The following is a 396,533-nucleotide window of genomic DNA, read 5'->3' as shown; positions in this document are numbered from 1 at the left end:
AGGCGTTCCGCCATCGGCTGAACGCTCTTGCGATCGCCAGGACCGATCAATCCCGCAACATACAGAGGACACATCCGCTGTCGGGTCTTATGACCCAGCCGGTCCAAGAACGGCATCAGCCAGCGTTCGAGTTCGTCTTCCCATCCCGACATGGTCAGCCCTCCAAGAGCCGACCACCCATGAATCATTGAAAAATTGATTCGGGAATCCTATAAAACGCGGCAAAATCAATAATCTGCCAAAGTAGTGCTAGGCCGTGTACCCATAAAATAGTTGCTTGTCCTGTGGTTCGCCTGATGTCGGCTTGTACGCCGACAGCGGCGCAACGGCGGAGGTCCCGGGGGCCATCGGTGACTGTCGCAACCCAGTCGCGCGGGCCTACCACCCAACTCCCGCCCATCGCCGTCCAAACACCGGCGGCTTGGTCTTCACGGCTTGCCAGCCGAAGAAGTGATGCTTGCCGGACCATGCGTGCACCACGCCGCTGCAGATTCTGCACTTGAAGCTGCCGGAATGTGCCTCGCTGTGCTCTTCCCTTGTCGCGGTGTAGTTCATGCTGCAACCCGCGCAGGTGAATTCTTCGGTCGTCCAGATGCTGTTGGCCATTGCAAACTCAGTGTCCCCAGATGCTTGGCGAGAAGGGTACGAGCGAGCCTTTGCACCGGCGTAAACCGGTCGGCGGAAATCCGGTTAATCACCGTTAGCCAAACCCGTCTTCGGACGCGGATCTTGCAGGATTTTCCCGGGTCGCGGAGCGCCGGTCAGTCCAAGTCGCGCCGCCGACGGGTCCAAGCGCGCGCCTGATCCGGCAGCTAGATTTCACCCGGGTCGCCTCGGTCGGAAGGCGCATCAATGGGGGTGAGATCATGGGGACGAAGATCGTTTTGACGGCTGCGCTGTTGTCGCTGGCAACGCCGGCATTCGCCGCGGATATCATCGCGCCCGCGCCGGTGAAGGCGCCGGTGGCGGCTCAAATCTTCAGCTGGACCGGCTTCTACATCGGCGCGCATGGTGGCGGCGCCTGGAGCAAGTGGACCGGCATCGACCCGGCCGATCCGACGGCGACCTGGAGCTCGGTCACGGCCAGCGGCGGCGTGGTCGGTGGCCAGATCGGCGGCAACTACCAGATCAGCAATGTCGTGCTGGGCCTCGAGGGCACCGGCGCCTGGTCCAGCGTCACACTCTCCAGCAACAGCCCGTTCGGCGGCGGCGCCGGCTTCATCTTCTCGTTGAAGAACGACTATATCGCCACGGTGACCGGCCGCTTCGGCGTCGCCTTCGACCGCGTGCTGCTCTATGCCAAGGGCGGTGCAGCCTTCACCCGGGACAAATACTACGTGAACAATGGCCTTGCCGGCGCACTCGCCGGTTCCGCCTCGGGCAGCTTCAACCGCACCGGCTGGCTCGCCGGCGGCGGCGTCGAGTGGATGTTCATGCCGAACTGGTCGGTGAGGGCCGAGTACAACTACATGAGCTTTGGCGCGATCACCGAACAGCCGGTGACGACAGGCAATCTGGTGGCGACGCCCGCCAACGTGAAGCTGAACATCCAGACCGGAACGGTGGGCGTGAACTACCACTTCTAGCCGCGCCGGCATCGCCGCAGGATCAATCGCAGGTCTGGTCAGGCCGCTTCTCCCGGCCATGTGTCCCGGGTACGGGGCCGGGCGCGAGCCCGCCTCGTCTTGACGCCCGGCCCGGGGCTGGCAATAACGGCTTGCCCGTGCAAGAGCCGGAACCCGCGTCGATGCCGCAAGGAAGGTCGTGCCCGTGAAAAGTCTCCGTCAGCTCCTGACGGGAGAGGACATCATCCAGCTCGTGATCCGGCTCGGCCTGCTCGCCCTGCTGATCATCTGGACCTTCCTGATCATCCGCCCGTTCGTGCCGATCCTGGCCTGGAGCGGCGTGCTCGCGGTCGCGTTCTACCCGGCCTTCAGCTGGGTCGCGAAAATCCTCGGCGGGCGGCCCAAGACCGCGGCGGCGATCCTCACCTTGATCACGCTCGGCATCGTCATCGGCCCTGCAACCTGGCTCGGCATCAGCGCGGTGGACGGCGCGCGCGAATTGGCGCACCAGCTCGGTACCGGCGACCTCGCGCTCCAGTCGGCGCCGGAGCAGCTGAAGTCGTGGCCGATCGTCGGCCCGTGGCTCTACGAACTCTGGGACCAGGCCTATACCAACATCCGCGCGGTGCTGCGGGAAGTGGCGCCGTATCTCCAGCCGCTGGCGGGGCCGCTCTTGTCGCTCGCGGGCGATGCCGGCGTCGGCACGCTCCAGTTTCTGGTTTCGGTGTTCGTGGCTGGCTTCCTGTTCCCGCATGGACCGAGGCTGGTTGCAGCCGGCCGCGGCTTCCTGTTTCGCATCGTGCCCGAACAGAGCGAGCATTTCCTGGGGCTCGCCGGCGCGACCATCCGCGCCGTGGCGCAAGGCGTGATCGGCGTCGCGATCGTGCAGGCACTGCTCGCCGGCATCGGCTTCAAGCTCGCGGCCGTGCCGAGCGCCGGCCTTCTCGCCTTCCTCGTGCTGCTGCTCTCGATCGTGCAGATCGGCGCCTTCCTGGTGCTGCTGCCGGTGATCATCTGGATCTGGACCGCCAAGGACGTCACCACGGCGCTGCTGCTCACGGTGTTTCTCGTTCTGGTCGGCTTCATCGACACGATGTTGAAGCCGCTCGTGATGGGGCGTGGCCTGACCACGCCGACCATCGTGATCTTCGTCGGCGTGATCGGCGGCACGCTCGCCCATGGCATCGTCGGCCTGTTCATCGGGCCGATCATCCTGTCGGTGGCCTGGGAGATGATGATGGCCTGGATCAGGACGGAGGACCGGGCGGAGGCGGGCGCGAGGGCGAGCGAAAGCTGATCTCGCGCCCTCGAACGGCGCGATCTGCCCGCCGTGTCGCAGCTGGCCCGACGGCCCGCGGCCTGTGATCAAGGCGCGTCCCGAACTTGTCTATCCGACTAGACAAGTTACGATCAGGACGATTCTATTTTCGATTGCGGCAGTAATGGCGAAGTCTTCCAAGCTGGTCGCCGCCAAGCGCGGCAAGGTATTGTTGGTCAGACGCCGGTCGGACGGCCTGTGGATGTTCCCGGGCGGCCGCAAACGCGCGCGCGAGTCCGAGAAGGACTGCCTGCGGCGGGAGATCAAGGAGGAGCTGCCCGAGCTGAAGCTCGGCAGGATCAGCCTCTGGAAGGAAGTGAAGGCCAGGAACAAGCGCTCCGGCCGCAAGATGAGCGATGCAATCTTCATCGCCAAAGGCGCCAAGGGCAGGCTCGCGATCGGCGACAAGAAGGAGATCGACCGCGCCGCCTGGCAGAAGCCGCGCGGCATCCGCCTGACCCCGACCTCGCGCTATATCCGCGACCGCCTGTTTCCGCGGAAGCGGCAGCGGTAAGCTAAAGCACGATGAGATCAGGTTTGATCGTCGCGGCAACGGAGGTGTGCTCGCTCTCACGCTCTTGTCCGCCGAAGCCTTGGCGAAGGCGGATGCGGGGAGGTCGAACGAGCCAGCGGCCAATCAATTCAACCTATGGCCGTTTCGCTTTAGTCCTCCCGGTCCACCGAACGGCCCCGCCCGGCGAATGATCGCGCCGCGCGCGGCTCCGGCGCGACGCGCCTTGCCGCCTCGGCCTCGCGCTGCTCCTTGCGGGCCTTGCGCGCATTGCGCATCGCGCGCCTGACGAAAGGGTGCTGCGAATCCTCGGCGAAGAACAGCACCACCTCGCAACTCGGACATTGCCTGGAATAGCCGTCCTGCAACCGTCCCGCGCGATCGCGGAACACGGACTTGCAGCGCGTGCACTGAATCTGGACGAAACTCATACGCGACCGACAATGACCGATGGAAATGGATCGTCAGGTGATCGCAAATGTCTGAAGAAAGCCTGAAGGCTTTGGCGGCATTCCGAGAGGTCTCGTCGCAGCCAATGTCGTGCGCACGAACGCGATGCTCGCAAAACGCGGCCAGGCGTCATCGGCCCGTCGCGACTGGCGGCGCGGGAGCTCGTTGGAGCTGTCAATCAGCCAGCCGCTATTGCTTGGCCGCCATCGTGTCCAGGCAATGGTTGAGAAAGGCGGTGCGATCCCTCGGCAGCACCTTCACCAGATCCGCCTTCATCGCGCATTCGCGTTGCCGCAACTGCTCGGCGCGGCGCTTCTCGGCCGCCTCGCGGTATTCAGGGGCAACCTTGTTCGGATCGACCAGCGGCTGTGAGCGGGCGGGGGCCGTCGCAAGGAGGGCGATGGCGGCGATGAAAATGAATGATTTCAAATGAGCCTCCGTAAAATGGGGCATCCTAGCGCGCGGCGTGTGCAGGTTCAAACCGGAGGCGCGGTACCCCGTTCCGCATTGATCGGGCCGCGCCAACAACCAACAAGGCGTGTGAACCAGTTCACACGCGCGCGGCGCATTCGCTGCTATGAAAGCGTCATTGCCTGACCAATTCATATTTTGACGAAACACCCCAGCGTCCAAGCGCTGGGGTTTTTCGTGCCGGCCATGCGAGCAGGGCGCGCTCGATCGCAACAGCCCTTGCATCCAGAGCAGCCGATCCCGCGCCGCGTCGGAAGCGGCGAGTTCCCCGTCCGTAGGGCGATCAACAGCCAAAGATTCGGGAGCGCAATGGCGTCCCAAACGTTGCCACGAGGCGTGCGTTGGCAGGGCAAATCCCATATGCATGGCGGCGAGCAGCGAATCGACAATGCGGCGGCTCGCGTTCGGTGGGTGACAGTTTACGACCAGAGACGGATTCAAGTGAGGCTTACCAAAAAGGCGAAGGCGACCAAGACATCGCCAAAGAAAGGCAAAGGGTCGCAGCGCGCCANGATCTCGTCTTCGTCGCCCCTCGGTTCGATGGCGCTCCATCTGCTTGCGCAATGGAAGCAGTCCGGACGCAGCGGCATCGTTTTTCTCGCCGAGAGCGAGAACAGGGCGGAGCGGCTCGGCAGCGTCATTCACGCGCTCGATCCCTCCTGCGAGGTCCTGGTGTTTCCGCGATTGAACACCTTGCCGTTCGATCAGCTCGAGCCGTCCCACGAACTCGCAGGGCGCAGAGCCTCCGTGCTGCGACGCCTCGCAAAATCCAGGAAGCCGCTCTTTCTGGTCTCGACGGCGGAAGCCGTGATGGAGCGCCTGCCGCCGCCTGCGAGCCTGTCGCGCCTGAGTGTGAGCTTGAAGGTGGGCGGCGCGTTTTCCGAGCGCGACCTGCGCGGACGCCTCGAAGCCCTGGGATACGATCTGGAGGACGAGCCGGACTATCCGGGCGGAGCGCTGTTTCACGGGCAGACCTTCGAGATATTTCCCGCGGGCGCGCTGGGGCCGTTCCGGATCGAGCATTCAGGCCGCGCGATCAGCCGGATCGTGGCGTTCGACCCGAAAGAGCACGACATCATCTTCGAGACCAGCGAGCTTCTCGTCGACCCCATGTCGGAGCGGCTTGGCTTCGCTGGCAAACGCGGCAAGCGCGCGACGCTGTTCGACTATTGCGGGCGCGCCAAGTGGATCGCCGATGCAGGCGTCCCGCTGCACGTCGACGGCTGGCTGAGCACGATCGAGGAGGCCGCGCCTCGTGCGGAGAGAGAGCGAGAATACATCGGACGGCGCGACTGGAAGCAGCTCTCCAGGGGCATGAAGGTGTTGCCGCGGACGGCGTCCTTCCAGCCCATCCCGGAGTTTTCGAAGCTGACTTCCGCCAGGAAGGCGCTTCGTGCCTTCGTCGAGGAGACGCGGCGGGCCGGATCGCGGCTGATCCTGGTCGCGGCGCAGGAGGACGATCTGCGCGTGATGGAGCGGATGAGCGGCGTCAAGGCGCCGCGCTGCGCGGATTGGGACACGGCGGCGCGCGGGCGGGGCGGCGAGGCGGCGCTTCTGGCCGATCTCGATGCGGGTTTCGTCGTGCCGGGGAAAAAGTCTCTCGTTGTCGTGACCGCGTCCGACGTGCTCGGCAGCCGGGCGCATCATCCGCAGCCGATGGCGCGGGCCTGGAGCGCAGCCTTCGACCATGCCGACGTGCCCGAGCAGGGCACGGTGGTCGTGCATCTCCAGCGCGGCCTTGCCGTGCTCGACGGCCTGCAGACCGTGAACACAGGCGGCGGCGCGCTGCGCGAGATGATCCGCCTGGTGTTCGCGGGCGACAACGCGGTTCTCGTGCCGCCGCCCGACCTGGCGCTGATGTGGCCCTACGCGACCGAGCCGGGCAAGCTGGCGCTCGACAAGGCGGACGGCAGCTCCTGGTGGGCCCGCCGCACCGAGGCCGAGCGCGAAATCCAGATCGCCGGCAAGGCGCTGGCCAAGCACATCAGCCAGCGCCGAAGGCGGCGCGCCGAAAAGCTGGTTCCGCCGGGATCGGCCTATGAGAAGTTCGTCGCGCGCTTTCCTTATTTCACGACGATCGACCAGGCCAAGGCGATCCGCGACGTGCTGGATGATCTTGCATCCGGCCATCCGATGGACCGGGTGATCTGCGGCGATGTGGGATTTGGCAAGACCGAGGTGGCGCTACGGGCCGCCGCCGCCGTGGTGCTGTCGGGCAAGCAGGTGGCGATCGCGGTGCCGACGACGGTGCTGGCACGCCAGCACGTCGCAACGTTCCAGAAGCGCTTCGCCCCGTTCGGCATCGAAGTGGGAAACCTGTCGCGGGCGACCTCCGGCGCCGAGCTGCGGGAGACCAAGGAGGGACTGCGCAGCGGCCGGATCAAGGTCGTGGTCGGAACGCAGGCGCTGGGCGCGAAGGACGTGAAGTTCGACGATCTCGGCCTCGTCATCATCGACGAGGAGCAGCATTTTGGCGCGGCGGAGAAGGCCCGGCTTTCCAGCCTTGCAAAAAATGTCCATGTGCTGATGATGAGCGCGACGCCGATCCCGCGGACGCTTGCCGCCGGCCTTGCCGGCTTCCGCGACCTCAGCGTGATCGCCTCGCCACCGGTGCACCGGCTCCCGGTCGCAACCAGGATTGCGCCGCTGTCGGATGCGGCCATTGCGTCGGCGTTGCTGCGCGAGCAGCGGCGCCACGGCCAGAGTTTTCTGATCTGTCCGCGCATCCAGGATCTGGATCCGATGCTGGCGCGGGTGCAGGCGGTGGCCGGCGATCTTCGTATCGTGTGCCTGCACGGCAGATTGGCTGCCGACGAGATCGACGACCGGATGATGAGCTTTGTCGAGGGCAGGGCCGACGTCCTGCTCGCAACCAACATCGTGGAGAGCGGCCTCGACATTCCGCGTGCGAACACCATCGTGGTCTGCTGGCCCGAGAAGTTCGGCCTTGCCCAGCTGCATCAGCTGCGCGGACGGGTCGGCCGTAGCGGCATCCGGGCGTTCGCCCATTTGCTGACCGAGACGAATTCCGGGCAGTCCGAGAAGCGGCTGGCCGTGCTCGAGGAGTTCAGCCGGCCCGGCGCCGGCTTTGCCATCAGCGAGCGCGATCTCGATCTCAGAGGTGCGGGCGACCTGTTTTCCGAGCAGCAATCCGGCCACGTCCAGGTGTTCGGGCCCGTGCTCTACAGCCACCTGCTGAAAATGGCCTCGGAGAAGGTCGATGAGGAGCGGGCCGCGGTGTGGGTGCCCGACCTGAACCTGCCGGTCGCGGACATGCTGCCCGAGACCTATGTGCACTCCGAGCCCGTGCGGCTCGAACTCTATGCGCGCGCCGCAAGATGCGGCAGCGAGGACGACCTCGTCGACCTCGAAGAGGAAACCTCCCGCCGCTTCGGCCCGCTGCCGAAAGTCGCGCGCGATTTCTTCGCCGCAGCGAAGCTCAGGCTCGAATGCAAGCGAAGGGGCATCATCCGGCTCGACGTCGGCCTCGGGGCGGTGGCCGCAACGTTCCTGCCCGGACGGTTGCGGAAGTCGAGAGGAAAGTCACTCCAGCGCGACGGCGATCGCGTGGTCTATCACAGCCAGATGCGCGATGCGCCGTTCGAGCGGGTGGAGGAGTTGTTCGAGGTGCTGGACGAGACGTGAGGGGCGGATGCGCCGGATAAACCTGGCCAAGTGCATTGGGCAAGTGCATCGGCCAAATGAATCAGACAGGTGAATCAGGCAGGCGGAGCCTGTCACTTCGAGGCGTGGTCGATCTTGTGCCCCAGATGCCCGGTGTCGTGATCGCGGCGCAGCTGGCTCAGCGACGTCTCGTTCAGCTGAAGCAGGACCTCGCTGAGCTGGGTCGCATCGGGATAGCCGGCCGCAAAACCCTTTCCGTAGATCTTGCGCAACGTGCCAACCAGCGTGTTGCCGTGCTTCTTGCTGATCCCGCCATCCTTGTCCCGATGGCGAGCGTCCAGGCTCGATTCCTTCATGGGTCTCTCCCTGTGCGGCGTCTTCAGCGCCTGTAGAGAGCGTGCTCCCAAATGGGTCGATTGGCAACGGCGCGGCGCCCGGGCGTTGAGCGCCGGATCGTGCCATCGGGTAGCGAAGGCGGAGTGGCTAGGCGGCCTGCTCCTCAAACGAGGTGTATACCCGGCCGGTCGGATCAACGATCTGGACGTCCCAGCATCCGTCCGCGACAAGCTCTCTGGCCTTCTTGAGGGCGGCCTCGAGTGACAGCCGCTTCAGGCTGACGACGCCTGCCGTGTCGAAACCGTTGATTTCAAACATGCCGCTCCCTCCTGTTTTGGTGAATCTTACACTGTTTGAGGGTGTTGTCTCGCGGCTTTGTGGCGCTTCGAAGCCGGCTGCCCCATTGCTTGTTCCCTCGGATGGACCCCGTAATCGGCCGGGGTGGCCGGGCCTGCCAGCCAGCCCTGCCGCTAACGTGGAATTAATCCAAAAAGCTCACAATTTTAGACAGTTGTGTAGATGGGTGCTGCGTAAAGGAGGCGTCGCGAGGACGTTTCGGCGACGGCTTCCTTTTGCTCGCTCATTTGAGGTCGATACACGTGACCACGACATTCGAAGCGCCAGGCCTCGTCGAACAACTCGATCCTGCAGCACTTGCAGCCGCCGCAGCAGCATCCGAGCCCGCCGCCGCGGAAGCTCCAGTCCCGGTCAGGCGCTCCAGCCGGAAATCGCTCCTGGCATTGTCGATGTGCGCTATCGCCATCAACGGCTCGGCGGCGATCTATACGTCGCCATCCGATTTTTCGTCGCTGAATATCGGCAGTCTGGCCGAGCTGCTTCCGCGCCGGGAGGCTGCCGCGCCAAAGCCGGATCCGGTTGTCGCCGCCTTGAAGGATATCCAGTCGGCCCAGCAGCAACACACGGCTTCGCTGCAGGAGAACAACCAGGCACTGCAGCAAAATGCAGCTCTGCTGCAGCAGGATTCAATGGTGCTCCTGTCGCTGCGACAGAGCATCACGGACGAACGGGTCGATGTGAGGAAGATATCTTCGCAATTGTCCACGCTGATTGCGAAGGTGGACTCGCTGCAAGGTGCAATGATGTCGGACGTCACGTCCTCCATCCGAAGAGCGAATGCCCGCTATGGACTGTCCGCAGCGATGCGCAAACGGATGGTCCGGCAACCGCAATCCGTTGGGCCTGTTTCGGTGGGAGGAGCTCCGCTGAGTACGCCGGCTACGGTTTCGGCTCCGGAGAGCTGAGGATAGGCCAGGCAAGGCGCTTGGGATGACTGACCTTCCAACTCACGCTGGCGGGTCTTCCGGTCATGCCAAGCAGGCCATGATGGCGAGCACGACGTCGGCGCCCAGATCGCCTGAGTACATCGTGAAAAGGATGCCAGCTCCAACAACAACCGCAAGGATTTTGAGAACGATCATTTTGAGATCCCCTCGTGAATGACGGGAGACTGGGCGCGGATTGTTTCCTGAGTGCTTCGCGTGATGCGGTAAACGGTTTCATTCACCGAGACGTTATCCGTGAGGGGCTGCCCGGCTCAGGAGGGCCGCAACAGGGAACCGCTGCGGTCCCTAGCTCGTTCGGTCGTTCGTTGCGCAAGAGTTTGCCGTTCCTGTCCGGAACACTACTGCCAATGTTGGGAAACGAACAGAACGGCGCTCCGAGCTGTGAGTAAGCTCGGACCTGCTTGAGCTTCCCCAAGGTCCAAGCACCCACGGCCCCGGCCTCAACGCCCACCACGACACCCCACGGCCGGGGCCGTTTTTCCCCTCTATCGATATCCCATCGCCGGTGTCGGCAGCCCGTCCCTATTGAAGTCTGGCCGGACGTCAGCGCCGAGCTCGCCGCAGGCAGTGCAGATGAAGCGCCGCTCGATGTCGGACAGCCGCACGTCATCTGGCCAGCGGTTCGCGCTTAGCGCGGTAGAATGTCCGCAGCGGTAGTCAGCGCAATAGATCAGAACGCCTCGGGCGCCCTTCTCACGCATCTCGCCGAAGGTGATCTTCACCGGGCGGCCATCGACGCAGGTTGGAATCGTCCGCTTTATCGGGCGAGGCATCCCGCCAAAAATGGTGCCGCATGCGCGGAGTCAAATTATCGGAAATTCCGGTGACAGTGCACTTAACGGGGCAGAATGCGCATTTGGTTGAGTGCACTGTCACCGTAACTCGGGCGAACGAGCGGGATGAGGATGCGTTACTGAAGACCATCGATCAGCATCCGCGCAAAAGCCGCCGCGATGTCGGCAAGCTGCTCGAGATGAGCGATAGCCGCGTGTACCGGCTCGCGCAAAAGCTGGAGCAACAAAAGCTGATCCGTCCAGAGCGCAGCGGTCGGACGTTGACCGGTGCCGGTGAGCGGGAGCTTAACGCCATGGATTCGCGTGGTTCAGGGGTGAACCAACCACCGCTGCCGCCAGCACGATTTCCAGGTGCAAATTAAGCGAACCAAGGGGTGAACCAAAACCGAACCAAGAGAGGCAAAAACCCCTTGGATATCAGGCTGGTTCACCTGAACCACTCCGTGAACCACGGACGATACGATGGGGGGCATTTATGCCCGATCATCGTCTGGTTCGGTTCACCCATATCCCTATAGGTGAACCAGTGAACCAACGAGCGTAGTCAACACGGGAGTGAACTGGAAAGCGCAGCGACAGGGTCATTTTGCGCCGCCGACGTAGGCTTCACAATCGTTATCGCCGGGCCCAGCCTATCAAGAAGCCAGTGGCCTTGTTTCTGAAGGCAGAAAGGGTAGGAGCCGCGAGCACACCCCGAAGCGGATCCATAATCGCGATGTAGTCGGTATTGTCCCGCTGAATGCCATAAGCGACGACTACATGAGCTGGGTTTTTCCCTTTCATTACTATGTAGACATGGTTCCCGGACGTCGCCACCAGAGGAAACATCTTTTCGTATACATAGTCGAACGTGAGGTCGGCTCTGTCGATTTCCTCGTATTCCATGTTGATCGAGAGGCTGTTTGCTATCTCATCGAAGTACCCAAGATCGAGCGCATTTCCATTACAGTACGTCTGAAACATTTGGATGATTGAGCTATATGACCAACTGACCCCGCGAGTGGCTTCAAGCCAGGAGCTAAGGGCGCAAGCCCAACATACGGGCAGTGAAACTTCGTCGTCGCCAGTTCCTATCGATGGTTGCTTCACAATTCGGGGTTTCGATAGACGATACGTGACCATCTGATACCCTCATTTCCGACAGCATGATCCTTTGCCGGATCAAAGCCTGTGATAATGTGTCTTCATTGTTGCTGCTAAGTTCAAGCGCGCGCAAGAATTGTATTGCGGCCGACCCGTCGCGGGACAGTTGAACCATAAACAATTGCCTGCGTGAGACCCGAAGCCGTTCTTCAATCCGCGCCACTTCTTCGGCGTTGTCGCACTTCGTTTCAATCGCTTTCAAGCGCGCTCACGATATTTAATCACGGGGTCTGAATTTCAACTGCTTGCATTGCTTTGCATATTTGATGTGAAACCGAAATGTCACTTTCGGGGGCCACTTTAGGGCCACATGGCGCAATTCGCGCCGGATTTTTGCAGATGAAAACGGGACCTAAATGCACCGTCTGCGCTCATGACGAGCGTTGGCGGATCGAACTGTTGCGTGCGGGCGGCGCCTCGCTCGACAGCCTGGCTACGAAGTTCGGACTGTCCAAGGACGCGGTCGGGCGACATTGGCACAATCACGTCAGCGCCGACATGAAGGCGTCCTATCTCGTCGGGCCGGCACAACTCGCCGACCTGGCAGCGAAGGCGGCCGACGAGGGCGCGTCGGTGCTCGACCACTTCCGTGCCGTGCGCACCATGCTCATGTCGCAGCTTGCGGCGACCACCGAGGCGGGCGATGCCCGGGGCGCGGCGATCGTGGCCGCTCAGTTGGTCGGCGTGCTGGAAAAGATCGGCAAGGTGACAGGCGAAATCGCCACGATCGCGCAAGGCACCATCAATATTCAGAACAACGTGGCGATCGTGAACAGCCCGCAGTTCGCCAAGGTGCAGGCAGCCATCCTGCGAGCCCTGGCACCCCACGGAACGGCGCGCGCGGCCGTCGTGGCGGCTTTGCACGAACTGGACGCTGACGCCGCTGACGGGGACAGGGCTCCGCTGGTGATCGATGCTGTAGCGCTGCCGCCGCCCCGTCCCGTACCGCTGCCGGAGTCCCGACGATGACCAGCATAGCCGCTGCGCTCGCCCTGGCGGGCCTTTGCAGGCCCAGCAAACTCCCCGTTGACGTGGCCGGCGGAGCTGTCACATTACTTTGACAGACAGGTGCCAATTTTGCAGGCGCTGGGATTTCAGAGCCCAGACCGGAATACGTGGCGAGCGCTGCCAAGCGAATATATTCCGCTTGTGCAGTGTTCAGCATCCTCTCAATTTCGGGAGTTCGGCGTGTTTAATGCTGAAATGACTGCGCTGCTCAGAGCGGTGCTCGAGGAAGTTTGCGAAAATATTCCTGTAAGCGAGACGGGCGCCAGAGCCTACGTTGCTTCGAAGCTGCTCGATGCCGCGGCACATGGACAGCTCTCAACCGACGCGTTGAAAGCGGCGGGTCGCAAGGCCCTGAACCCACCAACGATGTGGCGCTGATTATCCGCTCCACATCACGCGATCACATCGTATTCAAAGGCGACGCCTTCCGGGTCGTTCTCCTCGAACCATCGTTCGGCGGCGTCCACCGTTGCGAAGACCTTGATGTGATCGACGTCGCCGACCTGCTTGGCGGTGTTCACGTAGACGAAGACGGTCATTGATCCCTCTTCAGCTTGCGCCGGCCCCAATGCGGCTCTTTGCCCTTGGGATTGAACTCCGGGACGTGGTGGCGGTTCAATGCCCGCATGACCCCGATACGGGCGAACATCGTCGGGCCGCCACTTTCCGCCACCAGGATCAAGGCTTCCATCGCCGCTTGCCACTCGGATACGGCGTGCCTTTCTTCGGCAGCGTGGCGAGGTACTCGCCGGTGTCGAGCAGCGTCACAAGTACGCGGTCGCCGATCCTGATCGGATCCTCGAAAGGCCGCCCCCAGCCCGCCTTCATCAGGTCCGCTTCACGCTGTCCGCGATTGCGCGTTCAACTTCTGAGGCGAGAACCATCAGGTGATCAGCCAGCCTCGTAAAAAGCTCTCGTTTCTTCGGGTCGGTCGCCAGGTCACGGATGAGGGCGCATTCGGCGGCATCTGTGCGGAGCTTTTCCAACTGAGCCTGCATGTCTTTCATTGCAGCTACTCCGTTCCCTGAGGGGAACCGTACTGCCAAGGTGTGAAAGTGAACAGAGCTGAATGCCGAATTTTCCTAGGCTCGGGTCGCTGGACCTACGCAGTCCAACACCTCCAGCGGCCCGGTCCACACTACCCCCTAAAGCCACGGCCGGGGCCGTCTTTTAAGTGGCTATCGATAGCCCAACCCACCGAAAAGCCCTTTGGCGTTCCGGTTGAAGTCCGGTCGTACGTCGGCGCCACGCCCGCCGCAGGCGGTGCAGACGAAGCGCAGCTCGACATCTGACAGCCGGACATCGTCGGGCCAGCGATCGGCGCTGAGAACAACGTGATGGCCGCAATGGCAATAGACAAGGACGCCGCGCAGGCCCATCTCGCGCATCTCGCCGAAGGTGATCTTCACGGGGCGGCCGTCAATTTGCGCAGGCGTGTGGCGTCGGACACGAGGCACGCCGCGATCAAAGCGGCGTCGCAAGCACGTTGCAAATTATCGATTCCTAGCTGCTCGGAGCGAGCGCCAGCTACTGCCGGTCGTGGGTGTGGTTCAGCCGTCGGCATGCGCAAGAAGACCTCCACCATGAACCAAACGATGGGTGCCCAGATCAGCAATAACAAAGCCCCCATCAACAGCTCTCGGCGCCGCGGCCACAACTCGCGGCCGCTGATGCCGAGGAGCATTCCGAGGATCAGTCCAACGAGTCACAACCGCTCTCCCGTGTGTGCATATTGTGTGCACGCGGGTTTTTGGAGGTTGCAGAAGTAGAACTAAACTGCCCTAAGTAATTGATCTGGCTTGGTGAGCGCGCTGGGGCTCGAACCCAGGACCCCGTGATTAAAAGTCACGTGCTCTACCGGCTGAGCTACGCGCTCCCATGGCCGCTGATGGCTTCAAGAGATTACCATCGTCTTCGGTCATTTCGAGAAGCATGTCTTGCCGCTGCGCTTAAGGTCGCGTCGCGGGGAAAAACCGGCTGTTTCCGGATCATGCTTTCGGCCCGCGCTGTGTAGGGGGATGGGGCGCCGAGGTCAATAGCGCGGGTGGTTGCCGAAACTCTTGGCAGGAGCGGGGATTTGCTCGCTGTGTCCGCAGCTTAAGCCGGAATTTTCAACCCGATTGGCGGCCGCTATCCACGCCGAACAGCGCCGGTGGCTTGCCGGCACCGAGGTTTCCCCCGCGCCGGCAGGCGTTCGTACCGTCAGTTCGCCTCGCGCCGGACCTCATTCGGCACGGCTTGCGACGTGCCGGCGGGGGTCGGCAGTGCGACCGGGCGCAGGCCGATCAGCTCGGCGGTGCGGATCGCGCTGTCGCGCCAGAACTGGAACGAGTTGATGCGGCTGAGCTCGAGGATGGCGATCGCGACCGCGGCCAGGAACGGCAGGCTTTGCAGCACCAGCACGCCGGCGAAGATGTAGATCTCGGTGATCTGCCTGAAACTGTTGGAGGCGATCAGCACGCCGGCGCCGATCAGGAGCAGGGCGCCGATCACGGCCTCCCAGAACGCCTGGAACTCGATCGACATCCTGGACAGGCCGCCCTTGGAGGTGCGCGCGAACGCGATGTGCTCGGTGATCAGTCCCTGCGCCACCGCGCGCGACACCGTCCATTGCACGCTCATCGCCGCGATCATCGCGCCCAGCATCTGGCCGGGTTTGATCGCGACGCGCGCGCGGTACATCGACAGGAAATGCGCCAGCGAAACGACGAAGGCGCCGATGATCGGCAGCGTCAGGATCTTGTCGGGGATGGCGATGTCGGCGAAGGCGACGATCGGCACCCAGACGAGGTTGAGCAGCGCCACGACCACGCCGAGGCTTTCGGCGCCCAGCCAGTTCAGCCAGCCGAGGCCATATTCGCGCTTCTGGTCCGGCGTCAGCCGGCTCCTTCCGGGCAGGAAGTGGCGCCAGTGCTTCTTCACGATCTGGAGGCCGCCATAAGCCCAGCGGTGACGCTGCTTCTTGAAGGCCTCGTAGGTGTCGGGCAGCAGGCCCTGGCCGTAGCGGTGGTTGGTGTAATGCGTGACCCAGCCGAGTTCCTGGATCGCAAGGCCGAGATCCGAGTCCTCGCAGATCGTGTCGCTCGACCAGCCGCCGGCCATGTCCATCGCGGCGCGGCGGATCAGGCACATCGTGCCGTGCACGATGATGGCGTTGGCCTCGTTGCGCTGGACCATGCCGATGTCGAAGAAGCCGGCATATTCGCCGTTCATGATGTAGTGCATGATCGACAGATCGCCGTCGCGATGCTCCTGCGGCGCCTGCACGAGGCCGACGCGCGGGTCGGCGAAGGCCGGCACGAGGTCCTTCAGCCAATCAGGGTCGACGACATAGTCGGCATCGAGGATGCCGATGATCTCGGCATCGACGGCGGTGCGGTCCATCGCGATGCGCAGCGCGCCGGCCTTGAAGCCCTGCACCTTCTCGGCGTTGATGAACTTGAAGCGTTCACCGAGCGCGCGGCAATGGTCCTGGATCGGCTGCCAGAAGGCGGGATCCGGCGTGTTGTTGATGATGACCACGCATTCGTAGTTCGGGTAGTTCAGCCGCGACAGCGCATCGAGCGTCTGCTTGAGCATCTCAACCGGCTCGAAATAAGCGGGGATGTGGATCGAGACCTTCGGGTAGTAATTTTCCGGAACGTTCTCGACCGGCTTGCTCTTGGCGAGCAGCCGCTGCGGCGGCCGGCCGAAGGCCACAGCTGCGATCTCGTCGATGCGCGCCATCGCGATCAGCACCAGCGGAACAAGCAGGATCATGCCGAGCGTCAGCGCGAAGGCCGAGCCGAAGATGAAATAGTGGCCGTTCCAGAACGCGAACACGGTGGCGGCCCAGGCGCCGACGCCGTTGGCGGTCGCCGACAGCAGGAACGCCTGCTTGGCGGTCGGCTGCTGCAGCCGCAGGATCGGCAGCGACAGGAGGACGCCGACCAGCAGCGCGATCGTCATCAGCTTCCAATAGTCAGGATTCTCCACCGGGCCGGTCCAGGCGAATTTCGGCTCGCGGCTGGCGTTGAGGATGCCCCAGTACGGGCCGACGCCGCCTTCGAAGTACTTCCAGGGCTGATCGATCGCCTCGACGATGTTGTATTCCATGCCGATGGCTTCGGCGCGGCTGACGAAGTTGCGCAAGGTCAGCGCCTGCTGGAACGGACCGGGGTCGGCGTTGCGCAAATTATAGCCCGCGCTCGGCCAGCCAAACTCGGCGATCACGATGCGCTTGCCCGGGAACAGGTTGCGCAGCAGGTTGTAGCGGTCGACGGCCTGGTCGACCGCCTGGTCCGAGCGGAAGTTTTCCCAATAGGGCAGCACGTGGGCGGCGATGAAATCGACGTTGGATGCGAGCTCCGGATTATCGCGCCAGATGTTCCAGATCTCGCCGGTGGTCACGGGCACGCGGACCGCGCTCCTGACCCGCTTGATCATCTCGATGAGGTCTTCGACCTTCTGCTCGCCGCGATAGATCACCTCGTTGCCGACGACGACGCCGTTCACGTTGCTGTTCTTGCGGGCAAGCTCGATGGCGGCCTTGATCTCGCGCTCGTTGCGATCCTTGTCCCTGTCGATCCAGGCGCCGACGGTGACCTTGAGGCCGAACTCGGCCGCGATCGGCGGCACCAGCTCCACGCCGCCCGTGGACGAATAGAGGCGGATCGCGCGCGTCATGGTCGACAGCGTCTTCAGGTCGGCGCGGATTTTCTCCACCGTCGGGGTGTTGTCGATGTCGGGGTGGGCCGAGCCTTCGAACGGCGCGTAGGAGACGCTGGGCAGCAGCCCCCTGAAGTCGGGCGCAGGTTCCCTATCGCGCAAGACTCCCCAGATGCCCGCGTGGAGCACTGACACGAGCAACAGAACGGCGGCGACAACGCGCATCGCGGCTAAACCAAAAGGGGCTGAGGTGGCAGGGCAGCGGATCCGACCCCGAGATCCGACCGAGTCCGCGGCAAATGGAGCATACCTCTGCCGCGCGGTTTCACAACTGTCATGGCCTCATGTCCTTACGAGGGCATGGCCTTTTTCGAAAAACGCGCGGCAGTGCCAATCGTTTCTTTGGCCGATCGTTCCTGAACGGAGGCTGAAGCGACCGCTGCTATTTCTGGGGCGCCGGCGTCGGACTTGCCGCAGGCGCGGGGCTCGCGGCGGGCTGTGGTGCCGGCGCATTGCCTGATGTCGGCGCTGCCGGCTGGGAGGCCGCGGCGGCCGCCTGCTGCGGCTGGGAGGCCGGATTGATCCAGCAGGCATGCACACGGCTGTCCAGGGTCTCGGCGACCTTGGGGTCGATCTGGCCGCCGAAGCGGGTCAGGCAGCGGAAGGCGGCCTGGATGTGGCCGCCGGGGCAGCCGAAGCGGTCGTAGAGGTCGAGATGACGGAACGCGGTATCGAGGTCGTCCCGCCACATCAGCCGCACCACGCGCCGGCCGAGCCAGACGCATTCGGGGTTGCCGGCCGGGCCGTTGATGACCTGGGCGGCTTCGGCGAACTCGTCGGTGCGGCGCTGGTTCTGGGCGGCATCCTTGGCGGCAGCGTCGGCGGGCTGGGCGGCGGCCTTGCCTTGATCGGGGGCGGGCGTGCCGCTCTGGGCGGAGGCGCCAGCGAGACCAGCCAGGGCCAGAAGAGAGGAGACGGCCAAGGTGGCGGCGAACTGCCGCAGGACCGCATTTCGTGACTGACGCACCCGTTGCCGCATGAATTCCCCAACTTCTCCGCTGACCGCCCGCGTCAGGATCCCGCGGACGCGCCGGTGATGGCGTCCAAATGGGTCTCCAATGCGGCGGAAAATTCCCGGCGAGTTGCATGACCTGTATTTCGAATTTTGTCCAGCAAAGTCACGATCCTAGGCCTCTGTCGAACGGCCGCAGGCAAATTCCTTGGGGGAGGGAGGGATCCGCTTCGAGCCACCCCCCTTGGCAGACGGCGCGCGAGCAGGTAATCGACGGCGCTTCGCGGAGGACGGAACCGATTTCACTTCGTACGCCACTGGCGCTTCTCCTCGTTTCACTGGGTGCAATTGCTGCCGTGTGGTGGTGGCTGGCCACGCCAATCACGCTCGCGCGCGCCCCGATCGATCCCGCCGACAAGGTTCAGTGCGTCTCCTATGCGCCGTTCCGCGGCGAGCAGTCGCCGCTGGACGCATGGACCCATATCGAGGCCGACCAGATCGAGCAGGACCTGCGCCAGCTCAAGGAGATCACCGACTGCGTCCGCACCTATTCGATGGAGAACGGGCTCGACCAGGTTCCGGCGATCGCCGCCAAGGTCGGCGGGCTCAAGGTGCTCCAGGGCATCTGGCTCTCCAGCAACCGCACCAAGAACTTTGAGCAGGTCGCGCTCGCCGTTCGCCTCACCAAGGAGTTCCCCGACATCATCACCGCGCTCGTCGTCGGCAACGAGGTGCTGCTGCGCGGCGAGATGACGACGGCCGATCTCGTCTCCATCATCCGCTCGGTGAAGCCGCAGGTCCGCGTGCCCGTCACCTATGCCGATGTGTGGGAGTACTGGCTGAAGAACCGCGAAGTCTACGACGCGGTCGACTTCGTCACGATCCATATCCTGCCCTATTGGGAGGATTTCCCGGTGAAGGCGAAATTTGCCAGCGCCCATGTCGAGACGATCCGCGAGCGCATGGCGGTAGCGTTTCCCGGCAAGGAGATCCTGATCGGCGAAACCGGCTGGCCGAGCGAGGGCCGCATGCGCGACGGCGCGCTGCCGTCGCGCACCAACCAGGCGCGCGTCGTCTCGGAAATCCTGAGCCTGGCGAAGGCGCAGAAGTTTCGCGTCAATCTGATCGAGTCCTATGACCAGCCGTGGAAGCGCAAGCTGGAAGGCACCGTCGGCGGCTATTGGGGCCTGTACGACTCGGTGCGGCGGAGCCTGAAATATCCGCCGGGCGAGCCGATCAGCAATTACCCGTACTGGAAATGGTACATGGGCGCGGGCATGGGCCTCAGCGTGCTGGTGTTCGCGGTCGCGCTGATCACGCTGCGCCGGCGGCCCTGGACGCCGCGCTTCTCGGCCTGGCTCGGCGTCGCCATCTCGGCGACGACGGCAGGGACCCTGCTCGGCGTCGGCGCCGACAAGGTGTTTTACGAGAGCTACGGCATCGGCGGCTGGCTGCTGTGGGGCACGCTGCTCGCGGCCGGGATCCTGTCGCCGATCTTCTGCGCGCAGGCGTTGGTGATCGGCCGCAGCCTGCCGACCTTCCTCGACCTGCTCGGCCCGAGCGAGGGACGGAAATGGTCAAAGCTCACCGCCGTGCTCGGCCTGACGCTGGCGGTGGCGGCGGTGATCGCGGCACAGACCGCGCTCGGCTTCGTGTTCGACCCGCGCTACAAGGATTTCCCCTACGCCTCGCTGACGATGGCGGTGGTGCCGTTCGCGATCCTGATGCTGAACCGTCCGCAGATCGGCGTGCGTCCGATCGCGGAATCGGTGTTCGCAGGCGTGCTGGCGCTGTCGGCGGCCTATGTGCTCTTCAACGAAGGCCGCGACAACTGGCAGTCGCTGTGGACCTGCGCGATGTATCTCTTGTTCGCGCTCACGCTGTGGCGGGCGCGGGCCGAGCAAAGCCAAGAATGAGCAGGCCGATCGCCAGGCCCGACAGCACGACATTGTAGAGCACGATGCCGAGGCCGGCGGCGATGATGCCGACGGTGAGCAGCACGATCGACGGCCGCATCAGGTTCAGCGTCGCAACCACCAGCGCGACGATGCCGAACACCGAATTCTTGAACAGCACGGTCGAAACCGAACGCGCCTTGCACATCAGGGTCTGAAGCCCGGCATCGCAGGCGAGCGCGACTTGCGAGAACTCGACCGCGAGATAGCGCACATAGAGCGCGTAGCCGACGGAGATGAAGCCGACGACGATCAGGAACTGCACCTGGTAGGGCGAGAGGCGGAAGGGCTTTTTTGTCATGGGCGCAATATGGTCGGGATGACGGGAGGGGGCAACAGGGGCGACCCAACTTTTCTGTCCATCGCTCGCAAGCCGCTAGACTGGCAGTGCAGTCAGGACCTTTGGCTCGCGTGCTATCTTTGTGGCAGCTAACCGATCCAATCGGCACGCACCATTCGCTAGCGCCTGAAGAACGACGATAACGTCGATCCCGCCGACGCCGTCTCCGGCTTGGCCGGCGCTGCCGGCTGCTGTGCGGCAGGTGCAGGCGCGGGCTCTTCGCGCTTTGATGAGCGCTTCGTGGAATAGCTGCGGCGGCGCTTGTCCGGCTTGGCGGTGGGGGCGGGCGCAGGTGCAGTCTCGGCTTGCGGCGCGGCGTCCGGGTTCTTCTCGGCGTTCTTTTCCTGAACCCTGTCCTGAGACTTTTCTTGTCCCTTCTCCGAACCTCCGCGCATCGACAGCCGCTGGCCGTCGAACACCGTGGTCTCGCAGTGACGGTCGTTCTCGCCGAGGCCCGCGCAGAGCTTTGCGGCGGCGGCGGCGTTGATCAGCGGGCCGGCACCCAGGCGCAGCTGCATGCCAAGGCCGGTGGTGCCTTCCTTGATCATGATGATCGGCCGCAGCGCTGCGATCTCCGGATTGGACTTGGTCACGCCGCGCCAGAGCGCACGCAGGCCGTCGATCGAGTTGGCGCCGCCGAGATCGATCGCGAAGCGCGTCTGCTGAACCACGATCGCGGGAGCCTCGCTTTCGGTTGCCTCCGAAGGCTTGGCCGATGCGGCTGCGACTTCGGTCGGGGCGGGTGTCGGCTCGGTCTTCTTCTCGGCGGTCTTCTCGGTTGTCTTCTCAGCCGTCTCGGGTTGAACCAGTTTCGACGCGGCGGGATCAGGCGGCGCCATGATCGACTTGGAGGGCACCAGCGGAAGCATCGGCAGCGCCGACGTCGTCGCCGGCGACTGCTGCACGAGGGAGGCAGCGGCCGCGCTCTGCGGCGGCGGACTCGACGGCTCCTTTGCGGCGTCCTTTGTCGGCTCCTTCGCCTGGTCCTTCGAAAGTTCCTTGGCCGCTGCCGCGCGCGGCTTGTCGCTGGATGCCACCGGCATCGAGGCGACCGGCGCGATGTTGGGCGCCGCAGGCGGTGCGTCCGGCGCCGGCGTGTCCTGCGGCTTCTGCCTGGCGATGGCGCCGGTGACGGAATCGAGCCCTTGCTCCAGCACGGTGACGCGCGAATAGAGCCGGTCGCGATCGGCATTCAGCGTCTCGACGGCCGCGGCGAGGCGGCGGGCCTCGTTCTGGCTTTCCCTGGTCAGCAACTGGAGCCGGTCGGCCTGGCGCGCTAGATCGGCGGACGCAACCTGGTCGCGCCGCCAGCCGAGCTGAGCCTGGTTGGCTATCACCGCGATGACGACGGCGCCGACGGCCGTAACGCCCCAGGAGCCCAGCCGCCACATCATGCGGCGGTCGAACGTGCTTTCCTCGGCCAAAAGGCCGGAGAACAGCCCGCCAGTCTCCTTGGTGCCGAAGGCATCCGCCAGTGAGTCGGAATCCTTTGCCATGAACGTTAAGTGCCCAGCCCTGTCCGGCTTCCCCGAATCAATCAGGGAACATTAACAGGAAAAGCACCTCGCACTTGAATTCCGGGCGTTTGCGGGGGTAGCAAGGCATGCAGCATGAGGGCGGCCTGCCGCCTGCCGCGCCAGTTGATTCGGCCGTATCTGACAGGATTTCGATGACCGCCCGCTCCAGCCTCACGATCGTGCTCGCCGCTGGCGAAGGCACGCGCATGCGTTCGCGCCTGCCGAAAGTGCTGCATCCCGTCGCCCACCAGACGCTGCTCGCCCATGTGCTCGCCGCCGCACCCAAGGGAACCGATACCGCGCTTGCCGTCGTGGTCGGCCCGGATCATCAGGCGGTGGCCGATGAGGCGAGGCGCATCCGCCCCGATGCGCTCACCTTCGTGCAAGCCGAACGGCTCGGCACCGCGCATGCGGTGCTGGCAGCGCGCGAGGCGATCGCGCGCGGCGTGGACGATCTGCTGGTCGCCTTCGGCGACACGCCGCTGATTTCGGCCGAGACCTTCGCGCGGCTGCGCGCGCCGCTGGCCAACGGCGCCGCGATCGCCGCGCTCGGCTTCCGCGCCGCCGACCCCACCGGCTATGGCCGCTTCATCGTCGAGGGCGACCGCCTGATCGCGATCCGCGAGCAGGCCGATGCCAGCGCGGACGAGCGCAAGATCGATCTGTGCAATGCCGGCGTGATGGCGATCGACGGACGCCGCGCGCTCGCGATCCTCGACAAAATCGGCAATGCGAATTCCAAGGGCGAATATTATCTGACGGATGCGGTCGAGATCGTCCGCGAACAGGGATGGGAGTCCGTGGTGATCGAGACCAGCGAGGACGAGGTGCGCGGCATCAACACCAAGGCGCAGCTCGCGGAAGCCGAAAGCGTGATGCAGGCCCGGTTGCGCAAGGCGGCGATGGAAGCCGGCGTGACGCTGATCGCGCCCGAGACCGTCTATCTGTCCGCCGACACCGTGTTCGGCAAGGACGTCACCATCGAGCCGTTCGTGGTGATCGGCCCCGGCGTCTCGATCGCCGACGGCACGGTGATCCATTCCTTCTCGCACATTGTCGAGACCACGCTCGGCAGGAACGTCTCGATCGGACCCTATGCGCGGCTGCGCCCCGGCACCTCGCTCGGCGACGGTGCGCGGATCGGCAATTTCGTGGAGACCAAGGCGGCGACGCTGGAGGCCGGCGTCAAGGTCAACCATCTCTCCTACATTGGGGACGCCACCGTCGGCGCCAATTCCAACATCGGCGCCGGCACCATCACCTGCAACTACGACGGCTTCAAGAAGCACAAGACGGTGATCGGGCAGGGCGCCTTCGTCGGCACCAACTCTTCGCTGGTGGCACCGGTGAAGATCGGCAACGGCGCCTATATCGGCTCCGGCTCGGTGATCACGAAGGACGTGCCCGACGATGCGATGGCGCTCGAGCGCAACCAGCAGACCATCAGGGAAGGCGGCGCGGCGCGCTATCGCGAGTTGAAGACGGGCGGCAAGAAGCCGGAGAAGTGAGCGGCCGAGTCCCGGCCGTTTTTCTGCGTCTTTAGGGCTGCGCGGTCATGGACGACCACGATGTGTTCGAATTCCTCGTCAAGCACGTCATCGCGCCGCCGGGACGATGGGTGCTGGAGCAGGTCGGCGACCCCGACCCAACCGAGGTCGCATCGCTGGTCACCGGACTGGCGTTCTGGGCGTTCGTCGTTTTGCTCGTATTTGCCCTGGTGCTGGGGTGGTGAGGCACGTCGCTATTCGTCGTCGGCGAATTCGGAGAAGATGGCGCGGGTCAGGCGCCAGCCGCGCGGCTTGGCGCGCTTGACCGGTTCGCCTTCCGGGTGCTTGACGAAGACGGGCTTGCTTTCCTTGCCGCGCTGGGGCGGCGGCCAATGCGCAAGGTGCGTGCCCGAGGTCTCGCTGGCACGCAGATATTTCGACGAGAGACCTTTGCGGTCGGACGAGCCCTTCTTCATGGCCTTGATCTCCAAGCGATGAATCGTTGGCTAAATCTGTTGACACGGAGTTAATGCGCGGGGTCAAAGGCCCGCGAATCCTGGTCGCAGGTCTCAGGCGTTCGCCGTGCGATGCTGTCGTAATCCGCGCGAATTCGGGCAATGACTTTCGGGGAATCGGCCACGGGCCGCAGCTGACAAAGTCCAGCATCATCTAAGGGAGGAGAGGCCGCCCTCAGCCGGCGGCCTCTCGTCGGTCAATGAAAAACCCACCCGATGCGGGGCGGGAGTTCTTGCGCGCGGAATTGCTTCATGTCAGCCGCCAAGGCGCCTGTGCTGGCGTTGCGCGCGCTATTTCACCATTCCGGCTAAGATGGTCGCGACCTTCTGGTTCCCCGCGGCGTTCAAGTGAACGCCGTCGGGAGCCTTCATTCCGGGTTGTCCTCGTACCGAGAGGTAGATCCCCATCGCATCGACGATCTTGATGCCCCGCGCCCTTAGCTGGCTCTTGATGGCAGCGAGATTTGCCGCAGACTGTGCTGCACTCATATTACGCCGTTGATCATTGAACGCGTTGTCAGCCAAGATAACGATCTTGGTTCCCGGCGGGACGGCGCTCGGTACCCGTGCAAGCGTTAAATCGGTGGTTTCAGCGTAGACTCCGGCGTTTATAACCTGGCTCTGCGAGCCCCTTGCACGCAACAAGCCCTCCAACACGGCCGGCCACATTTCAGACTCGGCCACAACGCCACGAACTGCGCTGTGGCCAAGGGCCACGATCTGCGCTGATGCAAAATTTGTTGAAATAAGAACGATGCCGGCGACCGCCAGCAAAAACAGCCGAGCCTTCGAGTTCATGCAGTCTCGCCTCCTTGACTGATCGATATGGACAACGCGGTTTCGATCGCCTCGCCGATCGCAAAATCCTGACGACCTATTCCGCAGCTCAGTAAGAAGGTTACCGACTGGCACCGCCAAGGCCAGGGATGACGATGGCCATCCCGCAGTGTACATTGCCGCAGTCGGGGTCATCTGCTGTCGCCGGCCGCGTGCGGATGGCCGTGCACGGTGGTCCCGCCGCAGCGCGCGGGTCAGCACCGCCCGTCCAATGGCCCGCCGGATCGCGCGGGAATGGTCGAAAATGAGCTATACGGTACCGCGCGCCGCAGGCGGCCAGCGTCGACGTCAGTGGGGCCGGATAAGGCGGGAGAAATTTACCGCGACACCCCGGAAGAGGCTGGGAAGCGATTGATTCAGATTGCATTGTAGCAACTCGCAATAATTATTGAGTATCTGGTTCCTTAGGAACTTCGCTAAAAACCGAGCGCGTCGTTTTGGCGATTTTTCGACGATTTGGGGGATATTGATCCGCATGTGCGGGATTGTCGGCATTCTCGGGCGCGAGCCGGTTGCAGAGCAATTGGTGGATTCGCTCAAACGTCTTGAATATCGCGGCTATGACTCCGCGGGCGTCGCCACGCTCGAAGGCAAGCATCTCGAGCGCCGCCGCGCTGAGGGCAAGCTGAAGAATCTGGAGAAGCGGCTGGAGGCCGAGCCGCTCAAGGGCGCGACCGGCATCGGTCACACCCGCTGGGCCACCCACGGCAAGCCGACCGTCAACAACGCCCATCCGCACGCGACCGAGCGCGTCGCCGTGGTCCACAACGGCATCATCGAGAATTTCCGCGAGTTGCGCGAGGAGCTCGAGAAGAATGGCACGGTGTTCCACACCGAGACCGACACCGAGATCGTGCTGCATCTCGTCGACGACCTGCTCACGCGCGGCAACAAGCCGGTCGAGGCGGTGAAGCTGGCGCTGGCGCGGCTGCGCGGCGCCTTCGCGCTCGGCTTCATCTTCGCCGGCGATGACGATCTGATGATCGGCGCGCGCAACGGCCCGCCGCTCGCGATCGGCTATGGCGACGGCGAGATGTATCTCGGCTCCGACGCCATCGCGCTCGGCCCGTTCACCGACACGATCAGCTATCTCGAGGACGGCGACTGGGTCGTGCTGACGCGCAAGGGCGCCACGATCTTCGACAAGGACGGCCATGCCGTCCAGCGCGACAAGATCAAGCACGCCGCAGCGACCTCGCTGGTCGACAAGGCCAATTACCGCCACTTCATGGCCAAGGAGATCCACGAGCAGCCGGAAGTGGTCGGCCATACGCTGGCGCGCTATGTCGACATGGCGACCGAGCGCGTCTCGCTGCCGGTCAAGCTGCCGTTCGACTTCAAGAACATCCAGCGCATCAACATCACCGCCTGCGGCACCGCGAGCTATGCCGGCTTCGTCGCTAAATACTGGTTCGAGCGCTTCGCGCGCGTGCCGGTCGAGGTCGACGTCGCCTCCGAATTCCGCTACCGCGAGGCGCCCTTGCGCAAGGGCGATCTCGCCATCTTCATCTCGCAATCGGGCGAGACCGCCGACACGCTGGCGGCGTTGCGCTATGCCAAGGCCGAGGGCGTGCACACGGTGGCCGTGGTCAACGTGCCGACCTCGACGATCGCGCGCGAGAGCGAGACCGTGCTGCAGACGCTGGCCGGCCCCGAGATCGGCGTTGCCTCGACCAAGGCCTTCACCTGCCAGCTGATGGTGCTCGCGAACCTCGCGATCGCGGCCGGCAAGGCCCGCGGCGAATTGTCCGACGAGGACGAGACCAAGCTCGTCCACGGCCTCGTCGAGATTCCGCGCCTGATGTCGGATGCGCTCACCACCGAGCTCCAGATCGAGAAGCTGGCGCGCGAGATCGCGAAATCGCGCGATGTGCTCTATCTCGGCCGCGGCACCAGCTTCCCGCTCGCGCTCGAAGGCGCGCTGAAGCTGAAGGAGATCTCCTACATCCACGCCGAGGGCTACGCCGCCGGCGAGTTGAAGCACGGCCCGATCGCGCTGATCGACGAGACCATGCCGGTCGTCGTCATCGCACCCTACGACCGGGTGTTCGAGAAGACGGTGTCGAACATGCAGGAGGTCGCCGCCCGCGGCGGCAGGATCATCCTGATGACCGACGCCAAGGGCGCGGCGGAGGCGACCGTCGATTCGCTCGTCACCATCGTCATGCCCGACATGGCGGCGGCGTTCACGCCGATGGTCTATGCCGTCCCGGTGCAGCTGCTCGCCTATCATACGGCTGTCATCATGGGCACCGACGTCGACCAGCCGCGCAACCTCGCGAAATCGGTGACCGTGGAATAGGCAGAACGGATCAGGCCGCGCCCTTCCAAAACCCGCTAGAAAACCCTAGCTTGAGTGTAGCGACCGATCTGGAACCCGAATGACCCCCCGCGACGACGCGCCTGCGCCGCTTGATCCCATCCCGGAACCGCATACCGGCCTGATTGGCCGCTTCCGCAACTATTTCCTGACCGGCCTCGTGGTGACGGGGCCGATTGCGATCACATTCTATCTGGTCTGGTGGTTCGTCACCTGGGTCGATGGCGTGGTGCGGCCGTTCGTGCCGCTGGCCTACCGGCCGGAAACCTACCTGCCGTATGTCGTTCCCGGCTGGGGACTGATTGTCGCATTCTTCACGCTGACGCTGGTGGGATTCCTCGCGGCCAATCTGATCGGCCGGACGCTGGTCGATATCGGCGAGACCTTCCTCGGCCGGATCCCGGCGGTGCGTGCCATCTACCGCGGCCTGAAGCAGGTGTTCGAGACGCTGTTCTCGGGCAAGGGCTCGAGCTTCCGAAAGGTCGGCCTGGTCGAGTTTCCCTCGCCGGGCATGTGGTCGATCGTGCTGATCTCGCAGTCGCCGAATGAAGAGGTCGCGCGCAGCCTGCCGGGGCAGGAGGAGCACGTCTCGGTGTTCCTGCCTTGCTCGCCGAACCCGACCACGGGCTTCTTCTTCTACGTGCCCAAGAGCAAGATCGTTGAGGTCGACATGAGCACCGAGGATGCCGCGACGCTGATCATGTCGGCCGGTGTGGTGCAGCCGGGCTCGGCGCCCGACCCGAAGAAGGCCGCCGCGCTCGCGGGCATGGCGAATGCCGCGCGCATCGCCAATGCATCGGCACTTCAGCCCCAGCCTGCGAAGGTGGAGTAGGGCCATTCCCGTGCGGGATGGCCGCGTTCACGCAGGGCCTCGCATCCTCTGCTATTCTTCGGGTTGAACCGGGCGCATCGCTCGATGTTCGATCTGGAGTGCACGATGTCCAAGACGACGCCCAAGACCATTGCGATCCTCGCGCCCGGCGCCATGGGCAGCGCCGTGGCCCGCCGCCTCAACGAAAACGGCGCGCGCGTGCTGACGTCGTTGAAGGGGCGGAGCGAGGCGACGCAAAAACGCGCGGCGGATGCCGGCATGATCGGCGCGGACGACGAGGCGATCGCCGAGGCCGACATCATCCTCTCGATCGTGCCGCCGGGTGAGGCCGTTGCGCTCGCCGAGCGCCTGGCCGCGCTGATCGTCCGGCGCGCGAAGAAGCCCGTCGTGGTCGATTGTAACGCCGTCAACGTCGACACCGTGCGCAGGATCGAGGAGATCATCGGTTCGGCGCAGGCGCCATTCGTCGATGCCGGCATCATCGGCTTCCCGCCGCAGCCCGGCGGCAAGAGCCCGGCCTTTTACATGTCCGGCGAGCACGCTGGCGATGTGGCGGTTCTGAAGGAGCTCGGCCTCGACGTGCGGATCGTCGAAGGCCCGGTCGGCGCGGCGTCGGCCTTGAAGATGTCCTATGCCGGCATCGTCAAGGGTCTCGCCGGCATCGGCTCGGCCATGGTGATTGCAGCAACCAAGGCCGGTGCAGCGGATGCGCTGCGCGACGAACTCGCGCTGAGCCAGCCCGCGGTTCTGGCGCGGCTGGAAGTCGCGCTGCCGGACATGATTCCGAAGGCCTATCGCTGGGTCGCGGAGATGCGGGAGATTTCCGGCTTCCTCGGCGCCGATCATCCGGCCAGCCCGATCTACGAGGGATTTGCGCGCTGGTTCGAGCATCTCGCCGAGGACGCGAAGGGCGAGGCGGCGGATGCGTCGCTGATGAAGGCATTTGCCGCGAGCATCGCGCAGAAGAAGGCCTAGTCGTCATGCACCACAGGCAGCGCGAGCCTCGGGCAAAGGTCACGCCTCCCAGACTCGCTTTATTACCTCACATGTAATTGAGCCAATTCGCGGCCCGGCTACTCTCCTCCTCATCAGCCTGCCGGGAGGCGTTCGATCGACGCTCCCGCCGGCGCGTGTCACAGCATGAGGAGAGCGATATGCAAGTCGTGTTTACACGAAAGGAGCCGCCGCAATGGCTGCTCGACATGTGGAAAGAGATCGACGACAAGACCTTCGGGAAGGGCTTCGACTGCTTCGCAGATGATGCGGTCTGCAATCTCGGTGTCGCAGATTGGAGAGGTCGGGAAGCGATCCGCGCCAATCTGAAAGCCTTCATCGACACCGGCTTCACCGCGCTGCATCACGTCACCGAATATTGGGATGCCGGCTCGCTGAAGGTGTTTCGCGGCGTCGTGGACATGACGCCCGACGATCGTTCGATGAAGACGGTGCACCCCACGATGACGCACTTTTTCTATATGGACGAGCGGGACGACACCAAGGTGAGGCACTGGGTCGGGGCAGTTGGCCCGGTCGCCTTCGGTTGATCGTCCGTCATCGACGACCCAAATGGTGCCTCGGGTGATCCGGGGCACCGACGCTTGCGCGCTGACGTCGCGGCACCATCGACAGGAAGGATCGTGCGACAATGAAAGCGACGACCAGCGCCCTCAAGGCACACGCGGCGTCCGCAGGCTCGCTTTTGCGTCAATGGCGAGACGTTCGCGGCAAGACGCAGCTCGATCTGTCCTTCGATGCCGGTGTCTCGCAGAAGCACATCAGCTTTGTCGAGAGCGGCCGCAGCGTCCCGAGCCGCCAGATGCTGCTCGATCTCGCACAGGCCCTCGACGTCCCGCTGCGCGAGAGAAACGAACTGCTGCTGGCCGCCGGCTACGCGCCGTCATATTCGGATGCCGCGCTCGATACGCCCGCGATGACGAGCATCAATCGCGCTCTTGGTCGCATGCTGCGTCAGCACGAGCCGTTTCCGGCCATCGTCATGGACCGGTACTGGAACGTGCTGATGACCAACGAGGCCGCGCCGCTGCTGTTCAGCTGCTTCATCGACCTGTCGGCGCGCCCCGTCCCGCGGAACCTGTTGCATCTGATGTTCGATCCGGACGGCATGCGGCCCTTCATCGCGAACTGGTCGCAGACCGCCCGCGGCCTGCTGGCACGCGTCCATCGCGAGGCGGTCGCGCACGTGGTCGACGTCAGGACGAAGGCACTGCTGGAGGAGCTGTCGCAATACCCCGGCGTGAATCCGGAATGGCGCGCGCCGTCGGCGTCCGATGCTATGCCGATGATCCCGCTCACCTTCGTCAAGGACGGCGTAACGCTCGACTATTTCTCCCTGATCACGACGGTCGGCACGCCGCAGACGGTGACGGCGGAAGAGCTGCGGCTCGAGTGCATGTTTCCGGCCAATGAGGCGACCGAAGCGGAGCACGGCAGGTTCTTGCGCGCGCATGCCGGGTGAGGGGGCCCGGAATCCCTTTGGGGTCAAGCCGCGGTCTCCGCCTTTCCCCCTGTGCGGGGAGAGGCCGGAATTTGCGATAGCAAATTCCGGGTGAGGCGGAGTCTCCGCGAGTCGATTAGGTGTGAAGAGATCTTCCCCACATCGTCATTGCGAGCGCAGCGAAGCAATCCAGCGTCCCTCCGCCGAAAGATTCTGGATTGCTTCGCTGCGCTCGCAATGACGAGGAGGAGACGGCACGAGGTCCATCCGACACGAAATTTGCTTGCCCTGTCCAGGGTGCGGTGGCTCAATGCGCGCTGCGTGCAGTGGGAGTTCGAATGAGAGTCTTGGTGATCGGCGCAGGAGCACTCGGAGGCTACTACGGAGCTTGCTTGGTCCGAGCCGGCGGCGACGTGACCTTTCTGGTGCGGTCCGCGCGAGCGGAGCAATTGCGGCGGGATGGATTGACAGTTGTGAGCCCGCACGGCGACTTTGCCGTGCAGCCGAAGATCATCCTGGCAGGCAATCTCAAGGAGCCGTTCGACGTCGTGCTCGTCGGGGTGAAATCCTATTCGCTCGACGATGCGATGGCCCAGTTTGCCCCGGCGGTTGGCGCCAACACGATGATTTTGCCGATCCTCAACGGGTTGAAACATATTGACGCTCTGACCGCGCGATTTGGCGCGGCGCTAGTTCTCGGCGGGCTGGCGAACGTCAGCGCCGGGGTCGATGCGGATGGTCGTGTCGTTCAGTTCATGGCCAATCAGACGATTGTCTTTGGCGAAATCAAGGGTTCGTTGAGCGAGGGTGCGCTCGCGCTGGAGACACTTCTGCAGGTTCCCGGTATCGACGTGCGCGCCAGCGAAGCGATCATGCAAGACATGTGGGAAAAGTTCGTCCAGCTCAGCACGCTCGCCGGCATCACGTGCCTGATGCGGGCAAGTATCGGAGACATCCTGGCCGTGCCGAACGGCGAGCAGTCGATCTTTCGCCTGTTCGCGGAATGCTGCGCTGTCGCGACGGCTTCGGGTTTTCAGCCACGAGCTCCGTTTATCGAGTTTGATCGGAAGCTCTTCACGACCCTGGACTCTCCGCTCAAGGCGTCGATGCTGCGCGATATTGAACGCGGTTCGATCACCGAGGCCGAGCATATCCTCGGTGATATGGCCAATCGTGCCCGTGTGCTGGGCATAGACACGCCACTGCTGGACCTGGCCCGCGCGCATGTGGCAGCTTACGAGGTCGGGCGACAAAGAATTTCATCTGCCCAATAATCGGCCAGCCGGCCTAAACACGTATTCGCTAAACGATAGGTCCATGACCAAGGAAATGCCTATTCATTGGCTTTGCCAAGCGTGCCGTCGGGTACCGGCGGCTGAGGAGGTTTGCGACGATGACCCTCTGGAGCCGTACAGACTATGTCACGAATGCGCCAATCGTCTGAGATGTCGGGCACTTCGGCCAATCGAATGGTTCAATCTTGCCGCCTTGCATGGCTGGACCAAATTCCTGCTACATGATGATTTTTATGATCAGGATGGACAGGCCTGCCAACCGGACGTCGACAACTACGTGACCGAGGAGAACCATGCTCCCACTCTGGAAATGTGTGCTGGATCGCTTGAGCGCCTGATCGATTACTGCATCACGCGGTGGCATCTCGGAAAGGAGGAATTTGAAGCCTTTAAGCCATTCGTTGCCAGCAAGGTTCTCGCCGCAATTGTCGATCGCGCGAATGCGGGCAATCGCCATATATGGGAGACGATGGTTCGACTGTGTGCGAATGTGGTGGGCGACCTGGCTGCGCCGTGGGTAAGCGCGCAATCAGATCGGGCTTGTCGTGATGGATCGCTGTTCATCTGGGCCGAGGCGGCAGCAAAATGTTTGGCCGCCCCTGAGGGACTACACAAGACGATCGACGCTTTGCGAATTTTCCATGGCCGCGATCTGCAGAAGCAAATGTCAGCACTTTCGTGGTTTCGCGCACCTGCGGTGCTGGATTGGATCGAGATCAATGTCCCGCGCGAGGATGTCACTGCTGCCTGGGGCCAGCTCGCATCGCTTTCCGATCTAGACTGGGGCAGGGTTCAGAGTTGGCTTGCGAGCGGTCGTCCGCTCAGTCTTGTTGCGCTCGATGCGCTAGCAAGCTGTATTCCACGTCAAGGCCAAGCGAGGATTTTGACTATCCTCAATCCCAAGCTGAAGGGGTGCGGAGATCGCTCAACAATTGGACATGCTCTGCGCACCTATGAGGCCGAAGACAGCGCCCCTCGCGTCGCAACGAAGTGTACCTTTATTATCCAGCACTTAGACGAACTTCGCACCGAGTAAACATCCGTTTGGGGTACGACTTACCTGCAATCATTTCTACAGTTCGAATCTGGCCGACGCATCGCAGTTCACTAGTCTAGGAGCGGGCTTGTAAACAAGGAGGCTGACCATGACCGCAATCTCCTCTTCACCCACCCGGCGCAGCCTTCTCGCAGGGGCAGCTGCAACTGGTGCCGTCAGCTTGCTTCCAATACATTTCGTCGCCGCACGCGCGCAATCGAAGCAAGGAGGGTCCCCGCTCGGTACGACCAAAGCCGACGCAATTCTTCCCTTCCGCGTCAATGTCCGGGGTGAAGACCTCGCTAAACTCCGCCGGCGTCTCGCGGCCACGCGCTGGCCCACCAAAGAGCTCGTTGAGGATCGGTCGCAGGGTGTGCAGCTGGCGACACTGTGGGCGCTCGCCCGCTACTGGGCGACTGAGTACGACTGGCGCAAGTGCGAGGCTCGGCTGAACGCGCTGCCACAGTTCACGACCGTGATCGACGGGGTGAAGATCCATTTCATCCACGTCAAGTCCCGGCATGAGAACGCGCTGCCGCTGATCATGACGCACGGCTGGCCTGGCTCGGTCATCGAACTCCTCGATACCGTCGGTCCCCTGACTGACCCGACCAGGTATGGTGGCACTCCCGACGATGCATTCCACCTGGTGCTGCCGTCCTTGCCTGGCTACGGCTTCTCGGGTGAGCCGACCGAACTCGGCTGGGACGCAGCGCGCATCGCGCGTGCGTGGGCGGTGCTGATGGATCGTCTCGGCTACACGCGCTACGTCGCCCAGGGTGGCGACGTAGGAGCGGCAGTAACGGATGCGATGGGGCGCCAGGCACCCAAGGGACTTCTCGGCATCCACGTCAACTTGCTCGCGGGTGTGGCGGCAATGTCCGACAAGCTGCCCGCAGAATCCGAGAAGGAACGCGCGGCGCAGAAGGCGGCCGCGACGTTTAGGGCGAGTGGCTCTGGCTACTTCCTGGAGCAGTCGACGCGGCCACAGACGATCGGCTACTCCCTGCTGAATTCACCCCTCGGACTCGCGAGCTGGATGCTCGACCATGACACGGACAGCTACTACAAGATTTCCCGAGCGTTCGTGGAGGGTAAGCCCGCGGGCAATCTCACCCGGGACAGCATCCTCGACAACATCACGCTGTACTGGCTGACGGGCACTGGGGCCTCCGCCGCACGGTGGTACTGGGAGGCCGGACAGGCCGCAGCCCGTGCGGCCGGCAAGTCTCCTCCTGCGGTCGCGGTTCCCGTGGGATTTACGACGTTCCCCGGCGAAATCTTTGCTGCGCCCCGAAGTTGGGTCGAGATTATGTACCCCGGCCTCGCCTACTTCAGCGAGGTCGAACGTGGCGGACATTTCGCCGCCTGGGAGGAGCCGAAGCTGTTTTCAGATGAGGTACGCGCAGCCTTCAGATCATTGCGCAAATAACGGACCAGAGGCTCGACGCTGATGAGTCCACGTCCTAACCCGCCCCGATCAACGGGATCGCCTCGTCCCGCTCGTAGAGATACAAGAGGCACCGCAGCGCCTCGCCGCGCTCGCCCTTCAGCTTCGGATCGTCCTTGAGGATGCGCAACGCCTCGTCTCTAGCCTGGGTGATGAGCTGGCCGTGCACCTCCGAGCGCGCGATGCGGTAGCCGGGCAGGCCGCTCTGGCGCACGCCCAGCACGTCGCCTTCGCCGCGCAGCTTCAAATCCTCCTCGGCGATGCGGAAGCCGTCGGTGGTCTCGCGGATCACCTTCAGCCGTGCCTTCGACATCTCGCCGAGCGGCTCCGAGTAGAGCAGGATGCAGGTCGAGGCCTCCGAACCGCGGCCGATGCGGCCGCGGAGCTGATGCAGCTGGGCGAGGCCGAAACGCTCGGCGTTCTCGATCACCATGATGGTGGCCGCGGGCACGTCGACGCCGACTTCCACCACGGTGGTGGCGACGAGAAGGCCGATCTCGTGGGCCGCGAACTGGCCCATCACGCGATCCTTCTCGGTGCCCTTCATCTGGCCGTGGACCAGACCGACGCGGTCGCCAAAGCGCTTCTGCAGGCTCTCGAAGCGTTTGGTCGCGTTGGTGAGGTGCTCGGTGCCCTCGGCCTCGGACTCCTCGACCAGCGGGCAGATCCAGTAGACCAGCTTGCCGGACTCGAGCGCGCGGCCGACGCCGTCCATGACTTCGCCGAGGCGGCTCATCGCCACCGCGCGGGTGTCAATCGGCTGGCGGCCCGCCGGCTTCTCGCGCAGCTCGGAGATATCCATGTCGCCGAAATACGTTAGCACCAGCGTGCGCGGGATCGGGGTTGCACTCAGCACCAGCACGTCGACGGCTTCGCCCTTCGAGGTCAGCGCGAGCCGTTCGCGCACGCCAAAGCGATGCTGCTCGTCGACCACGGCAAGCGCGAGGTCCCGAAAGATCACGTCGTCCTGGATCAGCGCATGGGTGCCGACGAGCAGGTCGATCTCGCCCTCGGCGAGCTGGGCAATGATCTCGCGTCGCTCCTTGCCCTTTTCGCGGCCGGTGAGGATCGCGACGCGCATGCCGGCGCGCTCCGCCAGCGGCGCGATGGTCTTGATGTGCTGGCGCGCCAGGATTTCCGTCGGCGCCATCAGCGCGGCCTGCTTGCCGACCTCGGCCACCGCTGCGGCCGCCAGCAGCGCCACCACCGTCTTGCCGGAGCCGACATCGCCCTGGAGCAGGCGCAGCATGCGCACCGGCTGTTGCAGATCGTTCGCGATCGCCGCGGCCGCATCGCGCTGGGAAGACGTCAACGCATAGGGAAGAGCGTCGATGATCTTGTTGCGCAAATGGCCATCGCCGGCATTGCGCACGCCGGCCGGGCGTCGCAATTGTGCGCGGATCAGGGCCAGCGCCAGCTGGCCGGCCAGCAGTTCGTCGAAGGCGAGGCGGGACCAGAACGGCTGATCGGGCAAAATGTCCGTGAGCTCGACCGGCTGGTGCACGCGGGTGAGGGCTTCGGCGATTGGCGGGAAGTGGCAGCGGCGCATCACCTCCGGGCTGATCCATTCCGGCAAGGCGGGCAATTTCTGGAGCGCTTGCGCGATCGCGCGGCGCAGCGAGCCGAGCGCCAGGCCCTCCGTCAAGGGATAGACCGGATCGATGCCGGAGAGTTTTGAGATCGCCTCCTCGTCCAGCACGCGGTCGGGATGCACGATCTGCGGCATGCCGTCATACATCTGGAGCGTGCCGGAGACGTAGCGCTTCTCGCCGACGGGCAGCAGCTTTTCGACATAGCCCGGCTTGGCGCGGAAGAACGTCAGCACGACGTCGCCGGTATCGTCGCTGGCGTACACGAGGTAGGGCGCCCGCGCATTGCGCGGCGGGGGCGGGCGGTGGCGGTCGACGGTCACCTCCAGCGTCACCATGGTTCCCTGCACGGCTTCGCGAATCTTCGGCCGGGCGCGGCGGTCGATGACCTGGCTCGGCAAGTGCAGCAGAAGGTCAACCAGCCGCGGCGTCTCGTTGCGGCTGAGCAGGTACTGCAACAGCTTGTCCTGCTTCGGACCGACGCCGGGCAGGCTGGTCACGGGAGCAAACAGGGGATTGAGCAGGCTGGGGCGCATCGGGGGAATCTAGGATCGTTTCGGCCCGTCATGCCCGGCTTTATGCCGGGCATCCACGTCTTTTTTCACGGCTCGGCGTGGATGGCCGGGACAAAGCCCGGCCATGACGAATTGGCAGACAGCAGTGCGCCAACAAAGAGCTGACACCGGCCGCCCAAGTAGCTATATCACCCCCGCCCGGCACGTCCGGGCTTTCGGCGTTTGACTGGAATTGAGACATGACGGGAACGACACGATCGAGCAACGGGCTGGACGACCGCCGCAAGCGGCTGCTGTTCCGCTGCTGGCACCGCGGCACGCGCGAGATGGACCTGATCCTCGGCCGCTTCGCGGATGCCGAGATCGGCAATCTGTCCGATGCCGAGCTCGCCGAGCTCGAGCAACTGCTCGAGGTCAACGATCCCGACCTCTATGCCGCCATCATCGGCGACAAGGTGCTGCCGGCCGACGTCACCGGTGCGCTGTTTGCCCGCATCAAGGCGTTCCCGATCGCGGACCGCGACGCATGAAGCAGGGGATGAAATCGCCGGCCGAGCTGCTCACGCCCGGCCGCGCCCTGACGCTTGCCAATGTCGCGGAAGGTGCCGAAGGCCTCGTCATCTCGGATCTGGCGCGCGCCATCGCGGCGCGGCCGAAGAAGCCGGCCGTCAGCCTTGCGGTGGTCTGCCGCGACGGGGCGCGGATGCAGCAGCTCGAACGCGCGCTGCAGTTCTTCGCGCCCGATCTGCCGGTGCTGACCTTCCCGGCCTGGGACTGCCAGCCCTACGACCGCGTCTCGCCGCATGGCGGTATCTTGGCGCAACGCCTGACGACGTTGGCGCGGCTTGCCCCCCTGACCGGTAGCGACAAGCCGCTGATCGTGCTGACGACGGTCAACGCCATCGTGCAGCGCGTGCCGGCGCGCGACCTCGTCGCGGCGCAGGCGCTGTCGGTCGCCCCCGGCAACGTCGTGCCGATGGACACCATCGTCGCATGGCTCGAGCACAACGGCTACAACCGCTCCTCGACCGTGCGCGAGCCCGGCGAATATGCCGTGCGAGGCGGCATTCTGGACCTGTTTCCGGCCGGCCTCGAGCAGCCCGTACGCTTCGACTTCTTCGGCGACAGCCTGGAATCGATCCGCTCCTTCGACGCCGAGACCCAGCGCACGCTGCTCGACATGCGCTCGCTCGACCTCGTCCCGGTCTCCGAATTCCAGCTCGTCACCGACACCATCCGCCGCTTCCGCATGGGCTATGTCGCAGAGTTCGGCGCGCCCGAGCGCGACGATGCGCTGTACGAGGCTGTCAGCGAAGGCCGCCGCCATCCCGGCATGGAGCACTGGCTGCCGCTGTTCCAGGACCGGATGGACACGCTGTTCGACTATCTGCAAGGCGCGACTGTTGCGATCGAGCCGCAGGCCGAGGACGCCGTCCGCGAGCGCTTCAAGCAGATCCTCGACTATTACCAGGCCCGCCGCGATGCGATGGAGCATCCGGGCGGCGGCGCCATCTACAAGCCGCTGCCGCCGGACCGGCTGTATTTCACCGAAGAGGAGTGGACCAAGCGCCTCGGCGACATCCCGCTGGCGCGCCTCACGCAATTCTCCGTGCCGGCGGATGGCACGGGTGTCGTCGATGCCGGCGCACGCAAGGGCCGCGACTTCGCGCCGGAGCGCAACGACACCACCGTCAACGTGTTCGAATCCGTGGTCAGCCACGTGATGGCCCTGCAGGCGCAGCGCAAGAAGGTCGTGATCACGCTGTGGAGCGAAGGCTCGCGCGACCGCATGACCTCGATGCTGCGCGACCACAAGCTGGCCCACACCACCAGCGTCAACAGCTGGCGCACGGTGCAGGCGACCCCGCGCAACGAAACCATGCTCGCCGTGCTCGGCTTGGACAGCGGCTTCGAGACCGACGAGATCGCGCTCATCAGCGAGCAGGACATCCTCGGCGACCGCCTGGTGCGGCCGCGCAGGGCGAGCCGCAAGCTGGACAATTTCATCTCGGAGGTGACGAGCCTTGCCGCCGGCGACATCGTGGTCCACGTCGATCACGGCATTGGCCGGTTCGTCGGTCTGCAAACGCTCGACGTCGCCGGCGCGCCGCATGATTGCCTCGAGCTGCACTACGCCGCCGAGACGAAGTTGTTCCTCCCCGTCGAGAACATCGAGCTGTTGTCGCGCTACGGCTCCGACCAGACCACGGTCGAGCTCGACCGTCTCGGTGGCAGCGGCTGGCAGACCCGCAAGGCGAAACTCAAGAACCGCATCCGCGAGATCGCGGGCGAGCTGATCAAGATCGCCGCCGCGCGCCATTTGCACGAGGCGCCAAAGCTGCCGGTGCAGCCGGGCCTCTATGACGAATTCTGTGCGCGCTTCCCCTATGACGAGACCGAGGACCAGCTCGGGGCGATCGAATCGACCCTGAAGGACCTCGAATTCGGCCGTCCCATGGACCGTTTGATCTGCGGTGACGTCGGCTTCGGCAAGACCGAGGTGGCCTTGCGCGCGGCCTTTGCCGTGGCGCTCGAAGGCAAGCAGGTCGCGGTCGTGGTGCCGACCACGCTGCTGGCGCGCCAGCACGCAAGAACCTTCACCGAGCGCTTCAAGGGCTTTCCGGTGAACGTGGCGCAGGCCTCGCGCCTGATCCCGACCAAGGAGCTGAACCAGGTCAAGAAGGGCATCGCCGACGGCTCGGTCGACATCGTCGTCGGCACCCACGCGCTGCTCGGCAAGGCCATCAAGTTCCGCGATCTCGGCCTCGTCATCGTCGACGAGGAGCAGCATTTTGGCGTCACTCACAAGGAACGGCTGAAGGCGCTTCGCTCCGAGGTGCACGTGCTGACGCTGTCGGCGACGCCGATCCCGCGCACGCTGCAGCTGGCGCTCACCGGCGTGCGCGAGCTCTCGATCATTGCCTCGCCCCCGGTCGACCGCCTTGCGGTGCGCACCTTCGTCGCCCCGCACGATCCCTTGATGATCCGGGAGGCGCTCTTGCGCGAGCGCTACCGCGGCGGCCAGGCGTTCTACGTGGTGCCGCGCATCGACGACCTCGCCGAGGTCAAGGACTTCCTCGACAAGAACGTGCCGGAGATGAAGGTCGCGGTCGCGCACGGGCAGATGCCGCCCGCCGTGATCGAGGACATCATGACCGCGTTCTACGACGGCAAGTTCGACATCCTGCTGTCGACCACGATCGTCGAATCCGGCCTCGACATTCCCAACGCCAACACGCTGATCGTGCATCGCGCCGACATGTTCGGCCTCGCCCAGCTCTATCAGCTCCGCGGCCGCGTCGGCCGCTCCAAGCTGCGGGCGTACGCGCTGTTCACGCTGCCGGCGCAGCAGAAGATCACGGGGCAGGCCGAGCGCCGGCTCACCGTGCTGCAATCGCTGGAGACGCTGGGTGCGGGCTTCCAGCTCGCCTCGCACGACCTCGACATCCGCGGCGCCGGCAATCTGCTCGGCGAGGAGCAGTCCGGCCATATCAAGGAGGTCGGCTTCGAGCTCTACCAGTCGATGCTGGAGGAGGCGATCGTCAACCTCAAGGCCGGCGTCTCCGAGCCGGCCGCCGACCGCTGGTCGCCGTCGATCACGATCGGCATGCCCGTGCTCATCCCGGAGGATTACGTCAGCGATCTCTCGGTTCGTCTGTCGCTGTACCGGCGCCTGGCCGATCTCGACACCGAGGAGGAGATCGAGAACTTCGGCGCCGAGATGCGCGACCGCTTTGGCGTGCTGCCCGACGAGGTGCGTTACCTCTTCAAGGTCGCCGCGATCAAGGCGTTCTGCCGCAAGGCCAATGTCGAGAAGATCGACGCCGGTCCGAAGGGCGCCGTCATCGCTTTCCGCGACAATTCCTTCGCCTATCCCGATCGCCTCGTGACGTTCATTCGCAGCCACGGCCAGGCGGCGAAGGTGCGGCCCGACATGAAGGTGGTGTTCCTGCAGGACTGGGAGACCCCGGAAGAGCGGCTCGCCGGCACCACGGAGATCATGCGGCAGCTGGCGCAACTGGCGCAGGCCAAGAAGGCGGCCTAGGGAGCGACTATCGCTTCCGCTCCTCTGAATTGCGCTGGTGTCCCGCGACGCTTGTCAGAGGACCACGTCCCGGTTGACGTTCTTGTACAGAAGGTAGACCGAGCGGTTCGAACCGGTCGGATAGAATTGCTGCGGACAGAACGATCCCATCCAGATGAAGTCATCGACCCAGATTTCGTGCCAGCTATCGCCAAGATAATACAAACCTTGCCCCTCCAGCATGAACAACCCGTGTTCCATGATATGGGTCTCGACGGCTGGAAAGCAGACGCCGGGTTGGAAGAACATCAGGTTCATCTCGAAATCGAACCGCAAGTCGCCCATTGGAAGCAGGTGCTTGAAGCCGCGCCCCTCCAGTCCGGTATGGTTCGTTATCGGCATCGATTGTTCTTGACCGATGATTGCCGCCGGTGACGCGATGCCGTCAGCCGTTTCATAACGCTTCTTGACCGCGAGAACGCGGGCGGGTGCAGCGGGATGGCAGCTCATCGTGAAGGATGTGCTGGCCGGAACGTAGGCAAACGCGCCTGCCGTCAATGTGGTCGGAGGTTCGGTGCCGATGCTGATGTCGACGGCTCCCGTGACGACGTAGAAGAAATGCTGAATGTCCACGCAGATCGGCTGGGCCGTGCCGCCCGAGGGCTCGATTTCCAGCATGAACTGGGCAAAATCGGCTCCGAGGCTCGGCGCCGCCAGAAAACGCACAGTCGTTGACTCCCACGCCGGCAGCCGGCTCTTCAAGACGCCTTCAGGCGGCATGAATGCGAAATTGCGGCCGACGACTGCGCGGCTGTGACCGATCGCGCCAGGACGAACGACGCCGGGTTGGGTAGGCAGATCGGTGGGATGCATCTGAGAGTCCTTGGCGAGCTCGCAACAGCGCGTCGCTGTGAAGCGTCGGCGCAAGACCGGAGGTTGCGACGTGGATGAATGTGGTTCTGCCGGCTTCTTCGATTTGATAGATTAGGGCGAGGGGCACTGCAACAGCAGGTGGGCGTGCCCACCCTTTATCATAGCAGCAGAGAGATGGTGGACACGGCGCAAGGGCGCCTTTTGTTTATCTGCCGCGTCAGGCGGCCGACAGACTTCAGAAGGAGCCGTCCGTCGACTTGGAGAGATCCGCGTGAGCTAGCAACTCCTCAAGCCGAGCTTCGAGCGCTGGCCGGACCACTGCTAGCGCGTCGCTGCCGGCTACGAACTGCCTGGGTGGATTGTCCATCCCGGCGATCTTGACCAGGACGTCACCGAGCCTGGCCGGATCACCCTGCTGGGCGCCGTGATAGCCCGACCACATATTTTCAGCAGGGCCTTCCGCCGCGTAGTCCTCGATCGTGCTGCCGGCATATTTGGCGTTGTGGGCATCGAGGAGGTCCGTCCGGAAGAAGCCGGGTTCGACCGTGATGATCTTGATACCGAACGGCTCCACTTCGTGGGCCACCGATGCCGACAGGCCTTCGACGGCAAATTTTGCAGCGCTATAGGCTGCGCAGTGTTTGAAGCCGACGACACCTGCGAGGGAGCTGATGTTGATGATCCGGCCAGACCGCTGCTTGCGCATCACCGGAAGCACCGCGCGCATCATGTACATCACGCCGTAGAAATTGGTCGCGATCAGCTGCTCGATTTCAGCGGTGCTCAACTCCTCGAAATTGCCGAGCAGGCTGTAGCCGGCATTGTTGACGAGAACGTCGATGCGCCCGAATGACTTGACTGCCGCCTCGACCGCTGGCTTCGCCTGTGTCTCGTTGGCGACGTCCAGCTGGACGAACACGAGGTTGTCGCCTGCAACGTCGTTCAGAGCTCGACGGACCTTATCGAGATTGCGGCCAGTTGCGACCACCCGGTCGCCTGCCTCCAGTGCCGCCCTTGCCGTTGCAGCGCCGATGCCGCTACCTGCACCCGTGATGAACCAGACCTTGCTCATGTTCGGCTCTTGTTTTCGATGTTGAAGGGTAGCTGACGTAGCGACTTGCCGGTCAGTTGAGCGATGGCATTGGCGAATGCCGGGGCCAGGGGTGGCAGGCCGGGTTCACCCATGCCCGTGGGCGGTTCGGCGCTGGGCACGATGTGGACGTTGAACTCGGGCATGTCGGTGATGCGCGCGACGGTGTAGCCGTCAAAGTTGCTCTGCTCGACGACGCCGTCCTTGAGCGTGATGGCCGAACCCGGCAGGCACATCGACAGACCGGTGACCGCCGCGCCCTGCACCTGGGCCTCCACAGTGCGTGGGTTCACCGCGAGATTGCAATGCACGCCTGCCGTCACGCGGTGCAGCACCGGCCGGCCGTCTTTCACCGAGGCTTCCACCACATAGGCCACCACGGAGCTGAAGGACTCGTGCACGGCGACGCCCCAGGCCCGGCCTTCAGCCAGGCGCGTCTTGCCGTAGCCGCTCTTGTCCACCGCCAGTTGCAGCGCGTCCCTGTGGCGCAGGTGCTTGTCGCCGAACAGCCGCATGCGGTAGGCGACCGGATCCTGCTGCGTCGCGCGGGCGATCTCGTCGAGCAGCGTCTCCATCACGAAGGCGGTGTGGGTGGAGCCGACGCTACGCCACCACAGCACCGGCACGTTGAGCTTGGGGTGATGCACGGTCAGGCGCATTGGCAGCGGGTAAGGTTCGCGCATGCCTTCAGTGGCGGTACGGTCGATGCCGTTCTTCACCTGGAACTGCTCGAACACGGAGCCCGTGGTGACGGATTGGCCGACAATGACATGGTCCCAGGCCAGTACGTTGCCTTGTTCGTCGAAGCCGATGCGGGCGCGGTGCAGATGCATCGGACGGTAGAAGCCGCCCCGCATGTCATCCTCGCGGCTCCACAGCGTGCGCACAGGTGCGTTCAGGCCAGCGGCGCGCGCAGCCTTGGCGATCTCGCAGGCCTCGACCGCGACGTCGCTCGTGCTGGAGAAGCGCCGGCCGAAGCCGCCGCCGGCCATTTGCACGTTCACCGTGACCTGCTCAGGCTTCAGGTTCAGCACGCGTGCCGCCGCGGCCGCGTCGAGGCCGGCACACTGGCTGCCGAACCACAGTTCGGCGCGACCTTCGCTAAGCGAAACAGTGCAGTTCAAGGGCTCCATCGCCGCGTGAGCGAGGTAGGGGAATACGAACTCCGCTTCCAATTGCCGAGGGGCTGAGTTGAGCGGCGCGATGTCGGCGTCGAACTTGCGCGGTCCGGGGCGGCTGGCCAGCTCGCGATACTGCGCGAGCTGCCGTTCGCTGTCGACCTTTTCCACCTTCGCGGTGTCCCACGTTAGCTTCAGCGCGTCGCGGCCCTGCGTGGCCTGCCAGTATCCGTCGGCCACCACCGCGACGCCTTCGGCGCCGCCATCCAGCGGCACGCGCAGCACGGCCCTGACGCCTCTGACGGTGCTTGCCGCGCTGTCGTCCATTGCGGCAAGGCGCGCTCCGAACACCGGCGGACGCGCCACGACGGCGGTCAACTGGCCGGGCAGGCGAGCATCGATGCCGAAATCCTGTCGCCCGCTGCTCTTGGCCCGCGCATCCAGGCGCGGCGTGGGGCGGCCGATGATGCGGAAATCCTTCGGATCCTTCAGCGTAACCTTCTCAGGCACCGGCTGCGCCATAGCGGCCTCGGCCAGTTCGCCGTAACCGAGCTTGCGGCCGCCGGGGCCGAGCACCGTACCGGCCTGCGTGCGCAGGGTGGCCACATCGACCTTCCAGCGCGCTGCGGCGGCTCCGAGCAGCATGGCCCGTGCGCGTGCGCCGAGCTCGCGATATTGCGAAAAGCTGTTCTTGATCGAATTGGAGCCGCCGGTGATATGAATGCCGTACAGCGGATCGGTGTAGGCCGCATCACTCGTGCCGTGCCGGCTGCGCACCAGGTTCCAATCGGCGTCGAGCTCTTCCGCCAGGATCATCGGCAACGCGGTGTGCACGCCCTGGCCGAATTCCAGTCGATTGATCGTCACCGTGACCTCGCCATTGCCGGCGATCTGGACGAAGGCTGACGGCTGCTGCGTCGGCTTGAGACTGCTGGCTGCCTTGCCGCCGGCGGCCGCATCGCCCATCGCGATGTGAGGAAAGGCGCCGAGCGCCAGCCCGGTGGCGCCGGCGAGTTTCAGGAAGCTGCGGCGCGGCAGCGTCTTCACGGTCTGCCCCCGTTCCAGCATGTGCTGGAGCGCGCGCGGCAGTTCACTGTAGTCGATGTTGGGTAACATGGCGGTTCCTTCAGGCGAGCGTGCGGGCGGCGTCGGCCACGGCGGCGCGGATGCGGACATAGGTGCCGCAGCGGCAGATGTTGCCGGCCATGGCCGCGTCGATGCTGTCGGCGGTGGGCTGCTGGCCGCGCGGCAGCGATTTGAGCAAGGCAATGGCGCTCATGATCTGGCCGCTCTGGCAGTAGCCGCACTGCGCCACGTCGTGCTTGATCCAGGCTGCATGCACCGCGGCACCGACGCGGTCGGTGCCGTCGGTCGCGGCTTCGATGGTGGTGAGCTTCTTGCCCTCGGCGTCGGAGATTGGCGTGATACAGGAACGAATGGCTTGGCCATCCATGTGCACCGTGCAGGCGCCGCATTGGGCGGCGCCACACCCGAACTTGGTGCCGGTCAGCCCGATAACGTCGCGCAGCGCCCAGAGCAGGGGCATCGCAGGATCGGCATCGATCGTGACCTCTCGGTTGTTCACCACAAGCTTCATGAGTTCGCTCCTTACGGGCTATCGCGCGCAGACCGCCGGCCAGGGCCCGCACACAGCCAGATAACCCTGGTTGTCGATTCCGATTAGGCGCTATAATCCGCTTAAGCTTATGCATGTGGTGCATGAATGAAACGGGACGATCTTTATGACCTCGCCGCCTTTGCGGCGGTCGCGGAGCAGGGCAGTTTCACGCGCGCGGCGGCCGAGCTCGGCATGTCCCAGCCGGCATTGAGCCACGCCATGAAGAGCCTGGAGGAACGGCTCGGGGTGCGGCTGCTGTCGCGGACCACGCGCTCGGTATCGACGACCGAGGCGGGCGAGACGCTGCTGCGTTCGCTGCGTCCCGCGCTGGACGAGATTTCCTCAGGCGTAAATGCAGTCGGCGCCCTGCGCGGCAAGCCGTCCGGCACCGTCCGCGTTACGGCAACCAAGCACACGGTCTCGTCCGTGGTGATGCCGGTCTTGCCGCGCTTCCTCGCGGCCCATCCCGATATCCGGGTGGACATGATCGTCGATGACAATCTGACCGACATCGTCGCGGACCGCATCGACGCCGGCATCCGTTTCGGCGACATCGTCGAGAAGGACATGATCGCGGTCCGCATCGGGCCGGACATCCGGATGGCCGTGGTCGGCGCGCCCTCGTATTTCGCCGACCATCCAGTGCCCAGAACGCCCCGCGAACTCGCCGGCCATCGTTGCATCAACTACCGGCATGTCAGATCGGGTGGGCTTTATGCCTGGGACTTCGAGGAGAAGGGGCGACCGTTCCAGGTGCGCGTCGAGGGGCCGCTCGTGTTCAACAACGCCGATCTGACTCGCGAGGCCGCCCTGGCGGGGCAAGGCATTGCGTATGTCTACGCGGATGAGGTGGCGGCGGACGTCCGGGCCGGGCGGCTCAAGCGAATTCTGGAGAAATGGTGCCCGACCTTCCCCGGCTATTACCTCTATCACCCTAGCCGGCGGCAGACGCCGCCCGCATTGTCTGCTTTCATTGGCGCGCTCCGCTACAAACCGTAAGTTCCGGAGCTGACAAGGCTTGGCTCTAACGCTGCGGCGCCCATGCCGCCACCGAGCCTCTTCCACACGGATGGGGCGCGCGCGGCCGTCCACGGAACACTTGGGTCCGAAAACAGCGACATATGGCCCCTTGTGAAATGCCCGAACAACAGCCATATTGGTCTCATCGAGTTTCGGCCGAACGACTTGGCCTCGCCGCTGTTAAGCGTGCCTGACTGACGACCCTCCCTCCAGATCTCGAATTCGCTGACTGCGCTCTTGAGCGCGGTTCCAAAGCCTTATCTATGTTAAAGGACGACCCCATGAATACGGGAACTGTGAAGTGGTTTAACGGCCAAAAGGGTTTCGGCTTCATTCAGCCGGACCAGGGCGGCCAGGACGTTTTCGTTCATATCAGCGCAGTCGAACGCGCCGGCATGAGCACCCTCAACGAAGGGCAGAAGGTTTCCTTCGAAATCGTCGCGGACCGCCGGACCGGCAAGTCTGCTGCGGAAAATCTGCGCGCCGCCTAGGCTGCCGCAATCGGTACTATGTTGCTTTGACCACGGATGTACTGGCAGAGCTTCTGGTTCTCTCGACCCGCGACTGGTTTACCGGCCGCGGGTTTTTTTAGACCGGTTGCGGGTTGGCCCGCCCATCGAAACAGCTGAGGTCGCGAGCGTGTCTACCAATATCGATTCAGGCCAGGACTCAGATCAGGAACACGACGACGTCATGTATCCGCAGGTCCTGCCGTTTGTATTGATCCATGCGGGATGCGTCGCGGCGATCTGGTCGGGCGTCTCGTGGCAGGCCATCGCGATCTGCGCCGCGCTTTATTGGTTGCGCATGTTTGGGATCACCGCCGGATATCATCGCTACTTCTCGCATCGGGCTTACGCGACGAGCCGGGTGTTCCAGTTCATCCTTGCCTTCCTTGCCCAGAGCAGCGCTCAGAAAAGCGTGCTGTGGTGGGCCGCCAAACACCGCCATCATCATCTGCACTCGGATACGGCGCATGATGTGCACTCGCCCCGACACAAGGGCTTCGTGTACAGTCATGTCGGCTGGATATTCTACCGGCAGCACGATGCGACCGACCTCGTGAAAGTATCGGATCTGGCGTCGTATCCCGAGTTGATGTGGCTGCACAGGCTGGAGCTGTTGCCGGCGGTCGTGCTCGCGGGTCTGTGCTTCCTCGTTGCCGGGTGGTCGGGGCTCGTGGTCGGATTTATGTGGAGCACCGTGGTTCTGTATCACGCCACGTTCTGCATCAACTCCCTCGCACATGTCCACGGACGCAGGCGGTATGTGACCGGCGACGACTCCCGCAACAACTGGCTGCTCGCCCTGTTGACGATGGGTGAGGGGTGGCACAACAACCATCACGCCTACCAGGCCAGCGCCCGTCAGGGGTTCTACTGGTATGAGGTTGATCTGACCTATTACGTCCTGGTGGCCTTGTCCTGGCTCGGGATTGTCCGGGATCTGAAGTTGCCGCCCAGGCAGGTTCTGCGCAACGAGCATCGGCTGGGATCACGCGTGGTCAAGCAAGCGGCCGAGCAGCTCGCCGCTCGCTTTGATCCTGAACACATCGCGCTCGCGATCAGAACGTCGATCCACGAGACCGAATTGTCGGTCAGGGACGCACTCAGTCTGTTGCAGCACCGTGCCGACTTGCGCCTGTCCAGCATGCCGACCCGCGAGCAGTTGCTGGCTGAGGCGCAGCGCATGTTCGCCAAGACCATATCCCTGGACGATATCGTCGACCGTGCCTACGAACTCCTGCACGATTCTGTCGGCTTTCTCCTGGCTACTCCCGCTCTATCGGCCAGCACGAACGCGAAGAGTGGCATTTAGCTCGATCATCCCCATATAAGGGGCATGACAAACTGGCAGAAGTCGACGACGCGACAAGCACCCAAGACAAAGGCTGAGCTTCGCGAGATGCTGGCCGAGGCGGTCCGTAACACGCAGCCCGGCCGAGAGTCGAAGCGCCTGGCGAAAGCCGGGAAGATCGCGGCCGGGATGGCCCGCTCCGATCAAGCGTCCGGCGTCACCGCACCGGTTCGCTGAGCCCCGAGAAGGAGCCGCATGCGCAAATTTCCCAAGCCCACCGAGCAAGAGCTCAAAGAGGGGCCCCAGGCCGTGTCCTTTCAGATCGCGAACGGGAACGCGCGGCAGACCTGTATTTTGCAAACCACGCTCCCAACCAAGGCGCAGGCGCAAAAATACCTTCTCGCCAATTGGCCGGCCGTCGAAAAGATGGCTCGCGACGCTCTCGCGATGGGAGCCTTTGAGGACGGCCAGATCAAGCTCATGATGAACTGAGCCGCCGAGGCCCGACGGCGGACGTCAAGACAAGCAAAAGATCCGGGAACGCCGGCGGTTGACTACGACGCCGCGCGCGAGGCGTCGGCTGACAGCCGCGCCAGCAACGACCTTGCCGTATCCGACGACGACAGCGAGTCCACGCTGACCACGGGATCGCTGCGCATCTCGTGCTTGCCGTTGGAGGTGTGCCGCATCACCGCGGAGAGGCGGCGAGCGATCATGTGGGCGGTGCGGAAGTCGGTCTCGGCGAAGACGACGATGACCGAGCCGTCCTTCTGCGCCGTGCCGAAGTCCATCTGCCGCATCAGGCGGCTCAGGATGCGCGCGGCATCGAGCTGGGCGCGAGGATTTGAGGGATCGAAGGCGAAGCGCGCCACCGACAGGCCGCCGCCGCGGGCAAGCGTCTGCTCGACAGCCTTGGAGAAGTCGCGGGCGAAGGCTTCCGTCGTGAGCAGGCCGCTGCGCGGATCGAGCCAGCCGCCGGCATCGATCGAGCGCAGCGTGCGGCTCAGTTGCGCTTCCAGCGCGTGCTGGCGGATCAGCGGCAGCGCGTTGGCGGCGACTTTCGCCGGCTCGCCCGGGATGAGCTCGAGATTGGGCAGGTCGTACGTCTGAACGAGCTGGTGCGCGGTGACGATCACGGGAAGGCTGCGGAAGCGGGTGTCCTCGGCGAGCACCGTGAGGAAGGCGTCGGTGACGCGCGCGGTAAAACCTTCGGCCAGCACGACGCCGTCGATGTCGCGGGTGTTGAGATGCTTGGCCGCGGCCTCGATCGAGAGCGCGCCGATGACGCCGACGCGTTCGCCGAGAGCGACGGACAGAGCGGGATAGGCGGCGCCGCGGCCGATCAGGAGCACGGTGGCATCGCGCGACGGATCGCTCTGCGGCAGCGCGACCTTCACCTCCGGCAGCCGGCGCAGCACAGTGGCGTGAAGGGTGCGGACACGCAGCGCGGCGCGCAGCCGCGCGCTCAGGCGGTCGGGGTTGCCGCGCGAAGAGAAGGGCAGGGCGTTGTGTGGCAGCGTGCCTGCTGCATCGAGGGCCACGAAGGGAAGGTAGGGCGACTGGTCGGCGATCTTCCTGGCGAGCAGCGCCAGATACGGCTCATATCCACTGTTCATTGCGGCCAGAACCGCGGCCGGCTGCACCTGCTCGACCGCGCGCGCCGCGCTGGCCCAGTCGGTGTCGACCACGGGAAAGAGACGGGCCTCGTCCAGCGCCGCAACGAAGGCGGGGCGCTCGGCATTGGATACAAAGAGGATCGGGCCCGCCTGGGACATCGCAAACTCGGATCACGCGACAGATGCTGCGCAATCTAGTTTGGCCGCCTTAATGCAGCGTCAACGGATGGGTCGAAAATGCGCCTAGGCCGCCCCCGAGCGGTCGCGAAAAGCCTCGACCATCAGTGGGTTAAGCCCGAGTTCGTTGAGCGCCTCGCGGGCGCGGGCGTTGTCCTGGGCCCGGCCCGCCAGCCGGTGACCGGAGAGGCGGTCGGGCAGCGCGGTGAGCAGGGCGCCCTGGCCGAGCCGGCGCGCCCATTCCTGGAGGTCGTTGGAGAGAAAGCGGTAGCCGCCGACGGCCATGATGCCGGAGGGCGGCGCGGTGATGCAGATCGCACCGCTTGGACGGTCGAGCCGCGCCGCATAGCCGGTGTCGACATAGTCGCGCGGCGGCTGCGCGATCAGCGTATCGCCGACCGGCTGCGGCGGCGCGTAGGCCGCGATCGGCACCATCGCCCCGCGCAGGCCGAGCGTGCCCTTCGGCGTCAGCAGGATCTCGCCGGCGATGGAGGAGCCGGACTGTTCGCGCGGAGCGCCGTGCGGCCCCGGCATCACCGCCACCGGCATGCCGTCCTCGCCGCGGCGGGCGCCGAACAATCCGGCCTCGCCGAACAGATAGACGTCGGTCAGCGGCGCATGCGGCGCGATCCAGGCATCGCTTGCCGCCACCTGCTCGGGCGCGCGCCACAGGCCGATGACGTTGCGCAAGGTCGGCATCCGTGCCGCCAGGTCGGAATCGCCAAGCCGCAGCGCGAGCTGCGCGGGCGCGATCAGCACCTCGCATTCATGCTCGTTGATCTGCTGCTCCAGCACGTCGTTCTCGAAGGGATGATGCAGCGCCAGCGCACCGCCCGAGAGCAGCCAGACCGCGAGCGAGGAGGCGAGGCCGGCGAACGACATCGGCGTGAACGCCGCCATCACGGTCGCGCCCTGCTTGATGTCGGCCTCCAGCGACATCGCGAGGCCACCGGCGATCAGGCTGAAATGCGGCCGCGGCACCGGACGAAAGCCTTCCGCCGTGACGTCGAAGGAGATCATCGCCGCCTTGCGGCCGTCCTGGATCACGGCACGCGTGGTGCCGGGCGGGCGGGCCAGCACCTCGTCGAGCGCGGCCATGCCCTCGGGCAGGTCGATGCCGAAGCCGCAGACATGGCGGATCGAGAACGCCTCGGCCGCAGCGTGCATCGCGAGGTCGGCATAGCTGACGCCGTCGACCTTGCTCATGGTGACGATGGCGCGCGCCGCGGTGCGGTTGAGCGCAGCGGTCAGTTCCGCGTGGCGCCAGAGCAGCGGCAGCACGGCGACGACGAGGCCGGCGCGATGGGCGGCGAGCACGGTCAGCACGAACTCGACCGTAGCAGGCAGCTGGATTGCGATGACGGAATTGGCCGGCAGGCCCGATTCGACGAAATAGGCCGACAGCGCCTCGATGGCGGTATCGGCCTCGGCATAGCTCATCCGCCGCGGCTGGTGCCCGGTCACGCGCGCCTTGTTGAGGGGGTCGAGCAGGGCGGTCGCGTGCGGCTGCCGCATCAGCGTGCGCTGGAACAGCGTGTCGAGCGTCGGCGATACGGCTGGCTGGTTCACGGCGTCACTTCGCTTGACTGGGCTCACCCTTCGACCACCAGGTCTCCGGCAGGTAGCCGGACAGCGCGATGGCCTTCGGCCGTTCTATCCGATTCCAGCGCGCGATCCATTGCTCGGATACGTTAAACAGGGGGATTGTGTAGAAGCCCGCGATCAGGGCGCGGTCGAGCGCGCGCACCGCCGAGACGAAGGCCGTATGTTCACGGGCCTCCAGCAGGGCGCCGATCATGGCATCGACCGCCGGATCCCTGGCGCCCATGTAGTTGCGGGTGCCGGGATTGTCGGCGGCGGCGCTGCCCCAATAGAAAGACTGTTCGTTCCCGGGCGACAGCGACTGGTCCCAGCGGTTCTGGATCATGTCGAACTCGTAAGCGAGCCGGCGCTGGTCGAATTGCACGGGATCGACCGACCGTACCCTCGGCTCGATGCCGGCACGCTTGAGGTCGCGCTGGAAGGCGAGCGCGATGCGCTCCTGGTCGCGGGTCGTGACCAGGATCTCGAACGTGAAGGGCGCCTTGGTCGTGCGGTTGCGCAGGACGGTGCCGTCGAGATCGTAGCCGGCCTCCGACAACAGTTTCAGCGCGGCGCGCAGCGTGGTCCGGTCGCGTCCGGAGCCGTCGGTCACCGGCAGGCGGTAGCTGCCGTCCATGACATCGGGTGGAATCTGTGCGGCGAACGGCTTGAGCAGCTCGCGCTCGCGCGCGTCGGCCGGCTTGCCATAGGCTGACAGCTCCGAGCCGGCGAAATAGCCGGCGACGCGCGAATAGAGCGAGAAGAAGTAGTTGCGGTTGACCAGCTCGAAATCGAACAGCAGCGTCAGTGCCTGGCGCACGCGGATGTCGGCGAACATCGGACGGCGGGTGTTGAAGACCAGGAATTCCGAGGGCTGCGGCACGCCGGGCTTGACCGTGTCGCGGATCACCTCGCCGCTTCTGACGGCCGGAAAATCGTAGCCGTCGTGCCAGCGCAGCGGCTCGTTCTCGACGCGGAAATCGTAGAGGCCACGCTTGAAGGCCTCGAACTGGCCGTTGGCCTCGCGGAAATAGTCGAGCCTGATCTCGTCGAAATTGTAGAGGCCGCGATTGACGGCGAGGTCGCGGCCCCAATAATCGGGATTGCGCATGAGCGTCACGCTGGCGCCGGGCTTCACCGCGGCGACCCGATACGGGCCCGAGCCGACCGGCCCCGTCAGCGTCGTCTCCTCGAAGGTCGCGACATCGACCGCATGCTTCGGCAGGATCGGCATCAGGCCGAGGATCAGCGGCAGTTCCCGGTCATTGGCGCCGGCGAGGTCGAAGCGGACGGTGAGGGGATCGGGCGCCTCGGCCCTGGCGACCTTGGCGTAGTATTGCCGAAGGTTCGGGCGGCCGTGGTCGCGCAAAAGCTGCCAGGAGAACAGCACGTCCTCGGCGAGTACCGGCTTGCCGTCGGAGAAGCGGGCGCGGGGATCGAGGCGGAACGTGACATAGCTCCGCTCATCGTCGGTCTCGACCGATTTGGCGAGCAGGCCATAGAGCGTGAACGGTTCATCTTGGCCGCGCGCAAGCAGGCTTTCGACCACGTAGCTGCGCATCTGCTGCACGGCCAGTCCCTTCACGATGAAGGGATTGAGGCTGTCGAAGGTGCCGAGCATGCCCCAGGTCAGCCGGCCGCCCTTGGGGGCATCGGGATTGGCGTAGGGCATGTGGGTGAAACCGGCGGGCATCGCCGGCTTGCCATGCATGGCGATGGCATGGGCCTCCTCGGCCCGCGCGCTTGCCGGCAGCCCGGCGGCGAGGGCCATAACGAGGACCGAGGCGAGGATGATGCAATGGCGGATGCCGGGGCCCTCGAGCAGGCGCTGGAACATGAACATCGGCACACGTTGATTCGAGGACCGGCGGACCTGAATCCTATCACAGGGAATTTGGTGGGGCGCTGGCGCCAGGGCGGCCAAAGACGGTTGTCGGCATTGATCTTTTCGTCGGCCACGTTAAGAAGGCGGGCAATCGCGCAAGAGCGTCGAGCCCGTCACTTATCCGCCTCAATTGACGGGGAGAGAGCCGCGCCCAAGGCGGCCAGGTTCGGCGCTTCGGAGCGGTTCGGGCACTTCCCGTTCAGAAAGGGTTTTCCGCAATGAATTTACGTTACTTGGCCGCGTCCGTCCGGCCGCGCGGGCGACTTCTCGCCTTGTTGACGGCGACGGCGTTGGCCGTCCCGTTTGCCGCCGAGGCCCAGACCCCGACGCCGGCCCCCGGCGCGCCCAAGGCAGCTCCAGCTCCGGCCCCGAAGGCCGCTCCGAAGGCTGCCCCCAAGGCTCCCGCGCCGGCGGCCTCGCCGCAGGCCCAGCAGGCCCCAGCGCAGGGCGCCCCGCAGCCCGGCGCAGCCCAGCCGGCCGATCAGCAGATCCAGCTGATCTATGCCCCCTGGACCAAGTTCTGCCTCAAGGGCCAGGACGCCAATGCCAAGCAGGTCTGCTTCACCGGCAAGGACGGCCGCATCGAGTCGGGCCAGCCGGTCATCGCCGCCGTGATCATCGAGCCGGAAGGCGAGCCGAAGAAGATCCTGCGCGTGACGCTGCCGCTCGGCATGCAGCTCGTGCACGGCACCCGCATCATCGTGGACAGCAACGCGCCGTTGCAGAGCCCGTACGTGATCTGCTTCCAGAACGGCTGCATGTCGGACTACGAGGCCACGCCCGAGCTCATCGCCAACATGAAGAAGGGCCAGAATCTCGTTGTCCAGGCGATCAACGCCAACGGCGCGCCGCTGACCCTGCCGCTGCCGCTCGCTGGCGAATTCCAGAAGGCCTATGACGGTCCGCCGACCGATCCGAAGGTGTTCGAGGAAACCCAGAAGAAGCTCCAGGAAGAGCTTCAGAAGAAGGCCGACGAGCAGCGCAAGAAGCTCGAGCAGAGCGGCGCTGCGCCCGGTGCGGCTCCGGCCGGCCAGAAATAATCGGGACCAGATCCCGGACATGAAAAAGGCGCTCACTTCGAGCGCCTTTTTTATTGGCCGCGTGCCGGCGGCTCGACTCAGTTCAGCGACGGATTGCGCGGACGGTAGCCGCCGCCCTTGTCCTTGATGAAGATCTCGGCGACCTGCGAGTGCCGGATCGGTTCGCCCGACTCGTCGGGCAACAGATTCTGCTCGGACACATAGGCGACGTATTCCGATTCCGCGTTCTCCGCGAGCAGATGGTAGAACGGCTGGTCCTTGTGGGGCCGCACCTCCTCGGGGATCGACAGCCACCACTCCTCGGTGTTGTTGAATTCCGGATCGATGTCGAAAATCACGCCCCGGAACGAGAAGATCCGGTGGCGAACGACCTGTCCGATCTGGAATTTCGCGGTCCGCGCTTTAATCATTCACCGTCGATAGACCAGGATTGTGGCCGATGCTAGTGGCCTCACCTGGAATTAATGCTCGCCCAAGGGGCGGATAGGCCCCAAGTCTTCAGAAAAAACCTTAGAAATGGCCGATATCCTCAATCTGTCATTACCTTATTTCGGCTTGATCTTCGTCGGATTTGCCTGCGGCAAAGTCAAGGCGCTGCCGGAAACGGGCCTCGCCTGGATGAACTTTTTCCTGCTCTACGTGTCGCTGCCGGCGCTGCTGTTCGCGATCATGTCGAAGACCCCGTTTGCCGAGCTGAACAACCCGCCGTTCCTGGTGGCGACCACGCTGTCGACGGTTACGGCGTTCGCGCTGGCGCTGGTCGTCGGCAAGGTTCTCGGCCGCCTGACGCTGCGCGAGGCGACGCTGGCAGGGCTCTCCGGCGGTTACGGCAATATCGGCTATATGGGGCCGGGGCTGGCGCTCGCCGTGCTCGGGACGAAGGCGTCGGCGCCGACCGCGCTGATCTTCTGCTGCGACAGCATCTTCCTGTTCACGATCGTGCCGCTCCTGATCGAACTGTCCGACCGCGATCATCCCTCGATCGTGCACGCCTTCGGCGTGGTGCTGAAGCAGATCGTGCTCAACCCGCTGATCATGTCGGCCTGTTTTGGTGCGGCGGTGGCAGCGCTGCATATCGAGCTGCCGGTCGCGCTCGACCGCACCATCACCTTCCTCCAGAACGCAGCTGCCCCGACCGCGTTGTTCGTGCTCGGCGTGACCGTGGCGCTCCGCCCGTTCGACCGGGTGCCGTGGGAGGTGCCGGGCGTGATCGTGGTGAAGCTCCTGATCCATCCGCTTGCAGCGTTCGGCCTGATGCTGGCGTTCGGCCCGTTCGCGCAGCCCTGGGCCGCGACCGCCGTGCTGATGGCCTCGCTGCCGCCGGCGCTGAACGTATTCGTGATCGCCCGGCAGAACGGGGCCTGGATCGAATCCGCCTCCGTCGCGGTGCTGCTCGGGACGTTTGCGTCGGTGGTCACGCTGACCAGCGTGATGTGGGCGATCCAGACCGGCCGGCTGGCGTTTCCGTGAGAGGCGTTACCTTCGCCACGTCGGCGTCAGCCCCTCCCGCATGGCGAAGCGCCGGAGCGGGCCGATGGCGCCGAGCAGGTGCATGCCGACGGCGCGGACCGGCTGGAGCGGCAGGAAATCGTTGAGCAAGGAGCGGTTGGCGATGTCGATCGCAAAGGTCCGGCTCAGGATGTCCGGGCGCCGCGCCCGGTCGTAGCGCTGGAGCACGTCGGCTGCGCCGGGATCCTGGCCCGATGCGATGGCCTCGCCCGCGAGCCTGGCAATGTCGGCGGCATCGCGCAGGCCAAGGTTGAGGCCCTGGGCTCCGATCGGGGGAACGACATGGGCGGCTTCGCCAACCAGCGCGATGCGGTCGCGGCCGAAGGATGCGGGACGTTCGATCGCCAGCGGGAACAGGTTGCGCCCGGGCTCGACCGTCATACGTCCCAGAATGGAATGCGACTGCTTCTCGATCGCGGCGGACAGCTCCTCGTCGCTTAAGCCGCGGAGCCGTTCGGCTTCCGCGGGAGCTGCGACCCAGACGATGCTGGAGCGGTTGCCGGGCAGGGGCACGAACACGCAGGGCCCGTGCGGCGTGTGGAACTCGGTCGAGACATTGCGATGCGGCCGCGCATGGCCGACGTTGAAGGTGAGCGCGGTCTGCGTCAGCTCGCGCCGCGTCACCGCGATGCCGGCGGCCTCCCGGCACAGCGAATGCCGGCCGTCGGCGCCGACCACGAGCCGGGCCGTGAGGAATTGCGCGGAGGCCGTGCGGATCGCGACGTCGTCGGCCTCGACGAGGACGCTTTCGGCCTCGTCGTCGAAACGGACGATCCCGGGCAGCTCGGCCGCGCGCGCCTCCAGTGCCAGCATCAGCGAGCGGTTGTCGATGTTGTAGCCGAAGGCGTCGAGCGCGATCTCGTGACAGGAGAAGCGGACCTCCGGCGCCCGGAACAGCCGGCCGGTGTCGTCGACGAGGCGCATGACTTCGAGCGCGGCCGCCTTGTCCTTGCAGCGCGGCCAGACGTCGAGGCTCTCCAGGAGCTCGATCGAGGCACCGAGCAGCGCGGTGGTGCGATTGTCGGCATAGGGCACGCGGCGCGCCACCAGTGCGGTCCGTGCACCTGCCTGCGCCAGCGCGACGGCCGCCGTAAGGCCCGCCGGTCCGCCGCCGATCACGGCTGCGTCAAAGAGTGTCGATGCGTCTGTCATGGAACGACATTTGACACGCCCCGCGGCAAATTCAAGCCCACCTATTTTTCCCTGATTTTATGGCGAATTGTGCGACCGGGCGCCGCAATGGCTTATGTGCAAACCGGTCTCATTCTGATAGCAGAAGCCATGGATACTCAGCAGGATTCCCTGAAGCCGAAACGGGCGATCCGCGCCGCGGCCTTCTCGGTGCACATTTTCACCGCCTTCGGCGCGGCCATCGCGCTGCTGGCGATGCTGGAGGCCGTGCGCGAGCACTGGGCGGCGATGTTTCAATGGCTGGGCGTCGCGCTGATCATCGACGCGATCGACGGTCCGATCGCGCGCCGGCTCGACGTCAAGAACGTGCAGCCGAACTGGTCGGGTGACGTGCTCGATCTCGTGGTCGACTTCGTCACCTATGTGTTCGTGCCGGCCTACGCGATCGTGGCGAGCGGGCTGCTGCTGCCCATCGCGGCTCCCTTGCTCGGCGTCGCCATCATCGTCACCAGCGCATTATATTTCGCCGATCTGCGCATGAAGGCCGACGACAATCATTTCCGCGGCTTCCCGGCGCTGTGGAATGCGGCCGCGTTCTACCTGTTCCTGCTGCACTGGCCGCCGCTGTGGTCGACGCTGCTGGTTGCGGCCCTCGTGGTGCTGACCTTCGTGCCGTTCCACGTGCTCCATCCGGTCCGCGTCGTGCGGCTGCGCTGGCTGACGATGTCGCTGATCGCGATCTGGGCGGTGCTCTCCCTCTACACGCTGGACATGGACTTTCGCGTCGGTCCCGGCGTGACGCTCGCGCTGTGCGCCATCGCGCTCTGGATCAGCTTCAGCGACGCATTGATTCGTTTCGCACGATCCTTCGCATGATGCATCTGCTCACCAGCCCCGAGGCCTGGGCCGCGCTGCTCACCTTGACGTCGCTCGAGATCGTGCTCGGCATCGACAACGTCATCTTCCTGTCGGTGATCGTCTCGCGCATCCCCGAGAAGCAGGCGCACCGCGCCCGCCAGATCGGGCTCGCGCTGGCGCTGGTCTTCCGCATCATCCTGCTCAGCGTTCTGGTCTGGCTGATCGGCCTGACCGCGCCGGTGTTCTCGTTTGCGGGTTACGACTTCTCCTGGCGCGACCTCATCCTGATCGGCGGCGGCCTGTTCCTGATCGCGAAGGCGACGCACGAGATTCACGCCGAGGTCGAGGCCGATGACGGCGAGGGAGATCAGGCCTCCGGCCGCAACGCCTTCTTCTGGGTGATCGTCCAGATCATCGTCATCGACATCGTGTTCTCGCTGGACTCGATCATCACCGCCATCGGCATGGCGCAGGACATCGAGATCATGATCGCGGCCGTCGTGATCGCCTGCCTGATCATGTACCTTTCGTCGGGGCCGGTGTCGCGATTCGTCGCGGAGCATCCGACCACGAAAATGCTGGCGCTGGCCTTCCTGGTGTTGATCGGCGTCGCGCTGGTTGCGGACGGATTCCAATTCCACATCCCGCGCGGCTACATCTATTTCGCAATTGCGTTCTCGGCTGCGGTGGAGTTCTTCAACGTGCTGGCCAAGCGCAATCGCAGGAAAGCCGGCAAATAGTCGCGTTTGGTCCGTTCCATTCCAAGTCGAGTTGACAAGGTGGCCGTGATGTCTTTGGCTTGCCGCCGCGACGACCGAGAGGAGGTCAGTCAATGACCAAAGCCGTCCGTGTGCACAAGGTCGGAGGCCCCGAAGCCCTGGTCTACGAGAGCGTCGACGTGCCGGCGCCCGGCCCCGGCGAGGTGCGCATCCGCCAGCATGCGGTGGGCCTGAACTTCATCGACGTCTACTACCGCACCGGCCTCTACAAGGCGCCGGGGCTGCCTTTCATCGCCGGCAACGAGGCCTCGGGCGAGGTCATCGCGGTCGGGCCGGGCGTCACGAATTTCCATCCCGGTGACCGCGTCGCCTACTACTACAATCTCGGCGCCTATACCGGCGAGCGCAACATTCCCTGGGAGAAGCTGGTCAAGCTGCCCGACCACATCACCCACGAGCAGGGCGCCGTGCTGATGCTGAAGGGGCTCACGGTCTGGTATCTGCTGCACAAGACCTTCAAGGTCGAGCCGCATCATCGCGTGCTGATCCATGCCGCCGCCGGCGGCATCGGCCTGCTCGCCTGCCAGTGGGCGAGGGCGATGGGCGCCCATGTCATCGGCACGGTCGGCTCGCGCGAGAAGGCCGAGCTTGCCGAGGCCAATGGCTGCGACCACGTCATCCTCTACAACGAGGAAGACTTCGTCGCGCGCGTCAAACAGATCAGCCGCAACGAAGGCTGCGACGTCGTCTATGACGGCGTCGGCAAGGCGACCTTCCCGGGGTCGCTGTCCTGCCTGAAGCCGCGCGGCATGTTCGTCTCGTTCGGCAATGCCTCGGGCCCCGTGCCGCCGTTCTCGATCGCCGAGCTCAACAACCACGGCTCGCTGTTCGCGACCCGGCCGAAGCTCAACGACTACGTCGGCACCCGCAAGGAGTTGCTGGAAGGCGCCGACACGCTGTTCGCCGCCGTCATCAACGGCAAGCTTCACGTGCCGATCAACCACGCCTACGCGCTGAAGGATGCCGCCAAGGCGCATATCGATCTCGAGAGCCGCAAGACCACCGGCGCGTCGATCTTGAAGCCGTAGATCGCGCTTCGAGAAGGCCGTCATGGCCGGGCTTGACCCGGCCATCCACGCCTTGACGCGCGGAACGAAGAACGTGGATGCCCGGGACAAGCCCGGGCATGACGGAAAGTGGGAAGCTCTACGCTACCCGCCTTGCCGCGCCCGCCTTCGTAAGGATCGCGTCGAGGCAGTCGATCATCTCGGCGATCTCCGCCCGCGTGACGTTCAGCGCCGGCATGAAGCGCAGCGTGTCGACCTGCGGAGCGTTCAGCAGCACGCCGGCTTCGAACGCTTGCGCAACGATGCCGGGCGCGATCGGCAGCTTGAGGTCGAGCGCGAGCAGCAGGCCGCGCCCCCGCACGCCGCCGAGGCCGTGCCGGGCCGAGACCTTCTGCAACTCGCTTTCGAGCAGGAGGCCGGTCTCGGTGACCGCCTTCAGAAAATCCGGCTTGCCGACCTCGTCCAGCACCGCAAGGCCCACCGCGCACATGATCGGGTTGCCGTTGAAGGTGCCGCCCTGGTCGCCGTGCTCGAAGCAGGCGGCGCGTTCGGTCGCAAGCAGGGCCGCGAGGGGCACGCCGCCGCCGATGCCCTTGCCGAGCGTCATGATGTCGGGCGCGATGCCGGCGTGCTCGTAGTGGAAGAGCTTTCCGGTCCGGCCCATGCCGGTCTGGATCTCGTCGAAAATGAGCAGCAGACCGTGCGCCTCGGTGAGCGCGCGCAGCTCCTGCAGGAACCGATCGGTCGTGGGCCACACGCCTGATTCACCCTGGATCGGCTCCAGCATGACAGCGACGGTGTTGTCGTTGATCAGCTTTTCGACCGAGGCGATGTCGTTGAGCTTCGCCTTCCTGAAGCCGGCGACCTTCGGCTCGAACAGGGGCTCGAACGCCTTCTTGCCCGAGGCCGACATCGTCGCCAGCGTCCGGCCGTGGAAGCCGCCTTCGAAGCTGATGATCTCGAACGCGCCGCCCTTGTGCAGGCTGCCGTATTTGCGCGCGAGCTTGATCGCGCCCTCATTGGCTTCCGCGCCGGAGTTGGCGAAGAACACCTGATCGAAGGCACTGTTTGCGACCAGCGCTTCGGCAAGTTTCAGGCTCGGCTCGTTGTAGAACGCCGGGCTCGGCGTCAGCAGCCGTTTTGCCTGTGCGCTGAGCGCGTCGGCGATCGCCGCTGGCGAGTGACCGAGGCAGTTCACGGCCCAGCCCTGCACGAAATCGAGATAGCGATTGCGGCTGTCGTCCCAGAGGTAGGAGCCGGCGCCGCGGACGAACACGGCCTTGGGCCGTGCGGTGATGTCCATCAGCGCGTCATACGGATGGGTGGCGGTGGTCATGTCGAACTCCTCTGGAGGCGGGTGGAAAATGGACGCAAAAAGCAAGAAGGCCGCACTTTGCGGGTGCGGCCTTCTCGAAAACTGGCTGAATTCAGTGCTTCAGCGGCGTCGTCGGACATGGCGCAACCCATCATCGTCGCTGGTGCGACGACGGAAAGCTGCGCGGCGGTTGGTCCGAGAGTTGATCATGGGGCGCGTGCCTACAGCCGAAGGGCAGGGCTTGTCAAGCGGGTGTTTTGCGAGACACACCCCTGGCGTGCATCGGTCAGGTCGGATGCGCAGCTTCTTCGGCGTCCTCCGCCCCCCAATCGGCATCCGCAATCGCGCCGTCGATGAGCTCGCCGCGCATCAGCTTGAGCGGAGATGTCCAGTACAGGGCGATGTTGTGGAAGGGATCGGTCAGCACCTTGAACACCCAGACCAGTCCGGTCGTGACATCGCGCGCGAGGAAGAGCTGGATCATGCGCGCAAGTCCGCCACCGATACCAATCGCGAGCCAGAGCGTGCCGACATGGCGGATGAAGTCGAGACGCGTGGCGGGCGGATCGAACAGTCCGAACAGGGTGGGGAACGCATACACCGCAAGCGGCGCGCTGCCCCAGACCAGGAGCAGGATGATCTTGCGGCTCTGGTTGTAACCGACCTTGACCGCCTCCTTGTATGCGTTGCTGACGTCGTTGACGGCGTCATAGCCGTTCGGCTCGAAGAAGAAATGCCCGGTCTGCCGCGTCAGCATCGCAAGCCAGCCAATGAGGCCGGCAAGCGCCGGATCGCTGAACAGCAGCGCATAGCAGGCGAGGAAGATCACGGCACTGACGAGATGCAGCGTCTGGTTGACGGTGCTCTGGTGGTAGAAGCGGTAATCGTCGAAGCGCTGCGTGCGCAGCATGTCTGACAGACGGCTCATCCTCATTCCTCGCTCGCGTTGAAAGGCGCGCGAGAACTAGGACGAGTCCGTGACCCCTGCGTGAATGCACTATAGTGTCACATTGCGGCCGAGAGCCTACTGCACGCCGTAACGGGCGAACATGACGGCGATGCCGGCATTGAGTGCTTTGGCCGCCGCGATGTCGCGTTCGGCGCCGTCGGCATCGGCCTTTTTCCGTTTCGCAAGGCCACGGCCGTAGAGCGCGCTGTCGAGCTCCGGCTTTGCGCTCAGCGCTGCGTCGTAGTCCGCAATCGCCGCGTCGAGATTGCCGAGCTTGAGGTGGGTAAGGGCGCGGCTGTCCAGCGTATAGGGATCGTTGGGGGCCATCCGCAGCGACTGCTCGCAATCGGCCAGCGCCTCCTGCAGGCGGCCGACGATCGCGCGCGTCATGCAGCGGGCGTTGAACACGCCGGCATAGCTCGCATTGGCCTTGATGGCGCGGTCGTAATCCTCCAGCGCCCGCGCGTAATCGTGGTCGTCGAAATACATGTTCGCGCGCGCATAGGCGTCGCGGTCGTTGTTCGGCATGAGCTGAAGCGACTTGCCGAAATCGGCAAACGCCCGCGTCCGATCGCCCTTGTCGCGGAAGATGCGCGCACGGTTGCCATAGGCCGGCCCATAATTGGGATCGAGCCTGATCGACATGTCGAGATCGGCGAGCGCGCGATCGGCCTCGCCGTGCTCGCGATAGGCCGTGCCGCGGTTGAAATAGGCGAGCGCGAATTTCGGATCGAGCTTGATCGCCTGACCGTAGTCGGCGAGCGCCTGCGTGTAGTCGTTCTTGCCGATGTAGGAATTGCCGCGATTGTTATAGTAGAGCGGATCACCGGGCTTGAGCCGGATCGCGCTCGTATAGTCGGCGATGGCGTGGTCGCGATCGCCGAGATCGTCATGGGTAATGCCGCGATTGTACCAGGCGATGGAGTCCTTCGGATCGAGATCGATGGCGCGGTTGAGATCGGCCAGGGCCCGCTCTGTTTCGCCCTTGCGCCGGAAGATCTCGCCGCGGTTGGCAAGCGCGAGCGCATTTGATGGATTGGCTTGCAGCACCGCCGAGCAGCCGGCGAGGCGCCGGTCGTCGCCGACCTTGTCGGTGCCGAAACACCATTGCCGCGCCTGCGCGGGTGAGGGCGATTGCGCCGCGGCGGGAAGTGCGAGCAGGATCAATGCAGTGCCGATTGCGCACAGCCCGGCCCGGACACCAGCCTTGTAATTGTATTTCATCGATTACCGCACAGAAACCATTGAGCCTCTGGCGCGTTTGTGATCGAAGGACGCGAATTGGTTCGAACCGGACGCTGGTCCGTTGAGACCAACACTGGCGGGACCAACCAGACAGTATTCAGCCTTGTCCGACACGCCTTACCCGATCGACCTCGACAGCATTCGCGGCGCATTTCCGCCGGGCATCGAAGCGCCATCCCTGCTTGTCGATTTCGCCGACTGGCTGAACGGGCGCCCCTGGGGCAGCGTCGGTCGCTTCTCCCTGCAAGGGCAGTTCTCCGATCATGCGCCGATCGTCGACGGCAGTCCCCTGCGCGACAGGTTTTCGCTGTTCATGCGGCTTCCGGACGGCTCGGCTGTCGGCGGGTGGTACGGTGCCGGTCTCGACCGGGACAACCCGCCGATCGTCGGTCTCGGGTCGGAGGGCGACTACGAGCTGCTGGCGCCGAGCCTTGACGGTCTGCTCGCAAAACTGACGTCGCAGCAATTCGGGAACGCCTGGAGCGACCTGCTGCCGCATGACGAGGTCCAGTGTCAGACGGTCGAGCTCGCGCAGTGGCTGGCCGGACGGCCGGCTGGCGAGCCGATGACGCCGGACGACGCACCGTCGGAGCTTCCCGACTTTCGCGGCTTCGTGGAAAAATGGAGCCGGGATCGCGAAGACTATTGGGCCAATCACCGCCTGATGGCCGAGCTCGGCTGGCGGTTGGCTGCGCATCTGCCGAAGGGGAAGAAGCCCTGGGACAAGACCAACTTCGAGGTCGCGATATCGGGCGCGCAGTATCAGGCGCGCGTCCTCACGCGTGGACCGCAGCCGTTCGCGGAAGCATCTTCGATCGAATCCCTGCTGCGCGATCTGCGCGAGGAGATGCGCCGTGCGCAGCCCGAGCTCGGGCTGTGGTACGCGATGAATTTCGGGCTCTACGCCGACGGCCGCGTCATGCCGAACTTCGAATACGACCTGCGCCCGATCATCGACGGCGAGCCTGCGCTGCTGTCCGAGGCGAAGGCCGATCTTGCCCGCGCCCCGCGCCCGGAACGCTGGGTGCCGAAATGGCTGGCGGCATCCTGAAGCTCGGAATCCCGCGATGCTGCCGCCCAGCCGGCGCGCCGAAATCCTCTGCTGTCGTGCCATCTTGACCTCGCGGGAACGGCACCTTCGATCCCCCTTGACTTAGAGTGCGCTCGAAGGGGTATCTGTACGTGCGTCAGTACGAGAACGGGCACACATGAAGATCGGCGACCTCGCAAAACGAACCGGCTTGTCGACTCACGCGTTACGTTATTATGAGCGCATCGGGCTGCTGCCATACGCAGACCGGGATCGTTCCGGCCAGCGTGACTTTGACGCATCGATCCTCACATGGATCGAATTCCTCGGTCGGCTCAAGACCACGGGAATGCCGATCCGGGACATGTTGCGTTATGCGGCGCTTCGTGATGAAGGCGAAGCCACCGGGCCAGCCCGGCGGCAGATGCTGGAAAACCACCGGGAACAGGTTCGCACGCAGATTGCCGAACTCCAGGAATGCCTGCTCGTCCTTGATACCAAGATCGCCGGCTATGCCGGCGACGAACAGAGGACGAAGGAAAATGACGCACGCCCAACCACAAGCCGAAAGCCGCTTCGATCGCGGCCAGCGGGCCCTGTCACGCATTGACGGCAGAGCCGGCGAAAAGGTCGTCGCCTCACTCGCCGACATCGCTCCGGATTTCGCACGATACGTGATCGAGTTTCCCTTCGGCGACATTTACAGCCGCGAGGGCCTCGGCCTGCGCGATCGAGAGATCGCGACGATCGCCGCGCTGACGGCGCTTGGAAATGCCGCGCCTCAGCTCAAAGTGCATATCGAGGCGGGTCTGAATGTCGGGCTGTCTCGCGACGAGATCGTGGAGATCATCATGCAGATGGCCGTCTATGCCGGCTTCCCGGCGGCGGTGAACGGGCTGTTCGCAGCCAAGGAGGTGTTTTCCGCGCATGACGGACGGCAGGCGTCGGGAGAAGCGACATGACGTCATCGCGAGCGCGGCAAAGGCGATAGCGGACCCGTCATCCCCGCGCGAGCGCGTAGCGCTCGTCGCTGGAGGTGCGAGGCTTGCGATGCGAACGCATCGCGAGCGGAGCCTCGAAGGATGAGCGGCCGGGATGCAGCTGGGCCGTCGTCCTTCGAGGCTCGCTCTACGGCGCGATTGCGCCGCAGAGCAAGCACCTCAGGATGACGGTGATGATGTGGAAGTCGCTGTCGTCAGTGCGTCAAAACCCCGCAACGCTGCCGTGCAGGTCGTATTGGTCGGCGCGCTCGATCTTCGCCGTGACGATCTCGCCGACACGCAAGGGGCGGCGGCTCGACAAATAGACGGCGCCGTCGATCTCGGGCGCATCGGCCTTGGAGCGCCCCTTGGCGACGGTCGGGCCGACCTCGTCGATGATGATCTGCTGGCGCGTGCCGACCTTGCGCTTCAGCCGGCGCGCGGAGATCTTCTGCTGGCGCGCCATCAGCGCGTTGTAGCGCTCCTGCTTGACCTCTTCCGGTACCGGATTGGCGATCGCATTCGACGTCGCGCCGGCGACCGGCTCGTACTTGAAGCAGCCGAGGCGATCGATCTCGGCTTCATCCAGCCAGTCGAGCAGATAGGCGAAGTCCGCGTCGGTTTCGCCGGGGAAGCCGACGATGAAGGTCGAGCGCAGGGCGAGGTCCGGGCACTCCTCGCGCCAGCGCTTGATCCGCGCCAGCGTCTTGTCCTGCGCTGCCGGGCGCTTCATTGTTTTCAGCACCTCGGGGCTCGCGTGCTGGAACGGGATGTCGAGATAGGGCAGCACCTTGCCCTCGTTCATCAGCGCGATGACCTCGTCGACATGCGGGTAGGGGTAGACATATTGCAGCCGGACCCAGGCGCCGAGCTCGCCGAGCTCGCGCGCGAGGTCGAGGAATCTGGCGCGGACCTGGCGGTCCTTCCACGGGCTCTCGGCGTATTTCAGATCGACGCCATAGGCCGAGGTGTCCTGCGAGATCACCAGCAGCTCCTTGACGCCGGCGCCGACCAGACGTTCAGCCTCGCGCAGCACGTCGTTGGCCGGGCGCGAGACCAGATCGCCGCGCAGCTTCGGGATGATGCAGAAGGTGCAGCGGTTGTTGCAGCCCTCGGAGATCTTCAAATAGGCGTAGTGCCGCGGCGTCAGCTTGATGCCCTGCGGCGGCACCAGATCGAGATGCGGATTGTGGGCGGGCGGCAGCGCGCGGTGGACCGCGTCCAGCACGCTCTCATATTGCTGCGGGCCGGTGATGGAGAGCACGCCGGGATAGGCCTGCTCGATCTGCTCGGGTTCCGCGCCCATGCAACCGGTTACGATCACCTTGCCGTTCTCGGCCATGGCCTCGCCGATCGCCGAGAGCGATTCCTGCTTGGCGCTGTCGAGGAAGCCACAGGTGTTAACGATGACGATGTCGGCCCCGTCATGCTTGCGGGCGAGCTCGTAGCCCTCCGCGCGCAGGCGCGTGATAATGCGCTCGGAATCCACCAATGCCTTGGGACACCCGAGCGACACGAAGCTGACCTTGGGCGCAGCCGTCTGTTGCATATCTCTTGATATCTGCCTGATTGATCGGCAGGAGCTAGTCCTAAATGCGGTCAATTACAACCCTTTGCAGGGCGTTCCGGCGTGCTATGGATGAATCGCCTGTCGTGAGTGAGCCATGAGCGCCGAACAGTCGCCCAAAATCGTGATCGTCGACGAAAGCCCCATCCGGGCCGCGATCCTCGAGGAGGGGTTGCGGGAGGCCGGATTCACGCAGGTCGCCCATATCCGCGAGATGCAGAGCCTGCTGGCCCGTATTTATGCGGTCGACCCCGACATCATCCTGATCGATCTGGAAAACCCCAGCCGCGACGTGCTGGAGGCGATGTTCCAGGTCAGCCGCGCCGTGAAGCGGCCGATCGCGATGTTCGTGGACCAGAGCGACTCGGCCTCGATCCAGGCCTCGGTCGAGGCGGGGGTATCCGCCTACATCGTTGACGGGCTGAAGAAGGAGCGCATCAAGCCGATCCTCGACCTCTGCGTGTCCCGCTTCAACGCTTTCGCCAAGCTCCAGGAGGAACTCGAGCGCACCAAGTCGCAGCTCGAGGACCGCAAGATCATCGAGCGCGCCAAGGGCATCTTGATGAAGGTGAAGGGCCTCACCGAGGACGAGGCCTATGTGCTGCTGCGCTCCACCGCGATGCGCGAGAAGAAGAAAATCGGCGAGATCGCCCAGTCGATCATCACCGCGTCGGAGATGCTGAAATGACCGGACCGCTCCGCATCGGGTTCATTCCGCTGGTCGATGCCGCCGCGCTGATCGTCGCCGTCGACAAGGGCTTTACCGCCGCCGAAGGCCTCGACGTCGAACTGGTGCGCGAGGTCTCCTGGTCCAACGTCCGCGACAAGCTCAATATCGGCCTGTTCGACGCTGCCCATCTGCTCGCGCCCGTGGCGATCGCGTCCTCGCTCGGGCTCGGCCACGTCAAGGTGCCGATCGCCGCACCTTTCAATCTCGGCATCAACGGCAACGCGATCACGGTGTCGCCGGCGCTCCATGCCGCGCTGATGGAGGAGATCGACGGCGACCGCTTCGATCCGCTCGTCACGGCGAAGGCGCTGGCGCGGGTGGTTGCCCGGCGGCGCAAGGCTGGCGCGGATCCGCTGACCTTCGGCATGACCTTTCCGTTCTCGACCCACAATTATCAGTTGCGGTTCTGGATGGCGGCGGCCGGCGTCGATCCCGACGAGGACGTGCGGCTGGTGGTGCTGCCGCCGCCCTACATGGTGGACAGCCTCAAGAGCGGCCATGTCGATGCGTTCTGCGTCGGCGCGCCCTGGAATTCGGTAGCGGTCGATCTCGGCATCGGCCACATCCTGCATTTTGTTTCCGACATCCTGGTGCGCGCCGCGGAAAAGGTGCTGGCGGTCCGTCAGGTCTGGGTCGACAAGAATCCGGATGTGGTCGCAGCGCTGGTACGCGCGGCGGTGAAGGGCGCCGCGTTCATCGAGCATCCGGAGAACCGCATCGAGGCGGCGCGTATCCTGGCGCAGCCGGAGCGGATCGGCGTCGATGCCGAGGTGATCCAGCGCACGCTCACGGGACGGCTGAAGATCTCGCCCGACGGCACCTTCCGCGAAAGCGGCCGTTACCTGCTGGTCGGACGCGAAGGGGCAGGGCGCCCCGATCCGGTCCAGGCCGCCTGGCTCTACGCGCAGATGGTGCGCTGGGGGCAGACGCCGCTGACCCCGGATGGCGTCAAGACGGCAATGGCCGTGTTCAGGCCGGATCTTTATGATGCGGCCTTGGGCAGCCGGGCGCCCAGTGAGGCTCCCGCGGCGTTCGGGGCATTCGCCGGCCCCGTGTTCGATCCCGACAATATCAGGGGGCATCTCGAGGCCTTCGAAGTCGGGCGCTGGAAGGCCTGATTCGGGCCTGCATCGTTTTTGGGCACCTTGGTTCCTCGTCTAAATTTTGGGCTGGCTGCTCGAATTTCGAGGGAGTTCCCCGCCCGGGAGTTCCCGGGGGCACTCCTAATTGTCTGAAACTAAAGCAATTCTCATTTCGAAGAAGCTGGCACGCAACTTGTATGTTGCACTGCGGCCAGCTTGTCACAGACGCCTGCTGAGCCGAGTCCCGCAGCAACGAAGCTGATCGGACCGTTGGGTGCAGAGCAGGCTCTTGAGCCAGCCGAGTGCCTCGCGGGTCGCGCAATTTTCCGTCGATACCACCCCGGTGGCCGCAGGAGCTTCGTTACTGACCATGAAACTCGAAACAGTCTCAGTCGACTTTACCGACGAGCAGAAGCGCTATCTCGAAGGCTTCACGACCGGTCTGCAGATCAGCCGGGTCGGTCGCGGTCTTGGTGGTGGCTCCGGCAAGGCGAATGCCGAGCCGACCGGTCCGGACGCCGTCCACATCAAGGCGCAGGACAAGGTCATCGCCTCGGGCAAGAAGCTCGCCGACCAGGAGAAGTTCAAGCGCGACGAGCATCCGTTCGATGCCTATCCGCGGCTGCGCCAGCAGGCGCTCGACAATGCGCCGCCGAGCCCGGCGGACAATTTCCGCTGGCGCTATTACGGCATCTTCTACGTTGCGCCGACGCAGGACTCCTACATGTGCCGCCTGCGCATCCCGAACGGCATCATGAAGCACTGGCAGCTCTCGGGCCTTGCCGATCTCGCCGACGATCTCTGCGGTCCCTACAGCCATGTCACGACGCGCGCCAACCTCCAGCTTCGTGAGATCCCACCGAAGCACGCTATAAAACTGATCGAGGGCATCCAGGACCTCGGCCTGTGCTCGCGCGGCTCCGGCGCCGACAACATCCGCAACGTGACGGGAACGCCGACCGCCGGCATCGATCCGCAGGAGCTGATCGACACGCGGCCATTTGCGCGCGAGTGGCACTACCACATCCTCAACGACCGCTCGCTCTACGGCCTGCCGCGCAAGTTCAACGTGGCCTTCGACGGTGCCGGCAGGATCGCGGTGCTGGAGGAAACCAACGACATCGCCTTCACGGCGTTCGAGGTGAAGGACGGTTTCGGCGTCGAGCCCGGCGTCTGGTTTCGCCTCGGCCTCGGCGGCATCACCGGACACAAGGACTTCGCAAAGTACTCCGGCATCATCGTCAAGCCGGAGCAGGCGACGGCGGTCGCCGACGCCATCGTGCGCGTGTTCATCGATCATGGCGACCGCACCAACCGCAACAAGGCGCGGCTGAAATACGTGCTCGACGCCATGGGCCATGACGGCTTCCTGAAGCTCGTCGAGGAGCGACTCAAGACGCCGTTCGCACGCGTGCCGGAAGAGGCGTTTGCGCCGCGGCCTGCGGCGGACCGGATGGCGCATATCGGCGTGCACAAGCAGAAGCAGGACGGCCTCAACTGGATCGGCGTGTCGCTGACGCTCGGCAAGCTCACCTGCGACCAGATGCGGGGCCTCGCCAAGGTCGCGCGCGACCTCGGAGACGGGGAGGTCCGCCTGACGGTCTGGCAGAACCTGCTGATCCCGGGCGTGCGCGACGAGAACGTCGAGCTCGCGATTGCCGCGATCAGGCAGATCGGGCTCGCGGTCGAGGCCTCGCATATCCGCGCCGGCCTGATCGCCTGCACCGGCAATGCCGGCTGCCGCTTCGCCGCCTCCAACACCAAGCGCCACGCCGCCGAGATCGGCGACTGGTGCGAGCCGCGCGTCGACATGGACAAGCCCGTCAACATCCACGTCACCGGCTGCCACCATTCCTGCGCGCAGCACTACATCAGCGACATCGGCCTGATCGGGGCGCGGGTGCCGGTCAACGAGGAGGACACGGTCGAGGGCTATCACCTCTTCACCGGCGGCGGGTTCGGCCCCGATGCCGACGTCGGGCAAGAGGTCTATCACGACCTCAAGGCCGAGGACGCGCCGAAGACGGTCGAAGCGCTGCTCAAGGCCTATATCGCCCATCGCGCCTCGCCCGACGAAACCTTCCTCGCCTTTGCGCGCCGCCATGACGGCGAGACGCTGCGCAAGCTTGCCGATGCACAGGTGTCCGCATGAACCAGATCACCCCTCCGCCGAAACTCGATATCATTCCCGCCAGCGCGCCGTTCTCCGACGCGCAGCGCTCCTGGCTGAACGGTTTCTTTGCCGGGCTGCTGTCGCCTGATGTGGCGACGCCCTTGTCGGCGGAGCAGGGCGCCGCCGTGATGCAAGCTGGCGACGGCGACGATGGCGAAGCGCCATGGCACGACCAGACCATGCCGATCGGCGATCGGATGAAGCTTGCGGAAGGCCGTCCCGTCCGCCGCAAGATGATGGCGGCGATGGCGCAGCAGGATTGCGGCCAGTGCGGCTACAATTGCCACGACTATTCGGAGGCGATCGCGGGCCGCAGCGAAGCGCGGCTCAACCTGTGCGTTCCCGGCGGCAAGGAAACCGCGCGAATGCTGAAGTCGCTCTACGAGGAGCTGGACAAGGCGCCGGCGGCGAAAGCGCCCGAAAAAGCGGATTCTGTGGCAGCGCCCGCCGTGACCGTGACGATCTCTGAGCCCGGCCGCTCGCGCGACAACCCGACCGAGGCGACCTTCCTGTCGCGGCGTCTCCTCAACAAGGGGAAGTCGGAGAAGGAGACCTATCACGTCGAGTTCGATCTTTCCGCGAGCAAGCTCGACTATATCGTCGGCGACAGCTTTGGCGTGTTCGCGCGCAACGATGTCGGCCTTGTCGACCAGATCATCGCGCTGCTCGGCGCCTCCCACACCACCAAGGTGAACGGCAAGACATTGCGCGAGGTGCTGATCGACGACGTTTCGCTGTCGCCGGCGCCGGACTCGCTGTTCGAGCTGATCTCCTTCATCACCGGCGGCGCGCAGCGCGAGAAGGCGCGGGCGCTGGCGCAGGGCGAGGATCCCGATGGCGATGCTGCCACCCTCGACGTGATGGCGGCGCTCCAGAAGTTTTCCGGCATCCGGCCGCATCCCGAAGCCTTCGTCGAGGCGCTGGAGCCGCTCCAGCCGCGGCTCTACTCGATCTCGTCCTCGCACAATGCGACGCCGGGAAAACTGTCGCTGACGGTCGATTCCGTGCGCTACGTGATTGGCAAGCGCAAGCGGATCGGCGTTGCCTCGACCTTCCTCGGCGAGCGCATCGCTGAGGGCGAGAAGCTCAAGGTCTATGTGCAGAAGGCGCACGGTTTCGGTCTGCCGCAGGATCCGAAGACGCCGGTCATCATGATCGGCCCCGGCACCGGCATCGCGCCGTTCCGCGCCTTCCTGCTCGACCGCAAGGCGACCGGCGCACCCGGCAAGAACTGGCTGTTCTTCGGCCACCAGCGCAGCGATTGCGACTTCTTCTACCAGGAAGAGCTCAACGCGATGAAGACGTCGGGTCAACTGACGCGTTTGTCGCTGGCCTGGTCGCGCGACGGCGACAAGAAGTTTTACGTGCAGGATCGCATGCGCGAGGTCGGTCGCGAATTGTGGACCTGGCTCGCCGAGGGCGCGCATCTCTACATCTGCGGCGATGCCAAGCGCATGGCCAAGGACGTCGAGCGTGCGTTGGTCGACATCGTCGCCCAGTTCGGGGCACGTTCGACCGACGAAGCCGTCAGTTTTGTCGCCGAGCTCAAGAAGACCGGCCGCTTCCAGGCTGACGTCTACTAAGCCGCGACAAGATCGGCCTGAATCGCCCCGGCGGCGCAAGCGCCGGGCGTTCTACCGAAAGCGCGGCTCTACTGTGCATGGGGTTGTTTTCGACGTTTTTGTTTGGACCGGGTCCAGGGCCTTGAGTCCGGCTGTCATCCCACCGTCATCCGGGCCGGTTCCAACTGGCTCGGATCTTAACGAATAAGATTCTCGGAACCCCCGGGTGAAGAGAATTTGCGCCTGCGACGGGGCGCCTTCAGAGAACCGCCATCGCTATTTCCGCCGCCATCTTGCCTCCCGCCAGGGTTGATCCTTCATACTCCCACCAATGGGGCGTTGGAGATCCACCATGCGCGAACTATCTGCGGAAGCCAGGCTGCACTTCTACGCGCGCTCGCTCTCGCGTCGGACCGGGGCGAGCATGCACCATGTCGGGCTGTACAGCGCCTTCGCGGTCATCGCCGCGATCGTGTTCGGCACGCTCTCGGTGCACCCGTTCTGACGGCTTCGTAGGGTGGGTTAGCCGAAGGCGTAACCCACCAACTTCGTCCCGCATTCGCTGAAGCATGGTGGGTTACGCTTCGCTAACCCACCCTACGGCGCTGAGTCTGCCTCACGCCCCGCGCTTGAACGGCGCCACTTCGATCCCCGCATCCTTCAAGGCCTGACGCAAGGTCCGCGCGATCTCGACCGCGCCGTGCGTGTCGCCGTGGATGCACACCGTATCCGTGCGCATCTTGATGACCTTGCCGGTGACCGAGACCACCGCGCCGTCCTGCACCATGCGCACGACGCGCTCGGCAATCGCCTTGGCATCGTGCAGCACCGCGCCGGGCTTCTTGCGCGAGACGAGGTTGCCGTCGTCCTCATAGGCGCGATCGGCGAACACCTCGTGCACGATCGGCAGATTGGCCGCTTCGCCGGCCTTCACCAGCTTCGAATTGGCGAGCACGACGAAGATCAGGCTGGGATCGACCGCCTTGATGCCGGCGGCGATCGCCTTGGCCGTCATGTCGTCTTCGCAGGCGACGTTGGACAGCGCGCCATGCGCCTTCACATGCGTGACCTTGTGGCCGGCCGCGGTCGCGATCGCCTGCAACGCGCCGATCTGGTAGGCGACGAGGTTCTCGATCTCGGACGCCTTCAGGCCCGCGATCGGGTGCCGGCCGAAGCCGTGCAGGTCGCGATATCCAGGGTGCGCGCCGACCGAGACGCCGCGCGCTTTCGCCAGCTCGACCGTCCGGCGCATGATGTCGGGATCGCCGGCATGGAAGCCGCAGGCGACGTTGACCGAGCTTGCCAGCTCGATCATCGCGGCGTCGTTGCCCATCTCCCACGCGCCAAAACCTTCGCCGAGGTCGCAATTGAGATCGATCGTCTTCATGGTTGCTCTCCGCCTCTGGTCGTCTTGTCGTTACGGCTCCGCCGTGACCTGCCACGTTCCAGCGTCCATGGCGCTGACCGCATAGCCCGCGACGTTGGCATCGCTGAGCGCCTCGATGTTGAGCGCGACGGTGTCGGCGGAGCGCAGGCGATCGGGCAGGCTGCGGATGGCTTGCGCAAATTTGCGCGCCTCGTCCTGCGCCTCCGCCATGCTGACAGCCTTGAAGCGGAACGCGGTTCCCGCCGAGGTCTGCGCCAGACGGCCGACATCGGCGGTGATCACGGTGGCGATCTTCGGGTAGCCGCCCGAGGTGCCGCGGTCCATCATCAGCGCGATCGGCGCGCCGTTGCCGGGCACCTGAATGCTGCCGTTGACGGTGCCGTCGGAGACGATGTTGTGGCCGTGCAGATGCTTGATCGCGGGGCCTTCGAGCCGGTAGCCCATGCGGTCGGAGGTCGCCGAGATCTTCCACTCGCTGTCCAGGAACAGCGCCTTGTTGGCGTCGTCGAATTCGTCGTCCTGCGGGCCCAGCACGACGCGGATCGGACCGCTCGCTGGCTTCGGCAGCTCGATGCGCAGCTCCGGCGCACCGGTTGCGGCATCGACGCTGAACTCATCGCCGGCCTGGAGCGGGCGCGGGTAGGGGCTGCCGAGGCCGGCGCGGGCATTGACTGCGAGGCTGCCGAACACCGGCTCGCCTTTGATCCCGCCTTCGATCGCGAGATAAGTGAAGGCGCCGCCGCGGGCAAAGCCCAGCGTCAGCGTTTCGCCGTCCTTCAGCGTCACCGATGTGTCCATCGCGACCGGTCGCCCCGCGACGTCGGCATTGCGCGGCGCGCCGGCGATCGCCACGCGCACGGCGCCGTCACGGGCGGTGAAGGTGGCGCCGAACGGGCCGATCTCGACGGCGGCCGCGAGCGGCTCGTTGCCGACAAGCGTGTTTGCTGCCGCGAGTGCCAGCCGGTCCATCGCCCCGCTCACGGTCAAGCCGTAGCGCTGCGCGCCGAGCCGTCCGCCGTCCTGGACGGAGCTTGCAGGCCCGATGCTGGCGACGATGAGCCGGCTCATGCGACCACCTCCTCGGCGATGATCTCGCCGGCCTCGGCGGCGCGGTCCTGTTCTTCGAACGTCTTGTGGTCGATGGCGAAAAACGTCACGCGATCACCGGGTTCGGTCAGGAAGGTCGGATTGCGGTGGAGCTGATAGGTTCTGACAGGCGTGCGGCCGAGCAGGTGCCAGCCGCTCGGGGCGGCCAGGCACTGGATGCCAGCCTGGATGCCGCCGATCGAGATCGTGCCGGCCGGTGTCAGCAGCCGTGGGTTCTGCCGTCGCGACATGTGCAGGGATTTGTCCAGGCCGCTGAGATAGGACCAGCCCGGCGTGAAGCCGATCATGGCAACCTTGTAGTCGGCGGCAGCATGCCGGGCGACGATGTCGTCAGGCGTTGTGTTCAGCGCCTTGGCGACATCCTCGAGGTCGATGCCATGTTCGCCGCCATAGGCGACGGGGATGCGCCAGCGGCGGGCCTTGATGACCGGTGGCAGCGGCTGGGTGGCGATCGGGAGGATCTTTTCGCCGAGCGCGTCGAAGCTGATCCTGCCGGGATCGTAATGCACCAGCAGCGAGCGATAGGTCGGCACGGTCTCGGTGATGCCGTCGATGGGGCTTGCTGCGAGTGCCTTGTCGAGTGCCAGCACGCGCTGGTTGGCGGCATCGTCGATGGTGCGGCTGAACTCGACCGTGACGGCGCTGTCGCCACTGGGCAAAAGGCGGGGCGGGGGAAGCGTCGCGGCCATGAGCTGTCGAAATCGGGCTTCTCGGGAAACGCGGGCTCTGCCTTGAGTTCCGCTGGTCCCTGCTTCGCGTAAATGCGTCCGCAAGTCCAATAAATTAATGCAAGGGGAAACGATAAAGCCTTGTTATCGCGTCGCATAACCGCCCTGCGGCCCTGCGTTCTTGGCCCTTGACGGAAAGCGCGCGGCTCGCAAGATGCGCGCGTTCTTTCCCGCCCATCCGGAGCTCGTTCTCGTCCATGTCGCTGTCCCCCGAAGCCCGCAAGACCCTCGCCGGCATCACCACTGCCACCATCACCACGGTCCTGCTGAAGAAGGGCCTGCGCAATGTGTGGATGCGCGGCGCGCGCCCGCTGCGCCCAGGCCTGCCGCGGCTGGTGGGACCGGCCTTCACGCTGCGCTTCGTGCCGGCGCGCGAGGATCTGGCGACGCCGGAATCCTGGTCGTCGCCGATCTCGACCCGCACCGCGATCGAGGCAATGCCGGAGGGCTGCATCGCCGTGGTCGATGCCATGGGCATTACTGACGCCGGCATCTTCGGCGACATCCTCTGCGCGCGCATGATGAAGCGCGGCGTCACTGCGCTCGTCACCGACGGCGTCGTGCGTGACGTCGAGGGCGTGCTCGGCACCAATCTTCCGGTCTGGTGCGATGGCTATGCTGCGCCGCCGTCGGTGGCGGGCCTGACCTTCGTCGGCTGGGGCGAGCCGATCGGCTGCGGCGGCGTCGCGGTGTTTCCGAACGATATCGTCGTCGCCGACCAGGACGGCTGCGTGCTGATCCCGCAGGCGATGCTCGATCACGTGCTCAATGAGGGCGTCGAACAGGAGCGGATGGAAGCCTGGATCGTCAACGAGGTGAACAACGGCGCGGTGCTGCCGGGCCTCTATCCCATGAACGCCGAGACCAAGGCGCGCTACGCCGCCAGCAAGAAGTAACAGAAGCGAGGACCCCATGGAGATCACCGTCGCAGGCACGCGGCCGACCCGCCGCGCGCCCAAGGAAAACTTCACCGGCACCGTGTGGCAGGATCCCGTGATCATGGCGCCCGCGCCGGCACGGCTGAACTGCTCGCGCGTCGCGTTCGAGCCCGGTGCACGCACCAACTGGCATCACCATCCGCTCGGGCAGACGCTCTACGTCATCTCCGGCGTCGGGCGCGTGCAGACCAAGGGCGGCCCGGTCAGAGAGATCCGCCCGGGCGACACTGTCTGGATTCCGCCGGGCGAGTTGCACTGGCACGGCGCATCGCCGACCAACGGCATGTGCCATATCGCCATGCAGGAAGCGCTCGACGGCGTCTACTCGACCTGGCTGGAGCCGGTCACCGACGCGGAGTATGGAGCCGCGGTAGGTTAGTTCTCGTGCCCCGGACAAGACGCATCGCCCGATGGCGATGCGTCGCCAAGCCGGGCCCAGAGCTGCTTAGCGACGAACGACGCTGGGTCCCGGCTCTGCGCAGCAACGCCATAGCGTGTCGAAGACGCGCGTGTACGCGCTTATGGCGTCGCTGCTTGTCCGGGACACGAAACCCTACATTCTTTCCGCCGTCCACGTGCCCGTGCACAGGGCCCCGCGCCAGGTGCCGGAGCCGGACGTGCCGCTCAGCCGGCCGAAGCCGACTGCACGCTTGATGCCGGTGCTCAAGGTGACGTTGATGCTGCCGGCATCGGCGACGCGGCCGGATGCAGACACCGCAGCGCTGCTCGAAGCGATCTGACCGTTGTTGATGCCGATCGCGACGGTCGCGCCGTTGCCGCAGGTCTCGCTCGATGACGAGATACGGACATTCCATGTGCCGTCGAACGTGCTTGTCGCTGCGCCTGCCTGCGCGAGCGGGACGGCGATGGCGACAATGACGGCGAAGAGACCTTTGCGAAATCCGTTCATGATACGCCCCTGGGGTTGACCATGCGGGGATCGTCGCACGGGCTGCGGAGCCGGCGATGTGAGGGCTGTCACGCCTGCTACAGGCTCTGTGAGGTGGCGCACCCCGCAATGACATCGCGGGCAAAAAAGCAAAGGGGCCCGGATCACGGGCCCCTTGTCTCCGTCAGAGTGTCGAAGCCGAACTCAGTTCACCCGCGTCCAGGTCTGGCCGCCGCAGAACATGCCGCCGAAGGCGCAGCCCTGCACGCGCAGGCGATCAGTGCCCTTCATGGCGATCGTCGAATCGTAGGTCGAGCCGGTGTTGGGGTCGAGGATGCGGCCGGACCATTTCTGATCCTTGTTCTGGTCCTTGCCGGGCTTCATGTTGATGAGGACCTGCTCGCCGTTCTGGTTCGACTTGCTGTCGACCGAATAGCCGCAGAGATTGGTGCCGCATTGCTCGATGCGAACCTTGCCTTCCCTTTCCTCGGTGAGCCAGATGCCGAGCGGCGAATTGAGGTCGCGCGTCAGTGCGGCTGCGGGAGCCGGTGGCGCGACAGCGGCGGACTGAACGGGTGCGGGGGCAGGCGCCGGCGCAGGTGGCGGAGGTGGCACCGGGGGGGCGGCAGCCACGGTCGGAGCCGGCGGGGGCGTCACGGCGGGAGCCGCCTGCTGCTCGACCGGGGCAGGAGCTGGAGGCGGTGCGGGCGGTGGCGACACAGCCGTGTCGGCCGGCGCGGTGTTGGCGGTGGTGGTCGGCGGCGGAGCCGGTGGGGGCGGCGCAACGGGCGCCGGCGCTGTGGCTGCGGACGGCGCTGCAACGGGAGCAGGGGCCGGCACAGGAGCAGCCGGAGCTTGCGGATCGGCCTTGGCCTCTTGCGGCGCCTGCTGGCCCGGACTTGTCTCGTTCTTCTTGGCCTTCTTGGCCTTGCCCTGGCCGGTGTTGTCGTAGACGCCGGGGATCGACACCGTGCCCCGGTCGGGGTCGATGCGGATGGTGCGGCCGCCATATTCGAAAGTGTACTGCGCTTGCGCAGCGGTGCTCGCCAAAAGGAATGCGGCCGTGGCCAACAGCTTCCTCATTTCCGTCTCCTGAACAGCTGGTCCCCGTACCAACGCTTACGCGCCGGTTCGATCGCAAAAAGTGATCTAGATCACTTTCATCCGTATGAGTCGTGCTCCGGCAGGTTCGGGTTCAATGCGCCCGGAACCCGTCCACAATTTGGCCGAAGCAGCGACAGGAGGACGCGATCTGGAGACCCGTTCCGCTGAAATCGGGACGGTCTCTAGATTGCAGTATTGACGCGTTTTCTTGCCGCGAACCGCTACCCGCTTCGCTCGAAAACGCTCTAGTCGAACCAGGCGGCGTAGATCTTCCTGTAGCTGCCGTCCTCCATGGAAATGTGCAGCCACTGGTCGACGAAGGCCTTCAGCGCCATGTCGCGCTGGAGCCAATAGGCCTTCTCGGAGAAGTCGAACGGTTTTTCCGGATGCACTGCGCAGAGCACGCCGGCATGCTGCTTCTGCTGGTAGCGCGTCTCGGAAGCGTCGGTCATCATCAAATCGGCATTGCCCTTGGCGATCTCGTCGAAGATCACGGTATTGTCGGGGAAGACGGTGATGTCGGCGTCCTTGATGTTGGCACGCGCAAAGCGCTCGTTGGTGCCGCCGGGATTGACGATGACGCGGGTGCCCTTCTTGTCGATATCAGGGAGTGTCTGGTACTTGCCGACGTCGGCGCAGCGCGCGATTGGGGTCTTGCCCTCGCGCATGATCGGCATCGAGAAGAAGCCCTTCTTCTGCCGGTCGAGCGTCACCGAGACGCCGCCCATGGCGATGTCGAACTGGTCGGCCTCGAAGTCCTTCATCAGCTTCGGCCAGGCCGTCGGCACGAATTCGACCTTGACGCCGAGCGCCTTGCCGAGTGCCTCCGCCATGTCGACGTCGAAGCCGCTGAACTGCTGCGTGGCCTTGTCCAGATAGGTGAAGGGCTTGTAGTCGCCGGTCATGCCGACGCGCAGTGTGCCGCGCTTGACGATCTCGTCGAGGCGCGAGGGCGCCGGCTGCTGCGCATGGGCCGAAAGGTTCACCAGCAACGCCACAGCCAAAGCCGACAGGAATCGAACGGTCATCTCTTCTCCACCCAAGCCCGAGCTGTCATTGTGCAGCTCTTCGAACGTGGATTTAGACCAGATGCCAGTCGCTGGCGAGCCGGAATTGGGAGGAATTTTGAAGTGACGATCTCGATGTACGAGGCCTCGGTCGGCCTCTTCGTTCCGTACTTGCGCAACCTGTCCGCGCTGCTGGACAAGGGTGTGGCCTACGCCGAGACCCGCAAGTTCAACCCGGCGGTCCTGCTCGGCATGCGGATGGCGCCGAATATGTACGATCTGGCGCAGCAGGTCGGCGAGGCCTGCCGTCACGCCACGGTCGCTCCGGCCTTGCTGGCGCAGCGCGAGCCGGTGGCGCTGCCGGCGCTGGAGCACGACATGGCCGGGCTTCAGGCGCGTATCGCAACGTCAATTGAGTTCATCGAGGGCCTGCCGCGGGCCGAGATCGACGCGGCGGCGGAGCTGAACGTCTTCTTCAGGCTGAAGAACGGGACCGAGCTGCCCTTCACCGGGCGGACGCTGCTGCTGACGTTCAGCGTGCCGCAGTTCTTCTTTCACGTCACGACGGCCTACGACCTGTTGCGGCATGCAGGCGTCGAGCTCGTGAAGCGGGATTTTCTCGGCCCGCGCGAGCGCTAGATCGGGCTTTAGGCTTCGCCCTTGCGCTCGAACTCGGCGAGTGAGCTACGGCCGGCGATCTCGCTGCGCAGCTCTTCGAAGCGTCGGTGTGCCTCGTGCTCGTGCGCGTCGACGAAATGCACCGCGGCTTCGCTCGTCATTGGGCCGCTGACCACGGGCGCGGACTGCTCGCCGATGGTCTCGTGGACGTAGAACTGGTCGTCATCGCCGCGATGGACCGTCCATTTGAGGCGGATCGCAACCATCGGCCCAGGACCGACCTTGCTGTAGCCGTCGGCATCGGTGTGCTCCGGCACCAGCGGCTGCTCCTCGACCACCGGATGCTCATCGGCAACCGGTTGCTCGTCGACGACCGAATCCTCCTCGCCGGCCGCCGTTTCCGTTTCGGCGTCGCGGACGACGAGAACGGGCTCGGGGTTCTCCAGGATGCTGGCGATGGTCGCCAGCGCGTGGTCGGTCGGGTCGATTTCTGACAAGGGTCCATCCTCCAGCTCGACGCGGCCGGCAAGTTTGTCCCACTGCCGCCGCGGCTCGGCTTATTACGCGGGTTTGATTAAGGCTGAGTTGGGGCTCGATCTGCACCAAAATGGGACGCATTCTGGCGTTCCGAAGGCGGGCGGACTAACGCACGATCCGGAAAAGTGCGCGGCGGTTTTTCCGAAAAGATCATGCTCAAACGATAATCCAAAGCGCGATGACGATTCATCGCGCTTTAGCCGCCCGCCCTGCGGTTTGCTTAGCCCAGCACGTCCTGATTGATGATGTTCTGCCGGATGGGATCGCCGTCCAGCACGCTCAGGATGTTGCGTGCCGTCTGCTCGCTCATGCGGCTCACCGACTCGACCGTGACGCCCGCGACATGCGGGGCCATGATGACGTTGGGCAGCGCGAACAGCGCATTGCTGACCGGCGGCGGCTCCACCTCGAACACGTCGATGCCGGCGCCGGCGAGCTTTCCGGACGTGAGCGCGTCGTACAGCGCCGCTTCCTTCACGATGCCGCCCCGTGCGGTGTTGATGAGATAGGATTTCGGCTTCATCCGGCCGATCCGGGCCGCGTCGAACAGGCCGACCGTTTCCGGCGTCTTCGGACAATGGATGGTGACGAAGTCGGCATGGGGCAACGCGGCGTCGAGATCGGCGACGGGTTCGCAGCCGGCGGCCTTGACCTCGGCGGCGGGCTTGTAGGGATCGAAGACCTGCACCTTCATTTCCATCGCCAGGCAGCGCTTGGCGGTGCGGCTGCCGATGCGGCCGAAGCCGATGATCAGCACGGTCTTGCCGTAGAGATCGAACGGCAGCATGCCGAGCCGGTCGGCCCATTTGCCGTCCTTGACGCAGGAATGCATCTCCTGCGCGCGTTTTGCCAGCGTCAGCATCATGAAGAGCGCCTGCTCGGCGACCGAGGGCGAGTTGGCGCTGCCCGCGACCATCAGCGGCACCTTGCGGCGGGACAGGGCGGGGACGTCGACGGCGTCGTAGCCGACGCCGATGCGGGTCACCACCTTCATGTCCCGGGATGCCTCGAGCTCGGTCTCGCCGAAAGCGGTGGCGCCGAGCGCCACGCCATGAACCGGGGCATGGCTCTTCAACAGTGCCTCGAAATCCTTCGCCGAGATCAGGTTCGCAAATTCGATGAGCTCGATATCGTCTCGCTGGGTGAGGAGGGCGCGGGCCCCTTGCGACAAAGTTTGTGTAACGAAAATCTTCTTCTTGTTGGTCGCCATCGCTCCCTGCCTGCTCGCGTTTCTTAGGCCGGCGTCACAGCACGACGCCGGTGTCTTCGTTTAGCAGGTGCATATTGTTGAGGTCCATCGCCAAACGCATGGGTGCCCCGTCCTTGGCGCCGGCATTGGGATCGACGCGGCCGCAGACCGGCGTGCCCTCGAGCCCGAAATAGACCAGGGTCTCCATCCCCATCGGCTCGGTGACGTCGAGCACGGTGTCGAAGGTCTCGACGCCCGGCCCCAGATGCGCATGCGCCTCGGTGAGGTGCTCGGGCCGGAGGCCGAGCAGCAGTTTGTCGGTGCGCGGCAGCGCGTTGTAGCGCGCGGCGCGGGCCGCCGGCAGCGCAAAGGCGATGCGATCGGCGAGGCGGATCTGGAGCGTGCCGCCGACGTCCTCCAGCCGGCACGGGATGAAGTTCATCGCCGGCGAGCCGATGAAGCCCGCGACGAAGCGTGTCGCCGGCTTGTGGTAGAGCTCGTTCGGCGTGCCGATCTGCTCGATCCGCCCCTTGTTCATCACCACCACGCGGTCGGCCAGCGTCATCGCCTCGACCTGGTCGTGGGTGACGTAGACCGTCGTGGTGCGCACCTTCTGGTGCACCTTCTTGATCTCGATGCGCATCTGCACGCGCAGCTTGGCGTCGAGGTTGGACAGCGGCTCGTCGAACAGGAAGACCTTGGGATTGCGCACGATGGCGCGCCCCATCGCGACGCGCTGGCGCTGGCCGCCGGAGAGCTGCTTCGGCTTGCGGTCGATCAGGTCGGTGATGTCGAGGAGCCGTGCGGCTTCCGTCACCCGCGCCTTGATCTCGGCCTTGGGATAGTGCTTCAGGCGCAGCCCGAACGACATGTTCTCGGCGACCGTCATGTGCGGGTACAGCGCGTAGTTCTGGAACACCATCGCGATGTCGCGGTCCTTCGGCGGCACGTCGTTGACGACGTCGCCGCCGATCATGATGTCGCCGTCGCTGATGTCCTCGAGACCTGCGATCATGCGTAGCGTCGTCGACTTGCCGCAGCCCGAGGGCCCCACCAGCACGATGAACTCATGGTCGGCGATATCAAGGTCGATGCCGCGCACGGCTTCGACATCATCGTAACGCTTGACGACCTTCCGCAATGCAACGTCAGCCATGAGACATCAACCCTTTGTCGCGCCGGCGGTCAGGCCGGCAATGTAGTAGTCCATCAGGAAGGCATAGATGATCAGCGGCGGGGCTGCGCCGAGCAGTGCGCCGGTCATGATCTGCCCCCAGTTGAAGACATCGCCCTTGATCAGCGTGGTGGTGATGCCGACCGGCAGCACGAGCTGATCGATCGACGTCGTGAACACCAGGGGATAGAGGAACTGCGCCCAGGATACCGTGAAGGCGAAGATGGTCGCGGCGATCAGGCCGGGCAGGGCGACGGGGATGAAGATCCGCGTCAGGGTCTGGAGCCAGGAGGCGCCGTCGATGATCGCAGCCTCATCGAGCTCCTTCGGGATCGAGGCGAAATAGCCGATCATGATCCAGGTGCAGAACGGCACCGTCAGTGTCGGATAGATGAACAGCAGCACGTACCAGCGGTTCAGCAGCGTGATGCCGGTGATGTCCTGGACCAGCGCCAGCATCTTGAACAGCGGGATGAAGAGGAGGCTGTCCGGGACCAGGTAGGTCAGGAATACGCCGGTGGCGAGCGTCGTCGAGCCCCAGAACTTCATCCGCGCCAGCGCAAAGGCCGCAGGTATGCTGATCAGCATCGTGACGACCACGACCACCAGGGACACGATAGACGAATTCCAGAAGAACCGCAGGAATTGGTTCGACGTCAGGAGTTCGACATAGTTCGCCAGCGTTGGGTGGAATACCCACCAGGGATTGGTCGCCGCCGAGATCTCCGCGCTGCTCTTGAGCGAGGTGATCACCATGTAGAGCGGCGGCGTCAGAAAGAAGATCGCGAACAGCACCAGGAAGAAATAGGACCAGCGCAGCGCCCAGGCGCGGTCGCGGCTCATGCTGCCATATTTGACCTTGCGCCGCGGACCGCCCTTGTCGATTGCAAGCGTGCTCATCACGACTCGTTCCCACGTTTGTTGACGTCGCGCAGGATGAAGATCGCTGCGACGGCGAGAATGGGGACCATGAACAGGGAGACACTGGCGCCGAGCGGAATGTCGTTACTCTCGATGCCGACCCGGAACGCGTAGGTCGCGAAGATCTGGGTCTGGTCGAGCGGCCCGCCCGAGGTCAGGATGCGTACGATGTCGAAATTGGCGAAGGTGACGATCAGCGAGAACAGGGTGGTGATGGCGATGATGTTGCGCATCATCGGAAGGGTGATGAACCAGATCTTCTGCCACCAGTTGGCACCGTCGATCGCGGCGGCCTCGTAGAGCTGGTCCGGCACCGATTTCAGCGCCGCCAGATACATGATCAGGAAGAACGGTGCGCCGTACCAGACGTTGACGAGAATGACGGAAAAGCGCGCCCACGCGGCATCGCCGAGCCAGTTGATGGGGCCGATGCCGAACAAGGAGAGTGTGTAGTTGAACGCACTGTAGGAGGGGTCGAACAGCCACAGCCAGGCCAGCGTGCTCATCGCCGGTGGGATCACCCAGGGCACCAGCAGCATGCCGCGCCATTTGCGCTGACCCTTGGCCGGAATGTTGTGCACGAAATGCGCGACGATGAAGCCGATCAGCGCCTTGAAGAACACGGCGCTGACCGCGAAAATGCAGGACTGCTTCACCACCATCCAGAACGTCTCGCGCTTGAACAAGAAGGTGAAGTTGCCGAAGCCGACGAATTTCTGCATCGACTTGTTCAGCGTCGCGAGGTGAATCGAGAACAGTGCAGGGTAGAGCACGAACAGTGCGATCAGCAGGATCAGCGGCAGCGTCAGGAAAAACGCCACTGTCGACTTCCGCTTCAACGCATTGTGCAGGCTCCCTCCCTTGCGTGCGCTCGTTGTGCGAGCGGCGCGAGCGTGCTGAACGACGACATCGGCCATGACCGAACCTTCCTTGCAGAATGTCTGTTCGCGAAGCCGGCCGCTCGGTCGGCTTCATCGGATCAACATCGAACGGCGGATTGTGCTGGCGGCTCACGCCGGAGGCGTGAACCGCCGTTGCACATCCCGGTTCAGGTTCGCATGAAGCCTTCGCACTCGCCCTCGGCCCAGGCGAGCGTGGTCTCCATCTTCTCTCCCTGCGCAAAGCGGAGCGCCATCTTGGTCAGGATCGCCTGTGCGTAGATCTGCTGGGCGATCTTTGGCGGTGCAGGAGAGGCCGCAATCGACAGCGTCTGATGATTGTGGGGGTTGGGATAGTGATAGAGGGTTCCTTTCGGCGGCTCTACCTCGGCCCACGTCTTCAACATCGTCATGTTCGCATAGGCGGGCAGGTCGTAGCCACCGCTGGCAGAGACGAACTTCTCGATCGACGACGCCTGCGACAAATGGGTGAGCAGGCTCTTGGCCGCTTCCTTGTTCTTGGAGAAGTTCCAGAGGCCCCAGTAGTACGGCAGATAGGGCGCAAAGCGGCCTTTCGGGCCGGACGGGAAGCCGTGCGTCCAGCATTGTTCGGCGACCTGCGGTGCGTCGCGCTTGGCCACCGCCCAGGCGCTTGGCGGATTCATGATGAGGGCGCCCCGGCCGGAGATCAGCCATTTGTTGTTCGAGGCGTCATCCCAGGATGGTGCGTCCGGTGGCAGGAAGGCGATCAGCTTCTTGTAATATTCGAGCGCCTGACGGACCTGATCGGTCTTCACCGTGGGCTCGCCCTTGGCGTTGACGAGTTCGGCGCCGAACGACTGGAAGATCGCACCCGCCGTGTCGACACTGTCGGTGGTTTCGCCAAGGCCGATGCCGAAGGCGAAGCCGCCTTTCTGACAAGCTTCGGCGGCCTTGAGGAAGGTCTCCATGTTCCAGCTGTCCGCTTTCGGCGGTGCGCCCGCGGGGTACAATTCCTGAATATCGATACCCGCGTACTTCTTCATCAGATCAATGCGGGTGCAGGGCCCCTTGATCTGGCTCCCGGGGGTGGCGGGGACGGCAAGCCATTTGCCGGCCGCCTGTCCGAGATATTTCACGGTGCCGTTCACTTCACCGTTCTGCTTGATCGCCGGCTCCACGACGTCATTCACCGGTTCTAGCTGCTCGGCATAAGCATGCGGCCACCAGGTGTACATCTGAAGAATGTCATGACCGGATTTGGCCTGCGCTTCGGCGGCAACGGTCAGCTCGATCTTCTTGTTGTTGCTGGTGATGTAGTCGATCGAGACTTCGACCTTTTCCTTCGCGGCCCATTCGTTGACCAGAGCCCTGGAGCTGTCGTTGGCGCCGGGTACCCAGTGGTCCCAGAAGCCGATCGAGAGCTTGCCGGCGGCGTAGGCGCCGCGCACGTAGGGCGCGGTGATCAAGGCTGCGGAGGACATGGCAGTTGCGGCAACAAATTGTCGCCGCGTGAGCTTCTTGCGTGACATCTCGTTTCCTCGCTTGGTGTTTTATTGTTCTAGCGTTTCCTCTTAAACTCTTCCGAGTTTTGCTCCTGATTTTCTTGTTGGCGTTTCTTGTTGGAATTCTTGTCGAACGTTTCTCGTTGGTGCCGTCAGCTTCGATCGCAAGTCACGCGAAGCGCGGCAAATTGGTAGCGCGATCAGATCATGATTGATCGCGTCTGTCGAGAAAGCCCGAATGGCCATCGTCTAGAACTAACGTTGTGCCCGAAAGCGCGGCAGCGCCTCTGGTGCCACGCGCCGGAGGTGAGCCGCGGCTGCTCCTTTTGCGACGCACACGTAACGCGAACCGGCCTGGGACGATCCGTGCGCAATTACGCCGCAGTTTCGAATAAGCCTGCATAACCGCTTCGCGCGAAAGACTTTTCGGGCGTGGACAGCAATTGGCTGCGTCTGGACCTCGAAGCGGCGGAAACGATAGTGTTGCAACCGGCGGGTGGCTTCCACCCGGACAGGCCAATCAGTTCGACGATGGAGACGAGAATGATCAACCCGGCGCCGCCAACGCGGCTTTACCTGCGACGATGGCTCGCGCTGGGGTCCGTGCTCGCGCTGCTGCTCGGCGCAGCCGCGGTCGCGAACGCTCAAGGATTGGTCAAAGGCGTTCAGGAGGGGGCGGCAGCCGGGAACAAGGCGGCGGGTCCGGTCGGTGGCGTGCTCGGCGGTGCGATCGGCGGCGTGGTCGGCGTTTTCACCGGCGTGCTCGGTGTCGGCAACAATGGCAATCAAGCGCCGGCGGCCAAGGACGCAAGCAAGGACGCCAACAAGGACGCCAAGCAGCAGCAGGGCGCCGGCAAGGACAAGGATGCCAAGGGCGCCAAGGCGGGCAAGGGTGCCAAGGCGAGCAAGGAAGCCAAGAATGCGCCTCAGGACAACAAGGATGTCACGGTCCTCACCCAGAGCGGCGCGCCGCAGCAGAGCGCCGAGCAGATCGTCGCCAACAGCGATTCCTATATCGAGCGGATCAAGACCGAGCTGAATCTCACCCCTGATCAGGAGAAGCACTGGTACGGGTTCTCCAGCGCCATGCACTACCTTGGACATAATGGTGCAGAGCGGCTCAACCTCCGGGTTGCGCGCGCCAAGCGGGATCCGCCCGACGACATCATCGAGCAGATGCGCAACGAGGCGCAGTTCCTGATCGATCGGGCCGCCGACCAGCGCAATGTGGCCGATGCCGCCGAACCGCTCTATTCGAGCCTCGACGACAAGCAGAGGCAGGTCTTCATCCAGGAGATGGTGCGCCTCAGCCACGAGCGCGGGTTGGATTAATCAAGTTGAATCGGATCGCCGGCGTCCGAATTAACGGCGCCCGCCACGAATTCGTGAATCCTCTCCGTAATTCGGGTATGGTTAGCTTCGCAAGCTGACTGCGGGGTTGATATGGCGGACAGACTCTCCGTTTTCCTGGTCGAAGACGAGGCGTTGATCCGGATGATGATGGCTGACATGGTGGAGGAGCTCGGCCACCATGTCGTCGCGGAAGCGGACAATGTCCGGGACGCGAGTGCCTTTGCCATGACCGCGCAATACGATCTCGCCATCCTCGACATCAACCTCATGGGACTCTACGTCGATCCCGTCGCCGACCTGATCGAGCGCCGCGGAAAGCCGTTTCTGTTCGCCACCGGCTACGGACCGGAACTGCTGCCGTCGTTGCTCCGCCGCAGGCCGATCCTGCGCAAGCCGATTGCGATCGATCAGCTCAAGGCGATGATCGATTCGATGTTTCCGGAAGCCACGGCGAAGGCGCCGCACTGAGCGAGGGCACTGGGCGACGGCGACGGCGCCGCGCCGGGCGACGGCGAAAGCGCCGCGCTGGGAGCACCAACGAAAATGGCCGCCCGTCGGGGCGGCCATTCGACGAAGGAATTCCTCGGGTTCTCAGATCAGGCTGGCGGTGAGGTCGATGCCGCGCGCCATCAGGCCGAACGAGGCGACGAGGCCCGTGCAGCAGAACAGCAAGATGGTCTTGAACGAAGAAGCGGCGAAACGCGTTTCGACGGCGGCCGGCATTGCGGCGAGCGAAATCATGCTCATGTTCATTCCCCCCTTTGTTGACCCCTGAATTGCATCAGGTGAGGGAACTCTTAGAGCAAAAGGTTTGACGCGAGATTGCGAGGGATCGTTAACGAAATCGCAATCGACTCGCGGAGTCGCGCCGTTCCGGCGCGGGATTGCAAGTCTCAGTTGCGACCGTTCTTCAGCACCGTGGCGATGGTATGGGCCGTCATCGCGGCGCGATCCGAGGCGCGCTGGGCGGCCAGCCGGTCTCGCGCCTTTTCCTCGATCAAGACCTCGATCAGCGCCAGCCGTTTGTCCTCGTCATCCGCCTCGGTCAGCAGACGGTGGTAGCGGTGATAGTCGAAGCCCAGATCCTGCTTACGCATGTCACGCCCCCGCAACTACGCCACACACTCAAGGGGGATTGTTTCTCATCGGGAACAAACGAGCAAGCACGATCCTGCGTGGAACCGTTCGTACGTTGCAATCTCCTGTGAATTACCGGAACCGCGCAGCTGGGCACTCGCGCCTCAATCCACATTGTGGTCGGCGAACATCTTCAGACCGACGAAGCTGGCGTCGGGCTTCGTGACCAGCCGGGTCGGGATGTTGCGCAAATAGTCCTGGAAGCGTCCCTTGGCTTCGAAGCGTGCGCGGAAGGCCGAGGCTGCGAGGAAGTCCGGGAAGCGCGGCACGATCCCGCCGGCGATATAGACGCCGCCGCGGGCACCGAAGGTCACCGCGAGATTGCCCGCGACCGAGCCCAGGATGGCGCAAAACATCTCCAGCGTCGCGCGGCTGACCGGGCAGCTGCCGTCCAGGGCCGCCTTGGTGATGGCGGCCGCGTCGCGGTGCGGCACCTGGGCGCCGTCGATCTCCGCCAGCGCCTCGTAGAGGCTTTGCAAACCCGAGCCCGACAACGCGCCGCGCTCGATGGAGACATGGCCGAAACGCCGGCGCAGGCACGCGATCACCCGCTCCTCGCGCTCGTTCTCTGCCGGCAGGGTGGCGTGGCCCGCCTCGGTGACGACGGCCAGCCGCGCACCATGCCGCTCGACCAGACAGGAGACGCCAAAACCGGTTCCGGGCCCGACCACCAGCAAGGGTTCTCCGGGAAGGCCATCTTGTCCGCCGAGCGGGATCAGATCGGCGGACCGCAAGGCGGGCAGGGACCAGGCGACCACCTCGAAATCGTTGAGCACATGGACGCTGTCGAAGCCGAGCGTCGGCTGGAGTTCGTTGCCGTCGATGACCCAGGGGCTGTTGGTCATGACACAGCGGTTGTTGGTGACGGGACCCGCGACGGCCAGCACGGCTCTTTGGGGCGGCTCGCCGCCAGCCCGGCGCGCCAGCACGTCGACAATGGCTTCCTGGACGGTCGGGAAGTCGGCGACCTTCACATAGTCGATCGGCCCGGTCTGGTCGCCGTTGCCAGGTCCGCTTTGGCTCAGCGCAAAGCGCGCATTGGTGCCGCCGATATCGGCGAGAAGAATTTTTCCTGTCTTGCCGATACCCATAGCCATTTGGTTGCCGCGGCCTTGCCGGCCTTCGGGAACCTTTGCCTCCGCTCTTGATCCGATCCGCAGTTTGCGGACGGTCTGAGAATCCTCGCTTGATTGTGCCTAGTCAACACGAACAAGACCAAACCGTTGCATCCGGGAGACGATCCTTGCCCGCCAGCGCGATATGGCCATACGGAGTCGGTGGTTGCGAAGCCGCGCCGGAAGATCGACATTGGAGGGAGCGCCCAGCGCCGGTCGCGCCGGGCAGATGGAATGGGGCCTTGCGATGAAGATTTCCGACCGCGACGTGCTGCTGGTGATCGACGTCCAGAACGATTTCTGCACCGGCGGGGCGCTGGCCGTGCCCGGTGGCGAGAAAGTCGTGCCCGCCATCAACCGTATCGCCCAAAAATTCGCCAATGTGGTGCTGACCCAGGACTGGCATCCGGGCGACCACGTCTCCTTCGCGGCGAACCATGCGGGCAAGCAGCCGTTCCAGACCATCGAGCTGGACTACGGCACCCAGGTGCTCTGGCCGACGCATTGTGTGCAGGGCACGGCGGGCGCCGAATTCCATGGCGGGCTGGACGTCACCCGGGCGAGTCTGGTCGTGCGCAAGGGTTTTCGCCGCGGCATCGATTCCTATTCGGCGCTGTTCGAGAACGACCACAGGACACCGACGGGCCTGCTCGGGTACTTGCGCGAGCGCGAGTTGAAGACCGTCTTCGTCGCGGGGCTCGCGCTCGACTTCTGCGTCCGCTTTTCGGCAGAGGACGCCCGCAAGGCCGGGTTCGAAGTCGTGGTGATCGAGGATGCCTGCCGTGGCATCGACCTCGATGGTTCCGTGGCCGCGGCCCATCGCAGTTTTGGCGAGCTCGGCATTTCCGTGATCAGCTTCGAGGCTTTCCTGTGAGAATCGCGAGATAGCCATGGCGGAGAAGACAGGCAAACAGCCGGGCGGGCCGGATCATGTCCCTGGCGATCCGCTGCTGTGGCCGTTTGCGGCGGCGCGGCTCGCCATGGACGCCTGTTTCTGGTGGATGGAGCGCGGGCCGGCCGAGCCGGCCGACAGCAGCCTGCCGTGGACGACGTCCAACACGATCGCGCTGGAGCTTGCGACCATGCGCCTGCGCGATTGCACGAAGGGCCGGTCCGGCCACCCGGCGCTGGTCTGCGCACCCTATGCGCTGCATCGGGCCCTGATCGCCGACTTTGCACCGGGCCACAGCGTGGTGCAGTCGCTGCAAAATGGTGGCATCGACCGGGTCTATCTCACCGACTGGCGCTCGGCCACCCCGGACATGCGCTATCTCTCGATCGACAGCTATCTGTCCGATCTGAACGTTGCCATCGACGAGATCGGCGCGCCGGTCGATCTCGTCGGCCTGTGCCAGGGCGGCTGGCTGTCGCTGCTCTACGCGGCGCGCTTTCCGGCCAAGGTGCGACGGCTGGTGCTAGCAGGCGCTCCGGTCGACCTGTCGATCGATTCCGCGCTATCCCGGCTCGCCCGCAACGCGCCGGGAATGGTCTACGACCAGCTCGTCGCGCGTGGCGGCGGCAATGTCAGTGGCGAGGAGATGCTGCGATTCTGGTCCAGGACGCCAAGCCGCGAGGATATCGCAGTCGCCTTGCAGAAGGGGCTATCCAACGAGGAAGGCGCGGCGCTGCTCGCGCGCTTCGACCAGTGGAACGTGGAGACGCTCGATCTGCCGGGCGCTTATTACCTCGAGATCGTCAACCGGATTTTCCGGGAGAACCGGATTGCCGGCGGCAACTTCGTGGCGCTCGGCCGCGCGATTGATCTGAAGGACGTCAAGGCGCCGATCTTCCTGCTGGCCGGGCTCGACGACGAAGTGGTGCCGGCGACGCAGGCGCTCGCCACCGCCGGCCTTGTCGGCACGCCGCCAGCCTTCATTGCAGCGGCCTCCGAGCCAAGCGATCACCTCGGCCTGTTCATGGGCGCGCGGACCCACGCGCATGCCTGGCCCCGGATCGCCGAGTGGCTGCGCAACGATCTGACGGGCGTCCTGGCCCGCAGCGCCTGAGCTCGCCGGCCAGAGCGAGGCGCAAATCCGTTATGCATGATGGCGGATGGCCTGCACGGGGCCAGATCGATGGGCTACATAGGTGCGGAGCTGACGGCTGCGGCCGGCCGGGAAGAAATTAGAGGTACTGCGCTCGATGACGTTCCACTCGATCTACGCCCACGGATTTGCGCGCGTGGCAGCCTGCGTGACCACCTCCCACGTCGCCGATCCCTCGGCCAATGCCAAGGCCATCCTGGCGGCGGCCAATGCCTGCCACGAACAGTCGGCGGCGGTTGCCGTGTTTCCCGAGCTATGCCTGTCCGGCTATGCGATCGAAGATCTGGTGAAGCAGGACCCGCTGCTCGATGCGGTCGAGCGCGGTCTCGCGGCTATCGTCAAGGCCTCCGCTGCATTGATGACCGTTCTGATCGTCGGCGCGCCGCTGCGCTTTGGCCATCGCATCTACAATTGCGCCGTCGTCATCCATCGCGGCAATTTGCTCGGCGTGGTGCCCAAGAGCTACCTGCCGACCTACCGCGAATTCTACGAGGGACGGCATTTCGCCTCCGGTGCCGGCATCGCCGGTGAGGTGATCGCGATCGGCGATCTGCGCGCGCCCTTCGGCGTCGATCTGCTGTTCGCGGCGGAGGACGTTCCGGGCCTGACCGTCGGCGTCGAGATCTGCGAGGACATGTGGATCCCGGTGACCCCGGCCTCGGAGCTCGCACTTGCAGGCGCCAGCGTGCTGATCAACCTCTCGGGCAGCCCGATCACGATCGGCCGGGCGCGCTCGCGCGCATTGCTGTGCCAGTCGACCTCGGCGCGCTGCCTCGCGGCCTACGTCTATTCCGCTGCCGGGGCAGGGGAATCCACCACCGATCTGGCCTGGGATGGCCAGACCTCGATCTACGAGAACGGCGTGCTGCTGGCCGAAGGCGAGCGGTTCCGCCAGGGGGGCCAGATCACGTTCGCTGACGTCGATCTCGACCTGCTCAGGCAGGAGCGCGCGTTGATGGGGACGTTCGACGACAACCGCCGGCAGCGCGAGGCGTTCTTCCGCAAGGTGACGTTCGCGCTGAAGCCGCCGGTCTCCGACGTCGGCTTCCTGCGCAAGGTCGAGCGCTTCCCGTTCGTGCCGAGTGACGAGAGCCTGCTCGAGCAGGATTGCTACGAGGCCTACAACATCCAGGTCGCCGGCCTCGTGCAGCGCATGCGCGCGACCGGCACCAAGCGCGTCGTCATCGGCGTCTCGGGCGGGCTCGATTCCACCCACGCGCTGATCGTCGCCGCGAAGGCAGTCGACCTGCTCGGCCTGCCGCGCGAGAACATCCTCGCCTACACCATGCCGGGCTTTGCCACCGGCAGCGAGAGCAAGAGCAATGCGCTGGCGCTGATGAAGGCGTTGCAGACGAATTGGCAGGAGCTCGACATCCGCACCACGGCAACCCAGATGCTGAAGGATATCGGCCATCCCTTCGGCAAGGGCGAGAAGGTATACGACGTGACCTTCGAGAACGTGCAGGCGGGTCTGCGCACGGACTATCTGTTCCGCCTTGCCAACCATCACGGCGGCATCGTCATCGGAACCGGCGATCTCTCCGAGCTCGCGCTGGGCTGGTGCACCTACGGCGTCGGCGACCAGATGGCGCATTACAACGTCAATGCCGGCGTGCCGAAGACGCTGATCCAGCATCTGATCCGCTGGGTGATCGCCTCGCAGCAGTTCAGCGACGATGTCAACCGGACGCTTGCCTCGATCCTGTCGGCCGAAATCTCGCCCGAGCTGGTTCCAGTCAAGCCGGGCGAGAAACCGCAGAGCACCGAAGCTTCCGTCGGCCCCTACGAGCTCCAGGACTTCAACCTGTTCTACACGCTCCGCTTCGGCATGCGGCCGTCCAAGATCGCCTTCATGGCGCTGCAAGCGTGGAAGGATGTCGCCAAGGGCGAATGGCCGCCAGCGTTCCCGAACGATCGGCGCAAGGCCTACGATCTTCCCGAGATCCGCCGCTGGCTCGAAGTGTTCCTGCGCCGCTTCTTCGCCTTCAGCCAGTTCAAGCGCTCGGCCATGCCGAACGGCCCGAAGGTTTCGGCCGGCGGCTCGCTGTCGCCGCGTGGCGACTGGCGCGCGCCGTCGGATTCGAGCGCCGCGGCATGGCTCGAGGATCTCGAGCGGAACGTACCGAACTGAATGGCGCGGCGGATCGACATTGCCGGGGAGACGATCGAGCCGCAAACGCGCTAAGCGCCGGAATTGACAAGACCGCGCTGAAACGACAACGCGCCGCCGGGCTGAATCAGCTCGGCGGCGCGTTTGCGTTCGATTTGGAAAGTTTCGAGGTCCGGAGTGCCTAGGAGTCCGGACCTCGTCACCTTGCCCCAGCCTTCAATCCCCCGCCCCATGTGGTCCCCCAACCCCTTGGTGCGCGATCAGAGGGTGATGCCCTTGAAGTGGCCGCCGATCGATGTCTCGCGATGTACGTGAGATCGAAATAGGATTCCATTCCGGATCACTACGGACACGCGCGAGCTTCTTTCTGCGCGAAGCTGCGGGCGCCTAAGCCGACGGCATGGTGCACAAGATCGATGCTGGCGATGCGCAGGATGTCCACATCTCTCGGTGCTGCGGAACCTCGATTTCACTGGCCTGTCATTGAACTGGTCTAGCGCTGCTCCCGTCATTGCTGACGGCCAAGGAGCAAGCCATGTCGAAGCCGGTACTGGGCGCCGCATTGTCCATCAAATCGATCCCCGCACATCGCGACTGGCTTCTGGAACGGCAGCGCGATCTCGAAATCCAGGATTTCTTCCGCGCCGATCTCCTCGATAGCGACTGGCGCGCGACCGCCGGCGACATCAAGCAGATGCTCGCGGGCCACACCGGCCGTCTCGGCATCCACGGACCGTTCTGGGGCTTCAAGATCGACAGCCACGATCCGATGATCCGCCAGGCGGTGACCAAGCGTCTGCTCCAGGGGCTGGAGGCCGCAGAGTTCCTCGGTGCGACGCAGATGGTGATCCATTCGCCGTTCACGACGTGGGACCACAACAATCTCGATCTCTATCCGGACAATCGCGGCAATCTGGTCGAACGGGTCAGGGCGACGCTTGCCGAGGTGATCGCGCGGGCCGAGACGACCGGCTGCGAGATCGTCATCGAGAACATCGAGGACAAGGACCCGCGCGACCGCGTGCGCCTCGCCAAGGCGCTCGAAAGCAACAAGGTCCGCGTCTCGCTCGACACCGGGCATGCGAATTACGCGCACATCTCCACCGGCGCGCCGCCGGTCGACTACTACGTCGAGACCGCAGGCGACATGCTGACGCATGTGCACCTCCAGGACACCGACGGCTTCGCCGACCGGCACTGGGCGCCGGGCGAAGGCAACATTCCGTGGGTTGCCGTGTTCCGCGCGCTGGGCCGGCTGACCTCGAACCCGCGGCTGATCCTCGAACTCCGCAACCACGACGACGTCCGCGCCGGCGCAGCCCATCTCGCCGCGCTTGGTCTCGCTGAATAACCGACCTCATCAAGGGCAGGGCTTATCGTCATGAACAAACTCACCCGTCGCACCATCCTGAAGTCTGGCGGCGCTGCCGCGGGCACGCTTCTCCTGCCGCGCTTTGCGATCGGGCAGGCCGACAACCGTCCGTCGGTGACGATCGCCGTGCAGAAGGTGACAAATTCGAACGTGCTCGACGTGCTGCGCGAGCAATCCAATGTCGGCGAGCGCGTGTTCTTCTCCTCGATCTGGGAGGGCCTGATCTCCAAGAACTGGCGCGGCAGCCTCGAGGCCGTGCCGGGCCTTGCGACCGAGTGGCGTCGCATCGACGACCAGACCGTCGAGGTGAAGCTGCGGCAGGGCGTGAAATTCCACAATGGCGACGAGCTGACGGCCGAGGACGTGGTCTTCACCTTCAGCCGCGAGCGCATGTTCGGCGAGAGCGAGGCCAAGAGCCGCTCCACCATCCAGGCCTTCGAGAAGATTCCGACGCCGCGTCCGGGCAAGGAGCTGCCGCCCGATGTGCCCGCGGTCGCGCGCCGCATCTGGCCGGACCTCGTGCGCGTCGACGCGGTCGACAAGTACACCGTGCGCTTCTACAACGCGACGCCTGACGTCACCATCGAAGGCCGGCTGTCGCGCTACGGCTCCGACATCGCAAACCGCCGGGCCTGGGCGGAATCCGCGAGCTATCTCGATTGGGCGCGCAAGCCGATCACGACGGGGCCGTACAAGGTCGTCGAGCTCAAGCCCGACGTCTCGCTGACGCTGGAAGCGCATGACGAATATTGGGGCGGCCGTCCGCCGCTCAAGCGCATTCGTTTCCTCGAAGTGCCCGAAGTCGCGAGCCGCATCAACGGGCTGCTGTCGGGCGAATACCAGTTCGCCTGCGACATCCCGCCGGACCAGATCGCCGGCATCGAGAAGAACGCGGCGTTCGAAGTGCAGGGCGGCACCATCCTCAATCACCGCCTGACCGTGTTCGACAAGAACCACGCCCAGCTCGCCAATCCGCTGGTGCGGCGCGCCTTCACCCATGCGATCGACCGCCAGGCCATCGTCGACAGCCTGTGGGCCGGCCGCACCCGCGTGCCGAAAGGCCTGCAGTGGGAATTTTACGGCGACATGTTCAACGCCGACTGGAACGTGCCGGCCTATGATCCGAAGCTCGCGCAGGACCTGTTGAAGCAGGCCAACTACAAGGGCGATCCGATCCCGTATCGCCTGCTCAACAACTACTACACCAACCAGGTCGCGACCGCGCAGGTCCTGGTCGAGATGTGGAAGTCGGTCGGCCTCAACGTCCAGATCGAGACCAAGGAGAACTGGTCGCAGATCATGGAACGTGCCCCGACCCGCGCCGTGCGCGACTGGTCGAACTCGGCCGCCTTCAACGATCCGGTCTCCTCGCTGGTCGCCCAGCACGGGCCGAACGGCCAACAGCAGCAGATCGGCGAGTGGACCAACGCCGAGCTGAACACGCTCTCGGAGTTCTTGGAGACCTCGACCGACCGCGCGGCGCGCAAGAAGGCGTTCCGCCGCATGCTGGAGATCGCCGAGCGCGAGGACCCCGCCTTCACGGTGCTGCACCAGAACGCGACCTTCACGGCCAAGCCGAAATCGATCAAGTGGAAGGCATCGCCCGCCTTCGCGATGGATTTCCGCGCCGGCAATTTCGAGGTTTGAGGTGTTGCCGCTGGTCAGCATTGAAGGCCTGAGCGTCGCCTTCAACGGCGTGCCGGTGCTGCGTGGCGTCGATCTCGCCCTGGGCAAGGGCGAGGCCCTCGGCCTCGTCGGCGAATCCGGCTCCGGCAAGTCGGTGACCTGGCTTGCCGCGCTGGGCCTGCTGCCGCGGCATGCACGGGTCTCGGGCTCGGTGCGGCTCGACGGACGTGAAATACTGGGCGCGCCCGCAGCTGAACTCGATCAGGTCAGGGGCGGGCGGGTCGCCATGATCTTCCAGGATCCGGCGAGCGCGCTCAACCCGGTGTTGACCATCCGCAAGCAGCTTTGCGAAGCGCTGGCGCTGCATCGCGATCTCTCCGGAGAAGCGGTGAAAGCCGAAGCGCGGCGGCTGCTCGATATCGTCGGCATTCCCGACGCAGGCCGGCGGCTGTCCGCCTATCCGCACGAATTCTCCGGCGGTCAGGTCCAGCGCATCATGATCGCGATGGCGCTCGCCGGGAATCCCGACCTGCTGATTGCGGACGAGCCGACCACTGCGCTCGACGCCACCATTCAGGCCCAGATCCTGGAGCTGCTCTCATCGATCCGCCGCGAGATGAGCATGGCGATGGTCCTGATCAGCCATGACCTCGGCGTCGTCGCGGAGAATTGCGACCGCGTCGCGGTGATGTATGCCGGCCGCATCATCGAGGAGGCGCCGGCCAACCAGCTCTTCGCTGATCCCGTGCATCCCTATGCGCAGGGCCTGATCGGCGCACTGCCGCCGCTCGACGGTCCGCGCCGGCGTCTCACCGCCATTCCCGGGACGGTGCCCGATCCCGCGAATATGCCTGTTGGCTGTGCGTTCGCGCCGCGCTGTGCATTGGCGGCCGAGCCGTGCGGCCTCGCCGCGCCGAGCCTGGCACCGATCACGAACGACCGTGCCGTCGCATGCATCCGCGCCGAGGCCTCGCGCCGCGCGCTGCTCGGGATCGCCGCCGAATGAGCGCGCCGCTCGTCGAGGTGTCTTCGATCTCGCGCAGCTACAGCATGCGCTCCGGGATGTTTGGCCGCAGCACGGCCGTCCATGCCGTCGACGGTGTGTCGCTGGCCATCCCCAAGGGCGAAACCCTGGGTCTCGTCGGCGAGTCCGGCTCGGGCAAATCCACCACGGGCCGCATCGTGCTCGGCCTCGAGCCGCCCGATCACGGTGAGGTGCGGTTCGACGGCAAGCCGATGGCCGCGCCCGGGGCGGCCGCCTGGCGTGCGCAACGCGCGCGCATGCAGATGATCTTCCAGGACCCGCTGGGTGCGTTGGACCGGCGCCTGCCGGTCGCCACCCAGATCCGGGAGCCTCTGGACATTCATGGGGTAGGTGAGCCCTCCGAACGCGAGGAACGGGTGCGCGAGTTGCTGCGGGCGGTCGAACTCACGCCCGCGCATGGCGCGCGCTATCCGGGCGCACTCTCGGGGGGACAACGCCAGCGCATCGTGCTGGCGCGGGCGCTGGCGACAAAACCTGATTTTCTCGTCTGCGACGAGCCGGTCAGCGCGCTCGACGTCTCGATCCAGGCGCAGGTGGTGAATTTGCTCGCCGATCTTCAGGCTCAGCTTGGTCTCACGCTGCTCTTCATCAGCCACGACCTGCGCGTTGTCAGGCAGATCAGCAATATCGTCGCCGTGATGTATCTGGGCCGCATCGTCGAGATCGGCAGGGCCGACGATCTGTTCGCGCGGCCGCAGCATCCCTATACGCAGGCGCTGGTTTCGGCCTCGCCGGCACCCGGCCGCCGCAGCGCGGGCCGCATCGTGCTGGCGGGCGATCCGCCCAACCCGGCTGCGCGCCCCCGGGGCTGCGCCTTCCATCCGCGCTGCCCGCGCGCAATCGCGCGCTGTGCGAGCGAAGTGCCGGCTCTCTCGGCCGTGGGCGGCAACAGGCAGGTCGCGTGCCATCTGGTGACGGGTCCGCAGGTCGAAACGCGGGACGCCGCGTGATGGGGCGTTATCTTGCCATCCGGATCGGACGCGCGGCCCTGACGATCGTCCTGGTCGTCACCTTCGCCTTCGTCGTGCTGCGGCTATCAGGCGATCCTGCGTTGATGATCCTGGGACCGGAAGCGCCACCGGAGGTCATCGCGGCCTTCCGCAAAGCTTGGGGCCTCGATGATCCCATCTGGTTCCAGTATCTCGATTACTTCAGCGCCATCGCCAAGGGCGAGCTCGGCCGCTCCATGCGCGACGGCCGCCCCGCGATCGAGCTCGTGCTGGAGCGAATTCCGGCGACGCTGGCGCTGACGCTGCCGGCCTTCGTCTTCAAGGTGGCGCTCGGCATTCCCGCCGGCATCTACGCCGCGCTGCATCGCGGCTCTGCGATCGACCGCGCCGTCATGATGACGGCGGTTGCCGGCTTCACCGTGCCGAGCTTCGTGCTGGCGTTGCTGCTGGTGCTCGTCTTCGCCGTGCAGCTGGGATGGCTGCCGTCGGGCGGACAGGACAGCTGGCGCCACGCGATCCTGCCGATCGCGACGCTGAGCCTCGGCGGCGCAGCGGTGCTGGCGCGGTTCACCCGCAGCGCGATGCTGGAGGTGCTGGGCCAGCCCTACATCCGTACGGCGTCCGCCAAGGGTGTGCCGTGGCGCAAGGTGGTGACCTCGCATGCGCTGCCGAACGCGGCGATCCCGACGGTGACCATTCTCGGTTTCATGGTGGGAACGCTGATCGCTGGCGCCGTCGTGGTCGAGAGCGTGTTTTCATGGCCCGGGGTAGGGCGCCTGCTCGTCGTCGCCGTCGCCAACCGCGACCTCGCCGTCGTGCAATGCATCCTGCTGCTGGTCGCACTGACCATGGTCACGTCCAACCTGGTCGTCGACTTCCTCTACGGCTTCCTCGATCCGCGGCTGCGCGCCAAGGGAGCGCATGCATGACCGACGCGACGCTGAAGGACATCTCTCCCCGCCGCCGCATCGGCCTGCCGGCGATCCCGGTGTCTGTTGCGCTTGCGGTCGGCTGGATCGTCGCGATGCTGGTGATCGCGGCCCTCGCCGAGAAGATCGCGCCCTACAGCTTCACCCAGCTCGACCTGCGCAACCGCCTCTCGGCGCCCGGCAATGTCGCGCACTGGCTCGGCACCGACGAGCTCGGCCGCGACGTGCTGTCGCGACTGCTCGTCTCGATCCGCATCTCGCTGCTGATCGCGTTCGGCGCGACCGCGATCTCGGCGATCGTCGGCACCACGCTCGGCTTCCTCGCCGCGCATTTTCGCGGGGCTGTCGAGCAGCTCGTGCTGATGCTGTCCGACTTCCAGGCCAGCATGCCCTTCCTGATCATGGCGCTGGCCGTGCTCGCCTTCTTCGGCAATTCGCTGCCGCTGCTGATCGGCCTGATGGGATTTTTTGGCTGGGAGCGCTATGCCCGCATCGCGCGCGGCTTGGCCATCTCCGCCAATGCGCAAGGCTACGCCGCCGCGGTCCGCCAGCTCGGCGCGACGCCGTCCCGGGTTTACCTCCGGCACATCCTGCCCAACATCGCCTCGACCCTGATCGTGTCGACGACGCTGGTCTTCCCCGAGGTGATCCTGATGGAGTCGGGCCTGTCCTTCCTCGGCCTCGGCGTACAGCCGCCGATGACCAGCCTCGGCAACATGGTCGGCTATGGCCGCGAATACCTCACCCGGGCGCCCTGGATCATGCTGGCGCCGGCGACTACCATCGTCGTGACCACGCTGGCGGTCTCCGTGATCGGCGACTGGCTGCGCGATCGGCTCGATCCGACGCTGCAATAGCGCGACTGGCTTGAGGCGTGCGCCGATTTGCCGTCGGACACCCGCTTCTAGCCTTGGACCTCCGGTTTTTTGCCGCGCCCGAGCGCGAATTGACCGACCGGGCCCTCGATATGGAATTCCAACTCCGTCATTTTCGCGAACAGATCGATGTTGGTGCTGCCAATGGCGCAGCCGCCGAGGCCCATATCGGTCGCCGCCAGGTAAAGCGTCTGAATCAGGCTGCCGACATCCTTCAGGATCAACGAATATGCGATTGAGCTGTATTTCCAGGAGACCCGGCCAAAACGCGCCGCGATCGTGATGAGGATTTGTGGCTGACCCGGCGCGTCCATGGCGAACTGGGCAGCCGTCAAATGCGCCTGGAGTTGTTGGGGGGAAGCGCTGATCGCGACTAGCGCGTGGCTCCCTGCATCGTAGTGGTAGAGTCCGCGCGCAAGCCCGTCGCAGTTCGCGACGGTAAGGTACAATTCTAGCTCGTACGCGCTGCCCGCTGACGGATAAGGCCTTGTGCTGTAGGTGACGTCGGAACCGCCCTCGAAATACGGCTCGCTCTTCCATTCGGACACGACGCGCGCGGTGGTGTCGAGAAGCTGCGCGAGTTCGCCGAGCGTGACCGGATTCTTGTCGTCGAAATCCCGTGTTGAATGGCGTTCGCGCAACAGCCTCGGGAAGCGGGAGTTCGGCTCCGCGGAGGAGAATTTGCGCAGGTCAATCTTGCTGCCGGCCCAGGGCGGACGCACCGCCGGCGACGGCGGAACGACGCCGGCATAGGTGAAGGCGGCGCCGACCGGATTGGCTTGCCGACCCTCCGTGCTCCGCGTGTGAAACACCAGATCGTGGAAATCCCAGAGTACGAGGTTGCCGTCGCCTTCGTTCACCCGCAGGCCTTGTCCGTCCTTCGCATCAAGCTTGAGCAGGATCTGGCTGTCCAGCAACAGTTCGAGCAGATGGAGGGTGGAGGAAGCTATTTTCTGGTTAAGCTTGCCGATCTTCCGAGGCTGCGACAGCGCAGCAAGGGTGGTGGCGATGGCGGGATCGCCAATCCGGAACAGCGCGCCGGCGCGTGGCGATTCCAGCACCAACTCGTTGCCGCGCCGGCGCAGAAAGGCAAAGCGCGACAACACAACGGTGTCACGGCTGCCCAGCTTCGCGCGCCGCGGCCAGTATTCGGGGACTTGGGGCTCGATGACCACGAAGTCCTGCGTGTTACGCGAAGAGGAGAGGCGGTATTCCAGAAGCCCCTGCCGGGCCAAGCGATGCACCAGGGCGTCGACGTCTCTCGCGAGGGCGCTCTTGCCTGCAAAGGACGCGAGCGGAAGGCCGGTGCTCAGATGTCGCGCGCAGTCCATCGCGGCCGCGCTGAATTGCCCGAGGTTGACGGAATAGTCGCCCAGAAAGGCGGCGACGTTTCCATCCGGCTGCATCTGGAGGGAGAAGTGATGGCTCAATCGGGCGGCAATGTCTGGCGCGATCTTCCTGGTCGGCTTTTTCCGGGGAGCGCGCACGAAAGTGCAACCCTTCAGGTGTGTGGGACGAATGAAGTCAGATCGCTTTCCGGTCGCGGCCGGTCCAACAAACCGAGCTTCACCGGCACATCGTAAAGGCGGCCCGGTGCGAAGCGGCGATAAAAATGACGCAAGCCGGGAACGAGCACTCTGACGACCGGAACCTCGACATCGAGACGCGTCTGGTCGAGGACGAGGAAATCGTAACCCGCACGGGCTGCGATCTCGACGCAGGCGATGACCTGATCCCGCGTATTGTCGTGAAGCTTGAGGCTTGGCGCTGGGGGGAGAATAGGGCGATCGCTCGGTGTCAGGAACGGGTAGTCTTCCAGACGCAACGGTGTGACACCGTCGAGGGTCGGCTTCTCGTCGCTCGCACCGCCCATCATGCTAACGGACATGAATTGGGTCAGCTCGGTGAGGGAGCGCAGCAGGGCTATGCGGCGGTCGAAATGCGCGCCGGAGCCGAACTCGATATTCTCGTGTCCATCCTGCATCCAGTGCATGATCGCCACGTAAGTCGGAATGCCAAGGTCAGTGGTGATATCGAGCACCCATAGCTTGCGCCCGGCCTCCGCAAATTGAGTCTGGAGATCCCGGACATAGAAATCGTCGAACTGCTCGAGGTCGACCTCGGCGCGCTGCACCCGGTTGTACCACCAGATCGCGTAGGCATCGCGCTCGATCAGTTCGAGGAAGCCCTGGACAATCGCTTCGTCGCGGGTGTTGCCGGCCGCGCAGCCGTTGGAATCCGTATGAAAGCCGCCATAGAAGAAGTACAGGAGGCCCGTCGGCAGATATTTGAAGCGTTTGTCGCGCAGCGATGAGACCGGCGACCACTCGGTCTTCGTCGAGGGATCGAACGGCTCGGGAACCGGATGGGGATCGTCCGGTTGCTGGAGAAACCTGTTCTTGAACTGCGTTTCGCTGAAGAGCTGGATATCGTTGGGAAGAAGCGCGTCGCCAGGCGCGAAATCGGCAAATCGACGCGCCGTCCTGATCTCATCGCCCTGGAAAATGCCCGAATAGCGTTCGATCGATTCCATCAGCGCGCTGGCTTCGCCCTGCTCGGCGGTCGAGCCCTTGCCAAAGCTGCCCCCGCTCAATCCGGACCTGAGCTGGTCGATGCTGTGGGCCGGCGCGGAGAAATTGTGCTGGGCGAAGTAGTTGGTGTTCATCGGCAGGTCGACGTCGATTCGTTCGAGCCTGGTCACCACCCCTGTCAGTGGGCTCACATGCTTGCGGAAGCGCGACACCGTCGACCGCGACGTCACGGTGCGATATCCACCGCTGGTCATGACGAGCCTCTTGCCCTCGGCAATCTCGACCAGGGCCGGAGTTCGGCGCGGGTTGTTCAGCTTCCTGTTGCCGCAGGTCGGACATTGCGGACGTCGCGTCACGTAGTGCTTGGCGATGGCGGCGCCGGTCAGGTCGAAGCTTGCGATGTGATCGCACAAATCGGTGCGAAAATCCGAGGCAATTGCCTTGGCGATCTCGACGGCCGCAAAATGGATTCCAGTCTGGCCGACGCTTTCTCTGACGAGAGGCGATATGGCAACCGCACGCGCCGGTCCCCGGTCAAGAAACCCCTTGATCTCCCGGTTGCGGATCATGCGATCGAACAGGCAGGTCCAGCAGGCGCTCTCGCCCGGTTTGAACACGGGCCCGACCAGCGGAAACGGGCCGGATGGCTGTACCAGCAACCAGGGCGTCTTGCCGGCCACACGTTCCTGGTTCAGTTCAGCAAGTCGCCGGTCGAGATAGTCGTTCGCCAGCGTGATCGTGAACTTCGGCGCTCGCTTGGCGATTTGAACGCCGAGCTTGCTCAACGCCGCGGTCAGCTCCTTGGCGCCTTTGACATCAATCGACTCGACCAGGACGGGGCAATTACGAAGATTTTGTTCCGCGACCTCCAAAGGCATGCCGAGGCTGGCCAGGAAACCGCCGACGGCGTCGTCGAACGCTTTCGGGGTCCGCGCAACGACATATCGGCGGTCGAGCAGCCGCTTGATTGCTTCCTCGATCTTGTCGACCGGGAAGCGCTTCGAAAGCTGGCGAATGATCTCCGACCTGGCCTTGCCGTGTTGCCCGATCGCGGTGGCGAGGGCGCAGTAGAGTTCGCCGTGCAGGAAGAATTTGCGGTTCTCGGAATAGAGACAAACCGCATCGGGAGGCAATACGTAAGCGGTGAAGTTCGGTGCAAATCGGAGAGTGTCTTGGCGGGTCTGCCGCGCAACGCGGGTCTTGCGAGTTGCAGTCATTGAGTCAGCACGCTGATCCTGTTGCCCTTACGCTAGATCCCCGGCGCAAGACGGATCGTCGCGCCCGCGCGCCGGCATTTTCCCGGAGAATTGAAACGAATTGGGCCGTCACGCGCAAGCCGCCGATGCAAGCGTCGTAGCGAAATCAAGCAATTGGCCGGACCCTTTCTTGAGGCCGGCCAATGACCTATCAACCCGTGAGTTTGACATTCGGAACGCGCCGAGGCCTAGCACCAGCGGCAGCGGCCCCACGATGCGCAGCAACCCGCGCATGATACGGCGCATCCCACCACACCAACGCCACAGCCAACTGCACAACCTGCACATCGGCAACCGACGCCACATCGGCAACTACGGCAACCCCGACAACCTCTGCAGCCGCGGCAGCCGCCGCATCCGCGCCATGCCAGCTGCACGCGGCTACCGGCGCTTTCCTTGTCGAAGAGATGGAAGGTGGCGAGGCTGACGTCAGCCATTTCCTCTTCATCGAGCGTGATTGCCTGACCCGTTCCAAAGTGCGGCAATTGTTGTGCGTCGGGTGCCGGCACGGCGGACGCCGATGCGCCTCCCGCCAGCGAGAACGTCAACCCTGCGGCTCCTAGCGCCGGTACGGCGACTTTGGTTGCTCGCTTCTTCCCTTGAGAAGTCTTCCTCGCCTGCCGCATGGTCGAACCTCCGAGCATTGCAAGAAGCATCCCAGCCGCGGTAAGTCTACGCCCAGGAAATAACGCGAGCAACGATTACGCGCACAAAAACGCGGCGCCGGACGTTCAGGATGCATTCATCTTCATGAACGGCAATCGGCATGGCCAGTTGAGACAACGCATCGCCGATCCACGCTTTTGGTGCGCGTGCAGCTTGGTGCAGTGCCGCAAGCACATCGAATCTTGAACGGAGATCGGCGTGGCAGATCGATCAGGGCGTTTCGCTTGGTATGAACTTCTGACCACGGATGTCGCAGCGGCGGGCGCATTTTATCGCAAGGCCGTCGGCTGGGGCGTGAAGGATGAATCGACCCCGGAACTGCCTTACATGGTGCTTCGTAGCGGCGGCGCTCCGCTGGGCGGACTTATGGATATCCCGGAAGAGGGGCGGAGATTGGGGGCGACGCCGAGATGGATGGGATACGTCGCCGTCGACGACCCGGATGCAACCGCCGCGCAGATCACGCGTCTTGGAGGTGCGATCCTTGTGCCGCCGACCGACACCAATATTGGCCGCATAGCAGTCGTTGCCGATCCGCAGGAGGCGACGTTCGGGCTGATCAAAGAACCAGCATATGGCCGACGGAAACCGGGCCGGCTGGACGAGCCGGGGCGCGTAGGCTGGCATGAGTTACTGGCCGCCGACCGAACCGCGATCTTCGATTTCTACAGAGAACTATTCGGTTGGCAGAAGGCCGACGCTCAAAGCGAACCAGCGGCCTGGTATCAACTGTTTTCGGCGGGTGGGCAGACTGTCGGCGGAATGCTCACGAAACTTCCGAGCGTAGCGCAGCCGAGCTGGCTGCATTACTTCAATGTCGACGACATCGGTGCTGCCACGAAACATGTGAATGCTGGCGGAGGCCGGATCCTCCAGGGTCCGATCGAATTGCCCGATGGCTGCTGGATCGCACGATGTGTCGATCCCCAGGGCGCCCTGTTTGCGTTGCAAGGCGCCCGAGGTCAGACAAGCGTTGAGCCATCCTCGGCCTCGGAAATCGGCTGGTCCGCCAAGTGGGGTGGCATTGCCTCCCAGGGTAGAATTGTGCTGCCCAAGCCGAAGCGCTAGCTACAGCGTCTGTCCGGCGCTGACGCGACCTTGCAGTAGCCCGCGCCGGGAGCAGGGGAGGCCTGCGAAAGGCCGATCCGGACCTGTCCAAGCCAAGTTCCCGTTGCACCAACCCACCCCGTGCGCTATCCGGCCGGAAAGGCCTGAGGCGGCTTCCGAATTTGTCCCGCTCAGGCAGCCAAACCGAGGACGGAAACCGCCATGCCAGCCTATCGCTCCCGCACCACCACCCACGGCCGCAACATGGCGGGTGCCCGCGGCCTCTGGCGCGCGACGGGCATGAAGGATGCGGATTTCGGCAAGCCGATCATCGCGGTCGTCAACTCCTTCACCCAGTTCGTGCCCGGCCACGTCCACCTCAAGGACCTCGGCCAGCTCGTCGCCCGCGAGATCGAGCAGGCCGGCGGCGTCGCCAAGGAGTTCAATACCATCGCGGTCGACGACGGCATCGCCATGGGCCATGACGGCATGCTCTACAGCCTGCCGTCGCGCGAGCTGATCGCCGACAGCGTCGAGTACATGGCCAACGCCCATTGCGCCGACGGCCTCGTCTGCATCTCCAATTGCGACAAGATCACGCCCGGCATGCTGATGGCGGCACTGCGGCTCAACATCCCCGCCGTGTTCGTCTCGGGCGGACCGATGGAGGCCGGCAAGGTCAAGCTCCAGGGCAAGACCAAGGCCGTCGACCTCATCGACGCCATGGTCGCCGCGGCCGACTCCAAGGTCAGCGACGAGGACGTCAAGGTGATCGAGCGCTCGGCGTGCCCGACCTGCGGCTCCTGCTCGGGCATGTTCACGGCCAATTCGATGAACTGCCTCACCGAGGCGCTCGGCCTCGCACTGCCCGGCAACGGCTCGGTGGTCGCGACCCACGCCGACCGCAAGCGGCTGTTCGTCGAGGCCGGCCACACCATCGTCGATCTCGTCCGCCGCTACTACGAGCAGGACGATGCCTCGGTGCTGCCGCGCAACGTCGCCAACTTCAAGGCGTTCGAAAACGCGATGACGCTCGACATCGCGATGGGCGGTTCGACCAACACGGTGCTGCATCTGCTCGCCGCCGCCCATGAAGGGCAGGTCGCGTTCACCATGCAGGATATCGACCGGCTGTCGCGGCGCGTGCCCGTGCTGTGCAAGGTCGCACCGTCGGTCGCCGACGTGCATGTCGAAGACGTGCACCGCGCCGGCGGCATCATGGGCATTCTGGGCGAGCTCGATCGCGCCGGCCTGATCGACACGTCGGTCTCGACCGTGCATGCGCCGACGATGGCCGACGCGCTGGAGCGCTGGGACATCAAGCGCACCAAGAGCGAGGCGGTGCGCACCTTCTATCGCGCGTCGCCCGGCGGCATCCCGACGCAAGTCGCCTTCAGCCAGGAGCGCCGCTACGACGAGCTCGATGCCGATCGCGAGAAGGGCGTCGTGCGCGATCTCGAACACGCCTTCAGCAAGGATGGCGGCCTCGCCGTGCTCTACGGCAACCTCGCGCAGGACGGCTGCATCGTGAAGACCGCCGGCGTCGATGCCTCGATCCTGAAATTCTCCGGCCCCGCGCGCGTGTTCGAGAGCCAGGACGCGGCCGTCGACGGCATCCTGGGCGGCAAGGTCGTTGCCGGTGAGGTCGTGGTCATCATCTACGAAGGCCCGCGTGGCGGACCCGGCATGCAGGAAATGCTGTATCCGACGAGCTATCTGAAATCGATGGGCCTCGGCAAAGCCTGCGCGCTCGTCACCGACGGACGCTTCTCGGGCGGCTCGTCCGGCCTGTCGATCGGCCATCTGTCGCCGGAAGCCGCCGAAGGCGGCAACATCGGCCTGGTGCGGACCGGCGACCGCATCGCGATCGACATTCCGAACCGCAGCATTACCCTGGAGGTTTCCGACGAGGAGCTCGCCAGGCGGCGCGCGGCGGAAGAGGCGAAGGGTGACGCCGCCTGGCAGGCGACGGGCCGCAAGCGCAACGTCTCCACCGCGCTCCAGGCCTATGCTGCGCTCACCACCAGCGCCGCGCGCGGCGCGGTGCGCGAGGTGAAGCGGCGCTCGAACTGAGCGCTGCATCGTTCGCGCCTCGCGTGCATGGTCAACGAGTCCTTAGCGGCCGGCGAAAGCCGGCCGTTCGCATTAAGGATGCCTCCACGAAGTTCGGCAGCCCTGGATTTTGCGGCGTATATTGCGGCGACCTTCGCAAATCCATTTCGGGCAACTGGGGCACCGCAATAATGTCTCGTACTCTTGCTGTCGTTTTCTCAACAGTCGTCGCCGCGATTTCGATGACGAGCGCAGCCTCCGCCGGCTGCTACAATTGCTACACGCCGCCGCCGTGCACGACCTGCTATCAGCAGCAATATGTGCAGCCGCAATACCGCACCGTCGACGAGACCGTGATGGTTTCGCCGGGCTCCGTGGTCGCGCATCGCACGCCGGCGCAGTACCGCACCGTGATGGTGCCGCAGACCGTGATGGTCGCCCCGCCCAGCGTCCAATACGAACGCATCCCGCCGCAATACGCCACGCGCCAGCGCGTCGAGATGGTCTCGCCGGGCTATTCCTATTACGCCCCGGTGCAGATGGGCTGCGCGTCCTGCGGCTACTGAGCCAGCGCAACAATCACGAACTTCGCGCGGCGCTCCCATGGGGCGCCGCGTTTTCTTTTGGGCGCCAGCAAACGAGGCCCGGAGATGGAGACGACTCCTACCGGGCCTCGCAACCAGCGACGCCCTGGGAGATGTCGCCAGTGTTCGGGATTGCTGAGGGCACGGCGCGCTGTCGGCGGCCGAGCCTGTTGCCAGGTTAGCGGACCAGGCTGACGCTCGCCTGACAGACCGGCCAGGCGAGGGGGCAGGCTTGCTTCGAAGGGCCCAACTTCGCGTTGCCATGCGCCGTCGACTACGTTAAGCGACAGCAATTCCGGGTTTGGAAGGGTGGCCGAGTGGTTTAAGGCACCGGTCTTGAAAACCGGCGTGCCCGCAAGGGTACCGTGGGTTCGAATCCCACCCCTTCCGCCAGTATGCTGTTCTCCATTGTTCGCAGGTCGTTCGAACTCCACAGCAAAATCAGTGGCTTGCGCCGGAATGGGGCTCCTCCACGCTGCGAGACCCAAGCGATTGTGTTGAAACGATTGTTTGACTGGAGTTGGTAAGATCACGACCGTACCTACGATGACAGGCTACGGATGGCATTACCAACAGCGGCAGCTCTCGGCGCAAAGCGGACCTGCGCGCAGCCATGGTCAAATTTCGGCTCCCGCCGAGCCCGCTTTTGCCTGGGTGCAAACTGCCGAACCGGCGTTCTGCTGGCGTTAATCTGGGTCAACGGGGAAATCGTGATCTGGGATTGAGGACAAAGTGACGCGAGTCACGGCAAAATGTGTATCATTCTCTGGGGGGGCCTTGCCGCAAAGCTAGGTTTGTGTCGCACGCGGAGCCCTGCATTGATTGACTTTCGGACTGCCCTGAAGGTCGCACTCGGCGTCGTCCTGATCTGTCCGGCGGCAAGCTCGTTGGCCGCTGAGGCCGACGACGACAGCGACGGCGATAAAAAGCCGGCCGTGCCGACGATGTATCTCGATCTCAGAACCTATTACGCGCAAATCCCCGCGGGATCCCTGGCATTCGGTTTTGGCCATCCTTCATTCTTTACTGCACTGCAAACGCTCTCTGGACCGAACGGCGCGGCGTTATCGGCCGGCCTGCCGGCGTCGAAATCGATCAACGTTGATCTTCCCTTTACCATCGACGTCACCGATCGCGTCTCGCTTTACGCCGGCGTCTCTGGCAGCTCGACGCAGTTTGGGGGCGGCGGCTGGTCCTCACTTGACATTACGAGCTGGAATATCGGTTTCCAGGCCGAGCTCTATCAGCAAAAGGGCGGAACCTTTCCGACCGTGACGCTGCAATCGACGATCACTCAGTCGATCCCCAACGGTCCGCTAACTGCGACCTCGTTCAACAACATCCTCGAGTTCGGCTATGCGCTGGATAAGGACGAGACCCGGGGATTGCTCGCGGGCATCCAGCACACGCGTGTCGATGTCGGCAATGCGCTGGTCAGGGTCAGACCCAACACGATCGGTTATGTCGGCGGCTATTACCAATGGCCGAATAATTGGAAATTCACCGGCCGCATCGGCGTGCAATCGTTCGAGGGCGCTCAGCTATTGAATCTCGCGCCGGCCCAGCCGTTCACGCAGCCGATCGTGCGACTTGATCTCGACCGCATGGATGACAATGACAACCGCCTATTCGGTGTCACCGCCGAGATCATGTGGGTGCCGAAGCCAGCCTACCAGCTGACGCTCAGAACGCCGCTCTATGCGGTGCGCAATTAGCCGCGCCTCTCGATCGCTGATGTGCATTTTGCTCCGATGGCCGGGGCTGCCTTGTAGCTATTGTTTGAGTTGCTTGATGAGCTCTGTGAGCCTGGGATCGCCGGGCATCAGGTGCGCAAGCCGCTCTGCAAATTCCAGAGCTGCCACGGAATCCCCTTTCTCTCGGCTGAACGCGATTGCTGCCGAGAGACTGTCTCTGTCGTTGGGGTGTCTGCCCAAGCTGGTTTTGAGGACAGCTAGCGCGTCGTCCCGGCGACCTGCAGTGTGCAGCCCCACAGCGTACACGTATGCATAGCGCGACTGGCCGGGGTCCAGCACGGCCGCTAGACGCAATTCATCGAGCGCCGACTCGTTGCGCTTCTGACGCACAAGCGCCAGACCGAGGGCATGGTGGATCGAGGCATTCTGCTGCGATCCGGACAGCGCGTCGCGAAGAACCCGCTCGCCATCACTCTCCCGTCCAAGCTCGCGATAAAGGTCCGCCAGATTGATCGCGGCAGGCGAAAACGAAGGATCAAGCCTGAGCGCGGCTCGATATTCGCCTTCCGCCTCGACGGCCTTCGCTTGGCGCGCCAAGAAACTGCCAAGCGCGCTGCGCGCCTCCGGACGATCTGCATTTAGCCTCTGCGCCGCCACGAACTCGGCCGCTGCCTGCGCAAACCTGTCGCGATCAGTGGCGGGCTGGCGCGTCGCAGGAACAGATGCCAGAACCTCCGCGGCCCGGATCCGCACGCCGCGCACGGGGTCGGCCAGTTGAGGAGAAGCTAGTCCCCATAGCTGGTCTGCAGGAATACCTTCGAGGGCATCGAACGCCCCAAGCCGCACGAGCGGATCGGGATCGGAAAGTCCGCGTCGGATGAGATCAACGTCAGGTCTCGGAAGCTCGGCCAGCGCACTCGCCCGGACCGTTGCCGAAGCATCGCCTTGCTGGACGAGGGCTGCGAGCAACGCCTGCGCGTCGATTGCTTCGCTCCAGGCGGCATGAAACGCCGGCGCGTAGGTCTGATAGCCGTGCCGTTGCGGGCCGAACCAGGCTTCGACCTGTTGCGCCGCCCAGGCGGCGGACTTGTCGCGGTGGCAATCATTGCACGCATTCGGGGTGCCTAACTGCACCGATAGGTCGGGCCGGGGGATCCGAAAACTGTGATCGTGGCGGCGGTCGACGACCATGTAGCGCCGCTCCGGCATGTGGCAGGAGGCGCAAGTGGGCGGCGGCGTGCCATTCGCGTGTTGCCTGTGGCCGGCCGATTCATACTTGTCCGCCGCGTGGCATTGTCCACACACCGCATCGCCCGGCGCCTTTAGCATTGCACTATGCGGATCATGGCAATCGCTGCAGGTCACGCCTTTGGCGAACATCCTGCTCTGCTTGAACGGACCATAATTGTAAGTCTCTTCGTCATCCCGCATCTGGCCGTCAGCGTGGAAACGTTGGCGATCGAGCAGGGACACCCGATGTGTTTCGGAAAGCAACTTGCCCGGCAACCAGTCCTCGGAGAGCTGACCGCGGCGCGCATGGCAGCGCCCGCAGGTCTCGACCTCCTTGCGCAACGCCGGCGCAGGCCCGCTGCCTGTCGGAGCCAATGTCCCGGCATCAGCCGACCAGATGATGCCCGTTCGTTCGTCGAACTTCACGAGCAAGCCGTTGTCCGGATCGCGAGATCTCGCGTTCTGGCGAGCCCAGTTGACGTGGCGCGAGCCTGCGCCGTGGCAGGCTTCGCAACCGACGCTGATCTCGGAGAAAGTCGTCGCGAACCGGTCCTTGGCGGCATCGTAGTTCTTGTGCACGCCGGTCGAATGACACTCCGCGCACATGAAGTTCCAGTTCTGGTTCAGCTTCGTCCAGTGCAACGGATCGTCATTGGTGATTGCACTGTCCGGATAGAGATGAAACCAGCGCTGGCCTCCCTGGTCCTTGGGCCGCGTGTCCCACGCGATCGATAGCGCCTGAACGCGGCCGTCGGGAAATTCGATCAGATATTGCTGTAGCGGATCGAGCCCGAACGTGTACTTCACCTCGAACGTCGCGAGTTTGCCGTCGGGTCCGTCCGTCTCGACGAGGAACTTCCGGTCCTTCCGGAAGAAACGCGAGCGCGTGCCGGCATATTCAAATGCAGCATCGTTGAAGTTGCCGCGGACTGATGCATCGGTCGCGTGATCCATAGCGTGCCGGTGCTGCGAATTCTGCCAGAGGGCGGCTTCGGCCTGGTGGCAGCCGCTGCAGCTCTGGCTGCCGACAGAGGTCAGCTCGGCGGCCTGAGGCTGTTCAATCGAGATATCCGAAGCCTTGAACCAGAACAGCGCTCCGGCGATCAGAACAAGCAGCGCACCCGCGCCGGCCGCCAGCCACGCGGCGGCTCTCGACTTTGTGGGTAGGGACTGTTGCGGGGGAATAGCCGGCGCGATCGACCGCGAATTCGTATGGGTCTTGTTACGCTTGCGGCTCTTTCGAGGACCTTTTGCCACGTCCGCTACCAACCCCGAGCTTGCATCGACTGTGTGGCCTACACGCGAAGATCGTTGTCATGAAGTGCGATCCTCGTCTCGCGCGCAAGATCGATGAGAGAGGCGCAGAACGTGAGTAGCGCCGCCATGAACAGAATCGCGACACCATACTCATGCGCCACCTGAAAAAGCGCGCTGATGAACGCAACGATGATGATGAGGGCCGTCAGGATCGCCGACAGAATGGCAAAGAAGAGCGCCCTGTTCAAGAAGGCGGCCCGGCGTCTCAGGCGGGGCAGATCCGACTTGAGGAATGATTTCGAGGAGCCATTATCGGGGATTCCGTGAATGAACTGCGCCCGGTCGACCACGCGGTTGATCCTGGAGATCAGCACCGAGATGAAGGCAGCGACCGCGCCCAGCAGGAAGGCCGGGGCCGCAACGTTTGCAATGATGCGGCTGAGCTGGTCGATCGAAGGTGTTACCAGCAGCTCAGTTGCATTTTGCATACGTTGACCTTCGGAGGGATGATGAATGATGCATGAGCGTCATCGAAGTGGCTCCACTTTTGCGGCCATATCAGGCGCACGGCTCACCCGGTAAGTCGCGTTGCTGCATCTGAGTACCCAGACGGCATGATCCGGCCTGGAGCGCGTCGCGTCTTTCCTCGCGCCGAGCGCCTGGTCACAGGCAAAACCTTGCATGCGAATCTGCGCGGCGAGCATGGTCTGCGGTGTTTCCTGTGCGGTTTGGGCGAAAGAGGGCGTCAGCCCGCCCATCGCGCTTGCGAGCACCAGTAAGCCAAGAACCTTATACATGTCTTGCCTTCCCCGTCTTTTACTTGTGCTCCATGTGCCACGAACCGTTCCAGTCGGCCGGTGGCGGATCGGATTGAAGATGGTCGAGGCGGCTCAAGAGAGTAAGTGACGGCCCATCCCCTGGGGATATCCCGAGAGCAGCGTTGAAGGCGTTGCGTGCATCTTCCCACCGCCCAGCCCGATAGGCGGCAAGGCCCTCATTATACCGGGATCGCAACAGCTCCTGCTGCCTGGTAAGGTCGCCTTGCTTTCCCATCACTTCAAACACGGTTTGGGGCTTGCTCTGTCCGACGACCGCCAGACGATCGATCTCACGCAGCTCGAGTTCGGTCCCGACCGTGGCGGGGTGGCTTCAGATATCAGAATGCGGCAGCCATAGACCTTGTTGACCGCCTCAAGACGGGACGCGAGATTGACGGCATCGCCCATGACGGTGAAACTCATCATAAGCTCTGAACCGATGCTGCCGGTCAAGACCTCGCCGGTGGCAATACCGATGCGGACGTCGCATTCGGCGGGTATTGCGCGCACCCCCAGAAGCTCCGGCAATTGCTTGCGAAGCTTGGGTACCCGATCGACCATGTCGATCGCGGCAAGGCATGCCAGGCGAGTCTGGTCCGCTTCGTCAATGAACGGCGGCCCCCAATAGGCCATGATGGCATCGCCGATGTACTTGTCGATCACCCCGTGGCGTTCCCGGATCGGCTCCGACATCATCGTCAAATAGCAGTTCATGACCTTGACGAGACCCTGAGGGGTCATGCCTTCGCTCATGGAAGTGAAGCCCTGCATGTCGCAGAACATCACGGTCATGACACGGCGCTGGCCCTCGGTCGCCGCGTCGGGCCGGTCAAGCAGTCCTTCCACGACCCTCGGATCGATATACCGACCGAACGTTTCGCGGATACGTTCATTCCGGCGCAGCTGCTCGACCATCCGGTTGAACGCGGCCGAAAGCTGACCGATCTCGTCCTTGGTGGAGACGCTGATCGATTGATCGAGGTGGCCAGCTTCGATTTCCCGGGTGCCTTCCAGCAACCGTCGTACCGGACGGGTGATGCCGCTGCTGACAAGGAAGGCGAAGCCCAGGCCAAGCGCGGCCGCAAGACCTGTGACAATAGCTGATACGTCTTTCGCTTGCTGCTGATCGCGGATCACGGTCGATGCACTTGCAAATACTTGCGATAGCATGTCGGCGCGGATTGCATCGACCTTCTGGGTGAACTGATCGCGCAGAGTGTCCACGCGTGCGAGCGTGCCACGAACGTCCACGAAGTCCCCGGATTCGATCTGCTTCAGCAGCTTCGCCTGTTCCTCGCCCAGTTGGCGGCGCCCCTCTGCCATGGCGTTGTCGATCCGGGTCTCGATGCGCGCCAGGGCGGCGTTGTCTGACGGGGTGCTGACGTCGTCTATGATCGCGTTGATGAGCTTGCGCGCAGCGTTCGCCTCCTGCTCGACTTCGCCATCCTTTTCCTCAAAGAAACGCAGGCGCGCAGCATAAACCTCCTCGTCCGGAGGCACCTGCATCTTGGCGATCACCATTCGACGTAGCGCAAGTGCGCGTTCGAGCGAGCGGATGTTGGCTCGTGCCAGATGACCGTAGGCGGGGATATATCGGACGGTCAGTTCGTCGAGCAGGTGCTCCACGCGCTTGGACATCACAATCGATAGAACCGATGTGATCACCATCAGGACGATCAATGCCACGGAAATTCCGACGATCTTGCGCCTGATCGACTGGCGAAAGACAAGCAGGCCAACCAGCTGATTGCCCCGCCGAGGAGGAACTCCGGTCGTGCTGGCAATGTCTGTCACCGTACTACCCTCGCTGCTCCAGTGTAGCGTCGATCACGTTCGATCGCGACACGCGCTCAACGTCCGCTGCTAAATCGAGAAGTCGTCTCCCCTCTGGAGGTTTCTTTCGCCGAGCCATGTACGACCGAGGACGATCGAGAAGATCGCGTGCAGCGCGATAGCCGGCCACAACAGGATGCCCATCAACTGGCCGCCGGTCGCCACGTAGAGGAGATAGATTGTTGCCAGGACGTTGTAGACAAGTAGCGCGCGAACGGATGATGGCGGAGGGCCCACCGCGCCAGACAAGGGCCAGGTGGCGAGTGTCAGTCCGAGTAGAGCGATGGCCGTCAACCGGCCGAGCGCGCTGCCGGAATCCGAAAATTCGTTGCCGAATACCAGCCAGGCGAACCATGACGGTCGGACGAATAGGATAAGACCTGTCGCCGCGGCCTCGACGGCCGCGGCGAGAACGGTCCATCTTGCGTTCTCCATGCCTTTCCACATGCCGATCTCTGCCGACACCGAACTCATGCCACCCGCTTGACCGGCGGTATCTTGTAGCCGCCGTGGAGCAACGGCTTGCTCGGCTGATACACGCGCATGGTCAGGTTGAACGGAAGGCTCGGCGGGCAGGGTAGCCAGTTCGCCTCCTTGTCAGCGCCGGGCGTTTTGGCCTGGATGTAGATATCCAGCGAGCCATCTGCGTTGTACTTGAGAGGCATTCCCGAAAGGATCCCATACCGGTTGATTGAATTCCGGACATAAAAATTCTCGCGATAGGGCGAGACGGACCAGACACCGCTGGCCGAGGGCGGGAACTCATCCTTCCCGAAATGCAGAACGTACTTGGCGGCGCTGTCCAGAACGTTTCCATCGCCATCGACCAATGCGCTGGGGTAGACGCAATCGTCGGACGTCAACGCGCCGAGCCCGAACCAGGCGATAAGCGCGCGGGTATTGTAGTCGGTGCCATATCTCCCGATGTTGAGGATGTTCAGCCAGCCGTTTACGTTCGGCGCTTCGTAAGGCCCCTGCTGAAACTTCAGCCACACCTCTCCCGGCGCGTCGTTCAGACCCTTGATTATGGCGCGATCCGGCTTGCCGGCGTCGAATTCCTTGCCCGGTTCGATGCCAAGCTTCTTGAGCTTCTCGAGCATCTTGGTGTCGGCCGGGTAGGGCGGGTTATCTTTCAAGAGCCTCGCCAAACGCCTGAAGAACATCTCCCCCGTCATCAGTCGGACCTGATCGTACGGAGTCGCGGTGAGGTCCACGGCAGGATCGATCGGAACGTCGCCGGGGGGTGTATACGGCTTCCCCCATGCGCTGAGTGGTGTGATCAGGAGCTGATCTTGCAGGGCATGAATTTCCGGAAAGTCCTGCGGGCCGGCGGCCGACATCTGCACCAGCAGCCACGCAAAGCGCGTCGGGCACCGATAGATGTCCTTGATGTCCGATGGAGCCGTGCCGTTCCACTTGGGCCCGGCGACGAGGAACTTGCCCGCGCCCGTGCCGGTGGTGCGGCTGCCGAGCGAGCCAAAATCGTCGGTCCACATATTCATCAGCTGAAGCACGATGTAACGCCCCTTTGTGTCGGGGTGCGACGCAACGAGCGGCTCCGTGTCGAGATCGAGGATGGCGAACGACCACACCGAGTTGACACTGACACGCACCACATCCTTGAAATCGGGACTGACATAGCCCCTCATTCGACCGAACTGATTGATCGGCGCCTTGTATTCGCCGGACGTCGACGTCGCTGTCATCACGCCGTTGGTCACATCCATCAAGACCAGCGGGAAGCCATAGACATAGCACTCCATGCCGAGCAGGTAGGCGATCTCTTCCTTCACATCGTCTTCCAGGTCCTCGAGGTCTCCCAGCTCTCCCTTCAGAAATTGGCCTAGCTGTTCCGCTCGAGTCTGCGCTGTGCTCGATCCTGCCAGCGTGGCGGCCGCGCCCAGCGCCAGGGCGCCCAGACCCAGATCACGGCGGTGGAGCCTGAACGAACTCATCCACTGATTGGCGATGTTCATGGCGATCTCCTGTGCCTTGAGTTCAATCGCGAGTTCAATGCAGTGCTAGTTCTTGCCTATCGTTTGTGACTTCGGCTCCGGTTCGAGCTTGAAGGTCAGCTTGTTGATCTTGCCGGTGAATTTGAACGGTGGATCGTAGCGATACTCCACCAGCGCCACGCCGGTGCGCGTGTCCTGGCCGACATCGAAGGTCTCATCCTCGGGGAACGTGACAGGTATGGTGTGCTCCAGGGAATTCCTGGCCACTTCCTTGCCGTCCACCGAGAGGATGCCCGTGCCACCTTTGCCCAGGCCCGGTTCATCGGGCTTGAAGTCGAAGACGATGCTGTGCTTGCCGGGGCTTAGCTCGGGTCCCTCCCACGTCGTGCGCTTGAGGTCGAGCAGGTTGTAGAGGAACACCACCTTGCCTCGGCCGACGCCAAACTCGCCCTTGCTCAGGAACAGGCCGTAGCCTCCGAAGCGGCCGCCATGGGTGACGATCATCCCCTCGGCCCCACCTTCGGGAATGTCCACGTCAGCGGTGATGCTGTAGCCCTTGTTCAGGATGTCGGGCGCCGCGCTGGCGGGCGTGCCGATCAGGTCGCCCGAATACGTGAAGACCGTTCGTCCCGCCGTGAGACTCGGGCGTGGTGTGTTCCAGCGCGCGAGCGTCGAGTTGTCGAGCGGCAGCACGTTGTACTTCTTCGCCTCGGCGTAGAAGAGATCCTGCATCTGCTTGAGCTTGTCGGGCATCTTGGCGGCGAGATCGTTGAACTGCGTTGGATCTTCCTGAACGTTGTAGAGCTCCCAGTTGTAGCCGGTGATCACGTCCGGCGGCGTCTTGGTGCTCAGCTCCCAGGGGAGCGTCGCAGGCGTCGTGGCCGCCACCCATCCGTCCTGATAGATGGCGCGATTGCCGAGCATCTCGAAATATTGCGTGGTGTGGCGCGTCGCTGTGTTGGCGTTCGCTTTGTCCCACGTGTACGCCATGCCGACGCCTTCGATGGGAATCTGCTTGATTCCGCTGATCGTGTCGGGTTGCGAAATGCCGGTCGCTTCGAGAATGGTCGGCACGATGTCAATCACGTGGTGGAACTGGCGGCGGATGCCGCCCACATCCGTGATGTGGCCCGGCCAGGACATGACCACGCCCTGGGCCGTCCCGCCGAAGTGTGATGGCACCTGCTTCACCCACTTGAAGGGTGTATCCATCGTCCACGCCCAGCCCGCCGCGAAATGGGGGAAGGTCCGCTCCGATCCCCAGAACGGATACCAGAGCAACTGATCCTTCACCGGCACGGGAACGCCGTTGAAGGTGGTGAATTCGTTCGGCGTGCCGTTGAGCATGCCTTCGGCGCTCGCACCGTTGTCCCCACCGATGTAGATGATCAGGGTGTTGTTGAGCTCTCCTAAGTCTTCGACCGCCTGGATGACCCGTCCGATCTCGTGGTCGGCGTAGGCGAGATAGGCGCCATAAACGTCAGCCTGCTTGATGAAGAGCTTCTTCTCGTCCCAGCTCAGCGAATCCCATTCCGGCAGGTCCTTCGGCCAAGGGGTGAGCTTGGCGTTTTCGGGCATGATGCCGAGGCGCTTCTGGTTGGCGAAAATCTTCTCACGCACCTTGTTCCAGCCCTCGTCGAAGAGGTGCAGGTCACTGATCTTCTTGATCCACTCCGGCGTCGGGTGATGCGGTGCATGGGTGGCGCCTGGCACGTAGTAGATGAAGAACGGCTTGTCCGGTGCGACCTCCTTGATCTGCTTCATGTGCTGAATGGCCTCATCGGCCATCGCAGTTTCCAGGTTCCAGCCGGGATTGCCCTGGAAGGGATAGATCGCCGTCGTGTTGCGGAAGAGGTTCGGCTGCCACTGGCTGGCGTCGCCGCCGACGAAACCGTAGAAATAATCGAAGCCCATTCCGTTCGGCCATTGATCGAACGGCCCGGCCTGGCTCGACTGATAGGACGGCGTATTGTGGTCCTTCCCGAACCACGAAGTCGCGTAGCCGTTCGCCTTCAGGATGGTGCCGATCGTGCCTTTCTCGATCGGGATGATCGAGTCGTAACCCGGGAAACCCGTTGCGATTTCGCCGACTACCCCATAGCCGACTGAATGATGGTTGCGCCCGGTGATCAGCGCTGCGCGCGTCGGCGAGCAAAGCGACGTCGAATGGAAGTTCGTGTAGCGCAAGCCGGCCTTTGCGATCCGGTCCATGCTGGGCGTAGGTATGAGACCGCCAAAGGTGCTGGGCGCGCCAAAACCCTGATCATCCGTCATGATCAACAGCACGTTCGGCGCCCCCTTGGGCGGCACGACGCGCGGCGGCCACCATGGCGTCGACTCGGATGCCTTGTCCTTGATGACCCCGCCGAACTTCGGATCGGGCGGCGGGAGCTGGTTGCCGGGGAGGGTGATCGTCGCGCCAGGTGCACCAACCGGTGCTGCAGTCTGTGATGTCTGCTGTGCAATTGCCGTCGCCGACGCGAGCGACGATGCCCACACGAGCGTTGCAAGGATCTTGCGAATATTCATTGTAAAATCCTCCTAGACGGCGAAGCCCTCCGTAAACGCGGCCAGTTGCCATTTTCTTGTGAGCCGTCTCTGGCGGTCCCGCAGTACAGGACTCCCTATGACGTCCGCTTCACCCCAGGGGGCTGCCATGTCCCCTGTCCGACGGGCAGAATTGAGGGCGGCTCGGTTTTCGGCCAATAGAGCCGCATCGCGAGATAGATCGGACCGTCCGGCGCAGGCAGCCAGTTGGACTCCTTTTCGGCACCCGGCGATTTGCTCTGGATGTAAATCGTGAGCGATCCGTCCGCATTCTTCTTCAGGTTCGGAAGCATCGGCGAATTGATCAGATAGCGATCGATTGGGTTTTTGATCAGCAACTGTGTCTTGCCGTCATACATCGTCACTGACCAGAACGCTTTCACGGGCGGCAGCTGACCCGACGGGAACGTGAGGGTGTAGTTATGCTTACTACCGTCCAGCGCCTGGCCGTCGCCATCGAGGCGCGTCATGGGATAGGTCGCCTCCTCCGCATCATTGCCGTATATTCCTGCCTTCGCGCCGGCCGCGCGCTTCAACCAGTCGCCATTGAAGAAGGCGCTGTCACCGAACATCGAGCTGACCCGCCACCCATTGATCTCCTTGCCAGCATTGGCGACAGTTTCGTCGATCTTGCGTTCACCTTCCTTCATGCCGAGGCCGATCTCGAGCTTGTCTTCCAGCGAGAGGTCCTTGAAGTTGATGGTCTTGCCCGGCCCGACGCCGATGCGCGCAAGCTGGGCGCGTATTTCCTTCTCGTTTTCCTGCGCGGGGGCAAACTGCAGCGCGAAGTCGAGGTATTCGAAGAAGTTTGTCTTTACGAGTTCCTTGTCGATCTTGGGAAAGTCAATGGCCGCCGCGGCAGTCGTCGCCGGTTGATTCAGATAGGCGGAAAGCGTCTGGACCTTGTAGCCGGCTTGCACCTTCCGGACGTTCTCGACGTCATCGGGGTTGAAAAGCTGGGTACGATACGCTGCAGCCGAAAGCTGGGTGCTCGATCTGAATACCTTCTTGATCCCGGGCGGGATCGCTCCCTTCCAATCCGGCCCGACAACCATGTAGTCGCCCGGCTCGCTGCCGGTGGCGCGGCCGCCGATATAGCCGTAGTTGTAGGTATTGCCGTCGCAGAGCATGACCGAATAGTAGCGCTTCGGGTTCACCTCGGGCACAGAAAGGACGATCGGCTCGGCCCGCAGGTCCATCCACAGAAGCGAATAGGGCGTGTCGCTGTTCGGCGTGATGACCGCGGTGTCCTTGTAGGTATAGACGTTGGGTTCGTTCTTGATCTGATTGAAGGGAGCCTTGAACTGGCCCGAGTTACGGTCGACGGCGTATTCGTACATCACGGCGTAGTTCATCACGATTGGCACGCCGTAGATGAAACCCGCCTCGGCAATGTCTTTAGCCGCGAAGAAACCGGGGCGGTCGGGGTTCGTCTGGGCGAATACCGGGATCGATTTCGTTGCCGCAGCAGTGATCGCAGCCAGCGCGGCCGAGCCAAGAAGTTCGCGTTTTGTCAACATTTTGCAGCACTCCCGTTTAGAGTACCTTTCCACGATACTGAGTGAGGCAGCCGAGGGGCGCTGAGTTGTGCCGATCTTGATGTCGGCTTGAGCGCCCCCGTGTTCGTTGGTCAAACTATTCGCGGGTCCAGCAACTACTGCTGAACGCATTGCTGAACGAACTTGACCCGGTCCACCATGCCAAGACCCTTCGCCTCGGCCTGCTTGCGGCAGCCCTCGCGCTTGTCGATCCGTAGCTGAATCTTGTCGACAAGGCTCAGGCCGACGGTGCCGACTTGTGGTCCGGCCGAAGCCGTCTTTCCGTCGTCGGTAGATGGTCCATCGCCCGCCGCGCGCGCGGCTTCCTGCAGGCGCTTGACGTCGTCGGGGCTCAGCTTGGGCCGGTCGATGTCCAGCGTGAGCTTGTTGATCTTGCCGGTGAAGGCGAACGGCGCCTGATAGTCGTTGTCGTCGACCGGCGTGCCGGTGTCGGATCCGATGTCAAACGCCTCGTCCCATTGCAGGATGAACGGAAGCGTGTGCTCCATCTTCTCGGTGGCCGCCACGTTGCCGTCGACCTTGAGCGTCCCGGTCCCGCCTTGTCCGATGCCGGTGTAATTGCCGAACACCATGGTGGCGGCACCGAGACCATCGTACTTGAAGTCAAACTCGATCAGGTGCTTGCCGGGCGTCAGCTCCGGTCCCTCCCAACGCACGCGCTTGAGGTCGACGAGGTTCCACGTGAACACGGGCTTGTTCTTCAGGACATAGAGGCCGTAACCGCCGAAACGGCCGCCTTGCGTCACGAGCACGCCCTCGGCACCTCCTTGCGGAATGTCGACGTCGACCTTGAAGTTGTAGGAAGAGTTGAGCAGACTCGGCGCGTCGCCATTCGGCGTGCCGGTCATTGGTCGCGTCCAGGCGAAGTTGGTACGGCCGGCGCTCAGACTGGGACGCGGCGTGATGATCCGGGTCGCCACCGATGAATCGAGCGGCAGCACCTGATATTTTTCCGCCTCCTTCCAGAACAGCGCCTGCAGCTCCTTCAGCTTGTCCGGGTACTTGGTGGCGACGTCCTCGGCCTGCGTCCAGTCGTTTCGCAGGTCATAGAGCTCCCACGGGTAATCGAGTGGGCTCGGCAGCTTCGCAATCGACACCCACGGCGGCCGCAAGACCTTCGTGCTTGCGATCCAGCCGTCATTGTAAATTGCGCGATCCGCGAACATCTCGAAATACTGCGTCGGATGCGTGGAGGGCGCGTTCGCGTTCTTCGCATCGAACGTGTACATCATGCTGACGCCCTCCATCGGGCTCTGCTTGATGCCGTCGACGAACTCCGGCTGCTTGATCTGAGCGGCCTCGAGAATGGTCGGCACGATGTCGATGACGTGGTGGAACTGATTGCGGACGCCACCCTTGTCCTTGATCATCGCCGGCCAGGACATAGCCATGCCCTGGCGCGTGCCGCCGAAGTGGGAGACGATCTGCTTGGTCCAGGAGAACGGCGTGTCGAACGCCCAGGCCCAGCCGATCGACATGTGGTTGTAGGTGCGGTCGGTACCCCAGACGTCGTAGAAATATTTGAGCTGATCCTCGACCGACGGGGTGATCTGGTTGAACATCGCCACCTCGTTCGGCGTGCCGTTCGGCTGGCCTTCCGCGCTCGTCCCGTTGTCGCCCTCGATGTAGATGATGAGGGTGTTGTCGAGCTTGCCCATGTCCTGGATAGACTGGATCACGCGACCGATTTCATTGTCGGCGTAGGCTGCATAGGCGGCGAACACCTCGGCCTGACGGATGAAGAGCTTCTTCTCATCGGCTGAGAGCTGATCCCATTCCTTGATCAGGTCTTTCGGCCACGGGGTCAGCTTCGCGTTCTGCGGAATGACGCCAAGCCGCTTCTGGTTCTCGAAGATCGTGTCGCGCAGCTTGTTCCAGCCCTGATCGAACACGTGCAAGTCGCTGATCTTCTTGACCCACTCCGGCGTCGGGTGATGCGGGGCATGGGTTGCGCCGGGCGCGAATTTCACGAAGAACGGCGTATCCGGCGACAGCGCGTTCATCCGATTGACGTAGTCGATGGCCTCGTCGGCCATTGCCGTCACCAGATTCCAGCCGGGCTTCCCCTCGTAGGGATAGATCGGCGTGGTGTTGCGGACGAGATTGCCGGGCTGCCACTGATTGGTGTCGCCGCCCATGAAGCCGTAGAAATATTCGAAGCCCATGCCGGTCGGCCACTGGTCGAACGGACCTGCCTGGCTCCCCTGGTATTCCGGCGTATTGTGGTTCTTGCCGAACCACGCGGTGCGGTAGCCGTTGTCGGTGAGGATCCGGCCGATCGTCGCCTTGTCCTTTGTGATGATGCTGTTGTAGCCGGGAAAGCCGGAGGCCTGTTCGGCGATGACGCCGTAACCGACCGAGTGATGATTGCGCCCGGTGATGAGCGCAGAACGAGTCGGCGAGCACAATGCGGTCGAGTGGAAGTTGGTGTAGCGCAACCCGCTCTGCGCGATGCGATCGAGCGCCGGCGTCGGGATCACGCCGCCGAACGTGCTCGGCACGCCGTAGCCTGCGTCATCCGTAATGATCAGCAGGACGTTCGGCGCTCCCTTCGGCGGAACCACGCGCGCCGGCCAATATGGCTTTGAATCCTTCGCGTCGCGTTCGATCTTGCCGCCGAATTTTTGCGGCGGGGGCGGAAGCTGGTCGCCGGGAATGGTGATGGTCGCAGCCGGTGAGCCTGGTGGAGGCGCGGCTTGTTGCGTTTGCTGTGCAAACACCGGAGCCGAGATGACGAGTGCGGGGATCAGCGTGGTAAAGATCTTGCGAATATTCATTGCAATACCCTCCCAGTACGCAGGGCGCCTCTATTCCAGATCGCATCCGGATTTCGTGTGTTGATCCAAATCAAGTTCCGGATGAGGACCGGCGACGTGAGCAGCGCCACGGCAAATCCCTGCGCGTCTATTGTAGGCGTCGCAAAACCAACCAAGAGCGTTGGCCGTCGCCGTCGGGAGGACGCACCATCCTGCAGTGCTCTCGTTGCTCGCCAACGAGCCTACTGCTTGTCTCGCGCCGATTTCGCGACCGTCTCCTTTTCCGCCGATGACATCTCGTTCGGTCCGAGCTTCACCGTCAGCTTGTTGAGCTTGCCGGTGAAGCGGAACGGCACCTGGTAGTCCTGGTCGTCTACCGACGTACCGGTGTCGAGACCGACATTGAAGGTCTCATCCCACATGAGCGTGATAGGCAGACTGCGCGGCATGGGATGGCTCTCCACGACGTTGCCATCCACCTTCAAGGTGCCGGTGCCGCCCTTGCCGAGGCCAGGTCCGTCATATTGCCAATCAAACTCCAGCGTGTGCTTGCCGGGCGCGAGAGCTTCCTTGCCCTGCCATTTCACGCGCTCCAGGGCGACCAGATTCCAGGTAAACACCGGCCGGCCCTTCAGCAGGTAGAAGCCGTAGCCGGCGAACCGGCCGCCGTCGGTCATCAGCATGCCGTCGCCGCCGCCCTGGGGAACGTCGACCTCGGCGGTGACCGTGTACGACCGGTTCAGCAGGCTCGGCGCGGAGCCCGTTTCCGGGAACGGCACGTTGCTCAGCTCACCCGAATAGGTGAACTGGGTCCGGCCCGGAGCGTAGCTCGGCTTGTGCGAAATGAACCTGGTCAAACGCGTGTCGTCGAGCGGGAACACCTGGTACTTCGCAGCTTCCATGGTAAACAATTGCTGCATGTCGCGCAGTTTGTCCGGCATCTTGGCGGCGAGGTCGTTCGACTGCGTCCAGTCTTCGTTGATATTGTAGAGCTCCCAACGGTAGGCGTTCATGACGTCCGAGGGCGGCTCCGCCAAACTGAGGTCCCAGGGCGGGCTCAGCGGAGGCGTCGAGGCCATCCAGCCATCCTGATAAACGGCCCGCTTGCCGAACATTTCGAAGTACTGCGTCGTCCTCCGGCTGGGCGCGCTGCCACCTTCCCAGGTGTAGGCCATGCTCACGCCTTCGATCGGCTTCTGGGCGATGCCGTTGACCGTCACCGGCTCGGGGACGCCAACCGCCTCGAGGATTGTCGGCACGACGTCGATGACATGGTGGAATTGGTGACGGATGCCGCCGGCGTCCTTGATCCGCGCCGGCCATGCCATGGCCATGCCGTTGCGGGTGCCGCCGAAATAGGACGCGATCTGCTTGGTCCATTTGAAAGGCGTATCCCAGGCCCAAGCCCAGCCCACCGCGTAGTGGGGGTAGGTCTGGTCGGAGCCCCAGGCGTCATAGAACTTCATGTTCATTTCGACCGTCGGATGCACGGCATTGGCAACAGCGAACTCGTTGTAGAGGCCGTGGGGCGTGCCCTCCGGGCTCGCGCCGTTGTCACCGCTGACGTAGATGACGAGCGTGTTGTCGAGCTTGCCGGTATCCGCGATGGCCTGGATGACGCGACCGATCTCGTAGTCGGTGTAAGCCAGATACGCAGCATAGACGTCGGCTTGCCGGGTGTAGAGCTTCTTCGCCTCGGGCGACAGCGTGTCCCACTTCGGTATGCTGTCCGGCCAAGCCGTCAGCTGCGCGTTCTGCGGAATCACACCCAGTCGCTTCTGGTTGGCAAAGATCTGTTCACGCAGGTCGTTCCAACCCTTGTCGAATAGATGCATGTCGCTGATCTTCTTGATCCACTCGGGCGTCGGATGGTGTGGCGAGTGCGTGCCGCCGGGCGCGTAGTAGATCATGAAGGGACGGTCGGGCTGGACGTCGTTCAGCATCTTGATGCGCCCGATCGCCTCATCGGCCATCGCGGTGATCAGATTCCAGCCGGGATTTCCCTGGAAGGGTTGAATCGGAGTGGTGTTGCGGAAGAGATTGTTCGGCTGCCATTGGCTCGTGTCATCGCCTGGGAAGCCGTAGAAGTAGTCGAAGCCCTTGATGGGTCCGGTCGGCCAGTTGTGGAAGGGGCCAGCCTGGCTCGCCTCCCACTGCGGCAGATTATGGTCCTTGCCGTACCACGAGGTGTCGTAGCCGTGCTGCCGGAGGATCTCGCCGATGGCGACGGCGTCGCGCGGGATGATGCTGTTGTAGCCGGGGTAGCCGGTCGCCTGATCGACGACGACGCCAGTACCCACCGAGTGATGGTTGCGGCCGGTGAGGAGCGCGGCGCGCGTTGGCGAGCACAGTGCCACGGTGTGGAACGCCGTATAGCGCAGACCCGTTTGGGCGATACGGTCCAGCGCCGGCGTCGGGATCACGCCGCCAAACGTGCTTGGCGCGCTGAAGCCGACATCGTCCGTCATGATCAGAAGCACGTTGGGCGCGCCCTTCGGCGGCACAACGCGCGCCGGCCAGTACGGCTTCGATTGCACGGCGTTGGGATTGATCTCGCCCTTGAACTGCTGCGGGGGATTCGGCAGGTACCTGCCGTCGATCGTGGTCGTCGCCCCGGGCGAACCGGGAGTTCCAGTGGTTTGCTGGGCGTTGGCGTCGAGGGCTGTCAACGGCGCCAACAAGAGAGCAGCGAGCAGAAAGCGTGAACTAATTCGGCGATGCAGGTTCGAGGCGCTCATCATTGGCTAACTCCCGAAAACCGAACTGATCTGACTTGGCTGGAAACCGATATCTTCTCTCCTGGTCGGCGGTACGTAGCCCCTACGTGAACCTCGGGGCAGTTTCCGTCTTAATCTGATCAAGACGGATCGCGCGCGAGCGGTGCTTTGAGCAGCTCGTGGCGTTATGTTTGCTGTGCAAATGCTGGAGGCGTGACCATGAAGGCAGCGGTCAGCGCAATAAGTATCTTGCGAATATCCATTGCAATATACTCCGAACACGCGCGAACACTCTACTTCAGATCGAATCCGGCTGTCGAGCGCTGATCTAACTCGATGACGCCCGAACGATGCCGGAGACATGAGCGACACAAACGGCTGAGGTTTGCTCGCTTATCACCTCGCACGAGTGCGTGACGAAGGGTCAGAACGACTCAACCAGAGCGTTCGATGTGACCGCCGCCTCTGGCAGGAGGCACTATCCTGCAGCCTTCTTGCTGCACACGGGCGCAGCTTGCCTAGACATGGATACCTCTGGTCAACGATGCTGTCGGTAATCCTACGAGTCAGCGGCGATGCTGAGTGCCTTTAGCGCAACAAGTTGAGCCAAATCTGACGAGGTTGCTACCTTGGAGCGAGACATTGAATCGCCGATCGATACACTGTCCATTCGTTGGCGGGAGGACGAGCGGATGAAGCGGTACCTATCCGAACCAAAGTCTCATTGTCGGCTTATTCGCGCAACGATCGGTCTGGCTGTGGCATTGGCCGGAGTCTCGTCCGATCCAGCATATGCCGACGAGGATGGCGTTTCATACTGGCTTCCGGGGCGGTTCAGCAGCCTCGCGGCAGTCCCTGCAGTCCCCGGCTGGTCGATGGCCGAGGTCTATTATCACACCAGCGTGTCGGCCTTCGGTAACGCAGCCGCGGCAAGAGAAATCCGTGTCGGCCGGATCCCCGCTAACGTCAACGTCGATTTGAATCTGCGTTTAAACGCGCAGGCGGACCTTGTCCTGCTCAACCCGACCTACACGTTCGCGACGCCGGTACTTGGCGGACAATTGGCAATCGGCATCACCGGCTTGTTTGGCCGATCCGCCGCAACCCTCGACGGAACGCTGACAACAGCGGTCGGGCCCTTTGCGACGACCCGCACGGGGACCCTCTCTGATTCAATCACCTCGGTGGGCGATCTGTATCCGCAAGCAACGCTGAAGTGGAACGCCGGCGTCCACAATTTCATGACCTATTTGACCGGCGACATTCCTGTTGGCGCCTACTCTCCAACCCGTCTTGCTAACCTCGGCATCGGACACGGCGCGATCGACGGCGGCGGCGGCTACACCTATTTCAATGAGAAGTTGGGGCACGAATTTTCCGCAGTCGGCGGCTTCACCTACAACTTCAAGAATCCTGACACGCAATATCAGAATGGCATCGATTTCCACATCGATTGGGGTGCTTCGCAGTTTCTCTCGAAGCAGCTCTTCGTCGGGCTGGTCGGCTACTACTATCAACAGATCACGGACGATTTTGGTCAGCCCCCGATCCTTGGGGGTTTTCGGTCGCGCGTGGTGGGAGTCGGTCCTCAGATCGGGTACCTGTTTCCGGTCGGTGACCTGCAGGGATATTTGAACCTGAAAGGGTACGGTGAGTTTGCCGCAGAAAATCGGCCAGCTGGCTGGAATACGTGGCTGACTTTCTCGCTGTCGCCAATGGCGCCGACCAGTACGGTCGCACCGACGCGAAGGATCGTGACGAAGTAAACGCGGCCTACGTTCGTCATCTCGATTTATCTTTCCGGTCGGCGACATGCAGGGCTACCTGAACCGGACAACCGGCCCGAGGGCTGGAATGCCCGGGTGACATTCGTGATTTCGCCGGCAGCGCCTGCGCCGACGGCGCCACCGAAGCGGATGACTACAAAGTAGTACCCACATCGCGCTGTCGATCTCTCTGGAAGCCGGGGGAAACACTTGTTGCGCGCTTCATCGAGGCCGACACCCATGGGCGGTAGGCCTTTGCTTCCCGTTCAAAAAGCGCGAGTCATTTGAGATGGATCAAACCGATCGATCGCGGCTCATCTCTTACTGACAAGGAGGACAAGGGGCATCCGGGTGGTGTACTGCTTCGAGGAGGCAGGCCATGGCGCAACAAGTACTTGGTAGGGAAGAGCTCCGCCTTGAGAGCTGCGACGTTAGCGACGCGCTGTCGACTTTCGACCACTTGCTGAGAGCCTATTTTGCAAGGCTCCTGGTTGGAGAATTCCCAGCGAAGAGCGACGTGATCCACTCGTCCGAACGTTCTTCTGGTCCACGAAATAGCCATCCCCGCTCTAACTGACAGGATGGAGCGCGACAGTCTGGCGTACCGCAACCATCGCGATGCGCGATCTGCGCGAAGGAGAACGCCGACGTGAGCTTGATCTGAATCAAGACCGATCCCGCAAGGTCGTGCCTCATACGCTTATGCTGCGCCTCGCTGCGGCTACTATCCGTATCCGCCCTGCTACTCGCTGGTTGCTATGGTGACTGTGCAACGAGGCAGCCGCGCAATCGTCTGGCGTCGTCGGCGATCGGAGGAGGGCATCTTATGAGGAACACGTGCTTGGTTGCCGTACTTTGCGCCCTCGAGGTGGCTGTGGCAACGGGCGCCTTTGCCAAGACGTCGCGCACAAGAGTCGTGCCGGTCCCCGACGTTCGCCAGGCCGCACCTCTGGTGGATAGTTGCCGGGGCGGCTTTGTCTGCAGGCAAGACCTATTTGATCGCAACAACAGGAACAACCTGCGATCCGATTGGCCTAGTCCTCCGGCTCAACCAGGCCAGTTCTGACGCAGCGCTTCTTTGTGGCATTTCAGGGCCGTTCAATTCGCAGCGCTTGAAGCTTGAAGGAGGTCAAGATGAAGATAGTGGCATTATCTGCAGCGCTCCTCGGAAGCCAATTGTTTGTGATGCCGGTTTCCGATCGCGTCCCCGAATTAAAGGTGGACGTGATGTGCAAAGCCACCGCGGCTGACGACAAGGCAATGGGGCTTGCCCTGCCTCAGAGCTTTGCCGACTGCATGCGCGATGAGACAACTGCACAGGAGCAGCTCAACACGGTTTGGGGCACTGCTTCCGTTCCCGTGCGTGATAGCTGCGAAGGTGAAGCCAAAGCCGGCGGAAGCCAGAGCTATGTTGATCTTCTCACCTGCATCCAGATGGCAGAGTGGGCGAAATCGCCGTCAACTGCGACGCGGTTGAGGGGAGCAAGCAAGAATCGAAATTCACAGTGATCCGGCTCTCGTTTCGAGAGCGTGGCTCTCCTTGGCTTGTTAGGTCTCGAACGGCAGCATTTGGCGCAAAGTGGATCTCAGGCCAAAGCGCGAGTTCAGCTCGGGAGGAATAGCTGGCAGTCTTGGTTGAGTTTACTCAACGGCTGTTCAGGCTTGGTTAGGCGCGAGGCAAACGAGGGGTTCGAGTGCCCTTCGCCGAGAGCGCTCGGTCGGCATCCTGCGGGCAAGGAAGGAAGGAAACTACGGTCCGAACAACGCCAAGAAACAACGTGGCTAGGACCGTAGATTGGGGGCTGCGGCTTGTGGAAAATCGCACACAATATCAACTGGGTTGACCGGACACCCCTTCCGCCAGCATGTTGTTCTCCACTGTTCGCAGTCGTTCGAACCCCACAGCAAAATCAGTGATTTGCGTACCTCGTCACTGCCCCAGTCGGGCACCACGGGTTAGTTGGGTGCTTTACGTTGCGTGACTGAAAAGTTGACGACAACGAAGATCTGCCCGCCGATTCGAGGGCTGTCGGTCACCTCGACGCGCCAGTTGAGGTCTTGCCACAAGGGTCCCTCTGCTCCCTCGTTGAGGATTTTACTGCTCAATTCGATCGCTGCTGCTTGCGCGGTGGCGATGTCCGGAAGCTCCAGTCCGACATCATCGAAGATGGAAATGCCGTTGTGGACGTGGAAGAAGAAACGGGTCATCCGCACGACTCCTCACGACAGAGCGCGCGCTCTGCCCGCCAATGTGCGTAACGCATGAATATGCCGGCGGTGCAAAGGCGGGGGGACGCTCTTCTGAGGGAGATGGTATGGCTCTTCGGAGGTAGGTGTCTGGTCAGAGCCCAAGTCGGCGGACTTCGCCTGGTCGAAGCGCATCTGATTTCATGCGCAGGCGGTGCTGCAAGAGCCTAATGTTTTGCCCGTCGCCGACGACCCGCGCGACCGCTTCGGTCGCATTCTCAGGTTCGACCGCTGCAACCCAGTATGACCTATGCCCGTCGGGCGCGATGACCGCGACCATAGGTAATCGGACCATCATCAAAAAATTCCATGCTGAAAATCACAACCATAGATTTTAGGATTAGCCAAAACAAGACTTGGTCGCGGTTATGGTTAGCGTCGGCGGCCCAAGACTTATGTCTGCAGCGCGCCACGCTGCCCGCCGCGCCAGCGCAAGGTGCTGGAACTTGCGGCTCGTGGCCGGGTGAGACCTGTTCCTGACCTTGATCCACTCCTTCGTGCGGACGGCGATATAGCCGCGGTCGCGGTGCTTGGAGACGATGTCTTGGAGCCAGTCTGGTCAGGCCGGGACAGCCCTGGCTGCACTTGGCAGGCAGAACCCGTACGCGCGGTGCATGAGAATGAGATGGTCACGCGGCTGCGAATATGCGAATCTCGTCCCGTTTTAGCGTCGGGAATTCGTTAGTGAGGGACCGATGACAATTGCATTGCCGTATCTTGGAATTGCGCTCTGCTGCTCGCTTGCGATCTGGTTGGTGAGCTTGGTGCTATAAGCGCAGTCGTCAGTGTCGCCAACCGTCCTTGTCGACCTCGACACGAGAGCCTTCCGGCATACGCGGCGCCTCGCGCTCGACCGGAATGTCGCAGGTCGTGCACTTCACGGCCGCGTCGCTGTGCGGCCTTCCTCCGGCTGGCATCACGCGGCACCTTGCAGCGGCAGCGCGAGCTGCACGTCGAAGCGCCTGGTGGCATTGGCGGCGATGAAGTCCTGCAGCGCGGACGGGACCTCGGCGTCGGTGTCAGTTGCGCGCTGCGCCAGCGCGTCAGCGACGTCGGACGTGGCGTCCCGTGACCAGCCTTCGCCAGGATTGAAGCACACAATCCGGACCGGATAGGCGTATTGGCCGGCGAGGAGATGCCTCAGGACCGTCTCAAGGTCGGTCTCGGTTTCGTCGGTCTCGCGCCAGGCGCAGCCGGCGCGGGCGCCAAAATCCTCGAGGACGAGATAGATTTCGCGGTCCAGGCGATCGAGCGGCACGATCGAAGGCGAGTGACGCATACGCAACTCCACGCGTCTGACCGGAAGGGAGAACGGCCCCAGCCTTGGGCAAAGCTGGAGCCGCTATTCCAATCTTCCGGCCTCGGGGATTGTTGGGGGCAGGCCGGAAGCGAGACGAAAACGCGGCACTGAGGCGGCGGTTCCATCCGGCAGGAGATGCTGCATTCTCTCCTTTAAAAGACGCAAGCGCGGACTCTGCGTCTGGCACGCTTTTAGCTTGGCTTGGTGCGGGGCTGGCGCGGCAGCTCCCCGCTCGATGGCCTAGACCACCAGACAGTGCGGGGAGCTTGCCGAGGTTGCTTTCAACCTTCCCGCCAGCTGAGGCGGCCTTACCCAGGTAGCGGCGGTCAGCCGGGCTGGCTAGGAACCAAGGACGGCGGTCACCAATTGTTGTTCCAGGGACCTGTCTGCGACGCAACATAGATCTCGAATCACGAAATAGTCCTGAAACAATGAGTCGCCACAATCACCGGTATTTTTGAAGTTCTTTGCTACCACTGTGTTTCATTGCGATCGGTCTCTTTGCGAGGCAACCATGGATTTCAAAATGGATAGGATTGCAGTCGGCGCGCGTTTCAAGCTCAGCGAAATCGGAAGAATTCGTTGCCCAGACCTGGCTGACAAGGTTGGCGTCGTTGTCGCCATAGGCCATCGTACGACCGGCATCACCGTTCTGTTCGATGGTGCCCAACGACCAACCGTTTTGCATAGGGATTACATTAAGACCAACCTCTGATTAACGGATCGCTCCGTTCCGGCCCTCGGGCCACCCTAATGAGGTACCCCAAAAGGATCGTCGGGATAGCCGGCGCGTCTTGATTTGCTCCGTGTACAGTCGCAAACTCCTCGCGCGGCTTAGCAGCCAGTTCTTCCATTTTCCCTGCTTCAGTAGGTTTGTAATCTCCACCAGGTCACCTCGGACGGGGGCGCGACTCATGGAAATATTTCGTGCTGAGAAGATCTGCGTTGTCGAGGACAACTCAATCAGAACCTGCCGCATCTGCGGCAAGAAAATGAAGCTTGTACGAGCGGTGGTGGACTCTGAAAGCGGAGGCATCACGCGCATGTTCGAATGCCCCTGCGGCAAGCGCGTCTGGGACGACTGATGCGTACCTCCGCGACCGGCAGCGGCCGCTTCGGCGGTAGCCACCTGAACACTTTGCCGGCGAGGCGCAGGCGCAGCTCGAGACTGCCGCCTGGACAGGATCGCTCACATGAACGAGCATATTCAGCAAGTGGCCAAAGAAGGAATGCAGAGACTCAATGATGCATTTCAATGCGCCGCCGACCTTGTAGCGATTTAATCTGTTCAGCAGGGGGCGAGGGCAACACCGTGAGGCGTCAAGCATTCTGGACAAGCGTTTTGGCGCCGATGGTGCTTGGCCCTGCTGTGCCACCGGCTGCTGCATACACGGCGAACACCTGTCCCTCCGCCGTCGTGGATCGCGTAGCAGCCGAGATGCGCAAAAACGGGAGGACGCCGCGGCCAGACGACATACAATGCTTCACGAGATCCCTGAAGAGTTATGGTCGCTCAATGATCATGATATCCGTTGGAGGCGAGCTGGTAGGGTCCTGCGAAGCCTCCGACGACCCTCATGGGGGACCAAGGAATTTGCGCTGCTCCAGATCTCGCTGATGTGTTTCCCGTTTGGCATGACAGGGCGGCCCATCGGGCGGCCTCTGTCTCAACCGTGACAGCGCCTCGCGCGCATGAGCGCCTAAGGCGGCGGGCAGGGTCCTCTCCGCTGCCGGGCTGAATGGCCGAGCCGCCGGCTCCTGCGCCTCCGGCATGAGCGTCAGCATCACTTACCGACGCGCCAGCGAGCAACACACACGTGACCATCGAGAGAATTGGTCAGATTATCTTCGCGCAGCTGCCGGCCGTGACACGTGAGCGGCTACGACGTCGAAGAGCAATGCGAAGATGAGGCAATTGCCTCCTGGAAGCAGCACCCGCTGGCGAGCCTCGGTGACTAAAATCCGAAAAGGTATATCCTTCCAGAGGGGCGGAGCTTGATTCGCCATGCTGGAAGCCATTCTCCTATTGCTGGGAATTGGGGCCGCAGCTCTCCTGCTGATCGCCTTTTGGGGGTTGCATCGCCAAGTATAGGCACAAGAAAACAGCTCAGCGGGATCAGGTGAGCTGGTGCTAGCGAGTGCCCTTGGAGAAGGGCATCGGAAAAGCTTGGCAATACAACCAACCTTCCTGTTCGCCAGAAGGGTTTGGGGGCCCAGCGGCACTCCCGGCGCTCCGATCCGCAATTGAACCGGCTGCCGGGAGTCTTGGGGGCTGGAATGCAAGCCGTGCCATGTTCGCGTTCGGACAGCAATGCTGTGGAACATCGCGCTCCGGTAGTTGTACGGAATCCATTTTCGGAACGGGGTGTTCTATAGAAAGAACACCGGCGTGATTTGAGTACCGATTTTTACTTTATCCGGGATGGCCGCAGTGGGGGCTGGAACCACCCTGCGGCTTTTCCCGTTGGACTTAGTCAGCCGTCGTGGCACGGAACGCCGATATTGTCGCAGGTGGCAGCGAAGGTTTCTTTCGCCTTCGCATCTTCAAAGCAGAAGCGCGTGCCGACATCGGCGTGATCGATCCACCAATCAATCTTATTGTCCTTCGCAATGCGGGAGGCTTCTCCTCGCAGCAGATCCAATTGTCTTCCGGCAACGCGGACGATCAGGCAATTTTCCTTGGTCATGAATGACGTCCTTATAATTGAAGCAACGGCTCAAATTGATTCCGACTAAAAATGATAATCGTGTGGCGTCTGCCAGAGAAAGACGATCACTGATCCCTCTTCAGCTTGCGTCGTCCCCAATATGGCTCTCCTTTCCCTTGGGATTGAGGCTCGGGACGTCGTGTCGGTTCAGCGCCCGCATGACGCCGATACGGGCGAATACGGTCGGGCCGTCGCGCTCGACCACGAGTAGCAAGGCTTCCATCGCCGCGCGCCACTCGGGCGCGTCATGCTCTTTCCTCGGAAGCGAAAATTTCAGCTCTTTGGACCTGCGCCCTTCAGCGCGTCCCACGCGGCCTTGTTCGCTTGATCGAACGCCTTCCGGGATTCGGCGAGAGCGGCGCTCAGGACCGACCAGGATTCGGTGCCAGCCTGTTTCAGCTTCTGCAGACGCGCTTCTGCTTCGGACGCGTCGGTTTTCATTTGCTTGAGCGCGGCATCGACATCAACGGTGCGGGCTGCGGCCACTTTGCCCGCGGTCTCGCGGAATTTGTCCGCAGCTTCGCGCCAGGCCTTGGACTGTGCCGCCGCAACGTCCTTGAACGTGGCCTGCTGCTGCTCAAGCTGTTTGCCAGCGCCTTCGAAGTAGGTCTTCACCTGGGCCTCGAACCCGGCCCATTGCCTCTCAAGCTCCGTCTTGGCGCCCGCCCAGGCGGTTTCGCCCGCCTCGGCCTGGGTCTTGAGCAGGGCCTGAAACTCGTCACGGCGCTTGGTCAGATCGGACAGGAGCTGATCGGTCTTGACCCTGGACTCAGCCTTGGCCTGGCCGACTTTGACCTCGAACGAGGCCAATGCAGCGTCCATTTCGTCGATCCGCTCCTTGGCCCAACTGAGGTAGAAATGCATGCTGCTCTGCTGTGACATGGCCGTCTCCATCTGCTTGCCGAAGTTAAGATCCCAGAGCTTGGGCTTGGTCGTATTGACCTGTCTCAATGACGTCGTGTTCCGAAGCTGCCGCGAACTCTCGACGCGCCTCCTCATCCTGCGAAGGAGGAAAAGCGGCTGACGTTTCGTGCCAGCGATTTGCTGGTCGGCCCATTCGCGCGACGGTGCGCCAAGCGTCCGGTATTGATCGCCGCGCGAATTCTTGCGGAGCTTGCAGCTTCGCATCGGTAAACAGCAGTTTGTCCGCGAAAGGCATCTTCGCGTTGGGGGCGATTGCCGCTGCTCCGCTGGCGGCCGCGACGCGTCTAACGTCAACCGATCCGGCTGCCCCGAGCCGGTGCCGACTCTCATGGCCAACGGATTTTCCGAAGGTGGCAGAATGCCACTGTTTTGCCCGACGCGTCAAAGGGCGTTTCGTGGATTCCAAAAACCGTTGCGCCAGCAGGACTTAGCTACTGTGCATGGGGTTGTTTTTCGGGATTTTGTTTTTGGGCGGCCTGTCCTGCTGGGATGGCTGCGGGCGATGTTGAGGTCTTCCTGCCGGTAACGTCCTGACGATGCGGATATTTCGGTTTGACCCGGGCCGCCCGCCCGGTTCGGGGTGGAACCGTTGCCCCGCTGCCGCGTTGTCTTGCCATGAGCGAAGACCTTTCCTTCCGACGCAAACCCCTGACCCCCGAACAGCGCCAGGCGCGCGATGCGGCACGCCGGATCGAGGCCGAGAAGGCCATGCGCGACCATGAGGAGGCGCAGAAGCAGTTCTACGCCAACAAGGAGCGGCTGAGGGCCGAGCGGCTTGCACGCGAAGCGGCAACCGCAAAGGACTGACGGAACGAGGTCGCCGCGCCAAGATCTCCTTGATTGATCCTCCGACGGGGCTGGACGTGGTGCCGTTGCGTCGCGCCCAAGGCGAGCTTGAGCGCCAGGACGGCGCCTGCCATTGCGTGGCGGGGCGATGGGGCCCTCAGGCAGACCCGCTCAATCCGTCGAAACTCCCGCAGCTCTCTGTTCATGCGTCAGCTCTCGATGTTCTCCGGGCCATGCGGCGCCGGGCCTGCCGCCAGCGGAAGGCTTGACGGCGTTTGCCTTCCGCCCGAAGATTCAAATGATCCTCAACTGACGTGAATGACGGAGACGTTCGCTCCCAGCCAGTCCGATCCTCATCAGCGAAAACGCAATGGAGCTGACTATGACCACGTTCGACAAGCGCGAGCAGGGCTTTGAGGCTAAATTCGTCCACGACGAGGAGCTCATGTTCAGGGCCACGGCCCGGTCGAACAAGCTGCTCGGGCTCTGGGCCGCAAGCCAGCTCGGACTCAGCGGCGATGCCGCCAAGAGCTATTCCACAGCGCTGGCGACGGACCATCTGGAGAGCCGGACGATGGACGAGGTCGTGGACAAGGTGTCAGCCGATCTCGCCGCCAAGGGCGTGGCGCGCGAGCAGGTCGCCGCGAAGTTCCAGGAATGCCTGCATCAGGCCATTCAACAACTCGAAGCCAAAGAGTGAGCGCGGCGAAGCGGGCGGGTCCTACTCGGCATGCTTGTTGCGCATTCCGGAGTCGCTGAGCTTGTCGACGTAGGCGATGCCGAGCGCCGAGACGATGAAGGTGATGTGGATCAGCACCTGCCACATCACGCCAGTCTCGGTGAAGCCAGCACGGCTCGAGCCGAGATTGCCGGCCTCGATGAAGGTGCGGAGCAGCGCGATCGAGGAGATGCCGATGATCGCCATGGCGAGCTTGATCTTCAGGACGCTCGCATTGACGTGGCCGAGCCATTCCGGCTCGTCGGGATGGCCCTGGAGATCGAGCCGCGACACGAACGTCTCGTAGCCGCCGACGATGACCATCACCAGCAAATTGGAGATCATCACGACGTCGATCAGCGCCAGCACGCTCATCATGATCTGCTGCTCGGTCAGGTCGAGCGCGTGCCAGGACAGATGCCAGAGCTCCTTGAGGAACAGCGCGATGTAGACGCATTGCGCCACGATCAATCCGAGATAGAGCGGCAGTTGCAGCCAGCGCGAGCCGAAGATGATCATCGGCAGCAGGCCGAGGCGCGGCGAGGGCGGGCGGGCTTCGGTCGTGGGGGCAGGCTCAACCGACATTCAGGCAGCATCCTCGCATCGCGATGAATCTCGCTTTCATGTAGCCCGACAAGATGGCCGGCGGAAGACGCGAGGTGCGCTTGCAGCCTTCCAGGGACCATGCCGTTTCGTGCTACCGTGCCGGGCGGCCGTCACGAGACGGCCTGGATCGCGGGAGGCGGGACGTGCGGAGCGGCTTTGGCAACGGGCTCGGGAGGATCGCGCTTGTTGCGGCGACGATGCTTGGCGCCGGCGAGGTGTCGGCCACGCCACTGACGCCGTTTCGCTACGAGGCGCAAGCGCAGCGCCATTGTCCGCGCGATCAGGTGGTCTGGCTGGATTTCAGGAAGGGCCTCTACTACGCGAGGGGCCAGAGGCGGTACGGCCAGGGTTTTGACGGCAGCTACGTCTGCCTCGGCGAGGCCCGCGACAGCTTCTATCGTCGCTCGCTGCTTGGCCTGCGCTGAGCGGCACGTGACGGGAAGCGAAGACCATCCGGTCTATTTCCGGTCGGGCAGCTTCACCGGGACGTGCGGTGAGGTGCTGATGACCCGGGGACTTCCGTCCGGATAGGTCCGGTCGCCGCGGATCAGCGATTCCAGGACCAGGAAGAATTTCTCGGCAAGCATGTGCGTCACCTTCGTTGGTGATGGCCTCTTGAAATGAGTCGAGGCGCCGAACGCGGAAATTCAATCAACTAAACGGGAGCAGGGCAATTCCGGACAAACACCAGTGTTGCGGCGCAGTACGGTCGTGGCTGGAAGGCGAGGAAAGGGTGTCGCGATCAGCCGAAAGCCAGCGCGACAAGGCTCGAGCACAACAGCACCAGACCGCCTGCGGTCAATGCCAGGAAGCCATCGGATACCAGGTCATGATTGCGCATGGGACACCTGCCGCTCTCGTCTGCGATGCTCGGTCGGATCGATTAAAATTGTCCGAACGTGCCGTCTTGAAAGAGGTGATGCTTGCCGTCCGCGCGAGTGCCCTCAGGCCCTCGTACGGTAACCTTCAAACGCATGGGCCAGGAAGATCCCCGCGCTTACCAGACCCATCAGTGCCGAAACCGTCTCGATCATCGTTAAATTCCAAATCCCGCCCTTGCGTCCGAGAGAACGCGTGCGGCCTTGCACAGTCAAAAGAATTCCAGTGAGCGGCGCGACAATGGGGGTGGAGTGAGGATTTGGCGCAACAGAATGTCCAGGAGTGGCACAGAGCAGGTGCCTGAGCTCCGTAGATCAACTGGGGAAAGCGAACGCGCCGTTTACCATCTCCGCGCGATCGCCGCAGGCTCCCCATTTCCGCCGTGTTCGGGTTGCGATATCGTCACGACGTCCGAAGCGGTGGTGGGCCGCCTCGGTGCAAAGGACCGGACAGCGCTCCCCGTCGCCAAAGCGGGTTGGGCACGCCTCCGGCAGAATGGTATTTGGGGCGAATGGGGATCCGACGGTCAGATTCGGTTTTGCGGGCCGCGCGTGGTGTTGCGGCGGCCGCGACCTGCCTCGCGCTCGCCAATTGCGCGTCCTCCAACAAGTTCGCCAGCCGCGTCGATCCGAAATACGGCGTGTCCTCGAGCCCCCGGGTCGTGGCTTTGGGTGATCCGGTCCCCAAGGGCGGCGGCACCTACCGCGTCGGCAAGCCCTACGTGGTCGCCGGCCGGACCTACGTGCCGGAGGAGGACGTCAACTACCGCGCCGAGGGCATGGCGTCCTGGTACGGCGATGATTTCCACGGCCGCCTGACTGCCAATGGCGAGGTGTTCGACATGACCTCGCTGACGGCGGCGCATCCGACCCTGCCGATGCCGTCCTATGCGCGGGTGACCAACGTCTCGAACGGCAAGTCGCTGATCGTCCGCGTCAATGACCGCGGTCCCTATCACGGCAACCGGCTCATCGACGTCTCGAACAAAGCCGCCGAACTCCTTGAATTCAAAGGCAATGGCGTCGCCAAGGTCCGCGTCGAATATGTCGGCCGGGCGCCGCTTGAAGGCTCCGATGACCGCCAGCTGATGGCGACCCTGCGTACCGGGATCCCGGCGCCGTCGCCCTCGATGGTCCGGGTCGCCTCGGCAAGGCCCTTCGTGCCGGAGCTGCCCTCGTCGAACCGTGGCACCATCCGCGGCGAGGTTCCGATGCCGGAGGGGCGCCCCTACAATCTCGGCACCACCTCGGCCGACATGGCCTCACTCAATGCGACCTCGGAAATGTCGGCCTCGAGCCGCAGCCGGGGCCGGGCGCTCCAGAACGCGCGCGCCGTGTCCTATGACGAGGACGGCCGCTACGCCACCGAGAGCGCCCCGTCGACCTCCGACGGCGCCGCCGAGGCCCGCAGCATCCTGAGCGGCCGCGGCCTCTACTAAGCCGCGCTCTCCCGCAAGAACTTCACCAGCGCGGCGTTGACCTCGTCGGGCCGTTCCTGCTGCACCCAGTGGCCCGCGCCCTCGATGATCAGCTTGCGCTTCAGATTTGGCAGCACGCGCTCGAGTTCGTTGACGCGCTTGGCGCCGATCAGGCCGGTGATGACGGCGTCCTTCGAGCCGGCAATGAAGAGGGACGGCTGGCGGATCTGCGCATCCTGCCAGGGCGCTGTCAGCTCCCAATTGCGGTCGAGGTTGCGATACCAGTTCAGCCCGCCGCGGAAGCCGGATTTGCGGAAGGTCTCGGTGAAGTAGGCGAGGTCGGCCTCGCTCAGCCAGTCCGGCAGCGGCTCATCCGCAGTCGCGTGGCCGAGAAATCCCTTGCCCTCCTGCACGAACATGGCCGCGGAGGGATCGGCAAGGCCGCGTCCGCCGAGCACGATGCGCATGGTGCGGGCAACGTCTTGCTCGAACTCGGCCTCGGCGACTCCCGGTGTCTGGAAATACTGCCAATAGAAGTTGGTCACGCCGCCCTGACGCAGCAGGTCGAGCGGCTTGCCGCGGCCGCGGAATGGCGGCGGCACGCTCAGGCCCGCCACCGCCGTGAAGATGTCGGGGCGGAACAGCGCCGCGTGCCAGGCGACCGGCGCCCCCCAATCGTGGCCGACCACCATCGCCTTCTTCTCGCCAAGCGCCTGCACGAGGCCGACGATGTCACCGACCGTGTCGAAGATCGAATAGGCGCCCACGTCGGACGGCGCCGCGCTCTGGCCGTAGCCGCGCATGTCGGGGGCGACGACGTGAAACCCGGCGGCCGCCAGCGCCGGGATCTGGTGGCGCCAGGAATACGACAATTCCGGCCAGCCATGGCACAGCACCACCAGCGGTCCCTGGCCGGCCTCGCGGATGAACAGATCGATCCCGTTGGCCTTGATCACGCGGGTGGAAGACATCGCTTTTCCGCCTTGTTTCAGGGGTTTGGTCGAGAAATATGAGGTGCCACGATAGGGGTGTGACGAGAATCGTGCAATCTCGGGTTCCGGCACCAGCCTCATGTTGTTCGCGCCGGTTCCGACTGTTAGAACGCCGCTCTCAGGGCTTGGCCATGGCATTTCGTCTCATTTCGCTCCGTCGCAGCCGCTTCACCTCCGGCATGCTGGTGCGCGCGCTTGTCGCCGGGATGCTGCTCGCGAGCCTCGGTTGGTGCGGAGTGCTCTACGCTGCCAACCAGAGCGTCCAGGGTGCCAAGAAGGCGGAAGAGTCCGGCTTTGACGGCGATGCCCCCACCGCGATCCTGATCGAGGCCTCCAGCGGCAGCGTGCTGTTCGAGAAGAACGCCGACGAGCTGCGCGCTCCCTCCAGCATGATGAAGCTGATGACGGCGGAAGTCGTCTTCAACGCCATCAAGAAGGGCGACATGAAGCTGACCGACGAATACCGGATCAGCGAGAACGCCTGGCGCAAGGGCGGGGCGCCGTCGGGCGGCTCGACCATGTTCGCCGCCATCAACAGCAAGGTCTCGGTCGACGATCTCCTGCACGGCGCGATCATCCAGAGCGGCAACGATGCCTGCATCGCGCTGGCCGAAGGCATCGCCGGCAATGAGAAGATCTTTGCCGCCGACTTCATGACCAAGCGCGCCCGCGAGCTCGGCATGACCAAGTCGACCTTCGGCAACTCCAACGGTCTGCCCGACCCCGGCAACAAGATGACGGTGCGCGAGCTCGGCATCCTCGCCCGCCACATCATCCTGGACTTTCCGGAGTTCTACAAACTGTTCGGCGAGAAGGAGTACACCTGGAACAAGATCCGACAGCCCAACCGCAATCCGCTGCTCAATTCGATGGAGGGCGCTGACGGCCTGAAGACCGGCTACACCAAGGAGGGCGGCTATGGCATGGTCGGCTCGGCGGTGCAGAACGGTACGCGGCTGATCGTCGTCGTCAACGGGCTCGAAGACCCCGAGGATCGCGCCACCGAAGCCAAGAAGATGCTGGAATGGGGTTTTCGCAATTTCGAGACCCGCACGCTGATCGCGGCCGACCAGCAGGTCGGCTACGCCAAGGTGTTCGGCGGCGAGAGCCGCTCGGTGAAGCTGGTCGCCAAGACGCCCGTGAAGGTGATGGTGCACAAGAACGGCAGCGACAAGCTGATCGCGCGCGTCGTCTATAGCGGTCCGGTGCGGGCCCCGGTCGAAGCCGGCCAGAGGGTCGGTGTGGTCAAGGTCTGGCGCAGCGGCAACATCGCGGTGGAGACGCCGGTCTATGCCGCCGAGGCAGTCGGCACCGGCTCGACCATGCGCCGCGCCATCGACGGCGCCAGCGAGCTCGTGATCGGCATGTTCCGCGCAGGCGCCGAGAAGCTCTGACCATGAGTGAAAGCGCGACACAGCGGCCGTCCGGACGCGGACGCTTCATCACCTTTGAGGGCGGCGAGGGGACTGGCAAGTCCACCCAGATCAAGAAGCTCGCCGACCGCCTCAAGGCAGCAAGGATGCGCACCCTTGTGACGCGCGAGCCGGGCGGCTCGACGGGTGCCGAGATCATGCGCCATCTGGTGCTGTCGGGCATGGGTAAGCTGCTCGGGCCCGAAGCCGAGACGCTGCTGTTCGCGGCCGCGCGCGATGACCATGTCCACACCGTGATCGACCCCGCACTCAAGCAGGGCATTTGGGTGCTGTGCGACCGCTTCGCCGACTCGACGCGCGCCTATCAGGGCAGCCTCGGCAGCGTTTCGCCGGCTCTGATCAACGCGATGCAGCGCGTCACCATCGGCGATCTCAAGCCGGACCTCACCATCATCCTCGACCTGCCGGTCGAGATCGGCCTCCAGCGCGCCGCCGCCCGCCGCGGCAGCGGCACGCCTGACAGGTTCGAGGGCGAGCAGCTCAGCTTCCATCAGGGCCTGCGCGAGGCCTATCGCAAGATCGCCGCGGACGATCCTGCGCGATGCGTGCTGATCGACGCCAATTCCGACCCCGACACAGTCGCGGGCCGCGTCTGGAACGCACTGCGCGATCGTCTCCTTCCGACGCCAGCCTCGGTGGTGTCGGCATGAGCCCGCGTCAGGCCGAGCGCGAGACCGCCATTCCGCATCCGCGCGAGACGAGCCGTCTGTTCGGCCATCGCGAGGCCGAGACGGCGCTGCTGTCGGCCTATCGCAGCGGGCGCATTCCGCATGCCTGGCTGATCGGCGGGCCGCAGGGGATCGGCAAGGCGACGCTGGCCTACCGCATGGCGCGCTTTGTGCTGGCGCACGGCCAACCGCTGGCGGACGTCGTGCAGCGCGCCGAGAGCCTGGCAGTCGACCCTGATGACGCCGTGGCTCGCCAGGTTGCCGCAGAGTCCCATGGCGGGCTGCTGACACTGGAGCGCACGGCGAACGACCGCGGCGTGATGCGCACCGTGATCACCGTGGACGAGACGCGCGAGACGATTTCGTTCTTCGGCTCGACGGCCGCAGCTGAGGGCTGGCGCGTCTGCATCGTCGACACCGTGGACGAGCTCAATCCGAATGCGGCCAACGCACTTCTGAAGATTTTGGAGGAACCGCCGCAGCAATCGCTGTTCCTGTTGGTGAGCCACGCGCCCGCGCGCGTACTCGCCACAATTCAGTCACGCTGTCGCAAGCTGCGCCTGCGGCCGCTCGGAACGGACGAGGTGATCAGTGCAGCGGCCGAAGCGGCCGGCCTCGCTCCAACCGATCTGGCGTTGCGCGAAGCGGCGGAGGCCTCGGAGGGCAGCGTCGCGCGGGCGCTGACGCTGCTCGGCGGCGATGCGCTGAAACTCCAGCAGCGCACGGCGGCGCTTTTGGCGCGACTTCCCCAGGTCGATCCGCGCGAATTGCACACGCTCGGCGATTCGCTCGGCACCAGCGACCGCGTCGCGCTTGCGGCCTTCATCGACGGTATCGACCGCTGGATCGCGGAACGCCTGCATGTGGATGAGGCGAATGCCAACCAGAACCTGCCGCGCCTTGCGCGCCTAGCTGAGGTATGGGAAAAGATCGTCCGCGCCGCGCGTGACACCGAAACCTACAATCTGGAGCGAAAGCCCTTGGTTTTCTCGGTGTTCGGCTGGCTGGCGGACGCAACGCGCTAGAGCATGATCCGGAAAAGTGTGGTGCGGTTTTCCGAGAGGATCATGCTCAAAACAACAACCTAACGCAGGTTCGTTTCCAAATTTTTGAGAAGCCGGTAAAGGAATTCGTCGTGGCAACGCGAGCTAAAAAATCCGTCAAGCGCAAGAGCGGCAAGAAAGCTGCGAAGAAGGCTCCCAAAAAGGCCGTGAAGGCGCTCGCGCGCAAAGCTGCCAAGAAGGTCAAGAAGAGCAAGAAGGCTGCCGCCAAGAAGGGCGTGAAGAAGAGCGCTGCGAAGACGGCAAAGAAGGCCGGCAAGAAGACTGCGAAGAAGCAGGTTGTCGCGAAGAAGGCTTCAAAGACAAAGGCCGCCGAGAAAACGGCCAAGGCGCCTGCGAACAAGGCACCTGCGAACAAGGCACCTGCGAAGAAGGTGGCCAAGAAGGCGAGGGCAATTGCGCCGCCCGCGGCGCCGGCTGCTGTCGTCGCTCCGCCAAAGGCTGCCAAGCCGAAGGCGCCACGCGCGCCGAAGCCGGTTGCAGCTCCGCAGGCCGCAGCGCCCGCCGCGGCTCCTGCGCGCGACAACGTCTTCTACATCACGACCGCGATCGCCTATCCCAACGGCAACCCGCATATCGGCCACGCCTATGAGGCGATCGCCACCGACACGCTGGCACGCTTTGCACGGCTCGACGGCAAGGACGTGTTCTTCCTGACCGGCACCGACGAGCACGGCCTGAAGATGATTCAGACCGCGCAGAACGAGGGCCTGACCCCGTCCGCGCTCGCGGCCCGCAACGCCGCCCGCTTCAAGGCGATGGACGAGCGGCTCAACGTGTCGTTCGATCGTTTCATCCGCACCACCGAAGAGCAGCACCACCGCTCCACCCAGGAGATCTGGCGGCGCATGGAAGCGAACGGCGACATCTATGCCGACACCTATGCGGGCTGGTACTCGGTGCGCGACGAAGCCTACTACGCCGAGGACGAGACGCGCCTGAACGACGACGGCGTGCGCCTCGGGCCGCAAGGCACGCCGGTCGAATGGGTCGAGGAGAAGAGCTACTTCTTCCGCCTGTCCGCCTATCAGGACAAGCTGCTCAAGCTGTATACCGATCATCCCGATTTCATCGGCCCGGACTCGCGCCGCAACGAGGTGGTGAGCTTCGTCAAGGGCGGACTGCGCGATCTCTCGATCTCGCGCACCACCTTCGACTGGGGCGTCAAGGTGCCCGGCGACGAAGAGCACGTGATGTATGTCTGGGTCGACGCGCTCACCAACTACATCACCGGGGTCGGCTTCCCCGACGAAAGCGACAAGAACTGGCGCTATTGGCCGGCCGATGTGCACATCATCGGCAAGGACATCATCCGCTTCCATGCGGTGTACTGGCCGGCGTTCCTGATGTCGGCCCGCATTCCCGTGCAGAAGCGGGTCTATGCCCACGGCTTCCTGTTCAACAGGGGCGAGAAGATGTCGAAGTCGGTCGGCAACGTCGTCGATCCCTTCAACCTTGCCGACCAGTATGGCGTCGACCAGATGCGCTATTTCTTCCTGCGCGAGGTGCCGTTCGGCCAGGACGGCAACTACAACCACGAGGCCATCGTCGCGCGCATCAATGCCGATCTCGCCAACGATCTCGGCAACCTTGCGCAGCGCTCGCTGTCGATGATCGGCAAGCAACTCGGCGGCGTGCTGCCGGAGCCGGGTGAGTTCAGCGACAACGACAAGGCCATCCTGGCGATGGCCGACGGCATGATCGCAGCAAGCCGCGAGGCGATGGCGACGCAGCAGATCCATCACTGGCTCAACGCCGTATGGGCGGTGGTCGCAGAAGCCAACCGCTATTTCGCGGGCGAGGCGCCGTGGGCGCTCGCCAAGACCGATCCTGCCAGGCAGAAGACGGTGCTCTATGTCACCGCCGAGGTCGTGCGCCAGATCGCGATCCTGGCCCAGCCGGCGATGCCGACCGCCTCGGGATTGCTGCTCGACAGCCTCGGTGTCCCCGAAGGCGAGCGCAATTTCGCGACACTCGGCGGCGCCAAGCGCATCGCGCGCGGCTCGACGCTGCCCGCGCCGACGCCGGCCTTCCCGCGCTACATCGAGCCGGCGGCCTGAGGCGTTCGGACGATGCTGGTCGACAGTCATTGCCATCTCGACTTCCCCGACTTTGCGGAAGATCTCGACGGGATCGTGTCGCGTGCGCGTGCCGCCGGAATCGGGCGCATGGTCACGATCTCGACACGGGTGCGTAAGCTCACTCGGCTTCTGGCCATCGCCGAGCGCTTCGACGATGTCTACTGCTCGGTCGGCACCCATCCGCACAACGCGGATGAGGAAGACGGCATCGCGCCGGACGAGCTGATCGCGTTGACGCAGCATCCCAAGGTCGTGGCGCTCGGCGAGGCCGGGCTCGACTATTTCTACGACAACGGCTCGCCGGAAGCGCAGGCGAGGGGCTTTCGCGCCCACATCGCGGCTGCACGCGCGACCGGCTTGCCGCTGGTGATCCACACCCGCGAGGCGGACGAGGATTGCGGCCGCATCCTGGAAGAGGAGGCGGCACGCGGATCGTTTCGCGCCGTGCTGCATTGCTACACCGGCGGGCGCGAGCTGGCGCTGAAGGCGGTGTCGCTCGGCCTGTACATCGGCTTCACGGGCATCCTGACCTTCAAGAAGTCGGAGGCGCTGCGCGCGCTCGCGGCCGAGTTGCCGCCTGACCGTATTCTGGTTGAAACAGACTCGCCCTACCTTGCGCCCGGCAAGTTCCGCGGCAAGCGCAACGAGCCGGCCTATGTGGTCGAGGTCGCAAAAGTGCTGGCTGAGGCGCGCGGCGTGTCGTTTGAAGAGATCTCGCGCCAGACCACCGAAAACTTCTTCCGCCTGTTCTCCAAGGTGCCAGCTTGAATCCGGGAGCCGCATGACGCTGACGCTGACGATCCTGGGCTGCGGCTCCTCCGCCGGCGTGCCGCGCCCGGCGCTCGGCTGGGGCGCCTGCGATCCGAGCAATCCAAAGAACCGCCGCCGCCGCTGCTCGCTGCTGGTCGAACGGACATCCGAGCACGGCACGACACGGATCGTGATCGACACCTCGCCAGACCTGCGCGAGCAATTGCTCTCGACCAATGTGGATCACATCGACGCGGTGTTCCTGACCCACGAGCACGCCGACCAGACCCACGGCATGGACGATCTGCGCTCGGTCGTCATGCACATGCGGCGGCGTATCCCGACCTACTTCAACCTGTCGACCGCCAAGGACATCATGGCGCGGTTCTCCTATTGCTTCATCTCGCCGGAGGGCAGCGACTATCCACCGATCCTGACCCGTCATTCGATCGAGGCCGGCGAAAGCCGGACCATCCTGGGGAAGGGTGGTGCCGTGACGATGACGGCCTTCCTTGTGCAGCATGGCGCCATTCCCGCGCTCGGCTATCGCATCGGGGACGCCGCCTACACGCCCGACCTCAACGACATCCCGCGCGAGAGCTGGGGAGCGCTGGAAAATCTCGACCTCTGGATCGTCGACGGGCTGCGCTACACCAGCCATGTCAGCCATTTCAGCATCAACGACGCGCTGTCCTGGATCGAACGTTTCAGGCCGAAGCGCGCGGTCATCACCAACATGACGGCCGATGTCGATTACGAAGCCATCCGACAGTCGCTGCCATCGGGCGTGGTGCCGGCTTACGACGGCCTGCGGCTGGAGACGCAATGAGCCGGGCGAAGGCTCAACGCTGCCGAAACTTTCTCGATGCCGCCGGCGTCGATCCGTGTTTTGAAACGGGAAATCGGCTCAGGCGGATATTGCCTTCGCTGATCCCAGTTGGTTGCGCAGCAGGAATTTCTGGATCTTGCCCGTCGACGTCTTCGGGATCGGCCCGAACACGATCGCCTTCGGCGTCTTGAAGCCCGACATGTGACTGCGGCAGAAGGCGATGATGTCGGCCTCGGTCGCACTGGCGCCGTCCTTCAGCTCGACGAAGGCGCAGGGCACCTCGCCCCATTTCGGATCGGGCTTGGCGACGACGGCGGCGAACAGCACGGCCGGGTGCTTGTAGAGGATGTCCTCGACCTCGACCGAGGAAATGTTCTCGCCGCCCGAGATGATGATGTCCTTGGAGCGGTCCTTGATGATGACGTAGCCGTGCTCGTCGAGCACGCCGAGATCGCCGGTGTGAAACCAGCCGCCCTCGAAGGCTTCCTTCGTCGCCTTCTCGTTCTTGAGGTAGCCCTTCATCACGATGTTGCCGCGGAACATGACCTCGCCGATGGTCTCGCCGTCGCGCGGCACCTCCTGCATGGTCTGCGGATTGATCACGGTGACGCCTTCCTCGAGCGGGTAGGGCACACCCTGCCGGCGCTTCATGCGTGCGCGTTCGGCCGGCGGAAGCTCGTCCCAGCCGGGCTGCTCGGCGCAGACGGAAGCGGGGCCGTAGACTTCGGTCAGGCCGTAGACATGCGTCAGCTTGATGCCGATGTTTTCTGCGCCTTCGAGCACCGCAACGGGCGGCGCCGCGCCGGCGATCAGGCCGACGACGCGGCGGGCGGCATTGCCCTTCGGGGCATCGGGCGCATTGATCAGCGTGTTGTAGACGATCGGCGCGCCGCACATGTGGGTGACGCCGTGCAGTTTGATCAGCTCGAAGATCTTGGTCGGCTCGACCTTGCGCAGGCAGACATTGATGCCGGCTGAGGCCGCGATGGTCCAGGGGAAGCACCAGCCGTTGCAATGGAACATCGGCAGCGTCCACAGATAGACCGGATGCTGGCCGAGATTGCCGGCAAGGATGTTGCTGACGGCGTTGAGATAAGCGCCGCGATGATGCGTGACGACGCCCTTGGGATTACCGGTCGTGCCCGAGGTGTAGCTCAGCGCGATCGCGTCCCATTCGTCCTTCGGCGGGATCGCGGTGAAATCAGGGTCGCCCTGCGCCACGGCGGCCTCATATTCGATTTCGCCAATGCGCGTGCCGCCCTTGAAGGCGGCATCGTCGACGTCGATCACGAACGGTTTTGGGCCGCTCATCTGTGACAGCGCATCGGTGATCACGCCCGAAAACTCGGGATCGACCAGGATGATCCTGGCCCCGCCATGATCGAGCTGGAACGCGATCGAAGGTGCATCGAGGCGGATGTTGAGCGCGTTGAGCACGGCGCCGGTCATCGGCACCGCGAAGTGCACCTCGTTCATCGCCGGGATGTTCGGCAGCATTGCCGCGACGGTGTCGCCGACGCCGATGCCCTTGCCTGCGAGGTAAGACGCAAAGCGCCGGCAGCGCTCATAGGTTTGCGCCCAGGTGAAGCTGCGGCCTTCGTAGACCGTGCTGACGTGATCGGGATAGACCGCGGCGCTGCGCGCGAGAAAGCTCAGCGGGCTCAGCGGCACGTAGTTGGCGGGCGTCTTGTCGAGGCCGATATTGTAGGGGTTCTGCCGCTCGCTCATCGACACCCTCCTTAAACCGCGTCAAAGAAATCCGATCGAAATCCACGGGAAGATCGCGACGATGATCAATCCCACCAGCAGCGCCAGCAGATAGCCCCAGATCGGCCTGATGCCTTCGGCCGGGTCGACGCGTCCGATGGCGCAGGCGGCATAATAGCCGACGCCGAAGGGCGGGGCGAATAGCCCGATACCCATGGCCAGAATGATCACCATCGCATAGTGCACCTCGTGCACGCCGACGGCGCGGGCAATCGGAAACAGCAGCGGCCCGAACAGCACGATCGCCGGGATGCCCTCCAGCACGCTGCCGAGGATGGTGAAGGCCAGGATGGACACGGCGATGAAGGTCGCCGAGCCGCCCGGCAATCCCGTCATGGCCGCCGCCAGCGAGCGCGAGAAGCCGGATTGGGTCAGGCCCCAGGCCATGCCGGTGGCGGTGCCGATGATCAGGAGGATGGCGCCCGACAGCGCCGCGGTCTCGACCAGCATCGGAAACAGCCGCCGCCAGTCGAAGCGGCGATAGACCAGCAGGCCGACCAGGGCGCCATAGACGATGCCGATGGTGGAGACTTCGGTGGCCGTGGCGATGCCCTCGACCACGGCGTAGCGGATCACGAAGGGCAGCGCGAGCGCGGGCAGGGCGACGACGAAGGTCTTGCCGATCTCGCTGCCCGTGGCGCGGCGGACATGGCTCATGTCCTCATGGCGGTAGCGCCACCACACCAGCATGCAGAGCGTGACGGCGAGCACGACGCCGGGCAGCAGGCCGCCGGTAAACAGCGCCGCGATCGAGACGCCGGTGACCGAGCCGATCGTGATCAGCACGAGGCTCGGCGGAATGGTCTCGGTCTGGGCCCCCGTCGCCGCAAGAAGCGCAACGAGGTCGCCGGGGCGGGCGCCGCGCTGTTTCATTTCCGGGAACAGCACGGGCGCAACCGCAGCCATGTCCGCGGCCTTGGCGCCCGAAATGCCGGAGACCAGGTACATGGCGCCGACCAGCACGTAATGCAGGCCGCCGCGGACATGCCCGAGCAGGCTCGCCAGGAACGCCACCATGGCCCGCGCCATGCCGGTCATCTCGATGAGCAGCCCCAGGAACACGAACAGCGGCACCGAGAGCAGGATGAGATGGCTCATGCCCTCGTCCATCCGTCCAATCAGCACCATGACCGGCGTGCGCGTGGTCAGCGCCAGATAGCCGAAGATCGCAAGGCCGAAGCCGAACGCAATGGGAACGCCGGCAAAGACGCAGAAGCCGGCGACGCCGACGAAGAAGATGACGAGGTTGAGGTTGCCGAGCGGCCGCAGATAAGGCTGCGCCAGCCAGAATAGACCGACGATGACGGCAACTGTTATCACCGCCGTCAGCACCATGCGGTAATCGGCGGCGCGCAGCAGTCGCAGCAGCGCGAAGACCGCCATCAGGCAGATGCCGGCCGGCAAGGCCGCGGCGCGCCACATGTTCGAGATCTGGAGCGCCGGCGTGGTGATGAAGCTTTCCTCGTAGGCGTAATCGGCGGATGGCCAGACGATCAGCGCCAGGAACGCCAGCGCCGCAGCGGTCGCGACCAGGTCGAGATAGGCCCGCATGGCAGGCTTGGCACTCGCGACGACCGCGGTCATGCGCATGTGCTCGGAGCGGCGGAATGCGACCGCCGCGCCCAGCATGGCCAGCCACAGGAACAGGATCGAGGCGAGTTCATCCGACCAGATCAGCGGCCGGTGCAGGCCGTAGCGCGCGACCACGCCGGCAAACAGGATCACGATCTCGGCGACCACCAGGGTCGCAGCCGGGATTTCGACGGCAAGGCCGAGGACGCGTTCGAGCGAAGCCAGCAGTGAGGATCGGCGAGGGGACTGAACAGCCGCCTCGCCCGCCACTTCGGTCACCTCAACCTCGATATGAGCCATGACGGCCCCAACGCGTTACGAGAGCTTGCCGACGGCCTTCTCCAGGAGGTCCCAGGCCTGATCGCCATATTTGCCTTTCCACTCGGCATAAAAGCCGGCGGTCCGCAGCTTGTCGCGGAACGGCGCGACCGTTGGCTGGTTGAAGGTCAGGCCCTTGGCCGCGAGCTCCTGCTGGAGGTTGGCATTGAGCTTGGCGGTATCCTCGCGCTCCTTGACCGCGGCGGCATTGATGTTCTTGGCGACGATGGTGCGCACATCCTCCGGCAGCGCGCTCCAGGCGCGGCGATTGGCCAGGAACCAGAAGCCGTCCCACATGTGGTTGGTCAGCGAGCAGTATTTCTGCACCTCGTAGAGCTTTGCGGTCGAGATGATCGCCAGCGGGTTCTCCTGGCCCTCGACGATCTTGGTCTGGAGCGCGGAGTAGACCTCGCTGAAATTGATCGAGGCGGGCGCCGCATCGAACGCCTTGAACATCGAGGTCCACAGCGGCGACACCGGCACGCGGATCTTGAAGCCCTTGAGGTCGTCCGGACCGGTGATCGGCTTGGTCGAGGACGTGGTCTGGCGGAAGCCGTTGTCCCAGATCTTGTCCATCACCTCGAGGCCGGCCTTCTTGATCTCGCCGCGGACATGGGCGCCGAGATCGCCGTCCATGGCCTTCCAGACCGTGTCGTAGTCCGGGAACGCGAAGCCGATGCCGTTGATGGACGCGGCCGGCACCAGGGTCGACAGGATCAGGCCCGACAGCGTGAAGAACTCGACGCCGCCGGAGCGGATCTGGCTCAGCATGTCGGTGTCGGAGCCAAGCTGGTTGTTCGGGAAGATCTGGAGGTCGAACTTGCCGTTGGTCTCGCTCTTGATCGCCGCCGCCATCTCCTTGGCGCGCACGTTCAGCGGATGGGTGTCCGGCAGGTTATTGGCGTATTTGTAGCTGAACTCGGCGCTCTGGGCGCGGGCCACATGGGGCGCACCGAGGCCGCCCAGCACCGCGGTCGCGGCGGAGGCCTTAAGAAGCGTGCGTCGGGAAAAGCTCATGGGTCTGCTTCCTCGGAAGGTTTGTTGTTGTTCTGAGATGCAGACCTATACGGAGGTCACGTCGGAAGGTCATCTGCGATCTCGCGAAGCCTCGCTTATTGCAGCCGGACAATGTCACGGCAATATCGCTTTCGGCACATGGAGCCGGATTCAAAAACGCGAAAAACAACCCCATGCACAGTAGCCGTCAAGAGCTGGGACAACGTTCGAGGGCCGGGCCGAAAGTCGCGCTCGAGTGAAGCTGAGATGGCAGGAATTCCGTCTAAACAATTGATCTGATTGTATATAAATATATTCCATAATATACCTTATGCGAATCATGGATATGGGTGGCCATGGGCTCATAGCGGCATCCAGGCTGCTCGCCTCTCGCGCCAATCCTGCCCTTACGGGCTACGACACGGTCGTTGTCGGTTGGGCTCGGACCTTGGCGCCGTCGGCGAGATCGACGGATGGATTGAGGATGATCTGGTCGCCACGCTTGACGCCGCTGTCGACCTCGAGCTCGCGGCCGAGGTCGCGCAGCACGTCGATCTTCCTGAGGTGCACGACGCCATTGTCCACCACGGCGACCTGCATGCCGCCGGCGTTGAAGATCACGGCGTCGGCAGAGATCCGGAAGCTTGGGGTCCGGCGTGGGATGCGCAGTTCCACGGTGCAGTAGATCCCCGACGTGAGCGCAGCGTCGGGATTGGGAATGTCGACCTCGGTGAGCAGCGTCCGCGATCCCGGCTGGAGCGCGTCCGCAATGCGGGTCACGGTGCCTGGAAAGGTCCGGTCCGGCATCTCCGGCACATGGACCACCGCGGCTATGCCGGGCTTGAGGCCGAAGGCGGCGTCCTGCGGTACGAACACCTGGGTACGGATCACATTGCCCTGCTGGAGCGTGAACATGAAGGTGCCCGAGGTCGCGTCGGCCTGGACCAGGCTGCCGACGTCGATGTTGCGCTGGGTGATGACGCCATCGAACGGGGCCACCACGCGCTGATAGAGCTTTTGCTGGCGAAGCACCTGCAACTGCGCCTCCTCCGCCCTGATATTGGCCTGGGCCACCGACACCGCGGCCTCCTGGGCCTTGAGAGTCTGCTCGTCGATGGTGCCCTGCTGCGCCGTGACCCATCCCTTGTCGACCAGCGGCCGATCGCGGTCCCAGGTGACCTTGGCGAGCTCGCGGTTCGCCTGGGCCTGCTGGAACGACCAGTTGAGCTGGGCAAGCGTCGCTTCGGCCTGGGCGATCTGGTGATCGAGCTCGGGGGCGACGATTTCGGCGAGCAACTGGCCTGCCTTGACTTGGTCGCCGATATCGACCGCGCGGGTGGCGACATAGCCGCTGGCCCGGGCGAAGATGTTGGCGCTGGCGAAGGCGGAGGTCGTCGCCGGCAGCTTCACGACCTCGTTCGTGTCGCTGGGCTCGACGGTGGTGACACGGACCTGCGGCACGAAGTCACTCGCCTGCTCGGCCGTCGCGAGCACCTGGCGTCGCTCCGCATAGTGGCTCCATGCACCCGACGCCAGCGCCGTGCCGGCCACGAGGATCAGGCCGAAGCCGGCGAGGCGCCCTCCCCGACGACGCGCGTGCCGCCGCGGTGCGCCGTCCCGGCCCCGGTCCGTCTCTGTCACGCGCTCCGGCTCGATTGGTCCGTTGAAGTTCATTCCAGCACCTCGTCAAATACCCCGTGATGTGTCTTGCCGTCGTTGCCCTTGCGAAGCATCGCGAACAGGTAGGGCACGACCAGCAGCGTGGTCGGCGTTGCAAACAAGAGCCCGCCGATGACGGCGCGGGCCAGTGCGGCGTTCTGCTCCTCGCCGGCCGCGCCGATCGCCATCGGGATCATGCCGACGATCATCGCGGCCGCCGTCATCAGCACGGGCCGGATCCGGGTATGGCCGGCCTCGATCGCAGCCTCGAAGGCGGTCTTGCCTGCAAGCTGCTGCTCCCTGGCAAAGGTCACGAGCAGGATCGAATTCGCCGAGGCGACGCCGACCGCCATGATCGCTCCCATCAGCGATGGGACGTTGAGGGTCGTGCCGGTGATGAACAGCATGGTCAGGATGCCGCACAGCGTTGCCGGCAAGGCCAGAATGACGACAAAGGGGTCGCCGAAATTCTGGTAGTTCACGACCATGAGCAGATAGACGAGCACGGCTGCGAACAGCAGGCCGGTGCCGAGATTGATGAAAGCGCTGTTCATGCTCTGGATCTGGCCAGTCACCTGAATGGTGTTGCCGGGTTTGAGCTGCTTCTGGAGGTCCGCCGTGACCTTGCTGATCTCGCTCGCCACGCTGCCGAGATCGCGGCCCTGGACGCTGGCATAGACCTCGTAGACCGGCTGCACATTGGCCTGGTTGGTGTTGGTCGGGATCGTGCTGCGCCGGAACGTGGTGACGTTGCCGAGCAGGCCGGGAATTGGGGTATCGCTCTGTGCTGACGCCAGCGACGTCGACACCGGCGTGTTGGCGAGGTCGTTGAGCGAGCTGATCTGGCGCTCGGGCGTCTGCACCGCGAAATAATAGGGAATGCCGGATGTCGGGTCGGTCCAGAAGTTCGGTGTCACCTGCTCTGAGGAGCTCAGGCTGACATTGAGATTGGTCGCGATCGTATCGGCGTTGAGGCCGAGCTGCGCCGCACGGGTGCGGTCGATATCCGCGTAGAAGGCCGGCGCGTTCACCTCCTGCTGAAGGTGGGCGTCGGCGATCCCCGGGATCGCCGCGATGCGCTGGCGCAATTCGTTGGCGACCTTCAGGTTGTTGGCCTTGTCGTAGCCGACGGTGCGCACGTCGATCTGGGCCGGCAGCCCGAAATTGAGGATCTGGGTGACGATGTCTGCGGCCTGGAAGTAGAACGTGTCTTCCGGAAACGCGGCCGGCAGGATCTCGCGCAGCCTGCGCACGTAGTCGGCCGTGGGCTGGTGCCCCTCCTTCAGCGAGATCAGGATCACGCCATCATTGACGCCGATGGTCGAGCCGTCGCTGAACGCCAGATTATAGGAGCGCGCGGGCAAGCCGATATTGTCGACGATCAGCGCACGGTCCCTGTCCGGAATGACCTCGCGGATCTTGTCCTCGACCTGCTGGAAGATTTGCTCCGTGTTCTCGATACGGCTACCTGCCGGCGCGCGCACGTGGAGCTGGATCTGTCCGCCGTCGATCAACGGAAAGAAATCGCGGCCGACCAGCGGGAACAGCACGACACCAAGGACCAGAATGGCGGCCATTCCGGCCGGAATGATGAAGCGATGCTCGATCAATCCGGTCAGCGAGCGCGAATAGGCATGGCGCATCGTCTCGAAATTGCGCTCGAACGCCGCGTGAAAGCGCCCGAACGGTCCGCGCGGCGCGGTGCCGGGTGCATCGTGGCGCTCGCCCTTGAGCAGTAGGCCGATGATGATCGGCGTCAATGTCCTGGACAGGCCGTAGGATGCCAGCATTGCGAAAACCACGGCAAGGCCGAGCGGCGTGAACAGATATTTGGCCGGTCCCTCCAGGAAGACGACGGAGGTGAAGACGCAGCTGATCGCAAGCGTCGAGACGAGTGTGGGAACAGCGATGCCGGCCGCGCCGTGCAGCGTCGCCTGCGGCAGCGGCATCCCCTCCTCGGTCAGCAGGCGATGGGTGTTCTCGATCGTGACGGTGGAATCGTCGACGAGGATGCCCACGGCCAGCGCCAGCCCGCCCAGCGTCATGGTGTTGAGGGTTTCGCCGAGGAAATGGAGCACGATCAGCGAGGCGAGGATCGACAGCGGAATCGAGATCATGACCACGAGCGTCGAGCGCCATGATCCCAGGAACAGGAGGATCATCAGCGCGGTCAGTCCGGCGGCGATGGCGCCCTCGCGCAGCACGCCTTCCACCGATTGCTTGACGAACACCGACTGATCGAACAACTCGTTGATCTGCATGCCCGGAGGCGCCGCCGCGCGCGCGGCCTCGAGCGCCTTGTGGACCGCCTTGACCACGCTGACGGTCGAGGCGTTGCCGTTCTTGATGATGCTGAGCAGGACCGAACGACGGCCGTTCTGGCGCACCACGTTCTGCTGCACCAGCCAGCCATCGTGAACCTGCCCGACGTCCTTGACGAAGATGGTGGCGCCGTTCACGACCTTGATCGGGATATCGTTGAGGTCCGCGATCGAAGGCGGCGTCGCGTTGGTGCGGACGACATATTGCTTGTCGCCCATTTTCGCGGTGCCGGCCGGCAGCGTCAGGTTCTGGGCGTTGACCGCATTGACGACGTCGAGTGGCGTCAGCCCTTTCGCGACCAGCTTGGCGGGATCGATATCGACCATGATCTGCCGGTATTTTCCGCCCGAGGGCGTCGGCAGCGTAATGCCGGGGATCGGCGCCAATTGCTGACGGATGCGATAGATACCGTAGTCGTAGAGCTGCTGCTCGCTGAGCGTATCGGAGCTCAGGCTGATCTGGAGCACGGGCACGCTCGAGGCGTTGAACTGCACGACGACCGGCGCCTGGATGCCGGGCGGCATCAGCGCGCGGATCGCATTGGTGGCGGAGACGATCTGCGAGATAGCGAGGTCGAGGTTGACGTCGGGTTGGAAGTAGATCTTCTGCACCGACAGACCGGCCATCGTCTGCGCTTCGATATTCCTGATTCCGTTGACGTTCGAGCTGATCGAGTACTGGCTGTAGGTGGTGACACGCTGCTCCATCTCCGGCGTGCTCAGGCCGGTGTAACTCCAGATCACGGTTACGACCGGAATGTCGATATCTGGGAAGATGTCGGTCGGCATCGCAAATATGGTGACGGCGCCCAGGAACAGGATCAGCGCAGCGACCACGTAGAACGTGTGGGGAAATCGCAGAGCGAAACGAACGATACCCATCGAGCACTCCTCGTTCCGCGGCGACCATTTGCGGCCACGCGGCATCCAGATCAGCAGCAAGGCGTTGCACGCGGAAATTTCCGCGCGGCCCAGCCTCCTGCGCCTCCTGGATGTTTTTGGCTCGAGGGTCGACGAATAGCCGCTCAATGAACCCTGGCCGCGTTCCCGGCTTCGCGCGGCCGGTATCGCGGTTGAAGGAGGACTTAGAACTTGGACGTCGGAAGTGAAAGCCGCGCGGCGTTACTTCGCGGTAATGAAGCGCGCAATTTGACCACGAGTTGGTGAGCCGCCGCGCACGGAAACTCAAGGTCACGCGAGCTTGCGTGGTCCTGCACTCCCGGCGGTGGCGCCATATCATTTCGGCATTGGTCAAAATCGTGCCGGCCGTCCAAGATCCGCCGTGCCGGCGAAGCACAATGCACAATGCAACGAAGCACAATCCAACAAGGAGTGCCGCGCGGTAACAATGGGAGGTTCGTCATGCAGGAGAACGTTGTTCGCGCGAACAGCTCGCGCGCCATTCCATTCGATGCCGCCAAACTCGACCGCCTGATGGAAGCAGCCGGCCTCGACGTCCTGGTCGCGACCTCCAAGCACAATGTCCAGTACCTGCTCGGGGCCGAGCGCGCGATCTTCTTCGACTACATGGATGCCATGGGCGTCAGCCGCTATCTGCCGGTCCTGGTCTATCCCAAGGGCGCGCCGGAAAAATCCGTCTATGTCGGCCACCGCCTGGAGACCCATCAGCGCGCCGTGGCACCGCCCTGGGTGCCGCAGGTCCGGACCGAGTCCAGCGGCTCGGTCGACGCGATCATGCGGGGCGTCGCGGCCTTGAAGGACGCCGGCGTGCCGATGAAGCGGGTCGGGGTCGAGATGGCGTTCCTGCCCATGGATGCGGGCCGGGCGCTTGCCGACGCCCTGCCCGGCGCCGAGCTCAAGGACGCGCTGCTGGTGCTGGAGCGTCTGCGTGCGGTCAAGTCCGCGGGCGAGCTGGCCAAGCTGAAGACGGCATCCGAACTGGTGATTGCCGCGATGCTGGAGGTGATCGCCGGGCACGGTCCCGGCACGACCAAGCAGCAATTGTCGGACGGCTTGCGCGTCGCCGAGGTCAACCGCGGGCTCACCTTCGAATACTGCCTGCTGGCCTGCGGCAACAGCCACAACCGGGCGCCGTCGGGGCAGCGCTGGGAGCAAGGCGAGGTGCTGTCGCTCGACTCCGGTGGCAATTATCACGGCTATATCGGCGACCTCGCCCGCATGGCCGTGCTAGGCGATCCGGATGCCGAGCTGAAGGACTGCCTGGCCGAGATCGAGGCGGTGCAGCGCGCCGCTTTCGCCGCAGTCCGTCCGGGCGCCATGGGCGGCGCCATCTATGTCGCGGCCGAGCGGCAGCTCGCCCAGATCACGCAGCGCGACTGCACGGATTTCCTGGCCCACGGCATGGGCCTCGTCAGCCACGAGGCCCCTCGCCTGACCGCCAAGGGTCCGGTTCCCTACGACGACACGGACGCGCGGCTGCCGCTCGAGCCCGGCATGGTGGTGTCGATCGAGACCACGATGAAGCATCCCAGGCGCGGCTTCATCAAGCTCGAGGACACGGTCGCGGTGACGGCGAGCGGCTACGAGATATTCGGCGAAGGCGGCCGCGGGTGGAATCTCGGTGGGAGTGCGCCTTGATCTGACTGCGTCGCAAGCCCGCTGAGGCACTCTGCGTGTATTTTTGCGCACGGCTTCCGCCCGAGCGCATCGCTTTTCGCTCCATCAGTCCACGCGCAAAAAAAACAAATCGGCGATCGCAGGAACCCTTGTCGGCCCGCCCTGTTCATTCTTTGTCCGAATCCGGACGCGTAACAATTGGTGGATACTATGAAAAGAATTCTATTAGCGGCAGTCGCCGTTCTCGCATTCGCTTCTCCGTCAGTCGCAGCTGAGACGGGCAAGACCGTTGGCCAATCGCCCTCCTCGTTCTACCTGGCTCAGGATACCGCGACCATGAAGTGTCAGATCGTCGAGAGCCAGCCTGCCGGCGGCAGCATGAAGGTTGTCGGCACCGCTCACACGACAAAGGCTTCGGCAGAAGCGGCTTTGAAGGCGGACAAGACTTGCGCCAAGTAAACTTGCGCCAAGTAAACTTGAGCCAAGTAACTTGGGCCAAGTAATCGGCTAAGTCGGAGCGTGAGTACGGAGGCGGGTCTGTGAGTTCGCTAGAACCACGAATCCTCAAATCCGCCGCCACCAGCGCCCCTCAAGAGTGACTTGCCGCTTGAGATGCTCCAAATTCGAGAGGATACGATCATGAACCAGCAGACAATGAAATGCGTGGTTGCCGTCTCGCTCTTCGGCGCGGCGCTTTTCGGCTCAGTGCTCCCCTCGGGGGCAGCTCCGATCTCGCCGAGTACGAGTCTCCTGAAGCAAGCGGTTTCTTCGTCCGGAGTGACAGAGGTCTACTACCGACGCCACTACCGCGGTCGCGGCTACTACCGCGCTCCGGGGGCCGCAATCGGCCTTGGCATCTTGGGCGCCGCGGCTGGAGCCGCCGCCTATGGGGCCTACGGGTCCAGCTATTACGGGCCCGAGTACTACGAGCCACGGTACTCTGCGCCAGGGTACTACGGCGACCCCTATCCCTATCGCCGCCAATACTACTCCCCGTACTGAGGGCACGAATGACGCTGTTTGGGCGCGGCAGTCTCTGTCACTGACCCTTCCCAATCAGCGTGCCATCGAGCGCGCGCCTGATCGCGCGTCGCGGCTACGTGCCGAGGCGTTCGGAAAGCCGCTCGACGAGGTAGAGCGCTCGAAAATTTCGATCGAAGATGCGAGAAAGGCAGTGCAGATCGCGCTTCCTATGTCTATCGACGTCAGGCCGGTCTTCTGCTCCGGCCGGCCAACCTCAGACACTCTTCAACGCTTCAGCAAACTCGGCCACGATCGCCTTCGTCAGGCGGCCGCTGAACCTGTCCTTCTGCCACAGCGCAGTCATCTCCACCGGAGACGGCTCCCATCCGGTCATGACGCGGACGAGCGCCCCGGAATTCAGCGCCGCTTCCACCAAGAACAAGGGAAGGTTCGCGACACCGAGACCCGCGATCGCGGCGTCGACCAATATCGTTTGTCGGTTTGCCGCGTAGCCAATCGGTGGATTCACGGTGACAGCAGCGCCGTCATGATTTCGTAAATCCCACTCCACCAGGTCGCGACGGATCGCGAGCGCAGGGATCTCATTCAGGTCGTGCGGCACTGTCAACGCCCTCCGTGCCGCAAGGAAACCCGGACTCGCGACCAGCACGCGTGGCAGAGAGGCGAGCTTCTTGAACATCAGCCCGGAGTCGGCGACCGGCCCCATCCGCACCACCAGGTCGTATCCTTCCTCGATCAATGACACCCTGCGATCGGCCAAGGTCATCTCGATCATCACGTCGGGGTGCCTGACCTTGAAGCGGATCAACGCTGGCGCCAGAACCGCTGTCGCGATGTCCGGCGGCAACGACAATCGAACGGTGCCCGACAGGGCAACCCGCTCATCCTGAACCTCAGCGACGGCCTCTTCGGCAAGGTTGAGCGCGAGCCGGGTGCGGTCGAAGAGCCGCTGCCCCTCTTCGGTCAGCGCGACGCCCCTCTTCGTCCGTCGTACCAGTCGGACGTTGAGGGTCTTCTCCAGGGCGGACAGCCGCCGTGACAAGGTGGCCTTGGGAATGCCCGTTGCACGCTCGGCCGCCGCCAGCCCGCCCGCTTCGACAATGCGGGTGAAAAGCGCGAGGCCGTCGAAATCGGAAAAGACGCTCATGTTCCATTTATGAAACATGAGGTGGGCATTTTTCAAGTCTGCCGCGAGGTTCGTTCCATTTGTAGGTTCATCGGCGAGCGATACCGCTCGTCTGACCGAGGGAGCCGCCATGTCCAGCTATTTCACACCTCAAGATTCCACGCTTCTGCTGATCGACCACCAGATCGGCACCATGCAACTGATCAAGAACATCGATGTCGAGCGCGTCCGGCGCATGTCGCTGGCGCTGGCGAAGACCGCGAGCATTCTCGGCATCCCCACCGTCCTGACATCGAGCCAGGAAGATCGCCTGCAGGGTCCGTTGCTGCCGGAACTGAAGGACATTCTTCCCGACGCATTTGACAAGCGGGTCAAGCGCGAAGGCATCGTCAACGCCTGGACCGACGCCAACTTCAAGGCCGCCGTGGAAGCGACGGGCCGCAAGAACCTGATCATGGCCGGTGTCACGACCGACGTCTGTCTCGTCTTCCCGGCGATCGACGCGGTGGCGGAAGGTTACAAGGTGCAGGCCGTCATGGACGCCTCGGGATCGCCGTTCGAACTCTCGGAGGATATGTCGCGCCGCCGCATGCAGGATGCCGGCGTTGTCCTGACGGCGACCAACACCATGATCGCAGAACTGGCCCAGAACTGGGGTACGCCGAACGGGCAGAAGCTCATCCAACTCCTGTTCACCGACGTGTTGCCGCCGATCCAGTCGTAATCGATCCCAAGATCGACCTAAGCCGCCGGGGCCAAGGAGTAACAACATGTCTGTCGCAGCGCCCATCAAGGGGATCGGCATCGTGTCGCCGAAGACCCATCAGGTCAGATCACACGGGCCATTCCAGTTGCGCCGGATCCATCCAGGCATCTCTCTGGACCAACGGGACGATGCGGGCTTCGGCGGGCTCGGGGTCATCGACCACGCCCGGCTTCAACCCGGTCTCGTCGTCAGGATGCACGAACACCGCAACGACGAGATCATCAGCTACATGCGGACCGGACGGATGCAGCACACCGATTCTGCCGGCCGAAGCGAAGTCATTTCATCCGACCGGCTGATGGTGATGAACGCAGGCCGCGGCTTTCACCACGAAGAGAAAGTCCTCGGCGACGATCAGATCGAAATGCTCCAGATCTTCGTTCGGCCCGAAGCAGCGGATTTGGAGCCCAACGTTCAGTTCGTCGCGTTGGACGAGGCCAGGCGAAACGATCAATGGCGGCTGCTGACGGGACCTTTGGGAGCCGATGCGCCGACCTTCGTGCGGCAGGCCGTCTACCTCTACGACGCGTACTTGCCAGCGGGTCGAAGCATCGATCTTCCGTCGAAGCCGAGTTTCGATCGCTGGCTTTACGTCTTCCGGGGCAACATCGTCGCAGGCGAGCACAAGGCCGGGAGGCATACCGCGCTGCTGTTCGCCGGCGACGGCGCCTCGCCGAAGGTGGAAGCGAGTGAGGACACGGACCTTGTCGTCTTTCTCGTCGACCGAACCGCAAGATTTTCGCGCGGGGGAACGATCAGCGGTTGAAGATGCCGTGGGTGGAATCTTGGCAGCAGCGCGCTCTAGCGCAGCGGCAGCAACTCGAGCTGGCCCTGCGCCTTCCTGACGGCCGCAGCGAACCAGCTCTGGCTTGGCGCTTCCTTGGCGAAGCATTTCGTGTAGGCGTCCATCGCCTGGTCTTCCTTGGCCATGCTGTCCTGCGGGGTTTTCCTGGCCATCATCTGCTTCCAGACCTTCTCGCAAGCCGGGATCTCGGCCGTCTTGACGGCGTCGGTTACGGCGAGGAAGTAGACCTTCTCGCCCCGGATCGCGACGACGTCGATCTCACGCGGCGACCCCTTCAGATCACCATTGCCGCGCACGCCGAGAACGGCGACCGCGGCGCTCGCCGCCGCAGGCTTGGTGATCGGCAACTCGGCATATTTGGCGAAGGCGGAGTCCTGGATCGCATAATAGTAGAAGCGGTCCGACCTGAATGCCGCGTTGATCTCCTGCGGCATGCCGTCCTCGCTGTGCTCGCGCAGCCAGTGCTTGAGTAGCGCGGTCGTGGTCGCCACGGCTTGCATCTTGTCGCCCTCGGAGGCGAAGCCGAGCCCGTCGAGATGGCCGAAGCCGGAGTCGCCCTTGAAGAGCGTATCGGCGTTCGACTTGCCCTCTGCGGGCAGCCCTTTGATCGCGACCGGTCCCACCAGTTCGCGCAGCACGCCCGTCAGCTCCTTGAGCGCCGCATCGTGCTGCCTGGAGGTCTCGTCGTTCTCCGGCGCCTTGGAGAACTTTGCAATGTAGCGATCGCGCAGGTCGAGATAGCGCTGCTCGGGCGCGGCCGCGTGGGCGGTCGTCGAGAGGACGAGCAGACAGAGCAAGGCAGGCAATCTCATTCAATGTCCGCAGACTGGAGCGATCTCCAGTCTTTGTGCCGGCGCCGGGCGGGTAGGTTCATCGGCGAGGGGCGTGCCCTACTCCGCCGGCGTGAGCTGCCGGTTCAGGCGCATCGCGGCCATCTCACGTACGCGGACGCGGGCGCGGCGCTTGCGCCACCAGATCACGACGCCGGTCACCGAAAGCGCGGCCACCACCAGCCCCATGATCGAGATCAGGATGCGGCCGAACAGCCCGACAATCCGTCCCGAATGCAGCGGAAACTGCGCCTGCACGAAGATATCGGCGGCGGTGCCGACCCATGGCAGCCGCTCGCCGAGCGGATGGCCGTCCTCGCTGTCGTAATAGAGCTGCGCCGGGCCGACGCCGCCGGCGCCGTGATCGTCGCCGGGATGGAAGAAGGCGGCGGCATAGACGCCATGGGCGGGGCCGTAGCTTAGCGCGCCGACCGGGGTGGACCACCCTCGCCCCTTGCCGTCGGCCGCCGCGCGCGCGGCGATGTCGGCAAATGTCACCTTGGGCTCGATCGGATTGTCGAGATCGCGGTACGGCCGCTGCTCATACGGCGTCGGCGTATAGTTCGACACCATCTTCATCAGCGGCGAGAACACCTCGAAATAGAGGTTCAGCGAGAACGCCGTGAAGGCGATGACGAACAACAGCCCCCAGGTCCACAGGCTGAAGGCGCGGTGGATGTCGAAATTGATCCGGTAGGCGCTGCCCGACGTCTTGATGGTCCAGGCCGGCGCCCAGCGCGCCCAGAAGCCGCGTTCGAGCTGGCGCGTGACCTGCGGCGCCCGCGCGGCCTTCGCGCCGCGCCGTGACGGCAGCGTCAGATAGAAGCCGACGAAGCAGTCGATGGTCCAGATGATGGCGATGATTCCGAGCAGGCGCATGCCCCAGCGGTCGCTGCCCCAGAACTCCGGGATGTGCATGGTGTAGTGCAGCTTGTAGAGGAACGAGACGAAGTTCTCCCGCGTCACCGGCCATACCGCGCCCCAGTAGCGCCGTCCCAGCTCGACGCCCGTGTTGGGATCGAGGAAGACCTGATTGTAGTCGAGCGGATAGCGCTTGCCGGTTGCGGGATCGATCCGCGGCATGACGAAGAACCACAGCGAGTGGCCCTCCTCCGGCGACATGAAGAGGTAGACGACGCGCGCACGGGGATCGCGCTGCTCGATCAGCTTGGCGAGCTCGATCGAGGGAATGGCCGGGCCCTTGCTGGTGACGTCGAACAAATGGCTGTTCAGGACGTCGTCGATCTCGTGATCCCAGGAGATGATCGCGCCGGTGATGCCGGAGAAGAACAGGAATCCGGCCGTGAGCAGTCCCGCCCAGCGATGCAACCGACCGAATATCGCTCTCATCGTTCGCCTCTCATCAAGCAGGTCCGGCCCCCGTTGCCGGACCGTCGTCAGTTGAACTCACCAGCGATACGTCAGCTTGCCGATCGCCTTGCGTCCCTCGGCATACATGCAGCCCGACAGGCCGTAGCAGGCGGCGACGTAGCGTGTGTCGGCGAGGTTGGTGACGTTCAGCGACAGGCGCCAATTGTCCCTGGTGTAGGCAAGCAGCGCATCCAGCACGGTCGAGGCTCCCACCTTGAATGTGTTGGAATCATCGCCCCAGGTCGCGCCGACATAGCGGATGCCGCCGCCGAACTGGAGACCTGCGAGTGGCCCGCCCTGAAGCGTATGGTCGCTCCACAGCGAGGCGCGGTTGAGCGGCACGGTGACCGGCGCCTTGCCGACATTCACCGGATCCTGCGTGACCATGGCATCGACATAGGCATAGGCGGCGCGCAGGTTCCAGCCGTCGGCGAGTGACATCGTGCCTTCGAGCTCGACGCCGCGCGATTTCACCTGACCGGTCTGTTCGGCAAAGGTGGCCCCAGGCACAAAGGTGACGACGTTGTCGCGCGTCAGGTCGAAGGCGGCGAAGGTGAACAGCGCATTCCATCCGAGCGGCTGGTATTTGACGCCGACCTCGTACTGGACCCCGGTTTCGGGATTGAGCATCTGTCCGGACGGACCGGTCGCGAGCACGGGCAGAAACGACTCGGAATAGCTGAAATACGGCGCGATGCCGTTGTCGAAATTGTACATCACGGCGGCGCGGCCGGTGAAGGCCGAGGCATCCTTCGAGACCGACGTATTGGTGGTCGAGAGATTGGTGTCGAGCTGCGTCGTCACGAAATCCTGGCGGCCGCCGAGCTGGAACGACAGCCGGCCGAGCTTGATCTGGTCCTGCGCATAGAGGCCGAGCTGCGACTGCTTGACGCCTTTGTTGTCGTACATGTCGCCGATGGTCCAGTCATAGCTGTAGACCGGGTTGAAGACGTTGATCTCCGGCGCCGACGTCGAGACGGCAAAGGCGGTGTCGCGGAACGTGGTGTTGCGATAATCGAGCCCGACCAGCGTGGTATGGCTGAGGATGCCGGTGGTGAACTTGCCCTGGAGCTGGTTATCCACCGCGAAGGAGTTGATGTAGGAGTTGCTGTAGCTGCCGAAACGCCCCAGCTGCCCTGCCGCCTCGTCGGTATATCCCGTGCCGTAGAAGGTCTTTTCCTCGTTGTGCTGATAGGCGTAGCGCAGGTTCTGCCGGAACGTGATGTTGTCGGTGAAATCGTGCGAGAGCTGGTAGCCGGCGGTTGCGATCTCAGTGTTGAACGCGTTGAAGCTCGGCACGCCCGCGAAGAACGAGACCGGGATGGTGCGGCCGTTGTTCGGCCACACGGTGCCCGAGGCCGGCAGGAACTGAAGGCCCCACCCTGCCCGGTCCCTCTGGTAGTTGGCGAGGATCGTGATCGTCGTGTCCTCGTTCGGCTTGAAGGTGACGGCCGGCGCGATGAAGACGCGATTGTCCTTGGTGAAGTCGACCTGGGTCTCGCCGTCGCGCACCACCCCGGTGAGGCGCCACAGCACGGTGCCTTCCTTGTTGGCGGGGCCACCCATGTCGAACTGGCCCTGATAGCGGTTGAAGCTGCCGCCGGAGACCGAGACCTCGCCGAACTGCTGCGCGGTCGGCAGCTTGGTCACGTAGTTGAGGATGCCGCCGGTGCCGCTGCCGCCATACATCGCCGAGGACGGCCCCTTGAGGACCTCGAGGCGCTCGGCGCCGTAGGGATCGAGCCCGTTGAAATGCACGTAGTTGCTGGAGGGGATCCGCAGGCCGTCGACGTAGAGGCCCGACATGGTCGTGTCGAAGCCGCGGATCTGGAGGGCGCCGAAGCGGGTGTCCGAGCCGCCATTGACGTCGCCGCTGACGCCCGCGGTGTAGCGCAACGCTTCGCCGATCGAGACCGCGCCCTGGTTTCTGACCTGGTCGGTGGTGACGACGGACACCGACTGCGGCGTTTCGATCAGCGGCGTATCGGTCTTGGTGGCGGTGCCGCTTCGCGTGGCGACGAACCCGCGCACCGGACCATTGGCGCGTTCACCGGTGGCGCCGTTCGAAGCCGACTGGGTTGGCGCAGCTTGCTGCGCGGGAGCGCGCCGATTGGTGCGGGAGCTGCGCGTCGTTGCCGACCGTCGCGACGGAGCAACCGCCGCGGGACGGGCGCGCTGAGCCGGCGCTTCAACGGAGACCGCGGGAATTTGCGTCTGCGCCTGCACGGCACCGAAGGGGACGACGAGAGAAAATGTGCTGACGGCGCCGAAGAAGAGCACTCGAAGCTGTCGAAGACGCGTGTCGGAACGCGAATGAAGTTGGAAGTTGGTCACGTCTTGCGAGGCCCCACGCACTGCCGGCTTTGCCGGTATCGTTCTTGATGCCCCGCCCTAACGCAGGCGATTTCGGAGTGCGATAGGAACAGCGTTAGAATTTCTCCAGAGCGGTGCGCAGCAACTGCGGCGAATGCGCCCATGCGCGATCCAACGTGCACGTGCTCCGGATCTGGAATCCTTCTAGACGAACACGATCGATCGACCGGACAGGACATCCGGCGACATCGAAAGGAAGCGCGGAGAACGAATCCTTTACCATGCCCGTCAGGCTCGATTGAGCCTGAGGAACCCCGGAGGTAAATTCAGCTGCGGGATACTTCATTCATTTTGCTGAACGCACCGCAACGTTCTGTGCCGGCGCGTGCTGGGCATCCGGAGTTCGACGTCCATGAGCGAATTGCGCGCGGCGACCAGGCAATCCACGGCGAGGACGGGGATCATCGAGTTTGACGGCGCCAGGGGCATCGTCAGCATCCCCTGCACGATCTCGGACGTGTCAGGCACGGGCGCAAGACTGAAGCTCGACTGGTCGCTGTCGTTTCCGAAACAGGCCACGCTGATCTTTGCCGACGGGCTGCGAAAGCCCTGTCGTGTGGCATGGCAGAAGCGAAGACTGCTCGGCGTCGCGTTCGCGGATGGTGTTGCGAGCCTGGACGAACAGGCCCTCATGATGACCGAAGCAGAGCAGGCTCTGCACCGGCAGCATATTGGCGCGCAGGTCAGAGGCGCGCGCGAGGCACGCGGCTATACCGAGAGCCAGATCGCGAACCATCTCGGCGTCTCGCCCGAGTTCGTGTCGCGTGCCGAGAGCGGGGAGCTGAGCATCCCCCTGCATCAGCTCACCCACATTGCCGATCTGCTGCTGGTCGACCTCGACAGCCTGGTTGCCGGCCCGGCGTCGATCGGATCGCCGCCCGGCGAGGCGCGCGCGAGCGACGTCGAACTGGCAGCGGAGTGAATTCGCGCCGCCGAAGGCGACATCACTCGCTGGCTGCAGCCGCGAGGGGTGCGAGTCTCCGATGTGTAAACGTTTATGTCAGCGATGCCGCAGCCGGCGGTTGACCCGGCGCGCCAGATAGTCGCCGGCGCTCTGGACGAGCTGCACCAGCGCGATCAGCACGACGACGACGGCCAGCATCATCTCCGGCATGAAGCGCTGGTAGCCGTAGCGGATGCCGAGATCCCCCAAGCCCCCGCCGCCGACGGCGCCGACCATGGCGGAGTAGCCGAGCAGGCTCACCACCGCGAGCGTCAGCGCCAGCAACAGGCCGGGCAATGCCTCGGGGATCAGCACCTTGAATACGATCTGCATCGGCGAAGCCCCGAACGAGGACGCGGTCTCGATCAGGCCGCCATCGACCTCGCGGATCGCAGCTTCGACGAGACGCGCGATGAACGGCGTCGACGCGATGGTCAGCGGCACGATTGCCGCGGTCGAGCCGATCGATGTACCGGCCACGAGGCGCGTGAACGGGATGATGGCCACGACCAGGATGATGAAGGGCGTGGAGCGCGTCGCGTTGACGACCATGCCGAGCACCCGATTGACGACGGGGGCCGCGAACAGCTCCCCTTTCCGGCTGGTCGCCAGGAACACGCCGAGCGGCAGGCCGAAGGCGGTGCCGAGCAGCGCCGCGATGCCGACCATGTACAGGCTTTCGAAGGTGGCCTGGACGATGAGGTTGATGAGTTCAGGCGACATAGCCGAGACGCTCCGCCGGGAATTGATATTGAGACAGCCAGGCGAGCGTCCGCGTCACCGCGTCTTCGCCGCTGGAAATGCCGAGAGGGATACCGAGGGTGAGCGAGCCCACATGCTGGCCGCCGATCTCGTCGATGCGGGCCGCAAGCAGCGCAAGGTCGAGGCCGAGCTCGCGCGCGAGCCGTGCCACCAGCGTGTCGCCGGCCCCTGCCCCGCGCACCTGGACGCGGATCACGGCCTGCCCGCCGGCAGGCGGCACCGGCACGATCCGGCTCGCCAGCGACACCGGCAGGCTGTCGCCGATCACCTCGGCCAGGAAGGATTGCGTGATCGGATGTTTGGGATGGGTGAAGATGTCGGCGACATGGCCGCTCTCGACGACGTGGCCGGCGTCGAGCACCACGACCTCCCTGGCGAGCTGGCGCACCACGGACATCTCGTGGGTGATCAGCACGATGGTCACCCCGAGCTCACGGTTGATGTTGGCGAGCAGGTCGAGGATCGCGCGCGTGGTCTGCGGATCGAGCGCGGACGTCGCCTCGTCCGACAGCAGCACGCTCGGCCGCGTCGCCAGCGCCCGCGCAATGCCGACGCGCTGCTTCTGGCCGCCGGACAGCTCCGACGGATAGCGGTCGTGCTTGTCGGCGATGCCGACGAGAGCGAGCAGCTCGGCGACGCGGGCCTTGATGTCGGCCCTGGCCCAGCCGGCGATCTCGAGCGGCAGCGCGATGTTGTCGGCCGCGGTGCGCGACGACAGCAGGTTGAAATGCTGGAAGATCATGCCGATCGAGCGCTGCGCCAGCCGCAGCTCGCGGCCCGCCAGCGCCGAGATATCCCTGCTATCGACGATCACGCGTCCCGTGGTCGGCTTCTCCAGCCCGTTGATCAGCCGGACCAGGCTCGACTTGCCGGCGCCGGAGCGGCCGATCACGCCGGTGATGGAGCCGCGCGGGATCGCGAAGTCGATGTCCTGCAGGGCGTTGACGCCGGGCTTGCCGCGATAGGCCGGATAGGTCTTCGAAATGCCTTCGAAACGGACCATCGCGTCCGGCGCGGTCGCGGCAGGTGAAATCGCTTCGCGCGTATCGATCCTCTGTCCGATCGCGAGCGATTGGTGGGCGTTCATGGCGGCGGCCTTCATGTACAATAGTTCGCTTGCCCGCATGCCCCCGGGGGCGCACGGGAACCAGGTCGCATCGCGCGACGGGGAATGAAACTGCGACCGGGCGCCCGGGTGGAACGCGCTGCACCGCAGCATGCACCATCGCCCGAACGGGTCTTTCTTGCAATGTCAGATATTTGCGGGGAGTTGGACGAAGTTTTCCAAATCCCGCCCCGGCGAAGAAAATTCATCTGCCGGGGGCTATCGGCCTTCGACCCGGCTTACCTGCCAAACTGCAACCAGGGCAGCACGATCAGCAGGAGCCCGGCGAAATAGAGCAGCCCGAAGATCAGCCCAAAGCCCCAGAACTGGCCCTTCCCGATATAGCCGCTGCCGAAATACATCGGCGCCGGCCCCGTGGCATAAGGCGAGATCACGCCCATCAGGCCGAGCGAATACATGCAGAGCATGGCGAGCGTCGTGACCGGTAGGTCGGCGATGCCCGATCCGACCGCGAGCACGACGGGCAGCACGGCGGCGGCATGCGAGGTGATGCTGGAGAAGAAATAGTGGATCCAGAAGAACAGTGCGACCAGCAGGAGCATCGCGGTTGACGGCGACAGCCCCGCGAGCGGCTTTGCGTATTCGTTCGCGAACCATTTGATGAAGCCGATCTCGTTGAGGCCCGAGGCGAGCGTCAGCAGCGAGGTGAAATAGAAGAACACCTCCCATGCGCTCTTCTCGCTGACGATGTCGGCAAACTCGATCACGCCCGTGACCAGCATCAAGGAGATCACGATGAAGACGACGGTGGTGGCGTTGACGAAATTCGAGCCGAGCAGCGGCACGTGGATGTCCGGGCTGGAGCCGGCGATCCACAGGAACATCGCGAGCACGATCAGCGCCAGCATGATCCACTCGTTGCGCGACATCGGGCCCATCTCCGCGAGCTCCTTTGCCGCCCATTCGGAGATCTCGGGGCTGCGCTTCACTTCGGGCCGGCAGATCGCGTAGCTCAGCAGCGGGACGAGGATCATCAGGAGGATGCCGAGCGGCGCAAAGCCGATGAACCACTGGCCCCAGCTCACCTCGACCCCGACGGTCTTCTTGGCGATCGCCAGCGCCGCTGCATTGGGCGCGAGCGCGGTGAAGAACAGCGAGCTGGTGACCGCGGTCGCCGCGAACGCGGTCCACATCACATAGGTGCCGATCCTGCCGGCGGTCGGTCCTGGCTCGGAGCCGTAGATGCGCGGGATGTTGCTGATGATGGGATAGACGATGCCACCGCTGCGAGCGGTGTTGGAGGGCGTTGCCGGCGCGAGCAGAAAGTCCGACATCGCGACCGCATAGCCGAGGCCGAGCGTGTTGCGGCCGAGCTTTTGCACCAGCACCAGCGCGATGCGCCGACCCAGCTGGCTCTTGCGATAGCCGATCGAGAACACGAAGGCGCCGACGATCAGCCACACCGTGCTCTCGGCAAAGCCCGCCAGCATCCAGCGCAGCGACTTGGTCGGATCGGGATCGATATAGCCACCGACGCCTGCGACCGTGAGCCCGATCAGGCCGACCGCGCCGACCGGCATCGATTCCAGGATGAGCCCGGTGATGACGGCCGCGAACACGGCAAAATAGTGCCACTGATTGACGTTGAGCCCTGCTGGCACCGGCCACAGATAGATCGCCAGCCACACCACGAGCGGTGCAACCAGCTTCCAGCGAAACCCTTTCGCCTCAGGCGCCTGCGAGCTAGCGGCCATGGGTCCTCCCCCTCGATTGTCGTTGCGTCGTGCCGCCCGTTGGCCGGGCCGCTTTTGTCCCTGCGCGGCGTATACGGACTGTCCGCGGCGCGATCAATGGCTTGACGCGGGTTCTGCCGCCCGCTGCTTGTTTTTCCCTGGTGGTCACAAATGCCCGGTGCGCCGATGCTCCGGCTCGCCGCCGCGGACCGGAAACCGGATGGTGGTCCCGATGGTGATCCAGTTGGCGTTTTCGCCGGTGATGTTGCGGCCGTAGATCAGGTCGACGGAGAAGATCTCGTTCGGCCGGTAGCGGACGCCGGTCTGGAAGCGCGGTTGCACGACGCTTGCGATCTCGGATGCGCCGGCCTGGCCAAAGGCCTCGATCGTCCACTGCAACGTGTCGGTGAACTTCCAGTCGAAGCCGATGCCGTAGGTCAGGTAGTGGCGATCCACGGTGCGATCCCAGAGCCAGCCGCCATTGACGTTGATGCGCATGGTTTCGGACAGGCGGAAGGTCGCGGGGATGACGGCAAAGGCGGACAGCGCCTCGCCGGTCGTCGCGTCGAACGATCCACCGCCATAGGCCGACAATCCCCACCGGCCGATGCCGGTCGGGATGAAATTCGTCTTGGCTTTCGGGGCCACCGTCGTGCTCCAATCGCCATCGCTGCGGGCCCGGATGGTCTGCATGCTCAGCTCGATCGGCCGGAAGGGATCGACGACGCAGGAGGGATTGGCGACCGCGGAGAAATCCGTGTTGGAAGCACTCGACATCCAGCTTTCGACCTTGCAGGAGCCGACCTCCGAGATGTCGGCAGCATCCACCGCATAGGCGCCATTCGCGGCGCGCGCATCCTGCGCCGCGAGCGCGACAAGAGCCGCGATTGCGGCGGTTATTCCGGTTTGTTTGCACCATCCCATGGCCCGATGTTAGCAGAGTCTTCGCCTCGACAAGGCCCGGATTCTGGGACTATCTTCGCCTCATGAGTGAACATCATCACCACCACGATCACGACCATTCCGAACTGTCCGAGACCGAGCTGCGCGTGCGCGCGCTCGAGACGATCCTGACCGAAAAAGGCTATGTCGAGCCGGCCGCGCTCGATGCCATCATCCAGGCCTACGAGACCAGGATCGGCCCGCACAACGGCGCCCGCGTCGTCGCCAAGGCCTGGACCGATCCGGCGTTCAAGCAGGCGCTGCTCGAGGATGGCTCGAAGGCGATCGGCACGCTCGGCCATGTCAGCCGCGTCGGCGACCATCTCGTCGTGGTCGAGAACACGCCGCAGCGGCACAACATGGTCGTGTGCACGCTGTGCTCCTGCTACCCCTGGGAAATGCTGGGGCTGCCGCCGGTCTGGTACAAGGCCGCGCCCTACCGCTCGCGCGCCGTGAAGGACCCGCGCGGCGTGCTCGCCGATTTCGGCGTGGCGCTGCCCAAGGATATCGAAGTTCGCGTTTGGGATTCCACCGCCGAGACGCGCTTTCTGGTGCTGCCGATGCGGCCCGAGGGCACGGAGGGCTGGAGCGAGGAGCAGCTCGCCGAGCTCGTCACGCGCGACTCCATGATCGGCACCGGCTTTCCCAAGATGCCAGGAGCGCCGTCGTGAACGGCGTGCACGACATGGGCGGCATGGACGGGTTCGGCAAGGTCGAGCCCGAGCCCAACGAGCCGGTATTCCACGCGGCGTGGGAATCCCGCGTGCTGGCGATGGTGCGCGCGATGGGCGCCGCCGGCGCCTTCAACATCGACACCTCGCGCTTCTATCGCGAGACGCTGCCGCCGCATGTCTATCTGACGAGCTCCTATTATCAGAAGTGGTTCCTCGGGCTCGAGGAGATGTTGATCGAGAAGGGCTACCTCACCCGCGAGGAGGTCGCTGCGGGCCACGCGATGCAGCCGGCCAAGGCGCTTAAGCACGGCAAGCTGGAGCTCGACGACGTCGAGCGCACCATGGTGCGCGGCAAGTTCGCCCGCCCTGCCCCGGCTCCAGCGAAATTCAACATCGGCGATCGCGTGCGGGCGAAGAACATTCATCCGGCGACGCACACGCGGCTGCCGCGCTATGTCCGCGGCCATGTCGGCGTGGTCGAGCTCAACCACGGCTGCCACGTGTTTCCGGATTCGGCGGCGATGGAGCTCGGCGAAAATCCGCAATGGCTCTACACGGTCGTGTTCGAGGGCAGCGATCTCTGGGGCGCGGACGGCGATCCGACCTCGAAGGTCTCGATCGACGCGTTCGAGCCGTATCTGGACCCGGCGTGATGAGCAGCACGCTTGCTGCCGCCGCGACCGCGGCGATCCCGAGCATTCCCCGCGATGACGACGGCCCGGTGTTCCGCGCGCCGTGGGAGGCGCACGCGTTTGCGATGGCCTTGAGCCTGCACGAGCGCGGCGTCTTCACCTGGCCCGAATGGGCCGCGGCCCTGGCCTCCGAGATCAAGCGCGCGCAGGCCGCCGGCGACCCCGATACGGGCGAAACCTACTACCTGCACTGGCTCGCCACGCTGGAGGGGCTCGTCGCACGAAAGGGCGTCGCATCCACCGAGACGCTGCACCGCTACCGCGACGCCTGGGATCACGCGGCGGATCGTACGCCGCACGGCAAGCCGATCGAGTTGAAGCCGGAAGATTTTGGCTAGCTCGGTAATTGGCACGCTCTTGCCAAGCCCTACGCTGTCATTCCCCGCGACCCGGCTACGCCAAGGCTTCGCCGGGGTTGAGGTCGAGGGGCGCCGAAGCTTTAGCGTAGGCGGCAGGCGGGGAATCCAGTACGCCGCGGCTTCTCGGCTCAAGCACGGTCTCTGGAATACTGGATCGCCCGCCTGCGCGGGCGATGACACTAAGCGTGTAGCGTCAGCGACCCGCCACATACTCCCGCCACCCCTTCGCCCGCAGGCTGCACGCCGGGCACTCGCCGCAACCGTATCCCCAATCGTGCTGCGCGCCGCGTTCGCCGAGATAGCAGGTGTGCGACTGCTCGCGGATGAGATCGACCAGCCCGTCGCCGCCGAGGTCATGCGCGAGCTTCCAGGTCGCGGCCTTGTCGATCCACATCAGCGGCGTATGCAGCTCGAACTGCTTGGCCATGCCGAGCGAGAGCGCGGCCTGCATGGCGCGGATGGTGTCGTCGCGGCAATCGGGATAGCCGGAATAGTCGGTCTCGCACATGCCGCCGACGATATGCGTGATACCGCGGCGATAGGCGAGCGCGGCGGCAAAGGTCAGGAACACCAGATTGCGGCCAGGCACGAAGGTGTTGGGCAGGCCGTCGGCGCCCATCGCGATCGCAACGTCGCGGGTCAGCGCTGTCTCGGACACGGCTGCCAGCGTCGGGATCGACAGCGTATGGCTCTCGCCGAGCCTTGCCGCCCAATCCGCGCGCAAAGCCCTGATCCCCAAAAACAGCCGGTCGCGGCAGTCGAGCTCGACGGCGTGGCGCTGGCCGTAGTCGAAGCCCAGCGTTTCCACGCGCGCAAAGCGGCTGAGCGCCCAGGCGAGGCAGGTGGTGGAATCCTGGCCGCCGGAAAACAGCACCAGGGCGGTCTCTGATCGGAGTTCGTCGCTCATGGGCTTGACCTAGTCCACTTCGACGGCGCCATCAATCCGGCGGTCCGCTCCCCCGCGTCTGCTTAGGCGCCATCATTTGCCGTCTACGGCTCGCTCTGGTAGTATCAGGATGTCGCCACACGATAATTCATGGGCCGACTCTCGTGGGCTATTTTGAACGTCTGGCCAGCAGCAGTTTCAAGACCACGGAAGACGGGCGCCGACTGTTCTTTCCGTGGGGCGTGCTTGGCCGCGGCTACGTCCTTGCCTCGGAGGACGATTATCGACTCCTCCGTACGCAGGTAAAGGCCTACACGGTGATTACTTTCGCGTGCCTGCTCGTGCCCAGCTTGTTTCAGGCCTACGCCTTTGCGGCCGCGGTAGTGATCGTCCTGATTGGATGGTACCTGGCCTGGATGTGGTTCTTGCTGCGCCGACTAGATGTTACCGATGAACGACTGTCCATTCGAGAAAGCCTCAAGGCGCTCAAAGCGCTCCAGCCGACAGGTCCCTGGACCGTACCAGACCCAGCGGTCACGAGTTCGAGAAAGGCCTCTGATTAGGCCGGGCAACCGGTGGAAATCAACACGGTCGCACCGCGTTCCACTGGGATCACATCGCTGATTGCGGCATAAGGCCCGGACCTTTGACATCTCGGTGCCCGCAATGACCCCTTCCCGCGACATTTCCCGCCTGATCGAGATCATGGCGGCGCTGCGCACGCCGGTGACCGGCTGCCCCTGGGACCTCGAGCAGGATTTTGCGACCATCGCGCCCTACACGATCGAGGAGGCCTATGAGGTGGTGGACGCCATCACCCGCGGCGATCTCGTTGATTTGCGCGAAGAGCTCGGCGACCTCCTGCTCCAGGTCGTGTTCCACGCCCAGATGGCTTCGGAGCAGAACGCGTTCGCCTTCGGCGACGTCGTCGAAGCGATCACCCGCAAGATGATCCGTCGCCATCCCCATGTCTTCGCCGACAAGGACGGCAATCTCGCCTCCTCCCACGTCAAGGAAGTCTGGGACCGCATCAAGGCCGAGGAGAAGGCCGAGCGGGCTGCGCGCCGGCCGCCGGAAGCAACGCCGTCGCACAAGTCCCTGCTCGCGGGCGTGAAGGCCGGCCAGCCCGCGCTGATGCGCGCGATTGAGCTTCAGCGCAAGGCCTCCACCGTCGGCTTCGACTGGAACGATCCGCGCGCGGTGCTGGCAAAAATCCGCGAGGAAGCCGACGAGATCGAAGCCGCGCTCGACCGCAACGACAAGCAGGAGCTTGCGGAAGAGACCGGCGACCTGATGTTCGCACTCGTCAACCTCGCGCGCCATGTCGATGCCGATCCGGAAGCCGCGCTCCGCGCGACGAACGCGAAATTCGAGCGGCGGTTTGCGTTCATCGAGCGCGCATTGGAGGCGCAGGGGCGCACGTTGGAACAGGCGTCGCTCTCGGAGATGGACGCGCTGTGGAATGCGGCCAAGACCGCCACCTGACACAAGGGGACGACGTGGACATCAGGCAAGACGATCCGACGGCGCCATATGTCGCCGACTTGCTGGCGCATCATCTGGAAGAGCTCCGCAGCGTCATGGGCGAGCACGCGCAGGCGCTGGACGCGAGCGGTCTTTCGGTCGCATCCGTGACGTTCTGGACCGCCTGGCACAATGGTGCGTTGGCCGGCTTCGGCGCCCTCAAGCAACTCGATGACACGCATGGCGAGGTGAAGTCGATGCGCGCCGCGCCCACTGCGCGGCGGACCGGGGTCGGGCGAGCCATTCTGGACCACATCATTGCCGAAGGCCGCAAGCGAGGATATGCGCGTCTCAGCCTGGAGACCGGCACTGCGCCGCTGCACGCCCCCGCGATCTCGCTCTACCGCAGTGTCGGCTTCGTACCCTGCGAGCCGTTCGCCGACTATCAGGCGAGCCCACACAACCAGTTCATGCGCCTCGACCTGTCCAACTGATTACGCCGCGTGATGCGGCACCGCGTCGAACCGGTTCACCACGATATCGCGCTTGGTCTCGTCCACGCGCACCGTCATGTCGAAACGGCCGTCATGCAGCTCTTTCGTCAGCACCTCGGAATTCCGATGCAGCCAGCTGATGCCGGCGCCGTCGGCGGCGTCGATGGAGAGATCGAGCGTGGTGCGTTTGGCCGCAAGCCGTTCCTCGATCGCGGCGAGCAGTGCGTCGACCCCCTCGCCTGACACGGCCGAGACCAGCATCGCCGGATGATCCTCCGGCCTGCGCGCGGCGATGTTCAAAAGCTCCTCACGCTGCTCGGCGTCGTAACGATCGATCTTGTTCCAGACCTCGATGATCCGGCCTGAATCGTCGGGGTTGATGCCGAGCTGGCGCAGCACGGCGTCGACGTCGCTCTGCTGCGCCTCGGCGTCCTCATGCGAGATGTCGCGGACATGCAGGATGACGTCGGCCTCCAGCACCTCCTCCAGCGTGGCGCGGAAGGCCGCGACGAGCTGCGTCGGCAGATTGGAGATGAAGCCGACCGTGTCGGACAGCATCGCCTTGCCGCCATGCGGCAGGGTGAGCGCGCGCAGGGTGGGATCGAGCGTGGCAAACAGCATGTCGGCCGCCTGCACGTCGGCGCGCGTCAGGCGGTTGAACAGTGTCGACTTGCCGGCATTGGTGTAGCCGACCAATGCGACGACGCGATACGGCACGCGCTGGCGTCCGGCGCGATGCAGGCGCCGGGTCGCCTGCACTTTCTTCAGTTCGCTCTCGAGCTTGGAGATGCGCTCCTGGATCAGGCGGCGGTCGGCCTCGATCTGCGTCTCGCCGGGACCGCCCATGAAGCCGAAACCGCCGCGCTGGCGTTCCAGATGGGTCCAGGATCGCACGAGGCGCGAGCGCTGATAGTTGAGATGCGCGAGCTCGACCTGGAGCGAGCCTTCCTTGGTCTTGGCGCGGCGGCCGAAGATTTCGAGGATCAGGCCGGTGCGGTCGAGCACCTTGGCGTGCAGCTCCTTCTCGAGGTTGCGCTGCTGGATCGGCGCCAGCGCGCAATCCATCACCACGAGTTCGACGTCGAGGCTCTTGGCCAGCGCGGCGATTTCTTCGACCTTGCCCTTGCCGATATAGGTGGCGGGGCGGATCTGGCTGATCGGCGCGATGATGGCGTCGGCTATGACGAGATCGATCGCGCGCGCGAGGCCGGCGGCTTCGTCGAGCCGGGCCTCGGCGTCTCGCACGACATGACTTTCCGATTGCGCGTCGGCACCGCCCGCGCGCACACGCAAGTAGGGGCCGACGACAAGCACCCGCCCCGTTTGCTTAGCCCCTGCCGGCCGCGAACGGTCGGCATCCCCGTCGAAATTCCGGGGTTCCAATCAGGTCACTCTCAAGCCGGCTGATCCTCGCCGCCTTCGAACAGCTGGATCGGAGCGCCCGGCATGATGGTCGAGATCGCATGCTTGTAGACAAGCTGCGAGTGACCGTCGCGCCGAAGCAGCAAACAGAAATTGTCGAACCAGGTCACGATGCCCTGGAGCTTCACTCCGTTGACCAGAAAAATCGTCAGTGGCGTCTTGGTTTTGCGAACGTGATTAAGGAAGGTGTCCTGTAGGTTTTGTGCGCGGTCTGCCGCCATTGTTTTTTTCTCGCTTTGAGTTTCTTTTTATTGCGCCGGTTGCGGCCCTCTTGGTGAAATTCGGGGCCTCGTCCGGTTGCCGTTCCTCATGAGATCCCCCTCGGAGGAACAGCGGTTCGATTAGAGGACAGGTCGCGTTATTAGGCAAGCCGCTTCACGCGGCAGGCCACGCCGTATTGCCCCGAAAAACTACGGAAATCGATGATTTTCCTCACTTATCCCTGAGGCGCAAACGCAACGTCGCGGCGTCAGCCGACGCCGAGCGCCTTCAGCTTCCGATGCAGCGCCGAGCGTTCCATGCCAACGAACTCGGCCGTACGAGAAATATTTCCTGAAAAACGGCTGATCTGTGCAATCAAATAGTCGCGCTCGAACACCTCGCGCGCTTCGCGCAGCGGCAGGCCCATGATGTGCTCGCCATTGTTGCTGGTCGGCATCGCCGGCACCATGGAGCCGACGTCCTGCGGCAACATGTCGGCGGTGATGATCACTTCCGGTCCGCCTGCGGCCAGAATCATGACTCTCTCAACGTTGTTGCGAAGCTGGCGCACGTTGCCGGGCCAGACATGCGATTGCAGCACCGCCATCGCGTCCTGCCCGATCTGCCGCTTGGGCAGGCCGCTGCCGGCCGAGATCTGCTCCATGAAGTAGTCGATCAGTTCCGGAATATCCTCGCGCCGCTCCGACAGCGCGGGCACGCGGATCGGCACCACCGAGAGGCGATGATAGAGGTCCTCGCGGAAATGGCCGGCCGCGATCTCCTCTTCCAGGTTGCGCGCCGTCGAGGAGATGATGCGCACGTCGACCTGCACCTTGGCGGTGCCGGCGACGCGCTGGAACGACTGCTCGACCAGCACGCGCAGGATCTTGTTCTGGGTCTCGCGCGGCATGTCCGCGATCTCGTCGATGAACAGCGTGCCGCCATGCGCTTCCTCGAGCGCACCGGGCTTGCGCGGCTGCTCGCCATTGGACTGCTCGACGCCGAACAGCTCGTGCTCCATGCGCTCGGGCGTGATCGCGGCGGCGTTGATGACGACGAAGGGACCGTCGGCGCGGCCCGAGGCCGTGTGCAGCGTGCGCGCAGTCAGCTCCTTGCCGGCGCCGGCGGGGCCGACGATCAGGATGCGGCTGTTGGCCTTGGCCGCGCGCTCGATGGTCTGGCGCAGCTGGTTCATGCTGGGCGAGCGGCCGACCAGCGAGCTTGCGCTCGGCGCGAGCTGCTTCAGCTCCTTGACCTCGCGCTTCAGCCGCGAGTTCTCCAGTGCCCTGGTGGCGACCAGGATCAGCCGGTCCGCCTTGAACGGCTTCTCGATGAAGTCGTAGGCGCCGCGCTTGATCGCGGCGACCGCGGTCTCGATGTTGCCGTGGCCGGAGATCATCACGACCGGCAGATCGGCATTGTCCTTCTTGACCTGCTCCAGCAGCTGCAAGCCGTCGAGCTTGGAGCCCTGGAGCCAGATGTCGAGGAACACCAGATGCGGCCTGCGGTTGGCGATTTCGGCCAACGCCGAGTCGCTGTCGCGTGCGGTCCGGGTGACGAACCCCTCGTCCTCGAGGATGCCCGCAACGAGATCCCGAATATCGGCCTCATCATCGACAATCAGAATTTCACTTGCCATGGGTCGCGCCTGTCTTGTCAGCTGCCTGTTGAGGCTTCGATCTTCGTTGAATCATTGGTCATTTCAGCCGGCTCTTTGGTTTCGGCAGCCGGCCCTTTTGTTTCCGTGTCCTTGATGGATTCCTTGGCGATTTCCGCTTCCTTGATCGTTTCCGCGGTCGTTTGCTCGATCGCGTTCCTGGCGGCCGGCGCCTGCTCGGTCCCCTCGGCCTTCGCGGGCGCGCCGGAGATCGCAAAGCGCATCCGCATCCAGGCACCGCGCTGGCCCGCACGGAAGTCGGAGGCGTCCTTCAACTCGATGCGCCCACCATGGTCTTCAAGCACGCGGCCGACGATCGCAAGGCCAAGGCCGGTGCCCTTGGCCCGCGTCGTCACATACGGCTCGAGCAGCCGCGAGCGCGCCACCTTGGGCAGACCGATGCCATTGTCGATGACATCGATGAGCACGTCCTCGCCCTCGCGCGACACCACGACGTCGATACGGCCCTTGCCGAGCTCTTCCGGCGGCACCTGCTCGATCGCCTCGGTGGCGTTCTTGACGATGTTGGTGACCGCCTGCGAGATCAGCCGCCGGTCGAACTGGGCGCGCAGCGGATCTTCCCTGAACTCGGCCTCGATATCGAGCTCGGGATGGGCGACCTTCATCAGGAACACCGCCTGCCGCACGGTGTCGGCGACGTCCTCGCCCTCCATCACCGGTTTCGGCATCCGCGCAAAGCGCGAGAATTCGTCGACCATGCGCCTGATGTCGTCGACCTGACGCACGATGGTGTCGGTGCACTGCTCGAAGATCTGCTTGTCCTTGGCCTCGGTGATATCCTTGCCGAACTTGCGGCGGATGCGCTCGGCCGAGAGCTGGATCGGCGTCAGCGGGTTCTTGATCTCATGGGCGATGCGGCGCGCCACGTCGCCCCAGGCCGAGGTGCGCTGTGCCGACACCAGTTCGGTGATGTCGTCGAGCGTGATGATGTAGCTGTCGTGCGGCTGGTTCTTCTCGGCGCTGACGCGGACCGAGAGGTTGCGCTCCTGTCCGTCGCGCGTGATCGTGATCTGGCCCTGCACCAGGCGCTGGGTGCCTTCCCGCGCCGTCTTCATCATCTCGTCGAGCTCCGGCAGGACGTCGGAGAGCGCATGACCGAGCGTCTCCGCTTCGGAGTGACCGATCAGCTTCTCGGCGGAGCGGTTGAGGATGCCGACGCTGCCCGAATTGTCGACGCCGATGATGCCGGCGCTCGCCGAGGACAGCACCGCCTCGATGAAGCGGCGGCGGCTGTCGATGAGGTCGCTGGCGTTGACGAGCTCGTCGCGCTGGCTGCGCAATTCCTGCGTCATCTTGTTGAAGGTCTCGCCGAGCTGGGCGAGATCGCCCTCCGACTGGTGCACCGGCACCTTCACATGAAGGTCGCCGGTCGAGACCGTGTGGGCCGCGTTCATCAGCCGCCGGATCGGCGATACCAGCGAGTTGGCGAAGTTCAGCCCGATCAGCACCGAGGCCATCAGGATGGTCAGCGCGATCACCGCAAACATCAGCGCGAAGGCGACCTGGATGCCGAGCCGCCGCGACTCGATCTGGGCATATTCGGCGACGCTGACCTCGGTCTGCTTGAGCTGGTGGACCACATTCGGATCGAGCGGCCGCGCGACATAGAGAAAGGTGTCGCTGAAGGCGCGCAAGCGGATCACCGCCGCGACGAAGCTCGCATCCGGCAGCACCGCGATCTCGGGCTCGGACTCGTTGACGTTGCTGAGGAAGTCCGGCGCCGGTGGCGAATAGGCCAGCCGCATGCCGGTGTCGGCGGATTCCAGGATGTTGGTGTTCTTGTCGATGATCATCGCGCCCGGCAGATTGCGGGAGCTGGCACTGGCCGTCAGCATCTCGCGAAACGACCGCCGGTCCTGGTCGTAGAGCGGCCGGGCGTGCGCGATATCGTTGGCCATGCCGAGAATGTCGCCGCGGATCAGCTGCGCATGGTCCTGCATATAGGCCCGCGCGATGTTCAGCGAGTTCTGGATGACCTCCTTGGTCGGCCCGGAGAACAACCGGTCGAGGCCGCGCTCGAGGGTGACGTTGGCGACGACGGAAACCAGCACGGCCGGAAGCACCGCCACGATCGAGAACAGGCTGACGATCTGGACATGGAGACGTGCCGCCGCCCTGCCCCGCCGACGCGCCAGGATGAGCTGCCAGAGCTCACGGACGATGATCCCGACCAGGAGCAGGATCGTGCCCGCATTGATCAGATAGAACGTGCGGACCACCTCCGGCGTCGGATCGATCCGCGTGAGACCGGTCAGGACCAGGAAGGTCAGCAGGCCCGACAGCAATGCCAGCGCCACGGCAAAGGGCGCCAGCCAGCGTCGCGGCGACCAGCGTCGGGGCTCTTCAGCTGGGGCCGTGTCAAAGGATGCGGCCGAGGTGTCTGCGCTGGTCATTCCGGCAATGGGTGCTGAAAAACGGGGTCCGCGGTGGCGGCGGATACTGATGTATTCCTACCACATTGTTGCCGAATTGCGACAATTCCGCGGCGTCCCCGCCGCGACGGACCGGCGCATCCACAGGGCATGTCGGGCCAGCGGGAACGGAGTCCGGCCGTTCCGGCTTGACCCGGATGGATAGGTTCTTTCTCGCGATAATGGTCGCGGCCGTTCTGCTGCTGATCGTCGCTTCCGACCTGCTGGTCAACGGCCACGGCATGCAGGCACCGGCTGACGTGGCCATGCTGCCGACATCAGGCCGCCTGGTCAGATAGGTGCGACGCCGCGTCCTGCGGTCGAATGACCAATTTGAATGTTCCGGCGGAACAAGTCGGTCCTATCAGGACTTCTGCTCACCGCGTTAGCCATCAAGGCCAGCGCGATTCGGACAGGCTCAGCTCCGCTGTGGTAGGGGGAGCTGAGCCACCGTCCCGGAAAACTAGCCCCCGCTCCGGTAGACCTGGATATCGAGATCCCGGATCTTCTTCCGCAGCGTGTTGCGGTTGAGGCCGAGCAGGTCCGCGGCGCGGATCTGATTGCCGCGGGTGGCGGCGAGCGCGGCCGTGAGCAGCGGCACCTCGATCTCCTTGAGGATACGGTGATAGAGGCCCGGCGGCGGCACGCCGTTCGGGAAGCCCTGGAAGTGCGAGGACAGATACGCCTCCACCGCGCCGCCGAGATTGTCGACGCCCTGCTGGACCGCGGCACCGGGGCTGACCGTGGGCGGCGCCAGCTCGCCGTCGATGACGGAGCCCGTGATCACGTCCTGCGGATAGAGCGCGGCGAGGCGCCGGGCGAGATTTTCGAGCTCGCGCACGTTGCCGGGCCAGCGGTGCTGCTTCATCCGCTCCAGCGCCAGCGTGTCGAGCTTCTTCGGCGGCAGGCCGTCCTTCTCGGCCAGCGTGAAGAAGTGCCGCACGAGGTCCGGCAGGTCTTCGATGCGCTCGCGCAAGGGGGGCAGCCGCAGCGGCACGACGTTAAGGCGGAAGAACAAATCTTCGCGGAACAGGCCCTGCTGGATCAGGACGCGCAGATCCTTGTTGGACGCCGCGACGATCCGCACGTCGGTCTTGATCGGGGTGCGGCCGCCGACGGTGGTGTATTCGCCCTGCTGGAGCACGCGCAGCAGGCGGGTCTGCGCCTCCATCGGCATGTCGCCGATTTCGTCGAGGAACAGCGTGCCGCCCTCGGCCTGCTCGAACCGGCCCGAGGCGCGGGTGTTGGCGCCGGTGAAGGCGCCGCGCTCATGGCCGAACAGCTCGGACTCGATCAGGTCGCGCGGGATCGCCGCCATGTTGACGGCGACGAACGGGCCGTTGCGGCGCTTGCCGTAATCGTGCAGCGCGCGCGCCACCAGCTCCTTGCCGGTGCCGGACTCGCCCGTGATCATCACGGTGAGGTCGGTCTGCATCAGGCGCGCCAGCACGCGGTAGATTTCCTGCATCGCCGGCGAGCGGCCGACCAGCGGGATCGCCTCCATCTCGGCGTCCTCGTCCGGCGTCGAGGTTCGCTCCTTCGGCTCGGCGAGCGCACGGCCGACGATGGCGATCAGCTCCTTCAGGTCGAAGGGCTTTGGCAGATATTCGTACGCCCCGCGCTCGGAGGCGCGGATCGCCGTCATGAAGGTGTTTTGCGCGCTCATGACGATGACGGGCAAATTCGGCCGCATCTTCTTGATCCGCGGCAGCAGGTCGAAGGCGTTTTCGTCCGGCATCACCACGTCGGTGATGACGAGATCGCCCTCGCCCTGGCTGACCCAGCGCCACAGCGTTGCGGCATTGCCGGTGAGCCTGACCTCATAGCCGGCGCGGGACAGAGCCTGGTTGAGTACCGTGCGGATGGCGGTGTCGTCATCTGCAACGAGAATGCTACCTGCGGGCATTGTTAATCCTCATTTTGCCCCCTGTGATGCAGACGACGACTTCCCGGCAGAGCCGTCGCGACTGCTGTGATCGGCATGTTTGACCGATGTGGAATACATCGGCATCAGCACGCGGAAGGTGGTTTTGCGCGGCTGAGATTCGCATTCGATGATGCCCCCGTGATCGCCGACGATCTTTGCGACAAGCGCAAGGCCCAGACCCGAGCCGGTCTGCTTGGTGGTCACGAAGGGATCGAACAGGTTGGGCAGAAGATCGTCCGGCACGCCTGGTCCGTTGTCCCTCACGCAGAATTCGAGCGGCAACGATACCCGGGATTTTTGACCGGGGACTGACAGGCGTACGCCGGGGCGGAACGCGGTGGTGAGCTGGATCTCGGCGTCGGGCACGTCGATCAGGGCTTCGGCGGCGTTCTTCACGAGATTGAGGAACACCTGGATCAACTGGTCCTGGTTCGCCAGCACCGGCGGCAGCGAGGGATCGTAGTCCTCGATGAAGCGGATGTTGCGGGCAAAACCCGACTGCGCCAGCCGCTTCACGTGATCGAGCACCGAATGGATGTTGACCGGCCCGCGCACCACGGGGCGCTCGTCGCCGAACACCTCCATGCGGTCGACCAGCGTCACGATGCGGTCGGCCTCGTCGCAGATTAGCCGCGTCAGCATGCGGTCCTCGGAGGACGCCTGCTGCTCCAGCAGCTGCGCCGCACCGCGGATGCCGGAGAGCGGATTCTTGATCTCATGCGCGAGCATTGCTGCTAGCGCTATCACCGAGCGCGCGGCGCTGCGATGGGTGAGCTGGCGGTCCATCTTGTCGGCGATGGTGCGCTCCTGGAGCATCACCACGATATGGCCGGGCCGCTCCGTGAGCGGGGCGACGTGCAGATCGACCTGGCGGTCGCCGCCCATCCGGGGCGTGCCGAGATCGACCTTGTATTCGTTCACCGGCGAGTTCGACGAGCGCACCTGGTCGATCAGCGCCAGCAAGGGGCTGCCGAACGGCACCAGCTCTTTCAGCGACTGCCGCTTCAGGAACTGCGTCGAGATCTCGAAGAAAGCTTCGGTTGCGATGTTGGCGCCGACGATCTTGCCGTCCGGCCCGATCATGAGCACGGGATTGGGAAGCGCGTCCAGGATCGCATCGCTGTCGGACGGAAGCGGCCGACGATGTTCAGCGGCTGAGCTCATGCAGCAGCGCTCCATGCGAAGTCGTCGAAGGCATCTTGCAGTGACTGGTGAACGAGGCGCGGATCCTCGGACGTCAGAATCGTCTGGCGCCAGGATTTCAGCTTCGCGGCCGGCGCGCGGCTCGCTTCGGCCGCGACGTCGAGCGCCCAGCCGAGATGCTTGCGGGCATGCTTGAGGCCGACGCGCAGGCCGTAGAGGGCGCACACGCCTTCATAAAGCGTGCGGACATAATGGAGTTGCGTCGCGAGCGACGGCGCGGCTTCCGCCGCCCCGCCCTTCAGGCGACGGCCGATCTGGCCGGGCAGCCAGGGTTGGCCCTGCGCGCCGCGGCCGATCATCACGGCGTCGGCGCCGGAGGATTCGAGCGCCGCGAGCGCCTTCTCGTAGGAGGTGATGTCGCCATTGACGATGAGCGGAATCGAGATCGCCTCGCGCACGGCGCGGATAGCATCCCAATCGGCCTCGCCCTTGTAGAACTGGCAGCGGGTGCGGCCATGCACGGTGACGAGCTTGATGCCGGCGGCTTCCGCGCGCCGCGCCAGTTCCGGCGCATTGCGGCTGCGATCGTCCCAGCCGAGCCGCATCTTCAGCGTCACCGGCACCTTCACCGCCGCGATCGTCGCATCGATCAGGCTGACGGCATGGTCGAGATCCCGCATCAGGGCCGAGCCGGACTGGCCGCCGGTGACGTGGCGGGCCGGACAGCCCATGTTGATGTCGATGATATCGGCGCCCTCGGCCTCGGCGATCCGGGCGCCTTCGGCCATCCAGTGCGCCTCGCAGCCGGCGAGCTGCACCACATGCGGGCCGATTCCGGTCGCTTCGCAGCGCAACCGGGACATCCGGTGGCCGTTGGCGAGCTCATCGCTGGCGGTCATTTCGGACACCACCAGACCTGCCCCAAGCTCGGCGACCAACCGCCGGACGGGCGAGTCAGTCACTCCCGACATCGGTGCCAGGAAGACCGGGGTAGCGACCTCAATATCGCCTATTTTCAAGGGCTTGGAGCCTAATCCTGCCGGGCCGGTCACAGTGGTCTCATTCACTCGCAGGGCCTCATCGCACCTGCCATGATCTATCTTGCGCACAATTCTTGTGCAGTCAAGCGTCATGCCTACAGTTTAGACAGTTCTGCAAATCTTTCAAGTGCAGTGCAACAAACTGCTGTTTCCCACAATCCGGGGAAACCCCCTTTTTTTGCGGGCCTGCCGTGCTAGAGGCATGCCGGCAATCACCCACTCCCGACTCTTTCATTAGCAACTGAGTATTTGAGTCCTATGGCGAAATCACAGCGCACCGCAGTCGTTCTTGTCGCGGCAGGTCGCGGCCTGCGCGCAGGCGCCGGCGGGCCGAAGCAATATCGCGAGATCGGCGGCCAGCCCGTGATCTATCGCGCCATGGAAGCCTTCAGCCGCCACCCCGACGTGTTTGCCGTGCAGCCCGTGGTCAACCCCGACGACAGCGCCATGTTCACGGTAGCGGTCGCAGGATTGAAGCACGAGCCGCCGGCCAATGGCGGCGCCACGCGCCAGGCCTCGGTGCTTGCCGGTCTCGAAGCGCTGGCACGGCACAAGCCCGACATTGTCCTGATCCACGACGCCGCGCGTCCCTTCGTCTCGGAAGGCGTGATCTCGCGCGCGATCGATGCCGCCAGCCGCACCGGCGCCGCGATCCCCGTCGTTCCCGTCACCGACACCATCAAGCTCACCGGTGAGAGCGGCAATGTCGAGGACACGCCGGACCGGGCCCGCCTGCGGATCGCGCAGACGCCGCAATCCTTTCGTTTCGATGTCATCCTCGAGGCGCATCGTCGCGCGGCGAAGGACGGACGCAGCGATTTCACCGATGATGCCGCGATTGCCGAATGGGCGGGATTGACGGTTGCAACCTTTGAAGGCGATGTTGCCAACATGAAGCTCACCACTCCCGAAGACTTCGTGCGCGAGGAAGCGCGCTTGGCTGCCCAGCTCGGCGACATCAGGACCGGCACGGGCTACGACGTGCACGCCTTCGGCGAAGGCGACCACGTCATGATCTGCGGCGTGCGCGTGCCCCACAGCAAAGGCTTCCTGGCCCATTCCGACGGCGATGTCGGCCTGCATGCACTGGTGGATGCCATCCTCGGCGCGCTGGCCGACGGCGACATCGGCTCGCACTTCCCGCCGAGCGATGCGAAGTGGAAGGGCGCCTCCTCCGACCAGTTCCTGAAATACGCCATCGAGCGCGTCACCCAGCGCGGCGGCCGCGTCGCCAATCTCGAGGTGACGATGATCTGCGAGCGGCCGAAGATCGGCCCGCTGCGCGACACCATGCGCGCGCGCATCGCCGAGATTTCCGGTGTCGACATCTCGCGCGTCGCGGTGAAGGCGACGACCAGCGAGCGGCTCGGCTTCACCGGCCGCGAGGAAGGCATCGCGGCCACCGCGAGCGCCACCATCCGCCTGCCCTGGAGCGTGTAAGATCATGGGCGGCAGCGACGCACGCGCCCTCTCCCGCTCGCTGCTCGATTTGTGCCGGATGCGCAAGCTGACGATCGCCACGGCCGAATCGTGCACCGGCGGCCTCGTTGCCGGCGCACTGACCGACATCCCCGGCTCCTCCGACGTGATCGACCGCGGCTTCGTCACCTATTCCAACGACGCCAAGCGCGCGATGCTCGGCGTTGAAGCAGGTACGCTCACCAATTTCGGTGCCGTCAGCAAGGAGACCGCAACCGCGATGGCGATCGGCGCGCTGGAGCGTGCCGGTGTCGACCTAGCGGTCGCCATCACCGGCATCGCCGGCCCCGGCGGCGCCACGCCCGGCAAGCCGGTCGGCCTCGTCCATTTCGCCGCCGCCGCCCGCGACGGCCGCATCATCCATCGCGAGCATCGTTTCGGCGCGATCGGCCGCAGCGCCGTGCGTCAGCGCTCCGTGGTCGAGGCGCTGCGCATGCTGATGGACCTCGCTCGCGGCCCGCAAGTCGCGGCCAAGCCGCGCCGCGCCGCCGCCGCAACCCGCCTGCGCCCGCGTGTGACCCGCTCGCCGCGAAGGCACGCGGCGAAGCGCAGGCCGCCGCGCTCGCCGCGGGGGTGAACGGTTCCGTCGTCCCGTAGCCCGGGTGAGCGAAGCGACACCCGGGGACACCACGGCAGAAGTCCCGCATGTCGCTACGCTCATGCGAACTACAATTGTGCGGGCTGTCACTTACATCTCGGCCAGTTCTCTCAGCTTCGCGCCGGCGATCCGGAAGAACCTCTTCTCCGGTAGCGCCCGCCCACCAAGCATCTCGTAGAAGTGCTGAAGCCGCAGGTCATCCGCATCGGCAGTCCAATCGATGCGATCGTGCCCCTCCTGGCGCGCGATTTCGGCCAGTCGCGCCATCAGCCGTTTTCCCAATCCAGCTCCGCGTCGGTTGTCACGAACGTAGAGCTCCTTCAGGAAGAAGCCTGACGTCAAACCCGGTCCGGGATAGATGGCACTGAAACATGCAAGACCTGCGATTTCATCGTTCTCACAAGCGAGCAGAATTCGCGATCCGGCGGGCCTCGACCTCAGCCCGTCAATGATCATGTCCCGTGCGGGGCAGACGGCGCGATAGTGAGCCTGCATCTCGATCAGCGCATCGGCCACGTCATCGAAATCGGCGTCCGCGATTTCCCTGAAAGTCGTCAGAGCGATATGGTCCATGGCCGATCCCTGTGGTCACACAATATCCGTTAGCCTCACGGTAGCGATATACGCCGTTTGCCCGCAGTTGTGTTTCGTGTCGAGGTGAGTGGAAGCACAAGGCTCGGGCGAGCGGTCCCACGAGACCGCGATGCTGCGCTGCTTTTCAAAAAGCACGCAAATCTTGTCGAATCCGATCGTTATATGCAGTGCAAGAGCGCGACCAAACGTCATCGTTCCCTTCCGAACTTGCGCGCGACTATATTGGCGCAATAATGCCGCTCTATGTTGTGGTCCGGAATCAACCGGCCCAGCCTTCTGGAGGGCGACGAATTGCTCGCTCGCACCACTGCTCTGGCAATCATTGCCATCCTGGCCGCCATTGACGCTGTGGCCGCACAAACGGCCAACCAGCCGCCGGATACCATGGCGGCGCGGGTCGAGGCCTGCACGCCCTGTCACGGCAACAAGGGCGAAGGCACCAGCGACGTCTATTTCCCGCGGCTTGCCGGCAAACCCGCCGGCTATCTCTACAACCAGCTCCTCGCCTTCCGCAGCGGCCGGCGCAAATACCCGCCGATGAACTATCTGCTGGAGTTCCTGCCCGATCCGTACCTGGAGGCGATGGCGGAGTACTTTGCCAGCGAGCATCCGCCGCTGCCGCAGCCGGCGCCGAGCGAGGTCAGCAAGGACGTGCTGGCGCAGGGCGAGCAGCTTGCGACGAGCGGCGATGCCGGCCGCAACATTCCGGCCTGCGTGAGCTGCCACGGTCCCGGGCTCACGGGCATGCAGCCCGGCATCCCCGGACTGCTGGGCTTGCGCGCGCCTTACATCAGCGCTCAACTCGGCGCCTGGCGCTACGGCACGCGCACGGCCAAATCGCCCGACTGCATGCAGCTCGTCGCCGGCCATCTGACCGAGGCCGACGTCACCGCCGTTGCAGCTTGGCTCGCGACGCGGCCGGCGCCCGCCAACCCGGCTCCCGTGCCGAAAGGCACCTACGCGCTGCCGTTCGGCTGCGGCAGCCAGCCCAACTGACGAGGCGGATGATGGGCTCAAGACTGTCGATCGCACTCCTCGCTCTCGCCGCGTTCACGACGGCCGCGCCGGCGCAGGACAAGGACAAGACCGGTGATATCATCGCGCGCGGCGAGTATCTCGCCCGCGCCGGCGACTGCACCGCGTGCCACACCGCACCGGAAGGCCGCCTGTTCGCCGGCGGCCGCGCCATGCCGACGCCGTTCGGCACGCTCTACACCTCCAACATCACGCCGGATCCAGAGACCGGGATCGGCAAGTGGAGCGCGGACGACTTCTACAAGACCATGCACAACGGCCGCTTCCCGGATGGCGGACTGATCTATCCGGCGATGCCGTTTGCGTCCTACACAAAGGTCACGCGCGCCGACAGCGACGCGATCTTCGCCTATCTGCGCTCGATCCCGCCGGTCAGCCAGAAGAACAAGCCGCACGATCTGCGCTTTCCCTATGACAACCGTCAGCTCATTCTCGGCTGGCGCACGCTGTACTTCCGCGAGGGCGAGTTCAAGCCTGATCCGACCAAATCGGCGGAATGGAATCGCGGCGCCTACCTGGTCGAAGGGCTCGGTCATTGCGGCATGTGCCATTCGCCGATCAATGCGCTCGGCGGCACCTCGCAATCGGACGCCTTCAAGGGCGGCCTGATCCCGATGCAGAACTGGTACGCGCCCTCGCTCACGTCCAACCGCGAGGCAGGTCTCGGCGACTGGAGCATCAAGGACATCACCGATCTGCTCCAGACCGGCGTTTCGGCGCGCGGTGTCGTCTACGGCCCGATGGCCGAAGTCGTGCACAACAGCCTGCAATATCTTGATGACGCGGACACCAAGGCGATGGCGGTGTACCTCAAGGGCATCTCGGAGCCCTCCCCTCCGCCGCCGGCGAGCTCGGCGCTGCCGACCACCGAAAGCAGCCTGCTGATCAGCCTCGGCAAGACCGTCTATGACAAGAACTGCGCGAGCTGTCATGGCACGCAGGGCGAAGGCAAGCCGCCGCACTGGCCGCCGCTCGCCAACAACCAGTCGATCGAGATGCAGTCGGCGGTCAACCCGATCCGCATGGTGCTCAACGGCGGCTATCCGCCGGGTACCAAGGGCAATCCGATGCCATATGGGATGCCGCCGTTCGCCGGCCTGCTCTCCGACAACGAGGTCGCCGCCGTCGTCTCCTACATCCGCACCGCCTGGGGCAATCGCGGCACGCCGGTCTCGGCCCGCGAGGCCAACGAGCTGCGCTCCGCACCGCTGAACTGAGGACGCCAGAGAAACGTCATGATCAATTCCGATCCGCCGACCAGCCCAGCCGCCGCCGACCAGGCCGTCGAGGAGGTCGTCGCGCAGGGCCCGTCCGGCGCGATCGTGCTCGCCGGTATCGCCACGGCCTGCGTGGTCGCGATGTGGCTCGCCTTCTATCTGTTCGTCTTCCTGCCGCGCGGATCGCTGCAATGAGCGCAGAGGACACCCATGGCAGCGCCGAGGTCGCAGCCCGCGTCGAGCGGCGCTGGGCGACTATTGCCGTGATCATCATCGTGGGCATGGCGCTGCTGGCGGCGTTCGCCGGCATCCATCGCGCAACCATGCCGCAGCCGCGCGTCGAGACCACCGATCCCTCGCGCATTCATCTTTCGGGCGAATTCGTCGAAAGCAATCTCGGCAGCGTTCTCGAGGCCAACGGCAACGTCACGGTACGCGCGATCGGCCAGCAATATTCCTTCACGCCGGCCTGCATCGTGGTGCCCGTGGATACGCCGATCACGCTCCGCGCCACCAGCGCCGACGTCGTGCACGGCATCCTGATCCAGGGCACCAACGTCAACACCATGCTGGTGCCGGGCTACATCTCCGAGCAGCTGATGCGCTTTACAAGGACCGGCGACTATCTGATGCCCTGCCAGGAGTTTTGCTCCTTCGGCCATGAGGGCATGTGGGGCAAGGTCAAGGTGATCGACAAGACCGACTTTGCCAATCGTGCGAAGGGCGGCGGGAGGCTGAGCTGTGTTGGCCAATAGGAAGCTCATCCTCGCCCATTTCTGGTTTGCCTTCGCGCTGTTCGGCGTCGCGCTCACGCTCGGCGCCTGGCAGATGTTCATCCGCAGCCCGATCGGCACCTGGCTCTCCAACCCCGAGCTCTACTACCGCTCGCTGACCGCGCACGGCACGGTGATGGGCTACGTGTTCCCGACGCTGGTGGCGATGGGTTTTGGCTACGCCATCAGCGAATCCGCGCTGGAGCAGCGCCTGGTCGGCGTGCGCTGGGCCTGGGCCGGATTCTGGCTGATCGTTGCCGGCAGCATCATGGCCGTGATCCCGATCGCGCTCGGGCGCGCCTCGGTGCTCTACACGTTCTATCCGCCGCTGATCGGCAACGTCTTCTACTATCTCGGCGTCGTCCTGGTCGTGGTCGGCTCCTGGATCTGGGTCGCGCTGATGGCGGTCAATCTGCGCGTCTGGCGAAAGGCCCATCCCGGCGCGCCGGTGCCGCTTGCCATGTTCGCCAATGTCGCCGGCTCCTATCTGTGGGCGTGGACCGCGGTCGGCGCGGCGCTCGAGCTGTTGCTCCAGATCATTCCGGTTGCGGCGGGGTTGAAGGCGACGATCGACGCCGGTCTTGCCCGTGTCTTCTTCTCCTGGACGCTGCACGCCATCGTCTATTTCTGGCTGATGCCGACCTACATCGCCTATTACACCATCGTGCCGCGCGCGATCGGCGGCCGGGTCTATTCCGACACAATGGCGCGGATCTCGTTCATCCTGTTTCTGGTGGTGGCGATGCCGATCGGCATGCACCACACCTTCGCCGATCCGCAGGTCGGCGCCGGCTTCAAGTTCATCCATTCGGCCTTCACCGCACTGGTCGCGCTGCCGACACTGCTGACGGTGTTCACGATCTGCGCCTCGGTCGAAATCGCCGCGCGGCTGCGCGGCGGGCGCGGCCTGTTCGGCTGGATCAGGGCGCTGCCCTGGGACAATCCGATGATGCTGGCGCTCGCGTTCTCGTTCGTCATGCTCGGCTTCGGCGGTGCCGGCGGCCTCATCAACATGAGCTATCAGCTCGACGCATCGATCCACAACACGCAGTGGATCACGGGCCATTTCCACCTGATCTTCGGCGGCGCCATCGTGATCATGTATTTCGCGATCGCCTATGATCTGTGGCCGCACCTCACCGGGCGCGAGCTGACCGACCTTCGCCTGATCCGCACCCAGCTCTGGCTGTGGTTCGTCGGCATGATCATCACCACATTCCCCTGGCACTGGGTCGGCATCCTGGGCATGCCGCGCCGCATGGCCTATTTCGACTTCGGCGATCCCGCGATCGCGCCGCAGGCGCTCTCCGTCACATTCTCCGCGATTGGCGGTTTCATCCTGCTGACCTCAGGCATCATATTCCTGGTCATTCTGGCCCGAGGGATGCGTGCGCCTCAGGCTGACGCCGGCCCCTATCGCTTTGCGCTGGCCGTGCACCAGCCGGCGACGGTGCCGGTCGCGCTCAACACCCACGCGCTGTGGGTGGCGCTGATGATCGCGCTGACCATCACCAATTACGGCTATCCGATCCTGACGCTGGCACTGACCGAGGGCACGTCGGTGCCGGCCGTCTATGTGGGAGCGCAGTGATGAGCACGCGCGACCTCTTCACCTTCCGTAACGGCCATTTCAAGATTGGCGTCGGCATCACTGCTGCGATCCTCGTCGTGACGGCGATTGCCGGATTCATCGTGCTGCCCTTCGCGCAGCCCTGGGTGCAGTTCGCCAATGTCTGGGATGCGATCTGTAGCGCCGCCGGCGTGCCGCGGCGCGCGGCAAGCGTGACGGCGCCCGAGCAGAGCAAGCGTCTTTCGGAGGTCGTGCTCACCTCGCATACGCTGTCGCGTCCGAGCCAGGAGGCGATTGGCCGCGGCGCCACGCTCGCGCAGCGCTGCGCGATCTGCCACGGCCCGACCGGCATCAGCCGCGCGGACTCGCCCAACCTCGCCGGTCAGTATGCGGCCGTGATCTACAAGGAGCTGCACGATTTCCGTTCCGGCGCGCGCACCAATGCCGTGATGTCGCCGTTCGCCGTCAACCTGACCGACCAGGAGATCGCCGACCTCTCGAACTACTACGCCTATCTGCCGCGGCTGCCGGCCTATCACCCGACGCCGCTTCTGCCGAAACCCAACATCGTCATCTACGGCGCGCCGATCCGCGGCATCGCGCCGTGCGGCGCCTGCCATGGCAGCCTCGACAACAAGACCGGCAGCCCCTGGCTGGAGGGCCAGTCCGAGGCCTACATGAAGGCCCAGCTCCAGGCCTTCGCCTCAGGCGAACGGCGCAACGACATCAGCCAGCAGATGCGCAACATCGCGCGCGCGATGACGCCGCAGGAGATCGAGCAGGCCGCGGCCTACTACGCCTCGCAGCCGCCGGATGTTGTCAAAGCGGTGGATTGAGCCCCACTGTCATCGCGAGCGCCTTGTCCGCCATAGCTCGAAGAGCGACGGCGGAAGCGAAGCAATCCAGAGTATTTCCTCAGAGGGATTCTGGATTGCTTCGTCGCAAGGGCTCCTCGCAATGACGGCGGAAAGAGTGTGCCCAGCCTAGACTACGTCGACGCCAGCTTCGGTCGTCCGTAGATCGCATCCGCGCGCTTCTCGAATGCGGTGGAGAAGCGTGCGAACGCGGCATCGAACATCGAGCCCATCAGCATCGCCAGCATGCGGCTCTTGAACTCGTAGGCGAGGAAGAAGCCGACGTCGCAGACGCCCTCACCTTTGGGCTCGAACGTCCAACGGTTTTCCAGATTACGGAACGGGCCTTGCAGATATTCGACCAGGATTTTCAGGTTGGCGCGGTCGAGCGTCACGCGGCTGGTGAAGGATTCCTTGACCAGCTTGAACGACACCGTCATGTCGGCGACCAGCACCTCGGTGCCGTCGGGCTTCGCCATCCGCTGCCGCACCTTCAGCGCGCTGCACAGCGGCACGAACTCCGGGTAGCGCTCGACATCGGCGACCAGATCAAACATCTCGGACGCACTGTGGTTGACGCGGTGCTTGCTCGAAACTCGATGCATGGTACGTCAGCGGGCTTGAGCTGCCCGCGCAGCCTTCAGTCTCGCGAAATCCTCGCCGGCATGATGCGACGAGCGGGTGAGCGGGCTCGCCGACACCATCAGGAAGCCCTTGGTGTAGGCGACCTTTTCATAGGACGAAAACTCGTCCGGCGGCACGTAGCGCATGACCGCGTGATGCTTGCGGGTCGGCTGGAGATATTGCCCGATGGTCAGGAAGTCGACGTCGGCCGAGCGCAGATCGTCCATCACCTGCTGCACTTCATGGCGCTCCTCGCCGAGGCCGACCATGATACCGGACTTGGTGAAGATGGACGCATCGAGCTCCTTGACCCGCTGCAACAGCCGGATCGAATGGAAGTAGCGCGCGCCCGGCCGCACCGTGAGATAGCGCGACGGCACGGTCTCGAGATTATGGTTGAAGACGTCGGGCCTGGCCGCGACGACGATCTCGAGCGCTCCGTCCTTGCGCAGGAAGTCCGGCGTCAGGATCTCGATCGTGGTCGAAGGGCACGCGGCCCGGATCGCACGGATGGTCTGGGCGAAATGCTCGGCGCCGCCATCGGCAAGATCGTCGCGGTCGACGGAGGTGATGACGACGTGGGCAAGACCGAGCTTGGCAACGGCCTCGGCAACGTTCTGCGGCTCGGCCGCATCCAGCGCGTTGGGCAGGCCGGTCTTGACGTTGCAGAAGGCGCACGCGCGGGTGCAGGTGTCACCCATGATCATGAAGGTCGCGTGCTTCTTGTCCCAGCACTCGCCGATGTTCGGGCAGCCCGCCTCCTCGCACACCGTGTGCAGGCCGTTGGCGCGCACAATGTTGCGGGTGTCGGCATAGCCGCGCGTGTTGGGCGCGCGCACGCGGATCCAGTCCGGCTTCGGCGGCGAAGCGGAATCGGGGCGATTCACCTTTTCGGGGTGGCGCGGGCGCAGCGGGTTCGTGATGGTATCGACAATAACGACCATGGGGTGTCCGGTCTGTTCAGGTCCTACCTAGTCGGTCTCGCCCGGCATCGCAACCCGGCTCGCACCGCTTCAGGGAACATGGCAGATATGGGCAATATCCTGCTCTGTTTTCAGGCGATTCTCACCTCGAATGGCTCCAACCTTGAAGACCTCTACACCGCGGCTCGGCAAGGCCCTGAAGCGCGCCTTTTTTGGCCGCAACGTCCGCGAGGTCGCCCATGACCTGATCGGTGCCACCATGCTTGTGGACGGCGTCGGCGGCCGCATCGTCGAGGTCGAGGCCTATCATCATACCGAGCCGGCGGCGCACTCCTACAACGGCCCGACGCCGCGGAACCAGGTCATGTTCGGCCCGCCCGGCTTTGCCTATGTCTACCGCTCCTACGGCATCCACTGGTGCGTCAATTTCGTCTGCGAGGAGGAAGGCTCGGCCGCGGCTGTGCTAATCCGCGCGCTGGAGCCGACGCACGGCATCGCCGCGATGCGCCGCCGCCGTCACCTCCAGGACGTGCACGCGCTGTGCTCGGGCCCGGGCAAGCTGACCGAGGCGCTCGGCATCACCATCGCGCACAACGCCCTGCCGCTGGACCGGCCGCCGATCGCGCTGCATGCGCGGACGGAGAATTTCGAGGTGGCGACAGGCATCCGGATCGGCATCACCAAGGCCGTCGAGCTGCCCTGGCGCTATGGCGTCAGGGGCTCGAAGTTTCTGAGCAAGCCGTTTCCGAAGTGACTGTCATTCCGGGATGGTCCGAAGGACCAGACCACAGGTGCGCAATTGCGCACCGGGGAATCTCGAGATTCCGGGTTCGATGCTACGCATCGCCCCGGAATGACGGGCGTCCTAAGAGGCAAGCTTCAGCCGCTCCAGCGCCTCGAGCAGCTTGGCCTTGCGGGCCAGCGCCGCCTCGCGCTTTTCGCGCTCCTCCTCGACGACCTCGTCGGCCGCGTTGGCGACGAATTTTTCGTTCGCCAGCTTGGACTCGGCGCGCTTGATGTCCGCGTCGGCCTTGCCGATCTCCTTGTCGAGGCGCGTGCGCTCGGCGGCGACGTCGATCACGCCCTTCAGCGGCAGCGCGGCCACTTCGCCGCGCACGAGGAGCTGAACCGCGCCGTCAGGTGCGCGATCGGCGAAGGAGATGTCAGACAGCCGCGCCATGCGCTTGATGACGTCGGTCCAGCGCGGTGCGCGTTCCCTGGCCTCGGCCGAGGCGCCGACGAGCACCAGCGCGGTCAGCGTCGCCGGCGCAATGTTCATCTCGGCGCGCACCGAGCGGATCTGCGTGATCAGGTCGATCACCCAGCCGATCTCGGCTTCCGCCTTGGGATCGGTGAAGTCGGCATGATCGAAGATCGGCATGATCAGGGCCGGCGAGATCAGCGGATCGGTCGGACCGGCGGCTGCCGCGAGCATCACGAGTTGCTCCGGTGTCGGGGCGGAGGGCTTCAGCGGCCATTGCGCCAGTGCAAGCAGGCCGTCGCGCTTGGCCGTCACCTCCCACAACTCTTCGGTGATGAAGGGCATGAAGGGGTGGAGCAGCTTCAGGATCTCGTCGCGCGCCCAGGCGACCATGGCGCGGGTCTCGTCCTTGGCGGGGCTGTCCGGGCCAAGGAGTACGGGCTTTGCCAGCTCGACATACCAGTCGCAATAGACGTTCCAGACGAAGCGGTAGATCGCGCCGGCGGCATCGTTGAAGCGATAGGCCTCGATCGCCTCGGTCACCTCGCGCGTGGTGTGCGCGCTCTCATGCGCGATCCAGCGATTCAGCGTCTCCTTGGCCTTTGCCGGCTCGAAACCGTCGGGCACGGCGCAGTGGTTCATCTCCGCGAAGCGGGACGCATTCCAGAGCTTGGTCGCGAAATTGCGGTAGCCCTCGACGCGGCTGGTGGCGAGCTTGATGTCGCGTCCCTGCGCCGCCATCGCGGCCAGCGTGAAGCGCAGCGCGTCCGCACCGTAGTCGTCGATCAGGTGGAGCGGATCGATGACGTTGCCCTTCGACTTCGACATCTTGGCGCCCTTCTCGTCGCGGACGAGGGCGTGGATGTAGATCGTCGAGAACGGCACTTCCTTCATGAAGTGCAGGCCCATCATCATCATGCGGGCGACCCAGAAGAAGATGATGTCGAAGCCGGTCACCAGCGCGTTGGTCGGGTAGTAGCGCCGCACCTCGGGTGCATCTTCGGGCCAGCCGAGCGTCGAGAACGGCCACAGCGCCGAGGAGAACCAGGTATCGAGCACGTCTTCGTCGCGCGTGATGAAGCCTTCGCGCTTGTTGCGGTCGAGCGCCATCTCGCGCCCCTGCTCGGCCGTGATGACCTCCTGCTCGACGTAATAGCCGAGCGCGTGGCTGACGGCCTCCTCCTCGGTCTCGGCGACGAACACCTTCCCGTCGGGCCCGTACCAGGCGGGGATCTGGTGGCCCCACCAGAGCTGGCGCGAGATGCACCAGGGCTGGATGTTCTCCATCCACTCGTAATAGGTCTTTTCCCAGTTTTTCGGCACGAAGCTGGTTTCGCCCGAACGCACCGCCGCGATCGCGGGTTTTGCGAGTGTCTTGGCGTCGACGTACCACTGGTCCGTCAGGTACGGCTCGATCACGCTGTTGGAGCGGTCGCCGTGCGGCACCATGTGGGTGTGCGGCTCGATCCGCTCGACGAAGCCGAACGATTCCAGCCGCTCGACGATGCGCTTGCGCGCGGCGAAGCGATCGACCTTGTTGAACTCCTCGGCGAATTGCGAGGCGCCTTCCGGCAGGCCGCGCAGATAGTCCTCGTTGTCGAGGAGATCGAGGCAACCTTCCTTGTCGAGCACGCTGATCCGGCGCAGGCCGTGGCGATTGCCGACCTCGAAGTCGTTGAAGTCGTGCGCCGGCGTCACCTTCACCGCGCCCGATCCCTTCTCCGGATCGGAGTAGTCGTCGGCGACGATCTGGATCTTGCGGCCGACCAGCGGCAGGATGACGTTCTTGCCGACCAGCTTCTGATAGCGCTCGTCATCGGGATGCACGGCGACGCCAGAATCGCCGAGCATGGTCTCCGGGCGCGTCGTGGCGACGACGATGAAGCTCGAGGGATCCTCGGGGCTGAACGTCTTGCCCTCGATCGGATAGCGCAGATACCAGAGGCTGCCCTTGACCTCGGTCTGCTGCACTTCGAGATCGGAGATCGCGGTCAAGAGCTTGGTGTCCCAGTTCACCAGCCGCTTGTCCTTGTAGATCAGGCCGTCGCGGTGCAGCTCGACGAACACCTTGATGACGGCCTTGGACAGGCCCTCGTCCATGGTGAAGCGTTCGCGCGACCAGTCGCAGGACGCGCCGAGCCGCTTGAGCTGGTTGATGATGGTGTCGCCGCTCTCGGCCTTCCACTGCCAGACCCGCTCCAGGAACTTCTCGCGGCCCATCTCGCGCCGGCCGGGTTGCTGGCGCTCCATCAGCTGCCGCTCGACCACCATCTGGGTGGCGATGCCGGCGTGGTCGGTGCCGGGCTGCCACAGCACGTCGCGGCCGCGCATGCGCTCGAACCGGCACAGGATGTCCTGGAGCGTGTTGTTGAGGGCGTGGCCCATGTGCAGCGAGCCCGTCACGTTCGGCGGCGGGATCACGATGGTAAAGGGCACTGCGTCGCGGCGGTCGGGGCGGCCGGCCTTGAAGGCACGGCTGTCCTCCCACACCACGGACATGCGGGCTTCGATATCGGCGGGCTGGTAATTTTTCTCGATCATGGGGCTGCTAGAAAGCCGCGCGCGGGGGGCAAGTCAACGAAAAGGTCAACGAAAGCTCAGCGGCAAACGGGCTTTCCGGCCCGGTCGGCGGACCGAATGTGACGCACAAGCGGGGCTTTATCAGGGCTCAGCGGCCCGCTCTACCTGCCGCCGCGCGAGACCCGCTCGATTTCGGCCTTGACGATGCGTTCAACCAGCCCCGGCAGGTTGTCGTCGAGCCAGGATTTCAGCATCGGGCGCAGCATCTCCTTGACCAGGTCCTCCAGCGTCCGCGCGTTGCTGCTGAGCACCGTATGGGCCAGGGAATTGAAGGCGGATTCGACCGCTGAGACCGTCGATTGCGCGAGGATCGGCTGCTGCGGTGGCAGCGGCGGGGCATCGAAATCCACCGGCGCGTAGGACGGCGACGGGCGCGGTGGGGGCGATTCGGCGAATTCGAGATCGTCGCGCGGCTCGACCTTGCGGAAGCTCGGCGGCGGCGGAGGCGGTGTCGGCTCCGGGTCCATCGCCATGTCGTCGGTCAATTCGAGCACGTCGGGCTCGGGCTCCGGCTCGGGTTCCGGAGCACGAACCTCAGGCGCTGACGTGGCTGTGTCGAGCCCCGCCAGCAGCGCGTCGATATCGTCCTGGGAGTTTGGAGAGACATTCGCCGCAGGTGCAGGCGGCGGGGGCGGCGCCGGCTTTGCAGCCGGAGGCGGTGCGGGCTTCTCGGCGGCGGGTTTGGCGGGTGCGACCTTGGCGGGCGGAATGTCGTTCATCGCCTGCGGCTTTGCTGCGGGCGCCGCAGGCGCCGCAGCCTTCCCGGGATTCGCGATCTCTGCCGGCGGCGGCTTGGCCTCATCGTCGGCAATGATGCGCCGGATCGAGGCCAGAATCTCCTCCATCGAGGGTTCTGTGACCTTTGCAGGCTGCGTCATCTCCGACTCCACATCATCAACGCCCTCGCATGCGTTGTTTTACACCAAGCACGACAGGATTGGCCGGTTCCGCAACGGACGCCCCGACATTTTCGTCACGGCAGCCCGACTTGTCCCCAGATCACGGCTCAACGTGCGGCGGTGCGCCCCTGCCCTCGGCACTCAAGCTTTACGCACACGACATCGAATGCGGGGCGAATCGACCCGCATCTTCTTGGCAAGGCTATGTCAGGGATTTTGATGATTGCAAGCAAAGCACCGGTCGGCGTCGGCTGTTCGCGAGGCCGACCGGATGACTACGGGAATCAGCGCCCGTCGGGCGTACGCACGCCGCCCCAGCTGTCACGGACCTGATGGTAGTGAACGCTGGCATCGTAGACCGTGGTCGCAAGACCGAGCACCTGGGGCGCCAGACGGCCGACGGCGGCAAGGACGTTATACGATGCCACGACGCGGTCGTGCTGCGCCGTCACCAATGCGACGCGCGCATTGACCAGCGCCTGCTGCGCGTTGAGCACGTCGAGCGTGGTGCGCTGACCGGCCTTGGCTTCCTCGCGCACACCGTTGAGTGCGATCTCGGACGCCGTCACCTGCGCTTGCGCGGACTGCACCTGCGCCTTGCCGGCCTGCAAATTCCCCCAGAACTGCACCACGTTCGCGCGGGTCTGGTCGCGCGTGGTTTCGAGGTTGAGACGCTGCTGCGCCAGGTTTTCCTTGGATTGGCGGATCAGCGCATATTCGCCACCGCCCTGATAAATCGGCACCGAGACCTGCGCGATCGCGGATGCGTTGAACGAGCGCAACTGAATCAAGGACTGTTCGTTGGACTGCGTGGCCGCTGCCTGGATCGTAACCGTCGGCAGCAACGCACCTTCGGCGACTTTGACCTGCAAGAAATTGACGTCGATGCCATACATTGCGGCCGTGACGTTGGGATGCTCGACCAAGCCGAGCTCGACGGCCGAAGCGAGCGTTGACGGCAGGAACCGGTCGACCGGCGAGCCCGGTGCGAGGTTCGTCGGCTCGTTGCCGATGATGCGGCGGAAGTTCGCCCGCGTCGTGGTGAGGTTCGCCTCGGCGGTAAGCGCCTGCGTTCTGCCGGCAGCCAGTTGCGCTTCCGATTGCGCAACGTCGGTGCGCGTCACTTCGCCGACGTTGAAACGATCACGGGTCTGCTTCAGTGTTTGCTCGAGCACGCGCACGTTGCTGCGCTGGACTTCCAGCGTGGCGGCATCGCGCAGATAATCCATGTAGGTCGTGGCGGCCTGGAGCAGCAAGCTTTGATCGAGGCTGCGCAGCGCTTCGCGGGCACCGGACACCTGACTCTCCGCCGCCCGCGTTCTGTTGGCGGTCTGGTTGCCATTGTAGAGCGTCTGCGTGGCGGTAATTCCAGCGCTGCGAGGCAACACGGATCCGTGGATTGAGTTACTCCCCACGCCGCTCTGCAAATCCGTATATTGATAGCCGCCGCTCGCAGTCAGCGCGACCCTGGGACGGTAGCCCGACAAGGCCTGCGGCACGTTCTCGTCGGTCGAGCGCACCTGGGCACGCTGCGCGTTGAGCTGCGGATTGTTCTGATAGGCGCGCACCAAGGCGGCCTCGATCGTGTCCGCCAAGGCAGGCGTCGGCCCGGCAAGCGCCAGCACCAAGACCGAAACCGCCGCTCCGGTGAAGAGCTTCACCCCATGCATCCCAAAAATTCCGTTCATTCTAACGTCCGGCTCGTGCCCGCGAGCTGGGTTACGTCTACCGAGTGGAGTCGTTGCCCCGTCGCAACATAGGACGCGGATCGACGCGACGGAACTACCTCAAGGTAGTTCTCGGTGGAAACTCTTCACGTGCAGCATCCCGGCCACACTTCTGATTCAGAACGGGATTTTAACGGGCTTTGGGCCGTCAGAAGACGAATGCGGCGGCCCGTTCCAGCCCGGGGAGGACCGGGGCACCGGCATCGAACAGCGCCCGATGGCCGAATTCGCCGTGGGTATGGGTCACAATCATGGCCCGCGGCGGCCGGGATTCGGCAGACACCCCCACCAGACGCCCGCCTTCCCTAAGCTGCCCGAGCAGCTCCTCCGGCGTCACCTCGACAGCGCCATTGAGGATGATCACGTCGTAGGGCGCGCCAGAGGGGTCCCCCTCGGTGCAGGAAGCGACCTTGCAGGTGACATTGGCGAGCCCGAGGGCGGCGAAAGCGTCCTTGGCCTTCGCGACCAGGGCCGAATCGCATTCCGTTGCGGTGACCTGACGCGCCAGCTTGGCGGCCAGTGCGGCGAGGTAGCCCGTGGCGCAGCCGACGACCAGCACGTTGTCATCCTCGCCGATCTCGGCGGCCTGGAGCAGCTTGCCGGTCAGCTGCGGCTTGATCAGGAACCGCTTGCCGCCGCCCTCGCTCACATCGAGGTCGAGGTCGAGATAGGCCAAGGCCTGCCGGCTCGCCGGCACGAAGGCCTCGCGCGGAACCGTGAGCATGGCGTCGAGGACGCGGCGATCAGTGACGTCATTAGTGCGCACCTGGCCATCGACCATTTTGAGGCGCGCGGTCGAGAAACCGGACATTTGCGGACCCTGAAATGCGGACGATGCCGCGGACGAAAGTTGCGGCATCTTTGGAACATGCCCGGCGAAAACGCAACATGGGCGTTGGCCTCCGCCGGCCAACGCTTCCGCGACTCACCGCATCAGGGGGCGATGGACTATTCGATCGTCACCGCGAGGCGGCCGATCAGGGCGGCGACCTCGTCCAGCCGCGCCGAATCGGGCGTCTCGACCGCGCGCGCCAGGCAGGCGATGCATTCGTCGTCGCTGAGCTCGGGAATGTCGGCCGGCAGAATCGAGGGAGCCAGTGGGGCACGGTCGATCTGGATGTCGGGCATGGGAATCAGCTCCGTAAGGGTCCGGCCCGTCGAAGCTCGAATTGAATTAAGTCGATTTGGTGCCAGCCCTCCGGGCGCGAAGCCGCGGTCAGGACACGTTTGCTTGAACACGATTCTGCATCGCATGCGGGCCCGCAAACGTGTTGAGAGACGGCCCGAGCAACGTCGCGCGCCGCATCAAGGCACGAGTGCAAGCTACTGAAATTGCGGTAAAATTTGGCTCCCCGGGCTGGATTCGAACCAGCGACCATCCGATTAACAGTCGGATGCTCTACCGCTGAGCTACCGAGGAAAAGGGCGAACCGTTCGTTCGCGCGCGGCTGCGTATAACAAAGCCGGTTGCGCTTGCAAAGGACGAATTCGTCATCTTCCGCAACGCGCCTGAGGAAGGGCCGGACGGCCCCTCCTCCGGGCCTGTCAGGCGGAAAACTATTCGGCGACGAAGGACGTGGTCTTGGTGCCGGCGTCGTAGCGCAGCCGCAGCGCGGTGAACTTGCAGAGATTGACGTTCTTCCAGAGCACGGCCTCGTCGTAATTCTGCCAATCGACGCGGATGTTCCAGACACATCCCTCGTCGTCATCGTCGAACTCGACATAGGTGCTCGCCTGATTCTGCAAAACCTTGTCGAGCTCGTTGTCCCATTCGTCCAGGCCATCGTCCGGCGCGTTGAAGCCCAGGAATTTGATGGCATAGCCGGTCTCGTTGACGACGGTGACGTTGCGGGCATCAGCTGCGAACGACGGTGTGGCGGCAATCGAAAGACCGATCGCGATCAGTGCAGACAGAAAATACTTCATGTGAAATTCCCTGGATCGAAACAGGCTTTGAGCGCCTGACGTCGATCGGCGCAGGCGCCGCGGCAACAAATGGCGTTGCCTCGAACGATTCGTCCGGAGCGTGATCGAAAGGTTCAACACGCCTCGATCAGCACTCCGGAGCTGTGCGCGACGCGAGACGCGCACGGGGATTTCTTATCGATTCGAATTCTCCGCAGCAATGAACGGGCATTCATAGGTCGGCGGAGTTTGCTTTCTCCGGCACGGGCGCCGGCACCGCGGCACCGTTGCTCTTGCCCGTCACGGCACCGACCAGCGCCTGCACGGGATCGTCGCCCGGCGCAAAGCCGCTCTGGCGCAGGATCTCGTCGATCATCGGACGCAGCGCGTGCACCTTGAGCAGCTCGCCCGCGAGCCCTTCACCGAAACCGACATTGCCGCCGGCGCCGTTGCCGTTGCCGCCGAACGCGCCGCCGGTGTGCAGGATGCGGACGTCCTTGAGGTTGGCGATCGGCCTGACCATCTCGGCGAGTGCCGAGGGCATGGTCTCGATCCGCTTCTTGGCGAGCTCGAAGTCGATGACGTTGGCGCCGAGCTTGTTCTGCGCCTCGTTCTTGAGCGTGATGATTGCGGCCTCGGCCTCGCCGATATTCCTGACGCCGACCGCCTTGATCTTGTTGGACTCGGCTTCGGCGGTGGCCAGCGTCTTGGTGGCCTCGGCGCGATCGAGTGCCGCCTTCTTCTCGGCCTCGGCCGCCACGATCACCTCGGTCGACTTGCGCTCGGCCTCGGTTCGCGCCGCGAGCACCTGGGTGAGACGAGCACGGTCGGCGACCTCGACCGCGCGTGCGGTCACGACCTTTTCCTCCGCAGAGACGGCGATCGCCTCGGCCGTCTTGGCTTCGGCGACGGCTTCCGAGGTCTGCTTGCTCTTGGCCGCGATCTGGATCTCGTTCTCCTGGGTCGCGATCTGGATCTCGCGCTGCGCGTCGGTCTTGCGCTTGTTGATGGCGAGATCCGACTCGATCACCGCGGTTTCCTTGACCTGCTTGGCGCCCGCCTCCTTCTCGGCGACCGCCCGGTCGGTGTCGATGCGGGCGTTCTCCTCGGTCAGGCGCGCGGTCTGGGTTGCGGTCGCGACTTCGGCGCGGGTGCTCGCGGTCTTGTTGGCGATGTCGCGCTCCTGGGAGAGCTCGGCCTCCTTCTTGGTGCGCTCGATGGTCAGGGTCTGCTGCCGCGCCTCGAGGTCCTTTTGCGCAATCGCCACCTCGTTGTCGCGCACGATCGAGTTGCGGTCGCGCCGGCGCGTCTCGGTAACGGTCTTGAGCTGGGTCAGACCTTCGGCGTCAAAGAAGTTTTCCGGATTGAAGAATTTCACATCGGTCTGGTCGAGCTTGGTCAGCGACACCGATTCGAGCTCGAGACCGTTGGATTTGACGTCCGACTCCACGGTCGCTTGCACGTGCTTGACGAAGTCGCTGCGCTTTTCCTGCAACTCCAGGATCGACATGGTGGCCGCCACCGAACGCAGACCGTCGACGAATTTCGCCTCGACCTGATTACGCAGGGCTTCGGCGTCATTGGTCAGCGCGCCCAGAGTCTGGCTGGCGAGCGCGATGCTCTCGTCGTCGGGGCGGACGCGCACGTAGAACTCGGCGACGATGTCGACGCGGAGGCGGTCCTTGGTGATCAGGGATTCCCGCTCCTTGCGCTCGACGGTGAGCCGCAGCGTCTTCAGATTGACGCTGGCATAGGAGTGGAAGATCGGCAGGATCATGGCGCCGCCGTCGAGCACGACCTTCTTGCCGCCGAGGCCGGTGCGCACGAAGGCCTCGTCGCGCGTGGCGCGCTTGTAGAGGATGGTGAAGACGATCCCCAGGACGACGATCAGCGCGACGCCGATCATGGCCGGGACTGCGATGTCAAACATAACTTTCTCCGCTAATGAGCTTTGGCTGGCTAACTGCTTAGAGTCGGCTTGGACGGCTTCAGTTCATCGTCGGCCTTCACCGCCACGAAGCGGGTGCCGACGCGATCGACCAGAAGGACCATGGTTCCCTGCTCCAATGGTCCCGATACGGGCGCCGCGACCGCCCAGACGAAGTGCCTGTTGCCGTGGACGTCGGCGACGCTGACGCGGCCGGGCGGCCCCTGATCGAGCGGACCGATGACGACCTCGCCGACGCGGCCGACGAGGTCGCCGAGGCCGACGGCATAGCTTTCATCTTTGGGAATGGCCCGCGCGATGGCGCGGCTGGTGACGCGGACCAGCGGAACCGAGGCGGCGACGGCCCCGATCGAGGCGATCGTTGCCGGCAAGGGACCGGCGACCAGCCGGGCGATGTCCTGGATCAGGAATCCGGTGATCGAGAAGGCGCCGAGCATCAGCAGCAGGAAGATCAGCAGCGGCACGCCGCCGACATTGATCCACGAAATGGCGTTGAGCACGCCGTTATCGCTGGGGTGACTGAAATCGATGCCGGTGCCGAGCATCTCGCTCAAGGAGGCTCCGACCAGCATCGTGATCACCTCGAGCGAGCCGACGATGACGATCATGGCCGCCGCGATAGCGAACGGCCTGACCTCCGGCGCCATGACGTGTTCGAGCAGTGCGCTCATGACACATTACTCAGGAGCGCGACTTCAACCGCGCCAGCCTCGCTGCAATCTCCTTGTCGCGATGCAACGTACTGAGCTTGTCGATGTCACTTGAAAACGGGATGGCTGCGGGAACGCCGGTGGCGCGCGCCACCGCCCTGCCCGCACGTAGCGCCTTCGCCGCTGCCGAGGCACCGCCGGGCTTCCCGGGCGACGTCGAGGCCTGGTGACTTGCGACCGCCTCGCTCTTTGCGAGATCGGCGCGGCGCTGCTCGGCATCTTGCAATGCCGACAGCACGGCGCGCAGGGACGTCACGCATTGCTCGATCTTCTCATTGTTCTCGTCGATGGCGCGGGAGAGCACCTCGAACTGCGCCTCCAGGTCCATCTGCCGCGCGATGCCGGCGCGCGCGAGATCGTCGCGGCTGTCAGCGATCACGCTCTCGATCTTGGCAGTGAGATCGTTCATCTCGCGCTCGATCTCGGTGCGGCGCGCGTTGAGGCGGTATTCCTCGGCACGCGCAGCCGCCAGCGCGTCGCGTGCCTCGCTCTCGGCACGCTCGATCTCGCGGATGGCCTGGCCGACCACTTTCAGCTTGTTCTTGCCTTCCGCCTGCTCGATCGCGTCATAGGCGATCCCGGCGATCAGGCGCCCGACCCGGGACAGGAAATTGTCGGGGGCGGCAGCGATGGTATCCATGGCGTTCTCCTCCTCTGGCAGACTGTTCGGCGTGACGCCGTAGTGAACTTCAAAGCCGTCGTCGGTGCGGATCAGGTGTGCGGGCGCGCTCTGCCCCCAGCCCTCGGCATAACCGGCGTAGTCGAAGGGCACGCTGAAGCGCCCTTGCACGGTCGCAATCGAAATGGTGGCGGGACCCTTGATCTTGGCGAGCTTGTCGTCGAGCGGCAGGCGGCGACCTTGGGCGGCGCGATAGTCGGCGCGGTCACGCAAGCCCAGCGTCACCAGCCGCGACGGCAGAGCGGTTTCTTTCCGGATCGGCTCATAGGCGTGGGCGTGGAGCAGGACCACGTTGGAACCCACATTATGGGTCCGCGCGACCTCATCCAGGATCTCCATCATGCGGTCATAAGCCCTAAACGTCGCCTCCATGGCGGCCTTGGCGGCCGGATCAGGGGCAAGCCTGTAACGCAGCGCCGACGGCGCGTTTCGGGGCGACTGGCTCATGGAAAGCACTAAAGCACCATTTTGGTGCTTTAGGAAGGGGAAGCTCGATCACGTTCCACTGATCCTTGGGCACTCCATGGGTTAGTCGCTGGCGGGCTCTGGCGCGTTCAAGGCTGGCCCTTCACCCCTAGATCACAGCCGATCAAGACTTCTTGCACGCGCGGGTTGCAATTTGAGATGAAGTGGAGGGAGCATATGTCGCTGTTGCCTGGCTCCGTCATCCTGAGGTGCGAGCGATGGGGCGCGGTGCGCCCCATCGGGAGCCTCGAAGGATGAACGGCCGGGATACAGCCGGGCCGTTCACCCTTCGAGGCCTCCGCTTCGCTTCGGCACCTCAGGATGACGGTGATAGACCTTGCCCGCGTCATTCTGCGCGCGTGCAATTGGACACACCTTTGCATCCTCGCGGCTCATCTCGCCCGAGCTTTGCTTCATCGCGACACCCTCGTCTGTCAGAGGGCGCAGGGAAGACCGGGTGCCGGCCGGGCACCCACGGTCCACTGTGCGAAAGGTGGCNACAANAATCTGCACAGCGGCATACAGGTGAAGCCCAACACACGGCCTTCCCTGCGCAGTGGTTTGACGGCTTATGCCGAGTTCTCCCCGGGGAGCGATGCACTATTGCCCCCGTCGCCTTGCCGATCGCTGATGCGCGTGCCCGGTCGGGCCGCCACATCACCGCAAGACTTGGCGCACAGACCCCGGGCGCCAGGACGACACGGTTTTGCCGTACGCAGATCACACCGGTCGTGTGCGCGAAGGCAGTCGCTCACGGTTTCCCGCCCTGCGATGCCTATCGCGCCGATGTGACTAGCGTCCACCGCCGCCCACCCCGCATGTCGTGACGATCGCGATACGCCCCTCTGACCGGGATGAGGTGGCGCATGACTACGCCAAAGCCGAATTTCGGTAAAGTGGAATATTTTAGTGGCCGCGCGTTGACCGGCATCTTGCGTGTCTTGCCCGTCGGGCAACGCAAGGTCTTGTAGCCCGGATGAGCGAAGCGATATCCGGGGTTCGTGCCCGCGGATACAGAGATCCCGGATATCGCTTCGCTCATCCGGGCTACGAAAGCTACGAAGTACGCATGCCTCACGGCCGGCGGCACACCAGGTCGATCTCGATCAGCGCGTCATAGGCAAGCCCTGTGACGCCGACGCAGGTGCGGGCCGGCAGCCGGCCGGGCGCAAAGTACGTGCGGTAGGTCTCGTTCATAGCCGTATAGTCTTCCTTGAAACGCGTGAGGTAGATCCGCGTCATCACGACGTGCTCGAGGCCGAGATCGAGGCCTGAGAGGACCACCTTCAGATTCTCCATGACGGCTCGCGTCTGCGCCACGATGCCGTCGGGCAGCACGCCCGGCGTTTGCGGCGTGTCCGGCATCTGGCCGGTGACGAATACAAAGCCGTCGGTCTCGACGGCGTGGCTGAAGGGCGCGACCGGCTTCGGTCCGCCGCTGATCATGTGGAATTTCACCTGGACTGTCCTTGTTACGGTGCGCTCTCGAACAGGCGCTTGCTGAGGATGGCGTGTACCCCCCAATTGCCGTCGACGACCTGCGTGACGCCAAAATCGACGGCGGCCGACATCAGCGCGATCGCCTCGTCCTCGCTGAGACCCTTCACGTTCATCAGGAAGCGCCGCATCTTGCGGAAGGCATCCTTCATGGCAAGGTCGAGCGAGGATTTTGCGTAGACCTCGCTCTGCCCCTGCGCGCCGAATTCGGCGAGATAGTTGGGATGGCTGAAGCCGGTCAGCACCCAGTCGGTCGCGGTCTCGATCAGGGGATAGGAGAGATCGGCGAAGGGGCGGCCGGCAAGGTCGGCCTTCTTGTGCAGGATCACCTCGAAAGTGCCGGTCATCGAGCATTCGATCGCGGTGCCGCTCAACTCGCCGTCGCCCTGCGCCGCGTGGGGATCGCCGACCGACAGCAGCGCGCCGGGAACGGAGACCGGAAGGTAGACGGCCGCCCCCTTCCCCAGCCGCCAATTGTCCAGATTGCCGCCGAAATAGGACGGCGGCACGGAGTCGATGAAATCAACCTCGCGCGGCGCCACCGCGATCACGCCGAAATGTGGCCGCAAGGGAATGCGGATGCCGTCGAGTACCGCATGGCGCCGCTTCACGGTGCCGGGCGCGACGGGAACGCCGGGATAATCGTAGGTGGGGTGCACGACGCCGAACGGATCGGTCTGCGGCTCCCAGCGATAGGAATACAGCGCGCGGGCATGCGGCGCATCGGCATCGTCGAATATCTCGTAGATCGTCACCGCCTCGCGGGGCTTCGGTCCAGACAGGAACTCGTCGTAATGATAGCCCCACCAGGCCGCGACCGAGGAACCGAACACGCGGCCCGCATGTTTCGGATGGCGGCTCGCGCGCGGCACGATGTCGAGGATCCGCACCTCCAGCACGTCGCCGGGCTGGGCATCCTTCACCGCCACGGGGCCGGTGCAGATGTGCACGCCAAAGCCTTCGCCGGCGCCGCGACCGAACACGCTGGCGTCCATCGGGCCGGCGCCGCGACGATCCACGTTCTTCTTCTGCCTGGTCCAGCCGAACACGCTTTCGGCGGCGGCGTCGCCCGCGATCATCAGCTCGGGGTCGTCGGAGGCGTGCTGGGTCAGCGTCTCGATGGTGATGGTATCGCCCGAGGCGATCTCGAGCTGCGGCGAGAGCGAGCGGCTGAAATAGCCCCAATGAACACGATTGGCCTCGATCGGTAGATGATGGTGCTTGCGTCCAGCCGTTCTCGGTTCATCGGAGGCTGCACGCAGCACATTGCTGCGCACCTCCGCACCCACCTGATGCGCGCGGAGCTGCGCCAGCGCCTCCTGCGGCCAGCCGCGCTGGCCGGTGATCCCGTGCTGCGACGTCGCGCGCTCCGCCTCCTGCTGGCGGAACTCGCGCGGCGGCAGGCCGAAGCGGTGGCGGAAGGCGCGGCTGAAATGCGCGGAATCGCCAAAGCCATAGGCGTAGGCGATCTCGGAGATCGAGCGATGCGCCTCGGTCGGATTGGACAGGTCGGCCCAGGCGCGCTGGAGCCGGCGTTCGCGGACGTAATGGGTGAAATTGTCGCCGACCGTCTCGAACAGCTTCTGCAAGTAGCGCTCGGAAATTCCCTCGGCCTGCGCGACGCGCGCGGGCACCAACTCGGGATCGTCGAGCCGGCGTTCGATGGTCTGGCAGATCCGGTGCAGCAGCGCGGCCTGTGTCGCGCTCGATCCGGCATCGGATGTCGAGGCCGCCAGTTGATGCGCGAGCGTCAGCAGGAGGTCGACGAGGCTCTGCGCGACCGCATTCCATTCGGCATCGCTCAAGGTGTCGAGCGTGCGCGCGGTGGCATCCAGCAAGCGCGAGAACACATCGGCAAAGCCGCTGGGCGGAACGACCCGGGGCTCGCCGAGCCGCGGCTTGCCCGAGAGGCGTCCGTGCAGCGCTTCCGACGTCACCGACAACACGATGGCCCGCATGTCGCGCTGGAACACGATGCTCCAGTCCCCCCCGCTGCGCGGCAGCAGCACGAGATGGCCGACGGGAACGATGCGGTGGCCGCGGGCGCTCTTGAGCACCATGCCGTCCTCGACCGGTATCAGCGCGATCGGAAGCTCTTCACTCGCTTGCGCGAGCGGCGCGATGCTTTGCGCGCCCGCGGCCATACGCGTCAGCGCGACGCCCGAGGCCTGGCGATGCGACGCCGTTGCGTGCCCATCGAGGAAGGGATGGCCGGTCGCGGGTTGCAGGCCGACGGCAGCCAGCACGTCCCGCCAGGCTTCGGGGCGGTCGTCTTGCGCATAGGACTCGCTTGTGAACGGCCGGAAGCTCATCGGATCGACCCAGACTGCCGTCGATCGAAGCAACCTCCGTGCCAGACGCACGCGATCCTCCGTCGCCGCGACGGGCCGCAAATGGGGTTCGTTGGTCATCCTCTCATTCCGAAAACAGGCTAACCTTCAACGTGTTAGAGCATGATGAGCTCGTATTGACGCTCGTCATTCCGGGGCGCGCGCAAGCGCGAACCCGGAATCCATCGGGCGCAGAAGACGGTGGTGAAATGGATTCCGGGTTCGACGCTTTGCGTCGCCCCGGAATGACAAGACGCAGAGATCTAGTCGCACCGGAAGATGTTCTTGCGGATCGTGCCGTGCACGCCCCAATTGGCGTCGACCACCTGGGTGACGCCGAAATCGGCGCCGACCGACATCAGCGAGATCGCCTCGTCCTCACTGAGGCGATGCACGGTCATCAGGAACCGGCGCAGCTTGCGGAAGGCATCGCGCATCGCGCGGTCGAGACTGCTGTGATTGGCAATCTCGGTTTGTGCGTCGGCGCCGAGCGCGGCGAGATAGTTCGCATAGGTGAAGCCGTAGAACGACCAGGCCTGATCGGTCTCGAGCATGGGATGGTCGAGACCTTCCAGATTGGTGCCGGCGAGGTCGGCCTTCTTGTGCAGGATGAATTCGAAATCGCCGGTCAGCGATGTCTCGATCGCGGTGCCGCCGAGCTCGCTGTCGCCTTGCGCGGCGTGGGGATCGCCGACCGAGAAATAGGCGCCGGGGACCGCGACCGGATAGAACATCCGCGCGCCCTTGCCGATGCGCCAGTCGTCGATGTTGCCGCCGGTGTAGCTCGGCGGGATCGAGCTGACGAAATCGGCTTCCGATGGCGCAAGGCCCATGGTGCCGAAATGCAATCGTGCGGGCACCTTCACACTTGCGAGAATGTTCTCGCGCTTCTTGATGGTGGCGTGATCGACGCGGACGCCGGGATAGTCGATGGTCGGATGCACGATGCCGTCGGGGTCGGTCTGCGGCGTCCAGACGTAGTTGTAGACCGCCTTGGCGTAGGGCTCGCCCGAGGTATCGAGCTCGAAGATGGTGACGACCTCGCGCGGCTTCGGCTCCTCGATCAGGTCGTGATAGTGAAAGCCCCAGTTCGCCGCGACGTTGGAGCCGAAGCAGCGGCCGGCATGGCAGGCGCTACAGCTCGGCCGCGGCCGGACGTCGAGGATGCGAACCTCCAGGATGTCGCCGGGCTCGGCGCCCTCGATCGCGACCGGCCCGGTGAGGAGATGCACGCCGATCCCCTCGCCTGCGCCGCGGATGAAGGGACCTTCGACCGGACCCGAGCCGCGGCGCGCGACCGCCTTGTGCTCGCGCGTCCACTGGAACACGCTTTCGGCGCCGGGATCGCCCGCGATCATGCGCTCGTAATCGTCGTTGGCATGATGGGTCAGCGTCTCGATGGTGGCGCGATCGCCGGAGCGCAGCGTCAGGGCCGGAGCGACCTTCTTGGAGAAATAGCCCCAGTGGACGGTTCGCGGCGAAACCGGCAGCGTGAAATGCTTCATGACGTGGCCTCTTCGGGGGGCTTGGATCTTGTGGCGACGGCGCTCATCGCACCGCCTCCGGAATCTTGTCGGCTTCCATCACGCTGAGGAAACGCGCGGTCAGCGGATTGCGGGGGTTGGTGAGAACCTCGTGCGCCGGCCCCTCCTCGATGATCGCGCCGCCGCTCAGGAAGGCGACGCGGTCGGCGACTTCATCGGCGAAGCGGATCTGGTGCGTCGAGATGATCATGGTGAGGCCGTCGTCGATGGCGAGCCGCCGGATCACCTCCAGCACCTCGCTGACGAGCTCGGGATCGAGCGCGGAGGTCGGCTCGTCCAGCAGCAGCACGCTCGGGTTCGGTGCAAGCGCGCGGGCGATGGCGACGCGCTGCTGCTGGCCGCCGGACAGATGCCGCGGCAGCGCATCGGCGCGATGCGACAGCCCGACCCGGTCGAGCAGCTCGGTGGCGCGGCGCTCGGCATCGATCCGGGTCATGCCGTGGACCCAGCGCAAGGGGCCGGCGATGTTCTCCCTGGCCGAGAGGTGCGCGAACAAGTTGAACTGCTGGAACACCATGCCGACGCCAACGCTGGCCCGTTCGTTGGCGAGGTCGCGGGGTGACAGCGGCTTGCCGTTCTCGCCGAAGCCGAGGCGTCGGCCGCCGACGCGCACGGTGCCGGCGTCCCAGTTTTCGAGATGATTGACGCAGCGGAGCAGCGTGCTCTTGCCGGAGCCGCTGGGGCCGAGCAGCGCCACCACCTCGCCGACGCGGACCGTCAGGTCCAGACCATCGAGCACCTTTTGGGCGCCATAGCTCTTGGTGAGGTCCCTGGCCTCGACCGCGATGTTGTTGCGCGCGATGGTCGCGGCGCGGCGGGTTCGCTCCTCGCGGGTCAGCGCCAGCGGCGGCGTGGCGGTCAGCTCTGCCGGTGCGGGCTCCGGATCATCAACGGCGATCGCGGCAAGTTCGAGCTTGGTGCCGAGATCGACGCGGCGCCACGGCAGGTAATCGGCAAGCTTGCGCTGGCGCCCCTTGGCCCGATCGAGATCGAGCAGCCATTCGACGAACAGCTGGATGGCACTGATGGCAAAGGTCAGCACGAGATACAGAAGACCCGAGGCAAAGAAGATCGAGAAGAAGTCGAAGGTCGAGGACGCCAGCTGGGTCGAGCGCAAGGTCAGCTCCTGGACCGCGACGACGGAGGCCAGCGAGGAATTCTTCAGCGCGCTGACGGCCTCGTTGCCGAAGGCCGGGATCATGGTGCGGATCGCTTGCGGCGCGATCACCCGCCACATCAGGATCCGCGGCGTCATGCCGAGCGCCTGGCCCGCGGTCACTTGGCCGCGATCGACGCCGAGCACGCCGGCCCGCAGCATCTCGGCGATGAATGGCGCCTCGTTGCAGGCGAGCGCGAGGCCGGCCGCCAGCACCGCCGGCAGCTTGATGCCGATATGCGGCAGCGCGTCGTAGGCGAACACCATCTGCAGGATCAGCGGCGTGCCGCGGAAGATCACGGTGTAGGCCCTGGCGATCGCCGCCAGCAGCCAGAAGCGGGAGAGCTGCATGCCGGCGAGGATCAATCCGAGGATCAGTCCGCCGCCGAGCCCGAGGGCGGTCACCTCGAGGGTGAGCTCGATGCCCTCGAGCAGGTACGGCATGCTCAGGTAATGGAAGAACAGCGACATCAGTCGACCGTCATCGGGGCGGGGCGATCTTTGTTGAAGAAGGACATTCAGGCGCGTGCTTCACCCCTCCCCGCCGGGGAGAGGTGAAGTCGGGCAGCGGCTGCCCGCTGCTCTAGTCGGCCGTCAGGATGTCCGGCTCCTTGAAGTTGTTCACGTCGAGCCCATGCTTCTTCAGAAGCTCCATGTGCGTGCCGGCCTTCTGCACCTCGATCAGCGCGGCGAGCACGGCGTCGCGGAATTTCGGCTTGTCCTTGGGAACGGCGATGCCGACCGAATACGGGATCGTCACCGCGATCGCCTTCTCCAGCTTGTCCGGATAGGCCTTCACCGCGCTGTCGACGGTGTTGACGTCGTTGACATAGGTGTCGGCGCGACCGGCGAGGATGGCCTGGATGCAGTTGGCGTTGTTGTCGTAGAGCTGGACGGTCGGCTCGGGCTTGCCGGCCTTCTTGCACTCCGGCATCAGGGCCTGGATCAGGGGCACCTCGACATAACCGGTGTTTTCGGCGGCAGCCGCGCCGCACATCGACATGTTGATGCCGTTGATGCCCTTCGGATTGCCCTTGGCGACCAGCACGCCGTCGAACACCTTCGAATAGGTGATGAAGTCGGCGGCCTTGGCGCGCTCCTTCGTGGCGTAGATGTCGGAGATGACGATGTCGGCTTGTCCTGCGGCGAGCGTGGTGAGGAGTGCCGCGAACGTCACCGGCTTGTAGGTCAACTTGAAGCCGAGGCATTCGCCGATGGCCTCGCCAAGATCGATGTCGAAACCGATATATTTGCTGGGATCCTTCGGGTCGATCGTCTCATAGCCCGGCGTGTGCGGGTTGATGGCGTTGACGAGCGTCTTGCCCTTCCAGTCCGGATATTTCTCCTGGAGCGCGGCACAGGCGGCGGGCGCTGCGGCCTGCGCGCTCAGCGGTGCAGCGGCGAGAACGCCGAGAGCGATGGCGGCGCCGAGCGCGACCTTGCGCCACGGCAAATTTGCGCGTGCGATCCCCCGCCGCACGTTCCGCCGTATTTGGGGCAATACCCGTCTCTCCATCTCCAGCTCCTTCGAATTGTCATGGCACTGGCCATGTTCCAGATCTCGGGAGCGAGCCTAGGTGGAGTGCGCCGGGGAAAGCTTGTCCGCGGGCGTACAAAAAATTGGACGGTGGGGGCCCGCGATTTGGGCAAGCCCCTGCACAAAAACTGTTCGCAGGCTTTGGGTGCGGCGATACGCGATTCCGAATTCGGGAGAACCAAATGATTTCGTAATAGGCCGTGGTCGGCACGATTAGGGAATCATTCGGTTGGGTCATTTGACAGAGATATGACGGGTTCCGGACGTATCTATGTGCGAGGTCCGAAGCAGATCGTCGTTCCTCCACAGCCTATCCGCAACATATCCACAGGGTGACTATGCCGGATTCGCGAGCCCGCACGAGCCACTTGCTGCGCACAAACTCACAGACCTGGTATGTCAGCCACCGGCCTGATCGAACTGGGTGCGGCAAGCCTCGCTCAAGCTTGAGCGGTTACGGCGCAGGCAGGCCGTGATGGCGCGGACATTGGGGATTTCGCCGGCGCAGAGCCGGTAGACGTCGGGAGTGCAGGCCCGGCGCTGCTCGGGCGTTCCCTGCTGCGCGTGAGCCGCGGAAGCAAACAGCGTCAGGAACAGCCCGACCGTCGAGGCGCGGCGCGCCCGGCTCCTCACACCCGCAAGCCGCAAGAACCTTGCCTTCATGACGAAGTCTCCTGTCTGCCCTGCCCGCCCCGGCCCGCGTTGGCCGGTGTGCGAAGGGGTAGGAGAAATAAACCGCCGAGATGATCTCATTCACACTGGCGGCCGGCCCGGGATGCCAAGTTCTCGCGGGGATTTTTCAGGAATCGCTAACCATACGGGACCCGATCGCCGGATCGTTAAAATGCGAGCGATCGGGTCAATCGGGAAACAAACCGGCTTTGCGACATTGCGCCATCCGCGTTCCGGAGGGTGCGATGAGCGAAGCCGAATTCAACTTGCTGCTGGATGCCGTCCGCGACGCCATTGTCCATGACGATTTTGCGCCCGCGCCGGAGGAGGAATTCGTGCCCCGCTCGTGGAGCTTCGACGCAACGCCCAAAGCCGCCAATGACAATGAGGGCGCCTGGCCCATCCTGCCGTTTCCGGACGGCTGGTACGCGGCCTGCTGAGGCCAGCTTCACCGTGAGCGGATGCGCCCGCCTGCTGGGCGGTTCGGCATCGCCACGCGCCGGGACCGGCACGGCCACGATCAATTCTTGACGCGCTCCTCGCCGTCCTGCGGCACCCGGTCGGGTGCGGCCGGCGGAAAGATGCTGTCATAGATCGCGCGCGCCTCGCGGATGAGGCGAGCCCGCTCCAGCTCGGATTTCGGGACAAATCGAACGACGTCGCTCACGTGTTCTCCAGCTTTCAGTTCCTGATGCATCACTTCGCAGATGCGAAGTCTATGCCATCGGGCCTGAATCGCTGGTTCCCGCCAAGCCCCGGGCAAACCCGGTGGTAGCGTTCCGCCTCACCCCGGCAGCCGGCGGCGAGCGGCATCGGCGGAACCCGCGCTGAATTTGATTTTTGCTGAAAAATCAGAAGCTTGTGATGGAGGCCACGACCAGAATTGAACTGGTGTACACGGTTTTGCAGACCGTTGCGTAACCACTCCGCCACGTGGCCCCGTAAGGGCGGACCAATATAGGGGATCAATGGCTTAGGCAACCGCCTTCGTCCGACTTTGGCCGCAACGGCCTCTTTCCGATGTGGACCGAAGTCAGGCTCGCTTGCCGCGCCGGACACCGCGCCGGCGGTCCTTGACCACCGGCTTGGGCGCCAGCTCGGGCATCTCCTCCTGGACCTCGCGGTAGCGCGCCAGCATCCGCTCGAAACTCGCGTGCAAGGTCTCGGCAATGTCGGGCCGCCGTTCGAGACCGGAAAGCATCGTCGCGGCCGCCTCGATGGTCGACAGCCCGTCCTTGCGCGGCTCCTTGCGCAGCCGCCCGTAGCGCGAGGGGCGCGACGGGTTGAGAATCACGCGCTGGCATTTCAGCATCCAGGGATTGCGCCACCACAGCGCCTTGGCCTGGCTCCAGGTGCCGTCGAGCAGCACGATTCCTTCGAGCTTGCCGAGGATCGCGCGCTGGTTCTCGGCGATCTCGCCCTTGCGGGTCAGCGCCACGATCTCGCCCTCGGCCTCGAGATCGGCGGCGCGGGCCGAGCCGAGATAGAGCACGGCCCAATGGGAGGCATTCTCGACCGGCTGCCCCAGCGCCTTGGACAGGCTCGGCCAGGACAGGCCGACGCGCACCACGGCCTTGGGGAAGTGCTTCGCGGTCAACCGCGCGGTGCCGAGCGCCCTGTCCTGCTCCTGCGGGTGCTGGAGGATCAGGAGGCCGAGGCGATTCTCAACGGGCGTGACACTGTCGCAGATGCACAGCGGCATCGGCTTCTGACAGTGCGGGCATTCGGGGATCGGGTCGGCCGGCGCGGCGGCAGTGAGGTTCGACATGGCCGCCGCTATACGCTTTGCACCGCGGTTCAACAACCTATTCCGCCGGTGTGGCCAGCGGACGCGGCGCGGAGCGGCGCCGCAGGCGGTCGATCAGCAGGTAGATCACGGGCGTGGTGTAGAGCGTCAGGATCTGCGAGACGAACAGGCCGCCGATGATGGTGATGCCGAGCGGACGGCGGAGCTCGGTGCCGGGCCCGGTCGCGACGACCAGCGGAATGCCGGCGAACAGCGCCGCCATCGTCGTCATCAGGATGGGGCGGAACCGCGCCTGGCAGGCCTCGAAGATCGCCTCCGCCGAGGACAGGCCACGCTGGCGCTCGGCGTCGAGCGCGAAGTCCACCATCATGATGCCGTTCTTCTTGACGATGCCGATCAAGAGGATGATGCCGACGAAGGCGATCACCGTCAGCGGCGTATTGGTAATCTGCAAGGCCAGCAGCGCGCCGAGGCCGGCCGAGGGCAGCGTCGAGATGATCGTGAGTGGATGGGCGAGGCTCTCATAGAGCACGCCGAGCACGATATACATCGCCACCAGCGCGCCGAGGATCAGCAGCGGCTGGCGGCCGCTGGTCCTGGCGAAATCGCCGGCATTGCCGTCAAAGCTGCCGCGGATGCCTTCCGGCATGTGCAGCTCCTCCACCGCGCGCTGGATGTTCTGCGTCGCGGCCTGGAGCGGCACGTCGGGCAACAGGTTGAACGACACTGTGGTCGAAGGGAACGACTGCGAATGATAGACCGCGAGCGCGGCAAGACCGCGCGTCGCGCGCACCACGGCCGACAGCGGCACCTGCACGTCGCCCGCGCCGGCGACATAGATGCGCTCGAGGTTGGAGGGATCGACCTGGAATTTCGGATCGATCTCCAGCACGGTCATGTACTGGTTGCGCTGGGTGTAGATGATCGAGATCTGCCGCTGCGAGAACGCGTTGTTCAGCGCGTTGTCGATGTCCTGAACCCTGACGCCGAGCGCCGAGGCCTTCTGGCGGTCGATGCTGAGCGTAAGCTGAAGCCCGCCGGGATCGCGATCGCTGGAAATGTCCGTGATGCCTTCGACGCTCTCCATGCGCTTGGCGACGATCGGCGCCCATTTCTGCAACAGGTCGAGATCGGTCGAGGAGAGCGTGTACTGGTAGTCGGAATCGCTCTGCCGTCCGCCGGCGCGCACGTCCTGGGCGGCGAACATGAAGAGGCGGATGCCGGGCACCGGGAACAGCGCGCGCCTGAGACGATCGATCACGACCTGTGTCGAGACGTGGTCGCGCTCCTCCGGCGGCTTCAGGCTGATGAACATGGTGCCGCGGTTCGAGGTCGCCGCCCCCGGGCCCCCGCCTCCGCTGCCGACGGTCGAGCCGATGCCGGCCACGGCCGGATCCTGCATCACGATGTCGGCGAGCCGCTGCTGGAGGCCGAGCATCGACTGGAACGAGATGTCGGCCGAGGCCCGCGTCGCGCCGATGACGAAACCGGAATCGTCGGTCGGGAAATAGCCCTTCGGCACCTTGATGTAGAGCGTCACGGTGAGACCGATGGTGGCGAAGAACACCAGCAGCGTCAGCAGCGGATACTCCAGCACGGTACGCAGGGTGCGGGTGTAGAAGGCGACGATGCGCGACAGCGAGCCCTCGATCAGGCGATCGAACAGGGTCGCGGTGCCGGAGGTGGTCTGCCGGATGTAATGGGCGCAGATCATCGGCGTCACCGTCAGCGAGACCAGCGTCGAGACCAGGATCGCGAAGGTGAGCGTCAGGGAGAATTCGCGCAGCAGGCGGCCGACGATGCCGTCCATGAAGATCAGCGGTGTGAAGGCGGCGATCAACGACAGGCTGATCGACACGACGGTGAAGCCGATCTGCTTCGCCCCCTCCAGCGCCGCCTGGAACGGCCGCATGCCGTGTTCGAGATTGCGGAACATGTTCTCGATCATGACGATGGCGTCGTCGACCACGAAGCCGACGGAGATGGCGAGCGCCATCAGCGACAGATTGTCGATCGAGAAGCCCGCGACCCACATCCCGGCGCAGGTGCCGGCCAGCGCCAGCGGCACCGAGATGCCGGCCGCGATCGTCGGCGTCAGCCGCCGCAGAAACACGAACACGACGACCATCACGAGGATGGCGGTTGCCAGCAGCGTCCACTGCATGTCCAGGACGCTGGCGCGGATCGTGCTGGTGCGATCGACCAGGGTGGAAATGTCCACGCCGGCCGGGATCCATTGCTTCAGCTCGGGGATCAGCGCTTTCACGCGGTCGACGGTGTCGATGACATTGGCATCGCCCTGCTTGGTGATCTGGATCAGCACCGCCGGCTGCTTGTTGAACCAGGCGATCGAGCGCGCGTTGCGGACCGAGTCCTCGATGTCGGCGACGTCGGAGAGCCGGACGAAATTGCCGTTGGAGCTCTTGATGACGATGTCGCGGAACTCTTTCGCCGTGCGCATCTGCTTGTTCAGCGACAGCGTCTCGCTCTGGCGCTCGCCGTTGAAGATGCCGACGGGACCAAGCGGATTGGCGTTGACGATTGCGGTCCGTACGTCGTCGGTGGCGATGCCGGCGTTCGACAGCGCAACGGGATTGAGCTGCACCCGCACCGCCGGCTGGTCGGCGCCGCTGACCGTCACGTCGCCGACACCGGGCACCTGCGAGATGCGCTGCGCCAGCACCGTATCGGCGACGTCGTAGATCGCACTGGCGGACAATGTCTTCGAGGTCAGCGCCAGCACGAAGACGGGCGCGCCGGCCGTGTTCGCCTTCCGGAATTTTGGCAGCGTCGGCAGGTCGCTCGGCAGGTCCACCAGTGAGGCGTTGATCGCCGCCTGCACGTCGCGCGCGGCTTTGTCGATATTGCGGCCGATGTCGAACTGGAGCTGGATGTTGGAGACGCCGAGCGACGACGTCGAGGTGATCTGGTTGATGCCTGATATCTCGCCTAGCCGCCGCTCCAGCGGCGAGGCCACAGTCGCCGCCATCACGGAAGGGTCGGCGCCGGGCCGGCTCGCCGAGACGAAGATGGCGGGGAAGTCGACGTTCGGGACCGAGGCGACGGGCAGGAACTCGTAGGCGACGACACCCAGCAGGAACAATCCGATCGACAGCAGCGTGGTCGCGACCGGGCGGCGGATGAAGGGCTCCGAGATCGATGCCATCACTGCATCCCCTCGGTCGCGCCCGCGACCGGCGGTCCGCCGGGTTCGGCCGGCGGCAACGCCTGCTCGAGGCGGCGGTTGATGCGGTCGAGCGCCAGGTAGATCACGGGCGTGGTGTAGAGCGTCAGCAGCTGGCTCAGCAGCAGACCGCCGATGATGGAGATGCCGAGCGGAAAGCGCAGCTCGGCGCCGGTGCCGCTCTCGATCGCCAGCGGCAGCGCGCCGAACAGCGCCGCCAGCGTCGTCATCATGATCGGACGGAAGCGCAGCAGGCAGGCCTGCACGATCGCCTCGTTCGGCGACATCCCCTGCCTGCGCTCGGCCTCGAGCGCGAAGTCGATCATCATGATCGCGTTCTTCTTGACGATACCCATCAACAGGATGATGCCGATCAGGCCGATGACCGAGAGATCCTGCCCGAACAGGACCAGTGCCAGGATCGCGCCGACGCCGGCCGAGGGCAGCGTCGACAGGATGGTGATCGGATGGATGTAGCTCTCGTAGAGCACGCCGAGCACGATGTAGATCGTGATGACGGCGGCGAGCAGCAGCCAGGGCTGGCCGGCGAGTGCCTTGGCGAATTCGGCGGCATCACCCGCATAGACCCCGACGATGCTGTTGGGCATTTCGATCCGGGTCTCGATCGTCTTCACGGCTACGACGGCATCGCCGAGGGCCGCGCCCGGCGCGAGGTTGAAGCTGAGCGAGATCGCCGGGAATTGCGCCTGATGCGAGATCGCAAGCGGCGCGGTGGTGCGCTTCAGCGTTGCCACCGCCGACAGCGGCACCTGGGCGTTGGGCGCGCCAGCGATGGCGCTCGCGGCGCCCGGCAGATAGAGCTTCGACAGGATCGAGGGATCGCGCTGGTACATCGGCAGCGCCTCCAGCACGACGCGGTACTGGTTGGCCTGGCCGTAGATGGTCGAGATCTGCCGCTGTGCAAAGGCGTCGTTCAGCGTATCGGTGATGCCTTGCAGGCTCACGCCGAGCTGGCCCGCCCGCGTTCGATCCACATCGAGCTGCGCCCGCAGACCGCCTTCCTGCGCCTCCGAGGAGACGTCGCGGAACAAGGGATCGCGCCGCATCTCCGCAACCAGCTTGCGCGCCCATTCCGACACCAGCGCCGCGTCGGTGCCGGTCAGCGTGTACTGGTATTGCGAGCGGCTCGACTGGGTCGATATCTGCACGTCCTGCACAGGCTGGAAATAGACGGTCATGCCGGGGATGCCCGACACCCTCGCCTTCAGCCGGGTCACGACCACGCTGACGTCGTCGCGCCGCTCGCCGCGTGGCTTCAAGGTCATGACGAGACGGCCGACATTGGTGGTCGGATTGACCGAGCCGGCGCCGATCACCGAGACGACGCCGACCACGTCAGGGTCCGCCTTGATGGCGTCGGCCACCTCGGCCTGCCGCTTCTGCATCTCCGCGAATGAGACGTCGGGTCCGGCCTCCGTCACCGCCGTGATCGAGGCGGTGTCCTGAAGCGGCAGGAAGCCTTTGGGCGCCACGACATAGAGAACGAGGGTTGCGATCAGCGTGGCGAAGGTCACGACCAGCGTGGCGCGCTGGCGCTCCAGAACCCAGAGCAGCGTGCGGTGATAGAACTCGACAGTGCGGTCGATGAAACGGCTGATGGCAGCAAGGCCCGGCACCGCCAGTTCCTCATGGGCATGCCTCAGCAGGCGCGAGCACATCATCGGCGTCAGCGTCAGCGAGACCACCGCCGAGGTCACGACCGCGATCGTCAGGGTCAGCGCGAATTCGCGGAACATGCGCCCGACGAGGCCCGACATGAACAAGAGCGGGATGAACACCGCGATCAGCGATACCGTCAGCGAGATCACCGTGAAGCCGATTTCGCTGGCGCCCTTCAGCGAGGCTTCCATCGGGCCGTCGCCGCTCTCCATGTGGCGGACGATGTTCTCGATCATCACGATGGCGTCGTCGACCACGAAGCCGGTGCCGATCGTCAGCGCCATGAGCGACAGATTGTCGAGACTGAAGCCGGCAAAATACATGATGCCGAAGCTCGTGATCAGCGACAGCGGCAGCGCGACGCCGGCGATCAGCGTGGCCCGCAGCGAGCGCAGGAACAACAGCACCACCAGCGTCACCAGCACGACGCTGAGGATCAGCGTGAACTGCACGTCGCGCACCGAGGCGCGGATGGTGACGGTACGGTCGGAGACGATGGTGAGGTTCACGCCGGCCGGAATGGCGCGCTGGACCTTGGGGATTTCGGCGCGGATCTGGCGGACAACGTCGATGACATTGGCGCCGGGCTGGCGCTGGATGTCGATGATGACCGCCGGCGTGCCCTGGTACCAGCCGCCGGTGCGGTCGTTCTCCAGGCCATCGACGATCTGCGCGACGTCGGCGATCGTGACCGGCGAGCCGTTGCGGTAGGCGATGATGACCGGCTTGTAGGCGTCGGCGGCGGCGATCTGGTCGTTGGCCGCGATGATGTAGGATTGCTGCGCGCCATCGAGCGAGCCTTTCGGCCCGGAGACGTTGGCATTGGCGATCGCAGTGCGCAGGTCTTCCATGGCGATGCCATAGGCCGCGAGCCGCGCCAGATCCGCCTGGATGCGCACCGCCGGTTTCAACCCGCCAAGCACGGAGACGCGCCCGACGCCCGAGATCTGGCTCAAACGTTGCGCCAGAAGCGTATCGGCGATGTCGCTCATCGCCCGCAGCGAGATCGTGTCGGAGCGAAGCGCCAGCGTCATGACCGGCGCATCCGCCGGGTTCACCTTGGCGTAGGTCGGCGGATAAGGCAGCGTCTTGGGCAGCACGCCGGCGGCCGCATTGATCGCGGCCTGCACGTCCTGGGTCGCGCCGTCGATGTCGCGGTTGAGGTCGAATTGGAGCGAGATCTGGCTGACGCCGAACGAGCTCGTCGAGTTCATCGCCGACAGCGACGGGATCTGGCCGAGCTGCCGCTCCAGCGGCGCGGTGATCAACGAGGCGATCACGTCGGGGCTGGCGCCCGGCAGCTGCGTCGTCACCTGCACGGTCGGGAAGTCGACCTGCGGCAGCGCCGAGACCGGGAGCGAGAAATAGCCCAGCAACCCGCCGATCAGGAGCGCGATGCCGAGCAGCGAGGTCGCGATGGGACGGCGGATGAAGGGTTCGGAGACTCCCATGGGATGCGCCTGCCGCTCAGGCGGCTGTTGTCGGGATCATGGCTGCTTGGCTCCACTTCCCGATTGTTCAGCCCCCTGCGCCGGTGCCGGACCGGTCTGGCCCTTCTGGTCGCCCTCGCCGCTCACACGCTTGGCGCGGCGCTCCTGGCCGTCCTTGGCGCCGTCCTTCGGTTGGCCATCCTTCTGACCATCCTTGGCCTGACCATCCTTCTGGCCGTCCTTTTTCTGTCCGTCGGGCGCACGCGTGCGCTTTCGCGGGGCGAGATCGGCCGACGGCGTCTGCTCGTCGCGGCCGACAACCACCTTCGCGCCGTCGGACAGATTGGCAAAGCCCGTCGTCACGACCCGATCGTTCGGCGACAGGCCGCTCGCGATCACCGCGTCATGCTCGTTCTGCTGCGTCACCGTCACGGGCTTGGCCGAGACGATATCGCCCTCGCCGATGACATAGCTGAAGGTGCCGATCGGACCACGCTGGACCGCCGATGTCGGGACGACCAGCGCCTGCATCAAGGTCTCGACCTTGAGGCGGACGTTGACGAACTGGCCCGGCCAGAGCTGGTAATTGGCGTTGGGGAACTCAGCCTTGAGCCTGAGCGTGCCGGTGGTCTGGTCGACCTGGTTGTCGATGCCGGTCAGCTTGCCGGTGTCGATCACGGTGACGCCGTCGTTGCCGAACACGTCGACGGCGAGCGTGCCCTTGGCGGCGGCTGCATTGACCCGCATGATCTGCTGCTGCGGCAGGCTGAACCACACCGCGATCGGCTGCAATTGCGTGATGACGACGAGGCCCGTGGTGTCGGCGGCGTGGATGATGTTGCCCTGGTCGACCTGGCGCAGGCCGGCGCGCCCCGAGATCGGCGCGACGATCTTGGTGTAGCTCAGCGTCGCCGCCGCATTGTCGATCGCGGCCTGGTCGGCCTTCACCAGCGCCTCGGTCTGCGCGACCAGCGCGCGCTGCGTATCCGCCTGCTGCTTGGAGCCGGCGTTGGAGGCGGCGAGCTGCTCGTAGCGGGTGAGGTCAATGCGCTGGTTGGCGAGCTGGGCCTGGTCTTGCGCCTTCTTGGCGACCGCCTGATCGTACGTCGCCTGATAGAGCGCGGGATCGATCTCGCCGACCACGTCGCCCTTCTTGACGTCCTGGCCTTCGGTGAAATTGACCGCGATAAGCTTGCCGTCGACCTGCGAGCGCACGGTCACGGTGTTGAGCGCGCGGATCGCGCCGACGCCGTCGAGATAGACCGGGACATCCAGGATGCGGGGCGTTGCCGCCAGCACCGGCACCGGCAGGTCGGGGCGCTGGTTGCGGCCGTTCGCCTGCTGCGGCTGCTGATGCCACACGGTCCAGCCGAGATAGCCGAGGCCGCCGAGGATCGCGAGCGTAACCAGAGTCAAGATGAAGCCGCCGCGCGACGATTTCCTCACCGTCCCCGCCTTCGCGCCATCCTTCTTATCCGGCTTAAAGAGCATTGACCGGTTTCTCCATCCTCGGTTCCCAGCCGCCGCCGAGCGCCTGATACAGGCTGACGATGGCGAGAAGCCGTGCGAGTTGGGCCTGCGACAGCGCGTCTTCCGCCTGGAACAGGGTCAGCTGGGTGTTGAGCACGGTCACGATGTCGGCGGTGCCGGCGCGCAATTGCTGCTCCGACAGATCGAACGCGCGCCGCGAGGCGGTGACGACATCGCGCTGCAATTGCAGCTTGATCGTGGTCTGCTTGATCGAGAACAGCGCATTGTCGACGTCGGCGAAGGCCTGGACGATGGTCTTGCGGTAGGTCTGGAGCAGTTCGTCCTGCCGCGCCTTGGCAAATTCGAAATTGCCGAGGATCTTGCCGCCGTCGAAGATCGGCTGCGTGGCACTGCCGACGAGCTGGAAGAAGGCCGCATGCGGCTGGAACAGCGACACCAGCGCCGAGCTCTGATAGCCGCCATTGCCGGTGAGCTGGATGGTCGGAAAGAACTGCGCGCGGGCATTGCCGATGTTCGCGGTGGCCGACGCAAGCTGCGCCTCCTGCCGGCGGATGTCCGGCCGCTGCGTCAACAGCTCCGACGGCAGGCCGGGCGTCACGCGCGGGATCGCGATGCGGTCCAGGGAGCCGCCGAGCACGCGCACGCTCTCGGGCGGGCGCGAGACCAGCACGGCGAGCGCGTTGACGTTCTGGTCGAGCGTCTGGCGCAGCGGCGGCACCAGCGCCTTCTGGTTGGCGAGCACGCTCTCCTGCTGGGCGACGTCGAGATCGGTGCCGGTGCCGGCCTTGCGACGCTCCTTGACGGCATCGAGGATGCGCTGCGCGCTCGCGATGTTGCGCTGTGAGGTCCGGATGCGATCCTGCGAGGTCAGCACCTGGAAATAGGCATTGGCGACGGCGGACAGCGTCGTCAGTGCGACGACGTCGCGATCGAAGCGGTTGGCGTTCGCCGTCTCTTCCGCAGTCTGCAGCGCATCGCGGTTCTGGCCCCAGAAGTCGAGCTGGTAGCTCGCGCTCAGCGAAGCCTGGTAGTTGACGACCTCACGGCCGCCATTGGTGAGTCCGGAGGCTGAGGAGCCGGACGTGCGCGAATAGGTCTCCTGCCCGCCGCCGGACAGGCTCGGCAGCAGCGCCGCGCCCGCCTGCCGCGCCTGGGCGTCCGCCTGGACGATGCGCGAGACGGCGGCGGCGATGTCGAGGTTGACGGTCTGCGCCTCCTCCATCAACTGCGTCAGCTCGGCCGAACGGAAGCCGCGCCACCAATCCAGCGATGGCGGCGCATCCCCCTTCCCGGCGTATTTGTACTGTGTGGGAACATCGAGCGCGGGATCCGGAAGATCCTGCGTCAGCATGCAGGCACCTGAACTGGCGGCGAGGCACAGCACTCCGAGCCAGCGCGCCGCACGACGCGTCCGGGACGCAGAACCTAGAGACCGCCGCAGGACGATCGCCGGAACATGCTGTGTCACATCCACCCCCCGCCGGGCAGATCGAGCCGCCACCGCGCAGCCGGATTAACCGATTCGCGGCGGGACAGTCGGGGGGCTTTCTGCAGCTCGTTCACAGGTGATGCTTTCAGCGGAACCTTGAGATTCATCCTAGCCGGGCGCGGAACAGCGGGACAGTCCCGCAGGTGCGAGATGGCGGCCCGGACGCGTCGATATCCGCGCCACGAAAGTGCAAGATATGGCTGTCTTGCAGAGACTTCTCGTATTTTCATGCTGTCACGAAGCGGATTTAAGCTTACCAAGATTTCATGTGATATCGGCGCCACACCCGCTCGGATCCGTTTGATCCGGCTGCGCATTGGCCGGCAACACGCTCTATGCGGCTTAAGCTCCACCTCAAAGCGTGGCGAGCCATTCTCACCAAGCCGTCAACGATCGAGAAGGAATACGCAGCTGTTGCGCAGGTGGGTCGTCCCCATCCCCCGGCCGGCGGGAATTTGGCGCGAGGGTTGGCCGCAACGACCATTATCTTCCATGCCCTGACAGTTGTCCGACAAATCATGCCACCGAGATGCGGCGCCGCAGCTCCTCGCTGATCTTTCCCCAAAATATGATTGCCCGAGCGGTCACTTCCACCCGTTTCGCCGCAGCGCAAAAGCCTTTCCCTTTGGCCTCCCAGGCACTAGGTTCTGGCCAACCTGATCAACCCCTTGCCAGCGATTTCCCCCTGACATGACCATTCGAAACGACGTTGTCGAAGCCATTGGCAACACCCCGCTGATCAAGCTCAAGCGCGCCTCGGAGGCGACCGGCTGCACCATTCTTGGGAAGGCCGAGTTCATGAATCCCGGCCAGTCGGTGAAGGACCGCGCCGGCAAGTGGATGATCCTGGAGGCCGAGAAGCGCGGCGAGCTCAAGCCCGGCGGTCTCGTGGTGGAAGCAACCGCCGGCAATACCGGCATCGGGCTCGCGGTCGTGGCGAGTGCCCGCGGCTACCGCACGCTGATCGTGATCCCGGAGACGCAGAGCCAGGAGAAGAAGGACTTTCTCAAGCTGTGCGGCGCCGAGCTGATCGAGGTGCCGGCCCTTCCTTACGCCAATCCCAACAGCTACCAGCATGTCGGCCGCCGGCTCGCCGACGAGCTGCGCAAGACCGAGCCCAATGGCGTGCTGTTCGCCGACCAGTGGAACAACCTCGACAATGCGAAAGCGCATTACGAGTCCACGGGGCCGGAGATCTGGGAGCAGACCGGCGGCAAGGTCGACGGGTTCGTCTGCTCGGTCGGCAGCGGCGGCACGCTCGCCGGCGTCAGCCGCTTTCTGAAGGAAAAGAACAAGAACGTCCGGATCGCCTGCGCCGACCCGCATGGTGCGGGGATGTTCGAGTATTTCAGGACCGGCGAAGCCAAGGCGACGCCGGGTGGTTCGATCACCGAGGGTATCGGCCTCAACCGGGCGACCGCGATCGTCGAGAGCGCGAAGGTCGATGACGCCTATCTCATTCCCGACACCGATGCCGTCACGGTGATCTACGACCTGCTCCAGCACGAGGGCCTGTGCCTCGGCGGCTCGACCGGGATCAACATCGCCGGCGCGATGCGGCTCGCCAAGCAGCTCGGGCTCGGCAAGACCATCGTCACCGTGCTCTGCGATTCCGGCAGCCGCTATCAGTCGAAACTGTTCAATGCGGACTTCATGCGCGCCAAGAACCTTCCGGTGCCGGAATGGCTGGAGAAGCGCAGCAACATCAAGCCGCCCTTCGTTTGATCGTCGCGGTTCGGCCGGGTCACGCCACGTCGCCGCGTTCCGAAGCCGCGGCACAATAGGCGCGCCAGAACTGGCGATAACCCGCCTCGATCTCTCGCGTGTAGACTTCGACATTGCCGGCGCGCGAGGCCGCGATCTGAGCCGGCAGCTCCGCGCGCAACTTCGCCAGATGGGCGGGCTGCGATGCATATTTGCAGGCGATCGCGGCGTAACCGTCGTCATCCTCGGCGACCCAGTCGTTAAGGCCGACGGCGGTCACGATGGAGGCACCGGCGCGCGAGGAGGCGCCGTTGCCGAGCTTGGCGACGACCGGAACGCCCGCATACAGGGATTCCCAGGTGCTGACGCCGCCATTTTGCGGGAACGTATCGAGGGATATGTCGACGTCCCCAAAGGCCGCCAAGTGCTCGTGGCGCGGTGTCGAGCCCATGCAGATGACGTTCTCTTCGGCAATGCCCTCTGCCACGCACCGCGCGATCAGGCGGTCACGCAGCAATGGATCGTCAAGCAGGGTATGCTTGATGATGATCTTCGATCCGGTCACCTCTCGCATCGCTTTCGACCACACGCGGATTGCCTCGTCCGAGATCTTGGATATCCGGTTGAAGACGCCGAAGGTCACGTAGCCGTTGCGGAGCATGGGGAGCTCCGAGGGCGGCACATCCAGGATGGGATCGGTCGTGATCAGGCACGGCAGGTCATGGACCTTTTCGGCAAGCAGATGGCGCGCCGATTCCGGAATGAAGATCGGATCCGCGAGCACGTAATCCATGGCCTGAAGGCCGGTACCGGTGGCATGTCCGAAACCCGTGACCTGGATCGGAGCCGGCTTCCGGGCGAAGACAGGGAGCCTGTTGCCGGTCGAATGCCCGGACACATCGATCAGGATATCGACGTTGTCGGCCTGAATACGATCGGCCAGTTCGTCGTCCGAAAGCTGCCAGGCGTCGACCCAGACGTCCGCCATCGACCTGAATTGAGCGGTCATCTCGTCCCGTAAAGGCGAGCACGAATAGCAGACGATCTCACACTTGGCATGATCATGGAGGCGCAGCACCGGCAACAGGCCGAACGCCGCCGAGTGGTACCAGAATTCGGCAGCGACATAGCCGATCACGATCCGCCTGTCGGGATCGAGCTGCCGCGGCGCCAGCGTCCTTTGCGGCACTCTGGCGCCGATCGTTTCACCCCAATATTTTCGCGCCGCCTGCTGAACTGCGAAATCGGCATCTGAGAGAAAGTCCAGAACGTGGATCTTCCGCGCGATCAAGTCCAGATCCGGCGAGATTGCCAACGCCGCGTCGAGATGTTCGATCGCGGTTGCGATCTCTCCCTGGTTTGCAAAGCAGGCGCTCAGCAGCGCTAACGCGATCGCAGAGCGTGGATTTTCCTCGAGCAACGTCTTGCACGCCAGGATCGCCTGCGCCGTATTCCCCATGCCGAGCGAAACTTCCGCTTTTCCCCGCAAGGCGACCTCGAGCTTGGGCGAAAGCGAAAGCGCGGCATCGAAATCCGCTGCCGCCTGCTCCGGCCGCGATAACGCAAGATTGAGCCGCCCGCGTTGCGCCAGGATCTTCGCCGAACCGGGCCTGATCGCGAGCGCCGCTGCGAGCGCGGCTTCCGCTTCATCGTAGTGCTTGAGCTCGATACTGGCCACGCCTTTGCCGACGAGCGCTTCGGCGTGACGCGGCTGAAACAACAAAGCGCGATCGAAACTTTGCCTGGCGCGCTCAAATTGGCCCAGCGCCAGCTCGGCCATGCCACGATTGCAGAGCGCATCGGAGTGGTCGGGCTTCAGCTTGATCGCGCGATCGTACATCTCGATGGCCTGCTCGGGCAGGTTCATGTGGAGCAAGGTATTGCCGAGGCCGGTCAGGGCCGGCGTGAAATTCGGCTTCAGCGCGATCGCCTTCTCCTGACATGCGCGAGCGGCCTCGAATTTCTGAAGGACGACGTACACGGTCGCAAGATTGTTGTGGGCCTCGTGCGAACGCGGATCGATCGCGATCGCGCGCTCGAGCAGCTGTTGCGCCTCTTCCAGGCGCCCGCCCTGTTGCACGCTCAGGCCGAGCAGGTGCGTGGCGTCGAAATGATCCGGAACGGCTTGCAGGATCTGGCGGCAGAGCGCCTCGGTCTCCGCATACCTGCCCTGGCCATAGGCGCCCGCCGCGGCGGAGATGACGGCGTCCACCTGCTTCTTCAATTTCTTCTGCAATCGCGCATTCTGGAATGCGCGCGCGCCGGCGCTGCTCTGCAAGGTGTCTCTCCGGAAATGGCTCGGGGAGAGCCTAACTGATTCGCGCGCCCGCCCGGCCAGCGGGACCGGCAACAGCTCGGGCATATCCCGGAGCTCTACGCGGGATCTAGCTCAGGAACCGCCTGGTGCCCGACCTGCCTACGCAGCGTCGTCGCTTTCCGAGGCGGCAGCACAATAGTCGCGCCAGAACTGGCGGTAACCCGCTTCGAGCTCACGCGTGTAGATCTCAACATTGCCGGCGGGCGAGGCTGCAATCTGAGCCGGCAGACTTGCGCGCAACTCGGCCAGAAGCGCCGGCTGCGCAGCAAATTTCCGGGCGATCTCGACATAGCCATCGTCATCCTCGGCGACCCAATCGCCGAGACCGACAGCAGCCACGATGGAGGCGCCGGCGCGCGAGGAGGCACCGTTGCCGAGCTTGGCCACCACGGGAACACCCGTGTAGAGCGATTCCCAGGTGCTGATGCCGCCATTTTGCGGGAACGTATCCAGGGAAATATCGACCTTGCCAAAGGCCAACAGGTGATCGTTGCGCGAGGTGGTGCCGAGGCACGTGATGTTCTCCTCGGCAATGCCCTGCGCCACGAAGCGTGCGACCAGGCCGTCGCGCAGCAGGGGATCATCGAGCAAACCATGCTTGAGGATGATCCGCGATCCCGGCAGTTCGCGCATCAAGCGCGACCACACACGGATCGCATCATCCGATATCTTGTAGATACGGTTGAACACGCCGAAGGTGACGTAGCCATTGCGGAGCATGGGAAGCTCGGAAGGCTGCAGATTGGAGACGGGCTCCATCGTGATCAGGCACGGCAGATCGTGGATTTTTTCGGCAAACAAGTGCCGGACCGGCGGCGGAATGAAAATGGGGTCCGCAAGCACATAGTCCATGGTCTGCATGCCCGTGCCCGTCGCGTGCCCGAAGCCGGTGGCCTGGATCGGGGCCGGCTTCCGCGCGAAGACCTGCAGCCTGTTGCCGGTTGTGTGTCCCGATACGTCGATCAGGATGTCGACATTGTCCGCCTGAATGCGATCGGCGAGCTCGTCGTCCGAAAGGTCCCAGGCGTCAACCCAGACGTCCGCCATTGACTTGAACATGGCGGTGTACTCGTCCGCTCCCGGCCAGGAGTAATAGCAGATGATCTCGAAATTGGCGTGATCATGGTGGCGCAGCACCGGCAGCAAGGTCAGGCCCGCCGAGTGTTGCCGGAATTCGGCAGCGACATAGCCGACCACAATTCGCTTTTCCGGATCGAGCGGCCGCTTCGGCAGTGTCCGCCGCGGCAGCTTGGAGCCAATCAAGTCCCACCAATCTCGCCGTACCGCCTGCTGGAGCGCGAAATCGGCTTCGGCGCGGTAGTCCTGCAAGAAGATCTTTCCCCTGATCGCGTCCCCATAGTTCGGCCGGATCGCGAGCGCGCGATCGAGATATTCGATCGCGGCGTCCATCTCTCCCTGGTTCGAATACGCGAAGCCCATCAGCGCCAGCCCCATCTCGGAGCGCGGATTTTGCTCGATCAAGGCCGTTGCGGCCGCCATCGCCTGCGCGGTCTTTCCCAACACGAGGCAGGCCTGAGCCTTGCCCCGGAGAGCCAGTTCGAGCTTGGGCGAGACCGCAAGCGCCGCCTCGAAATCCGCAAGCGCCGGCTCCAGGCGCTGCAGCTCGTAACTGAGCCGCCCACGCTGGGCCAGGATCCTCGGCGAGCCGGGCTTGATCGCGAGCGCCATGGCGAGCTTGGCTGCCGCCTCCTCGTGGTGCCGGAGCTCCATGCTGACCATGCTGTTGCCGACGATGGCCTCGGCGTGACGCGGCTGAAACAGCAGGGCGCGATCGAAACTTTCCTTGGCGCGCATGATCTGTCCCAGCAATATCTCGACCATGCCGCGATTGCAGAACGCATCGGCATAATCCGGCTTGATCTTGATTGCGCGCTCGTGCAGCTCGAGCGCCTGCTCGTACTGCCCCAGATGCATCAGCGTATTGCCGAGATTGGTCAGCGCCACCGCGAAATTCGGCTTCAGCGCGATGGCCCTCTCCTGGCACCGCCGCGCCTCCTCGAAATCGCCGAGGTCGAAATGCACGGTCGCGAGGTTGTTATGGGCATCGTGCAGGCGCGGATCGAGCGCAATCACGCGCTCGAGCAGCTGTTGCGCCTCCTCCAGGCGGCGGCCGTCATGCGCGCACATGCCGAGCAGGTGCATGGCGTCGACATGATCCGGAAGCGCTTTCAGGATTTCACGGCAGAGCGCCTCCGTCTCGGCATATCTGCCCTGGCCATAGGCGGCGGCCGCGGCGGAGATGACGGCATCCGCCTGCTTCATCAATTTCTTCTGCAATCGCGCATTCTGGAATGCGCGCGCGCCGCCGCTGTTCTGCAAGGTTGCTCTCCGGAGGATGGCCTTGGTGAGAGTCTAACTGATTCGCAGCCGAGGCCGGCCGGTCAGCCGGAGCGGCAACCCATCCGGGATTTCCCGGGGCTCGGCGCAGGATCTGGCGCAGGAACAGCTTCGGACACGCGCTGTCCAAAGCTGATGTCGATCATCTCAGCCTTGCACGCCCCGGTCCGGCGCGGCTGACCTGCCTACGCCACGTCGCCCGTTGCCGAAGCCGCGGCACAATAGTCGCGCCAGAACTGGCGATAGCCTGCCTCGACCTCACGCGTGTAGAACTCGACGTTGCCGGCGGGTGAATTGGCGATCTGAGCCGGCAGATCCGCGCGCAGCTTCGCCAGATGGGCGGGCTGGGCGGCATATTTGCACGCGATCGCGGCATAGCCCTCGTCGTCATCGGCGACCCAGTCGCCAAGACCGACGGCCGCTACGATCGATCCGCCGGCGCGCGATGAGGAGCCGTTGCCGAGCTTGGCGACGACCGGAACGCCCGCATAGAGGGATTCCCAGGTGCTGATGCCGCCGTTTTGCGGGAAAGTATCGAGCGAAATGTCGACATTCGCAAAGGCCCGCAGATGGTCGGTGCGCGGGGTCGTGCCCATGCAGATGACGTTCTCCTCGGCGATGCCCTGTGCCACGAATCGCGCAACCAGGCGGTCGCGCAGCATTGGATCGTCGAGCAGTCCGTTCTTGATGATGATCTTCGATCCCGTCACCTCGCGCATCACTTTCGACCACACTCGCATGGCCTCGTCGGAAATCTTGAAGATGCGGTTGAACACGCCGAAGGTCACATAGCCATTGCGGAGCATGGGAAGCTCCGACGGCGGCACATCCAGGATGGGGTCGATCGTGATCAGGCTCGGCAGGTCATAGACCTTTTCGGCCAGCAGATGACGCGCCGATTGCGGAATGAAGATCGGATCCGCGAGCACGTAGTCCATGGTCTGAAGACCCGTACCTGTGGCGTGGCCGAAACCCGTGACCTGGATGGGGGCCGGCTTGCGGGCGAAGACATGGAGCCTGCTGCCGGTCGTATGTCCGGACACATCGATCAGAATATCGATCCCGTCGGCCTGGATACGATCGGCCAGTTCCTCGTCCGAAAACTGCGCGGCCTCGACCCAGACGTCTGCGCAAGCCTTGAAATTCTCGGTCATCCCATCCTGCAACGGCCAGCAGGAATAGCAGACGATCTTGAACTTGGCATGATCATGATGGCGCATCACCGGCAACAGGGAGTACGCCGCCGAATGCTGCCTGAATTCGGAAGCGACATATCCGATCACGATCTGTCTGTCCGGATCGAGCTTGCGCGGCGACAGCGTCCTTTGCGGGAGTTTGGCGCCGATCTGATCCCACCAATATTTCCGCGCCGCTTGCTGGACCACGAAATCGGCCTCGGGCAGGTAATCCAGCACGAAGATCTTGTACCCGATGGCCTCCGGAAAGTCCGGCGCGATCGCCAGCGCCGCATCGAGATGTTCGAGCGCCGTCGCGATGTCTCCCTGGTTCGCATAGCAAGAGGCCAGAAGCGCCATTCCCGCCTCGGATTGCGGATTGACCTCGAGCAGCGTCTTGACGCCCGCCATCGCCCCTGCCGTGTTCCTCACCATGATGTCGACTTGCGCCCTCCAGCACAGCGCGAGCTCGTTCCGTGGCGATTGCGCCAGCGCGGCGTCGAAATCCGCCGCCGCCTGCTGCAGCCGGGACAGAGTCAGATAGAGCCGTCCACGCTGCACCAGAATCCGCGGTGAACCCGGCTTGAGCTCGAGCGCTGTGTCGAGAGCGGCTTCCGCCGCCTCGAAGTGCCGGAGCTCGAGGCTCACCATGCCCTTGCCGGCGATCGCTTCCGCATGGCGCGGCTGAAGCGACAGGGCGCGATCGAAGTTCTCCCCGGCGCGTTCGAACTCGCCGATCATCAGCTGCGCCATGCCACGATTGCAGAATGCATCGGCAAAGTCCGGCTTCAGCCTGATGGCACGTTCGTGCAGTCCGATCGCTTCCTTGGCGAGGCCGAGGTGCAGCATCGTATTGCCGAGATTTGTCAGGGTGATCGGACAATTCGGCTTCAGCGCAATGGCCTTCTCCTGGCATGCGCGGGCGTCCTTGAATTTCTGGAGATCGAAATACACGGCCCCGAGATTGCTATGGGCGTCCGGCGAACGCGGATCGAGCGCAACCGCGCGCTCGAGCAGGAATTCCGCGTCATCGAGCCGCCGGCCATCAAACGCGCGCAGGCCGAGCAGGTGCGTGGCGTGGAAATGATCCGGCACCTCCTTCAAGATCTCGCGGCAGAGTATCTCGACCTCGTCAAATCGGCCCTGCCCGAGCGCCTCGATCGCGAAGGACATGACGGCGTCCGCCTGCTTCCTCAACTTCTTTTCCAAACGCGCATTCTGGTATGCGCGCGCGCCGACACTGCTCTGCAAGGTCTCTCTCCGGAGGATGGTCCGAAAAGAGGCAAGCTGATTCGCATGGTGCGAAGCTGGTGGGTCGGTCAGGCCGGCGAGGCCACCGGATTTTCAGGTGCTCACCGCAAAATCTGGCTCAGGAACAGTTTTGTGCGGGCGTGCTGGGGGGCGGCAAAGAACTCGTTCGGGGTGTTGGCCTCGATGATCTGGCCGGCGTCCATGAACACGACGCGGTTGGCAACCTCGCGGGCAAATCCCATCTCGTGGGTCACGACCAGCATGGTCATACCCTCCTCGGCGAGGTCGACCATGGTGTCGAGCACCTCCTTGACCATCTCGGGGTCGAGCGCGGAGGTCGGCTCGTCGAACAGCATCACCTTGGGATTCATCGTCAGCGCCCGCGCGATCGCGACGCGCTGCTGCTGGCCGCCGGACATCTGGCCCGGAAACTTGTTGGCCTGGTGCGGGATCTTGACCCGCTCCAGGAATTTCATCGCGGTCGCCTCGGCATCCCTCTTGGGGATGTTGCGGACCCAGATCGGCGCCAGCGTGCAATTGTCCAGAACCGTCAGATGCGGGAACAGGTTGAAGCTCTGGAACACCATGCCGACCTCGCGGCGCACGGCATCGACATGCTTGAGGTTCGGCCCGAGCTCGATACCGTCGACGACGATCTCGCCCTCCTGGAATTCCTCCAGCGCATTGATGCAGCGAATCAGCGTGGACTTGCCGGAGCCCGAGGGCCCGCAGATCACGATGCGCTCGCCCTTCTTCACCTCGAGGTCGATGTCGCGCAGGACGTGAAATTCGCCGTACCATTTGTTCAGGCCGGAAATCTTGACGATGGGGTCGGACATGGTGGCCTCGATCAGGTGCGGCGGTGGGCGTTGAGGCGGTGCTCGACGAACAGCGAGTAGCGCGACATTCCGAAGCAGAACAGAAAATAGATGATCCCCGCGAAGGCAAAGCCCGTGAACGCGGTGGACGGCGTCGACCATTTCGGATCCGAGAACGAGGCCCTGAGCGAGCCCAGGAGGTCGAACAGCGCCACGATCGAGACCAGCGAGGTGTCCTTGAACAGCGAGATGAAGCTGTTGACGAGGTTCGGAATGACGTGGCGCAGCGCCTGCGGCAGCACGATCAGCGAGGTGGTCTTCCACCAGGACAGACCCAGGGCGGCCGCGGCCTCGCCCTGCCCGCGCGGGATCGCAGCGAGCCCGCCGCGGACGTTCTCGGCCTGATAGGCGCCCGTGAACAGCGCGATGCCGATCAGCGCGCGCACCAGGCCGTCGACCGTGAAATTGCCGGGCAGGAACAAAGGCAGCATGTAGGTGGCGAAGAACAGCACGGTGATCAGCGGCACGCCGCGCCAGAACTCGATGAAGGCGATCGAGAAGATCCGGATCAGCGGAATGGTGGAGCGGCGGCCGAGCGCCAGCGCGATGCCGATCGGCAGCGAGGTGACGATGCCGGTGACGGAGACCACCAGCGTCACCAGCAGGCCGCCCCACAGGCTTGTCTCCACGATCGGCAGCCCGCCATGATCGAGCCCCATCAGCTTGATCACGATCGCGATGGCGACGAAGGTGACAAGGCTCGATGCGAGCGCACGCCAGCCGGTACGTACGGCGCCGCCGAGGACAAAGGCGATCAGCGAGACGATCACGGCGGTGATGGTGAAATCGGCCCAGACCGACTGGCCCGTGCCCTGGAGCTGATCGCGCAGCCAGGTCAGCGGAAAGATCAGCCAGTAGATCGCCGTGCCGACAAGCACGACGAGGTTGCCGATGACCCACAGCAGTGGAGCGATGGCCGACGTCTTGCTGAGATTGAGCAGGGCCCGCCCTGCCCCGATGATGCTGTCGTCGAACAATTGCAGGAGGCCGGCCGTCCAGCTCAGCCCGAATCCGGCAATGCCGCCGCCGCGCAGCAGGAAGAATGCGACCACCGGAAAGGCGAAGAAGAACAGGCCGGCGTTCAGCCCCTTCGAGGGCAAGCGCGGAACCAGCAGCGGCACCAGCAGGACCACCGCCAGGCCGAGCGTGAGGTTGACCCGCCAGCGCTCGGCCTCGGGATAGAAGCCGTAGATCAGTTGCGGCAGCTTGGCCTGGATGTAGGGCCAGCAGGCGCCGACCACAAATCCGGCATTCTCGGTCAGGCAGGCGGTGCGATCCGTGCCGGCCCAGACCGCATCGACCAGCAGGAACCTGACCGAGGGAATGATGGTGAACCAGAGCAGCAAGGCGCCCACGATCGTGAGCAGAATGTTGGTCGGCGAGTTGAACAGGCGCGTGCGCATCAGGCCGACGAAGCCCGTGGTCTTCACCGGCGCGGGACGCTCGGTGAGCAGGTCCCGGCGGACGAAGGTGGACGAGGTGATGTCGGTCATGCGCCCAGGCTCCGGCTGACGCGCCAACCGTAGACGCTCATGACGGCGCTGGTGACGAGCGAGATCAAGAGATAGACGCCCATCGTCATGGCGATGATCTCGATCGCCTGTCCGGTCTGGCTCAGCGAGGTGCCGGCGAACACCGACACCAGGTCAGGATAGCCGATGGCGACGGCAAGCGAGGAGTTCTTGGTGAGGTTGAGATACTGGTTGGTCAGCGGCGGCACGATCACGCGCATCGCCTGCGGCACGACGATCAGCCGGAGCGTGGTGCCGCGGCTGAGGCCCAGCGATGACCCCGCCTCCATCTGACCCTTGTGCACGGACAGGATGCCGGCGCGCACGATCTCGGCGATGAAGGCGGCGGTATAGCTCGACAAAGCGACCGTCAGCGCCACGAACTCCGGGATGATCCGCGAGCCGCCGGCGAAATTGAAGCCCTTGAGCTGCGGCAACTCGAAGGTGAAGGGCAGACCGAAGATCAGCATCGTGACCAGCGGCAGCCCGAACAGCAGGCCCAGCACATAAGGCCAGATTCGGATCACCTGCCCGCGCTGGAACAGTGCACGCCGCGCATGGAAGCGCAAAGCCAGCGATGCGACAATGCCGAGGACCAACATCGCCAGGAACGGCTCGAACCCGCTCTCGCCGATCGGACGGGGAATGACGAGGCCGCGATTGCTGACGAAGGCGAAGCCGAGCAGCGAAATGCTCTGCCGCGGATTTGGCAGTGCCGCGAGCACCGCCAGGTACCAGAACAGGATCTGGAACAGCAGCGGCAGGTTGCGGATGATCTCGACATAGAGCTCGCCGATGCGCGACAGCAGCCAGTTGGGCGACAGCCGGCACAGCGCGACGACGAAGCCGATCAGGGTGGCGAAGACGATGCCGACCACCGAGACCACGAGCGTGTTCAAGAGCCCGACCACGAACACGCGCAGGAACGTGTCCGAGCCGGTGTAGGGGATCAGGGTCTGGTTGACATCGAAGCCGGCATTGTTCCTGAGGAAGCCGAAGCCGGCGGCAATGTGCTGGTTTTCGAGATTGGCGCGGGCGTTGGAGACGATCTCGTAGCCGATCCAGCCCAGGATCGCCGCAAAGGCAAACTGGACGGCGACGCCGTTCCAGCCTGCCTTGCCGCCCAGGATGCGCCTGATCTTCAGCGCGAACTGGGCCGGCGGTTTTCGAGCCTCGGTGCTCATCGCCGCGTGCCGCCGATCAAGCGGGATCAGCGAATCGGCGGCGCGTACTGGAGACCGCCCTTGTTCCAGAGATTGTTGAAACCGCGGTTGATGGCGAGCGGCGAGCCCGCGCCGACGTTGCGATCGAACACCTCGCCGTAATTGCCGACCGCCTTCACGATCCGGATCACCCAGTCCTTGGTCAGGCCGAGCTGTTCGCCGAAATTGCCGTCGCTGCCGAGCACGCGCTTCAGTTCCGGGCTTTCCAGTTTCGCCTTCTCGTCGACGTTCTTCGAGGTCACGCCGAGCTCTTCGGTGGTGACGAGGGCGAACAGCGTCCATTTCACGATGTCGAACCACTGGTCGTCGCCGTGGCGCACCATCGGGCCGAGCGGCTCCTTCGAGATGATCTCGGGCAGCACCATGTGGTCATTGGGATTGGCGAGCTTGAGGCGGTTGGCGTAGAGGCCCGACTGGTCGGTGGTGAAGACGTCGCAGCGGCCGGCCTCATAGGCCTTGACCGTTTCGTCGTTGGTGCCGAACGCGATCACCTCGTACTTCATGTTGTTGGCCTTGAAGTAGTCGGCCAGATTCTGCTCGGTGGTGGTGCCGGTCTGCACGCAGACCGAGGCGCTGTTGAGCTCGAGCGCGGAATTCACCTTGAGCGACTTCTTCACCATGAAGCCCTGCCCGTCGTAATAGGTCACGCCGGTGAAGTTGGCACCCAGCGAGGTGTCGCGCGAGATGGTCCAGGTGGTGTTGCGCGAGAGTACGTCGATTTCGCCGGATTGCAGCGCCGTGAAACGGTCCTTGGCCGAGGTCGGCACGAACTTGATCTTGGTCGGGTCATTGAAGATGGCCGCCGCGATCGCACGGCAGAGGTCGACGTCGAGCCCGGTCCAGTTGCCCTTGTCGTCGGGCGCGGAGAAGCCCGGCAGGCCCTGGCTGACGCCGCAGGACAGCGTGCCCCGGTCCTTGATGGTCTTGAGTGTTTGCGCATCGGCGGCTTGGGCAGTCAGGCCGGCGGCCAGAGCAAGGGTGAGAGCCAGGGTTACGCGTTTCATGGGGTGAAGGCCTTTCAAGGTCGTCTCAAGGTCAGGAATGTTGTCTCAGGATCGTCTCTGCCAGGGCAATCCGACTTAGGACCCGCCTTGCAAGAGTCATGCTGGATTACCTTGCCGAACACTCGCCGATCTCGGGAGGCCATACCTTAATCCCCGCCGCAGGCGCCCGCCATTATGGCTGTGGCGCAAGGTCCGGTCAGACGATGGATCGAAGGTCGCGGCAGGCCCCTCAACATGCGGCGACTGAATAGCACCTGCGCATCACAGAACGACTGGCGAGCCGGGTCAAGGGGTTGACGGGACTCTTCTGTGTTCTGTTATTAACGACAGCGGCCTTTCGGCCGGCCCGCGGGACGCATCGCGCCTGGCGGAAACGCAGTTTTGAAAGCAGACGCATGGATTCCTCGCCCCCCTCCCAGCAGCAGGCCGAGACCCGGCTGGTGACCTCCGGCCGCGACACCAAGGCGCAGAAGGGGTTCGTCAATCCGCCGGTGTTCCACGGCTCGACCGTGCTCTATCCGACCGCCGAGGACCTGCATGCCCATCGCGGCGAGTTCACATACGGCCGCCACGGCACCCCGACGACCAGGGCTTTCCAGGACACGCTGATGGCGCTGGAGGGGCCGCAATGCGCCGGCGTCGGCATCGTACCATCGGGGCTGTCCGCGATCTCCACCACCCTGCTCTCGGTGCTGAAGACCGGCGACCACATTCTGGTCTGCGACAACGTCTATCGGCCCTCGCGCAATTTCTGCAACGGCATGCTCGCCCGCTACGGCGTCGAGACCACCTATTTCGATCCGCTGATCGGCGCCGGCGTCGACAAGCTGTTCAAGCCCAACACCCGCGCGGTGCTGGTCGAGGCGCCGGGCTCGCAATCGTTCGAGATGCCCGACATTCGCGCCATCGCCGAGGTCGCGCATGCCCGCGACGCGCTCGTCATCGACGACAACACCTGGGCCACCCCGCTCTATCACCGCTCGCTCGAGCAGGGCGTCGATATCAGCATGCAGGCGGCGACCAAATATATCGGCGGCCATTCCGACATCATGTTCGGCACCATCTCGGCCAACGCCAAGGCCTGGCCGCAGATCGTCGAGGGCATCCGCCTGCTCGGCGTCTGCGCCGGCCCCGACGACGTCTTCCTGGCGCTGCGCGGACTGCGCACGCTGTCGGTACGGCTCGCCCAGCATCATCGTTCCGGCCTCGACATGGCGCGCTGGCTCGCGGCCAGACCCGAGGTCGCGCGCGTGCTGCATCCCGGGCTCGAGACCGATCCGGGCCACGCCATCTGGAAGCGCGACTTCACCGGCGCCTCGGGCCTGTTCAGCATCGTGCTGAAGCCGGCGCCGCAGCAGGCCGTCGACACCATGCTCAACACGCTCAAGCTGTTCGGCATGGGCTTCTCCTGGGGCGGCTTCGAGAGCCTTGCGATTCCCTTCGACTGCGACGGCTATCGCACCGCGACCAAGTGGGCGCCGGGCGGCCCTACCTTGCGTCTCCACATCGGACTCGAAAGCACCGACGACCTCAAGGCCGATCTCGATCGCGGCTTCGCTGCCCTCAAAGCAGCAATGTGAGCCTGCTCACAAGGCATCGCGCCTGAGGACGCGGCATCCGCGCCTCGGGAACGCGCCGCCATCGCAAACGTTAACGCCGACGCGCCAACAAATGGTTTGAACCTCAAGCATTTGGCGCTAGCTTCACCAATCGACTCTAGTCCGGACACGGAGCATGGGAACGTTGGTTCTGCTCGATCTGATGGGCGGCGTGGCGCTGTTGTTGTGGGGCCTGCACATGGTCCACAGCGGGATCCTGCGTGCCTTCGGCCCCGACCTCCGCCGCCTGCTCGGCAAGGCGCTCGGCAACCGCGTCAGCGCCTTCGCCGCCGGCCTCGGGCTCACCGCGCTGCTCCAGAGCAGCACCGCGACCGCCCTGATCACCAGTTCGTTCACCGCCGAAGGCCTCGTCAGCCTCGCCGCCGCGCTTGCCATCATGCTGGGGGCCAATGTCGGCACGACGCTGATCGTGCAGGTGCTCTCGTTCAACATCGCCGCTGTCGCGCCGGTGCTGTTCGTGCTCGGCCTCGTCGCCTTCCGCTCCGGACCGCGCTCGCGGATCAAGGACATCGGCCGCGTCTGCATCGGCCTCGGATTGATGCTGCTGTCGCTGCACATCCTGCTCGACACGCTGGCGCCGGCCGAGAATGCGCCCGGCGTACGCGTTGCGATGGCGGCGATCACGGGTGATCCCATCCTGTGCATCGTCGTCGCGGCGCTCGTCACCTGGGCGGTGCATTCGAGCGTCGCCAGCGTGCTGCTGATCATGTCGCTGGCCTATTCGCAGTTCATCACGCCTTATGCAGCGCTGGCATTGGTGCTGGGGGCCAATCTCGGCAGCGCCATCAACCCCGTGTTCGAAGGGGCCAGGCGCGACGATCCCGCGAGCTACCGCCTGCCGGTCGGCAATCTCGCCAACCGCGTGGTCGGGATTGCACTGGTGTTGCCATTTCTGAGCGTGATCGCCGAGCACATGCACGCCTGGCAGCCGGATCTCGCCAGGATGACGGCGGCCTTTCACATCGCCTTCAATGTCGGCACCGCCATCATCTTCATCGGTCTGCTCGACACCATGTCGCGCCTGTTGACCCGCCTCTTGCCCGATCGCGTGGAGGAGACCGACCCGGCCCGCCCGCGCTATCTCGACGAGACCGCGCTGGAGACGCCATCGCTGGCGCTCGCCGACGCCGCCCGCGAGACGCTGCGGATGGGCGACTTCGTCGAGGTGATGCTGCGCAAGGTCATGGCCGCGATGATGACGGGCGACCGTGCCCTGGTGGACCAGGTCTCGAAGATGGACAATGTCGTCGACGGCCTGGATGAAGCCATCAAGCTCTACGTGACGAAACTCATGCGGGGCAGCCTCGACGAGAGCGAGGGGCAGCGCGCGATGGAGATCATCTCCTTCGCCATCAACCTCGAACACATCGGCGACATCATCGACAAGAGCCTGAGCGAGCTTGCGACCAAGAAGATCAAGCGCCGCTTCCAGTTCTCGGCCGAGGGCTCCGAGGAGCTCGCCGCCTTCCACAAGCGCACGATGGAATCGCTGCGGATCGCCTTCGGCGTGTTCATGTCGGGCGATGCGAATGAAGCGCGCAAGCTGCTGGTGGAGAAGACCACGCTGAAGAATACCGAGCTTGCCGCCGTCGAGCGCCATCTCGACCGCCTGCGCGAGGGCCGCCCCGAGACCATCGAGACCACCTCGCTGCACCTCGACGTGCTGCGCGATCTGCGCCGCATCCACTCGCATATCTGCTCGGTCGCCTATCCCGTGCTGGATGCCGCGGGCGAGCCGTATCGCAGGACCGAGACCGAGACGGCCACCCTGCCCGAGTCAGGTGCGGCCTCGGCGCTGCCGCGCTAGCCCGGCACGTAGAATGACCGCGCCGCCCGCCAGGAGCAGGCCCGCGCCGCAAAGCAGGACCGGAGAGATCCACAGCGTCAGGAACGACAGCAGCCGCGCATCCTCGGGCCGGCGGGGATCGTAGGCGATCCTGACCCGTTCACCGTCCGAATAGGGCTGCGCGGTCGATCCTGACGACGACGTGAATGTCATCGTGCGGCCGGCGCCCGTCACGAATTGAAACGTCGGATAGAGAAACGTCCCGCCATGATTGCCGCCGCTTCGTGCGACAGCGCCGGCGAAACGCGCGTCCGTCTGCTCGGCTCTCGCGAGGAATGCGACGGTGCTGCCAAGCTCGACAAGGCCGAACCTAAGCAGGACCAGGCCGACCAGAACAACCGACGCGTACAGAACTATCGACAATTTGCGCATGCCGATCGGGAAATCCGGATGCCCTGCCGCACGCAGCCTTTGATCAACGCTCCAGCGTCTTCGACGCGCGGCCGCGGTTCTTGATGATCAGCATGATGTTGCGAATGTAGATCACGGTGGCCAGCGCCTGTCCGAGGATGATCACGGGCTCGCGCTTCACGACGCCGTAGACCAGTGTCATCAAGCCGCCACCCATCGAGCAGAACCAGAACGCCATCGGCACCACGCTGTTGCCGGCGCGCTCGCTCGCGATCCACTGCACCAGGAAGCGCGCGGTGAAGAACAGCTGCGCGACCAGGCCGAATGCGAGCCAGAAGTCGAACTTGGCGACGAAAACGTCGTAGAGATAGTTGCTCAGCGCCTGGCCGTACTGGATGATCATGCCGTCACCTCGGTTACGTCTGGTGTGGGCTTCTTGCGGCGGATCAGCCACCACACGCCGGCGAGATCCATGATCCCGATCCAGAGCCGGTCGAAGAAGCCGTAGTTGGACACGCCGGAGCGGCGCGGCCGGTCGATCACGTCCACATAGGCGATCTCGTAGCCCTCACGCCGCACCAGCGCCGGCAGGAAGCGATGCAGCCCGTCGAAATAGGGCAGCGCGAGGAAGACCTCGCGCCGGAACGCCTTCAACCCGCAGCCGGTGTCGCGCGTGCCGTCGTTCAGGATGGAATTGCGGACCTTGTTCGCCACGCGCGACTGGAATTTCTTGAAGCCGGTGTCCTTGCGTCCGACGCGCTGGCCGGCCGCGAGCCCGACACGGGCGCCCTTCTCGACCGCCGCGATCAGGTCCGGCAGGAAGGCCGGATTGTTCTGGCCGTCGCCGTCGAGAGTGGCCACGATCGTGCCACGCGCGGCGCGCACGCCGCTGCGCACGGCGGCGGACTGGCCGCCGGATTTCGCGTGACGGAGCTGACGCAGATTGCCCCGCTGCGCCATGATGGCATTGAGCCGCTCGCCGGTCGTATCGGTCGAACCGTCATTGACGTAGATGATCTCGTAATCCCAGCGGCCGTCGAGCGCCGCTGTGATCTCCTCGATCAGGGGCGCGATGTTGTCGGCTTCGTTGCGCACGGGAACGACGATGGAAACCGAAGGCTGGGACGTCGACAAATGAGGCTCGTGGTTGGAATTGGCCTGCGCCTCGGGGAACCGGCGGCCCCGGCAGGCAGCCGCTTTTATGGGGCGGAGGCCCCGCGGGCAACCCTTTTGAGGCGGCCCGAGACCGGCCCTGCGAGGGGCACAATGGTGCCGTCGGCACGGATGGCGAAGCCGAGCCGGCGCGCGGCAAACCAGTAGCGAACGGCCATGGCACCGACGATGCCGACCAGCGCCCCGGCGGTGACGTCGCTCGGGTGATGCGCGAGCAACACGAGCCGTGTCAGCAGGATCACAATCGCGTAAGTGAACATGAACACGCGCAGCCGCGGCCAGAGTGCGGAGACCGCAAACGCCAGTGCGAACGCCGTGATCGCGTGGCCCGACGGCAGGCTGGCATAGGCTCCCGACCCCTCGAACGGGATGAAGTTGAACGGATCGGCCTTGCCGCCGACGAACGGACGCCCGCGGCCGATGAAAAATTTCAGGATCTCACCGACGAGCACGGACAGGGCAACGGACAGGAACAGGAACTGGAGCCGCGTACCCAAGCCCAGCAGCAGCGCACGGCGGGTGCCGTGAAGCCCTGCCGCAGCGAATGCCAGCGTCACCAGCGCGACCCCCAGTACCGAGAGCACGTACTCGTCCTTGCCGAAATCGGTGAGGATGCGGATCGGCCACAGGCCGGGCGCGCCACGTGCCGGCATCAGCTGGATCTCGGTCTGGTCGAACGCGAGCATCAGCGCAATGATCAGGGCTGCGCCTGCCACGCTGAGCCACAGCGAATGCCGCGCCAGCTTTCGGGCGGCCTCGGCACGGCGTGAGTGCGAGGGCGTGCGGACAAGCTGCGCCAGCGCATGCCAGGACACGGCGAGCAATTGTGCGGGATAGCCTGCGCGCGGCGCGATGTTGGTCGAAGCCGGCATCCTATTCGGTGCCTTCCGAGCGGAAGATCGAGATCGAGATCGCGCGCCCTTGCGAGAAATTGTAGCCGTCGATGCGCGCGCCGACCTTGTAGCGCAGCCCGATCGCCTCGGCGCGCTGCACGAAGCTGCGCTCCGAGCGCTGCTCGACCAGCGCGAAGCGGCAGCTGCCCTGCCGCAGGAAGTCCGCCGCGCCCGAGCCGTCGGTGAGCAGTGTCTGGGTGCCCGTCAGGAACACGAGGCTCGGCTCGTGATAGCCGGCAGAGGCCGCCTTCGGCCCGACGCAGGTGACGTTGCGCAGCGCGCGCGCGACCTCGATGCTCGGGAACACCGGCGTCAGCGACGGCAGCACGATGCCGTAGACCACGACCGCCAGCATCAGGGCTGCGACCAGCGCGTTCAGCACCGAGCGCTCGGCGTGGTTGGTGTCGAACAGCCACCAGGCGAACAGGCCAAAGATCAGCGACGCCGCGATGAACGGCCAGGCCACGAAAGCCGGCTGCCGCGTCAGCATCACCGCGCCGACCACCGCGATGATCGAGGCGGCCGCGGGGATCGCGAACCACCAGGCCGAGCCGCGCATCAGCCAGGAGCGCGACAGCACGCGCCGCTCCAGCGCGCCGACGGTCAGGATCGCGATCGCCGGGTACAGCGGCAGCACGTAATGCGGCAGCTTGGTCAGCACCGCCTCGAACACGATCCAGGACGGGACCAGCCAGGCCAGCAGAAACTGCGCACCGGGCTCACGCCGCGCCCGCCACACCGCAGGCGCCGCCATCGCCGCGAGCGGCGCGCCCGGCCAGAAGGTGATCCAGAACAGCGCGAGGTACAGTCCGGGCGGCGCGCCATGGGATTCCTGCGCGCCGATCTTGCTCAGCATGTCGCCGCCGACGGAATCGGCGAAGAAGGCATCGCCCGCGCGCCAGAAGATCGCGACGAACCAGGGCAGCACCAGCACCAGCATCCACATCAGGCCCCAGAGCGGGCGCAGCTTCCAGAGCCAGGAGGCATCGCGGTCCTGGATCGCCAGCGCGACAATGGTCAGGCCTGCGAACATCAGGATCAGCGGGCCCTTGATCAGGATGCCGACGGCGAGCGCGGTCCAGAAGATCGCGGGCCAGCTCCAGGGCGGATGCGTCTCGTCCTCGGCGCGCTGCCAGGACAGATAGGCTCGCGCCATCGCGCCCATCGCGGCGGTCACGCAGAACAGCAGCATTGCGTCGGTCTTGGCGAGCCGCGCCTCGACGCCGAGCAGCACCGAGGCGCACATCAGGAGTGCCGCGAGCACGGCGGCGCGGCGCGTGACGAAGCCGAGGGCCGCCCAATAGGTCATGAGCACGGCGCCGATCGCCCCTAACAGCGAGGGCAGCCGATAGACCCAGATCCGCAACTCGGCCTTCGGCAGCTTGAGTGCCGCAGCGGCTTCGACTGCCGCGGATTGCAACCAGTAGATGCCGACCGGCTTCTTGTAGCGGACGTCCTCCTGGAAGCGGATGTCGACATAGTCGCCGCTCTCCACCATCTGCTTGGTGGCCTGCGCAAAGCGCGCCTCGTCGCGATCGACAGGCGGGATCGTGAAGAAGCCCGGCAGGAACAGCAGCAGCGCGCACAGCACCAGAAAGGCCACCGCGCGGGCGTGGCTGGCCGTGACGACATCGAGCATCGACACCAGCCGGCTGCCCGGATTTACGGGCGATTTCGGCTCGCGGGGGGCTCCAAAACGGGGGCTTGGGTAGGTCTCGGCCATTGGTTCCGCTTACGCTGAAACCGTCATTCCGACAACCGCTTAAGGCCGGGTCATTGAATTCGAATGACAACTGTGTCCGCGGCGCCAGTGGCGTCGATCACGGTGAGCCGCGCAAAGCCCGGACCGGGCGGATCGATCAGCCGCTGGCGGCGCCCGTCGATCTCGCCGAGCGCCGTGCCATTAACCATGACGGTCATGGGCAGAACGCCGCCGGCGACCTTGACCGGCATGGCGGCCGCCTCGGTGCCACCCGACCGGTCGACGTCGATCCGCGAGCCGTTCAGCGGGAACTGGATGTGCAACGCCTGCTCGCCGCCGGTCCGCACCAGTTCCCCGACCGGGCGGAACCGTTTCAAGGGCACCGGCAGCTTGGCGTTGCTGGCGACCAGGGTTCCCTTGGGCGGCTTCGGCAACGGTGTCAGCGTCTTGCCGGTTCGGGCGAAGGCGTCGAACAGGATGGGCGCCGCGGCGACACGGCCGATCAGGCCGGGAACCGGCGCCCCATCGGGCCGGCCGACCCAGACGCCGATGGTCATGCGGCCGTCGAAGCCGACCGACCAGGCGTCGCGGTAGCCGTAGGAGGTGCCGGTCTTGAAGGCGATCCGGTTGTGGGCGGCGTTTTCCGGCGGCGGCGTGCCCAGCAGCACGTTGCCTACCTGCCAGGCCGCGACCTGATCCAGCAGCCGCAGCGGCTCACGGTCGTCCTTGGCAGCGATGATCTCGCGCAGCGGCTTGGTGGTTCCAAGACGGGCAAACCCGGCATAGAGCTGCGCAAGGTCCTGAAGCGTCACCCCGACGCCGCCGAGCCCCATGGCGAGCCCGGGCGCTTCGTCCTTGGGCAGGATGAGATTGCCGCCGGCCTGCCGCAGCCGCGACGCCAGCCGGCTCGCGCCGACGCGGTCGAGCAGCACGATCGCCGGCACGTTCAGCGACAATTGCAGCGCCTTCTTCACGGGCACCGTGCCCTGGAACGTCATGTCGAAATTTTCCGGCGCGTAGGAGCCGAAGCGGACGGGCCGGTCGTCGATCAGGCTGTCGGGATGGACGAAGCCGTCCTCGAAGGCGAGGCCGTAGATGAAGGGCTTGAGCGTCGATCCCGGCGAGCGAATGGCGCGCGTCATGTCGACCTGCCCTGCCCGGCTCTCGTCGAAATAATCCGCCGAGCCGACGCGCGCGAGCACGTCGCCGCTCTCGTTGTCGACGACGATGATGCCGACCGAGATGTTCGCACCCAACGCAATGGCGCGGTCGCGCGCCAGCGGCTCCAGCACCTTCTGGAGATTGGCGTCCAGCGTCAGTTTGATGACGGGCGTATCCTTGACCGTCGCAAGCGCGGTGTCGGAAGCATGCGGCGCCAGGATCGGCATTGGCTTGCGCAGCTTCGGCACGGGCACCGCCTTGGCCAGCTTTGCGTCCTCGAGGCCGACCACATGCTCTTCGACCATGCGGTCGAGCACGCGGTCGCGGGCTTTGAGGGCCACATCGGGATAGCGGTCGAGCCGGCGCGTCTCCGGCGATTGCGGCAGCGCGACCAGCAATGCCGCCTCGGCCAGCGACAGCCGCTTCGGCTCCTTGCCGAGATAGGCAATCGAGGCGGCGCGGATGCCTTCGAGATTGCCGCCATACGGCGCCAGCGCGAGATAGAGGTCGAGGATGTCGCTCTTGCTGAGGGTCCGCTCGATCTCGATCGCGCGTACCATCTGCCGCAGCTTCGCATAGAGCGAGCGCTGCCGCCGCGGCTCCATCAAACGTGCCAGCTGCATGGTGATGGTCGAGCCGCCGGAGACGATGTGGCCGCGCGTCGAAAGCTGCAACGCGGCGCGGCCCAGCGCCAGCGGATCGATGCCGTCATGGGCGTAGAAGCGCTGGTCCTCATAGGCGAGCAGCAGTTTGAGATAGATCGGATCAACGTTCGCCTTGGCGTCGACCGGAAGCCGCCAGCGCCCGTCCGCCATCGCGTAGGCGCGCAGCAGCTTGCCGTTGCGGTCGACGATGGTGGTGGAGACCTGGCGGGACTCGTCGAGCGGGAGAGGACCGAGGGAGTAAACCCACGCGACGAAGGTGATGATGGCGAGGATGAGGGTGAAGGCGGCGGCTGGGAGGAGGCGTGTGACGCCACGCGGTCCGCTGCCGTCGTTCCGGGATGGTCCGTAGGACCAGACCCGGAACCTCGAGATTCCGGGTTCGGCTCTTCGAGCCGCCCCGGAATGACGAGAAACTTCGTCGGCCTCGCTCATCTCTCCGCCACTCACTTCGCCGCCCGCACCTCGACAGTGCCCGTCCCCGTCCGCCCATAGCGCGAGGGATTGTACATGTCCTCGACATAGGCCTGCGGCAATACGTATTTACCCGGCGAAACGGCGCGGACAACGTAGGCAACGGTGAACACCGACTTGGAGTCCGAGGCCCGGTCAACGGCCGCCGTGAAGCGGTCGTCGCGGAACTCGGTATCCTCGGGCTCCTCGCCGTCCTCGATCCAGTCCAGCGTGCCGCTGTCGCCCGACGAGACCAGCTTTGGATTGTCGATCTCCAGCCCCGCCGGCAGATAGTCGGACACCATGATGTGGCCGTACTCGGGCTTCGCCTCGGTGATCTTCAGCAACACCGCGAAGCGCTGGTTCTGCTTGACCTTGCTGATGTCGGCAGGCTTGCCGTCGAGCGTGAAGTAATTGCGCTCGATCTTGAAGCCGTTCGAGGCCGCCGGCTCCGGCGTCACCGGCGAGCCCGACACCGAGACCACCGCCTGCACCGGCGCATCGCCGGTGTTGGTGATCTTCAGCGGCTTGCCGCTCAGCGTGTCCGCCTTGTAGCTGCGATAGAGCGCAGTCTTGACCGGCTGACCGTCGACCTCGATCGAGAGGTTTTCCTTGGCGAGCGCCCGCGCCGCCAGCACCAGCCACGCGTTCTCCTGCGTGGAGGTGTAGGGCGTGAGCCCACGTGCGGTCTCGACCCGCGACACCGCCTGCGTCAGCGTCGCCCTCGGCGCATTGCCTTCGCTGGCCAGCGAGACCAGCGCCGCCGCATCGCGAAGCTGCGAGCCATAGTCAGTGCGGCCGAACTCCAGCACGGGCTTTGGCGCAAGCGAGTCGAGCGCTGCACCATAGACCCGCTCCGCACGGTTGCGGTCGCCGACCAGGGCCAGCGCCGCCGCAAGCTGCGACTTCGCGATCGGCGTCGCGAGGTTGGAGAGCTTGGTGTCGGCGAGATAGCGGAGGTCGCCGATCGGAGCTGCGCCATTGCGCGCGAGCACGTAGAGGCCATAGGCGAGATCGCGCCCGCCGTCCTTCTCCGGCTCGTTGCCGTTGACGACCGAGTTGCGGACGCGGTCGAGCGCGTTCTTGAACAGCACGTCCGGCACCGCAAACCCCTTTTCGCGGGCGCGGGTGAGGAAGTCCGTCACGTACGCATCGAGCCAGGCGTCGTCGCCGCCGGCCGACCACAGGCCGAACGAGCCGTTCGAACCCTGGCGCGCCAAGAGCCGCTCGATCGCGTCACGGATGCGCTGGTCGACCTCGGTGTCCATGGCCAGGTGCGCACCGGCCGCGAGCTCGTTGACATAGAGCAGCGGCATGGCGCGGCTCGTGATCTGCTCCGAGCAGCCATAGGGATAGCGATCGAGCGCTTTGAGGATCGTCGCCGCATCGAGCGCGGTGGACAGGCTCGCCGAGACCGAGACGCTGCCGGTGCCCGGCACGAGGTCGGAGAACATGTCCGAGGTCAGCGTCAGGCTCTCGCCCTTCGCGAGCGTCCGGATCGAACGCCGCGCCAGCACCTGCGTCGCCGCCTTGACGTCGAGCGCATAGTGGCGTGCGAGGGCAAGCCCGTTCGGCCCCTTGATGTCGACGTCGAGCGTCGCCTGCCCCGCCGCGGTCGCGTCGAGCGCGAGCGAGAACGAGTTGCGCTGCTTGGCGGCGAGCTTGACTGTGGTTGCGGGATTGCCGGTCATCTTCACCGGGCCGCCCGTCTTCACGTTGATCACGTAGTCGCCGGCCTGGCCCTCGACATTGTCGATCTCCAGGTTGACCGTGCCGTGGTCGCCGTTGAGCAGGAAGCGCGGCAGGGTCGTGGTCAGCACGACGGGATCACGGATCACGACGTCGGTGTTGGCGCGGCCGAGCTTGGTCGCGGTCCACGCCACCGCCATCACGCGCGCGGTGCCCGCGAACTCCGGAATGTCGAAGCTCACCTCGGCGGTGCCATCGGCTGCGACCGTGACGATGCCGGAATAGAGCGCGAGCGGCTTTTGCGCGGGCGGCGAGCCCTGCAATTCGCCGGCTCCCGCGTCGCCGCCGGACTTGATCTGGCCGCGCGTGCCCGACATGCCGTCGATGAGCTGGCCGTAGAGATCGCGGATCTCCGCGCTGAGGCGGCGCTGGCCGAGATAGTAATCGTCCGGTGCCGGCGGCTTGTAATTGGTGAGGTTGAGGATGCCGACATCGACCGCTGATATGACGACCTTGGCGTCCTCGCCCGGATTGAGCCCGTCGAGCCTGACCGGGATCTTCAGCATCGCATTCGGCCGGATCAGCGCCGGCGGCGTCAGCTTCACCTGGAGCGTGCGGGTCTGCTTGTCGATGCCGAACCATTTCAGGCCGATGGCGCGGCCCGGCATGCGCTGGGCGGCGGCATCGAGCGGACGGCGCAGCGTCGCCACCACATAGGCGCCGGTGCCCCAGTCCTTGCCGACCGGAAGCTTCACCTGCGCGGTGCCCTCCTTGACGTCGATCGTCTGCGTCGTCAGCAGACGGTCGCCGAGCACGTTGACGGTGAGCTTGCCGGCGGTGCGCACGTTCACCGACACCGTCATGGTGTCGCCGGAGGCGTATTGCGGCTTGTCGATCGAGGTCTCCAGCAGGTCCGGCGTGTCGGCGCTGCCGTCGGAATACCAGCCGACGTCGAACTGCACCGAAGTCACCGGGCCGTCGGCGTCGTTCGACTTGACGTCGAGCCGGTAGCGGCCGGGCTGCGGGCTGAGCGAGACCCGCGACGGCTTGTCGGCGGCGATGGTGAGATCGCCGTCGGAAACGCGCGAGGTCGACTTGACGGGCTCGTACTCCCAGTAATTGTTCTGGCGATACCACTGGTAGCGCGATTCCATTTTCAGGAGCTCGTAGCGCAGGCCGTCACGGCGCAGCCTCTCGCCCTCGGGCGAGACGAACACCACGTCGAACTCGGCCTTGTCGCCCTCGGCGACATTCTTGTCGCCGAACAGCGGCTTGATGCCGATCATCGCGGTCGCGGGCGCGACCGGCAGCACGATCTTGCGCTCGACGGCGCGGCCGCCGGTCTCCACCATGCGGACGAAGATCTGCGCCTCCTGCGGGCGGGTCGAAGCCGGCTGCTTGTCCAGCGTCACCGGGAACGTCGCAACGCCATTGGCGTCGGACTCGGGCAGGAACTCCAGCGGCGTACGCTCGTTCGAGGTGGTCTCCTCGTCGGCGACGCCGAATTGGTATCCGGAGAAGCCCGGACGTTCGCTCGCGGGCGCGACCAGCATGTCGCCTTCGAGCTGGAGGCCCGAGGCCGGTGCGCCGTAGAGGAAATGACCGTCGGCCTTAAGCTCCACTGGAGCGTTAGCTTTGATCACCTTGTCCTTGGCGGACAAGCCGAATTCGATCCGGTCGGGGACGTAGTCCTCGACCATGAAGGTGGTTTCGCCCACCGAGGCGCCCTTCGGGTCGGTGAAGGCGCGCACCCGCCAGGTCCCGGTCGGCACGGCCGAGTTGAGCGGCACGGACAGCGTGCGGCCGCCGGCGCCCTGGTCGGACAGCACGGCGCGGCGATATTCGACGCCGTCAGGGCGCTCGACCACCAGGATCATCGGCCCGCCGGTGATGGCATTGCCCTGCCCGTCGCGCAGCAGCGCGGTGAGATAGACGGTCTCGCTGGAGCGGTAGACGCCGCGCTCGGCATAGACGAAGGCGTCGGCGCCAACAGGCACTGCGCGGCCCGCCACGCCACGGTCGGACAGATCGAAGGCGCTCGTCTTGAGGCTGAGGAAGGCGTAGTCGGCCTTCTCGCCCGTGACCGTTAGCATCGCCGGCGACAGGCCGCCCTCGCCGCGCGCAAGGCCGGCCTCGAACAGCACGTGACCGGATTCGTCGGTCTTGCGGGTGGCCAGGATCTCGTTGTTGCGCGCGACCAGCCGCACCTCGGCTTTGCCGACTGGATCGGTCGAGGCCAGCGAGTTGATGAACACGTGGATGCCGTCATTGCCGGAATAGGCCGACACTCCGAGATCGGAGACGATGAACCATTGCGTGGCGAGCTGGGACTCGTCGTCCGAGCCCGGGCCCTTGGCCGCGGCGGTCATCACATAGACGCCCGGCTGAAGCTCGCCGAGCGCCTGATCGACCGGGAACGCCGTGGTGACGTCCTGGTTCAGCGTCATCGCGGTCGCGAGCTCGCCGGACCAGACCTTGACGCCGCGCTCGTTGCCGAGATCGCTGAGCTGGTACTTGGACAGCGTCTTCTGGAAGTCGCTGTCGACCACCGTGTTGATCAGGTTGCGGTCGCCGATCCGGAAGACGTTGATGTTGACCGCGGGCGTGTTGACGCTGACCACGGGAATACCGCGCTGGCCGGTCTTCGGCAGCACATAGGCGCGGCTGGTGAAGCGCACGAAGGGCTTTCGGTCGCGCACATAGACGTTGAACTCGGCCGATTTCGGCAGCCCCTCCTTCACCGTGGACGGCAGGCCGGCGCGCAAGTTGATGTTGTAGCGCTCGCCGTGCTTCAGGCCGTCGACGCAGAGCTGCTTGCCTTCGGCCGACAGCGCCGGCTTGTCCTGGCCCGCCAGCGCGAGGAACGGCGCGAAATCGGTGCGCTTGGCCAGTTCTTCAGAGAACTGGAAGCAGGCCCGCGGACTGGCCGAATCCGAATCCACGGTATAGTCGAGCAGGCGGAAGCCGTGCTCGTCGCGCATCTTCTCGTATTGGCCGCGGACGTCGGCGACCTCGCGCATGTCCAGCGACAGCCGCAGCGCGTCCAGCGCCGGCCGCCACAGCTTGCGTTCGGCCAGCGACTTGCCGAGCACCGCAAGCGCGTCGGCCTCCTCGCCCGGATTGCCCGCGCGCAAATAGGCGATATAGGCGGCGGTCGAGGCGCGCTCCAGCAGGAATGTCTGCTCGCTCGAGTTCTTGGGCAATATCTGGAAGATCACCTTGGCAAGCCGCATCCAGTTGCCGGCATCCTCAGGCGTCGTGGCGGCGATCTGGCCGAGCACGGACAGGCCGGCACGGAAATCACTGCGCTTGAATGCGGCATCGGCGTCCGTGCGCAGCGTCGCGCCGGTCTTGGCGACCGGCCCGGCCTCGCTCTTGATCTGGGCCTCCAGCTTGATCGCGGAATCAGCGAGATCGTCGCGCTTGAATGCCTTGTCGGCGGCCAGCGCCGTGCTCAGGCCAAGCGCCAGCGCGGCGCAGAGTGTGACGGCGCGAACAAGACCGATCATGATGGACTCCCGGAAATCGCGGACGAACGCCGCGGCGGCAAATGAAGTGCGCGGAAAGGTGACCGACTCAAGGCGATGGAACCAGAGGTGCAAATCGTCGCATTCGCCATGACAAGGCAAGCCCAGAGGAGACCGATCGAGATATCACCACGCACGCCGTCCTGATGGCGCAGCCATACCTGACCAATCGACCGGCGGCCGTGTCCCGGAAGCTGACCAGCGTTCCCGGCGATGTGATCCATCGTCCAGTCCGCTGCCGCTCAACCCGGCACCCTGACACCCCACCGTTCCGCTTTGTCGCGCCATTGAGGAAAACGGTTCGGTTCAGGCTTGGCGAACGCGCGGATTTTTCATATTTGGCATGATAGAAGACCGGCAGGCGGTAGCCGAGACCTGCCTGGCCTCAAGACCCGGCCTCAAGACGGTCCCATAGCTCAACTGGATAGAGTAGCGGATTTCTACTCCGCGGGTTGCAGGTTCGAGTCCTGCTGGGATCGCCAGTTTTTCAACATTCCATTAGGACACCACCGAAAAAGGTGCGTGCGCCTCTCGGGACGGTCTCGAACCGCCGTCGCGCGAGCGGATTCGATTTGGCAAGCGGCCGCGCGATGGAAGATGGATGAGACCCTGATCGAAACGAAAGTGCCTAGCCAACCGCAGGGGTTGAGGTTGGCTAGGCGATCGTTCCGATGCATCCAGGGGGATCAATCCAAGAATGCGGGAATAGAATAGCAAAGTATATCAGAGGTTGAATGCCTCTTTGGGGTTAGGAAATCGTGGCATACAGGTTCTGGTAGCGCGCGGCGGCGACCTGCCCTTGATCACGTTATGAATGTCTCCGAACACTGCAGGTTCGAGTCCTGCTGGGATCGACAGTCTTGCTCCTTCGAGCGGATTGGCTTCATTCGGGCTTGGCCGCGCCGACGGCAGAGCCGGAAATCATCCCGGCCCGCGACCTCCGCGGCGACGTGATTTTCAAATCCAGCGCACTTCAAGAAAGCGTGCGCAGGCCTGTCCGGACGACGAGAGAGTCCTATCTATCCGGCATGCCGAAATGGTGTCGAAGATTTCTGTGATGCCGTCATCTGAATGGACAGGAATGGCTGTCGCGTCCGGAATTGCCGTCGCTGCGATGTCGTTTTTGGCGATCGATGCGGGCGTGGACTTGAACTCCGGCGGGATGGCAAAACACCTCGAGAAGGCACAAGCTTCCATTATGAGCGTCGCGGCGAGCCAGCATCAGCTGGCCTTCGCCGTTCGTTCACTGGCGGGTGGGAGCGACCAGAATCGCCGTTCGGCGGATCGACCATGCATCCTGGATTACGTGCACAGGCCGAAACCGGTCGGCATCGATCGCGGCGTTTGACAGCAGCAGCCTGGAACGAGATCACGGTCAGCACGTTGGCTGCAGCTCATGCAGCGCGAGGCGAGCAACGCTTGCGGTGGATCGAAGGCTGCTTCGGCCGGCAATCGTCGGCTGAATCCGACTACTCCGTCGGTTCATCGGCGCGCCGGTCGCGGGCCAGCTGATGCCAGGCAATGGCGAGCTCGATGAGTCTTTGCCGGTCCGGGCCTTCTGAGGCCGCGGCGCGCTTCATCGCCGCCTCGGCTTCGTGCTGTGGATCGTACTTGTTGCACATGGGGCGGATTCTAGCCGTCCGATCTGGACAAGTGCATGGCAATTTCGTCCGTATGAATGCGGATAACCAGCGTTGTCGCGAGCTATTTCAACACGCTGAAATTGTACACGATATGAAACTGCACCCGCGGTTTCAGAACGCCCACGGCGACCGTGCGACGCCCATACCGCACGAAACCGTGAGACCCGGCGTCATTCAGGCGGATGTGAACTGCGTCACATCCTGCGCCCGGCGTCTCGGCTAGAACATCTCAGTGCTCCCAAAGGCGGGAGAAAGCACGAGTGGTCTTGCGGTCATGACACGAGAAGCTGCAGCCGAAGCTCACGCCCCCACCCAGCGAAAAAGGACCGACGTGTTCGGCGTCACCTTTCTTGCGACCATCGGCATCGTGATGCTGGCGTGGATCGCGGGCCTGGTCTGGGGCCTCATGGCGTTCATGACCTGGCTGGTGTCTTGAGGCGCGAGGCGATCAGCCATTCTGCCACGGCGCCAAGATGACAAACCCGGGCAAAAAAGAAGCGGGCCTTTCGCCCGCCTCTTCGTTTCAGAGCTGTCCGCAATCTCAGTAACACGCGCGGGGATCGGCCTGCACATACTGGCCGCTCGGATAGCGGTAGTAGCAATTGCCCTCGGCCAGATAGTAGCCGGGGCGCGAGGCAGCCGTCGCCCCGGCGATCGCGCCGGTGGCGCCGCCGAGCACGGCGCCTGCGGCGGCGCCTGACGCGTTACCCGAGATCAGGCCGCCGAGCAAACCGCCGACAATGGCACCGCCAAGCGCGCTCGCACCGGGATCAGCCGGCGGCGGCGGAGGCGGCGGTTCGTAGGCAACGGGCGGCGGGGCGTAGGCCACCGGCACGTCGTCGTAATACTCCTCCGAGATATAGCCGGGCGGACCGGCCATCCGCTGCGGATAATAGTACCAGACGCCGCCGACATCCCACCACCAGCCGGAGCGGCCGTTGTGGACCTCATGGCGCCAGCGCCCGCCATCCCAGGCGAGATTGCCGCGATAGGCGTTTCCGCCCCAGTCGCGCGCCGGTGCGGGACCCCTGGCGTAGTTACGACCGGGCGGCGGACCGCCCACATTGCGCGGGCCAGGAGCCGGACCGGCACCAGGACCCGCATGACCGGGTCCCGCATGGGGCTGGCCGCCGGGCGGCGGCGCGGGCCGGGCCGCCTGCTGCGGCGGCGGGCCCTTGCGCATGTTCTGATTGTTCTGGGGCGGTGCGCCCGCGGCTGGCCCTGCCGGCGATTGGCCGGCGTCCTTCGGCGGCCGGGCCTCCTGCGCCTGCGCCGAGAGCGCGAGCACCGACATGGCCGAAACCAAGGGAATGATGATCTTCATGCGGCTGGACGCACTCATGCGTGCTTGACCCCCTACTCTTTCGATTGCCGTGGCCGATAGCCGTGGTCCTAGCGCGATAGACGATTCGCCGCGCGCTGGGCTGATGCCGGCTGACATAACTGACCTGCCTGATCGGCGAAGTCGCGTTACAAATGATTAAGATCACGGCATTTTTTGGCTCTACCGGACGTGTTTGAGCGCTGCTAGCGGGCCGGCTCGATCACGTTGCAATTGCTCCGCCCCGACATCAGGCAGTCCTGCATCTTGCTGGCGGCGGTGAGATCGCGGGCAAGCCACCAGCCGACACCAAGGATCACGATCGCGATGATCAGGCCGGCGACCGCGCCGCGGCGGTTGTCACCGGATTGAGGTCCTGGCGCGGATCTAGGCTTGTCACCCGGTTCGGGCTTTGGCGTTGGCTTGGGCTCAGACTCGGGCTTGGTCATGGCGGAGTGATCGCGGGGGCGAGCCGGCTTTAACACCTCTGCGGCGTCGCGTCACATCGCAATCAGTTCCGGCTCAGCCGCGGGTCGCCCGGATCGCATCCTTGCGCGAGGTTTCGACCGCGGGGACCACCTCACGGACGCGTGGTGCGCAGGTCGTGAGCACGAATGCGGTCTGGCTGCACTCCCAGCCGGCGCCGAGGACGGCGCTTTCGATCGGCTTCGGACGGGCGAGCAGCACCGCGGCGGCCGCTGCAACGACCACCACGACGGTGATTGCGAGCGCCTTCAGGCTCAATCCGAAGATGGTCATGCCCGTGCTCCGTCTTGCTGGCGCGGACGCTAGGCGCCGCTCCACATGCTCCCTTATGAGGGACATCACAATTCGGCAGTTTTTCCGGGCTACGAGAGATCGTCGGGGGGCGATTTTCGTCTACCTGATCGGCTGCGAATTGGGTGGCGTTGCGACGCGCGGCGATGTACACGCATCTGCGTCGCGTGGCGCCCGCTATGCCCAGCCGACGTACCAACACGCAGTGATGTAGGGTCGAAAGCGAGGAAGACAAGGCTCGTCGATGAGTGGATTCAGGGAACCCGGTTTTGCAGACCGGCAAAAGGCGGCGCAGGACGCCCGCAAAAATCTTTTGAACAAATTCAAATCCCAGCCCGGGCCAGATGATCCGTCGGTTGCGGCGAAGCGTGCCGAGCGCGAGGCGCTCGCCGCCAAGCGCGCCGAGGCAAAGGCTGCGCGCGAGGCCGAAAAGGCCGAGCAGAAGCGACTTGAGGAAGAAGCCAAGACCGCCGAAGCTGCGCGGCTTGCGCGTGAGGCCGAGGAAGCGGCCGCCAACGCGGCTGCGCTCGAGGCCGAACAGAAGGCCAAGCGCGACGCCCGCTACGCCGCCCGCAAGGCCAAGCGCAAGTAACGTTCAAAGATCACGTTCAATTGAACTTGAACCGAGACATCGCTCCGGGACGGTCCACCTGACCGCCCCGGACGTTCGAGCGCGCGCGTCTGCCTTGCGCAAACGCCTCCCGCGACGACCGAAGATCAGTTCTTCTTCATCATCCCGTCGTCTTTCTTCATCCCGTCCTTCGACATGTGATCCTTCTTCATGCCGTCGTCCTTGGTCATGGCATCCTTCTTCATGCCATCCTTGGACATGGTGTCCTTCTTCATCATACCGTCCTCCTTGCCCATCTTGTCGCCCGTCTTGTCTTGGGCAAAGGCGGCCGGCGACAGCGCCAGGCCAAGCGAGAGAGCGGCAGCCGAGACGCCGAGCGCGATGCGGGTGCGAATGGTCATGACTAGTCTTCCCTTCGAGATGGTGTTTGTCAGCGACGGACGCCGCTATTCAATCTCGACGGATTGCCACGCGACGTTGTTACGCGGTCGCTGATAAATTTCTGCGCGCCCGCGGCGGTCCGTCGTTCGGCATAGTGCGGGGATCGGAAGTGTGCAGCGCAGCACGGTCGACACTTGCCGCGGCATTCGGTCTCGAACTATCAGATGAGAGAACATCGGGCGAAAGACCGGATAGGATGGGCCTATGCGGCGGTCTCACAAGGCCCGACCCAAATCACACCAACAAGAATCGTTCAAAGAAGCGCTCAAGGGGATCACACCATGCTCACGCGCCGCCATCTGATCGCGACCGCCGTCGCCGCACCCGCCATTCTCCGCTTCGGCACCGGCACCGCGCATGCCGCCACCACGCTGAAGATCTCTCATCAATTCCCCGGCGGCACCATCGACAAGGGCGATTTTCGCGACCGGCTCTGCCGCATGTTCGCCGCCGAAGTCGCCAAACGCAGCAATGGCGACATTGCCGCTGAGATCTATCCGAACTCCTCGCTGATCAAGACCAACGCGCAGTTCTCTGCGATGCGCAAGGGCGCGCTCGACATCAGCCTCTATCCGATGCCTTACGCCGGCGGCGAACTGCCGGAGACCAATATCGGCCTGATGCCGGGCCTCGTCACCACCTACGACCAGGGCATGCGCTGGAAGAAGGAGCCGGTCGGCAAGGCGCTCTCCGACTTCCTCGCCGACAAGGGCATCATCCTGCTCACCTGGGTGTGGCAGGCCGGCGGCCTCGCCAGCCGCTCCAAGCCGATCGTCGCGCCTGAAGACGCCAAGGGCATGAAGGTGCGCGGCGGCTCGCGCGAGATGGACATGGTGCTCCAGACCGCCGGCGCCTCGGTGCTGTCGGTGCCTTCGAACGAAATCTACGCGGCGATGCAGACCGGCGCGTGCGACGCCGCTCTCACCTCCTCCACCAGCCTGATCTCGTTCCGGCTCGAAGAGGTCGCGAAGTCGCTGACCTCGGGCGCGGGTGCCTCCTACTGGTTCATGCTCGAGCCCTTGATGATGTCGAAGGCGATCTTCGACAAACTGCCGAAGAACCAGCAGGACGTGCTGCTCGCAGTCGGCGCCGAGCTCGAAGCCTTCGGCCGCAAGGGCGCGCAGGACGATGACGTCGAGGTCGCCAAGGTCTACGAGAAGGCCGGCGCCAAGGTCTCGGTGCTCGATGCAGCGACCGTCGGCAAGTGGCGCGACATCGCCCGCGACACCGCGTGGAAGGACTACGGCGCCAAGACCGCGACCGCCGCGACCCTGCTCAAGCTCGCCTCCGACGTCTCGGCATGAGCCACGGTCCGCTTCCGGATCGTGACGACCAGGCCAACGCTGCCGCAAGGACCGGTCTTGCGGCGGCGATCGATCGCGGTCTCGCCATCCTCAACAGCATCATCGTCGTGTTCGCAGCGATCGCGCTGGTCGCGGCCTGCGCCATCCTGAGCTATAGCGTGCTGAGCCGCGCCTTGTTCAAGGCCGCCAACTACTGGCAGGACGAGGCCGCCGTGTTCCTGCTGGTCGGGGCGACCTTCATGACGGCCGCCTATGTGCAGCAGAACCGCGGTCATATCGGCATCGAGGCTTTCGTCGGCCTGCTCTCGCCGCTGGCGAACCGGATAAGGCTCTGGCTGGTCGATGCCGCGACATTCCTGTTCTGCGCCTTCTTCACCTGGAAGTCCTGGACGCTGGCCCATGAGGCCTATGTCGATGGTCAGGTCTCGAACTCGATGTGGTCGCCGCCGCTCGCCATTCCCTATTCGCTCATGGCGTTCGGCATGAGCCTGCTCTGTGTCCAGATTCTCGTGCAGCTTGCGCTGCCTTTCGCAGGAGCCAGGCGTCCATGAGCGTTTTCGGTATCGGCCTCGCCTACGCGATTGCGACGCTGCTGGTGATGTTCTCTGGCATGCCGATCGCCTTCGCGCTCGGCGCGGTCGCGGTCGTGTTCATGGGCATCTACATGCCATCGGCCTCCCTCGATACGGTGACGCAGAACGTCTACGAGGAAATGGCCTCGATCACGCTGCTGTCGATCCCACTCTTCATCCTGAAGGGCGCGGCGATCGGCAAGTCGCGCGCCGGCCAGGATCTCTATTTGGCCCTGCATGCCTGGCTGCACCGCGTCCCCGGCGGGCTCGGCGTCGCCAACGTGTTCGCCTGCGCGCTGTTCGCGGCGATGGCGGGCTCGAGCCCAGCGACCTGCTCGGCGATCGGCTCGGCCGGCATCCCCGAGATGCGCAAGCGCGGCTATTCCGGCGGCTTTGCCGCCGGCATCATCGCCGCCGGCGGCACGCTCGGCATCCTGCTGCCGCCCTCGATCACCATGATCCTGTTCGCGGTCGCGGCGGAAAAGTCCCTCGGGCGCCTGTTCCTTGCCGGCATCGGTCCGGGCCTGTTGCTCGTCAGCCTGTTCGGCGCCTATGCCGTGATCCGCTTCCGCCAGGAATATGCAGCCGCTGAAGCCATCTACAAGAATGGCGGACCGGAAGCCGCAATCCTCGCCCGCGACGACTACACGCTGGCCGAACGCTTCAGCGTGCTGCCGCGCGTGATCCCGTTCGTGCTGCTGCTCACCGGCGTCATGATCGCGCTCTATGGCGGCTATGCCACGCCGTCCGAAACCGCGGGCCTCGGCGGCCTCCTGGCGCTGGCACTGATCGCAGCGATCTACAGCGTGTGGCGGCCGAGCGATCTTGCGCCCATCATGAAGTCGACAATCCGGGAATCGACCATGCTGATGATGATCATCGGCATGTCGCTGCTCTACTCCTACGTGATGAGCTATCTGCACATCTCGCAGTCGGTCGCAGAATCCGTCGTCGCGATGCACCTGCCGCGCTGGGGCCTGTTGTTCGCGATCCTCGTCATGGTCGTCGTGCTCGGCTTCTTCCTGCCGCCGGTCTCGATCATCCTGATGACGGCGCCGATCATCCTGCCGCCCTTACGCGCCGCGAACTTCGACATCATCTGGTTCGGCGTGGTCATGACCATCGTGATGGAAATGGGGCTGATCCATCCACCTATCGGCCTCAACATCTTCGTCATCCGCAACGTCGCGCCCGACATCCCCCTGAGCGAGGTGATCTGGGGTACGCTGCCGTTCGTGCTCCTGATGATGCTCGCGGTGCTGCTGCTCTGCTTCGTGCCTGAAATCTCGACCTGGCTGCCGGACCTGGTGATGGGGCCCGACGGGAGCAGGTGACGCTGCTGTAGGGTGGGCAAAGCGGAGCGTGCCCACCATCTGTCGGCGATTGCGAAAGTATGGTGGGCACGGCGCTATGCGCCTTTGCCCACCCTACGATTTCTCCTTCCGCCGTGACTTCGGCGCGATCGCGCTGCCGGCCACCACCTGCAACAGATCCTTGCGCACGGCCTCGATGTGCCGCTCCAGAAACCGGCAGGCCTCCTCGACTTTCTGCGCGCGGCAGAGCGCGATCAGGTGGGCGTGTTCTTTTTCGGCCGTCCCCATCGCCTTGGTGTTGGAGAGCTGGAGGCGCGTATAGCGATCGCTGGTCTGGAGCAGCGACAGCACGATTGCGCGCGTACGAGGTTGCGGCGCATGTACATAGAGCGCCATGTGGAAGTCGGCGTTGAGCTGGCCCCATTCGCTGACGTTGCGCGCCTTGATTGCCTTCTCAAAACTCTTGTGGATGTCGTCCAGCCCCTCGAAATCCTCCGCAGTAAAACGCGGCGCCGATTGCGCCAGGAGGCGCGGCTCGAGGATGCCGCGCAGGTCGAACACATCGTTGATCTCGTTCAGTGACAGCTCCGAGACGATGGCGCCCTTCTGCGGAACGATGCGCACCAGCCCCTCGGCCTCGAGCTGGAACAGCGCCTCGCGCACCGGAATGCGGCTGACGCCATAGGCATCGCCGAGCGCATCCTGGCGCAATTGCGATCCGGCCGGATAGGTGCCGTCGAGGATCGCCTGCCGGAGCTGGTCCACGATCGCAGCCGACAGAGTGCGATGCTTCAGTGGCTGTTTCATCTGACCTTCCGTCTTTCTTCGCGACTCGTCCGGCAGAAAGCGGTCCCTCTCTTGCATGTTGAGGCGGCCAGCAAAAGCCAGGCATCCCACAAAAGACAGGTGCCCGGCAAAGGCGCGTCCTGCCGCCGAAATGACCGCAATCTCCGTTTGACAGCTCAAATGTATAAATTATACATTTTGCCTTGGCACGAGAAATCTTGCGGGGGTTGGGGCCTTTGATGATCGAAGGGACGATGCCGGATGCGGGCGCGTTCAGCGCGCGGCGGATTGTGGTCAGGGCTTCCAGCGCCCTGCTCGCCGTCGAACGTCTCGCGCTGATGGGCCTGATGTACCTGCTCACCGGACTGATCCTGGTGAACGTCGTCACCCGCTATTCGCACTTCCCGATCTACTGGATCGATGAATCGGCTGTCTATTGCGTGGTCTGGCTGACCTTCATCGGCGCCTCCGCGATGACGCGGCTGCGGCTCGACTTCGCAGTCACGATGCTCACGGAACGCCTCTCGCCACAGCGCCAGAAGATCGCCAAGGTCATCTCGACCGGCCTCGTCGTCGTGTTCGGCGTCGCGCTGATCATCACCTGCGCGCTCTGGATGGACCCGATCGGCCTCGCACGCGCCGGCTTCGACGGGCGCAAGCTCGCCGCCGAGACCTTCAATTTCCTCTACACCGAGCACACTCAGACGCTGAATTGGCCGACCTGGGTGCTCTATCTGACGCTGCCGATCTTCGCGGTGTCGATGACCGTTCATGGCCTCGCCAACCTCTTGGAAGATCTCGAGCTGGTTCCGCGCACGCCGCCGAAGGGTTTTGCGCTCTCCGAGCTCGACGGGGTCAACTGATGATCACGTCTGCCGCCTTCGTCGCGATCATGCTGGTCGGCGTGCCGATCGGGCTCTGCCTGTGCCTCGCCGGTCTCGTCTATATCGCCGCATCGGGCAATCCCGTGCTGTTCCAGTCCTATCCGCTCCAGCTGTTCGGCGGCGTCGACAGTTACGGCCTGATCGCCATTCCGCTCTTCATCCTGATCGGCGAGATCATGAATGGCGGCGGCATCACCCGCCGCATCGTCGACATGGCGATGGCTTTCGTCGGCTCGCTGAAGGGCGGGCTCGCCTACGTCAACATCCTCGCCAACATGTTCATCTCCTCGATCCTGGGATCTGCGACCGCGCAGGTCGCGATCATGGCCCAGATCATGGTGCCGGAGATGGAGAAGAAGGGCTACGACAAGACTTTTGCGGCGGGACTGACCGCCTATGGCGGCATGCTCGGGCCGATCATCCCGCCCTCGGTGATGTTCGTGGTCTACAGCGTGCTCGCGCAGGTCTCGGTCAGCGACATGCTGATCGCCGGCATCGTGCCGGGCGTCATCCTCACCGTGATGTTCTGCCTCGTCATCGCGCTGATGGGATACATCTACAACTATCCCCGCGCCGACTATCAGACGCCGCGCCAGCGGGTCATGACGATCCTGCGGACATCGCCCACCCTGCTGATCCCGATCGTCATCGTCGGCACCATCCTCGGTGGCCTCGCCAACGCGACGGAATCCGCCGCGGTCGGTGCGGTGGCCGCGGCGCTGGTCGGAAAATACTGGACCAAGGAGTTCGAGTTCTCCCAGTTGCCGCAGATGATGCTGCGCAGTGCCATCTATTCGGCGATCGTGCTGTTCCTCGTCGCCGCCGCCGCGGTGTTCTCCTGGGTCCTGATCTTCGGCAAGGTGCCGCAGGAGACCGCCGGCTGGATCCAGTCGGCCGCCAAGGACCCGATCAGCTTCATGCTGATCTGCAACGTCATCCTGCTGGTTATCGGCACTGTGATCGACGGCATTCCCGGCCTGATCATGACGGTGCCGATCCTGCTGCCTGTTGCAACCGACGTCTACCACATCGACCCCCGTCACTTCGGCGTCGTCGTGGTGATCAACCTGGTGCTCGGCCTGTTGTCGCCGCCGGTCGGGCTCTGCTTCTTCGTCGCGGCCGCCGTCACCGGCGCCAAGCCCGGCAAGATGTTCATGGTGACGCTGCCCTTCTTCGTCATCTCCTGCGTCCTCCTGGTGCTGCTCTCGCTCTTCCCCTCGCTCTCGCTGATCCTCGTCAAATAGGCCCGTCCAAAAGGAGCCCGACCATGCCGCTTTCTCGTCGCCGCTTTCTCGCCGCCAGCGCAGCCGCATCGGTGTTCGCGCCGTCGCTGGCGCTCGCCCAGGCCAAGGAATTCCGCCTCGGCCTGATCACGCCGAACGGTCATTCCTGGAACAAGGCCGCGCTCAAATTCGGCGACGACCTCAAGGCCGCCACCAACGGCCGCCTGACATTGACCGTGTTCCACTCCGGCCAGCTCGGCAACGAGCCGGCGATGATGCAGCAATTGCAGTCGGGCGCGCTCGACATGGGCTTCATCCAGGCCGCCGAGCTGGGCTCGCGCGTGCCGCACATCGCCGCGATCAATGCGCCCTACATCGTCCGCTCGACGCCGGCGGTGGCGAAATTCGTGCGGCATCCGGCGGCGGTGAAGCTGTTCGACGTGCTGCCGCAGGAGACCGGCACGATCGGGCTCGGCTGGGGCATCACCGGCATGCGCGCGGTGTTCTCGTCCAAGGACCTGACCTCGCTCGCCGACATCAAGGGCATGAAGCTGCGCATCAACCCGACGCCGGTCTATCGCGATTTCTATTCCTCGCTCGGTGCCGCGCCGACGCCGATCCCGACGCCGCAGGTGTTCGACGCCATGGCCAACGGCCAGGTCGACGGCCTCGAGGCCGATCTCGAATTCTCCTGGAACCAGCGCTTCGACAAGGTCTCGAAGGTGATCCTCCAGATGAATGCCGTCTTCATGCCGATGGCAGCGGTCGTCTCGGGCCGGGTCTGGCAGACGCTGCCGGCCGCCGACCGCGAGCTGATCACCAAGACGATCAAAACCACACTCGACGCGCAGATCGACGAGCTCGCCGGCAACGAGCCGGCGCTAATCGAGAACTTCAAGAACGCCCCGATCCCGATCCGCCAGGTCCCGGCCGGCGACACCGAGGCGGTCATCGCCGAGTTCGACAAGATCTGGCTGCCCAAGGCTCCGGTCCTCGCCGAATTGCGCAAGGTCGGCGCCACGCTCTGATCCCGCCCGCCATCCTCTTCACCACAGCCGGCGGCCCCAGCCCCCCGCCGGCGAATTCACACGCCAGATTCACTTGGAGTTAGACCATGAGCCGCCGCGTTTCCTGGGAAGGCGTCTTCCCGGCCGTCACCACGCAATTCCACGACGATCTCTCGCTCGACATCGACGCGACCGCGAAGGTGATGGACGGGCTGATCCGTGACGGCGTCTCCGGCCTGATCGTCTGCGGCTCCGTCGGCGAGAACACGTCGCTGGAGCGCAAGGAGAAGGTCGCGATCATGGAGACGGCCAAATCGGTCGCGGCCGGGCGCGTGCCCGTGCTGTGCGGCATCGCCGAATTCACCACGGCCTTCGCGGTCGAGACGGCGAAAGAAGCCGCGCGCGTCGGCATCGACGGCGTCATGGTGATGCCGGCGCTGGTCTATTCGTCGAAGCCGCACGAGACCGCCGCGCATTTCCGCGCCGTCGCCACCGCGACGGACCTGCCCGTGATGCTCTACAACAATCCGCCGATCTACAAGAACGACGTCACCCCCGACATCCTGGCCTCGCTCGCCGACGTCGAGACCGTCGTCTGCTTCAAGGATTCCTCCGGCGACACAAGGCGTTTCATCGACACAAGGAACATGGTCGGCGACCGCTTCGTGCTGTTCGCAGGCCTCGACGACGTCATCGTCGAGAGTGTCGCCATGGGCGCGGTGGGCTGGGTCTCCGGCATGTCGAACGCTTTCCCGCGCGAGGGCGAGACGCTGTTTCGCCTGGCCAGGGCGGGACGCTATGCCGAGGCGATGCCGCTCTACGAATGGTTCATGCCGCTCTTGCATCTCGACGCGCGCCCGGACCTCGTCCAGTGCATCAAGCTGTGCGAGCACATCATGGGCCGCGGCACCGCGCTGACCCGTCCGCCTCGCCTGGCGCTGTTGCCGCAGGAGAAGGCCGAGGTCGAGGCCATGATGGTCCGCGCCCTCAAGAACCGGCCGCTCCTGCCGGACGTGGGCCTGAAGGCGGCCTGACAGCGTATGTCATAGGGTGGGCGAAGCGAAAGCGTGCCCACCACTTCCAAATTCGATCGCGGAGAGATGGTGGGCACGGCGCTATGCGCCTTTGCCCACCCTACGAAGTAACCCGCTTCCTCTTCGCGTTCAGCGCGGAAGCCACTCGGCTCACGGGCGGCTTGCCCAGCACGCCGCTCATCTCGTTCGTGGCCGCCAGCAGCTTCTCCATGTCGACGCCGGTGCTGAGGCCCATGCCTTCGAGCATGTAGACGACGTCCTCGGTCGCGACATTGCCTGTCGCGCCGGGGGCGTAGGGGCAGCCGCCGAGGCCGCCCGCAGCCGCATCGATGACACGGACGTTCTCCTCCAGCCCGGCGTAGAGATTGGCGAGCGCCTGGCCGTAGGTGTCATGGAAATGCATCGCGAGATTGGCAGCGGGAATGTTGGCGCTGACCGCGCGCAGCATCTGCTTCGCCTTGGCCGGCGTGCCGACGCCGATGGTATCGCCGAGCGAGATCTCGTAACAGCCGAGGTCCCACAATGTCTTCGCAAGATCGGCAACGGCCTTCGGCTTGATCTCGCCGTCGAACGGACAGCCCAGCACGCAGGAGATATAGCCGCGCACCCTGACGCCGTCGGCCTTCGCGCGTTCCATCACCGGCCTGAAGCGCTCGATGGATTCCGCGACGGTGCAGTTGATGTTGGCCCGGGAAAAGCCCTCGGAGGCCGCCGCGAACACGGAGACCACTTTCGCGCCCGCGGCGCGCGCGGCGTCATAGCCCTTCTCGTTCGGCACCAGCACGTGGAATTCGGCGCCCGTCACGTGGGCAACGCCGCGCAGCACGGCGTCGGAGCTTGCCATCTGCGGGATCGCCTTGGGCGAGACGAAGGCGCCGACCTCCACCGTATTGAGGCCGGCTCCGACCAGCGCCTCGACGAAGGCGATGCGGGCCTCGACGCTGACCGGCATCTTCTCGTTCTGGAGGCCGTCGCGCGGCCCCATTTCGATGATGCGGACCGGATCGCTCATCTCATTCTCCTGTAGGCTCGACCACGGCGAGCTCGACGCCTTCCTGCACGATGTCACCGACCTTGCACTTGATCGACGTCAGCACGCCGGCATAGGGCGCACGCAGCGTCTGCTCCATCTTCATCACCTCGAGGGTGAGGATCGGCGCGCCCTTCTCCAGCGTTGCGCCCTCCTCGGCCAGCACGGCGACGACCGTGCCGGGCAAGGGTGCCGCGATCTTGTCCGCGCCGGCCTGCTCCTCGGTCTCGCCGCCGAACGGATCGACCCAATGCAGGTCGAAGCGGCCGTGGCGCGTGCGCAAATAGAGCTCATGGCCGTCGATCACGGCCGCGACGGACGATTTGACGCCGTCGAGCGTCAGATCGAAGCCGCCATCCTTCGGCGCGATCGCGAAGGCCAGCTCGCGGTCGCCGATGACAAGCGTCGACGGCCCGCTGCCGTAGTTGAGGGTGATCTTCTGCTCGGGCCCATGTCCGACACCATGTCCGACGCGGAAGGCAAAGCTGCGCTGACGCCGGCCGACCGGCATCCAGCCGAACGTCTGCCAGGGCGAATTCGCTTCTGTCTGCGCGGCCTGCCGTTCGTCGTTCACGATTGCGGCGACCGCAGCGCACAGCTCGAGCTCGCCGGGCGCAGGCGTAGCCTGCGTCAACACCGCCAGCTCGCGCTCGATGAAGCCGGTGTCGATCGCATTCGCCCGCACCTTTTGATGCGTGATCAGCGCCGACAGGAACGGGATATTGGTGACAATGCCGCGGACGTCGGAGTCCTCCAGTCCGCGGTTCAGCCGCTCGATCGCGACATCCCGGGTCGGTGCCCACGCGATCATCTTGGCCAGCATCGCATCGTAATAAGGCGAGACGCTGTCGCCCTCGCGATAGCCGGCGTCGATGCGGAGGCCGCCGGTTTCCGCGGGCAGCCGCCAGGTCGATATCCTGCCGACCGAGGGCATGAAGTTCTTGGTCGGATTTTCGGCGTAGATTCGCGCCTCGACCGCGTGGCCGTTGAGGCGGATCTCGTCCTGCCTGAGCGGCAGCGCCTCGCCGAAGGCGACGCGCAGCTGCCATTCGACGAGGTCGATGCCGGTGATCAGCTCGGTCACGGGATGCTCGACCTGGAGACGTGTGTTCATCTCGATAAAGAACACGTCCTTGCCGTCGGACACGAACTCGATGGTACCGGCGCCGACATAGTTCACCGCGCCCGCCGCCTTGCGCGCCGCGGCGCAGACCGTCTCGCGCTGTGCCGCATTGAGGGTTGGCGACGGCGCTTCCTCGATCACCTTCTGGTGCCGGCGCTGCAACGTGCATTCGCGCTCGAATAGCGAGAGCAGATTGCCGTGGCTGTCGCCGATGATCTGCACCTCGATATGCCGGGGATTGTCGACATATTTCTCGATCAGCATGCGATCGTCGCCGAACGCGGCCTTGGCCTCGCGCTTGGCGCTGACGATCGCAGGGCCAAGCTCGGCGGCCGAGCGCACGATGCGCATGCCGCGGCCACCGCCGCCGGCGGATGCCTTGACCAGAATGGGAAAGCCAATCTTGTCGGCGGCCTTCGCCAGCGTCGCCTCGTCCTGGGCCTCGCCGTGATAGCCGGGCACCAGCGGCACGCCGGCCTTCTCCATCAGCGCTTTCGAGCCGGACTTCGAGCCCATCGCCGTCATCATCCCGGCGGTCGGCCCCACGAAGACCAGCCCCGCATCGAGGCAGGCATGCGCAAACTCGGCATTCTCCGACAGGAAGCCGTAGCCGGGATGCACGGCCTCCGCGCCGGTCTTGCGCGCGGCCTCGATCAGCCGCTCGACGTTGAGATAGCTGTCGCGGGCCCGCGCCGGCCCCAGCAGCACGGCCTCGTCGGCGAGCGCGACATGCATCGCGTCGCGGTCGGCCTCGGAATAGACCGCGACCGTGCGCAGGCCCATGGCGCGCGCGGTGCGGATGACGCGGCAGGCGATCTCGCCGCGGTTGGCGATCAGGAGGGTGCGAAAACGCCGGTAGAGCATTGAGCGGTCCATCGCATCACATCCTGAACAGGCCGAATTTCGTCGGCTCGATCGGCGCATTCGACGCCGCCGAGAGGCCAAGGCCGAGCACGAGGCGCGTGTCGGCCGGGTCGATCACGCCGTCGTCCCACAGACGCGCGGTCGCGTAATAGGGATGCCCCTGGCTCTCATATTGCGCGCGGATCGGCTCGCGGAATTTATCTTCCTCGTCCTTCGACCAGCTATCGCCCCTGGCCTCGATATTGTCGCGCCGGACCTGGCTCAACACCATCGAGGCCTGCTCGCCGCCCATCACCGAGATGCGCGCGTTCGGCCACATCCACAGGAAGCGCGGCGCGTAGGCGCGGCCGCACATGCCGTAATTGCCGGCGCCGTAGGAACCGCCGATCACCACGGTGAATTTCGGCACCGACGCCGTCGCGACCGCCGTCACCAGCTTGGCGCCGTCGCGCGCGATGCCGCCGGCCTCGTATTTCTTGCCGACCATGAAGCCGGTGATGTTCTGCAGGAACACCAAGGGAATGCCGCGCTGGCAGCACAGCTCGATGAAATGCGCGCCCTTCAACGAGCTCTCGCTGAACAGGATGCCGTTGTTGGCGATGATGCCGACCGGATAACCCCAGATATGGGCGAAGCCGCACACCAGCGTCGTGCCGTAGAGCTTCTTGAACTCGTCGAATTCCGACCCGTCCACGACGCGGGCGATGATGTCGCGCACGTCGAACGGCTTGCGGCCATCGACTGGCACGACGCCGTAGATCTCCTCGGCTGCGAACAGCGGATCGCGCGGCGGATGCATGTTGAGGTTCGGCCGGCTCGACGGCTTCAGGGTGCCGACGATGCGCCGGGCGATGCCGATCGCATGCGCGTCGTTCTGGGCGTAGTGATCGGTCACGCCCGATTGCCGCGAATGCACGTCGGCGCCGCCGAGCTCCTCTGCGGTCACCACCTCGCCGGTCGCCGCCTTCACCAGCGGTGGGCCGCCGAGGAAGATGGTGCCCTGGTTGCGCACGATGATGCTCTCGTCCGACATTGCCGGCACATAGGCGCCGCCGGCGGTACAGGAACCCATCACGATCGCGACCTGCGGGATACCTTGCGACGACATCTGCGCCTGGTTGTAGAAGATGCGGCCGAAATGGCGCTCGTCCGGAAAGATCTCGTCCTGGAGTGGCAGGAAGGCGCCGCCGGAATCCACCATGTAGACGCAGGGGAGATTGTTCTGCCGCGCGATGTCCTGCGCGCGCAGATGCTTCTTCACGGTCATCGGATAATAGGTGCCGCCCTTGATGGTGGCATCGTTGGCGACAATCACGCATTCGCGGCCCGAGATGCGCCCCACCCCGGTGACGACGCTCGCCGAATGCACGTCGCCGCCATAGAGGCCGTAGGCCGCCAGCGGCGACAGCTCCAGGAACGAGGTCCCGGGGTCGACCAGCAGGTCAACGCGCTCGCGCGCCAGCATCTTGCCACGCGAGGTGTGGCGGTTGCGCGAAACCTCGCCGCCACCGCCGGCAACCTGGCTGAGCTTTTCGCGCAGGTCCGCGACGAGCGAGCGCATGGCCTCGGAATTGCGCGCAAAATCTGATGAAGACGGATCGATGCTGGAATGGAGCGGCATGTTGTCCCGCGTTGCTGGTGATCTGGTGAGAGACCGCGGTCAGATGGGACCGCGGCGATTCCAATTGCGCCGGACCTACGCCGTCTCGGCCATCAACTCGCGGCCGATCAGCATGCGGCGGACCTCGGATGTACCCGCGCCGATCTCGTAGAGCTTGGCGTCGCGCCACAGACGTCCGACCGGAAATTCGGATGTATAGCCGACGCCGCCGAGCGCCTGGATCGCCTCGCCCGCCATCCACGTCGCCTTCTCGGCGGAATAGAGGATCGCCGCCGCGGCATCCTTGCGCAGGGTCCGCGCATGGTCGGCGCGGTCGCAGGCGCGCCCCACTGCATAGACATAGGCGCGCGTGGCCTGCCAGGTCGCATACATGTCGGCGAGCTTGCCCTGCATCAGCTGGAAGTCGCCGATCGGCTGGCCGAACTGCTTGCGCTCGTGCATGTAGGGCACCACCGCGTCCATGCAGGCCGCCATGATCCCGAGCGGGCCACCCGACAGCACCGTGCGCTCATAGTCGAGGCCGGACATCAGCACCTTGACGCCCTCGCCCACCTTGCCGAGCACATTCTCTTCCGGCACCTCGCACTCGTCAAAGAACAGCGGATAGGTATTGGAGCCGCGCATGCCGAGCTTGTCGAGATGCTGGCCGTGGGTAAATCCCTTGAAGCCTTTCTCGACCAGGAAGGCGGTCATGCCGCGCGGGCCGGCCTCCGGGTCGGTCTTGGCGTAGACGACCAGCACATCGGCGTCGCCGCCATTGGTGATCCACATCTTGGAGCCGTTGAGCACGTAGCGATCGCCGCGCTTGTCGGCGCGCAGCTTCATCGAGACGACGTCGGAGCCCGCGCCGGGCTCGGACATCGCGAGCGCGCCGACATATTCGCCGGAGATCAGTTTTGGCAGATAGCGCTGCCGCTGCGCGTCGTTGCCGTTGCGGCGGATCTGGTTGACGCAGAGGTTGGAGTGGGCGCCGTAGGAAAGACCCACGGCTGCGGAGCCGCGCGAAATCTCCTCCATGGCGACGATGTGGGAGAGATAGCCCATGTTGGAGCCGCCATATTGCTCCGGCGCTGTCATGCCGAGCAGGCCGAGGTCGCCAAGGCGCTTCCAGAGGTCCGCCGGGAACAGGTTAGCCTTCTCGATCTCGGCGGCGCGCGGGGCGATCTCCGCCTCCACGAAGGCGCGCAGCGTGTCGCGCAGCATGCTGATGTCTTCGCCCAGATCGAAATCGATGCTCGGGATGTTCAAGGCGATTCCTCCGTATTCTTGTCGGGTCCGAACCTACCCCCGCCCAGGCGTCCTGGCGGTCGAAAAGGTTGCATTTTCCGCCAAGTTTGGCGAGGATTTTTCATGCCGTTCCAAGCCGCAACCGCGACGCCTCGCCGCGCCATGACCCCAGCCGCCTTCGTCCGCGGCGTGGTTGCCGCTTATGCCCTTTATGGGCGCGATCCGGCCGACGCATTGGGCAAGGGGCAGGTCACCGGGGACCTCGTTCGATCCCAGGACGGACGGGTGACGGCGGTCCAGTTCGAGGCGCTGGCCGGCCACGCCATGCGCGAGCTCGACGACGAGGCGCTCGGCTGGTTCTCGCGCCGGCTGCCTTGGGGAACCTATGGCATGCTGTGCCGTGCCTCGATCACGGCCCCCAATCTCGAAGTCGCGCTGAAACGCTGGTGCCGGCATCATCGCCTGCTGACCGAGGACGTGCTGTTCGAGCTCTCGCTTGGTGATGAGACCGCGACCATCTCCCTTCGCGAGCAGCGCGATCTCGGCCCCTTGCGCGAATTCTGCCTCGTCACCCTGCTCCGCTATGTCCTCGGCTTCGCCTGCTGGGCCGTCGATTCCGCGATCGCGCTGCGTGCGGCCGCGTTTCCCTATGCCGAGCCGGGCCACGTCTCGGTCTATCCGACGATCTTCTGCAGGCATTTGAGCTTTGATGCGGAAGGCGCCCGCATCGTGTTCGACAAGCACTATCTTTCGCTGCCGCTCACGCGCAGCCCGGCCGATCTCGACAACATGCTCAAGGGCGCGCTGAGGCTGACCGTGCTGCCCTATCGGCGCGACCGGCTGCTGGTCGAGCGCGTCCGTCGCGTGCTGCGCAACGCGCGCGGACGCAGTCTCGGCGCCGAGGATGTCGCAAGCGAGCTGGCGCTCTCCACCCGCACCATGCACCGGCGCCTGCGCGAGGAAGCGACCTCGCTCCGCGATCTCAAGGAAGAAGCGAAGTTCGAGCTCGCCAAGCAGGAGCTGATGCGTGGCCGCACCCCGATCAAGCGGATCGCGGAGATCGCCGGCTTCCGCAACGAGAAGAGCTTTTCCCGCGCCTTCCGCAGCTGGACCGGCGCCTCGCCGCGCGAGTTTCGCGGCAGATATCGCTGAGGCCTGCGCGAGGCCGCGGTCCGGCAGGACTTCCCAAATCACATGTCACAGTTAGGTGAGTTTCTAATGTGTCAGTATTCGGCTTTTGTGAGATTCCCGATCGATCCACGCAAGGGAGTCCCCCTATCCTGCCGCCGCCGCGACCTCCTGCAACGGCAGCGGCACGTCCTTCGCGACGCCCAGCACCGGGAAGCTGCGGACGTTCTTGACATCAGGCATCGCGGCGAAGTGCAGCAGCTGCTGGCGCATGCTCTCGACGCTCGGCGCGACGCATTTCAGGAGATAGTCCGTGTCACCCGAAATGCGCCAGCACTGCTGGATGCGCGGGATCGCGGCGATCGAGCCCTCGAACGCCTCCAGCACCGGCTGCGCCTGGCTGCCGAGCTGGATCGACACGAACGACACCACCTCATAGCCGAGCAGCCGCTCGTCGATGACGGCACGCACCGCCCGGATCACGCCGCGGCTGAACAGCGACTTCAGCCGCCGCAGACAGTTGGGCGCGGACACGCCGACGCGCAGCGCCAGCTCGTTGTTGCGCACCCGCCCGTCCTGCTGCAGCTCGGATAATATCTTCAGATCGACGCCGTCGAGTTGGTCACGCCCGGCCATACCCCACCTCGCCCTGAGCCTGTCATGCCTGGTGCCAGCGAAGCATGGGGTGGAATTGCTGCCAAGGGCCATCCCCCCGGGGCGGCGCTATCGAGTTCGGGGGAATACCTCCCCACCGTCATGGCCGGGCATAGCCGTCTGAAGGACGGCGTCGCTTCCGCTCGCCTATGTCCCGGCCATCCACGCTCTTTCACGCGGCCCAAAACATGGATGCCCGGGACAAGCCCGGGCATGACGAGTACATCGTATGAAGTCGGAGAAGCCGCCCGCCCCTCAATGCGTCCAGGGCTCGCCGCGCCGGAACGAGAAATTGTCGGCATAGGCAACCGGCCGGCGGATCGAATCCTGGGGCTCGATCACCTGGTAGGCGATGCCCTTGCGCTCGCAATAGGCGACCGCCTCTTCCTTGCTGTGGAAGCGCAGCGTGATCTGCTGCTTCATGTCGCCGGACGATGTCCAGCCCATCAGCGGCTCGACCGCGCGCGGCTGCTCCGGCTCGTAGTCGAGCTGCCATTCCCGGGTCTTGGACCGGCCGGATTGCATCGCGTTCTTGGCGGGCTTGAAAATGCGTGCGGTCATGGGTCGTCCGGGCCTTTTCGTCTTTTCGTTCGATTTCGATGCGTCAGGGTGGCAGTTGGTGGAAACCTCAGGGATAGTATAGAGACACCGACCGGGAACTGATCGGTGATTCCGGCTCCCCGGTCACCCTCACCGACGGTATAGTCATTATGCTGCACCGTGACAATTCCGTACCCGCCTTCCGCGCCGGGATTCCGCCCGGCCGCACTGCCTCGTCGACATCAGCATATCCGTCCCCACCGAGAGCGCCCGTCGCATGGCCTTCCTGAACATCAACGCCACGCTCCCCGAAAAGGGTCGCGATCTCAGGCTCGACCTGTTTCGCGGCGTCGCCAACTGGGCGATCTTCCTCGACCACATCCCCGAGAACGTCGTGAACTGGATCACGACCCGCAACTACGGCTTTTCCGACGCGGCCGACCTGTTCGTCTTCATCTCCGGCTACACCGCCTCCTTCGTCTATGCGCGGATGATGCTGGACCGCGGCTTCATCGTCGGCGCCACGCGCCTGACCAAGCGGGTCTGGCAGCTCTACGTCGCCCACATCATCCTGTTCGTGATCTACATCGCCTCGATCAGCTATCTGGCGCTCCGCTTCGGCGATTCAGAGATGATCAACGAGTTCAACGTCGCCGGCCTTGTCGACAACGCCACCGAGACGCTGCGGCAGGGCCTGTTCCTGCGCTTCAAGCCGCTCAATCTCGACGTGCTGCCGCTCTACATCGTGCTGATGGGACTGTTTCCGCCGGTGCTGTGGTTCATGCTGCGCAAGCCGGACGTGACGATGGTGCTGTCGATCGTGCTGTGGCTCGCCGCGCGCCATTTCGGCTGGAATCTGACCGCCTATCCGGCCGGTCAGTGGTACTTCAACCCCTATTGCTGGCAGGTGCTGTTCGTGTTCGGCGCCTGGTGCGCGATGGGCGGGGCGCGGCGCTCGATGACGCTGATCAACGCGCCGATCACGCTGTGGCTCTGCCTTGGCTATCTCCTGTTCGCGCTGGTCATGACCATGGCCGGCCGCTTCCCGACCTTTGGTGGCATGTTCCCGCAATGGCTGTTCTCGGCCTTCAACCCAAACGACAAGACCAACCTTGCGCCCTACCGCTTCATCCACTTCGTCGTGATCGTGATCCTTGTGATCCGCTTCGTGCCGAAAGACTGGCCGGGCCTGGAGTGGAAGGTGTTCGATCCGCTGATCGTATGCGGCCAGCAATCGCTCGCGGTGTTCTGCGTCGGCGTGTTCCTGTCTTTCGTCGGCCATTTCGAGCTGTCGATGAGCTCGGGCTCGCTGTTCGCGCAGCTCTTCGTCAGCATCGCCGGCATCGCGATCATGACGACGGTGGCCTATTACATCTCGTGGTCTAAGCGGCAGGACAAGCCGTTGAAGCCACCGCCGGCCAAGCCCGCGGCGGCGAAGGCCGCGTGAGCTCGGCGGCAGCGATGCCGCCTCAGGCCGCCTCTTCGCCGTCGAACTCGGTGAATTTCCTGTAGATCCAGTCGCGGCCGTCGTGCCGGCGCCAGACCTTGCCATAAACGAGCTGCCCATTGATCGAGCGGCGCGGCACGATCACGGTCCAGAGGTGCCAGATTTCGGTCCAGCTCGACTGCGGACTGACGGTTTTGAAGTTGCGATCGAAAGGCATAACGCAGAACTCACAGGATACGCGCGCCGCGACGAACTGTGATCTTGTGTGAGCACGGATTCCAGGCAGCCCATCGCGAGCCGGCACCAATCTGATAACAGTCGCCAAAGTGGCCGCAACAACTGCTCGCCCTTAACCTAACCCATCAACCTTACCTGTCGCGGACCGGTGGCCGGACTGGTTGAAAGCCGGCGCCGTTTTTTCTACAATGCAAGCGTGATTTCAGAACAGGCGCGCCGTTTTCGGGACGCGCGATGAATTTGAACTGACGTCGCGTTTTTTTGAGAACCTGGACTTTTTGAAAAAGACTTACTGGGACGACGACAATGAAATTGCAGTGTGCATGTCTGCGCTTGGCGGTGAGATCGACGCCGCCCGTCCCGGCCGTCAGGACGTCAGCTCATGAGCCGCCAAAGGCCGCCAACGACAACCAGACGGTCTGGCCGTTCGTGCCGTTTCCGTCCGGTTGGCACGCGTCGAGCTGATTGGCCAGTTCTGAAGAACGTGACACCTGAAAAGCGCAACGCCGCGCAAGCGGAAAATCTTCGCTTGGCGGCGTCCGTTAGGTATTGGGCGCTGAAATCCCCAACATCCATATGTCTGTTGCGACAGCCAAAGGTTCGATGAATCTTTGGTAATTGTGCGCTGGCCCGCCCGCGCCAATGCCTTGAAAAATCGCGCGGAAGTCGGGCTGCGCAGGGAACGAGTGCCAAGGCTTCAGGCCGGGGTCAGGCGCGAGCTGAGCAAGCATTTCAGCGCATACGCTGCGCGGCCCGCTGCGGCGATCGAGCCCAGCTAGACGGCGGCGCTGGCGCTGGACGTGCTGTCGGATGCGCGCGTGGCATTGGCACCGAGCGATCCTTGCGCGTTCACGGGCGTCTCGACCTCGGTCGTGCCGTCGGAATAGGTGGTCGTGGTGGCGCAGCGCGGTTGCGCGCCCTATCCGCTCCTTCAACGCGCTGGGCCTGCAAAGCAGGCGCCGGCAGCGTGAGAAAGTTCGATCCGGCACGCATTTTCCGCGCCGGACGGCAGCAACCAATTGCCGCACGGCGCGTTGCAGCTTTTGCCCATCCGTCCGGGGCACCGGCGCGCGCCAACGATCGGCGCGCGTGCCGTGGATGGAAGGTGATCTCGTCTCACGTCCGTGTGAGCTGGAGCGCGATCGGTGAATTTCGACGCGCGAGACGAGACCAATGAACAACGGGCCGCAAGACAGGGGGAGCTGTGAGCCAAATCGATACGACCGAGAAACTCCCGGAGGCGCCGGAGCCCGAAAGCTCGCTGTTCGCAATGTGCGGACTTGGCGTCGCGGGGATCGTCATGCTGGGCTGGATCGGCGCCCTCGCCTGGATCGCCTGGCGCCTGGCCGATTGGCTATTGTTCTGATCCGCCGCTGTGGCCCCACAGAAACTGCCGTGTCATGTTTCTGCCGCCGGCCAAATCTGCCAGTTCCCGTATGAGCGTCACGGCGGAAACCTTCATAAGGAACGCCATGGAATGCCGCTTGCGTCCCGCGGGAGTTAGTCTATCGATTGCCGCCGATTCTTGATAAATTCCTTCTATGACTCGTTGGGAAATTTAATGGGGCGGCACTACGATCGAGCTCGGTGGCTTTGGGTTCTTGCTGCCCTCCCGCCCGCGCTTTTCGTGCTCTTCTTCCTTGTGTTGACGGTCCTTGCAGATCCGCAACACGACGATTTCTGCTTTTCGTACCGATTTGTCGAGCAGGGGCTGATCTCGATCCGGGGCTTTTACGGGGAGGTCGGAGGTCGGATCGTACCCTATGGCCTCATCGACGTTCCCGCTGCCATCTCGCAAGCGACAGGCATAAGTCTGCTGTCCGCCTATTCTCTGACCATGGCAACAGGCGCAGTTGCTTTCCTCGCCGGCTGCATGGCCGCGGTCGCGCGAGCATGGCCGCGCATTCGCGGGCTGCCATCGATTTTCCTTGGTCTCGTTTTCGCCGCTGCGGTGCTGGGTGCTTCGACGAGCGTACGTGATCTGCTCTACTGGCTGCCCGGCGTGGCCTGCTACGTGCCCCCCGGGATCGTTTGCATCCTGATTTTGGCTGAATGCCTTCGGGCCCTCGACAGCAAGATGGAGTTTTCGTCCGCTGCGATCGTTTGCATGGCGGCCGGCGGCTTCGTTGCAGCTCTGTGCAACGAGTTTACCGGCATATGGCTCGTCGCGATTCTCGTGGGCTCAACCGTCGCGCGTCGCATGCTTGACCAGAAGATGCAGATCGGTGCTCACGCACTGATCGCAATTGCCATCACGGCCGGCTGGGTGGTCGTTGCTGCAGCCAACGGCAACACCGCACGTATGGCGCAGTTCGCCGACAGGGGCCATATCGGGCATTCGCTCCTCGAGGCGCTGCGTTTCGGGATGGTGCAATTCGGACAATTCCTGCGCGAACCCGCGGTGATCGCATGGCTGGTCGCCGTCGCCGCCTTGACGTACGCAATCCCTGATCGGTCCGAGGCCGCTCATCCCCGCGCGCGCTTCCTGGCGCCCGGCATCATCGTTCTCTGTCTGGCCTGTTGCTACTTCGAATACTTCGTACACTATTATTCGACGGGGATTCGGCTGGTTGAACGGGCGCAAAACCAAGCGCTGATCCTGCTTCTTTTCGGCTCCGGCCTGTCTGCTTCCTTACTGGTCCGAACCTACCGGAGTTCGCTGGAGCGGATGATTGCGCAGAGCGCGACCATTTCGTCGCTCAGCTCGGGACGCCTTCCCGTCGCCTTGGCTTTTCTTGTCGCAGCATTGCTCCTGCTTAGCAAAACGGCGTTCCTGGTCTACGCGGAAGGATCGAGCCTGTATCCGTACTGGCGGGAGACAGTCGCGCGGCACCGGCTTCTTACGACCACCAGCGCTTCGGTCGTGACAGTGCCGAAGCATCGGTGGACGCCGTCTCTGCTGCTGAGTGCCGACGTGATGGTGAATACGGGATGCATCGCCAGATATTTTGGCAAAACCGAGCTGATCGTCGTTGAGCCCCCTGCAGATTGAAGACTGCCCAATCCGCCGGCGACGATGACGGAACAGCGTAAGAACCGCGTGTCAGAATCACGTCAGAACCGCAGGGGAAAAGTTTAGGAGATTCAACGTCGGGACTGGTCGGGGCAGCTGGATTCGAACCAACGACCTGCAGTACCCAAAACTGCCGCGCTACCAGGCTGCGCTATACCCCGAATGTCCGGCGAGCCCTGTCGATACACGCTTCCCAAGGCGCCAGCAAGCGTCCTAAGAGGCGCCAGCAAGGCTGGCAAGGCCCTCAACGGATGGCTCTATTTGCTGCCGAACAACGGGTGGCCGACGCGGTCGCCGGGGCGGATGCCGTATTTCTGCGCCGTTCCCGCCACCACCTCCAGAACCGCCCGCGCCGGGCCCTTGGACGAGATGATCTTGGTCGACAACGGCTCGGTATTCTCGGCAATGCGCAGGATGCGGCCGTCGGCGCGGATGAAGATCATGTCGAGCGAGACATAGGTATTCTTCATCCACATCGACACTTCCTGCTCGGGATTGAAGTCGAACAGCATGCCTTTGCCGTCGGCCAGCTCCTTGCGGTACATCAGGCCGGTCTGCTTCTCCTCCTCGGTCGTTGCCACCTCTACCGAGAACACCTGCACGCCGCCCTTGGTGACGATCTCGAGTGGCTGGAAGCTCGCGGCGCGGACGGATCCACCCGCCACGACAACGCCGGCGACGACCAGGATGGCGGCAAGCCAGCCCTTCGCAACGGACCAGACAGCCTTTCGATCAGATTTCATGGGATGGCACTCAGGGCGTGGGAATGGAACAGTCCTACGCGGCGACCGCCCGAAAAGCCAGAGGCGCGCCGGTCAGCCGGCGCGCCTCTGCTCACGATTGCGGGAATTGACGACCCTGCCGATGCTAGTGCGATTGCAGTCCAGGCGATCCGGTCTCGGGATGGATCTCGGCCGCCATCATGCCCTTGGAGCCGGGCCCGAAGCGAACCAGCACATATTGGCCGGGGCGCAATTCGGTCATGCCGAAGCGGCGCAGCGTCTCCATGTGCACGAAGATGTCGGGCGTGCCCTCGCCGCAGGTCAGGAAGCCGAAGCCGCGCAGCCGGTTGAACCATTTGACCTGGGCCCGCTCCAGCCCGCTGGTCGGGGTGACCGTGACGTGGGTGCGCGGCGGCAGCATCTGCGCCGGATGGATCGCCGTCGACTCGTCCATCGAGACGACGCGGAACGCCTGGTAGCCCTTGGCGCGCTGGATGCACTCGACGACGATGCGGGCGCCCTCATAGGCGGTCTGGAAGCCGTCGCGCCTGAGCACGGTCACGTGCAGCAGCACGTCCGGCCAGCCATTGTCGGGAACGATGAAGCCGTAGCCCTTGGAAGCGTCGAACCATTTGATGACGCCGTGGACTTCGACGAGATTGGCGCTGGCTTCGCCAAGGCCGGTGAACGGGCTGAGCCCGCTCTCGCGGCCGCTGCCGTGCTCGCCCGGCGTCATGCGCCCCGGCGAAGTGCCCTGTCCGGGAACTCCAAGCTTCTTGGACTCAAATCCGTCCGACGACCCCATAACCCCGGACCCCACACTGCCATGCAACCCGCCACATTGGCGGCGCTCGAATCACGCGTCTTAAGAGAATGTTCTCAATTCGACGCGACGCGAATCTTTCGACTCAAAAGATAACACTCCCGGTTGCGACGCATAGACAAAAAAGAGATTCGCCGGAACCTATGAACAGCTTGCACAGCGGCGAATCAAACTAACGCCTCAATTGCCGACAAAGGGTCCGAGCGTTTCGCCGATGTCGTGGCGGATGACGAGGTCGGCGATGTCGTCCTGCTCGGTCGGCTCGCGATTGATGATCACCAAACGTGCACCCGCGTTCTTCGCCATCATCGGAAAGCCAGCCGCCGGCCACACCACGAGCGAGGAACCGATTGCGATGAAGAGGTCGCAGGCGCGCGACAGCGTGGTTGCGCGCTGCATCTCCTCCTCCGGCATCATCTGGCCGAACGAGATCGTGGCGGTCTTCACCGGCTCGTCGCACACGGTGCAGTTGGGGGCGCCATCCTCAATGAAACGGCGCTTCACCCAGTCGAGCTGATAGGCCTGCCCGCATCCGATACATCGCGCATAAGTAGTATTTCCGTGCAGTTCAATCACGTGCTCGCCGGCGAAGCCCGAGGCCTGGTGCAGATTGTCGATGTTCTGGGTGATGACCGCGGGGACCTTACCGGCGCGGTAGAGCGAAGCGAGCGCGCGATGGCCGCGGCCGGGCCGTGCCGCCGCAAAGGTCTCCTCCATCGCGAAGCGTCGGCGCCAGGATTCGTCACGCGCGTCCCGGCTCGCGACGAACTCGCCGAACTCTATCGGACGATAGCGCGTCCAAATTCCGCCCGGCGAGCGGAAGTCGGGGATGCCGCATTCGGTCGAGATGCCGGCACCGGTGAACGGTACGATGGTCTTCGCCTCGGCGATCATGTCGCCGAGACGTTCGACGCCGCTGCGAAGATCCGATGCAATCACTCGCACGCCTCCCGCTTTGGTCCTGCGCTAGCTGCAAGATGCGCAAGCGGCAAGATTGTTGACGCTGTTATCAACCGCGAACGCAACGCGCTCGGCAATTTTTTCCGCCCTTCGCATATCACAATCCTGCAATGCCTCCTCCCCATTGACGCCCCAATCAGAAGCGCCAATGCATGTATTGATGCGACTCAAGGCGAGGTGCGGCGGCAGCGCTTGAGCACACACGTAAACATAGCCCAGTAGGCACAAGCCCAATAAACGCAACCCAAGTAACATCGTCCAAGTGCGAACAGAGGGGATGGACATGACCGAAGACGAACAACGCAAGATCCGTGAACGCGAAGAGATCGCCGCCCGTGTCGCCGCCTTCCGTGCCACCCAGGAGAAATTCAAGCGCGAGCGGGAAGAGTATTTCGTCTCGACGCTCGAGAACGCGCGCAAGGTCGAGCGGCCCTCGCTCTGGCCGTAGCGCTCGCCTGATCGCCACGCATGAAAAAAGCCCGGAGCATCGCTCCGGGCTTTTCACTTAGCCCACCGTTACCAGTGGCGGTAATAGTGGCGGCGATAATACGGTCCGTCGCCATAATAGGCGTACGGGCCAGGACCGTAGTAGGCCGGGCCGTCATAATAGCCGTAGCCCGGACCGTAATAGCCGTAGGGGTGGGACGCAGCGATCGCGCCCGCGGTGATCGCGCCGGCGGCTAGACCGAATGCGAGGCCCGGACCGATGCCGCGACCGCGCGCCTCGGCAGGCGCAGGCGCCGCCACCGCGGTCACGCCGACGGCTGCGACGGTGGCCAGAACTGCCAGTGTCTTCTTCATGAGTTCCTCCTTCGCGTCCAGGGGAGACAACGCTGGGGACGTTTGATGGTTGCGCGCGGCGCGGAACCGAAGCCCGTCAAAAAATGTCGATGCGAGCGGAACGAAATTCGCCGCATGGCAGTTGGACTTGCAAGTGCGAGCCTCCGCTATCCGGTGAAGGCCAGCACGAAAGCCCCGTCAGTATCCTCCGCGATGCTGGCGGGGTTTTTAGTTCCACGGGAGCAAATGGCAGCAAGGAATAACAACTGCCAACGGGGCGGAGCGCCGAGGAGGAAAGATTGCCGATATCCGCTTTGCTGGCTCGTATCCGCCGACTTGTTCCCAGATCCGGCGATCAGCATTACGACGAGATCGTCCGCAATTTCGGTGTCGGCACCCTGCGCCCGCCGCCGACGCCGATGAGCGACGGCGAACTGGCGCGGGCCATCGCCGAGTTCCTCAGGGAACAGCCCTCCTCCGAGTCCGTCGCGACCCTCGGCCGGCGGCTCGACCCCTCCTCCCGGCTCTAGGGCGCACTTCCTTTTGGCTTTTCGGCGGATCTTTTTTCCGCGAGCCGGGAACAAAGCGCCGCGTATGCAAGTTGAGGTTGTCTTCACGCAAGTGAGGTCCGACATGCCCGTGTGGCTCGAAGTCTTGCTCAACCTGTCAGGCTATGCCGGCTTCGTCGCGCTCGCGAGCCGCGGCACTGCGTGCCCGCGCGCGAGCGCCGACGACCGGATCTGCGGTGACGAACGCTAATTGGTGTGCGGCGCCTGGCCTGCCGTGCGCACCAGCCGGTCGGCCTTGACCGCGACGCGCGTGTCCTCGAGCTGCGGTCGCAGCGAAAAACTGATCACCACGAATGCGAGGCAGAACAGCGTGCCGACGATGGCAACGCGCCGGTAGGTATGCCGGTCGCCTTGATAAAAGGACGGCTCTGAAAATGGTGTCATGGCAAAATGGCTTCTTGGCAAAGTCGCTTCTTGTCCTTGCCAGACACCTACTCCAATCCGCGGCAAGCGCAACGCGATTGGGCTTTTAACCTAACCGAATAGGGTTATCGCTTCCCGCGCAAGCTTTCGTTAGGAGTTGGCGCGGCGCGGTTTGAACCTTGCCGCTTCAGCCGTTGCGCGAACGCCAAGGCCGGCCCGCCATCCGCCGACCGGCTTTGTTCCAGCTTCGCCTGCATTTCGTTCTCGAAGAACGAATCGGAATCGAAGAAATCGGCGCGGAGCAACTCTTAACAAGCGGTGTGGATATTCCCGTCATGTCGCCTCACCGAAATCGATCGCACCGATAGCTTGCCGCTGCGCGGCCTTGCGTATGACCTTGCGTGCCTGTCGGACCAGAACACTGCTGCGATCCCGACGAACCTCCCGATCAGCCGGCACGCGTCCATGTCGCTCTCCCGTCGCCAATGTCCTGCGCGGGAGACGAGAGCGGCACTGTGCGACACCTCACGTTGTCTCGTTCTGACACGCGCGTTCGCATCGATGTCGAGGAGCGCAACTTGTTCTGCATCCGACTCCATTTCGTTCTCGAAGAACGAATCGGAGTCGAGAAAATCAGCGCGGAGCGATTCCTAACGATCGATGAAGCGGCGCGCCGCCGCGCCTTCGGCGGCAGAAATCTTCGCCGGCAGACATCTTGGGCGCCGAAATTTCTCGACCACCGCAAACACGATACGATCTCGCGCTCCATCGCGGCCGACGTCCGGCCGAAGGCTCATCAAGCCGCGCGCTTCTCTTTGCTCTTCTCGGAGAAGCATTCGAGGATCTGGATGCGCAGCTCTTCTGCCGCCGGGCCCTCGACCTTCCTGAGCTGATTCCAGAGCCTGATCACTTCGCGCTGTTTTTCGACGGTCATGAGTCACCTCCCAAGAAATTCCAAAAGAGCGATTCCAAAAGATGATGGCTCATAGGAACAAAATGAGAACAAAAAGTCCAGCCCCCTCGCGCGCGATTTCCATGCACATCGTCTTGAACCTTTTGGGCGCAGCAAAGACCCATCAAGGCTGGGGATTTCAGCGCCCAGTCATACGGCAGCGCCGCCTGACGAAGATACTCCGTCACCGCGGCGCTGTTGCTTTTTGGATTTTCAACCCTAGGTTTGAGCTAAGGTTGACGGCCAGGCGCTGAAATCCCATCGCCGTCAGTTTGGAAAGCCCCGCGCGAAAGTGCGGGGTTTTCTCTATCTCGTCTTCGGAGGCTGAACCTTTTGCCAGGCTCGCGCGTCTCATTTCTGAAGCTTCCCCCAGGCTTCACCCCCATCAGAAAACCCCGCTTCCCCCAGGCGGGGTTTTCGCTTTTGCGGACGTCGCGCGGCCCAAGAGAAAAACAAAGAGAGAAAAACAAAGAGAGAAAAACAAAGAGCCCCGCTCCGACGTCATCGGAACGGGGCTCTGGGCGCAGAAGCGGTGCGCGATGGCCGGATCAGACAGCGTCCTTGGCGACCTTCAGCGGCGAGGCCTTCACCGACTTGCTCGCGGGCTTCGCCGCAAACTGCATCGGCTCCTTGGTGAAGGGATTGACGCCCATGCGGGCTTCGGTCGCCGGCTTGTTCACGACCGACATCTTCACGAAACCGGGAATGACGAACTCACCGGACTCGTTGAGCTCCTTGTAGCCGACCGTCGCCATGTACTCGATGACCGACTTCACGTCGTTCTTCGCAAGCTGCGTGCCCTCGGCAATCGCATCGATCAATTGAGTCTTGGTCATCTTCGCCATGTCAAACGTCCTTCTGAATTGGGTGCGCGCGCGCTTTGAGGGTACCGTGCCGGGCACGCGACAAAGCCGCGCAGCGCGCTTTGTATTCATGCCAGCGGTCAGGAAGTCACCGGGCTTAGAACCCATCGGGGCCGAAAACGCAAGCCGCAGTTTGACGTGAGTTCCGTCTCTTTGGGCGCGATAACAGCGCCTGTATCGACACGCGACGATTCGAATTCAGCAATGACCGTAGAGGGTTCTGCCGGTTCGCCGCGAGGCAGCATCGATGCCCGTATCACCCGAAGTCGCGGAAGCCAACGCCAGGATTCCGAACATCAGGACAACAATGCCGGCCGAGCCGACGACGACAATGGGCACGACCCTGGTACCGGAGAGGCCTGCCTGCCTTGCCCTGACGGCGGCATAGAACAGCAAGACGAACAGCAGCGGGCCGATGAACCGCAGCATTGCCTGCTCCCTGAGACGCGGAAAGATGAGTGATCCCAAGGCGGGTTCTCTTTCGAGAGCATTTGCTGCATAGTGCCGCCATGGCCAAAACAAAAGTGACGTTTAGAGCGGTCCGGATCGCCGATGGCGACTGGAAGATCCTGGCGGACTACCCCGACCACGAACAGCGCGAAATCACCGGATTCACCAGCAAGGCGGATGCCGACGACTGGATCAACGGCGATCGCAAGATCGCGTGGCTCCGTTCCCAGGGCTACGCCAAGTGACGTAGCTCTCGCGCGCAACAGCGGCGTTCACGGGCGGTCGCAAGATACCTCATCGTGAAACCTGTGGTTCAGACCGCGTTGTTGACACTTCAGTAACCCAACGCATCCAAGCTCCCCTTGGTATCGTTGCGTTGGAGTATCCCACAGTGCTGGATTTTCACGAGCTGCGTGAACTCGCGGCCGATGTTCGCGTGTTTGTTGATGTCGCCGAAGACAAGGCCGAGGCGCTCAAAGCCGTCATCGCGGCCTATGACGTCGTGTTGGCAATCTTCCCTTCCGAAGAGGGCATGGGCCTTCATGTCATCAAGGGCAAGGAGATCCTGGACACGATCGCAAGGTCGCGGACCCATGCGAGCTACAGCCACACGGCGATTGCGGTCCCTGACCTGCAGCATGCACAGGCGCTCAAATACTTGACCGCGCCTGTCGAACAGCGGATTGCGGCCTAGGACGGTGAACTCGTGTCCCGGACGCGCTGCAGCGTGCAACGCTGCTGCGCAGAGCCGGCACCCAGCAAGCCACACACTGCACAGCCGATAGATAGGCCCCGGCTCTGCAGCGCACCGCGGAAGGCGCTGCGCTGCGTCCGGGGCAAGAACGCACAGCACGACGCACTGTCGCCGCACAGCTCCCATGGCGATGACGCCCAAGCCCGACTGGCGGGATGCCTCGGCTACTGTATGGTCGGGCGTTTCTCGCGAGGGGCTGATGAAAATTGCCATTGTTATCGCCGGCTTGATCATCGTTGCCGTTGCCGCCCTCGTGGCGATCCAGCCGGGCTTTTTGAAGCCTGCCTCGCTGTCCCCAGTGAAAAAGTCTGACATCCTCGGCTTTTCCCCCGGGATGACATTCGACGAAGCAAACAAGGTCGTCACGCAACGCCGCTACCGCTGCCGCCAGCTTCGCGGGTCCTACACCCTCGAATGCGCAGTCGATGGCGCCAAGCTCACGATCGATGGCGACGACGTCGACGCCAAGCACCCCATCTGGCGCGTCCACGCGGTGCTGAGTAATCCGGGGCCGCAAGACGCCGCCGTCAAATCGATCTCCGACCAGTTCAACGCCCAGCCGACCAGGGACGCCCGAGAGGGATGGATCTGGACCGTCGGCCGCGGGCTGAAGCTGAGCTACGACGGCATCGCCTTGAAGCTCGTGGACGAGGCTGAGGAGGCCCGGCTCGGCAAAGAGGGATCAAAGCGCTAGGGACGCTGCGCTGACGTCAATTTAGTGCACTGAATTACGGTGACAGGAATTACGGTGACAGTGCATTAAATTCATTTGTCGTCGCCATGCGACTAACCCCGCGGCTTCGGTCCGCGCCTGGCGGGCAGCGTCAATTAAGTGCACTTTCACCGCAATCCCACTGTCACCGTAATCCCATCTGGCTCTGCGGGTTCACTCCACGCTACACGTCGTAATTCGCCGTAGTCTGGGGAATCCCTCGTGCTGTTCCGACAGCTTGAGCGCGCTGAAATCAGCAACCTTCAACATAGCGATACTGCTGAACGGCAGCCGATTCATTTGGGCTGCCGCTCAACGAGGAGCCGAGACATGAAGGTGCTTTAGCCTCTACTCCTTCTTGGGAGGTGCAGCTACCGCCATGTCGTATGCAGACGTGTCACCATACGAGCCGCTGGGACCTACTTCCACACCCCATACGGGTACCTTCAAACTCCCACTCAGCTTTTTGACCAGAGTGACCTTGTAGTGGCAGCCGACTGAGCCGGCACTGTTTTCGAGCGCATACGACAAGGTGGGATATTTTTGCTCTCCAAGACATCGATAAACGCCTACGCCTTCCGGAATGATGCGCTTCTTATATCCCCCGCAGACCGCATAGTTATCTGGGTGAAGGTTGAAGGTGATCCCCTCCGAGCTAGTCTCGTTCAACTCCTCTTTGCTTAAATCACCCGAAAACCCGAAATCGAAGATCGGGAATTTGAATCCCCCTCCAATCCCTCCGTTGTTGGTTCGGCTATCCTTCCATGTCACCGCCATCTTTTTATCAAGTGGCAGTTTAGCCTGTTGCAGCTTCTTACCGATTTTGCCCGCCTCGCAGCGTAGCGAGTTGATCATGATGTCGTCAGGCACGCCTTGGGCAAACGCAAAGCTCGACAAAGCCGCAGTGAAAACCGCCGAAATCAAATAAATCTTCAAAATCTACCCCCCATTCTCTGCATAGATAGCAACAATTTAGCGACGCATCTGCGAGTTGTACAGACCAGATGGGCTCCTTTGCGAGCAAATGATTCCCGCTTCAACCTCAACGCCTTCATCTCCCGCGCATCCACGTTGCGTGACAGTGCACTTAAATAGCTTAACTCATCCATCCTCTGTTGCGGGATGGCTTGTGCCCGCGCTTCGCTGGCTTGAGGACATGTCCGGTCTGGCGCTCAACGCTAGCCAGAAAGCGTCATCGCCGAGCGGGCGGCCGATGCTCTCCGCTGAACGCAGCGCGCCGAACAGATCCGCCTCCGGCTCGTGCACTGGACTGCACCCCTGAAGTGACGCCCGGTCATTCCGAACGGGGCCAGAGGTCGCCGGTTCCATCCGGGACATCAGTCAGGTTATGATGTCGATGCATCATTTGTTGGGGGGCAATCGAATGAAGTTAGTACTGTATGTCGCGACTTCCTTGACGCTGGTGCTCTGCACGGCTGCTCAGGGGCAGCCCGCGGCAAGTTGCGTCAACAAATTCATCGGCACCTGGGTTCACCACGGCATCGGCGGCCAGACCAACACCTCGAAGCTGCAAGCGGACGGACAGGCCCTTTGCAGCGACAACAGCAATTGCGTTCAGGGCACCTGGACGTGTGCGGGCAACGTGCTGACCTACGACAACGGGGGGTACAAGACCGACTACACGCTGCAGGCCGACGGCACCATGACCGCGCGAGGTGGCATCGTCGTAACCCGTGTCGGAGCTGCCCCAAAGCCGGCAACGCCACCACCATCATCACCGCGCGAGCCCGCCGGATCGAACAACACAGCCGCCTGCGGAGGTCTTCTCGTCCAGGACAAGCAGGACAACGGCGCCAGGGCAGGCAACGTTCACGAGCGTTCGTACGTGGTCTGCCAGAAGTTTGAGAACAAGTGCGGTTACCCGGTGTCCTTTGCCGTGAAAAGCAACAAGGTCAGGATCAAGCTGTCCGCCACTGTTCAGCCAGGCAAGATGGAGAAGATCTGCGCCACATCCGAAAACGAGACGCTGCAATATCTGGGTTGGAAGCAGACGCTCTAGAGAGAGGAATTATGGAGACAGGGCACTAAATTGATTCACGATCGCCACCCTTTCTCACTCCGGGGGCTTCGGCCGGCAGCTTGGCCGGAGCGCCAATTAAGTGCACTGTCACCGTAATTCCGACCTGCCCGGTTATAAATCTTATCGAGCCGAATGTGTATGATGTGGCTATGACTTACCGCATAGTCTGCGTGCCGTGCGACCGGCACGATAGTCAGACGGCCCAACCGAGACAATTCATGGCATGCAAGAATGTCTATCCGTTCGCACTCGCAGTCCTGATGTTCGCAGGTTCGGCGCGCCTATCGGTGTTCGTCACGTGGCTGGGATTTCCCGACGGATTCATGTCTCAGCTGGATCGCGCCGAGCAGCAATTGGCCATCTGCCTGACCTGGTTCAGCCTCGCTTTCGGGATCGGATTCCTTGGCCTCGGCGCATGGTCATTCCGTGCAGATGTGAGGAAGCCGCTGACATATGCGAGTATCCTCGTCCTGCTCGTTGCTGCGGGCTCCGTCGCGCTTGATCTGCATTTTCGAAGCTACATGATGGACAGCGCCGGCGGCTGAACGTCAGTACGGTGTGAGCGAGATCTGGATATTCGCACTACGGTGACGGTGCGCTACCGTGACAGTGCATTCAATTCATTCGCCATCGCAGCGGCACTCCGTTATGTGTCGCTCAACCCGGTGCGTGCGCGGCTGGTCGAGCGTGCGCAGGATTGGCGCTGGTCGAGCACTCGCGCCCACGTACGCGGCAAGGATGATGGGATCACCGCCCTCGCTCCTATCCAGAAGCGCTTTCCCCGTTTCGCCGACCTCCTCGATGACGAGCCGGACGCGGACATGTTCGCGCGCTTGCGGGCCGCAGAGAGTATCGGCCGGCCGCTCGGCGATGAGCGCTTCCTCACCCATATCGAGCGGCTGACAAAGCGAACGCTCAAACCAGGCAAGCGGGGGCCTAAACCATCCGAGCCGGACGAGAAGTAGTTTAGTGCGTTGTCACGTAATTCCGATCAGCGCTTGGGCGTCCAAGTGTCGAAATTGCCGTCTTTCTTGCCGGCCACCTTGGCCTTCTCGACAGAAATGCCGTCGCGGCAAGCGATGTAGGACTGGACCTGCGCATTGGTCCCCGCTCGCTTCGCTACCCACATTTCATGTGTGAAGCCATTCTTCGCCATGCAGTCGAGTGCGTGCGGCGTGCTGTTCGAGGCGGCATAGGCGCCGACGGTTGACAGCAGTAATACAGAAACAGCGATAATCCTTTTCATGAAATCTCCCTTTGAAGAGAGCGCACAATATCCGGCTCGAACAAAACCACAAGTGGTCATTGCCGGCACGCTCAACGTTCTGGTATTACGATGACAGTGCATTGAATTCATTGGTCAACGCAGCCTCCAAGCCAAACAGCGTCAATTGAGTGCACTGTCACCGTAATCCCTTTGGGCCGTCCCTGTGGATTGCCACTAATACCTTGGAGAAGAGCCGGGCTCCCGGAGGCGTTTTTCCTTTCTTGAACGTCAACTTCTGATAGCATTCTGTTTCAACTATTTCCCCACCTTCCTCACAGTCTGTCGAGCTTACATGAGCCGGTTAACATCCGTGACGATCCGAAGGTTCAAACGGATCGAAGAAGTCACGATTCCACTGGATGACGTGACGGTACTCATCGGCGCCAACAACTCCGGGAAAAGTAGCATACTTCAAGCATTGCACTTCGCAGTGTCGATAGCGCAGACGGCGCGTCTAGTAGGTGAAGGCGTGGCGTGGCGCCAGGATGCTTACGAGCTTTCGTTCAACCCATCACAGTTATTGTATTCGCCGGTTGCAGACGTCCTGTCGCTGGCAACTGGCGGAAATCTGCTCGAACCCAGGCAGAGCCAGATCGAAATCGAACTCTCGGCAGAAGGAGACCTGCGCACAACGGTTGGACTTAGGCGCGGGCGCAATAGAAACATTGCGGTCAGCATCACCGGTCGCGCGATAGGCGAGCAGCTGATGTCTCTTGGGACCCCGTTCACGATCTACGCTCCCGGATTGGCCGGTGTCCCAAAGGAAGAGCGTTTCCTATCGCCAGGGGTAGTGCGGCGCATTGTTGCGCGAGGGGACGCTAACCTCACGCTCCGGAATGTGCTTCGAATGCTTCGGCAAAATAACTTAGCGTGGGGCGGATTTCTATCCGACATGCAGACGCTCTTTCCCGGCATCACGATCGATGTGGACTTCAACGAAAATACCGATGAAAACATAATCGTGCACTTCGGCTTCGACGGCCAAGGAGGACAACACTACCCGATTGATGCCGCCGGCACATCAATCCTGCAGGCCTCCCAGTTATTGGCCTACATTTCTCTGTTTAGGCCACAAGTTCTCATTCTGGATGAGCCAGATTCCCACTTACACCCCGACAACCAGCGACTTCTCTGTGATCTCGTATCGCGATTGGCAAGTGAGCGCGGCTTTCAAGCCGTTATTAGCACGCACTCAAGGCACGTCCTTGATGCGCTCAAGTCGAGAGCCAGTGTCATCTGGTTAAGCAAGGGCGCGGTCGTAAGCCAACCGGATCTCACTACTACCGCAGTCCTACTCGACATTGGGGCTCTCGATTCCGTCGACTACTTCGCTGACGGCGAACTTCGGTGTGTAGTGGCCACCGAGGACACAGATAAAGAAGCCCTCAAGGCAATCTTATGGAGCAACAGTTTCGTCGAACAGGATACTACAGTGGCGTCATATACCGGCTGCAGCAAGGTCGACGCCGCTGTTGTTCTGGGCCAGTTTCTCGCAGACAAAGCCCAGCACGTTAAGTTGGTCGTTCATCGCGATCGTGATTATATGGCCGCAGACCGGTCCGACGCTTTCGAGCAGCGCTTAGCTGCGGGCGGCATCAAGCCGCTCCTCACTGATCTGAATGATGTCGAGAGCTACTTCCTCTCCGCTGACCATCTGCACTTCCTAAACCCGAATATACCCGCCCCGCGCATTCAGGAGCTGATTGACCAGGCCACACAAGAGCTCATGGACAAATCGCTTGCGGCTATCGTCAACCTCCGGACCGAAGAAGCATTCAGACGCAGGCAGGCAGGTGGTGCCGCGCCCAATCACGGCCAAATCGCTGTCCAGTCCGCGGCCGATTATAATGCTAACCCCGCAGACATGCGTCGCGGAAAGCTTGTTTTGGGGCGCGTAAGAGCACTCTTGCAGCAGGAAGCTGGCGCAAATCCACGCATTTTCTTTCCTAGTGATTACCTGAAACGGCAGAGACTAACCGAGATCGCCCAACAAATAAGGCCGCAGTAAGCGGAGGCTATAAACCACGAATTACGGTGCACTAAATCCATTCGCCATCTCCATCCTGTTGGCCTTGAATTACGGTGACCGTGCACTCAATTCATTCGCATCGCTACCTACTGGCTTTGCAGACAACGGCGATTAAAACGTGCCTTTGGACTTGAAGTGATCTAAGATTTTTTTGGCAATTGCGCGATGCTTTGCATTCGACGGATGGAAGTGAATCTCCGTCTGTGAATCGGGCCACTGGTCGAGATACTGGCGAATAAGAAAAACCACTTCAGCCTCGATCGTCTCTATATCGCTTACGCTTCTATCTTCGGCGTCAACGTGGCACCAAACGTTCAGGGTAGCGGACGTGTGTTTATGGCGCCAAGCATAGCCGTGGTAACCGTTCTTTCCATTCGCCTTCATGCCGAAGCGAAGGCGGCTTCCTACCGACTGCCTCGTGAGGCCAACGTAAACCGGTCTACCTTTGACGCTAATGATGTAGAGCTTTGGTTGGTTGTTCGTCGCCAGTCCCGAAAATCGATTGGTGCCCTTCTCACATTCGACCTTGAAAGAATCTGGCGTGATGGTGAGCTTATACTTCTGCGGCCCCTCAACTTTCAATTTGTCCTCCCCTTGTCTCCTTTCGTCCTAAACCACCAATTGAGTACCAGTCAACGAATCAACTACCTCAACGTGCGGTGACGACGCATTTAGTTGTTTGCCATCGCCACCCCCGTCCACACTCGGCCGATTTACTTCTCAGCACCCGTTCCCTCTCACGCACCCGTGCCCCCCGCCCCCTGCCCCTCCTCCCCGTTTCCTGCTATCTCCTACCCCCGCCGTCCCGGCCCAAAGCAAAACCCCATCCGTTCAAGGGAGCAACAACCATGCGATATCTCCACACCATGCTGCGCGTGCGCAATCTCGATGTCGCGCTGAAGTTTTACCAGGATGCGCTGGGCTTGAAGGAGGTGCGGCGGATCGAGAACGACAAGGGGCGCTTCACGCTGGTGTTCCTGTGCTCGGCTGACGATCTCGAGGCGCTGAAGAAGCAGCCCTCGAGCCGCGGCGCGCCGCTGGTCGAGCTCACCTACAATTGGGACGAGGAGAAGTACGGCGAGGACCGCTTCTTCGGCCATCTCGCCTATGAGGTCGACGACATCTATGCCACTTGCGAGAAGCTGATGAAGGCCGGCGTCACCATCAACCGTCCGCCGCGCGACGGCAACATGGCCTTCGTCCGCTCGCCCGATCTGCACTCGATCGAGCTGCTGCAGAAGGGCGAGCCGAAGGCGCCACAGGAGCCGTGGTCGTCGATGCCCAACACCGGCCACTGGTAGGGCCTTTTCCATAGGAACAAGCCCTCGCCGCGCACGTTCACTCCTCGACAAGATGATTGGAGGAGGACGCAATGGGACGAGGATTGTTGTTGTGGATGCTGGGCGTGCCGATCCCGGTGATCATTCTGCTGTGGCTGTTCTTCGGGCACTGAGCACCTGGTTCAACCTGCAATGAAAGCTCTGCCCATGGCGGAGCTTTTTGCATGAGGGGCGCGCCGCAATCGCCGTCGTCCGGCACAGGAAATTCCGCTATCACCCGCGCAGCGGTGGACTCGTAGCCCGGATGGAGCGCAGCGCAATCCGGGACCGTCGCGGTCGAAGCCACCCGGATTACGCTTCGCTCCATCCGGGCTACGACGCTACGACACCGAACAACGCCGCGGGAGGAGCTTCATGCCTGACACCAAGCTGACGATCTGGGGCCGCGCCAATTCGGTCAACGTGCAGAAGGTGCTGTGGTGCCTCACCGAGCTCGGCCTGCCCTACGAGCGCATCGACGCCGGCATGCAATACGGCAAGACCCGCGAGGCCGGGTATCTCGCGATGAACCCGAATGCGCGGATCCCGACGCTGGTCGAGGGCGACTTCGTGCTGTGGGAATCGAATTCCATCATGCGCTATCTCTGCCTCGCGCATGGGCGCGGCACGCCGATCTACCCGGACGCGCCGAAGCTGCGCACGTCCGTCGACCGCTGGCTCGACTGGACGCTGTCGGCGGTGCAGCCGGTCGATCGCCCGGTGTTCTGGGGCATCGTGCGCACGGCGCCCGCCGAGCGTGACATGATCCAGGTGCAGCGCGATGCCGATGCGGCCGCCGAGGTCTGGGCGATCGCCGATCGCCTGCTCTCCACGCGCCGCTTCATGGAGGGCGAGCAGTTCACGCTCGCCGACATCGCGATCGGCTCCTATGCGCGGCGCTGGCTCGGCGTCGAGGGCATCACCCGCCCGGCGCAGCCGAACCTGACCCGCTGGCTCGCCGAGCTCGGCAAACGCCCCGGATTTGCACAGTTCGTCGCGCCGCCGATGTCATGAGCCGCTGATGCGGCTTAAGCTGCGATGAGCGCGCGATGAATCGCCATTCTGGCGCGGTCGGCCGGCGTCACGCCCGCACTTGACGGCTACTGTGCATGGGGTTGTTTTCGCGTTTTTTGTTTGCAGAGCGTTTTCAAGCGAAGTGGATGCCGGTTCGCGTGAAGAAAACGCGTCCGAACAAGGCGCCCTAGCCCCAGCCGCGCTCGACCAGCAGCACGCAGATGATCAGCACCAGCGTCACGACCGCGGTGGCGAGCCGCGCGGTCCAGCTCAGGCCGCGGCCGACCCACCACAGCAGCGCGCAATACATCAGCACGGGGACGACGATATCGAGGCGCAACAGATCCGGCGCCATGCGGCTCAACGCCGGACCGCGGCATCGCCGCGGATCGAGCCGCCGACCTTCACGCAGGTCCCGGTCGCCTCGACCAGGGTGAAGCCAAGTCCATACGAGGCGCAGGAATTCGCCTTCGCCGTCCCGCCCGTGCCCTTCAGCGGCAAGGTCTTGCCCGCCTGCGGCCGCTCGGCGGCCGGAAGGCGTGAGCGATCGGCCGCGGAAGCGGGCGCGGCCAGCAACGAGATCAGGATGAGGAGCGGCGTGCGCATCCCGGCGTTCTAGCCCGGCGAGGCGCCGCGCGCCATGCGGGTAGCGCCAGGGCGATGTCAGATGAACTTGATCCCGGCCGACTTGCCGCGGCGCCAGACCACCTGGCAGTTCCGCCCGGTGCGGGCATCGCGCGCGAAGGCCAGCCGGATCACCCCCGGAAGCTGGCTTGCATCCTCGTCCAGGGTGATCTTGGCGCCCGAGCTCGAGATGTCCTGGACCAGGCAATGCCGCGCCGCGAATCCGCCCTCGAGCGTGATCCAGGCGTGCTGCGACAGCAGCTTGCGGGCTGCGCGCTTCTTGGGCGGTGGCATTGACGTGAAATCTCCCGCTCCAGCGCTATCTCAGAGACCCCTAAGAAACCGTTGAAATCGGCTCCGAATCATCCCCTTGACCGCGCTATCCACGGTTCCAAAAGACCGTTCCCGAACGGCTTGCCCACGGGCCGAAAGGCCACTATACGTTCGCCCGCTGCAAGCCGCCGGGCACGACTCGAGCGGCGGCGGCCGTGCCGTCAAAAGCGGCGGGGCTTAGCGTTTGCTCCCTTCGTCTATCGGTTAGGACGCCACCCTTTCACGGTGGAGAGAGCGGTTCGATTCCGCTAGGGAGCGCCATCCGCGCGACTGCTCGCGGCCGATGCGGCGACATTCACCGCCATACCCGTGAACCTCCCCGGCCCTCACCTCCGACCAACGTCCGATTGGAACCGGTGCAGGCCCATGGAACAGCCCAAATCTCCCTCGGACGGCCAGGCCGGCGTTGCCTCGCCGGCGCCGCCGCCCTGGATGCACCGCACGACGCCCTACGCACCGGACCGGCGCGCCAGGATGCTGGAGCACATGGCGCGGGCCAGGTCGCTTCCGCAGCGCCAAGTCGCGACCGCGCCGGAGCTCTCGCGCGCGAGCGGCAAGGACATTCTCGGCGATGCCTACGGCTACGCGGTTCTGTTCGGGCTGATGGCCCTCTTCTTCATGTCGCGCATTCCGCTCTACCTCGGCGCCTTTCTCTTCTTGGCCGACGGTGAGCGCATCGAACGCGCGCTCGCAGCGATCGGCATCCGCCTCGAGCCCGGTGCGGTCGGACCCGACATCATCAAGAACTTCGCATACCTGTTCGGATGGCTCGCGCTGCTCGCGTCCCTCAAAGGCACCGTAGCTGCCTGGCTGGTGCCGTGGATACCCCCGGCCGAGTCATGGTCGTTCCTTGCCGGCATCGCCCTCGCGCTCGCCATCGTCGAAGCATTCGCAACGCGCGCGCTGCGGCGCGCATTGCTGTGGCTCGGATTGGAGATCGGTGCGGAGAGTCTGGCCTGGACGACGATCAGGCTTCTCATCGCTGTGGCCTTGCTGGCTTGTCTCGTTCTGCTCGGATCTCTCTGAACGCCACGGCCGCACCGTCGCTCTCGATGTTGTGAATTCGCGTGCCCCGTAATCGGGACCTTATGCCGCTTGTCCATGTGCATGACCGAGCCGCGCGTTTACCGGAAATTTACCCCTGCTCATGAGCGACGGTATCATTTGCTTAGACTTTGACCGCTACCGTTGAATTACGGAAATACTCCGCAACCCGATTGGCGCTGATGTCCGTCGCAGAATTCCTCAGGCAGCGTGCAGTGGAAGTCACCGTGAGCGGCAGCTACTCGCTGCCGCGCTGGTACGACTGCGAGGGCAAGCTCCGCACCTTCGCCTGCCGGACCAAGCGCGTCTCGCCGTTCCGCATGATCGTGGACGTGCCCGTCGTCGGCAAGATCGGCGAGCGCGTGACGTCCTATTTCCAGGATTTCGGCGAATTCCAGTGCACGATCAGCGCGACGCTGAAGTCGGGCTTCCTGATGGAACTCGACATGACGCGGGCGCGGCGCGCCTGGATGTCGGAGAAGCTGACCTGGCTGGAGAAAAAGCAGAAGGACGCCAACGTCCAGGAGCTGCGGAATGACGCCCGCTTCGTTCCGCAGGTCTCGCACACCTTCCTGACGCTCGCCGACGGCAGCATCCATCCCTGCTTCATCATCGACGTCTCCACGGCCGGCGTCGCCATATCCTGCGAATACGACCCGCCGGTCGGAACCGCGCTTGCGGTCGGCGCCTGCGTCGGGCGCGTCATCCGCAAATTCGACAACGGCTTTGCGGTCAAATTCGCCGTGAAGCAGCAGCGGGACGACCTCGTCCGCCTGATCGTGCGCTCGCCCCTGCAACAGTCGGCCTGAGCCGGCCTGGCTCCATCTTAACTCTTTCTTAACTAAATACTGGAGGTGGCAACCCCTGCGCGATAGGGTGTGACCCAGTCCGTCCGCAATCATTGCGGGCCTAGCCTATTTGGAAGTCCCGAATGACTATCGCTGACGCTGAGTTCGTCCAGGCAGAGACCACTCCGAGCGCGCCCACCGCCGCCAAGCCGCAGCTTCCCCCCGGTGTCGTGACCGAGGGACCGCTCGTCAAAGCCAAGCTGCGCGAAAGCTATCTCCTCCTCGGCATTCTCTATGTCGGCGCGGTCGCGGGCATCATCTGGGCCGTCACGCAGGGCATCGGCAAGGTGGAGCTGTTTACGTTTGCCTGGATGTTCGCGCTGACGACATTCGGCATCGGCGCCGGCATGCACCGCCTGTTCGTTCATCGCAGCTTCCGCACCGGCCCGATCATGCGCGTCTTCTTCTGCGCTATTGCCCAGATGGCGGTGCAGGGCTCGATCGCCAAATGGGTCGCCAACCACCGTCGCCATCACCTCTACGCCGACGACGTCGGCGATCCCCACAGCCCGCAATTCGACGGCTTCGGCAACCGCTATGTCAGCGCGTTCAAGGGCCTCCTGCACGCCCAGGGCAGCTGGGTGTTCGACCAGGCGACCACCGACAACGAATACTATGCCAAGGACATCCTGGCCGATCCGATCGCGATGTTCTTCGTGCGGACGCGCTGGGTCTGGTACGGGATGTCGGCCGTGTTCATCCCCGGCGTCATCGGCTACGTTTTCGGCGGCCTGCACGCCATGATCGGCTGCGTGCTGTTCTCCGGCCTGCTCCGCGCCTATCTCCTGATCCTCGTCAGCCAGCTCACCGGCTCGGTCTGTCACGCCTACGGCTATCGCCGCTTCGAGGTCGACGACGCCTCGACCAACGAGTTCGTGACCACGATCCTCACCTTCGGCGAGGGCCTGCACAACAACCATCACCGCTTCCCGCGGGACGCCTATCTCTCGCACGCCTGGTGGGAGATCGATCTCAACGGCCTGATCATCTTGGGCATGGAGAAGATCGGCCTCGTCCACGACGTCTTCCACGCCTCGCACCGCCAGCTGGAGCTGGCGTCCGAAGCGGAAGCGCAGGCAGCCACGACGACGCGCTGACCGGCAGGCGGCGGCCGTCCTCCGGCCGTCTTGCCTCCGCATCGCTGCCCTATCGCGGCCCCATTGCGGGATCAGCTTTTGAGGGTCTGTGCCTCGCGCCAGACCTCATTTGCAGACTTGCGATCGGGGGGACCGAATGGCAGTCGACAAGATCACAGTCGATAAAATTACCTGGGACAGGGTCGGCCGGGTTACCGAGCCCGGACGCTACATCTACACGTTCGGCTGGCTCACCATCACCGCCGGCGATCTCGAGATCTGGCAGCGATACCCGCAGGCCGCGTTCACGCTGCTCGCGCAGCACGCCGAGCCGGACGAGCCCACCGGCGAGGAATTTCACCTCGGCGCCTTCGACATCGCCCCCGAGGAGCCGCTGCCGCTCACGACGCACTGAAGGCTGCAAGCGGCCCCGACCGCCCTGCCGCCACGCGCCGATTCGAGCCCCCGAAAGCAGCGCTTGGTGGAAGGCGCGGCTGCAGCGAGCGAAGGCCATTGCGGGAACGCATGGCATGCACGTTGCTTAACAATCGCCATGATGCATGTCGCCGCCGTCGATCAAGCCTTCCTGCTGCTGCTGGTCGTGTTCTGCCTGGGCTCGTGCCTCGTGCGCGTCTTCTGGCAGCTGGAGCAGGTGCGGGCGCGCCGTACCGCCACATCGCCCCGCCGGCGCACAAGGAAGCATGACTAGGCCATCGACCCGGCCGCGCGTTGTCCCTGCGGAACGCAACGCCGGCTGCCGGACCCGCCGTCGGAGACGTGCATCGTGAATCGAAGAAACCTGGGCATTTCCTTGATTTGACTTACCAATCGCAGCTCGATCCCGGACGTGCGATTGCAACCACCCATGACCGACACACCCGACAGGCAATTGATGGTACTTGCATTCGATCCCTGCGGCGGTGCGGATGAACGGGAGCTATCACGCGCGTTAAGCAAGGCGACAGCAAGCGCATGACACATGGTCGCAGCGGTAATTGTAGATAAGCGGATCAAGGGAACCTATTTTCGGCGCCAATGTATCTGATTGAAGCATTACCCACCGTTATCGGAACTGCTGCCATCGCCCCGGCGCTGCTGATGCTGTGGCTTGTCATTGCCGCCGAAGAGCGCCCGGGGCCACCGGCCCAGGTCTGGACGGCGTTCCTGCTCGGCGCGGCCAGCATCTCCCTGTTGGGCCTCGCCCGCGCCCCCTTCGCCAAGATGGTCGCGGCCCCCGACAATCCCTGGGCGGCGCTGGCCATGCATTCGATCTTCGGCGTCGCGCTGCCCGAGGAAGCCGTCAAGGTGGTCGCCATCGTGCTGGTCTCCTCGACCAAGCGGCGGACCTTCGCCAATCCGATGGACACCGTGGTCTATGGTGCCGCGGTCGGCCTCGGCTTCGCCGCCTACGAGAACCTCGCCTACCTCGTCCAGCATGCCGAGATGTGGCGCTCGCTGGCCGCCTTGCGCAGCGTCCTCACCGTGCCGTTCCACGGCGCGCTCGGCATCATCGCCGGCGCTTACCTGACGATCGCGCGTGCCGGCACGGCGCTGGGCGCGAACCGGCACCATCGCGACTGGGCTCGTCTCTCCAGCCGCCTGCTGATCTTCGCCGGCCCGCTCGCGCTGCATTCGGCCTTCGACTTCCCACTGCTGACCCTCCAGCGCATGCCGGATCTGGACCCGACGCTGCGGATGTGGCTGGGCGCCGCGAGCCTCCTGATCGGCTTCAGCTCGATCGCCTTCGCCATCCGCCTGGTGCGGCGGGTCGCGCGCCATCACGCGCCGCGGACCGATGTCGCGCGGGAGCGGCTCAGCCAGCTGCGCCGGATGTGGGCGCTGCTGCTCGCCGGCGGCGGCGTCGGCTTCCTCGGCCTCGCCTTCGTGCTGACCTCGATCCATCACTGGCTGATCAACCCCGAGCGCAATCTGACGCTGGCCCTGATCCCGATCGGCTTCGTCTCGATCCTGCTCGGCCTCGCGCTCCTGATCGTCACGATCGCGATCTACATTCTCGGCCGCAACCGCGTTCGCACCAGCGGCGAAGGTTTTTCGTCAGCGCACGGCGGCGGCTGAACCGCGGGATGGCAAGTGCGGCGTGCGCATACTAGATTGAGCACGCATCTTTCGACCTGGAGCCTGCCGATGCCATCGCCTGAGGATCTTTCACGGCTGCAATCCGCGGTGAGCCGGACGGTGAAGGCGCATTGGAAGGCCTTCCTGTTCGAGGGCATCCTGCTCGCCGTCCTCGGCGTCGCCGCACTGATCCTGCCGCCGCTCGCAAGCCTTGCCATCGCGATCTTCCTCGGCTGGATGTTCTTGATCAGCGGCATTGGCGGGCTGATCGTGACCTACTGGGCGCGCAGCACGCCGGGCTTCTGGTGGTCGCTGATCTCGGCCGCGCTGGCCGTGCTTGCCGGCATGCTGCTGCTGGCGCGGCCGATGCAGGCCGTGCTGACGTTGACCATCGTGCTCGGCGCCTATTTTCTCGCCGAGGGCGTCGCCACCATCATGTACGCACTCGAGCACCGCCGCGAGCTGAGCGGCCGCTGGTCGTGGCTCCTGATCTCGGGCCTCGTCGACATCGCGATCTCGTTCATGGTGATCACGGGGCTGCCGAGCTCCGCGGAATGGGCGATCGGCGTGCTCGTCGGTATCAACCTGCTGTTCGGCGGCGCCACCCTGATCGGCATGGCGCTGGCGGCACGCGACAGCAACACCTGAGACGCCTCGTCGCGCCTGTGCCGTTTTGGGGGGTGACAACCCGCCAATGGCACGCTATATGGCCTTCCATGATCACCCTCGTCACCAGCTATTTTTGGTACTTTAGCTACGACAGCTCGCTGGCGGCAGGAGGATCGCGCTCAATCTGAAATATTGAAGCAAACGTCCGAACAGCCGCCAGACCTGGCGGCTTTTTTATTGGCCGGCAGGTTCAAACAAACAGGAGCCCGCCGTGCTGAGCACGACCGACGATCTTCGTATCCGCGAACTGAAAGAGCTGAGCACGCCGGATGAGGTGATGCGGGAGGTCCCGCGCACGCTCACCGCAACGCGTGTGGTGATGGCGGCGCGCAACGCCATCCACGCCATCCTCACCGGCCAGGACGACCGTCTGCTGGTCGTGGTCGGCCCCTGCTCGGTACATGATCCCAAGGCCGCGCTCGACTATGCCGAGCGCCTCGCCGCCCTACGCGAAGACCTCGCCGACCAGCTCGAGATCGTGATGCGGGTCTATTTCGAGAAGCCGCGCACCACTGTCGGCTGGAAGGGCCTGATCAACGACCCCGATCTCGACGGCAGCTTCGACATCAACAAGGGCCTGCGGCTGGCGCGCAACGTGCTGTCGGCAGTGAACAATCTCGGCCTCCCGGCCGGCGCCGAATTCCTGGACATGACGACGCCGCAATACATCGCCGACCTCGTGTCCTGGGCCGCGATCGGCGCGCGCACGACCGAGAGCCAGATCCATCGCGAGCTGGCCTCTGGCCTGTCCTGCCCGGTCGGCTTCAAGAACGGCACCGACGGCAACGTGCGGATCGCGGCGGACGCGGTGAAGTCGGCCTCGCACCCGCATCATTTCATGGCGGTGACCAAGCTCGGCCGCTCGGCGATCGCCTCGACCGCGGGCAACGAGGACTGCCACATCATCCTGCGCGGCGGCAGCACGCCGAACTACGATGCGGCAAGCGTTGCGGCGGCCTGCAACGAGCTGGCGAAATCCGGCGTCGCGCCGCTGGTGATGGTGGATGCGAGCCATGCCAATTCGAGCAAGAAGCCGGAAAACCAGCCGCTGGTCATGGCCGACATTGCCGGCCAGATCTCCGGCGGCGAGAACCGCATCATGGGTGTGATGATCGAGAGCAATCTCGTCGCCGGCCGCCAGGACGTGGTTCCGGGCAAGCCGCTCACCTACGGCCAGAGCATCACCGACGGCTGTATCGACTGGGCGACCACGGCAACCGTGCTCGAGCAGCTCGCCGATGCGGTCGAGATCCGGCGCAACGCCGCGCGCGCGGGGCTGCACGAGCGCTCGGCGTAAGGCCAAAGCAAACGCGGGCGGGGCGAGCTGTCGCGCCCTGCCCGCACCGACGCGGCCTAGCAGCCGCGGCAGATGCTCTTGATCTTCTTGTCGAGCGCCTGGTTTTCCTTGCTGAGGGGATCGTTCGGGTCGCTCAAATTCTTCTCGTTCGGCACGTCGCCGGCGCGCGGCTGCCGATGACCGACGGGTGCAGGCGGCAAATTGCCCGCCGACGGTCCCGACGTGGTGGTGGTCGATCCCTTGCTGCCGGTCTGCGCGACTGCCGCGCCGCCGAGCAAGACCACGAGCGACACGGCCACGATGATCCTCTTCATTTCCGTTCCTCCATGCTCAAACCGGCGTCCACTCCGTCACCACTCACGTCTCGGGCGGATAGAGATGAACGTCACCGCAATAGTCCACGATACGATAGCGCGTTTCCGTCGCCGCTTCACGTGCATCGGGTGCGGTATTTTGTGCCGCCAACACATAGTTCGGCCCCACCGGCGACTTGCCGGCGCCCCCGGGAATATCGATGACGTATTCAGGCTGACACAGTCCTGACACCCGTCCGCGCAGCTGCCGCATCAGCTCCTGCCCCTCCGCCAGCGTGGTGCGCAGATGCGCGGTGCCCGGTGCGAGATCGCCGTGATGCAGATAGTACGGCTTGATCCGGCATTCGACGAAAGCTCGCATCAAATCCGACAAGGCCGTGACGCTGTCATTGACGCCGCGCAAGAGCACGGACTGGCTGACCATGGGAATCCCGGCATCGACGAGCCGCGCGCAGGCGGCGCGGGCGCCTTCCGTGAGCTCGCGTGCGTGGTTGGCATGCAGCGCAACCCAGGTGGTCGCGCCCGCGACCTTCAGCGCTGCGACCATCTCGTCGCTGACGCGCGCGGGGTCGGCGACGGGCACGCGGGTGTGAAGGCGGATGATCTTGACGTGATCGATGCCGGCGAGATCGGCCATGATCTCGTTCATGCGGCGCGGCGACAGCATCAGGGGATCGCCGCCGGTCAGGATCACCTCCCAGATCTCGTCGTGCGCGCGGATGTAATCAATGGCAGCACGATAAGCGCTGTCCGAGAGCGCGTTGTCCTTGCCGGGTCCGACCATCTCGCGGCGGAAGCAGAAGCGGCAATAGACCGCGCAGACGTGAACGAGCTTGAACAGCACGCGATCGGGATAGCGATGCACGATGCCGGGCACCGGCGAGTGCGGGTGATCCCCGATCGGATCGGCGCTCTCGCCCGGCTGCATCTCGAGCTCCGCGGCGGTCGGCACGAATTGGCGGGCGATGGGATCGTCGGGATCGGACGTGTCGATCAGCTCGACCAGCGCCGGCGTGATCGCGACCGCATAGCGCGCGGCAACGCGCTCCAGTGCCGGTAGGGCCGCGGCAGGCGCGAGGTGCTCGGCCACGAGCTCGGCCGGCTCACGCAAGGTGCGTGCAAGATTGGTCTTCGTCATGTCTCACTTGGCGTTTCATTTGCAGGGGGGCGTCCACACCACCTGATCAATCCGTGTTGCGCCGCTGGCCAGCATCACCAGCCGGTCGAAGCCGAGCGCGACGCCGCTCGCCTCCGGCATTGCGGCGACCGCGGCCAGAAAGTCCTCGTCCAGCGGATAGGCCTCGCCGTAGCGACGCTGCTTCTCCGCCATCGATTCCGTGAAGCGCCGTCGCTGCTCTTCGGCGTCGGTCAGTTCGCCAAAACCGTTGGCGAGTTCGACGCCGCAGGCATAGACCTCGAACCGTTCGGCGACCCTGGGATCGCCGGCCTTCACGCGCGCCAATGCCGCCTCTGGAGATGGGTATTCGAACAGAATGGTCAAACGCCCCTGCCCCAGATGCGGCTCGACATGCTCGACCAGAACCTTGCTGAAGATGTCGGACCAGGTGTCGTCCCCGGCCACCCGGACCTTGCCGGCGGCCATTTGGGCGAGCGCGGCACGGTTACCCTCATCGCCCGAGATTGTCGACAGCAGATCGATGCCGGCGAACCGTTCGAAGGCGCCTGCGACCGTCAGGAGCTCCGGCTCGGCAAAGGGGTCGGCGGTCCGGCCGCGGAAGGAGAAGGTCCCGATCCCGGTCGCCTGCGCCGCGCGGGCGATGACCACGACGGTGTCGGCCATGATGGCGTCATAGGGCGCACCGGCCCGGTACCATTCCAGCATGGTGAATTCGGGCAGATGCAGGTCGCCGCGCTCGCGGTCACGGAACACCCGGGCGAACTCGAAGATTCGGGGCTCGCCGGCCGCCAGCAGCTTCTTGCAGGCAAATTCCGGGGAGGTCCGCAAATAGCGGCTGGCCCGGCTGCCGTCGGGCCGCACGATCTCGGTTCGGGGGGCGTGCAGATGGGTCTCATTGCCCGGGGAGACCTGAAGAACGGAGGTTTCGACCTCCATGAAGCCCTGCTCGGCGAAAAACCCCCGTAAAGCCCCGGTCACGGCTCCCCTCGCCTGGAGGAACGGCCGCCGGTCGAGGTGCCGCTCAGGCGACCAGAACGGCGAAATCGGCTTGTCCCCAGCCATTAACCGACCACCCCAACCATCAGCAAAGTGCTGGCATCCAACGGCAAAATCAGTATGTTGCGGCCCGAAACGGGCGCCGAGGTCTGATTTGAGGCCCCAAGTCCCCCATCAATTTGACCACGTCCTGGCCCGAGCCGGGCCAAGCAAGCAGGAAATACAGCTTTGAGAGTCATCGCCAGTTCTATTCGCAAGGGCAACGTGATCGAGCAAGACGGCAAGCTCTATGTCGTCGTGAGCGCCGAGAACATCCATCCCGGCAAGGGCACCCCGGTCAGCCAGATCGAAATGCGCCGAATCTCGGACGGGGTAAAGATCTCCGAGCGCTACAAGACCACCGACCAGGTCGAAAAGGCGACGATCGAAGAGCGTAACTTCACCTTCCTGTATGAAGACGGCGACGGCTACCACTTCATGAACCCCGAGACCTACGATCAGGTCCAGGTTTCCAAGGACGTGGTCGGCGACGCGGCCGCGTATCTTCAACCGGACATGACCGTCAAGCTGTCGACCCACGACGTCAACGTGGTCTCGCTCGCGCTGCCGCAGCGCGTGACGCTGGAAGTGGTCGAGACCGAGCCGGTGACCAAGGGCCAGACCGCCTCGTCGTCCTACAAGCCCGCGGTGCTCTCCAACGGCATCCGCACCACCGTGCCGCCGCACATCGCCGTCGGAACCCGCATCGTGGTGATGACCGAGGACGGCTCCTACTCCGAGCGCGCCAAGGACTAAGCCAGGGATCGAGGATCGGAACAGGTACCGCCGGGGGGCGAGACAGTGGATAGGAAGTGGTTCCGCTTCGTCTCGCGTGTTCTGGCGTCGCTTTCGCTCCTCGTTGCCGCTCCGCTGGCTGCGGATGAATTCCGCAGCCCCTCGCTCACGGCCCTGCGCGTCGATTGGCGCGCAGCGCTCGACCAGCTCCGCACCGAGATCAACAGCCACCCCCGGGCCGCGGACGATTTCATCTTCGTGCCCCGCCGTTCCGTGCCGCGCTACGATCCGCGCGCGATGCCGGCGCTCGTGCAGCTCAACGCAATCTCCTCGCAATTCTTCACCGGCATTGCCCGCAGCTCCGTGCCCGTGCTGCTGCCGTTCGACGCCGGCGCCTATCGCGAGGCCCAGCGCAACGGCGCGCCGCCGAGCCTGTCGCTGTCGCGCTATCAGGCCGATTTCAACCCCGTCGACATGTTCGACGCCGGCCCCGCCGGATACAGCGCCAGCTTCTCGCTCGAGCCCGGCGCCGGTGACGGCATGCCGACGCGTGTCTACGCAAGACCCGTCGAGGTGCAGATCACGGGCTCTGCGCTGCTCTATGACATCGCCGATCCCGCCGGCGGCAAGGGCGAGCCGGTCAAACCGCTTGCGGCCCTCTATCCGGACCTGCGCAGGTTCATCCGGGAAGGCTATGTGCGCTACGCCTTCACCCGCTTCGGCGTTGCCTATGTGGTGTCGATCCAGTGCCTGGACAGCGTCGCAAAGCCGCGGCGGCTCGCCTGCAAGGAAGCCTATCCGGTTGCCGAACGTTTCCTGAAGGCGCTGCGCGTCGCCGGCGGCCAGCGCATGCGGCCGTTGATGGACGTTGCCTCCGACATCATCGATCGTCCCTCAGGGCGTTCGGCCGATTTCAGCTACCGGCCGAGCGGCGACATCATCCCGAACAGCGGCTACCGCAACAAGAGCGGCCATCCGGACGTGATGGCCTATGCGCAGATCCGCTTCCCGCTGGAGAAGGCACCCGCTTTCGTGCGCTCGCAGTCCTACGGCAAGCGCGACAAGAACGACGGTCCGACTGCCTATCCCTGGCGCGACAATTTCTGCGAGTCCCGCAGCTTCGAAGTCTGGCAATGCGGCGGCGGTTACGGCCACCAGGGCGAGGACATCCGCGCCGCCGAGTGCCCGCCGCCCGGCGAGGGCCGCGCCCCCTGCGATCCCAAGCAGCGCGCCGTCGTCGCCGTACGCGACGCCATCGTGATCCGCGCTTCCAAGGACCAGGCCGCGACGCTCGAGATCAACAGCCGCACCGAGCACATGCGCTTCCGCTACATGCACATGAACCCGCAGGCGATGAACGCCGACGGTTTGCTCAACGGCCGGATGGTGACCGAGGGCGAGAAGATCGGCGTGGTCTCGAACTATCTCGATCATCCCGCCGGCACGTCGATGCACCTGCATTTCGACGTCCAGGTGTTCACCCGCGACGGCTGGATCTGGGTCAGCCCCTACGTCACGCTGGTCTCCGCCTATGAACGCCTGATCCGCGCCCGCGGCCGCGAAGTCGGCCCGGAGATCGCGGGCACGCCCCAGCCCGTGGCACATGCGCTGCCCGAGGATGTGATCAAGCCGGACCCGCGCGAGGGCTCGAGCAGCGAGGATAATTGAGGCAGCTCGCGCCTCACCGCTCGGCGCGCCTCGACGACGATCCCATCACGCCCCCTTTCGGCGCACGAGGCTTGTCCGGATCGGCGTCCGGGCCTCTCCGAACGGCCTGACCTTCTCTGGCCCCAGAATTGCTTGGCTTCCGGCAAGCAAACTGGGGAAAGGGAAGCACATGCGTTGTCTCACCGCGGCGGTCCTTGCGGCCGTCGCATTCGCCGTGCCGGCTCACGCGCAGGAATTGACCGGTACGCTGAAGAAGATCAAGGACACCGGCGCGATCACGCTCGGGGTGCGCGACAGTGCCGTGCCCTTCAGCTATATCGACGAGAAGCAGAAGACCGTCGGCTACGCCATCGACATCTGCATGAAGATCGTCGAGGAGATCAAGGCCGAGCTGAAGCTGGACAAGCTCGCGGTCAACGAGAACCTCGTGACGTCGTCCAACCGCATTCCGCTGATGGCGAACGGCACCATCGACCTCGAATGCGGCTCGACCACCAACAACGCCGACCGCCAGAAGCAGGTGTGGTTCACCAACACGCATTTCCTCACGGCGAGCCGCTTCGTGTCGAAGAAGGCTTCGAAGCTCGACCAGGTCGACGACCTCAAGGGCAAGGCCGTCGTCTCGGTCTCGGGCACCACCAACATCACCCAGCTCAACAAGGCCAACGCCGCCCGCTCGCTCGGCATCACCGTCATGAATGCAAAGGACGTCCCCGAGGCCTTCCTGATGGTCGAGACCGACCGCGCCGAGGCCTTCGTCATGGACGACATCCAGCTTGCGGCCATGATCGCTTCATCGAAGGACCCGTCGCTTTACGCGATCAGCTCCGGCGCCTTTTCCGATCCCGAGCCCTACGGTATCATGCTGCGCAAGGACGATACGGCGTTCAAGGCGGTGGTCGATCGCGCGACTGCAAAACTCTACAAGAGCCCGGAGATCGAGAAGATCTACAACAAATGGTTCATGGAACCGGTGCCGCCGCGCGGCCTGAACTTCCACGTGCCGATGCCGGTGTCGATGAAGAAGTCGTTCGAGCACCCGTCCGACAATCCCGATCCGGCGTCGTACGGGGGTTGACGAGATCGCAGAGCCACCCCAATTGCGTAGCCCGGGTGAGCGAAGCGACATCCGGGATTCTCACGACGACTGTTCCCGGGTGTCGCTTCGCTCACCCGGGCTACGAACTAAGAACTAATCCAGAAACGTCGTCAGCTGCGCGCCCTCGTCCGCCACGAACACCGCGATCAATTCCGCCGGCTCCGTGGCGCTGGCATTCGCCGACACCAGATGCGTCGCGCCGGGCGGTTCGAAGAAGGACTGGCCGACGCCAAACGTCTCGACCGGGCCGCCGCCGAGCTGGGAGCGGATCTCGCCCTTGGTGATGTAGGCCGTCACCGAGCCTGCGTGGCGATGCGGCCGCGTAAATCCGCCGGGTCCGTAGAAGACGCGCACGATGGTCACGCGCTTGCCCGGCACGTTCGGCAACGCGTAGGAGCCGATCGGCTCGACCTTGTCGAGCGGCGAACTCTCCGCGGCCGTCGCGCAGAGCGGCGCGAGCGCGCCTGACACGGTCTCCATCGTCAGCGGTAGCGCCTTGCCGATCGCGAGTGCGCAGGCGAGCCCGCCGACAACGGCCAGCGCCATTGACCGCGACGGCACCGGGCGTTGCGTGGTGGCCAAACTCATTGCTGTCATGACAACCTCCCCTTGTTCCCTAATGGCAATCAGGATGCCGCGGCATTCGTCGCGACCGGCCGCTTCGCCGGCGTCCAGCGATAGGCCGCACCAAACCGGTTCCAGACGTTGATCGAGGCGACAGCCGAGGTCAGGTACATCAGCTCGGTCTCGGAGAATTCGCGCTGCACCTCGGCATAGACCTCATCGCCGAAGCCGTTCGGCAGCAGCGTCAGTGCTTCGGTCCAGGCCAATGCCGCACGCTCGCGCGCTGAGTAGATCGGTGCCTCGCGCCAGACCGCGACCAGATGGAGTTTGTCCATGGGCACGCCGAGCCGCTCCGAGAGCAGGATGTGATGCTGGACGCAGAAGGCGCAGCCGTTGATCTGCGAGGCGCGCAACTTGACCAGCTCGAGCAACTGCTTGTCCAGGCCGGCCTTGGCCGCAAGCTGTCCGAGCGCCAGCACCAGATCATAGGCATCGGGCGCGATCCGCTTGAAATCCTCGTATTCGCTGCGGGCGTGTGACATTGCCGTGCACCTCGTGTTATTGTAAGAGTGCTTATATTGTATAAGAGCTCTTATATGACGCGCAAGGCCGCTGACCTCACAAGATCGAAAGGCCCGCGGAAGGCCCCCGCCGCTTCCGACGGCGGTGCCGTTCGCGTGCCCGCCCCAGGGGAGGGCAAACGCGGCGAGGAAGGCTATCTTGGCTACCTGCTGCGCCAGGCCCATGCCGCGGTCCGCCTGACGATGGAACGGACACTCGCCGATCTCGGCGTGACCTCGCCGCAATTTGCCGTGCTGACGATGCTCAACGCCTATCCGGGCCTGTCGGGCGCCGACGTCGCCCGCCTCACCTTCCTCACGCCGCAGACGGTGGGCGTCATCATTCGCAACCTCGAACGCGACGGCGCGATTGCAATGACGCCCCATCCCGTCCATGGCCGCATCCAGCAATGGACGCTGACGCCGCGCGGCGCGACGCTGTTGAAGGCGTGCCGGGAGCGGGTGATTGCGCTGGAGAAGCGCCTCGCCCGGAATCTGGATAGCAAGGCGGAAACCTCGGTCCGGCGCTGGCTCGCCGGAATCGCGGCCGATTTGCAGGACGACTAGACCGCGCCGGGACTAGCCCTAGTCGCCGCAGCCTCCGTCGCCGCCATCGGCATCCGAGAAGTCGCCGACGGCGCCGTCGCCCTGAATGCCGCGGCCAAAGTTTTCCGCGATGATCATCAGGATCACGACGAACAGCCCTGCGCCGAACGGCCAGGGATTGGCACGGATGATGTCGAACAGCTCCCGCATACGGGGATTTTGCAGGACAAGAGCGAACCGACCGTAAAGCGGCTGAGCAAAAAATCGGGGAATGGCGCTTTCGTGTGCTTGGCCCCACCCGCCCTTCAACACTTTCTTAACTTCGCCATCGGGCCGTGCGGCAGGTTGCCTGTTCCCTACGTTCCAGGGACCGGCTCACAGGCGCCATGTTTCCCGCTAGACTGCGCCCATGAAACAACCTGATTCCTCGGCCAATCACACGCGCCGTACCTTGCTGAAATCCACGCTCGGCGCGGCAGCCTTGCTGGCATTGCCGACACGGACGCTCGCCGCGCCGCCGGGCTTCGACGAGTGGCGCGAGTCTTTTCGCGCACGCGCGATGGCGAAGGGCATTTCGGCCGCGACCTGGCAACGCGCGATGGCACGGGTCGAGCCTGACATGAGCGTGTTCAAGCAGATGCGCAACCAGCCCGAATTCCACGAGCAGGTCTGGCAATACATCAACCGCCGCGTCTCCGACTGGCGCATCATCAACGGGAAGATCGCGCTGAAGAACAACGAGGCCCTGCTCGCGCGCATCGAGCGCGACTTCGGCGTCGAGCGCGGCACGCTGCTGGCGCTGTGGGGCGTCGAGTCCGCCTATGGCGATCCGCTGGTGCAGCAGAACCACATGACGCCGGTGTTTCCCTCGCTCGCCGCGCTCGCCTGGAACGAGCCGCGCCGCAAGGCCTATTGGGAGACCGAGCTGATCAACGCGCTGCGCATCGTCGACAAGGGCTGGAGCACGCCGGAGGAGATGAAGGGCTCCTGGGCCGGCGCGATGGGGCATTCGCAATGGATGCCGGAAGTCTGGCTCAACGTCGGCATCGACTATGACGGCGACGGCAAGGTCTCGCCATTCGGCAAGCCCGACGACGCGCTGGGCTCGACGGCAAAGTACCTCGTCAATCGCGGCAAGTGGCACCGCGGCGAGCATTGGGGCTACGAGGTGCGCGCATCAGGCGACATGAGCGGCAACCGCACCTATGCGGCATGGCAGGCGGCCGGCGTCACCCGCGCCGACGGCCAGCCGTTTCCGCAAGCCTCCGCGACCGCACAGATGTGGACGCCGGTCGCGGGCGGACCGACCTTTTTGCTCGGGCCGAATTTCTACTCAGTGAAGAGCTACAACCCCTCGATGAACTATGCGCTGGCGATCTGCCATCTCGGCGACCGCTGCCTCGGCGCGCCGCCTTTCATCCAGCCCTTCCCCGGTTCCGAACGCGCGTTGACGCTCGCCGAGGTGCAGGAGATGCAGACGCGGCTGACCAAGGCCGGGTTCGACACCGGCGGCACCGACGGCCGCGTCGGCAACGACACGATGAAGGCGATCAAGGATTTCCAGCAGCGCGCGGGGATTACGCCGGCGGACGGCTATGGCGGGCTGAAGGTGCTGGCGAGGCTGCGGCAGGGGTCGTAGCGCCCGCTCTCTCACTTTGTCATTCCGGGGCGCGCCACTTGGCGCGAGCCCGGAATCCATTTGTCCGCCTGGATTGCTGCGCGATGGATTCCGGGCTCGCGCTTCGCGCGCCCCGGAATGACGGCGGTTGGGGTCAGTGCCTGTACTGCGGCTCCTCAGCATCAAGCTGCCTGCGAACCGCGGCCAGATGCAACCGCGCGGATTCGGAATCGCCCTCGCGCATCTGCTTGTAGGTCTCGGCCGCAATCGCGGGATCGACGGCCAGCACCTTGCGCCCCGTCGACATCGCCAGCACCTGCACCTCGGCGGCGCGTTCGAGATAATAGAGATCGTCCCAGGCTTCCGCGATGGTCGGCGCCAGCACCATCACGCCGTGATGCTTCATGAAGACGATGTCGGCATCGCCGACGGCGGACGCGATCCGCGCACCTTCGCGGTTGTCGAGCGCAAGGCCGTTATAGTCGCGGTCGACCGCGGTGCGGCCGTAGAATTTCAGCGCGGTCTGCCCGGCCCAGATCAGGGGATCGCCCTCGGTCATCGACAGCGCCGTGGCGTAGGGCATGTGGGTATGGAAGGCGACCTTTGCGCGCGGCAGGCGCTTGTGCATCTCGGCGTGGATGTAGAACGCCGTCGCCTCGGGCACGCCCTCGCCGTCGAGCACGTTGCCGTGGAAGTCGCAGATCAGCAGCTTTGACGCGGTCAGCTCGCGGAAGGCGTAGCCGTAGGGGTTGACCAGGAACAGATCATCATGGCCCGGCACGACGGCCGAGAAATGGTTGCAGATGCCCTCCTCAAAGCCGTTGCGCGCGGCCATGCGGAAGCAGGCGGCGAGGTCCTCGCGCGCGGTGCGGATCGCGTCGGTGGCAAGGTCCGGCCGGTTCGAGCGAAATGGCGCTGGCGTGGATGACGAAGAGTGAAGGCTGTGCGCCATGGCGAAGGAAACCCCTGTCGGTCGGAAGCTCCTCGCCTTCTACAGGTCCGGCGCCTGCGCGTCAGCCCCCGCGGGCGCCACCCTGCCCTTCGCAGCCCGCGCGGCGGCCTATTGCCGCCGCGGCACGCCGCCGGCGTTCATGCCGCCGTCGATCACGAGCTCGCTGCCGGTGACGTAGCGCGAGGCATCTGACGCCAGATACAGCACGCCAGAGGCAATCTCCGCAGCCTGCCCGGCGCGGCCGAGCGGCGTGACGACCCGGGCCCGTTCGTCCGGATCGATCGGCGCGTTGCCCTGGTTGCCGGTCGCCCCCGTCGGGATCTTGCCCCAGATCGGGGTGTCGATGATGCCGGGATGAACGGAGTTGACGCGAATGCCGTCGCCCACAGCCGCGCACTCCATCGCGATCGATTTCGCAAACAGCCGCACGCCGCCCTTGGTGGCCGAATAGGCCGACAGCCCCGGCGAGCCGCGCAGGCCCGCCAGCGAGGACATCATGACGATCGAGCCGCCGCCGGTCTTGCGCATCAAGGGCAGGCAATGCTTGACGGAGAGAAACACGCCGTCGAGATTGATCGCGTTCTGCTTGCGCCAGTCACCGAGCGTCATGTCGACGATCGAGGGCACGGCAATGCCGATGCCGGCGTTGGCGACGAGCACGTCGAGCCGGCCGTAGCGCTTCGCGATCTCGGCGACGATCTCGATCCAACGCTCCTCGCTGGTGACGTCCTGCTCCAGAAAGATCGCCGTGCCGCCGGCCTTGGTGATGCGCTTGGCGAGCTCGGGACCGCGCAGCTCGTCGATGTCGGTTGCAATGACGGTTGCGCCCTCGCGCGCAAACAGCTCGACGATCGCCTCGCCGATGCCGGAGGCGCCGCCCGTCACCAGCGCGACCTTGCCCTCAACCTGCCCTGCCATGTTCACTCCCTTTCTTGTTTTTTGAGGCCGCTACTTAATCACGGACGGCCCCTGGTCCGGTAGCGCAACGTCGATGACGCGGAACTGCACGCGCTCGGCGCCCTGGTAACGGTCGACCGACAACGATCCCGCGACGTGCAGTTGCTGGCCGCGATTGGCGACCAGCGCATTGCCGAGCTTTTGTCCGACCGAACGGAACGCGATGCCGTTGACGATGGCGCCGTCGCCGGACTTGAAGCGCAAACGCAGATGCGCCTGGCCGACCTCATCGGCATAGACGAGCTGGTGCGCCGGCAGCGCCAGCACCGCTTCCGGATTGCCGCTGCCAAAGGGCCCTGCGCGGTTGAGCGTGGTCGCAAGCTCCGTCGTCACCGCGCGCGCGGAGACCGCACCGTCGATATAGAGCTCGTTGACGTGACGCGCCGCGGCGACGTCGCGCGCCAGCGCATTTTCGAGATAGGCGCGGAATTCGGCGAGCTTCTCCTTGCGCAGCGTCACGCCCGCGGCCATCGCGTGGCCGCCGCCTTTGAGCAGGATGCCGTCGGTGACCGCCTGCCGCACCGCCTTGCCGATGTCGACGCCGGCGATCGAGCGGCCCGAGCCGGTGCCGATGCCGCCGGGCTCGAGCGCGATGGCAAAGGCCGGCCGCGAAAACTTCTCCTTCAAGCGGGAGGCGACAAGGCCGACCACACCGGGGTGCCAGCCTTCGGACGCCGTGACGATGACGCCGAGCTTGTCCTCCAGCCCGATCGAGGCCAGCGCCTCGGCCTCGGCCTGTGCTTCGGCGGCCTGCTCGATGACGCGACGTTCGGTGTTGAGGCGATCGAGCTCGGCGGCGATCCGCGCGGCTTCGACGCTGTCGCCTTCGAGCAAGAGCCGCACGCCGAGATCGGCACGGCCGATGCGGCCGCCGGCATTGACGCGCGGCCCCAGCATGAAGCCGAGATGCCAGGCCTCCGGCGGGCCGTTGAGCCGCGCCACATCCATCAGCGCGGTGTGGCCGACATGGTCGCGCCGCCGCATCGCGATCAGCCCCTTGGCGACGAAGGCGCGGTTGAGTCCGATCAGCGGCGCGACATCGGCGACCGTGCCGAGCGCGACGTGATGCAGCATGCCCAAGAGATCAGGCTCGGGCATCTCGGAGGTCCAGAAGCCGCGTTGGCGCAATTCGCGATTGACCGCGACCAGCGTCACCAGCACGAGGCCGACCGCGGCGAGATGGCCAAGGCCGGAGAGATCGTCGAGCCGGTTCGGATTGACCAGTGCATCGACCTCGGGCAACTCCGTGCCGGCCTGATGATGATCGATCACGACCACGGACATGCCGAGGCGCTTGGCCTCAGCCAGCGGCTCAATGCTGGTGGTGCCGCAATCGACGGTGACGAGCAGCGTGGCGCCCTTCGCCGCCAGCCCCCGAACGGCTTCGACGTTCGGGCCGTAGCCCTCGAAAATGCGGTCGGGGATGTGGATCAGCGGATCAAGCCCGCAATGGCGCAGGTGCCAGGCCAGCAGCGCCGCCGAGGTCGCGCCGTCAACGTCGTAGTCGCCGAAGATCGCAACCTTCTCGCCCTTCTGTGCCGCATCCGCGATCCGCTTGGAGGCTGCCTCCATCTCCGTCACCGTGAAGGGGTCCGGCAGCAGCTTTCGGATGGTCGGGTCGAGGAAGTCGGGCACAGTGTCGATATCGACCCCGCGCCCCGCCAGCACCCGCGCCAGCAGTTCCGGCAACTGGTGCCGCTGCACGATGGCGAGCGCCTGGGCCGCCCCACGCGCATCCAGCCGGTCGCGCCAGAGCTTGTCGGTGAGCGAGCGCGTCACCCCCAGGAACGCCTGGGGCGCTTCGACGGGCAAGGCGGTGGCGGGCGGCGTCATGACGAGCGGCTGTCTGTTGGGAACTCGAGGTTCGGGCGATCACGCTAGGCGCCCGGTCACTGGCTTAAGGGGATTGGCCGGGAAACCCCGGCAATTTGCAACGGCCGGGCCGCACAAAGCGGTGGATGGCCGGCCGACAGGCCGGAGTGACTATCATTTGGGCATTCCGTCGAACAGCAAATTAAGCAGGCGTTAGGCGGAATCTTCGAAAAAGAATCGTATTCGATCTGTAAGCGATTGTTCCGGGTTCATTGCAGATCAGGCCTCATTGCCAAGGGAAGTCCCCGATGTCTGCTGCGCTGGGTCTGAAAGCCAAGCCGATTGCCGCCGAACCCGCTGACGACGATTCCGACATTTCCGCGCTGATCAACCGCCTCACCGCGGAGGTCAACCAGATCGCGGTCGACAAGACCAAGGCGATCCAGCAGATCACCAACCAGATGAAGATGCTGGCGCTGAACGCGCTGATCGAGAGCTCGCGCGCCGGCGCGCAAGGCGCGGGCTTCGCGGTGGTGGCGCAGGAGGTGCGCGGCGTCGGCCAGCAGGTCGAGACTATCGCGCGCGAGCTCGAGACCCAGCTGACGAAACGCACCGGCGATCTCGTCGCCTCGATCGACCGCATGAGCCAGCGCTCGCGCGGCGAGCGCATGGTCGATTTGTCGCTCAATGCGGTCGAACTGATCGACCGCAACCTCTATGAACGCACCTGCGACGTACGTTGGTGGGCGACCGACTCCGCCGTGGTCGATTGCGCCGCCTCGCCTGCTCCGGCCGCGGTCACCTATGCCTCGCAGCGCCTCGGCGTCATCCTCGGCGCCTACACCGTCTATCTCGACCTCTGGCTCTGCGACCTCGACGGCAACGTCATCGCCAACGGCCGTGCCGACCGCTTTCGCGTCGTCGGCCAGAACGTCGCCCACACCAAATGGTTTCGCGAAGCCAGGACCTTGCGCTCCGGCGACGACTATGTCGCCGGCGACGTCGAGAACCAGCCGCTGCTCGGCAACGCGCAGGTCGCGACCTATTGCGCCAGCGTCCGCGCCGGTGGCCAGGCCGACGGCGCGCCGATCGGCGTGCTCGCCATCCATTTCGACTGGGAGCCGCAGGCCCGCGCCATCGTCCAGGGCGTGCGCGTCGGCGACGGCGACAAGGCCCGCGTGCTGCTGGTCGACTCCAATTTCCGCGTCATCGCGGCCTCCGACGGCCAGGGCATTCTGAGCGAGCGCATCTCGCTGTCGCTGAACGGCCAGCGCTCCGGCTTCTATCAGGACCGCTCCGGCACGATGGTCGCGTTCCATGCGACGCCGGGCTACGAGACCTATCGGGGGCTCGGCTGGTACGGCTTGATCGTCTGCGGGGCCTGAGGCCAGGATCCGCCTGCCCGATCAAAAACCGCGAAAACAACCCCATGCACAGTAGCCGGAGGGTTGTGTTCGCTGGTGTTTTGCGCGCGTCAAAGCGCTTTGCCATGATGCGGCGCAACTTACAGCCTATCCGAGATAACCAGACACTCCATCCCACAACAGCTTCAACGCCGTCACGGCCAGCAAGCCATGGCACGCTTGGTAGATCTGCCGCTGGTCCAGCTTTCCGTGCAGCCGCCAGCCGAGCCAGACGCCGCTGGGAATAGCAAAGAGGCACGCCGCCATCACGATCCAGACGTTGCCCGCCGGCCGCGCGAGCAACAGCCAAGGTACCGCCTTGATCGCGTTGCCGACGGTGAAGAACAGGCTCGTCGTTCCCGCGTAGACCTCCTTGCTGAGGCCAAGCGGCAGGAGGTACATCGCCAGGGGCGGTCCGCCGGAGTGCGCGACCATGGTCGTGACACCCGAAGCAAGACCGGCAGCAACCGCCTTCGGTGGGGAGCGCGGACGAATGACCACCTTCGGATCACTCACGAGCCATATGCCAACAAAGCTCAACGTCACGACCGCCATCACGATCGCGACGGCGCGATGGTCCAAGACACGGAACAAGAGATAGCCGAGGGCAATGCCGATCACGAGCCCGGGCAACAGCAGCACCAGGTCCGGCTTCGACCATGTCGAGGGCTTCCAGTAGCGTAGCGCGAACAGGTCCATAGCGATGAAGAGCGGCGCGAGCAGGCCGCCCGCCGTGACCGGATCCATCACGCACGACAGCAACGGAATGCCGACGATGGAGAAGCCGCCGCCGAATGCGCCCTTCATGAAGCAGATCAGGAAGACGCCGGAAAAGGCGATGATCACTGTAGCGACCGTCAAATCCATCTGCGCATCTCCATGACCGTCACGCTCGCACCTCGGCTCGCGTCACGCCGAAACATCGCGGGCGAGATTCGGCTCAGATCGCCGTGACGTCGTCATCGGTTGTTGTGGCGCCGGCGTCGATCGACGTCACTTGCGAGGTCCGAGGCGGCTCGGCCTTCCGCTGGAAAAAGAGGCCGGGCAGCACTGAAGGCAGGCCAAAGGTCATTCCGAGGAATGCCAGAAACACATCAAGATAATTCATACCCATTCTGTTGCTCCGCTTTGTCGGGCGCGCCCCCCTCTCGGTGCATTTTGATCGATGCCCCGCAATATGAACCGGTGCAATTCTGAGTACAATAAGAACATTGATCTCGGTGCAATTCTGCCTCGCGGCTTGGCGCGCGCCGCCTCGTCACGCAGCACGGCGCCCCGCCATCTCCGCCGCGAGCAGCAGCGCGGCGCGGCTGGCGCCGATCGATGCGATCCCCTGGCCTGCGATGTCGTAGGCGGTGCCGTGCGCGGGCGTGCAGATCGGGAACGGAAAGCCGCCGAGCAAGGTCACGCCGCGATCGAAGCCCATCAGCTTCATCGCGATCTGGCCCTGGTCATGATACATCGTCAGCACCGCATCGAAGGCACCGCCCTTGGCGCGCAGGAACACGGTGTCGGCCGGGAACGGCCCCTCCGCGGCAATGCCCTCGTGCTGGCCGGCCGCGACCACGGGCGCAATGATGTCGATCTCCTCGCGACCGAAATTCCCGCCGTCGCCGGCGTGAGGATTGAGACCCGCAACCGCAATCCGCGGCCTGGCGAAGCCGGCGTTGCGCATGCAGGCATCGGTCAGCTTGAGCGCACGATGGATGCGTTCGCTGGACAGTCGCGCGGCGACGTCTCTCAGCGGGATGTGGGACGTGACCCGTGCATTCCATAGCCGGTCCAGCACGTTGAACTCGCTTGCCGCGGTCTTGAGGCCGACCACCTCCGCGGAAAACGCGATCTCGTCGTCATACTCGGCGCGGGCAAGCCGCATCGCCTGCTTGTTGAAGGGGGTGAAGCAGACGGCATCGACGCGCCTGTCGCGGCCGAGTTCGAGCGCGTGCCGGTAATTGGCCAGCGCGAATTTTCCGCCGGCGAGGGTCGCGGTCTTCGGCTCGACGTCCCTGGGATCGAGGTGGCGAAGATCGACAAACAGCGCCTCGCCCTGCGCCGATCGAAGGTCGGCCCCCTGCTCCACCATGGTCAGGTCGGGCTTGACGCCCGCAACGCGCGCGCCCTCGTCGAAGATGCGGCGGTCGCCGATCACCACGAGCCGGCTGCGGGCGCGGATGTCGTTCTCCGCCACGAGCTTCGCCGTCAGCTCCGGGCTGATGCCGGCGGGATCTCCCATCGCCAATGCAATGAGCGGCTTTGCGGTCATATGATCACCTTCTCCTGAGCTGTCGTCTCATTCCTGGCGGATGGCGTGGGCTTGCGCAGCAAACGCGCGAGCTGCAACGCGAGCGGAAGCAGCAGCAGCGCGATGCCGGCCACGATCAGGCACGTCACCAGCTTGTTCGCAAAGAAGATCCCGAGCGATCCCTTCGACATCAGCATCGACTGCCGGAACGCATCCTCGGCCTTGTCGCCGATGACGATCGCGAGCACCAGCGGCGCCAGCGGATAGAACAGCTTCTTGAAGAGATAGCCGACGATTCCGAACCCGAGCATCATCACCACGTCGAGATAGGAATTCGACACCGAATAGGCGCCGACGACGCAGATGATCACGATCAGGGGCGCGATGACCACGAACGGAATTCGCATCAGGGCGGCGAAGACCGGAACGGTCAGCAGCACCAGCGCGACCGCGACGATGTTGCCGACATACATCGAGGCGATCAGGCCCCAGACGAAATCCTTCTGGTCGACGAACAGCATCGGCCCGGGATTGAGGCCCCAGATCATGAGCCCGCCCATCATGACGGCGGCGGTCGCCGAGCCGGGAATGCCGAGCGAGAGCATCGGCAGCAGCGCGCTGGTGCCCGCGGCATGATCGGCCGTCTCCGGCGAGATGATGCCTTCGACCTCGCCGGTGCCGAAATATCGGCCGCGGCGCGAGAAGCGGCGGGCGATGCCGTAGCTCATGAAGGATGCGGCGGTCGGGCCGCCCGGCGTGATCCCCATCCAGCACCCGATCGCGGCGCTGCGCAGCAACGCAACGCTATGGCGCGGCAGGCGGCCGATCGCGCGAAACACCTCGCGCCAATCGATCTTAGAGGAGACGGCGCGGGCATGAAATTCCTCCTCGACGGCGACCAGCAGTTCGCCAATGCCGAACAGGCCCATCACGGCGACGACGAAGTTCACCCCCTTGACCAGTTCGTCGATGCCCATGGTCAGGCGGACGCTGCCCGAGACGGTGTCGATGCCGATGGCGGCGATCGCAAAGCCGATCGCAAGCGCCACGACGGTCTTGATCGGGGCCGCCCCGCCCATGCCGACGAAGCTCGCAAAGGCCAGGAAATAGACCGCAAAATATTCCGGCGGCCCGAAGGCGAGCGCGACCTGCGCCACCCAGGATGCGAGGAAGGTGATCAGGATGACGCCGACCAGCGCGCCGAACGCAGCCGAACCGAAGGCGGTCGCGAGCGCCGTCGTCGGCCGGCCGTCGCGCGCCATCGGATAGCCGTCGAAGGTGGTTGCAACTGAGGACGGCTCGCCGGGGATGTTGAACAGGATCGAGGTCACCGAGCCGCCGAACAGCGCGCCCCAATACATGCTGGAGAGCAGGATGATCGCCGACACCGGCTGCATGCCGAAGGTCAGCGGCAAGAGCAGCGACACCCCGTTGGGCGCGCCCAGCCCCGGCAGCACGCCGACGAGAATGCCGAGCAGCACGCCGACCGCCATCAGGAGCAGATGCGGCACGGTGATCGCGATGGTGAAGCCGTGCAGGAGTTGCTGGAGGTTATCCATCGGCCTCTCCGTCAGATGCCGAACGCGGCGGCGAGCGCGCCATGCGGCAGGCTGACCTGGAACATGCGCTCGAACACGACGTAGAGCGCCAGCGCCGTTGTCGCTGCCATCGCCAGCGCGCGTGGCACGGTCTGGTGCCTCGGGATCGCCAGCACCGCGAAGACGTACAGGCTTGAGGCGACGTACATCCCGACCAGCGGGATCGCGGCCACGAAGATCGCGGCCGGCACGAACAGGCCGGCAAGCCGGCGCAGCTCGATCGGTGTGATCGCGATGGGAACGCTTGCAAGCGTCGTCGCCGGCAGAAAGCCTCGCACCAGATTGTAGAGGCTTCCGAGCACGATGATGATGCCGGTCAGGAACGGGAACGTGCCGGAGTCCACCCCCGCGCTCGACCAGCCGATGCCGTTGTCGAGGCTGGAGACGACGACGGCCACACCAAAGCTGCCGGTGAGGATAGCGGTCGCAAGTTCAAGCGCGCGGCGCGATATCATCGCGGGCTCCGGTCGAATGGCGTGCAGCGGCCGGTGAATGACGCACGCGTTTTCCAAGCCATCAAGTGTCGTCCCGGCGAAAGCCGGGACCCATAACCCCAGGGAGAAGTTTGACGAGGACTGGAAGCCAAGTCGGTACCACGACCAACACTCCGCGATAGATCACGCGGTATGGGTCCCGGCGTCCGCCGGGACGACAGTGGGGATTGTTGCACGATGGTCGCCTCACTTGACCAGCCAGCCCTGCTCGCCCGCAACCTGCTTGACGTGCTCGAGGTCCTGCTTGATGAACTTGTCGAACTCGGCGCCGGTCAGGAACGTGTCGACCTGCGAGGTCTTCTCGATGTAGTCCTTCCATTCCGGCGTCGCCTGCACCTTCTTCATGAGGTCGACATAGAACGCGGCCTGGTCCGGCGTGACCTTGCCGGGCAGCCACACCGTCCGCGGCTGCTCATATTGCTTGATGTCGAGCCCCTGCTCGGCGCAGGTCGGAACGTCGCTCCAGCCTTCGGTCGCGGTGACCTTGGGGCCCTGCGGCAGCCGCTTCGGGCTGAAAACGCAAAGCGGTCGCTGCGTGCCGCCACGCCATTGCCCGAGGCTCTCGCTGGGATTGTTGACGTGGGAGTCGAGATGTCCGCCGGCGAGCTGCACGGCGGTCTCGGCGCCGCTCTTGAAGGGGATGTAGGTCAGTTTGACCTGACCGGCCTTCTCGATCATGCGGGTCAGCACCTCGTCGGTGTCCTTCGATTGCGCGCCGCCCATCTTGAATTCGCCCGATGCGGCCGCCTTCAGATAATCCCCTGCCGTCTTGTAGGGCGCGTCCTGCTTGACCCAGAGCAGGAACTCGTCCTGCGCCATCGCCGCGATCGGGGTGAGATCGGTGTAGTTGAAGGCGACCTTGGAGACGAGCGGTTGCTGCCAGGCGTTCGACGTGCCGAAGATCACCTTGTAGGGATCGCCCGCGGACGCCTTGCCGTAGACATAGCCTTCGGCGCCGCTGCCGCCGCCCTTGTTGACGACAACGATCGGCTGCTCCGTCAGCTTGTACTTGGTGACGATGTTCTGCACCGCGCGGGCGAGATTGTCGGTGCCGCCGCCCGGCCCGGCGGTGGCCACGAACTCGATCGGCTTCTGCGGTTGCCAGGCCGCAAACGCCGGCACTGTGCCGGCGAGCACGGCCGCGGCTGCGGAAAGCAGAAGTGTTGACGTCCGACCCATGATTTCCTCCAGCTTTTTATGTTCTGTTTTATTTGTCGTATCGACGTCCGGTCAGGCGACGCGTTCCTCGCGTCTTCCTGATGCCAGCACGATTGCGCCTTCTTGTTCGAGCGCTTCGATCTGCTTCTGGTCGAACCCGTGCTCGGCCAGTACCTCGCTTGTGTGCTCACCGTAGACCGGCGCACCGATGCGCACTTTGCCTGGGGTCTCCGAAAACTTGACCGGAAGCCCGATCGTCTTCACGGGACCGAGCGTGGAATGCTCGACCTCGACGACCATCTCGCGCGCCAGCGTCTGCGGATCGCGGAGCGCCTCCAGCATGTCGTGCACTGGGCCGCACGGCACGCCTTTCTCGTCCAGCGCCGCGAGCCAATGCGCCCGCGATTTGGTGCGGAAGCGCTCGCTCAGGACGGCCTCGAGCTCCTTCAGATGCGCCATGCGGTCGGCCCCGGTGACGAAGCGCGGATCGTCGGCAAGCTCGCCTGCACCGAGCGCCTCAAGCATCAAGAGCCAATGCTTCTTGTTGGCGCCGCCGACCACCAGCCAGCCGTCCGAGGCCTCGAAGGCCTGATACGGCGCGTTGAGCGGATGCGCCGAGCCCATCGCGCGCGGCGCGGTGCCTGCGGCCAGCGCGATCGTGGACTGCCAGTAGGTCTGCACCAGCGCGGCCTCGTAAAGCGAGGTCTCGACCCACTGCCCTTCGCCGGTCTTCAGGCGATGCGTATAGGCGGCAAGGATGCCCATGCTCGCGAGCAGGCCGGCGGTGATGTCGGACAGTGGCGGGCCGCACTTCACCGGCGGCCCATCCGGACGCTCACCGGTGAAGCTCATGATGCCGCTCATCGCCTGCGCGACCAGATCGAAACCGCGGCGATGCTTGTAGGGACCGGTGCGGCCGAACCCCGACAGCGAGCAGTAGATCAGCGTTGGATGCTGCTTGTGCAGTTCTTCGTAGCCGAAGCCGAGGCGTTCCATGGCGCCCGGCGCGAAATTCTCGACCAGCACGTCGGCGTCCGCGATCAGCCGCCGCAGCACCTTCTTGCCGCCATCGGTCTTCAGGTCCAGCACGATGCCGCGCTTGTTGCGGTTCATCATCAGGAAGGAGGCCGCCTCCTCGCCGATCTTCGGCGGCACCGAATGGCGGGTGTCATCGCCGTTCGGCCATTTCTCGATCTTGATGACGTCAGCGCCCATGTCGGCGAGCATCAACGTGCAGGTCGGCCCCGCCATGACATGGGTGAGATCGATGACCTTGAGGCCGGCAAGCGGTCCCGAACGGCGAGAGGTGGATTGCGATCGATCCCTTTGCATCGGCCCGTCCTATTGGCCGCGCCATTGCGGCGCGCGCTTGTTGAGGAAAGCATCGAGCCCTTCGCGAAAATCCTGGCTCGTGTAGCACATCAGGATGAGGTCTTCGCCCTCGTCCCGCGTCAGCCGCTTTTGCAGGCGGGCCACCGCCTGCTTGGTCGCGGTCAGCGTCAGCGGCGCGTGGCTGGCCAAGAGCCGGGCAACTTCATCGGCGCGCTTGTCGAGCGCTGCGATATCATCGACGACCTCGCCGAGCAGCCCGACGCTGGCGGCTTCGGTGGCGTCAATGAGGCGCGCGGTGAAGATCAGATCCTTGACGCGCGCAGCGCCGATCAGCGCGGTGAGACGGCTGACATTGGACATCGACAGGCAATTGCCGAGCGTCCGGGCGATCGGAAATCCGATTTTCGTGCTCCTCGTGCCGATGCGCAGGTCGCAGGCCGCGGCGATGCCCGCCCCGCCGCCGGTGCAGAACCCGTTGATCGCGGCGATGGTCGGGACCCGGCACTGCTCGAGCGTAGTGAGCACCCGATCGATCCGGTTCTCGTAGTCGATCGCGTCCTGCGGCGTCTTGAACTCGCGGAACTGGTTGATGTCGGTGCCCGAGGCGAAGGCCTTGTCGCCGGCCCCGCGCAGCACGAGCACCTTGATCGATTGATCGCGGTCAGCCTCTTCGCAGATCGCCGCGAGCCGTTCGTACATGGCGAAGGTGAAGGCATTGCGGGCCTGCGGGCGGTTGAAGGTGATCCGCCCGATGCCGTCGTTGCATTCAAAAACGAGGTCGTCTGCCTCCGCAGCCAGGTCCATTTCCTCATATCCTCTTGTTTTTTACATTTTTGAATGCAAAATTTGGGATTAGCAAGCTGGAACTTCCAGATTTCGACTGATTACTTCGTTTTTGCATTCAAACAGGAGTCGCGTGCCATGCTTCACGAGGAGGTCGTCGGCCGCATCCGCGCCATCCTGCTCGACGGCGAGATCCCGCCGGGCGCCCGGATTCCCGAGCGCGAGCTCTGCGACCGGCTCCAGATCTCGCGCACGCCGCTGCGCGAAGCGCTCAAGGTGCTCGCAGCCGAAGGCCTCGTGCAGCTCCTGCCCCATCGCGGCTCGCGCGCGGCGAAACTGACCGACAAGGACATGCGCGACCTGTTTGAAGTCTGCCAGGGGCTCGAAGCCCTCGCCGGCGAGCTCGCCTGCGAGCGCATCACCGACGCCGAGATCGGCGAGATCGCCGCCGCGCACACGGACATGGTGCGGCGTTATCGCGAGGGCGACCTGATCCAGTACTATCGCGGCAACCGCGCCATTCACGAAGCCATCGTCGCCGCGGCGGGAAATCCCGCGCTGACCGGGCTCTACGCCTCCGTGACCGCGCGCATTCGCCGCGCGCGCTACGTCACGCCGATGACACCGCAGCGCTGGGCGTTCGCCGTGAAGGAGCACGAGGCGATCCTGAACGCGCTGCAGCGGCGCGACGGTGCCGGCCTCTCGCACATCCTGCGAGCGCATCTGCGCCATAAGCGCGAAGAGGTCTTGCAGGCGGGCTTTGCCGAAACGGAAGCAAGCGACCTCGCGCTGCGGATCGCGTGAGGCGGGCTTGCCCGGCGAGCATTCGTTCGACCCATTCCGCGTCTGGCCTTCGCGCCACTTCGCTGCGATAACCGCCTCGAAGATCGGTCATAAGATCAGGCGACGCCGCAATGAACAAACCGCTGCCCTCAGACCCCGTCGCTCGTGCGACCTCGGACAGCACGGGAAGCGCACCGCAAGGCGGCTTTGCCGATCTCGTTCCCGAACTCGGCGTTTCCAGCATTGAAGCCAGCCTGCCGTTCTGGCGCGACTTGCTCGGCTTCGAGCTCGCCTATGATCGCCCCGATGCGCGATTTGCGTATCTCGTCAGAGGACGCTTGCAAGTCATGCTCTGCGAATTGAATGGACGCTGGGAGACGGCCGAGATGCAGCGGCCATTCGGACGCGGCGTCAATTTCCAGATGGTCGTCGATCGCATTGATCCCATGCTGACGGCTCTCGGCGATGCCAATTGGCCGCTCTACGAGCAGCCGAACGAAGCCTGGTATCGGGTCGGCGATCAGGAATTCGGCCAGCGTGAATTCCTCGTCCAGGATCCGGATGGTTACCTCGTGCGCTTCGTCGAGCGCCTGGGCACGCGCACGCCATCCTGACGCAAAAGATTCGTACTGTCCTGCCGCATCGCGCGATCAGGAGACACAATCGCGACACAATCATTGATTGCATTGCGATGGCGCGCGAACAGTTGCGCAAAACAAAAGACAAAGGCGGAGGAAACGCATGACTATCGATGTCTCACGTCGATCCCTGCTCGCACTCGGTGCCGGCCTTGGTGCCAGCGCAATGCTCGGCGGCAGCGCGCTTGCCCGCGCTCCCAAACTCGGCACCCAGACTCCCTATTGGCATCGCTTCGTTCTCGGCGACGCCGAAGTGACCGTCGTCTCCGACGGACCGCTGCCGCTCGGCGATCCCTCCGGCACCTTCACCGGCGTTTCCAAGGAAGAGGTGAAGAAGATGCTCGCCGACAATTTCCTGTCGCCGGACAACGTCGTGCTCGAGCAGAACTCGCCGATCGTCAACACGGGCGACAAGCTCATCCTGTTCGATACCGGCATGGGCAGCTCCAAGATGTTCGGCGCCACCACCGGCCGGCAGCAAAAGAGCATGACCGAGGCCGGCATCAAGCCGGCGGATATCGATGCCGTGGTTTGCTCGCATGCCCATATCGACCACATCGGGGGCATCGTGGACGACGGCGGCAAGCCGCTGTTTCCGAACGCGCAGATCTACATCTCCCAGACCGATTTCGACTTCTGGACCGACGAAGGCAAGCTCGGCAGCGCGGCCAAGGACTTTGTGGTTCACGCCCGCAAGAATCTGCTGCCGGTCCGCGACCGCATCGTGTTCTTCAAGGACGGCCAGGAATTCCTGCCCGGCGTGCAGGCGATCGCGGCGCCCGGTCACACCGTCGGCCACACCATCTTCCTGATCAGCTCGGCCGGCAAGTCCTTCGCCTTCCTCGGCGACCTCTCGCACCATTCCGTGCTGCTGCTGGAGCGGCCGCGGATGGAATTCTCCTACGACACCGACCCGAAACAGGCGGCCGAGTCGCGCGTCAAGCTGCTCACCATGCTGGCGGCCAACAAGACGCCCGTGATGTCCTATCACTTCGCCTGGCCCGGCTACGGCCACGTCGCCAAGGCCGGCGACGGCTTCCACTACTATCCCGAACCGATGCAGATGACGTTGTAGTCGGTGACATCGAACCCGGGTCGCGCATGTGCGGCCCGGGCCGTTCGCTTGATCTGCCCGACAGAGGGGCACGATCCCTGACCGGTTCCTGTCGCGGCGCAACGACCCTTCTGGAGCATTTTCCGGCAAGGCAGGCCCGTTCCAGGCAAGAGTTCGCCGCACTGCTCGGGTAAGAGTCCCTTGGCATCACTTTCATCGACGTGAGCGCGTGACGCCCTTTTGGTCTTGCGCCGCTCACGCTCGCAAAATGCTCAGGAGACATGCCATGAAGATCGTCGTGATCGGCGGCAGCGGACTGATCGGATCCAAGCTCGTTGCGAGGCTCAAGCAGCAAGGCCACGTGGTCGTCGCGGCCTCCCCGAAAACAGGCGTGAACGCCGTGACCGGGGAAGGCCTCGCTGACGCGCTGGCGGGCGCGGAAGTCGTGGTCGATGTCGCCAACGCGCCGTCCTGGGAGCCCGCCGCCGTGCTCGAATTCTTCCAGCGTTCGAGCCAAAACCTCGCCGCGACCGAGGCTGCAGCTTCCGTCAAGCATCATGTCGCGCTGTCGATCGTGGGAACCGATCGCTCGCCAGACATCGCGTATTTTCGTGCCAAGCTCGCGCAGGAGACCATCGTCAAGGCATCTCCGGTCCCCTACTCGATCGTTCGCGCCACGCAGTTTTTTGAATTCCTCGGCGCCATTGCCGAGACAGGCGCGGCCGACGGCCGGATCGTCGTGCCATCGGCGTTGTTTCAGCCGATCGCATCCGACGACGTGGCCGCTTCCCTCGCGGAGGTCGCGACGGGACGTCCCCTCAACGGCACGATCGATATCGCGGGACCGGAAAAAGCTCCCTTCAACGAGTTCGTTGCGCGCCGCCTGAAAGCGTCCGGCGATAGCCGCCCGGTGGTGGGAGACGCCAAGGCTCCGTATTACGGTTCTCCCATCGCCGACACCTCGCTGGTCCCGCTCGGCGAGGCGCGGCTCGGGAAAACGCCGCTCGCAACATGGCTCGCGACGGCCTGACGTCCCAAGGTCGCTGCAACCACGGCACTGAAGGAAATTCCATGCGCAGATTGCTGATCGCAACGGCGGCTTACGCCGCATTCGTCCTCGCGGCCCATGCAGCCGAGACGCAGCCGGCTGCGAAGTCGGCCAAAGTGACCGTCGTGTTCGACCAGGTCCTGCCGAACACCCCTGGCAAGAGCATGAAGGGCGTGCTGGTCGAGTACGGTCCCGGAGGCTCTTCGCCGGCTCACACCCACGCGCGCTCCGCGTTCATCTATGCCACGGTGCTTGAAGGAGCGATACGAAGCCAGGTCAACGACGAGCCCGCCAAGGTCTTTCACAGGGGAGAGAACTTCTTCGAGAAGCCCGGCGATCGCCATGCCGTCAGCACCAACGCCAGCGATACCGAGCCGGCGAAGCTGCTGGCCGTCTTCGTGGTGGACACAACCGACACCGAGCTGACGACGCCGATCGTGAAGTAGCGCGCGGGCCCAGGCGCCTCAGCGCAAGATATCAGCAGCCGAGCTTGTCGGCGATGCCGCCAAAATCCCTGGCGACGATGTCCCAGTTGCCGGTGGCTTCGAAGTCCACCTTCTGCAACGGCCCATACTCCGTCGGCCGCGCCACGAACGCGGTCTTGAGCCCGTTCGTCTGCGCGGCGGCGAGATCGCCGTTGTGGGCGGCGACCATCATCACCTCGCCCGGCTTGAGGCCGAGCAGGCGCGCAGCGCCGAGATAGGTCTCGGGATCGGGCTTGTAGTGCTCGAACAGCTCCGCGGACATGACGAGGTCCCACGGCAGGCCGGCGAACTTCGCCATGTTGGTGAGCAGCGCGACGTTGCCGTTCGACAGCGGCGAGATGACGAATTTCGACTTCAGCCGCGTTAGCCCCGCGACGCTGTCGGGCCAGGGATACAGGCGATGCCAGCCCTTGGTGAGGTAATCGAGATCGGCCTCGGTGAGGCCCTTGATCGAGAATTGCGCGACCAGCTTTTCCAGCGAGCGGCGGTGCAGATCGTCGAGCATGACGTAGCCGCGCTCGGGATGTTTGCGCACGTCGTCCATCGAGGCCATGTACATGCCGCGCCAGCCGTCGACCAGCGCAGTCCAGTCGGCGCTGATGCCGCGCTGCTTGCTCCACCACATGAAGTCGGTGATCAGGCTGGTGCGCCAGTCGACCACGGTGCCGAACACGTCGAAGACCAGGGCTTTGACGGCGGTGAGATCGGACATGTGCGCTTCCCTTATATTGCTTATTCTTGGTCATTCCGGGATGCGCCGTAAGGCGCAGGCCCGGAATCCATACTCCCGATCGTGGTTATGGATTCCGGGCTCTCGCTGCGCGAGCCCCGGAATGACGGCAGTCGTATTGCCCTGCTCAATCCAGGTGGAACTTCGCCAGCTCGCGGTGCTCGGCCTTGATATAGCGGACGGTGCCGGTGACGGAGCGCATCACCACCGTCTCGGTCTCGATCACGCCGTCCTTGCGGAACTTGACGCCCGAGAGCAGCGAGCCCGTGGTGACGCCGGTAGCGGCGAACAGGCAGTCGCCGCGCGCCATGTCCTCGATGCCGTAGATCATCTTGGGATCGTTGACGCCCATCTTGGCGGCGCGCTCACGCTTCTCGTCGGAATCGAGGATGAGGCGGCACTGCATCTGGCCGCCGATGCAGCGCAGCGCCACGGCCGCGAGCACGCCTTCCGGCGCACCGCCGGTGCCGAGATACATGTCGACGCCGGTGTTGTCAGGGTCGGCGCAATGGATCACGCCGGCGACGTCGCCGTCGGTGATGAGGCGCACGGCAGCACCCGTCGAGCGCACGCTCTCGATGATGCTGGCATGGCGCGGACGGTCCAGCACGAGAACGGTGATGCCGTCCGGTTGGACACCCTTGGCCTTGGCGAGGCGGCGGACGTTGTCAGCCGGGCTCGCATCGAGATCGACGATGCCCTTATCGTAGCCCGGTCCGATCGCAAGCTTCTGCATGTAGACGTCGGGCGCGTGCAGCAGCGTGCCGCCGTCGGCCATCGCCATGGTGGCGATCGAGCCCGGCATGTTCTTGGCGCACAGCGTGGTGCCTTCGAGCGGGTCGACCGCGATGTCGACCTGCGGGCCGGCATTCATGCCAACCTTCTCGCCGATGAACAGCATCGGCGCCTCGTCGCGCTCGCCCTCGCCGATCACGATGGTGCCCTCGATCGGCAGCTTGTTGAGCTCGCGCCGCATCGCGTCCACGGCGGCCTGGTCGGCCGCCTTCTCGTTGCCGTGGCCGCGCAGCCGCGCCGAAGACACCGCCGCCCGCTCGGTCACCCGCACGATCTCCAGCGTGAGGATGCGCTCGAGCAACGCGTGCGGCGGGACTGAAATATGGGTCGACATCGGCTAACTCCTTCGAAACGGTTCTGGACGGAAATCTCCGCCCGCATCAACTCGTAACACCCACAGTTCGTTCGAACCGTGTCATTGCTTGAGCCTGCTCTTTCCGGAAAACCGCTTCACACTTTTGCGCTGGCGCGGCCCTCCGGGTCCGGAGCATGCTCAGTTCTTCTCGATCCGGATCACCTGCGGCCGTCCGCTGATCACCTTGTCGCGCTGCACGGCGGCGAGCGCGCGGCGCACGGCGTCCTCGTGCGTCGCATAGGTGATCAGGATGACGGGCACGGGGACCGCCTTGCCGTTCGCCGGCGCAGCGCCGCCATTGGGATGGCGCTGCACGATCGACTCAATCGAAATCTTCTGTTCTGCCAGCCGGGTCGCGATCGCGGCCGCCGTGCCCGGGAAATCGCGCGCCAGCAGGCGGATGTAGTAGCCGCCCTCGTGGCGCTCCATCGGCGCCTTCTTGGTGTCGCGCAAATGCGAGATCGGCCGGCCGAACGGATTGGCGCGGATGCCGCGCGCGACGTCGGCGATGTCGGCGACGACGGCGGATGCGGTCGCAGCACCGCCTGCACCGGGGCCGACCAGCGTGATCGGCGGAATGCCCTCGCCATCGATCGTGACCGCATTGGTGACACCCATCACCTGCGCGATCGAGGAGGATTTTGGAACCATGGTCGGATGCACGCGCTGCTCGATGCCCTTGGCGGTGCGGACCGCAACGCCGAGCAGCTTGACGCGGTAGCCGAGATCGGCAGCCGCGCGAAGATCTTCCGGCGCGATGGAGGAGATACCTTCGACATACACCGCGCTTTGAGCAACTTTCGTGCCGAAAGCGAGGCTGGCGAGAATGGCGAGTTTTTGCGCGGTGTCGTGGCCGTCGACGTCGAAGGACGGATTGGCCTCGGCATAGCCGAGCCGCTGTGCATCCTTCAGGCACTCGGCAAAGGAGAGGCCCTCCTGCTCCATCCGCGTCAGGATGTAATTGCAGGTGCCGTTGAGGATGCCGTAGACGCGGTTGATGCCGGTTCCCGCCAGGCCCTCGCGTAACGTTTTGATGACGGGGATCGCGGCGCCGACGGCTGCCTCGAAATTCAGCGCTCCGCCGTGCTTTTCGGCGGCCTTGGCGAGCTTCAGGCCGTGCTTGGCCAGCAGCGCCTTGTTGGCGGTGACGACGGACTTGCCGGCATTGAGCGCGGCCTCGACCGCGGAGAGCGCGGGATCGCCGGCGCCGCCCATCAGCTCGACGAAGCAGTCGACCTCCGGATGCGTGGCGAGCGCCATCGGATCCTTGACCCATTCGACGCCGCGCAGGTCGACAGCGCGCTTCTTGGCCTTCGAGCGCGCGGTGACGGCGACGACGCGAATGCCGCGGCCGCTGCGGCCCGCGAGCACGCGTCCCTGCGTTTCAATCAAACGGACAACTTCGGCACCCACGGTGCCGAGCCCCGCTATGCCCACTTTCAGGGGTGCGACCATGATGCTTATCGAAAACCTGTCGAAGAGAATTAGCGCCGGTTGGCGAGCGGAACGACGTTGTGCAACGTTTCGATGCCGCTTTCAAGGAAGCGGCGCACGCCGCGCGCGGCTTGCCTGATCCGTTGCTCGTTTTCCACCATGGCGATGCGGACATATCCTTCACCATGCTCGCCGAAGCCGACGCCGGGCGACACCGCGACGCCGGATTTCTCCACCATCAGGGTCGCGAACTGCATGCTGCCGACGCTGCGGAATGCTTCCGGCAGCGGCACCCAGGCGAACATCGAGGCTTCCGGCGGCGGAATCTCCCAGCCGGCGCGGCCGAACGATTCCACCAGCGCATCGCGGCGCTTGCGGTAGGTGTCGCGCATCTCCTTGATGCAATCGTCGGGGCCGTTCAGCGCGGCGGTCGCGGCGACCTGCACCGGCGTGAAGGCGCCGTAATCGAGATAGGATTTGACGCGGGCGAGCGCCGCGATCACGCGCTCATTGCCGACCGCAAAGCCCATGCGCCAGCCGGCCATCGAATAGGTCTTCGACATCGAGGTGAACTCGACGGTGACGTCCATCGCGCCGGGCACCTGGAGCACCGAGGGCGGCGGGTTGTTCTCGTCGAAATAGACCTCGGCATAGGCGAGATCGGACAGGATCAGGATCTCGTGCTTCTTCGCGAAGGCGACGAGGTCCTTGTAGAAGTCGAGGCTCGCGACATAGGCGGTCGGGTTCGAGGGGTAGCAGACCACGAGCGCCAGCGGCTTCGGGATCGAATGCACGATCGCCCGTTCCACCGCCTCGAAGAACTGCGGCGTCGGCTCGGAGGGCACGGAGCGGATCACGCCGCCCGCCATCAAGAAGCCGAAGGCGTGAATCGGGTAGCTCGGGTTGGGGCAGAGGATGACGTCGCCCGGCGCGGTGATCGCCTGCGCCACGTTGGCAAAGCCCTCCTTCGAGCCCAGCGTCGCCACCACCTGGGTGTCGGGGTTGAGCTTCACGCCGAAGCGGCGGTCGTAGTAGCCGGCCTGGGCCCGGCGCAGGCCCGGGATGCCGCGGGAGGCCGAGTAGCGGTCGGTGCGCGGCTTGCCGAGCGTCTCCTTGAGCTTCTCCAGCACGTGCGGCGGTGCCGGCAGGTCCGGATTGCCCATGCCGAGGTCGATGATGTCGGCACCGGCGTTCCGCGCGGCCGCCTTGGCCCGGTTGACCTGCTCGAACACGTAAGGCGGAAGGCGGCGGATGCGGTAAAACTCTTCCATGGCTCTCTGGGCTCCGGGCACCCGGTCAGGACAGAATCGACAGGCCAGGACGGGCGTTCGAAGACGAGCCACCCCTTTCGCAAAAATTACTCTAAATCAAATGCTTAGAGCAATTTTCGACGACGAAGGCTGAAGTCGTTCGCCCTGACACTCGGCTGAACTGAGGTCTTTTTAGCACGCCAAGGCGGTCGCGCCAGCGATTACCTTGCACCGCCTCATTTGGCGTCCTTGGCGGCGACCGCCTGACGGTCGCGCGCGGCGGCAAGCTCGGCCTCGATCTTGGCGCGCTGGTCCGGCGGAATGACCGCCTGATCGCGCTCCGGCGGCAGATCATGCACCGGCAAATAGCTGCCGGGCTCGCGGGGATGCGCCTGTGCATCCGCAGGCGTCATATCCGCGAGCTGACTCGAACAGCCGCCCAGCGCGAACGCCACGCTCAGCAGCGCGCCACCGATCAGCAGCGACTTTTGCAGGTCCCTCAACGCCAACACTTGGGAAATTCCCCTACTCGTCCCAAAGCACGGCCCCGTGCAACCTTACCCAAGACCGCGCCCAAGCTCAAACCATTGCTGCCCAAATGGTCCGAGCGAGAAAACGCCCCGCCACCACCAAACCGAGCGGTGCGGCTCGATTGTGACGGAACCAAGAAAATTTGTCGCACTGCAACACATCTTCGAGAGTGTTTAACGTCAAAGATGCGAGCTTCGCGGTGACGAATACGGAATGAATCGTTACTGTTCTGCCCATGAGTATGGCCACGACCGACACGCCCAAGCCCGAGACGAAGTTCGATGCGGAAGCCTTCGCGATGAATGTCGCGCGGGCGATGGAGAGCGGCGGCAAGGCGCTGGCCGCCTTCCTCAAGCCGCGCGAGAGCGGCGAGGTGCAGGACCGTCCGCCGGCCGAGCTCACCGAGGTCGTCAAGGCCTTCACATCGGTTGCCGAATACTGGCTGTCGGACACGTCCCGCTCCTCCGATCTCCAGACCAAGCTCGCCAAGGACTATCTCGACCTCTGGGGGTCGGCGGCGCGCCGCATGGCCGGTCAGGAGGCCCCGCCCGCGATCGCGCCGTCGCCGCGCGACAAGCGCTTTGCCGACCCGGAATGGAAGTCGAACCAGTTCTTCGATTTCGTGATGCAGCTCTATCTGCTCACGACCAGATGGGCGCAGGAGCTGGTGCGCGACGCCGAGGGGCTCGATCCGCAGACCCGCCGCAAGGCGGAGTTCTACGTCCAGCAGGTCGCCAACGCGCTGTCGCCCTCGAACTTCGTGCTGACCAATCCGGAAGTGCTGCGCGAGACGGTGGCGAGCAGCGGCGAAAATCTCGCGCGCGGCCTGAAGATGCTGGCCGAGGACATCGCCGCCGGCAAGGGCATGCTGAAGATCCGCCAGTCCAACCCGGACAATCTCGTCGTCGGCGTCAACATGGCGACGACGCCGGGCAAGGTGATCTACCAGAACGAGATGATGCAGCTCATCCAGTATTCTCCGACCACGGAGAACGTGCTGCGCACCCCGCTCCTGATCGTGCCGCCCTGGATCAACAAGTTCTACATCCTCGATCTCAAGCCGGAGAAATCCTACATCAAGTGGTGCGTCGACCAGGGCATCACCGTGTTCGTGATCTCATGGGTCAATCCCGACAAGCGGCTCGGCAACAAGAGCTGGGATGACTACATGAAGGAAGGCCCGCTCACGGCAATGGACGTGATCGAGAAGGTCACCGGCGAGATGAAGGTGCACACCGCCGGCTATTGCGTCGGCGGCACGATGCTCGCGACCACGCTGGCCTGGCTCGCCGAGAAGCGCCGCCAGCGCGTGTCGTCCGCGACGTTCTTCGCGGCGCAGGTCGATTTCACCCATGCCGGCGATCTCCTCGTGTTCGTCGACGAGGAGCAGATCGCATCGCTCGAGCAGGACATGAAGACCGCCGGCGTGCTCGAAGGCTCGAAGATGGCGATGGCCTTCAACATGCTGCGCTCCAACGATCTGATCTGGTCCTATGTCGTCAGCAACTATTTGAAGGGCCAGCAGCCGAGCGCTTTCGACCTGTTGCACTGGAATTCGGATGCGACGCGCATGACCGCGTCGAACCATTCCTATTACCTGCGCAATTGCTATCTGGAGAACCGGCTGTCGACCGGCACGATGGTGCTCGACAACACGCTGCTCGATCTGTCCAAGGTCAAGGTGCCCGTCTACAATCTCGCCACCCGCGAGGACCACATCGCGCCGGCCGAGTCGGTGCTGTACGGCTCGCAGTTCTTCGGCGGCCCGGTGAAATACGTGCTGTCCGGCTCGGGCCACATCGCCGGCGTGGTCAACCCGCCCGCCTCGAACAAGTACCAGTACTGGACCAACGACAACATCAAGGACGTCAACGTCGCCGAGTGGATGAAGGGCGCAGTCGAGCACAAGGGCTCGTGGTGGCCGGACTGGCGGCAATGGCTGGGCGAGCTCGATCCCGAGGAAGTCCCGGCGCGCGCAGTCGGCAGCGAGACGCTCCTCCCGATCGAGGATGCGCCCGGCAGCTATGTCAGGGTTCGCGCATAGCGGAATCTCCTGCGCTTGTATAAGCTCGCCTTCAGCACTGCGACGAGAGAGGGGACCGCACCATGACGCGCGAATTGTTCTGGCTGACACTGACGGTGATCCTGACCGGGATCCTCTGGATCCCCTACACCATCAACCGCTGCCAGGTTCGAGGTCTCAGTGGCGCGCTGGCCAATCCCTCGCGCGGCGACAAGCCGCAGTCGGAATGGGCGAACCGGCTGATGTTCGCGCATGATAACGCCGTCGAGAACCTCGTGCTGTTCGCACCGCTGGTGCTGATCCTGAACGCCATCGACTATTCCACGAAATGGACCGTGCTCGCCTGCGCCGTCTATTTCTGGTCGCGCGTTGCACATCTGATCGTCTACGCCATGGGAATCCCGGTGTTCCGCACCCTGGCCTTCACCGTCGGCTTCCTCGCCCAGGCCGTGCTGGCGCTGGCGATCTTCAAGGTGTTTTGAAACAGCAGCGTCGAGGGTCGCTGGACGCTGCTGCAATCCAAAGATATCCTCGCACGGTAACAACCGAAGCGGGGGAATCCCGATGCGGATCCTTTTGCCAGTCGTCGCGGTGCTCGCGCTCGCCGGATTATGTCGCGAGGCCGGCGCGCAGGCGCCATGCCCTGAATTGCGAAGCCTGCGCAGCGAGGCTGTCGAAGCCTCAAAACCGACGACGCGCGCCTTGATGTCGGATCGCTGCGACACCTACATCCGGGCCTCGCGCGCCTGGAGCGCCGTGGTCGATTATGCGAACGACCATCGGGACGTCTGCGAAATCTCCGACCGCTTGCTCGGCGACCTCGAGACGTATCGCCGCGAGGCCGTGGCGGCCCGCAAGAATGTTTGCGCCGGCCGCCCTGTTCGACCGTTTCCAGCCGACATTGTTTTGCAGTGAGTGGCGGCGCGTTGCGCCAGGCCCCGGCTCTGCAGCGCATCACTCCGAAGAAGCGTTGCGCTGCGTCCGGGGCACGAGGCTGCCCTACTCCTGCGGTAGCCCCAGCATCAGCCGCATGTTCTGCACGGCCGCACCCGAGGCGCCCTTGCCGAGATTGTCGAGCCGCGCGACCAGCACCGCCTGGTGATATTTGTCGCTGGCGAAGACGTGGAGTTCGAGCATGTTGGTCTCGTTGAGCGCCTCCGGCTCGAGCTTGCCGCCCTTGGTCGCCTCGTTCTGGAGCGGCATCACCGAGACGTATTTCGAGCCGGCGTAGCGTTTTGCCAGCGCAGCCTGGAGATCGGCACCGCTGGGCTTGCCCGGCAGCGCGTCGAGCTGGAGCGGCACCGAGACCAGCATGCCCTGCCGGTAGTTGGCGACCGAGGGAATGAAGATCGGCCGCCGCGTCAGGTTCGAATAGAGCTGCATCTCCGGTAGATGCTTGTGCTCGAAGCCGAGGCCGTAGAGCTCGAAGGACGGCGCGCTGCCGTCTTCAAAGCTCGCGATCATCGACTTGCCGCCGCCGGAATAACCACTCACCGCGTTGATGGTGACGGGATAATCGGGCGGCAACAGGCCGGCATCGACCATCGGCCGCAGCAGCGCGATCGCACCGGTCGGGTAGCAGCCGGGATTGGAAACCTTCTTCGCGGCCTTGATCTTGCCGGCCTGGTCCGGCGTCAGCTCCGGAAAGCCGTAGGCCCAATCGGGCGCGACCCGGTACGCGGTGGAAGCATCCAGCACCTTCGGCGCCGCAGCGCCCATGCTGTCGACCAGCGCCACTGTCTCCTTGGCGGCCTCGTCGGGCAGGCAGAGGATGACGAGATCGACCTCCTCCATCAGCGCCTTCTTCGCTGCGGGATCCTTGCGCTTGTCGTCGGCGATCGTCTTCACGGTGACGTCACTCTGGAGCTTCAGCCGCTCGTTGATGCCGAGCCCGGTGGTGCCGGAGCCGCCGTCGACGAAGACGGTGGCGGGCTTGGTCGCCGCGCCCGCCTTCGGGGCCTGTTTGGTCTCAGTAAGGCTCATGGCACGCTCCTTTCGAGCTTGTTGGTTTCGGCCGCGAAGGCCTCCGGCCTCACGTCCTGCATCAGTTGTGCAATCTCTCTGGCGTCGGCAGCGGGTTGCGCACCGAGCGCGTTGGCGATCGCGGTATAGTCGGCGTCCGATTTGTGCTGGTTGAGCTTGAAGCTGCCTTCGACCTCTTCAACCGTCATGACCAGACCCACGATTCCCTTCTTCAACGCTTCCAGCCGGCCTGCAGTCATCTTCGCCGATGTCCACGGCTTCTTCGGCAGCAACCAGTTCTCGAACTTGTCGCTGAGCGTGTCGATCTGCACCGCCAGCTCGTCGTCCGACAACAGCTTCACCGGCCCGCTCAGATGCACCGACTGGTAGAGCCAGGTCGGCACCTGATCCGGCGAGACGTACCAGTCGGGCGATACATAGGCATCGGGGCCGTTGACCGCGAGCAGCCAGGAGGTCGCGCCATCCGCAAGCTTTAGCAGCGGATTGTGACGGGCGACATGAAAGGCGGCCTGCGGCGTGCCGTCGGCGGCGTAGGTCAGGTAGAACGGCAGCGGCGAGGCGACCGGCTTGTGGCCGTCGAAGGCGCACATCGTGCCGAAGCCGCGCTCGCTTGCGAATTTCAGGCTCGCGGCGCGGTCCTGCTTGAAAAAGGGTGGCGTGTACATCGTGGTCTCCTGCTGGGCCTCCTCGGGGGGCCGCCGGATCAGATCGCGCTGACAGGAGAGAGAATGCCGCGGATCGGATCCAGCGGCAAAGACGATGATCTCAAACGCGATCGACCGCCCAAACCGCTAAAGAGCGGCGGCGGCGACGGGCGAACAGAATGGTCGCGGCGTTGATCATGGCGCGCGGCTATAAGGCCAGATCCGGTTCCCGTCAAGGTTCAGGCGTCAGATCACGCGCCAGATCCATTCCATGATCTTGGCGATCACGTCGCCGAAGAGCAGCAGCGCCGCCGACCAGACCAGCGCCGAGACGAAATTGGCGACCTGGAAGCTCCAATAGGGCATCTCGAAAATGCCGGCGGCGAGCGGCACGGAGGCGCGCAACGGGCCGAAGAACCGGCCGATGAAGATGCTGGGCACGCCCCAGCTGCGCACGAAGGCCTCGCCCTTGGGCAGGAGTTCCGGGTAACGCGAGAGCGGCCACATCTGCGCGACCTTCTCCTTGTAGCGGTAGCCGAACCAATAGGAGACCCAGTCGCCGAGCGCCGCGCCGATGCCGCCGGCAATCCACACCGGATAGAAGCTGATGCCGCTCACCCCGATGAGGGCGCCGATCGCCACCAGCGCGCCCCAGGCCGGGATCAGCAGCGAGATGAAGGCGAGCGACTCCCCGAACGCCAGCAGGAAGACGATCGGAGCCGCCCAAGCCTCGTGCGCGCGCACGAAGTCGACCAGTGCGTGCGCAAACTGCTCCATGCAAAAATAGCCTTCTCGCCCCGTCTCAAGGTCCTGCTCAGTGAAAAAGACTGGTAAGCCAGGGACTTGTGTGACATCAAGTCACAAAGTCCGGCTGAGCGTGGACCTCGCTGTCAAATTGCCGGCAACTGAGCGACCCGCGGCGTAAATTCGCCGGGATTAGCTCCCAACCCCGGCGCCGGCTGGCCCTGCGGTGACCTTTCCGGGCCAGCCGTGTCATAGTCGCCCGAACCGATTCGCCGCCAGCGCGGCCCTCAAAACGCATCAAGATTCATGTCCAAACAGTTGAAGCCCAAAGCAAAAGACGACTTTTTCGGTGGCGACGAGCCCAAGCCCCGCGCCGCCAAGGCGGCGCCACGCGCGGGCGGCGCGGAAGCCGACTACACCGCGGCGGACATCGAGGTACTTGAAGGCCTGGAACCGGTGCGGCGCCGGCCCGGCATGTATATCGGCGGAACCGACGAGAAGGCGCTGCATCACCTGTTCGCCGAAGTCATCGACAACTCGATGGACGAGGCGCTGGCCGGGCACGCGACCTTCATCGGCGTCGAACTCAGCGCGGACGGCTTTCTCACCGTCACCGACAACGGTCGCGGCATCCCGATCGATCCGCATCCGAAGTTTCCGAAGAAGTCGGCGCTCGAAGTCATCATGTGCACGCTGCATTCGGGCGGCAAGTTCGACAGCAAGGTCTACGAGACCTCGGGCGGCCTGCACGGCGTCGGCATCTCCGTGGTGAACGCCCTCTCCTCCCTTCTCGAGGTCGAGGTCGCGCGCAGCCAGAAACTCTACCGCATGACGTTCGAGCGCGGGCACCCCAAGGGCAAGCTCGAGGATCTCGGCAAGATCAACAACCGCCGCGGCACGCGCGTGCGCTTCAAGCCCGATACCGACATCTTCGGCGCCAAGGCCGCGTTCAAGCCGCAGCGCCTGTTCAAAATGACGCGGTCCAAGGCCTATCTGTTCGGCGGCGTCGAGATCCGCTGGAACTGCGCGCCCGAGCTGCTCAAGGGCGTCGAGGATGTGCCGGCGGAAGCGACGTTCCACTTCCCCGGTGGGTTGAAGGATTATCTCGCCGCCGCGATCCACGCCGACACGCTGGTGCATCCCGACATCTTCTCCGGCAAGTCGGGGCGCAACGGCGCGCATGGCGCCTGCGAATGGGCGGTCGCCTGGACCGCGGACGCCGACGGCTTCCTCTCGTCCTACACCAACACGGTGCCGACGCCCGATGGCGGCACGCATGAATCGGGCCTGCGCAGCGCGCTGCTGCGCGGCCTGAAGGATCACGCCGAGCGCGTCGGCCAGGGCAAGCGCGCCTCGTCCATTACGTCGGAAGACGTGATGGTGGGTGCGGCCGTGATGCTCTCGGTGTTCGTGCGCGAGCCTGAATTCCAGGGCCAGACCAAGGATCGCCTCGCCACGGCGGAAGCGCAGCGCATCGTCGAGCAGGCGATGAAGGATCCGTTCGACCACTGGCTCTCGGGCAATCCGAACCAGGCCAACAAGCTGCTCGACTTCGTGATCGACCGCGCCGAGGAGCGCCTGCGCCGCCGCCAGGAGAAGGAGACGGCGCGCAAGACCGCGGGCAAGAAACTCCGCCTGCCCGGCAAGCTCGCCGACTGCAGCGACGCCGGCACCGAAGGCTCAGAGCTCTTCATCGTCGAGGGCGACTCGGCCGGCGGCAGCGCCAAGCAGGCGCGCGATCGCAAGACCCAGGCCGTGCTGCCGCTGCGCGGCAAGATCCTCAACGTCGCCTCGGCCGGCAAGGACAAGCTGACGGCGAACGCCCAGCTCTCCGACCTCGTGCAGGCGATCGGCTGCGGCACGCTGGCGCAATATCGCGAAGAGGATCTGCGCTACCAGCGCATCATCATCATGACCGACGCCGACGTCGACGGCGCCCACATTGCTTCGCTGCTGATCACCTTCTTCTACCGGCAGATGCCGCGGCTGATCGACGAGGGCCATCTCTTCCTCGCGGTGCCGCCGCTCTACAAGCTCACCAACGGCTCGAAGTCGGTCTACGCCCGCGACGACGCGCACAAGGAGGCGCTGATCAAGAGCGAGTTCAACGCCAACGCCAAGGTCGAGGTGAACCGCTTCAAAGGCCTCGGCGAGATGATGCCGGCGCAGCTCAAGGAGACCACCATGGACCCGGCCAAGCGGACCATGCTGAAGGTGGTCCTGCTGGCTGACGACCGCGACACCACGGCGGATTCGGTGGAGCGCCTGATGGGAACCAAGGCCGAGGCGCGCTTCGCGTTCATCTCGGACAAGGCCGAGTTTGCCAACGAGGATCTGCTGGACGTCTGACCTCGCGCGCTCCCGTCAAAAAGCCCCGGCTCAAGTCCGGGGCTTTTTCATTGGTGGAGACGATACCGCCCTGTCCCGGCGATGTGCCACGCCGCAGCGACTCGCCGCACGCATCCCGCGACTCGGCCAGCGACTCACAGGGGCCAGGGCTGAGGCAGGACTGCCTCCATTTCGGACAAAGCTGCGCTCACTAACGAAACCTTACCCGAACCGAAGATTTGCAAATTCACGTAACACTCTGAAAAAGCATATCTTTTTGTAATTCCGACATCCTCGCCCCCAGGCCTGGCCGATGGGCGTTTTCCGGCGAGTGTGCCTGCCCGGCAACAGCATTTCGGCGAGAACCGGCTATAGTCCGGGCATCAGACGACACGAACTCCAGTGCGCTCGCGCCTGCTACAGACCAAGGTTGGGGATTTTATCATGAAGAAGATTTTGCTGGCTCTGACCGCAGTTGCGGCGATGACCGGTTCGGCCTCGGCGGCTGACCTTGCGGCCCGCCCCTACGTGAAGGCCCCGGTGGCGGCGCCCGTCGCCAACTGGACCGGCTTCTACATCTTCGGTGGTGGCGGCGGTGGCCTCTCGAACGCTGACCAGAGCGTCGTTGATACGGTAACCGGCACGCCGTTGACGATCACGCAGCGCCAAGGTGGCTCGGGCTGGTTCGGCACCGTCGGTCTCGGCTACGACTGGCAGTTCAACAGCACCTGGGTCGCCGGTGTGTTCGCTGACGGTCAGTTCGGCAGCATCCGCGCCACCATCCAGGATCCGATTTTCGGCATCACCGGCAACCAGAAGCTGGAAGACTCCTGGGCCGCAGGCGTTCGCCTCGGCTGGCTGGTCGCCCCGAACGTTCTCTCCTACGTCAATGGCGGTTACTCCGGCGCTCACTTCGGCCAGACCAACTTCACGAACCTCGCAGGCGTGCCCGTCGGCGTTCATCTCGCCAGCTACAACCGCAACGGCTGGTTCGTCGGTGGCGGCGTCGAGAACAGCCTGAATATCTTCGGCATCACCTCGCCCGGCTGGTTCATGAAGACCGAGTATCGCTCGGCCTTCTACAATGCCAAGACGCAGACCGAGCTGCTCGACGCCGGCAACGTTCCGCTGGTCAACAGCATCCGCGCCAACAGCTGGAACCAGACGATCTCGACCTCGCTGGTCTACCGCTTCAACTGGACCGGTCCGGTCGTCGCGAAGTACTGATCCGAACGCAAGTTCAGACGTCGAAGCCCCGGCATCGTCCGGGGCTTTTTCGTTGCGCGAGGCTCTCGAGCTCTAGCGGCCGCTACTTGCCTTGAGCGTCCGGTACGCCTCCCCGAGCTGATTCTCGATCCTCGTCCAGTCGGCATCGGTGATCGCCTCACCCCGTGCATCGCGAAACGCCATGGCTTCCGCCCGGGCGATGCCGAACCGTCTGATGCCGGGATCATCGGCGGCCCTGCCGTAGGTCAGCGCGGCCACGCGCGCGATGGTGAGGCCATAGTCGCGCGGAGCCACCGCTTCGCGGCGCGCCTGCCACCAGTCAAGTTCGAGGCGGGCGGCCTCCTCGACGTCGAATGCCACAGGCGCGGCCGGCCCAAAGTTGCGGAAGTACGCCACGAGGGCCGGCAGGGCCGCATCGGCCTCCAGGCGCGACCGCGTCGGCTGGAACGTCCTGGCGGCCTCGGCCGCGCTGAACGCGACATGCAGGCTTTGAAGCGGAGAAAAGCCGAACTGCGTCCGCGTCGATTCGTAGAGATGGTAGAACAGCGCGCCATAGCGCTTGTCGTAATAGTCGCGCCACATCGCGGTCTCCAGCCGCGCCATTTCGGCCGGATCGAACGCCCGCAGATCCGCATGACGCGGAATGACGGCATAGGCCGCAACCAGCGCGGCCGCAGCCGCAGTCCCCAGGATCACCTTGCGCGCGAACATGCGTCCTCTCCCGGCAGTCTTGCATCCACGACCATTGTATCCGGACCGAAGCTACGGCTAGTCTGGCCGGAAGTTTTCGTGGCCGCGGCAAACGTTCATGCCCGTGGGCCGCGACGAAGCAGGCCAACGGGGAGGAACGCATGCGCAGATTTCTGCTGATCGCAGGCCTGTTTGTCCTCGCCGTCGGGCTGCTCTGGATCGGACAGGGCACGGGCACGGTTCCCTGGCCGCGATCGAGCTTCATGGTCAACCAGCTGCAATGGGCCGGCTATGGCGCAGCCATGGCCGGCTTCGGGCTGGTCCTGATCTGGCAAAGCAACCAATAGAAAAAAACAGGAAGTGAAAGCATGACAACCAGCCGGTTCGATCTGCGCGGCAAGGTCGCGATCGTCACAGGAGGCAATGGCGGCATCGGGCTCGGCCTTGCGCACGGGCTCGCCGATGCCGGCGCCAATATCGCCGTGGTCGGACGCAACGAAACCAAGTCGGCCGCTGCAATTGCCGATCTCGGACAGCGCGGCGTGAAGGCGATCGCCGTCACCACCGACGTGACCGACAAGGCGGCGGTCGCAGCCATGATCGACCGCGTCGTCAAGGAGTTCGGCCGCATCGACATCCTCATCAACAATGCCGGCATGAGCATCCGCAAGCCGCCGCACGAGCTCGAGCTCGACGAGTGGAACAAGGTGATCGACACCAACCTCACCAGCGCCTTCGTGTGCTCGAAGCTGGCCTATCCGGCGCTGAAGGCGTCCGGCAACGGCAAGGTGATCAACATCGGCTCGATGATGTCGATCTTCGGCGCCAGCTTCGCAACGGCCTACGCGGCGAGCAAGGGCGGCATCGTGCAGTACACGCGCGCCTGCGCCAATGCCTGGGCGCCCGACAACATCCAGGTCAACGCCATCCTGCCCGGCTGGATCGACACCGACCTGACCCGCGGCGCGCGGCAGCAGGTGTCGGGACTGCACGAGCGCGTGCTGGCGCGCACGCCTGCGGGGCGCTGGGGCGACATCGACGACTTCGCCGGCGTCGCGGTGTTCCTGGCCTCGCCCGCCTCGAACTTCGTCACGGGCACCGCGATCCCCGTCGACGGCGGATTCTCGGTGATGGCCTGAGACGCGCGCTCGCTGCACGCAAAAAAGAAGCCCCGGCGATGCCGGGGCTTTGAATTTGTCGGTGATCGTCTTTTTTTGCTGCTTGGTCGTTCGTTGCTCAGTAGCGCGCGATGACCGGCGCGTCGAACTTGTAGCTCGCGCGCACGACGGCCCACTGGATGTCGCGCGGCTTGGCATCGAAGGTGTAGTTGCCCGAGGTGCCGCCGAGCTGATAGGTCTGGCTGCTGAAGGCCGCATAGTTGTATTCGAGGCCGACGATCCAGTTGCGGGTGACGCCGTATTCCCAGCCGGCACCGACCGTCCAGCCGTTGTGCCAATGGGTCTGACCGCCGGAGCCCGTGGACGGGTTCGCAACATTGTCGACAACCGAGAGACGGTTGTTCACGCCGGCATAGCCGCCCTTGAAGTAGAACAGGTTGTTCTGCACGGCAAAGCCCGCACGACCGACGACGGTCGCGAGCACGTTGGCGCGCCAGCTGAATTGATCGTCGAGGCCGACACCAAACACGGTGTTCGTGAACGAGCCCTTGTTGTCGAGGCCGGAGATCGTGCCTTCCATGCCGAACACGTAGTTGTTGGCCTGCCAGTTGTAGCCGATCTGGGCGCCGCCCATGACGCCCGAGTTGCGCTGACGGAAGCCTTGGCCGGGCGAAAGATCCGCGAACGGCGCACCGTTCCCGGTGTTGATGAACTGCTCGTTGGTCCATGCGCCACCGACGTGGCCGCCGACATAGAAACCGGTCCAGTTGAACAGCGGCTCGGCATAGGCCGGCGCCTTCGTGTAACGCGCACCGAGATCGGCGGCGGACGCCGCGCCGGTCGAAACCAGAGCGGTCGTGCAGGCGAAGGCGGCAATCAATTTATTACGCATGGTACACCCCGTGTCCTTTGATGGGCGCAAGCTCACACGCAGGTCTTACTCAAATTTGAATCAACAGAGTTAAGATGCCGGATTGGCAGGTTGCGGTCCGTGAATCCGTTTGCGCTGTTGCACGCCCGCAACGCGCCGCGCGCGATTTAACACGACGTTATCCCTACCGAATTGCAGCGCTACGATGCCGGCGCGGCCTTCGACTGCACGTGCTCGGGCCGCACGCCGAGCGCGAGCAGGCGCGCCGGAATGCCCTGGAGCCATGGCAGCGCGGTGATCAGGCGCACGATCAGCGGCACCTTCAGCGGCCGGTCGCCGCCCTGCAGCGCGCCGCTGATGATGCTGTTCTGCACGGTCACCTGCATGGCTTGCGTCATCTTCACCGGGAACTCGCGCCGGCGGCGCACGGCGTCGAGCTCATCCTCGGACGGGCAGCCGTGCTGAAGCTTGTCCGCGAGCAGGTTGGCGGTCGCGACCGCATCCTGCACGGCGAGATTGACGCCGACGCCGCCGACCGGCGACATCGCATGCGCGGCGTCGCCGATGAGAAGCAGGCCCGGCCGCGTCCAGCGCGCCAGGCGGGTGATCGCGACGGTGAGCAGCTTGACGTCGTCGAAGCTCTTCACGTCGGCAATGCCGCTTCTGAGGATCGGCGCCATCCGCACGACGTCGTCGAGCAGCGCCTGCAATCCCCTCGCCTTCACCGCATCGTGCTGCCCCTTGGCGATGACATAGGCGCATTGCCAGTAGTCGCCGCGGTCGAAGGTGATCATCATCTTGCCGGGCTCGACGCGCGCGAACACATTTTCCGTCTCGTCCGCCTTGCGGCCGGCGCGGAACCACAGCACGTCCATCGGTGCGCCGATTTCCTGGACCTCGAAACCGGCGCGCTCGCGCACCGTCGAATGCCGGCCGTCGCAGGCAATGGTGAGATCCGCCTCGATGTCGATCGGTCCCTCCGGCGTCGTCGCCCGCACGCCGGCGATCGTCTCGCCGCGGCGGATCAGGTCGACGGCTTCCGTGTTCATCATCACCTTGAGCGAGGTGAAGCGCTTGCCGGCATCGCGCAGGAAGTTCAGGAAATCCCATTGCGGCATGAAGGCGATGAACGGGTACTTCGTGTGCAGCCGGCTCAGATCGGCGATCCGCACCGGCGTACCGCCAAACAGGCCGTCCATCTTCTGCAAGCGCTGATGCGGCAGCTTCAGGAAGCCATCGATCAGGCCGAGTTCGTCCATCACCTGGAGCGTCGAGGGATGCACTGTGTCGCCGCGAAAGTCGCGAAAGAAGTCCGCATGCTTCTCCAGCACCACGACGTCGATGCCGGCGCGCCCGAGGAGATAGCCGAGCATCATGCCGGCGGGTCCGCCGCCGACGATGCAACACCGGACTTTCACGGAGGAACCCTGCGGTGGGTGCGATGAATCTGGTTCCACGGCAGAAACCCCGTTTACGACTTAAGTTTTCTGTGCGGTGCAGCAAGCAGGTTTAATTTGCCGCAGCTGTGAATGCCCGTTAGCGTTGCAGCGAATTTCGATTTCTTTCAGGAAATTGCAGTGCGGACGATCCTTATACTGCTCGGCGTCTGGATCCTGATCAACGTGCTTTTCGTCGTGATCATGATCCCGCCACGGAAGTCGCATCCGCGGCCAACCGGCGCGCTTGCGCCGGTGCCGATCGACCAGAACGGCTATCCATTTGAGGAGCAGGAGAAGCTCCTGCTTCGCCACGTCATCATCTCGATCGCGTTGGGCGCGTTCTTCTCGCTGGCTCCGCCCTTGATCGAAGCCGTCGAGTCCATCAAGCGTCGCATCAGGAAGCGCCGCGCGTAGCGGCGCCGCCCGCTCGACACCTCAGTTGTTGCTGCGGTTCGCCGCGCGAAAACTCTTGATCTCCGACACGCTGCCGTCGCGATAGGTCAGCTCCACCGAGACGAACTGCGTGGCCGGAGCAAGCTTCATGTAGAGCGGCATGCCTGCGGTGATCGCGCTGGGGTCGCGCATGTCGCACCCCGGCATCTTCAGCACCTGGTTTGGTACCGCGGTGTCGATGCCGATGCGCACCTCGCGGATGGCGCAGCGGTAGGACACGAGGTGCGTGTAGTAGACGAGCAGCCCGTTGAACTCGCGGAATGACAGCCAGCTCGTCGCGGTCATGTCCAGGATCTTGCGCTGGTCGCGGATCAGCGCAGCCTCCGGATCGAACCGGATCGGGAACGGGCCCTGCATGTCGCCGGACTGATCGACATAGCGGACCTCGATGGTGCCGGCCTGCGCATCCGGCGGCAATTCGATCGACGGGTTCGGCATCCGCTTGCGCGTGCGCGGATCGAGCGTGTCGATGAATCCGGTCTCGCGGAAATCGCCATTGCCGGCCATGCGCCAGGAAATGCCGAGCGTCGGATCGGCGAAGGAGAACACCACGCTCCATCCGCCATTGTGGCGCGAGAAGCTCGCGATCGGTGCATTGGTGGTTTCCTCCTTCGGCACGCGCGGCACCGAGACCGGCGGCAGGGCCGCAAGCTGCTGCGGCGGCGGATCGGCCGGGCGCGCAGCCGCGTCTTTCGCGACGCTGCTCAGGAAGACGTCGTCGACCATCTGGTCGAAATAGACCGGCACCTGCCTGTGCTTGACGGTGTCGGCCATTTCGCTGACGAGACGGCGGGTACGCTGCGCCACCTGCACGAGGTTCTCGCCGGGTTGCAGCAGCTCCTTGGCGAAGGTGCGCGTGAACACCGAATTGGGATTGGCGTCGTCGTTGGAGAGACGATCGAGCGCGGTCTGGCGGGGACCGGCCGAGAACACGGAGAATACGCCTTCGGGCAGCTGCGTCATCGGCGCGAGCCCGCCGGCGCCGGCGACCGCGCGGGTCCCCTTGCGTTCGAACGGATTGTTGCGGCAGGCATCGAACACCAAAATCGAGGTCCGCGCTTTCTTGTTCTGAAGGCGCTCGACGATGCGGTCCGCCAGGATGGAAGCGTCGCGTACCAGCTCTTCCTGCCCTTCCGTCGCGGCCGGCACGTCGGTCGGCAGCAGATAGTTCTGGCCCGCGATCTCGAAACCGTGGCCGGCATAGAAGAAGAACGCGGTGTCGCCGGGCTCGATCGACCGGTCAAACGCGAGCAGCGTCTCGGAGAATTGCTGGCGGCTCTGGTTCTCCGCGACCATCACCGAGAAGCCGAGCTGCTTCAGCGTGTCGCCCATGGTGCGGGCGTCGTTGACCGCCTTGAGCAGTTTCGGGACGTTCCTGTAGTCGTTGTTGCCGACGACGAGCGCGACGCGCTTCTCGGCGTGGGCGGGAAGCGCGAAGCCGCCCAGGCTCGCCGCGAGGCCAAGGGTCGCCAGAATTCTGAAAAGCCGACGCGTCATCGAAAAATTCCCGTTGCAGGACGGCTTACCGCCGGCGCCCCTCGTACAGTCCATTGGCGACCTTCAACCGTTGTTGTCATAGTCGGTCCAGCCATAGCGGCGGTTCAACCGGCATAGGCCACCGGTTCCATCGTCTGGGCCTATGGCAAGAACAGCTGGAATCTGCTTTTTCTTAGGCGCAATTCCGTTCGGGGACGAGGGCTATCGTGTATCGCTGGTGCACCGACGAGGTCGAGCCGCATGACCGCTTCGACTATTGGCGCGAGGTGCGCGCCAAGGGCCTGTTCGGCGTCACCGCCGAACTCGAGCGCGAGCGGCGCGCGGACTTCTTCGGCGAATTCTCGCTGCGCCAGCTCGGCGGCGGCGGCGGTCTCGTCGAGCTGAAGGCTTCGCACTACACGGTCGAGCGCAGCACCTCCGACATCGCCTACGCGCCCGGCGACAGCATCTGCGTCTACCAGCAGCTGGGCAGTGGCGGCTGGTTCGGCGGCATGCGCGGAAACGACTTCGCGATCGCCAATGGCAGCTTCGCCACCAGCCATACCGACCTGCCCTACCGCACCGCGCCGCTCGGCGCCGGGGGCTTCCACCTGCGCATCCTGAAGATCCCTGTCAGCCACATCCCGGCGCAGGACAGGCGCATCCGCGAACTCGCGCCGAAGACCTTCAATGACCCCGCTCTGGCGCCCCTGCTCGCGGCCTGCTTTGCCGATCTCGGCGAGGCCGCCGCTGGCGACGCGACCTCCCTGGTTCAAGTCCTGGCCCATCTGGCGCTGATCGAGCGCGGCATCGTGCGCCCCGGCAGCCGGCTCGGACAGGCTGCGCTGCGGACCGCCCGTCTCTCGCAGGCGCGGCGCCTGATCGCGCGCCACCTGCAAAACCCGGATCTGGCGCCGGCGATGGTGGCCGATCTGCTCGGCGTTTCCGTGCGTCACCTGCACATGCTGTTCGAGGCCGCCGAGAAGAGCTTCTCGCAGACCGTGACCGACGAGCGCCTCGAGAGAAGCCGCCGCCTGTTGCGCGAGACGCCGGAGCGGCTGATCGCCGACATCGCGACCTCCTGCGGCTTCGAGAGCCTGGCGACCTATTACCGGGTCTTCAGCGCCGCCCATGGCATGGCCCCCGGCGATTTCCGGGCGCGGGGGTCCGAAGGGCATTAGACGCTCCCGCCGCCCGGCCAATGGCCGAGGCGGAAAACCCCAGCCAGGCCCGCTATTTGGGCAAAAACCCCAGGGTTTTTAGGGTCTTCCCGCGCCTGCTCCATTGACTTTGGCCAATTCCCGCCTATGTTCCGGAGCGACGCGGCTCAGATCGAAGAGCGATTCTTGAGCCTTGCGCTTTGTTCGCGTGAGTCAGCACCCCCAGCTTCCTAGAGAGCGCGCCGTTTCGGGGTGGAACGCGACCAGCCTTATTACCCTCGATTCCGAACGGCGGTTTCGACCAGAGGCTCAATGTCCTTTTCAAATCTCGGACTATCCGAAAAAGTCCTCGCCGCAGTGGCGGCCACCGGTTACACCACCCCCACCCCCATTCAGGAACAGGCGATCCCCCACGTCCTCGCACGCAAGGACGTCCTCGGCATCGCCCAGACCGGCACCGGCAAGACCGCGGCCTTCGTGCTGCCGATGCTTACCATCCTCGAAAAGGGCAGAGCCCGGGCGCGCATGCCGCGCACCCTGATCCTGGAGCCGACCCGCGAGCTCGCGGCACAGGTCAAAGAGAATTTTGACCGCTACGGCGCCGGCCAGAAGCTCAACGTCGCGCTGCTGATCGGCGGCGTTTCGTTCGGCGACCAGGATGCCAAGCTGACGCGCGGCGTCGACGTGCTGATCGCAACCCCGGGCCGCCTGCTCGACCACACCGAGCGCGGCGGCCTCCTGCTCACCGGCGTCGAGCTGCTCGTCATCGACGAAGCCGACCGCATGCTGGACATGGGCTTCATTCCCGACATCGAGCGCATCTGCAAGCTCGTCCCCTTCACGCGGCAGACCCTGTTCTTCACCGCGACCATGCCGCCGGAAATCCGGCGCATCACCGAGACCTTCCTGCACAACCCGCAGAAGGTCGAAGTCTCCAAGCCCGCCACCACTGCCGTCACCGTCACGCAGTCCCAGGTCCCGGCCGGGCGCGAGGCGCATGAAAAGCGCGAATTGCTCCGCCGCCTGCTGCGCGAGGCCAAGGATCTCAAGAACGCGATCATCTTCTGCAATCGCAAGCGCGAAGTCGCGATCGTTCACAAATCGCTCCAGAAGCACGGCTTCAGCGTCGGTGCGCTGCACGGCGACATGGACCAGCCGGCCCGCATGGCCGCGCTCGAGCAGTTCCGCAAGGGTGAGCTGCCGTTGCTGGTTGCCTCTGACGTCGCTGCGCGCGGCCTCGACATTCCCGAGGTCAGCCACGTCTTCAATTTCGACGTCCCTCACCATCCCGACGACTATGTCCATCGCGTCGGCCGCACCGGCCGCGCCGGCCGCAGCGGTACGGCGATCTCGATCGTCACGCCGCTCGACCAGAAGTCGATGGTCGCGATCGAAAAGCTGATCGGCCAGAGCATTCCGCGCGCCGAGGGCGACTACGAAGTCCACGCAGAAGCCGGCGATGCGACCGACCGTCCGCGCGAGCGCGGCCGCGAACGTTCACGCGGCGGACGCGGCAAGCCGCAACGCGGCGGTCGCGACCGTGAGCGCAGCCACGAGCCGCGCGAGGCGCGTGGCGAGGCACGGCCTTCTGCCGAAGCGCGGCCCGCCCCCGAGGCGAGGCCCGCACGCGAGGCAAGGCCCCCGCGCGAAGCCAGGCAATCATCCGAGCCGCGTCACGGCGCGCGCCCGCAAGCCAATGCGTCGCATGTGCCGTCGATCGGCCGTCCCGAACCGCGCCGCCAGCGCGAGGTCGACGCCGAGCCGGGCGATCATTCGCACCTTCCGGCATTTCTGTTGCGGCCGGTCCGCTCCCCCGCCGGCGCCTGAAGCGCGACGCGCTTCAGGTCGATTGAGACAGACTTCCGCACACTTTTTCGGACGCATTCGTGAACGTATATTTACGGGGTGTTCACGATCGTCCGTTAGCCTACGAACATAATTTAAGTATTGCCGCGGTCGATGGCGCACCGACCGTTGTGGGGTATGTTCCGTGGTCAAGGTGCTCGACGAACACGAACGCACGATGGCGTTCGCCGAGGTGGCGCTCGGTCAGATCCGCTCGCTCCGCCAAACCGCAATTCCCCGCAATTACGAGATCTGGTACGTCTACGCCACCGGCTACAACGCGCCGCTCAACAAGATCATCAACGAGACGCTGGCCCGCCACGGCAAGCTGACCGAAGCCGATCTCGAGCAGATCTACGAGACCTATCTCTCCCACATCAAGACCACCGACCGCATCGACAAGGTCGGCGCGCGCGTCATCGGCGAGATCGACGACGTGATGAAGGTGCTGAGCGATGCGCTCGGCATGACCGGCTCCTATGACGCCAGCCTGTCGGGCGCGACCGAACGGCTGTCGTCGGCCAAGAGCCGCGAGCAGATCAAGGCGATCGTCGAGACGCTCATGCGTTCGACCAACGAGATGCGCGAGACCAACAAGGCGCTGGAAGACCGGCTGACGCTATCCAGGAGCGAGATCAGCAATCTCCAGCAGAGCCTGGAGGCGATCCGCGCCGAGAGCCTGACCGATCCGCTCACGGGCCTCGGCAACCGCAAATATTTCGACCGCATGATCGACATGGCCGTGCAGAGCGCGCTCGCATCAGGCGAGCCGCTGTCGCTGCTGCTGTTCGACATCGACCACTTCAAGTCGTTCAACGATTCTTACGGCCATCTCACCGGCGACCAGGTGCTGCGCCTGGTCGGCCTGTCCATGAAGCAGACCATCAAGGGCCAGGACATCACCGCGCGCTATGGCGGCGAGGAGTTCGCCGTGCTGCTGCCCAACACCGCGCTGCGCCAGGCCCTCACGGTCGCCGATCACATCCGCCGCGCCGTCATGGCGAAGGAGTTGAAGAAGAAGTCCACCGGCGAGATTCTCGGCCGCGTCACCATCTCCGTCGGCGTCTCCATGCTCAAGCCGGGCGACGACACGGACGCGCTGATCGAACGCGCCGATGCCTGCCTCTACGCCGCCAAGCGCAACGGCCGCAACCGCGTGATCTGCGAAGCCGATCCGGAATTTGCCATCGAGAGCCACAGTCGCGTGGCGTGACGCGGACACTGCGCGCAGAAGACCATGCGCGCTTGACATTCTCTCCCGACAAGCAACATCTTCCTCGCCGCCTTACGGTGCGAGCGTCCAGAGGACTTGTCGCCTTGGCCAATCCCCATGATTTTCACAGCCCGCAACGGTCCTACACCAGGGACGAGCTGCTGCGATCGAGCGAAGGCGGCTATTTCGGCCCCGGCAATGCGCAATTGCCGGCACCGCCGATGCTGATGATGGACCGCATCTCCGAGATCAGCCTGGACGGCGGCGCGTTCGGCAAGGGCCATATCGTCGGCGAGCTCGATATTGTACCGGGCCATTGGTTCTTCGATTGCCACTTTCGCGGCGATCCGATGATGCCGTCCTCTCTCGGGCTCGATGCCATGTGGCAGATGATCGGCTATTGGCTCGGCTGGTCGGGCTCACCGGGCAAGGGCCGCGCCATCGGCGTCGGCGAAGTCGAGTGCACGGGCACCATCACACCGGACGCGCAGCGCGTGCGCTACGAGGTCGCCATGCGCCAGGTCCGGCGCGGCAAGCTGGTGCTCGGCATTGCCGACGGTCGGGTGCTTGCGGACGGCACCTGCGTCTTCGTGGCCAAGGACATGAGGGTTGGCCTGACCAAGGCGGCGGACTGAGCTCAGCCCCTTCGCCTGGCGCGCTTGCGGACCGGGCTCGTCTTGCCCGCCTTCTTCGGCGCTTTCGCAGATTTGACGGCTTTCTTCGCCGGTCTGGTCGCCGCCTTCTTCGACGCCTTCTTACCCCTGGGCCGCTGCTTCACCTTGGCGCGCTGGGCGGCGGCAAGCGCCGCCCTCGCCCATTGCGCAAGCTCCTGGGAATCGTCGAACAGCCGCGCGGGCAGCTCCCAGTAGGAGTTGACGGTCACGGTCTTGGCGCGGGTCGAGTACTGGAACGGCTTTGAGCCTTCTGTCTCGAAGTCCGGGATGGTCAATTCGTCGGCGCGGAGGAACAGGCCGGCGCGCAAGGCGAGCGCGAAGTTGGTGCCGTCGGCGGAGATGCCGTAGCCGGAGAACATCTTGCGGATGGTGACAGGGCCGAAATCGGCGAACAGGTCGATCAGGAATTCGCGGTCCATGGCCCAAATACCTCTCCATCGTCGTCCCGGCGAAGGCCGGGACCCATAACCACAGGAGGTAGTTTAGCGATGACCGTTGGTCGCGCCAGCGTCGGTACTGACACCGTCCGTCACCGCGAGATCACGCGGTATGGGTCCCGGCCTTCGCCGGGACGACGGCAGAGTAGTTGGCGAAAGCGACGCTACCCGTCGATCTTCGCCGGCCGCAGCTCGACCGATTCGCCGCAGCCGCAGGCGGAGACCTGGTTGGGGTTGTTGAAGACGAACTGGGCCTGCATCTTGTCGGCCTTGTAGTCCATCTCGGTGCCGAGCAGGAACAGCACGGCCTTGGGATCGACCAGGATCTTGACGCCCTTGTCCTCGACGACCTCGTCGGTCGGGCGGACATCATGGGCATACTCGACGGTGTAGGACTGGCCGGCGCAGCCGCCGTTCTTCACACCGACGCGCAGGCCGACGATCTCGGAATCGGCGCGCTGGGTCAGCTCGCTGATGCGCTGGGCGGCGGCATCCGTCAGCCGCATCACCTGCGGGCGGGGCCGCCGCGGCTTCGGGGTGGAGGATGCTGGTGTTGCCTGTGTCATGTCAGTGATGTGGTCCGTTGCGGAGCAAATTCAATGCCAGGAATGAAAAGCAGAACGTACGCGTCACCACATGTTGAGCACGAGGCGGGCCTCGTCGCTCATGCGTTCGGGCGTCCACGGCGGCTCCCAGACGACCTTGACGTCGACCACGCCGACGCCGGGGACGCTGGCGACCGCATTTTCGACCATGGTCGGCAACTCGCCGGCGGCGGGGCAGTTCGGCGTCGTCAGCGTCATCTGCACGTCGACGGAACGGTCGTCCTTGATCTCGACCTTGTAGATCAGGCCGAGCTCGTAGATGTCGGCCGGAATCTCCGGATCGAACACGGTCTTGAGGCCCGCGATGATCTCGGTGGTCAGCCGCTCGGTTTCCTCCGGCGGCAGCGCCGACCGGGTTTCCATCGGATTGGCTTTGATTTCGGCCGTGTCACTCATGCGAACAAATCCCGCGCCTTCAACAGCGCCTGTGCCAGATGATCGACTTCTTCCCGCGTATTATACATGCCGAACGAGGCCCGGCATGTGGCCGTCACGTTGAACCGCTCTAAAAGCGGCATCACGCAATGGGTGCCGGCGCGCACCGCGATGCCCTGGCGGTCGATCACGGTGGCGACGTCGTGGGCGTGCGCGCCCTTGAGCTCGAAGGAGATCACCGGGCCCTTGCCGCGCGCCGTCCCGATCAGCCGCAGCGAGTTGATCTCGCGCAGCCGGTCCTGGGCATAGGTGGTGAGATCGTGCTCGTGGGCGGCGATGCGTTCCTTGCCGATCGAGTTGACGTAGTCGATGGCGGCGCCAAGGCCCACGGCCTCGACGATCGCGGGTGTGCCGGCCTCGAACTTGTGCGGGGGATCGCCATAGGTGACGACATCGCGCGAGACCTCGCGAATCATCTCGCCGCCGCCGTTATAGGGGCGCATCGCGACGAGATGGTCGTACTTGGCCCAGAGCACGCCGATGCCGGTCGGGCCGTACACCTTGTGGCCGGTGAAGACGTAGAAATCGCAGCCGAGGTCCTGGACGTCGACGGGCAGATGCACCGCACCCTGGCTGCCGTCGACCAGCACGGGAATGCCGCGGGCGTGAGCAATCTTCACCACGTCCTTGATTGGGACGATGGTGCCGAGCGCGTTCGACATCTGCGTGATCGCGACCAGCTTGGTCTTCGCCGTCAGGAGCTTCTCGAACTCGTCGATGAGGAAATTGCCCTCGTCGTCGACCGGCGCCCATTTGATCACGGCCCCCTGTCGTTCCCTGAGGAAATGCCAGGGCACGATGTTGGAGTGGTGCTCCATGATCGAGATGACGATCTCGTCGCCCTCTTTGATATTCGGCCCGCCCCAGGACGAGGCGACGAGGTTGATGGCCTCCGTCGCGTTGCGGGTGAAGATCACTTCCTCGGTCCGGGCAGCGTTGATGAACTGCGCCACCTTGGTGCGGCCGCCTTCATAGGCTTCGGTCGCGGCATTGGCGAGGTAATGCAGGCCGCGATGCACGTTGGCGTATTCGCTCGTATAGGCCTGCGTCATGCGCTCGAGCACGGCGCTCGGCTTCTGCGCCGATGCGGCGTTGTCGAGATAGACCAGCGGCTTGCCGTAGACCTGCATGGCCAGCGCCGGGAAATCCTGGCGCACGCGCGCGACGTCGTAGGCGCCGTTCTTGACTGCCGGATGCGTGCTCATGACCTCCGCTCCAGCCAGCGCTCGGCGATGCCGATCACGTGCTCGCGCAAGCCATCATCGGCGATCTGCTCGATCGCTTCGCCCACAAAGGCCTGGATCAGCAGCGCCTGGGCCTGCTTCTCGGGCAGGCCGCGCGCCTTCAGATAGAACAACAGGCTGTCGTCGAGCGCACCGGCAGTGGCGCCGTGGCCGCAGGAGACGTCGTCGGCGAAGATCTCGAGCTCGGGCTTGTTGTCGGCTTCGGCTTCGTCCGAGAGCAAGAGCGCGCGGGTCATCATCTTGCCGTCGGTCTTCTGCGCGTCGGGACGGACGATGATGCGGCCCTGGAACACCGAATGGGCACGATCGTCGATTACGGCGCGGAAGATCTCGCGGCTGACGCAGTTCGGCACGGCATGGTCGACGACCAGCGTGGTGTCGCCATGCTCGGTCTTCTTCAACAGGTTCACGCCGTTGATCGCGAGCTCGCTGCCCTCGCCCGCCAGCGTGATGAAGCCCTGGAGGCGGCTGACAGCCGCGCCGGTGGTCATGTTGAAGAAGTTGACCTTGGTGTTGGCGCCGACGGTGACGAATTGCGAGGTGATGTTCACCGCGTCGGGCGCATCGTCCAACAGGCGGATATGCGCGACGTCGGCGTTGTCGCCGATCGTCACGATCACGGCGTCACTGACCTGGTAGGCCTTGGCGCCGGCTGCCACGAAGCTTTCGATGATGGTGGCGCGAACGCCGTTCCCGACTGCGACCTGCGAGCGGGTGAATGCCGAAGCAGAAGCCGCGGTCGCGATATGAATGATCTGGATCGGCGCAGACAGTTGCGCGCCATCGGCAATCGACAGCACGACGCCATCGGTCGCCATCGCCGCGTTCAGCGCGATCACGGCGTCGGTGGACGCCGTCTTCAGGAGAGCGCCATCCTTCTCCAGCGTCTCCCGGAGCGTCTTGAGGCCGACCTCGGAGACGAGCGCCTTGACGTCGGAAAGATCAGCCGCGAACACGCCATCGACCAGCACCAGCTTGCGGGCGCCAGCGATCGCATGCGCCTTCACGGCGTCCGCGGCGCGTTTCAGCGCGGCCGCATCGGGCGCGGCTGCGAGCGGCAGCACCTCGCCGACCAGCGCGCGCAGATCGGTGTACTTCCATTCCTCGATCCGGCGGTGCGGCAGGCCGAGACGCTCATAGGTCTCGAACGCCTCGCGGCGCGCCGCAATGACCGCCGGCGAACCCGGCAGCCGGCCTTCGGCGCTGGCGAAGAGATCGCTCACCGCGCGGCCGCTTCCGGTCTTTGCCACAGCAACGTTCATCCCAAAAATCCTTACGCGTCCTCGAACTGGGTGTAACCGGACGCTTCCAGCTCCAGCGCCAGATCCTTAGCGCCGCTCTTCACGACACGGCCCTTCGACATCACGTGCACGAAATCGGGCACGATGTAGTTGAGGAGCCGCTGATAATGGGTGATGACGACCATCGCGCGCTTCGGCGAACGCAGTGCGTTGACGCCGTCGGCCGCAATCCGCAGCGCGTCGATGTCGAGGCCGGAATCCATCTCGTCGAGGATGCACAAGCTCGGCTCGAACAGCGCCATCTGGAGCACCTCGTTGCGCTTCTTCTCGCCACCGGAGAAGCCGACGTTGACGCCGCGCTTGAGCATGTCCTGCGGGATGTTCAGCGACTTCGAGACCTCGCGGACCTTCTTCAGGAAGTCGGGGGTCGAATACTCATCCTCGCCGCGCGCCTTGCGCTGCGCGTTGAGCGCGGTGCGCAGGAAATTCATGGTGGCGACGCCGGGGATTTCCACCGGATACTGGAACGCCAGGAACACGCCCTTGGCGGCGCGCTCTTCGGGGGCCATCTCCAGGAGGTCCTCGCCCTTGAACAGGATCTGGCCGTCGGTGACTTCATAGCCGGGCTTGCCGGCGATGACGTGCGAGAGCGTCGACTTGCCGGAGCCGTTCGGCCCCATGATCGCGTGCACCTCGCCTTCGTTCACGGTCAGCGTCAGCCCGTGGAGGATCTCACGCTCCTCGACACGAACCTTCAGGTCTTTCACTTCAAGCAAAGCCATTTTGGTGTCCAGTCTATTCAAATGATGCATGGAGCGCCGAGGCGCGCCGCGAGGGTCGGTGTTAACCGACCGACCCTTCAAGCGAGATCGAGATCAGCTTCTGCGCTTCCACCGCGAACTCCATCGGGAGCTGCTGGAGCACGTCCTTGACGAAGCCGTTGACGACGAGGCCGACAGCCTCTTCCTGCGAAAGACCGCGCTGGATGCAGTAGAACAGCACGTCCTCGGAGATCTTCGAGGTCGTCGCCTCGTGCTCGAACGTCGCCGAGGAGTTCTTGGCCTCGATGTACGGCACGGTGTGCGCACCGCATTTGTCGCCGATCAGCAGCGAATCGCAGGCGGTGAAGTTGCGCGCGCCGGTCGCCTTGCGATGCGCGGTCACGAGCCCACGATAGGTGTTCTGCGACTTGCCGGCCGCGATGCCCTTGGAGATGATCCGGCTCGACGTGTTCTTGCCGAGATGGATCATCTTGGTACCCGAATCGACCTGCTGGTAGCCGTTCGAGATCGCGATCGAATAGAATTCGCCGCTCGAGTTATCGCCGCGCAGGATGCAGCTCGGATACTTCCAGGTGATGGCGGAACCGGTCTCGACCTGGGTCCAGGAGATCTTGGAGCGGTCGCCGCGGCAGTCGCCACGCTTGGTGACGAAATTGTAGATGCCGCCCTTGCCTTCCGAGTTGCCCGGGTACCAGTTCTGCACCGTCGAATATTTGATCTCGGCGTCATCGTGCGCGACGAGCTCGACCACGGCGGCATGCAGCTGGTTCTCGTCGCGCTGCGGCGCGGTGCAGCCTTCGAGATAGCTGACGTAGGAGCCCTTGTCCGCGATGATCAGCGTGCGCTCGAACTGGCCGGTGTTGCGCTCGTTGATGCGGAAATAGGTCGACAGCTCCATCGGGCAGCGCACGCCCGGCGGCACGTAGACGAACGAGCCGTCGGAGAACACCGCCGAGTTCAGCGTCGCGTAGAAATTGTCCGAGGTCGGAACCACCGAGCCGAGATATTTCTGGACCAGCTCGGGATGCTCGCGGATCGCCTCCGAGATCGGCATGAAGATCACGCCGGCCTTCTTCAGCTCCGCCTTGAAGGTGGTCGCAACGGACACCGAGTCGAACACCGCGTCGACCGCGATCTTGCGGCGGGCCGGGTCTTCCTCGCCCACCTTGGGCTCGACACCTTCGAGCATCGCGACTTCCCGCAAGGGAATGCCGAGCTTCTCGTAGGTCTTGAGGATCTCCGGATCGATCTCGTCGAGCGAGCTGATCGTCTTCTTCGGCTTCGGCGCCGAATAGTAATAGAGGTCCTGGAAGTCGATCTTGGGATAGTCGACGCGCGCCCAGGTCGGCTCGGTCATGGTCAGCCAGCGCCGATAGGCCTCAAGCCGCCACTGGAGCATCCAGGCGGGTTCGTTCTTCTTCTCGGAAATGAACTTGACGGTCTCTTCCGACAGCCCCTTGGGGGCCTTGTCGGACTCGATCAGGGTCTCAAACCCATAACGATACTGATCGACGTCGATGCGCTTCACGCGCTCGACCGTCTCTTGCACGGCTGGCATTCTATCCTCCGCTCGCGGTTTCAAGGACCGCGGTGGATCAAAGTCGGACGAGTATTACGATGTTTTCTGGCCGAAAGCACGCGCTTAGAACCGTTCAAGCCGTGTTTCGTCGCTTACCCTCTAAGTAGGGTATTACCAAGCTTTCGCCAAGCCTCTAACGCCCTATTGATGTCGTCCGGTTCCGTAGACCAGCCCAGACTGAGGCGCACCGCTCCCTGGGCGACCGAGGGGTCGAATCCCATGGCGGACAGCACGTGGGACGGTTGGACCTTGCCCGAAGAACACGCCGAGCCGGAGGAAACCGCGATGCCTTCGAGGTCGAAGCCGATCACCGCGGTCTCGGCCTTCAGGCCCGGTGCGGTGAACAGGATGGTATTTGGCAACCGCTCCGTATTGTCAGAGAAGATCGTCGCGCCGGCGATCGCCCGGATGCCATTTTCCAAGCGATCTCTGAGGGTTGCCATCTGCTTCGCATCCTCCGGCAAAGCCTGAAGCGCAGCCTTCACCGCCGCGCCGAAGCCGGCAATGCCCGCGACATTCTCGGTTCCGGCCCGGCGGTTGAGCTCCTGCCCGCCCCCTCTGAGCAACGGTTCCACCCCGGAAACCCCCTCCGCCACGACCAGCGCGCCGATGCCCTTGGGCCCGCCGATCTTGTGTGCAGAAAACGTCGCAAGGTCCGCGCCTATCGCGTTAATATTGAACGCAATTTTGCCCAGCGCCTGGATCGCATCGACATGCAGGAGCCCCCCCGCGTCGTGAACGATCCGGGCGGCTTCCGCGACCGGCTGGAGCGCGCCGGTTTCGTTGTTGGCCGCCATGATCGACACCAGCGTCGGCGGGCCGTCGTTCAGCAGCGCCTTGAGGTGGTCGAGATCGAGCACGCCGGCGCGCGTCACCCTGACATGGCCGACCTTGTCCGCCGGGAACCGGCCGCCTGCCAGCACCGAGGCATGCTCGACGGCAGAGACAAGCAGCCGCTCGACGGGGCCGCCGGATGGCCCCCGCAGACCAGGCGACAGCGCCAGCGCATTGGCCTCGGTTCCGGCGGAGGTGAAGACGACATTCCGCGGCAGGGCGCCGACAGCGCTCGCCAAAGTGGAGCGCGCTTCCTCGACGAGGCGTCGCGCCTCCCGCCCCTCAGCATGGACCGAAGACGGATTGCCGACGAGGTCATAGGCCGCGACCATCGCCGCCCGCGCCTCGTAGCGCAGCGGCGTGGTCGCATTCCAGTCGAGATAGACGCGGGTCGGCATCTGGCCCTCTTAGCACCTTTTGCCATCGCGCCAATCGGAACCCGGCGCAGATCAGGCCGGCTGCTCTCGCGCGATCCCGGCCGAGGACCGGGTCTCCATCCGTAATCCGAACAGCGGACGCAGCCAGGCGATCCGGCGCGCAATCTCGTAGCTGGCGAAACAAGTGAGCGCGGTGCCGGCAATTACGATTGCGGCCTCGCTGCCGGCTGACAGCCCACTGTCCCGCAGCGCGTGCGCGATCACGATGATCGCGGTCTGATGCACGATGTAATAGGGAAAGATCGCATCGGTCAGATAGCGGCGCACGGGGCTGTCGGCCGTCAAATGGCGTCGCGCAAAGCCGAGCACCGCCGCCATCGCCAGCCATTGGTAACAGCCATAGACCGAGCCGGCGAACCATCTCAGCATCGACGACCGCGGGAACAAGCCGGCATAAACGAGGACGAAGGCGGCGAAGCAGGCGGCTGCAAGCGCCAGCGCCGCCCGCCGATGCCGCTCGATGTCGCGCCAGATGCTGTCCTGGCGTGCGAGCAGGAAGCCGATCAGGAACGCGGTCGCATGGTCCGCGTGGTTGTACCAGTCGCCGAACAGCGCATGCGTCGACGGGAAGACCGGCGACAGAAACAGCCGCCAGGCTGCAAACAGCAGGCACGGCAGCACCAGCAGCCATGGCCCGGCGAGCGCAGCCGCCACCCTCTCGCCGATCCAGTCCGCGGCCGCCGGCCACAGGGACAGCACGCCAATCAGGGCCATGGTGTAGACCCAGAGATAGACCACGAACCAGAGATGGTTCCAGGTCGGCAGCACGATGCAGGGGTTCGGACAGAATTGCGAGCCGAACGCCAGGTAGTGGTGGATGTAGAAATCGACGAAGCCTTGGGGATAGCCGAGGCTCTCGACGATCTGGAGGTAGGATTGCGGCGGCACGATTACGAGCATGCCGAAGATCAGCGGGATCAAGAGCCGCGCCGACCGCGCGCGGGCGAAGCCGGCGAGCCCGTACTTTCCCAGCATGAAGCGGCTGGCGACCCCGGAGACAAGGAACAGCAGCGACAGCCGCCACGGATTGAGCACCAGCATCACCGGCTCGAGCCAGGTCAGCCGGTGCACGCTCTTGATGTGAAACCCCCAGGACACGTAGAGCATGCCGACGTGGTAGAAGATCAGAAGCCCGAAGGCTAAGATCCGCACCCAGTCCAGATCGACGCGTCGTTCCGGGGGTGAGAGTTGCTGCGGTGTTGACATGGTTTTCTGCTCCTTGACGGGACGACAAACGCGGTTTTGGGGCCATGGCTGACACCGAAAATGCCCGACAAACGGAGCGCGTCGAACCGGTTCGGGATCAGGATCGGACGCGAGGGGATGAGACGCCGCCGGCTGGGACGAGCGGCAGGCCTTTCGGGATCAGCGGCGGCGACTGGACCATGTTCGTCGCGATTGCCGCCGTCGCTCTCGCGATCGGAATCGTCAACGCGCTCTCAGGGGCGCAGGACGCCGCGTGGCGCGGCGACGGCTATGACGTCGGCCGACGGCTGTTCTGGGAGATGTCGAGCGTCGCCGTCATCCTGTTGCTGCTGCCGATACTGGTACTGGCGGTCCGCCGCATGCGCCGGACACCGGGTCTTTCCGCGCAGGTCGGAATCGGAGCGATCGCCCTGCTCGGCTTCTCCACCCTCCACGTCACCGGCATGGTCTGGATCCGGAAGCTCGCGCTCTGGCTCGCCGGGAGCACCTACGACTTCCACTTCTCGCTTGCGACGGTCCTGTACGAATTCCGCAAGGACGCCGTGGCCGTTGCCTTGATCGGCGGCACGCTCTGGCTGTTCGAAAGCCGGCGTGAGCTCAAGAATGCCGCATTCGCCGCTCTGTCCCGGCCGACCGCCTCGCAACAGCCGCTGTCCTCCGATCTGATCTGGTTGCGAGACGGCACCAGCCGCATTCGCGTTGCTCCGCGCGACATTCTCTGGGTCGCCTCTGCCGGCAACTACATCGAATACAGCCTCGCCGACGGCACCCACCACCTGATCCGGGGCACGCTCGCGGGGGCGGAAGGCGAGCTGGCGCGCTTCGCCATCGTTCGCGTACATCGGACCAAGCTTGCCAATCTCGAACGGGTGACCGGCGTGGACCTCAAGGCTTCAGGGGATTTCGAGCTCACCTTCGACACCGGGCAGACGCTCGGAGGCAGCCGGCGCTACCGCCCGGCTGTGGCTTCGCTCGGAGGCCGCATTGCGCCGGCGTAAATCGTCGCCGGGGATTGGCGCTCGATCCATAAATAATCATGATTCCAATCGGTTGAGCGGCACGCCGGGCGGCGCTTGTCGGCGCTTCGCTGGAGGCTGGTTGCGGCCTGCCACCTGCGGCACGCTTCAGATGGCGCGGCGATGACCGGCTAAGCTCTTGAGTGCATTGGGAGATGTCGAAGAAGCTTGCTTTTTGACCCTTGCCTCGTGTTAGAAGGCGCGCGTCAGTTCAGCGCACTCGCGCATCATCCGAGGGCGCCTCTTCACCCATCATTCGTGCTTTCGTCGGCGAAAACGGCTGATGGAGCCACAATCGGTTGATTGTGCAGGGATCACCTCTAAGGGACTCAATCAGAGACCGTCATGCCTGAAGTCATTTTCGCCGGCCCCGCTGGCCGCCTCGAAGGCCGCTATCACCCGGCCAAGCAGAAGAACGCGCCGATCGCGATGATCCTGCATCCGCATCCGCAGTTTCACGGCACGATGAACCATCAGATCGTGTACCAGTGCTACTACGCCTTCGCGCATCGCGGCTTCTCCGTGCTGCGCTTCAATTTTCGCGGCGTCGGCCGCAGCCAGGGCTCGTTCGACCACGGCACCGGCGAATTGTCGGATGCGGCGGCCGCGCTCGACTGGGCGCAGACCATCAATCCCGAAGCGCGCGCCTGCTGGGTCGCCGGCTTCTCCTTCGGCGCCTGGATCGGCATGCAGCTTCTGATGCGCCGTCCCGAGGTCGAAGGCTTCATCTCGATCGCGCCGCCGGCCAACCTCTACGACTTCTCGTTCCTTGCGCCCTGCCCGTCCTCGGGCCTGATCGTGCATGGCGAGAAGGACGCGGTGGTGCCGCCCAAGGACGTCAACACGTTGGTCGAGAAGCTGAAGACGCAGAAGGGCATCGTGATCGACCAGCAGGTCATCCCCGGCGCCAACCACTTCTTCGACGCCAAGCTCGAGCCGCTGATGGAAACCATCACGGCGTATCTCGACATGCGTCTGGCCAACGTGCGCTGAGATTGACATGGCCGCGTTCGTAGCCCTGCTGCGCGCGGTCAATGTCGGAGGCACCGGCAAGCTGCCGATGACCGAGCTCAAGGCGATGTGCGAAGAGCTCGGCTTCGCCGCCGTGCGCACCTATATTGCGAGCGGCAACGTCGTCTTCACCAGCCGCAAATCAGAAGCTGCGATCAAGAGCGCACTCGAACAGCGCCTCCACGCCTACGCCGGTGCGCCGGTTGGCGTGCTCGTGCGCAGCGCCGCCGCAATGGCGCAAGTCGCGGCCGACAATCCCTTTCCGAAAGCCGCGCCCAACCGCACGGTTGCGATCTTCCTCGACAAGGCCCCGCCCGCGGATGCGCTGTCCGCGATTCGCGGCCAGAAGGACGAGGAGCTGCGCCTCGGCCGCCGCGAGATCTACGTCCACTATGGCGAGGGCATGGGGACATCGAAGCTCGTCATCCCCGCCGCGAAAACCGGCACCGCGCGCAACATGAACACGATCGCGACGCTGGCGAAGATGGCCGCGGAGCTCTAACGCGTCTGGCGCGCCGGAGATCAATTCACGCCTGTTTTCTGGAGAACTTCTGTCCCGGGGTAGCTCAAGATGAAATTTGTCGTCGTCACATATGGCACCGAGGGCGATACGCGCCCTATGGCCTTGCTGTGTAGGGCCCTGGTGGATGCCGGCCACGAAGCCCATCTGCTCGCTGACGCCGCTACGTTAGGCTACGCTGCTGAGTTGAATATCACCACCACAGCGCTCGCCGGCGACATACGCGCCATATTGCTCCAAGACGCGCCGCGCGAAGCACGGCGCGGTGGTTTCACCGAGACCGCCAGAGCTTTTGCGCGCCTCGCCGCCACAAATTCCGAAGCTTGGCTCCGCACGACAACCGCAGTTGCGCAAGGGTGTGACGTCATTGTTCTTGGCGGGCTCGCAGCGTTTATCGGACTTTCCGCCGCGGAGGCGTTACGGGTGCCCGCAATCGGCACCGGCCTCATCCCAATCACGCCGACCAGCGCATTCGCGTCTCCCTTCCTGCACCCGGGCGCCGTGCCTCGTTTCATGAACAGAGCGAGCCACAAGCTGATCAATGCGTTGATCTGGCGCGCCTTCAAACCATCCATCAACGCGGCCCGCGCCGCGGCGTGTGGTTTGCCTGCTCGCCGACGTCTGTGGAACGAGCATCCGATGCTCTACGGAATCTCCCCCAGTCTCGTGCGGCCGCCCGCCGACTGGCCCCCAAACGCAACGGTCTGCGGTCAATGGCTTGCGCCCGTCGCCGAGTGGATCCCGCCGAAGGACTTGTCTGAATTCTTAGCTGCCGGCGAACCGCCTATCTATCTTGGCTTCGGAAGCATGGCGGCCCTGGGCGGGCCGAGCCTGATGACACAAGTGCTGGAGGCGCTTCGGGGGCGGCGGGCGTTGCTGTATCCTGGTTGGGGCAATGTAGACGCGGCTGATTTGCCTACGAATGTCCATCTATTGGCAGAAGCGCCACATGGCTGGCTGTTTCCCAAGACAAGCCTGATCATCCATCACGGTGGCGCAGGCACAGCACATGCCGCCGCCCGCGCCGGCGTTCCCTCCGTCGTCGTTCCGTTCGCTGGCGACCAATTCTTTTGGGCTAATCGATTGCTGCGGGTGGGCGCCGCACCAGCGCCAGTTCCCGCCAAGGGACTGAGCGCTGACCGGCTGTCCCTCGCCATCTCCGAAGCGGGTAAGAGCGCCATGCGCGACAATGCGGCCGTACTCGGCGCATCAATTGCCAAAGAGGACGGATTGACGGCGGCCGTCGCGGCCATTGAGGCGTTGACGAAATCGGCGCTTCGGCAACCCCGGTTGGGCGCCGCACGCGCCGGCGCTCAACAGCAAAAGTGACGCCAGACGATGCCGATAAGAAAAGTGCCGGCCGCACCGATGCCGGATGGCGACATCGGCATAGTCCCTAGGCGGCAAGCTTGAGCAGATGGGAGTCGTGGCGCACCAGGAAAGCGCGCAGCAATTGCGGATAGTCCGCACCGACGGCTGAGCGGACGCTCGGCCGTTTCGCAAGCTCGGCGCGCCACGCCCGCACTTTTGGCACATCCTTGAAGATGCCGAGTTCGGCGAGCTCATCAAACAGGTCGAAATAGCGGAAGACCGGCGCGAATACGGCATCGACCAGGGTGAACGCGTTGCCGGCGAAATACGGGCCCGCGCCAAGCGCGGCCTCTACGCGTGCGAACTTCGCGGCAAGCGCCAGACGCTTGCCCTCGAACGTCGCCGGATCCGTCGTCGTCTCCAGCCCCCAGAGGTCACCGAGAATCGCCGAGCCGAATTCCATCCAGGCGCGATGCTCGGCGCGCTTCAACGCATCCGCCGGATGCAGCTTGAGGCCTGCTTGCGTCTCCTCGATGTACTCGCAGATCACGTTGCTCTCAAACAGCGCGACCTCGCCCTTCTCCGTCGTCACCACCAGCACCGGCACCTTGCCGAGCGGCGAGAGTTTCAGAAACCAGTCGGGCTTGTTGGCGAGATCGATGTCGACCCGCTCGAACGGCACGCCCTTCTCGTTGAGCGCGATCACGGCGCGCTGCACATAGGGGCAAAGCTTGTGGCTGATGAGTTTCAGTGAAGCGGTCATGGCAATGATCCCGGCGGTTGGATGCAACTGCATCAAACATAGATGCAATTGCATGTATTTGTCAAGATCAATGCATTTGCATCAACCGACCGTGATCGTAAGGCCTGGACCTCAGGGCCGCGCGATCACCCCGCCGGTCATCGGCATCGGCACGCCTGTGGTCGCCGGATAGGACAGCGGCAAGCCCTTCAGGCCACGCGCAGCGAGGAAGCCGAAGGCTTGCGCCTCGATGGCGTCGGAGGCCCAGCCAAGCGCCTCGGCGGGCTCGACGGTGGCCGAGCCCACCCGCTCCCGTAGCATCCGCAGCATGGTGAGGTTGCGGGCGCCGCCGCCGCAGACGATCCAGCTGCGCGGCCGCCGCGGCAGCAGCGGGATGATGCGGGCGATCGCCGCCGCGGTGAAGGCGGTGAGCGTCGCGGCGCCGTCGGCCGGCGAGACATCGCCGAGCTTCAACGCGGCAAAGTCGTTGCGGTCGAGCGATTTCGGCGGCGGCGCCGCGAAGAACGGCAGCTCCAGCGCCCGCGCGATCCAGGCCTCGTCGGCCGTTCCGAGCGCGGCGAACTTGCCCTCCGCATCGAACGCCTGGTTCATGGTGCGGTACATGAAATCGTCGAGCGGCGCATTGCCTGGCCCGGTGTCGCAGGCGATCAGCGTGTCGTTGCCGTCGATATAGGTGATGTTGGAGACGCCGCCGATATTGACCACGACGATCGGCCCTTCGCGCGCCAGCGAATGGGCCAGCGCGCGGTGATAGACCGGCACGAAAGGTGCGCCCTGCCCGCCGGCCGCGACGTCGGCGGCGCGGAAGTCGTACATCACGGGGATATGGATCGCCTTCGCCAGCGCCGGCGCATCGCCGATCTGTACCGTCAGCCGCTTCTCGGGCCGATGCAGCACGGTCTGGCCGTGGAAGCCGACGATGTCGATATCCTCCGCCTTCATCCGGTTCTGGGCGATGAAGGCGGCCACCGCCTCGGCGTGCGCCAGCGTCACCGCGCGCTCGGCCGCGGCCAAAATCCCGGGCCGGGCATCGCGCTGCGGCAGGTGTACGGCTTCGCTCAGCGCCTGACGCAGCAGGTTGCGCTCCGCCGGGCTGTAAGGCCGGTAGCCGGACGGTCCGAACCCCTTCACCAGCTTTCCGTCGGTTTCGATCAGCGCAACATCGACCCCGTCCAGCGAGGTGCCGCTCATCAAACCGAGTGCCGTCAACATCATGGATCAGCGTCCTCAATACCCCCCTCTGGCATGCCGATCTTGTGCCAGAGGGACACATCTTATAATGCCTCAGCGCCAAGTGGCGGGCGGCAATCGAGTTCCCACGGTAGATCCTTAAATTGCCCCCAAAACAGTAAACCAAGAATTGTCAGGCACGCCGACAAATGACTGCATTCAAATCGGATTTCCTCCACACCCTGCAGGAACGTGGATTTATCCACCAGTGCTCCGATTTCGAGGGGCTGGACGCGCTCGCCGCCAAGGGCGAGGCGACCACCTATGTCGGTTACGATTGTACCGCCCGCTCGCTGCATATCGGCAACTACCTGACCATGATGATGCTGCACTGGCTCCAGCAGTCCGGCAACAAGCCGATCACGCTGATGGGCGGCGGCACCACCATGGTCGGCGATCCCTCCGGCAAGGACGAGACCCGCGCGATGCGCACCGTCGCCGAGATCGAGGCCAACAAGGAATCGATTCGCGGCGTGTTCGCAAAGGTGCTGCGTTACGGCGAAGGCAGGAGCGACGCCGTCATGCTCGACAATGCGGAGTGGCTGACCAAGCTGAACTGGATCGAGATGCTGCGCGACGTCGGCCGGCACTTTTCGGTCAACCGCATGCTGACCATGGACTCCGTGCGGCTGCGCCTCGAGCGCGAGCAGGAGATGAGCTTCATCGAGTTCAACTACATGGTCTGCCAGGCCTACGATTTCGTCGAACTCGCCAAGCGCACCGGCTGCAAATTGCAGATGGGCGGCTCGGACCAGTGGGGCAACATCATCATGGGCGTCGATCTCGGCCGCCGCATGGGCACGCACCAGCTGTTCGCACTGACGACGCCGCTGCTGACCACGGCCTCCGGCGCCAAGATGGGCAAGACCGCGCAAGGCGCGGTCTGGCTCAACGCCGACCAGTTCTCGCCGTACGACTTCTGGCAGTACTGGCGCAACACCGAGGATGCCGACGTCGGCAAATTCCTCAAGCTGTTCACGACGCTGCCGATGAGCGAGATCAAGAAGCTCGAGGCGCTCGGAGGCTCGGAGATCAACGAAGCCAAGAAGGTGCTTGCGACTGAGGCGACCGCGCTCTTGCACGGCCGCGACGCAGCGAATGAGGCGGCTGAAACCGCACGCCGCACCTTCGAGGAAGGCGCGCTCGCCGAAAGCCTGCCGACGGTGGAAATTCCGCGCGGCGAACTCGACGCCGGCCTCGGCGTGCTCAACGCCTTCGTCAAGGCGGGCCTCGTCACCTCCAACGGTGAGGCGCGGCGCCAGATCAAGGGCGGCGGTCTGCGCGTCAACGACGAGCCCGTCACCGACGAGAAGATGGTGCTCTCACCAGCCCATCTGACGCCGGAGGGCGTGATCAAGCTGTCGTTCGGCAAGAAGAAGCACATCCTCCTCAAGCCTGCATAGGCGTATGAGCTTTTCGCTGCTTGTCAGGGCGTGCCGAAGCGCGCTCCCTGACCGGCAATGGACCAGAACACGCCCAAGAAAACCACTGCGGAAACGTCCAAGAAGGATATCGCGGCGACGCCGGAAGGCACCGTGCGCATCGCCCTCACCGTGCTCGCTCTGTGCTTCACACTGGCCGTGCTGGGCCGTGGGCTCGGCGACAGTTTTACCGTTTTCCTGAAGCCGATCTCGGAAAGTTTTGGCTGGGACCGCGCACAGATCGTCTCGGTCTATTCGCTCACATGGCTCGCGAGCGGTCTCACCGCCCCCTTCGTCGGACGGCTGTTCGATCATTCCGGACCGCGCATCGTCTATGCGCTCGGGCTATCGCTGCTCGGCGCGGCGTTCCTGATTGCGGCGCACGCACAGCATCTGTGGCAGTTCCAGCTCTCGATCGGCCTCTGCGTCGGCATCGGCGTCGCCTTCATCGGCATCGTGCCGAACTCGATCCTGCTCGGTCGCTGGTTCGGGCCGCGCCTGCCGACCGCGATGTCGGTGGTGTATTCGGCGATGGGCGGCGGCGTGCTGGCGCTGCTGCCGGCCTCGCAGCTCCTGATCGACCATCTCGGCTGGCGCGGCACCTATCAACTGTTCGGCTTTGCAGCATTGGGGCTGATGGTGCCGCTGCTGCTGCTGCCGTGGCGGCTGTTCGCCTCGGGCTCGCCGCATGTGGTGAAGAAGACCGATCCTGATTTCGTCGACAACGGCTGGACGCTTCTCGGCGCGATGCGCCACCACGCCTTCTGGGCGCTGTTCTCGACCTTCTTCTTCACCGCCGTCGGCATGTATGCGATCGCCGCGCAGATCGTCGCCTATCTGATCGATGCCGGTTTCCCGCCGCTCCAGGCGGCGACGGCCTGGGGCTTCTCCGGCGTCGTGCTGGTGTTCGGCATGTTGGGCGTCTCCGCGCTCGACGGCCTGATCGGGCGCCGGCCGTCCGTGCTGTTGAGCTACGCGATCTCGATTCTCGGCATCGCCCTGCTCTGGCTGCTGCAATACTTCCCCAACATCCTGGTGCTCTCCGGCTTCGTCGTCTGCTTCGGCAGCATGATGGGCTCGCGCGGCCCGCTAATCAGCGCGACCGCGATGCGGATCTTTCAGGGCAAGCGGATCGGCACCATCTACGGCACCATCTCGATCGGCAGTGGCCTTGGCTCGGCGTTCGGCTCCTGGAGCGGCGGCCTGATCCACGACGCGACCCACGGCTACAACGCGTTGCTCGCCTTCGCACTTGCGAGTGTGGTGCTCGGGATGATTCCATTCCTGGTTGTCCCCGCCTTGCGGCGGTAGGTGTATCCGAGGTAACCTACACTCCTCCGCACCACCGGGAAATTACGGGCGCGTGCGACATGGCCACTCGCGAATAATCCGAACTCGCCGGGTTCTGCGGCGTTTTGTCCGACATGACGAAAAAGTCAGCGCGGATTACGCGCCTACGGCTTGCAGGGTGGAACCGAATGCGATTCAAGTCGCTTGGGAATTGTGGATGGAAGGGCGCAAATCATGAACTTCAACTATCTCTCTCGCTATCAACCGGCTCTGCTGAGCCTGTTTCGTTTCGTCACCGGACTGCTGTTGTTCCAGTATGGCGTCGCAAAGCTTTTCAAGTTTCCGGCGCTTCCCTACTTCGCCGAGATTCCGCCGCTGATCTACGCGGCCGGCACGCTTGAGCTGGTGCTCGGCGCGGCCCTGATGCTCGGCCTGTTCACGCGGCTCACGGCGTTCGTCCTGTCGGGCGAAATGGCCTTCGCCTACTTCATGGGCCACATGCTCAAGACCGGCTCGCCGGTGTTCCTGCCGCTGCTCAATGGCGGTACCGCCGCGATCCTGTTCTGCTTCGCCTGCCTCTATCTCTCGGCAGCCGGCGGCGGCTCGATCAGCGTCGATGCCGTCATGGGCAAGGAGAGCGACGCATCGGATGGCGCTTACGCCCGGCGCTGACGCGCCCGCGGATCGACCCGCAAGCAGGACGGCACCCGCAGATCTGCCGGTGCCGTCCTAGCGCGCCCCCAGCACGTTCCAGATGAGAACGAGGGCCGCGACGAGCAGCACGGACATGATGATGCGATGAACGAATCGATTCATTGCGGGTCCAGCCAGGCTCTGTAGTCACCAAAGTCCAAGATCGATTTTCTCCGGCACATGAACCTGCGCCTCCCGGCGCATGGCGATGTGCCTGCACGGTTGCGCACAAGCCTGCGAACGCCGTTCCGCGCGGCAGGCCGCCGCATGCCTCCATTCATGATTGGTAAGAACTTCATGCTACCGGTGCGAGCAATAATAACCATTCCGTAGAGGCTGCGATGAGGCTGCTGAGTCATCTGAAGATCCGCACCAAGCTGGCCAGCATGGTCTGCCTCGCGGCGCTCACGGTCACGGCCATCATCGGGGTATCGACCGTCCTCAGCAAGAGCCGCATGATGGAAGACCGCGTCCAGCAGATGCGGACCGCGGTGGAGCTGCTCTACAACTACGCGCAATCGCTTCAGGACGAGGTGACCGCCGGCAAGCTGACGCAAGCCGAGGCCAAGTCCGTGTTCCACCAGCGCGGCCGTCACATGAGCTTCAATGGCGGCCAGGGCTATCCGGTGGTCTACAATCAAGACACGTCCCTGGTGGTGAACGGCGCCAATCAGCAGCTCGAAGGCAAGATCACCGGCGCCGAGGACTCCAATGGCGTGCTGATCGCCGACGCCATTCTCAAGGCTGCCGACCAGGCCGCGCCCGGCGGCGTGACCTCTTATCTCTATCCGCGCCCCGGCCAGACCGAGCCGGTCCGCAAGACCGTGTTCGCGCGCAAATTCGCGCCCTGGAACGTGACCATCAGCTACGGGCTCTATGTCGACGACATCGACGCCGACGTGCGCGCACTGACGCTGGAGCTGGCCGTCATCGGCGTCGGCCTGATGCTGCTGATGGCGACGCTGTCCTGGCTGATCGCCCGCGACGTGCTCGGCGCGCTCGACCGCCAGAAGAACCGCATGCAGCAGATTTCCGAAGGCGCCATCGACAAGCCGGTCGAGGAGACCGACCGCGGCGACGAGATCGGCCGCATGGCCGAGACGCTGGAAGTGTTCAGGCAGACCGCGCTCGCGGCGCGCACGCTCGAGGCCGAGCAGGTCGCCGCCAAGACCCGCAGCGAGCAGGAGAAGCGCGATGCCCTGATCGCGCTCGCCGACCGCTTCGATGCCTCCGTCGGCCAGCTCGTCGGCCTGATGGCCTCGGGCTCCGGCGAGCTCGAGACCACCGCCAAGTCGATGTCGTCCACCGCGGAAGGCACCAACCGCCGCGCCGCATTGGTCGGCTCGGCCGCCACCGAAGCCAGCCAGCGCGTCCAGACCGTCGCGGCGGCCGCCGAGGAGCTCTCCTCCTCGATCACCGAGATCAGCCGCCAGGTGGCGCAATCCGCCGAGGTGACCGGGCGCGCCGTTGACAGCGCCCGCCGCACCGACACCATCGTGCGCGCACTCTCTGATGGCGCCCAGCAGATCGAGCACGTCGCCGAGCTGATCTCCAGCATCGCGGCGCAGACCAATCTGCTCGCCCTCAACGCCACCATCGAGGCCGCGCGTGCCGGCGAAGCCGGCCGCGGCTTTGCGGTCGTTGCATCCGAGGTGAAGTCGCTCGCCAGCCAGACCGCGGAGGCCACCCGCGAGATCGGCGACAAGATCGCCCAGATCCAGGGCGCGACCAAGGAGGCCGTGGACGCCATCGGCGGCATCACCGCCACCATCGAGGAGGTCAGCCGCATCGCCACCTCGATCGGCGCGGCCATCGAGGAGCAAGGTGCTGCCACCGCCGAGATCGCGCGCAGCGTCTCGCAGACCGCGGAGGCGACCAGGGAGGTCACCACCAATATCGGCGGCGTCAGCACCGCAGCCAACGAGACCGGCAACGCCGCCGGCATGGTGCTCGCGGCAGCCAGCAGCCTCTCCAAGCAGGCCGAGCAGCTCTCCGGCGAAGTCGGCACGTTCCTCGCCGGCGTCCGCGCGGCGTAAGTTTCCAGGCGCCCAAACCCCCGCATTCGTCATGGCCGGGCTCGTCCCCGCCATCCACGTTTAGCCACGCCGCACAAGGAACGTGGATGCCCGGGACATAGGCAAGCGAAAGCGACGCCGTCCTTCGGACGGCTATGCCCGGGCATGACGACTACTCAGGCTTCGCTGCTACCGCCGCGCGAGGCTGCAACCGCTCGACAGCGGTCTTGCTGATCCCGTCGGGCTGTCGCCGGATTGCGCCGACGGCAACTGCTCGTCGAATGGCGTGTTCTGCTTGCCGGTGTTGAATTCGAATATCTTGCGGAACAGGCCGGGCGCCATCGCCGAGATCGGATTGACGCGCATCACGGGCGCAGCCGGTGTGCCGACGACCTCATAGGTCACGCCAATCAAGCCCTCGTTGTTGCCGCCGCCGAGGAAGATGCCGAACAACGGGATCTGGCCGAAGATGTTGTTGACGCCGTACACCGGCACGAAGGTGCCGCTCATGCACACCTGGTTGCCGGGATAGTCGATCGAGCCTTCGATGGTGCCGCCGATCATCGGTCCCTTGACGACGCCGTCGCGGATCGTGAGCGCGCCGTTCTGCCGGGTGAACTCCGCTCGCAGCGCCGTGAAGGCCACGCCGCTCTGCGCGCCATTGGGACCGCCTGCCGCGACGCGATCGAGCTGATCCATTCCCTTGACCGTGAAGTCGCGCACATTGATCAGGCCTTCCCTGGTCGTAGGCTCCGACGTCGGCGGCTCCATCGCCACCACCATCTGGCCGCCGAAGACCTTGTTGGTGGTGTCGGTGAAGCGCAGCAGCGCGCCGGCATCGTTGGTCTGGAGATAGATCACCTCGCGGGCACCCTGGGCGCGGCCGCCGCGCAGATCGGCCGCCACCGGCGTATCGCGGCCGATCTTGCCGCTCAGCGTGAAGGCCTTGATGGCACCGCTCCGCCGCGACATCTTGGCATCGACACTGCGCATGGCCTCGCCGTTGAAGCCGGCGACGGCGCCGAGCTTCACGTCGATGTCGAAATCGACGTTCTTCATCTTGCTCTTGCCATCGTCCTTGGAGTTGCCTGAGATCGCCGACTTCAGGAAACCGCGGCCGTCGAACACGTCGCCGCGCATCGTGCCGCGCACCACGCCGTCCTGGCTGCGCTCGACCTTCAGAGACGCCTTGTCGCCGTCGGACGGCGCATAGACCGGGAAGTTCGCATTCATGAGGTCGCCGTTCGGATCGACCTCGAGCGAGCCCTTGATCGAGGCGCCGCCGCCTTCGATGACGATTTCCTCGAAGCGCGTCGATTGCCCCGTCGGCACCACCTTGAAGCTGGCCTTGCCCGACTTGCCCGGCAGCTTGACCCAGCCGGGCAGGATGTTGTCGAGCTTGACCGAGGTCAGGTCGGCCTCAACGCCGAGCTTCGTGGTCTGGTCCGCGCCGCCGGCGATCTTGCCCGAGAGCTTGATCGGCAACGAGCCGCTGACGGCGGGGCTGAGATCGAAGCCGAGACGCGCGCGGCTCGCATCGTCCAGCGTCGCCTGTAAGCGGACATCGGCATCGCCCTCGGCCGGCTTGCGATAGTCGAGCGAGGCCGCCTGCCCGTTGATCTTGACGTCGCCCTTGACCTGATAGCCTTGGTTGTTGGCGGCAATCTTGAGGTTGTTGGCTTCAAGCTTCTGGTTCATCACCAGCTTGTCGGCCGAGAAGCCGTTGAGATCGGCGGTGACGTTGTAGACAGTGTCGGACTTGGTCAGCGCGCCCTTGACCGGCAAGCCTAGCTGGATGTTCGCCGTGAACGTCCCCTTGCTGGTGTTGGGATCGACAAAGGTTGCCGATAGATCGCTCAAGCGATCGTTGGACAGGATTTCGGCTGCAGCCGCGACCGGTCCCTCGACTCGGAATCTGGTGCGCGACGGCGAGGGTTTCGGCGCCATATCCGGCACTTCGAACACGAGGTCGCTGAACGTGAGCTTGCGGCCCCCCGGCGTGTCGGCGATGCCCTGCCCGATATTCACGGTCGCTGTACGCCCCGTCACGCGCGCCTTCAGATCAGCATCGTGCACGACCGGCATGCCGTCCACAGGACGAACCGCGACACCGCTTGCCACGATGTTGACCGACAGGCCGTCGTCGGGAATGGGCGGCCCCTTGCGCGGCAGGTTCCTGGTCGGCGAATTGACGCCGATCTCAATGCGCTGCAGCGTGCCGCGCTCAATCCGCTCGATCACCCATTCGCGCAGCTCGGGGACGACGAGCGTCGGCCACATCCGCTTCAGCGCGGAGGCCGACATCGGCGTTCCAGCGAAGCCCAGCGTCAGCCGCGGCTCGCCGGAATAGTCGATGGCGCCGGTGCCGGCGACGCCGATCTCGCCATTGCTGATATCGGCTTGCGTCAGCAGCATGCGCTTGTGGTCCGTGTCGAAGCGGAAGCCGATCGCGATGCGGTTGAAGACGAGCGGCGGCTCGTTGTCGATGCCGCCGAGCAGGATCGAACCACCGCTGAAGCCGAGCTGCCAGTCGTTGATGGTGCCGTTGGGCGGCTCGACATGGGCCAGAAGGGTCAGACGGTTCGCACCCGACAGGATCTTGAACGGCGCAACCAGCACGCGACGATTGGCGTCCCACTCGATATTGAATTCGGCAGAGTCGATCGCCATCGGATAGTCGGGCGTGTCGGTGTCGATGATGTTGCCCGCGCCGGCCGTGACCTTGCCGCGGAAGAAGGTCGGCACGCCGTCGCGGCCGAGTTCGCCCTTGAGCTCGCCGCTCAGCGGCAGATCCGCGGTGTAGGTGAAATCCTTGACCCGCAGCGCCAGCAGGATGTTGGCGGTGGACACCTTGTCGGCGCGGATGTCGACCGAGCGCACACCGTTCTCGGCAGGGCCGATCGTGGCACGCAGCGACCACGGGTGCGCGCCCTCCTCACCGAGGCTGAGCGCGACGCCGCCACGGCTCGGCCGGCGCAGGCTGAGCGTGATGTTCTCGAACGACCATTTGCTGCCGCGCTGCTGATCGTCGACGATCAGATTGCCGTTCTTCAGACCGATCTCGTTGAGGTTCTGGCCGTCGAGGCCGGTCATGCTCAGACTGTCGAGCCAGTCGAGGCCCTGGAGAATGCCGCTCTGCGCAGTCGCCTGAGGCGCCGCCTGGGATGCGTCCGGGCTTGCCGGCGCGGTCGCGAACGGCGGCGGGGGCAGGCCATTGCGCGGGAATGTCGGCGGCAGGCCCGCGTCCTTCTTGGAGGCCACGCCGGTGGCCAGCGGCTTTGCGGTGTCGCCGGCCGAGACCGTGACGGTGCCGTCCGGCGCGATGCGGATCGCAAGCTCGGCATCGACGAGATTGAGGCTTTCCGCGCGCAGGTGCCCCATCAGCAGACCTGCACCCGACAGTTTGACCTCGGCCTTCGGTGCGGTGGCGACGATGGCATGGTCCTGGTCGCGCACGATGATGTCGCGGATGCGCACGGCGATACGGATTCGCCCGGCCCGCTCGATCTGTGTGCCGCCGACCTCGACCGTGTTGCCGTGACCGATGTTGTCCTCGATCGCCGCCGCAAGCCAGGGCGTCGCGATGTCAAGATTGATCGGGCCGGCGCCGAGCCGCCACCACAGCGCGCCGAAACAGCCGACGAAGATCACGACGAGGGCGCCGACGACGATGGCCATGCGCTTCAGCCAGCGACCGCCGCCCAGCCAGCCGCGCAGCGATCCGATCCCGTCACCGAAGCGGTGAAAGCCCGAATTGGAACGCGACAACAGCCGGCGCGCACGATAGCCCGCCGCTGCTTCCTGATCCGGGTCCCAGTCGGCGTCGTCCCATTCCTGCGGCTCTGAATGACCGCCGCGCCGATCGAAATCCCGATTGTAATCCTGGGGCGACTTATTCCTTGCCATTGCCTCTCGATACAGGCGCCCATCGTGGGATTGAGCGCCGCCGGGACCGCAGCCGTCGACCGGGAGCGAACGCCCCTGCGCCGGCATTGCCGCCATACCTCGAATGTTCCTGCTGTTCGTCATTTCGCCCCGGGAGCGCGTTCAACGAGCAGTGGGGTGGTGCGTGGAATTCCTTGTAACCATACTCCGGCGCCATCAGACTTGCCCAGCCGAGGGCGCGAGTCCGGCACACCGGACGAGAGCTGCAATACCGCTTTGGTTGACCCGCCGAAAGCGTCGAAAGGAAGGCGTATGTCCAAGAAATCCCAAAAGAAATCGTCCAAGACGCCCTCCGGCATTGCAGCGGCTAAAAAGAAGGCCCCGAAAACCCGGGCTACGACTCAAACAAAGTCCGCGAAAACACAGCGGACACCGGCAAGCAAATCAACCGCGAGCATAGCAAAAGCAGCATCGCATGGCGCCGCATCGAAACAGTTAAATTCCTCCAGATCGGCCCCCGCATCCGCGGCGAAGCCGGTCCTGACCGAGGGGCAGAAGGCCCCCGCCTTCCGCCTGCCCCGCGACGGCGGCGGCGCGGTCACGCTGTCGGATTATGCCGGCCGCAAGCTCGTCCTGTTCTTCTACCCTCGCGCCGATACGCCCGGCTGCACCAGGGAGGCCATCGACTTCACGCGCCTCGCCGGCGCCTTCACCGCGGCCGGTACGGCGGTGATCGGTATTTCCGCGGATTCGTTAAAGGCCCAGGAGAAGTTCCGCGACAAGCACAGCCTCGGCGTTCCGCTCATCTCGGACGAGAAGCACGAGATGCTCGAAGCGTATGGCGCCTGGGGCGAAAAATCCATGTACGGCAAGAGCTTCCTTGGGATTCTTCGCACCACGGTGCTGGTCGGAAACGACGGCAAGGTGGCCAGGATCTGGCGCAACGTCCGGGTCGACGGCCATGCCGATCAGGTGCTGGAAGCGGCAAGAAGTCTTTAACCAGTCCTTTAAATACGACTGTTCCCATTTCCGGAAAATTAACCATGACCGGCCCAGATTGCTGCGGCAATTAGGCCGTACGGACTCATCCGACCGGCGCGGGAGTGCCGATGTCGAAAAGTTCTGCCCAATACTCGCAGCACCCCCAACATCATCCTCACGACCACGGGCGGCCTCTCCATCGCCGTCCAGCCGCCGCAGCAGCGGCAATCGCGATTCCCCTGCCCGCGACCGACGACGCCTACACCATCGTCCATCACGGCAAGCAGGTCCGCCTCGGGCCCGTGGTGTTCTGGATCGTGGTTGGCACCGTCGTGCTGCTCGGGCTCTGGTCGGCCGCGACCGCCACGTACTTCGCCTTTCGCGACGACGTCCTGACCCGGCTGATCGCCCGCCAGGCCGAGATGCAGTACGCCTATGAGGACCGCATCGCCGAGCTGCGCGCCAAGGTCGATCGCACCACCAGCCGCCAGCTGCTGGACCAGGAGCAGTTCGACCAGAAGCTCGACCAGATCATGAAGCGTCAGACGGCGCTGGAGTCCCGGGCCACGGCGCTCGGGGCCATGCCTGACGTGACAGGCTCGATTCCCCGTTCGACCCCGCAGCGTGGCGAATCCAGCCAGAGCACAACGCAGGGCACGCCAAAGCCGTCGCCGATCAGAGACACCGTGATCTTCGTGGCGCCGCCGGATCGCGAAGCGCGGCTCGAGTCGCGCGCGCCGGCCGTCATGGCCCCACAGGCCAATCAGTTCGCCAAGAACCAGGGTTTTGACAATGTCCTGGTCCGCCTCACGACCTCGCTCGATCAGGTCGAGCGTCGCCAGATGGCGGCGCTCAGCGCCGTCGAGGAAGGCATGGATTCGCGCATGCGCCGGATGCGCGGCGTCGTCAGCGACCTCGGGCTGAATCTCGCCAGTCTCGAAGCCGCCGTGCCGCGGACCGCGATGGGCGGACCGTTCGTGCCCGTCAAACTCACCGCCAATGCCGGGCCGTTCGAGAAGCAGCTCAATCGCATCAACGTCAGCCGCGCCGAGATGGATCGCCTCAATCGTACGCTGGCGCTGGTGCCCTATCGCAAGCCAGTCATCGGCGAGGTCGAGTTCACCTCGGGTTTCGGCGTGCGCAGCGATCCCTTCCTGGGTCGGCCGGCAATGCATACCGGCCTCGACTTCCGCGCCGCCACGGGCGATCCCGTCCGCGTCACCGCCAATGGCAAGGTGGTCTCGGCCGGCTGGTCCGGCGGCTATGGCCGCATGATCGAGGTCGATCACGGCAACGGACTTGCGACTCGCTACGGCCATCTCTCCGAGATCAACGTCAAGGTCGGCGAGATCGTGAAGATCGGCCAGGTCGTCGGTCTCGTCGGCTCGACCGGCCGTTCCACCGGTCCGCATCTGCACTACGAAACCCGCATCGAGGGCGAAGCGGTCGATCCGCAGAAGTTCCTGCGCGCGGGCGTGCGTCTCAGCGCGGGGTAGCTAGCCGGCCTCGCGCTACTCTCTTCGGCGTGGACAGCCTTTACCGCCGGCCGCCTCCGGGGCCACCAAAACCGCCACCGAAAGTCGGCGGCCCGCCGTGACTACTGGCCGCGCTCGTGGCCGACTTCGCCGGTGATGACGTCGCCGAACAGCTCCCACGCCTGCCCGTTGAAGCGCATCAACTGCATCTGCTCGATCGGGAAGTAATCATCGGACGAGGTGTTGACCATGATGCCGGGCAGCATCAGGTCGGTGTGGAAATCCTTCAGGTTCGCGGCCTGCTTCATGACGTTCTCGCGGGTGAGATTGTCGCCGCACTGCTTGAGCACCTGCGCCATCGCCTCCGCCTGCACATAGCCATAGACGTTATTGGAGTTGGCCTTGTCGCCGTCTGGATAATACTTGTCCATGAACGCGCGCCATTTCACCACGGCCGGGTCCTTGTCCCAGGTCGGATCGGTCGGGTCTTTCAGATAGACGGTCGAGATGATGTCCTTGGCGTATTCGAGCCCGGCGGGCTTGAGCACCGAGGCAACCGAGGTTGCGGTGTTGGCGAGAAAGAACTTCGGCTTCCAGCCGAGCTCGCCGACTTTGCGGATTGCCTGCGCCGAGCCTTTCGGCGCGGCCCAGGAGAAGAAGATGTCGGCGCCGGAATCGTGCAGTGCGACGATCTGCGAGTCGATCGAGGGATCGCTGACCTCATAGGACTTGTCGGCGATGATCATGCCGGCCTTGTCGCCGAGCCCGTCCTTCAGACCCTTGAACTGGTCCTTGCCGGCGTCGTCGTTCTGCCAGAACACCGCGATCTTGCTGTCGGGGAAATGATCGCGGATGTATTTTGCGTAGATCCGCCCCTCGCTCTGGTAATTGGGCTGGAAACCCATGGTCCAGGGAAAGTTCCTGGGGTCACCGAACTTGGTGCCGCCGGAGGCGACGAAGAGCTGCGGCACCTTCTTGGCGTTCATGTATTTCATGATCGCCGAGTTCGAGGGCGTGCCGAGCGGCTGGAAGATCAGCAAGACCTCGTCGCTCTCGATCAGCTTGCGCGCCTGCTCGATCGCCTTCGGCGGCGAATAGGCATCGTCATAGCTGATGAAGTTGATCTTGCGGCCATTGATGCCGCCCTGATCGTTGATCATCCTGAAGAACGCGGCCTCGGTCTTTCCGATCACGCCATAGGACGAGGCCGGCCCGCTATAGGGCATGATGTTGCCGATCTTGATGTCGGTGTCGCTGGCGCCGGGGTCGTACTTCTTCTGCGCAAAGGCCGGTGTCGTGACCAGCACTCCGGCAGCGAGCATGGCGAGGGCAGCAAGGCTCCTGCGACGACCCGGCATCGTTCTCTCCCCTGTGTTTTGTAGTCTTGTTTTGCGGAGAGTGTCGCAAGCAGGCTTGCCGCTGGCAAGCGATACGATTTTCCGCGAGGTGAAACGGTGGAGCGAGAACTTACGCGACGCGCTGCAGCATTCTCAGAGCGCGCCCGTCGATCACGAGCAACGCACTGCCGATGACGATGGCGCCCGCGATCTCGCGCATGGAGATCGGCTCGCCCAGCACCAGCCATCCCAGCAGGATGGCGGTGACGGGAATGAGCAGCGTCACCAGCATGACATTGGTCGCGCCCGAACGCCGCAGGATCTGAAAGAAGACGATGTAGGCGAGCGCCGTCGACAGGCCGGCAAGGCCGAGCACCGCGAGCCAGGTCGTGAGGCCCGGCATCGGCAGATGCCATGGCTGCTCCATGACGCCGGCGACAACCGCCATCATCACCGTTGAGGCCATCAGTTGAAAAGTCGCCGTTCCAAGCGGAGCCGAGTCCTTCAACAACCGCCGCGCCGCCAACGCCGCGAAGCCATAGCTGCACGCGCCACCGAGGCAGAGCAGAATGCCGAACCCCTGCCCCGGCCTCGTCTCGATGCCCCATCCGCGCAGGATGACCACGCCGACGACGCCCAGAACCACACCGCCGACCCGCCGCATCTGCAAGGCTTCCTCGCCCGCCAACGCCATGACGATCACGGTGAACAGCGGCGTGGTGGCATTCAGGATCGAAGCTAGTCCGCTGGGAATGAAGGTCTGGCCGATCACAATCAGCGAGAACGGGATGACGTTGTTGAACAGCCCGATCACAACGAACGGCTTCCAGCCTGTCATGCCCCTGGGAAAACCGATCCCTTGCGCGCGCAGGAGCGGCAGGAGAATGGCCGCGCCCAGCGCGACGCGCAGGAACACCAGGGTGAGCGGCGGCAATTCCCGCAAGCCCGCACCGTTGAAGAAGAACGAGCCGCCCCAGAGGACCGAGAGCACGCCGAGCAGCGACCAGTCTCGCGCGTCGATCCTGTAATCGTTCGGGGGCATGGCGTCTCACATCGGCAGTTGACCTCCGCCTAGTACGACGCGACGCGCTTTGCCACCCGATTTCCGATGAGGTCTGGAATTCCCGTGTTCAGAAGCGATAGGGCGAACGAGGCTGCCCCATGTTGATGCGACCGGCTAGGACGGCTTCTTCGGCCGCGACACCAGCTCGATCATCTTGCCTTCGTCGTCATCAGGCATCGCAGCCTTCGCGCGCGCGTAGGATTCGACTGCGGCGCGTGCCACCAGCGGCTTGTCGGCGAGCAGGCTCTCGGCAAGCTTCACGGCATAAGCGGCATCCTTGTGCCGCAGCGCCGCCGTGAACGTCGCGCCGCCGAAGTCGCGGGCGACCATGCGCTTGGAATGACGCTGCACCTGCGGGCTTGCGGCAACGCCTGAAAGGATCGACTCCAGCACCAGGTTCATGTCGAGCCCGGCCTGCTCGGCGATCGCAAGGCCCTCGGCGAGCCCGGCGATCTGGATCGCGCCCATCAGATTGTTGATGAGCTTGTAGACCGTGCCGGAGCCGACCGCGCCGAAATGGCGGATGGTCGAGCCGATCGGTTCGAGATAGGGCCGCGCGCGTTCGAGATCGGCTGCATCTGCGCCGACCAAAAGCGTCAGCTTTCCGCTTGCTGCAGCATCCGGCAATCCCGTCACGGGGCAGTCGATGTAGATCAGCCCGCGCGCATTCAGCTCGCGGCCCATCTCGCGCGCATGGTCATAGGAGACGGTGGAGCATTCGATCGCGATGATGCCGGCCTTGGCCGTCTTGGCCGCGCCCTTCGGCCCCAGCCAGACCGCGCGCGAGGCCTCGTCGTCGGCAACCATGGTCACGACCACGTCGGCATCGATCGCAGCATCCTCAGGCGAGGTCGCCCAATGCGCGCCGCGGGCGATCAAATCCTCAGCCTTGGCCTTGCTGCGATTCCACACCGTCACCGTGAAGCCGGCATCGAGATAGCGGCCGGCCATGCCATGGCCCATCCGTCCAAGCCCGATGAAGGCGACGCGGGGCATGGCTAATCCACATCCTCGATGTCGGCGCCAGGGGTGCCGAAGGCGCGCTGCGCCAGCGTTGCGGCCATGAAGTCGTCGAGCTCGCCGTTGAGCACGCCCGACGTGTCGGACGTCTGCACGCCGGTGCGCAGATCCTTCACCATCTGGTAGGGCTGCAGCACGTAGGAGCGGATCTGGTGACCCCAGCCGATGTCGGTCTTGGCGGCCTGGTCGGCGGCCGCCTTCTCCTCGCGCTTCTTCAGCTCGATTTCATAGAGACGAGCACGCAGCATGTCCCAGGCCTGTGCCCGGTTCTTGTGCTGGGAGCGGCCGGCCTGGCAGACCACCGCGACACCGGTCGGAATATGCGTCAGCCGCACCGCGGATTCGGTCTTGTTGACGTGCTGGCCGCCGGCGCCGCCCGAGCGCATGGTATCGGTGCGGACGTCGGATTCCTTGATGTCGATCTTGATGCTGTCGTCGATGACCGGGAACACCTGCACACTCGAAAACGACGTGTGCCGCCGTGCGTTGGAATCGAACGGCGAGATGCGCACCAGCCGGTGCACGCCCGCTTCGGTCTTGAGCCAGCCATAGGCATTGTGACCCGAGACCTGGATCGTCGCCGACTTGATGCCGGCCTCTTCGCCCTCGGATTCTTCGAGGTACTCGACCTTGAAGCCGTGCGTCTCCGCCCAGCGCGTGTACATGCGCAGCAGCATTTGCGCCCAGTCCTGGCTTTCGGTGCCGCCGGCGCCGGCATGGACCTCGAGATAGGAATCGAAGCGGTCGGCTTCGCCCGACAGCAACGCCTCGAGCTCGCGCCGCGCGACTTCCTTCTTGAGGGCCTTCAGCGCGGCTTCGGCTTCGGCGACGACGCCGTCATCGCCCTCGGCCTCGCCAAGCTCGATCATGCCGATGTCGTCCTCGAGCTCCTGCTCGACCTTGCCGATGCCCGAGAGCGAGTCCTCAAGCGAGGTCCGCTCCTGCATCAGCTTCTGGGCCTTCTGGGGGTCGTTCCAGAGGTTGGGATCTTCTGCGAGCTTGTTCAGCTCAGCGAGGCGCGCCGTCGATTTCTCGACGTCAAAGATGCCTCCTCAGCAGCCCGACTGACTGCTTGATCTCTTCTACCAACCGTTCGATTTCGGCGCGCATGTCGTTCTCGTGTCTCGCGGAATCGGTTCCGCGTGCTAGCGCATGATCCGGGAAGGCGTGCAGCGGTTTCCCGAAAGGAGCGTGCGCAAACAAGAAATAAAGCGCGATAACTCATCGCGCGGATGGGGATGTAGCGGCGGCGGCTGCAAAGCGCAACCGCCGCTGCGACAAACGTCTGTCTTGTCCTAAGCCTTAGTACAGCCCGCCGGTGCCCGGCCGCATGAAGAAGCCGGAATCCGGCTGCTGTTGCTGCGACGCCGGCATGCGCCCGTCGGCGTCGGCAACGCCGATGACCGAATAATTGTCCGGCGGCGCCGTGCCCGGCTTGAAGGCTTCGAGGATGGTCCCGCCGGTCTCGCCCGGGCCCGCACGCATGCCGCTCTTGGCGACGACGCGCACGAGCTTGATGCCGGCCGGCACCTTGAACGGAACCGCCGGCTTGTCGGCGAGTGCGAGCTTGAGGAAATCGCGCGCGATGGGAGCAGCCAGATGGCCGCCGGTCGCAGCGTTGCCTCTGCCGAGCGCGCGCGGCTTGTCGTAGCCCATATAGATGGCGACGGCGACGTCGGGCGAGAAGCCGACGAACCAGGCGTCCTTGGCCTCGTTGGTCGTACCGGTCTTGCCGGCGATCGGCTTGCCGACCTCCTTGACCACGGTCGCGGTACCGGCCTGGACCACGCCCTCCATCAGCTCGGTGATCTGATAGGCGGTCATGGAGTCGAGCACCTGCTCGCGGCGGTCGATCAGCTGCGGTTCGTTCTGATTCTTCCAGCCGCCCGGCGCGTCGCAGCCGCGGCATTCGCGCTGGTCGTGCTTGAAGATGGTGCGGCCGTAGCGATCCTGGATACGGTCGATCAGGGTCGGCTTCACCCGGCGACCGCCATTGGCGAGCATCGAATAGGCCGTGACCATGCGCATCGCCGTGGTCTCGCCGGCGCCGAGCGCGTAGGAGAGATAGTTCGGCAGCTCGTCATAGACGCCGAAGCGGCGGGCATATTCGCCGATCAGGGGCATGCCGATGTCCTGCGCGAGGCGCACCGTCACGGTATTGAGCGACTGCCGCAGCGCGTTGCGCAGCGTCACGGGCCCCTGGAACTTGCCCGAGGAGAAGTTTTCCGGCCGCCACACGCCGGCGCCCTGGCCCTGGTCGATTTCGATCGGCGCGTCGAGCACCACGGTCGAGGGCGTATAGCCGTTGTCGAGCGCGGCCGAATAGACGATCGGCTTGAACGACGAACCCGGCTGCCGGTAGGCCTGGGTGGCGCGGTTGAACTGGCTCTGGTCGAACGAGAATCCGCCGACCATCGCGAGCACGCGGCCGGTCCAGGGGTCCATCACCACCATCGCGCCCGAAACTTCGGGGATCTGGCGCAGCCGGTACTGTCCCTCGACCGGGTTGCCGTCCTTGTAGAGCGGATCGGCATAGATCACGTCGCCTGGCTGGAGCACCTGCGACACCGCCGTTGCCGCCCTGCCCTTCGCAGCGCCGGTGGCCGCCCTTGCCCATTTGATGCCGTCGAGCGTGATCAGGCCGGTCTCGCGCTGCTTGCTGATGGCGCCGCCGAGCTCGCGGCTCGGCTGGAAGCCGATGCGCGCCGACTGGTCACTGGTCTCCAGCACCACCGCCATGCGCCACGGCGAGATGTCGGAAAGCGACTTGATCTCGGCAAGCTTCACGCCCCAGTCGCCCGACGTATCGAGCTTGCTCATGGCGCCGCGATAGCCCTGCTGCTCGTCATAGTTCACGAGGCCCGCGACCATGGTCTTGCGCGCCATGACCTGGATCTTCGGATCGAGCGTGGTGCGGACAGACAGACCGCCCTCGTAAAGCTTCTTCTCGCCGTAGCGCTCGAAGATGTCGCGGCGAACTTCCTCGGCGAAATATTCGCCGGCGAAGGTGTGGGCGCCGTTGGACCGGTTGGTGACGGCCAGCGGCTCCTTGCGCGCCTTGTCGGCGTCGGCCTGCTTGATCCAGCCGTTCTCCAACAGGCGGTCGACCACGTAGTTGCGGCGCTCGATGGCGCGGTCGCGGTTACGTACCGGATGCAGCGTCGCCGGCATCTTCGGCAGCGCCGCGAGATAGGACGCTTCCGCCACCGTGAGCTCATTCACCGACTTGTCGAAATAAACCAGCGAAGCGGCTGCGATGCCGTAGGCACCGAGGCCCAGGTAGATTTCGTTCAGATACAGCTCGAGGATCTTGTCCTTCGAATAGGTCTTCTCGATCCGCATCGCCAGCAAGGCTTCCTTGATCTTGCGCGCGAAGGAGACCTCGTTGGTCAGAAGGAAATTCTTGGCGACCTGCTGGGTGATCGTGGAGGCGCCCTGCGGACGGCGGTTGGAGCCGTAGTTCTGGATATAGACCACGCCCGCGCGTGCCATGCCGGTGTAGTCGATGCCGCCATGCTCGTAGAAATTCTTGTCCTCGGCAGCGAGGAAGGCGTTGATCACGAGCTTCGGCACCGCCTGGATCGGCAGATACAGCCGCCGCTCCTTGGCGTATTCGCCGAGCAGCGAACCGTCGACCGCGTGCACACGCGTCATCACCGGCGGCTCGTAATCCTGAAGCTGAGAGTAGTCCGGCAAGTCCTTGGAGAAATGCCAGATCAGGCCCGCCACGGCCCCGACACCGACAAGGAACACCACCGTTCCCGCGGCGAACAGGAAGCCCATGAACCGCACCAGCAAGCGCATTATCTGTTTATCCGTTCAAACTCTGGATCAGCCCCTTGGCACCCAAAACAGGCGCCAACCTCACGTCGCGCATTCACCGGCCTACTCAATTACGTCAGTGCCGGACCTAAAGACGCTCGCCGAACGGGATTCTCGCCGATTCCGGAACCCCCTGCGGCGTTTTTATAAATCGCCCGCTGTGGCCAAACTAGGGCTTTTGCGGCGAGACGGAAAAACCCTTCCTCAATTCTCTCAATTCGACGGTCCCCCGGTCGTCAATTCGACGATCCGGCGGTCGCCAGCCGCTTGGCCAGGAACCCGTCGATGGCTTGCGCCATCGAGCCCACGGCGCGGGACCGCCAACCCTCGGAGACAAGATGCCCGAGATCGCCTTTATTGGAGACATAACCGATCTCGACCAGCACAGACGGCACGTCGGGCGCCTTCAGCACCCGGAAACCGGCCGATTTCAGCGGATGCTTGTGCATCCGCACGGTCGACTTCATTTCGCTCATCAGCAAATGAGCAAAACGGTTTGAAAATGTGCGGGTTTCCCGCTGCGTCAGATCGATCAGGATGTCGGCGACATCGGTCGGCTCCTCCGCGAGGTTGAAGCCGGCGATCGCGTCCGCGCGGTTTTCCGCATCAGCCAGACGTTGGGCCTCAGCGTCGGAGGCCTTGTCGGACAGCGTATAGATGGTGGCGCCCTGGGCATCCCCCTCGGTGCGCGGCAGCGCGTCGGCATGAATCGAGACGAACAGCGCCGCCTTGATGTTGCGGGCGACTTTGACCCGGTCATTGAGCGGGATGAACGTGTCGTCGTTCCGCGTCATCACGACACGGTATTTGCCGGCCTTTTCCAGCCGGTCGCGCAGCGCCAGACCGAAGGCCAGCACCAGGTTCTTCTCGCTTTCGCCGCTCGACTGCGTGCCGTTGTCGATACCGCCATGGCCGGGGTCGATCACCACGATCGGCCGGCCGTCGGCCTTCTGCTGCGCCGGTTCCGGGGCTGCCGTCGCGGGCACCGTGGCGGGCGGCGCATCGGCGATCGCGGGCCGCAGCTCAGGGCGGTTTTCCGGGGCGAGCGATTGCACGAAGGCGGCGCGGTCGACCTCCTCCAGCTCGAGCACGAGCCGGGCCGGCTGGCCGTTGGCCGCCTCCAGCACGTAGGAATTGGCGATCTTGGCAGGCCCCGTCAGGTCGAACACGATTCGCGAGCCGCCGGGCATGACGAGCCCATAGCGGAAGGCCTTGACCAGCCCCCGCCCCCCGGACCCGGTGCCCGCAGGCAGCTGAAAATTGACCTGGGGCACGTCGACCACCACCCGGTACGGGTCGGCGAGCGTGACGGCGCGGAAGGTGACGGTCTGGTCGATGTCGAGGATGAAGCGGGTCTGCTTGCCATCGCCAGCCAGCCGGGCGGCCGAGGCGATTGGATAATTCGCTGCCGCAACAGCGGGTTGCGGCTGGCTTTCCGCAGCGCTCAGGCGGGAGGAATCAGCACATGGCAATGCTGCGGCGCACAGGAGCACGCATCCCAGCAAGACCCTTTGATTTGCGCGGCTCGCCACCGATTCCGTGCCTCCGAGCAGCTCTTTTAACGCAATAGAACCACAGGGTTAATCGATCCTTAATGACAGAAACGCGAAACTAGCTGACTGTGACCGCCGTGCGACGCTCCCTTGCACGGATGGCCCATTCCTCGTATGTACGGAATGCTGACGGCCGATATTTCCGGTTGTGTCGCATTCAGCCTCCCGGTGCAGCGCCGGAACTCTCAAGGTTTGGGAATTCCAGCGTTTTCCGTTCTCCTCTAAGACCAGCGCGGTGCGCGGCAGCGAGGTGGAGCGGGCCAAGCCCCGGCGGCGGACGGTTTCCGGATACCACGTTTCCGGGGCGGTTCGGACAGCGACATAACCCATTGCCCGGTCCCTTGATCCCAAGGGAGCGGTTCGTGATCCCCAAGGCGAGCGCGCTCGCGCCATGCCTGGCCAGCAGCAACTGATTGAGGGGCGGCCTCGCCGCCCAATGTTTCATACGGGCCGACGCTTGATGCGCCAGACTGTGCCGACGAATTCTGAAGGACCATTCGCGACGCTGCGGAGTGATAATCCCGCGCGCCGCCGTGGTCCTGAAGCTTCCGGTCCGGCAAGGCGCGAGAGACGGCGTTTCGGCCTTCCCCTCACCCCCGAATCAGGTGGACCGTCGCGTCACCCGGCAGCGCAGATCGCGCCCACGGTGTATCGCGCCCGCCGCCGCCAAGAGTTAAGACATGCCCAACAAGATGTTGATCGATGCCACCCACCCGGAGGAGACCCGGGTTGTCGTGGTCCGCGGCAATCGCGTCGAAGAGTTTGATTTCGAGACCGCGCAACGCAAGCAACTGCGCGGGAATATCTACCTCGCCAAGGTCACAAGGGTCGAACCCTCGCTCCAGGCCGCCTTCGTCGAATATGGCGGCAACCGCCACGGCTTCCTCGCCTTCAGCGAAATCCATCCCGACTACTACCAGATCCCGGTTGCCGACCGGCAGGCGCTGATCGAGGCCGAGGAACAGGCCCATCGCGAGGCCGAGGAAGAGAGCGAGAACCGCTCGCACGGCCGCCGCCGCTCGCGTCACCGCAATGCCCGCCGCCGCGGTCATGGCGAACGGGTCCGCAGCGACATCGTCGAAGGCCTCGACGCCGGCGCGGATCCCGCGGCCCAGCCGGTCGATGGCGGGCCGAGCGCCGCCAACGCCGAAGGCGCTCCGCATGAGGGCGAGCATCTGCACGCCGACGCGGAGCATCACGGCGAGCACGATGCCCATGATCACAACGACCATGATCATCACGATCATGATCACCATGAACACGGGCACGACGACCATCATCACGATCACGATCACGCTCGCGATCATGACGACCATGGTCATGACGGCGGGCACGATCATCACGACCATGATCATGCCGACGAGACGCCCGCGCCTGTCGCGGCCGTTGGCGCCGAACCCGTGGTCGCTGCCGAACCGCAGGAGGCGACCTCCGAAGCGCACGCAGAAGCTCTGGCCGAAGCCGTAACCGCCGCCGCTGAACCGGCCGATGCCGTGTACGCTGCCGGCGAAAGCACGGAAGCTCCGCATCACGACGCTGAAGCGGCGACTGACGACGACGACGACGAGGATGACGACGGCGAGGAAGCCGAAGAGGAAGTCGTCGAATCCGTTGGCGGCGACGATGTGATGGAGGAAGTGCCGGAGCGCACCTTCCGTCCGCGCCGCCAGTACAAGATCCAGGAAGTCATCAAGCGCCGCCAGGTGATGCTGGTGCAGGTCGTCAAGGAAGAGCGCGGCAACAAGGGTGCGGCGCTGACGACCTATCTCTCGCTCGCCGGCCGCTACGCCGTCTTGATGCCGAACACCGCGCGCGGCGGCGGCATCAGCCGCAAGATCACCAGCGCCCAGGACCGCTCGCGTCTGAAGGAAGTGGTGCAGGATCTCGACGTGCCCGAGGGCATGGGCATCATCCTGCGCACCGCCGGCGCCGCCCGCACCAAGCCCGAGATCAAGCGCGACTTCGAATACCTGATCCGGATGTGGGAGACGGTGCGCGACCTGACGCTGAAGTCGCAGGCCCCGACCCTCGTCTACGAGGAAGGCTCGCTGATCAAGCGCTCGCTGCGCGACCTCTACAACAAGGAGATCGACGAGATCTCGGTTGCCGGCGAATCCGGCTACCGCGAAGCACGCGACTTCATGAAGATGCTGATGCCCGCCAATGTCAGTGCGGTGAAGCAGTATCGCGACGGCCAGCCGCTGTTCTCGCGGATGGGCGTCGAAAGCCAGCTGGACGCGATGTTCTCGCCGACCGTGCAGCTGCGCTCCGGCGGCTACATCGTGATCAACCAGACCGAGGCGCTGGTCTCGATCGACGTCAACTCCGGCCGCTCGACGCGCGAGCACCATATCGAGGACACCGCGCTCAAGACCAACCTGGAGGCGGCCGAAGAGGTCGCCCGCCAGCTCCGCCTGCGCGACCTCGCCGGCCTGATCGTCATCGACTTCATCGACATGGACGAGAAGCGCAACAACCGTGCGGTCGAGCGCAAGCTGTCCGATTGCCTGCGGCAGGACCGCGCGCGCATCCAGGTCGGACGCATCTCGCATTTCGGCCTGCTCGAGATGTCGCGCCAGCGCATCCGTGCCAGCGTGCTGGAATCCTCGACCGATCCCTGCCCGCATTGCGGCGGCACCGGCCATGTCCGCTCGGTGTCCTCGGTTGCGCTCCAGCTTCTGCGCGGCCTCGAAGAGATCCTGATGAAGGGCGCGACCCACAATCTCGTGGTCCGCACCCGCACCGACGTCGCGCTCTACGTGCTGAACCACAAGCGCGGCCATCTGCGCGACCTCGAAAACGGCTTCAAGGTCACCCTGGCGGTCATCGCCGACCCGAGCGTCAGCGGACCGCAGGCCTACCTCATCGATCGCGGCGAGCAGGTGCATACGCTCGAAGCCGCCAAGGCGCTGCTCGCGGCGCAGGCCGCGGCAAGCCCGCCGCCGGCGGTTGAAGAGGCCTATGACGACGAGGAGTTCGATCCGGAGCTGGAATCCGAGATCGAGTCCGAGGAGACCGAAGGTCTCACTGAAGAGCAGGCTGCCGGCGAGGCAGCCCCCGAGCAGGACGGTCAGCGCCGCAAGCGCCGCCGTCGCCGGCGCGGCCGCGGTGGCCAGCGCGACGGCGAGCTGCGCGACGATAGCGCCCCCGCTCTTCCCGAGGCGGCTGTGGCTGCCGGCGAAGGCGATGAGGAGGCCGAGTCCGAGCAGGACGGCGAGGAAGGCGAGGAACAGGCAGCCCGTGGCGAGCAGCAGGGCGGCGGAGAGCGCCGGCGCCGGCGTGGTCGCAGAGGCGGACGCCGTCGGCGTGGGGGTGGCGAGGAAGGTCTTGCCGGCTCCATCGGCGACGAACTCGGCACCCAGTCACCATCGGAAGCTGTCGAAGCGGTGGCCGATTTCGACGGCTTTGGCGGCGAGGC

365 protein-coding genes, 7 tRNA genes and 1 pseudogene (1 of these 373 only partly in view) are annotated in these 396,533 nt (G+C 64.4%); 165 read left to right on the top strand and 208 right to left on the bottom strand.

Going from position 1 to position 396,533, the window contains the following annotated elements; all coding sequences use genetic code 11:
* On the bottom strand, positions 1-188 hold a 188-nt coding region (locus A3M7_RS46160), incomplete at its 3' end, for a transposase (RefSeq protein ID WP_198033696.1).
* A 190-nt stretch (positions 189-378) separates the two neighbouring features.
* Positions 379-606: a hypothetical protein gene (locus A3M7_RS0104905; RefSeq protein WP_027542918.1), complete on the bottom strand. Its 228-nt coding sequence runs from the start codon at positions 604-606 to the stop codon at positions 379-381.
* 260 nt (positions 607-866) lie between these two features.
* Here A3M7_RS0104905 and A3M7_RS0104900 point away from each other — a divergent pair, with 260 nt between their 5' ends.
* From A3M7_RS0104900 to A3M7_RS0104890, 3 genes are all read left to right on the top strand, one after another.
* Entirely contained in the window at positions 867-1,586 is a 720-nt protein-coding gene (locus tag A3M7_RS0104900) for an outer membrane protein (RefSeq protein ID WP_027542917.1), read from the top strand.
* Between the two features lie 178 nt (positions 1,587-1,764).
* Complete coding sequence (locus A3M7_RS0104895) at positions 1,765-2,862, top strand: AI-2E family transporter (RefSeq protein WP_027542916.1); 1,098 nt, start codon at positions 1,765-1,767, stop codon at positions 2,860-2,862.
* Positions 2,863-3,007: 145 nt separating this feature from the next.
* Positions 3,008-3,397, top strand: a complete 390-nt coding sequence (locus tag A3M7_RS0104890) for an NUDIX hydrolase (protein WP_027542915.1) — start codon at positions 3,008-3,010, stop codon at positions 3,395-3,397.
* Between the two features lie 149 nt (positions 3,398-3,546).
* Here the strand turns inward: A3M7_RS0104890 and A3M7_RS51195 are convergent, their stop codons facing one another.
* Both A3M7_RS51195 and A3M7_RS0104880 read right to left on the bottom strand, forming a co-directional pair.
* Positions 3,547-3,723 carry a hypothetical protein gene (locus tag A3M7_RS51195; protein ID WP_371089943.1) on the bottom strand — a complete coding sequence of 59 codons (177 nt, stop codon included), beginning with the start codon at positions 3,721-3,723 and terminating at the stop codon, positions 3,547-3,549.
* Positions 3,724-4,033: 310 nt separating this feature from the next.
* Positions 4,034-4,273, bottom strand: coding sequence for a hypothetical protein (locus tag A3M7_RS0104880; protein ID WP_027542913.1), 240 nt, complete (start codon positions 4,271-4,273; stop codon positions 4,034-4,036).
* Between the two features lie 582 nt (positions 4,274-4,855).
* Here A3M7_RS0104880 and A3M7_RS0104875 point away from each other — a divergent pair.
* A complete protein-coding gene (locus tag A3M7_RS0104875) occupies positions 4,856-7,960 on the top strand; it encodes a DEAD/DEAH box helicase (protein ID WP_049823217.1) in 3,105 nt (1,034 codons plus the stop codon).
* Positions 7,961-8,052: 92 nt separating this feature from the next.
* Here A3M7_RS0104875 and A3M7_RS0104870 read toward each other — a convergent pair whose 3' ends face one another.
* Both A3M7_RS0104870 and A3M7_RS49515 read right to left on the bottom strand, forming a co-directional pair.
* Positions 8,053-8,295 carry a hypothetical protein gene (locus A3M7_RS0104870; RefSeq protein WP_027542912.1) on the bottom strand — a complete coding sequence of 81 codons (243 nt, stop codon included), beginning with the start codon at positions 8,293-8,295 and terminating at the stop codon, positions 8,053-8,055.
* A 127-nt stretch (positions 8,296-8,422) separates the two neighbouring features.
* Positions 8,423-8,593: a hypothetical protein gene (locus A3M7_RS49515; protein WP_198033695.1), complete on the bottom strand. Its 171-nt coding sequence runs from the start codon at positions 8,591-8,593 to the stop codon at positions 8,423-8,425.
* A 275-nt stretch (positions 8,594-8,868) separates the two neighbouring features.
* On the opposite strand from A3M7_RS49515, the gene A3M7_RS0104860 reads away from it, so the two are divergent.
* Positions 8,869-9,537: a hypothetical protein gene (locus A3M7_RS0104860; RefSeq protein WP_027542911.1), complete on the top strand. Its 669-nt coding sequence runs from the start codon at positions 8,869-8,871 to the stop codon at positions 9,535-9,537.
* Between the two features lie 527 nt (positions 9,538-10,064).
* Here the strand turns inward: A3M7_RS0104860 and A3M7_RS0104850 are convergent.
* Entirely contained in the window at positions 10,065-10,301 is a 237-nt protein-coding gene (locus A3M7_RS0104850) for a hypothetical protein (RefSeq protein ID WP_371089941.1), read from the bottom strand.
* Between the two features lie 71 nt (positions 10,302-10,372).
* On the opposite strand from A3M7_RS0104850, the gene A3M7_RS48275 reads away from it, so the two are divergent.
* Positions 10,373-10,735 carry a hypothetical protein gene (locus A3M7_RS48275; RefSeq protein WP_156936822.1) on the top strand — a complete coding sequence of 121 codons (363 nt, stop codon included), beginning with the start codon at positions 10,373-10,375 and terminating at the stop codon, positions 10,733-10,735.
* A gap of 253 nt (positions 10,736-10,988) precedes the next feature.
* On the opposite strand, the gene A3M7_RS0104840 is transcribed toward A3M7_RS48275, so the two are convergent.
* Positions 10,989-11,336, bottom strand: a complete 348-nt coding sequence (locus A3M7_RS0104840) for a hypothetical protein (protein WP_027542909.1) — start codon at positions 11,334-11,336, stop codon at positions 10,989-10,991.
* A gap of 519 nt (positions 11,337-11,855) precedes the next feature.
* Between A3M7_RS0104840 and A3M7_RS0104835 the strand changes: the two genes are divergently transcribed.
* Positions 11,856-12,485, top strand: coding sequence for a hypothetical protein (locus A3M7_RS0104835; RefSeq protein ID WP_156936820.1), 630 nt, complete (start codon positions 11,856-11,858; stop codon positions 12,483-12,485).
* A gap of 180 nt (positions 12,486-12,665) precedes the next feature.
* Entirely contained in the window at positions 12,666-12,902 is a 237-nt protein-coding gene (locus tag A3M7_RS46155) for a hypothetical protein (RefSeq protein WP_084301668.1), read from the top strand.
* A gap of 14 nt (positions 12,903-12,916) precedes the next feature.
* On the opposite strand, the gene A3M7_RS49510 is transcribed toward A3M7_RS46155, so the two are convergent.
* The 8 genes from A3M7_RS49510 to A3M7_RS0104800 all read right to left on the bottom strand — a co-directional run bounded on the left by A3M7_RS49510 (position 12,917) and on the right by A3M7_RS0104800 (position 18,210).
* Complete coding sequence (locus A3M7_RS49510; protein ID WP_198033694.1) at positions 12,917-13,063, bottom strand: hypothetical protein; 147 nt, start codon at positions 13,061-13,063, stop codon at positions 12,917-12,919.
* Complete coding sequence (locus tag A3M7_RS51190) at positions 13,060-13,215, bottom strand: hypothetical protein (RefSeq protein WP_371089938.1); 156 nt, start codon at positions 13,213-13,215, stop codon at positions 13,060-13,062. Before A3M7_RS51190 ends, A3M7_RS49510 begins: the two co-directional genes overlap by 4 nt.
* On the bottom strand, positions 13,203-13,352 hold the full coding sequence (locus A3M7_RS51185) for a hypothetical protein (RefSeq protein WP_371089936.1): 150 nt from the start codon (positions 13,350-13,352) through the stop codon (positions 13,203-13,205). Before A3M7_RS51185 ends, A3M7_RS51190 begins: the two co-directional genes overlap by 13 nt.
* Positions 13,352-13,531, bottom strand: coding sequence for a hypothetical protein (locus tag A3M7_RS0104820; protein WP_027542907.1), 180 nt, complete (start codon positions 13,529-13,531; stop codon positions 13,352-13,354). Before A3M7_RS0104820 ends, A3M7_RS51185 begins: the two co-directional genes overlap by 1 nt.
* A 171-nt stretch (positions 13,532-13,702) precedes the next feature.
* Positions 13,703-13,981 carry a hypothetical protein gene (locus A3M7_RS0104815; protein ID WP_027542906.1) on the bottom strand — a complete coding sequence of 93 codons (279 nt, stop codon included), beginning with the start codon at positions 13,979-13,981 and terminating at the stop codon, positions 13,703-13,705.
* A gap of 343 nt (positions 13,982-14,324) precedes the next feature.
* Positions 14,325-14,400 (bottom strand) — tRNA-Lys (locus tag A3M7_RS0104810).
* 326 nt (positions 14,401-14,726) lie between these two features.
* A complete protein-coding gene (locus A3M7_RS0104805; RefSeq protein ID WP_027542905.1) occupies positions 14,727-17,396 on the bottom strand; it encodes a glycosyltransferase in 2,670 nt (889 codons plus the stop codon).
* 217 nt (positions 17,397-17,613) lie between these two features.
* The gene (locus A3M7_RS0104800; RefSeq protein ID WP_027542904.1) at positions 17,614-18,210 is read right to left on the bottom strand and encodes a hypothetical protein; all 597 of its coding nucleotides are present in this window, start codon (positions 18,208-18,210) and stop codon (positions 17,614-17,616) included.
* 329 nt (positions 18,211-18,539) lie between these two features.
* Here A3M7_RS0104800 and A3M7_RS0104795 point away from each other — a divergent pair, with 329 nt between their 5' ends.
* Complete coding sequence (locus tag A3M7_RS0104795; protein WP_027542903.1) at positions 18,540-20,099, top strand: beta-1,6-glucan synthase; 1,560 nt, start codon at positions 18,540-18,542, stop codon at positions 20,097-20,099.
* Here the strand turns inward: A3M7_RS0104795 and A3M7_RS0104790 are convergent.
* Together A3M7_RS0104790 and A3M7_RS0104785 are read right to left on the bottom strand one after the other, a co-directional pair.
* On the bottom strand, positions 20,059-20,439 hold the full coding sequence (locus A3M7_RS0104790; protein ID WP_027542902.1) for a hypothetical protein: 381 nt from the start codon (positions 20,437-20,439) through the stop codon (positions 20,059-20,061). The two genes, A3M7_RS0104795 and A3M7_RS0104790, sit on opposite strands and share 41 nt — an antisense overlap.
* A gap of 158 nt (positions 20,440-20,597) precedes the next feature.
* Entirely contained in the window at positions 20,598-21,974 is a 1,377-nt protein-coding gene (locus A3M7_RS0104785) for a hypothetical protein (protein ID WP_027542901.1), read from the bottom strand.
* A 173-nt stretch (positions 21,975-22,147) separates the two neighbouring features.
* Here A3M7_RS0104785 and glmU point away from each other — a divergent pair, with 173 nt between their 5' ends.
* Entirely contained in the window at positions 22,148-23,503 is a 1,356-nt protein-coding gene (gene glmU / locus A3M7_RS0104780) for a bifunctional UDP-N-acetylglucosamine diphosphorylase/glucosamine-1-phosphate N-acetyltransferase GlmU (protein ID WP_027542900.1), read from the top strand.
* A gap of 47 nt (positions 23,504-23,550) precedes the next feature.
* Entirely contained in the window at positions 23,551-23,727 is a 177-nt protein-coding gene (locus A3M7_RS48270) for a hypothetical protein (RefSeq protein WP_156936819.1), read from the top strand.
* A 9-nt stretch (positions 23,728-23,736) separates the two neighbouring features.
* On the opposite strand, the gene A3M7_RS0104770 is transcribed toward A3M7_RS48270, so the two are convergent.
* Together A3M7_RS0104770 and A3M7_RS0104765 are read right to left on the bottom strand one after the other, a co-directional pair.
* Positions 23,737-23,958 carry a hypothetical protein gene (locus A3M7_RS0104770; protein WP_027542899.1) on the bottom strand — a complete coding sequence of 74 codons (222 nt, stop codon included), beginning with the start codon at positions 23,956-23,958 and terminating at the stop codon, positions 23,737-23,739.
* A gap of 330 nt (positions 23,959-24,288) precedes the next feature.
* The gene (locus tag A3M7_RS0104765) at positions 24,289-24,795 is read right to left on the bottom strand and encodes a GDSL-type esterase/lipase family protein (RefSeq protein WP_049823203.1); all 507 of its coding nucleotides are present in this window, start codon (positions 24,793-24,795) and stop codon (positions 24,289-24,291) included.
* A 514-nt stretch (positions 24,796-25,309) separates the two neighbouring features.
* Between A3M7_RS0104765 and glmS the strand changes: the two genes are divergently transcribed.
* The 8 genes from glmS (at position 25,310) to A3M7_RS0104720 (ending at position 34,204) form a co-directional block, all read left to right on the top strand.
* Positions 25,310-27,136, top strand: a complete 1,827-nt coding sequence (gene glmS, locus A3M7_RS0104760; RefSeq protein ID WP_027542897.1) for a glutamine--fructose-6-phosphate transaminase (isomerizing) — start codon at positions 25,310-25,312, stop codon at positions 27,134-27,136.
* A 79-nt stretch (positions 27,137-27,215) separates the two neighbouring features.
* Positions 27,216-27,986 (top strand): DUF502 domain-containing protein, encoded by a 771-nt coding sequence (locus tag A3M7_RS0104755; RefSeq protein WP_027542896.1) that lies wholly within the window; start codon positions 27,216-27,218, stop codon positions 27,984-27,986.
* Positions 27,987-28,091: 105 nt separating this feature from the next.
* Positions 28,092-28,961, top strand: coding sequence for an NAD(P)-dependent oxidoreductase (locus tag A3M7_RS0104750; protein WP_027542895.1), 870 nt, complete (start codon positions 28,092-28,094; stop codon positions 28,959-28,961).
* Positions 28,962-29,140: 179 nt separating this feature from the next.
* A complete protein-coding gene (locus A3M7_RS0104745; RefSeq protein ID WP_027542894.1) occupies positions 29,141-29,530 on the top strand; it encodes a nuclear transport factor 2 family protein in 390 nt (129 codons plus the stop codon).
* A gap of 101 nt (positions 29,531-29,631) precedes the next feature.
* Positions 29,632-30,462, top strand: a complete 831-nt coding sequence (locus A3M7_RS0104740; RefSeq protein WP_027542893.1) for a helix-turn-helix domain-containing protein — start codon at positions 29,632-29,634, stop codon at positions 30,460-30,462.
* A gap of 317 nt (positions 30,463-30,779) precedes the next feature.
* A complete protein-coding gene (gene panE / locus A3M7_RS0104735) occupies positions 30,780-31,715 on the top strand; it encodes a 2-dehydropantoate 2-reductase (protein ID WP_027542892.1) in 936 nt (311 codons plus the stop codon).
* A gap of 43 nt (positions 31,716-31,758) precedes the next feature.
* Positions 31,759-32,772 (top strand): hypothetical protein, encoded by a 1,014-nt coding sequence (locus A3M7_RS48265; protein ID WP_156936818.1) that lies wholly within the window; start codon positions 31,759-31,761, stop codon positions 32,770-32,772.
* 109 nt (positions 32,773-32,881) lie between these two features.
* Positions 32,882-34,204 carry an epoxide hydrolase family protein gene (locus A3M7_RS0104720; RefSeq protein WP_027542889.1) on the top strand — a complete coding sequence of 441 codons (1,323 nt, stop codon included), beginning with the start codon at positions 32,882-32,884 and terminating at the stop codon, positions 34,202-34,204.
* A 34-nt stretch (positions 34,205-34,238) separates the two neighbouring features.
* On the opposite strand, the gene recG is transcribed toward A3M7_RS0104720, so the two are convergent.
* A complete protein-coding gene (gene recG, locus A3M7_RS0104715; RefSeq protein WP_027542888.1) occupies positions 34,239-36,347 on the bottom strand; it encodes an ATP-dependent DNA helicase RecG in 2,109 nt (702 codons plus the stop codon).
* Positions 36,348-36,565: 218 nt separating this feature from the next.
* Here recG and A3M7_RS0104710 point away from each other — a divergent pair, with 218 nt between their 5' ends.
* Positions 36,566-36,856 (top strand): succinate dehydrogenase assembly factor 2, encoded by a 291-nt coding sequence (locus tag A3M7_RS0104710; protein ID WP_027542887.1) that lies wholly within the window; start codon positions 36,566-36,568, stop codon positions 36,854-36,856.
* Entirely contained in the window at positions 36,853-40,371 is a 3,519-nt protein-coding gene (mfd, locus tag A3M7_RS0104705; RefSeq protein ID WP_027542886.1) for a transcription-repair coupling factor, read from the top strand. Before A3M7_RS0104710 ends, mfd begins: the two co-directional genes overlap by 4 nt.
* A gap of 54 nt (positions 40,372-40,425) precedes the next feature.
* Here the strand turns inward: mfd and allE are convergent, their stop codons facing one another.
* The 4 genes from allE to A3M7_RS0104685 all read right to left on the bottom strand — a co-directional run bounded on the left by allE (position 40,426) and on the right by A3M7_RS0104685 (position 45,028).
* On the bottom strand, positions 40,426-41,223 hold the full coding sequence (gene allE / locus A3M7_RS0104700) for a (S)-ureidoglycine aminohydrolase (RefSeq protein WP_027542885.1): 798 nt from the start codon (positions 41,221-41,223) through the stop codon (positions 40,426-40,428).
* Between the two features lie 235 nt (positions 41,224-41,458).
* Positions 41,459-42,295, bottom strand: a complete 837-nt coding sequence (locus A3M7_RS0104695) for an SDR family NAD(P)-dependent oxidoreductase (RefSeq protein ID WP_027542884.1) — start codon at positions 42,293-42,295, stop codon at positions 41,459-41,461.
* Positions 42,292-44,547: a xanthine dehydrogenase family protein molybdopterin-binding subunit gene (locus A3M7_RS0104690; protein WP_027542883.1), complete on the bottom strand. Its 2,256-nt coding sequence runs from the start codon at positions 44,545-44,547 to the stop codon at positions 42,292-42,294. The genes A3M7_RS0104695 and A3M7_RS0104690 overlap by 4 nt, the downstream gene beginning before the upstream one ends.
* A 10-nt stretch (positions 44,548-44,557) precedes the next feature.
* Positions 44,558-45,028, bottom strand: a complete 471-nt coding sequence (locus A3M7_RS0104685) for a (2Fe-2S)-binding protein (RefSeq protein WP_027542882.1) — start codon at positions 45,026-45,028, stop codon at positions 44,558-44,560.
* A gap of 126 nt (positions 45,029-45,154) precedes the next feature.
* Between A3M7_RS0104685 and A3M7_RS0104680 the strand changes: the two genes are divergently transcribed.
* The 4 genes from A3M7_RS0104680 (at position 45,155) to A3M7_RS0104660 (ending at position 48,358) form a co-directional block, all read left to right on the top strand.
* The gene (locus tag A3M7_RS0104680; protein WP_027542881.1) at positions 45,155-46,048 is read left to right on the top strand and encodes a LysR family transcriptional regulator; all 894 of its coding nucleotides are present in this window, start codon (positions 45,155-45,157) and stop codon (positions 46,046-46,048) included.
* Positions 46,049-46,350: 302 nt separating this feature from the next.
* Positions 46,351-46,560, top strand: a complete 210-nt coding sequence (locus tag A3M7_RS0104675) for a cold-shock protein (protein WP_027542880.1) — start codon at positions 46,351-46,353, stop codon at positions 46,558-46,560.
* 202 nt (positions 46,561-46,762) lie between these two features.
* Positions 46,763-47,887, top strand: coding sequence for an acyl-CoA desaturase (locus tag A3M7_RS0104670; RefSeq protein WP_049823216.1), 1,125 nt, complete (start codon positions 46,763-46,765; stop codon positions 47,885-47,887).
* 234 nt (positions 47,888-48,121) lie between these two features.
* Positions 48,122-48,358, top strand: coding sequence for a hypothetical protein (locus tag A3M7_RS0104660; protein ID WP_027542877.1), 237 nt, complete (start codon positions 48,122-48,124; stop codon positions 48,356-48,358).
* Between the two features lie 62 nt (positions 48,359-48,420).
* Here A3M7_RS0104660 and A3M7_RS0104655 read toward each other — a convergent pair whose 3' ends face one another.
* The 3 genes from A3M7_RS0104655 to A3M7_RS0104645 form a co-directional block, all read right to left on the bottom strand.
* A complete protein-coding gene (locus A3M7_RS0104655) occupies positions 48,421-49,641 on the bottom strand; it encodes a hypothetical protein (RefSeq protein WP_027542876.1) in 1,221 nt (406 codons plus the stop codon).
* 84 nt (positions 49,642-49,725) lie between these two features.
* Positions 49,726-51,228 carry a class I adenylate-forming enzyme family protein gene (locus A3M7_RS0104650; RefSeq protein WP_027542875.1) on the bottom strand — a complete coding sequence of 501 codons (1,503 nt, stop codon included), beginning with the start codon at positions 51,226-51,228 and terminating at the stop codon, positions 49,726-49,728.
* A gap of 4 nt (positions 51,229-51,232) precedes the next feature.
* Positions 51,233-53,083: an extracellular solute-binding protein gene (locus A3M7_RS0104645; protein ID WP_027542874.1), complete on the bottom strand. Its 1,851-nt coding sequence runs from the start codon at positions 53,081-53,083 to the stop codon at positions 51,233-51,235.
* A gap of 260 nt (positions 53,084-53,343) precedes the next feature.
* Between A3M7_RS0104645 and A3M7_RS0104640 the strand changes: the two genes are divergently transcribed.
* The gene (locus A3M7_RS0104640; RefSeq protein WP_027542873.1) at positions 53,344-54,165 is read left to right on the top strand and encodes an invasion associated locus B family protein; all 822 of its coding nucleotides are present in this window, start codon (positions 53,344-53,346) and stop codon (positions 54,163-54,165) included.
* Between the two features lie 77 nt (positions 54,166-54,242).
* On the opposite strand, the gene hspQ is transcribed toward A3M7_RS0104640, so the two are convergent.
* A complete protein-coding gene (gene hspQ, locus A3M7_RS0104635; protein WP_011087359.1) occupies positions 54,243-54,575 on the bottom strand; it encodes a heat shock protein HspQ in 333 nt (110 codons plus the stop codon).
* Between the two features lie 106 nt (positions 54,576-54,681).
* Between hspQ and A3M7_RS0104630 the strand changes: the two genes are divergently transcribed.
* A complete protein-coding gene (locus A3M7_RS0104630) occupies positions 54,682-55,635 on the top strand; it encodes an AEC family transporter (RefSeq protein ID WP_027542872.1) in 954 nt (317 codons plus the stop codon).
* Positions 55,636-55,641: 6 nt separating this feature from the next.
* On the opposite strand, the gene A3M7_RS0104625 is transcribed toward A3M7_RS0104630, so the two are convergent.
* Complete coding sequence (locus tag A3M7_RS0104625) at positions 55,642-56,826, bottom strand: UbiH/UbiF family hydroxylase (RefSeq protein WP_027542871.1); 1,185 nt, start codon at positions 56,824-56,826, stop codon at positions 55,642-55,644.
* Positions 56,827-56,913: 87 nt separating this feature from the next.
* Here A3M7_RS0104625 and pcsA point away from each other — a divergent pair, with 87 nt between their 5' ends.
* The 3 genes from pcsA (at position 56,914) to A3M7_RS0104610 (ending at position 59,470) form a co-directional block, all read left to right on the top strand.
* Positions 56,914-57,681: a phosphatidylcholine synthase gene (pcsA, locus tag A3M7_RS0104620; RefSeq protein WP_027542870.1), complete on the top strand. Its 768-nt coding sequence runs from the start codon at positions 56,914-56,916 to the stop codon at positions 57,679-57,681.
* On the top strand, positions 57,678-58,403 hold the full coding sequence (locus A3M7_RS0104615) for a TerC family protein (RefSeq protein WP_027542869.1): 726 nt from the start codon (positions 57,678-57,680) through the stop codon (positions 58,401-58,403). The genes pcsA and A3M7_RS0104615 overlap by 4 nt, the downstream gene beginning before the upstream one ends.
* Positions 58,404-58,495: 92 nt before the next feature.
* Positions 58,496-59,470: a quinone oxidoreductase gene (locus A3M7_RS0104610; RefSeq protein ID WP_027542868.1), complete on the top strand. Its 975-nt coding sequence runs from the start codon at positions 58,496-58,498 to the stop codon at positions 59,468-59,470.
* Positions 59,471-59,588: 118 nt separating this feature from the next.
* Here A3M7_RS0104610 and A3M7_RS0104605 read toward each other — a convergent pair whose 3' ends face one another.
* The 3 genes from A3M7_RS0104605 to A3M7_RS0104595 form a co-directional block, all read right to left on the bottom strand.
* Positions 59,589-60,785 carry an acetylornithine transaminase gene (locus tag A3M7_RS0104605; RefSeq protein ID WP_027542867.1) on the bottom strand — a complete coding sequence of 399 codons (1,197 nt, stop codon included), beginning with the start codon at positions 60,783-60,785 and terminating at the stop codon, positions 59,589-59,591.
* Positions 60,786-61,050: 265 nt separating this feature from the next.
* The gene (locus tag A3M7_RS0104600) at positions 61,051-61,692 is read right to left on the bottom strand and encodes a membrane protein (RefSeq protein WP_027542866.1); all 642 of its coding nucleotides are present in this window, start codon (positions 61,690-61,692) and stop codon (positions 61,051-61,053) included.
* Positions 61,693-61,788: 96 nt separating this feature from the next.
* Positions 61,789-62,937: a tetratricopeptide repeat protein gene (locus tag A3M7_RS0104595; protein WP_027542865.1), complete on the bottom strand. Its 1,149-nt coding sequence runs from the start codon at positions 62,935-62,937 to the stop codon at positions 61,789-61,791.
* Positions 62,938-63,061: 124 nt separating this feature from the next.
* On the opposite strand from A3M7_RS0104595, the gene A3M7_RS0104590 reads away from it, so the two are divergent.
* The 3 genes from A3M7_RS0104590 to A3M7_RS0104580 all read left to right on the top strand — a co-directional run bounded on the left by A3M7_RS0104590 (position 63,062) and on the right by A3M7_RS0104580 (position 64,950).
* Entirely contained in the window at positions 63,062-64,009 is a 948-nt protein-coding gene (locus A3M7_RS0104590; RefSeq protein ID WP_027542864.1) for a hypothetical protein, read from the top strand.
* Between the two features lie 157 nt (positions 64,010-64,166).
* A complete protein-coding gene (locus A3M7_RS0104585) occupies positions 64,167-64,598 on the top strand; it encodes a MerR family transcriptional regulator (RefSeq protein WP_027542863.1) in 432 nt (143 codons plus the stop codon).
* The gene (locus A3M7_RS0104580) at positions 64,531-64,950 is read left to right on the top strand and encodes a carboxymuconolactone decarboxylase family protein (protein ID WP_027542862.1); all 420 of its coding nucleotides are present in this window, start codon (positions 64,531-64,533) and stop codon (positions 64,948-64,950) included. The genes A3M7_RS0104585 and A3M7_RS0104580 overlap by 68 nt, the downstream gene beginning before the upstream one ends.
* A gap of 241 nt (positions 64,951-65,191) precedes the next feature.
* On the opposite strand, the gene rimO is transcribed toward A3M7_RS0104580, so the two are convergent.
* Positions 65,192-66,517, bottom strand: coding sequence for a 30S ribosomal protein S12 methylthiotransferase RimO (gene rimO, locus A3M7_RS0104575; protein WP_027542861.1), 1,326 nt, complete (start codon positions 66,515-66,517; stop codon positions 65,192-65,194).
* 115 nt (positions 66,518-66,632) lie between these two features.
* Between rimO and A3M7_RS0104570 the strand changes: the two genes are divergently transcribed.
* From A3M7_RS0104570 to A3M7_RS46145, 5 genes are all read left to right on the top strand, one after another.
* Positions 66,633-67,223 carry an ANTAR domain-containing response regulator gene (locus tag A3M7_RS0104570; RefSeq protein WP_027542860.1) on the top strand — a complete coding sequence of 197 codons (591 nt, stop codon included), beginning with the start codon at positions 66,633-66,635 and terminating at the stop codon, positions 67,221-67,223.
* Complete coding sequence (locus A3M7_RS0104565; RefSeq protein ID WP_027542859.1) at positions 67,220-68,383, top strand: CmpA/NrtA family ABC transporter substrate-binding protein; 1,164 nt, start codon at positions 67,220-67,222, stop codon at positions 68,381-68,383. Before A3M7_RS0104570 ends, A3M7_RS0104565 begins: the two co-directional genes overlap by 4 nt.
* A 334-nt stretch (positions 68,384-68,717) precedes the next feature.
* On the top strand, positions 68,718-70,499 hold the full coding sequence (locus tag A3M7_RS0104560; protein ID WP_027542858.1) for a NirA family protein: 1,782 nt from the start codon (positions 68,718-68,720) through the stop codon (positions 70,497-70,499).
* Positions 70,496-72,103 carry a sulfite reductase subunit alpha gene (locus A3M7_RS0104555; protein WP_027542857.1) on the top strand — a complete coding sequence of 536 codons (1,608 nt, stop codon included), beginning with the start codon at positions 70,496-70,498 and terminating at the stop codon, positions 72,101-72,103. Before A3M7_RS0104560 ends, A3M7_RS0104555 begins: the two co-directional genes overlap by 4 nt.
* Positions 72,104-72,434: 331 nt before the next feature.
* Positions 72,435-72,587 carry a hypothetical protein gene (locus A3M7_RS46145; protein ID WP_014495196.1) on the top strand — a complete coding sequence of 51 codons (153 nt, stop codon included), beginning with the start codon at positions 72,435-72,437 and terminating at the stop codon, positions 72,585-72,587.
* A gap of 111 nt (positions 72,588-72,698) precedes the next feature.
* On the opposite strand, the gene A3M7_RS0104545 is transcribed toward A3M7_RS46145, so the two are convergent.
* The 3 genes from A3M7_RS0104545 to pxpB are packed head-to-tail and all read right to left on the bottom strand — an operon-like array spanning position 72,699 to position 75,265.
* Positions 72,699-73,469 (bottom strand): LamB/YcsF family protein, encoded by a 771-nt coding sequence (locus A3M7_RS0104545; RefSeq protein WP_027542856.1) that lies wholly within the window; start codon positions 73,467-73,469, stop codon positions 72,699-72,701.
* A 30-nt stretch (positions 73,470-73,499) separates the two neighbouring features.
* Positions 73,500-74,537 (bottom strand): biotin-dependent carboxyltransferase family protein, encoded by a 1,038-nt coding sequence (locus A3M7_RS0104540; RefSeq protein ID WP_027542855.1) that lies wholly within the window; start codon positions 74,535-74,537, stop codon positions 73,500-73,502.
* The gene (gene pxpB, locus A3M7_RS0104535) at positions 74,534-75,265 is read right to left on the bottom strand and encodes a 5-oxoprolinase subunit PxpB (RefSeq protein WP_027542854.1); all 732 of its coding nucleotides are present in this window, start codon (positions 75,263-75,265) and stop codon (positions 74,534-74,536) included. The genes A3M7_RS0104540 and pxpB overlap by 4 nt, the downstream gene beginning before the upstream one ends.
* A gap of 236 nt (positions 75,266-75,501) precedes the next feature.
* On the opposite strand from pxpB, the gene A3M7_RS0104530 reads away from it, so the two are divergent.
* Positions 75,502-76,200 carry a ribonuclease activity regulator RraA gene (locus A3M7_RS0104530; RefSeq protein ID WP_011087336.1) on the top strand — a complete coding sequence of 233 codons (699 nt, stop codon included), beginning with the start codon at positions 75,502-75,504 and terminating at the stop codon, positions 76,198-76,200.
* A gap of 16 nt (positions 76,201-76,216) precedes the next feature.
* On the top strand, positions 76,217-76,621 hold the full coding sequence (locus tag A3M7_RS0104525; protein WP_027542853.1) for a cupin domain-containing protein: 405 nt from the start codon (positions 76,217-76,219) through the stop codon (positions 76,619-76,621).
* Positions 76,622-76,795: 174 nt separating this feature from the next.
* Here A3M7_RS0104525 and A3M7_RS0104520 read toward each other — a convergent pair whose 3' ends face one another.
* The 3 genes from A3M7_RS0104520 to A3M7_RS0104510 form a co-directional block, all read right to left on the bottom strand.
* A complete protein-coding gene (locus tag A3M7_RS0104520; protein WP_027542852.1) occupies positions 76,796-77,152 on the bottom strand; it encodes a hypothetical protein in 357 nt (118 codons plus the stop codon).
* A gap of 183 nt (positions 77,153-77,335) precedes the next feature.
* Positions 77,336-78,214 carry a DUF2147 domain-containing protein gene (locus A3M7_RS0104515; RefSeq protein ID WP_027542851.1) on the bottom strand — a complete coding sequence of 293 codons (879 nt, stop codon included), beginning with the start codon at positions 78,212-78,214 and terminating at the stop codon, positions 77,336-77,338.
* Between the two features lie 266 nt (positions 78,215-78,480).
* Positions 78,481-79,263, bottom strand: a complete 783-nt coding sequence (locus A3M7_RS0104510; RefSeq protein WP_027542850.1) for a transporter substrate-binding domain-containing protein — start codon at positions 79,261-79,263, stop codon at positions 78,481-78,483.
* A gap of 114 nt (positions 79,264-79,377) precedes the next feature.
* On the opposite strand from A3M7_RS0104510, the gene A3M7_RS0104505 reads away from it, so the two are divergent.
* Positions 79,378-79,881: a DUF1993 family protein gene (locus tag A3M7_RS0104505; RefSeq protein WP_049823202.1), complete on the top strand. Its 504-nt coding sequence runs from the start codon at positions 79,378-79,380 to the stop codon at positions 79,879-79,881.
* An 8-nt stretch (positions 79,882-79,889) separates the two neighbouring features.
* On the opposite strand, the gene A3M7_RS49505 is transcribed toward A3M7_RS0104505, so the two are convergent.
* The 6 genes from A3M7_RS49505 to A3M7_RS0104475 form a co-directional block, all read right to left on the bottom strand.
* On the bottom strand, positions 79,890-80,357 hold the full coding sequence (locus A3M7_RS49505) for a hypothetical protein (protein WP_027542848.1): 468 nt from the start codon (positions 80,355-80,357) through the stop codon (positions 79,890-79,892).
* A 260-nt stretch (positions 80,358-80,617) separates the two neighbouring features.
* The gene (locus tag A3M7_RS0104495) at positions 80,618-81,607 is read right to left on the bottom strand and encodes a hydroxyacid dehydrogenase (protein ID WP_027542847.1); all 990 of its coding nucleotides are present in this window, start codon (positions 81,605-81,607) and stop codon (positions 80,618-80,620) included.
* 34 nt (positions 81,608-81,641) lie between these two features.
* Positions 81,642-82,742: an ABC transporter ATP-binding protein gene (locus tag A3M7_RS0104490; RefSeq protein WP_027542846.1), complete on the bottom strand. Its 1,101-nt coding sequence runs from the start codon at positions 82,740-82,742 to the stop codon at positions 81,642-81,644.
* A 6-nt stretch (positions 82,743-82,748) separates the two neighbouring features.
* The gene (locus A3M7_RS0104485; protein WP_027542845.1) at positions 82,749-83,660 is read right to left on the bottom strand and encodes a carbohydrate ABC transporter permease; all 912 of its coding nucleotides are present in this window, start codon (positions 83,658-83,660) and stop codon (positions 82,749-82,751) included.
* On the bottom strand, positions 83,660-84,598 hold the full coding sequence (locus A3M7_RS0104480) for a carbohydrate ABC transporter permease (protein ID WP_027542844.1): 939 nt from the start codon (positions 84,596-84,598) through the stop codon (positions 83,660-83,662). Before A3M7_RS0104480 ends, A3M7_RS0104485 begins: the two co-directional genes overlap by 1 nt.
* A 131-nt stretch (positions 84,599-84,729) precedes the next feature.
* Positions 84,730-86,070 (bottom strand): ABC transporter substrate-binding protein, encoded by a 1,341-nt coding sequence (locus tag A3M7_RS0104475; protein WP_027542843.1) that lies wholly within the window; start codon positions 86,068-86,070, stop codon positions 84,730-84,732.
* A gap of 516 nt (positions 86,071-86,586) precedes the next feature.
* Here A3M7_RS0104475 and A3M7_RS0104470 point away from each other — a divergent pair.
* Complete coding sequence (locus A3M7_RS0104470; RefSeq protein ID WP_027542842.1) at positions 86,587-87,375, top strand: Spy/CpxP family protein refolding chaperone; 789 nt, start codon at positions 86,587-86,589, stop codon at positions 87,373-87,375.
* A 111-nt stretch (positions 87,376-87,486) separates the two neighbouring features.
* Positions 87,487-87,864: a response regulator gene (locus A3M7_RS0104465; protein WP_027542841.1), complete on the top strand. Its 378-nt coding sequence runs from the start codon at positions 87,487-87,489 to the stop codon at positions 87,862-87,864.
* 123 nt (positions 87,865-87,987) lie between these two features.
* Here the strand turns inward: A3M7_RS0104465 and A3M7_RS49500 are convergent, their stop codons facing one another.
* The 3 genes from A3M7_RS49500 to glk form a co-directional block, all read right to left on the bottom strand.
* Positions 87,988-88,143 carry a hypothetical protein gene (locus A3M7_RS49500; protein ID WP_198033693.1) on the bottom strand — a complete coding sequence of 52 codons (156 nt, stop codon included), beginning with the start codon at positions 88,141-88,143 and terminating at the stop codon, positions 87,988-87,990.
* Between the two features lie 146 nt (positions 88,144-88,289).
* Positions 88,290-88,493: a hypothetical protein gene (locus tag A3M7_RS0104455; protein ID WP_027542840.1), complete on the bottom strand. Its 204-nt coding sequence runs from the start codon at positions 88,491-88,493 to the stop codon at positions 88,290-88,292.
* A gap of 144 nt (positions 88,494-88,637) precedes the next feature.
* A complete protein-coding gene (gene glk, locus A3M7_RS0104450) occupies positions 88,638-89,624 on the bottom strand; it encodes a glucokinase (RefSeq protein WP_027542839.1) in 987 nt (328 codons plus the stop codon).
* Between the two features lie 253 nt (positions 89,625-89,877).
* Here glk and pncA point away from each other — a divergent pair, with 253 nt between their 5' ends.
* From pncA to A3M7_RS0104395, 9 genes are all read left to right on the top strand, one after another.
* Positions 89,878-90,522, top strand: a complete 645-nt coding sequence (pncA, locus tag A3M7_RS0104445) for a bifunctional nicotinamidase/pyrazinamidase (protein WP_027542838.1) — start codon at positions 89,878-89,880, stop codon at positions 90,520-90,522.
* Between the two features lie 16 nt (positions 90,523-90,538).
* Positions 90,539-91,654: an alpha/beta fold hydrolase gene (locus tag A3M7_RS0104440; RefSeq protein WP_027542837.1), complete on the top strand. Its 1,116-nt coding sequence runs from the start codon at positions 90,539-90,541 to the stop codon at positions 91,652-91,654.
* A 136-nt stretch (positions 91,655-91,790) separates the two neighbouring features.
* Positions 91,791-93,824, top strand: a complete 2,034-nt coding sequence (locus A3M7_RS0104435; RefSeq protein ID WP_027542836.1) for an NAD(+) synthase — start codon at positions 91,791-91,793, stop codon at positions 93,822-93,824.
* A gap of 514 nt (positions 93,825-94,338) precedes the next feature.
* Entirely contained in the window at positions 94,339-95,154 is an 816-nt protein-coding gene (locus tag A3M7_RS0104420; RefSeq protein WP_027542835.1) for a sugar phosphate isomerase/epimerase, read from the top strand.
* Between the two features lie 30 nt (positions 95,155-95,184).
* Positions 95,185-96,822: an ABC transporter substrate-binding protein gene (locus A3M7_RS0104415; protein WP_027542834.1), complete on the top strand. Its 1,638-nt coding sequence runs from the start codon at positions 95,185-95,187 to the stop codon at positions 96,820-96,822.
* Between the two features lies 1 nt (position 96,823).
* Entirely contained in the window at positions 96,824-97,807 is a 984-nt protein-coding gene (locus A3M7_RS0104410) for an ABC transporter ATP-binding protein (protein ID WP_027542833.1), read from the top strand.
* Positions 97,804-98,796 carry an ABC transporter ATP-binding protein gene (locus A3M7_RS0104405; RefSeq protein ID WP_027542832.1) on the top strand — a complete coding sequence of 331 codons (993 nt, stop codon included), beginning with the start codon at positions 97,804-97,806 and terminating at the stop codon, positions 98,794-98,796. Before A3M7_RS0104410 ends, A3M7_RS0104405 begins: the two co-directional genes overlap by 4 nt.
* Positions 98,796-99,725 (top strand): ABC transporter permease, encoded by a 930-nt coding sequence (locus A3M7_RS0104400; protein ID WP_027542831.1) that lies wholly within the window; start codon positions 98,796-98,798, stop codon positions 99,723-99,725. The genes A3M7_RS0104405 and A3M7_RS0104400 overlap by 1 nt, the downstream gene beginning before the upstream one ends.
* A complete protein-coding gene (locus A3M7_RS0104395) occupies positions 99,722-100,582 on the top strand; it encodes an ABC transporter permease (protein WP_027542830.1) in 861 nt (286 codons plus the stop codon). Before A3M7_RS0104400 ends, A3M7_RS0104395 begins: the two co-directional genes overlap by 4 nt.
* Before the next feature lie 47 nt (positions 100,583-100,629).
* Here the strand turns inward: A3M7_RS0104395 and A3M7_RS0104390 are convergent, their stop codons facing one another.
* Both A3M7_RS0104390 and A3M7_RS0104385 read right to left on the bottom strand, forming a co-directional pair.
* The gene (locus tag A3M7_RS0104390; protein WP_049823201.1) at positions 100,630-102,006 is read right to left on the bottom strand and encodes a SagB family peptide dehydrogenase; all 1,377 of its coding nucleotides are present in this window, start codon (positions 102,004-102,006) and stop codon (positions 100,630-100,632) included.
* A gap of 95 nt (positions 102,007-102,101) precedes the next feature.
* Positions 102,102-104,348: a TOMM precursor leader peptide-binding protein gene (locus tag A3M7_RS0104385; protein WP_027542828.1), complete on the bottom strand. Its 2,247-nt coding sequence runs from the start codon at positions 104,346-104,348 to the stop codon at positions 102,102-102,104.
* 903 nt (positions 104,349-105,251) lie between these two features.
* On the opposite strand from A3M7_RS0104385, the gene A3M7_RS43705 reads away from it, so the two are divergent.
* The 5 genes from A3M7_RS43705 (at position 105,252) to A3M7_RS0104360 (ending at position 110,451) form a co-directional block, all read left to right on the top strand.
* Entirely contained in the window at positions 105,252-106,121 is an 870-nt protein-coding gene (locus A3M7_RS43705) for a VOC family protein (protein ID WP_049823200.1), read from the top strand.
* A gap of 201 nt (positions 106,122-106,322) precedes the next feature.
* Entirely contained in the window at positions 106,323-108,173 is a 1,851-nt protein-coding gene (gene ilvD / locus A3M7_RS0104375) for a dihydroxy-acid dehydratase (RefSeq protein WP_027542827.1), read from the top strand.
* A 221-nt stretch (positions 108,174-108,394) separates the two neighbouring features.
* Complete coding sequence (locus A3M7_RS0104370; RefSeq protein ID WP_049823199.1) at positions 108,395-108,718, top strand: hypothetical protein; 324 nt, start codon at positions 108,395-108,397, stop codon at positions 108,716-108,718.
* A gap of 321 nt (positions 108,719-109,039) precedes the next feature.
* Positions 109,040-109,129: transfer RNA gene (locus A3M7_RS0104365), tRNA-Ser, on the top strand.
* Positions 109,130-109,557: 428 nt separating this feature from the next.
* A complete protein-coding gene (locus A3M7_RS0104360) occupies positions 109,558-110,451 on the top strand; it encodes a hypothetical protein (RefSeq protein WP_027542825.1) in 894 nt (297 codons plus the stop codon).
* A gap of 57 nt (positions 110,452-110,508) precedes the next feature.
* Here A3M7_RS0104360 and A3M7_RS0104355 read toward each other — a convergent pair whose 3' ends face one another.
* The 10 genes and pseudogenes from A3M7_RS0104355 to A3M7_RS0104310 all read right to left on the bottom strand — a co-directional run bounded on the left by A3M7_RS0104355 (position 110,509) and on the right by A3M7_RS0104310 (position 127,126).
* Positions 110,509-112,614 (bottom strand): cytochrome c3 family protein, encoded by a 2,106-nt coding sequence (locus A3M7_RS0104355; RefSeq protein ID WP_371089950.1) that lies wholly within the window; start codon positions 112,612-112,614, stop codon positions 110,509-110,511.
* 341 nt (positions 112,615-112,955) lie between these two features.
* Positions 112,956-113,405 (bottom strand): DUF2721 domain-containing protein, encoded by a 450-nt coding sequence (locus A3M7_RS0104350; RefSeq protein WP_027542823.1) that lies wholly within the window; start codon positions 113,403-113,405, stop codon positions 112,956-112,958.
* A 39-nt stretch (positions 113,406-113,444) separates the two neighbouring features.
* The gene (locus A3M7_RS0104345; RefSeq protein WP_027542822.1) at positions 113,445-113,714 is read right to left on the bottom strand and encodes a hypothetical protein; all 270 of its coding nucleotides are present in this window, start codon (positions 113,712-113,714) and stop codon (positions 113,445-113,447) included.
* A gap of 19 nt (positions 113,715-113,733) precedes the next feature.
* Positions 113,734-115,469: pseudogene (locus A3M7_RS0104340) on the bottom strand (adenylate/guanylate cyclase domain-containing protein).
* A gap of 129 nt (positions 115,470-115,598) precedes the next feature.
* Positions 115,599-116,042 carry a hypothetical protein gene (locus A3M7_RS43700; protein WP_245284194.1) on the bottom strand — a complete coding sequence of 148 codons (444 nt, stop codon included), beginning with the start codon at positions 116,040-116,042 and terminating at the stop codon, positions 115,599-115,601.
* Positions 116,039-117,544, bottom strand: coding sequence for a DUF1254 domain-containing protein (locus A3M7_RS0104330; RefSeq protein WP_027542821.1), 1,506 nt, complete (start codon positions 117,542-117,544; stop codon positions 116,039-116,041). The genes A3M7_RS43700 and A3M7_RS0104330 overlap by 4 nt, the downstream gene beginning before the upstream one ends.
* 45 nt (positions 117,545-117,589) lie before the next feature.
* The gene (locus A3M7_RS0104325; protein WP_027542820.1) at positions 117,590-120,052 is read right to left on the bottom strand and encodes an arylsulfatase; all 2,463 of its coding nucleotides are present in this window, start codon (positions 120,050-120,052) and stop codon (positions 117,590-117,592) included.
* Positions 120,053-120,147: 95 nt separating this feature from the next.
* Positions 120,148-121,590 carry a DUF1254 domain-containing protein gene (locus tag A3M7_RS0104320; RefSeq protein ID WP_027542819.1) on the bottom strand — a complete coding sequence of 481 codons (1,443 nt, stop codon included), beginning with the start codon at positions 121,588-121,590 and terminating at the stop codon, positions 120,148-120,150.
* 134 nt (positions 121,591-121,724) lie between these two features.
* On the bottom strand, positions 121,725-124,406 hold the full coding sequence (locus tag A3M7_RS0104315; RefSeq protein ID WP_049823198.1) for an arylsulfatase: 2,682 nt from the start codon (positions 124,404-124,406) through the stop codon (positions 121,725-121,727).
* Positions 124,407-124,627: 221 nt separating this feature from the next.
* Positions 124,628-127,126, bottom strand: a complete 2,499-nt coding sequence (locus A3M7_RS0104310) for an arylsulfatase (RefSeq protein WP_027542817.1) — start codon at positions 127,124-127,126, stop codon at positions 124,628-124,630.
* Positions 127,127-127,794: 668 nt separating this feature from the next.
* Between A3M7_RS0104310 and A3M7_RS0104305 the strand changes: the two genes are divergently transcribed.
* Both A3M7_RS0104305 and A3M7_RS0104300 read left to right on the top strand, forming a co-directional pair.
* Complete coding sequence (locus A3M7_RS0104305; protein WP_027542816.1) at positions 127,795-128,868, top strand: transporter; 1,074 nt, start codon at positions 127,795-127,797, stop codon at positions 128,866-128,868.
* A gap of 1,134 nt (positions 128,869-130,002) precedes the next feature.
* Positions 130,003-130,377 (top strand): hypothetical protein, encoded by a 375-nt coding sequence (locus A3M7_RS0104300; RefSeq protein WP_027542815.1) that lies wholly within the window; start codon positions 130,003-130,005, stop codon positions 130,375-130,377.
* A gap of 447 nt (positions 130,378-130,824) precedes the next feature.
* On the opposite strand, the gene A3M7_RS0104295 is transcribed toward A3M7_RS0104300, so the two are convergent.
* The 3 genes from A3M7_RS0104295 to A3M7_RS48260 form a co-directional block, all read right to left on the bottom strand.
* Entirely contained in the window at positions 130,825-131,076 is a 252-nt protein-coding gene (locus A3M7_RS0104295) for a hypothetical protein (RefSeq protein WP_027542814.1), read from the bottom strand.
* Positions 131,077-132,031: 955 nt separating this feature from the next.
* Complete coding sequence (locus A3M7_RS0104285) at positions 132,032-132,394, bottom strand: hypothetical protein (RefSeq protein ID WP_027542813.1); 363 nt, start codon at positions 132,392-132,394, stop codon at positions 132,032-132,034.
* Between the two features lie 466 nt (positions 132,395-132,860).
* Complete coding sequence (locus A3M7_RS48260; RefSeq protein ID WP_156936817.1) at positions 132,861-133,085, bottom strand: hypothetical protein; 225 nt, start codon at positions 133,083-133,085, stop codon at positions 132,861-132,863.
* Between the two features lie 244 nt (positions 133,086-133,329).
* On the opposite strand from A3M7_RS48260, the gene A3M7_RS48255 reads away from it, so the two are divergent.
* Positions 133,330-133,500: a hypothetical protein gene (locus tag A3M7_RS48255; protein WP_156936816.1), complete on the top strand. Its 171-nt coding sequence runs from the start codon at positions 133,330-133,332 to the stop codon at positions 133,498-133,500.
* A gap of 1,389 nt (positions 133,501-134,889) precedes the next feature.
* Here the strand turns inward: A3M7_RS48255 and A3M7_RS0104270 are convergent.
* From A3M7_RS0104270 to A3M7_RS0104260, 3 genes are all read right to left on the bottom strand, one after another.
* Positions 134,890-135,102: a hypothetical protein gene (locus A3M7_RS0104270; protein ID WP_027542810.1), complete on the bottom strand. Its 213-nt coding sequence runs from the start codon at positions 135,100-135,102 to the stop codon at positions 134,890-134,892.
* 100 nt (positions 135,103-135,202) lie between these two features.
* The gene (locus A3M7_RS0104265) at positions 135,203-135,346 is read right to left on the bottom strand and encodes a hypothetical protein (protein WP_198033701.1); all 144 of its coding nucleotides are present in this window, start codon (positions 135,344-135,346) and stop codon (positions 135,203-135,205) included.
* A gap of 50 nt (positions 135,347-135,396) precedes the next feature.
* Complete coding sequence (locus A3M7_RS0104260; protein ID WP_371089919.1) at positions 135,397-136,251, bottom strand: hypothetical protein; 855 nt, start codon at positions 136,249-136,251, stop codon at positions 135,397-135,399.
* Positions 136,252-136,662: 411 nt separating this feature from the next.
* Between A3M7_RS0104260 and A3M7_RS0104255 the strand changes: the two genes are divergently transcribed.
* Complete coding sequence (locus A3M7_RS0104255) at positions 136,663-136,854, top strand: hypothetical protein (RefSeq protein WP_027542808.1); 192 nt, start codon at positions 136,663-136,665, stop codon at positions 136,852-136,854.
* Positions 136,855-137,215: 361 nt separating this feature from the next.
* Positions 137,216-137,533 (top strand): DUF1476 domain-containing protein, encoded by a 318-nt coding sequence (locus A3M7_RS0104250; protein ID WP_049823212.1) that lies wholly within the window; start codon positions 137,216-137,218, stop codon positions 137,531-137,533.
* Between the two features lie 21 nt (positions 137,534-137,554).
* Here the strand turns inward: A3M7_RS0104250 and A3M7_RS0104245 are convergent, their stop codons facing one another.
* Positions 137,555-138,136, bottom strand: coding sequence for a TIGR00645 family protein (locus tag A3M7_RS0104245; protein ID WP_027542806.1), 582 nt, complete (start codon positions 138,134-138,136; stop codon positions 137,555-137,557).
* 218 nt (positions 138,137-138,354) lie between these two features.
* Between A3M7_RS0104245 and A3M7_RS0104240 the strand changes: the two genes are divergently transcribed.
* Positions 138,355-138,582: a hypothetical protein gene (locus A3M7_RS0104240; RefSeq protein ID WP_245284198.1), complete on the top strand. Its 228-nt coding sequence runs from the start codon at positions 138,355-138,357 to the stop codon at positions 138,580-138,582.
* A 33-nt stretch (positions 138,583-138,615) separates the two neighbouring features.
* Here the strand turns inward: A3M7_RS0104240 and A3M7_RS51010 are convergent, their stop codons facing one another.
* Positions 138,616-138,744, bottom strand: coding sequence for a hypothetical protein (locus tag A3M7_RS51010; RefSeq protein ID WP_256374848.1), 129 nt, complete (start codon positions 138,742-138,744; stop codon positions 138,616-138,618).
* Positions 138,745-139,547: 803 nt separating this feature from the next.
* Here A3M7_RS51010 and A3M7_RS0104220 point away from each other — a divergent pair.
* Positions 139,548-140,474 (top strand): septal ring lytic transglycosylase RlpA family protein, encoded by a 927-nt coding sequence (locus tag A3M7_RS0104220; protein ID WP_049823196.1) that lies wholly within the window; start codon positions 139,548-139,550, stop codon positions 140,472-140,474.
* Here the strand turns inward: A3M7_RS0104220 and A3M7_RS0104215 are convergent.
* Positions 140,471-141,424, bottom strand: a complete 954-nt coding sequence (locus A3M7_RS0104215; RefSeq protein ID WP_027542803.1) for an alpha/beta fold hydrolase — start codon at positions 141,422-141,424, stop codon at positions 140,471-140,473. The genes A3M7_RS0104220 and A3M7_RS0104215 overlap by 4 nt on opposite strands.
* Positions 141,425-141,576: 152 nt before the next feature.
* Here A3M7_RS0104215 and A3M7_RS0104210 point away from each other — a divergent pair, with 152 nt between their 5' ends.
* The 6 genes from A3M7_RS0104210 to A3M7_RS0104185 all read left to right on the top strand — a co-directional run bounded on the left by A3M7_RS0104210 (position 141,577) and on the right by A3M7_RS0104185 (position 148,267).
* Positions 141,577-142,839, top strand: coding sequence for a D-alanyl-D-alanine carboxypeptidase family protein (locus tag A3M7_RS0104210; protein ID WP_027542802.1), 1,263 nt, complete (start codon positions 141,577-141,579; stop codon positions 142,837-142,839).
* 2 nt (positions 142,840-142,841) lie between these two features.
* Positions 142,842-143,528, top strand: coding sequence for a dTMP kinase (gene tmk, locus A3M7_RS0104205; RefSeq protein ID WP_027542801.1), 687 nt, complete (start codon positions 142,842-142,844; stop codon positions 143,526-143,528).
* Complete coding sequence (locus A3M7_RS0104200) at positions 143,525-144,571, top strand: DNA polymerase III subunit delta' (protein WP_027542800.1); 1,047 nt, start codon at positions 143,525-143,527, stop codon at positions 144,569-144,571. Before tmk ends, A3M7_RS0104200 begins: the two co-directional genes overlap by 4 nt.
* A 110-nt stretch (positions 144,572-144,681) precedes the next feature.
* Entirely contained in the window at positions 144,682-146,667 is a 1,986-nt protein-coding gene (gene metG / locus A3M7_RS0104195) for a methionine--tRNA ligase (RefSeq protein WP_156936815.1), read from the top strand.
* A gap of 12 nt (positions 146,668-146,679) precedes the next feature.
* A complete protein-coding gene (locus A3M7_RS0104190) occupies positions 146,680-147,456 on the top strand; it encodes a TatD family hydrolase (RefSeq protein WP_027542798.1) in 777 nt (258 codons plus the stop codon).
* Positions 147,457-147,469: 13 nt separating this feature from the next.
* Positions 147,470-148,267, top strand: coding sequence for an MBL fold metallo-hydrolase (locus tag A3M7_RS0104185; protein ID WP_027542797.1), 798 nt, complete (start codon positions 147,470-147,472; stop codon positions 148,265-148,267).
* A 78-nt stretch (positions 148,268-148,345) separates the two neighbouring features.
* On the opposite strand, the gene A3M7_RS0104180 is transcribed toward A3M7_RS0104185, so the two are convergent.
* The 5 genes from A3M7_RS0104180 to A3M7_RS0104160 all read right to left on the bottom strand — a co-directional run bounded on the left by A3M7_RS0104180 (position 148,346) and on the right by A3M7_RS0104160 (position 157,782).
* Positions 148,346-149,995 carry an acyl-CoA synthetase gene (locus A3M7_RS0104180; protein ID WP_027542796.1) on the bottom strand — a complete coding sequence of 550 codons (1,650 nt, stop codon included), beginning with the start codon at positions 149,993-149,995 and terminating at the stop codon, positions 148,346-148,348.
* 21 nt (positions 149,996-150,016) lie between these two features.
* Positions 150,017-151,906: a TRAP transporter large permease subunit gene (locus A3M7_RS0104175; protein WP_027542795.1), complete on the bottom strand. Its 1,890-nt coding sequence runs from the start codon at positions 151,904-151,906 to the stop codon at positions 150,017-150,019.
* Positions 151,907-151,921: 15 nt separating this feature from the next.
* Complete coding sequence (locus A3M7_RS0104170) at positions 151,922-152,941, bottom strand: TRAP transporter substrate-binding protein (RefSeq protein WP_027542794.1); 1,020 nt, start codon at positions 152,939-152,941, stop codon at positions 151,922-151,924.
* Positions 152,942-153,334: 393 nt separating this feature from the next.
* Entirely contained in the window at positions 153,335-154,594 is a 1,260-nt protein-coding gene (locus tag A3M7_RS0104165; RefSeq protein ID WP_027542793.1) for an efflux RND transporter periplasmic adaptor subunit, read from the bottom strand.
* The gene (locus A3M7_RS0104160) at positions 154,591-157,782 is read right to left on the bottom strand and encodes an efflux RND transporter permease subunit (RefSeq protein ID WP_027542792.1); all 3,192 of its coding nucleotides are present in this window, start codon (positions 157,780-157,782) and stop codon (positions 154,591-154,593) included. The genes A3M7_RS0104165 and A3M7_RS0104160 overlap by 4 nt, the downstream gene beginning before the upstream one ends.
* Positions 157,783-158,262: 480 nt before the next feature.
* On the opposite strand from A3M7_RS0104160, the gene A3M7_RS0104155 reads away from it, so the two are divergent.
* Both A3M7_RS0104155 and A3M7_RS51005 read left to right on the top strand, forming a co-directional pair.
* Positions 158,263-159,459: a Xaa-Pro peptidase family protein gene (locus tag A3M7_RS0104155; RefSeq protein WP_027542791.1), complete on the top strand. Its 1,197-nt coding sequence runs from the start codon at positions 158,263-158,265 to the stop codon at positions 159,457-159,459.
* Positions 159,460-159,774: 315 nt separating this feature from the next.
* Entirely contained in the window at positions 159,775-159,897 is a 123-nt protein-coding gene (locus A3M7_RS51005) for a hypothetical protein (RefSeq protein ID WP_256374847.1), read from the top strand.
* 778 nt (positions 159,898-160,675) lie between these two features.
* Here A3M7_RS51005 and A3M7_RS0104140 read toward each other — a convergent pair.
* Complete coding sequence (locus A3M7_RS0104140) at positions 160,676-161,680, bottom strand: LysR family transcriptional regulator (protein WP_245284193.1); 1,005 nt, start codon at positions 161,678-161,680, stop codon at positions 160,676-160,678.
* Here A3M7_RS0104140 and A3M7_RS0104135 point away from each other — a divergent pair.
* Entirely contained in the window at positions 161,679-162,272 is a 594-nt protein-coding gene (locus A3M7_RS0104135; RefSeq protein ID WP_027542787.1) for an isochorismatase family protein, read from the top strand. The two genes, A3M7_RS0104140 and A3M7_RS0104135, sit on opposite strands and share 2 nt — an antisense overlap.
* A 46-nt stretch (positions 162,273-162,318) precedes the next feature.
* Positions 162,319-163,080 carry a pirin family protein gene (locus A3M7_RS0104130; RefSeq protein ID WP_049823195.1) on the top strand — a complete coding sequence of 254 codons (762 nt, stop codon included), beginning with the start codon at positions 162,319-162,321 and terminating at the stop codon, positions 163,078-163,080.
* A 35-nt stretch (positions 163,081-163,115) separates the two neighbouring features.
* Here A3M7_RS0104130 and A3M7_RS0104125 read toward each other — a convergent pair whose 3' ends face one another.
* From A3M7_RS0104125 to A3M7_RS0104115, 3 genes are all read right to left on the bottom strand, one after another.
* A complete protein-coding gene (locus tag A3M7_RS0104125) occupies positions 163,116-163,931 on the bottom strand; it encodes a hypothetical protein (protein WP_027542785.1) in 816 nt (271 codons plus the stop codon).
* A 78-nt stretch (positions 163,932-164,009) separates the two neighbouring features.
* Positions 164,010-165,299, bottom strand: coding sequence for a siderophore utilization protein FsrB (fsrB, locus tag A3M7_RS0104120; protein WP_027542784.1), 1,290 nt, complete (start codon positions 165,297-165,299; stop codon positions 164,010-164,012).
* Positions 165,300-165,356: 57 nt separating this feature from the next.
* Positions 165,357-167,351, bottom strand: a complete 1,995-nt coding sequence (locus A3M7_RS0104115; RefSeq protein ID WP_027542783.1) for a TonB-dependent siderophore receptor — start codon at positions 167,349-167,351, stop codon at positions 165,357-165,359.
* Between the two features lie 694 nt (positions 167,352-168,045).
* Between A3M7_RS0104115 and A3M7_RS0104110 the strand changes: the two genes are divergently transcribed.
* The gene (locus A3M7_RS0104110; RefSeq protein ID WP_049823194.1) at positions 168,046-168,615 is read left to right on the top strand and encodes a helix-turn-helix domain-containing protein; all 570 of its coding nucleotides are present in this window, start codon (positions 168,046-168,048) and stop codon (positions 168,613-168,615) included.
* A gap of 78 nt (positions 168,616-168,693) precedes the next feature.
* Here the strand turns inward: A3M7_RS0104110 and A3M7_RS0104105 are convergent, their stop codons facing one another.
* From A3M7_RS0104105 to A3M7_RS0104090, 4 genes are all read right to left on the bottom strand, one after another.
* Entirely contained in the window at positions 168,694-169,359 is a 666-nt protein-coding gene (locus A3M7_RS0104105) for a methionine ABC transporter permease (protein ID WP_027542781.1), read from the bottom strand.
* On the bottom strand, positions 169,349-170,485 hold the full coding sequence (locus A3M7_RS0104100) for a methionine ABC transporter ATP-binding protein (protein WP_049823210.1): 1,137 nt from the start codon (positions 170,483-170,485) through the stop codon (positions 169,349-169,351). The genes A3M7_RS0104105 and A3M7_RS0104100 overlap by 11 nt, the downstream gene beginning before the upstream one ends.
* Positions 170,486-170,742: 257 nt before the next feature.
* Positions 170,743-172,218 (bottom strand): DASS family sodium-coupled anion symporter, encoded by a 1,476-nt coding sequence (locus A3M7_RS0104095; protein WP_027542779.1) that lies wholly within the window; start codon positions 172,216-172,218, stop codon positions 170,743-170,745.
* A 144-nt stretch (positions 172,219-172,362) separates the two neighbouring features.
* Positions 172,363-173,121, bottom strand: coding sequence for a hypothetical protein (locus A3M7_RS0104090; protein ID WP_027542778.1), 759 nt, complete (start codon positions 173,119-173,121; stop codon positions 172,363-172,365).
* 62 nt (positions 173,122-173,183) lie between these two features.
* On the opposite strand from A3M7_RS0104090, the gene nthA reads away from it, so the two are divergent.
* Genes nthA through A3M7_RS0104075 form a run of 3 tightly spaced genes read left to right on the top strand, consistent with a single transcriptional unit; the run spans position 173,184 to position 174,843 of the window.
* On the top strand, positions 173,184-173,810 hold the full coding sequence (gene nthA, locus A3M7_RS0104085; RefSeq protein WP_027542777.1) for a nitrile hydratase subunit alpha: 627 nt from the start codon (positions 173,184-173,186) through the stop codon (positions 173,808-173,810).
* A complete protein-coding gene (nthB, locus tag A3M7_RS0104080; RefSeq protein WP_027542776.1) occupies positions 173,807-174,466 on the top strand; it encodes a nitrile hydratase subunit beta in 660 nt (219 codons plus the stop codon). Before nthA ends, nthB begins: the two co-directional genes overlap by 4 nt.
* The gene (locus A3M7_RS0104075; protein WP_027542775.1) at positions 174,466-174,843 is read left to right on the top strand and encodes a nitrile hydratase accessory protein; all 378 of its coding nucleotides are present in this window, start codon (positions 174,466-174,468) and stop codon (positions 174,841-174,843) included. The genes nthB and A3M7_RS0104075 overlap by 1 nt, the downstream gene beginning before the upstream one ends.
* A 214-nt stretch (positions 174,844-175,057) precedes the next feature.
* Here the strand turns inward: A3M7_RS0104075 and queC are convergent, their stop codons facing one another.
* Entirely contained in the window at positions 175,058-175,771 is a 714-nt protein-coding gene (gene queC, locus A3M7_RS0104070) for a 7-cyano-7-deazaguanine synthase QueC (protein WP_027542774.1), read from the bottom strand.
* Between the two features lie 143 nt (positions 175,772-175,914).
* Between queC and A3M7_RS0104065 the strand changes: the two genes are divergently transcribed.
* From A3M7_RS0104065 to A3M7_RS0104055, 3 genes are all read left to right on the top strand, one after another.
* Complete coding sequence (locus A3M7_RS0104065; protein ID WP_027542773.1) at positions 175,915-176,313, top strand: hypothetical protein; 399 nt, start codon at positions 175,915-175,917, stop codon at positions 176,311-176,313.
* A 103-nt stretch (positions 176,314-176,416) separates the two neighbouring features.
* Positions 176,417-177,235 (top strand): nucleoside triphosphate pyrophosphohydrolase, encoded by an 819-nt coding sequence (gene mazG / locus A3M7_RS0104060; protein ID WP_027542772.1) that lies wholly within the window; start codon positions 176,417-176,419, stop codon positions 177,233-177,235.
* 14 nt (positions 177,236-177,249) lie between these two features.
* Positions 177,250-177,708 (top strand): GNAT family N-acetyltransferase, encoded by a 459-nt coding sequence (locus tag A3M7_RS0104055; protein ID WP_027542771.1) that lies wholly within the window; start codon positions 177,250-177,252, stop codon positions 177,706-177,708.
* Here A3M7_RS0104055 and hflX read toward each other — a convergent pair whose 3' ends face one another.
* The 4 genes from hflX to A3M7_RS0104035 all read right to left on the bottom strand — a co-directional run bounded on the left by hflX (position 177,709) and on the right by A3M7_RS0104035 (position 183,402).
* The gene (gene hflX / locus A3M7_RS0104050) at positions 177,709-179,091 is read right to left on the bottom strand and encodes a GTPase HflX (RefSeq protein ID WP_027542770.1); all 1,383 of its coding nucleotides are present in this window, start codon (positions 179,089-179,091) and stop codon (positions 177,709-177,711) included.
* 11 nt (positions 179,092-179,102) lie between these two features.
* Positions 179,103-179,351: an RNA chaperone Hfq gene (gene hfq, locus A3M7_RS0104045; protein ID WP_007591126.1), complete on the bottom strand. Its 249-nt coding sequence runs from the start codon at positions 179,349-179,351 to the stop codon at positions 179,103-179,105.
* 248 nt (positions 179,352-179,599) lie between these two features.
* Positions 179,600-180,970, bottom strand: coding sequence for a sigma-54 dependent transcriptional regulator (locus A3M7_RS0104040; protein ID WP_027542769.1), 1,371 nt, complete (start codon positions 180,968-180,970; stop codon positions 179,600-179,602).
* Positions 180,971-180,987: 17 nt separating this feature from the next.
* Positions 180,988-183,402 carry a PAS domain-containing sensor histidine kinase gene (locus tag A3M7_RS0104035; RefSeq protein ID WP_027542768.1) on the bottom strand — a complete coding sequence of 805 codons (2,415 nt, stop codon included), beginning with the start codon at positions 183,400-183,402 and terminating at the stop codon, positions 180,988-180,990.
* A 176-nt stretch (positions 183,403-183,578) separates the two neighbouring features.
* Between A3M7_RS0104035 and A3M7_RS48250 the strand changes: the two genes are divergently transcribed.
* On the top strand, positions 183,579-183,719 hold the full coding sequence (locus A3M7_RS48250; RefSeq protein ID WP_156936814.1) for a hypothetical protein: 141 nt from the start codon (positions 183,579-183,581) through the stop codon (positions 183,717-183,719).
* Between the two features lie 164 nt (positions 183,720-183,883).
* Here A3M7_RS48250 and ntrC read toward each other — a convergent pair whose 3' ends face one another.
* The 3 genes from ntrC to dusB are packed head-to-tail and all read right to left on the bottom strand — an operon-like array spanning position 183,884 to position 187,509.
* On the bottom strand, positions 183,884-185,326 hold the full coding sequence (ntrC, locus tag A3M7_RS0104025; RefSeq protein WP_027542767.1) for a nitrogen regulation protein NR(I): 1,443 nt from the start codon (positions 185,324-185,326) through the stop codon (positions 183,884-183,886).
* A gap of 9 nt (positions 185,327-185,335) precedes the next feature.
* Complete coding sequence (locus A3M7_RS0104020) at positions 185,336-186,511, bottom strand: nitrogen regulation protein NR(II) (RefSeq protein WP_027542766.1); 1,176 nt, start codon at positions 186,509-186,511, stop codon at positions 185,336-185,338.
* Complete coding sequence (gene dusB / locus A3M7_RS0104015; protein WP_027542765.1) at positions 186,508-187,509, bottom strand: tRNA dihydrouridine synthase DusB; 1,002 nt, start codon at positions 187,507-187,509, stop codon at positions 186,508-186,510. The genes A3M7_RS0104020 and dusB overlap by 4 nt, the downstream gene beginning before the upstream one ends.
* Before the next feature lie 279 nt (positions 187,510-187,788).
* Here dusB and A3M7_RS0104010 point away from each other — a divergent pair, with 279 nt between their 5' ends.
* Positions 187,789-188,970 (top strand): bifunctional 2-C-methyl-D-erythritol 4-phosphate cytidylyltransferase/2-C-methyl-D-erythritol 2,4-cyclodiphosphate synthase, encoded by a 1,182-nt coding sequence (locus A3M7_RS0104010; protein ID WP_027542764.1) that lies wholly within the window; start codon positions 187,789-187,791, stop codon positions 188,968-188,970.
* 4 nt (positions 188,971-188,974) lie between these two features.
* The gene (locus A3M7_RS0104005) at positions 188,975-189,586 is read left to right on the top strand and encodes a CinA family protein (protein ID WP_027542763.1); all 612 of its coding nucleotides are present in this window, start codon (positions 188,975-188,977) and stop codon (positions 189,584-189,586) included.
* Between the two features lie 111 nt (positions 189,587-189,697).
* Here the strand turns inward: A3M7_RS0104005 and A3M7_RS0104000 are convergent, their stop codons facing one another.
* Positions 189,698-190,123 (bottom strand): GNAT family N-acetyltransferase, encoded by a 426-nt coding sequence (locus A3M7_RS0104000; protein ID WP_371089909.1) that lies wholly within the window; start codon positions 190,121-190,123, stop codon positions 189,698-189,700.
* 462 nt (positions 190,124-190,585) lie between these two features.
* On the opposite strand from A3M7_RS0104000, the gene A3M7_RS0103990 reads away from it, so the two are divergent.
* From A3M7_RS0103990 to A3M7_RS0103965, 6 genes are read left to right on the top strand one after another with little or no spacing between them, the layout of a single operon-like run.
* The gene (locus A3M7_RS0103990; RefSeq protein WP_371089947.1) at positions 190,586-191,197 is read left to right on the top strand and encodes a cytochrome c; all 612 of its coding nucleotides are present in this window, start codon (positions 190,586-190,588) and stop codon (positions 191,195-191,197) included.
* Between the two features lie 11 nt (positions 191,198-191,208).
* Positions 191,209-192,453 carry a cytochrome c gene (locus A3M7_RS0103985; RefSeq protein WP_198033698.1) on the top strand — a complete coding sequence of 415 codons (1,245 nt, stop codon included), beginning with the start codon at positions 191,209-191,211 and terminating at the stop codon, positions 192,451-192,453.
* Positions 192,454-192,471: 18 nt separating this feature from the next.
* A complete protein-coding gene (locus tag A3M7_RS49495) occupies positions 192,472-192,648 on the top strand; it encodes a hypothetical protein (RefSeq protein WP_027542758.1) in 177 nt (58 codons plus the stop codon).
* Positions 192,645-193,208, top strand: a complete 564-nt coding sequence (locus A3M7_RS0103975) for a cytochrome c oxidase subunit II (RefSeq protein WP_027542757.1) — start codon at positions 192,645-192,647, stop codon at positions 193,206-193,208. The genes A3M7_RS49495 and A3M7_RS0103975 overlap by 4 nt, the downstream gene beginning before the upstream one ends.
* On the top strand, positions 193,195-194,817 hold the full coding sequence (locus A3M7_RS0103970; protein ID WP_027542756.1) for a b(o/a)3-type cytochrome-c oxidase subunit 1: 1,623 nt from the start codon (positions 193,195-193,197) through the stop codon (positions 194,815-194,817). The genes A3M7_RS0103975 and A3M7_RS0103970 overlap by 14 nt, the downstream gene beginning before the upstream one ends.
* The gene (locus A3M7_RS0103965; protein ID WP_027542755.1) at positions 194,817-195,632 is read left to right on the top strand and encodes a cytochrome c; all 816 of its coding nucleotides are present in this window, start codon (positions 194,817-194,819) and stop codon (positions 195,630-195,632) included. The genes A3M7_RS0103970 and A3M7_RS0103965 overlap by 1 nt, the downstream gene beginning before the upstream one ends.
* A gap of 152 nt (positions 195,633-195,784) precedes the next feature.
* Here A3M7_RS0103965 and A3M7_RS0103960 read toward each other — a convergent pair whose 3' ends face one another.
* A complete protein-coding gene (locus A3M7_RS0103960; RefSeq protein ID WP_027542754.1) occupies positions 195,785-196,255 on the bottom strand; it encodes a type II toxin-antitoxin system RatA family toxin in 471 nt (156 codons plus the stop codon).
* 6 nt (positions 196,256-196,261) lie between these two features.
* Complete coding sequence (gene lipA, locus A3M7_RS0103955; RefSeq protein ID WP_027542753.1) at positions 196,262-197,218, bottom strand: lipoyl synthase; 957 nt, start codon at positions 197,216-197,218, stop codon at positions 196,262-196,264.
* A 130-nt stretch (positions 197,219-197,348) separates the two neighbouring features.
* On the opposite strand from lipA, the gene A3M7_RS0103950 reads away from it, so the two are divergent.
* A complete protein-coding gene (locus A3M7_RS0103950; protein ID WP_027542752.1) occupies positions 197,349-197,951 on the top strand; it encodes a DNA-3-methyladenine glycosylase in 603 nt (200 codons plus the stop codon).
* 111 nt (positions 197,952-198,062) lie between these two features.
* On the opposite strand, the gene A3M7_RS0103945 is transcribed toward A3M7_RS0103950, so the two are convergent.
* From A3M7_RS0103945 to A3M7_RS0103870, 16 genes are all read right to left on the bottom strand, one after another.
* On the bottom strand, positions 198,063-200,939 hold the full coding sequence (locus A3M7_RS0103945) for a valine--tRNA ligase (RefSeq protein WP_027542751.1): 2,877 nt from the start codon (positions 200,937-200,939) through the stop codon (positions 198,063-198,065).
* 140 nt (positions 200,940-201,079) lie between these two features.
* Entirely contained in the window at positions 201,080-201,856 is a 777-nt protein-coding gene (locus tag A3M7_RS0103940; RefSeq protein WP_027542750.1) for a PopZ family protein, read from the bottom strand.
* Between the two features lie 305 nt (positions 201,857-202,161).
* The gene (locus A3M7_RS0103935; RefSeq protein ID WP_027542749.1) at positions 202,162-203,547 is read right to left on the bottom strand and encodes a TolC family outer membrane protein; all 1,386 of its coding nucleotides are present in this window, start codon (positions 203,545-203,547) and stop codon (positions 202,162-202,164) included.
* Between the two features lie 205 nt (positions 203,548-203,752).
* On the bottom strand, positions 203,753-204,415 hold the full coding sequence (locus tag A3M7_RS0103930; RefSeq protein WP_027542748.1) for a protein-L-isoaspartate O-methyltransferase: 663 nt from the start codon (positions 204,413-204,415) through the stop codon (positions 203,753-203,755).
* A gap of 137 nt (positions 204,416-204,552) precedes the next feature.
* Positions 204,553-204,732 carry a hypothetical protein gene (locus A3M7_RS0103925; RefSeq protein WP_027542747.1) on the bottom strand — a complete coding sequence of 60 codons (180 nt, stop codon included), beginning with the start codon at positions 204,730-204,732 and terminating at the stop codon, positions 204,553-204,555.
* A 217-nt stretch (positions 204,733-204,949) separates the two neighbouring features.
* Positions 204,950-205,024, bottom strand: a tRNA-Asn gene (locus tag A3M7_RS0103920).
* Positions 205,025-205,161: 137 nt separating this feature from the next.
* Positions 205,162-205,530 carry a hypothetical protein gene (locus tag A3M7_RS0103915; RefSeq protein WP_027542746.1) on the bottom strand — a complete coding sequence of 123 codons (369 nt, stop codon included), beginning with the start codon at positions 205,528-205,530 and terminating at the stop codon, positions 205,162-205,164.
* Between the two features lie 211 nt (positions 205,531-205,741).
* A complete protein-coding gene (locus tag A3M7_RS0103910; RefSeq protein ID WP_027542745.1) occupies positions 205,742-207,439 on the bottom strand; it encodes a flotillin family protein in 1,698 nt (565 codons plus the stop codon).
* 29 nt (positions 207,440-207,468) lie between these two features.
* A complete protein-coding gene (locus A3M7_RS0103905; protein ID WP_027542744.1) occupies positions 207,469-208,128 on the bottom strand; it encodes an OB-fold-containig protein in 660 nt (219 codons plus the stop codon).
* 10 nt (positions 208,129-208,138) lie between these two features.
* The gene (locus tag A3M7_RS0103900) at positions 208,139-209,302 is read right to left on the bottom strand and encodes a PspA/IM30 family protein (protein WP_027542743.1); all 1,164 of its coding nucleotides are present in this window, start codon (positions 209,300-209,302) and stop codon (positions 208,139-208,141) included.
* 1,083 nt (positions 209,303-210,385) lie between these two features.
* The gene (locus A3M7_RS0103895) at positions 210,386-210,769 is read right to left on the bottom strand and encodes a RidA family protein (RefSeq protein WP_027542742.1); all 384 of its coding nucleotides are present in this window, start codon (positions 210,767-210,769) and stop codon (positions 210,386-210,388) included.
* Positions 210,770-210,783: 14 nt separating this feature from the next.
* Positions 210,784-213,120: an acetamidase/formamidase family protein gene (locus A3M7_RS0103890; protein ID WP_027542741.1), complete on the bottom strand. Its 2,337-nt coding sequence runs from the start codon at positions 213,118-213,120 to the stop codon at positions 210,784-210,786.
* Positions 213,121-213,401: 281 nt separating this feature from the next.
* The gene (locus tag A3M7_RS0103885; protein ID WP_027542740.1) at positions 213,402-214,643 is read right to left on the bottom strand and encodes an acetamidase/formamidase family protein; all 1,242 of its coding nucleotides are present in this window, start codon (positions 214,641-214,643) and stop codon (positions 213,402-213,404) included.
* Positions 214,644-214,686: 43 nt separating this feature from the next.
* Entirely contained in the window at positions 214,687-216,309 is a 1,623-nt protein-coding gene (locus tag A3M7_RS0103880) for an amino acid ABC transporter permease/ATP-binding protein (protein ID WP_027542739.1), read from the bottom strand.
* Between the two features lie 112 nt (positions 216,310-216,421).
* A complete protein-coding gene (locus A3M7_RS0103875) occupies positions 216,422-217,354 on the bottom strand; it encodes an ABC transporter substrate-binding protein (protein ID WP_027542738.1) in 933 nt (310 codons plus the stop codon).
* 420 nt (positions 217,355-217,774) lie between these two features.
* Positions 217,775-218,038 carry a hypothetical protein gene (locus tag A3M7_RS0103870; protein ID WP_027542737.1) on the bottom strand — a complete coding sequence of 88 codons (264 nt, stop codon included), beginning with the start codon at positions 218,036-218,038 and terminating at the stop codon, positions 217,775-217,777.
* A 254-nt stretch (positions 218,039-218,292) separates the two neighbouring features.
* Between A3M7_RS0103870 and A3M7_RS48240 the strand changes: the two genes are divergently transcribed.
* Complete coding sequence (locus tag A3M7_RS48240; protein WP_027542736.1) at positions 218,293-218,487, top strand: hypothetical protein; 195 nt, start codon at positions 218,293-218,295, stop codon at positions 218,485-218,487.
* 80 nt (positions 218,488-218,567) lie between these two features.
* Here A3M7_RS48240 and A3M7_RS49490 read toward each other — a convergent pair whose 3' ends face one another.
* From A3M7_RS49490 to A3M7_RS0103830, 7 genes are all read right to left on the bottom strand, one after another.
* Complete coding sequence (locus A3M7_RS49490) at positions 218,568-218,714, bottom strand: hypothetical protein (RefSeq protein ID WP_165448159.1); 147 nt, start codon at positions 218,712-218,714, stop codon at positions 218,568-218,570.
* A gap of 198 nt (positions 218,715-218,912) precedes the next feature.
* Positions 218,913-218,986: transfer RNA gene (locus tag A3M7_RS0103855), tRNA-Cys, on the bottom strand.
* Positions 218,987-219,080: 94 nt separating this feature from the next.
* Positions 219,081-219,815 (bottom strand): tRNA-uridine aminocarboxypropyltransferase, encoded by a 735-nt coding sequence (locus tag A3M7_RS0103850; RefSeq protein ID WP_027542735.1) that lies wholly within the window; start codon positions 219,813-219,815, stop codon positions 219,081-219,083.
* A gap of 37 nt (positions 219,816-219,852) precedes the next feature.
* Positions 219,853-222,960: an efflux RND transporter permease subunit gene (locus tag A3M7_RS0103845; RefSeq protein ID WP_027542734.1), complete on the bottom strand. Its 3,108-nt coding sequence runs from the start codon at positions 222,958-222,960 to the stop codon at positions 219,853-219,855.
* Positions 222,960-226,109, bottom strand: a complete 3,150-nt coding sequence (locus A3M7_RS0103840; RefSeq protein WP_027542733.1) for an efflux RND transporter permease subunit — start codon at positions 226,107-226,109, stop codon at positions 222,960-222,962. The genes A3M7_RS0103845 and A3M7_RS0103840 overlap by 1 nt, the downstream gene beginning before the upstream one ends.
* 36 nt (positions 226,110-226,145) lie before the next feature.
* A complete protein-coding gene (locus A3M7_RS0103835) occupies positions 226,146-227,579 on the bottom strand; it encodes an efflux RND transporter periplasmic adaptor subunit (protein ID WP_027542732.1) in 1,434 nt (477 codons plus the stop codon).
* Positions 227,569-229,053: an efflux transporter outer membrane subunit gene (locus A3M7_RS0103830; RefSeq protein WP_027542731.1), complete on the bottom strand. Its 1,485-nt coding sequence runs from the start codon at positions 229,051-229,053 to the stop codon at positions 227,569-227,571. The genes A3M7_RS0103835 and A3M7_RS0103830 overlap by 11 nt, the downstream gene beginning before the upstream one ends.
* Before the next feature lie 705 nt (positions 229,054-229,758).
* Between A3M7_RS0103830 and A3M7_RS0103825 the strand changes: the two genes are divergently transcribed.
* On the top strand, positions 229,759-230,793 hold the full coding sequence (locus tag A3M7_RS0103825; RefSeq protein ID WP_027542730.1) for a cysteine synthase A: 1,035 nt from the start codon (positions 229,759-229,761) through the stop codon (positions 230,791-230,793).
* Between the two features lie 19 nt (positions 230,794-230,812).
* Here A3M7_RS0103825 and A3M7_RS0103820 read toward each other — a convergent pair whose 3' ends face one another.
* The 7 genes from A3M7_RS0103820 to A3M7_RS0103790 form a co-directional block, all read right to left on the bottom strand.
* The gene (locus tag A3M7_RS0103820) at positions 230,813-233,050 is read right to left on the bottom strand and encodes a glycosyltransferase family 41 protein (RefSeq protein WP_027542729.1); all 2,238 of its coding nucleotides are present in this window, start codon (positions 233,048-233,050) and stop codon (positions 230,813-230,815) included.
* Between the two features lie 138 nt (positions 233,051-233,188).
* The gene (locus A3M7_RS0103815) at positions 233,189-235,429 is read right to left on the bottom strand and encodes a tetratricopeptide repeat protein (protein WP_027542728.1); all 2,241 of its coding nucleotides are present in this window, start codon (positions 235,427-235,429) and stop codon (positions 233,189-233,191) included.
* A 203-nt stretch (positions 235,430-235,632) separates the two neighbouring features.
* Entirely contained in the window at positions 235,633-237,873 is a 2,241-nt protein-coding gene (locus A3M7_RS0103810) for a glycosyltransferase family 41 protein (protein ID WP_027542727.1), read from the bottom strand.
* A gap of 101 nt (positions 237,874-237,974) precedes the next feature.
* Positions 237,975-238,712 (bottom strand): amino acid ABC transporter ATP-binding protein, encoded by a 738-nt coding sequence (locus A3M7_RS0103805; RefSeq protein WP_027542726.1) that lies wholly within the window; start codon positions 238,710-238,712, stop codon positions 237,975-237,977.
* Between the two features lie 11 nt (positions 238,713-238,723).
* Entirely contained in the window at positions 238,724-240,244 is a 1,521-nt protein-coding gene (locus A3M7_RS0103800) for an amino acid ABC transporter permease (RefSeq protein WP_027542725.1), read from the bottom strand.
* Entirely contained in the window at positions 240,241-241,446 is a 1,206-nt protein-coding gene (locus tag A3M7_RS0103795) for an amino acid ABC transporter permease (protein WP_027542724.1), read from the bottom strand. The genes A3M7_RS0103800 and A3M7_RS0103795 overlap by 4 nt, the downstream gene beginning before the upstream one ends.
* Before the next feature lie 26 nt (positions 241,447-241,472).
* Entirely contained in the window at positions 241,473-242,489 is a 1,017-nt protein-coding gene (locus tag A3M7_RS0103790; protein ID WP_027542723.1) for an amino acid ABC transporter substrate-binding protein, read from the bottom strand.
* A gap of 395 nt (positions 242,490-242,884) precedes the next feature.
* Here A3M7_RS0103790 and metC point away from each other — a divergent pair, with 395 nt between their 5' ends.
* Both metC and A3M7_RS0103780 read left to right on the top strand, forming a co-directional pair.
* Positions 242,885-244,069, top strand: coding sequence for a cystathionine beta-lyase (gene metC, locus A3M7_RS0103785; protein WP_027542722.1), 1,185 nt, complete (start codon positions 242,885-242,887; stop codon positions 244,067-244,069).
* A 154-nt stretch (positions 244,070-244,223) separates the two neighbouring features.
* Positions 244,224-245,915, top strand: coding sequence for a Na/Pi cotransporter family protein (locus tag A3M7_RS0103780; RefSeq protein WP_027542721.1), 1,692 nt, complete (start codon positions 244,224-244,226; stop codon positions 245,913-245,915).
* On the opposite strand, the gene A3M7_RS0103775 is transcribed toward A3M7_RS0103780, so the two are convergent.
* From A3M7_RS0103775 to A3M7_RS0103745, 7 genes are all read right to left on the bottom strand, one after another.
* Entirely contained in the window at positions 245,886-246,317 is a 432-nt protein-coding gene (locus A3M7_RS0103775; RefSeq protein ID WP_198033692.1) for a DUF3592 domain-containing protein, read from the bottom strand. The genes A3M7_RS0103780 and A3M7_RS0103775 overlap by 30 nt on opposite strands.
* A gap of 52 nt (positions 246,318-246,369) precedes the next feature.
* Positions 246,370-246,708, bottom strand: a complete 339-nt coding sequence (locus A3M7_RS0103770) for a lipid-A-disaccharide synthase N-terminal domain-containing protein (protein ID WP_027542719.1) — start codon at positions 246,706-246,708, stop codon at positions 246,370-246,372.
* Positions 246,705-247,439 (bottom strand): glycosyltransferase family 2 protein, encoded by a 735-nt coding sequence (locus A3M7_RS0103765; RefSeq protein ID WP_027542718.1) that lies wholly within the window; start codon positions 247,437-247,439, stop codon positions 246,705-246,707. The genes A3M7_RS0103770 and A3M7_RS0103765 overlap by 4 nt, the downstream gene beginning before the upstream one ends.
* 65 nt (positions 247,440-247,504) lie before the next feature.
* A complete protein-coding gene (locus A3M7_RS0103760) occupies positions 247,505-248,350 on the bottom strand; it encodes a phosphatase PAP2 family protein (RefSeq protein ID WP_027542717.1) in 846 nt (281 codons plus the stop codon).
* A gap of 1 nt (position 248,351) precedes the next feature.
* Complete coding sequence (locus tag A3M7_RS0103755) at positions 248,352-250,094, bottom strand: glycosyltransferase family 39 protein (protein ID WP_027542716.1); 1,743 nt, start codon at positions 250,092-250,094, stop codon at positions 248,352-248,354.
* A 50-nt stretch (positions 250,095-250,144) separates the two neighbouring features.
* Positions 250,145-252,331 (bottom strand): penicillin-binding protein 1C, encoded by a 2,187-nt coding sequence (gene pbpC / locus A3M7_RS0103750; protein WP_245284192.1) that lies wholly within the window; start codon positions 252,329-252,331, stop codon positions 250,145-250,147.
* Positions 252,332-252,342: 11 nt separating this feature from the next.
* The gene (locus A3M7_RS0103745; protein WP_027542714.1) at positions 252,343-257,547 is read right to left on the bottom strand and encodes an alpha-2-macroglobulin; all 5,205 of its coding nucleotides are present in this window, start codon (positions 257,545-257,547) and stop codon (positions 252,343-252,345) included.
* Between the two features lie 423 nt (positions 257,548-257,970).
* Between A3M7_RS0103745 and A3M7_RS0103740 the strand changes: the two genes are divergently transcribed.
* Together A3M7_RS0103740 and A3M7_RS50365 are read left to right on the top strand one after the other, a co-directional pair.
* Positions 257,971-258,047, top strand: a tRNA-Arg gene (locus A3M7_RS0103740).
* 554 nt (positions 258,048-258,601) lie between these two features.
* Positions 258,602-258,913, top strand: coding sequence for a hypothetical protein (locus A3M7_RS50365; RefSeq protein WP_245284191.1), 312 nt, complete (start codon positions 258,602-258,604; stop codon positions 258,911-258,913).
* Positions 258,914-259,034: 121 nt separating this feature from the next.
* On the opposite strand, the gene A3M7_RS49485 is transcribed toward A3M7_RS50365, so the two are convergent.
* Positions 259,035-259,187 carry a hypothetical protein gene (locus A3M7_RS49485; RefSeq protein ID WP_198033691.1) on the bottom strand — a complete coding sequence of 51 codons (153 nt, stop codon included), beginning with the start codon at positions 259,185-259,187 and terminating at the stop codon, positions 259,035-259,037.
* A 295-nt stretch (positions 259,188-259,482) separates the two neighbouring features.
* Between A3M7_RS49485 and A3M7_RS46090 the strand changes: the two genes are divergently transcribed.
* The gene (locus A3M7_RS46090; RefSeq protein WP_027542713.1) at positions 259,483-259,644 is read left to right on the top strand and encodes a hypothetical protein; all 162 of its coding nucleotides are present in this window, start codon (positions 259,483-259,485) and stop codon (positions 259,642-259,644) included.
* Positions 259,645-259,749: 105 nt separating this feature from the next.
* Here the strand turns inward: A3M7_RS46090 and A3M7_RS0103720 are convergent, their stop codons facing one another.
* The 3 genes from A3M7_RS0103720 to A3M7_RS0103710 form a co-directional block, all read right to left on the bottom strand.
* On the bottom strand, positions 259,750-260,550 hold the full coding sequence (locus A3M7_RS0103720; RefSeq protein WP_027542712.1) for a hypothetical protein: 801 nt from the start codon (positions 260,548-260,550) through the stop codon (positions 259,750-259,752).
* A 185-nt stretch (positions 260,551-260,735) separates the two neighbouring features.
* Positions 260,736-260,978 carry a hypothetical protein gene (locus tag A3M7_RS0103715; RefSeq protein ID WP_027542711.1) on the bottom strand — a complete coding sequence of 81 codons (243 nt, stop codon included), beginning with the start codon at positions 260,976-260,978 and terminating at the stop codon, positions 260,736-260,738.
* Between the two features lie 73 nt (positions 260,979-261,051).
* Positions 261,052-261,288: a hypothetical protein gene (locus A3M7_RS0103710; protein WP_027542710.1), complete on the bottom strand. Its 237-nt coding sequence runs from the start codon at positions 261,286-261,288 to the stop codon at positions 261,052-261,054.
* A gap of 262 nt (positions 261,289-261,550) precedes the next feature.
* Here A3M7_RS0103710 and A3M7_RS0103705 point away from each other — a divergent pair, with 262 nt between their 5' ends.
* Positions 261,551-261,898 carry a DUF6481 family protein gene (locus A3M7_RS0103705; protein WP_027542709.1) on the top strand — a complete coding sequence of 116 codons (348 nt, stop codon included), beginning with the start codon at positions 261,551-261,553 and terminating at the stop codon, positions 261,896-261,898.
* A 125-nt stretch (positions 261,899-262,023) separates the two neighbouring features.
* Here the strand turns inward: A3M7_RS0103705 and A3M7_RS0103700 are convergent, their stop codons facing one another.
* Entirely contained in the window at positions 262,024-262,278 is a 255-nt protein-coding gene (locus A3M7_RS0103700; RefSeq protein ID WP_027542708.1) for a pentapeptide MXKDX repeat protein, read from the bottom strand.
* A gap of 321 nt (positions 262,279-262,599) precedes the next feature.
* Here A3M7_RS0103700 and dctP point away from each other — a divergent pair, with 321 nt between their 5' ends.
* Genes dctP through A3M7_RS0103685 form a run of 3 tightly spaced genes read left to right on the top strand, consistent with a single transcriptional unit; the run spans position 262,600 to position 265,528 of the window.
* Positions 262,600-263,622, top strand: a complete 1,023-nt coding sequence (gene dctP / locus A3M7_RS0103695) for a TRAP transporter substrate-binding protein DctP (RefSeq protein WP_027542707.1) — start codon at positions 262,600-262,602, stop codon at positions 263,620-263,622.
* Positions 263,619-264,173, top strand: a complete 555-nt coding sequence (locus tag A3M7_RS0103690; RefSeq protein WP_027542706.1) for a TRAP transporter small permease — start codon at positions 263,619-263,621, stop codon at positions 264,171-264,173. Before dctP ends, A3M7_RS0103690 begins: the two co-directional genes overlap by 4 nt.
* Entirely contained in the window at positions 264,170-265,528 is a 1,359-nt protein-coding gene (locus tag A3M7_RS0103685) for a TRAP transporter large permease (RefSeq protein ID WP_027542705.1), read from the top strand. Before A3M7_RS0103690 ends, A3M7_RS0103685 begins: the two co-directional genes overlap by 4 nt.
* Positions 265,529-265,621: 93 nt before the next feature.
* On the opposite strand, the gene A3M7_RS0103680 is transcribed toward A3M7_RS0103685, so the two are convergent.
* On the bottom strand, positions 265,622-266,314 hold the full coding sequence (locus A3M7_RS0103680) for a GntR family transcriptional regulator (protein ID WP_027542704.1): 693 nt from the start codon (positions 266,312-266,314) through the stop codon (positions 265,622-265,624).
* Between the two features lie 233 nt (positions 266,315-266,547).
* Here A3M7_RS0103680 and A3M7_RS0103675 point away from each other — a divergent pair, with 233 nt between their 5' ends.
* The 4 genes from A3M7_RS0103675 (at position 266,548) to A3M7_RS0103660 (ending at position 270,441) form a co-directional block, all read left to right on the top strand.
* On the top strand, positions 266,548-267,156 hold the full coding sequence (locus tag A3M7_RS0103675) for a TRAP transporter small permease (RefSeq protein WP_027542703.1): 609 nt from the start codon (positions 266,548-266,550) through the stop codon (positions 267,154-267,156).
* Positions 267,156-268,421 carry a TRAP transporter large permease gene (locus tag A3M7_RS0103670; protein WP_011087197.1) on the top strand — a complete coding sequence of 422 codons (1,266 nt, stop codon included), beginning with the start codon at positions 267,156-267,158 and terminating at the stop codon, positions 268,419-268,421. Before A3M7_RS0103675 ends, A3M7_RS0103670 begins: the two co-directional genes overlap by 1 nt.
* A gap of 23 nt (positions 268,422-268,444) precedes the next feature.
* Entirely contained in the window at positions 268,445-269,428 is a 984-nt protein-coding gene (locus A3M7_RS0103665) for a TRAP transporter substrate-binding protein (RefSeq protein WP_027542702.1), read from the top strand.
* Between the two features lie 86 nt (positions 269,429-269,514).
* Positions 269,515-270,441 (top strand): dihydrodipicolinate synthase family protein, encoded by a 927-nt coding sequence (locus tag A3M7_RS0103660; protein ID WP_027542701.1) that lies wholly within the window; start codon positions 269,515-269,517, stop codon positions 270,439-270,441.
* 100 nt (positions 270,442-270,541) lie between these two features.
* Here A3M7_RS0103660 and A3M7_RS0103655 read toward each other — a convergent pair whose 3' ends face one another.
* The 4 genes from A3M7_RS0103655 to A3M7_RS0103640 form a co-directional block, all read right to left on the bottom strand.
* Positions 270,542-271,453, bottom strand: coding sequence for a hydroxymethylglutaryl-CoA lyase (locus tag A3M7_RS0103655; protein WP_027542700.1), 912 nt, complete (start codon positions 271,451-271,453; stop codon positions 270,542-270,544).
* Between the two features lies 1 nt (position 271,454).
* Positions 271,455-273,470, bottom strand: coding sequence for an acetyl/propionyl/methylcrotonyl-CoA carboxylase subunit alpha (locus A3M7_RS0103650; RefSeq protein WP_027542699.1), 2,016 nt, complete (start codon positions 273,468-273,470; stop codon positions 271,455-271,457).
* 4 nt (positions 273,471-273,474) lie between these two features.
* Entirely contained in the window at positions 273,475-275,079 is a 1,605-nt protein-coding gene (locus A3M7_RS0103645; RefSeq protein WP_027542698.1) for a carboxyl transferase domain-containing protein, read from the bottom strand.
* Positions 275,080-275,154: 75 nt separating this feature from the next.
* Positions 275,155-276,327, bottom strand: a complete 1,173-nt coding sequence (locus A3M7_RS0103640) for an isovaleryl-CoA dehydrogenase (RefSeq protein ID WP_027542697.1) — start codon at positions 276,325-276,327, stop codon at positions 275,155-275,157.
* Between the two features lie 102 nt (positions 276,328-276,429).
* On the opposite strand from A3M7_RS0103640, the gene A3M7_RS0103635 reads away from it, so the two are divergent.
* Positions 276,430-277,458: an AraC family transcriptional regulator gene (locus A3M7_RS0103635; protein WP_027542696.1), complete on the top strand. Its 1,029-nt coding sequence runs from the start codon at positions 276,430-276,432 to the stop codon at positions 277,456-277,458.
* A 123-nt stretch (positions 277,459-277,581) separates the two neighbouring features.
* Here the strand turns inward: A3M7_RS0103635 and A3M7_RS0103630 are convergent, their stop codons facing one another.
* Both A3M7_RS0103630 and A3M7_RS0103625 read right to left on the bottom strand, forming a co-directional pair.
* Positions 277,582-278,070 (bottom strand): Lrp/AsnC family transcriptional regulator, encoded by a 489-nt coding sequence (locus A3M7_RS0103630; protein WP_027542695.1) that lies wholly within the window; start codon positions 278,068-278,070, stop codon positions 277,582-277,584.
* A gap of 273 nt (positions 278,071-278,343) precedes the next feature.
* On the bottom strand, positions 278,344-278,649 hold the full coding sequence (locus tag A3M7_RS0103625; RefSeq protein WP_027542694.1) for an ETC complex I subunit: 306 nt from the start codon (positions 278,647-278,649) through the stop codon (positions 278,344-278,346).
* Between the two features lie 256 nt (positions 278,650-278,905).
* On the opposite strand from A3M7_RS0103625, the gene A3M7_RS0103620 reads away from it, so the two are divergent.
* Positions 278,906-280,075, top strand: a complete 1,170-nt coding sequence (locus A3M7_RS0103620; protein WP_027542693.1) for an OpgC domain-containing protein — start codon at positions 278,906-278,908, stop codon at positions 280,073-280,075.
* 22 nt (positions 280,076-280,097) lie between these two features.
* On the opposite strand, the gene A3M7_RS0103615 is transcribed toward A3M7_RS0103620, so the two are convergent.
* Complete coding sequence (locus A3M7_RS0103615; RefSeq protein WP_027542692.1) at positions 280,098-280,292, bottom strand: hypothetical protein; 195 nt, start codon at positions 280,290-280,292, stop codon at positions 280,098-280,100.
* Between the two features lie 1,224 nt (positions 280,293-281,516).
* Here A3M7_RS0103615 and A3M7_RS0103610 point away from each other — a divergent pair.
* Both A3M7_RS0103610 and A3M7_RS0103605 read left to right on the top strand, forming a co-directional pair.
* Entirely contained in the window at positions 281,517-281,678 is a 162-nt protein-coding gene (locus tag A3M7_RS0103610; protein ID WP_049823190.1) for a hypothetical protein, read from the top strand.
* Between the two features lie 195 nt (positions 281,679-281,873).
* The gene (locus A3M7_RS0103605; RefSeq protein WP_049823189.1) at positions 281,874-283,304 is read left to right on the top strand and encodes a hypothetical protein; all 1,431 of its coding nucleotides are present in this window, start codon (positions 281,874-281,876) and stop codon (positions 283,302-283,304) included.
* 105 nt (positions 283,305-283,409) lie between these two features.
* Here the strand turns inward: A3M7_RS0103605 and A3M7_RS0103600 are convergent.
* From A3M7_RS0103600 to A3M7_RS0103585, 4 genes are all read right to left on the bottom strand, one after another.
* Positions 283,410-283,486: transfer RNA gene (locus A3M7_RS0103600), tRNA-Pro, on the bottom strand.
* A gap of 96 nt (positions 283,487-283,582) precedes the next feature.
* Positions 283,583-284,068, bottom strand: a complete 486-nt coding sequence (locus tag A3M7_RS0103595; RefSeq protein ID WP_027542690.1) for a DUF192 domain-containing protein — start codon at positions 284,066-284,068, stop codon at positions 283,583-283,585.
* Between the two features lie 124 nt (positions 284,069-284,192).
* Positions 284,193-284,852, bottom strand: coding sequence for a cold-shock protein (locus tag A3M7_RS0103590; protein WP_027542689.1), 660 nt, complete (start codon positions 284,850-284,852; stop codon positions 284,193-284,195).
* Positions 284,853-285,050: 198 nt separating this feature from the next.
* Positions 285,051-285,809, bottom strand: a complete 759-nt coding sequence (locus A3M7_RS0103585; protein WP_027542688.1) for an NAD-dependent protein deacetylase — start codon at positions 285,807-285,809, stop codon at positions 285,051-285,053.
* Positions 285,810-286,113: 304 nt separating this feature from the next.
* On the opposite strand from A3M7_RS0103585, the gene A3M7_RS49480 reads away from it, so the two are divergent.
* Positions 286,114-286,278 (top strand): hypothetical protein, encoded by a 165-nt coding sequence (locus A3M7_RS49480; RefSeq protein ID WP_164933808.1) that lies wholly within the window; start codon positions 286,114-286,116, stop codon positions 286,276-286,278.
* A gap of 68 nt (positions 286,279-286,346) precedes the next feature.
* Here A3M7_RS49480 and A3M7_RS0103575 read toward each other — a convergent pair whose 3' ends face one another.
* On the bottom strand, positions 286,347-286,631 hold the full coding sequence (locus A3M7_RS0103575; protein WP_027542687.1) for a hypothetical protein: 285 nt from the start codon (positions 286,629-286,631) through the stop codon (positions 286,347-286,349).
* 278 nt (positions 286,632-286,909) lie between these two features.
* Here A3M7_RS0103575 and A3M7_RS0103570 point away from each other — a divergent pair, with 278 nt between their 5' ends.
* Both A3M7_RS0103570 and A3M7_RS51000 read left to right on the top strand, forming a co-directional pair.
* Positions 286,910-287,140, top strand: a complete 231-nt coding sequence (locus A3M7_RS0103570; RefSeq protein WP_027542686.1) for a hypothetical protein — start codon at positions 286,910-286,912, stop codon at positions 287,138-287,140.
* A gap of 103 nt (positions 287,141-287,243) precedes the next feature.
* A complete protein-coding gene (locus A3M7_RS51000; RefSeq protein WP_256374845.1) occupies positions 287,244-287,369 on the top strand; it encodes a hypothetical protein in 126 nt (41 codons plus the stop codon).
* On the opposite strand, the gene A3M7_RS0103560 is transcribed toward A3M7_RS51000, so the two are convergent.
* The 5 genes from A3M7_RS0103560 to A3M7_RS0103535 form a co-directional block, all read right to left on the bottom strand.
* Positions 287,366-287,563 (bottom strand): hypothetical protein, encoded by a 198-nt coding sequence (locus A3M7_RS0103560; RefSeq protein WP_027542685.1) that lies wholly within the window; start codon positions 287,561-287,563, stop codon positions 287,366-287,368. The genes A3M7_RS51000 and A3M7_RS0103560 overlap by 4 nt on opposite strands.
* A 775-nt stretch (positions 287,564-288,338) precedes the next feature.
* Positions 288,339-288,476, bottom strand: a complete 138-nt coding sequence (locus A3M7_RS49475; RefSeq protein WP_167770612.1) for a hypothetical protein — start codon at positions 288,474-288,476, stop codon at positions 288,339-288,341.
* 202 nt (positions 288,477-288,678) lie between these two features.
* Positions 288,679-288,849 (bottom strand): hypothetical protein, encoded by a 171-nt coding sequence (locus A3M7_RS49470; protein WP_198033690.1) that lies wholly within the window; start codon positions 288,847-288,849, stop codon positions 288,679-288,681.
* A 193-nt stretch (positions 288,850-289,042) separates the two neighbouring features.
* Positions 289,043-289,339, bottom strand: a complete 297-nt coding sequence (locus A3M7_RS0103540) for an HU family DNA-binding protein (protein ID WP_027542683.1) — start codon at positions 289,337-289,339, stop codon at positions 289,043-289,045.
* Between the two features lie 216 nt (positions 289,340-289,555).
* Complete coding sequence (locus A3M7_RS0103535; protein WP_027542682.1) at positions 289,556-289,786, bottom strand: hypothetical protein; 231 nt, start codon at positions 289,784-289,786, stop codon at positions 289,556-289,558.
* An 80-nt stretch (positions 289,787-289,866) separates the two neighbouring features.
* Between A3M7_RS0103535 and A3M7_RS0103530 the strand changes: the two genes are divergently transcribed.
* From A3M7_RS0103530 to A3M7_RS0103520, 3 genes are all read left to right on the top strand, one after another.
* Positions 289,867-290,052, top strand: a complete 186-nt coding sequence (locus A3M7_RS0103530; protein WP_027542681.1) for a hypothetical protein — start codon at positions 289,867-289,869, stop codon at positions 290,050-290,052.
* A 146-nt stretch (positions 290,053-290,198) separates the two neighbouring features.
* On the top strand, positions 290,199-290,501 hold the full coding sequence (locus A3M7_RS0103525) for a hypothetical protein (RefSeq protein ID WP_027542680.1): 303 nt from the start codon (positions 290,199-290,201) through the stop codon (positions 290,499-290,501).
* A 259-nt stretch (positions 290,502-290,760) separates the two neighbouring features.
* Positions 290,761-291,255, top strand: coding sequence for a hypothetical protein (locus A3M7_RS0103520; RefSeq protein ID WP_027542679.1), 495 nt, complete (start codon positions 290,761-290,763; stop codon positions 291,253-291,255).
* 366 nt (positions 291,256-291,621) lie between these two features.
* On the opposite strand, the gene A3M7_RS0103515 is transcribed toward A3M7_RS0103520, so the two are convergent.
* Positions 291,622-292,209 carry a hypothetical protein gene (locus tag A3M7_RS0103515; RefSeq protein ID WP_027542678.1) on the bottom strand — a complete coding sequence of 196 codons (588 nt, stop codon included), beginning with the start codon at positions 292,207-292,209 and terminating at the stop codon, positions 291,622-291,624.
* A gap of 478 nt (positions 292,210-292,687) precedes the next feature.
* Between A3M7_RS0103515 and A3M7_RS0103510 the strand changes: the two genes are divergently transcribed.
* From A3M7_RS0103510 to A3M7_RS43690, 3 genes are all read left to right on the top strand, one after another.
* The gene (locus A3M7_RS0103510) at positions 292,688-293,293 is read left to right on the top strand and encodes a hypothetical protein (RefSeq protein ID WP_027542677.1); all 606 of its coding nucleotides are present in this window, start codon (positions 292,688-292,690) and stop codon (positions 293,291-293,293) included.
* A 281-nt stretch (positions 293,294-293,574) separates the two neighbouring features.
* Positions 293,575-293,859, top strand: a complete 285-nt coding sequence (locus A3M7_RS0103505; RefSeq protein WP_156936811.1) for a hypothetical protein — start codon at positions 293,575-293,577, stop codon at positions 293,857-293,859.
* Positions 293,860-293,901: 42 nt separating this feature from the next.
* Positions 293,902-294,279, top strand: a complete 378-nt coding sequence (locus A3M7_RS43690) for a hypothetical protein (RefSeq protein ID WP_049823188.1) — start codon at positions 293,902-293,904, stop codon at positions 294,277-294,279.
* 26 nt (positions 294,280-294,305) lie between these two features.
* Here A3M7_RS43690 and A3M7_RS0103495 read toward each other — a convergent pair whose 3' ends face one another.
* Positions 294,306-294,560 (bottom strand): hypothetical protein, encoded by a 255-nt coding sequence (locus A3M7_RS0103495; RefSeq protein WP_027542675.1) that lies wholly within the window; start codon positions 294,558-294,560, stop codon positions 294,306-294,308.
* Between the two features lie 313 nt (positions 294,561-294,873).
* Between A3M7_RS0103495 and A3M7_RS0103490 the strand changes: the two genes are divergently transcribed.
* Complete coding sequence (locus tag A3M7_RS0103490; RefSeq protein ID WP_027542674.1) at positions 294,874-296,589, top strand: AAA family ATPase; 1,716 nt, start codon at positions 294,874-294,876, stop codon at positions 296,587-296,589.
* Between the two features lie 132 nt (positions 296,590-296,721).
* Here A3M7_RS0103490 and A3M7_RS0103485 read toward each other — a convergent pair whose 3' ends face one another.
* The gene (locus tag A3M7_RS0103485; RefSeq protein WP_027542673.1) at positions 296,722-297,192 is read right to left on the bottom strand and encodes a hypothetical protein; all 471 of its coding nucleotides are present in this window, start codon (positions 297,190-297,192) and stop codon (positions 296,722-296,724) included.
* 266 nt (positions 297,193-297,458) lie between these two features.
* Here A3M7_RS0103485 and A3M7_RS0103480 point away from each other — a divergent pair, with 266 nt between their 5' ends.
* The gene (locus A3M7_RS0103480) at positions 297,459-297,911 is read left to right on the top strand and encodes a VOC family protein (RefSeq protein WP_027542672.1); all 453 of its coding nucleotides are present in this window, start codon (positions 297,459-297,461) and stop codon (positions 297,909-297,911) included.
* 393 nt (positions 297,912-298,304) lie between these two features.
* Positions 298,305-298,943 (top strand): glutathione S-transferase family protein, encoded by a 639-nt coding sequence (locus tag A3M7_RS0103470; protein WP_027542671.1) that lies wholly within the window; start codon positions 298,305-298,307, stop codon positions 298,941-298,943.
* 187 nt (positions 298,944-299,130) lie between these two features.
* Here the strand turns inward: A3M7_RS0103470 and A3M7_RS46080 are convergent, their stop codons facing one another.
* Genes A3M7_RS46080 through A3M7_RS0103455 form a run of 3 tightly spaced genes read right to left on the bottom strand, consistent with a single transcriptional unit; the run spans position 299,131 to position 299,861 of the window.
* On the bottom strand, positions 299,131-299,298 hold the full coding sequence (locus tag A3M7_RS46080) for a hypothetical protein (protein WP_084301564.1): 168 nt from the start codon (positions 299,296-299,298) through the stop codon (positions 299,131-299,133).
* 5 nt (positions 299,299-299,303) lie between these two features.
* A complete protein-coding gene (locus A3M7_RS0103460) occupies positions 299,304-299,549 on the bottom strand; it encodes a hypothetical protein (RefSeq protein ID WP_027542670.1) in 246 nt (81 codons plus the stop codon).
* Between the two features lie 57 nt (positions 299,550-299,606).
* Positions 299,607-299,861, bottom strand: coding sequence for a PilZ domain-containing protein (locus A3M7_RS0103455; protein ID WP_027542669.1), 255 nt, complete (start codon positions 299,859-299,861; stop codon positions 299,607-299,609).
* A gap of 225 nt (positions 299,862-300,086) precedes the next feature.
* Between A3M7_RS0103455 and A3M7_RS0103450 the strand changes: the two genes are divergently transcribed.
* The 9 genes from A3M7_RS0103450 (at position 300,087) to A3M7_RS0103410 (ending at position 306,910) form a co-directional block, all read left to right on the top strand.
* Positions 300,087-300,161: transfer RNA gene (locus tag A3M7_RS0103450), tRNA-Glu, on the top strand.
* 105 nt (positions 300,162-300,266) lie between these two features.
* Positions 300,267-300,926, top strand: coding sequence for a hypothetical protein (locus tag A3M7_RS0103445; RefSeq protein ID WP_027542668.1), 660 nt, complete (start codon positions 300,267-300,269; stop codon positions 300,924-300,926).
* Positions 300,927-301,126: 200 nt separating this feature from the next.
* Entirely contained in the window at positions 301,127-301,753 is a 627-nt protein-coding gene (locus A3M7_RS0103440) for a pilus assembly protein PilZ (RefSeq protein ID WP_027542667.1), read from the top strand.
* Positions 301,754-301,875: 122 nt separating this feature from the next.
* Positions 301,876-302,889, top strand: coding sequence for an acyl-CoA desaturase (locus A3M7_RS0103435; RefSeq protein WP_084301560.1), 1,014 nt, complete (start codon positions 301,876-301,878; stop codon positions 302,887-302,889).
* Positions 302,890-303,025: 136 nt separating this feature from the next.
* The gene (locus A3M7_RS49465; RefSeq protein WP_027542665.1) at positions 303,026-303,283 is read left to right on the top strand and encodes a hypothetical protein; all 258 of its coding nucleotides are present in this window, start codon (positions 303,026-303,028) and stop codon (positions 303,281-303,283) included.
* A gap of 138 nt (positions 303,284-303,421) precedes the next feature.
* Positions 303,422-303,577, top strand: coding sequence for a hypothetical protein (locus A3M7_RS49460; protein WP_198033689.1), 156 nt, complete (start codon positions 303,422-303,424; stop codon positions 303,575-303,577).
* Positions 303,578-303,903: 326 nt separating this feature from the next.
* Entirely contained in the window at positions 303,904-304,944 is a 1,041-nt protein-coding gene (locus A3M7_RS0103420) for a PrsW family glutamic-type intramembrane protease (RefSeq protein WP_027542664.1), read from the top strand.
* 69 nt (positions 304,945-305,013) lie between these two features.
* Positions 305,014-305,592: an HdeD family acid-resistance protein gene (locus tag A3M7_RS0103415; protein WP_027542663.1), complete on the top strand. Its 579-nt coding sequence runs from the start codon at positions 305,014-305,016 to the stop codon at positions 305,590-305,592.
* 232 nt (positions 305,593-305,824) lie between these two features.
* Entirely contained in the window at positions 305,825-306,910 is a 1,086-nt protein-coding gene (locus A3M7_RS0103410) for a 3-deoxy-7-phosphoheptulonate synthase (protein WP_027542662.1), read from the top strand.
* Positions 306,911-306,966: 56 nt separating this feature from the next.
* On the opposite strand, the gene A3M7_RS0103405 is transcribed toward A3M7_RS0103410, so the two are convergent.
* From A3M7_RS0103405 to epmA, 3 genes are read right to left on the bottom strand one after another with little or no spacing between them, the layout of a single operon-like run.
* Positions 306,967-307,224, bottom strand: coding sequence for a hypothetical protein (locus tag A3M7_RS0103405; RefSeq protein ID WP_027542661.1), 258 nt, complete (start codon positions 307,222-307,224; stop codon positions 306,967-306,969).
* A 43-nt stretch (positions 307,225-307,267) separates the two neighbouring features.
* On the bottom strand, positions 307,268-308,362 hold the full coding sequence (locus A3M7_RS0103400; protein WP_027542660.1) for a lysine-2,3-aminomutase-like protein: 1,095 nt from the start codon (positions 308,360-308,362) through the stop codon (positions 307,268-307,270).
* A 15-nt stretch (positions 308,363-308,377) separates the two neighbouring features.
* Entirely contained in the window at positions 308,378-309,424 is a 1,047-nt protein-coding gene (epmA, locus tag A3M7_RS0103395; RefSeq protein WP_156936810.1) for an EF-P lysine aminoacylase EpmA, read from the bottom strand.
* A gap of 162 nt (positions 309,425-309,586) precedes the next feature.
* Between epmA and efp the strand changes: the two genes are divergently transcribed.
* From efp to A3M7_RS0103380, 3 genes are all read left to right on the top strand, one after another.
* On the top strand, positions 309,587-310,153 hold the full coding sequence (gene efp / locus A3M7_RS0103390) for an elongation factor P (protein ID WP_011087158.1): 567 nt from the start codon (positions 309,587-309,589) through the stop codon (positions 310,151-310,153).
* Positions 310,154-310,198: 45 nt separating this feature from the next.
* Positions 310,199-311,800 (top strand): peptidoglycan DD-metalloendopeptidase family protein, encoded by a 1,602-nt coding sequence (locus tag A3M7_RS0103385; RefSeq protein ID WP_027542659.1) that lies wholly within the window; start codon positions 310,199-310,201, stop codon positions 311,798-311,800.
* 169 nt (positions 311,801-311,969) lie between these two features.
* Positions 311,970-312,878, top strand: a complete 909-nt coding sequence (locus tag A3M7_RS0103380; protein ID WP_027542658.1) for an amino acid ABC transporter substrate-binding protein — start codon at positions 311,970-311,972, stop codon at positions 312,876-312,878.
* Between the two features lie 114 nt (positions 312,879-312,992).
* Here A3M7_RS0103380 and A3M7_RS0103375 read toward each other — a convergent pair whose 3' ends face one another.
* Positions 312,993-313,496, bottom strand: coding sequence for a cupin domain-containing protein (locus A3M7_RS0103375; protein ID WP_027542657.1), 504 nt, complete (start codon positions 313,494-313,496; stop codon positions 312,993-312,995).
* A 29-nt stretch (positions 313,497-313,525) separates the two neighbouring features.
* Positions 313,526-314,005: a carboxymuconolactone decarboxylase family protein gene (locus A3M7_RS0103370; protein ID WP_027542656.1), complete on the bottom strand. Its 480-nt coding sequence runs from the start codon at positions 314,003-314,005 to the stop codon at positions 313,526-313,528.
* 54 nt (positions 314,006-314,059) lie between these two features.
* On the opposite strand from A3M7_RS0103370, the gene A3M7_RS0103365 reads away from it, so the two are divergent.
* On the top strand, positions 314,060-314,590 hold the full coding sequence (locus A3M7_RS0103365; RefSeq protein ID WP_027542655.1) for a MarR family winged helix-turn-helix transcriptional regulator: 531 nt from the start codon (positions 314,060-314,062) through the stop codon (positions 314,588-314,590).
* Between the two features lie 18 nt (positions 314,591-314,608).
* On the opposite strand, the gene A3M7_RS49455 is transcribed toward A3M7_RS0103365, so the two are convergent.
* Entirely contained in the window at positions 314,609-314,779 is a 171-nt protein-coding gene (locus A3M7_RS49455) for a hypothetical protein (protein ID WP_198033688.1), read from the bottom strand.
* Positions 314,780-314,978: 199 nt separating this feature from the next.
* On the opposite strand from A3M7_RS49455, the gene A3M7_RS0103355 reads away from it, so the two are divergent.
* Positions 314,979-316,208, top strand: a complete 1,230-nt coding sequence (locus A3M7_RS0103355) for a lytic murein transglycosylase (RefSeq protein WP_027542654.1) — start codon at positions 314,979-314,981, stop codon at positions 316,206-316,208.
* A 133-nt stretch (positions 316,209-316,341) separates the two neighbouring features.
* Here the strand turns inward: A3M7_RS0103355 and A3M7_RS0103350 are convergent, their stop codons facing one another.
* From A3M7_RS0103350 to recJ, 3 genes are all read right to left on the bottom strand, one after another.
* The gene (locus tag A3M7_RS0103350) at positions 316,342-317,139 is read right to left on the bottom strand and encodes an aldolase (protein WP_027542653.1); all 798 of its coding nucleotides are present in this window, start codon (positions 317,137-317,139) and stop codon (positions 316,342-316,344) included.
* 108 nt (positions 317,140-317,247) lie between these two features.
* Complete coding sequence (locus A3M7_RS0103345; protein ID WP_027542652.1) at positions 317,248-318,057, bottom strand: SDR family NAD(P)-dependent oxidoreductase; 810 nt, start codon at positions 318,055-318,057, stop codon at positions 317,248-317,250.
* A gap of 30 nt (positions 318,058-318,087) precedes the next feature.
* The gene (recJ, locus tag A3M7_RS0103340) at positions 318,088-319,929 is read right to left on the bottom strand and encodes a single-stranded-DNA-specific exonuclease RecJ (protein WP_027542651.1); all 1,842 of its coding nucleotides are present in this window, start codon (positions 319,927-319,929) and stop codon (positions 318,088-318,090) included.
* A 287-nt stretch (positions 319,930-320,216) separates the two neighbouring features.
* Here recJ and A3M7_RS0103335 point away from each other — a divergent pair, with 287 nt between their 5' ends.
* Entirely contained in the window at positions 320,217-321,293 is a 1,077-nt protein-coding gene (locus A3M7_RS0103335; RefSeq protein ID WP_027542650.1) for a methyl-accepting chemotaxis protein, read from the top strand.
* A gap of 126 nt (positions 321,294-321,419) precedes the next feature.
* On the opposite strand, the gene A3M7_RS0103330 is transcribed toward A3M7_RS0103335, so the two are convergent.
* From A3M7_RS0103330 to A3M7_RS0103295, 8 genes are all read right to left on the bottom strand, one after another.
* Positions 321,420-322,178: a sulfite exporter TauE/SafE family protein gene (locus A3M7_RS0103330; RefSeq protein WP_027542649.1), complete on the bottom strand. Its 759-nt coding sequence runs from the start codon at positions 322,176-322,178 to the stop codon at positions 321,420-321,422.
* A 73-nt stretch (positions 322,179-322,251) separates the two neighbouring features.
* On the bottom strand, positions 322,252-322,425 hold the full coding sequence (locus A3M7_RS48230) for a hypothetical protein (RefSeq protein WP_156936809.1): 174 nt from the start codon (positions 322,423-322,425) through the stop codon (positions 322,252-322,254).
* 144 nt (positions 322,426-322,569) lie between these two features.
* Positions 322,570-323,574: a 4-hydroxythreonine-4-phosphate dehydrogenase PdxA gene (locus A3M7_RS0103320; protein WP_027542648.1), complete on the bottom strand. Its 1,005-nt coding sequence runs from the start codon at positions 323,572-323,574 to the stop codon at positions 322,570-322,572.
* Complete coding sequence (locus A3M7_RS0103315) at positions 323,571-325,112, bottom strand: tripartite tricarboxylate transporter permease (protein ID WP_027542647.1); 1,542 nt, start codon at positions 325,110-325,112, stop codon at positions 323,571-323,573. Before A3M7_RS0103315 ends, A3M7_RS0103320 begins: the two co-directional genes overlap by 4 nt.
* Positions 325,113-325,123: 11 nt before the next feature.
* Complete coding sequence (locus A3M7_RS0103310; protein WP_027542646.1) at positions 325,124-325,606, bottom strand: tripartite tricarboxylate transporter TctB family protein; 483 nt, start codon at positions 325,604-325,606, stop codon at positions 325,124-325,126.
* 225 nt (positions 325,607-325,831) lie between these two features.
* Positions 325,832-326,824, bottom strand: a complete 993-nt coding sequence (locus A3M7_RS0103305) for a tripartite tricarboxylate transporter substrate binding protein (protein ID WP_027542645.1) — start codon at positions 326,822-326,824, stop codon at positions 325,832-325,834.
* Positions 326,825-326,875: 51 nt separating this feature from the next.
* Entirely contained in the window at positions 326,876-328,135 is a 1,260-nt protein-coding gene (locus A3M7_RS0103300) for a CaiB/BaiF CoA-transferase family protein (RefSeq protein WP_027542644.1), read from the bottom strand.
* A 9-nt stretch (positions 328,136-328,144) separates the two neighbouring features.
* Positions 328,145-328,939 carry an enoyl-CoA hydratase/isomerase family protein gene (locus A3M7_RS0103295; RefSeq protein WP_027542643.1) on the bottom strand — a complete coding sequence of 265 codons (795 nt, stop codon included), beginning with the start codon at positions 328,937-328,939 and terminating at the stop codon, positions 328,145-328,147.
* A gap of 117 nt (positions 328,940-329,056) precedes the next feature.
* Here A3M7_RS0103295 and A3M7_RS0103290 point away from each other — a divergent pair, with 117 nt between their 5' ends.
* The 5 genes from A3M7_RS0103290 to A3M7_RS0103270 all read left to right on the top strand — a co-directional run bounded on the left by A3M7_RS0103290 (position 329,057) and on the right by A3M7_RS0103270 (position 332,887).
* Positions 329,057-329,722, top strand: coding sequence for a GntR family transcriptional regulator (locus A3M7_RS0103290; protein WP_027542642.1), 666 nt, complete (start codon positions 329,057-329,059; stop codon positions 329,720-329,722).
* Between the two features lie 110 nt (positions 329,723-329,832).
* Positions 329,833-330,315, top strand: a complete 483-nt coding sequence (locus tag A3M7_RS43685) for a VOC family protein (protein ID WP_084301551.1) — start codon at positions 329,833-329,835, stop codon at positions 330,313-330,315.
* A gap of 127 nt (positions 330,316-330,442) precedes the next feature.
* Positions 330,443-331,414 (top strand): MBL fold metallo-hydrolase, encoded by a 972-nt coding sequence (locus tag A3M7_RS0103280; protein ID WP_027542641.1) that lies wholly within the window; start codon positions 330,443-330,445, stop codon positions 331,412-331,414.
* A gap of 265 nt (positions 331,415-331,679) precedes the next feature.
* A complete protein-coding gene (locus A3M7_RS0103275) occupies positions 331,680-332,423 on the top strand; it encodes an SDR family oxidoreductase (RefSeq protein ID WP_027542640.1) in 744 nt (247 codons plus the stop codon).
* 41 nt (positions 332,424-332,464) lie between these two features.
* Positions 332,465-332,887, top strand: coding sequence for a cupin domain-containing protein (locus A3M7_RS0103270; RefSeq protein WP_027542639.1), 423 nt, complete (start codon positions 332,465-332,467; stop codon positions 332,885-332,887).
* Between the two features lie 31 nt (positions 332,888-332,918).
* Here A3M7_RS0103270 and A3M7_RS0103265 read toward each other — a convergent pair whose 3' ends face one another.
* The 5 genes from A3M7_RS0103265 to A3M7_RS0103245 all read right to left on the bottom strand — a co-directional run bounded on the left by A3M7_RS0103265 (position 332,919) and on the right by A3M7_RS0103245 (position 338,002).
* Positions 332,919-333,638 carry a haloacid dehalogenase type II gene (locus A3M7_RS0103265; protein WP_027542638.1) on the bottom strand — a complete coding sequence of 240 codons (720 nt, stop codon included), beginning with the start codon at positions 333,636-333,638 and terminating at the stop codon, positions 332,919-332,921.
* Between the two features lie 145 nt (positions 333,639-333,783).
* Complete coding sequence (glpX, locus tag A3M7_RS0103260; protein WP_027542637.1) at positions 333,784-334,785, bottom strand: class II fructose-bisphosphatase; 1,002 nt, start codon at positions 334,783-334,785, stop codon at positions 333,784-333,786.
* Between the two features lie 159 nt (positions 334,786-334,944).
* The gene (locus A3M7_RS0103255) at positions 334,945-336,261 is read right to left on the bottom strand and encodes a homoserine dehydrogenase (RefSeq protein WP_027542636.1); all 1,317 of its coding nucleotides are present in this window, start codon (positions 336,259-336,261) and stop codon (positions 334,945-334,947) included.
* 29 nt (positions 336,262-336,290) lie between these two features.
* Complete coding sequence (locus A3M7_RS0103250; RefSeq protein ID WP_027542635.1) at positions 336,291-337,511, bottom strand: LL-diaminopimelate aminotransferase; 1,221 nt, start codon at positions 337,509-337,511, stop codon at positions 336,291-336,293.
* 215 nt (positions 337,512-337,726) lie between these two features.
* Positions 337,727-338,002, bottom strand: coding sequence for a hypothetical protein (locus A3M7_RS0103245; RefSeq protein WP_049823187.1), 276 nt, complete (start codon positions 338,000-338,002; stop codon positions 337,727-337,729).
* 254 nt (positions 338,003-338,256) lie between these two features.
* Between A3M7_RS0103245 and A3M7_RS0103240 the strand changes: the two genes are divergently transcribed.
* The 3 genes from A3M7_RS0103240 to A3M7_RS0103230 all read left to right on the top strand — a co-directional run bounded on the left by A3M7_RS0103240 (position 338,257) and on the right by A3M7_RS0103230 (position 340,959).
* Positions 338,257-340,065 carry an alpha/beta hydrolase gene (locus tag A3M7_RS0103240; RefSeq protein WP_027542633.1) on the top strand — a complete coding sequence of 603 codons (1,809 nt, stop codon included), beginning with the start codon at positions 338,257-338,259 and terminating at the stop codon, positions 340,063-340,065.
* A gap of 62 nt (positions 340,066-340,127) precedes the next feature.
* On the top strand, positions 340,128-340,526 hold the full coding sequence (locus A3M7_RS0103235) for an MAPEG family protein (protein ID WP_027542632.1): 399 nt from the start codon (positions 340,128-340,130) through the stop codon (positions 340,524-340,526).
* A gap of 82 nt (positions 340,527-340,608) precedes the next feature.
* On the top strand, positions 340,609-340,959 hold the full coding sequence (locus tag A3M7_RS0103230) for a hypothetical protein (protein ID WP_027542631.1): 351 nt from the start codon (positions 340,609-340,611) through the stop codon (positions 340,957-340,959).
* A gap of 84 nt (positions 340,960-341,043) precedes the next feature.
* On the opposite strand, the gene argC is transcribed toward A3M7_RS0103230, so the two are convergent.
* The 3 genes from argC to A3M7_RS0103215 all read right to left on the bottom strand — a co-directional run bounded on the left by argC (position 341,044) and on the right by A3M7_RS0103215 (position 343,448).
* Entirely contained in the window at positions 341,044-342,027 is a 984-nt protein-coding gene (argC, locus tag A3M7_RS0103225) for an N-acetyl-gamma-glutamyl-phosphate reductase (protein ID WP_027542630.1), read from the bottom strand.
* Positions 342,024-342,692, bottom strand: a complete 669-nt coding sequence (locus A3M7_RS0103220; RefSeq protein ID WP_027542629.1) for an FMN-binding negative transcriptional regulator — start codon at positions 342,690-342,692, stop codon at positions 342,024-342,026. The genes argC and A3M7_RS0103220 overlap by 4 nt, the downstream gene beginning before the upstream one ends.
* A gap of 225 nt (positions 342,693-342,917) precedes the next feature.
* Positions 342,918-343,448, bottom strand: a complete 531-nt coding sequence (locus A3M7_RS0103215; RefSeq protein WP_027542628.1) for a DedA family protein — start codon at positions 343,446-343,448, stop codon at positions 342,918-342,920.
* A gap of 273 nt (positions 343,449-343,721) precedes the next feature.
* Here A3M7_RS0103215 and parE point away from each other — a divergent pair, with 273 nt between their 5' ends.
* Together parE and A3M7_RS0103205 are read left to right on the top strand one after the other, a co-directional pair.
* A complete protein-coding gene (gene parE / locus A3M7_RS0103210) occupies positions 343,722-345,764 on the top strand; it encodes a DNA topoisomerase IV subunit B (RefSeq protein WP_027542627.1) in 2,043 nt (680 codons plus the stop codon).
* A 423-nt stretch (positions 345,765-346,187) separates the two neighbouring features.
* Entirely contained in the window at positions 346,188-346,970 is a 783-nt protein-coding gene (locus A3M7_RS0103205) for an outer membrane protein (protein ID WP_027542626.1), read from the top strand.
* Between the two features lie 72 nt (positions 346,971-347,042).
* Here A3M7_RS0103205 and A3M7_RS43680 read toward each other — a convergent pair whose 3' ends face one another.
* Complete coding sequence (locus A3M7_RS43680) at positions 347,043-347,681, bottom strand: hypothetical protein (RefSeq protein WP_049823186.1); 639 nt, start codon at positions 347,679-347,681, stop codon at positions 347,043-347,045.
* A 140-nt stretch (positions 347,682-347,821) separates the two neighbouring features.
* Between A3M7_RS43680 and A3M7_RS0103195 the strand changes: the two genes are divergently transcribed.
* Together A3M7_RS0103195 and A3M7_RS0103190 are read left to right on the top strand one after the other, a co-directional pair.
* The gene (locus A3M7_RS0103195; RefSeq protein WP_027542625.1) at positions 347,822-348,007 is read left to right on the top strand and encodes a hypothetical protein; all 186 of its coding nucleotides are present in this window, start codon (positions 347,822-347,824) and stop codon (positions 348,005-348,007) included.
* Between the two features lie 21 nt (positions 348,008-348,028).
* A complete protein-coding gene (locus A3M7_RS0103190) occupies positions 348,029-348,799 on the top strand; it encodes an SDR family NAD(P)-dependent oxidoreductase (protein ID WP_027542624.1) in 771 nt (256 codons plus the stop codon).
* A 97-nt stretch (positions 348,800-348,896) separates the two neighbouring features.
* On the opposite strand, the gene A3M7_RS0103185 is transcribed toward A3M7_RS0103190, so the two are convergent.
* Both A3M7_RS0103185 and A3M7_RS0103180 read right to left on the bottom strand, forming a co-directional pair.
* Positions 348,897-349,670, bottom strand: a complete 774-nt coding sequence (locus tag A3M7_RS0103185; RefSeq protein WP_027542623.1) for an outer membrane protein — start codon at positions 349,668-349,670, stop codon at positions 348,897-348,899.
* Between the two features lie 179 nt (positions 349,671-349,849).
* Entirely contained in the window at positions 349,850-351,106 is a 1,257-nt protein-coding gene (locus A3M7_RS0103180) for an FAD-dependent oxidoreductase (RefSeq protein WP_084301548.1), read from the bottom strand.
* 120 nt (positions 351,107-351,226) lie between these two features.
* Between A3M7_RS0103180 and A3M7_RS0103175 the strand changes: the two genes are divergently transcribed.
* The gene (locus tag A3M7_RS0103175; protein WP_027542621.1) at positions 351,227-351,502 is read left to right on the top strand and encodes a hypothetical protein; all 276 of its coding nucleotides are present in this window, start codon (positions 351,227-351,229) and stop codon (positions 351,500-351,502) included.
* Positions 351,503-351,523: 21 nt separating this feature from the next.
* Here A3M7_RS0103175 and A3M7_RS0103170 read toward each other — a convergent pair whose 3' ends face one another.
* Positions 351,524-353,038 carry a caspase family protein gene (locus tag A3M7_RS0103170; RefSeq protein ID WP_027542620.1) on the bottom strand — a complete coding sequence of 505 codons (1,515 nt, stop codon included), beginning with the start codon at positions 353,036-353,038 and terminating at the stop codon, positions 351,524-351,526.
* Positions 353,039-353,244: 206 nt separating this feature from the next.
* Between A3M7_RS0103170 and A3M7_RS0103165 the strand changes: the two genes are divergently transcribed.
* The 4 genes from A3M7_RS0103165 to fabA all read left to right on the top strand — a co-directional run bounded on the left by A3M7_RS0103165 (position 353,245) and on the right by fabA (position 357,870).
* Positions 353,245-354,198 (top strand): helix-turn-helix domain-containing protein, encoded by a 954-nt coding sequence (locus A3M7_RS0103165; RefSeq protein ID WP_027542619.1) that lies wholly within the window; start codon positions 353,245-353,247, stop codon positions 354,196-354,198.
* Between the two features lie 291 nt (positions 354,199-354,489).
* Positions 354,490-356,004, top strand: coding sequence for a DEAD/DEAH box helicase (locus A3M7_RS0103160; protein WP_027542618.1), 1,515 nt, complete (start codon positions 354,490-354,492; stop codon positions 356,002-356,004).
* A gap of 163 nt (positions 356,005-356,167) precedes the next feature.
* Positions 356,168-357,235: a GGDEF domain-containing protein gene (locus tag A3M7_RS0103155; RefSeq protein ID WP_027542617.1), complete on the top strand. Its 1,068-nt coding sequence runs from the start codon at positions 356,168-356,170 to the stop codon at positions 357,233-357,235.
* 104 nt (positions 357,236-357,339) lie between these two features.
* Positions 357,340-357,870: a bifunctional 3-hydroxydecanoyl-ACP dehydratase/trans-2-decenoyl-ACP isomerase gene (gene fabA / locus A3M7_RS0103150; protein ID WP_027542616.1), complete on the top strand. Its 531-nt coding sequence runs from the start codon at positions 357,340-357,342 to the stop codon at positions 357,868-357,870.
* Positions 357,871-357,872: 2 nt separating this feature from the next.
* On the opposite strand, the gene A3M7_RS0103145 is transcribed toward fabA, so the two are convergent.
* The 9 genes from A3M7_RS0103145 to A3M7_RS0103105 form a co-directional block, all read right to left on the bottom strand.
* Positions 357,873-358,328 (bottom strand): TfoX/Sxy family protein, encoded by a 456-nt coding sequence (locus A3M7_RS0103145; protein WP_027542615.1) that lies wholly within the window; start codon positions 358,326-358,328, stop codon positions 357,873-357,875.
* Positions 358,329-358,510: 182 nt separating this feature from the next.
* Positions 358,511-358,852, bottom strand: a complete 342-nt coding sequence (locus A3M7_RS0103140; RefSeq protein WP_014495548.1) for an iron-sulfur cluster assembly accessory protein — start codon at positions 358,850-358,852, stop codon at positions 358,511-358,513.
* A gap of 123 nt (positions 358,853-358,975) precedes the next feature.
* Entirely contained in the window at positions 358,976-359,347 is a 372-nt protein-coding gene (locus tag A3M7_RS0103135) for an SUF system Fe-S cluster assembly protein (RefSeq protein ID WP_011087115.1), read from the bottom strand.
* Positions 359,344-360,591 (bottom strand): cysteine desulfurase, encoded by a 1,248-nt coding sequence (locus A3M7_RS0103130; RefSeq protein WP_027542614.1) that lies wholly within the window; start codon positions 360,589-360,591, stop codon positions 359,344-359,346. Before A3M7_RS0103130 ends, A3M7_RS0103135 begins: the two co-directional genes overlap by 4 nt.
* Positions 360,588-361,892, bottom strand: coding sequence for a Fe-S cluster assembly protein SufD (sufD, locus tag A3M7_RS0103125; RefSeq protein ID WP_027542613.1), 1,305 nt, complete (start codon positions 361,890-361,892; stop codon positions 360,588-360,590). Before sufD ends, A3M7_RS0103130 begins: the two co-directional genes overlap by 4 nt.
* 11 nt (positions 361,893-361,903) lie before the next feature.
* Positions 361,904-362,653, bottom strand: a complete 750-nt coding sequence (gene sufC / locus A3M7_RS0103120; protein ID WP_027542612.1) for a Fe-S cluster assembly ATPase SufC — start codon at positions 362,651-362,653, stop codon at positions 361,904-361,906.
* 61 nt (positions 362,654-362,714) lie between these two features.
* Positions 362,715-364,211 carry a Fe-S cluster assembly protein SufB gene (gene sufB / locus A3M7_RS0103115; protein ID WP_027542611.1) on the bottom strand — a complete coding sequence of 499 codons (1,497 nt, stop codon included), beginning with the start codon at positions 364,209-364,211 and terminating at the stop codon, positions 362,715-362,717.
* Positions 364,212-364,324: 113 nt separating this feature from the next.
* Positions 364,325-365,464 (bottom strand): cysteine desulfurase family protein, encoded by a 1,140-nt coding sequence (locus A3M7_RS0103110; RefSeq protein ID WP_027542610.1) that lies wholly within the window; start codon positions 365,462-365,464, stop codon positions 364,325-364,327.
* 51 nt (positions 365,465-365,515) lie between these two features.
* Positions 365,516-366,709: an acyltransferase family protein gene (locus tag A3M7_RS0103105; RefSeq protein ID WP_027542609.1), complete on the bottom strand. Its 1,194-nt coding sequence runs from the start codon at positions 366,707-366,709 to the stop codon at positions 365,516-365,518.
* 179 nt (positions 366,710-366,888) lie between these two features.
* On the opposite strand from A3M7_RS0103105, the gene A3M7_RS0103100 reads away from it, so the two are divergent.
* The 4 genes from A3M7_RS0103100 to A3M7_RS43675 all read left to right on the top strand — a co-directional run bounded on the left by A3M7_RS0103100 (position 366,889) and on the right by A3M7_RS43675 (position 370,585).
* A complete protein-coding gene (locus A3M7_RS0103100) occupies positions 366,889-367,707 on the top strand; it encodes a LytTR family DNA-binding domain-containing protein (protein ID WP_235885523.1) in 819 nt (272 codons plus the stop codon).
* A 363-nt stretch (positions 367,708-368,070) separates the two neighbouring features.
* The gene (locus A3M7_RS0103095) at positions 368,071-368,718 is read left to right on the top strand and encodes an alpha/beta hydrolase (RefSeq protein WP_008143006.1); all 648 of its coding nucleotides are present in this window, start codon (positions 368,071-368,073) and stop codon (positions 368,716-368,718) included.
* Between the two features lie 7 nt (positions 368,719-368,725).
* Positions 368,726-369,238 carry a DUF1697 domain-containing protein gene (locus A3M7_RS0103090; RefSeq protein WP_027542607.1) on the top strand — a complete coding sequence of 171 codons (513 nt, stop codon included), beginning with the start codon at positions 368,726-368,728 and terminating at the stop codon, positions 369,236-369,238.
* A 69-nt stretch (positions 369,239-369,307) separates the two neighbouring features.
* Entirely contained in the window at positions 369,308-370,585 is a 1,278-nt protein-coding gene (locus tag A3M7_RS43675) for a glycosyltransferase (protein WP_049823185.1), read from the top strand.
* 67 nt (positions 370,586-370,652) lie between these two features.
* Here the strand turns inward: A3M7_RS43675 and A3M7_RS0103080 are convergent, their stop codons facing one another.
* Both A3M7_RS0103080 and A3M7_RS0103075 read right to left on the bottom strand, forming a co-directional pair.
* Complete coding sequence (locus A3M7_RS0103080; protein WP_027542606.1) at positions 370,653-371,330, bottom strand: glutathione S-transferase family protein; 678 nt, start codon at positions 371,328-371,330, stop codon at positions 370,653-370,655.
* Positions 371,331-371,441: 111 nt separating this feature from the next.
* Positions 371,442-372,545, bottom strand: a complete 1,104-nt coding sequence (locus A3M7_RS0103075) for an anhydro-N-acetylmuramic acid kinase (protein WP_027542605.1) — start codon at positions 372,543-372,545, stop codon at positions 371,442-371,444.
* A gap of 164 nt (positions 372,546-372,709) precedes the next feature.
* Between A3M7_RS0103075 and tyrS the strand changes: the two genes are divergently transcribed.
* The 4 genes from tyrS to A3M7_RS0103050 all read left to right on the top strand — a co-directional run bounded on the left by tyrS (position 372,710) and on the right by A3M7_RS0103050 (position 378,000).
* Positions 372,710-373,963 carry a tyrosine--tRNA ligase gene (gene tyrS / locus A3M7_RS0103070; protein ID WP_027542604.1) on the top strand — a complete coding sequence of 418 codons (1,254 nt, stop codon included), beginning with the start codon at positions 372,710-372,712 and terminating at the stop codon, positions 373,961-373,963.
* Positions 373,964-374,020: 57 nt separating this feature from the next.
* Entirely contained in the window at positions 374,021-375,292 is a 1,272-nt protein-coding gene (locus A3M7_RS0103065) for an MFS transporter (RefSeq protein ID WP_027542603.1), read from the top strand.
* Positions 375,293-375,505: 213 nt separating this feature from the next.
* A complete protein-coding gene (locus A3M7_RS0103060) occupies positions 375,506-375,943 on the top strand; it encodes a DoxX family protein (protein WP_027542602.1) in 438 nt (145 codons plus the stop codon).
* 362 nt (positions 375,944-376,305) lie between these two features.
* The gene (locus A3M7_RS0103050) at positions 376,306-378,000 is read left to right on the top strand and encodes a methyl-accepting chemotaxis protein (RefSeq protein WP_027542601.1); all 1,695 of its coding nucleotides are present in this window, start codon (positions 376,306-376,308) and stop codon (positions 377,998-378,000) included.
* A 168-nt stretch (positions 378,001-378,168) separates the two neighbouring features.
* Here the strand turns inward: A3M7_RS0103050 and A3M7_RS0103045 are convergent, their stop codons facing one another.
* Positions 378,169-381,972, bottom strand: coding sequence for a DUF3971 domain-containing protein (locus A3M7_RS0103045; RefSeq protein ID WP_049823207.1), 3,804 nt, complete (start codon positions 381,970-381,972; stop codon positions 378,169-378,171).
* A gap of 204 nt (positions 381,973-382,176) precedes the next feature.
* Here A3M7_RS0103045 and A3M7_RS0103040 point away from each other — a divergent pair, with 204 nt between their 5' ends.
* Complete coding sequence (locus A3M7_RS0103040; protein WP_084301540.1) at positions 382,177-382,863, top strand: peroxiredoxin; 687 nt, start codon at positions 382,177-382,179, stop codon at positions 382,861-382,863.
* A gap of 110 nt (positions 382,864-382,973) precedes the next feature.
* Entirely contained in the window at positions 382,974-384,341 is a 1,368-nt protein-coding gene (locus A3M7_RS0103035) for a M23 family metallopeptidase (RefSeq protein ID WP_027542598.1), read from the top strand.
* Between the two features lie 101 nt (positions 384,342-384,442).
* Here A3M7_RS0103035 and A3M7_RS0103030 read toward each other — a convergent pair whose 3' ends face one another.
* The 7 genes from A3M7_RS0103030 to A3M7_RS51165 all read right to left on the bottom strand — a co-directional run bounded on the left by A3M7_RS0103030 (position 384,443) and on the right by A3M7_RS51165 (position 394,644).
* A complete protein-coding gene (locus tag A3M7_RS0103030; RefSeq protein ID WP_027542597.1) occupies positions 384,443-385,678 on the bottom strand; it encodes an ABC transporter substrate-binding protein in 1,236 nt (411 codons plus the stop codon).
* A 109-nt stretch (positions 385,679-385,787) separates the two neighbouring features.
* Positions 385,788-386,699 carry a DMT family transporter gene (locus A3M7_RS0103025; protein WP_027542596.1) on the bottom strand — a complete coding sequence of 304 codons (912 nt, stop codon included), beginning with the start codon at positions 386,697-386,699 and terminating at the stop codon, positions 385,788-385,790.
* Positions 386,700-386,834: 135 nt separating this feature from the next.
* Positions 386,835-387,716, bottom strand: coding sequence for an NAD(P)-dependent oxidoreductase (locus A3M7_RS0103020; RefSeq protein ID WP_027542595.1), 882 nt, complete (start codon positions 387,714-387,716; stop codon positions 386,835-386,837).
* A 2-nt stretch (positions 387,717-387,718) separates the two neighbouring features.
* Positions 387,719-388,850, bottom strand: a protein-coding gene (prfB, locus tag A3M7_RS0103015; RefSeq protein ID WP_135173575.1) for a peptide chain release factor 2 whose coding sequence is annotated in 2 segments (ribosomal slippage) — positions 387,719-388,780 and positions 388,782-388,850 — 1,131 coding nt in all. Because the reading frame shifts where the segments join, the coding sequence is not laid out codon by codon here.
* 192 nt (positions 388,851-389,042) lie between these two features.
* Entirely contained in the window at positions 389,043-391,544 is a 2,502-nt protein-coding gene (locus A3M7_RS0103010) for a penicillin-binding protein 1A (RefSeq protein ID WP_027542593.1), read from the bottom strand.
* Between the two features lie 254 nt (positions 391,545-391,798).
* Positions 391,799-393,094: an N-acetylmuramoyl-L-alanine amidase gene (locus A3M7_RS0103005; RefSeq protein ID WP_027542592.1), complete on the bottom strand. Its 1,296-nt coding sequence runs from the start codon at positions 393,092-393,094 to the stop codon at positions 391,799-391,801.
* A 611-nt stretch (positions 393,095-393,705) separates the two neighbouring features.
* Positions 393,706-394,644, bottom strand: coding sequence for a hypothetical protein (locus tag A3M7_RS51165; RefSeq protein WP_305728053.1), 939 nt, complete (start codon positions 394,642-394,644; stop codon positions 393,706-393,708).
* Between A3M7_RS51165 and A3M7_RS0103000 the strand changes: the two genes are divergently transcribed.
* A protein-coding gene (locus A3M7_RS0103000) for a ribonuclease E/G (protein WP_305728052.1) crosses the window boundary here: on the top strand, positions 394,609-396,533 show its 5' portion. Its footprint extends 349 nt past the window's final position; only the first 1,925 of its 2,274 coding nucleotides appear in the window; its start codon is at positions 394,609-394,611; its stop codon lies off the right edge, out of view. The genes A3M7_RS51165 and A3M7_RS0103000 overlap by 36 nt on opposite strands.

Source organism: Bradyrhizobium sp. WSM2254 (assembly GCF_000472645.1).
In the GTDB taxonomy this organism is placed as follows: domain Bacteria; phylum Pseudomonadota; class Alphaproteobacteria; order Rhizobiales; family Xanthobacteraceae; genus Bradyrhizobium; species Bradyrhizobium niftali.
The sequence above is the reverse complement of the archived record's forward strand: the minus strand, read 5'-3'. Positions and strand labels throughout refer to the sequence as shown.

What these genes read in the sequence shown, in the direction of transcription:
- A3M7_RS0104905 (WP_027542918.1), bottom strand. Translation starts at nt 606, where the DNA reads ATGGCCAACAGCATCTGGACGACCGAAGAATTCACCTGCGCGGGTTGC.
- A3M7_RS0104900 (WP_027542917.1), top strand. Translation starts at nt 867, where the DNA reads ATGGGGACGAAGATCGTTTTGACGGCTGCGCTGTTGTCGCTGGCAACG.
- A3M7_RS0104890 (WP_027542915.1), top strand. Translation starts at nt 3,008, where the DNA reads ATGGCGAAGTCTTCCAAGCTGGTCGCCGCCAAGCGCGGCAAGGTATTG.
- A3M7_RS0104875 (WP_049823217.1), top strand. Translation starts at nt 4,856, where the DNA reads ATGGCGCTCCATCTGCTTGCGCAATGGAAGCAGTCCGGACGCAGCGGC.
- A3M7_RS0104870 (WP_027542912.1), bottom strand. Translation starts at nt 8,295, where the DNA reads ATGAAGGAATCGAGCCTGGACGCTCGCCATCGGGACAAGGATGGCGGG.
- A3M7_RS49515 (WP_198033695.1), bottom strand. Translation starts at nt 8,593, where the DNA reads ATGTTTGAAATCAACGGTTTCGACACGGCAGGCGTCGTCAGCCTGAAG.
- A3M7_RS48275 (WP_156936822.1), top strand. Translation starts at nt 10,373, where the DNA reads ATGCGCGGAGTCAAATTATCGGAAATTCCGGTGACAGTGCACTTAACG.
- A3M7_RS0104840 (WP_027542909.1), bottom strand. Translation starts at nt 11,336, where the DNA reads ATGTTTCAGACGTACTGTAATGGAAATGCGCTCGATCTTGGGTACTTC.
- A3M7_RS0104835 (WP_156936820.1), top strand. Translation starts at nt 11,856, where the DNA reads ATGAAAACGGGACCTAAATGCACCGTCTGCGCTCATGACGAGCGTTGG.
- A3M7_RS49510 (WP_198033694.1), bottom strand. Translation starts at nt 13,063, where the DNA reads ATGACCGTCTTCGTCTACGTGAACACCGCCAAGCAGGTCGGCGACGTC.
- A3M7_RS51190 (WP_371089938.1), bottom strand. Translation starts at nt 13,215, where the DNA reads ATGGAAGCCTTGATCCTGGTGGCGGAAAGTGGCGGCCCGACGATGTTC.
- A3M7_RS51185 (WP_371089936.1), bottom strand. Translation starts at nt 13,352, where the DNA reads ATGAAGGCGGGCTGGGGGCGGCCTTTCGAGGATCCGATCAGGATCGGC.
- A3M7_RS0104820 (WP_027542907.1), bottom strand. Translation starts at nt 13,531, where the DNA reads ATGAAAGACATGCAGGCTCAGTTGGAAAAGCTCCGCACAGATGCCGCC.
- A3M7_RS0104805 (WP_027542905.1), bottom strand. Translation starts at nt 17,396, where the DNA reads ATGCGCGTTGTCGCCGCCGTTCTGTTGCTCGTGTCAGTGCTCCACGCG.
- A3M7_RS0104800 (WP_027542904.1), bottom strand. Translation starts at nt 18,210, where the DNA reads ATGCGGCAACGGGTGCGTCAGTCACGAAATGCGGTCCTGCGGCAGTTC.
- A3M7_RS0104790 (WP_027542902.1), bottom strand. Translation starts at nt 20,439, where the DNA reads ATGACAAAAAAGCCCTTCCGCCTCTCGCCCTACCAGGTGCAGTTCCTG.
- A3M7_RS0104785 (WP_027542901.1), bottom strand. Translation starts at nt 21,974, where the DNA reads ATGGCAAAGGATTCCGACTCACTGGCGGATGCCTTCGGCACCAAGGAG.
- glmU (WP_027542900.1), top strand. Translation starts at nt 22,148, where the DNA reads ATGACCGCCCGCTCCAGCCTCACGATCGTGCTCGCCGCTGGCGAAGGC.
- A3M7_RS48270 (WP_156936819.1), top strand. Translation starts at nt 23,551, where the DNA reads ATGGACGACCACGATGTGTTCGAATTCCTCGTCAAGCACGTCATCGCG.
- A3M7_RS0104770 (WP_027542899.1), bottom strand. Translation starts at nt 23,958, where the DNA reads ATGAAGAAGGGCTCGTCCGACCGCAAAGGTCTCTCGTCGAAATATCTG.
- A3M7_RS0104765 (WP_049823203.1), bottom strand. Translation starts at nt 24,795, where the DNA reads ATGAACTCGAAGGCTCGGCTGTTTTTGCTGGCGGTCGCCGGCATCGTT.
- glmS (WP_027542897.1), top strand. Translation starts at nt 25,310, where the DNA reads ATGTGCGGGATTGTCGGCATTCTCGGGCGCGAGCCGGTTGCAGAGCAA.
- A3M7_RS0104755 (WP_027542896.1), top strand. Translation starts at nt 27,216, where the DNA reads ATGACCCCCCGCGACGACGCGCCTGCGCCGCTTGATCCCATCCCGGAA.
- A3M7_RS0104750 (WP_027542895.1), top strand. Translation starts at nt 28,092, where the DNA reads ATGTCCAAGACGACGCCCAAGACCATTGCGATCCTCGCGCCCGGCGCC.
- A3M7_RS0104745 (WP_027542894.1), top strand. Translation starts at nt 29,141, where the DNA reads ATGCAAGTCGTGTTTACACGAAAGGAGCCGCCGCAATGGCTGCTCGAC.
- A3M7_RS0104740 (WP_027542893.1), top strand. Translation starts at nt 29,632, where the DNA reads ATGAAAGCGACGACCAGCGCCCTCAAGGCACACGCGGCGTCCGCAGGC.
- panE (WP_027542892.1), top strand. Translation starts at nt 30,780, where the DNA reads ATGAGAGTCTTGGTGATCGGCGCAGGAGCACTCGGAGGCTACTACGGA.
- A3M7_RS48265 (WP_156936818.1), top strand. Translation starts at nt 31,759, where the DNA reads ATGACCAAGGAAATGCCTATTCATTGGCTTTGCCAAGCGTGCCGTCGG.
- A3M7_RS0104720 (WP_027542889.1), top strand. Translation starts at nt 32,882, where the DNA reads ATGACCGCAATCTCCTCTTCACCCACCCGGCGCAGCCTTCTCGCAGGG.
- recG (WP_027542888.1), bottom strand. Translation starts at nt 36,347, where the DNA reads ATGCGCCCCAGCCTGCTCAATCCCCTGTTTGCTCCCGTGACCAGCCTG.
- A3M7_RS0104710 (WP_027542887.1), top strand. Translation starts at nt 36,566, where the DNA reads ATGACGGGAACGACACGATCGAGCAACGGGCTGGACGACCGCCGCAAG.
- mfd (WP_027542886.1), top strand. Translation starts at nt 36,853, where the DNA reads ATGAAGCAGGGGATGAAATCGCCGGCCGAGCTGCTCACGCCCGGCCGC.
- allE (WP_027542885.1), bottom strand. Translation starts at nt 41,223, where the DNA reads ATGCATCCCACCGATCTGCCTACCCAACCCGGCGTCGTTCGTCCTGGC.
- A3M7_RS0104695 (WP_027542884.1), bottom strand. Translation starts at nt 42,295, where the DNA reads ATGAGCAAGGTCTGGTTCATCACGGGTGCAGGTAGCGGCATCGGCGCT.
- A3M7_RS0104690 (WP_027542883.1), bottom strand. Translation starts at nt 44,547, where the DNA reads ATGTTACCCAACATCGACTACAGTGAACTGCCGCGCGCGCTCCAGCAC.
- A3M7_RS0104685 (WP_027542882.1), bottom strand. Translation starts at nt 45,028, where the DNA reads ATGAAGCTTGTGGTGAACAACCGAGAGGTCACGATCGATGCCGATCCT.
- A3M7_RS0104680 (WP_027542881.1), top strand. Translation starts at nt 45,155, where the DNA reads ATGAAACGGGACGATCTTTATGACCTCGCCGCCTTTGCGGCGGTCGCG.
- A3M7_RS0104675 (WP_027542880.1), top strand. Translation starts at nt 46,351, where the DNA reads ATGAATACGGGAACTGTGAAGTGGTTTAACGGCCAAAAGGGTTTCGGC.
- A3M7_RS0104670 (WP_049823216.1), top strand. Translation starts at nt 46,763, where the DNA reads ATGTATCCGCAGGTCCTGCCGTTTGTATTGATCCATGCGGGATGCGTC.
- A3M7_RS0104660 (WP_027542877.1), top strand. Translation starts at nt 48,122, where the DNA reads ATGCGCAAATTTCCCAAGCCCACCGAGCAAGAGCTCAAAGAGGGGCCC.
- A3M7_RS0104655 (WP_027542876.1), bottom strand. Translation starts at nt 49,641, where the DNA reads ATGTCCCAGGCGGGCCCGATCCTCTTTGTATCCAATGCCGAGCGCCCC.
- A3M7_RS0104645 (WP_027542874.1), bottom strand. Translation starts at nt 53,083, where the DNA reads ATGTTCATGTTCCAGCGCCTGCTCGAGGGCCCCGGCATCCGCCATTGC.
- A3M7_RS0104640 (WP_027542873.1), top strand. Translation starts at nt 53,344, where the DNA reads ATGAATTTACGTTACTTGGCCGCGTCCGTCCGGCCGCGCGGGCGACTT.
- hspQ (WP_011087359.1), bottom strand. Translation starts at nt 54,575, where the DNA reads ATGATTAAAGCGCGGACCGCGAAATTCCAGATCGGACAGGTCGTTCGC.
- A3M7_RS0104630 (WP_027542872.1), top strand. Translation starts at nt 54,682, where the DNA reads ATGGCCGATATCCTCAATCTGTCATTACCTTATTTCGGCTTGATCTTC.
- A3M7_RS0104625 (WP_027542871.1), bottom strand. Translation starts at nt 56,826, where the DNA reads ATGACAGACGCATCGACACTCTTTGACGCAGCCGTGATCGGCGGCGGA.
- pcsA (WP_027542870.1), top strand. Translation starts at nt 56,914, where the DNA reads ATGGCTTATGTGCAAACCGGTCTCATTCTGATAGCAGAAGCCATGGAT.
- A3M7_RS0104615 (WP_027542869.1), top strand. Translation starts at nt 57,678, where the DNA reads ATGATGCATCTGCTCACCAGCCCCGAGGCCTGGGCCGCGCTGCTCACC.
- A3M7_RS0104610 (WP_027542868.1), top strand. Translation starts at nt 58,496, where the DNA reads ATGACCAAAGCCGTCCGTGTGCACAAGGTCGGAGGCCCCGAAGCCCTG.
- A3M7_RS0104605 (WP_027542867.1), bottom strand. Translation starts at nt 60,785, where the DNA reads ATGACCACCGCCACCCATCCGTATGACGCGCTGATGGACATCACCGCA.
- A3M7_RS0104600 (WP_027542866.1), bottom strand. Translation starts at nt 61,692, where the DNA reads ATGAGCCGTCTGTCAGACATGCTGCGCACGCAGCGCTTCGACGATTAC.
- A3M7_RS0104595 (WP_027542865.1), bottom strand. Translation starts at nt 62,937, where the DNA reads ATGAAATACAATTACAAGGCTGGTGTCCGGGCCGGGCTGTGCGCAATC.
- A3M7_RS0104585 (WP_027542863.1), top strand. Translation starts at nt 64,167, where the DNA reads ATGAAGATCGGCGACCTCGCAAAACGAACCGGCTTGTCGACTCACGCG.
- A3M7_RS0104580 (WP_027542862.1), top strand. Translation starts at nt 64,531, where the DNA reads ATGACGCACGCCCAACCACAAGCCGAAAGCCGCTTCGATCGCGGCCAG.
- rimO (WP_027542861.1), bottom strand. Translation starts at nt 66,517, where the DNA reads ATGCAACAGACGGCTGCGCCCAAGGTCAGCTTCGTGTCGCTCGGGTGT.
- A3M7_RS0104570 (WP_027542860.1), top strand. Translation starts at nt 66,633, where the DNA reads ATGAGCGCCGAACAGTCGCCCAAAATCGTGATCGTCGACGAAAGCCCC.
- A3M7_RS0104565 (WP_027542859.1), top strand. Translation starts at nt 67,220, where the DNA reads ATGACCGGACCGCTCCGCATCGGGTTCATTCCGCTGGTCGATGCCGCC.
- A3M7_RS0104560 (WP_027542858.1), top strand. Translation starts at nt 68,718, where the DNA reads ATGAAACTCGAAACAGTCTCAGTCGACTTTACCGACGAGCAGAAGCGC.
- A3M7_RS0104555 (WP_027542857.1), top strand. Translation starts at nt 70,496, where the DNA reads ATGAACCAGATCACCCCTCCGCCGAAACTCGATATCATTCCCGCCAGC.
- A3M7_RS46145 (WP_014495196.1), top strand. Translation starts at nt 72,435, where the DNA reads ATGCGCGAACTATCTGCGGAAGCCAGGCTGCACTTCTACGCGCGCTCG.
- A3M7_RS0104545 (WP_027542856.1), bottom strand. Translation starts at nt 73,469, where the DNA reads ATGAAGACGATCGATCTCAATTGCGACCTCGGCGAAGGTTTTGGCGCG.
- A3M7_RS0104540 (WP_027542855.1), bottom strand. Translation starts at nt 74,537, where the DNA reads ATGAGCCGGCTCATCGTCGCCAGCATCGGGCCTGCAAGCTCCGTCCAG.
- pxpB (WP_027542854.1), bottom strand. Translation starts at nt 75,265, where the DNA reads ATGGCCGCGACGCTTCCCCCGCCCCGCCTTTTGCCCAGTGGCGACAGC.
- A3M7_RS0104530 (WP_011087336.1), top strand. Translation starts at nt 75,502, where the DNA reads ATGTCGCTGTCCCCCGAAGCCCGCAAGACCCTCGCCGGCATCACCACT.
- A3M7_RS0104525 (WP_027542853.1), top strand. Translation starts at nt 76,217, where the DNA reads ATGGAGATCACCGTCGCAGGCACGCGGCCGACCCGCCGCGCGCCCAAG.
- A3M7_RS0104520 (WP_027542852.1), bottom strand. Translation starts at nt 77,152, where the DNA reads ATGAACGGATTTCGCAAAGGTCTCTTCGCCGTCATTGTCGCCATCGCC.
- A3M7_RS0104515 (WP_027542851.1), bottom strand. Translation starts at nt 78,214, where the DNA reads ATGAGGAAGCTGTTGGCCACGGCCGCATTCCTTTTGGCGAGCACCGCT.
- A3M7_RS0104510 (WP_027542850.1), bottom strand. Translation starts at nt 79,263, where the DNA reads ATGACCGTTCGATTCCTGTCGGCTTTGGCTGTGGCGTTGCTGGTGAAC.
- A3M7_RS0104505 (WP_049823202.1), top strand. Translation starts at nt 79,378, where the DNA reads ATGTACGAGGCCTCGGTCGGCCTCTTCGTTCCGTACTTGCGCAACCTG.
- A3M7_RS0104495 (WP_027542847.1), bottom strand. Translation starts at nt 81,607, where the DNA reads ATGGCGACCAACAAGAAGAAGATTTTCGTTACACAAACTTTGTCGCAA.
- A3M7_RS0104490 (WP_027542846.1), bottom strand. Translation starts at nt 82,742, where the DNA reads ATGGCTGACGTTGCATTGCGGAAGGTCGTCAAGCGTTACGATGATGTC.
- A3M7_RS0104485 (WP_027542845.1), bottom strand. Translation starts at nt 83,660, where the DNA reads ATGAGCACGCTTGCAATCGACAAGGGCGGTCCGCGGCGCAAGGTCAAA.
- A3M7_RS0104480 (WP_027542844.1), bottom strand. Translation starts at nt 84,598, where the DNA reads ATGGCCGATGTCGTCGTTCAGCACGCTCGCGCCGCTCGCACAACGAGC.
- A3M7_RS0104475 (WP_027542843.1), bottom strand. Translation starts at nt 86,070, where the DNA reads ATGTCACGCAAGAAGCTCACGCGGCGACAATTTGTTGCCGCAACTGCC.
- A3M7_RS0104470 (WP_027542842.1), top strand. Translation starts at nt 86,587, where the DNA reads ATGATCAACCCGGCGCCGCCAACGCGGCTTTACCTGCGACGATGGCTC.
- A3M7_RS0104465 (WP_027542841.1), top strand. Translation starts at nt 87,487, where the DNA reads ATGGCGGACAGACTCTCCGTTTTCCTGGTCGAAGACGAGGCGTTGATC.
- A3M7_RS49500 (WP_198033693.1), bottom strand. Translation starts at nt 88,143, where the DNA reads ATGAGCATGATTTCGCTCGCCGCAATGCCGGCCGCCGTCGAAACGCGT.
- A3M7_RS0104455 (WP_027542840.1), bottom strand. Translation starts at nt 88,493, where the DNA reads ATGCGTAAGCAGGATCTGGGCTTCGACTATCACCGCTACCACCGTCTG.
- glk (WP_027542839.1), bottom strand. Translation starts at nt 89,624, where the DNA reads ATGGGTATCGGCAAGACAGGAAAAATTCTTCTCGCCGATATCGGCGGC.
- pncA (WP_027542838.1), top strand. Translation starts at nt 89,878, where the DNA reads ATGGAATGGGGCCTTGCGATGAAGATTTCCGACCGCGACGTGCTGCTG.
- A3M7_RS0104440 (WP_027542837.1), top strand. Translation starts at nt 90,539, where the DNA reads ATGGCGGAGAAGACAGGCAAACAGCCGGGCGGGCCGGATCATGTCCCT.
- A3M7_RS0104435 (WP_027542836.1), top strand. Translation starts at nt 91,791, where the DNA reads ATGACGTTCCACTCGATCTACGCCCACGGATTTGCGCGCGTGGCAGCC.
- A3M7_RS0104420 (WP_027542835.1), top strand. Translation starts at nt 94,339, where the DNA reads ATGTCGAAGCCGGTACTGGGCGCCGCATTGTCCATCAAATCGATCCCC.
- A3M7_RS0104415 (WP_027542834.1), top strand. Translation starts at nt 95,185, where the DNA reads ATGAACAAACTCACCCGTCGCACCATCCTGAAGTCTGGCGGCGCTGCC.
- A3M7_RS0104405 (WP_027542832.1), top strand. Translation starts at nt 97,804, where the DNA reads ATGAGCGCGCCGCTCGTCGAGGTGTCTTCGATCTCGCGCAGCTACAGC.
- A3M7_RS0104400 (WP_027542831.1), top strand. Translation starts at nt 98,796, where the DNA reads ATGGGGCGTTATCTTGCCATCCGGATCGGACGCGCGGCCCTGACGATC.
- A3M7_RS0104395 (WP_027542830.1), top strand. Translation starts at nt 99,722, where the DNA reads ATGACCGACGCGACGCTGAAGGACATCTCTCCCCGCCGCCGCATCGGC.
- A3M7_RS0104390 (WP_049823201.1), bottom strand. Translation starts at nt 102,006, where the DNA reads ATGCAGCCGGATGGAAACGTCGCCGCCTTTCTGGGCGACTATTCCGTC.
- A3M7_RS0104385 (WP_027542828.1), bottom strand. Translation starts at nt 104,348, where the DNA reads ATGACTGCAACTCGCAAGACCCGCGTTGCGCGGCAGACCCGCCAAGAC.
- ilvD (WP_027542827.1), top strand. Translation starts at nt 106,323, where the DNA reads ATGCCAGCCTATCGCTCCCGCACCACCACCCACGGCCGCAACATGGCG.
- A3M7_RS0104370 (WP_049823199.1), top strand. Translation starts at nt 108,395, where the DNA reads ATGACGAGCGCAGCCTCCGCCGGCTGCTACAATTGCTACACGCCGCCG.
- A3M7_RS0104355 (WP_371089950.1), bottom strand. Translation starts at nt 112,614, where the DNA reads ATGGATCACGCGACCGATGCATCAGTCCGCGGCAACTTCAACGATGCT.
- A3M7_RS0104350 (WP_027542823.1), bottom strand. Translation starts at nt 113,405, where the DNA reads ATGCAAAATGCAACTGAGCTGCTGGTAACACCTTCGATCGACCAGCTC.
- A3M7_RS0104345 (WP_027542822.1), bottom strand. Translation starts at nt 113,714, where the DNA reads ATGTATAAGGTTCTTGGCTTACTGGTGCTCGCAAGCGCGATGGGCGGG.
- A3M7_RS43700 (WP_245284194.1), bottom strand. Translation starts at nt 116,042, where the DNA reads ATGAGTTCGGTGTCGGCAGAGATCGGCATGTGGAAAGGCATGGAGAAC.
- A3M7_RS0104330 (WP_027542821.1), bottom strand. Translation starts at nt 117,544, where the DNA reads ATGAACATCGCCAATCAGTGGATGAGTTCGTTCAGGCTCCACCGCCGT.
- A3M7_RS0104325 (WP_027542820.1), bottom strand. Translation starts at nt 120,052, where the DNA reads ATGAATATTCGCAAGATCCTTGCAACGCTCGTGTGGGCATCGTCGCTC.
- A3M7_RS0104320 (WP_027542819.1), bottom strand. Translation starts at nt 121,590, where the DNA reads ATGTTGACAAAACGCGAACTTCTTGGCTCGGCCGCGCTGGCTGCGATC.
- A3M7_RS0104315 (WP_049823198.1), bottom strand. Translation starts at nt 124,406, where the DNA reads ATGAATATTCGCAAGATCTTTACCACGCTGATCCCCGCACTCGTCATC.
- A3M7_RS0104310 (WP_027542817.1), bottom strand. Translation starts at nt 127,126, where the DNA reads ATGATGAGCGCCTCGAACCTGCATCGCCGAATTAGTTCACGCTTTCTG.
- A3M7_RS0104305 (WP_027542816.1), top strand. Translation starts at nt 127,795, where the DNA reads ATGAAGCGGTACCTATCCGAACCAAAGTCTCATTGTCGGCTTATTCGC.
- A3M7_RS0104300 (WP_027542815.1), top strand. Translation starts at nt 130,003, where the DNA reads ATGAAGATAGTGGCATTATCTGCAGCGCTCCTCGGAAGCCAATTGTTT.
- A3M7_RS0104295 (WP_027542814.1), bottom strand. Translation starts at nt 131,076, where the DNA reads ATGACCCGTTTCTTCTTCCACGTCCACAACGGCATTTCCATCTTCGAT.
- A3M7_RS0104285 (WP_027542813.1), bottom strand. Translation starts at nt 132,394, where the DNA reads ATGCGTCACTCGCCTTCGATCGTGCCGCTCGATCGCCTGGACCGCGAA.
- A3M7_RS48255 (WP_156936816.1), top strand. Translation starts at nt 133,330, where the DNA reads ATGGAAATATTTCGTGCTGAGAAGATCTGCGTTGTCGAGGACAACTCA.
- A3M7_RS0104270 (WP_027542810.1), bottom strand. Translation starts at nt 135,102, where the DNA reads ATGACCAAGGAAAATTGCCTGATCGTCCGCGTTGCCGGAAGACAATTG.
- A3M7_RS0104265 (WP_198033701.1), bottom strand. Translation starts at nt 135,346, where the DNA reads ATGGAAGCCTTGCTACTCGTGGTCGAGCGCGACGGCCCGACCGTATTC.
- A3M7_RS0104260 (WP_371089919.1), bottom strand. Translation starts at nt 136,251, where the DNA reads ATGCGAAGCTGCAAGCTCCGCAAGAATTCGCGCGGCGATCAATACCGG.
- A3M7_RS0104255 (WP_027542808.1), top strand. Translation starts at nt 136,663, where the DNA reads ATGAGCGAAGACCTTTCCTTCCGACGCAAACCCCTGACCCCCGAACAG.
- A3M7_RS0104250 (WP_049823212.1), top strand. Translation starts at nt 137,216, where the DNA reads ATGACCACGTTCGACAAGCGCGAGCAGGGCTTTGAGGCTAAATTCGTC.
- A3M7_RS0104245 (WP_027542806.1), bottom strand. Translation starts at nt 138,136, where the DNA reads ATGTCGGTTGAGCCTGCCCCCACGACCGAAGCCCGCCCGCCCTCGCCG.
- A3M7_RS0104240 (WP_245284198.1), top strand. Translation starts at nt 138,355, where the DNA reads ATGCTTGGCGCCGGCGAGGTGTCGGCCACGCCACTGACGCCGTTTCGC.
- A3M7_RS51010 (WP_256374848.1), bottom strand. Translation starts at nt 138,744, where the DNA reads ATGCTTGCCGAGAAATTCTTCCTGGTCCTGGAATCGCTGATCCGCGGC.
- A3M7_RS0104220 (WP_049823196.1), top strand. Translation starts at nt 139,548, where the DNA reads ATGGGGATCCGACGGTCAGATTCGGTTTTGCGGGCCGCGCGTGGTGTT.
- A3M7_RS0104215 (WP_027542803.1), bottom strand. Translation starts at nt 141,424, where the DNA reads ATGTCTTCCACCCGCGTGATCAAGGCCAACGGGATCGATCTGTTCATC.
- A3M7_RS0104210 (WP_027542802.1), top strand. Translation starts at nt 141,577, where the DNA reads ATGGCATTTCGTCTCATTTCGCTCCGTCGCAGCCGCTTCACCTCCGGC.
- tmk (WP_027542801.1), top strand. Translation starts at nt 142,842, where the DNA reads ATGAGTGAAAGCGCGACACAGCGGCCGTCCGGACGCGGACGCTTCATC.
- A3M7_RS0104200 (WP_027542800.1), top strand. Translation starts at nt 143,525, where the DNA reads ATGAGCCCGCGTCAGGCCGAGCGCGAGACCGCCATTCCGCATCCGCGC.
- A3M7_RS0104190 (WP_027542798.1), top strand. Translation starts at nt 146,680, where the DNA reads ATGCTGGTCGACAGTCATTGCCATCTCGACTTCCCCGACTTTGCGGAA.
- A3M7_RS0104185 (WP_027542797.1), top strand. Translation starts at nt 147,470, where the DNA reads ATGACGCTGACGCTGACGATCCTGGGCTGCGGCTCCTCCGCCGGCGTG.
- A3M7_RS0104180 (WP_027542796.1), bottom strand. Translation starts at nt 149,995, where the DNA reads ATGAGCGAGCGGCAGAACCCCTACAATATCGGCCTCGACAAGACGCCC.
- A3M7_RS0104175 (WP_027542795.1), bottom strand. Translation starts at nt 151,906, where the DNA reads ATGGCTCATATCGAGGTTGAGGTGACCGAAGTGGCGGGCGAGGCGGCT.
- A3M7_RS0104170 (WP_027542794.1), bottom strand. Translation starts at nt 152,941, where the DNA reads ATGAGCTTTTCCCGACGCACGCTTCTTAAGGCCTCCGCCGCGACCGCG.
- A3M7_RS0104165 (WP_027542793.1), bottom strand. Translation starts at nt 154,594, where the DNA reads ATGAACTTCAACGGACCAATCGAGCCGGAGCGCGTGACAGAGACGGAC.
- A3M7_RS0104160 (WP_027542792.1), bottom strand. Translation starts at nt 157,782, where the DNA reads ATGGGTATCGTTCGTTTCGCTCTGCGATTTCCCCACACGTTCTACGTG.
- A3M7_RS0104155 (WP_027542791.1), top strand. Translation starts at nt 158,263, where the DNA reads ATGCAGGAGAACGTTGTTCGCGCGAACAGCTCGCGCGCCATTCCATTC.
- A3M7_RS51005 (WP_256374847.1), top strand. Translation starts at nt 159,775, where the DNA reads ATGAAGTGTCAGATCGTCGAGAGCCAGCCTGCCGGCGGCAGCATGAAG.
- A3M7_RS0104135 (WP_027542787.1), top strand. Translation starts at nt 161,679, where the DNA reads ATGTCCAGCTATTTCACACCTCAAGATTCCACGCTTCTGCTGATCGAC.
- A3M7_RS0104140 (WP_245284193.1), bottom strand. Translation starts at nt 161,680, where the DNA reads ATGGCGGCTCCCTCGGTCAGACGAGCGGTATCGCTCGCCGATGAACCT.
- A3M7_RS0104130 (WP_049823195.1), top strand. Translation starts at nt 162,319, where the DNA reads ATGTCTGTCGCAGCGCCCATCAAGGGGATCGGCATCGTGTCGCCGAAG.
- A3M7_RS0104125 (WP_027542785.1), bottom strand. Translation starts at nt 163,931, where the DNA reads ATGAGATTGCCTGCCTTGCTCTGTCTGCTCGTCCTCTCGACGACCGCC.
- fsrB (WP_027542784.1), bottom strand. Translation starts at nt 165,299, where the DNA reads ATGAGAGCGATATTCGGTCGGTTGCATCGCTGGGCGGGACTGCTCACG.
- A3M7_RS0104110 (WP_049823194.1), top strand. Translation starts at nt 168,046, where the DNA reads ATGAGCGAATTGCGCGCGGCGACCAGGCAATCCACGGCGAGGACGGGG.
- A3M7_RS0104105 (WP_027542781.1), bottom strand. Translation starts at nt 169,359, where the DNA reads ATGTCGCCTGAACTCATCAACCTCATCGTCCAGGCCACCTTCGAAAGC.
- A3M7_RS0104100 (WP_049823210.1), bottom strand. Translation starts at nt 170,485, where the DNA reads ATGAACGCCCACCAATCGCTCGCGATCGGACAGAGGATCGATACGCGC.
- A3M7_RS0104095 (WP_027542779.1), bottom strand. Translation starts at nt 172,218, where the DNA reads ATGGCCGCTAGCTCGCAGGCGCCTGAGGCGAAAGGGTTTCGCTGGAAG.
- A3M7_RS0104090 (WP_027542778.1), bottom strand. Translation starts at nt 173,121, where the DNA reads ATGGGATGGTGCAAACAAACCGGAATAACCGCCGCAATCGCGGCTCTT.
- nthA (WP_027542777.1), top strand. Translation starts at nt 173,184, where the DNA reads ATGAGTGAACATCATCACCACCACGATCACGACCATTCCGAACTGTCC.
- A3M7_RS0104075 (WP_027542775.1), top strand. Translation starts at nt 174,466, where the DNA reads ATGAGCAGCACGCTTGCTGCCGCCGCGACCGCGGCGATCCCGAGCATT.
- queC (WP_027542774.1), bottom strand. Translation starts at nt 175,771, where the DNA reads ATGAGCGACGAACTCCGATCAGAGACCGCCCTGGTGCTGTTTTCCGGC.
- mazG (WP_027542772.1), top strand. Translation starts at nt 176,417, where the DNA reads ATGACCCCTTCCCGCGACATTTCCCGCCTGATCGAGATCATGGCGGCG.
- hfq (WP_007591126.1), bottom strand. Translation starts at nt 179,351, where the DNA reads ATGGCGGCAGACCGCGCACAAAACCTACAGGACACCTTCCTTAATCAC.
- A3M7_RS0104040 (WP_027542769.1), bottom strand. Translation starts at nt 180,970, where the DNA reads ATGGCAAGTGAAATTCTGATTGTCGATGATGAGGCCGATATTCGGGAT.
- A3M7_RS0104035 (WP_027542768.1), bottom strand. Translation starts at nt 183,402, where the DNA reads ATGACCAGCGCAGACACCTCGGCCGCATCCTTTGACACGGCCCCAGCT.
- A3M7_RS48250 (WP_156936814.1), top strand. Translation starts at nt 183,579, where the DNA reads ATGGATAGGTTCTTTCTCGCGATAATGGTCGCGGCCGTTCTGCTGCTG.
- ntrC (WP_027542767.1), bottom strand. Translation starts at nt 185,326, where the DNA reads ATGCCCGCAGGTAGCATTCTCGTTGCAGATGACGACACCGCCATCCGC.
- A3M7_RS0104020 (WP_027542766.1), bottom strand. Translation starts at nt 186,511, where the DNA reads ATGAGCTCAGCCGCTGAACATCGTCGGCCGCTTCCGTCCGACAGCGAT.
- A3M7_RS0104010 (WP_027542764.1), top strand. Translation starts at nt 187,789, where the DNA reads ATGGCGAAATCACAGCGCACCGCAGTCGTTCTTGTCGCGGCAGGTCGC.
- A3M7_RS0104005 (WP_027542763.1), top strand. Translation starts at nt 188,975, where the DNA reads ATGGGCGGCAGCGACGCACGCGCCCTCTCCCGCTCGCTGCTCGATTTG.
- A3M7_RS0103990 (WP_371089947.1), top strand. Translation starts at nt 190,586, where the DNA reads ATGGCGGCGCGGGTCGAGGCCTGCACGCCCTGTCACGGCAACAAGGGC.
- A3M7_RS0103985 (WP_198033698.1), top strand. Translation starts at nt 191,209, where the DNA reads ATGGGCTCAAGACTGTCGATCGCACTCCTCGCTCTCGCCGCGTTCACG.
- A3M7_RS49495 (WP_027542758.1), top strand. Translation starts at nt 192,472, where the DNA reads ATGATCAATTCCGATCCGCCGACCAGCCCAGCCGCCGCCGACCAGGCC.
- A3M7_RS0103975 (WP_027542757.1), top strand. Translation starts at nt 192,645, where the DNA reads ATGAGCGCAGAGGACACCCATGGCAGCGCCGAGGTCGCAGCCCGCGTC.
- A3M7_RS0103965 (WP_027542755.1), top strand. Translation starts at nt 194,817, where the DNA reads ATGAGCACGCGCGACCTCTTCACCTTCCGTAACGGCCATTTCAAGATT.
- A3M7_RS0103960 (WP_027542754.1), bottom strand. Translation starts at nt 196,255, where the DNA reads ATGCATCGAGTTTCGAGCAAGCACCGCGTCAACCACAGTGCGTCCGAG.
- lipA (WP_027542753.1), bottom strand. Translation starts at nt 197,218, where the DNA reads ATGGTCGTTATTGTCGATACCATCACGAACCCGCTGCGCCCGCGCCAC.
- A3M7_RS0103950 (WP_027542752.1), top strand. Translation starts at nt 197,349, where the DNA reads ATGGCTCCAACCTTGAAGACCTCTACACCGCGGCTCGGCAAGGCCCTG.
- A3M7_RS0103945 (WP_027542751.1), bottom strand. Translation starts at nt 200,939, where the DNA reads ATGATCGAGAAAAATTACCAGCCCGCCGATATCGAAGCCCGCATGTCC.
- A3M7_RS0103940 (WP_027542750.1), bottom strand. Translation starts at nt 201,856, where the DNA reads ATGACGCAGCCTGCAAAGGTCACAGAACCCTCGATGGAGGAGATTCTG.
- A3M7_RS0103935 (WP_027542749.1), bottom strand. Translation starts at nt 203,547, where the DNA reads ATGCATGGGGTGAAGCTCTTCACCGGAGCGGCGGTTTCGGTCTTGGTG.
- A3M7_RS0103930 (WP_027542748.1), bottom strand. Translation starts at nt 204,415, where the DNA reads ATGTCCGGTTTCTCGACCGCGCGCCTCAAAATGGTCGATGGCCAGGTG.
- A3M7_RS0103925 (WP_027542747.1), bottom strand. Translation starts at nt 204,732, where the DNA reads ATGCCCGACATCCAGATCGACCGTGCCCCACTGGCTCCCTCGATTCTG.
- A3M7_RS0103915 (WP_027542746.1), bottom strand. Translation starts at nt 205,530, where the DNA reads ATGAAGTATTTTCTGTCTGCACTGATCGCGATCGGTCTTTCGATTGCC.
- A3M7_RS0103910 (WP_027542745.1), bottom strand. Translation starts at nt 207,439, where the DNA reads ATGTTTGACATCGCAGTCCCGGCCATGATCGGCGTCGCGCTGATCGTC.
- A3M7_RS0103905 (WP_027542744.1), bottom strand. Translation starts at nt 208,128, where the DNA reads ATGAGCGCACTGCTCGAACACGTCATGGCGCCGGAGGTCAGGCCGTTC.
- A3M7_RS0103890 (WP_027542741.1), bottom strand. Translation starts at nt 213,120, where the DNA reads ATGAGCTTCCGGCCGTTCACAAGCGAGTCCTATGCGCAAGACGACCGC.
- A3M7_RS0103885 (WP_027542740.1), bottom strand. Translation starts at nt 214,643, where the DNA reads ATGAAGCATTTCACGCTGCCGGTTTCGCCGCGAACCGTCCACTGGGGC.
- A3M7_RS0103880 (WP_027542739.1), bottom strand. Translation starts at nt 216,309, where the DNA reads ATGTCGCTGTTCTTCCATTACCTGAGCATGCCGTACCTGCTCGAGGGC.
- A3M7_RS0103875 (WP_027542738.1), bottom strand. Translation starts at nt 217,354, where the DNA reads ATGGAGAGACGGGTATTGCCCCAAATACGGCGGAACGTGCGGCGGGGG.
- A3M7_RS0103870 (WP_027542737.1), bottom strand. Translation starts at nt 218,038, where the DNA reads ATGAAGGCAAGGTTCTTGCGGCTTGCGGGTGTGAGGAGCCGGGCGCGC.
- A3M7_RS48240 (WP_027542736.1), top strand. Translation starts at nt 218,293, where the DNA reads ATGAGCGAAGCCGAATTCAACTTGCTGCTGGATGCCGTCCGCGACGCC.
- A3M7_RS0103850 (WP_027542735.1), bottom strand. Translation starts at nt 219,815, where the DNA reads ATGTCGAACCTCACTGCCGCCGCGCCGGCCGACCCGATCCCCGAATGC.
- A3M7_RS0103845 (WP_027542734.1), bottom strand. Translation starts at nt 222,960, where the DNA reads ATGGCATCGATCTCGGAGCCCTTCATCCGCCGCCCGGTCGCGACCACG.
- A3M7_RS0103840 (WP_027542733.1), bottom strand. Translation starts at nt 226,109, where the DNA reads ATGGGAGTCTCCGAACCCTTCATCCGCCGTCCCATCGCGACCTCGCTG.
- A3M7_RS0103835 (WP_027542732.1), bottom strand. Translation starts at nt 227,579, where the DNA reads ATGCTCTTTAAGCCGGATAAGAAGGATGGCGCGAAGGCGGGGACGGTG.
- A3M7_RS0103825 (WP_027542730.1), top strand. Translation starts at nt 229,759, where the DNA reads ATGACCATTCGAAACGACGTTGTCGAAGCCATTGGCAACACCCCGCTG.
- A3M7_RS0103805 (WP_027542726.1), bottom strand. Translation starts at nt 238,712, where the DNA reads ATGTCCGACCCCATCGTCAAGATTTCCGGCCTGAACAAATGGTACGGC.
- A3M7_RS0103800 (WP_027542725.1), bottom strand. Translation starts at nt 240,244, where the DNA reads ATGACCGACATCACCTCGTCCACCTTCGTCCGCCGGGACCTGCTCACC.
- A3M7_RS0103795 (WP_027542724.1), bottom strand. Translation starts at nt 241,446, where the DNA reads ATGAGCACCGAGGCTCGAAAACCGCCGGCCCAGTTCGCGCTGAAGATC.
- A3M7_RS0103790 (WP_027542723.1), bottom strand. Translation starts at nt 242,489, where the DNA reads ATGAAACGCGTAACCCTGGCTCTCACCCTTGCTCTGGCCGCCGGCCTG.
- metC (WP_027542722.1), top strand. Translation starts at nt 242,885, where the DNA reads ATGGATTCCTCGCCCCCCTCCCAGCAGCAGGCCGAGACCCGGCTGGTG.
- A3M7_RS0103780 (WP_027542721.1), top strand. Translation starts at nt 244,224, where the DNA reads ATGGGAACGTTGGTTCTGCTCGATCTGATGGGCGGCGTGGCGCTGTTG.
- A3M7_RS0103770 (WP_027542719.1), bottom strand. Translation starts at nt 246,708, where the DNA reads ATGATCATCCAGTACGGCCAGGCGCTGAGCAACTATCTCTACGACGTT.
- A3M7_RS0103760 (WP_027542717.1), bottom strand. Translation starts at nt 248,350, where the DNA reads ATGCCGGCTTCGACCAACATCGCGCCGCGCGCAGGCTATCCCGCACAA.
- A3M7_RS0103755 (WP_027542716.1), bottom strand. Translation starts at nt 250,094, where the DNA reads ATGGCCGAGACCTACCCAAGCCCCCGTTTTGGAGCCCCCCGCGAGCCG.
- pbpC (WP_245284192.1), bottom strand. Translation starts at nt 252,331, where the DNA reads ATGAGCGAGGCCGACGAAGTTTCTCGTCATTCCGGGGCGGCTCGAAGA.
- A3M7_RS0103745 (WP_027542714.1), bottom strand. Translation starts at nt 257,547, where the DNA reads ATGATCGGTCTTGTTCGCGCCGTCACACTCTGCGCCGCGCTGGCGCTT.
- A3M7_RS50365 (WP_245284191.1), top strand. Translation starts at nt 258,602, where the DNA reads ATGGTGTCGAAGATTTCTGTGATGCCGTCATCTGAATGGACAGGAATG.
- A3M7_RS49485 (WP_198033691.1), bottom strand. Translation starts at nt 259,187, where the DNA reads ATGTGCAACAAGTACGATCCACAGCACGAAGCCGAGGCGGCGATGAAG.
- A3M7_RS46090 (WP_027542713.1), top strand. Translation starts at nt 259,483, where the DNA reads ATGACACGAGAAGCTGCAGCCGAAGCTCACGCCCCCACCCAGCGAAAA.
- A3M7_RS0103720 (WP_027542712.1), bottom strand. Translation starts at nt 260,550, where the DNA reads ATGAGTGCGTCCAGCCGCATGAAGATCATCATTCCCTTGGTTTCGGCC.
- A3M7_RS0103715 (WP_027542711.1), bottom strand. Translation starts at nt 260,978, where the DNA reads ATGACCAAGCCCGAGTCTGAGCCCAAGCCAACGCCAAAGCCCGAACCG.
- A3M7_RS0103710 (WP_027542710.1), bottom strand. Translation starts at nt 261,288, where the DNA reads ATGACCATCTTCGGATTGAGCCTGAAGGCGCTCGCAATCACCGTCGTG.
- A3M7_RS0103705 (WP_027542709.1), top strand. Translation starts at nt 261,551, where the DNA reads ATGAGTGGATTCAGGGAACCCGGTTTTGCAGACCGGCAAAAGGCGGCG.
- A3M7_RS0103700 (WP_027542708.1), bottom strand. Translation starts at nt 262,278, where the DNA reads ATGACCATTCGCACCCGCATCGCGCTCGGCGTCTCGGCTGCCGCTCTC.
- dctP (WP_027542707.1), top strand. Translation starts at nt 262,600, where the DNA reads ATGCTCACGCGCCGCCATCTGATCGCGACCGCCGTCGCCGCACCCGCC.
- A3M7_RS0103690 (WP_027542706.1), top strand. Translation starts at nt 263,619, where the DNA reads ATGAGCCACGGTCCGCTTCCGGATCGTGACGACCAGGCCAACGCTGCC.
- A3M7_RS0103685 (WP_027542705.1), top strand. Translation starts at nt 264,170, where the DNA reads ATGAGCGTTTTCGGTATCGGCCTCGCCTACGCGATTGCGACGCTGCTG.
- A3M7_RS0103680 (WP_027542704.1), bottom strand. Translation starts at nt 266,314, where the DNA reads ATGAAACAGCCACTGAAGCATCGCACTCTGTCGGCTGCGATCGTGGAC.
- A3M7_RS0103675 (WP_027542703.1), top strand. Translation starts at nt 266,548, where the DNA reads ATGCCGGATGCGGGCGCGTTCAGCGCGCGGCGGATTGTGGTCAGGGCT.
- A3M7_RS0103670 (WP_011087197.1), top strand. Translation starts at nt 267,156, where the DNA reads ATGATCACGTCTGCCGCCTTCGTCGCGATCATGCTGGTCGGCGTGCCG.
- A3M7_RS0103665 (WP_027542702.1), top strand. Translation starts at nt 268,445, where the DNA reads ATGCCGCTTTCTCGTCGCCGCTTTCTCGCCGCCAGCGCAGCCGCATCG.
- A3M7_RS0103660 (WP_027542701.1), top strand. Translation starts at nt 269,515, where the DNA reads ATGAGCCGCCGCGTTTCCTGGGAAGGCGTCTTCCCGGCCGTCACCACG.
- A3M7_RS0103655 (WP_027542700.1), bottom strand. Translation starts at nt 271,453, where the DNA reads ATGAGCGATCCGGTCCGCATCATCGAAATGGGGCCGCGCGACGGCCTC.
- A3M7_RS0103650 (WP_027542699.1), bottom strand. Translation starts at nt 273,470, where the DNA reads ATGGACCGCTCAATGCTCTACCGGCGTTTTCGCACCCTCCTGATCGCC.
- A3M7_RS0103645 (WP_027542698.1), bottom strand. Translation starts at nt 275,079, where the DNA reads ATGCCGCTCCATTCCAGCATCGATCCGTCTTCATCAGATTTTGCGCGC.
- A3M7_RS0103635 (WP_027542696.1), top strand. Translation starts at nt 276,430, where the DNA reads ATGCCGTTCCAAGCCGCAACCGCGACGCCTCGCCGCGCCATGACCCCA.
- A3M7_RS0103630 (WP_027542695.1), bottom strand. Translation starts at nt 278,070, where the DNA reads ATGGCCGGGCGTGACCAACTCGACGGCGTCGATCTGAAGATATTATCC.
- A3M7_RS0103625 (WP_027542694.1), bottom strand. Translation starts at nt 278,649, where the DNA reads ATGACCGCACGCATTTTCAAGCCCGCCAAGAACGCGATGCAATCCGGC.
- A3M7_RS0103620 (WP_027542693.1), top strand. Translation starts at nt 278,906, where the DNA reads ATGGCCTTCCTGAACATCAACGCCACGCTCCCCGAAAAGGGTCGCGAT.
- A3M7_RS0103615 (WP_027542692.1), bottom strand. Translation starts at nt 280,292, where the DNA reads ATGCCTTTCGATCGCAACTTCAAAACCGTCAGTCCGCAGTCGAGCTGG.
- A3M7_RS0103605 (WP_049823189.1), top strand. Translation starts at nt 281,874, where the DNA reads ATGGGGCGGCACTACGATCGAGCTCGGTGGCTTTGGGTTCTTGCTGCC.
- A3M7_RS0103595 (WP_027542690.1), bottom strand. Translation starts at nt 284,068, where the DNA reads ATGAAATCTGATCGAAAGGCTGTCTGGTCCGTTGCGAAGGGCTGGCTT.
- A3M7_RS0103590 (WP_027542689.1), bottom strand. Translation starts at nt 284,852, where the DNA reads ATGGGGTCGTCGGACGGATTTGAGTCCAAGAAGCTTGGAGTTCCCGGA.
- A3M7_RS49480 (WP_164933808.1), top strand. Translation starts at nt 286,114, where the DNA reads ATGACCGAAGACGAACAACGCAAGATCCGTGAACGCGAAGAGATCGCC.
- A3M7_RS0103575 (WP_027542687.1), bottom strand. Translation starts at nt 286,631, where the DNA reads ATGAAGAAGACACTGGCAGTTCTGGCCACCGTCGCAGCCGTCGGCGTG.
- A3M7_RS51000 (WP_256374845.1), top strand. Translation starts at nt 287,244, where the DNA reads ATGCCCGTGTGGCTCGAAGTCTTGCTCAACCTGTCAGGCTATGCCGGC.
- A3M7_RS0103560 (WP_027542685.1), bottom strand. Translation starts at nt 287,563, where the DNA reads ATGACACCATTTTCAGAGCCGTCCTTTTATCAAGGCGACCGGCATACC.
- A3M7_RS49475 (WP_167770612.1), bottom strand. Translation starts at nt 288,476, where the DNA reads ATGACCGTCGAAAAACAGCGCGAAGTGATCAGGCTCTGGAATCAGCTC.
- A3M7_RS49470 (WP_198033690.1), bottom strand. Translation starts at nt 288,849, where the DNA reads ATGAGACGCGCGAGCCTGGCAAAAGGTTCAGCCTCCGAAGACGAGATA.
- A3M7_RS0103540 (WP_027542683.1), bottom strand. Translation starts at nt 289,339, where the DNA reads ATGGCGAAGATGACCAAGACTCAATTGATCGATGCGATTGCCGAGGGC.
- A3M7_RS0103535 (WP_027542682.1), bottom strand. Translation starts at nt 289,786, where the DNA reads ATGCTGCGGTTCATCGGCCCGCTGCTGTTCGTCTTGCTGTTCTATGCC.
- A3M7_RS0103530 (WP_027542681.1), top strand. Translation starts at nt 289,867, where the DNA reads ATGGCCAAAACAAAAGTGACGTTTAGAGCGGTCCGGATCGCCGATGGC.
- A3M7_RS0103520 (WP_027542679.1), top strand. Translation starts at nt 290,761, where the DNA reads ATGAAAATTGCCATTGTTATCGCCGGCTTGATCATCGTTGCCGTTGCC.
- A3M7_RS0103505 (WP_156936811.1), top strand. Translation starts at nt 293,575, where the DNA reads ATGTTCGCAGGTTCGGCGCGCCTATCGGTGTTCGTCACGTGGCTGGGA.
- A3M7_RS0103495 (WP_027542675.1), bottom strand. Translation starts at nt 294,560, where the DNA reads ATGAAAAGGATTATCGCTGTTTCTGTATTACTGCTGTCAACCGTCGGC.
- A3M7_RS0103490 (WP_027542674.1), top strand. Translation starts at nt 294,874, where the DNA reads ATGAGCCGGTTAACATCCGTGACGATCCGAAGGTTCAAACGGATCGAA.
- A3M7_RS0103480 (WP_027542672.1), top strand. Translation starts at nt 297,459, where the DNA reads ATGCGATATCTCCACACCATGCTGCGCGTGCGCAATCTCGATGTCGCG.
- A3M7_RS0103470 (WP_027542671.1), top strand. Translation starts at nt 298,305, where the DNA reads ATGCCTGACACCAAGCTGACGATCTGGGGCCGCGCCAATTCGGTCAAC.
- A3M7_RS46080 (WP_084301564.1), bottom strand. Translation starts at nt 299,298, where the DNA reads ATGGCGCCGGATCTGTTGCGCCTCGATATCGTCGTCCCCGTGCTGATG.
- A3M7_RS0103460 (WP_027542670.1), bottom strand. Translation starts at nt 299,549, where the DNA reads ATGCGCACGCCGCTCCTCATCCTGATCTCGTTGCTGGCCGCGCCCGCT.
- A3M7_RS0103455 (WP_027542669.1), bottom strand. Translation starts at nt 299,861, where the DNA reads ATGCCACCGCCCAAGAAGCGCGCAGCCCGCAAGCTGCTGTCGCAGCAC.
- A3M7_RS0103445 (WP_027542668.1), top strand. Translation starts at nt 300,267, where the DNA reads ATGGAACAGCCCAAATCTCCCTCGGACGGCCAGGCCGGCGTTGCCTCG.
- A3M7_RS0103440 (WP_027542667.1), top strand. Translation starts at nt 301,127, where the DNA reads ATGTCCGTCGCAGAATTCCTCAGGCAGCGTGCAGTGGAAGTCACCGTG.
- A3M7_RS0103435 (WP_084301560.1), top strand. Translation starts at nt 301,876, where the DNA reads ATGACTATCGCTGACGCTGAGTTCGTCCAGGCAGAGACCACTCCGAGC.
- A3M7_RS49465 (WP_027542665.1), top strand. Translation starts at nt 303,026, where the DNA reads ATGGCAGTCGACAAGATCACAGTCGATAAAATTACCTGGGACAGGGTC.
- A3M7_RS49460 (WP_198033689.1), top strand. Translation starts at nt 303,422, where the DNA reads ATGATGCATGTCGCCGCCGTCGATCAAGCCTTCCTGCTGCTGCTGGTC.
- A3M7_RS0103420 (WP_027542664.1), top strand. Translation starts at nt 303,904, where the DNA reads ATGTATCTGATTGAAGCATTACCCACCGTTATCGGAACTGCTGCCATC.
- A3M7_RS0103415 (WP_027542663.1), top strand. Translation starts at nt 305,014, where the DNA reads ATGCCATCGCCTGAGGATCTTTCACGGCTGCAATCCGCGGTGAGCCGG.
- A3M7_RS0103405 (WP_027542661.1), bottom strand. Translation starts at nt 307,224, where the DNA reads ATGAAGAGGATCATCGTGGCCGTGTCGCTCGTGGTCTTGCTCGGCGGC.
- A3M7_RS0103400 (WP_027542660.1), bottom strand. Translation starts at nt 308,362, where the DNA reads ATGACGAAGACCAATCTTGCACGCACCTTGCGTGAGCCGGCCGAGCTC.
- epmA (WP_156936810.1), bottom strand. Translation starts at nt 309,424, where the DNA reads ATGGCTGGGGACAAGCCGATTTCGCCGTTCTGGTCGCCTGAGCGGCAC.
- A3M7_RS0103380 (WP_027542658.1), top strand. Translation starts at nt 311,970, where the DNA reads ATGCGTTGTCTCACCGCGGCGGTCCTTGCGGCCGTCGCATTCGCCGTG.
- A3M7_RS0103375 (WP_027542657.1), bottom strand. Translation starts at nt 313,496, where the DNA reads ATGACAGCAATGAGTTTGGCCACCACGCAACGCCCGGTGCCGTCGCGG.
- A3M7_RS0103370 (WP_027542656.1), bottom strand. Translation starts at nt 314,005, where the DNA reads ATGTCACACGCCCGCAGCGAATACGAGGATTTCAAGCGGATCGCGCCC.
- A3M7_RS0103365 (WP_027542655.1), top strand. Translation starts at nt 314,060, where the DNA reads ATGACGCGCAAGGCCGCTGACCTCACAAGATCGAAAGGCCCGCGGAAG.
- A3M7_RS49455 (WP_198033688.1), bottom strand. Translation starts at nt 314,779, where the DNA reads ATGCGGGAGCTGTTCGACATCATCCGTGCCAATCCCTGGCCGTTCGGC.
- A3M7_RS0103355 (WP_027542654.1), top strand. Translation starts at nt 314,979, where the DNA reads ATGAAACAACCTGATTCCTCGGCCAATCACACGCGCCGTACCTTGCTG.
- A3M7_RS0103350 (WP_027542653.1), bottom strand. Translation starts at nt 317,139, where the DNA reads ATGGCGCACAGCCTTCACTCTTCGTCATCCACGCCAGCGCCATTTCGC.
- A3M7_RS0103345 (WP_027542652.1), bottom strand. Translation starts at nt 318,057, where the DNA reads ATGGCAGGGCAGGTTGAGGGCAAGGTCGCGCTGGTGACGGGCGGCGCC.
- recJ (WP_027542651.1), bottom strand. Translation starts at nt 319,929, where the DNA reads ATGACGCCGCCCGCCACCGCCTTGCCCGTCGAAGCGCCCCAGGCGTTC.
- A3M7_RS0103335 (WP_027542650.1), top strand. Translation starts at nt 320,217, where the DNA reads ATGTCTGCTGCGCTGGGTCTGAAAGCCAAGCCGATTGCCGCCGAACCC.
- A3M7_RS0103330 (WP_027542649.1), bottom strand. Translation starts at nt 322,178, where the DNA reads ATGGATTTGACGGTCGCTACAGTGATCATCGCCTTTTCCGGCGTCTTC.
- A3M7_RS48230 (WP_156936809.1), bottom strand. Translation starts at nt 322,425, where the DNA reads ATGGGTATGAATTATCTTGATGTGTTTCTGGCATTCCTCGGAATGACC.
- A3M7_RS0103320 (WP_027542648.1), bottom strand. Translation starts at nt 323,574, where the DNA reads ATGACCGCAAAGCCGCTCATTGCATTGGCGATGGGAGATCCCGCCGGC.
- A3M7_RS0103315 (WP_027542647.1), bottom strand. Translation starts at nt 325,112, where the DNA reads ATGGATAACCTCCAGCAACTCCTGCACGGCTTCACCATCGCGATCACC.
- A3M7_RS0103310 (WP_027542646.1), bottom strand. Translation starts at nt 325,606, where the DNA reads ATGATATCGCGCCGCGCGCTTGAACTTGCGACCGCTATCCTCACCGGC.
- A3M7_RS0103305 (WP_027542645.1), bottom strand. Translation starts at nt 326,824, where the DNA reads ATGGGTCGGACGTCAACACTTCTGCTTTCCGCAGCCGCGGCCGTGCTC.
- A3M7_RS0103300 (WP_027542644.1), bottom strand. Translation starts at nt 328,135, where the DNA reads ATGCAAAGGGATCGATCGCAATCCACCTCTCGCCGTTCGGGACCGCTT.
- A3M7_RS0103295 (WP_027542643.1), bottom strand. Translation starts at nt 328,939, where the DNA reads ATGGACCTGGCTGCGGAGGCAGACGACCTCGTTTTTGAATGCAACGAC.
- A3M7_RS0103290 (WP_027542642.1), top strand. Translation starts at nt 329,057, where the DNA reads ATGCTTCACGAGGAGGTCGTCGGCCGCATCCGCGCCATCCTGCTCGAC.
- A3M7_RS43685 (WP_084301551.1), top strand. Translation starts at nt 329,833, where the DNA reads ATGAACAAACCGCTGCCCTCAGACCCCGTCGCTCGTGCGACCTCGGAC.
- A3M7_RS0103280 (WP_027542641.1), top strand. Translation starts at nt 330,443, where the DNA reads ATGACTATCGATGTCTCACGTCGATCCCTGCTCGCACTCGGTGCCGGC.
- A3M7_RS0103275 (WP_027542640.1), top strand. Translation starts at nt 331,680, where the DNA reads ATGAAGATCGTCGTGATCGGCGGCAGCGGACTGATCGGATCCAAGCTC.
- A3M7_RS0103270 (WP_027542639.1), top strand. Translation starts at nt 332,465, where the DNA reads ATGCGCAGATTGCTGATCGCAACGGCGGCTTACGCCGCATTCGTCCTC.
- A3M7_RS0103265 (WP_027542638.1), bottom strand. Translation starts at nt 333,638, where the DNA reads ATGTCCGATCTCACCGCCGTCAAAGCCCTGGTCTTCGACGTGTTCGGC.
- glpX (WP_027542637.1), bottom strand. Translation starts at nt 334,785, where the DNA reads ATGTCGACCCATATTTCAGTCCCGCCGCACGCGTTGCTCGAGCGCATC.
- A3M7_RS0103255 (WP_027542636.1), bottom strand. Translation starts at nt 336,261, where the DNA reads ATGGTCGCACCCCTGAAAGTGGGCATAGCGGGGCTCGGCACCGTGGGT.
- A3M7_RS0103250 (WP_027542635.1), bottom strand. Translation starts at nt 337,511, where the DNA reads ATGGAAGAGTTTTACCGCATCCGCCGCCTTCCGCCTTACGTGTTCGAG.
- A3M7_RS0103240 (WP_027542633.1), top strand. Translation starts at nt 338,257, where the DNA reads ATGAGTATGGCCACGACCGACACGCCCAAGCCCGAGACGAAGTTCGAT.
- A3M7_RS0103235 (WP_027542632.1), top strand. Translation starts at nt 340,128, where the DNA reads ATGACGCGCGAATTGTTCTGGCTGACACTGACGGTGATCCTGACCGGG.
- A3M7_RS0103230 (WP_027542631.1), top strand. Translation starts at nt 340,609, where the DNA reads ATGCGGATCCTTTTGCCAGTCGTCGCGGTGCTCGCGCTCGCCGGATTA.
- argC (WP_027542630.1), bottom strand. Translation starts at nt 342,027, where the DNA reads ATGAGCCTTACTGAGACCAAACAGGCCCCGAAGGCGGGCGCGGCGACC.
- A3M7_RS0103220 (WP_027542629.1), bottom strand. Translation starts at nt 342,692, where the DNA reads ATGTACACGCCACCCTTTTTCAAGCAGGACCGCGCCGCGAGCCTGAAA.
- A3M7_RS0103215 (WP_027542628.1), bottom strand. Translation starts at nt 343,448, where the DNA reads ATGGAGCAGTTTGCGCACGCACTGGTCGACTTCGTGCGCGCGCACGAG.
- parE (WP_027542627.1), top strand. Translation starts at nt 343,722, where the DNA reads ATGTCCAAACAGTTGAAGCCCAAAGCAAAAGACGACTTTTTCGGTGGC.
- A3M7_RS0103205 (WP_027542626.1), top strand. Translation starts at nt 346,188, where the DNA reads ATGAAGAAGATTTTGCTGGCTCTGACCGCAGTTGCGGCGATGACCGGT.
- A3M7_RS43680 (WP_049823186.1), bottom strand. Translation starts at nt 347,681, where the DNA reads ATGTTCGCGCGCAAGGTGATCCTGGGGACTGCGGCTGCGGCCGCGCTG.
- A3M7_RS0103195 (WP_027542625.1), top strand. Translation starts at nt 347,822, where the DNA reads ATGCGCAGATTTCTGCTGATCGCAGGCCTGTTTGTCCTCGCCGTCGGG.
- A3M7_RS0103190 (WP_027542624.1), top strand. Translation starts at nt 348,029, where the DNA reads ATGACAACCAGCCGGTTCGATCTGCGCGGCAAGGTCGCGATCGTCACA.
- A3M7_RS0103185 (WP_027542623.1), bottom strand. Translation starts at nt 349,670, where the DNA reads ATGCGTAATAAATTGATTGCCGCCTTCGCCTGCACGACCGCTCTGGTT.
- A3M7_RS0103170 (WP_027542620.1), bottom strand. Translation starts at nt 353,038, where the DNA reads ATGACGCGTCGGCTTTTCAGAATTCTGGCGACCCTTGGCCTCGCGGCG.
- A3M7_RS0103160 (WP_027542618.1), top strand. Translation starts at nt 354,490, where the DNA reads ATGTCCTTTTCAAATCTCGGACTATCCGAAAAAGTCCTCGCCGCAGTG.
- A3M7_RS0103145 (WP_027542615.1), bottom strand. Translation starts at nt 358,328, where the DNA reads ATGGACCGCGAATTCCTGATCGACCTGTTCGCCGATTTCGGCCCTGTC.
- A3M7_RS0103140 (WP_014495548.1), bottom strand. Translation starts at nt 358,852, where the DNA reads ATGCGGCTGACGGATGCCGCCGCCCAGCGCATCAGCGAGCTGACCCAG.
- A3M7_RS0103135 (WP_011087115.1), bottom strand. Translation starts at nt 359,347, where the DNA reads ATGAGTGACACGGCCGAAATCAAAGCCAATCCGATGGAAACCCGGTCG.
- A3M7_RS0103130 (WP_027542614.1), bottom strand. Translation starts at nt 360,591, where the DNA reads ATGAGCACGCATCCGGCAGTCAAGAACGGCGCCTACGACGTCGCGCGC.
- sufD (WP_027542613.1), bottom strand. Translation starts at nt 361,892, where the DNA reads ATGAACGTTGCTGTGGCAAAGACCGGAAGCGGCCGCGCGGTGAGCGAT.
- sufC (WP_027542612.1), bottom strand. Translation starts at nt 362,653, where the DNA reads ATGGCTTTGCTTGAAGTGAAAGACCTGAAGGTTCGTGTCGAGGAGCGT.
- sufB (WP_027542611.1), bottom strand. Translation starts at nt 364,211, where the DNA reads ATGCCAGCCGTGCAAGAGACGGTCGAGCGCGTGAAGCGCATCGACGTC.
- A3M7_RS0103110 (WP_027542610.1), bottom strand. Translation starts at nt 365,464, where the DNA reads ATGCCGACCCGCGTCTATCTCGACTGGAATGCGACCACGCCGCTGCGC.
- A3M7_RS0103105 (WP_027542609.1), bottom strand. Translation starts at nt 366,709, where the DNA reads ATGTCAACACCGCAGCAACTCTCACCCCCGGAACGACGCGTCGATCTG.
- A3M7_RS0103100 (WP_235885523.1), top strand. Translation starts at nt 366,889, where the DNA reads ATGTTCGTCGCGATTGCCGCCGTCGCTCTCGCGATCGGAATCGTCAAC.
- A3M7_RS0103095 (WP_008143006.1), top strand. Translation starts at nt 368,071, where the DNA reads ATGCCTGAAGTCATTTTCGCCGGCCCCGCTGGCCGCCTCGAAGGCCGC.
- A3M7_RS0103090 (WP_027542607.1), top strand. Translation starts at nt 368,726, where the DNA reads ATGGCCGCGTTCGTAGCCCTGCTGCGCGCGGTCAATGTCGGAGGCACC.
- A3M7_RS43675 (WP_049823185.1), top strand. Translation starts at nt 369,308, where the DNA reads ATGAAATTTGTCGTCGTCACATATGGCACCGAGGGCGATACGCGCCCT.
- A3M7_RS0103080 (WP_027542606.1), bottom strand. Translation starts at nt 371,330, where the DNA reads ATGACCGCTTCACTGAAACTCATCAGCCACAAGCTTTGCCCCTATGTG.
- A3M7_RS0103075 (WP_027542605.1), bottom strand. Translation starts at nt 372,545, where the DNA reads ATGATGTTGACGGCACTCGGTTTGATGAGCGGCACCTCGCTGGACGGG.
- tyrS (WP_027542604.1), top strand. Translation starts at nt 372,710, where the DNA reads ATGACTGCATTCAAATCGGATTTCCTCCACACCCTGCAGGAACGTGGA.
- A3M7_RS0103065 (WP_027542603.1), top strand. Translation starts at nt 374,021, where the DNA reads ATGGACCAGAACACGCCCAAGAAAACCACTGCGGAAACGTCCAAGAAG.
- A3M7_RS0103060 (WP_027542602.1), top strand. Translation starts at nt 375,506, where the DNA reads ATGAACTTCAACTATCTCTCTCGCTATCAACCGGCTCTGCTGAGCCTG.
- A3M7_RS0103050 (WP_027542601.1), top strand. Translation starts at nt 376,306, where the DNA reads ATGAGGCTGCTGAGTCATCTGAAGATCCGCACCAAGCTGGCCAGCATG.
- A3M7_RS0103045 (WP_049823207.1), bottom strand. Translation starts at nt 381,972, where the DNA reads ATGCCGGCGCAGGGGCGTTCGCTCCCGGTCGACGGCTGCGGTCCCGGC.
- A3M7_RS0103040 (WP_084301540.1), top strand. Translation starts at nt 382,177, where the DNA reads ATGTCCAAGAAATCCCAAAAGAAATCGTCCAAGACGCCCTCCGGCATT.
- A3M7_RS0103035 (WP_027542598.1), top strand. Translation starts at nt 382,974, where the DNA reads ATGTCGAAAAGTTCTGCCCAATACTCGCAGCACCCCCAACATCATCCT.
- A3M7_RS0103030 (WP_027542597.1), bottom strand. Translation starts at nt 385,678, where the DNA reads ATGCCGGGTCGTCGCAGGAGCCTTGCTGCCCTCGCCATGCTCGCTGCC.
- A3M7_RS0103025 (WP_027542596.1), bottom strand. Translation starts at nt 386,699, where the DNA reads ATGCCCCCGAACGATTACAGGATCGACGCGCGAGACTGGTCGCTGCTC.
- A3M7_RS0103020 (WP_027542595.1), bottom strand. Translation starts at nt 387,716, where the DNA reads ATGCCCCGCGTCGCCTTCATCGGGCTTGGACGGATGGGCCATGGCATG.
- A3M7_RS0103010 (WP_027542593.1), bottom strand. Translation starts at nt 391,544, where the DNA reads ATGCGCTTGCTGGTGCGGTTCATGGGCTTCCTGTTCGCCGCGGGAACG.
- A3M7_RS51165 (WP_305728053.1), bottom strand. Translation starts at nt 394,644, where the DNA reads ATGCGGAGCTTCCGTGCTTTCGCCGGCAGCGTACACGGCATCGGCCGG.